The sequence below is a fragment of the Shewanella sp. MTB7 genome, from assembly GCF_027571385.1.
Lineage (GTDB): Bacteria > Pseudomonadota > Gammaproteobacteria > Enterobacterales > Shewanellaceae > Shewanella.
On sequence record NZ_CP085636.1, the window covers coordinates 172,587 to 633,959 of the forward strand.

General features: G+C 43.4%; 392 protein-coding genes, 2 tRNA genes, 3 rRNA genes and 8 pseudogenes (2 of these 405 running past the window's edge). 175 read left to right on the plus strand and 230 right to left on the minus strand.

Going from position 1 to position 461,373, the window contains the following annotated elements; all coding sequences use genetic code 11:
- The 3 genes in view from gpM to HWQ47_RS00795 are tightly spaced (at most 5 nt apart) and all read right to left on the minus strand, a layout consistent with a single transcriptional unit that may run on beyond the window.
- A protein-coding gene (gene gpM, locus HWQ47_RS00785) for a phage terminase small subunit (RefSeq protein WP_269969317.1) crosses the window boundary here: on the minus strand, positions 1-596 show its 5' portion. The gene continues 79 nt to the left of window position 1, outside the view; only the first 596 of its 675 coding nucleotides appear in the window; its start codon is at positions 594-596; its stop codon lies off the left edge, out of view.
- A 5-nt stretch (positions 597-601) separates the two neighbouring features.
- A complete protein-coding gene (locus tag HWQ47_RS00790) occupies positions 602-1,789 on the minus strand; it encodes a phage major capsid protein, P2 family (RefSeq protein WP_269969318.1) in 1,188 nt (395 codons plus the stop codon).
- Complete coding sequence (locus HWQ47_RS00795) at positions 1,789-2,748, minus strand: GPO family capsid scaffolding protein (RefSeq protein ID WP_269969319.1); 960 nt, start codon at positions 2,746-2,748, stop codon at positions 1,789-1,791. Before HWQ47_RS00795 ends, HWQ47_RS00790 begins: the two co-directional genes overlap by 1 nt.
- Positions 2,749-2,868: 120 nt before the next feature.
- Between HWQ47_RS00795 and HWQ47_RS00800 the strand changes: the two genes are divergently transcribed.
- From HWQ47_RS00800 to HWQ47_RS00810, 3 genes are all read left to right on the plus strand, one after another.
- Positions 2,869-4,632 carry a terminase large subunit domain-containing protein gene (locus HWQ47_RS00800; protein ID WP_269969320.1) on the plus strand — a complete coding sequence of 588 codons (1,764 nt, stop codon included), beginning with the start codon at positions 2,869-2,871 and terminating at the stop codon, positions 4,630-4,632.
- Positions 4,632-5,651 (plus strand): phage portal protein, encoded by a 1,020-nt coding sequence (locus tag HWQ47_RS00805; RefSeq protein ID WP_269969321.1) that lies wholly within the window; start codon positions 4,632-4,634, stop codon positions 5,649-5,651. The genes HWQ47_RS00800 and HWQ47_RS00805 overlap by 1 nt, the downstream gene beginning before the upstream one ends.
- A gap of 106 nt (positions 5,652-5,757) precedes the next feature.
- Positions 5,758-6,354, plus strand: coding sequence for a hypothetical protein (locus tag HWQ47_RS00810; protein ID WP_269969322.1), 597 nt, complete (start codon positions 5,758-5,760; stop codon positions 6,352-6,354).
- A 42-nt stretch (positions 6,355-6,396) separates the two neighbouring features.
- Here the strand turns inward: HWQ47_RS00810 and HWQ47_RS28030 are convergent, their stop codons facing one another.
- From HWQ47_RS28030 to HWQ47_RS00865, 12 genes are all read right to left on the minus strand, one after another.
- Entirely contained in the window at positions 6,397-6,651 is a 255-nt protein-coding gene (locus tag HWQ47_RS28030; RefSeq protein ID WP_443020108.1) for an ogr/Delta-like zinc finger family protein, read from the minus strand.
- A gap of 12 nt (positions 6,652-6,663) precedes the next feature.
- A complete protein-coding gene (locus tag HWQ47_RS00815) occupies positions 6,664-7,605 on the minus strand; it encodes a hypothetical protein (RefSeq protein WP_269969323.1) in 942 nt (313 codons plus the stop codon).
- A complete protein-coding gene (locus HWQ47_RS00820) occupies positions 7,602-8,915 on the minus strand; it encodes a replication endonuclease (protein ID WP_269969324.1) in 1,314 nt (437 codons plus the stop codon). Before HWQ47_RS00820 ends, HWQ47_RS00815 begins: the two co-directional genes overlap by 4 nt.
- A gap of 112 nt (positions 8,916-9,027) precedes the next feature.
- Positions 9,028-9,258 carry a hypothetical protein gene (locus HWQ47_RS00825; RefSeq protein WP_269968401.1) on the minus strand — a complete coding sequence of 77 codons (231 nt, stop codon included), beginning with the start codon at positions 9,256-9,258 and terminating at the stop codon, positions 9,028-9,030.
- Positions 9,245-9,880 carry a 3'-5' exonuclease gene (locus HWQ47_RS00830; protein ID WP_269968400.1) on the minus strand — a complete coding sequence of 212 codons (636 nt, stop codon included), beginning with the start codon at positions 9,878-9,880 and terminating at the stop codon, positions 9,245-9,247. The genes HWQ47_RS00825 and HWQ47_RS00830 overlap by 14 nt, the downstream gene beginning before the upstream one ends.
- Positions 9,877-10,194 carry a hypothetical protein gene (locus HWQ47_RS00835; protein ID WP_269969325.1) on the minus strand — a complete coding sequence of 106 codons (318 nt, stop codon included), beginning with the start codon at positions 10,192-10,194 and terminating at the stop codon, positions 9,877-9,879. Before HWQ47_RS00835 ends, HWQ47_RS00830 begins: the two co-directional genes overlap by 4 nt.
- Positions 10,191-10,451, minus strand: a complete 261-nt coding sequence (locus HWQ47_RS00840) for a hypothetical protein (protein ID WP_269968398.1) — start codon at positions 10,449-10,451, stop codon at positions 10,191-10,193. Before HWQ47_RS00840 ends, HWQ47_RS00835 begins: the two co-directional genes overlap by 4 nt.
- Positions 10,448-10,621, minus strand: coding sequence for a hypothetical protein (locus tag HWQ47_RS00845; protein WP_269968397.1), 174 nt, complete (start codon positions 10,619-10,621; stop codon positions 10,448-10,450). Before HWQ47_RS00845 ends, HWQ47_RS00840 begins: the two co-directional genes overlap by 4 nt.
- The gene (locus HWQ47_RS00850) at positions 10,618-10,854 is read right to left on the minus strand and encodes a hypothetical protein (protein ID WP_269968396.1); all 237 of its coding nucleotides are present in this window, start codon (positions 10,852-10,854) and stop codon (positions 10,618-10,620) included. Before HWQ47_RS00850 ends, HWQ47_RS00845 begins: the two co-directional genes overlap by 4 nt.
- Positions 10,855-10,857: 3 nt before the next feature.
- Positions 10,858-11,169 carry a hypothetical protein gene (locus tag HWQ47_RS00855; RefSeq protein WP_269968395.1) on the minus strand — a complete coding sequence of 104 codons (312 nt, stop codon included), beginning with the start codon at positions 11,167-11,169 and terminating at the stop codon, positions 10,858-10,860.
- Positions 11,170-11,242: 73 nt separating this feature from the next.
- Complete coding sequence (locus HWQ47_RS00860) at positions 11,243-11,557, minus strand: hypothetical protein (protein ID WP_269969326.1); 315 nt, start codon at positions 11,555-11,557, stop codon at positions 11,243-11,245.
- The gene (locus HWQ47_RS00865) at positions 11,554-11,817 is read right to left on the minus strand and encodes a hypothetical protein (protein WP_269969327.1); all 264 of its coding nucleotides are present in this window, start codon (positions 11,815-11,817) and stop codon (positions 11,554-11,556) included. The genes HWQ47_RS00860 and HWQ47_RS00865 overlap by 4 nt, the downstream gene beginning before the upstream one ends.
- Positions 11,818-11,919: 102 nt before the next feature.
- Between HWQ47_RS00865 and HWQ47_RS00870 the strand changes: the two genes are divergently transcribed.
- On the plus strand, positions 11,920-12,177 hold the full coding sequence (locus tag HWQ47_RS00870) for a helix-turn-helix domain-containing protein (RefSeq protein ID WP_269969328.1): 258 nt from the start codon (positions 11,920-11,922) through the stop codon (positions 12,175-12,177).
- 76 nt (positions 12,178-12,253) lie between these two features.
- Here the strand turns inward: HWQ47_RS00870 and HWQ47_RS00875 are convergent, their stop codons facing one another.
- The 3 genes from HWQ47_RS00875 to HWQ47_RS00885 form a co-directional block, all read right to left on the minus strand.
- Positions 12,254-12,565, minus strand: coding sequence for a hypothetical protein (locus tag HWQ47_RS00875; RefSeq protein WP_269969329.1), 312 nt, complete (start codon positions 12,563-12,565; stop codon positions 12,254-12,256).
- 72 nt (positions 12,566-12,637) lie between these two features.
- Positions 12,638-12,952 carry a hypothetical protein gene (locus HWQ47_RS00880; protein WP_269969326.1) on the minus strand — a complete coding sequence of 105 codons (315 nt, stop codon included), beginning with the start codon at positions 12,950-12,952 and terminating at the stop codon, positions 12,638-12,640.
- Entirely contained in the window at positions 12,949-13,212 is a 264-nt protein-coding gene (locus tag HWQ47_RS00885) for a hypothetical protein (protein WP_269969330.1), read from the minus strand. The genes HWQ47_RS00880 and HWQ47_RS00885 overlap by 4 nt, the downstream gene beginning before the upstream one ends.
- 107 nt (positions 13,213-13,319) lie before the next feature.
- Between HWQ47_RS00885 and HWQ47_RS00890 the strand changes: the two genes are divergently transcribed.
- On the plus strand, positions 13,320-13,601 hold the full coding sequence (locus HWQ47_RS00890; RefSeq protein ID WP_269969331.1) for a helix-turn-helix domain-containing protein: 282 nt from the start codon (positions 13,320-13,322) through the stop codon (positions 13,599-13,601).
- 45 nt (positions 13,602-13,646) lie between these two features.
- Positions 13,647-14,615 carry a phage integrase gene (locus HWQ47_RS00895; protein WP_269969332.1) on the plus strand — a complete coding sequence of 323 codons (969 nt, stop codon included), beginning with the start codon at positions 13,647-13,649 and terminating at the stop codon, positions 14,613-14,615.
- Positions 14,616-15,031: 416 nt separating this feature from the next.
- On the opposite strand, the pseudogene fdhF reads toward HWQ47_RS00895, so the two are convergent.
- From fdhF to HWQ47_RS00975, 16 genes and pseudogenes are all read right to left on the minus strand, one after another.
- Positions 15,032-19,365: pseudogene (gene fdhF, locus HWQ47_RS00900) on the minus strand (formate dehydrogenase subunit alpha).
- Positions 19,366-19,586: 221 nt separating this feature from the next.
- On the minus strand, positions 19,587-20,339 hold the full coding sequence (locus tag HWQ47_RS00905) for an outer membrane protein OmpK (protein ID WP_269969333.1): 753 nt from the start codon (positions 20,337-20,339) through the stop codon (positions 19,587-19,589).
- A 52-nt stretch (positions 20,340-20,391) separates the two neighbouring features.
- A complete protein-coding gene (locus tag HWQ47_RS00910) occupies positions 20,392-21,768 on the minus strand; it encodes an NCS2 family permease (protein WP_269969334.1) in 1,377 nt (458 codons plus the stop codon).
- A 224-nt stretch (positions 21,769-21,992) separates the two neighbouring features.
- Complete coding sequence (gene guaD / locus HWQ47_RS00915) at positions 21,993-23,309, minus strand: guanine deaminase (RefSeq protein ID WP_269969335.1); 1,317 nt, start codon at positions 23,307-23,309, stop codon at positions 21,993-21,995.
- 101 nt (positions 23,310-23,410) lie between these two features.
- Positions 23,411-24,817, minus strand: a complete 1,407-nt coding sequence (locus tag HWQ47_RS00920; RefSeq protein WP_269969336.1) for a nucleobase:cation symporter-2 family protein — start codon at positions 24,815-24,817, stop codon at positions 23,411-23,413.
- 225 nt (positions 24,818-25,042) lie between these two features.
- Positions 25,043-27,913, minus strand: a complete 2,871-nt coding sequence (locus HWQ47_RS00925) for a molybdopterin-dependent oxidoreductase Mo/Fe-S-binding subunit (RefSeq protein WP_269969337.1) — start codon at positions 27,911-27,913, stop codon at positions 25,043-25,045.
- A 2-nt stretch (positions 27,914-27,915) separates the two neighbouring features.
- Complete coding sequence (gene ygfM, locus HWQ47_RS00930) at positions 27,916-28,710, minus strand: molybdopterin-dependent oxidoreductase FAD-binding subunit (RefSeq protein WP_269969338.1); 795 nt, start codon at positions 28,708-28,710, stop codon at positions 27,916-27,918.
- Positions 28,711-29,113: 403 nt separating this feature from the next.
- Complete coding sequence (gene pyrI / locus HWQ47_RS00935; RefSeq protein WP_269969339.1) at positions 29,114-29,572, minus strand: aspartate carbamoyltransferase regulatory subunit; 459 nt, start codon at positions 29,570-29,572, stop codon at positions 29,114-29,116.
- Positions 29,572-30,504, minus strand: coding sequence for an aspartate carbamoyltransferase (gene pyrB / locus HWQ47_RS00940; RefSeq protein ID WP_269969340.1), 933 nt, complete (start codon positions 30,502-30,504; stop codon positions 29,572-29,574). Before pyrB ends, pyrI begins: the two co-directional genes overlap by 1 nt.
- A gap of 303 nt (positions 30,505-30,807) precedes the next feature.
- The gene (locus HWQ47_RS00945; protein WP_269969341.1) at positions 30,808-31,659 is read right to left on the minus strand and encodes an FAD binding domain-containing protein; all 852 of its coding nucleotides are present in this window, start codon (positions 31,657-31,659) and stop codon (positions 30,808-30,810) included.
- Positions 31,653-32,135, minus strand: a complete 483-nt coding sequence (locus tag HWQ47_RS00950; protein WP_269969342.1) for a (2Fe-2S)-binding protein — start codon at positions 32,133-32,135, stop codon at positions 31,653-31,655. The genes HWQ47_RS00945 and HWQ47_RS00950 overlap by 7 nt, the downstream gene beginning before the upstream one ends.
- Positions 32,125-34,320 carry a xanthine dehydrogenase family protein molybdopterin-binding subunit gene (locus HWQ47_RS00955; RefSeq protein WP_269969343.1) on the minus strand — a complete coding sequence of 732 codons (2,196 nt, stop codon included), beginning with the start codon at positions 34,318-34,320 and terminating at the stop codon, positions 32,125-32,127. The genes HWQ47_RS00950 and HWQ47_RS00955 overlap by 11 nt, the downstream gene beginning before the upstream one ends.
- Positions 34,321-35,079: 759 nt before the next feature.
- Positions 35,080-36,315, minus strand: a complete 1,236-nt coding sequence (locus HWQ47_RS00960; RefSeq protein ID WP_269969344.1) for a RidA family protein — start codon at positions 36,313-36,315, stop codon at positions 35,080-35,082.
- Positions 36,316-36,954: 639 nt separating this feature from the next.
- Positions 36,955-38,283 carry a putative aminohydrolase SsnA gene (gene ssnA / locus HWQ47_RS00965; RefSeq protein ID WP_269969345.1) on the minus strand — a complete coding sequence of 443 codons (1,329 nt, stop codon included), beginning with the start codon at positions 38,281-38,283 and terminating at the stop codon, positions 36,955-36,957.
- A gap of 11 nt (positions 38,284-38,294) precedes the next feature.
- Complete coding sequence (gene ygfK / locus HWQ47_RS00970; RefSeq protein ID WP_269969346.1) at positions 38,295-41,399, minus strand: putative selenate reductase subunit YgfK; 3,105 nt, start codon at positions 41,397-41,399, stop codon at positions 38,295-38,297.
- Between the two features lie 305 nt (positions 41,400-41,704).
- Positions 41,705-42,322, minus strand: a complete 618-nt coding sequence (locus HWQ47_RS00975; RefSeq protein WP_269969347.1) for an NTP transferase domain-containing protein — start codon at positions 42,320-42,322, stop codon at positions 41,705-41,707.
- A 25-nt stretch (positions 42,323-42,347) separates the two neighbouring features.
- On the opposite strand from HWQ47_RS00975, the gene yqeC reads away from it, so the two are divergent.
- Both yqeC and yqeB read left to right on the plus strand, forming a co-directional pair.
- A complete protein-coding gene (gene yqeC, locus HWQ47_RS00980) occupies positions 42,348-43,379 on the plus strand; it encodes a selenium cofactor biosynthesis protein YqeC (protein WP_269969348.1) in 1,032 nt (343 codons plus the stop codon).
- A 36-nt stretch (positions 43,380-43,415) separates the two neighbouring features.
- Positions 43,416-45,008, plus strand: coding sequence for a selenium-dependent molybdenum cofactor biosynthesis protein YqeB (gene yqeB, locus HWQ47_RS00985; RefSeq protein ID WP_269969349.1), 1,593 nt, complete (start codon positions 43,416-43,418; stop codon positions 45,006-45,008).
- Between the two features lie 920 nt (positions 45,009-45,928).
- Here the strand turns inward: yqeB and HWQ47_RS00990 are convergent.
- The 6 genes from HWQ47_RS00990 to ygeW form a co-directional block, all read right to left on the minus strand.
- On the minus strand, positions 45,929-46,555 hold the full coding sequence (locus tag HWQ47_RS00990) for a LysE family translocator (RefSeq protein WP_269969350.1): 627 nt from the start codon (positions 46,553-46,555) through the stop codon (positions 45,929-45,931).
- A 341-nt stretch (positions 46,556-46,896) separates the two neighbouring features.
- The gene (gene arcC / locus HWQ47_RS00995; RefSeq protein WP_269969351.1) at positions 46,897-47,826 is read right to left on the minus strand and encodes a carbamate kinase; all 930 of its coding nucleotides are present in this window, start codon (positions 47,824-47,826) and stop codon (positions 46,897-46,899) included.
- Positions 47,827-47,923: 97 nt separating this feature from the next.
- A complete protein-coding gene (gene hydA, locus HWQ47_RS01000; RefSeq protein ID WP_269969352.1) occupies positions 47,924-49,336 on the minus strand; it encodes a dihydropyrimidinase in 1,413 nt (470 codons plus the stop codon).
- A gap of 185 nt (positions 49,337-49,521) precedes the next feature.
- Positions 49,522-50,733, minus strand: a complete 1,212-nt coding sequence (locus tag HWQ47_RS01005) for a YgeY family selenium metabolism-linked hydrolase (RefSeq protein WP_269969353.1) — start codon at positions 50,731-50,733, stop codon at positions 49,522-49,524.
- Positions 50,734-50,871: 138 nt separating this feature from the next.
- The gene (dpaL, locus tag HWQ47_RS01010) at positions 50,872-52,080 is read right to left on the minus strand and encodes a diaminopropionate ammonia-lyase (RefSeq protein ID WP_269969354.1); all 1,209 of its coding nucleotides are present in this window, start codon (positions 52,078-52,080) and stop codon (positions 50,872-50,874) included.
- A gap of 136 nt (positions 52,081-52,216) precedes the next feature.
- Complete coding sequence (gene ygeW / locus HWQ47_RS01015) at positions 52,217-53,404, minus strand: knotted carbamoyltransferase YgeW (protein WP_269969355.1); 1,188 nt, start codon at positions 53,402-53,404, stop codon at positions 52,217-52,219.
- Positions 53,405-53,793: 389 nt separating this feature from the next.
- On the opposite strand from ygeW, the gene HWQ47_RS01020 reads away from it, so the two are divergent.
- From HWQ47_RS01020 to HWQ47_RS01065, 10 genes are all read left to right on the plus strand, one after another.
- Positions 53,794-55,536 (plus strand): sigma 54-interacting transcriptional regulator, encoded by a 1,743-nt coding sequence (locus HWQ47_RS01020; protein WP_269969356.1) that lies wholly within the window; start codon positions 53,794-53,796, stop codon positions 55,534-55,536.
- 179 nt (positions 55,537-55,715) lie between these two features.
- Positions 55,716-56,261 (plus strand): YbhB/YbcL family Raf kinase inhibitor-like protein, encoded by a 546-nt coding sequence (locus HWQ47_RS01025; protein WP_269969357.1) that lies wholly within the window; start codon positions 55,716-55,718, stop codon positions 56,259-56,261.
- 482 nt (positions 56,262-56,743) lie between these two features.
- Entirely contained in the window at positions 56,744-57,799 is a 1,056-nt protein-coding gene (locus HWQ47_RS01030; RefSeq protein WP_326515474.1) for a DcaP family trimeric outer membrane transporter, read from the plus strand.
- A 72-nt stretch (positions 57,800-57,871) separates the two neighbouring features.
- Entirely contained in the window at positions 57,872-58,912 is a 1,041-nt protein-coding gene (locus HWQ47_RS01035) for a lipase family protein (RefSeq protein WP_269969358.1), read from the plus strand.
- A gap of 265 nt (positions 58,913-59,177) precedes the next feature.
- Positions 59,178-60,257 carry a TRAP transporter substrate-binding protein gene (locus HWQ47_RS01040; RefSeq protein WP_269969359.1) on the plus strand — a complete coding sequence of 360 codons (1,080 nt, stop codon included), beginning with the start codon at positions 59,178-59,180 and terminating at the stop codon, positions 60,255-60,257.
- Positions 60,258-60,307: 50 nt separating this feature from the next.
- Complete coding sequence (locus HWQ47_RS01045; RefSeq protein WP_269969360.1) at positions 60,308-60,904, plus strand: TRAP transporter small permease subunit; 597 nt, start codon at positions 60,308-60,310, stop codon at positions 60,902-60,904.
- On the plus strand, positions 60,894-62,249 hold the full coding sequence (locus tag HWQ47_RS01050) for a TRAP transporter large permease (protein WP_269969361.1): 1,356 nt from the start codon (positions 60,894-60,896) through the stop codon (positions 62,247-62,249). The genes HWQ47_RS01045 and HWQ47_RS01050 overlap by 11 nt, the downstream gene beginning before the upstream one ends.
- A gap of 18 nt (positions 62,250-62,267) precedes the next feature.
- Entirely contained in the window at positions 62,268-63,428 is a 1,161-nt protein-coding gene (locus HWQ47_RS01055) for an iron-containing alcohol dehydrogenase (protein ID WP_269969362.1), read from the plus strand.
- An 11-nt stretch (positions 63,429-63,439) separates the two neighbouring features.
- Positions 63,440-64,942 carry a CoA-acylating methylmalonate-semialdehyde dehydrogenase gene (locus tag HWQ47_RS01060; RefSeq protein ID WP_269969363.1) on the plus strand — a complete coding sequence of 501 codons (1,503 nt, stop codon included), beginning with the start codon at positions 63,440-63,442 and terminating at the stop codon, positions 64,940-64,942.
- Positions 64,943-65,161: 219 nt separating this feature from the next.
- A complete protein-coding gene (locus HWQ47_RS01065; protein WP_269969364.1) occupies positions 65,162-65,938 on the plus strand; it encodes an IclR family transcriptional regulator in 777 nt (258 codons plus the stop codon).
- 32 nt (positions 65,939-65,970) lie between these two features.
- Here the strand turns inward: HWQ47_RS01065 and HWQ47_RS01070 are convergent, their stop codons facing one another.
- Positions 65,971-66,705, minus strand: a complete 735-nt coding sequence (locus HWQ47_RS01070; protein WP_269969365.1) for a 3-deoxy-D-manno-octulosonic acid kinase — start codon at positions 66,703-66,705, stop codon at positions 65,971-65,973.
- Between the two features lie 189 nt (positions 66,706-66,894).
- Here HWQ47_RS01070 and HWQ47_RS01075 point away from each other — a divergent pair, with 189 nt between their 5' ends.
- Positions 66,895-67,935: a glycosyltransferase family 9 protein gene (locus HWQ47_RS01075; RefSeq protein WP_269969366.1), complete on the plus strand. Its 1,041-nt coding sequence runs from the start codon at positions 66,895-66,897 to the stop codon at positions 67,933-67,935.
- 5 nt (positions 67,936-67,940) lie between these two features.
- On the opposite strand, the gene HWQ47_RS01080 is transcribed toward HWQ47_RS01075, so the two are convergent.
- On the minus strand, positions 67,941-68,720 hold the full coding sequence (locus tag HWQ47_RS01080; RefSeq protein ID WP_269969367.1) for a glycosyltransferase family 2 protein: 780 nt from the start codon (positions 68,718-68,720) through the stop codon (positions 67,941-67,943).
- A 174-nt stretch (positions 68,721-68,894) separates the two neighbouring features.
- Here HWQ47_RS01080 and HWQ47_RS01085 point away from each other — a divergent pair, with 174 nt between their 5' ends.
- From HWQ47_RS01085 to HWQ47_RS01095, 3 genes are all read left to right on the plus strand, one after another.
- Positions 68,895-69,641 carry a glycosyltransferase family 25 protein gene (locus HWQ47_RS01085; protein ID WP_269969368.1) on the plus strand — a complete coding sequence of 249 codons (747 nt, stop codon included), beginning with the start codon at positions 68,895-68,897 and terminating at the stop codon, positions 69,639-69,641.
- Positions 69,642-69,745: 104 nt separating this feature from the next.
- Positions 69,746-70,837: a glycosyltransferase gene (locus tag HWQ47_RS01090; RefSeq protein WP_269969369.1), complete on the plus strand. Its 1,092-nt coding sequence runs from the start codon at positions 69,746-69,748 to the stop codon at positions 70,835-70,837.
- Positions 70,838-70,851: 14 nt separating this feature from the next.
- Positions 70,852-71,919 (plus strand): CDP-glycerol glycerophosphotransferase family protein, encoded by a 1,068-nt coding sequence (locus tag HWQ47_RS01095; protein ID WP_269969370.1) that lies wholly within the window; start codon positions 70,852-70,854, stop codon positions 71,917-71,919.
- An 88-nt stretch (positions 71,920-72,007) separates the two neighbouring features.
- Here the strand turns inward: HWQ47_RS01095 and HWQ47_RS01100 are convergent, their stop codons facing one another.
- Positions 72,008-73,084, minus strand: a complete 1,077-nt coding sequence (locus HWQ47_RS01100) for a glycosyltransferase (RefSeq protein WP_269969371.1) — start codon at positions 73,082-73,084, stop codon at positions 72,008-72,010.
- A gap of 135 nt (positions 73,085-73,219) precedes the next feature.
- On the opposite strand from HWQ47_RS01100, the gene coaD reads away from it, so the two are divergent.
- Together coaD and HWQ47_RS01110 are read left to right on the plus strand one after the other, a co-directional pair.
- Positions 73,220-73,696: a pantetheine-phosphate adenylyltransferase gene (gene coaD, locus HWQ47_RS01105; RefSeq protein WP_269969372.1), complete on the plus strand. Its 477-nt coding sequence runs from the start codon at positions 73,220-73,222 to the stop codon at positions 73,694-73,696.
- 12 nt (positions 73,697-73,708) lie between these two features.
- On the plus strand, positions 73,709-75,193 hold the full coding sequence (locus tag HWQ47_RS01110) for a capsule assembly Wzi family protein (protein ID WP_269969373.1): 1,485 nt from the start codon (positions 73,709-73,711) through the stop codon (positions 75,191-75,193).
- A gap of 59 nt (positions 75,194-75,252) precedes the next feature.
- Here HWQ47_RS01110 and mutM read toward each other — a convergent pair whose 3' ends face one another.
- The 11 genes from mutM to HWQ47_RS01165 form a co-directional block, all read right to left on the minus strand.
- Entirely contained in the window at positions 75,253-76,068 is an 816-nt protein-coding gene (gene mutM / locus HWQ47_RS01115) for a bifunctional DNA-formamidopyrimidine glycosylase/DNA-(apurinic or apyrimidinic site) lyase (RefSeq protein WP_269969374.1), read from the minus strand.
- Position 76,069: 1 nt separating this feature from the next.
- Positions 76,070-76,573, minus strand: coding sequence for a hypothetical protein (locus HWQ47_RS01120; RefSeq protein WP_269969375.1), 504 nt, complete (start codon positions 76,571-76,573; stop codon positions 76,070-76,072).
- Between the two features lie 120 nt (positions 76,574-76,693).
- Positions 76,694-77,053 carry a hypothetical protein gene (locus HWQ47_RS01125; protein WP_269969376.1) on the minus strand — a complete coding sequence of 120 codons (360 nt, stop codon included), beginning with the start codon at positions 77,051-77,053 and terminating at the stop codon, positions 76,694-76,696.
- Positions 77,054-77,628: 575 nt separating this feature from the next.
- Entirely contained in the window at positions 77,629-78,675 is a 1,047-nt protein-coding gene (locus tag HWQ47_RS01130; RefSeq protein ID WP_269969377.1) for a glycosyltransferase, read from the minus strand.
- A complete protein-coding gene (locus tag HWQ47_RS01135) occupies positions 78,672-78,815 on the minus strand; it encodes a hypothetical protein (protein ID WP_269969378.1) in 144 nt (47 codons plus the stop codon). Before HWQ47_RS01135 ends, HWQ47_RS01130 begins: the two co-directional genes overlap by 4 nt.
- A 711-nt stretch (positions 78,816-79,526) precedes the next feature.
- Entirely contained in the window at positions 79,527-80,513 is a 987-nt protein-coding gene (gene moaA, locus HWQ47_RS01140) for a GTP 3',8-cyclase MoaA (RefSeq protein WP_269969379.1), read from the minus strand.
- 21 nt (positions 80,514-80,534) lie between these two features.
- A complete protein-coding gene (locus HWQ47_RS01145) occupies positions 80,535-82,343 on the minus strand; it encodes a bifunctional molybdopterin-guanine dinucleotide biosynthesis adaptor protein MobB/molybdopterin molybdotransferase MoeA (protein ID WP_269969380.1) in 1,809 nt (602 codons plus the stop codon).
- 14 nt (positions 82,344-82,357) lie between these two features.
- Positions 82,358-82,948 (minus strand): molybdenum cofactor guanylyltransferase MobA, encoded by a 591-nt coding sequence (mobA, locus tag HWQ47_RS01150; RefSeq protein ID WP_269969381.1) that lies wholly within the window; start codon positions 82,946-82,948, stop codon positions 82,358-82,360.
- A complete protein-coding gene (locus HWQ47_RS01155; protein WP_269969382.1) occupies positions 82,932-83,651 on the minus strand; it encodes an ABC transporter ATP-binding protein in 720 nt (239 codons plus the stop codon). The genes mobA and HWQ47_RS01155 overlap by 17 nt, the downstream gene beginning before the upstream one ends.
- A 2-nt stretch (positions 83,652-83,653) precedes the next feature.
- Positions 83,654-84,361 carry an ABC transporter permease gene (locus tag HWQ47_RS01160; protein WP_269969383.1) on the minus strand — a complete coding sequence of 236 codons (708 nt, stop codon included), beginning with the start codon at positions 84,359-84,361 and terminating at the stop codon, positions 83,654-83,656.
- Positions 84,362-84,455: 94 nt separating this feature from the next.
- Positions 84,456-85,268 (minus strand): substrate-binding domain-containing protein, encoded by an 813-nt coding sequence (locus HWQ47_RS01165; protein ID WP_269969384.1) that lies wholly within the window; start codon positions 85,266-85,268, stop codon positions 84,456-84,458.
- A 281-nt stretch (positions 85,269-85,549) separates the two neighbouring features.
- Here HWQ47_RS01165 and HWQ47_RS01170 point away from each other — a divergent pair, with 281 nt between their 5' ends.
- Both HWQ47_RS01170 and HWQ47_RS01175 read left to right on the plus strand, forming a co-directional pair.
- Positions 85,550-86,935 carry a sigma-54-dependent transcriptional regulator gene (locus HWQ47_RS01170; RefSeq protein WP_269969385.1) on the plus strand — a complete coding sequence of 462 codons (1,386 nt, stop codon included), beginning with the start codon at positions 85,550-85,552 and terminating at the stop codon, positions 86,933-86,935.
- Between the two features lie 51 nt (positions 86,936-86,986).
- A complete protein-coding gene (locus HWQ47_RS01175; RefSeq protein WP_269969386.1) occupies positions 86,987-89,104 on the plus strand; it encodes a sensor histidine kinase in 2,118 nt (705 codons plus the stop codon).
- 573 nt (positions 89,105-89,677) lie between these two features.
- Here HWQ47_RS01175 and HWQ47_RS01180 read toward each other — a convergent pair.
- Both HWQ47_RS01180 and HWQ47_RS01185 read right to left on the minus strand, forming a co-directional pair.
- A complete protein-coding gene (locus HWQ47_RS01180; protein ID WP_269969387.1) occupies positions 89,678-90,169 on the minus strand; it encodes a GNAT family N-acetyltransferase in 492 nt (163 codons plus the stop codon).
- 192 nt (positions 90,170-90,361) lie between these two features.
- Positions 90,362-91,033 carry a 7-cyano-7-deazaguanine/7-aminomethyl-7-deazaguanine transporter gene (locus HWQ47_RS01185; protein WP_269969388.1) on the minus strand — a complete coding sequence of 224 codons (672 nt, stop codon included), beginning with the start codon at positions 91,031-91,033 and terminating at the stop codon, positions 90,362-90,364.
- 257 nt (positions 91,034-91,290) lie between these two features.
- Here HWQ47_RS01185 and HWQ47_RS01190 point away from each other — a divergent pair, with 257 nt between their 5' ends.
- Positions 91,291-92,025: a substrate-binding periplasmic protein gene (locus HWQ47_RS01190; RefSeq protein WP_442802088.1), complete on the plus strand. Its 735-nt coding sequence runs from the start codon at positions 91,291-91,293 to the stop codon at positions 92,023-92,025.
- Here HWQ47_RS01190 and HWQ47_RS01195 read toward each other — a convergent pair.
- Positions 92,022-93,380 carry an isochorismate synthase gene (locus tag HWQ47_RS01195; protein WP_269969390.1) on the minus strand — a complete coding sequence of 453 codons (1,359 nt, stop codon included), beginning with the start codon at positions 93,378-93,380 and terminating at the stop codon, positions 92,022-92,024. The two genes, HWQ47_RS01190 and HWQ47_RS01195, sit on opposite strands and share 4 nt — an antisense overlap.
- 390 nt (positions 93,381-93,770) lie before the next feature.
- Between HWQ47_RS01195 and HWQ47_RS01200 the strand changes: the two genes are divergently transcribed.
- From HWQ47_RS01200 to HWQ47_RS01235, 8 genes are all read left to right on the plus strand, one after another.
- Complete coding sequence (locus tag HWQ47_RS01200; RefSeq protein ID WP_269969391.1) at positions 93,771-95,117, plus strand: ATP-binding cassette domain-containing protein; 1,347 nt, start codon at positions 93,771-93,773, stop codon at positions 95,115-95,117.
- A gap of 13 nt (positions 95,118-95,130) precedes the next feature.
- A complete protein-coding gene (locus HWQ47_RS01205; RefSeq protein WP_269969392.1) occupies positions 95,131-95,814 on the plus strand; it encodes an energy-coupling factor transporter transmembrane component T in 684 nt (227 codons plus the stop codon).
- Between the two features lie 37 nt (positions 95,815-95,851).
- Positions 95,852-96,397: a core component of ECF transporter gene (locus tag HWQ47_RS01210; protein ID WP_269969393.1), complete on the plus strand. Its 546-nt coding sequence runs from the start codon at positions 95,852-95,854 to the stop codon at positions 96,395-96,397.
- A gap of 45 nt (positions 96,398-96,442) precedes the next feature.
- Positions 96,443-97,180 carry a DNA-binding protein gene (locus HWQ47_RS01215; RefSeq protein WP_269971630.1) on the plus strand — a complete coding sequence of 246 codons (738 nt, stop codon included), beginning with the start codon at positions 96,443-96,445 and terminating at the stop codon, positions 97,178-97,180.
- A 2-nt stretch (positions 97,181-97,182) separates the two neighbouring features.
- The gene (locus HWQ47_RS01220) at positions 97,183-97,407 is read left to right on the plus strand and encodes a hypothetical protein (RefSeq protein ID WP_269969394.1); all 225 of its coding nucleotides are present in this window, start codon (positions 97,183-97,185) and stop codon (positions 97,405-97,407) included.
- 226 nt (positions 97,408-97,633) lie between these two features.
- Positions 97,634-98,812 carry an HD-GYP domain-containing protein gene (locus HWQ47_RS01225; protein ID WP_269969395.1) on the plus strand — a complete coding sequence of 393 codons (1,179 nt, stop codon included), beginning with the start codon at positions 97,634-97,636 and terminating at the stop codon, positions 98,810-98,812.
- 122 nt (positions 98,813-98,934) lie between these two features.
- Positions 98,935-99,594 (plus strand): paraquat-inducible protein A, encoded by a 660-nt coding sequence (locus HWQ47_RS01230; RefSeq protein ID WP_269969396.1) that lies wholly within the window; start codon positions 98,935-98,937, stop codon positions 99,592-99,594.
- A 137-nt stretch (positions 99,595-99,731) separates the two neighbouring features.
- A complete protein-coding gene (locus HWQ47_RS01235) occupies positions 99,732-99,914 on the plus strand; it encodes a hypothetical protein (RefSeq protein WP_269969397.1) in 183 nt (60 codons plus the stop codon).
- Between the two features lie 111 nt (positions 99,915-100,025).
- Here the strand turns inward: HWQ47_RS01235 and HWQ47_RS01240 are convergent, their stop codons facing one another.
- The 4 genes from HWQ47_RS01240 to HWQ47_RS01255 all read right to left on the minus strand — a co-directional run bounded on the left by HWQ47_RS01240 (position 100,026) and on the right by HWQ47_RS01255 (position 103,476).
- The gene (locus HWQ47_RS01240; protein WP_269971631.1) at positions 100,026-100,967 is read right to left on the minus strand and encodes a YeiH family protein; all 942 of its coding nucleotides are present in this window, start codon (positions 100,965-100,967) and stop codon (positions 100,026-100,028) included.
- A 169-nt stretch (positions 100,968-101,136) separates the two neighbouring features.
- Positions 101,137-102,315, minus strand: coding sequence for a diaminopropionate ammonia-lyase (locus HWQ47_RS01245; protein WP_269969398.1), 1,179 nt, complete (start codon positions 102,313-102,315; stop codon positions 101,137-101,139).
- A 76-nt stretch (positions 102,316-102,391) separates the two neighbouring features.
- Positions 102,392-102,775, minus strand: coding sequence for a RidA family protein (locus HWQ47_RS01250; RefSeq protein WP_269969399.1), 384 nt, complete (start codon positions 102,773-102,775; stop codon positions 102,392-102,394).
- A gap of 20 nt (positions 102,776-102,795) precedes the next feature.
- Positions 102,796-103,476 carry a helix-turn-helix transcriptional regulator gene (locus HWQ47_RS01255; RefSeq protein WP_269969400.1) on the minus strand — a complete coding sequence of 227 codons (681 nt, stop codon included), beginning with the start codon at positions 103,474-103,476 and terminating at the stop codon, positions 102,796-102,798.
- A 340-nt stretch (positions 103,477-103,816) separates the two neighbouring features.
- On the opposite strand from HWQ47_RS01255, the gene HWQ47_RS01260 reads away from it, so the two are divergent.
- The 8 genes from HWQ47_RS01260 (at position 103,817) to HWQ47_RS01295 (ending at position 112,382) form a co-directional block, all read left to right on the plus strand.
- Positions 103,817-104,983, plus strand: coding sequence for a M24 family metallopeptidase (locus tag HWQ47_RS01260; protein ID WP_269969401.1), 1,167 nt, complete (start codon positions 103,817-103,819; stop codon positions 104,981-104,983).
- 64 nt (positions 104,984-105,047) lie between these two features.
- Positions 105,048-105,818, plus strand: a complete 771-nt coding sequence (locus HWQ47_RS01265) for a maleate cis-trans isomerase family protein (RefSeq protein WP_269969402.1) — start codon at positions 105,048-105,050, stop codon at positions 105,816-105,818.
- A gap of 50 nt (positions 105,819-105,868) precedes the next feature.
- Positions 105,869-106,849, plus strand: coding sequence for a DMT family transporter (locus HWQ47_RS01270; protein WP_269969403.1), 981 nt, complete (start codon positions 105,869-105,871; stop codon positions 106,847-106,849).
- Positions 106,850-106,930: 81 nt separating this feature from the next.
- Entirely contained in the window at positions 106,931-108,088 is a 1,158-nt protein-coding gene (locus tag HWQ47_RS01275; protein WP_269969404.1) for an amidohydrolase, read from the plus strand.
- Between the two features lie 504 nt (positions 108,089-108,592).
- Positions 108,593-109,375: a hypothetical protein gene (locus tag HWQ47_RS01280; protein WP_269969405.1), complete on the plus strand. Its 783-nt coding sequence runs from the start codon at positions 108,593-108,595 to the stop codon at positions 109,373-109,375.
- An 880-nt stretch (positions 109,376-110,255) separates the two neighbouring features.
- Complete coding sequence (locus HWQ47_RS01285; RefSeq protein ID WP_269969406.1) at positions 110,256-110,996, plus strand: cupin domain-containing protein; 741 nt, start codon at positions 110,256-110,258, stop codon at positions 110,994-110,996.
- Positions 110,997-111,058: 62 nt separating this feature from the next.
- On the plus strand, positions 111,059-111,556 hold the full coding sequence (locus HWQ47_RS01290; protein WP_269969407.1) for a DUF3299 domain-containing protein: 498 nt from the start codon (positions 111,059-111,061) through the stop codon (positions 111,554-111,556).
- A gap of 349 nt (positions 111,557-111,905) precedes the next feature.
- Positions 111,906-112,382 (plus strand): energy transducer TonB, encoded by a 477-nt coding sequence (locus HWQ47_RS01295; protein WP_269969408.1) that lies wholly within the window; start codon positions 111,906-111,908, stop codon positions 112,380-112,382.
- 451 nt (positions 112,383-112,833) lie between these two features.
- Here HWQ47_RS01295 and gorA read toward each other — a convergent pair whose 3' ends face one another.
- From gorA to HWQ47_RS01310, 3 genes are all read right to left on the minus strand, one after another.
- On the minus strand, positions 112,834-114,189 hold the full coding sequence (gene gorA / locus HWQ47_RS01300; protein WP_269969409.1) for a glutathione-disulfide reductase: 1,356 nt from the start codon (positions 114,187-114,189) through the stop codon (positions 112,834-112,836).
- 213 nt (positions 114,190-114,402) lie between these two features.
- A complete protein-coding gene (locus HWQ47_RS01305) occupies positions 114,403-114,915 on the minus strand; it encodes a hypothetical protein (RefSeq protein ID WP_269969410.1) in 513 nt (170 codons plus the stop codon).
- Positions 114,916-115,059: 144 nt separating this feature from the next.
- Entirely contained in the window at positions 115,060-115,836 is a 777-nt protein-coding gene (locus HWQ47_RS01310; protein ID WP_269969411.1) for a hypothetical protein, read from the minus strand.
- A 307-nt stretch (positions 115,837-116,143) separates the two neighbouring features.
- Between HWQ47_RS01310 and prlC the strand changes: the two genes are divergently transcribed.
- Together prlC and HWQ47_RS01320 are read left to right on the plus strand one after the other, a co-directional pair.
- Positions 116,144-118,183, plus strand: coding sequence for an oligopeptidase A (gene prlC, locus HWQ47_RS01315; RefSeq protein ID WP_269969412.1), 2,040 nt, complete (start codon positions 116,144-116,146; stop codon positions 118,181-118,183).
- A 242-nt stretch (positions 118,184-118,425) separates the two neighbouring features.
- Entirely contained in the window at positions 118,426-118,956 is a 531-nt protein-coding gene (locus HWQ47_RS01320; RefSeq protein ID WP_269969413.1) for a thioesterase family protein, read from the plus strand.
- Positions 118,957-118,987: 31 nt separating this feature from the next.
- Here HWQ47_RS01320 and HWQ47_RS01325 read toward each other — a convergent pair whose 3' ends face one another.
- Positions 118,988-119,641 carry a glutathione S-transferase family protein gene (locus HWQ47_RS01325; protein ID WP_269971632.1) on the minus strand — a complete coding sequence of 218 codons (654 nt, stop codon included), beginning with the start codon at positions 119,639-119,641 and terminating at the stop codon, positions 118,988-118,990.
- 98 nt (positions 119,642-119,739) lie between these two features.
- The gene (locus HWQ47_RS01330; protein ID WP_269969414.1) at positions 119,740-120,651 is read right to left on the minus strand and encodes a LysR family transcriptional regulator; all 912 of its coding nucleotides are present in this window, start codon (positions 120,649-120,651) and stop codon (positions 119,740-119,742) included.
- Between the two features lie 388 nt (positions 120,652-121,039).
- Between HWQ47_RS01330 and HWQ47_RS01335 the strand changes: the two genes are divergently transcribed.
- The 4 genes and pseudogenes from HWQ47_RS01335 to HWQ47_RS01350 all read left to right on the plus strand — a co-directional run bounded on the left by HWQ47_RS01335 (position 121,040) and on the right by HWQ47_RS01350 (position 131,271).
- Positions 121,040-128,473, plus strand: coding sequence for an RHS repeat-associated core domain-containing protein (locus HWQ47_RS01335; protein ID WP_269969415.1), 7,434 nt, complete (start codon positions 121,040-121,042; stop codon positions 128,471-128,473).
- 2 nt (positions 128,474-128,475) lie between these two features.
- Positions 128,476-128,739, plus strand: coding sequence for a hypothetical protein (locus HWQ47_RS01340; protein ID WP_269969416.1), 264 nt, complete (start codon positions 128,476-128,478; stop codon positions 128,737-128,739).
- Positions 128,740-129,364: 625 nt separating this feature from the next.
- Positions 129,365-130,417: pseudogene (locus tag HWQ47_RS01345) on the plus strand (transposase).
- A gap of 377 nt (positions 130,418-130,794) precedes the next feature.
- On the plus strand, positions 130,795-131,271 hold the full coding sequence (locus HWQ47_RS01350; protein ID WP_269971633.1) for a peroxiredoxin: 477 nt from the start codon (positions 130,795-130,797) through the stop codon (positions 131,269-131,271).
- A gap of 72 nt (positions 131,272-131,343) precedes the next feature.
- On the opposite strand, the gene HWQ47_RS01355 is transcribed toward HWQ47_RS01350, so the two are convergent.
- The 3 genes from HWQ47_RS01355 to ompR all read right to left on the minus strand — a co-directional run bounded on the left by HWQ47_RS01355 (position 131,344) and on the right by ompR (position 134,445).
- Complete coding sequence (locus tag HWQ47_RS01355) at positions 131,344-132,198, minus strand: hypothetical protein (RefSeq protein WP_269969417.1); 855 nt, start codon at positions 132,196-132,198, stop codon at positions 131,344-131,346.
- A gap of 158 nt (positions 132,199-132,356) precedes the next feature.
- Positions 132,357-133,667 carry a two-component system sensor histidine kinase EnvZ gene (envZ, locus tag HWQ47_RS01360; protein WP_269969418.1) on the minus strand — a complete coding sequence of 437 codons (1,311 nt, stop codon included), beginning with the start codon at positions 133,665-133,667 and terminating at the stop codon, positions 132,357-132,359.
- Positions 133,668-133,719: 52 nt separating this feature from the next.
- Entirely contained in the window at positions 133,720-134,445 is a 726-nt protein-coding gene (gene ompR / locus HWQ47_RS01365; protein ID WP_269969419.1) for an osmolarity response regulator transcription factor OmpR, read from the minus strand.
- A 482-nt stretch (positions 134,446-134,927) separates the two neighbouring features.
- Here ompR and HWQ47_RS01370 point away from each other — a divergent pair, with 482 nt between their 5' ends.
- A complete protein-coding gene (locus HWQ47_RS01370; RefSeq protein WP_269969420.1) occupies positions 134,928-135,635 on the plus strand; it encodes a transcriptional regulator NanR in 708 nt (235 codons plus the stop codon).
- A 245-nt stretch (positions 135,636-135,880) separates the two neighbouring features.
- Here the strand turns inward: HWQ47_RS01370 and HWQ47_RS01375 are convergent, their stop codons facing one another.
- The 3 genes from HWQ47_RS01375 to HWQ47_RS01385 form a co-directional block, all read right to left on the minus strand.
- Complete coding sequence (locus tag HWQ47_RS01375) at positions 135,881-136,807, minus strand: dihydrodipicolinate synthase family protein (protein ID WP_269969421.1); 927 nt, start codon at positions 136,805-136,807, stop codon at positions 135,881-135,883.
- 11 nt (positions 136,808-136,818) lie between these two features.
- Positions 136,819-137,958 carry an N-acetylglucosamine-6-phosphate deacetylase gene (gene nagA, locus HWQ47_RS01380; protein ID WP_269969422.1) on the minus strand — a complete coding sequence of 380 codons (1,140 nt, stop codon included), beginning with the start codon at positions 137,956-137,958 and terminating at the stop codon, positions 136,819-136,821.
- Between the two features lie 79 nt (positions 137,959-138,037).
- Positions 138,038-140,878 (minus strand): TonB-dependent receptor domain-containing protein, encoded by a 2,841-nt coding sequence (locus HWQ47_RS01385; protein WP_269969423.1) that lies wholly within the window; start codon positions 140,876-140,878, stop codon positions 138,038-138,040.
- Between the two features lie 613 nt (positions 140,879-141,491).
- Between HWQ47_RS01385 and greB the strand changes: the two genes are divergently transcribed.
- From greB to HWQ47_RS01405, 4 genes are all read left to right on the plus strand, one after another.
- Positions 141,492-141,977, plus strand: coding sequence for a transcription elongation factor GreB (gene greB, locus HWQ47_RS01390; protein WP_269969424.1), 486 nt, complete (start codon positions 141,492-141,494; stop codon positions 141,975-141,977).
- The gene (locus HWQ47_RS01395) at positions 141,970-142,857 is read left to right on the plus strand and encodes a class I SAM-dependent methyltransferase (protein WP_269969425.1); all 888 of its coding nucleotides are present in this window, start codon (positions 141,970-141,972) and stop codon (positions 142,855-142,857) included. Before greB ends, HWQ47_RS01395 begins: the two co-directional genes overlap by 8 nt.
- A 158-nt stretch (positions 142,858-143,015) precedes the next feature.
- The gene (locus tag HWQ47_RS01400; RefSeq protein WP_269969426.1) at positions 143,016-145,355 is read left to right on the plus strand and encodes a Tex family protein; all 2,340 of its coding nucleotides are present in this window, start codon (positions 143,016-143,018) and stop codon (positions 145,353-145,355) included.
- 182 nt (positions 145,356-145,537) lie between these two features.
- The gene (locus HWQ47_RS01405) at positions 145,538-147,496 is read left to right on the plus strand and encodes an LTA synthase family protein (RefSeq protein ID WP_269969427.1); all 1,959 of its coding nucleotides are present in this window, start codon (positions 145,538-145,540) and stop codon (positions 147,494-147,496) included.
- Here HWQ47_RS01405 and HWQ47_RS01410 read toward each other — a convergent pair.
- Together HWQ47_RS01410 and bioH are read right to left on the minus strand one after the other, a co-directional pair.
- The gene (locus HWQ47_RS01410; RefSeq protein ID WP_269969428.1) at positions 147,493-148,002 is read right to left on the minus strand and encodes a hypothetical protein; all 510 of its coding nucleotides are present in this window, start codon (positions 148,000-148,002) and stop codon (positions 147,493-147,495) included. The genes HWQ47_RS01405 and HWQ47_RS01410 overlap by 4 nt on opposite strands.
- Before the next feature lie 59 nt (positions 148,003-148,061).
- The gene (gene bioH, locus HWQ47_RS01415; protein ID WP_269969429.1) at positions 148,062-148,838 is read right to left on the minus strand and encodes a pimeloyl-ACP methyl ester esterase BioH; all 777 of its coding nucleotides are present in this window, start codon (positions 148,836-148,838) and stop codon (positions 148,062-148,064) included.
- Between the two features lie 71 nt (positions 148,839-148,909).
- Between bioH and HWQ47_RS01420 the strand changes: the two genes are divergently transcribed.
- Entirely contained in the window at positions 148,910-149,632 is a 723-nt protein-coding gene (locus HWQ47_RS01420; RefSeq protein ID WP_326515485.1) for a ComF family protein, read from the plus strand.
- Between the two features lie 81 nt (positions 149,633-149,713).
- On the opposite strand, the gene HWQ47_RS01425 is transcribed toward HWQ47_RS01420, so the two are convergent.
- Positions 149,714-152,260 carry a M14 family zinc carboxypeptidase gene (locus HWQ47_RS01425; RefSeq protein WP_269969431.1) on the minus strand — a complete coding sequence of 849 codons (2,547 nt, stop codon included), beginning with the start codon at positions 152,258-152,260 and terminating at the stop codon, positions 149,714-149,716.
- Between the two features lie 228 nt (positions 152,261-152,488).
- Between HWQ47_RS01425 and nfuA the strand changes: the two genes are divergently transcribed.
- Positions 152,489-153,067, plus strand: a complete 579-nt coding sequence (nfuA, locus tag HWQ47_RS01430) for a Fe-S biogenesis protein NfuA (protein ID WP_269969432.1) — start codon at positions 152,489-152,491, stop codon at positions 153,065-153,067.
- A 59-nt stretch (positions 153,068-153,126) separates the two neighbouring features.
- Here nfuA and HWQ47_RS01435 read toward each other — a convergent pair whose 3' ends face one another.
- Positions 153,127-154,467 (minus strand): MATE family efflux transporter, encoded by a 1,341-nt coding sequence (locus HWQ47_RS01435; RefSeq protein WP_269969433.1) that lies wholly within the window; start codon positions 154,465-154,467, stop codon positions 153,127-153,129.
- A gap of 24 nt (positions 154,468-154,491) precedes the next feature.
- On the opposite strand from HWQ47_RS01435, the gene HWQ47_RS01440 reads away from it, so the two are divergent.
- Entirely contained in the window at positions 154,492-155,526 is a 1,035-nt protein-coding gene (locus HWQ47_RS01440; protein ID WP_269969434.1) for a polysaccharide deacetylase family protein, read from the plus strand.
- Between the two features lie 17 nt (positions 155,527-155,543).
- Here HWQ47_RS01440 and HWQ47_RS01445 read toward each other — a convergent pair whose 3' ends face one another.
- The 12 genes from HWQ47_RS01445 to HWQ47_RS01500 form a co-directional block, all read right to left on the minus strand.
- A complete protein-coding gene (locus tag HWQ47_RS01445) occupies positions 155,544-156,572 on the minus strand; it encodes a protein-glutamate methylesterase/protein-glutamine glutaminase (RefSeq protein ID WP_269969435.1) in 1,029 nt (342 codons plus the stop codon).
- Positions 156,573-156,674: 102 nt separating this feature from the next.
- A complete protein-coding gene (locus HWQ47_RS01450; protein WP_269969436.1) occupies positions 156,675-157,517 on the minus strand; it encodes a CheR family methyltransferase in 843 nt (280 codons plus the stop codon).
- 39 nt (positions 157,518-157,556) lie between these two features.
- Complete coding sequence (locus tag HWQ47_RS01455) at positions 157,557-160,928, minus strand: methyl-accepting chemotaxis protein (protein ID WP_442802093.1); 3,372 nt, start codon at positions 160,926-160,928, stop codon at positions 157,557-157,559.
- 23 nt (positions 160,929-160,951) lie between these two features.
- Positions 160,952-161,503 carry a chemotaxis protein CheW gene (locus HWQ47_RS01460; RefSeq protein WP_269969437.1) on the minus strand — a complete coding sequence of 184 codons (552 nt, stop codon included), beginning with the start codon at positions 161,501-161,503 and terminating at the stop codon, positions 160,952-160,954.
- Positions 161,504-161,551: 48 nt separating this feature from the next.
- Positions 161,552-163,588 carry a chemotaxis protein CheA gene (locus HWQ47_RS01465; RefSeq protein ID WP_269969438.1) on the minus strand — a complete coding sequence of 679 codons (2,037 nt, stop codon included), beginning with the start codon at positions 163,586-163,588 and terminating at the stop codon, positions 161,552-161,554.
- 34 nt (positions 163,589-163,622) lie between these two features.
- Positions 163,623-163,985: a response regulator gene (locus HWQ47_RS01470; protein WP_269969439.1), complete on the minus strand. Its 363-nt coding sequence runs from the start codon at positions 163,983-163,985 to the stop codon at positions 163,623-163,625.
- On the minus strand, positions 163,982-164,281 hold the full coding sequence (locus HWQ47_RS01475; protein WP_269969440.1) for an STAS domain-containing protein: 300 nt from the start codon (positions 164,279-164,281) through the stop codon (positions 163,982-163,984). The genes HWQ47_RS01470 and HWQ47_RS01475 overlap by 4 nt, the downstream gene beginning before the upstream one ends.
- Positions 164,282-164,464: 183 nt before the next feature.
- Positions 164,465-165,112, minus strand: a complete 648-nt coding sequence (locus HWQ47_RS01480) for an SCO family protein (RefSeq protein ID WP_269969441.1) — start codon at positions 165,110-165,112, stop codon at positions 164,465-164,467.
- 38 nt (positions 165,113-165,150) lie between these two features.
- Complete coding sequence (cyoE, locus tag HWQ47_RS01485) at positions 165,151-166,065, minus strand: heme o synthase (RefSeq protein WP_269969442.1); 915 nt, start codon at positions 166,063-166,065, stop codon at positions 165,151-165,153.
- 100 nt (positions 166,066-166,165) lie between these two features.
- Entirely contained in the window at positions 166,166-167,149 is a 984-nt protein-coding gene (locus tag HWQ47_RS01490) for a COX15/CtaA family protein (RefSeq protein ID WP_269969443.1), read from the minus strand.
- Complete coding sequence (locus HWQ47_RS01495; RefSeq protein ID WP_269969444.1) at positions 167,149-167,694, minus strand: hypothetical protein; 546 nt, start codon at positions 167,692-167,694, stop codon at positions 167,149-167,151. Before HWQ47_RS01495 ends, HWQ47_RS01490 begins: the two co-directional genes overlap by 1 nt.
- A gap of 205 nt (positions 167,695-167,899) precedes the next feature.
- Entirely contained in the window at positions 167,900-168,595 is a 696-nt protein-coding gene (locus tag HWQ47_RS01500) for an SURF1 family protein (RefSeq protein ID WP_269969445.1), read from the minus strand.
- Between the two features lie 34 nt (positions 168,596-168,629).
- Between HWQ47_RS01500 and HWQ47_RS01505 the strand changes: the two genes are divergently transcribed.
- Positions 168,630-168,848, plus strand: coding sequence for a DUF2909 family protein (locus HWQ47_RS01505; protein WP_269969446.1), 219 nt, complete (start codon positions 168,630-168,632; stop codon positions 168,846-168,848).
- 223 nt (positions 168,849-169,071) lie between these two features.
- Here the strand turns inward: HWQ47_RS01505 and HWQ47_RS01510 are convergent, their stop codons facing one another.
- The 6 genes from HWQ47_RS01510 to lexA all read right to left on the minus strand — a co-directional run bounded on the left by HWQ47_RS01510 (position 169,072) and on the right by lexA (position 175,267).
- Complete coding sequence (locus HWQ47_RS01510; protein ID WP_269969447.1) at positions 169,072-169,947, minus strand: cytochrome c oxidase subunit 3; 876 nt, start codon at positions 169,945-169,947, stop codon at positions 169,072-169,074.
- Positions 169,944-170,513, minus strand: a complete 570-nt coding sequence (locus tag HWQ47_RS01515) for a cytochrome c oxidase assembly protein (RefSeq protein ID WP_269969448.1) — start codon at positions 170,511-170,513, stop codon at positions 169,944-169,946. The genes HWQ47_RS01510 and HWQ47_RS01515 overlap by 4 nt, the downstream gene beginning before the upstream one ends.
- 2 nt (positions 170,514-170,515) lie before the next feature.
- Entirely contained in the window at positions 170,516-172,138 is a 1,623-nt protein-coding gene (gene ctaD, locus HWQ47_RS01520; RefSeq protein WP_269969449.1) for a cytochrome c oxidase subunit I, read from the minus strand.
- Positions 172,139-172,150: 12 nt separating this feature from the next.
- Positions 172,151-173,716, minus strand: coding sequence for a cytochrome c oxidase subunit II (gene coxB / locus HWQ47_RS01525; protein ID WP_269969450.1), 1,566 nt, complete (start codon positions 173,714-173,716; stop codon positions 172,151-172,153).
- A gap of 433 nt (positions 173,717-174,149) precedes the next feature.
- Positions 174,150-174,662, minus strand: coding sequence for a cell division inhibitor SulA (locus HWQ47_RS01530; RefSeq protein ID WP_269969451.1), 513 nt, complete (start codon positions 174,660-174,662; stop codon positions 174,150-174,152).
- Complete coding sequence (lexA, locus tag HWQ47_RS01535; RefSeq protein ID WP_269969452.1) at positions 174,659-175,267, minus strand: transcriptional repressor LexA; 609 nt, start codon at positions 175,265-175,267, stop codon at positions 174,659-174,661. Before lexA ends, HWQ47_RS01530 begins: the two co-directional genes overlap by 4 nt.
- Before the next feature lie 463 nt (positions 175,268-175,730).
- Between lexA and plsB the strand changes: the two genes are divergently transcribed.
- Both plsB and mtr read left to right on the plus strand, forming a co-directional pair.
- Positions 175,731-178,154, plus strand: a complete 2,424-nt coding sequence (plsB, locus tag HWQ47_RS01540; RefSeq protein ID WP_269969453.1) for a glycerol-3-phosphate 1-O-acyltransferase PlsB — start codon at positions 175,731-175,733, stop codon at positions 178,152-178,154.
- A 110-nt stretch (positions 178,155-178,264) separates the two neighbouring features.
- Complete coding sequence (gene mtr / locus HWQ47_RS01545; protein WP_269969454.1) at positions 178,265-179,521, plus strand: tryptophan permease; 1,257 nt, start codon at positions 178,265-178,267, stop codon at positions 179,519-179,521.
- Positions 179,522-179,629: 108 nt separating this feature from the next.
- Here the strand turns inward: mtr and HWQ47_RS01550 are convergent, their stop codons facing one another.
- Positions 179,630-180,826, minus strand: coding sequence for a GGDEF domain-containing protein (locus HWQ47_RS01550; protein ID WP_269969455.1), 1,197 nt, complete (start codon positions 180,824-180,826; stop codon positions 179,630-179,632).
- A 161-nt stretch (positions 180,827-180,987) separates the two neighbouring features.
- Positions 180,988-181,401 carry a globin family protein gene (locus tag HWQ47_RS01555; protein WP_269969456.1) on the minus strand — a complete coding sequence of 138 codons (414 nt, stop codon included), beginning with the start codon at positions 181,399-181,401 and terminating at the stop codon, positions 180,988-180,990.
- 202 nt (positions 181,402-181,603) lie between these two features.
- Between HWQ47_RS01555 and HWQ47_RS01560 the strand changes: the two genes are divergently transcribed.
- Positions 181,604-182,398, plus strand: a complete 795-nt coding sequence (locus HWQ47_RS01560) for a VOC family protein (protein ID WP_269969457.1) — start codon at positions 181,604-181,606, stop codon at positions 182,396-182,398.
- A gap of 86 nt (positions 182,399-182,484) precedes the next feature.
- Here the strand turns inward: HWQ47_RS01560 and HWQ47_RS01565 are convergent, their stop codons facing one another.
- From HWQ47_RS01565 to HWQ47_RS01590, 6 genes are all read right to left on the minus strand, one after another.
- On the minus strand, positions 182,485-185,619 hold the full coding sequence (locus HWQ47_RS01565) for an efflux RND transporter permease subunit (RefSeq protein WP_269969458.1): 3,135 nt from the start codon (positions 185,617-185,619) through the stop codon (positions 182,485-182,487).
- A gap of 14 nt (positions 185,620-185,633) precedes the next feature.
- Positions 185,634-187,154: an efflux RND transporter periplasmic adaptor subunit gene (locus HWQ47_RS01570; RefSeq protein WP_269969459.1), complete on the minus strand. Its 1,521-nt coding sequence runs from the start codon at positions 187,152-187,154 to the stop codon at positions 185,634-185,636.
- A gap of 22 nt (positions 187,155-187,176) precedes the next feature.
- Positions 187,177-187,593: a heavy metal-binding domain-containing protein gene (locus HWQ47_RS01575; RefSeq protein ID WP_269969460.1), complete on the minus strand. Its 417-nt coding sequence runs from the start codon at positions 187,591-187,593 to the stop codon at positions 187,177-187,179.
- Between the two features lie 261 nt (positions 187,594-187,854).
- Positions 187,855-188,289 carry a hypothetical protein gene (locus HWQ47_RS01580; RefSeq protein WP_269969461.1) on the minus strand — a complete coding sequence of 145 codons (435 nt, stop codon included), beginning with the start codon at positions 188,287-188,289 and terminating at the stop codon, positions 187,855-187,857.
- Between the two features lie 187 nt (positions 188,290-188,476).
- On the minus strand, positions 188,477-188,899 hold the full coding sequence (locus HWQ47_RS01585) for a DUF2057 family protein (RefSeq protein WP_269969462.1): 423 nt from the start codon (positions 188,897-188,899) through the stop codon (positions 188,477-188,479).
- A gap of 185 nt (positions 188,900-189,084) precedes the next feature.
- A complete protein-coding gene (locus HWQ47_RS01590) occupies positions 189,085-189,573 on the minus strand; it encodes a hypothetical protein (RefSeq protein WP_269969463.1) in 489 nt (162 codons plus the stop codon).
- Between the two features lie 405 nt (positions 189,574-189,978).
- Between HWQ47_RS01590 and HWQ47_RS01595 the strand changes: the two genes are divergently transcribed.
- A complete protein-coding gene (locus HWQ47_RS01595; protein ID WP_269969464.1) occupies positions 189,979-190,542 on the plus strand; it encodes a NapC/NirT family cytochrome c in 564 nt (187 codons plus the stop codon).
- A gap of 259 nt (positions 190,543-190,801) precedes the next feature.
- Complete coding sequence (locus HWQ47_RS01600) at positions 190,802-192,568, plus strand: DUF3413 domain-containing protein (RefSeq protein ID WP_269969465.1); 1,767 nt, start codon at positions 190,802-190,804, stop codon at positions 192,566-192,568.
- 251 nt (positions 192,569-192,819) lie between these two features.
- Here HWQ47_RS01600 and HWQ47_RS01605 read toward each other — a convergent pair whose 3' ends face one another.
- A complete protein-coding gene (locus tag HWQ47_RS01605) occupies positions 192,820-193,683 on the minus strand; it encodes a universal stress protein (RefSeq protein WP_269969466.1) in 864 nt (287 codons plus the stop codon).
- A 116-nt stretch (positions 193,684-193,799) separates the two neighbouring features.
- Here HWQ47_RS01605 and HWQ47_RS01610 point away from each other — a divergent pair, with 116 nt between their 5' ends.
- The 6 genes from HWQ47_RS01610 to HWQ47_RS01635 all read left to right on the plus strand — a co-directional run bounded on the left by HWQ47_RS01610 (position 193,800) and on the right by HWQ47_RS01635 (position 201,915).
- Positions 193,800-195,008, plus strand: a complete 1,209-nt coding sequence (locus HWQ47_RS01610; protein ID WP_269969467.1) for a cation:proton antiporter — start codon at positions 193,800-193,802, stop codon at positions 195,006-195,008.
- Positions 195,009-195,343: 335 nt separating this feature from the next.
- Positions 195,344-196,114 carry a helix-turn-helix domain-containing protein gene (locus HWQ47_RS01615; RefSeq protein WP_269969468.1) on the plus strand — a complete coding sequence of 257 codons (771 nt, stop codon included), beginning with the start codon at positions 195,344-195,346 and terminating at the stop codon, positions 196,112-196,114.
- Between the two features lie 3 nt (positions 196,115-196,117).
- A complete protein-coding gene (locus HWQ47_RS01620; RefSeq protein ID WP_269969469.1) occupies positions 196,118-196,792 on the plus strand; it encodes a response regulator transcription factor in 675 nt (224 codons plus the stop codon).
- Entirely contained in the window at positions 196,779-197,999 is a 1,221-nt protein-coding gene (locus HWQ47_RS01625) for a sensor histidine kinase (RefSeq protein ID WP_269969470.1), read from the plus strand. Before HWQ47_RS01620 ends, HWQ47_RS01625 begins: the two co-directional genes overlap by 14 nt.
- A gap of 326 nt (positions 198,000-198,325) precedes the next feature.
- A complete protein-coding gene (locus HWQ47_RS01630; RefSeq protein ID WP_269969471.1) occupies positions 198,326-200,002 on the plus strand; it encodes an aromatic amino acid ammonia-lyase in 1,677 nt (558 codons plus the stop codon).
- A gap of 152 nt (positions 200,003-200,154) precedes the next feature.
- Complete coding sequence (locus HWQ47_RS01635; RefSeq protein WP_269969472.1) at positions 200,155-201,915, plus strand: flavocytochrome c; 1,761 nt, start codon at positions 200,155-200,157, stop codon at positions 201,913-201,915.
- 111 nt (positions 201,916-202,026) lie between these two features.
- On the opposite strand, the gene HWQ47_RS01640 is transcribed toward HWQ47_RS01635, so the two are convergent.
- Both HWQ47_RS01640 and HWQ47_RS01645 read right to left on the minus strand, forming a co-directional pair.
- The gene (locus tag HWQ47_RS01640; protein ID WP_269969473.1) at positions 202,027-203,295 is read right to left on the minus strand and encodes an MFS transporter; all 1,269 of its coding nucleotides are present in this window, start codon (positions 203,293-203,295) and stop codon (positions 202,027-202,029) included.
- Positions 203,296-203,370: 75 nt separating this feature from the next.
- Positions 203,371-203,886: a GNAT family N-acetyltransferase gene (locus HWQ47_RS01645; protein WP_269969474.1), complete on the minus strand. Its 516-nt coding sequence runs from the start codon at positions 203,884-203,886 to the stop codon at positions 203,371-203,373.
- A 132-nt stretch (positions 203,887-204,018) separates the two neighbouring features.
- Between HWQ47_RS01645 and HWQ47_RS01650 the strand changes: the two genes are divergently transcribed.
- From HWQ47_RS01650 to HWQ47_RS01660, 3 genes are all read left to right on the plus strand, one after another.
- Positions 204,019-205,521, plus strand: coding sequence for an aminotransferase-like domain-containing protein (locus HWQ47_RS01650; RefSeq protein ID WP_269969475.1), 1,503 nt, complete (start codon positions 204,019-204,021; stop codon positions 205,519-205,521).
- 289 nt (positions 205,522-205,810) lie between these two features.
- Positions 205,811-206,185 (plus strand): DUF2541 family protein, encoded by a 375-nt coding sequence (locus tag HWQ47_RS01655; protein WP_269969476.1) that lies wholly within the window; start codon positions 205,811-205,813, stop codon positions 206,183-206,185.
- Between the two features lie 576 nt (positions 206,186-206,761).
- A protein-coding gene (locus HWQ47_RS01660) for an IS3 family transposase (RefSeq protein WP_269969477.1) occupies positions 206,762-207,897 on the plus strand; the annotation gives its coding sequence in 2 pieces (ribosomal slippage) (positions 206,762-206,987 and positions 206,987-207,897; 1,137 coding nt in all).
- Between the two features lie 1,107 nt (positions 207,898-209,004).
- Here the strand turns inward: HWQ47_RS01660 and HWQ47_RS01665 are convergent.
- From HWQ47_RS01665 to HWQ47_RS01675, 3 genes are all read right to left on the minus strand, one after another.
- A complete protein-coding gene (locus tag HWQ47_RS01665; protein ID WP_269969478.1) occupies positions 209,005-210,219 on the minus strand; it encodes a 4Fe-4S binding protein in 1,215 nt (404 codons plus the stop codon).
- Between the two features lie 267 nt (positions 210,220-210,486).
- Complete coding sequence (locus HWQ47_RS01670; protein ID WP_269969479.1) at positions 210,487-211,137, minus strand: DUF2959 domain-containing protein; 651 nt, start codon at positions 211,135-211,137, stop codon at positions 210,487-210,489.
- Positions 211,138-211,186: 49 nt separating this feature from the next.
- On the minus strand, positions 211,187-211,408 hold the full coding sequence (locus HWQ47_RS01675) for a hypothetical protein (RefSeq protein ID WP_269969480.1): 222 nt from the start codon (positions 211,406-211,408) through the stop codon (positions 211,187-211,189).
- Positions 211,409-211,506: 98 nt separating this feature from the next.
- On the opposite strand from HWQ47_RS01675, the gene HWQ47_RS01680 reads away from it, so the two are divergent.
- The 9 genes and pseudogenes from HWQ47_RS01680 (at position 211,507) to HWQ47_RS01720 (ending at position 217,901) form a co-directional block, all read left to right on the plus strand.
- On the plus strand, positions 211,507-212,484 hold the full coding sequence (locus HWQ47_RS01680; RefSeq protein ID WP_269969481.1) for a virulence factor BrkB family protein: 978 nt from the start codon (positions 211,507-211,509) through the stop codon (positions 212,482-212,484).
- Positions 212,485-212,544: 60 nt separating this feature from the next.
- A pseudogene (locus tag HWQ47_RS01685) lies at positions 212,545-212,670 on the plus strand (alpha/beta fold hydrolase); the annotation flags it as partial.
- A 35-nt stretch (positions 212,671-212,705) separates the two neighbouring features.
- On the plus strand, positions 212,706-212,870 hold the full coding sequence (locus HWQ47_RS01690) for a hypothetical protein (protein WP_442802078.1): 165 nt from the start codon (positions 212,706-212,708) through the stop codon (positions 212,868-212,870).
- Positions 212,867-213,817 (plus strand): alpha/beta fold hydrolase, encoded by a 951-nt coding sequence (locus HWQ47_RS01695; protein ID WP_269969482.1) that lies wholly within the window; start codon positions 212,867-212,869, stop codon positions 213,815-213,817. Before HWQ47_RS01690 ends, HWQ47_RS01695 begins: the two co-directional genes overlap by 4 nt.
- Before the next feature lie 15 nt (positions 213,818-213,832).
- Positions 213,833-214,399 (plus strand): hypothetical protein, encoded by a 567-nt coding sequence (locus HWQ47_RS01700; protein ID WP_269969483.1) that lies wholly within the window; start codon positions 213,833-213,835, stop codon positions 214,397-214,399.
- Between the two features lie 71 nt (positions 214,400-214,470).
- Complete coding sequence (gene dtd, locus HWQ47_RS01705; RefSeq protein WP_269969484.1) at positions 214,471-214,908, plus strand: D-aminoacyl-tRNA deacylase; 438 nt, start codon at positions 214,471-214,473, stop codon at positions 214,906-214,908.
- Between the two features lie 3 nt (positions 214,909-214,911).
- Positions 214,912-215,382 carry a thioesterase domain-containing protein gene (locus tag HWQ47_RS01710; RefSeq protein ID WP_442802077.1) on the plus strand — a complete coding sequence of 157 codons (471 nt, stop codon included), beginning with the start codon at positions 214,912-214,914 and terminating at the stop codon, positions 215,380-215,382.
- 424 nt (positions 215,383-215,806) lie between these two features.
- Positions 215,807-216,589 (plus strand): 5'-methylthioadenosine/S-adenosylhomocysteine nucleosidase, encoded by a 783-nt coding sequence (locus HWQ47_RS01715; protein ID WP_269969485.1) that lies wholly within the window; start codon positions 215,807-215,809, stop codon positions 216,587-216,589.
- A gap of 43 nt (positions 216,590-216,632) precedes the next feature.
- A complete protein-coding gene (locus tag HWQ47_RS01720) occupies positions 216,633-217,901 on the plus strand; it encodes a NupC/NupG family nucleoside CNT transporter (protein ID WP_269969486.1) in 1,269 nt (422 codons plus the stop codon).
- 125 nt (positions 217,902-218,026) lie between these two features.
- Here HWQ47_RS01720 and HWQ47_RS01725 read toward each other — a convergent pair whose 3' ends face one another.
- The 33 genes and pseudogenes from HWQ47_RS01725 to HWQ47_RS01885 all read right to left on the minus strand — a co-directional run bounded on the left by HWQ47_RS01725 (position 218,027) and on the right by HWQ47_RS01885 (position 250,948).
- Positions 218,027-219,259 (minus strand): beta-ketoacyl-ACP synthase, encoded by a 1,233-nt coding sequence (locus tag HWQ47_RS01725; RefSeq protein WP_269969487.1) that lies wholly within the window; start codon positions 219,257-219,259, stop codon positions 218,027-218,029.
- A 46-nt stretch (positions 219,260-219,305) separates the two neighbouring features.
- The gene (locus HWQ47_RS01730) at positions 219,306-220,040 is read right to left on the minus strand and encodes a 3-ketoacyl-ACP reductase FabG2 (RefSeq protein ID WP_269969488.1); all 735 of its coding nucleotides are present in this window, start codon (positions 220,038-220,040) and stop codon (positions 219,306-219,308) included.
- Positions 220,037-220,543, minus strand: coding sequence for a hotdog family protein (locus tag HWQ47_RS01735; protein ID WP_269969489.1), 507 nt, complete (start codon positions 220,541-220,543; stop codon positions 220,037-220,039). Before HWQ47_RS01735 ends, HWQ47_RS01730 begins: the two co-directional genes overlap by 4 nt.
- A complete protein-coding gene (locus HWQ47_RS01740; RefSeq protein ID WP_269969490.1) occupies positions 220,540-221,733 on the minus strand; it encodes a beta-ketoacyl-[acyl-carrier-protein] synthase family protein in 1,194 nt (397 codons plus the stop codon). The genes HWQ47_RS01735 and HWQ47_RS01740 overlap by 4 nt, the downstream gene beginning before the upstream one ends.
- Before the next feature lie 53 nt (positions 221,734-221,786).
- Positions 221,787-222,389 carry a DUF3261 domain-containing protein gene (locus HWQ47_RS01745; protein ID WP_269969491.1) on the minus strand — a complete coding sequence of 201 codons (603 nt, stop codon included), beginning with the start codon at positions 222,387-222,389 and terminating at the stop codon, positions 221,787-221,789.
- A 17-nt stretch (positions 222,390-222,406) separates the two neighbouring features.
- Positions 222,407-223,669, minus strand: a complete 1,263-nt coding sequence (locus HWQ47_RS01750; protein WP_269971636.1) for an NAD(P)/FAD-dependent oxidoreductase — start codon at positions 223,667-223,669, stop codon at positions 222,407-222,409.
- A gap of 28 nt (positions 223,670-223,697) precedes the next feature.
- Positions 223,698-226,097, minus strand: a complete 2,400-nt coding sequence (locus HWQ47_RS01755) for an MMPL family transporter (RefSeq protein WP_269969492.1) — start codon at positions 226,095-226,097, stop codon at positions 223,698-223,700.
- The gene (locus HWQ47_RS01760) at positions 226,087-226,896 is read right to left on the minus strand and encodes an outer membrane lipoprotein carrier protein LolA (RefSeq protein WP_269969493.1); all 810 of its coding nucleotides are present in this window, start codon (positions 226,894-226,896) and stop codon (positions 226,087-226,089) included. Before HWQ47_RS01760 ends, HWQ47_RS01755 begins: the two co-directional genes overlap by 11 nt.
- Entirely contained in the window at positions 226,893-227,375 is a 483-nt protein-coding gene (locus HWQ47_RS01765) for an acyl-CoA thioesterase (protein ID WP_269969494.1), read from the minus strand. The genes HWQ47_RS01760 and HWQ47_RS01765 overlap by 4 nt, the downstream gene beginning before the upstream one ends.
- Positions 227,372-228,934, minus strand: coding sequence for an HAL/PAL/TAL family ammonia-lyase (locus tag HWQ47_RS01770; protein ID WP_269969495.1), 1,563 nt, complete (start codon positions 228,932-228,934; stop codon positions 227,372-227,374). The genes HWQ47_RS01765 and HWQ47_RS01770 overlap by 4 nt, the downstream gene beginning before the upstream one ends.
- A gap of 93 nt (positions 228,935-229,027) precedes the next feature.
- Positions 229,028-230,731 carry a glycosyltransferase family 2 protein gene (locus tag HWQ47_RS01775; protein WP_269969496.1) on the minus strand — a complete coding sequence of 568 codons (1,704 nt, stop codon included), beginning with the start codon at positions 230,729-230,731 and terminating at the stop codon, positions 229,028-229,030.
- Complete coding sequence (locus tag HWQ47_RS01780) at positions 230,731-231,108, minus strand: ApeI family dehydratase (protein WP_269969497.1); 378 nt, start codon at positions 231,106-231,108, stop codon at positions 230,731-230,733. The genes HWQ47_RS01775 and HWQ47_RS01780 overlap by 1 nt, the downstream gene beginning before the upstream one ends.
- Positions 231,101-232,465 carry an AMP-binding protein gene (locus HWQ47_RS01785; protein WP_269969498.1) on the minus strand — a complete coding sequence of 455 codons (1,365 nt, stop codon included), beginning with the start codon at positions 232,463-232,465 and terminating at the stop codon, positions 231,101-231,103. Before HWQ47_RS01785 ends, HWQ47_RS01780 begins: the two co-directional genes overlap by 8 nt.
- Entirely contained in the window at positions 232,462-233,022 is a 561-nt protein-coding gene (locus tag HWQ47_RS01790; RefSeq protein ID WP_269969499.1) for a hypothetical protein, read from the minus strand. The genes HWQ47_RS01785 and HWQ47_RS01790 overlap by 4 nt, the downstream gene beginning before the upstream one ends.
- A 55-nt stretch (positions 233,023-233,077) precedes the next feature.
- Positions 233,078-233,320: an acyl carrier protein gene (locus HWQ47_RS01795; RefSeq protein ID WP_269971637.1), complete on the minus strand. Its 243-nt coding sequence runs from the start codon at positions 233,318-233,320 to the stop codon at positions 233,078-233,080.
- A 21-nt stretch (positions 233,321-233,341) separates the two neighbouring features.
- Positions 233,342-233,596 carry a phosphopantetheine-binding protein gene (locus HWQ47_RS01800; protein WP_143563992.1) on the minus strand — a complete coding sequence of 85 codons (255 nt, stop codon included), beginning with the start codon at positions 233,594-233,596 and terminating at the stop codon, positions 233,342-233,344.
- A 3-nt stretch (positions 233,597-233,599) separates the two neighbouring features.
- A complete protein-coding gene (locus HWQ47_RS01805; RefSeq protein ID WP_269969500.1) occupies positions 233,600-234,409 on the minus strand; it encodes a lysophospholipid acyltransferase family protein in 810 nt (269 codons plus the stop codon).
- Complete coding sequence (locus HWQ47_RS01810) at positions 234,402-235,118, minus strand: beta-ketoacyl synthase chain length factor (protein WP_269969501.1); 717 nt, start codon at positions 235,116-235,118, stop codon at positions 234,402-234,404. The genes HWQ47_RS01805 and HWQ47_RS01810 overlap by 8 nt, the downstream gene beginning before the upstream one ends.
- A 587-nt stretch (positions 235,119-235,705) precedes the next feature.
- Entirely contained in the window at positions 235,706-236,569 is an 864-nt protein-coding gene (locus HWQ47_RS01815) for a DUF3014 domain-containing protein (protein WP_269969502.1), read from the minus strand.
- Positions 236,570-236,715: 146 nt separating this feature from the next.
- Positions 236,716-238,791, minus strand: coding sequence for an ATP-dependent DNA helicase RecG (recG, locus tag HWQ47_RS01820; RefSeq protein ID WP_269969503.1), 2,076 nt, complete (start codon positions 238,789-238,791; stop codon positions 236,716-236,718).
- Between the two features lie 121 nt (positions 238,792-238,912).
- Positions 238,913-239,509: a response regulator transcription factor gene (locus HWQ47_RS01825; RefSeq protein WP_269969504.1), complete on the minus strand. Its 597-nt coding sequence runs from the start codon at positions 239,507-239,509 to the stop codon at positions 238,913-238,915.
- Positions 239,506-240,609 (minus strand): sensor histidine kinase, encoded by a 1,104-nt coding sequence (locus tag HWQ47_RS01830; RefSeq protein ID WP_269971638.1) that lies wholly within the window; start codon positions 240,607-240,609, stop codon positions 239,506-239,508. The genes HWQ47_RS01825 and HWQ47_RS01830 overlap by 4 nt, the downstream gene beginning before the upstream one ends.
- A gap of 85 nt (positions 240,610-240,694) precedes the next feature.
- Complete coding sequence (locus HWQ47_RS01835) at positions 240,695-241,384, minus strand: hypothetical protein (RefSeq protein WP_269969505.1); 690 nt, start codon at positions 241,382-241,384, stop codon at positions 240,695-240,697.
- A gap of 162 nt (positions 241,385-241,546) precedes the next feature.
- The gene (locus HWQ47_RS01840) at positions 241,547-242,479 is read right to left on the minus strand and encodes a calcium/sodium antiporter (RefSeq protein ID WP_269969506.1); all 933 of its coding nucleotides are present in this window, start codon (positions 242,477-242,479) and stop codon (positions 241,547-241,549) included.
- Between the two features lie 441 nt (positions 242,480-242,920).
- On the minus strand, positions 242,921-244,576 hold the full coding sequence (locus HWQ47_RS01845) for an AMP-binding protein (RefSeq protein ID WP_269969507.1): 1,656 nt from the start codon (positions 244,574-244,576) through the stop codon (positions 242,921-242,923).
- Positions 244,577-244,873: 297 nt separating this feature from the next.
- Positions 244,874-245,527: pseudogene (locus tag HWQ47_RS01850) on the minus strand (alpha-amylase family glycosyl hydrolase); the annotation flags it as partial.
- Positions 245,528-245,706: 179 nt separating this feature from the next.
- The gene (locus HWQ47_RS01855; RefSeq protein WP_269969508.1) at positions 245,707-246,483 is read right to left on the minus strand and encodes a toll/interleukin-1 receptor domain-containing protein; all 777 of its coding nucleotides are present in this window, start codon (positions 246,481-246,483) and stop codon (positions 245,707-245,709) included.
- 19 nt (positions 246,484-246,502) lie between these two features.
- Entirely contained in the window at positions 246,503-246,982 is a 480-nt protein-coding gene (locus HWQ47_RS01860) for a hypothetical protein (RefSeq protein WP_269969509.1), read from the minus strand.
- Positions 246,983-246,984: 2 nt separating this feature from the next.
- Entirely contained in the window at positions 246,985-247,527 is a 543-nt protein-coding gene (locus HWQ47_RS01865; protein ID WP_269969510.1) for a TIR domain-containing protein, read from the minus strand.
- Positions 247,528-247,571: 44 nt separating this feature from the next.
- Positions 247,572-248,030, minus strand: a complete 459-nt coding sequence (locus HWQ47_RS01870; RefSeq protein ID WP_269971639.1) for an AbiV family abortive infection protein — start codon at positions 248,028-248,030, stop codon at positions 247,572-247,574.
- A gap of 278 nt (positions 248,031-248,308) precedes the next feature.
- A complete protein-coding gene (locus tag HWQ47_RS01875) occupies positions 248,309-249,337 on the minus strand; it encodes a nucleotide kinase domain-containing protein (RefSeq protein ID WP_269969511.1) in 1,029 nt (342 codons plus the stop codon).
- Positions 249,327-249,869, minus strand: a complete 543-nt coding sequence (locus tag HWQ47_RS01880; protein WP_269969512.1) for a hypothetical protein — start codon at positions 249,867-249,869, stop codon at positions 249,327-249,329. The genes HWQ47_RS01875 and HWQ47_RS01880 overlap by 11 nt, the downstream gene beginning before the upstream one ends.
- A complete protein-coding gene (locus HWQ47_RS01885) occupies positions 249,866-250,948 on the minus strand; it encodes a thymidylate synthase (protein WP_269969513.1) in 1,083 nt (360 codons plus the stop codon). Before HWQ47_RS01885 ends, HWQ47_RS01880 begins: the two co-directional genes overlap by 4 nt.
- Before the next feature lie 310 nt (positions 250,949-251,258).
- Here HWQ47_RS01885 and HWQ47_RS01890 point away from each other — a divergent pair, with 310 nt between their 5' ends.
- The 3 genes from HWQ47_RS01890 to HWQ47_RS01900 are packed head-to-tail and all read left to right on the plus strand — an operon-like array spanning position 251,259 to position 254,439.
- The gene (locus tag HWQ47_RS01890; RefSeq protein WP_269969514.1) at positions 251,259-251,747 is read left to right on the plus strand and encodes a TIR domain-containing protein; all 489 of its coding nucleotides are present in this window, start codon (positions 251,259-251,261) and stop codon (positions 251,745-251,747) included.
- Positions 251,741-252,406: a hypothetical protein gene (locus tag HWQ47_RS01895; RefSeq protein WP_269969515.1), complete on the plus strand. Its 666-nt coding sequence runs from the start codon at positions 251,741-251,743 to the stop codon at positions 252,404-252,406. Before HWQ47_RS01890 ends, HWQ47_RS01895 begins: the two co-directional genes overlap by 7 nt.
- 17 nt (positions 252,407-252,423) lie before the next feature.
- Positions 252,424-254,439: a hypothetical protein gene (locus HWQ47_RS01900; RefSeq protein WP_269969516.1), complete on the plus strand. Its 2,016-nt coding sequence runs from the start codon at positions 252,424-252,426 to the stop codon at positions 254,437-254,439.
- 362 nt (positions 254,440-254,801) lie between these two features.
- Here HWQ47_RS01900 and trmH read toward each other — a convergent pair whose 3' ends face one another.
- The 5 genes from trmH to gmk all read right to left on the minus strand — a co-directional run bounded on the left by trmH (position 254,802) and on the right by gmk (position 259,081).
- On the minus strand, positions 254,802-255,503 hold the full coding sequence (gene trmH, locus HWQ47_RS01905) for a tRNA (guanosine(18)-2'-O)-methyltransferase TrmH (protein WP_269969517.1): 702 nt from the start codon (positions 255,501-255,503) through the stop codon (positions 254,802-254,804).
- Positions 255,504-255,574: 71 nt separating this feature from the next.
- The gene (locus HWQ47_RS01910; RefSeq protein ID WP_269969518.1) at positions 255,575-255,958 is read right to left on the minus strand and encodes a RidA family protein; all 384 of its coding nucleotides are present in this window, start codon (positions 255,956-255,958) and stop codon (positions 255,575-255,577) included.
- Positions 255,959-255,995: 37 nt separating this feature from the next.
- Positions 255,996-258,104, minus strand: coding sequence for a bifunctional GTP diphosphokinase/guanosine-3',5'-bis pyrophosphate 3'-pyrophosphohydrolase (spoT, locus tag HWQ47_RS01915; RefSeq protein ID WP_269969519.1), 2,109 nt, complete (start codon positions 258,102-258,104; stop codon positions 255,996-255,998).
- 13 nt (positions 258,105-258,117) lie between these two features.
- The gene (rpoZ, locus tag HWQ47_RS01920) at positions 258,118-258,402 is read right to left on the minus strand and encodes a DNA-directed RNA polymerase subunit omega (RefSeq protein ID WP_269969520.1); all 285 of its coding nucleotides are present in this window, start codon (positions 258,400-258,402) and stop codon (positions 258,118-258,120) included.
- 55 nt (positions 258,403-258,457) lie between these two features.
- Positions 258,458-259,081, minus strand: a complete 624-nt coding sequence (gmk, locus tag HWQ47_RS01925) for a guanylate kinase (RefSeq protein ID WP_269969521.1) — start codon at positions 259,079-259,081, stop codon at positions 258,458-258,460.
- 285 nt (positions 259,082-259,366) lie between these two features.
- Between gmk and HWQ47_RS01930 the strand changes: the two genes are divergently transcribed.
- The 3 genes from HWQ47_RS01930 to HWQ47_RS01940 all read left to right on the plus strand — a co-directional run bounded on the left by HWQ47_RS01930 (position 259,367) and on the right by HWQ47_RS01940 (position 262,535).
- Positions 259,367-260,428 carry a DUF805 domain-containing protein gene (locus HWQ47_RS01930; RefSeq protein WP_269969522.1) on the plus strand — a complete coding sequence of 354 codons (1,062 nt, stop codon included), beginning with the start codon at positions 259,367-259,369 and terminating at the stop codon, positions 260,426-260,428.
- 90 nt (positions 260,429-260,518) lie between these two features.
- Entirely contained in the window at positions 260,519-261,475 is a 957-nt protein-coding gene (locus HWQ47_RS01935; RefSeq protein ID WP_269969523.1) for an NTP transferase domain-containing protein, read from the plus strand.
- Positions 261,468-262,535, plus strand: a complete 1,068-nt coding sequence (locus tag HWQ47_RS01940) for a phosphotransferase enzyme family protein (RefSeq protein ID WP_269969524.1) — start codon at positions 261,468-261,470, stop codon at positions 262,533-262,535. The genes HWQ47_RS01935 and HWQ47_RS01940 overlap by 8 nt, the downstream gene beginning before the upstream one ends.
- A 26-nt stretch (positions 262,536-262,561) precedes the next feature.
- Here HWQ47_RS01940 and HWQ47_RS01945 read toward each other — a convergent pair whose 3' ends face one another.
- On the minus strand, positions 262,562-263,254 hold the full coding sequence (locus HWQ47_RS01945) for an SOS response-associated peptidase family protein (protein WP_269969525.1): 693 nt from the start codon (positions 263,252-263,254) through the stop codon (positions 262,562-262,564).
- Between the two features lie 75 nt (positions 263,255-263,329).
- Entirely contained in the window at positions 263,330-265,054 is a 1,725-nt protein-coding gene (locus tag HWQ47_RS01950; RefSeq protein WP_269969526.1) for an OPT/YSL family transporter, read from the minus strand.
- Positions 265,055-265,350: 296 nt separating this feature from the next.
- Between HWQ47_RS01950 and HWQ47_RS01955 the strand changes: the two genes are divergently transcribed.
- The gene (locus tag HWQ47_RS01955; RefSeq protein ID WP_269969527.1) at positions 265,351-266,043 is read left to right on the plus strand and encodes a TetR/AcrR family transcriptional regulator; all 693 of its coding nucleotides are present in this window, start codon (positions 265,351-265,353) and stop codon (positions 266,041-266,043) included.
- Here the strand turns inward: HWQ47_RS01955 and HWQ47_RS01960 are convergent.
- The 4 genes and pseudogenes from HWQ47_RS01960 to HWQ47_RS28035 all read right to left on the minus strand — a co-directional run bounded on the left by HWQ47_RS01960 (position 266,040) and on the right by HWQ47_RS28035 (position 270,274).
- A complete protein-coding gene (locus HWQ47_RS01960) occupies positions 266,040-266,393 on the minus strand; it encodes a hypothetical protein (protein ID WP_269969528.1) in 354 nt (117 codons plus the stop codon). The two genes, HWQ47_RS01955 and HWQ47_RS01960, sit on opposite strands and share 4 nt — an antisense overlap.
- Before the next feature lie 180 nt (positions 266,394-266,573).
- Positions 266,574-266,957: a hypothetical protein gene (locus HWQ47_RS01965; RefSeq protein WP_269969529.1), complete on the minus strand. Its 384-nt coding sequence runs from the start codon at positions 266,955-266,957 to the stop codon at positions 266,574-266,576.
- Between the two features lie 6 nt (positions 266,958-266,963).
- Entirely contained in the window at positions 266,964-269,339 is a 2,376-nt protein-coding gene (locus tag HWQ47_RS01970; RefSeq protein WP_269969530.1) for a hypothetical protein, read from the minus strand.
- A gap of 390 nt (positions 269,340-269,729) precedes the next feature.
- Positions 269,730-270,274 (minus strand): annotated as a pseudogene (locus tag HWQ47_RS28035) (helix-hairpin-helix domain-containing protein).
- Between the two features lie 204 nt (positions 270,275-270,478).
- On the opposite strand from HWQ47_RS28035, the gene HWQ47_RS01980 reads away from it, so the two are divergent.
- The 3 genes from HWQ47_RS01980 to HWQ47_RS01990 all read left to right on the plus strand — a co-directional run bounded on the left by HWQ47_RS01980 (position 270,479) and on the right by HWQ47_RS01990 (position 273,105).
- Positions 270,479-271,204 carry an amino acid adenylation gene (locus HWQ47_RS01980; protein WP_269969532.1) on the plus strand — a complete coding sequence of 242 codons (726 nt, stop codon included), beginning with the start codon at positions 270,479-270,481 and terminating at the stop codon, positions 271,202-271,204.
- Positions 271,205-271,501: 297 nt separating this feature from the next.
- Complete coding sequence (locus tag HWQ47_RS01985) at positions 271,502-271,783, plus strand: helix-turn-helix domain-containing protein (RefSeq protein WP_269969533.1); 282 nt, start codon at positions 271,502-271,504, stop codon at positions 271,781-271,783.
- The gene (locus tag HWQ47_RS01990) at positions 271,783-273,105 is read left to right on the plus strand and encodes a type II toxin-antitoxin system HipA family toxin (protein ID WP_269969534.1); all 1,323 of its coding nucleotides are present in this window, start codon (positions 271,783-271,785) and stop codon (positions 273,103-273,105) included. Before HWQ47_RS01985 ends, HWQ47_RS01990 begins: the two co-directional genes overlap by 1 nt.
- 405 nt (positions 273,106-273,510) lie before the next feature.
- On the opposite strand, the gene HWQ47_RS01995 is transcribed toward HWQ47_RS01990, so the two are convergent.
- The 8 genes from HWQ47_RS01995 to HWQ47_RS02030 form a co-directional block, all read right to left on the minus strand.
- Positions 273,511-274,371, minus strand: a complete 861-nt coding sequence (locus HWQ47_RS01995; RefSeq protein ID WP_269969535.1) for a hypothetical protein — start codon at positions 274,369-274,371, stop codon at positions 273,511-273,513.
- Positions 274,372-274,643: 272 nt separating this feature from the next.
- Positions 274,644-274,778: a hypothetical protein gene (locus HWQ47_RS02000; RefSeq protein WP_269969536.1), complete on the minus strand. Its 135-nt coding sequence runs from the start codon at positions 274,776-274,778 to the stop codon at positions 274,644-274,646.
- Between the two features lie 10 nt (positions 274,779-274,788).
- The gene (locus tag HWQ47_RS02005; RefSeq protein WP_269969537.1) at positions 274,789-274,929 is read right to left on the minus strand and encodes a hypothetical protein; all 141 of its coding nucleotides are present in this window, start codon (positions 274,927-274,929) and stop codon (positions 274,789-274,791) included.
- Positions 274,930-274,987: 58 nt separating this feature from the next.
- On the minus strand, positions 274,988-275,191 hold the full coding sequence (locus HWQ47_RS02010) for a hypothetical protein (RefSeq protein ID WP_269969538.1): 204 nt from the start codon (positions 275,189-275,191) through the stop codon (positions 274,988-274,990).
- A 59-nt stretch (positions 275,192-275,250) separates the two neighbouring features.
- Positions 275,251-276,147, minus strand: a complete 897-nt coding sequence (locus HWQ47_RS02015) for a viperin family antiviral radical SAM protein (RefSeq protein WP_269969539.1) — start codon at positions 276,145-276,147, stop codon at positions 275,251-275,253.
- A gap of 74 nt (positions 276,148-276,221) precedes the next feature.
- Positions 276,222-276,887: a hypothetical protein gene (locus HWQ47_RS02020; RefSeq protein WP_269969540.1), complete on the minus strand. Its 666-nt coding sequence runs from the start codon at positions 276,885-276,887 to the stop codon at positions 276,222-276,224.
- Positions 276,880-277,260 carry a hypothetical protein gene (locus HWQ47_RS02025; RefSeq protein WP_269969541.1) on the minus strand — a complete coding sequence of 127 codons (381 nt, stop codon included), beginning with the start codon at positions 277,258-277,260 and terminating at the stop codon, positions 276,880-276,882. The genes HWQ47_RS02020 and HWQ47_RS02025 overlap by 8 nt, the downstream gene beginning before the upstream one ends.
- On the minus strand, positions 277,260-277,877 hold the full coding sequence (locus HWQ47_RS02030; RefSeq protein ID WP_269969542.1) for a hypothetical protein: 618 nt from the start codon (positions 277,875-277,877) through the stop codon (positions 277,260-277,262). Before HWQ47_RS02030 ends, HWQ47_RS02025 begins: the two co-directional genes overlap by 1 nt.
- A 436-nt stretch (positions 277,878-278,313) precedes the next feature.
- Between HWQ47_RS02030 and HWQ47_RS02035 the strand changes: the two genes are divergently transcribed.
- Positions 278,314-279,753, plus strand: coding sequence for a DEAD/DEAH box helicase (locus HWQ47_RS02035; protein ID WP_269969543.1), 1,440 nt, complete (start codon positions 278,314-278,316; stop codon positions 279,751-279,753).
- Positions 279,754-279,756: 3 nt separating this feature from the next.
- Complete coding sequence (locus HWQ47_RS02040) at positions 279,757-280,416, plus strand: DarT ssDNA thymidine ADP-ribosyltransferase family protein (protein ID WP_269969544.1); 660 nt, start codon at positions 279,757-279,759, stop codon at positions 280,414-280,416.
- Here HWQ47_RS02040 and HWQ47_RS02045 read toward each other — a convergent pair.
- The 16 genes from HWQ47_RS02045 to HWQ47_RS02120 form a co-directional block, all read right to left on the minus strand.
- Positions 280,409-281,098 (minus strand): DarT1-associated NADAR antitoxin family protein, encoded by a 690-nt coding sequence (locus HWQ47_RS02045; RefSeq protein ID WP_269969545.1) that lies wholly within the window; start codon positions 281,096-281,098, stop codon positions 280,409-280,411. The two genes, HWQ47_RS02040 and HWQ47_RS02045, sit on opposite strands and share 8 nt — an antisense overlap.
- Complete coding sequence (locus HWQ47_RS02050) at positions 281,098-283,947, minus strand: DEAD/DEAH box helicase (protein WP_269969546.1); 2,850 nt, start codon at positions 283,945-283,947, stop codon at positions 281,098-281,100. Before HWQ47_RS02050 ends, HWQ47_RS02045 begins: the two co-directional genes overlap by 1 nt.
- A 2-nt stretch (positions 283,948-283,949) precedes the next feature.
- On the minus strand, positions 283,950-285,365 hold the full coding sequence (locus tag HWQ47_RS02055) for an EH signature domain-containing protein (protein WP_269969547.1): 1,416 nt from the start codon (positions 285,363-285,365) through the stop codon (positions 283,950-283,952).
- Between the two features lie 3 nt (positions 285,366-285,368).
- Positions 285,369-286,193 (minus strand): OmpA/MotB family protein, encoded by an 825-nt coding sequence (locus tag HWQ47_RS02060; protein ID WP_269969548.1) that lies wholly within the window; start codon positions 286,191-286,193, stop codon positions 285,369-285,371.
- An 8-nt stretch (positions 286,194-286,201) separates the two neighbouring features.
- On the minus strand, positions 286,202-287,914 hold the full coding sequence (locus tag HWQ47_RS02065) for a hypothetical protein (protein WP_269969549.1): 1,713 nt from the start codon (positions 287,912-287,914) through the stop codon (positions 286,202-286,204).
- A 92-nt stretch (positions 287,915-288,006) separates the two neighbouring features.
- A complete protein-coding gene (locus HWQ47_RS02070; RefSeq protein ID WP_269969550.1) occupies positions 288,007-289,431 on the minus strand; it encodes a restriction endonuclease subunit S in 1,425 nt (474 codons plus the stop codon).
- Positions 289,428-291,044 carry a class I SAM-dependent DNA methyltransferase gene (locus HWQ47_RS02075; protein WP_269969551.1) on the minus strand — a complete coding sequence of 539 codons (1,617 nt, stop codon included), beginning with the start codon at positions 291,042-291,044 and terminating at the stop codon, positions 289,428-289,430. The genes HWQ47_RS02070 and HWQ47_RS02075 overlap by 4 nt, the downstream gene beginning before the upstream one ends.
- 55 nt (positions 291,045-291,099) lie before the next feature.
- A complete protein-coding gene (gene fic, locus HWQ47_RS02080; RefSeq protein ID WP_269969552.1) occupies positions 291,100-292,278 on the minus strand; it encodes a protein adenylyltransferase Fic in 1,179 nt (392 codons plus the stop codon).
- A gap of 247 nt (positions 292,279-292,525) precedes the next feature.
- Positions 292,526-296,068: a type I restriction-modification system endonuclease gene (hsdR, locus tag HWQ47_RS02085; protein ID WP_269969553.1), complete on the minus strand. Its 3,543-nt coding sequence runs from the start codon at positions 296,066-296,068 to the stop codon at positions 292,526-292,528.
- A 235-nt stretch (positions 296,069-296,303) separates the two neighbouring features.
- Positions 296,304-296,939, minus strand: a complete 636-nt coding sequence (locus tag HWQ47_RS02090) for an HGGxSTG domain-containing protein (protein ID WP_269969554.1) — start codon at positions 296,937-296,939, stop codon at positions 296,304-296,306.
- A 180-nt stretch (positions 296,940-297,119) separates the two neighbouring features.
- Positions 297,120-298,115 (minus strand): YagK/YfjJ domain-containing protein, encoded by a 996-nt coding sequence (locus HWQ47_RS02095; RefSeq protein WP_269969555.1) that lies wholly within the window; start codon positions 298,113-298,115, stop codon positions 297,120-297,122.
- A gap of 204 nt (positions 298,116-298,319) precedes the next feature.
- A complete protein-coding gene (locus HWQ47_RS02100; protein ID WP_269969556.1) occupies positions 298,320-298,529 on the minus strand; it encodes a helix-turn-helix transcriptional regulator in 210 nt (69 codons plus the stop codon).
- An 11-nt stretch (positions 298,530-298,540) separates the two neighbouring features.
- Positions 298,541-298,750 carry a helix-turn-helix transcriptional regulator gene (locus HWQ47_RS02105; protein ID WP_269969557.1) on the minus strand — a complete coding sequence of 70 codons (210 nt, stop codon included), beginning with the start codon at positions 298,748-298,750 and terminating at the stop codon, positions 298,541-298,543.
- Positions 298,751-298,833: 83 nt separating this feature from the next.
- The gene (locus tag HWQ47_RS02110) at positions 298,834-299,643 is read right to left on the minus strand and encodes a hypothetical protein (RefSeq protein WP_269969558.1); all 810 of its coding nucleotides are present in this window, start codon (positions 299,641-299,643) and stop codon (positions 298,834-298,836) included.
- Between the two features lie 32 nt (positions 299,644-299,675).
- Complete coding sequence (locus HWQ47_RS02115) at positions 299,676-300,935, minus strand: tyrosine-type recombinase/integrase (protein ID WP_269969559.1); 1,260 nt, start codon at positions 300,933-300,935, stop codon at positions 299,676-299,678.
- A gap of 180 nt (positions 300,936-301,115) precedes the next feature.
- The gene (locus tag HWQ47_RS02120; RefSeq protein WP_269969560.1) at positions 301,116-301,979 is read right to left on the minus strand and encodes a YicC/YloC family endoribonuclease; all 864 of its coding nucleotides are present in this window, start codon (positions 301,977-301,979) and stop codon (positions 301,116-301,118) included.
- 199 nt (positions 301,980-302,178) lie between these two features.
- Here HWQ47_RS02120 and rph point away from each other — a divergent pair, with 199 nt between their 5' ends.
- Positions 302,179-302,892 (plus strand): ribonuclease PH, encoded by a 714-nt coding sequence (rph, locus tag HWQ47_RS02125; RefSeq protein ID WP_269969561.1) that lies wholly within the window; start codon positions 302,179-302,181, stop codon positions 302,890-302,892.
- Positions 302,893-302,998: 106 nt separating this feature from the next.
- Positions 302,999-303,640 carry an orotate phosphoribosyltransferase gene (pyrE, locus tag HWQ47_RS02130; protein WP_269969562.1) on the plus strand — a complete coding sequence of 214 codons (642 nt, stop codon included), beginning with the start codon at positions 302,999-303,001 and terminating at the stop codon, positions 303,638-303,640.
- 234 nt (positions 303,641-303,874) lie between these two features.
- Here the strand turns inward: pyrE and folE are convergent, their stop codons facing one another.
- The 5 genes from folE to coaBC all read right to left on the minus strand — a co-directional run bounded on the left by folE (position 303,875) and on the right by coaBC (position 309,314).
- The gene (gene folE / locus HWQ47_RS02135; protein ID WP_269969563.1) at positions 303,875-304,534 is read right to left on the minus strand and encodes a GTP cyclohydrolase I FolE; all 660 of its coding nucleotides are present in this window, start codon (positions 304,532-304,534) and stop codon (positions 303,875-303,877) included.
- Positions 304,535-304,772: 238 nt separating this feature from the next.
- On the minus strand, positions 304,773-306,746 hold the full coding sequence (locus tag HWQ47_RS02140) for an alpha/beta hydrolase family protein (RefSeq protein WP_269969564.1): 1,974 nt from the start codon (positions 306,744-306,746) through the stop codon (positions 304,773-304,775).
- A gap of 144 nt (positions 306,747-306,890) precedes the next feature.
- Complete coding sequence (slmA, locus tag HWQ47_RS02145; RefSeq protein WP_269969565.1) at positions 306,891-307,484, minus strand: nucleoid occlusion factor SlmA; 594 nt, start codon at positions 307,482-307,484, stop codon at positions 306,891-306,893.
- A 151-nt stretch (positions 307,485-307,635) separates the two neighbouring features.
- Complete coding sequence (dut, locus tag HWQ47_RS02150; protein WP_269969566.1) at positions 307,636-308,094, minus strand: dUTP diphosphatase; 459 nt, start codon at positions 308,092-308,094, stop codon at positions 307,636-307,638.
- Positions 308,094-309,314: a bifunctional phosphopantothenoylcysteine decarboxylase/phosphopantothenate--cysteine ligase CoaBC gene (gene coaBC / locus HWQ47_RS02155; RefSeq protein WP_269969567.1), complete on the minus strand. Its 1,221-nt coding sequence runs from the start codon at positions 309,312-309,314 to the stop codon at positions 308,094-308,096. Before coaBC ends, dut begins: the two co-directional genes overlap by 1 nt.
- Positions 309,315-309,456: 142 nt before the next feature.
- Between coaBC and radC the strand changes: the two genes are divergently transcribed.
- The 4 genes from radC (at position 309,457) to argA (ending at position 312,289) form a co-directional block, all read left to right on the plus strand.
- The gene (gene radC, locus HWQ47_RS02160; protein WP_269969568.1) at positions 309,457-310,134 is read left to right on the plus strand and encodes a RadC family protein; all 678 of its coding nucleotides are present in this window, start codon (positions 309,457-309,459) and stop codon (positions 310,132-310,134) included.
- 129 nt (positions 310,135-310,263) lie between these two features.
- Positions 310,264-310,500 (plus strand): 50S ribosomal protein L28, encoded by a 237-nt coding sequence (rpmB, locus tag HWQ47_RS02165; RefSeq protein WP_269969569.1) that lies wholly within the window; start codon positions 310,264-310,266, stop codon positions 310,498-310,500.
- A gap of 6 nt (positions 310,501-310,506) precedes the next feature.
- Positions 310,507-310,680 (plus strand): 50S ribosomal protein L33, encoded by a 174-nt coding sequence (gene rpmG / locus HWQ47_RS02170; protein WP_011494790.1) that lies wholly within the window; start codon positions 310,507-310,509, stop codon positions 310,678-310,680.
- 289 nt (positions 310,681-310,969) lie between these two features.
- Positions 310,970-312,289 (plus strand): amino-acid N-acetyltransferase, encoded by a 1,320-nt coding sequence (gene argA, locus HWQ47_RS02175; RefSeq protein WP_269969570.1) that lies wholly within the window; start codon positions 310,970-310,972, stop codon positions 312,287-312,289.
- 55 nt (positions 312,290-312,344) lie between these two features.
- Here argA and HWQ47_RS02180 read toward each other — a convergent pair whose 3' ends face one another.
- Positions 312,345-313,043 (minus strand): Crp/Fnr family transcriptional regulator, encoded by a 699-nt coding sequence (locus tag HWQ47_RS02180; RefSeq protein WP_269969571.1) that lies wholly within the window; start codon positions 313,041-313,043, stop codon positions 312,345-312,347.
- Positions 313,044-313,151: 108 nt separating this feature from the next.
- Here HWQ47_RS02180 and HWQ47_RS02185 point away from each other — a divergent pair, with 108 nt between their 5' ends.
- Both HWQ47_RS02185 and HWQ47_RS02190 read left to right on the plus strand, forming a co-directional pair.
- On the plus strand, positions 313,152-314,525 hold the full coding sequence (locus HWQ47_RS02185; RefSeq protein WP_269969572.1) for a hypothetical protein: 1,374 nt from the start codon (positions 313,152-313,154) through the stop codon (positions 314,523-314,525).
- Positions 314,526-314,632: 107 nt separating this feature from the next.
- Positions 314,633-317,035 carry a TonB-dependent receptor gene (locus tag HWQ47_RS02190; protein ID WP_269969573.1) on the plus strand — a complete coding sequence of 801 codons (2,403 nt, stop codon included), beginning with the start codon at positions 314,633-314,635 and terminating at the stop codon, positions 317,033-317,035.
- Positions 317,036-317,078: 43 nt separating this feature from the next.
- Here HWQ47_RS02190 and rarD read toward each other — a convergent pair whose 3' ends face one another.
- Both rarD and HWQ47_RS02200 read right to left on the minus strand, forming a co-directional pair.
- Entirely contained in the window at positions 317,079-317,972 is an 894-nt protein-coding gene (rarD, locus tag HWQ47_RS02195; protein WP_269969574.1) for an EamA family transporter RarD, read from the minus strand.
- Between the two features lie 146 nt (positions 317,973-318,118).
- Complete coding sequence (locus HWQ47_RS02200) at positions 318,119-318,583, minus strand: thioesterase family protein (protein ID WP_269969575.1); 465 nt, start codon at positions 318,581-318,583, stop codon at positions 318,119-318,121.
- A gap of 258 nt (positions 318,584-318,841) precedes the next feature.
- Between HWQ47_RS02200 and recQ the strand changes: the two genes are divergently transcribed.
- Positions 318,842-320,668, plus strand: a complete 1,827-nt coding sequence (recQ, locus tag HWQ47_RS02205) for a DNA helicase RecQ (RefSeq protein ID WP_269969576.1) — start codon at positions 318,842-318,844, stop codon at positions 320,666-320,668.
- Positions 320,669-320,676: 8 nt separating this feature from the next.
- Here the strand turns inward: recQ and HWQ47_RS02210 are convergent, their stop codons facing one another.
- Complete coding sequence (locus HWQ47_RS02210) at positions 320,677-322,431, minus strand: histidine kinase (protein ID WP_269969577.1); 1,755 nt, start codon at positions 322,429-322,431, stop codon at positions 320,677-320,679.
- 523 nt (positions 322,432-322,954) lie between these two features.
- Here HWQ47_RS02210 and leuA point away from each other — a divergent pair.
- From leuA to glpK, 7 genes are all read left to right on the plus strand, one after another.
- Positions 322,955-324,526 carry a 2-isopropylmalate synthase gene (gene leuA / locus HWQ47_RS02215; RefSeq protein ID WP_269969578.1) on the plus strand — a complete coding sequence of 524 codons (1,572 nt, stop codon included), beginning with the start codon at positions 322,955-322,957 and terminating at the stop codon, positions 324,524-324,526.
- A 61-nt stretch (positions 324,527-324,587) separates the two neighbouring features.
- The gene (gene leuB, locus HWQ47_RS02220; protein WP_269969579.1) at positions 324,588-325,682 is read left to right on the plus strand and encodes a 3-isopropylmalate dehydrogenase; all 1,095 of its coding nucleotides are present in this window, start codon (positions 324,588-324,590) and stop codon (positions 325,680-325,682) included.
- A gap of 87 nt (positions 325,683-325,769) precedes the next feature.
- Positions 325,770-327,170, plus strand: coding sequence for a 3-isopropylmalate dehydratase large subunit (gene leuC / locus HWQ47_RS02225; protein ID WP_269969580.1), 1,401 nt, complete (start codon positions 325,770-325,772; stop codon positions 327,168-327,170).
- A 9-nt stretch (positions 327,171-327,179) separates the two neighbouring features.
- Positions 327,180-327,785, plus strand: a complete 606-nt coding sequence (gene leuD, locus HWQ47_RS02230) for a 3-isopropylmalate dehydratase small subunit (protein ID WP_269969581.1) — start codon at positions 327,180-327,182, stop codon at positions 327,783-327,785.
- A 530-nt stretch (positions 327,786-328,315) separates the two neighbouring features.
- A complete protein-coding gene (locus HWQ47_RS02235) occupies positions 328,316-329,596 on the plus strand; it encodes an outer membrane protein transport protein (RefSeq protein ID WP_269969582.1) in 1,281 nt (426 codons plus the stop codon).
- 202 nt (positions 329,597-329,798) lie between these two features.
- The gene (locus tag HWQ47_RS02240; RefSeq protein WP_269969583.1) at positions 329,799-330,281 is read left to right on the plus strand and encodes a nuclear transport factor 2 family protein; all 483 of its coding nucleotides are present in this window, start codon (positions 329,799-329,801) and stop codon (positions 330,279-330,281) included.
- 42 nt (positions 330,282-330,323) lie between these two features.
- Complete coding sequence (glpK, locus tag HWQ47_RS02245; RefSeq protein ID WP_269969584.1) at positions 330,324-331,811, plus strand: glycerol kinase GlpK; 1,488 nt, start codon at positions 330,324-330,326, stop codon at positions 331,809-331,811.
- On the opposite strand, the gene HWQ47_RS02250 is transcribed toward glpK, so the two are convergent.
- A complete protein-coding gene (locus HWQ47_RS02250) occupies positions 331,812-332,120 on the minus strand; it encodes a hypothetical protein (protein WP_326515450.1) in 309 nt (102 codons plus the stop codon).
- Positions 332,121-332,611: 491 nt separating this feature from the next.
- Between HWQ47_RS02250 and mraZ the strand changes: the two genes are divergently transcribed.
- From mraZ to lpxC, 15 genes are all read left to right on the plus strand, one after another.
- Positions 332,612-333,070 carry a division/cell wall cluster transcriptional repressor MraZ gene (mraZ, locus tag HWQ47_RS02255; protein WP_269969585.1) on the plus strand — a complete coding sequence of 153 codons (459 nt, stop codon included), beginning with the start codon at positions 332,612-332,614 and terminating at the stop codon, positions 333,068-333,070.
- A 35-nt stretch (positions 333,071-333,105) separates the two neighbouring features.
- Positions 333,106-334,047, plus strand: coding sequence for a 16S rRNA (cytosine(1402)-N(4))-methyltransferase RsmH (rsmH, locus tag HWQ47_RS02260; RefSeq protein ID WP_269969586.1), 942 nt, complete (start codon positions 333,106-333,108; stop codon positions 334,045-334,047).
- A 72-nt stretch (positions 334,048-334,119) separates the two neighbouring features.
- Positions 334,120-334,434, plus strand: coding sequence for a cell division protein FtsL (ftsL, locus tag HWQ47_RS02265; protein WP_269969587.1), 315 nt, complete (start codon positions 334,120-334,122; stop codon positions 334,432-334,434).
- 69 nt (positions 334,435-334,503) lie between these two features.
- Positions 334,504-336,240, plus strand: coding sequence for a peptidoglycan D,D-transpeptidase FtsI family protein (locus HWQ47_RS02270; RefSeq protein ID WP_269969588.1), 1,737 nt, complete (start codon positions 334,504-334,506; stop codon positions 336,238-336,240).
- On the plus strand, positions 336,240-337,733 hold the full coding sequence (gene murE, locus HWQ47_RS02275; protein WP_269969589.1) for a UDP-N-acetylmuramoyl-L-alanyl-D-glutamate--2,6-diaminopimelate ligase: 1,494 nt from the start codon (positions 336,240-336,242) through the stop codon (positions 337,731-337,733). Before HWQ47_RS02270 ends, murE begins: the two co-directional genes overlap by 1 nt.
- A complete protein-coding gene (locus tag HWQ47_RS02280; RefSeq protein ID WP_269969590.1) occupies positions 337,730-339,097 on the plus strand; it encodes a UDP-N-acetylmuramoyl-tripeptide--D-alanyl-D-alanine ligase in 1,368 nt (455 codons plus the stop codon). Before murE ends, HWQ47_RS02280 begins: the two co-directional genes overlap by 4 nt.
- On the plus strand, positions 339,097-340,179 hold the full coding sequence (gene mraY / locus HWQ47_RS02285; RefSeq protein ID WP_269969591.1) for a phospho-N-acetylmuramoyl-pentapeptide-transferase: 1,083 nt from the start codon (positions 339,097-339,099) through the stop codon (positions 340,177-340,179). The genes HWQ47_RS02280 and mraY overlap by 1 nt, the downstream gene beginning before the upstream one ends.
- A gap of 70 nt (positions 340,180-340,249) precedes the next feature.
- On the plus strand, positions 340,250-341,581 hold the full coding sequence (gene murD, locus HWQ47_RS02290; protein ID WP_269969592.1) for a UDP-N-acetylmuramoyl-L-alanine--D-glutamate ligase: 1,332 nt from the start codon (positions 340,250-340,252) through the stop codon (positions 341,579-341,581).
- Complete coding sequence (gene ftsW, locus HWQ47_RS02295) at positions 341,574-342,788, plus strand: cell division protein FtsW (RefSeq protein WP_269969593.1); 1,215 nt, start codon at positions 341,574-341,576, stop codon at positions 342,786-342,788. Before murD ends, ftsW begins: the two co-directional genes overlap by 8 nt.
- A complete protein-coding gene (gene murG, locus HWQ47_RS02300) occupies positions 342,788-343,885 on the plus strand; it encodes an undecaprenyldiphospho-muramoylpentapeptide beta-N-acetylglucosaminyltransferase (RefSeq protein WP_269969594.1) in 1,098 nt (365 codons plus the stop codon). The genes ftsW and murG overlap by 1 nt, the downstream gene beginning before the upstream one ends.
- 1 nt (position 343,886) lies before the next feature.
- Entirely contained in the window at positions 343,887-345,356 is a 1,470-nt protein-coding gene (gene murC / locus HWQ47_RS02305; RefSeq protein WP_269969595.1) for a UDP-N-acetylmuramate--L-alanine ligase, read from the plus strand.
- Between the two features lie 131 nt (positions 345,357-345,487).
- Complete coding sequence (locus HWQ47_RS02310) at positions 345,488-346,252, plus strand: cell division protein FtsQ/DivIB (protein ID WP_269969596.1); 765 nt, start codon at positions 345,488-345,490, stop codon at positions 346,250-346,252.
- Between the two features lie 3 nt (positions 346,253-346,255).
- Positions 346,256-347,491 carry a cell division protein FtsA gene (ftsA, locus tag HWQ47_RS02315; protein ID WP_269969597.1) on the plus strand — a complete coding sequence of 412 codons (1,236 nt, stop codon included), beginning with the start codon at positions 346,256-346,258 and terminating at the stop codon, positions 347,489-347,491.
- 80 nt (positions 347,492-347,571) lie between these two features.
- A complete protein-coding gene (ftsZ, locus tag HWQ47_RS02320) occupies positions 347,572-348,744 on the plus strand; it encodes a cell division protein FtsZ (protein ID WP_269969598.1) in 1,173 nt (390 codons plus the stop codon).
- Between the two features lie 174 nt (positions 348,745-348,918).
- Positions 348,919-349,836, plus strand: coding sequence for a UDP-3-O-acyl-N-acetylglucosamine deacetylase (gene lpxC, locus HWQ47_RS02325; RefSeq protein WP_269969599.1), 918 nt, complete (start codon positions 348,919-348,921; stop codon positions 349,834-349,836).
- Between the two features lie 90 nt (positions 349,837-349,926).
- On the opposite strand, the gene HWQ47_RS02330 is transcribed toward lpxC, so the two are convergent.
- Positions 349,927-350,379 (minus strand): DUF721 domain-containing protein, encoded by a 453-nt coding sequence (locus tag HWQ47_RS02330; protein WP_269969600.1) that lies wholly within the window; start codon positions 350,377-350,379, stop codon positions 349,927-349,929.
- 27 nt (positions 350,380-350,406) lie between these two features.
- On the opposite strand from HWQ47_RS02330, the gene HWQ47_RS02335 reads away from it, so the two are divergent.
- The 7 genes from HWQ47_RS02335 to rrf all read left to right on the plus strand — a co-directional run bounded on the left by HWQ47_RS02335 (position 350,407) and on the right by rrf (position 360,664).
- The gene (locus HWQ47_RS02335; RefSeq protein WP_269969601.1) at positions 350,407-351,306 is read left to right on the plus strand and encodes a M23 family metallopeptidase; all 900 of its coding nucleotides are present in this window, start codon (positions 350,407-350,409) and stop codon (positions 351,304-351,306) included.
- A gap of 59 nt (positions 351,307-351,365) precedes the next feature.
- Positions 351,366-354,089 (plus strand): preprotein translocase subunit SecA, encoded by a 2,724-nt coding sequence (secA, locus tag HWQ47_RS02340; RefSeq protein ID WP_269969602.1) that lies wholly within the window; start codon positions 351,366-351,368, stop codon positions 354,087-354,089.
- A gap of 777 nt (positions 354,090-354,866) precedes the next feature.
- Positions 354,867-356,420: ribosomal RNA gene (locus HWQ47_RS02345) — 16S ribosomal RNA — on the plus strand.
- A 139-nt stretch (positions 356,421-356,559) separates the two neighbouring features.
- Positions 356,560-356,636: transfer RNA gene (locus HWQ47_RS02350), tRNA-Ile, on the plus strand.
- Between the two features lie 135 nt (positions 356,637-356,771).
- A tRNA-Ala gene (locus HWQ47_RS02355) sits at positions 356,772-356,847 on the plus strand.
- Positions 356,848-357,414: 567 nt separating this feature from the next.
- Positions 357,415-360,332, plus strand: a 23S ribosomal RNA gene (locus tag HWQ47_RS02360).
- A 216-nt stretch (positions 360,333-360,548) separates the two neighbouring features.
- A 5S ribosomal RNA gene (rrf, locus tag HWQ47_RS02365) occupies positions 360,549-360,664 on the plus strand.
- Together the 16S, 23S and 5S rRNA genes with 2 tRNA genes alongside form the textbook arrangement of a ribosomal RNA operon.
- Positions 360,665-360,815: 151 nt before the next feature.
- On the opposite strand, the gene glnG is transcribed toward rrf, so the two are convergent.
- From glnG to glnA, 8 genes are all read right to left on the minus strand, one after another.
- A complete protein-coding gene (gene glnG, locus HWQ47_RS02370) occupies positions 360,816-362,225 on the minus strand; it encodes a nitrogen regulation protein NR(I) (protein ID WP_269969603.1) in 1,410 nt (469 codons plus the stop codon).
- A gap of 50 nt (positions 362,226-362,275) precedes the next feature.
- Positions 362,276-363,319: a nitrogen regulation protein NR(II) gene (gene glnL / locus HWQ47_RS02375; RefSeq protein ID WP_269969604.1), complete on the minus strand. Its 1,044-nt coding sequence runs from the start codon at positions 363,317-363,319 to the stop codon at positions 362,276-362,278.
- 122 nt (positions 363,320-363,441) lie between these two features.
- Entirely contained in the window at positions 363,442-363,993 is a 552-nt protein-coding gene (locus HWQ47_RS02380) for a DUF4124 domain-containing protein (protein ID WP_269969605.1), read from the minus strand.
- Between the two features lie 154 nt (positions 363,994-364,147).
- Positions 364,148-365,365, minus strand: a complete 1,218-nt coding sequence (locus tag HWQ47_RS02385; protein ID WP_269969606.1) for a dicarboxylate/amino acid:cation symporter — start codon at positions 365,363-365,365, stop codon at positions 364,148-364,150.
- Positions 365,366-365,492: 127 nt separating this feature from the next.
- On the minus strand, positions 365,493-366,257 hold the full coding sequence (locus HWQ47_RS02390) for a response regulator (protein WP_269969607.1): 765 nt from the start codon (positions 366,255-366,257) through the stop codon (positions 365,493-365,495).
- 11 nt (positions 366,258-366,268) lie between these two features.
- Positions 366,269-368,323: an ATP-binding protein gene (locus HWQ47_RS02395; RefSeq protein WP_269969608.1), complete on the minus strand. Its 2,055-nt coding sequence runs from the start codon at positions 368,321-368,323 to the stop codon at positions 366,269-366,271.
- 249 nt (positions 368,324-368,572) lie between these two features.
- Positions 368,573-369,277 carry an ABC transporter substrate-binding protein gene (locus HWQ47_RS02400; protein WP_269969609.1) on the minus strand — a complete coding sequence of 235 codons (705 nt, stop codon included), beginning with the start codon at positions 369,275-369,277 and terminating at the stop codon, positions 368,573-368,575.
- Between the two features lie 170 nt (positions 369,278-369,447).
- The gene (gene glnA, locus HWQ47_RS02405; RefSeq protein ID WP_269969610.1) at positions 369,448-370,857 is read right to left on the minus strand and encodes a glutamate--ammonia ligase; all 1,410 of its coding nucleotides are present in this window, start codon (positions 370,855-370,857) and stop codon (positions 369,448-369,450) included.
- 357 nt (positions 370,858-371,214) lie between these two features.
- Between glnA and typA the strand changes: the two genes are divergently transcribed.
- Positions 371,215-373,023, plus strand: coding sequence for a translational GTPase TypA (typA, locus tag HWQ47_RS02410; RefSeq protein ID WP_269969611.1), 1,809 nt, complete (start codon positions 371,215-371,217; stop codon positions 373,021-373,023).
- Between the two features lie 480 nt (positions 373,024-373,503).
- The gene (pdxY, locus tag HWQ47_RS02415; protein WP_269969612.1) at positions 373,504-374,367 is read left to right on the plus strand and encodes a pyridoxal kinase PdxY; all 864 of its coding nucleotides are present in this window, start codon (positions 373,504-373,506) and stop codon (positions 374,365-374,367) included.
- A gap of 43 nt (positions 374,368-374,410) precedes the next feature.
- Here pdxY and HWQ47_RS02420 read toward each other — a convergent pair whose 3' ends face one another.
- The 3 genes from HWQ47_RS02420 to HWQ47_RS02430 all read right to left on the minus strand — a co-directional run bounded on the left by HWQ47_RS02420 (position 374,411) and on the right by HWQ47_RS02430 (position 377,552).
- Positions 374,411-375,787 (minus strand): M28 family peptidase, encoded by a 1,377-nt coding sequence (locus HWQ47_RS02420; RefSeq protein WP_269969613.1) that lies wholly within the window; start codon positions 375,785-375,787, stop codon positions 374,411-374,413.
- 135 nt (positions 375,788-375,922) lie between these two features.
- Entirely contained in the window at positions 375,923-376,636 is a 714-nt protein-coding gene (locus tag HWQ47_RS02425) for an SDR family NAD(P)-dependent oxidoreductase (RefSeq protein ID WP_269969614.1), read from the minus strand.
- Positions 376,637-376,757: 121 nt separating this feature from the next.
- On the minus strand, positions 376,758-377,552 hold the full coding sequence (locus HWQ47_RS02430) for a Crp/Fnr family transcriptional regulator (protein WP_269969615.1): 795 nt from the start codon (positions 377,550-377,552) through the stop codon (positions 376,758-376,760).
- A 545-nt stretch (positions 377,553-378,097) separates the two neighbouring features.
- Between HWQ47_RS02430 and HWQ47_RS02435 the strand changes: the two genes are divergently transcribed.
- From HWQ47_RS02435 to HWQ47_RS02455, 5 genes are all read left to right on the plus strand, one after another.
- Positions 378,098-379,042, plus strand: coding sequence for a DmsE family decaheme c-type cytochrome (locus HWQ47_RS02435; RefSeq protein WP_443020109.1), 945 nt, complete (start codon positions 378,098-378,100; stop codon positions 379,040-379,042).
- A 13-nt stretch (positions 379,043-379,055) separates the two neighbouring features.
- The gene (locus HWQ47_RS02440) at positions 379,056-381,065 is read left to right on the plus strand and encodes an MtrB/PioB family decaheme-associated outer membrane protein (protein ID WP_269969616.1); all 2,010 of its coding nucleotides are present in this window, start codon (positions 379,056-379,058) and stop codon (positions 381,063-381,065) included.
- Between the two features lie 38 nt (positions 381,066-381,103).
- Positions 381,104-383,617 carry a DMSO/selenate family reductase complex A subunit gene (locus tag HWQ47_RS02445; RefSeq protein WP_269969617.1) on the plus strand — a complete coding sequence of 838 codons (2,514 nt, stop codon included), beginning with the start codon at positions 381,104-381,106 and terminating at the stop codon, positions 383,615-383,617.
- Positions 383,618-383,631: 14 nt separating this feature from the next.
- Entirely contained in the window at positions 383,632-384,261 is a 630-nt protein-coding gene (locus HWQ47_RS02450; RefSeq protein WP_269969618.1) for a DMSO/selenate family reductase complex B subunit, read from the plus strand.
- Positions 384,262-384,401: 140 nt separating this feature from the next.
- Complete coding sequence (locus tag HWQ47_RS02455; protein WP_269969619.1) at positions 384,402-385,061, plus strand: TorD/DmsD family molecular chaperone; 660 nt, start codon at positions 384,402-384,404, stop codon at positions 385,059-385,061.
- A 133-nt stretch (positions 385,062-385,194) separates the two neighbouring features.
- Here HWQ47_RS02455 and HWQ47_RS02460 read toward each other — a convergent pair whose 3' ends face one another.
- Positions 385,195-386,766: a ShlB/FhaC/HecB family hemolysin secretion/activation protein gene (locus HWQ47_RS02460; RefSeq protein WP_269971642.1), complete on the minus strand. Its 1,572-nt coding sequence runs from the start codon at positions 386,764-386,766 to the stop codon at positions 385,195-385,197.
- 265 nt (positions 386,767-387,031) lie between these two features.
- Positions 387,032-388,252: a threonine/serine ThrE exporter family protein gene (locus HWQ47_RS02465; RefSeq protein WP_269969620.1), complete on the minus strand. Its 1,221-nt coding sequence runs from the start codon at positions 388,250-388,252 to the stop codon at positions 387,032-387,034.
- A gap of 166 nt (positions 388,253-388,418) precedes the next feature.
- On the opposite strand from HWQ47_RS02465, the gene HWQ47_RS02470 reads away from it, so the two are divergent.
- The 3 genes from HWQ47_RS02470 (at position 388,419) to HWQ47_RS02480 (ending at position 391,845) form a co-directional block, all read left to right on the plus strand.
- Complete coding sequence (locus HWQ47_RS02470) at positions 388,419-388,820, plus strand: MAPEG family protein (protein WP_269969621.1); 402 nt, start codon at positions 388,419-388,421, stop codon at positions 388,818-388,820.
- A 275-nt stretch (positions 388,821-389,095) separates the two neighbouring features.
- A complete protein-coding gene (locus HWQ47_RS02475) occupies positions 389,096-391,405 on the plus strand; it encodes a YgiQ family radical SAM protein (protein WP_269969622.1) in 2,310 nt (769 codons plus the stop codon).
- A 92-nt stretch (positions 391,406-391,497) separates the two neighbouring features.
- The gene (locus HWQ47_RS02480; RefSeq protein ID WP_269969623.1) at positions 391,498-391,845 is read left to right on the plus strand and encodes a YkvA family protein; all 348 of its coding nucleotides are present in this window, start codon (positions 391,498-391,500) and stop codon (positions 391,843-391,845) included.
- A 26-nt stretch (positions 391,846-391,871) separates the two neighbouring features.
- Here HWQ47_RS02480 and HWQ47_RS02485 read toward each other — a convergent pair whose 3' ends face one another.
- Complete coding sequence (locus tag HWQ47_RS02485) at positions 391,872-392,813, minus strand: isochorismatase family protein (protein WP_269969624.1); 942 nt, start codon at positions 392,811-392,813, stop codon at positions 391,872-391,874.
- Between the two features lie 90 nt (positions 392,814-392,903).
- On the opposite strand from HWQ47_RS02485, the gene HWQ47_RS02490 reads away from it, so the two are divergent.
- Both HWQ47_RS02490 and HWQ47_RS02495 read left to right on the plus strand, forming a co-directional pair.
- Positions 392,904-393,818: a LysR family transcriptional regulator gene (locus HWQ47_RS02490; RefSeq protein WP_269969625.1), complete on the plus strand. Its 915-nt coding sequence runs from the start codon at positions 392,904-392,906 to the stop codon at positions 393,816-393,818.
- 73 nt (positions 393,819-393,891) lie between these two features.
- Positions 393,892-394,476, plus strand: a complete 585-nt coding sequence (locus HWQ47_RS02495; RefSeq protein WP_269969626.1) for a hypothetical protein — start codon at positions 393,892-393,894, stop codon at positions 394,474-394,476.
- 563 nt (positions 394,477-395,039) lie between these two features.
- On the opposite strand, the pseudogene HWQ47_RS02500 reads toward HWQ47_RS02495, so the two are convergent.
- A pseudogene (locus tag HWQ47_RS02500) lies at positions 395,040-396,056 on the minus strand (IS110 family transposase).
- 263 nt (positions 396,057-396,319) lie between these two features.
- Here HWQ47_RS02500 and HWQ47_RS02505 point away from each other — a divergent pair.
- Together HWQ47_RS02505 and HWQ47_RS02510 are read left to right on the plus strand one after the other, a co-directional pair.
- Positions 396,320-398,257: a S41 family peptidase gene (locus HWQ47_RS02505; protein WP_269969627.1), complete on the plus strand. Its 1,938-nt coding sequence runs from the start codon at positions 396,320-396,322 to the stop codon at positions 398,255-398,257.
- A 46-nt stretch (positions 398,258-398,303) separates the two neighbouring features.
- Positions 398,304-398,520: pseudogene (locus HWQ47_RS02510) on the plus strand (hypothetical protein); the annotation flags it as partial.
- A 15-nt stretch (positions 398,521-398,535) separates the two neighbouring features.
- On the opposite strand, the gene HWQ47_RS02515 reads toward HWQ47_RS02510, so the two are convergent.
- From HWQ47_RS02515 to HWQ47_RS02525, 3 genes are all read right to left on the minus strand, one after another.
- Positions 398,536-399,099: a lipid-binding SYLF domain-containing protein gene (locus HWQ47_RS02515; RefSeq protein WP_269969628.1), complete on the minus strand. Its 564-nt coding sequence runs from the start codon at positions 399,097-399,099 to the stop codon at positions 398,536-398,538.
- Positions 399,100-399,198: 99 nt separating this feature from the next.
- Complete coding sequence (locus HWQ47_RS02520; RefSeq protein WP_269969629.1) at positions 399,199-401,277, minus strand: S9 family peptidase; 2,079 nt, start codon at positions 401,275-401,277, stop codon at positions 399,199-399,201.
- A 167-nt stretch (positions 401,278-401,444) separates the two neighbouring features.
- Positions 401,445-401,840, minus strand: coding sequence for a nitrous oxide-stimulated promoter family protein (locus HWQ47_RS02525; RefSeq protein ID WP_269969630.1), 396 nt, complete (start codon positions 401,838-401,840; stop codon positions 401,445-401,447).
- A gap of 455 nt (positions 401,841-402,295) precedes the next feature.
- Here HWQ47_RS02525 and HWQ47_RS02530 point away from each other — a divergent pair, with 455 nt between their 5' ends.
- The 6 genes from HWQ47_RS02530 to HWQ47_RS02555 all read left to right on the plus strand — a co-directional run bounded on the left by HWQ47_RS02530 (position 402,296) and on the right by HWQ47_RS02555 (position 406,505).
- On the plus strand, positions 402,296-403,048 hold the full coding sequence (locus HWQ47_RS02530) for a hypothetical protein (protein WP_269971643.1): 753 nt from the start codon (positions 402,296-402,298) through the stop codon (positions 403,046-403,048).
- Between the two features lie 100 nt (positions 403,049-403,148).
- Positions 403,149-403,439, plus strand: coding sequence for a hypothetical protein (locus tag HWQ47_RS02535; RefSeq protein ID WP_269969631.1), 291 nt, complete (start codon positions 403,149-403,151; stop codon positions 403,437-403,439).
- 99 nt (positions 403,440-403,538) lie between these two features.
- Positions 403,539-403,832: a DUF3630 family protein gene (locus tag HWQ47_RS02540; protein ID WP_269969632.1), complete on the plus strand. Its 294-nt coding sequence runs from the start codon at positions 403,539-403,541 to the stop codon at positions 403,830-403,832.
- On the plus strand, positions 403,829-404,833 hold the full coding sequence (locus HWQ47_RS02545) for a serine/threonine protein kinase (RefSeq protein ID WP_269969633.1): 1,005 nt from the start codon (positions 403,829-403,831) through the stop codon (positions 404,831-404,833). Before HWQ47_RS02540 ends, HWQ47_RS02545 begins: the two co-directional genes overlap by 4 nt.
- A gap of 139 nt (positions 404,834-404,972) precedes the next feature.
- On the plus strand, positions 404,973-405,584 hold the full coding sequence (locus tag HWQ47_RS02550) for a thiol:disulfide interchange protein DsbA/DsbL (RefSeq protein WP_269969634.1): 612 nt from the start codon (positions 404,973-404,975) through the stop codon (positions 405,582-405,584).
- A 708-nt stretch (positions 405,585-406,292) separates the two neighbouring features.
- Positions 406,293-406,505, plus strand: a complete 213-nt coding sequence (locus HWQ47_RS02555; protein ID WP_269969635.1) for a DUF1107 domain-containing protein — start codon at positions 406,293-406,295, stop codon at positions 406,503-406,505.
- Positions 406,506-406,533: 28 nt separating this feature from the next.
- Here HWQ47_RS02555 and HWQ47_RS02560 read toward each other — a convergent pair whose 3' ends face one another.
- Positions 406,534-406,737, minus strand: coding sequence for a cell division protein ZapB (locus HWQ47_RS02560; protein ID WP_269969636.1), 204 nt, complete (start codon positions 406,735-406,737; stop codon positions 406,534-406,536).
- Between the two features lie 266 nt (positions 406,738-407,003).
- Between HWQ47_RS02560 and HWQ47_RS02565 the strand changes: the two genes are divergently transcribed.
- A complete protein-coding gene (locus HWQ47_RS02565; protein ID WP_269969637.1) occupies positions 407,004-407,771 on the plus strand; it encodes a DUF1223 domain-containing protein in 768 nt (255 codons plus the stop codon).
- A gap of 65 nt (positions 407,772-407,836) precedes the next feature.
- On the opposite strand, the gene HWQ47_RS02570 is transcribed toward HWQ47_RS02565, so the two are convergent.
- The gene (locus HWQ47_RS02570) at positions 407,837-408,463 is read right to left on the minus strand and encodes an outer membrane beta-barrel protein (RefSeq protein WP_269969638.1); all 627 of its coding nucleotides are present in this window, start codon (positions 408,461-408,463) and stop codon (positions 407,837-407,839) included.
- Positions 408,464-408,870: 407 nt separating this feature from the next.
- On the opposite strand from HWQ47_RS02570, the gene HWQ47_RS02575 reads away from it, so the two are divergent.
- The 3 genes from HWQ47_RS02575 to HWQ47_RS02585 all read left to right on the plus strand — a co-directional run bounded on the left by HWQ47_RS02575 (position 408,871) and on the right by HWQ47_RS02585 (position 412,432).
- Positions 408,871-409,761: a virulence protein gene (locus tag HWQ47_RS02575; RefSeq protein WP_269969639.1), complete on the plus strand. Its 891-nt coding sequence runs from the start codon at positions 408,871-408,873 to the stop codon at positions 409,759-409,761.
- Positions 409,762-409,896: 135 nt separating this feature from the next.
- On the plus strand, positions 409,897-411,186 hold the full coding sequence (locus tag HWQ47_RS02580; RefSeq protein ID WP_269969640.1) for a DUF4056 domain-containing protein: 1,290 nt from the start codon (positions 409,897-409,899) through the stop codon (positions 411,184-411,186).
- A 16-nt stretch (positions 411,187-411,202) separates the two neighbouring features.
- Positions 411,203-412,432 carry a BamA/TamA family outer membrane protein gene (locus HWQ47_RS02585; protein ID WP_269969641.1) on the plus strand — a complete coding sequence of 410 codons (1,230 nt, stop codon included), beginning with the start codon at positions 411,203-411,205 and terminating at the stop codon, positions 412,430-412,432.
- A gap of 74 nt (positions 412,433-412,506) precedes the next feature.
- Here HWQ47_RS02585 and HWQ47_RS02590 read toward each other — a convergent pair whose 3' ends face one another.
- From HWQ47_RS02590 to HWQ47_RS02610, 5 genes are all read right to left on the minus strand, one after another.
- The gene (locus HWQ47_RS02590) at positions 412,507-413,247 is read right to left on the minus strand and encodes a cupin domain-containing protein (protein ID WP_269969642.1); all 741 of its coding nucleotides are present in this window, start codon (positions 413,245-413,247) and stop codon (positions 412,507-412,509) included.
- A 179-nt stretch (positions 413,248-413,426) separates the two neighbouring features.
- Entirely contained in the window at positions 413,427-414,500 is a 1,074-nt protein-coding gene (locus tag HWQ47_RS02595) for a DcaP family trimeric outer membrane transporter (protein ID WP_269969643.1), read from the minus strand.
- A 194-nt stretch (positions 414,501-414,694) separates the two neighbouring features.
- Positions 414,695-415,825: a hypothetical protein gene (locus tag HWQ47_RS02600; protein WP_269969644.1), complete on the minus strand. Its 1,131-nt coding sequence runs from the start codon at positions 415,823-415,825 to the stop codon at positions 414,695-414,697.
- 48 nt (positions 415,826-415,873) lie between these two features.
- Positions 415,874-416,242 carry a cytochrome c3 family protein gene (locus HWQ47_RS02605; RefSeq protein WP_269969645.1) on the minus strand — a complete coding sequence of 123 codons (369 nt, stop codon included), beginning with the start codon at positions 416,240-416,242 and terminating at the stop codon, positions 415,874-415,876.
- Positions 416,242-417,765, minus strand: a complete 1,524-nt coding sequence (locus HWQ47_RS02610; RefSeq protein WP_269969646.1) for a flavocytochrome c — start codon at positions 417,763-417,765, stop codon at positions 416,242-416,244. The genes HWQ47_RS02605 and HWQ47_RS02610 overlap by 1 nt, the downstream gene beginning before the upstream one ends.
- A 345-nt stretch (positions 417,766-418,110) precedes the next feature.
- On the opposite strand from HWQ47_RS02610, the gene HWQ47_RS02615 reads away from it, so the two are divergent.
- Positions 418,111-418,896, plus strand: coding sequence for a TetR/AcrR family transcriptional regulator (locus tag HWQ47_RS02615; protein WP_269969647.1), 786 nt, complete (start codon positions 418,111-418,113; stop codon positions 418,894-418,896).
- Positions 418,897-419,009: 113 nt separating this feature from the next.
- On the opposite strand, the gene HWQ47_RS02620 is transcribed toward HWQ47_RS02615, so the two are convergent.
- The 4 genes from HWQ47_RS02620 to HWQ47_RS02635 are packed head-to-tail and all read right to left on the minus strand — an operon-like array spanning position 419,010 to position 422,165.
- Complete coding sequence (locus HWQ47_RS02620; protein ID WP_269969648.1) at positions 419,010-419,480, minus strand: DUF3299 domain-containing protein; 471 nt, start codon at positions 419,478-419,480, stop codon at positions 419,010-419,012.
- 57 nt (positions 419,481-419,537) lie between these two features.
- Complete coding sequence (locus tag HWQ47_RS02625; protein WP_269969649.1) at positions 419,538-420,275, minus strand: cupin domain-containing protein; 738 nt, start codon at positions 420,273-420,275, stop codon at positions 419,538-419,540.
- 26 nt (positions 420,276-420,301) lie between these two features.
- On the minus strand, positions 420,302-420,652 hold the full coding sequence (locus tag HWQ47_RS02630; RefSeq protein ID WP_269969650.1) for a cytochrome c3 family protein: 351 nt from the start codon (positions 420,650-420,652) through the stop codon (positions 420,302-420,304).
- 10 nt (positions 420,653-420,662) lie between these two features.
- Positions 420,663-422,165, minus strand: coding sequence for a flavocytochrome c (locus HWQ47_RS02635; protein ID WP_269969651.1), 1,503 nt, complete (start codon positions 422,163-422,165; stop codon positions 420,663-420,665).
- 187 nt (positions 422,166-422,352) lie between these two features.
- On the opposite strand from HWQ47_RS02635, the gene HWQ47_RS02640 reads away from it, so the two are divergent.
- Together HWQ47_RS02640 and HWQ47_RS02645 are read left to right on the plus strand one after the other, a co-directional pair.
- Positions 422,353-423,123, plus strand: coding sequence for a TetR/AcrR family transcriptional regulator (locus tag HWQ47_RS02640; RefSeq protein WP_269969652.1), 771 nt, complete (start codon positions 422,353-422,355; stop codon positions 423,121-423,123).
- 113 nt (positions 423,124-423,236) lie between these two features.
- On the plus strand, positions 423,237-424,334 hold the full coding sequence (locus tag HWQ47_RS02645) for a branched-chain amino acid aminotransferase (RefSeq protein ID WP_269969653.1): 1,098 nt from the start codon (positions 423,237-423,239) through the stop codon (positions 424,332-424,334).
- A gap of 84 nt (positions 424,335-424,418) precedes the next feature.
- Here the strand turns inward: HWQ47_RS02645 and HWQ47_RS02650 are convergent, their stop codons facing one another.
- The 4 genes from HWQ47_RS02650 to HWQ47_RS02665 form a co-directional block, all read right to left on the minus strand.
- A complete protein-coding gene (locus HWQ47_RS02650) occupies positions 424,419-424,805 on the minus strand; it encodes a hypothetical protein (protein ID WP_269969654.1) in 387 nt (128 codons plus the stop codon).
- A 284-nt stretch (positions 424,806-425,089) separates the two neighbouring features.
- The gene (locus tag HWQ47_RS02655) at positions 425,090-426,007 is read right to left on the minus strand and encodes an acyltransferase (RefSeq protein WP_269969655.1); all 918 of its coding nucleotides are present in this window, start codon (positions 426,005-426,007) and stop codon (positions 425,090-425,092) included.
- Positions 426,008-426,014: 7 nt separating this feature from the next.
- A complete protein-coding gene (locus HWQ47_RS02660) occupies positions 426,015-426,920 on the minus strand; it encodes an acyltransferase (protein ID WP_269969656.1) in 906 nt (301 codons plus the stop codon).
- A 118-nt stretch (positions 426,921-427,038) separates the two neighbouring features.
- A complete protein-coding gene (locus tag HWQ47_RS02665) occupies positions 427,039-428,562 on the minus strand; it encodes a YifB family Mg chelatase-like AAA ATPase (RefSeq protein ID WP_269969657.1) in 1,524 nt (507 codons plus the stop codon).
- Between the two features lie 247 nt (positions 428,563-428,809).
- On the opposite strand from HWQ47_RS02665, the gene HWQ47_RS02670 reads away from it, so the two are divergent.
- Complete coding sequence (locus HWQ47_RS02670; RefSeq protein ID WP_269969658.1) at positions 428,810-429,775, plus strand: glucosaminidase domain-containing protein; 966 nt, start codon at positions 428,810-428,812, stop codon at positions 429,773-429,775.
- Between the two features lie 19 nt (positions 429,776-429,794).
- Here the strand turns inward: HWQ47_RS02670 and HWQ47_RS02675 are convergent, their stop codons facing one another.
- From HWQ47_RS02675 to HWQ47_RS02690, 3 genes and pseudogenes are all read right to left on the minus strand, one after another.
- Positions 429,795-431,081, minus strand: a complete 1,287-nt coding sequence (locus HWQ47_RS02675) for an anaerobic sulfatase maturase (RefSeq protein ID WP_269969659.1) — start codon at positions 431,079-431,081, stop codon at positions 429,795-429,797.
- A gap of 54 nt (positions 431,082-431,135) precedes the next feature.
- Positions 431,136-432,677: pseudogene (locus HWQ47_RS02685) on the minus strand (arylsulfatase).
- Positions 432,678-432,769: 92 nt separating this feature from the next.
- The gene (locus HWQ47_RS02690; protein ID WP_269969661.1) at positions 432,770-434,509 is read right to left on the minus strand and encodes an N-acyl-D-amino-acid deacylase family protein; all 1,740 of its coding nucleotides are present in this window, start codon (positions 434,507-434,509) and stop codon (positions 432,770-432,772) included.
- A gap of 213 nt (positions 434,510-434,722) precedes the next feature.
- Here HWQ47_RS02690 and HWQ47_RS02695 point away from each other — a divergent pair, with 213 nt between their 5' ends.
- The 3 genes from HWQ47_RS02695 (at position 434,723) to HWQ47_RS02705 (ending at position 437,416) form a co-directional block, all read left to right on the plus strand.
- Complete coding sequence (locus tag HWQ47_RS02695; RefSeq protein WP_269969662.1) at positions 434,723-434,890, plus strand: hypothetical protein; 168 nt, start codon at positions 434,723-434,725, stop codon at positions 434,888-434,890.
- Positions 434,884-435,729 carry an AraC family transcriptional regulator gene (locus HWQ47_RS02700; protein WP_269969663.1) on the plus strand — a complete coding sequence of 282 codons (846 nt, stop codon included), beginning with the start codon at positions 434,884-434,886 and terminating at the stop codon, positions 435,727-435,729. The genes HWQ47_RS02695 and HWQ47_RS02700 overlap by 7 nt, the downstream gene beginning before the upstream one ends.
- Before the next feature lie 415 nt (positions 435,730-436,144).
- On the plus strand, positions 436,145-437,416 hold the full coding sequence (locus HWQ47_RS02705) for an ammonium transporter (RefSeq protein WP_269969664.1): 1,272 nt from the start codon (positions 436,145-436,147) through the stop codon (positions 437,414-437,416).
- 469 nt (positions 437,417-437,885) lie between these two features.
- On the opposite strand, the gene HWQ47_RS02710 is transcribed toward HWQ47_RS02705, so the two are convergent.
- Entirely contained in the window at positions 437,886-438,545 is a 660-nt protein-coding gene (locus tag HWQ47_RS02710) for a glutathione S-transferase family protein (protein WP_269969665.1), read from the minus strand.
- A 133-nt stretch (positions 438,546-438,678) separates the two neighbouring features.
- Here HWQ47_RS02710 and HWQ47_RS02715 point away from each other — a divergent pair, with 133 nt between their 5' ends.
- Positions 438,679-439,533 (plus strand): LysR family transcriptional regulator, encoded by an 855-nt coding sequence (locus HWQ47_RS02715; RefSeq protein ID WP_269969666.1) that lies wholly within the window; start codon positions 438,679-438,681, stop codon positions 439,531-439,533.
- 64 nt (positions 439,534-439,597) lie between these two features.
- Here HWQ47_RS02715 and HWQ47_RS02720 read toward each other — a convergent pair whose 3' ends face one another.
- Positions 439,598-441,124 carry a thioredoxin domain-containing protein gene (locus tag HWQ47_RS02720; RefSeq protein ID WP_269969667.1) on the minus strand — a complete coding sequence of 509 codons (1,527 nt, stop codon included), beginning with the start codon at positions 441,122-441,124 and terminating at the stop codon, positions 439,598-439,600.
- An 81-nt stretch (positions 441,125-441,205) separates the two neighbouring features.
- Positions 441,206-442,864 (minus strand): pre-peptidase C-terminal domain-containing protein, encoded by a 1,659-nt coding sequence (locus HWQ47_RS02725; RefSeq protein WP_269969668.1) that lies wholly within the window; start codon positions 442,862-442,864, stop codon positions 441,206-441,208.
- Between the two features lie 249 nt (positions 442,865-443,113).
- Between HWQ47_RS02725 and HWQ47_RS02730 the strand changes: the two genes are divergently transcribed.
- The 5 genes from HWQ47_RS02730 to cysE all read left to right on the plus strand — a co-directional run bounded on the left by HWQ47_RS02730 (position 443,114) and on the right by cysE (position 446,514).
- Positions 443,114-444,187, plus strand: a complete 1,074-nt coding sequence (locus HWQ47_RS02730) for an AraC family transcriptional regulator (protein ID WP_269969669.1) — start codon at positions 443,114-443,116, stop codon at positions 444,185-444,187.
- 228 nt (positions 444,188-444,415) lie between these two features.
- On the plus strand, positions 444,416-444,952 hold the full coding sequence (locus tag HWQ47_RS02735) for a carboxymuconolactone decarboxylase family protein (protein WP_269969670.1): 537 nt from the start codon (positions 444,416-444,418) through the stop codon (positions 444,950-444,952).
- A 77-nt stretch (positions 444,953-445,029) separates the two neighbouring features.
- Complete coding sequence (locus tag HWQ47_RS02740; protein WP_269969671.1) at positions 445,030-445,284, plus strand: DUF2024 family protein; 255 nt, start codon at positions 445,030-445,032, stop codon at positions 445,282-445,284.
- An 11-nt stretch (positions 445,285-445,295) separates the two neighbouring features.
- Positions 445,296-445,541, plus strand: coding sequence for a Rho-binding antiterminator (locus tag HWQ47_RS02745; protein WP_269969672.1), 246 nt, complete (start codon positions 445,296-445,298; stop codon positions 445,539-445,541).
- Between the two features lie 172 nt (positions 445,542-445,713).
- Positions 445,714-446,514: a serine O-acetyltransferase gene (gene cysE, locus HWQ47_RS02750; protein WP_269969673.1), complete on the plus strand. Its 801-nt coding sequence runs from the start codon at positions 445,714-445,716 to the stop codon at positions 446,512-446,514.
- Positions 446,515-446,555: 41 nt separating this feature from the next.
- Here cysE and HWQ47_RS02755 read toward each other — a convergent pair whose 3' ends face one another.
- Together HWQ47_RS02755 and ilvY are read right to left on the minus strand one after the other, a co-directional pair.
- A complete protein-coding gene (locus HWQ47_RS02755; RefSeq protein ID WP_269969674.1) occupies positions 446,556-447,359 on the minus strand; it encodes a GGDEF domain-containing protein in 804 nt (267 codons plus the stop codon).
- Positions 447,360-447,534: 175 nt separating this feature from the next.
- The gene (gene ilvY / locus HWQ47_RS02760; protein ID WP_269969675.1) at positions 447,535-448,407 is read right to left on the minus strand and encodes an HTH-type transcriptional activator IlvY; all 873 of its coding nucleotides are present in this window, start codon (positions 448,405-448,407) and stop codon (positions 447,535-447,537) included.
- Positions 448,408-448,576: 169 nt separating this feature from the next.
- On the opposite strand from ilvY, the gene ilvC reads away from it, so the two are divergent.
- The 7 genes from ilvC to HWQ47_RS02795 all read left to right on the plus strand — a co-directional run bounded on the left by ilvC (position 448,577) and on the right by HWQ47_RS02795 (position 458,794).
- Positions 448,577-450,058 (plus strand): ketol-acid reductoisomerase, encoded by a 1,482-nt coding sequence (gene ilvC / locus HWQ47_RS02765; RefSeq protein WP_269969676.1) that lies wholly within the window; start codon positions 448,577-448,579, stop codon positions 450,056-450,058.
- A gap of 543 nt (positions 450,059-450,601) precedes the next feature.
- Positions 450,602-452,257: an acetolactate synthase 2 catalytic subunit gene (ilvG, locus tag HWQ47_RS02770; protein ID WP_269971644.1), complete on the plus strand. Its 1,656-nt coding sequence runs from the start codon at positions 450,602-450,604 to the stop codon at positions 452,255-452,257.
- Positions 452,258-452,335: 78 nt separating this feature from the next.
- Positions 452,336-452,590 carry an acetolactate synthase 2 small subunit gene (gene ilvM / locus HWQ47_RS02775; RefSeq protein ID WP_269969677.1) on the plus strand — a complete coding sequence of 85 codons (255 nt, stop codon included), beginning with the start codon at positions 452,336-452,338 and terminating at the stop codon, positions 452,588-452,590.
- Positions 452,591-452,654: 64 nt separating this feature from the next.
- Complete coding sequence (locus HWQ47_RS02780) at positions 452,655-453,578, plus strand: branched-chain amino acid transaminase (RefSeq protein ID WP_269969678.1); 924 nt, start codon at positions 452,655-452,657, stop codon at positions 453,576-453,578.
- A 387-nt stretch (positions 453,579-453,965) separates the two neighbouring features.
- On the plus strand, positions 453,966-455,816 hold the full coding sequence (ilvD, locus tag HWQ47_RS02785; RefSeq protein WP_269969679.1) for a dihydroxy-acid dehydratase: 1,851 nt from the start codon (positions 453,966-453,968) through the stop codon (positions 455,814-455,816).
- A 1-nt stretch (position 455,817) separates the two neighbouring features.
- Positions 455,818-457,368, plus strand: a complete 1,551-nt coding sequence (gene ilvA / locus HWQ47_RS02790; RefSeq protein WP_269969680.1) for a threonine ammonia-lyase, biosynthetic — start codon at positions 455,818-455,820, stop codon at positions 457,366-457,368.
- 283 nt (positions 457,369-457,651) lie between these two features.
- Positions 457,652-458,794 carry a pyridoxal-phosphate-dependent aminotransferase family protein gene (locus HWQ47_RS02795; RefSeq protein ID WP_269969681.1) on the plus strand — a complete coding sequence of 381 codons (1,143 nt, stop codon included), beginning with the start codon at positions 457,652-457,654 and terminating at the stop codon, positions 458,792-458,794.
- Between the two features lie 75 nt (positions 458,795-458,869).
- On the opposite strand, the gene HWQ47_RS02800 is transcribed toward HWQ47_RS02795, so the two are convergent.
- Together HWQ47_RS02800 and HWQ47_RS02805 are read right to left on the minus strand one after the other, a co-directional pair.
- Entirely contained in the window at positions 458,870-460,804 is a 1,935-nt protein-coding gene (locus tag HWQ47_RS02800; protein ID WP_269969682.1) for a hypothetical protein, read from the minus strand.
- Positions 460,805-460,966: 162 nt separating this feature from the next.
- On the minus strand, positions 460,967-461,373 hold the 3' portion of the coding sequence (locus HWQ47_RS02805) for an MBL fold metallo-hydrolase (protein WP_269969683.1). The gene runs 688 nt beyond the window's last position; 407 of the gene's 1,095 nt are visible here — the last part of the coding sequence; the start codon falls outside the window, past its right edge; it ends in the stop codon at positions 460,967-460,969.

Genomic DNA, 461,373 nt, shown 5'->3' on the forward strand with positions numbered 1-461,373 from the left:
TCTGCACGTAGAAATAAGCTGTCTGCTAAGCGCAGTGTTTTTTCATCTACAATATGACTTGGCAACCCTGTTTCATGGGCTTTGCTGAGCACATACAGGCCAGCCAATTTGAAATACTTGGCGCAAAGCTGCTCTGGCAGTTTCCAATCCGTTAACAGGTGATTGAGGACAATGGCAAAATAAGGGTCGATATCGCGGCCTTGCTCAAATTGTTGGACAGCCCAAAGGTAAATGGCGTCTGCAGCAAAGGCGGCGAGGGAACGTTTAAAAGGGCTGATTTGACCTTGTTTGGTGGCAATGCCGGTATACGCTAAGGCCAACTCAAATTGCTCGGTATCAAATAGCCAGACGGTGCATTGCACCATTACCGCGTGATAATAGATTTTGCCAGACTGCAGATAACGCGTGACCTCAGGCAGATAGCGAGGCAGCAATACTTCACGTTTGTGAGTTTGTTTATCCTCTTTGCGTTCCAAACATTTTAAGAAGTGCATATCCTCTTGAAATTGGGATGTGATGCTCACAGAGTCACATGGCTTTGCACTGTCAATCTTGAATGTTTGTTGGTTACGGTGATCTGCAGCTGGCGAAATCATAGGGGTTACTCGCTCTGGCTGTTTTGGGCAGCGATAAGCGCCACGTCAATGGTTGATAACGGTGTGACTTCTGCTGAAACGACGTCTGGTTTTGCTTTGGCGTTAGCCGCCTTTGGTTCTGCCTGACTAGCTTGTGGCGTCATGTTGTCGACATCGATAACACCTCGCTCAACATCTGCGCTTTTAAGTGCCGGAGGACGTGGACCGATAATCATCGCCGCTTCATCAATGGCCGCATACGCTTCTGACTCGGGCACCGCATAACCTTCATAGCGCCACAATGATGATTCGTGCTGCTTACGGTCTTCACTGTTCTCAGATTTACGGCGACGACTGCCTTTTTGCGTATAAAGATGCAAGTTCTCAAGCAGTGTCACAACCACTCGCTTACTAGGGAAAAACGGCGGTGTGTAGGCTTTACGACCGGCAATGGTTTTACTTAATGATTGGGCAGCTTTGTGCTCAGTGGGTGTCGTTGCAGCATCAAGCAAGCGATGTTGCTCATATGACACCAAATCGGTACCGACCAGCACGACTAAGCGCGGGTCATTTTGAAACACCGGGTGAATATGGGTGTTGATCACGTCTTGCACTAAGCTATCAAGGTTTTTATAGGTGCCGTTACCCTCAACATCGAGATAAACCGGTGCAGTAATGATTTGGGTAGGCGCGGTGTTTTTTACATACTGGTGCCAACCAATGTTCACATCTTCACCCAATGGATTTTCATCAGGGTTCGTCACCGGCACAACGGAGGTGCCATTAAAGCCAATCTTTAGCATGTCCAATGCAAAGTTCTTATTGGCGTTTTCCGTCACCAGTCTAATGAACTCTTTATCAGAGCCACTATTCCCCCACGCCGCTAATACGGCCCAGGGAATACACGCACAAGAGTCCGTTTCAACTAGGCTGTATTGCTTGCCATCCATGCCCACTTTTTTACGAAAACGTTCAATGGCGCGGCCAGTGAACAATTTACCTAAGCCGACATCGACCACTTGACCTTGTATTTGGTCAACATCACGGTGGGTGATGAGCCTTAGGAATGCGTCAGACTCTAAGATTTTCTTACGCAGCTTAATTTCCATCGGCTCCGTTAAGCTAAATTGCTTAGTGGGGTCGGTGATGCCATAAACTGTTTGCAACGCCGTGGTGAGGGCGCTGAGTTGTAGTTCAGTGCGTTTAGTCAGCATTACACCACATCCTCATATTTATCCACTGCTGTTAATCCAGCGGGGTTGGGTGTTTGTCCTGGAGGAACGCCGCTTAGCTGCAACAGCTTTGCATCAAGGGCTTCCAGCTTGGTGGTTAACTGCTGCAGTGCATCTTCACCTTGTTTTAACTGGGTGTTTTCAGTTTCAAGTACCGTGATTTTTGCTTGCAGCAGTGCGAGTTCATCGGGAGCAGTGAGTGTGGCAGAGGCGATGACGGCTTCTGTTGATGTTAACGTACTGAGTTGTGTCAGTACGCTATCTAACTTCGTGTTGAGCTGGTTTAGCTCATTTTGGGTTTCTAGGTCGGGCATAGTCTCATCCACTTTAATCGGTTGTCTTTGAGGGTCGGTACTGAGCTGCTTGATGGCGTGAGCCATTCGGCTAAACACGCCTTCATGTTGTGTAGCCAAGGCGCTTAATTGAATTTCGTGAGAAGTGATCAGCAGTTTCTGTTGTTGATTATTGAGGTTATCGCTGAGTTGAATGCGGTCTAAGCCAAGGCATGCCGGTGCATCGGTGAGTGACGCGCCTTTGATATACGCTTTGCTTGAGCCAGCAAACTCGGCATCTATTTCAAGGGAGACATAGCAAAGTTGTTGGCGTTCATTGAGGCGCACCATGTCACTGTAAGGGCGTAACTTGGCATAAACAGACACCACGCCATCTGTCGCGGTTTCGGCTTTTAACTCAACAATGTCGCCCACTGGAACACGGTCATAGCTCCATTCGTATAAATGAACGGGATAAATACGAGCCTCATAAACATCAGGGCTATAAGCGGCGACGGCATCGAGTAGTAATTGTGGCTCAACCATGCGTTTATCAGCGGTGAGTCCTGATGTACAAACGCAGATCCAATCAGTGAGTAGTTTTGCCATGTGTGCGTGATCACGGTGGTTATTTTTGCCAAGGATAATCATGTTTATTTCGGCTGACACCTTGATAAATTCCGCGAGGTTCCGATTTTCAGGCTCTAGGACGGGATAGGAAGTTTAGTGCGTGGAGGGGGATAATTTGCCCCCTATCATGACGCCAATATCACTACCTGAACTCATGAAATGGCCTATAACGAAGAACTGCACCATGCCGCTAGGCGCTTATATTTAATGTGCCGAACACCGGATGAAATAGCCGATGAGTTGAGTGTGCCTCGACGCACTATTTACTCATGGGTTTCTAAGTTCAATTGGGCTGAGCAACTGCAGGAGTTTGGTCTATTAGAAAGTATTGATCGCCGTATTCAGTCACTGCTGACCGTAAATGATAAAAATAGCCTGCAGATGAAAGAGCTGGAGCTGTTGATTGACCGGCATATTAAATTGCTGGCAGCGCGTATAAAAATACAAGAAGCTAAAGAGAGCAACGCGCCAAATGCATTAGCACAGCCACCTCATGAACCCCGCGAACGCTCGAAAAAGAAAGGCCGCACCCATAAGAATGATGTGAGTCATTTAACCGAGGCTGATTTTCAAAAAGGGCTAGACATGCTCTATCCCTTTCAGCGTTATGTGGTGGATAACCGTCATCAACGTATTCGCAATATCCTTAAATCACGCCAAATAGGGATGACGTTTACCCTGGCGTTTGAAGCCCTTATGGATGCCACGCTATCAGGCGATCCCTGTATATTCTTATCAGCCAGCCGTGCTCAAGCGGAAGTGTTTAAAACCTATATCGTGAAGTTAGCGTGGCAACTGTTTGAGATTGAGCTAAAAGGCAATCCGATAGAGCTGCACACCGCCAAAGGCAAGTCGGTCTTGCGCTTTTTAGGCACCAACTCGAATACCGCACATTCATACTCTGGGCATCTTTATACGGATGAATACTTTTGGATCCGCTCGTTTGAAAAGATTAAGAAAGTGTCGAGCGGTATTGCCACCCATAAACATTGGCGGTTGACGTACTTTTCAACCCCGTCCAGCGAAGAACATGAGGCCTATGGTTTTTGGACCGGTGATGATTGGAAAGGCACAGATCCCAAACGAAAACACATCGCGTTTCCAAGCATCGAGGATTATCGCGATGGTGGCCGATTATGCCCTGATGGGCAGTGGCGCTATGTCATTACGATTGAAGATGCGGTGGCGCAAGGGTTTGATTTAGTCGATATAGACACGCTTAAAAATGAGCGTAGCGAGTTGGAATACCAAAACCTGTTTATGTGCGTCTTTGTGAGCTCAAAAGATGCCATTTTTGAGTTTAAAAAAGTCATGCGCTGTATGACGGACAGCACCTTATGGCCAGATTTTAATGCGGCAGCATCTAGACCCTTTGCCGATAAAGAGGTGTGGGTAGGGTATGACCCAAGTCGCACGAACGATCCCGCATCACTGGTGGTGGTCGCGCCGCCAACCACACCGAAAAAGCCGTTTAGATTATTGAAGCGCACCCGATTAAAAGGCATGAGCTACAAATACCAGGCTGCAGAGATCATTAAACTCTGCAGTGTGTATAACGTGCGTTATATCGGCATTGATACTACCGGCCTTGGCAGTGCGGTGTATGAAATTGTGTATGACAAATTCCCAACCATTACCCATGCCATTCATTACAACGTGGAAACGAAAAATGCCCTGGTATTTAAGATGGTCGATTTGGTCGATGAGAAGCGTATTTTTTGGGATGCAGACTACAAGGATATTTCGCTGTCGTTTCTGGCCATTCGTCGCATTGTGACGCGCAGTGGTGGCAGCGTCACTTTTGCTGCGAACCGCACTAAAGATACAGGCCATGCCGATGATTTCTTTGCACTGGCACACGCCTGTATCAATGAACCCCTTAATAACGAAACTGAGCGAAAGAGCGAATGGAAAATTTACTAATGAAAAATGATAGCAACGTCATGGCGCTTAGCTTTGGTGAGCCCGAATTACTGTTAAAAGATACCTGGCTAACAGATATGGCCGGTGTGACCATCAATGATGAATTTGGTTTTTATGAGCCGCCGATTGATCGGCAGCTGCTGTACCGCGCCGCTAATACCAATGCGTATTTAGGTGCGGTTCTTAATGGGCGCCGTAATATGGTGCTTAATGCCATTAAGACCACGGGGATATTGAATCGCTTTACGCTTGGCGCAGCGATTTACAATTATTTCCTATTTGGTGATATGGCGTTATTAAAAATCCGCAATAATGCCAGGCAAGTGGTGAGCGTTTGTCCGCTATCGACGCATTATTTACGCATTGATCCTGATGGTGGTTATCAATACCTGCAGCAATCAGTGGACGGTGATATTTTCACTAAAAAGTACCGCGCTGAAGACGTGCTCTTTTTGCCGCAATACGACCCCGCACAGCAAGTCTATGGCATGGTGGATTGGATAGGCGGCTTACAATCGGCGATGCTCAACACGGATGCAACCATGTTTAAGCGCCGGTACTACAAGAACGGCGCACACATGGGCTATATCCTTTATACCTCAGATCCAAAGCTGAGTGATCCGGACAAACAATCCATTGAAGATGCACTATCTCGAAGTAAAGGCGCGGGCAACTTTAGGAACATGTTTATCAATATCCCTGATGGAAAAGAAAAGGGCATTCAGGTTATCCCTATTGGAGATTTTTCCAGTAAGGACCAGTTTGCCAGTGCTAAGAATATTTCAGCGCAAGACATCCTCACGGCCAATCGTTTTCCGGCAGGTATGGCAGGCATTATCCCACAAGGCACCGCATCACTTGGTGACCCGATTAAGACCAATGAGGTTTATCAGCAAAATGAAGTCCTGCCCAAGGCACTAGAAATTGTTGAGTTCATTAACCAAGACGTGGAGTTAGTCAAGATTGCTAAGCTCAGTATTATGGGGACTGAAATAAAAGAGAAAGCAACATTAGGATAATCAAAACCAATTAATTGTTGAATTTGAGATAAAGCTAACATTATTGGTAGTTATATAGAGCTACAAAATTCGTCATCAAATTTTATAGCCTAAGGGAACACTGGATATGCTGTTAGATATGGCTGGTATGGTAAGTAGAAAAATAATCAATCTAGTTAAAAGCATTGTTTTGTGGGGGAAAGATACCCTATGGAAGCAATGCGTGATCTATACTTGCAATACTTTACTTGCTTTGAGTTTATTGTCGGGTGGCATGTCGTTATGGACTTATTATTACGAGCACCATACAGATGTGAGCATAAAAGAACATCAACATTTTATTAGTAAAAATAAACTTTTACTACTTAAAGATGTATTAGAACTCTGTATTGATTCAATATCGACGAACCATAAGTATCAAGAAAGATATTGCACCAATGCTCTTCAACACTTCGAACAGCAATATGATAGTTCTGACCCCTATATAAAGGAACAAGTCAACCTATTGGTATATGAGGAAATGGTCATTAATGTTAATCATGATATACGGTATTTAGGAGATGTTTCTTTAGTTAAAAATATATCAATATACAAAGCGGTGCCAGAGCACCTATTCGCTATAGCAATCCTAATTATATTGTTAATACTTACATTTTGCTTTTTATTGTGGCCGTTTTTATTTTTCTGGAAACTAAAAATAAAAGAACAAGTTAATGTCGAGTGACGTTAAATTTAGGTGGTGAATATGGTGCAATAATACTGCCTATTACAATGAAAGATTTAATTGCCGAATAAGCTTCTTTTGTTGTGCGGGTTCCATTCGTTGCACCATATCGATGAGCAGGTCGTTTGTTTGCTGCAGGCTTGGGTTCAAGGTTTTCTCATATGACCAGGATGCTACAAACGAGTGACTACACTTTGGGTTGGTGCAAATGCAGTAAAATTTGGCGTAGCCAGGCATTGCATCCTTTGTGCTTTGAATGATTGATTTACTGCCGCATACATTACAGGTTATACGCATTCACTGTCCTTTCTAAAAGAATTCAAACTCATGATCATCTTCATCTAGCTGATGTTCGAACCACAACTGACCCTCTCTGAGCCACCAAACTTTACCCCTGTCAGTCAATATTCCTGAGCCGTTGGCGATTTGGTCTAATGTATGGGGATCTGTTACCCCGTTAGAGGCTAATTCTCTAAAGTTATCCTCTGAAATTTGATGTCTCGGACGGCTTGAAATGGCGCCTGTACAGTTATTCCTACAAGTCCAAGGTAGAGCAGAAGCGACAGGCAAAGGCGACAAGCCCGAATGCTGTGGTTGCTTCCACCTTGGCATTTTTTTCTTAAGTTCTTTCTTGCTCATGCGCTCATTTTCTGGCATTTGACGTGCATCAAAAAAGAACAAAGCTCGACGTTTCTTAAGGGCTTGGTAAGCGTCTTTCTCAGTGTCGGAGGCACCTCGTAATGTCCATTTTTCTCCGCGCGTGATGATGTTTCGATGTTGCCCGAACGCTATCCCGTCAAGCCCTTGCACCCGCTTGACCACTTCGCCGTACTCATTACCACATTCGGTAATGTCATAGCTCAGCGTTAGCTTTGCGGTTTTCATTGCAGCTTCAAAGCCTTTCCAATCCGATGCGCAAGCAGCAGATTTAGCGGCTTCTATTTCAGGAGATTGTGGACCAACCTTGATACGTCTTAACTCGCGCCACACTTGTACGGATTCAGTGCCATAGAATTGAAATTGACGTAGGTGATATCGGCTGGCCCACGCTCTCGCAAATTTTGCGCCCTCAGAAACCTCAACGTTGGCTTCTAAATCCAATTCACCTTGCATGAACTCACCTTCAATGTTTTTTGACAGGTACTTAATGACGTAACCCACAGCACCTCGCTTATCGATAGGCTTTATGTCTAACCGTTTTTCCTTTGCGCCTTTTTCATGGCCATCAACTTGGAAAGCATATCTGGTCACCAATTTTTGAAGGTTTCCTCATGCTCAGGCTGAATAAACGTGCACATGTGCCAGTGTGGCGTTCCGTCCTTATGAGGCTCAGCGACACGAATGCCAGGAATGTTAATCCCTCGGTAATCCAAAGCCGAACGGAGTTTGGCGAACTGTTTGACCAGGTATTCTTGCGCGACTTTATAATTGGTCATGTTCCACTTGTATGAGTTAGCGTGGTATTTGCTTGGACAGGTAATGGTGATCATAAAACCAATCATTCCGGCGTCCTTAGCCATTTCCTCAACACCACGGCGACGAACAACGAGTTCGACTAAACGATTTGATGGGTTGGCATTACCCGCCATAGCGGCCTCGACCAATGGCAAGACCACACCTTCATCATTTTCAATCATGGTGTCTTCTAGCCACTTCATGGCACTTTTTTGTTGCTGAATAAATTCTTGAAGTGTTTCCTCGCTGACGTATGGGCGCGAGTCAGATACCAATCCCGCTGCAACGTTCATGTGTTCACAGCACAAGTCACGCATTCTGTTTAATTGTTTTCCCCACCATTTGGGACAGGTCATGCGCAGAAGTCCGCATTCAGCAGCAGCTAAAACATGGTCTCGTTTTACTGCGGCTAAGTAAGGCGGAATGATGTCCCATTGTTCACACAGTGTGGCTGCTGCAAAGTAGGCGGTGAAGCGTCTATCTTCCCCCGTCTTTTCCTTCGCCTCTAATGCAACTTGCATGACGTTGTAAGCAATTCTATTTGCCACAGCCGTCATACGTTTACTTTTGCGCTGGCGTAGCAGTTCATAACCTAAAAATGGGGGGTGAATGTCTTGCTCTACTTCGTCGTTATAGTGCTTATCATCGCGGTCAATACCCATAATGATGCTGACAAATGACACGTCACTTGCAGGCATAAGCTTTCGTGGCGCCTTAAACCTGATGGCGGGTTTAATTTCTTCTTCGTCGTTTTCATCACCACCAACAGGTTGCAGATATGGCAGTTTGTAGAACGGATAACTTTTCCACACGAGTAGCATTTGTTGCAGTCTTTTACTGACTAAAAGGAGGGCGTTATCGCGCCCCTCTCTTTTTTCATCTGTGTAAAAATCTTTCATGAGGCTATTGCGGATACGATGAGGCAACGGCGCGATAAGCTCTCTAATCATAGGGAGCTCAATGGCTCTTTTAGGGCGGTTGAAAATCGACTCGTACAGTGCTTCTATGTCTACTGGCGGCGAGGGGTTAACGGCTTCGTCTTCCCATAAATCGACCGCCCAAAGATTAGGCTTTAATCCTGTCCTGACGGGTAGATTATCAGGCATAGGGGAAGGCAAGTTATTTAACCTGTAGGGCTTTTTAGGGCGAGAAGTTAATACCTGAGCATTAATCATGTGCGTGAATTAATGCTCAGGTGAACAAGGAGACTAAGCAGGTTCAACGTGCTGCCTTCACTTTCTCAATGGTTCTGCGAATGCCTTTGGCGAGATTGATCAACCCTTTACCGTGCGCTTGATAGTAAAGACAATCAAGCGCGCCGCGCTCAGCAGCCATGCCGAGTGCCGAGTCAGTGGAGCGTTCGACACGGTCAATGACCATTGCGTGGCGCAACATAACCTTATGGTGACGGTAGTGTTTTAGAAGATGATTAAATTCAGGGTTTTTCATTGCTACGCCTCGCCATTTTGAGGATCACTTCACGTGTTAATTGACAATCTTCAAGCGCACGATGACGTGTAGATGGGAGTTCAATACCCATTTGCTTTGCTGCATTTTCGAGTGAATGCCATTTGTATTCACCATAGGCGTTGTTCCAATCTCCCCTGAATTGGGCATAATTCAACATGGCGCAGTGCCAACGATTCGTATTATCTGAATGCTGCCGTATGCATGGGACTAATTGACATTCAACTGTGAAAGGCATGGTTATATGCAGTGTTGATAGCAATAGCCTCAAATCGAATGAAGCATTCCAAGCAACAATTTCACGCCCGAGAGTGGTCTCTAAAAGATCTATTAATACAAGATTAAATTCAGGTGCGTTTTCAACCATGTCATTAGTGATCCCGTGTATAGCAATAACTTCATCAGGGATTGGTGTAGTGGGCTTAACTAGGGTGTTCATAATGATGTTGCCAGTGGCTAACTCAATAGCGGCAACCTCGACAACCTCACAGCCCCATTCAAGACCTGTCGTTTCTGTATCAAGAATGATGGCGTTTGAGGATATCCATTTTTTGGCTATTTCAGCGGCATAGATGCTTTCGACATTACTTTCACAGGTAGTCATGACGGCTCTCCAACTCGTGGGCTGTTAATGACATAAGGAGCCTGAACTGCCTCTCTCAATTTCTTTATTAAGGCGTGTTCTTTTTCAGTTGCCGCCAATAACTTAACGCTGACGCATGACGGGCAGGCGACTAAACACGTTTCATCCAATGCTTCGCACCCGTACCAGCCTTCTTTACCAGCTAAATCGATAATTTCATTAGTACTGCATCGCTTCTTAGCTAAAATAACGAGTTCCGATCCACACTTAGAGCAGCTGATGACGAAAGCCACATACGCTTTAATTTTTGATACTTCGATTGGGACGAGTTTCATGATTGCTGCTCCTTGCGGCCAGCCAGTAATTTATTGGCTTTATTTATGATGGTTTGCAGTGCTTCCTTACGAGAAGGTTGGCCGTTTTTGTCTGCGCGGTTTTTATCTCTTCGCTTTAGTTCTTCAAGTGCGCTTGTTGCGGCGAGCAGCGCTCCTTGTGGATCAAGCCTTAATTCACACTCAAGTATGCCTTTGCAATCGTTAACTGGGCCGTTAACAAGATGGGAAATAAAATAGGAAATCCTTTTATTGTTCATGATACTTCTCCGGTTAATTCTGAAACGCTGATACCAAGGCTTCTAGCTTCTTTGATGAGTGCTATTTTTTGGCGGCATGCCAATTGATGACGGCTAGCATCCGTTGGCTTATCTCTATACTCGGCTTTTGGCCGTGGGGGATAGTTGCTGACTGAGTTCAGAAGATTCATGCTGGTGCCCTTAGCGGAATGCGCAGTTTAGATTCGGCGTCTAACGCAAAAGCGTCAGCTCGTTCTTGATTGAACTCACCAATCTCACTTGAATCGATATACTGAGCAATGCCCCATCCGTCATGATTGTCAGGCGTGTACGTGACACAAACTTGTTTAACGGGAAAGTTAACATTCCAGCGTGGACTGGATACTGTGACAATACCGTGGGTAACTAAGAATAATTTAGCCATGGCTTAACTCCTCAGTTCGAAATGCAGCGCATCTTGCAAGCCGATTGCTTCTAGCAAATCAAGGCATAAGATACGTAACGTATTATCTTTGAGAACATCCTTAGCAACGCGGGATAGTCCGTATGCCATACCACTGTAATAATCGGAGCGGTTATTACATTTGTTTAACGATGCAGCATTACGTTGATAGACATCGGCCATTAACCGACGCATGTCTAAATGTTGTTGATTGGTTAAATCGAATTCCCACTTGATTGCAGGAATGAATGCAGAGTTGCAAGCGGGTTGTTCTACTGCTAAGATCTGATTTATCATTTTATACTTCCCTAAGTTATGAATTGATGCGCCATTTCAGCTCCAACTGAAGTGGCTTTTTTATGTCTGTTGTTTAGTGTTTATTCGAAAGCCGTTTCGGCTTATGACTGAATTGTTCACGGCTCAACATCCCCCCTCCAAAAACTTGATTAATTTCACCCAGTGCAATGATTGATAGCCTTATTTCCTCGCGTTCGTCATAACTCATTTCGTCAATAGACTTAGTGAGATACAGACTGGGTTTGAGCTTTGCACCAAACAAGATCATGGCTTTTTGTTGTTCAGTTAATCGGTCATATAAGCTGGCTACATGACTACGGCCTATCATTTCTCTAGCGGTATCAAATGGGCTTGGTGTTTCTGGTATGTCGTTTGGAATGTTTGTCATAGCGAATACTCAAGAGAAGGGGCCTTTATGTCCCACCCCGCAGCTTCTGCACATGCAAGAAACATTTGAAGACGATTGACATAACGAATTCTGCAATTTGGTGGTTTGAAGGTGGGAATTTGTCCTTTATCAGCTTGAGATTGAACAGTTGATAATGGCTGGTTTGTTATACGTGCGTATTCCTTCAATGTGATGGGAGTAACATCTGGTTGAAAAATAGTTCGTGGCCTTTGGTCGTTCTTATCTGCATTTTCTGTCATCTGAGGTATCCTTTGTAAGTTTGGCTACTTAGTTTTAAATAGGTCTAAGTGGTTTCCATCAAGTAGTGCGGATAATGCCATCGAATAATGCGGGAGTCAATAATGGATTTCAATGAAAAACTTAGAGCGATAATCAAAGAGGAGCGACTTTCCCAAAGAGAGTTTGCAGAGTTAACTGGAATTTCAACATCCTCACTTGAAAAATACCTTTCAGGGAGGCAGGAGCCAAAAACGAGTGCAACCATAAAAATTGTGAACCACGTAATGTTTGAGAAATACACTCTCTGGCTCATGACCGGAAAGACAAAGCCTGAATATGGTCAAGTTTGCCCGGCTTGTACTCAACACAAACTTGTTTAACCGGATAATGAACCGACCAGCGTGCATCGGATACTGTGACGGTTCCGTAGGTAACTCTGAATGATTTAGCCATGGCTTAACTCCTCAGTTCGAAATGCAGCGTATCTTGCAAGCCGATTGCTTCTAGCAAATCAAGGCATAAGATACGTAACGTATTATCTTTGAGAACATCCTTAGCGACGCGGGACAGGCAATATGCCATCCCACTGTAATAATCGGAGCGGTTATTACATTTACTTAACGATGCAGCGTTACGTTGATAGACATCAGCCATTAATCGCCGCATATCGAGATGCTGCTGATTGGTTAAATCGAATTCCCACTTGATTGTGGGAGTAAGTACAGGATTGCAAACGGATTGTTCTACTGCTAAGATCTGATTTATCATTTTTATTCTCCAGAATAATTAAATGGTTTGCCATTTTAGTTACCGCTAAAGTGGCTTTTTTATGTCTGTTGTTTAGTGTTTATTCGAAAGTCGTTTCGGCTTATGACTGAATTGTTCACGGCTCAACATCCCCCCTCCAAAAACTTGATTAATTTCACCCAGTGCAATGATTGATAGCCTTATTTCCTCGCGTTCGTCATAACTCATTTCGTCAATAGACTTGGTGAGATACAGACTGGGTTTGAGCTTTGCACCAAACAAGATCATGGCTTTTTGTTGTTCAGTTAATCGGTCATATAAACTGGCTACATGACTACGGCCTATCATTTCCCTAGCAGTATCAAATGGGCTTGGTGTTTCTGGTATGTCGTTTGGAATGTTTGTCATAGTGAATACTCAAGAGAAGGGGCCTTTATGTCCCACCCCGCAGCTTCTGCACATGCAAGAAACATTTGAAGACGATTGACATAACGAATTCTGCAATTTGGTGGTTTGAAGGTGGGAATTTGTCCTTTATCAGCTTGAGATTGAACAGTTGATAATGGCTGGTTTGTTATACGTGCGTATTCCTTCAATGTGATGGGAGTAACATCTGGTTGAAAAATAGTTCGTGGCCTTTGGTCGTTCTTATCTGTATCTCCTGTCATTTGCTGTATCCTTTATAGGTTTGTGTTGTTGGGTTTATATCAGTTTTAATAAGCCTGTTCCGACACATATTACGGATAGTATCCGACACATATGTCAGAGGTCAACTATGGAATTAAGTGAAAGGTTAAAAAAAATGATTCAAGGAGAGGGGTTAACTCAAGGAGAGTTTGCCTGTGAACTAGGTGTATCAAGGCGTTCAGTTGAGCGCTACGTTGCAGGTGACAGCATTCCTTCAGGTGAGTTTTATGAAAAACTTGCTAAGCATGTCACATTTAGTAAATACACCATGTGGTTACTTACTGATGACGTTCAACCTCAGTCCGGACAGATTTGCCCGGCTTTCTCAACTCAAGATACGCAAGGTTCTGTAAAGAAAAAAGCTTATTAATCAATGCTGAAGCGTTTTATCGCTGGCAGATGCAAGGGGGCTACTATGTCTATTAAGTCAGTCCCTAACGGTTATATGGTCGATGTGCGCCCGCAAGGGCGAAATGGAAAGCGCTATCGCAAGACGTTTAAAACTAAAGCGGAAGCACTTCAATATGAACGATGGGTTATTTCCACTAAAAATACTATTGAGTGGTTAGAAAAACCAAGAGATGCACGGCAACTAAGTATATTAATTGATTTGTGGTATCAGCATCATGGGCAGTACCTAAAGAGCGGCGCGGCAGATTTAAATCGGTTGAAACGAATTGATAGATATCTGCACTACCTACGAGTTTACCAGTTTACAAAGAGTCACTGGCTTGATTACCGTAATGTGCTGACATCAGAGAACGTAAGCCCAAGTACTATCAATCGCGATCAAATGCTACTTAGTAGTGTATTTACAGTGTTGATAAAAGCAGGTGATTTTTATCAAGACCACCCACTTAAAGGGTTGGCAAAAATGAAGGTTAGAGCTAAAAACATGACGTTTCTATCATTAGATGAAATACACATGTTGCTCAACAATCTATCTGGTGATGCACTAAAGATTGCTAAAGTGTGCCTTGACACTGGGGCTCGATGGAGTGAAGCCTCGAAATTAAAAGGCAGTCAACTGGTTAATTGCAAAATAATATTTGTTGATACTAAAAATGGCAAGAACCGAACGATTCCAATAACAAGTGATCTGTTCAAGGAGCTGTATACGGGGAAAAATGGCACACTGTTTAATGCGTCTTACCATCATTTTAGGGAAGTCATTAAAGGACTAGATTTTGATTTACCAAAAGGTCAAGCAGCTCACGTTTTACGGCATACTTACGCAAGCCATTTTATGATCAATGGAGGGAATATTTTAACGTTACAACAGATATTAGGACACTCTACGATAATTCAAACAATGGCCTACGCGCACCTTGCACCTGATCATCTGCAAGATGCAATCACATTCAGACCATTGACCACAATTTGACAAACTTAGTTAGTTTTCAAGAGGTTTTGTTAGGTTGGGAAATAGCTTATCTTGTTGATTTAAAAGGTAAGCTATTGAATTTTAGAACATAGAAAACCCACTGTTAAGTGGCTTTGCTTTATTCTCACTCTTTAAACCATATGAATAAAACATAGGCCATACAGCACTGCTCCTACTTCGAATACTGGAGGAGGGGTATCGAGAGCGGTCCTACTTGATGCAGTACTGCTAGTTGCAGACATCAGTGTTACTGCGGAATCTGTAGTGTCTAAAGAACCATTACTACCCACGCCTGTAGAACTTTTAATATCGTCACTCATTATTATATTCCTAATGTTATTCGTCATCATTTGAAGGTTAATAAAGCTTAGTCAGACAGAGTGTTAAGCCTGTCTGACTGAGTTGCTCGACTGTGCTTATACCAGGGCTAATTCACTCTCCTTATCAAGCTCAGTTTCAAGCTTATTGGTTTCTTTAACCTTTTCGACTTTGATGGCGCAGATCTTAAACTCGGGGATCTTGGCAACGGGGTCAAGGGCGTTGATGGTGAGTTTATTCGCTGCAGCCTCGGCGAAGTGGAACGGCAGGAATAAGACGCCAACTTGGGCACGTTTAGTCACAAACGCGGCTATCTCAATCTCACCGCGACGTGAGTTAATGCGCAACATATCACCATTAGCGATACCTAGCTTCTCGGCGTCATAGACTGAGATCATCACCCGTGGTTTTCCTAGCTCATCGAGTCCGGCTGTCTTGCGGGTCAGGGTGCCGGTGTGGAACTGCTCCAGCAAACGTCCGGTTGACAGGGTTAGCGGGTACTCACCACAAGGAGGCTCGGCAGGCAATCGATAATCCATGGCTCTCATCTGGGCGCGGCCGCGAGTAAACGTTTTCATGTGCAGTATTGGTGTGCCGGGATGACCTACCTCTGGACAAGGCCATTGCAGGCCTGCGATACCTTTTTGGTGTTTGGATCCATCGTCTCCCAGCTAATCCCACCATATTGCGGCGTGACTTGGGTGATCTCATGCCAAATCTGTTTCTCATCCGTATAGTCCCAATTGGCCCCCAATGCATTGGCAATGCTCTGCACTATCTTCCAGTCGTGTTTGGCAATGCCTGGCGCCTTTACGGCAACCTGCAGTTGTTGCACGCGGCGCTCGGTGTTGGTGAAGTGGCCCAATTTTTCGGCGAACGACAATGCCGGCAAGACCACATGCGCCATGGCGGCGGTTTCGGTTAAGAAGATGTCCTGAACGATCAATAGCTCGGCTTCTTTTAGCGCTTCGACCACATGGGTCTGATCGGGATCGCTTAGCACTGGGTTCTCACCCATAACATAGAGCGCTTTGAGCTTGCCCTTCGTCAGTGCCTGCATCACTTCTGTGGCGGCTAAGCCGATTTTGTTTGGCAGCGTCTCATTGCCCCAAGCTTGCTTGAAGTGTTGCTGCACCGCTGGGTCGTCGACCTTTTGGTAGCCAGAGAAGTAGTTGGGTAGGGCGCCCATATCACAGGCTCCTTGAACATTACTCTGGCCGCGCAGTGGGTTGATACCTGCGCCGCGTACGCCGATATTGCCACACAAGAGTTGCAAGTTGGCGATGGCAGTGACGTTGTCATGACCCGAGGTATGTTGGGTAATACCCATGGCATAGTAGACTGCTGTTCTTTGGGCGGTACCTATCATCTTGGCCAAGGTGGCAATTTCAGCCCCATCGACGCCGGTGATGAGTTGTGCATTGGCTAACGAGTATTTCTCTTTCATAACCTCGCTGCGGAGCGCTTCAAAACCATCGACTCTGGCTTCAAGGTAGGCTTTATCATGCCAGTTATGCTTGATGATCTGCTGCATCATAGCGTTAAGTAGCATCACATCGGTGCCTGGCTTGTGGCACATATAGAGCTCGGCGTGATCAGAGATATCGACGCGCTTAGGATCGGCCACGACCAAACGCGCACCATGATTGTGGATCGCTTGCTTAATCTTTGAAGCAATGATTGGGTGGGCATTGCTGGTGTCAGATCCAAGGATAAAGATCAGATCCGATTCTTTAATGTCAGGAATATCATTGGTCATCGCACCACTGCCGAGTACGTCATACAAGCCGGTTACAGTGGATGCGTGACAAAGACGGGCGCAGTGGTCGATATTGTTGGTGCCGATAATGCTTCTAAACAGCTTTTGGAAGACGTAGTTATCTTCATTGGTGGCTTTGGCTGAGGCTAGTCCAGCAACGGCATCACCGCCGTGGGTAGCTATGATGTTACTGAGTTTGTCAGCGATATAATCGATGGCTTCATTCCAAGACACTTCAACAAGCTCGCCATTTTTGCGGATCAGTGGCTGGGTGAGTCTTTGCTCACTACCAATAAAATCAAAACCAAAGCGGCCCTTAACGCACAACATACCGTCATTAACAGGCGAGTTACTATCGCCGCTGATGTGCTTGATGGTGTTGTTTGCTGTGTCCACATGCATGATCAGACGGCAACCTATTCCACAGTAGGTACAGACGGTGGATACTTGGTTGAGTTTATCGGTCACGCCCTGAGTCTTGTCTCTGGCATCGACCAGTGCGCCCGTTGGGCACACTTGCACGCAACTACCACACTGCACGCAATCACTGTCTTTCATGCTGGTGTTAAAGCCGACACGTGGTGCACGGCGCTCTGATGATAAGCTTGAGCTGGGTAATGCCTGATAGTGGTTTTCAGACTCAAAACTAATGGCACTATGGCCGCACTTACTATGACAGATATCGACGCAGGCGCCGCAACTAATACAGCGGTTAGCATCGAAAGTGATAAAGGGACTGGAGTTATCGACGCTAAACTGACGCGGCGCCTCCGCTGAGCTTTGGGGCGCTAACGACTTACTGTCGACTTTATATTCGGTGGCATAATTGCGCAGCTTGCAATCGGTATTGGCCTGGCAGGCACACTCAAGGCAACGCGCGGCCTCTTTCATGGCTTCGTCGTTTGCAAAACCTAGCTCGACTTCGCTAAAGCTCCCCAGTCTTTGTGACAGGTTAAGCTCTGGCATTTTTGCCTTAGCTTCGACTTTGGTGTGGGGGTACAAGTCTGCCGACAGTGAGGCTGTTTTGGTCGCCTTAGTGGCATTGAATTCAAACTTTGTCAGTTCACACGTCAGGCCCTGATTGAGCAGCTTCTCGATGGCGATGGCGGCTTTACGACCGTCGGCGACAGCGGCAACAGCAGTGGCTGGTCCGGTGCGAGAATCACCGAGGACAAACAGTTTGTCGGTGCCTGATGACTGGCCTGCAGACATGGTGTAGTCACATCCTTGGAAAGTGTTCCAGCGGGTGAGGGCAAGCTTGCCGGTTGATAGCTGACCTTGGGGATCGTTAAGGAAATCCATATCTGGGGTTTGCGAAACCGCAGGGATCACGGTATCAAACGCTTGAGTGAAGGTTTCACCAGTAGGAACGGGAGCGCGTCTGCCAGAGCTATCGGGCTCGCCAAGGGCCATTTTCTCAAAAGTCACGCTCTTAACGCGGCCATGCTCATCGCCGTGGTTTTCAATTGGATTGGTAAGGAGATGGAACTTTATGCCTTCGTGTTCGGCTTCGACTATCTCGTAATCTTCCGCTGGCATCTCTTCCTTGGTACGGCGATAGATCAAGGTGACGTCGGCGCCTTCACGCTTGGCGGTGCGGGCACAATCGATGGCGGTGTTGCCGCCGCCGATAACAGCCACACGTTTGCCTGTGGTATAGGTTTTATCTAAGCAGTGATCTTTAAGGTAGTCGACGCCTAAATAGCAGCCTTTAAGATCGGAGCCTGGGTAGTTCATCGGTACTGCTTTTTGTGCGCCAATGGCGAGACAAACCGCATCGAAGTCCTCTACCAGTTGCGTGAGGTGAATTTCGTGGCCCAACCTGACATTGGTTTCAATGTTTAAGCCGTTTTGACATAAGAGATCGATCTCTTTGTCGAGGATCGCTTTAGGCAGGCGACATTCAGGAATGCCGTACCGTAACCAGCCGCCTGCTTTGGGCATCATTTCATAAATGGTGACCTCATGGCCCGCATTTGACAGAAAGTATCCGGTGCTAATGCCTGCAGGGCCGCTACCAATAATGGCGACTTTCTTACCAGTGGCTGGGGCTCTTGGTGGCACATAGCTCTCACTATCGTTAAGGTCTAAGTCGGCGGCGTGGCGCTTAAGTTGTCTTATGGCAACGGGCTCATCGACTAAGCCGCGACGACACTCTGCTTCGCAAAATGCCGGACAAACTCGTCCGATTGAGAGCGGCAGTGGTAAAGTCTGCTTAATGACCTTAATCGCTTCTCTATGGTTTCCTTGGGCGATATGAAAAAGATAAGACTGTACATCGACGCCAGCGGGACACGCCTGCTGACAAGGGGCTTCGCAATCGGCAAAATGATCGCTTAGAATTTCGGTCAGTGCGGTTTGTCTTAGTAAACTCAGCTGGGCTGATTGGGTGATAACCTTTACCGTCTGTTCATCACTTGAATAGAGAGAATTGAGCTGGGTATCACACGCTCTGACAATAACAGGTTTACCTTGCTGGTGAATCCCTGAAATATGTACTTCCACCTGACACAAGTTACAGTGGCTTTTCTGATTATTGTTTGTGGAAAAGCTGGCGTCACTATGTTGATGACATAGATTAGGAATTGTGATCCCAGCACTTTTTGCAATGTCGAATAAGGTTGCTTGTGGACTAACTGTGAGCCGTTTACCATCAATTGTAATTTTTTTCATGGCGTTACCTTAATTATTCCATCTCGACAGTTGGCTTTGATGAGGAGATGGTACGAGCATACCTGTGATCAAGAAAAAGAAGACAGCTTGCGTTAATAATTGAAACTTAGGTGGTTAGTGTGTTTCAGGGCTTACTTTAGCTCTTTGAGGATGTCATCAAAATGATCTCCGGCTTTGCCGGAGGTCATTTTCCTTATTAAGTCTAAAAGGTCCTGATTGCGTTAAAGGTGATATTTCACAATCACCGAATAGGTGTTTTGATCGATCCCTTCGACACCGTATTTATTCTTCCAGTAGTCGTATTCGATACCGACATAAAGGTGGCCTTTGCTGCTTTCGCCCATAATGGCTGCGCCTAAGTCATATTTAAGCTGTGGATTAACGTGTATCCCTTCAGAGTAATTGGCATCATCTACGGCAAAGACCCAGTCCACATAGCCATCGAAGACTATGCTTGAATTGCCAACAGGGAACTCAATCTTAAATGAGGGAGATACTTGCCAGCCATCACTGATGTTGTCATCACTGATCGCCGAGCGACGGAATAGGTTTAAATTAAAGAAACTAAAATATGGGATATCAATATCTGAGCCAACACCGTAAAGAAAGCTCTTAACTGGCCCTTCACCTTCTTCTAAGCTTAAGGCTAGGGATAGATCCGTTACCGGTCCAAAGCCTACCTTAGTATCAAAAATTTTCCCGGCACTGAAGCGCGTGGTTATTTCGCCGTAGGTGGTTTGTTCCTTATCCACATTAGAGCCATTAAAGTAGGTGACGTCTTGAAAGGCAAACCAATCACCGTATTTCCAACCGCCGGCGGTTTCAAAGGTCAGCGTGGTTTGCTTTTCTGATGGAGCGAGGTCATAATTTTCGCCATATAGTGCAGTGACACTCACATCCCACCAGTGGATGATATCGCCTGCAAAAGCCTGTGGTGTTAGTAGTAAAGTTGCAAAGATCCATTTATTATTCATTTTTATAACCTTTTAATATTTGATTGTTTTTATTTATTCACTAAGCATTAAATTAAATTGCCCATCCGCCAGCATAAAATACCACTAGAATTATACAGATAATAACAGTGCCTACATTGAGCTTGCGCCAATCACCGGAAATAATTCGTCCTACTACAAGTGAAGTAAAACCAAGCATGATACCGGTAACGATATTGCCAGTAAGCACGATAAACACAGCGCAGATTAGGCCTGAAAGGGCATCGACTGAGTCATTCATATTCAGCTTGCTAACATTGGATAGCATTAGCAGTCCCACATACATCAAGGCTGGTGCGGTGGCGTAAGCAGGAACCAGATAACTCAGCGGTGCCAGAAAAAGCATACAAGCAAAAAGTCCACCAACAACCGTAGCTGTTAAGCCCGTTTTGCCCCCAGCTGCAGTACCAGCTGCAGATTCGATGTAGACCGCTGCAGGTGCACCACCCACTGCGCCAGCAAAAATGCTGCTGATCGAGTCTGATGTCAGCGCCTTACCGCCATTGATGATTTGGCCCTTGCTATCGAGCAAGTTGGCTTGGCCTGCAACGGCGCGAATGGTGCCAGTAGCATCGAAAATAGCCGTCATCACCAAGGCTAGAACACTAGGTAAAATCAACGGGTTGAGCGCCCCCATCACATCCATTGTGCCGATTAAGGAGTTCTCGCCGCCAAAGTCAGGCATAGCAAAGAGTCCCTGATATACCACCTTAGGATCGAAGATAAGCCCAAAAATTGAAATCGCGACGATCACCAATAGGATCCCACCGGGGATGCGGCGTTTTTCAAGTCCCAAAATTGCTGCTAAACCTAACACTGACATTAAAATTGGCAGGGAGGTAAAGTCACCGAACGCCACCGGTAAGCCTGCGTGAGGGTTTTTAACTACAAGGCCAACACCGTTAGCGGCAATCAAAAGTAAAAACAATCCGATACCTATACCAGTACCATGAGCAATACCGGAAGGTAAGTTAGTTAAGATCCACTGCCGCACTCCAGTCACACTAATGGCGGTAAAGATTAACCCCATCAGGAATACTGCTCCAAGCGCAACGGGGACACTCACTCCTTGACCCAATACTAAGCTAAATGCAGTAAACGCGGTCAGTGATATAGCGCAACCAATCGCCATAGGCAGTTTTGCCCACAAGCCCATTAACAAGGAGCCAAACGCGGCAATTAAACAAGTGGCAATAAACACCGCGCCGGGATCGAACCCCGCCGCACCCAGCATACTCGGTACCACTATGACCGAATAAACCATGGCTAAGAAAGTGGTCACTCCGGCAATTAACTCCTGCCGGACCGAGCTCCCTCGTTTGGTTATTTCAAAATAATTGTCTAAACGATTCCGTGAAACTAACTCATTTTGTTTTAATGATTCATTGTCTACCGTATTAGTATCTGACATCTCATCTCTTCCTTTATTGCCACAGAAATGGGCTTAACATCACCTCGCAAGTGTCTATTTGACTTCAAGCAAGCTCGTCACGGCAAAGCACACTAGGATTTAATCCGTGACTTGATGTTTAAATAGCGTGTCAATTTTTTAATATTGATTTTTATTTTCAGCCCATATTTCCCAAATATGCCTAGTAAACAGAACTAGGCATGCCTTTTAAATTAGTAGGTAATTTATGTGCGCTCGAAAACCAGACGACCATCGACATAGGTACGATAAATACTGCGATCGTCTCCTAAGGTGATCAGCACAAACAGCTTCTCAGCTAAACATTTTGAATTGTCATATCTCAATTGTTGCAACGGCGTAGCACAGGGATCGATCACCACAAAATCAGCCTCTTTGCCAATATCAAAGTTGCCTATGAGGTGATCAAGCGACAGGGATTTTGCTCCACCTAAGGTTGCCATATAGAAGGCTTCAAATGCCGATAGGCGATACTCTTGTAGCTGCATCACCTTGTAAGCCTCATTCAAGGTTTGCACTATGCTAAAGGTGGTTCCCCCACCAATATCTGTACCTATGCCAACCTTTACATTGCGTTTCCATGCCTCTTTGAGATTAAACAGGCCGCTACCGAGATAGAGGTTAGAGGTCGGACAAAATGACACGGCGGAATCGGTTTTTTGCAAACAATCCCATTCACAGTCTTCGAGGTGAATACTGTGGGCAAATACACTCTTAGAGCCAGTAAGCCCGTGATGATGATAAACATCTAAGTAGCTAGCGCGATCAGGAAATAGCTCTTTTACCCATTGAATCTCCGACTTGTTCTCACACAGATGTGTATGGACATAAGTATCAGGGAACTCGCGCCTAAGCTTGCCAGCCATATCCAGTTGCTCAGGCGTAGATGTCGGTGCAAAACGCGGGGTGATGGCATAGAGTAAGCGCCCTCGTTTATGCCACTTCTCAATCAAGGCCTTACTCTCTGAATAGCTAGTTTCAGGGGTATCGACGAGGTAATCTGGTGCGTTGCGATCCATCATCACCTTGCCTGCAATCAGGCGCATATTGATGTTTTCCGCTACTTCAAAGAGTGAATCAACGGATTCCGGATGCACAGTACCAAATACCAGCGCTGTCGTGGTGCCATTACGCAGCAGTTGTTTGATGAAAAACTCAGACATCTCTTTAGCGTATTCTTTATCTTTGTAACGAGCCTCGGTGGGGAAAACATAGTTATTCAACCACTCCAGCAACTGTTCGCCATAGGCGCCGACCATCTCGGCTTGAGGATAGTGAATATGGGTATCGATAAATCCAGGCATCACAATTTTACCTGGATAAGTGCGGATTCTAACGTTAGCTGGAATTCGAGATTTCCCCTCCTCCCATGTGCCTACCCACTTAATACGGCCGTTGGCCACGAGCAATAAACCATCTTCAATAAATCGTAAGTTCTTTTCTATATCTTTAGGGTTTGAAACAGTACAAGCGATATCCAATATCGATGCCCTGATTGCTTTGACTGTATGGCTATATTCCATGGTGACCTCTAATATTATTCATCATCGAGTGTTATCTCGATTGGTGGTTGAGCACTATCGACAGGTGTTATTTTTATGTTTTTTGCTTATTAAATTGAACGCTAAACACGGGTTACTTTTATTTGGGCAGCTTCTTTATCGGCAAGCGCGGTATTGCATGACTCACACTCCTTTATCTGCTCTCTCAATGACTCACGTTTCTCTTCGGCGCACTGAGCCTCATCGGAGCGACTCACTCTAAGTACCACGTTAAGTAGCAGTGCAACCAAGGATCCAGCAGTAATGCCTGAGCTGAAAATCACTCTAATAGAATCGGGGAAATGGGCCAGAATTTCTGGGCGCATGGTCACAGCCATACCAATGGCAACGCCTACAGCTATGATCAGCATGTTACGTTTAGTGAAGTTGATGCGAGCTAGAATTCCGATACCTGATGAGATGATCATGGCGAACATCACCAGTCCCGCTCCACCAAGTACGGGGGATGGAATGGTCACAACCAAGGCGCCAATCTTAGGGAATAATCCGGCAAACAACATAATAAACCCTGTTAATGCCACCACGTGACGACTCGCAACCCCAGTGATAGATACAATGCCGACGTTTTGACTAAATGATGAAAACGGCGTGGTGCCAACCGTCGATGCGAGTGCACTACCCACGCCGTCACAAAGAATACCTCTGGAGAGTTTTTTACCCGTGAGCTTGGTGTGAGTGGCATCACTTAGGGCCAGAAAGTCCCCTGTGGACTCCATAATCGTGACCAGATAGGCAATCGACATGCCTATAATGCCGCTGATAGTAAAACTAATGCCAAAGGGCAATATCGTTGGTAATGCAAAACTCTCGGCGGCATAAACAGGGGTGAAATCTACTATGCCTAGCATCATAGCCACGAGGTAACCGACGAACATGCCGATAACGATAGCGGCGGCTGAAAAGATACCTTTACCCCATTGCGACAGAGCAATAACCACCACCAGCACCAAGAAACCTAGCGCCAAATTACCGTGTTGACCATAGGTTTCTTGACCCACAAATCCCCCTGCAAACCAGTCGACGGCTACCGGTAAAATAGTCAAACCAATAAGTAGCACGACTGTGCCTGATACAACTGGGGGGAATAATTTACGAATTTGCGGCATAAAATAACTGCCGATAATCATCACTAGAGATCCGATAAGCGCTGAGCCAAAAATGGCAGAGACACCGGATTCCAAACCGATGGAAATCGATATGGCTACAAAAGTAAAACTGGTGCCCATCACCACAGGAAGTCGAATTCCGATAGGTCCTAGCCCCTTGCACTGGATCATAGTGACAACGCCTGACACCATAAGAGCCGCATTAACTAAAATGACCATTTCATTGGTGGGCAAGCCTATGGCAGAACCGACAACGAGTGGCACAGCAACGATGGCCCCCATAGCTGCAAGCATATGTTGTAGCGCCAAAATAATACTGACGCTCATAGGTGGTTTATCTTCAACTTGATATAACAGTTTCATCTCGAATCCTTTTCTTCGCTCTTAAACGGCGAGTTTGGTGCCTAAACAAGTTCAATTGAGGTTCAGTAACAATCAATACTCGACGTTTTAGGTAAATTTCAGATCAAACAACTTATAGAAAAATGGCCAAACAACTAACGTGATATGTAAACGGCAAAGTTATAGGGACGAACTCGAGAAATTCGAATTCGTCCAGCTTTTTAACACTAACGATTAAAACAAGAGTTACAGTTTATTGAGTCCAGCTAATACCTTTTCAGATGTGAAAGGCCAATCTCTTATCCAGACACCACAAGCATCATGGATGGCTGTCGCAATTGCTGGGGCAGCGCCATTGACACCAATTTCAGAGATAGATTTCGCACCATAAGGACCGACCTTATCGTCACTTGGAACCAAAACAGCCCTAAAGTCTGTCGGGATATCACCTATCATAGGTGCACCATAGCTCTTAAGATCTCGAGTCAATGGATTGCCGCTAGCATCATAGATGAGCTCTTCAGTTAAACTGTGACCGATGGCTCGCAGACTGGCGCCGTAGATCTGTCCTAAAGCCAGATCCGGATTGATTGGTGTGCCGCAATCGAGCAGAGCATAGAACTTCTCTAGCTTGATCTCTCCGGTGCGTACATTGACGGCCACTTCAGTAAAGTTTGCGCCATAAGGGAAGGCAAAGAGTGGGGTGATGAAGCAACCACTAGCAAGCAACTGTCCCCAGCCTGTGCCACTTTCGGCGCGGTGGGCGATATCAAAATAGCTCACTTTACCTTTTTTACCTTTCACCAAGCCAGGCGCTACAATAGCGACATCTTCAACAGGTTCGGACAACATCTCGGCGCCACAGGTTAAGATCTTCGTGCGCATGTTTTCGGCAGCGATTTTAGCGGCATTACCAGAGAAACAGGTACCCGATGAAGCGTAGGCGCCCTTATCAAATGGAGCATGATCGGTATCACCCGAGTGAACAGTAATGTCATCTAATGGACAACAAAGTACCTCAGCGGTGAGTTTCAGTAGTACAGTATCGAGTCCTGTGCCGATATCGGCGCCACCAGAGTGGACGATAAAGGTACCATCTGATGCCATCTTGATGGCGCAGTTAGCCTGATCGATATCGGGGATCCCTGATTTTTGTTGAATGATGGCCACGCCTCGTCCTACTCGCCAGTCACCATCGGTTGGCTTGTCACTATCCCAATTAATCAGCGCACGGCCCTGTTTAAGAATGGGCTCAAGGGCACAACTCATCGCTTTTGGAATAGAGGTGGGCATCTTGCCCTCACCGATAGCCCCAAGAATTTTAAGCTCTTGGCCTTCACGTACGCGGTTTTTCTCAACCATATCCAGATGATCGATACCCAATTCCTCTGCCATCTCTGCCATCACCATTGTTAGCGCGAAGTTCCCTTTAGGGGCGCCATAACCTTGATATGCCCCTGTTGGACAGATGTTGGAGTAATAGGTCGTCACGCGAAAATCGACGTTTTCACAAGGATATAGTGGCAGTGAAAGTGCTGGACCATTACAAGGAACCGTCAAGGCATGATTACCATAGGGGCCAGTATTGGCGAGAAAATCCATATCGATGGCGGTGAGTGTGCCATCTTTTTTAGCGCCGATTTTTACTTTGATTTTAGCTACGTGACGGCTAGTGTTGGCGATAAATTCCTCTTCACGAGTATAGTGAAAATAGACGCCACGGCCGGTTATCCAGGTCGCCCAACCACAGACATCTTGCAATAACACATCTTGCTTAGAGCCAAATCCACCCCCTACGCGCTCCTTAATGATGTGGACTTTATTCTGTTTTACGCCGATGATTTTTGCTACCTGACGACGCACATGCCAAGGCACCTGAGTTGAGTCATGCATGACTAAGCGGTCACCATCCATATAGCTATAACAGATATGAGTTTCCGTCGGCAGTTGCTGCACTTGCTTAGACTCATAAGTGCGCTCGATAATATGATCTGCCTCGGCAAAACCTTTATCTAGGTCGCCAATATGACCGCGTACGCTGGCAGCAATATTTTTTCTAGGAAAACAGCCGATGGGGAAGTTGACGATGATCTTGCCTTCATTAATATCGGCATTAGCGTTTTGCGCCTCAAGATCATCCGGTGCCCCCACAAGATACTCAATCGGACCGTTGTGTATGATAGGAGCATCTGCAGCGCGAGCCTCATCTATGCTTAACACTGGCTTAAGCACCTGATACTCGACCTCAATAAGTTTAAGCGCCTGCTCAGCTATCTCTACCGACTCAGCGACCACCGCGGCGACGCGATCCCCTACATGACGCAATTTTTTGCAGAACATGCGTCGATCTAAAGGTGAAGGCTCAGGAGCGCTCTGTCCTCCAGGGGTATAGGCAATATCGGGGCAGTTCTTATGGGTAATAACGGTCACTACCCCGTCTAAAGCTTCGGCCTTACTGACATCGAGATGGGTGATCCAAGCATGGGCGTGAGGGCTACGTAACATCTTAATGACACAAGCTGAGTCAGGAATTCTATCCTCCACATAGCAAGGTTTAGCTTGCACCATTATGGCAGCATCAGTTTTAGGAGTGTTCTTACCAATAAAGGTCAAGTCATCCCTAAATTCTGGGGCATAACTGGATTGTAGATCTGGATCTGTTAGTCGCGCGACAGCGAGTTCAATGACTTGATAATACTGTTGATAACCCGCATCTCGACTAAATATTCCCGTTAACGCATCATCAATCTCAGCGCGATTTGGGTTAGGATTATGTTTAAGCAGCTCAGTTAGTATCAGCGCCATGGCGGGATCGTTATAACCTGATTGCACCACGCCCACATCAACCATTGCCTGTTGCACATGATTAAGTTTATTCCACTTCCCTAATGATTCAGCGGTATAAACTTGGCTATCTTCAAGTTGAGCCGCTATAAGCAAGGAGGCGTTCATCAACTGACCATTAACTAAAATCGTATCCGATCCACTAAAACCAAAGCCATCATCACTGTTGCGCACCGAGTGGTAACCGAGCTTATGTAGCAAGGTCTGAACATTCTCACCAACACGACAAGTCAACACCGTTTTATGGTCGTTTATTGTTAGGTTAATACTCATAATTAAACCTCCTTTACTAAGCGTTGGCACTCGATAAACAGATCCGTCACTAAGATGCCGGCAATATACTGTTTATATTCGATACTGCCGCGAATATCAGCTTCTGGGAATACAGCTTGAGCGACGGATTTTTCTAGTGCCTCTTCATCTAAATGTTGGGCTTCGATATCGGTCAGTCTGACGGGGATGCTATAACCAGATCTGCGGGGAGACACGCCATCTATGGCTATAATCGTTTCGCCTGTTTGCGATAGTGACACCGCGGCATTAATTATCGATAAACCTGCTGCTGAGCGCGTCATATTGAAAGCCAGACAAACAAGGTTTACATCTGGAATAACCACTTGCACAATCAAGTTACGGCTATCTTGTTGCAGATATTCTTCGATTGAAATATCGCCGGCATCGGCGGTAATAACGTGGGCCTTTAATGCCATCAGTGTGGGTAATAATAAAGATTCGTCTTGGTAAGCGGCAATCTCGCCACCGAGTGTGGCTTGATTACGTAGATGTTTTGAATAGATAAACTTTGCTGCCTGCTTAAGCGCATAAGGCGTTAATTCGCTATCAATGAGCGTTTGAACTCGGCACATTGTGCCTATATATAGAGCTTGGCCTTGTAGCTCAATCTTGTCGAGTGATAGATGATCTAAAGATATCGCTATCGTTTTCTCAGTTAAGGCTGGCTTTGCATTGAGTTTCGAGCCTCCAGCAAACCAGGTTGCACTGGCACTATATTGCTGCATCAAATCCAATGCCTGATCGGTATTGTCAGGCTGTAAAAATTGCTCAATCATGATACTTCCTTCTCAGAGTTTCTTATTTTGAAACCATCAATAAAATGCAGCTTAAAGAGGTGCTGCAAATAAACAGATAAGAGCAACTATTAAGCCAAAATCATGATTAAGTTCATTAATGCCTATTTTTTATGACCCGGGTCAAATTTAGCGATGCGCAAAATATGAACTTGTAGTGGTATGAGTTAGTTGAGGCAACAAGTGTTATATGTTGGTAAATTATCCACGTAATAGATGATTGATATAAAAGCGAAGGTGGGGCTAAGAGGGGGTTTTCAGTATCAAAATAAGAAAAGGCTATCATATTGAGACTGATAGCCTTTAGAAGGGGACTCGCTAATAATCTGCTCGTTATAAGCCAGTTTGTGCAACACCCACTATTCAAACAGAGAAGTAGATAGAGTTAGTGTAGTTCCTTGAAAACGCCTGAGATAAATGACTTTTCGCAATAATGGCACTTAAGTTTCACTACATCTGATTCTTGTTTGATATTAAAGCGGCTATCTACAGGCTCATTGTGACTGATACAGTTGCTATTAGGGCAGCTTAGAACGCCAGCGATCTGCTTGGGTATGGCGACCTTAAACTTCTTAACCACCTCAAATTTTTCAATCACATTGATGGTCGCCTGAGGCGCAAATAGGGCCAATTGGTTGGCCTGATTTTGATCGAAAACCGTGTTTTCAATCTTGATTAAGTCTTTATGTTCACCTGCATACGTAGGTAGATTCAACCCTATGGTTATACGCTGATGTCCCTTTGAAAGTTCAAAGAATTTTAAAATTTTGATACCTTGACCAGGCGCAATATGATCGATAACAGTACCTTGTTCAATAGCTTCAACTTTTAAATGCTTTTTCATTACTGATCTCCAAATTCGTTGGTCAATACCAAGGCAAGCAAGGCCTGACGTGCATAAACGCCATTTTTAGCTTGTTGGAAATAGTAAGCATAAGGAGTGCTATCTACATCGGTGGTGATCTCATCAACTCTAGGTAAGGGATGTAATACCTTAAGGTTATCCTTTACGCCTTCAAGCATCTGAGCTGTTAAGATAAAACTTGATTTCATATGTTGGTATTCAGTTTCATCGAAGCGCTCTTTCTGCACTCGAGTCATATACAGAATATCCAGATCCGTGAGTACGCCATCTAAGCTGTCATACTGAGTGAATGTACAGCCTTTCTCCCTAAGTTCATCGATAATGTACTCAGGCATAGATAGTGCTGGAGGCGCAACAAAGTGGAATTCACAATCAAACAGAGATAAGGCTTGGGTCAGTGAATGAACGGTACGGCCATATTTTAGGTCGCCGACAAACGCCACCTGTAGCTTATCTAAGGTCCCTTGAGTCTCATAGATACTAAATAGGTCGAGCAGGGTCTGAGTCGGGTGTTGATTCGAGCCATCGCCACCATTAATAACAGGAACCGATGAAAATTCACTAGCAAGACGCGCAGCGCCTTCTTGATTATGACGCATAAAAAATGCATCACTATAAGAAGAGATCACTTGCACCGAATCAGCCAAGGTTTCACCTTTTTTGCCCAAAGAGGTATTGCCACCGTCAGGGAAGCCAATAATGCTACCACCCAATCTTTGTACTGCTGTTTCGAAAGACAGACGAGTTCGGGTCGAGGCTTCAAAAAAACAGCTGGCGATGACTTTATTCTTCAATAAATCTGGGCGAGGGTGTTGTTTCAGTTCATTTGCGGTAGAGACTATCAATTCTAGCTCAGCGCGAGACAAGTCGGTGATTGATATAATATCTTTGTTAAATAGAGGGTTACTCATTCTTGCAGCGTCCTTTTCCGATAGTGAAATCGGAGTGAAATTGTACTCGTTTACCACCAATGAGTATAGATATATCCTGCTAGTTCGAGATGTATATCTGATCTTTTACCAACCAGTGTAAAGACTTGCTCTGCTCTGATTGGTATTAATACTCGTTAAGTAATGCTAATACCAACTCCGTTAATAATGTGGTCATTCAGGTATGCCACTTCTGCTTTGCATTGACTTAAAAGGGAGTAACCATTTTTTCATCAATGCGCCTTGAATTGAAAAACCTGAGTGGCTCTGAACTGATCACCTATATTAATGGAATTGGTATATCCAACGACGTAATAAATTCATTGCCGCGCACCTGCGATATTCGGCACTGGAACGCCGGTCGTCAATAGGCGAAATTTGATTGTTATAGTGGTCGAGTATTTCATTACGTATTTTGTCAGTTGTTAATGTCGTGGCTTTGCGCCCAATGAGGCTATTTTCAAACTCAACACTTCTTACCACTGTTGGCCCTACAGCGCCAAATGTCAGTCGCCAATCCATAATAATACCTGACTCTACTCTTACGGCAGCCAATATTGACAGCTTGGTCAGAGCATTAGCGGCGCGAGTACCTACTTTATGATAAAAATAATCATCGAACCATGGCAATGTCAGACTAACACTGATCACAATTTCATCGGCATTCAGCGCTGTTTTACCCGGTCCTAAAATAAACGCCTCTATGGGTAACTGTCTGCTACCTTGCTCACTGGCAAGATCTACATGAGCGTTAAGCAAGTAGAGCACAGGTAGCATGTCAGCTGCTGGAGAGGCGTTACACACATTACCAATCAAGGTTGCCCGATTTCGAAGCGCAGGGGCACCAATACGTTTTGCGGCGTCTTTGACCATAAAGGGAACTGATTCATGGGCTATCAACTCCTGCAAGGTCACCCCAGCTCCGATTATTACTTTGGACTCGACGCCTAAATTCATCAGTTTAATCGTTTTAAGGCCTGCAATATCATCGAGAAACAGTACCGGAGCATCACTATCAATTCGGTTTTCCAGACCGCGCACCATGATATCGGTACCGCCAGCAAAGAGTGTGGCGTCGTGTCGCGCTTTATAGCTCAACGCCTGCGTTAATTGAGTTGGACGATAGATCTTTACCATATCTCCTCCCACTTCTTCGCAGCAATCTTGGCCGCTTCAACAATCATCCCGTAACCGGTACAACGACAAAGATTGCCTGCTAAAGCCTGACGAATTTGCTTATCCGTCGGCGTTATATCCGCATAAGTGCGATTGTCGAGCAGATGATAAAGCGCCAGTACCATAGAGGGTGTGCAAAATCCGCATTGCACGCCTTTGGCCTCGAGCAGTGCATTGATAACGCACTGTCCCTTAGCGGTATCCCTTAATCCTTCAAGGGTGACCAATGCGGCTCCCTTGGCCTGAATCGTGGGCATCAAACAGGTATTGACCATTACATTATTCATAATGACAGAACAGCTGCCACACTCACCTTCGCCGCAGCCCTGTTTCGCCGCCTGCATGTGTAATTCATCCCTTAAGGTGACAAGTAAAGATTGCAGTGGGTCGACATCGACGCTGATCAATTGGCTATTGAGTTTAAAACTAATCTTCATTGCCTTGCTCCTCTTGAGTCATTGACGCTAAATCATCTCCCTTGCCATAAAGTATCGAGCACACTACTTCTGGAGTCACTGGAATAGCATTGATGGGATGATTAATGGCGCACTCAATTGCTGCGCAGTAAGCTGCTGCGCCACCATTATGGGTTAACTCGCCGCCACCTTTGGCTCCTTGAGGGCCATATTGATAGGGGTTATCTACCACTGAACTGTGGATTTCTGGTACATCTAAGGCGGTAGGAATAACGTAATCAGCCATATTAGTTTGTTGGAATCGACCCTCGTTATCGAGGGTCATCACCTCAAGACCTCCGTAACCCAATGCCTGTACAAAGCCACCGTCTATCTGACCCTTGAATACAGCCTCATCGATGACATGTCCCACATCATAAATCGCCCATAGGCCTGTTATCTCACTGACGCCTGTGGCGCTGTCCACTTCAAGTTCGACCACATTGATGCCATAACTGGTCGTCTGATAAGCATTGCCTTTAAATGTCTGCTGATCCCATTGATGGTAATCAGGTTTACTGTATCTTTCCTCGACATTCTGTGCTGTGCCAGTTAGCCAAATATCAGCCAATTTTTTTGCTGCTCTTTCTAATAGGTAACCCACAATCACAATGGAGCGAGAAGCCACCGTTGGACCCGAGTCTGGTACGTGCTCAGTGTCGGCAACACCGAGTCGGACTGAGCTCAAATGACACTGGAGTGCATCCGCCACTATCTGACAAAATGTCAGGCTTAAGCCTTGGCCTATATCGGTATTAGATACTTGGATCTCAATCTTATCATTGGCATCTTTCACTAGACGCACAACGGCCTTAACTAAGGTGGCTTCAAGATCGCCAGCAAAGCCACAGCCATGTTGAAACAGGGCCATTCCTATACCAGATAACTTGTCAGCAGTTCTTACTTGCTGGCGGTAGGCTTGTACTTTGGCGTGATAATCACTGGTCTTACAAATCTCGGCATACATCTTCTCCAGCACTAAGTCACCAAAGATATCGGCGCCAGTGAGTGTTTTAGATTGAGTGGTGAGCAGATGGGCACGCTTAAATTCAGCGGCATCTAGGCCTAATTTATTCGCAATATGATTAAGGTGAGTTTCGATACCAAAACAAGTCTGTGGTGAGCCAAATCCTCTAAAGGCGCCGCAAGGGACGGTATTGGTCGCCCAAGCCGTCGCCTCCACTGCCACATTGGCAATGTCGTAGACATTAGTACAGGAAGTAATGGCCCGCTGTAATACGATCCCTGAGAGGCTAAGGTAAGCACCAGCATTGATATCTATCTTGACGTCCATAGCCACGATTTTGCCCTGGCTATCGACACCGGTTCGATAGTGAAAGTTAATAGGATGACGTTTAGGTGTAAAAGCCATATCCTCACTGCGCGAAAGCACGAGTCTTATCGGCTGTTTTAATCTTTGCACAGCAACGCAAAGCGCACCAGCCAGCACATCCGGGTAATCTTCTTTACCGCCAAATGCTCCGCCTGTGGGGGCTTGTATCACGCGTACATCTTCGCTTCCCAGCACTGCAGATATGCAGTGGTGCACATACCAAGGGCATTGCATCGAGCCTTCGATAACGATTTTCCCATTTTTGGGATAGCCAACAATGCCTTGAGTTTCTAGATATACATGTTCTTGATATCCAGTACTTATCGCTTCTTCAAATATGTGCTCTGCCTGAGCAAATCCCGCTTCAATATCGCCTTTGTTCAGCTTATGGCTGTCGAACACATTCTTCTGTTCATCAATCGCGTTTTTATTATGAATGGCACCCTGAATAAGTCGTTGGGATTCTTGAGGGGTAAACGCTGGGGTTAGCCGTTGATATTCTATGCGGATTAACTTAGCTAAACTATCAAGTACCTTAAGCTCAGGCCCTACCAGCAACAAAATGATTTCACCGAAGTAACGAACTTCACTGTCGGCGAATACGGGCCAGTCTGATTGCACCATCAGTAACTCGTTTTTCCCGGGTATATCTTTTGCACCAAAGATAAAATACCCAGCGGGGAGCTTGGGTAATTTAATATCAATAATTTTGGCTCTTGCACATGTTGAGCGAAACAGCCGCGCTTCTAACAGGTTATCGAAATGGCGATCGCTAATAAATTGAGCTCGTCCCGTCGCTTCTTGCCATTTAAATGGAATATTGCCCCTATCCATAATGCCTCACACTCTCACTTCTCTTAACGAAAAGCAAAAAAGTTAATAAACGCTGCTGTTTTTATATTAAATAAAATGAGTGCAACGTATTTTCATGGTTTGGAATATTAGAGTTGACTCGTCATGTTATTCCAAATGCGCTGAGCCACTATAAATGTGGCTTTAATACCAATTCAGTATAAGAAGTTGATCTACTCAGAGTGTTTTTTGGCAACCTAATTCAAGGCGGATGGATGACATAATGGTTGTTCCCTTATGAATTCATTCAACGCAGAAGTAGGCAGCCAAAAACACTCCTTAAACAGGCGAGTTTTAGCGGTTCTGATACTGTGTTAACGAGCTTAACCGTAGAATAACTATGCTCTTCACTCGTTGCCTTGCCTCAGAACCGCTAAACTCTCGCTGAGCGAGCAAATCTTTATACTGATTGGTATATTAGGTACTGCAAATGAATTGCCTCTCCGTCACATGAAAGCAACTATTAAGCCAAAATAAGATTAAGCCTATTAAAAAAAATCTTTTATGATGTGAGTCATATTTATCGAGGTGAAAAACGTAAAGTTTGTAGGTGTTTTATCTATTTTAGTCGATAAATGATATATGTCGGTGGTAAATAACTAAACGCTAATGATTGAAATGAAGGACGCTGAGGATAAAAGATGATAATAGGTATCAAAATAATAAAAAAGCTATCATATTGAGATAATTCCATATGATAGCCTAGATTTTATTAATCGATATCTGATGTAGTAATACCGATTATGCTGGTGGCGGTGTGCCTTCACAGTTAGACACAACGGCATCAATCTGTACCAAAGCATTCATAGGTATCGCAGCAACGCCAAAGCTTGTTCTTGCAGGAAGTTCGCTGTTGAAGAATGTGCTGTAAACATCGTTAATAGCATTAATATCCGCGATATTTTTAACTTGAATATTTACTTTAACGACATCATCCATAACGTGGTCAACACTTTCAATAATTGCCTTGATATTTTCTAGGCATTGTCTAGCTTGCTCACTGATACCACCAGCTACTATTTTTCCGGTCTTTGGATCTACAGGTAACTGCCCTGAAATATGATTGTAATGGGAGAAAGCGACCGTGTGTGAGTAGGGCAATTTAGGCGCATTGTCTGTATTGCTGGCTTCTATGACGAGTAAACGTGTGTCTTCTGGAAGTTGGGGTGGAGTACCATCCCCGTGTGCTACAACGGTATCTATCTGTACCAAAGCATCCATAGGTAAAGCTGCAACGTTAACGATTGTTCTAGCAGGAATATAGCTTGAGAAGAATGTTGCGCAAACCTGGTTTACGGCTTCAATATCTGAGATATTCTTCAGGAATATCGTTGTTTTAACGACATCATCCATGACGTGATCGATGCTTTCTAAAATGGCGTTAATATTGGTTAAGCACTGCTTTGCTTGCTCCGCTATCCCACCAGTGACCAGCACTCCTGATTTTGGATCGATAGGCAATTGCGATGAAAGGTTATTGTAATGAGAAAAAGCCACCGTTTGTGAGTATAGACCTTGGGGAGCATTTTCCGTGTTCCTTGACACTTTTATGAGTTTACAAGGCGCTTGTGGCGCAGTGCCTTCACCGTTTGAAATTAGTGCATCCATTTGTACTAACGCATCATTCATCGGTAAAGCTGCCACAGCCATTGTCGTGCGTGTAGGAAGAGCATCGTGGAAGAATGTAGCATAAACCTCGTCTATAGCAGTAATATCGGAGATGTTTTTAACGAAGACATTAATTTTAACTACATCGCCCATAACGTGGTCGATACTTTCTATAATGCTTTTAATATTTAATAAACACTGCCTCGCTTGGTCTTTTACACCACCAACAACAATCTCACCAGTTTTAGGGTCTACAGGCAGTTGAGCTGAAATATTATTATAATGAGAAAACGCTACTGTTTGGGTTGAGACTGAACTTTTTGGTGCATTTACGGTGTTTCTTGATACTTTTATAATCTTGTTGGTCATATATATTTCCTTTGTTTTAGATGTCATTAACCGTGAAGGAATATGTTTAAGATATTTGAAATATTTTGCGGCTAATTCCTAAGGCTATGGCGGCATGTTTACTCATTAAATATAAAAAACGTTGGTCATTTATATTAATAAACCGGTTACGGATATAAATGAGTCCAACGCTTTTTTCTTGCTTCAGCGTATATAGGTGCTACATCGAATGGGCTTGAGTTAAGGGCTTGATGCCCTCTTAAACTCACCTAATTTAAACTATTCAAGCTCGTCCATATTAGTCCTGATGAGTTGAGCCACTTTGCGACCTGCGTATATAGGTGCTACATCGAATGGGCTTAGATCGAGGACTTGATGCCCTCGATACACCCTATTAACCCTAGCTATTCTAGTTTATCCATATTGGTCCAGATACGTTGAGCGACTTTGCGAGCTTCGGCGTATATAGGTGCTACAGTGAATGGGCTTAGATCGAGGGCTTGATGCCCTCGATACACCCTATTAACCCTAGCTACTCTAGTTTATCCATATTGGTCCAGATGCGTTGAGCGACTTTGCGAGCTTCGGCGTATATAGGTGCTACAGCGAATGGGCTTAGATCGAGGGCTTGATGTCCTCGATACACCCTATTAACCCTAGCTATTCTAGTTTATCCATATTGGTCCAGATACGTTGAGCGACTTTGCGAGCTTCGGCATAAATTGGGGCTACATCGAATGGGAAGGTGCGGTCTTGATACACGAACCGTCCTTCAACCATCACCGAGTTTACATTGCCGGCATTGATACCAAAGGCGATATGACCAGGGAAATTATCTGCTACCAATGGCGTTGGACTTGTGTAATCCAATATAGTCAAATCGGCCTTATAACCCGCTTCGAGTCGACCAAATTGGGCACCAAAGTTGTTGGCTAATATCTGGTTGCCATTCCACAGGTGACGCAAGAAGCTATCTGGCCATAATGGGCCGCCACTATCTCTATGTTTAAAGAAGGCAAATTTAAGCTCCTCAAACATGTCGGCACCGATACCATCAGTGCCTAACACCACATTATTAAACTTGCTTAATTTCTCGTTATAGCCAACGTGGTTATTCATATTTGAGCGAGCATTATGGGCCAGGAAGCCGCCTCTAGCGTTTAAGATGTCAATATCTCTATCGGACAGGAATAAGCCGTGAGCCAGTAAGGTTTTGTTGTTGATCAAGCCATATCTGTCCAAGCGTGCGACGATATCTTGATCGTAATGATGATGACTGTGAGTTACATCATATTTGTCTTCTGCCACATGGATATGCAGGCCACGACCTGTCGCTTTAACTGCCTCGGCAAGCATAGACAAACCATCATTTGTCACAGTAAAAGGTGCATGAGCACCAATATGGGCTTCGACAAGATAGGGCTCATCGCCCTTTAATTTAGCTGCATCGATCAGCTGAGCAAAGGCGATATTCTCCTCAACTCCGGCACTCATCTCCTTAATTCCGCCATTTCTATCTGTGGTTTCATAACAGGTCATGCCGCGTAATCCCGCCTTTATAAAGCCGCTGCGTAAGGTCTTAAGAGAGCCGGCGATATAGCTCGGTGAAGCATGATGATCGATGACACTGGAGCAGCCACTTTTGATCGCTTCAAGGGAGCAGATAAGGCCACTGTAATAGATCGCTTCTTCATCAAGCACTTTATCTAAACGCCACCACAAGTTCTTCAAGATGGAGATAAAATCTGGACTTGGCTTAATATCGGCCATTACTCCTCTTGATAAGCCCGAATAAAAATGGTTATGGGAGCAGACTACGCCAGGCATCACTAACTTGCCTTTCATATCGATGATCTGAGCTGCCGGGTACTGAGCTTGCAGATTGGGGCCTACCGCCTTGATAGTACTGCCCTCAATCAAGATATCTACACCCTCTTTAACGAAGCAAGGTTCAAACTGAACGGCCGTCGCATTTTTCAATAACATCATAATATTATTCCTTATTGATCCACATGGCCCAGTAGATAATCATGCTCATTAAGCACATAACTGATAATGGTAGATACGTCATCTAATGCCTCAGGTAAGGTAAATTGTTTGTCATCACTGAGCTCGCAGCTATATATATTTTGATTGGCGCGAACCTGTAAACGCTTGCCTTCGACGAGGAAACCTGAATTTTCACTGGTCTCAAAATCCTCAAGGCGATTGAAGATAGTGAACTTACTCTTATAGGGTTTGCCGTCCCATGGGCAGAACTGAGCACAATTACCACATTCGTTACAGTAGGCATCGATATGCAGCACCTGGAACTTATCCTTAAAGCCGGGAATTGGCAGTGAGATATTCGCGCGGTTAGGGCATACATCGACGCACTTGCTACACACATAAGAGCACTCTAAACAGCGCTTAGACTCTTGTTGGATAAAGGCTATTTGATCGTCACAGCTACTTAGAAGCTTCACCTGAACTTCGCCCTTACGAGCATAGATGTCTTTGACATCCACATTCGATTTGATTATCTGGCTTGGCTCATTGACCGACTCCTTGGCAAGAATCGCTGATGCGGCTTTGCGACCACCTGAGATGGCAGAAACGATATTTGATGGCCCAGTGCTGGCATCACCAATTAGATAGACATTTTCAAGGCTTGTCTCACCGGTTGATTTCGATACGATTGGCCAGCCATCTTCTCCCATTGGGATACCAATACGACTAAGTACAACTGTGTTACTTTGCTCACCCACTGCGGTAATTAAGCTATCAATTTCAAGCTCAACAGTATCCTTGGTCGCAACAGGGCTGCAACGTCCTTTAGCATCAAGCTCACCTAACTCCATCACGCGAGCAATTAGCTTGCCATCAGCATAGAAAGCTTCGGGATTGGTGAGGAACATAAACTGCACCCCATCAGCCAGTGCTTCGTCATACTCCTCTTTATAAGCTGGCATCTCAGCCAATGTGCGGCGATAAAGCACTGTAACTTGCTCGACACCGCTGACTTTCAGGGCTGCTCTGGCACTATCCATCGCGGTATTTCCTGCACCGACTACGGCCACATGTTTACCCAGCGGCGCCTTGTATGAACTGACGTCAAACTCGCCCTTATTGTATTGAGATAAAAACTCCAGTGACTTATAGATACGAGTATTGTCGCCCTCAAGCTTGATTGGGTTGCCTTTATCTGCGCCGACTCCGAGACAGATATATTTGAAACCGCTCTCCTGTAACGTTGACACAGTAAGATTATCGCCACAGCTGTACTCGATATTGACGCCGTGAGAGGTGACAAACTCGATATCATGCTCAATCGCTGAGGCGGGTATTCTAAAGTGAGGAATGATATTTTTAACCACACCGCCAGCATTGGCCTCTTTTTCAAATATGGTGACCGGGTGACCCGCTTTTGCTAAAAAGTAAGCCGCCGATAGACCCGCGGGACCTGCGCCTAATACTGCCGCTGGGGCTTTATTTTCAAGGCTTGGCTTATGCCATTTTTGTTTGTATTCATCCCAGCCTTTTTCCAGCGCAATCTTCTTCATCTCGCGAATATTAATCGCACCTTCATAGTCACGGCGAGTACAGTTAAATTGGCATTGATGATCACAGATCTCTCCGGTAATGGCAGGTAGTGCATTACGAGAATAGATAAGTTCGAGTGCCTGGGCATATTGTTGCTCGCCCATAAGGCGCAGATACTCAGGAATATCTTGGCTGATAGGGCAGGCGGTAACACAGGGTGCTACCGAGCAATCAGTCAACGGCAGGGCTTTGTTGACTGAAATATCTTCCGGGCCACGCCACTCTTTTTGGGTGTAATCGACGGTTAATGATTTTTTAGCCAAAATAGCCAGCTTGACTAGATCGACTTTTTCCATCTGCCAAAATTCACTGTCAGCTAACTCATTGATGCAGTCGGTTAAACGCATATAACCGCCAGGCTTAAGCAGATCAGTGGCCATGGTGATGGGGCGAATACCCGTTTCAAATATCTCTTTAATATTGAATTTACTCGCGCCGCCTGAGTATGAAATAGGTAATAGGCCATCAAACTCAGTGGATAGCTCCAACGCGACATTAATGGATAAGGGGAACAAGGCACGGCCAGACATGTACATCTCTTTGTCAGGCAGGCGGCCTTTCTTATTAATCGTGCCTAAGGTGTTTGTTAACTTGACACCAAAGCCGACATTAAGCGTTTTGCCTAGTGCCATCAAACGGCCCAACATGGCTTTAGCATCAGTCAATTTTAGGTCATGACCAAATGCCTCTTCGCTCAATAGGATATGGGTAAAACCAGCATTATCTAAAATTGATCTAACTCTTGGGTAACCCAACAAAGTAGGGTTGAGTTTAACGAAGGTATTGAGGTGCTTATCTTCAATCATGTAACGGCAGATAGCTTCTATCTCGTGGGGAGGGCAACCATGCATGGTCGACAACGTGACGCCTTTAGATAAATGCGGTGAAATGGAATTAAGCAGATTAGCGATGTTCACGCCATAACGCTGTTCCAACTCATTATGGGAGATAAACTCGCGCAACTCCTGCAGATACTGAGCAAATAATGGATGCTGGCTCGAATCTATCATGTCATCGATATAAGCTTGCATAGGCGCAGTCTTAATACCATCAAGATCATAACCTACACTCATATTGAACACGAATGACTTAGGCTCATCTTCCGCCAACGGCTGAAATACCTCTTCGAGTAGATACAGTGCAATCCAGGCTTTCAGATACTCGTCATAGGCCTTCACTAGGGTGAATTCGGTAGACCATTCGGTATTAAAGCATTCATCTTCGGCGTCGATACAAGGTTTCGCTATCTCTAAAGTATCAAGTTTTTGGACGGTTTTAAGCTCCATAAAGCGACCGCCAGCCAACCAAGAACAGATAATATTTTGCGCGAGCTGGGTATGAGGGCCGGCTGCTGGACCTACAGGTGTCTGACAATTTTCGCCCCAAACAGCAAGCTTATTTGCGTCCGTCTTACGATAGAATTGCTTAGCTGGGATCCCAAAAATCGACCCACTGCACTTATACTCACTGAACATCCGCTTTAGCAACTCACTGAACGGAACGGGACGCATAATGTCTGCCATGATATATCTCCTTGATTCTGTGCTGTTGTTATCTGTAAAGCCACTACATCTCATCAAGCAATGCTGGACTCATATTTATAATTTTTTGTCTGTAATAACGCTTTGTTTTGAATCGGAGCAACTAACACGCCAAGCTGATGGCTTTACAGTGATAACCAAGCCAAAGCGTGACCTTGGTCAAAATTAAGTGTTTTTTTGGAGGGGAAACCTAAGAGAAACAGTAGAAAAGCGATGATAAATGGAGCTGATTTCGAGGCGTTATCAGTATTTAGACGTTAAGTGTTTATTATTTACGCAAAGTGGTATCAATTTGATAAGTGACGCAGCACCGCAGCGCTATGGTAGTTTAGTAGTGCTTGATACGCTTCTGGCGTGTCGACATCCAGATGAATACTGGTCGTGGTTAAGCCTAGATGCTCAACCTTTTGCGACTTGATAATGGACTTCATTTTACTCTTGATTGGGGCACTAACAATTAGCGGTACTATAGACTGAGGCAGTAATACCGGGTGACCCGAACGTTCAATATTGCCAGGAAATACCACTTGAGCTCTTCGCTGCCACAGAGCATGAAAAACCTCACTATCTATCAGAGGCATATCACCATGGGTGATGAAAAAGTGCTCGGTATTAACCTGCTGAGCGCCGAGTTGAATTGAGCCAAACATGCCCATGGAAAAGTGCTCATTGATAACCACCAGAATATTAGGCGTGTCCTGATATCTAGCCATCAGTTCTTTGCCTCTAAAGCCTGCAACTAGGATAACCCGAGAACAAAAACTCAGTGCATTTTCAATGCATTGATCAAGTATTGTGTGATTTTTATATGCTAGCATCAGCTTCCAATCTCCCATGCGAGATGACAAGCCTGCGGCGGGTATTATGCAATCTACCTCTAGGGGGGGAGTCTCTTGCAATGGCATGTTCATTCTCCAAAATGAGGACGATATGTTATTTGACGCGCTTATTAATGTCTGTGCTAATGATCATACAACGACCCCGCAGCCTAAGTTATCGAACCAAGCACCAGTATCTAGCTTACTGGTCGCTTTAGTCGGCGGTGGCGGCAAGAGTAGTACGGCTTTTCGTTTGGCTCAACAAGCTCAATCTCGGGGAATGAAGGTCCTTATTACTACAACCACCAAGATGTACCTACCAAGTGAAAGTCAGTGTGACACCATTATCGATATTGAGAACTTAATCTATCAAATTGATAGCGTTAGTGACTTTCTTGATACCTCATCTGAGAGCGATACAGGTAACAAAAAAAGCGCTATTGGGAGCCATCTCAACATTGCAGAATCTGCTGCATCAGAGACGCTCACCTATTGCGACATAAATTCTGCTTCAAGATCAATATCGTCAACGCACTATACTCCCTTATCATTTCTCCCTGCAAGCCTCTGCTTTTGTTATCAAAATAAACTTGAACTGATTGAAAATAAAGATAAAAACACAAAAGAAATCAAAGTGTCTGGCTTGTCTTTCGTTGAGATAGAGATGATAAAAAATGCGGCAATATTTGATCTAATCATTATAGAAGCCGACGGCGCAAAACACTTACCGATCAAAGCTCCTTCTAGGCATGAGCCTTGCATTCCTCCCAATGTTGATATCGTGATAGCGGTCACCGGATGTGAAGTGATCAATCAGGAAATTGAGCCTGCGCTGGTACATCGCTGGACTGATTTTCAATACATCACTCAATGTCAGGCTGGCGATAAGCTAGCCCACCAGGTTTTGGCTAGGTTAATCGCCCATAAAGATGGCATGTTCAAGCAGGTTCCAACGAGTGCAAGGCGAGTCTGGTTGATCAATAAAGTCGACCTAGCAAGTAATTATGTTGCAGTCCAAACACTTGTAAAAGACTTAGTTAAACATGGAGTACCGCTTGATGCCATCTGGCTCGCGAGTATGCAAGCAGCCAACCCTATGATTGAGGTATTGACGAGAGATTCGATCACGACAATATCAGAGTAATAGCAACTAATCGCTTCCATGGTACAAGGTAGATTTATGAATATTTTTGCTCACGCGGCCCAATTAGAAGAACTTAATACGCCTTTCGCTCTCGCCAATATTCTCGAAACATCTGGCTCAGCGCCCAGACATCAAGGGCAGATGATCGTTAAATCCGATGGCAGCATCATAGGTACCGTCGGTGGTGGCATGATTGAGCGCTACATCATCGAGCAAGCTATCGAAGCCATACAGCAAAGAGAACCCAGAGTCGTCAAAGGGCGTATGACTCGCACGGGCCCCGATGCTATGGGGATGGATTGTGGTGGTTCAATGACCGTGCATATCGATGTATTTGGTTTAAGGCCGCCCCTGGTGCTTATCGGTGCTGGTCATGTTAATCGCGCCGTGGCTAAGGCTGCGCATGTTTTGGGGTTTGATATTACAGTCGCGGATGCCTTTGCCGAGAGTCTAGTCGAGGAACACTTCCCTCAAGGCAGTAAGCTCATCCTTGGCAATACTATGGAAGAGGCTATCGATAAACTCACTATTAACAGTGCAAGCTATCTGGTTATCGCCACTAATCACCAAGATAAAGATGCTATCTCTAAAATCGTCCAACAAGATGCCAAGTATATCGGTCTTATGGCCAGTAAACGTAAAGTACAAACCCTGTTTACCCACCTTAGAAATATAGGCATCAGTGATGAGCGCATTGGGAATGTCTATTCGCCCATTGGTTTTAGCATAGGCGCAGAAACCCCCGAAGAGATTGCCATTAGCATCATGGCTGAAATACTAAAGGTGAAAAATAGCGCTGCTGGTGGCTTGATGAAGGATGACACACGTATCAATCGTAAACGGCTAGTACTCATTCGTGGTGCTGGCGACATTGCCACAGGCGTTGCGATTCGATTACACAATTCAGGCTTTAAAGTGGTGATGACCGATATCGCTAAGCCCAGCGTTATTCGCCGCAGTGTGGCCTTTGCCCAATGTTTATTTGACTATAGTGTTACCGTAGAAGGGGTTACGGCTAAAAAAGCAGATTGCTGTACTACGATTTATGATCTTATCGATCAAGGATTCATCCCAGTGCTGGTGGATGGGGAGTGTCAATCTGCGGCTAAGTTACATCCCACCTTTGTCGTGGATGCCATCTTGGCCAAGCGTAACTTAGGCTTATCCAAAGCGTTCGCTCCACACACGGTCGCTCTTGGCCCAGGCTTTATGGCTGGTGTGGATTGTGACGCCGTTATCGAGACAAATCGAGGCCACAATTTAGGTCGCATCATCTATCAAGGTGAAACTGAGCCTAATACCGGCATTCCAGGTAACATCGCCGGTTACACCCATCAAAGAGTACTAAGAGCACCCCATGCTGGTGTTATGCATTGCCATGTCAAACTCGGCGATATCGTAAAAGAGGGCGAGCTTATCGCGCAAATTAACGATACCCCCATCAATGCGCCACTATCAGGTAAGGTCAGAGGCTTGCTTAACGAGGGCTTAGAGGTTCATGAAGGCTTAAAGATTGGTGATATCGACCCAAGAGGCGAGGACACCGATCATCTCAGCGTGTCCGATAAGGCCCGTGCCATAGGTGGCAGCGTGTTAGAAGCCTTGTTGCATCTGGAGATACAAGGTTAATATTCTATTGATTTGATCAATAGATTTATCAATGTGTTTTTTAGTTTTAGTTCATTTGGTACTTAGCCAGCTTGCTAAGTACCATAGAATCATCGCACTTGTTGCCAACAGATTTGAAATATCTTTTAGATGGACTCATTGGGCTATGTATCTCTCTATTTAGCTCGTTGAATGCCATAATCCAAATTTAGCTTATTACCTGCCGTGGGCTTATGTGCAGATACTTCAGTGAGACAACGCGAGTACAATCCCTGTAGTCTCTACGATGACATCCCTGTCATCGAAGCTCACAGACGTATCTACACTTGAGTGTTTATCTCTTCGATTTTGGTTAATTGGCTGCGACCCCTTTGCCCTTTAGTTATGTTCAGTTGATGAAGTCCCATGCACTGGTACATCTATTTATTCTAAGAGCAATATTCTGAACTGATGCCTCATTTTGCAAATTGTAAGACTTAATTACAAATTCTACCGTATCGTTATTCGATATTAATTCCGGAGATATATGAAATATAAAACAGGACGCAGACTGGACAGGTAGATCTACAAAAAAGTCACTTTTTATTAGCTCCGAGAACCCTTTGTGATGAATTTTTGGAGACTCGTTATCTTATTGATTTTTAATGGCTGGCTTGATTTTTCTCGAAAAAGCTGGTTTTTCACGAGAAGGTTGTTTACAGCAAAACTCAATCTTGAATAATAAATATGTAGATGATTACATCTATGGACTGTGCTTGTCAGCTACATAACTAATTTGGATAGAGAGTATAAATTGAGTCAGAAGATAAACTTCTGGCTCAATTTTTTATTTTACTAGAATGTCAGTAGAAGAGATGTTGAAAATCGCTGAGCATTGATCTCTAGAGGGCCGTTGGTTATTTTGTTGATTATTAATAGATCGATATAGTTTTTTTTAGGCACTATCGATCGCTGAATGCGATCTTTCCCGCCAAGCTTATCAATAACACGCCTGAAACTCCCTCAAGTACACGAGTGTATTTATTAGAATTAGGACGACTGAATAGCCAACTACCTGCGGTGGCATACAACACATTACATACTGTAGCTAGTGCACTAAATATCAAACCAAGCACCAAAAGCTGCCCTGAAGCCGAACCTGTTGATACATCAATAAATTGTGGAAGAAAAGATAAGAAAAACAAAGCTACTTTAGGATTTAGAATGCTAACCAAAATACCTTGTACAAATACGTCGGCGCTAGGTTGTTCATTGTCGCTCACCATAATTTGAGAGCCGCCCCTCCACATAGATATTAACGATTGAATACCTAAATACACCAAGTAAGCTGCACCTAACCATTTCACAATGCTAAAAGCTACAGCGGAACTTAAAATGATGGCAGATAAGCCTAAACAAGCAGCTAAAGTATGAGCGAAGTAACCGACACCTACCCCTAACGCAGCTTTCATTCCATTCGCCATTTTACCTTTCATTGTATTCGATACGATGAAAATGACATCTGGTCCTGGAATTAAATTAATTGTTAGGCATGCTACGACAAACAATAGTAGTGCATTAAACTCCATTTACTTTCCTTTATGTTGGACTAATAGGGGACATAACAGTGTATTTAGCGAGCATTCTGATAGACATCCCGAAGACTGTCAATCAGGCTGAGAGTAAGGTTTAGCAGTGATCATAATTTTGTATTATTTCAGGTCAATATTGAAAAACAGAAATGCTTCAATCTCTTTACTAAGTCTTACCGGTAAAATCCAATACCCATTCAGCTAAACACTTTCAAACTAGATCCTGAAACTAGTTCAGGATGACGATTAAGGCACAGAGAATGTGATCAGTCTTCATTCGAAAGCTAACACCTTTTTGGGTGTTAGCTTGCTTCGAAATATTAGCCCCTAGTTATCAATTACGCCTTTACGTAACTCGCGACTTTCTTAACACTGATGCAGGTTCCTGAGCGTTCGGCCAAGACATCGAGTCCATGTTCGAGGGCGCCGATATAGGCTTTACCACCTGATAAAGCGAAGTCGGTAACCGCTTCAACTTTTGGTCCCATAGAGCCGGCTGCAAAACTGTACTGGCTCAGTTCTTCTGGTGTTGTATGGTGCAGTGCTCGTTGATTTTCAGTGCCCCAATCGAGATACACCGCGTCGGCATCGGTAAGAATAAGCAACTTATTGGCCTTTAACTGCTTAGCAAGTAAGGTGGCAGATAAGTCTTTATCGATAACGCCTTCGACACCGATGTAACCATGGTCGCTCTTGCACACTGGAATACCACCGCCGCCACAGCAGATAACGATATGACCAGAACCTAACAAGGTGTGGATAGAGGAACGATCCAAGATACTTATCGGTTTTGGTGAGGGCACCACGCGGCGAACGTAATCACCATCACGCTTCATGATCCAGTTATTCGCTTCGGCTAAGAGGCCTGCTTCATCTTCGTTATATACCGGACCGACAAACTTGGTTGGATCCAACATGCTGGGATCTTGTGGGTCAACTTCGATACGGGTCAAGATGGTGGAAACCTCACTATGAGGCATCACATTTTGCAGCTCTTGGGCTAGCATGTAACCAATCATACCCTCACTCTCGGCGCCTAAAACATCCAGCGGATAGGGAGCTACTTCCTTATAAGATAAATTTTGCAGTGAAATCAACCCCACTTGCGGTCCATTACCATGAACAATCGCCACACGATATTCTTTGGCAATTTCAGCGATAGCTATGGCGGCTATCTTGATATTAGCCAGTTGATTTTGAAAACTTGGTGCATCACCGCGACGCAATAAGGCATTGCCTCCGAGAGCAACAACGACAATAGGTTTCATAGATACTCCTTGATTTCTCTGCGACTGAGCCTGCCGTCATCACAAATGACAGCGGTGGCATCTTAAGTTAAGTGCTGAGAATAAAAATAATGACGAATTAGATTTTGTTTTTATCGAATGGCAAACGATGCACAAATAGACCGGCACCGGCTTTCCCGAGAAACTCACCATTGCATGCCACGACTTCTCCACGACTAATCGTCATGACGGGCCATCCGTTAACTTGGTGTGATTCATAAGGGGTGTAGTCACTATTGTCATGTAGATTTTCATGACTGATATTGACCTTAAGTTCTGGGTCGAATAATACAAGATCCGCATCAGAACCGGGTAGAAGGCAGCCTTTTTGTGGATATAGGCCGAATAGTTTTGCAGGCTTAAAACTGGTAATTTCAACAAATTTTTCTGGAGTGATTCGCCCTGTCTTCACTCCCTCTGAAAACAGTAGGGGCATGCGGGTTTCAACCCCGGGAATACCATTAGGGCAAAGCGTAAAGTCATCACGGCCCCGTAGTTTTTGCTCTTGATAGGAAAAAGCGCAATGGTCGGTTGCTACGGTATCTATGCTGCCGTCAATGATGCCATGCCAGAGTTTCTCTAACTCTGCCTTGGGCCTCAGTGGTGGGCTCATCACATATTTAACGCTGTCATCATCGGCATAAAGGCTGTCATCAAGTAGTAGATATTGCGGGCAGGTTTCGCTCCATACTGCTTGGCAATTTTGCTTTGCCAGGCGGATATAATCTAGCCCTAGGCCATTAGATAGGTGAACGATATAAAGCGGCGCGTCATCAGCAAGCTTTGCCAAATTAATCATGCGGGCAATGGCTTCGGCTTCACACTCTAATGGACGACTGACAGCATGGTATTTCGCGCTGGTTTTACCCGCTTTTATCAATTGGCTGCGCTTTAAGGCGATAGCGGCATCATTTTCGGGATGCACCGCCGTTAAGGCTTGAACTTGATTGAGGCGAGCAAGGGCGAGCAGGGTGTCAGTGTCATCGAGCTTATAATTATAGGTGAGATAAAGCTTAAAACTAGAGATACCCTCACGATGTACCATGGCATGCATATCTTCGATCACGTCATCATTGATATGTTGGATCACCCCATGAAAACTATAATCGATCACCGCTTTATCTTTGGCGTACGCTTTATAGACGTTGAGCTGATGAAACAGGTTGCAGTCCTTGGGGCCAAACCCCATATGATCGACAATCATAGTGGTACCGCCGCAAGCTGCTGCGCGAGTACCGCTATAAAAATCATCGACACTGCGGGCAATACCCACATCGATATTAAAATGAGTGTGCACATCGATACCACCAGGCATCACGTACAGGCCTGCGGCATCGACAATCTTGGTGTCTGCTGGCATATCGCTAGCACACTTATAAATGCATTTGCCAATAGCGGCAATCTTGCCATCTATAATCAATAACTCTTGTTGTGATTGGCCATGAGCATCCACAAGTGTGCCGTTAACTATCAATGTGACTCTGGGCGCCATCGCAACCGCTCTCCGCAAACGAAATTGATAAAGGTGAAAAAGCTAAAAAAAAGAGAAAACTAAACCGAAAATAAAAAGAGCGAACTGACATCATTAAGCTAAAGATGTCTCATACACTAAGCTCACACGAAAATGTGCTTAGGGGCGTAATGCTCGCCCTTAAGCACGAATAATGACTTCTTAAATTACTTCTTAAGCTGAGATAGATACATCATAGGGATGACTGCATACATAGCTGCACAGGTCACTAGATGCTCTTTCCAAGTCTTCTCATTTGGCGCATGGGCTTCAGGCTCTTTGCCTGGGCCAAAACCAATAACGGGAATACCGTAACGGCCCATGATAGACACGCCATTGGTTGAGAAAGTCCACTTATCAACAGTCGGCTTCTTATCAAATAGCAACTCATATGAAGCTTCGAGCGTCTTAGTCGCCACATGCTCGCTGTCGATTTTCCACGTTGGGAAATAGCACTCAGTTGGGTAGACTAAACCTGTGTAAGCTGGACGGTTGTACTCATACATCGAGACCACACCTTTGGCGTTAACTACCGCTGGCAGTGCACGAATTTCATCTAATGCACCTTCCCATGTTTCACCCCAAGTTAAACGGCGGTCGATAGAAACGGCGCAGCTATCAGCGACCGCACAGCGACTTGGCGAGGTATAGAAGATTTCAGATACCGTTAATGTTCCTTTGCCTAAGAACTCATCATCACCTAGATTTTGAGACAGATTCTCCAACTGACCTAAGATATGACCCATTTTGAAGATGGCGTTATCGCCACGCTCTGGCGCAGAGCCATGACAGCTTACGCCTGGCACATCAACACGGATCTCCATGCGGCCACGATGACCACGATAAATCTGACAATCTGTTGGCTCAGTAGAAACGACAAACTCAGGGCGGATTTTGCTTTCTTCGATAATGTACTGCCAGCATAGACCATCACAATCTTCTTCTTGCACGGTACCTGTGACTAACAAGGTGTATTCGCCTTCCAAGCCTAAATCTTTGATTATCTTGCCAGCGTAAACCATTGAAGCCATGCCGCCTTCTTGATCAGATGCGCCGCGACCACCAATGATTTCATCATCTTCCATGCCTGTGTAGGGGTCAAAATTCCAGTTATCTAAGTTACCGACACCGACGGTATCGATGTGGGCATCCATAGCAATAAGGTGGGGTCCGTGGCCAATCCAGCCCAGAACGTTGCCCATAGGGTCAATCTCAACTTTATCAAAGCCTACTTTCTCCATCTCTTCCTTGATGCGAAGTACGACTTTCTCTTCATCACAGCTCTCACTGGGAATGGCTATCATATCGCGCAGGAAACGAGTCATATCTGCTTTGTATTCTTGGGCTTTTTCTAATACGGCTGAAAATGGAACTGTCATAATATATCTCCATACTTGAATGGTGGTCATCACATCCAGTGTTTAAATTATTGCTAAGAGATACAGCTTAATAATTGATGACTAGACTAGGCTGTATTGATTTTTTTAAATTATTTATGCTGTTTATGTCGTTTACACTTATAATGTCGGGTACTTACCGCCCCAAACAATATCGCGATAATTAACCGGATCGGTATCACCTTCGGTGTTGATAATCAGTACGACAGAATCCTTGTTTAAGCCGCACTTCATCATCAACTTGCTGTTATCTTTATGGAAATGTATTGCCGCTAACAGACCTAGACCTACGGCTCCAGATTCACCAGACACCACGCGAGGATCATCATCCAGTGGACTGCCTAAGACGCGCATACCTAACGCTGCTACTTCATCATCACAAGAGACAAATTGAGTGACGCAATCGCGCAAAACGGGCCAACCGATAGGGTTAGGCTCACCGCAAGCGAGACCCACCATGATGGTATTAAGATCGCCATCCACATTGACCATTTCGCCTTGAGTACTGACACCTGAGCGGTAGATGCAATCAGCTGTTTTAGGCTCTACTATGATGGAGTGCAGCTTATCGGCGCCATAAAGAGAGCATAAATACCCCAGTACGCCGCCAGCGAGGGCGCCGACACCAGCCTGCAATATCACGTGGGTTGGTGCCTTGATGCCCTGAGCATTCATCTGCTCCACGGCTTCAACGGCTAAGGTGGTATAGCCTTGCATAATCCAAGTAGGAATTTGGGTGTAACCATCCCAAGCCGTATCCTGAACAATTTTCCAGTTGTTCTTTTCGGCAGTTTCTATGGCTAAACGTACGGTATCGTCGTAATTCATATCGGTGACAATACACTCGGCGCCTAAGGCCTTAATGTTGTTAACCCGCTCAATAGCGGCACCTTTAGGCATATAGACAACGGCGTGCTGACCTAGTTTATTGGCGGCCCAAGCGACACCTCGTCCATGATTACCATCGGTGGCGGTTGCAAAAGTCATCTTCTCGGTGATGTCATTTTTGAGCTTATCGAAATCAAACGCATTGATATCTAATGTGAACTCATCACATAGAAGACGGGCGATAGCGTATGCGCCACCCAACATTTTAAAGGCGTTAAGATCGAAGCGATAAGCCTCATCTTTAACCAATATCTTACCTAGACCAAACTCCTTGGCTAGGCAGTCAAGAGATTGCAGAGGCGTCGCTTGATAGCCTTCTATGCCCCGATGAAAGGCGCGGGCTTTATCAGCTTCCGCAGCGGTAAAAAGTGGAGAAAGTTGACCATTGAAATGACGGTTATCAGCTATCTCCATATTGAGAGAGAATGTAGACACGGGCATACCTCATAAACGAAATCGGTAGAGGGGCAGAGACTGCCCCCGATACTTATGTTTGAAACCAATATTAAAAACTAACGTTTAAAATAAATGGCTGAAACATCTCCTTGGTACAGAAGTTTGAATAAGTCGATCGTGGCTATTTGACTCGCTTTTTGCTATCGAGGAGCAACTGCTCTAACACCTGACCTGGCTTGGTATACTTACGATTGAGGATCATCGAGGCGATGATGTATGGCTTCCAGCTTGCTTCTTTGTAAGTGGCGATACGGTACTTTTCAAATACTGACTCAGCCACTTCACCCTCTTTACAAGAAACGCCTGTAATGTCAGCGGGTAAGCAATGCATATACAGGGCTTCACCTTGCTTGGTGAGCTGCATCATCTCTTCGGTGCAATGCCAATCTTTGTGCTTAGCATTTTGCTCGAGACACTCTTTTTCTAGCGCTTTTAATCCTTCATGGTCATTGGCGCGTAGCATAGTGGTGCGGCGCTCCATTACCTTATAAGGAGCCCATGACTTGGGATAAACGATATCTGCACCTTCGAAGGCCTCTGCCATAGAAGCAACTTGAGTAAAGCTACCACCCGATGCTTTCGCATTTACTTTCGCCTGTTCAACCACTTCAGGAATTAAGTCATAGCCTTCTGGATGGGCTAAGGTGACATCCATACCAAAGCGGGTCATCAGACCGATAATGCCCTGGGGTACAGATAACGGCTTGCCATAACTTGGCGAATAAGCCCATGTCATAGCAATCTTCTTACCTTTCAGCTGCTCTATAGAGCCAAAATGTTCTTCCAGCCAGGCGAGATCTGCCATTGATTGTGTTGGGTGGTCAATATCACACTGCAGATTAATCAGGGCTGGACGGCTTGGTAGCACCCCTTTTTCAACACCTTCATCTAGTGCTGCACCCACTTCACGCATATAAGCGTTACCTGCACCTAGGTACATATCGTCACGGATACCGATGGCATCGGCGCAAAATGAGATCATATTGGCTGTTTCACGTACTGTTTCGCCGTGAGCTATTTGGGATTTGCCTTCATCTAGGTCTTGTTGTGCTAGGCCCAGCATATTGATAGCTGATGCATAAGAAAAACGGGTTCGAGTCGAATTATCTCTAAATAACGAGATGCCCAGACCATTATTAAATACGTTGGTGGCAATATTTTCTGCACGCATAGTCTTTAAAACTTGAGCCGTTTTCAGTACGCACTCTAGCTCTGCAGGGGTTTGCTCCCAAGTGAGTAAAAAGTCTTTTTTATCTAATTGAGATTCAAGTTCATTGATTTCCTTGATAAGGCTATTGATGCTTTTCATTTTTGTTCCTATTTCCTGTATTTTGTCATTTGCGCATATAAATAAGAGGTGCTTTCCTGGAATTTTTTACGAGGTAATTCTAGTTACTTATTAATAAAGCAAATTGGATGCCAAAAAATGAGGGTTAATTTTAACTAATTGTAAATTAATGGTTTTTTTGTTTTTTTAATCCGTAGGAAGAGATGACATGATATCGACAATTACTATCATTGATAGTGATGATATTGATAGCCAACACAGGGAAATTATCATTCTGATATGTTTATGTGATGTAGATAACATTTTTACCTAAATAACAAACTTAACAACTTAAAGTTATTTCACATCACAATAAAATAAGACCAAACACATAATATGTAGCGCACCATAATAAGAATAAGATCATAGAATTGAATACAGCATATATATCTGAATTGATGAGGCTTCAGCCGACAATAATACAATTCACAGAGAGATTATCCACGGTGCTGCAACTCGATGCTGAAGTCGTCGATGCTGATCTTGTTCGTATTGCTGGCACTGGCCCCTACAATAAGTCTTTAGGCAAGAAGCTCAACAATAGCTCGCGGATTTTCAGATATATTATTGAGACTAAGCAGAGCAAGGTGGTGGTAAAAACGCGCACAGATCCGATATGTGAAGGCTGCCCTACCCATGATAGTTGCCGTGAAACCGCTTTTCTTGGTGTGCCAATTATACTCGATGAATGTTGCATCGGCGTGGTAAGTTTGGTGGCGTTTAATCAAGAGTCTGGCGATAGAATTAAAAATAATATTCAGCTTTTTCTCGATTATGTGGAGCATATCTCCCAGATTGTGGTTATCAAGGTTTCTGAGGCCAAGAACAATGGTTCGGGACTTGATGATATTTTTTCTAGCCTGATCAATAATATGGATCAAGGCGTACTGGTGCTCGACGATGCTAATCGCGTGCTTCATGGTAACCCCCAGGCTTTGGCCAACTTGAATGTCAGTCACAGTGAGCTGGCCAGTATTGAAGTTAAGATCCAACCCTTATTACTGCATAACAATAAATTAAAAGGTCCAGAACAACATATAGTCACCTTAGGAGAACGTCAGGAACTCGTGGTCGGCCAGTTTCATGTTATTGCTAATAAACAGCTGTTTTTAATGTCCTTCTATCAACCCAATACCGCTATCAAGAATGATGATGTACCAGCGAGTCCATTTTCTAATATCATCGGCGAATCGAAGAAGATGATGCAATTGAAAACCTTAATAGCGCGGGTAGCCAAAAGTCCATCGAGTATTTTGATCAGTGGCGAGAGCGGTACAGGTAAAGAGGTGTTTGCCCAAGCAATCCATAAATACAGCGATCGCAGTGAGCAAAGTTTTGTCGCCATTAACTGCGCTGCTATTCCAGAGCAATTGCTTGAAAGTGAGCTATTTGGTTATGTAAAAGGTGCCTTTACTGGCGCCCTTACTAAAGGCAAAGTGGGCTTAATTCAGGCGGCTAACAATGGCACCTTGTTCCTTGATGAAATTGGCGATATGTCGATGACATTGCAATCTAAGTTGCTGCGAGTACTAGAAGAAAGAGAGGTGATGCCACTGGGATCTAATGCATCAATCCCAGTTAATATTCGTATTATCTCGGCCACTAATCGTAACTTTGCAGAGATGATAGCGCAAAATGAGTTTCGTGAAGATCTCTACTATCGCCTCAATGTGATCCCGCTTTATCTCCCCGCTCTACGAGAGCGAGAAGGTGATATCGAACTCTTGGTCTATTACTTTCTCGACAGACACTCTCAGATCATAGGCACCAGCTATCCCGGCATTACAGAAGAGGTGATTAAAAGTCTCAATGCTTATCACTGGCCGGGAAATATTCGTGAGCTAAGCAACCTAGTGGAGTATTTGGTTAATATAGTCCCTAATGGTGATCAGATTGATGTCGATTTGCTACCACCATATTTTGATACCCCACAAGAGATTGATGTTCCTATGGCGAGTATTAATGATGATAACGTTAGCCTTGATGAGATGGAGAGAATTAAAATTGAGAAGTGCATCAATAGGTTGGGAAATCGTAAGCTGGTAGCAAAGGAGCTGGGCATTGGCATTGCTACCTTGTACCGAAAGTTAAAAAAATACCGCTTATCTTGCTAATTATTCACCACTGTATTTAAATTTGCATGGGATAAAATTCTAGTGGGGTCATTTATTTCGAGATATATAATCGCGGTATTTGGGGGGAGGAACGTGACCATAATGATACTTATCCCTGATGAGTTTGATTGATGATTGGTCTACAATGCTATCTCCTATAAATATGAAAGGATCAGAAAATGCGTAATTTATTTTATCTATTTTGTCTGATGTGCAGCACTAATGCGATAGCCGCGTTAACACTAACAAGTCCTGAAGTAACTAATGGTCACACCTTTAAAAATACACAATTGTTTAATCAGTGGGGATGTACTGGCGATAATATATCACCAACACTTAATTGGTCAGGTGTGCCGAGTGGAACCAAGAGCTTTGCCGTCACCTTGTATGATCCCGATGCGCCTACGGGAAGTGGCTGGTGGCATTGGTCGGTCATTAACATTGATTCTGCCGCACGTGGTTTAGTCAGTGGTGCCGGAAACCTTAAAATGCCTAAACTGCCAGATGGTGCCCGCATGATAACCAATGATTTTGGTTTTGCTGGTTATGGTGGTGCATGCCCTCCTGAAGGTGCTAAGCCGCACCACTATACGCTGACTGTATATGCGTTAGATACCGACAAGATAACCATCCCTGAACATGCCTCTGGCGCATTAGCTGGCTATTACATTCTACAACATGTAATCGAAAAGGCGGTGTTAATCGCTCCAACAAACGCTAGGTAAGATTCAAACAGGTTTAAGAGACAAAAAGCCAGCTGCAGATGATTCAAGCTTAATCATCTGCAGCTGGCTTTTTAGTGGCATTTTTTTAGTCCGCTCGAGAACTGTCCCTCACACTGAATGTTAACTGTGCAGATCATTTGTATATTTCCCCTTTCCTTTCCTTTCCTTTCATTACGTTATCGCCACTGATGTCGTTGATAATTATTTTTAGATAACAAAAGATCAATCTAAAATGATACAAATTGTATCATTTTTGTTGATTTTGGTTTTATTTAAGATTATGTTTATGTGAATGAGACTAATTGTCTCATTATTAATTGAGAAAGTGAGCTTCACGATGTAGGTTGAAAAAGTGGCAAACCATATGAACTCAATTCTTCATTTTTATCGCTTGTCTGTTGACGTTAGGGAACAAGAGATTGCAGTACTGAATTCTTAATGCATTTATGCAGCGATTTACAAAAAATAAAGGAGGACAGGAAATGCTTTTAATGAGATCAAGTGTCTCTAAACATCTCACAGGGCTTGTATTGCTAACCTCTGCGTTCGCAACTCATGCAGGGTATGAAATTAAACTTGGGGATGGAAATGTCATTGAATTTGGTGGCTATCTCAAGGCCGATGCGCGTTATGTTTCCGGTACAGTACCTTACCGGGATTACTGGATTGGCTCGGGTGCTACAGCAATTGATAGCTCAGAGTTTAGGTTTAGCGCACGTGAGACACGATTTAATACTAAATACACCCATGGAGATGTAGTGGGTTTTTTGGAGTTTGATTTATACGGCGGTAATAGCAATGTCGGTAATGAGGTTATTTCCAACTCTTACGCTCCGCGTTTACGCCACGCATTTATAAAATATGAAGATTGGTTGATAGGTCAGACTTGGACCACGTTTATGAATACCAGTGCAATTCCTGAGACTGCTGATTTTGGCGGCCCTCTGGTTGGCGAGGTTTTTGTTCGCCAGGGACAGTTACGTTATACCAATGGTGGCTTGCAACTGGCGATTGAGAATCCTGAAAATTGGGGGGGAGAAAACAAGAATGACAAACTGCCTGACTTTGTCGGTAAATATAGTTTCGATGGTGATTGGGGGGGCGTATCTGTTGCAGCCTTAATACGTAAACTTGATTCTGTAGGTGTGGATGAGGTGACATTAGGGATGTCGATTGCGGGAAAAATTAAGACCTTTGGTAAGGATGATTTTCGTTTTCAATTCAGTAAAGGTTCACTGGGACGTTATGTTGGTGTGACTGTTGCGAAGGATGTCGTTGGTGATCAAGTGGAAGAGACTACCGCTTATACGTTTGCATATCGTCATTTCTGGACTGAGGACATAAGGTCCACTGTGTTTTATGGCAAAGGCGAAGCCGAACTCACGAATGCAGCTCGTAGTCATTATGGTGCCAATATTTTCACTAATCTGACAAAGCAGCTATCAGTTGGTTTGGAATATGGAAATTATGACGTTTCCGATTTAGGAAAAAATGGCAACTCAGATTATTTGCAGCTATCAGTCAAGTATGGTTTGTAAGCTTGATATTTGAAAAACTTATCATTTTAAAAATATTTAATCGATAAATATAATCACGACAAAGGAGCATATATGAAACGCAAAAATATTATAGTGACACTTCCTTTATATCTATGTGTGTTGGGCATGCCGACACTTGCTGTCGCTTCAGTTACACAAAGTGATATCAGTAATGTAGGAGCCTATATTAATGCGGTATTGGAACCCAACTTAAATGACACCCAAAATAGTACTGGAACAACCTATAAATCTCATCAACCGACTTCAATTAATAAAGCTCGCAATGCATTGTACTATTTAACTTTTGCAGAACAAGTTAATGAATCCTTGGGTGCGCCTGGTGGATGGCAAAGAGTCGAGAATATCAGTTACTCATCAGGATTTTATGCTGGTGTTTATCAAAAAGATTCAGAGGTGATTATCTCTTTTAGAGGCAGTGAATTAGGCACTTCTGATTGGGTTACTAATGGCATTATGGTTCAGGATATTGTACCGCCACAATATCAACAGGCTATTGATGAAGCGAGCCGATTAAAGGCAAAATATAGCAGTTATAATATCAGTTACACAGGGCATAGCCTCGGCGGTGGTCTGGCTACAGCCGCAGCGATCACAACAGGTGATGCGGCCACAGTATTTGACTCTTCTGGTTTAGCAGATGCAGTGCTCAACAGGATAAAGCAAAAGTTATCTAATGAGGGAAATCCAAGTAACATTTGGCGTATTAATGCCGCTAAGGTGACGAATTTTAACTTGGAAGGGGAGTTTGTCTCGGACATCGATCTCCAACAAGATGCAGACACTCTTGGAGATACATCAAGACAATATGGGGACATATTTTATGTATCGGATGATAGATTCACGCCATTGTTTTTGGTTGATAACGGATTAAGTCGCCATTTTACTACTCCTTTAAAAGAGGAGCTTCAGTTTCTAGCTCAACCCGTTTTCAGGAATAATCCATATAACTATAATGCGATAGATAATGATATCAATCCCAATACAAGTATATTTTATTTTGACTTTACAGATGACACCTTAGATATACTTTTGTGGCAACTAAACTTTTCAATAAATTCACTTCCAAGTTTACTTGACGATCTTAATTTATAGGTCTCCATAATGTTAAGTTAATAGTGGGTAGTTTGTTTATCTATTTCATTGTCTAAATTATTCATGCGTATAATTATATTATTAATATAAGAAGTTGTTAATTAAATTCATCGCATTTTTATGACAGTTAGATTAGCCCACCTTCATACTTATTGATTTGCCTCTGTGCAATGGCGGCTGTATAAGTTTGCGTGCATAGATAATTCTTAAATTAAGAAAGTGTAATTAATGTGTTATTTAAAGTGTATATAATGGAGTTTGTGACATGAAACTAAAAAATATAGAAGTTGACTGTTCAACTTTGAAATTACTGACCCGAATTTTCCTATTAGGTGGTTTAGTTCTTAGTTCTCAAAGTTTTGCTGAGGATAAAGTTAGATGGAAAGTACAGGCTGTATTTGGTACTCACTTACCAGCCTTAGGTGATCCGATTAAATTTGTTGCTGAGAATATTAAAAGTACCAGTGATGGAAATATTGAATTTAAGATCTATGAACCGGGCAAGATTGTTCCACCTTTTGGTATTACTGAAGCCGTTAAGAATAACCAGATAGCGGCTGGATATACCTGGTTAGGATATGATCAAGGAAAAATCCCCGCATCAGCATTGTTTGCAGCAGTGCCATTTGGCATGGAGCCCTGGGCATATTCAGCCTGGTGGTATGATGACGAAGGCCAACAATTGGCCGAAAAACTGTATGGAAAACATAATATTCATCCCATCTTATGTTCTGTTATCGGTCCAGAGACTGCAGGTTGGTTTAAAAAAGAGATCAAATCCCTTGAAGATATCAAAGGTCTTAAAATTCGCTTTGCAGGTTTAGGTGGCAAAGTGATGCAAAAGGCTGGCGCATCAGTGACAGTGTTACCTGGTGGAGAGATTTTTCCTGCGCTTGAAAAAGGCGCCATTGATGCCACTGAATTTTCAATGCCTGCGATTGATCAGATGATGGGTTTTGACAAAATTGCCAAGAATAATTACTTCCCAGGATGGCACCAAACTTTTACAGCCTCGCATTTGGTAGTGAATAAACAAACTTGGGATAACTTGAGCAGTAGTCAGCAGTCACTTATTGACATGGCTTGTACAGCCGGAACTTTAAGAGCATTAACACGAGGTGAGGCGCTCCAAGGTGAAGTCATTAAGGGGTTCCCAGCGAAGAACGTGACAGCTCGAACTTTACCTCCAGAAGTATTGGTTGAATTAAAGGAATACACAGATCAAGTGATGATGGATATTTCAGAATCTGATGCAGATTTTAAAGAGATTTATCAATCCCAGCAGAAGTTTTATGAAAACTATAAAATTTGGAAGAAGCTCGCTTACTTACCAAACGAATATTAATTAGGTGCGGCCTTTTGGCCGCTTAACCTAATATTGTCTCGGAGAATATTATGCCCACTGAGAAAATGATTAATATTGTTGAGCCTAAGTCAATAATGACTAAATTACCTCATACAAAATTATCTTCATGGATCGAATGGTTAATTATAAAAATAAATAGTTATGTGATCTGGTTATGGCCAATATTAATGGTTGTTATTGTGTTCAACGTATTAATGCGCTATCTGTTTGGTGTGGGTAGAGTTGAATTTGAAGAGTTGCAATGGCATATGTATTCTATCGGTTGGATTATAGGGTTGAGTTATTGTGTTGTGCAAGATGAACATGTACGAGTTGATGTGCTTTATGAAAGATTTAGCTTTAAAGCTCGTTGTTGGGTCGAATTACTTGGAATGCTTTTTTTATTAATACCATTCTTAATCGTCGTTATTATATATTCTGTTCCATTTATTCTATATTCATGGGAGTTATCCGAGGTGTCAGCAGCACCTGGCGGTTTACCGTATCGTTGGTTTATAAAATCATTTTTATTCTTTGGTTTTTCACTTCTAATTCTTGCCGTAGTGGCTAAATTAACTCGGGTTATTAAATATCTTGTTTCTGGAGATACGTTAATTAACGGTAAAGGAAGTGAAGATGGAAATTAATGAGTATTTAGTTATCGCCATGTTTGCCAGTTTTGTGCTGTTGTTATTCTCTGGCTTCCCTGTTGCATGGGTACTCGCGGGTGTTGCAATCATTTTCTCTATTATTTCGATGGCCTTTGATACTTGGGGAGGCACTTGGATTGGTATCGACTGGCAATATGTGTCCATTGTTATTCCTCGTATTTGGGACACCATGAATAACTGGGTATTGGTTGCTTTGCCCATGTTTATTTATATGGGATTAATGTTGGACAGATCTGGCATGGCCCAAAGCCTGATGGTTAATCTTGTGAAGCTTTTTGGCAAGGTGAGAGGTGGCTTGGCAATATCAGTTATTTTCGTTGGATTGTTACTGGCTGCGTCTACTGGAATTATTGGTGCTGCGGTTGTCTTGCTTGCTGTGTTAGGTATGCCTCTGATGTTAAAGGAGGGCTACAGTAAGTCACTTGCCAGCGGCACTATCTGCGCGACGGGTACCTTGGGGATCTTGATCCCACCGAGCATTATGCTTGTGATGATGGGCGACAGAATAGGAGTTTCTGTTGGTGATCTGTTTCTGGGGGCTTTATTCCCAGGCTTATTACTCGCTGCACTTTATGTGCTCTACATCTTGATTGTCGGCTTTATTTTACCCTCCAAAGCACCCGTACCCGCCGATGCAAAACCTGTGTCGATTATCGTTATTTTGAAGGTATTTAGGGCTATTCTGGCGCCTGCGGGGTTAATTACTCTGGTGCTGGGATCCATTTTCTTTGGTATTGCAACGCCTACTGAGGCGTCTGGAGTGGGAGCCGCAGGGGCGACTTTGCTTGCCTGGTGGCATAACAATCTTGACCGCAAGGTGATGGTAGAGGTCTGTGAGGCAACCTGTAAGACAACAGCATTTATTTTTGCACTGTTTGTAGGAGCTTCAGCCTTTTCACTAGTGTTAAGAGGACTTGGCGGAGATGAGCTGATCTCAGGGATGTTACTGGGATTAGATCTGAGTCCGACAGGTGTCATTATCGCTATTCTCTTCGGCGTATTTTTATTGGGTTTCTTTTTAGATTGGATTGAAATTACCTTAATTATCTTGCCGTTAGTTGCACCCATTGTTGCTGCTCTTGGTTTTGATCTTATTTGGTTTACCGTGTTGTTTGCTGTTTGCTTACAAACCTCTTTTCTCACACCTCCTGTTGGTTTTGCTCTGTTTTATATGAAGGGGGTAACCCCTCCTGAGATCTCTATCGGAGATATCTATCGAGGAGTCATTCCTTTTGTGATATTACAAGTTATTGCTTTAATTGCTATTTTTAATTTTAAACAATTGGTTACTTGGTTACCAAGCGTTACCTACGGGTATTGATTAATGGAGTTGCAGACTATGAGTTATCAAGTTTATTTACCCAAAATAATGGAAATAGGGGCTGGTGCTAGTAACAAGATCACCGAGGTGTTGCGGAAACTGGGTTGCCAACAACCTTTAATCGTCACCGACAATGTGATGGTGGAATTAGGCTATGTCGACACTCTTGCAGACGTGCTCAGGAAAGGGGACATCGATTTCGATGTGTTTGCAGATACGGTTCCAGAACCGACGGTGGAATCAATCACGGCTGGAGTTAATCAGTTTTGTGGCAAGCGTTATGATTCGATTATTGCTTTGGGCGGTGGGAGTCCGATTGATTCTGCCAAAGCCATTGGCATTTTGGGAAGTTATGGCGGTGAGATGCGGGACTATAAATTTCCCCGTTCAGTTGATGAAAAAAGAGTGCCAGTCATTGCCATACCAACGACAGCAGGCACAGGGTCTGAAGTGACCCGTTTTACCATTATTACCGATGATGTTGCGGGAGAAAAAATGCTCTGTGTTGGCGCTGGTTTTATGCCAGATGCCGCCCTCATCGATTATAGCCTTACCTTGAGCTTACCCTCAAGAGTGACTGCTGATACCGGTATCGATGCGTTAACCCATGCCATTGAGGCCTATGTAAGCCGCAAAGCCAATCAATTCAGTGATTGTCTAGCGTTATCTGCAATGGGGTTAATCGCGCCGAGTTTGAGGGCTGTTTACCGTGACAGTAGTAACATTCAAGCCAGAGAGAAAATGATGTTGGGTTCGACACTTGCTGGTATCGCTTTTTCTGCTGCATCCGTTGCTTTGGTACACGGTATGAGTCGACCAATAGGGGCTAACTTTCATGTGCCTCATGGGCTATCAAACGCCATGTTATTGCCAACAATCACCGAGTATTCAGTTTCTGGCAATATCGCAAAATATGCCGACTGTGCCAGAGCTATGGGGTTGGCGAAGGATACTGTTTCGGATGAACACGCGAGTCGATTACTGATTGAAGAACTGAAGCAACTTAATGTTGATCTCGATGTGCCCACGTTGGCAGAATTCGGCATCAAGGAAGATCAATATTTGGCTCTTTGCTCGACGATGGCAGAGCAAGCATTGGCATCGGGTTCACCTGCCAATAACCCTCGTATACCAGATAGCACGACTTTAATTGAACTTTATCAAAACATATGGGCATAGGAGCATTATCCATGAAGCAGTTGACACATTTTATTAATAATCAGATCTCTGGCGAGCGTGGCTCAAGGCAAGGGCGGGTATATAATCCCGCTACTGGTGAGCAGATTGCAACAGTTGAATTAGCCGATGATATGGTTGCTGAGCATGTGCTAACCTCTGCCAGCAATGCCTTTATGCCATGGTCGAAAACCCCGCCATTACTGCGTGCGAGGATACTGTTTAAGTTTAAAGCACTGATTGAGGAGCACCGAGACACATTGGCGCAGTTGATCACCGAACAACATGGCAAAGTATTGTCCGATGCGCAGGGGGAGATAACCCGAGGGCTTGAGGTGGTTGAGTTTGCTTGCGGCATCCCTCATTTGTTAAAAGGCGAGCATTCATTGAATGTTGGCAGAAACGTGGACAGTCACTCCATGATGCAACCTTTGGGTGTGTGTGTGGGGATCACCCCGTTTAACTTTCCTGTGATGGTACCAATGTGGATGTTTCCGGTATCGATCGCCTGTGGTAATACATTTATTTTAAAGCCCTCAGAGAAAAATCCTGAGCCTGCATTATTTATGGCGGAATTATTGCGCCAAGCTGGTTTGCCTGATGGGGTATTTAATGTCGTTAATGGCGATAAAACACTGGTCGATGCTCTTATTACCGATAGTCGGGTAGAAGCGGTGAGCTTTGTGGGCTCAACACCTATTGCTGAAGCCATATATACCAAATCATCAGCCCATGGTAAGCGTTGTCAGGCATTGGGCGGGGCAAAAAATCACATGGTTATCATGCCGGACGCTGAGATCGATCAGGTGGTAAATGCTTTAATGGGGGCGGCATACGGATCGGCCGGTGAACGTTGTATGGCTATTTCAGTTGCTGTTTGTATTGGTGATGAGACTGCTGACATGGTTACGGAGACCCTGTTACTTGCGATTAATAATCTCACGGTGGGAAACGGGTCGGATCAAACGTTAGAGCCTGATATGGGGCCTTTGGTCAGTATTGAGCATAAGAATAAAGTGCTTGAATACATTGATAAAGGTGTTGCCGAAGGGGCTGAGTTACTTGCTGACGGACGCTTGTTGTCGGTCGCAGGTTATGAAACCGGCTATTTTGTTGGACCGACTCTGTTTGATCATGTGACTCAAGACATGTCTATTTATCAAGAGGAGATTTTTGGCCCTGTGCTTGTTGTTGTACGAGTGAAGGATTTGGATGCCGCCTTGGAATTGGTCAATAATCATGAGTTTGGCAATGGCACTGCTATTTTTACTCAAAATGGCCGGGCCGCAAGAAGGTATCAGGAAGAGGTTAAGGTCGGGATGGTTGGGGTGAACGTGCCTATTCCTGTTCCAATGTCGTTCCACAGTTTTGGCGGTTGGAAGCGCTCGATATTTGGGCCATTGAACATGCATGGTCCCGATGGAGTACGGTTCAATACCAGAATGAAGACCGTGACTTCGCGATGGCCACAAACCTCAGACAGTGTGGCTGAGTTTTCGATGCCGACCATGAAATAATATTCGGTTTCTAGAGACAAGGAGGTCTCACCAGATATTGGGTTTATGGTCTACTTAAATTAATTTTGCTGTAGATTGCAGAACAATAGCGGGGATTTAGTCAATAAATAATCAGGCTGATCGCTTCAAAGCTGATGGAAATTTCGGTATTGTAAATGTCGAATTTAAGTTCACTGAATGAATAATAAATAGAGAATAAACAGGGCTACAGTGGTATTTATGAGTGAAACAAAACGAGAAAAGAGTTCTACAATTCTCCGGATCCTTGAGATCGTCGAAGCGATTTCTACCTGTGAGTCTCCTATGTCGCCGACCGATCTTGGCATGTTGTTGGATATTCCTAAACCAACGGCCCACCGTTTGGTCAGCACGTTAATCGAAGAGGGCTTTGTCTATACTGATTTGCGTGGCAATGTGATGCCCGGTGACCGGTTGCATTCTATCTCATTGGGGGTCTTGTACAGTAGCCGCCATAAGGCATTGCGTCAGGCGATACTGAAAAAAGTATCCAATCAGATAGGTGAAACTTGCGGAATTGCGATTCCATCTGGTGCTGAGATGGTCTATTACGATCGGGTTGAAGCAAATTGGCCACTGCGCTTGCATCTTCCTGTAGGCAGTAAAGTTCCCGCATGGTGCTCTGCCAGTGGCAAGCTTTATTTAAGCACCTTGCCCGAAGCTCGACGTCATGCTGTGATTAAAAATATGGTATTGGAAAAACTGACCAAAAATACCATCACAGATCCTGCAATGTTGGAGTTACAGTTACAAAACATTAAATCTACGGGTGTTGGACTCGATGACGAAGAGTTTATTGATGGTATGTCAGCGGTATCTGTGCCTATTTTTTCCGATGACGGTAAATTGTTTGCCTGCTTGTTTTGTCATGCGCCTTTAATCCGAAAAAGCTTAGATCAATTGTTAGGTTATGTCGGCTTGCTACACTCAGCCGCTGGGGAAATTGCAGATATTATCAACAGTAAAAACAATGCATAAATCAATTTGATTATGCTCCAGTGATTGACTGCTTATGTCAGTGGCTGAACTGATTGATAACCTAGCATGAAGTGTTGCCAATTATCTTGAGTAAATTCAAGGGTGCTAAGTATCCCTTTCTCTTTATTAAATGAGCGTAATAAGCGCTCCAAATTGGCATTTTGCCATGTGGTATCAGGTGTGCGGATCTCGCCTCTGTCAAAATCAATGAGATAGAAGTTATCATCTGCGATAAGAATATTTTTGGCATTTAAGTCGGCATGGTAGACACCACGTTGGTGGAATTTGGCAATACAGGTGCCCAGTTGCTGCCACTGTGTGTCTGACATAGCAGTTTGACTCAGTTTAGCCACCAAATCTTGTGCTCCCGCCACTCGTTCTATAATGAGATCGGCACGATAATGCAGGCCGTGTCGTTCTACGTTAGCAGCGATAGGTTTCGGAACAGGGAAGCCTTCACTATAAAGCTGAGCCAGCAATGTAAGTTCGGATACGGCTCTGGTTTTGCTTAGGCCGGTATAGAAATAGCTGTCTTTGCTTAATTTCGCCATCATTCCACCACGATAGTAATGTCGCAGTACCCATTGGCTGTCACCTGTTTCAGTCAGGTTCGGTTTGACAAACCACGTGGTGTAACGGCCTTTTGATGAGCCTGTTATTGCCGATTTTTGCAGCCAAAACTCCATGGTAAACCAATCTCTGCAGATCGTATCCGGTGTGGGGGGGCAAAAAGCGATTGAACCTTGTGGCGTTTCTTTGAACTGCATTTTTGTTCGCTCTGTCACAGGAGTTTGAGTGGGCATAGGGGCTGGCTTATCTTTGTTTTAGGTTGGAAAACTGACACTATTCTACAGTAACTTAACCTAGGTTGATTCTTTAAATCCTGATAAGTTTGGCACCTTGGTGATTCTCCTTTAAACTCACCTTGTTTTTATTTCAAGATCAACACGAACTCTATGACTTTAAACCTGAATAGTATTAACTCTCTTTGCTTACTTCGTTTGTCAGCTATTGGCGATGTATGTCATGCAGTGGCTATGGTGCAAGCGATACAGCAACAATATCCCGATCTCAAAATCACTTGGGTGATAGGTAAGGTTGAATATCAACTGCTCAAGCATCTGCCTGATGTCGAGTTTGTTATTTTTGATAAGTCACAGGGTTGGAAAAGTTACTTCAACCTACGAAAAGCACTCTCTGGTCAGAGGTTTGATGTGCTATTGCATATGCAAGTAGCCTTGAGAGCAACGATAGCTTCGTTAGCCATTTCAGCCAAGGTTCGCATTGGCTTTGATCGTGCCCGTGCCAAAGAAGGGCAGTGGCTGGTGACCAACCAGAGAGTTGAAGCCTTAGATACTCCTCATGTGCTTGAAGGTTTTATGGGCTTTGCTAAGTTACTTGGTGTGACTGATCTGACTCCTAGATGGAATATTCCTGTGCCAGCTGCGGATACAGAATTTGCCAAGAATATGATCCCTGATGGGGATAAAACCTTAGTGATCTGTGCTGCTGCGAGTAAGGCTGAACGTAACTGGTTACCTGAACGCTATGCTGCGGTTGCCGAACATGCAATATCGAAAGGCTATAGAGTGATGCTTTGTGGTGGGCCAACAGAGTTAGAAAAAGTATTGGCAGCGCAGATCATTAATCATTGTTCTGCACCACTGGAAAATCAGGTGGGTAAAACTTCTCTCACTCAGCTGTTGGCTATATTAAAACAAGCCACAATCGTGTTAGCGCCGGACACTGGTCCAGCTCATATGGCTGTAACCCAAGGCACACCCGTTATTGGCCTTTATGCTCACTCTAACCCAGGACGAACAGGCCCCTATTTGAGTCTGAATAATGTCGTGAGTGTGTATGATGAAGTCATAGCCGAACAACATCCAGATAAGCTAATCTCATGGGGAACACGTGCTAAAGGTGCTGATTTGATGGAGTTGATTCAACTCGAACCTGTTTTGCAAGTGTTTGATCGGATTGGGGCTGAGACTTAATTATTTCACTCTTTTTTTGGGGGAGCTAAGCTTTCACTGTGGTAATAATAGAGTTCATATAATTTAGCCTCTTTAATAAAAGCATAATAGGCGTCCATAATAGCGAGTATAAATCCCCTCATGCCAGAAAATATTTTACGCTGAAGAAAGTATTCTTTGAAAAATATGAGGGGAAATATAGTGACAAGTTTAAGGTAGGAAAAACGCTTGTTTTTGTTGAATTTCTCATTCGACTTTAGCGTTGAGTAGGTGTTGTTTTTCTTGGTGATGGTTTCAATTGAGCCATAACCATAGTGGTCAAATGTTTCTTCTATAAACATTTCAGTGCCATTTACTGTGGCGCTTTCATGGGCTAATAGAGACTCATCGAAGTGAGATTTAGTTCGTTTATAGAATCTATGGTTGTTAGGCTTTTTACTCCAAGAAGAAAGTGACTTTCCCATAAATATATCGTTGCGCCAAAACCGAACACTGTCTGCTGAATCTTGTTCCATGATGGTTTGTAAGGCTTGGATCAGCTTCTCATTTATCACTTCATCCCCATCTAAATTCAGTACCCATTCATTACGACATAAACACATAGCATATTGTTTTTGTTTCGCATACCCCATCCACGGATGGTAGTGAATTTTAGCCCCGTACTGCTCAGCAATTTTTATGGTGTTGTCAGTACTTCCTGAATCCACAATTATGATTTCATCCATGTCGGATATACTTAATAACGTCTTTTCTAGATGTTCTTCTTCGTTTTTAGTGATAATAAAGACGCTAATAGGTAATGCCATAGGGGATTTATGTAGAGTGAATTGTGAGATTAATGGCGTTATTATAACATTAGATATGGCATTTCAAGAAGGCTGTAGGGATAAAACTGATGCGAATAGGCTAGATAAATCAACTTTGAATCATGTTAATATACAAGCTCTTTCATTGAGCATTTAAGTATTTGGTTATTTTTGATGAAGTTTAAAATTTTTGTTATTAATTTGGATTCTAGCCTTGATAGACTGAGTAGCATGCAAGAGCAGTGTGATCGTCTTGGGCTTGAATTTGAACGCGTCTCGGCGGTTAGAGGCAGTGAACTATCAGAAGGCGATAAATCAAAAATTTATAGTCTGGAACAGAACCTAAAAAAGTATGACAAAGTGCTGAATGATGGCGAAATTGGATGCTATCTGAGTCATATTCGATGCTGGGAAAAATTGCTTGCTGAAGAGTTGGACTATGCCTTGGTGTTAGAGGATGACGGTATTCTTACCGATGAGCTGCCGTTATTCATCACTAAACTGGCAAAGTCGTTTGAACATTGGGATTATATTCTTCTGTCCCACGGCAGAAAAATAAAACCTGTCATCGACAGTTTGGATATGGGCGATGGTCTTTGGTTACAAAAAGTCCTGAAGCTAAACTCTACGACTACCGGACAATTTATCTCATTCCAAGGAGCTAAAAAGTTAGTGTCGACTGCATTACCTATCTCTCGACCCGTCGACATGGATATTCAGCATTGGTTTGAAAAGTCTTTGCGTTGCTTCGTTGTGAGTCCATTTCCTGTTCTTACTGGTGATTTTTCGAGTGACATCAGTATTGCTGGTGATCGGCGTTTTGTGCAAAAACGACCTTTTAAGCGTATTTGGCAAAAAATAAGATTTGAAGTAATGTTGTTGCTAAACAGGAATCAGTTGCCCGATTTACCATCGAAATAGACACCTTGTCGTCTCAGCATCTAATCATAAAAATTATCCATCAAGGCATACATTTAGAAACTCTATCTTAGTTTCTTCTTTTTACTTGGCTACGGAGGCCTGAAATGCGGATTGCAATTGCAATAGATAGTTTAGCTGGAGGGGGAGCAGAAAAAGTGATGCTTACACTGGCTAAACAGTTTATGGCGATGGGCCATGAAACCCACTTTATTGTTATGCACTCGAGTGTGGTTTACGAGCTGCCGCCAGCGCTCCCTATTCATGTCTGTTTTGATGAAAAAGACAAGGACTTTGATCGTGCATTTCGTTTGAAATTTGCTGTTGCTCGATTAAAAGCTAAAATCGCGATGATTGAAGCTGAGGTCGGAAAATTCGATCTTTTTCTCTCCAATTTAGATAAAACCAATAGACTAATGACTAAAGTCGGGGTGAGTCCGCTATATGTTATCGTCCACGCTTCAGTTGAAGAGGAGTTGCAACGTAATGCTAAGTTGGGACCCTTTGCCTATTTTAAGAAACGTCAGGCGAAAAAAGCATTAAATGGCCAGCGACTGATCACTGTCTCACAAGGTATCGCCGATGAGATTCAAGCTTCTAAGTGGATCACTCCCCTTTCTATTCGGACTATCTATAATCCCTTTGAGTTTAACGATATTACTGAGCTTGCCTCACATGAGGTCGCCGATATACCCGCTGGTGATTATCTGATCCATGTTGGTCGGCTAGTTAAGCAGAAACGGCATGACATTTTGTTTCAGGCGATAGCCAAAATGGAGAATAAGATACCTGTAGTGCTCCTGTGCCATCATCCTCGGAAAGCCTTAAAAATGGCTGAGAAATATGGCGTAAAGCAACGGGTTTCAGTTTTCGGTTTTCAACGTAATCCGTATCCCTGGATCAAGGGCTCTAAAGGCTTGTTTTTGAGTTCTGATTTTGAAGGGCTTCCTACGGTACTGATTGAAGCGTTAGCGTGTGGTATTCCCGTCGTGAGCACAGATTGCCCCCACGGTCCGAAGGAGATATTGACGGGTGAGTTGAGCCGCTTTTTGGTGCCAAGAAGAGATCCTGAAGCCCTTGCTAACAAACTGGATGAAGTGTTAATTTCTCCGCCGGAGTTAAGTGAAATTGATATATTGCACAAAGTTGATGCTGCAAAGATTGCTCAAGAATATTTAAATTTAGCGAAACAATTTTGAGTTTGGTGATAACGATGTCGAATAAAATGAGTAAGCGGTATTTGATGTATATCGCTCAAAACTATTCATACGCGGTTTTAAGGCCCTTGCAACAAGCTATATTGGCGAGGGGCGATCAGGTTTGTTGGTTTTTAGAGGGCAATGAAGTTGATGGAGAGTTTTTGACGCCTAATGAGGAACGGTTAACTTCAATCGATGCCGTAAAACAATGGCAGCCAGATGCTGTGTTTGTGCCCGGAAATGTAGTACCTAGTTTTATTCCTGGTATAAAAGTTGGGGTGTTTCATGGGTTTAATGCAGGTAAGATGAATCATAGAGGCCGTGAAGATCACTTTGAAATACGTGATTGTTTCGATCTTTATTGCAGTCAAGGACCAGCCACAACTTTACCTTTTATTGCACTTGCAGAGAAGTTTGGTACCTTTAATGTCGCCGAAACAGGTTGGCCGACCTTAGATCCAATGTTTCAAGACATTAACAATAATCCCTATTTAAGTCGCGAAGATAAAAGGCCAACAGTATTATTTTGCTCTACTTTTTCAAAAAGTTTATCTTGCGCTCCTATTGTTTATGAACAAATAAAAAAGCTTTCAGAGAAAGGGAATTGGCGTTGGTTGGTACAGTTTCATCCAAAGATGAAATCAGAGGTAGTTGAAAAATATAAAGCACTTGAAAGTAATAACTTACAGTTTGTTGAAACTGATAATGTATTGCCTCTCTTGCAAGCTGCTGATGTGATGCTGTGTGATACATCATCAATTTTGATCATGTTCTTATTGCAGGGTAAACCTGTCGTTACTTTCAATAACAGCACTCAGAGTTCACATCTAGTTAACGTGACTGAACTTGATGAGATTGAAGCTGCATTAGCTAAAGCGTTAACTCAGCCTCCTGAGCTGATGTCTGAAATTGAACAGTATTGTAATCAGATCCACCCCTTTAGGGATGGACACTCTAGTGAACGAGTATTGGTTGCAACAGATAAGCTAATTGAAAATGGGATCGGTGATCTTAAAGCTAAACCAATGAATTTGTTGCGTCATTTGAAAATGCGTAAAAAGCTTAGTTACTGGAAGCTATAAGTGACAAAAGACAGTTATCTCAAACTCGCCAATGTGGACTAAAAAGGGATCTAATAGTTAACCTATTACATCCCTTTTTTGATATCCATTAATCTGCACATAAATTGATATATTGCTGCGCGATATATTGGCTTTCAACCTTGGCTTTTATCTCTAAATTCTCCAATGAAGGAGGATTAGCCAAGCACTCCAAAGCTCGCTTGGCCAATGCTATTGGATCCCTGCGGGGAACAAGGTACTGAGCTAGCTCTCCGGTCAATATTTCACTTGGTCCATGGGGACATTCAGTGCTGACTACTGGTGTTTGGCAAATTAACGATTCGATAAGCACTGTTGGTAGGCCTTCAAAATCTGAGCTGAGCAGCATTATTTCGGCTCTGGCGATCCATGCATAGGGATTACTTTGAAAACCTGGGGTGATAATACGATCTTCTACCCCATATTTTCTTGCCAGTTTATGGGCTTTATCTGGTCGATTAGTGAGTAATACCAGCCGAGGCGCCGACGGCATAGCTTGAAGGGATTGGAAAAGAATATCTAAGCGTTTCTGACGTGTCACACGGCCTATATGTATCATATAAGGTTCATCGGGAAGTCCCACTGGTTGCTCTTTTGCCTTTGTTCTTATCTCATCGAGTTTAAAGGGATTGTAGATGGCCTGAACACTGTGAGGTTTTAGCCAGCGAGTCTCTCTGAGTTCAGTTGCTATGCCATCGGATACGGTGATTATCTTTTTTCCAATCAGAGCTTTTGCTTTGTGCCAGCGTCGAAAAAAATGAACTGGACCACGTTTTAATTCCATAATCAGTTCTTGTTTGAGCGCACAGTGGCAAAAGTAATAACAAGGGGAGAAGTCACAGCCACTAACGACAAGATCGCAGTCAGTTGAGTTGCTGAGAAAAAGAGAAAATGGACCCGCTTTATGTTCTACCGACTGGACGCAAGCCTGTAACTGCTTTTGTTGTGCAGTTAGGGATAATGATTTTTGAGAGTCAAAGACATAATGGATATGGACATTTTTAGGTGGGGTAAAGTCGCCCTCCTGATTAAAAATGAAAAGGTGCACCTCTTGACCAGCTTCTTGTAAAACTTCGGCCTGAGTCAAAGCGACTTTGACAGTACCATTAGCGAAGAGGTTATGGCAGAAAATGGCGATTCTTTTCATTTAGTGTCTTTATACCTGTATCGTGATTTTGCCGTCATTATACTCATTCTAAAAACAAATTGGTTAATATGGTTCATTCGTGAAACTAAAGTGGGTAAACTGTCGGTTTCTAATTAGGTTTGTTAGGCTTTTTATATGCATAAACGAGCAATATATCCAGGGACCTTTGATCCCGTGACAAATGGACATACCGACCTTATCGAAAGGGCCGCTAAGCTATTTAAACATGTAGTGATTGGTATAGCGGCTAATCCATCTAAGCTGCCTAGGTTTAGCTTAGATGAGCGAGTTCAACTACTTAAACTGGTGACTGCCCATCTCGATAATGTCGAGGTTGTTGGTTTCAGTGGTTTGTTAGTGGACTTTGCTAAAGAACAAAAAGCGAGTGTGCTAGTTCGAGGGTTAAGGGCGGTGTCTGATTTTGAATATGAATTTCAGTTAGCGAATATGAATCGTCGTTTGAGCCCTGATCTAGAGAGCGTATTTTTAACACCATCGGAGGAGAATTCGTTTATCTCCTCGACCTTAGTTAAAGAGGTGGCGCTACATGGTGGTGATGTCAGTCAGTTTGTTCACCCTCAAGTGAGCAAAGCACTTTTAAGCAAAGGATAATAGTCAGTTTTTATGTTGAAATTCTATAGTATAAAGTTCACTGCAGCTTTTCTGTTTCTAAGCTCTTTTTCAGTTTTATCAGCACCTTGGGTAGATGTTTCTGATATCTATTTACGTGCTGATATTCAAGCTCTAGCTGATGAAGGAGTGATCACGGTTCCTGTTAATACTTATCCCTTAATGTGGTCAGGTATTGCAGTTGATTTGGCTAAGACAGAGCCATCAACCTTGACCCCAGCCTTAGCACAAGCTTTTGCTCGCGTGAATTTTTACTATCGTAATGCAGTAGGCAATAGAGGTAATACACGCATTAAAGCGGTAGCTGCCACTGATCCTGCTCGTTTTCAGCATTTTGGTTCTGACTACCGAGAAAAGGGCGAACTGCAGGTTTCCCATGAGTATATGGGTGAGCGCTTCGCTTATAAGATTGCAGCATCGGCTAATTATGAGCCGACAGATAATAAAGAGTTCCGTTTCGATGACTCCTATTTGGCAATGGCATTAGGTAACTGGATGGTGACTGTCGGTGCTGTCGAACAGTGGTGGGGCCCTGGTTTTGATTCGGCGATGGCGAGATCGAATAATGCTCGACCTCAACCTTCAGTCATGTTGAGTCGTAATAATGCTGCTGCATTTGAGACGCCTTGGCTCTCTTGGTTAGGCCCATGGACACTTACAGCTGGGATTAGTCGTTTAGAGGAGGAGCGTGCTATTGCCAATCCTCTGCTATGGAACTTTAGAAGTTCACTGCGTCCTTTTAAGCAGTTAGAGATAGGTTTTTCTTGGTCGACCCAATTTTGTGGTGAAGGCCAAGAGTGTTCACTGGAAAGCGCACTTAAATCGATAACTGGCCAGCGAGACTGTCGTGATGCTGGACCTGGTGGCTGTACTAACTATGGTAACCAGATCGCAGGCTATGATGTTCGCTTCAGTGATACCTGGTTCAATGTGCCTTTTGGTGTCTATTACGAACAAACTTGTGAAGATGCTACTGGCTCTGCACCTTGGGATATTGTCGACTGTGGACACGCCGGTGGTATCGATACACGCTTTAATTTCGACTCAGCTCAATACAAGTTGTTTTTTGAGTATACAGATACCATGGTTGCCTGCGGTGAAGATGAAAATGCCTTTAACTGCATGTACGAGCACGGTGATTACCAAAGTGGTTCACGCTATTATGGCAGGGCTTATGGCAGCACCTATGACAGTGACGCCAAAGTGTATGCGCTAGGGTTAATCGGCCAATTTGCTAACAGCCGTGGCATCACGACGATACTAAGGTATGCGCAGCTCAATAATGATGGCTCAAGTCCAAGTCATGGCTGGGCACCTCAGTCGCCTAAGGAAGATCTGTTGATGCTGGAACTGAGTTATCGCATGTCGATCTGGAAAGGTATGATGAGTGTTGGTGGTACGGTATCTCAATCTGAGTTTGAAGTTGCAGACAAGCAGACCGATGCGACACTATTTGGCACTTATGAGTATCGGTTTTAGGAGAAGGTTCGAGATTTTTTAGGTCCTAGGACCTAAAACCTAGAACCTAATCTCTTTCCTTATCTCGTCTGACATAAGCCACAGAACACAGTGGCTCTTTGTCCCAGTTTTATCTCACTGAGCAGATTGCCACATTGGGTACAGGTTTGGCCGCCCCGGCCATAGACATGCAGCTTTTGAGCAAAATATCCTGGCTTACCGTCAGCATTTGTGAAATCTTTTAACGTTGTCCCACCTTGTTTAATTGCATTAGCCAAGATCTGTTTTATCTCAGACACTAAGATTATCAGGCGTTCTGAATCTACCTTGCCCGCTTCTGTCTCTGGGTGTATTCCCGCAGCAAACAGGGCTTCATTGGCGTAAATGTTTCCCACTCCGACGACGATATGGTTGTCCATGAGGCAGAGCTTTATCGCCTTCTTCTTATTCTTTAATGCTTCAGTCAAATAACCTGGGGTGAATGCCTCTGTTAGCGGTTCAGGTCCCAGTTTAGTAAGTAGGGGATGAGCATCGATGGGAAGTTCATACCATAACCAGGCTCCGAAGCGGCGAGGATCGTTAAAGCGTAATATCTTACCGCTTGCTAAGGCTAAGTCGATATGATCATGTTTCTCCACTGGAGTTAAGGCTGTCACGATCCTTAAGCTGCCAGACATACCGAGATGCACGATGGTCGTGCCAGCATCTGTGTCAATAAGCAGGTATTTAGCACGGCGGTGTACACTACGTATGGTTTGACCGACAATCTGCTGGGCAAGTTCAGGCACAGGCCAACGCAGACTAGCGTTACGTACGGTAAGTCCGGTAACCTCTTGGTCAATTAAGTATGGCGAGATCCCCTGTCGGGTCACCTCAACTTCTGGAAGTTCGGGCATATTAACTCTCTTTATCCATACTGGCAGCGGTCTCGGAAACCGGAGCGCTAGTAATTTTAATGATTGGGTTCAAGGCTTCTCTTAAACTTGGAGGGATGAGATACCAGTTATTTGCCGAAGAGCGCAGTAGTCCCTGCTTTTGATACCAGTACCAGGTTTGAGCCTGATTGTTATCGGCTATCAATATCATCACCTCAAGGGGCTTGTCGGCATTGGCATGTTCAAATAAGGCTTGTTGATCAGCAGCGGGTGACAGCTGTATCTCGCTCCATGCATTGGCCCAAACTTGGCAATTAAGCACGCTCTCATGGCATTGCCATTGGCTGCCTTTACTGAGCCAAAGATCATTGACCTGTAGCTGTGCTAAGGGTGAAAATTCGTCGAAAAGTGGATGTGCATCCGAGGGCAATTTGGACGTCTTGTCATCGAGCAAAGTCAGTATGGCTATCATCATCAATGTACTAAAGATGATGATGTTATTCCATTTTTTACGTGATAGCGCCATAGTGGTTACTTCAGCCCGTCATCTAATGTTGGTTAGTTAATCAGTGTATCGGTTAGTTACCCAGTCTTCAAATGAAGACTTAATGCATTCATTCTTTTTAGGTCTGGCGTATATTGGTGTTTAGAGGGCGGGCTTTGCCCTGCTAGGGCTACTCACTTGAGTACGGAACGCTTCGCTTACGGAATAGCCGATGGCTACAGGAACGCTTGGCTTACAGTAAAAGCAACACTGAGCATTTGCCATTGCCGTCATCCTGGGCTTGTTCCGGGATCCATTATTTTGAATGTTCATCACATTAATAAATACAGTTTCTTTATGTATTGCATTGTCTTTTGCTGCTTGAGTAAATTGTGATTCTGTCACGCAGCTTTCACATTCAATATGATAGCTCTGGAGATCTTCTGGATGAGTACTGTTAGCAAATGCGGCTGTTGAAAATTGAGCTGCTGTTAATATAAATAATGTGGATAGTAACTTCATCTAAATTACTTTTTATAGATATACTTTTATTGTTTGCGAAGCTTCTCACGCCCCAATGAACAAATATGAGTCATCATAAGTTGTAACAAAATCAACATAAAGGCAGCGAATCTTTATTTTTTTTGTTTGGTTTCATGATCAAAATTAGGATGATAATCCTCATGGTTATTCTCAAATAAAGGGCCCGTAGCCAATTAGCTTAATTCGAAGAGATGAATACCCGGTGTAGGTACGGCTGTGGGCTTCGATTTTAGGGCGAAGTTTCACCCAGTGGAACTCTTTGAGCGGGAGGTAAGGTCGCTCTCGGACTCCTGTCCTTTACGACATTGAGACTTCCTGTCTGGCAGATATCGAACTGGCCGTTTAACATGGAGGTTATTGGAAACCATAGAGCACATAGGGTTATATTTACAACGTCCAACAGAAGTCACTACATGTGAGGTTGTTTCTAGACATCCTGTCTTCACGACATAGGTGAATCCTATAGATAACCGTTAAGCGATAGTTTTCAACAAGCTAATTAAACCCCCATTCTGCTCAATGAACTCTATGTGAACGAAGTCTTCTCATTGAAGTCATGATTTTAGAAAGTCATTAACATAAGCTTGAATTTGATCGACGACTTGCTCTAATTGGTACTCAGCTGTAAGTGGTTTAATGTATTTCTCCGGGTGAGACAGAGCATGGTTTATGCGCTCAGTTAATGATTCACCTTCACGCACAATCCCGGGGAAATCTTCACCTAATACCTCTATTGCTCCAATGGTATCGGTCGTAACAATTGGGATATTTAAAGTCATAGCTTCAAGTAGCACATAACCCATAGTTTCGGTTTTTGAACATAAAACTAAGCATCGGGAGTGAGATAAAATAGCAAATGGATTATTGCAGTTATCTGTGAAATGAACCTTGTGATCTAGCTTGGCTAACTTCGCTTCAGACTTTAATTGTGTCATTAAAGGTTTGTGTTTTTTGAGTTCACCACCGATGAAGACTAAATCAGCACTAGTGTTGAGAGTCGGGTTGTTGAGATAACTTGATAGAAGCAAATCTTGTTGTTTTGTCTCGGTGAAACGACCGATATGAGTGATAAATGAATCAGGCAATTTGCCATGAGGAAATTCAACAGCCTGCTTAGAGAGTCTTCTGACTCTCTCGCTGTCAAAGGGATTGGGTATATAGACAGGTTTATGGACAGTAAAAGGGGCGAGTTCGATGCCAAGTTTTTTTGAGATGATAATATTATGACCACGACTAAGCTTTCGTTTTATTTTGCATCGCTCAATAAATTGTTTTAAAGATGACTTAGCTTGTTTATACCGGCGTGTACGATCGCTATGAATAATTGAGATGCTTTGATCAACTCCCACATATTTTTGACCAACATTATCTATAAGAATAAGCACTTCATCTCTATGTTTTTTATAGTTTACTAGACTCAGTTTGTTTATTTGTTTTACATCAGCCCAATCACACCAGTTAACTAGAGATTCAGGTGCCTCCTTGCCGGTATTCCATACCTCTATTTGGTGGCCACGACGGAAAAGTTCTTTTCCAAGAATGATCGTCGCTGCTTCAGCTCCACCGCTTTCTAACTGTCTAACAACAAAGATGTATTTCATAAATATGGATACCAGTTAATATGTTCTCGATATTGATTTTCGACTTGAACAAAGTGGCTGTAGCTTAAATCGAAGAGGTCACACTCAGGTGTAGATGCGGCAGTGATCTTCGATGACAAGGCGCATAATGTTCCCGACATTATGCGGCATTTCCTACTATCCGTGTGGGTCAGATGTCATCGTAGAGACTACAAGAACCCTTTTCGTTAATAGAGTGGGCGTCCGTCTCACTGAAGTATCTGCACATTGAGGTCGTTCCTCGACATCCTGCCTTTACGACATTGGTGCGTCTGACCTCCACGGATGGAGGAAATGTCTTATGTATGTCTGGAACATACAAGACCCTGCACGGCATCCACGGAAGGTGATAAACATCATTGAAGCCATGGTGTCCAGTAAACCAACCAAACATCAATTCCCCCAATGAACCTAACAAAAAGATACTTATAACTTGTTATCCGAAGAAAACAAAGGGTAATAGCCAATTAGCTTAATTCGAAGAGATGAATACCCGATGTAGGTACAGCTGTGGGCTTCGGTTTCAGGGATGAAATCGCAGAGCGTATAGGGATATATTTATAGCGTCCCACAGAAGTAGTTACATGAAAGCCTGCTGCGGGCAATAGATATCAATACTGTCTTGGTGTTCGGAGTATCGCCAAACACCAAAACTGCTCAATGAACCCAGCTAAGAGATATTTCAAACTCACTATTAGGAAGACCACTCTAATGGTGTGTTATATAAAGTCGCTGCAGGCGATAGATAACAGTGAAGTTCAGGTTCTCAATAAGCTAATTAAATACCTATAAACTAAAGAAAAGATATTTATAACTTACGATCAGGCAAGTCATTACCCCCCTGTTGTATTCATAAAGCGCAAAATCTGCACCTCGCCTTCTTCCCCAAACACGTGCTCTTTAGGCTTAAGTTTTATGGCATCCAAAATGGCGGTTTTTAACTTATCTATATCCCCTGGGAACTCTCGCACGATGGCTTTAAGATCCACCGAATGCTCATTACCTAAACAGAGGAGTAAGCGTCCCTCGACTGTGACACGAACTCGGTTACACTCATGGCAAAAATTATTACTGTGGGGGGAGATAAAGCCCACATGTATCGAGCTGCCCGGCATAGTGTAGTAGCGAGCTGGCCCCCCGGTGCGTTTATCGGAAAGCTGTAGTTCATATCGTTGGGATATGATTGCCTTAACCTCCTCACTGCTGCAGTGACGGCTCTTTTTGCGCTCATCGATCACGCCCAGAGGCATCTCTTCAATAAAGGCGATATCGAGTTCACGTTCGCGACAAAACTCGATAAGATCTAACACCTCATCATCATTTTGACCGCGTAAGATGACAGCGTTGATTTTGATGCGTTTAAATCCCGCTGCTTTTGCGGCATCTATCCCATTTATAACACGCTCTATCTTGCCATTTCGAGTTAACTCAGTGAAGAGAGCGGGTTTTAATGTATCTAGGCTGATATTTAATCTGGCAAGGCCATAGCCTTTCATCTTTTGCGCAAATTTGGTCAGTCTGGAGCCATTGGTGGTCATGGACAGTTCAGATAAACCGGGAAGAACACTCAATCGTTTCACCAATTGGTCACAGTCGGTACGCACTAGAGGTTCACCACCGGTTAAGCGTATTTTTTTCACGCCTAATTCGGTAAAGGCTTGGCCAACCCAAGCCAACTCTTCTAAACTAAGTACTTGCTCTCGTTCAAGAAAACAAGGTTCTTCACTCATGCAATAGACACAACGGAAATCACATCTATCGGTAACGGAAAGGCGCAAATACTCTACCTTACGTCCGAAGGTGTCGACGATTAAACTCATATTAGCTTCCTACACCGCAGACTATAAAAGATCGGCAAAAGGTTGAATATAAACGACATCGCCTGAATTCAATTGTTCATCTTGTTCGCCTATTACGATGAAACAGTTTCCTTGCACCATTGAGCTCAACATTCCAGAACCTTGTGCACCTGTCGTTGTAACATGTAGCTTGCCATCTTGGGCTAAGTGGAAAATACCTCGGATAAACTCGGTACGCCCTATTCGGCTGCGCATTTTACAATCAGCAATCGCAGGTACCATGGTTTGAGTCCACGCTTTCTCTCCCGCCAGTTTTCTGAGTGCGGGTTGCACGAACTGCATGAAGGAGACCATAACGGCAACGGGGTTACCCGGTAGACCAAAGAAAAGACTGTTACCAATTTGACCGAAGGCTAATGGTCTGCCTGGACGCATATTGATGCGCCAAAAGTTAATCTGTCCCACTTTCTCAAGCGCGAGTTTGATAAAGTCGGCATCACCAACGGAAACACCACCAGAGCTTATGACCACATCGGCATCAACAGCCGCTTGGCTCAGTGCTGCTACTAGGACCTCTTCCGAGTCATGTATGATGCCAAGATCGATCACCTCACACCCCAGCTTTCTCACCATCGACTTAATGGTAAAACGGTTTGAGTCGTAGATGCAGCTTGGCTTTAGCGGCTCACCGGGTTGGCAAACCTCATCACCGGTTGAGAATACGGCGACTTTAGGGCGTCTAAATACTGGTAGTTGGCCGAAACCAAGGGATGCCAGCATACCTTGTTCAGGTGCTTGTAAGCGATTATGGGCAGCGAGTGCTGTCTTACCCTTGGCAATATCTTCACCCGCGAGCCTGACATGTTGACCTAAGGCGATATCACCTTGAAAACTAATGCTGTCACCATTATCGGTTGCCAGTTCCTTCATCTGTACGGTATCTGCCCCAGCGGGAACCGGAGCACCGGTCATGATGCGTACCGCTTCGCCTTGCTGGAGTGTTTTAGCGTACTGGTGGCCCGCTAAGACATCGGCGACGACGGTGTAACTTGGCAACATTGGCACTGAATGCTTGAAGGCATAACCGTCCATCGCAGAGTTAGTTTGTTGTGGCACATCCACAGGAGAGATCGCGTCTTGGGCTAACACTCGACCATTGAGTTCATCGAGTTCAATGACTTCATATTCACTCACTGGCTTGACGAAGGAGAGAATGCTATCAATACCTTGGCGTACCGAGAGTGTTTTACTGCTATCGACTTCACAGCCACATTCGGGCGCTTGTGGTGCCAGTGGCACACTTGTGGCGTTAGGTTGCCAACTTTTGGCGTATTCGATAACAAAATCGGCTATCTGCTCGACATTATTGATATCAAGACGGCGCAGTTCACCAGGAAGCACAGTTTCGTCGCAACAGGCTATGGCTTGAATATTGGTGTCATGGGTATGGATAAAGGGTTTACCGTGGGCGGCACGATGCAACTCTATCTTAGGCAGTTCGAGTTTTTTAAAGCCCTCGACTAAGACGATGTCGACTTTGTCCTGCTCTATTTGTTGAAGTAGGTGAGGCAGTTGTGGATCTCCATCAACCTCATCTTCAGTCATTAAGGCCCAACGAATGTGTGAGGCGACCAACATCTGACGAGCCCCTGCTTTACGCATCTCGTAACTGTCTTTACCTGGAGTATCCACATCGAAATTATGATGAGCATGTTTAATCACAGCGAGTTTGACGCCGCGACGACTTAGCTCAGGAATGAGTTTCTTTAACAGTGTGGTTTTTCCTGTGCCGCTATAGGCACAAAATCCGAGGACTGGGATCGACAACGGATTGGTAAAGGGAGTAGACATTGATACCTCGAATATTATTTGGCTATTGCCTCAGCAAGTTGTTGTTTCTGTTCTGGCGTGTTGACGTTGACGAAAGCATTAGCTTGATCGGAAAAATCAGTCACCACGTAGTGATGTTTGGCGTACCAGAAATCGATTTTACGTTCACCCTTGTCTAAAAATTCCTTCATTGAATTCCGTAAACTGGGTTTTAGCAGCAGCACTACGGGTTGTTCGCGCTTACCGTCACTGGCGACAGCAAGTTCAGCATCTTCACTCTCTATTTGAGTCAACATACGCTCGACGAGATCTAAGGGTAAAAGCGGGCAATCGCATGGAACCACAAGTAGGTAATCGGCTTGAGTTTTCCCCATCGCAGTAATCATTCCAGCTAAAGGGCCTAAATAACCTGAGTCTTCATCACTGAAAACCGAGTAACCGAAATCAGCATAACGGCTTTGGTTACGATTTGCGTTGATCATGATCTCTTTAACTTGAGGTTTAATTCGATCTATCGCATGTTTGATCATTGGTTGGTCTAAAAGCTCGACTAAACCTTTATCATTTCCACCCATACGTCTGGCCATGCCGCCAGCTAAGATCACAGCATCAATTCGCAATGACATACCTTGGTTCCTGTAACGTTGTTTGGTCGCTGCTCAAATCCTCTTCTGAAGGGGTCGATGCACGAATACCTTGATTGGTTATTTGCCAGTTTTGATCACATAAGCTCGTTAGTACACAAGATTGATGACTACTGACCAAGATTCCTGTGCCTATTTGTTGAAGATCTTGCACCATACTTAGCACTAGATCTTGAGAATAGGTGTCCATGTTGGATGTGGGTTCATCTAACATCAGTAGTTTAGGCTGCATGATCCAAGCTCGGGCAATAGCTAAGCGTTGCCTCTCTCCACCCGATAGACTCGATGCAGCTTGCTTGCTTAGATGTGCTAAGTCAGCCTTTTCTATCGCATCTTGGGTTCTTTGTTCGAGCTGTTGTTTGCTCATTTCACAAAAGGGGTGTGGGTAGTTGAGGTTATATTCGACATTGCCGTCAAAGAGGTAAGGGTGTTGATGCAGGTAAACCGCCTTACCCAATAGTGGGTTTGAACGCCACCAAGGTAATGGCGCGAAGCCTTGGGTTGAGATAGTTCCCTTGGTAGGGGCGATTAATCCGGCTAGCAACTTCATTAAGGTACTCTTACCACTGCCGTTATCGCCTTGCAGGTGTATGGTTTGGCCTTGTGCAAGTTGCAATCTTTCGACAGAAAAAAGCGTGCGCTCACCAAATCGCATTTCGATATTGTTGGCAATCACTTTAACCATATTTAATGGCTCCTCGGCTCAGCTTTTCCTCTTAGGGTACCTAAGGTGAAGTTGAGAATAAGCGATAAAATAAGCAAAACCAGACCGAGTGCGATAGCTTGTGCAAAATCGCCTTTGCTAGTTTCGAGGGCTATAGCCGTTGGAATATTGCGGGTAACATCGGCAATATTACCACCGACCATCATGGAGCAACCCACCTCAGTTAATATCCGACTAAAGCCTGCGACAACGGCGAGTAGCAGAGGAACTTTCAGCTCTCGACATAGAGTCCAAATAGCCCTAAGCCAAGAGGCTCCTAAGGTTCGAGATGTTTCCCATGCACGTCTATCCACACTGGTAAAAGCAGCCTGACTCATAGAGACAAGTACGGGAGCGCAGATTAACATCTGGCCTAGTATCATGCCCTTTTGAGTGAATAGCCATCTTAGATCACCTAGGGGACCCATACGAGTCAACATAAGATAAACAAGAAGTCCGATAACCACAGTGGGGATAGATTGCAAAGTTTGAATCATGTTGGTGATAAACCAGCGGCCGGGAAATCGGCCGAAAGCCAGCATAAAACCCAATATCATCGAGGGCAGCAAGGTGATAGCAAGTGCTGCGAAAGACACAGAGAAAGAGACGGAAACAATGGCCCACACATCTGGGTCCAACGAAAACAGCAGACCAAAGGCCTGCTGTATAAGGGCTAACCAGCCTTCATTCATGTGTGGTATACCCAGTTTAATAATCGAACACCTACAATCTTAGGTGTTCCCTGTGTATACCATGTTAAATAATGGCTTATCCAGAACCTTAAAGTCATTCGCTATAAGTTGCCTTAAATAGTTGCTCCCCATGAACTTTATAACTATTGATCATGCCTTGAGCTTCGGCACTGATCAACCAATCACTAAGCGCTCTTGCGCCCTTATGGTTAAGTTCAGGGTATTTAGCAGGGTTAATTAGCATAATTTGATATGGATTAGCTAATGCTTCTCCGCCATCAAAATCAATTGCCATATCAAGTTTAGCTTTATAAGCTACGAAGGTACCGCGATCAGATAGCGTATAACCTTGAAATTCATCCGCCATAAGTAGGGTTTTACCCATACCTTGACCTACAGATTTATAGCCTGAGAAAGTGGGATCGATGTTAGCATTTTTCCAGATGATCAACTCTTTCATATTGGTGCCTGAGTTATCTCCACGAGAGATAAAAGGTGCGCCAGATTCTGCTATTTTAGCAAAAGCCTCTTCAACTGTCTTACTACTACGGATCTTAGCTGGGTCATTTTTAGGGCCCAAGATCACAAAATCGTTCTCCATTATGCCGCGAGGCAAAAGTCCGAAGCCTTCATCGACAAATTTAGCTTCTGCTGCAGGTGCGTGAGTCATGATGACATCGACGTCACCTTGGCTAGCAAGTTTCAATGCTTTACCTGTGCCCGTAGCAATTACCTGTACCTTGTAGCCTGTTTCAGCTTCAAATTTAGGCAGTAAATTATTCAGCAGACCTGAGTTATCAGTACTCGTGGTAGTGGCTAATTTGATAACTTCTTCGGCTTGCACTGGCATTGCTGTCATTAACGTCGCAGCTAAGGCTAAGCTGAAGATAGATTTAAGGTTTAACATTCTTGCTCCTTGGCGTTTTGAAAACGACCCATCTGCCAAGATGAGTCATTTGAAATTTTGTATTATGATTAATGCTTTATAAGCAATTTGAATGCCAACTTGTTACACACCAGATTGGCTTCGCAAATCATCAGGCTTTGTGATCTCCGTCGCAAACTGCAATTGCCAAATACAGACATTTTGTCCCACAGGCCTCATTCTTTGGTTCACAGTGACCTATTTGCCCAACTATGGTGGTAGAATCATCATTAAATGAGTCAAAATGTCCTAAAGATGACAATATGAGCCAGATGAATAAAGCATTAAAACCACTTCCTTCAGCCGTTTCCGTGCTTATTGTTGACGATGAGCCTGGAATGCGTAGTTTTTTAAAAAAAGCACTCTCGAAAAAATTCGCTTTAGTTGAGACCGCTTCCAGTATTGAAGATGCCGAGCAATTGCGAAGTCGGTGCCACTTTGATCTGCTTATTGTCGATATACGTCTACCTGGACGATCGGGCATCGAATGGCATGAAGCCTTAAACGATCAGGAGCGTCGCTCAGACATTATCTTTATGACGGGTTATGCCGATATGGATGTGGCTATTAAGGCATTGCGAGCTGGTGCATCTGATTTCATCATGAAACCATTTCATCTAGAACAGATGATGAAAGCGGTAGATCGTTGTATCGAGCGTCGTTTGTTGAAACGTGAAAACCTGATGCTGCGTCGTGAAGTCTCAATCGGTCAATCCTCTACTATCATCGGCAGCAGTGAGGCCATGAAGGAGGTAAAGCATATTATCGAACGCGTCGCACCCACTAATGCCGTTATTCTTATTGAAGGTGAGTCGGGTACAGGTAAAGAACTGGTCGCCAGACAACTGCACCTATTGAGTGGCCGACAAGGTCCATTTGTTCCTGTTAACTGTGGTGCTATCGCTCCAGAATTACTCGAAAGTGAACTTTTTGGTCATTGCGCCGGTGCGTTTACCGGGGCTAAAGGTAACCGTGAGGGACTATTTAGCTTTGCATCTGGCGGTACTATATTTTTGGATGAGATCGGTGAGATGCCGCTGAAGATGCAAACGGCACTGTTACGTGTGCTAGAGCAGCGTACTATTCGTCCCGTTGGGAGTGAAAAAGAAACTAAAATTGATGTCAGAGTATTAGCCGCCACAAATAGGAAGCTTGCCGAAGAGGTTGAAGCCGGACACTTTAGGCGTGATCTATATTATCGACTCAATGTGCTAGATATCTTAATTCCCCCTTTGAGAGACAGACCAGAAGATGTGGTGGAGCTGACTCATCATTTTACCAGACAGTTAGCGGCAGAGCTTGGCGTAAAAGAAGTTGTCTGGAGCCATGAAGATATGGTGAAGCTACAGCAACATGAGTGGCCGGGTAATATTCGTGAGCTGAGAAACATGATTGAGCGTTGTATCCTATTGGGCAAACCGCCGGCAGAGTATTGGAAGCAACAACCTAAAGCCGAGGTACAAGCTGAATCTGGTTACCCGCTAGAGTGGTGTCTTAAAGAGGTGGAAAAGCACCATGTAACACAAGTTGTTGATGCCCATAACGGCAATAAGTCTGCTGCGGCACGAGACTTAGGCGTATCAAGAAAAACATTAGATAGAAAATACAAAGAGTGGTTCGGTATCGAACATCCCGGAGATGCTTCATAGCATTCTCATTAAATACGCTGAATGAATATATATTTAATAGGAATGGTATAAATGTCTTTTTTCCCACGTATTTTTGGTATTAATTGGCAGCAGATGCAGGCTAAAGTGCGTTATCGTATTCTTATCCTAACCTTATTGCCGATACTGTTGACGCTAGTGAGTTTGGTGTTTATCACCATTTACTGGAATATCAGTTATACCGGAAAGCAGCTCTTTATGAAGGTTAAAGCTGATCTTACTGTCGCTAATAATACCTTAATCTCTGTTCAAAAAAGTCAGGAAAAGCAGTTAGAACTCGTGATGGAGTCCTGGCAGTTTCAACATGACTTTAGATTGTTTAGTGGAACTAAACAAAAATACAGAGATCAGATAGATAGTTTGCTTGAAGAGCGGAAAGAGCAACTTAATCTGGATTTTTTGCGTTTGGTGAGCGTGTCAGAAGCTTCTGCCGATCCCGACCTTCGTCAAATGCTACAAAAAGTCGGTGGCTTGGTTCCTTTATCAGGACTGATGGTGTTGTCTCCAGAACGTTTGATCAGAATCGATCCTGATTTAGTTAACCATGCCAGTATCACTCTTGTCGATACGCCTCGAGCACAAAAACCAAACAAGAGCGTGGAGGAGAGGGGCATGCTAAGCCGCAGTCTACTGCCTGTTCCTGATGCCGATGGTCATGTGTCTTGGTATCTTGATGGTGGCATACTGCTTAACCGTGATATCCGCATTGTTGATCATATTCGAGATCTGGTTTACGACAAGGGAACATTACCTGAACGTTCAATCGGCACTGTTACTATTTTTCTCGACAATACCCGTATCAGTACCAATGTCCCTTTGCGCTTTTTTCCTCAAGGTAGTGAAACCGCGGGCAGAGCGTTAGGCAGCCTAGTATCCGATGAAGTTAAATCTAAAGTGCTTACTCAGGGGATGCAATGGGTCGACCGCGCTTTTGTGTTTGATGATTGGTTTATTTCGGCTTACGCTCCCCTTGAAGATGTTAATGGCAAACGGGTCGGTATGATCTATACCGGTTTTTCAGAGTCGCCCTTTATTCATGACTACCTACTGAATATTATAGAGTTAGGCACTATATTGATGTTGGTATTGCTGGTTTCTGGACTTCTTGTTTATCGGGGAGCTTACAGTTTACTTCAACCTATTGAACGAATTCATCATGTGGTTAAGGCGGTTCAATCGGGGAGAAATGTGCGGATCGGATCCCTTGGGCTTGAGCGTGATAATGAGTTGTCTAATCTAGCTGAACAGTTTGATCGTATGTTGGATCTGCTGCAAAAACGCAATACTCAAATTCAGGCCGCAGCAGAGCAACTTGAAGTTAAAGTTGAGGAGCGTACTCGTAGCCTGCAGGAGAAGACGGTCGAGCTACAAAATAACGTCGAACTGCTCAATGAAACCAGACAGCAGTTAGTGACGAATGAAAAACTGACGGCATTGGGAGAATTAACTGCCGGTATTGCTCACGAGATCAATAATCCAACAGCGGTTATCTTAGGCAATATGGAGTTGTTGAAATACGAACTAGGGGAAAATGCTGAGTGTGTAGAGGAGGAGATTGAGTTGGTTATTCAACAGGTCGGCCGAATTAGCACCATTATCCGCAGTTTGTTGCAATACAGTCGCCCAGGTGAATTCAACGCGCCTTTAGAGATGCATCAATTGACGCCGATTATAGAGGAGATGCTAGTACTAGTACGTCACTCTATACAAGAGCAGCAAGTGGTGCTTAGTCAAGAACTGAATGCCAGTTTTCCCATTGAGGTTAATCGTCCTCAATTACTGCAGGTGCTGATTAACTTAGTTGTTAATGCCGCCCATGCAATGGATGAGAAGGGACGGATTAGGATCCGTACCTATGACTGGGTACATAATGATGAGCCTATCGGTGTGAAAATTGAGGTGGAAGATGAAGGTAAGGGGATTCCAAAGGATCAACTCAGCCGTATTTTCGATCCCTTCTACACCACTCGAGCCGATGGTACGGGGTTAGGTTTATCGCTTAGTTATGGGATTATTAAACGAATTGGCGGCACCATAGAGGTCAACTCGACCGTAGGCAAGGGGACATTATTTACCGTAGGTCTTTATCATAAAGCTAAAGAAGATCAGAACGACACCCCCTATAACGGCTTATATTTTAACGAAACCTAGCTAACAAGTATTGATTGAACACAAGATAAAAAAATGCCGAGAAAATGAAAATTCTCGGCGATAAGAGTGTGTGAGCAATATCGTACTTTGCAAACTCAGCATACATATTCCGACAAGATTCTGCAGGAAGTGAGCAAATAGGCAGAGATGAAGTGCTTATTTATTCAGTTATGTATTTAGAGTCCTTGGAACGCATGCAAATAATAATCATTATCATTTAAGCTTGCAACTGTTTTATTCAATTTCAATAGGATTAAGTTGTATCATTTGCTTGATTACAAGTTAACTATTTGAATTTAAATGTTTATATTGGTAGGTAATTTAATTATAAAGAGTCTTATCTGAAGGATAGCTTGTTGGAAAAAGATAAAAAAATGCCGAGAAAAATAAAATTCTCGGCGATAAGAGTGTGTGAGCAGTGCTGTGTTTTGCAAATTCCTCATACATATCCCGACAAGGTTCTGCAGGGAGTGAACAAATAGGCAGAGATGAAGTGCTTATTGCTCAGTTATATATTTAGAGTTCTCGGAACACATGCGAATAGTAATCATTACTATTTGATGTGGCAAGTTTTTATTTATTCTTAAGCTGATCTTTACATTCGCTTGTCAGAGACTTCTGCAAACTTATTTTATTAAATGATGGATTATCAATATCTTGCTTAAGTTCAGTTATCTGATATTGGTTTGAGATCAGCATTTTGAGCATGGAAGAAAAATGATTCAAGGTTTTAACCTCAATATGTTGATAGCCTTGTTGCTTTGCCCAGCTCTCTTGAGCTTGTAATAGTTGCTGTGCTAAACCTAGTCCTCTAAATTCGGGCAAAACCCCACCTAGCCAACTATAAAATCTATCGTCAGTTTGTTCATATCCCAACTTAAAGCCTGCAACTTCACCTTCCACCTTGATAAAGAGTGCCAACATGGGTTTGTTTGAGAGTCGTAATTGGTACTCAACGAGCGAATATGGATTATCAAATTCAGGGATCGCCTGATTAAGCTCAAAAAGATGATTTAGCAGTTCAGGGGTGGCTAATGTAGTTTGCTCTATCTCAACTTGATACATCTTAAATCTCTCTGTTCGCGAGGTTAGAAAATGGAAAGTGGGTTATTTTAGTTGAAGATAGAGGATAAAAACAACTGGTCAGTCCAGTTTTTAATGTAAGAGTAAACTGCTTAAAAGGCGGTATTTGATAAGTCATTAATCAGCAAGCATTAATACCAATCGGAACGAATGCTTGCTGGATCTGCTTTGTCATTAAACTAGGTTACGGTCGTTACTTGATGTTTGAGAAGGTGAAATAATTTTTCGTTCGAGCACTTTTAACAGTACGCCGTAGGCAGGAAGGAATAAGCCTAAGCTAACGAGCAGTTTAACCCCATAATCTACACTGGCAATCTCAGGCCAGTGCTCGGCCATAAAGCTGTCTGTTGATGCATAAAAGGCGATGGCGAAGAAAACCAGAGTATCCACTAAATTGCCTATTAATGTCGATGCTGCAGGGGCTACCCACCAAGAGCGGGTATTGCGTATCTTGGCAAATACCGTGATGTCCATTAGCTGGCCGATAAGATAAGCGGCAAAACTAGCAAAGGCAATACGAAATACAAAGGTATTGAATTCAGATAAAGAGGCTAGCCCTTGAAAACTACCTTGATGAAATAATACACCCATCAGATAGGAGATAAGCAGAGCTGGCATCATTGCTTTGAGGATAATGCGCCGCGCTGAGCTTTGTCCAAATATCCGTACGGTAAGATCGGTTGCTAGGTAGACAAACGGAAAGCTAAAGGCTCCCCAAGTGGTATGAAGACCAAAGATCTGGAATGGAAGTTGAACCAGATAGTTACTGGCGCAGATAATTGAAATATGAAAACCGACGAGCAGCAATAGTGCGCGACGGATCTGTGTTGCCGTTAACGTTAACATCTTGTGGCCTTTTTAATTACGTGTTGAAGATCGCGGGGTGAGGGAACCCGCTATTTAGGTATCGCTTAGCTAGCTGACATCATAATGCCTATGGCTGCAATCAAATCGATACTGTCCCGTCAGGGGCGAAGAATTATAGAGATCTTTTGGCTATGAACAAGAGCATTGCTAAGATTTAGCTCAAAAAGTCATAAATTGTTCTAAAATAAGGTGACGATATTCCATTCTCATCTTTAAAACGGAAAATCTGTGTGTTTATGAATAAACTGATTAAGTCTTTTCCCCTCCTTTGTTTAAGCTGGTTCCCTCTCCAGTTAATAGCGGCTCCCCAAACAATACACATAGTGACTGAATCTTGGCTGGGTTACACCAATGAGGATGGCTCCGGCTTTTATTTCGACATTTTAAAACGGGTGTTCCCCGAAAATACTTGGGACGTCGAGATAGATATCGCGCCCTTTTCAAGAGTGAGATACCTGCTTAATCATGAAAGAGCTGACATGGCGTTAGGTTTTTATGCTGGAGATAAGACCAAGGCTATTTATAGTGATCAGCCGGTTGAAGTTGATAGCGTTGATGTCGCGTTGACGCCTGAGATGGCCAAGAGTTGGAGTGGTGTCGAGAGTCTTTCATTTAAGAAAGTACAAGCCATGTTGAAATATCGCTATGATGAGTTTATTGATGTTCCTATGTATTACGAGGAGAGCAGTAGTTTACTGGAGATGCTAGACCGTGTTAATAGGGGGCATATTGACGCGGTATTAGATTATAAACCGACTATGTTGGCTAAGGAGGCTCATTTAAGTCAGCCTAGACAGTTTGTGATCATAGAAAATGTATTTAGGACAGAGATCTATTTTGTATTTGCCGAAAATGCAAAAGGACAACGGCTTAAAAAACATTTTGATATTGAGTTGCAAAAGTTGATCGACAGTGGAGAGTTAGATCTACTGTTTCGCCAATATGTCGGTCCGAATGCTAATCGACTTTAAAGTTCGGTGAGTATTGAGAGAATAGTCGTTAGTTTGTTTTCAAGCTCTACCCATTCAGCATCGGCCTCAGATCCTGAGACAATACCAGCCCCAGCAAACAAATTGATACGACCAGGTTCGATAAGTGCACTGCGGATCGCAACGGCAAACTCACTTTCATGTTTATTGAAATAGCCACAAGCGCCGGCATACCAACCTCTGGCATACCCCTCACTTTGACGAATGAAGCTCATTGCAGGTTCTCTAGGTAAGCCACCAACTGCTGGAGTAGGATGGAGGGCTTGAAGTACCTGAAAATCATCGATACCAGGTTTTAATTCGGCACGAATAGAGCGATGCAGATGTTGAATATGGCTCAACTTAAAGACTTTAGGCGTGCTATCGGCACCGACGTAGCTACTCAATGGTGTTAAGGCATCGACAATATGATCTTTAACGAGCCGATTCTCGTGACTGTTCTTATTATCCTCGAGTAAATTCTGTGCAAGAACCCTATCTTCTTCAAGGTTTAAACCTCGAGTTGTCGTGCCTGCTAAGGCTTCAGTGAAGAGCTCTCTTTGCCGACGACGATAAAGCCGCTCAGGGGTGCATGAGATAAAAGTACTGTCGGCACTAAATTGAAAACCAAATTGAAAACTATTCTGATTACGTCCCTGCCAACAAGCAAGTAGCATCCATGGATCAACGGGTTGATTCACCTCGAGCTGGGTTAAGCGAGAGAGCACGACTTTAGGTGTCTCTTGAATAAACTTCTGATGAGTGACTTGATTAACCAATTCAGTCCAACGGTAACGATTTGGTCTATCACTTCGACTCAATAAGTTGATCTTATTTGGTGGAGGGAGAGGTTTTGGCGCTGCCAATTCCGCTAAACTCTCTATGGCTTTGTTACGCTCAGACTCTGCATTTTCGCTGTCAAAATTTAGATTAACCAGTAGCTTGTAGTCATTACCATCGCGTCTTAGCTCAATACGTGGCAGGACAAAGTGTGCTCGACCAAATTCAGGCCAACACTCTGTGGTTCTATCGAAGGCGACGCCACCATAGTAACGAATATCTTGGTTATTCGAGAGGGCTCGTTGTTTCTGATATTCAAAAGAAAGTTGATTGTCATCAATATCATCAGCATAAAAAAAATCTTTACAGCAACCTACCGCGGCGACCTCCTCTTCGGTATCTCTTCCTTTCCAATAGATCCTCGGATAGCAAGGTTGAGCCGCTAACCAGGCAATTGCAGGCACAGATTTTATCGGCAATGAAAGCTGAATGATAGGATCATTTTGTGCTTGAAATTTCAATTGTTTTATAGTGTCAGTGAGGGATGAAACAGCCAGTGACAACGAGTAGACAGCCAATTAAAACTCCAAAACATATCAGTAAAAAATGAAGATTATGATTAGGGAAGAGCCTCGAAGAACATCGAGAATAGTCAAACCATTAAGATTGTGAATAATAATCTTTAACACAAAGTAATGTGCAGGAGAAAAAGTGTCAAGTTGCAGCCTAGTAAGCTGTGAGGTTCGCCATAAATTCAAGACTAAAGTTTTTAAAAAGTATGCTATGCATACTTTTGTCCGCTCACTTTTCCTTACGGGACATTTTGTCCCGCTTATATCTGATATCTCTAAGATAAAATGTGAATTAGTCGATCTAAGTTTGTTTTTAGCTTTTTATTGCTTGAGAGCAGCCTGAAGCGAAGGAACAATACCTGCACATATGCACTACCTTAGGTTGATTTATTATTCATGAGTTTACTTGAGCTAGATCAGGTCAGTTATCGTTATCGATGTGATGAGGCGTTGATTCTTCAGGATGTCAACTTTCAGGTTAATCGGGGAGAGTGTCACTGCATTAGTGGGCCAACGGGTTCAGGTAAATCTACCTTAATTAAGTTGATTATGGGTGCCTTATCACGACCATGTGAAGGTGAATTACATATTGACGACAACCTAGTTTTGGGGCTTGTGATGCAAGATCCAAATGTGCAGTTTATCCGTCAGAGTGTTGGCGCCGAGATCGCTTTTGCACTGGAAAATTTATGTGTTGCTACTGAACTTATGCGGACTAAGGTGCAATCAGCATTAAGAAGGGTGGGTTTGTTCGTTAGCTTAGATATGCCAATTGAGCAGCTATCACTGGGTCAGAAATACAGAGTTATGATTGCATCTCAATTGGTGTCTGAACCTGATATTTTACTGCTCGATGAACCTTGGGCTCAGCTTGATAATACTGGTGTTGAAGAACTCTTGTTAGTCTTGTCACAACTTAAAGAGGATGGCGTTGCAATCGTGCTGGTGGATCATAACCCAAAGGCATTTAGTCAGATTGTCGACCACTTCTACTATATCAAAGAGGGAGCGTTAGTTGCTGGGTGTTCGCCACCTGTCTGTATTGATAATATTCAAGCGGGACCTGTGCGACTTGATATCAGTGTGATGCAAATTGAACCGTTTGAATTTAGATTTATCAATCAAGATCCGTTGTTTAAAAGTTTGCATCAATTGAATCTTTACAGTGGTGAGATCGTCTCTTTGATTGGTGATAATGGTACAGGTAAGAGCAGTTTTTTAAAGAGCCTTGCTGGTATCCAATCTGATATCAACGAGCTCCCTTTAACTGTGTTGGGTAAGCAAGCAAAGCTAGGTGTTTTCGGAGCAGATCTAGGGCTTTTGTTACAACGTCCTAATCGGCAGTTATTTGAAAGTAGTGTTATAGAAGAGGTTCGATTCAGTCTCAAACGCTTTGTTCTTCCTCTGCTCTGGGCTGAACAACTGCTGGATGAGTTGGGACTGTTGCATCTTAAAGATCACTCTCCACACACGCTATCTTATGGTCAGCAACATATGGTGGCTTTAGCATCTTTAGCTTCACTAAAACCTAAAGTCTTGTTGCTCGATGATCCTTTCGCTGGGCTCGATGGTGAATATCTTAATCGAGTATGGCATCTGCTTACTCAGTTAAGTCGGGATGGGTGTGCCATTTTATTAAGCTGCCACAGGCAGATGCTAGCACTACCGGTAACACGTCACTGGCAGATCTCTGATGGTGTTTTATGCAGTGATAGCCCAAAGCAAAATCTATGGTCAGCTTAGGTGGATGTGACTGATGAAAGTTAGAGGAGGTAGGCATTTCCGTCACTCAGTTAACAATGTTAGTGGGGCTGAAACTGACATAAAGAGTAGCAAAGGTATTGGTTGGACTGGCGCTGCACTTATCTTAGCGCTTGTGCTGTCCAGTGGTGCCTTTTTTATCGCAGAAGAGTATCTGCTTGGCCTCATTATCTGCAATCTCGCGTTGATTATTCACGGGGTCTATCGCCGTGGCGATTTTTGGGTGATAGGGCGTGTCTTTTTCGCTCAGCTGGTGATCACATTAAGTCTGTATTACCTAATGCATGGCAAAGAGCAGCTGGTTGAAGGTGCAACTGTGGTGCTTAGGGTGTTAATGGCATTTATTCCTGGCTGGTGGCTGTCAGTCACCTGTCTACCGGAAAAAATAGCAGAGGTATTGGCTTGGATATTGCCGGTTAAGTGGGCCTTTGTGATCGCAGCATCATTAAGTTTATTGCCCACTATGACGCGAGAGATCCGTGAGATATACCAAATCCAATGTTTACGTGGGGCGCGTATTACTCCAAAGGCTTTGAAAGATCCAAGAAACTGGTCTGAATTGATCCATTGTGTGATTTTCCCTCTGCTTATTCAGTTACTCAAGTTATCTAAACAAACTGCGATGGCCGCTCAATTACGTCATTTTGGCAAACATAAGAAACCCACTCATTGGCGTTAGAAATACCTAGCGACTCTATTAATCAAAGAAGAATGTTATGCGTAAAGTTTTCAATTTTAGTTTACAAGATGCACTTTTTATTGGCTTTTGCGCCACGCTACTGGTGGCATTAAAGAGCATGTTACGCCTTAAGCTAGGTATCGCTGGACATTCCATGTTTCTAATGACTTTTTTCTACCTTATTTGCTATGGGGTGGTTGGCCGCGTAGGCAGCATTACCGCTTGTGGCTTTTTATCCGGATTAGTCGCCATGATGTTGAGCGTGGGCAAAGGCGGACCGTTAATCTTGCTTAAGTTTGGCTTACCCGCGTTAGCGATGGATCTGAGTATGATGCTGTTTTCTGGCTTGCTGACGTTAAAGTTGCGCTGTGTTGTTGTTGGTTTAGTGGGGTGTTTTGCTTGGGCTGCGAAGGTGTGGGTAGAAAACCTATTAATGGGGATGACCATACAAGTGGCCTTAGTACAATTTGGATTGAGTATGCTTAGAGGGGGCGCTTTCACTCTTCTGGCAGCCCTGATGGTACCGCCTGTATTGAATCGTTTAAGAGCACATGACCTTCTATTTAATGAAGAAATAAAATAGAACTTATTAGCCGTTTCCTAGGAACAAAAGATGACTATAGCTCCACTGAAATCTTGGTTGATCTGTATCGATGATACAGATGATATTGGCACTAAAGGCACCGGAGAGATTGCTGAAGAGATTGCCTGCCTACTGTCTGAGCATAAAGAGCAGCGGTGTTGGGTGACCCGACATCAGTTGTTTGTCCATCCGGATATTCCCTACACGTCTCACAACAGTGCCATGTGTTTTCAATTGCAGAGCCGAGCTTCTCTCGATGAGATAAAGCAGATTGCGGTCACTCATCTACTGGCACAAAGTGCACCGGCTTCAGATCCGGGGTTGGCAATTATAGCTTTGGACTGTGAGTTTGATCGTCATGCCTTGATTGAGTTTGGTTTAGCCACCAAAAAAGAGGTGAAGACTAAAGAGCAAGCTTATGAATTAGCTGAGCGACTCGGTGTTGATTTGAGTGAACACGGCGGAACTGGCCAAGGAGTGATAGGTGCACTTGCTGGACTTGGTTTACGTTTATATGGGCAGGATGGTCGGGTTAAAGGTCAGATTAATTTAGGTCAAGAGGAGTGTGAAGCGGGGATAGACTTAAGTGTTGGCGATCTACTTAAGCAAACCGGGATGGATATTGTTATCAACTTAGAGGGGGAGGTATTGGATTTGAATGAGACAGTGCATTTGAGCCAAAAGATAAAAGCTGTCTATTGTCGTCATCAGTTTGCCTTGTTGGTTTACCGACATGAACAGCGTTGGTGCAATGCACTAAAAAAGCACCTGAAGGCCTATTAATAATGGACACTGTGAAGAGTAATTTTGAGTTTGATGCTGGGATATTTCAATTTAAGTTTGGTGTCGACAATGAGCCTGCATCGCGGGATTCTGCCAATGAGTGTCGTTTCTTTATGCCCGATGATGAAGATGAGCAGATCGATGATACGCTTATCTCTTGTTATAACTGCATGAATAGACGTTGGCTCGTCGACGGTATGGAGTGCTTAAAAATAAGCCCCACATAAGGAAGCCAAAGAAATAATCCAATGTTAAAATGCATGATCTTGACGCGAATCGCTTTTATCTATTGTAAATAAAGGGTTATGTTTTGATTTTAACTGATATTTTAGTTTATTAATTGGTTTAACCTAGATAGTATGTAATCTTCTAAGCAAATGTTAAAGAAAGTAAGCCACATAAATATATCAATAAGTGCTTGCTGATTTTTATCTTATTTGGAGAGTTTTATATATGGTGAGGTTGGTAGAGTCTAGGGCCCATGTTAAGTTTGCTGTATCAAAATTGAAAGTTGGAATGTTTGTCGCTTCCATTGATAATGATGGACAAGTAGCCATCACAAATGCAGGTCAAATAAAAGATAATGAATCGATTAAAAAGCTGCTTAATAATGGCATTAAACATGTGTGGGTTGATATTGATCGCTCTTGTGACTCTTGTGGATTTAACAAGACAAGATTACCACCCCCGACAGTAAAGAAGCCTCCACCTTCAAGAGATGCATTGCAACAAAAAGCTAAAAAGCTTATTACTGAAGCTAAAGATCTATTGGCTAAAGTCTTGTCTGAAACCTTCGAAGGTAAAGCGATTGAAATTGGTCCTTTTGAAGAGTTTGCCGATAATATGATCAAATCGGCATTGCTCGACTCAGATGCACTCAAGTGTGTGTCGGCGTTAAGAAACAAGGATGCTTATCTGCTCGAACATTCTGTTAATGTGGCTTTTTTATTAATTACCTTTGGACAATATCTTAGTTTTGATAAAGAACGGCTTAAAGAGATGGCTGTGGGGGGGATCTTACACGATGTCGGTAAGACTCAGGTTGACGATAGTGTGCTGCATAAACCAGGAAAACTAACCCAGCAAGAGTTCGAACATATGAAATTGCATCAAAATTTTGCTGTAGAGATTATGGATAAGACAGTGGGTATGTCTAAAATCAGTAAAGATGTCTGTCTTATGCATCATGAAAAGCTCGACGGTAGTGGCTATCCCAATGGTTTAAAGGGTGATGAGCTTCCTATCCACGGACGTATGAGTTGTATCGTTGATATTTTTGATGCTTTGACCGCAAAACGCTGTTACAAGGATTCTATGAGCCCGGCTTCTGCGTTTAAAATACTACTCCGTTTAACCCCTTTTCATCTTGATGAAGCCTTGGTCTACCAATTTATTCGTTGTGTCGGTGTCTACCCTGTCGGTTCGTTGGTGGAGCTCTCTGATGGACGTATTGGAATTGTGTGGTATGCCAAAGGAAGGGATGCCTTACATCCAATACTTAAATGCTTTTATTCATTGAAACAAAAACGCTATCTTGCTGTTATTTTCGTCGATCTGCTTGAGAGTGAGGCTCATATCGAACGGGGTGTATCACCCTGTAGCCTAGAGGTGGATTGCACTCCGTTTTATTAACAAATAGGACTTGTTGCTAGTCATTTTTAAGAGGCAGTCTTATCTTTTTCTGAGGATTTTCGTCTTTTGAGCCGAAAATTGGTATCATTTACTCTCATTTGGGTCCCCTTCAGGTCTTTCTTTTGTCAAAAAATCGCATTTTTACCATCATCATCTTACTCATCTCTCTTGCATTATTGATCCCTGGTGTGACTCAACCTATCTTGAGCATTAGTGGAACCATTGAGAAGTCTGAGCTGACTAAAGCGGGCATTGACCAATTGGCAACTAGCTTGGGAGATAACTCAGCTAATGGCAGCACTATGGGCATGCTCTCCATGTTCAGTGACATGCTAGGGCTCAATGATATTAAGGGTGAAGTCGAGGTCTTTCAGAAGACACGCAGTATCTGGGGAACAGTGGAGGAGCTGTTTACGTCAGGAAATGCACCTGTTGCCACTTTAGTAATGCTATTCAGCATTATTATTCCTGTGTTAAAACTCAGTTTGATGTTGCTGCAGCAGCTGCCTATCACGGTATCCTTTCGACAAAAAATCATCCGTTTTACTGCGCTGATAAGTAAGTGGTCGATGGCCGATGTTTTTGTGGTTGCGCTTATTGTGACCTATATGGCTGGTAATGCCTCTGCGGGAATGGGGGAACTGCTTAAAACCACCGCGAATTTTGAAGTCGGTTTTTACTATTTCACTGGTTACTGCCTATTCTCTATCTTTAGTACCTATCTAGTTAAGACAAGAATGGAAGAACCTGAGCTTATACAGGCTAGATCAGAAGAGGTATGAGACCCTTATATTGTTGAGATCTAATTAAAGCACCCCCTTAGCTGTTATAGCTATTTGTTATTAAAAATGAGTATTTGTGAAGTAACCCATATATAAGAAATAATAAGCCCTTCTAATAGTGCTGCTGGAGGGCTGACATGAAGAAGTGGTTAATTGTTTTATCTTGTACTGTATTCGTTGTCGCTTCTCTGCTTACTAGCGGATTAACTCGTGCTCTTATCGATCTTGTTGCCTTTGGCTGTTTGCTCTGGATAGTTCTGGCAATGAAATCTAAGCCAGAGTCACAGTCACAGCAGAAGGTGTCTGGCTCTAATGATTGAATGACCCCAGTTTCATCTCTAGTTTCACCACCCTGATCTCTAATCACGTCATCCTGAACTGGTTTCAGGATCCAGCTTTTCCTCTACTCACAGAATCACAAAATCGCAAAATTACAGATACAAAATATAAAGCAGAGAACTAATGCCAATTGCTAACCAGAGCATGACGCCTAACGCGAGTGGTTTTATCCCGGCTGCGCGCATTTTTTTCACTGTGATCCCCGCTCCGATTAAAAACAAGCACAGAACCAAGGCGCGTTTAGAGAGGCCAAATATAACCTCATAGGCGGGCTGTCCCTGTGGCAGAAAATAAGCTATAGCTATGGCCAAACAGTAGAAGCCGATGAAGTAAGGAATGGTGATACGTTTCTTATCCCCGCCAAAAAGAATGGCGCTGATGAGCGCGATAGGAATGATCCATAGTGCGCGAGCTAATTTGATGGTTGTTGCTGTAACCAATGCCTCTTCACCATAGGCTGATGCTGCGCCGACGACGGAAGAAGTATCATGTATTGCAATGGCACTCCAGACACCAAAATCATATTGGCTCATTGACAGCAGATGCCCCAAAGCCGGAAACAGGAAAAGGGCGATTGAGTTTAGGATAAATATAGTGGCTAATGCGATAGCGATTTGATCGCTTTTTGCATTGATAGCTGGCGATACTGCCGCGATAGCACTGCCGCCGCATATTGCTGTACCGACTGAAATAAGGTGACCGGTTTTGGTATCGAATTTAAGTGCTTTAGTGAGCAAAAATCCTAACACTAAGGTGAAGATGATCGATCCTAAAATGAGTGGCAAGTTATCTAAGCTTACCGTTATTGCGGTTTGTAGCTGGATACCGAAGCCAAGCCCAATAATCGAATAGGATAAGAGTTTTTTTGTTAAGCTCCCAAGATCAATATTGGTGGGAACTAGGCCTAGACTTGCTAACGTAAAGCCCAACACTAAGGCGATCGGTGAAGACACTTGAGGTAACAGGCAGAGTGTGCCAATCGCAACAAAGAGCAGGATGTGGTTTCTTTGTCTCTGGTTAGAAAGTGAATTCATTTTGGCGTAAAGAGGCCATAGGTTAGGCAATGATGCCATCATTATAGAGAGATAATGGGTTTATTAAATTCAATTCATTTTAGTTAGAGGTTAAATATTATTTAATCTCTATTGAAGACTCAAATAAAAAAAACCGCGGTTAGGCGGTTTTTTAGGTGATGGAAATAAATTAACTCGCAGTGTTTAGCATTCCTTCCCAAACAATCTGTCTATAACGTATTGGGTTAGTATCACCCTCAGTGCTAAATAGCATAACAACAGAATCTTGGTTTAATCCCAAAAGTTCTCTTTGCTGGGTGAACTCTTCACGGCCAGCTATCATGTACAGTAGGCCTAAGGTTAACGCGCCTGACTCACCGCTGATGATTTTAGTGTCGCCAGCTAGCGGGTTACCAAGAATACGCATACCCGTTGCTGTCACTTGGTCATCAACTGAGGCGAAGAAACGGCTGCACTGCTTAAGGATAGGCCAAGTGATAGGGTTAGGTTCGCCACACGCCAAACCTGCCATGATTGAATTCAAACTGCCAGTAACTGCAACCATTTTGCCCTTTTCGCCAGAACGGTAGATGCAATCTGCTTTGCTTGGCTCTGCGATAATAGTACTGAAATTAGTAGCACCTAACTTATCGGCAAAGTAACCAAGAAGACCGCCAGCCATCGCACCAACCCCTGCTTGTAGCATTAGGTGAGTTGGTTTAAGACCCATCGCATCAGCTTGCTCTTGGGCTTCGACAGCCATGGTCATATAACCCTGAGATATCCAAGTTGGGATCTTCTCATAACCTTCCCAAGCGGTATCTTGTACTAACATCCAGCTATTTTCTTCAGCAGTTTTGTTCGCGAAACGAACGGTATCGTCATAATTACAATCAGTGACAATGCACTCTGCGCCTAGATTTCTAATGCGCTCAACGCTGGCTTGAGATGATCCCTTTGGCATGTAAACGACGGCTTTCTGGCCCATTTCACGTGCAGCCCAAGCGACGCCTGTACCATGGTTACCCGCTGTTGCGGTAGCAAAAACTAGCGGTTGGCTTAGTTTGGCTGCAACAGTTTTCATGTCAATTTCGCTGATATCTACATCTAAGTGTTCAGCTAGTTGTTTTCCTAAAGCGTATGAGCCTCCGAGTACTTTAAAGGCGTTTAGGCCGAAACGATAAGATTCATCCTTTACCAGAATAGCTTTAACGCCTAGGCGTGCTGCTAGCTGTTCTAAAGAGATCAGCGGTGTTGGTTGGTAAGCTTCAATCTGCTGATGGAATTGACGTGTTTGTTCAGCGACTTGAGCTGTAAACAGATCAGAAGTTTCGCCGTTAAAGAATTCATTTTGAGTCAGCTTTAGCATGGTAACCACTATAAATTGTGAACAAAGAGGACGACTGGCCATTTCCATTTAATGTTGGAAGCTAGCCAGAGTTTAATTACTTAATGAATGCGATTGCTTCAACTTCAACAAGTGCGTCTTTTGGTAGACGTGCAGCTTGTACACATGAACGTGCTGGCGCAGCATCTGTGCCAAATACTTCAGTGTACACTTCGTTGAAAGCAACAAAATCTTCCATATCAGCTAGGAAACAAGTCGTTTTCAGTACGGTATCGATTCCTGCACCAGCTTGTTCTAGCACAGCTTTAAGGTTCTTTAGTGACTGGAAAGCCTGCTCCTTAATACCACCTTCTACGAAAGCCATAGTCGCAGGATCCAGTGGTAGTTGACCTGAAGTAAATACTAACTTTTCAAAAGCAAGTGCTTGAGAATATGGACCAATTGCAGCAGGAGCATTTTCAGTATGGATTACAGTTTTCATAGCTTAGTTATCTCTGATCATTAGGATTTAAATTCACGGATGTACTTGTACACCGCATGCTTGGTAATACTTAAATGGTTAGCAACGATATTGGTTGCTTCTTTTAATTCAAAAATACCGTTATCAAACAGTATCTTGGTAATAGCTTTATTGCGACCTTTAAGATTAACGCTAGTGTCAGCATCGACCTCAGATACCGCATGACGTAATGCTTGCTCAACTACATCTCCAGCCGAAGAGCTGAAGTTTTCGGTCATATCAAAACTGTGATGCTGTGATGTATCTGGCATTAAAGTTTTGATGATCTCTGGGAACGGATACGACAAATTCATGTTGACGCAAAACATTCCAATGGGTTTGCCATTCTCACCGAGAAGAATACAAGTGCTCGATTTAAGCATTGCGCCATCTTTGTTATTACTAAAATATCTCTTAGGAGTGACCTCTTCTGTTTGCTCATAAAGACGTAGCATCTTTAAGCCCAAATCCGTTATTGGGGAGCCCACTTTCCGACCTGTATGGTGACCATTAACAATTTTTACGACTGACTGTTCAAAGCTCTCTAAAGAATGGATAACGACTTCGCAGTGAGGACCTATCAGATCGGCCATGCTTTCAGCTAAATGGAAATAGCCTTGCAGTAACTCACGATCTTTAGATGTAAATTCCGTTTTATATGCCTGTTCTGCCGTTTTAATCATTGTAGATTACTTTTGTGAACTATAGATGTCGTTATTGTCAACTTTTTAGCTTTCCAATACAAGCTTAAAATCAACTTTATGTAACTATGTGACGTTTTTTGAGAGCTTTAAGCAAGAATTATTTAACTGCAGTTTAATTTATTTGACTTTGATCATGAAATTTATTTTTGAGGAGCCATCTCTAGTTAACAAATTTTAACTGTGAGATCTGCGTCACATTTTTAAATTCAGCAAACAGTATGATGCGCACCAAGTTAACGATAGTTGACTAAAATAGGTTTCCGGTCACTTTAGTGACCTTTTGGCAAATAGGCCAGTAGTGTGAGATGTGGAGATAAAAATGAAAAGCATATTACAGCGTGGATTTACAACAGCTGAATTTGAAATGCGAGCAGCTAAAGCTCAGCAAAAGATGCGTGAACTAGAAGTTGACGCCATCTTGTTAACGACTGAGCCTAATGTGCGTTACTTTTCAGGTTTCCACACCCAGTTCTGGCACAGTCCAACTCGTCCTTGGTTTTTAATCTTACCTGCAGAAGGTAAGCCGATTGCGGTTATTCCTGAAATTGGTGCCAGCGGCATGGCAAGTACTTGGGTAGAAGATATTCACACTTGGGCATCACCTCGCCCAGAAGACGACGGTATCAGTATCGTAGCCAGTGTGCTTAATAGCCTACCTTCACGTTTCGGCCGTGTTGGCGCAACGCTAGGTATCGAATCTCACTTACGTATGCCAGTGAGTAATTATTTACAGCTGACGACGTTAGTGAGCAAAGAGTTTGTTGACGTTTCATTAGCTATCCACGATATCCGTCAAGTTAAGTCAGTGACTGAAATCGAAAAAGTACGCGAAATTTGCCGTATCACCAATGTGGGCTTCGATAAGATCCCTGATTATGCCAAAGCGGGTATGACAGAGCGTCAAATTTGTAAGCAGTTTGGCATCGACATGTTGATGGAAGGCGCCGATGAGTGTCCATATATCATCGCAGGTTCAGGTCAAGACGGTTACGACAGCATCATTATGGGACCAACAGATCGCGTAATTGAAACCGGTGACGTGTTGATTATCGATACAGGTGCAGTTCGTGACGGTTACTTCTCTGATTTCGACCGTAACTGGGCTTTCGGTCATGCAAGTGAGCAAACTAAAGCCGCTTACCGCGCAACTTATGAAGCCACCACTATGGGCTTCAAGGCTGCTCGCCCAGGTAACACCACTTCAGACATCTATAACGCGATGTGGAAGGTGCTAGAAGCAAATGGTGCATTGGGTAATGACGTGGGTCGTCTAGGTCACGGCCTAGGTATCGAGTTGACTGAACGTCCATCAAACACAGCAACGGACAACACTATTTTAGTGCCAGGCATGGTGATGACACTGGAGCCAGGCATGGTTTACGCACCGGGTAAGTCCATGGTGCATGAAGAGAATATTGTGATCACTGAAAATGGTGCTGAGTGGCTAAGTAAGCGTGCAGAACCTGAACTACTGATCATCAAATAATTTTAACAGCCATTGATTTCTTTGGAGGGGACCAGAGAAATCATTACTTATAGAGCATCTCATTATGATGAGTTTTGAAGCATTTACATCGTTCGAACAGCCGCTAAAGCATAAGCAGGCGCCAAGAATTAATCGTGTTCACATCGGTTTAGTGCAACTGAGTACAGACCACAGTCTTGAAATGGATTGGGCTAAGTTGTTAGGTACCCAAGCAGGAGTGTTTAGCTCTCGGGTGTACTACTCAAGTGAAATGACCCCAGAAGCGCTTGATCAAATAGCCACAGGAATCGGCGAAGCGTCTGACTTGATTGCAACCGGTTTAACGATGGATGTGATGGCATTCGGTTGTACGTCGGCTTCTATTATTATCGGTGAAGAGAAAGTGGCGGAACTGCTGACTAAAAACCGCGGTGACATTCCTGCTACCAACCCTTGGACAGCAGCTAAAGCATCGTTCAAGCACCTTAATGCGAAAAAAATTGCGGTATTCTCTCCCTATCCAACCAGTGTTAATTACCCACTGTATCTGCAACTAACTGATGCAGACTTTGAGGTAGTAACTCTAGGTTCACTTGGGATCGAGCGCGATACTGACATCACCTTAGTGTCTAAAGAATCTATGTTCGAAGCACTAGATTTGATGCTCAAAGATTCAGACGCTGAACTCGTGTTTATGTCTTGCACCAACCTACGAGTTTTAGATTATATCGAAGAGATTGAAGCACGATTTGGTATACCAGTTGTATGCAGCAACTCAGCCATGTTCTGGCACGCAATGCATTTGACCGGCAAGGTCGCGCAATGCCCTGGTTTCGGCAAATTACTTAATAATTAAACAGCTTAAAGCTATTTACACCAGATTCAGCACTGTTAGGAAGAAGAATAATGACTAATACACAGAAAGGTTGGTTGGCTGCTATTTTCGTAGGTCTATTGTGGGGTATCCCGTGGATCGTAGGTACTCCTATTCTTGAGGTGATGGATCCTCAAGTACTCGTTTGGTTACGTTACACCGTTGCATTTGTCACATTAGGTCTAATTTTCAACATCGGCCTTGCTTCTGGCAAGATGAAAAAGAAAACTGATTTTAAGTTAAATTGGGCAAACCGTAATGATATTTTTTGGGCGGCATGCTGCGGTATCATAGGCCAAGGTGCATTTAGCTTCCTATCATTCCTGTCTTTGGATTATATTACGGCCTCTGAAAATGGCGTGATCCAAGGATTGATCCCAATCCTTATCTTGAGTGTTGGTTTCCTACGTCATGGTGAGCGTTTCACCGTTATGCAAATTATGTGTGCGCTAGGTGCATTCCTAGGTGTAGCGATTTTAGTTATGGACCCACAGTCTGAAACTAAAGGCTTTAACATAGGTCACTTAATCTGTTTTGGCTCTGCAGCAAGCTTTGCATGTATGGCTTACGCTCGTGCCAAGCTCGCTGAAAAGTATGGCTCTGTTGCGACCATGTTCCACCAGTTTGTGTTTGCAGCATTAGGTTTTGGCTTATATCTGTTCGTGGTTGGTGCAGATTTCAGCTCAGCATTGAATGTGTTTAGCTCTCCTCTGCGTATTATGTGTATCGTTATCTTAGGTGTGTGTATCTCAGGTATGAGTTATCTAGTTTACATCTACGGTATGGAGCGTGTAGGTGTTGATGGTACTGGTATGGCACTGAACTTAATGCCACTGTCTTCATTCATCCTAGCGGTATTTGCTCTGGGTGAGCAGGTAACACCGATGCGCTTAGTGGCTATCGCAGTGGTTATCACTTCAATGATCGCCTTCATGAAGCTAGGTAAGAGAAAGCAGGACAAACCGGTAGAGGAAGAAGTGTTGAATACGACTAAGCCTTGTCGTAGTCAGTAACTGAGCTGTTTGGTTAGCAAATTAAATTAATTTTTATCACCGGTGACCTAGTCACCGGTTCTTGTTAGAAGAGAAAATAAAATGAACATCGAACAGAAAGTTATTGAGTGGCGTCAACACATTCACCAACATCCAGAGTTTGGTACCCTGGAACATGAGACCGCTGCATTTGTGGCGAACAAACTGGAAGAGTTTGGTCTTGAGGTGCATCGAGGTATCGGTGGTACGGGTGTTGTCGGCATTTTAAAATGTGGTGATAGCTCGCGTTCAATTGGCTTACGTGCAGATATGGATGCGCTACATATTCATGAAGAGAATACCTTCTCTTACGCATCGGTTAATGAAGGTGCAATGCATGCCTGTGGCCATGATGGTCATACGGCAATGCTGTTAGCTGCTGCTCACGAATTGGCGCTCAGCAAAAACTTTGATGGCACAGTCTATTTCATCTTTCAACCAGATGAAGAGCGTGGCACAGGCGCGAAAGCGATGATCGCTGATGGTTTGTTTACTCGTTGGAAGATTGATGCTGTCTATGCGATGCATAACTTACCCGGTATTCCTGCAGGCCACTTTGTGACGCGTCCACACTCATTAATGGCCAGTGAAAGTAGTTTTGAAATCGAAGTGATTGCGACTGGTGGCCACGCAGCAATGCCGCACATGGGCACCGATCCTATTGTGGTTGGCGCACAGATCGTTACAGCAATCCAAACGATTGTCTCACGCAACCTAAGCGCGATTGATGAAACCGCCGTTATTTCAGTGACTGAATTTGCCACTAACGGTACCGTTAACGTTATCCCGACTAAAGTTACCATCACAGGTGATACCCGTAGCTTTACCGATGGTGCCCTGCATAAAATCGAAAAAGCACTTGAACGTGTAGTTGCTGGCCAATGTATGTCTGCAGGTGTTGAATACACCTATAAATTCAACAATAGCTTCTTATCGACTATCAATACACCAGATGAAGCGGCGTATGCAGTTCAGGCCGCTCAAGCGGTTGCGGGTGAAGATAAAGTGAACGGTAGCTGCCAGCCATTTACTATCAGCGAAGACTTCTCGTTCATGCTACGTGAAGCTCCAGGTTGTTACATTCTAGTGGGCAACGGCAGTGGCGCATCGTGTGGCAGTGTTGCATTGCACAAGCCAACTTATGATTTTAATGACAATATATTGAATGCCGGTTTGAGATATTGGCAGACACTCGTAGAGCAGCGTTTGAATAAAGCTTGAACAATGTGCATTGCTAAGTAATTTGTAGAGTGTCTGAAGTGCTAGCCGCATAACCTTTTGAGGTGAGTGTTGGCAGCTCGAGTAAAGAAAGGCTATGAATTTAGGTTCATAACCTTTCTTTACTCTATGGGACTGGTGGGCTAAGTTACATCGTCTTTAAATGAAGACGCTTCCACGATGAATTTGATTTAAATTTAAGTGATGTTATTGGAAGTCTTTATACCTTGCTCTAGAAGTAGGCTGACTTAATGTTGTCAACAAGCAGTTTCAGGAACTATTGATACGTGGCAAGGATTATCCATTACAGTTTTCTTGGACAATTGACAAAACATCTGCAGCTTGTGAAGAGTATCTTTAATTTTGATTATTTGTGAGGCATTGTATATCTTGGGATTAAATGAGGCTAGCTACAAATGATTGTGTCGTTTCTATCTCATTTTGGAATTAAGTTTAAATATAAACTATTTTCACAAATAATAACTACATAGTCAGCGGCAGGAAAAATTGAAGTGTTTTGATTCTAAGGCTAGTCGTGAAGTGTGTAATAAAATTCTCACTGCTTCAGAGGCGTTAATCCTTGAACATGGTGTTATTTCATTTACTCATACTAGCATCATTAATCAGCAAGTATGCTCATCTAGAACATTTTATAATAATTTTAATTCAAAAGAAGACCTCTTAGTTTGTTCTTTATTAAGACGCAGTATTACTTATGATATCGAGAACTTTTTCAGAGTTCATCATGAACTAACTTCAAACTTTTTGATTTTTGCCCCCGCGTTGTTGAGTGTGGAGATATCAAGGCAAGATCCGGTTTATCTTACTGCATGTTTATCTGCTACGAATTGTGGGGTATGGAAGCTATCCTCCGATGACAAAGTAAAAACCATGAGAAATATAGAAGGTCGCTACTTTTACAGCATGCAAAATGTAGCTGAGAGAGTGGCGTTAGAGGGGTATTTAGAACATAGCGATGAAGAGGAAGTCAGGCAATTAGGCGATGCACTTTACCTTTACAGCATGGGTAAAATTTTTGCGATTGCTTCTACAGTGTCTGGCTATAGACCGATAGAACGTATGAGAAATAATGAGCTTGAAGGATTGCTGGCACAAGTGAACCGCTTCTCTTGGCGAGAGCCTGCAACCTTGGAAGATATTAAAATGGTATATGGATTAGTCATTTCTTATCTTGAACAATATCGGCAGGATATAACCTGTGAACGTTGTTTATACTTTAAGAGTACTCAAGAAAATTCTATGGATGGAGTTTTGCGATCAATTGATTAATTTGCACCCTTGTGGCTGAACCTTCCTGTATGGAGTTTGGTCACAACTAACCTGTGTCATTGTTTTGTAAATCTCTTACATAAACCTCATGTACAGCGCTTTCTTTAGCCTCTCTTAATATAGCCTCAAAAGGTCGTTAGTCTTAGTTTATACCTAAACAAGCTGGAAATGCTCGTTTCAGAGTCCTTGCGCAAAGCCTTCGTTGATGGGTTACTCTTGTAATCTAGAGTGCGCTTTATTCTGCGTTCTTGATTTTACCAAGGGAACAACAATTGCCTATAGTCAATATCTTATCTAAAGCACATTAAATTCCCACAGAACCCTTCATTTTCAAGTAGTTTGGGTATACAGCATGCTACTTTTGCGCCTTTCCATTAGTGTCTCAGTTATTATCAGAAAGCAGTTTCTGTACAGGTTGTCGTTCCTTTTTGATACACATAATTATCTCGTGTGAAAAGAATATTCCGGCCCTAGATCGAGTATTTCCTTGTCATAAAGTCATTTATTTTGTAATGGATAGTCGTATTTTACTCTTTTTAAAAAATAGAGTTCGCCATATTTGACTAACGTCACATTATTCATGCCGTAATTAAATAAAAATCAACTCAGATTCGAAGTGGTAATAAATCACTTCTGAATTTAGTTGGTGTTATTTACAATCGAGATGAATTCTTGGTTATATGGAAACGCATTAAGTAATAAATGAATTTAGGATTAAGTAGGCCGGATGGATTAAGTGGTTTAGGTGAATCAAATATATTGAGTTAATTAAATATGTTGAATTAAATGTATTTAATAAATAAAACATATTTAATTAATAATATAAATCAAATGCATCGAATAAATAAAATATATTAAACAAATAAAATAATTAAGGTAAATGATGATGAAAGTTTTAAATCTTTCCGCTGTAATCGCAGCAGTATTATTCTCTGGTGTAGCTATGGCGACCCCTGATACTCCAGTTAAGCCGCACCACGCGGAATATCCTACTTTGTCAACTCCGCATAACTTGACAAAAACCATGCCTACTGCATGTAAGCACCCAGTTGCTGTAGGTTATGTAGAAGAGTTTCAAACAGTTCATTATCGTGACATCCAGCCTAACCGTCATGGAGCATCTGGTGTACCTAACGACGGCTGGGTAACATGGGGCACTGCAGACGACATCTACAAACTTCGTGCATGTCCAGAAGGCGGTGCTATTGATTCTGATGATGGTGTTTGTTGGTTACAGCTGTCTGACAAGCCAATCGTTATGGGCATCGCTGCTGTTGCACCAGGAAAGAAACTGCATCCACATTACCACAAAGAGCCTGAGTGTTACTACGGCCTAGATGGTACATCTCACACTTGGGCTAACGGCAAGATGAACCACTTTGAAAAGGGTGACTTCTTGTTCTTAGAGTCTAAGGCAATGCACTACACTAACGTAACGGGTAACAGCGACATGGTGTGGCCTTACTGGTTCCCAATGGATGGTGACTTTGCTACATTCGGTTACACTTGGCCAGAAAGTAAGTGGGTAGAAGATAAAGAAGGCATCAAGATGATGTTCGAATTGTTGCCTTACAACTACTCTAAAGAAGTTCGTAGCGGTAACGCAGTTTACGGCTTCTAATTGTTGTAATAGTTAGGCGATACCTCAAGGTATCGCCTTCCTTTTTTTTAAGAGTAAATAACATGAAAGTCATTCAGACAATAGCATTCTTGGCATTATCAGCAATTTCATTATCCTCCTTTGCGGCTTCTGAGTCAGTCAGTCATAGTGATTATTTGGCATTACCATTCCCACAGTTACATGTTGAGTCAGATGGGGAAACTAATCCGCTTAAAAAAATCAACAAAGATATTGATGGTAAAGAGGTTGTTCTTGCAGGATGGTTTACTAAAACTTGGATGGATGCCGAGAATAACGATTCATACAACTGGGTATTCGCCAATATACCAACAATATGTGAGCACACGGGCATACCAAGACCAACCCAGGTAATACTTGTTGAGAACCCTAAAAACATTGAACTGGTAGCCAGCGAAGAACAACCATTCTATGCGTTTGGTAAGATCCGCGTAGAACAAACAGTTGACCATATTTATACCAGCACTTATACATTAGAATTGCATGATGTTATTCCGTATGATGCTTCCCAGCATAAAACAGCAGAGAATACGGCTCATTAAACCAGATGAGATTAAAGTGCGTGTAATCACAAGCTAAAAAATAAAGAATTCATTCGTAACTCTCCCAAGATTTGTTTTGCAGGGAAGCAAACAAGTTCTATTCCAAAATCCCTTAGAGTATCGCTCAAAGGGGCTTTCTATGTTGTTATACCTAAAGAGTTCACTCACTCAGTGGGAATGAATCGAAAAAGGTGATTTTATTCGTCCCTATAGCTTCACTTAGCAGACTATATAACCTTTGAATAATTGCTCAATAGTGGTTAATTAAGGTAGTAAGTGTTAGATTGCTGCTTATTAACGAGCGCTAAGTGAAACTATACAAAGACTAGGCATACAAAAGGAGTTTGGTATGAATAGATACATGACAGGAATTGTCGGGATAATTATTTTAGCAGGTTGTGAATCCACACCCACTGAGCAATACCCATTATTGCCGTTAATTCAAGCTGAATTACTCTCAAAAAATTGGGAAGATTTAGAGCGAATACCTCCTTTGTATCTTATTGAAGATGCTATTAGAGGAAATGAGGGTTGTGCCTCAATTGAGTATGTTATTACTCCTGATTACGACATTAGGGATATAAAAGTTATCGCATCAAGTGGTAAGTATTTTGCTAAAGCAGCAAGTCTCAATGTAAAACAATGGAAATGGTCTGAATTACCTAAAGGTATTGCGTTAGAGCCTATTAAAACCAGTACTCAGTTTCAGTTTTGCTTAGAAACTGGAGATGGACATTGCTCGGAGCTGCGCACCTTCGAAGAGAGTCAATGTAGTGGAGCAGATGTTATTTACTCTATTGGGTATCGAATTAAGCGAAGTGGATAATCAATTCTCAGAATCTGTTGGTTAGATTAAATTTAGTTGGCTGGATTTTGTTTCACAATACTGTTAGCCAACTGAATCTAAGTCCCAAGATTAATCGGTTTAGCCCAGAATCTTAGACAAGGTTCGTTTCTTATATGCAATATCGGCAATACAAATTAGTAGGGCTAACCAGATCAAACTAAAACTTGGGACTTTTACCGGCAGTAACACCTCACCAAATATCATCACCGCTAATAAGAATTGAATACTGGCTCTATGTATTGAATTAAACCAATCATGATCAGGCTGATCTTCTCTACTGCGAGCGAGAATAAAACTAACGGGATTAGGGTGATTTGTCGTTATTATTAACGTCTAGGTTTTGACAATGCTTGTGTCTTTAAAGAATCTTCGTCAGTTAAAAGTCGCTATAAAGCTGCTTTTAACTGACATCGCTAGCTGTTATCTCATACTAGCGCATGGTGACAAACTCTTCCGCACCCGTTGGGTGTATTGCGACAACAGAATCAAATTGAGCTTTGGTTGCGCCCATCTTCATTGCCACACCGAAGCCTTGCAATATTTCATCCATACCAAGGCCGATACCGTGGATACCGACGACAGTTTCTTCAGGGCCAGCACAAACCAGCTTCATCTTACAAGCTTGGCGATGCGCTGTGATCGCGGTGTACATTGAAGTAAAACCTGAGCTGTAACACTTCACATTATCAGCGCCATACTGGGCAACGGCTTCAGGCTCAGAAAGGCCCATGGTGCCGATAGCGGGGTGGCTAAAGACGACCGTCGGGATGAGCTTGTAATCCATTCTTGCTTCAGTCATGCCATTGAATAGGCGTTCTGAAAGTAGTCGTCCTGCCTTAACAGCAACAGGTGTTAGTTCTACGCCGCCTTCGATAATGTCACCGACACAGTAGATCCCTGGGTTGGTAGTATTTTGCTGATCATCAATCACCACATAACCACGGTCGTTAAGCTTAACTTGAGTGTTCTCTAGACCTATGTTACCGGTAGAAGGTTTACGGCCAATCGCCCAGATTAAGGTATCTACTTCGAAACTTTGGCCATTTTCCAGTTTAAGCGTCAGGCTACCATCGCTATTTTTGGTGACCGATTCTGGTGTGCTATTGGTATGAAGCGTTGGACCGTCAGTTGCCATCGATTCCATTAGTGCTTCACTTAACATAGGATCGAAGCTACGTAGCGGTGCATGTTTACGCACGAAAAGCTGGGTTTCACTGCCTAGAGAATGCAGTACGCCAGCAAGTTCAACTGCAATATAACCTGCGCCGATGACTGCAACACGCTTTGGCTGTTCTCTGAGTGCGAAAAACCCATCTGAATCGATACCTAATTCGGCACCTGGAATATTGGGAATGCTAGGTGAGCCACCAGTGGCGATAAGGATATGATCGGCGCTGTATTCTTGACCATCAACTTCTATGGTTCGTTCATTAACGAAGCGACCATAGCCTCGTACTAAGGTCACCTTGTTGCTTTCTAAACCCCGATCGTATGAGCCATGAATTCTGTCGATATAGGCTTCACGACTGGCAACTAAGGTGTTCCAGTCAAACTTATTGACGGTGACATCGAAACCATAATCTTTGGCGTATAGATGAAGGGCCTCGGCGACTTGCGCACCGTACCACATCACTTTTTTAGGGACACAACCGACGTTGACACAGGTTCCACCTAGAGCTTTTGCCTCGATCAATAGTACCTTAGCACCGCGCATTGCCGCACGGTTTGCCGATGCGATACCACCGCTACCTGCGCCAAGACAGATATAGTCAAAATGTTGGGTCATTGTTATCTCCAAAAGGGTTATATACGTTGCTCTAAAAAAGCATTATTCACATTGTAAGGGGAAAGCATAGAGCAAACCAGCAATACCAATGATATTACTATCAGTTGATTCAGTGAAGATTCAAAAGGTTGAAAGCAAGGTCTGAATATTGCTGCTGCATACTCCCGTTTACATCAGACCTGATGGGGCACCACTTTATTACTGCTGAATATGCTAGCGCTTATATTGGCATTTATCACGTTCGACTAGGCTAGGCCCTTCAGTGCTGCACTTCATGCATTTCCACTCACGCTCTCTGATATTTAACTCTTTTTGATGATAGCCTCTGGATCGTGAATTACCTTTATAGGTGAGCTCTCTTTCAAGTTGAACCATGCGGGTATCTAACCAGCGACAGCTGGGGTCATTCGCCACTCTGACTCGACTGGCGAGTCGCTGTTTAGCTGAAAGGGATCGCTTCTTAGGTTTAGTGCGTGGGGTGTTGTTGGTGAGTTTGTGCTGAGTTGATCTGATTGTTTTTGAAGGTTTAAGAGAGGGGATTTCTAGTGCACTTTCCTGTTTGGACGGCAGCGGTATAGGATTGCCTTGGCTATCGAGTACTGCACCAAGTGGAAGAGGGGCGTTGGAGTCTGCATATGATGGTGCGATTAGAGTGGCAATAAATAGAGTGAGCAGCAGTTGAATGCTGTGAATGGTGATAGGTTTTGCTGTGCGCAAGAGTGACATTCCATGTTCCTCTAAGGTTGAATATTTATGGCTATGATAAAGACTATTCCTGTCTTTTCGTTATTTACTAAATCTAGTTAATAAGGGGGGTTATTTCAACGTCATTAGTCGCTTTGGACTGATCCCGTTATTGATTTATATTCATTAGAAAATCCAAGTTAGGTGTACGCCTGCAAAGGTTTGATCTAAGTTTGATATAAGCTTATTCATTTTAGCTTCAAGTTTAATATCTTCCTGAGCGAATGTGCGGTCTATGTGTCCAGATAGGCTGATATTTTGGCTTAAGAGATACTCAGCTTCTAGACCAAGTTGAAAGTGGTTTGCTCCGTCGTACTCTTCGGTAGTGTATTGAAAATCAAATCCTTGGGTGACATAGGGGCTGATGGTTAACCCGTGTAGCAGTTCCCAGTTACTGTGCAGGCTTACTTCAACAAAATATCCCGCAGCTTGGGTTGAATAAGTGTAGTTGACTGATGGAACTAACCAGTCAACTGCGGTGTATTCGAGTGAGCCAAAGATCTCATTATCAAAGGCACGCTCATCGCCATAAAATTCTAGGCGCTGATAACCTAGGCTAGCCGCAAAGTTTTCGGTTAAGTTGAAGCCATACTCTATACCAAAATTCCATTCAGTATAGTGTTGGCTATCACCACGGCCTACGATGGTATAAACATTGATATTTTTATATTGAACCGCCGCAGTACTCCAGAAGATCCCGCCTTTATCAAGGTTGTTTCTCCCTTCTGAAATATAATTAGAATCCCAGCCTAGATCTAATAAGTTTTGAATATCGTTCGATTCTGGTGCGGTAAATGTACTGGTGCTATGTGAATCATCGATAGCATAATTTGTATTAGCATAGGCAGTAAATGCCAAGATATTTAGGCTTGTAAGTAAATATAATGTCACATGTTTTTTCATCAGAGGCTTTTACAAACGGGTGATTGTTTCAATGGTCGAATAGTACGGTTTAATTACGACATGTAAATGATAACGCTTTGCATTTGCGAACAAGTTATCAAACCTTGCAATGCTAGAATTGAGTAAAGTGATTTTGTGAGTTAGCTCAAAGTTTTGCCTCGTTTAGCCTGATAGCCAGACATTTTGTGAACATTGGCGCTAGACTTGAATATTGGAACAAAAGCCCCATATCTAATTGATAAACAATTTCTTTGCGCTCACTTTCAGCGCTCTTGATCACTCTATTACCCGATGCTGAGGAATAACCATGAGCAACCCTTTGCTAACCAGCTCCACTTTACCGCCTTTTTCTAAGATTAAACCTGAACATATTCAAGCTGCTGTTGAGCAAAGCATTGCAGATTGCCGTAGTCAAATTGATCAAGTATTAGCGCAAACGGTTCCTTTTACTTGGGACAACTTAGTCGTACCTCTTGAGGAGACTGATGACGCCCTAGGCAAGATTTGGTCGCCTATATCTCACATGAACTCAGTGGTCAGCACCGAAGAGTGGCGCGCAGCTCACGATGCTTGTCTGCCATTACTTTCTGAATATGGTACCTTCGTCGGCCAGCATCAGCCCCTGTATCAGGCGTATAAATCCCTAAGAGCCTCTGCCGAATTTGAACAGATGAGCAAAGCACAACAAACGGTTATCGAACATAGCTTGCGGGATTTCGAGTTGTCGGGTATAGGACTTAACGATCAAGATAAGCTACGTTACGGTGAACTGGTTAAACGTATGTCGGAATTAACCAGTGGTTTTTCAAATCAGGTACTTGATGCGACTCAAGCCTGGAGTAAGCTAGTGATTGATGAGGCGGAACTCGCTGGATTACCTGAGTCAGCTATCGCGGCCGCAAAAGCGATGGCCGTCGCTAAAGAGAAAGATGGTTGGTTATTTACCTTAGATTTCCCTTCCTATTTACCTGTGATGACCTACAGCGAGAACCGTCAGTTACGTGAAGAGTGCTACCGTGCCTTTGTGACGCGAGCTTCGGATCAAGGCCCTAATGCCGGCGAATTTGATAATGGTCCACTTATGGATGAGATCTTGGCGCTTCGTCATGAATTAGCTCAACTATTGGGTTTCGATAGTTTTGCTCATAAGTCTTTGGCGACTAAAATGGCTGAAAGTCCAGAGCAGGTACTTGAGTTCCTCAATGAGCTAGCGTTACGTTCGAAGGAGCAAGGTAAAACTGAATTGGCAGAGCTAACCGAATTTGCGGAAAATGAGTTTCAAGCCACAGATTTGGCTCCTTGGGATCTGACTTTTTACGCTGAAAAACTTAAGCATCACCGATATGAGATATCGCAAGAGTTGCTACGTCCCTATTTCCCAGAGGATAAGGTGTTATCGGGTCTTTTCTATACCGTTAACCGCTTGTTTGGCCTTACGGTCACTGAGCTGAAAGAGTTCGATACTTGGCATAAAGATGTACGTTTTTTCAGTATCGAAGATAGTGAAGGTGAGCACAGAGGTAGCTTCTATTTAGATCTCTATGCCCGTGAAGGCAAGCGTGGCGGTGCTTGGATGGATGATTGTCGTGGTCGTCGCAAGACGCCTAACGGCCTGCAAGACCCCGTTGCTTATTTAACCTGTAACTTTAATGCCCCCGTTGATGGTAAGCCTGCACTGTTTACTCACGATGAGGTAACGACATTATTCCATGAGTTTGGCCACGGTATTCATCATATGCTGACTAAGATAGATGTTGGTGGTGTGTCGGGTATCAATGGTGTGCCTTGGGATGCCGTTGAGCTACCAAGCCAGTTTATGGAAAACTGGTGTTATGAAGAGGAGGCCTTAGCTGAAATATCTGGTCACCATGAAACTGGTGAGCCTCTTCCGAAAGTGATGCTAGATAAGATGTTAGCCGCGAAGAACTTCCAATCTGGTATGGGAATGTTGCGTCAGATTGAATTCTCTCTGTTTGATTTTGCTATGCATTTGGAATTTGACCCGACTCTTGGCGCTGATATTCAAGGTAAGCTTGATGAAGTCCGTAGTCTGGTCGCTGTGATAAAGCCTGCTGATTTCAACCGTTTTCAGCATAGTTTTTCCCATATCTTCGCTGGTGGTTATGCGGCTGGTTATTACAGTTATAAGTGGGCAGAAGTCCTTTCCGCGGATGCTTTCTCACGCTTTGAAGAGGAGGGGATATTTAACGCTGAAACAGGCTGTAGTTTCCTCGAAAACGTGCTGCAGATGGGTGGCAGCGAAGAGCCTATGGAGCTGTTTAAACGATTCCGTGGCCGTGAACCTCAGATAGATGCACTGCTAAGACACTCTGGAATTAATGCGTAAACATAACAGCTAAATGAGTCTGTTTTAGGTTTCAGTGGTCGTCGAATCAAAAACAGATACACAACTACGTTATTCAGGAATTATTGCTTAAATAAGCTCTTTTTTGAATTGAAATATCAATGCCAATCGGCTTATACCGATTGGCATTTTTTATATAGTCACCTTGTTGAAAACTTGTTATCTGGTATGACCTCTGATAGCCTTTCGGCTCTTATTTCTCAAGGGTGTAGGTTAAACGGCAAATGAATCTCTATTTTAGGCTTTTTTGGTTGTTTTTTTGGCGTGTACGGCACTGTAATTCTATCGGCTTTTTAGGTACAAGTCGTATTACTTATCGTGCTTTACCCTTGGATTGTGATATCAATTTCCATGTGACCAATTCACGTTATCCAGCATTAATGGATCTGGCCAGAACGTATATGTTGGCTGAGATGGGGTTCCTTAAACGCTTTATTAAGCTTAAGTGGATGCCGATTGTGAATGCGGTTGAGTTCACCTATATCAGAGATATTAAACCTTTCACTAAGTTTGAGATAGAAACTAAGTTAGTCGGTTGGGATGAGAAGTATTTTTATATTGAACAAAGGTTTGTTAGTGAGAATACGCTCCACTGTATAGTGCATGTACGTGGTGTATTTGTGTGCAAGGGTAAACAAGTGCCGATTGATACCATGGTAAAAGAGGTTAACTTTGAAGGTCCTGCGCCTGAATTACCGCCAGAAGTCGTGAAGTGGAAGCAGTTTCTGCAGTTAAAGAAAGAGCGTAATATGTAAGCTTTTAGCCATCTTCTGCTAGAACTTTCTTTTAAGGTATTGGTCTGCGCCCAACTAATACCTCTGTTAGTGCTAATTCTATCTCCTCTTGCACCTGTTGGTAAGATCCCCGTAACTGAGCCTGAGCCCAATATCGGCTTAGGTTATCATATTTAAAAAGCTGGAAATGCTCTCGGGCATAGGGAAGGCAAGGGATCAAGGCGCAATCGGCTAAGGTTAAGCTATCTCCACACAACCAGTGATTATTTTCAAGAATATTATCTAGGTATTGTAAGAAACGCCTAATGCGTTTTTCCAGCTGTTTAATCTTTATCTGATTGGTATCTTCGGGATTGAGCTGCTGACGCTCAAACTCGAAAAGTACATTGCTCAATTCGAGATCGATTAATCTATCTTGAAGCCGGGTATCCAAGGAGATAGATGTGTTTGGTGGGATTAATCGGGTGCCTTTTTGTGGAAACTCATTATCAACGTATTCGATGATGATACTGGATTCAGGGATTAAATATCCCTGTTTACTCTTCAGTAGTGGCACCTTAGCTGGAGGGTAAAAAAGGCTAAATTCCTGCCTGGATAGCGGATCTGAGAGTTCCACCACTCTAGGAAAAAAGTTTGCTTGTTTCTCGTAGAGTGCAAGCAGTACTTTTTGAGAGTAACGGGACAATGGATGATAATACAACTCCATCACTCATCCCCCCTAATTGATATGCTTTCTTTTAGTTAACAAATAAGTTTATTACCATAACTCTAGCTTATTATGGATGGATTAGACTTATTCGAAACCTATTCCCCTACATTATACGCGGTTTTCATCTTAAATTGGATGAATTCTAAAAAGGCCTTAACTCTCGGTGGGATAGCGCTATTGAAGGGATGTATGGCATAGATATCGGCTTCATTAAGGTGATAATCAGGCAAGATATGAGTCAACTCCCCTCGTGCGATCTCAACATCCACTAAGTAGCTTGGAAGTATCGCAATACCGACTCCCTGTTTCGCTATTTGTGCGATGACGTGTCTGCTATTGCAGCAGATAAAAGGTGGCACTTTAATGGTAAATGTATCTCCATAACTATTTTTAAGTAGGAAGGATTGAGGTAAGTAACTTGCAGTTTGCAGCAGCCATTGATGATCTAGCAGCATATCGGGGTGCAGGGGGGAGCCATGTTGTTTTACATAGTCTGGGGTAGCAACCATGTATTCATCGAATTGACCCAGTTTAATGAAAGTAGAATCGGCCGGCGGATGGGATTCATGCTGAATGGCGATATCGACGTTGCTTTCTAACCTGTTAATGCGTCTGTCATCTAACTGCACATTAATCTGTATTTTGGGAAATTCTTGATGGAACTCTCCAATATGCGGGGTAATGAATTGCTCTCCAAAACAGATGGGCGTTGAAATCGTAATGCGTCCCCTTAACTCTTTATTCTTAGGTTGAGTCGTCTCTTCCGCTTGTTTAGCCAGCAGCAATAGCTCTGCACAATGGTGGTAGAGCTGCTGACCATCTTCGGTCAGTGACATCTTACGTGTGGTCCGCTGGAGTAACTTGGTGTCACACCTCTGCTCAAGTTTTTTAAGATGCTGACTCACCATAGAGCGGCTTATCCCTAACTCGTCTGCTGCCGCAGTTAAAGAACCATGTTCGACAACGTTGGCAAATACCAGCATCCGATAGAGTTGAGCAGAATCCATGACGTTACCCCTTTGTAATAACTAATATCTCAGTTCAAGTTCACTGTTTTGTTTATTGTTAGTTAGCAAAAAGGCGAGATATATAATGATTGTTTATTAAAATTAGGAGGAAGAGGTGAGTTTGTCCAGCTTATGAGGTTTGATGTTAGTAGGTTTAATGTTAATGAACTTCAATAAGACAAAGGTTTTATGAGAATTAAAAGTTACGACGATCTAAGTAGTGGTATTTATTTTGTACGCTGTCACTTATGGCTTTTTATGTTGGAAGTTTAACTTGGTGCAGTGTTATTTGTTGCGTGTGGCCGCAAGGGCGATACGCAACCGTTGTTGACATTATGTTTCTAAATGTTTACGTTTTGCATAACCTTCGATTGGTAACTGGATATTTATGCGCCCGACTTCATGGATGATGAAGCTTCTCTTCGCTGCACTTACTCTGTTTTCATTTTTAGTTACTGCGATCCCAATTGGTAATCCTACAACCCCATCACTAACAGGCATTAAATATTCCACCAGTGTTCAGCTCGACTGGAACAGCATTAATAGTTGTAACTCTGCGACTTATGAAATTCAAGAATCAACCAATGGTAGCCTATGGTCTACGGTCTACACGGGTGCAGGAAATTCAGGAGGTGGTAGCGCCAGTTTTACACGTTCGGCGAGCAAAGCTATAGGTGGAGGGTGTAATGTTGTCAGTGGTGGACCACGATTTATATCATTATCTAGCAGAACAAATGCGGTTTACTACTACAAAATTCGAGCCTGTGAATTAGGACGGTGCGGCCAATACGGAAGCACATTACAGTTGGGTCAGGTAACAACTCCTCCCCCACCACCAACTCCTTCAATAGTCATAGAACAGCTCTCCTATCATATTTACCAAGATTCTAGCGGCAAGCTCTATCTGGTTCGCCCTCCCATATTTGTCCCCATAGCCGGCGAAATATTCATACCTATCTTTCTGGCGGATGAAGGCAACGTCATTGTTATGACTGAAAGTGGCGGCAATTGGGCATTATCAGAGATCTCTTATGACCAGTTTTTAGCGACTAATGCAGCCAAAAAAGAGCAAGCTGCAGTCAAGTATCAAAACTTAGAGAGGGGAGCCGATCTCGATCTTATTATCTCTCTCGATGGCCAATTTAATAACAGTTTTGTGGTTAGTGATATTAATGCCAATGTGCATACTGTTACTGAACAGGATATTAGTGCAGAAGCTTGGCGCTCTATCGCTTATACCGCCGTTGATAACGCAGCTGGATCGAACACGGCCCCATCAGAGACTATCGATTTATCTGCTTCTGTCTTAAAAGGCCAAGCAGGGGTTTCTGGCGGCCAAGCAAGCTATCAAATCCCTATCGATTTACCTCCCGGGCGTGGTGGCATTCAACCTAGAGTCGCTTTAAGTTATAGCTCTCAAGGGGGCAATGGCATAGCGGGAGTTGGTTGGTCACTCAATGCAGGCTCTGCCATTAGTCGTTGTGGTGCTACATACGCACAAGATGGTTTCACCCGAGCAGTCACCTTCAATGCCGATACAGACAGGCTCTGTTTCAATGGCCAGCGATTGATAACCTCAGGTAGTTACGGTACCAGTGGTACTGAATACCGCACCGAGATGGACAGTTTCGTTAAAGTTGTCCAGTCAGGCGAGATTAATGGTACCTCAACTAGCTTCACCGTCTCTCGTCCCGATGGTTCAACAGCCACTTATGGTGCTGACGCAAATAGTCGATTTGCTCCTGCTGGCTTAACAACAAGCTTAACTTGGAAGGTCACTCAAGAGTCTTGGGCCAATGGTAACAACACCATAGATTATGAATATGATACCAGTGTGGCTGGTGAGCATCTGTTAAGTGATATTTATTACACTGGAGGCAATGGGATAAAAGGTAACCGAAATGTAAGGTTAATCTATGGTGATAGAACTGATCGAAAAAGATCCTATCAGAGCAAAGGCTACTCACAACAAACTAGAGTGCTTGAAAGAATAGCAACTTATCAAACAGGTACTAATGTACGTAACTATTATCTCAATTATGTTCAAAGTGATGCTAGCCAGCGTAGCTTGCTTACATCAATTAAAGAATGCGCAACATACTCTGCAACTTCACAATGTAAACCACTTACAAATTTTGCTTGGAATCAATCTCAGTCTGATTTTGTATTAGATAAACTAGCTTATAGTGATGTTTTTAATACTGCGCAAAAAATAGATACAGTTTTACCAAAAGGGGATGTAAATGGGGACGGCGTAAAAGATCTGCCAGAGGTTTATATTAATGCTGAATCCAGTGTTACTGGTAATCATAGTGAGTATTACAAGAGCTGTAATATAAATCTTGTGATGACTGGGAGGCATTGCATTTCCTGGGATGCTAATAATGACGGCCGTACGGATAGTCAATTTGTGGTGAATGGTTATCTCAATATTCGCTTAACATTAGCTGGTCAAAATAACTTTAGAAATATTGCCACCAATATTGAGTTGAATTTTCAACAGACAGGGATTCAACAGGACACCATTCTTAATGCCAGCGATTATAATGGGGATGGGTTCACAGATATAACGATATATCGATATGACGATGGAAACCCAAAAGTTTACTTATACAAGCATACAGGGAATATCAATTCCCCATATTTGGATAATGGACAAGTCGTTTTTAATTTGGGGGCAATTCCCACGTCTGAATCAGATCCACTGTTAAAAAATGAAGTAAGCTCTGTAGGGGATTTTGATGGCAATGGATTACCCGATTTATTAGTTTCTAGAAAAGTTATCTATTCAAATACCACTGGGACGATTAACACTCCTTCTAGTATGCCTATTGGAATTGTCTTATCCAAAGGCTCAGGAAGTTTTGAGTATGTAGAGTTGGATTTTTCCCCGCCATTATCAATAGATAATTTATATTTCTTTAACTTGTTTATCGATCTGAATTCTGATGGCTTGGTTGACTGGTTAGGCTGGAAACCTGAGTGGATTGGGGGTGGTAGTAAGCCTATTCACTATAGAATCAATAAAGGAGGCATATTAAGTGAGTATAAGGCGTTAGACGACGTTACTCTCCCCTCTAGAAGCTATATTGCTGGGTTTGAAGGTAGTAGTAATGAATTTAGTGAAGGATATAGTTTTTTTGTTCCTAAATTTGGAAGTAGCTTCCATGTTATGGACATTGATGGCGATGCTATACCTGAACTACTGGTTCCAGATGAACGATTAATTGAAGGCTGTGCGAATATAAAAGTGCCTTCCTGGAGTCAACACCGGATGGTTGATAAGGCCATGTGTGGAGATGAGCTATACGGTGAATATTATCCTTCATATACTTTCGATAGAGACATTTTAGTTAGGGAAACCTCTTTAATTCCAGTAGAAAGATTAGATAGTTCAGTTTACTCATATAAAGCCCTAAAATTATCAGCCAGTAATATCGATATAGCTTTGTTAACAGGTCAATTTATACCTACTTCGATTATAGCGACTTCTAGTGAAGCGTCTGTGACAGATATAAATGGTGATGGGCTGAATGATTTTATGTTCGTATCACCAGATCCTGCATCTAAGTTTACCTGGCGTAAGCCATCAAACCATGACATTGATGGATTTGTGGGAGACGGAACCTTTGTAAACCGCAACTATGGTGCTGGAACAGGTCAAACAAGCAGCGACTACGCTGCAACCGATTACCTGCAATCCGTCACTGATGGCATAGGCAACCAAAGCCAATGGCGCTACCGCCCACTCTCCACAGGTGAAGGAAGTGCAGGTCAAACCAAGATGTACCACACTGACCACGACTATGTCGGCGATGGCTACATCCACTTTGGCTCCAGCATGTATGTGGTGCAATCCTTTGAGCAAAGTGATGGTATAAGTGACACTAACGAGACCGAATATGCCTACAAAGGCGCCATGTATAACCTGCAAGGCCGAGGCTTTACCGGCTTTAGGGAGATAATCGAGAAAGATGTCGCGCGAAATCGCGTCACTACTAGCGTCTTTAAACAAAAGTTCCCCGAGGTCAGCCTACTAGAATCCCAAACGATTAAAATCGATGGCACGACTGTTGCGACAACACAGCAGACTTGGGCCGAAAATCCTCAACACAACATTAGCGGTGTCTATCACAACATCAACACCAGCACGGTCACTCATAGCTATGGCCTAAGCGGGTCCAGTGAGCAGCGATCCAGCGTCGAGCAAACCATTGATACTGCTGATGTCACACAGCATGGCAATATCAAAAAGCGCACCAAAACCGTCACCGATTATATTGATGGCAGCGCTAACAGTTACCAAACGGTGGTTGATACCGTGTTCACCCCAGACACAAATAACTGGTTCCTTGGTAAATTCGAGTCTAAAACCACCACCACTAGCGTCACGGCGCGTGGCTGGGCGAGCGACCCCTATGCAAATACGGACACCGAGCAGTGGCAAACCCTCACCGTCGACAGTTGGGATGCAGAGCACCACAAACCAACTCAAGCGACCTACACTGCCAGCGGCAGCAGTTGCGATCGGGTAGAAACGACCACACTCAACGATTATGGTTTGCCGACACAGGTCAGTGTCACAGGTGAAAGCAGTAGTTGTGGCGCATTAACGGCGCGAGGCACCTCATTCACTTATACCAAAAACGGTAGCAGTCAAGCCGATGACGGTTACCTGCCCTATAAAGTCACTAACGCTAAGGGGCATGTGACGACCACTGAATACGACATGGGCTTAGGTGTGCCGATTAAGGTCACTGCGCCGAATAGCATCATCACCCAAACTCAATATGATGCTATAGGCCGCCCAGTGCAGGTGAGCCAAACTGGCAGCCCAACAAGATACCTAAGATACTTGTTAGCCTCCAGCGGTAGCCATGCACCAACACATGCCAAACTGATGACTCGCACAACATCTGCAGGTATGCCAAGCCAAGAAACTTACCTAGACAGCCTAGGCCGCAGTCTGCGCAGTGCAACTCAAGCATTTGATGGTAGCAACTATCAATATCTCGATAAAAAGTATGACAGTTTAGGTCACTTAACCCATGAATCTCTGCCCTATTACGACGGAAATACGCCGGAATATACTATTTTCAGTGGTTTCGATGGCTTCGACAGACCAACGAATCGCAGTTTACCTAATGGTGAGTCAGGCGGCTTAATCTCCACCTATAGTTACACAGGCCTTAAAACCGATATCAGCGTTGAAGGCCGCACCATGTCACGCACCTACGGCATGCAGGGGCTGCTCTATGAAACCATCGATGCCGCAGATAACAGTAACCGCTTTGCCTATGACGGCGCCGGACGCCCCTTGGTTATTCAGGATGCCAACAACAGTAAGATAAAGGCCAGCTACAATGGCTTTGGCCATAAGACTGAGGTGGATGACCCTAACCAAGGCATCACCACCTTTGGCTATAGCTCCTTAGGTGAGCTCGATACCCAAACCGATGACAACGGCGTCACTCAAACCTTTGCCCTCGATACACTAGGCCGTGTTACCAGTAAAACCATCACAGGCAGTAATGCCAATGGCACAGCCAATTACACTTGGGATACCCTTAAAAAAGGCATGCTCAGCAGTGAGAGTGAAAACGGCATCAGTCGCAATTACACCTACACCAATAATCTGCAGCTGGCCACAAGCTCGGTCAAGGTGGCGAGTAGTCACGGCGGCGACAATGTCACTCGCACTGTCAAGCACCAGTACGACAGCTTCTACGGTCGTCCTAAAGCGCTAACCTACCCCAACAACTTAACGCTGGAATACCGCTATAACGATACGGGCTACCTCAATCAAACTCGCAATGCGGCATCGGGGTACATCTACCGAACAGTCACCGACATGGACGCCGCCGGTCACTTAACTGGCTGCCAGATGGCTAACGCGCTGTTAACCCAAAGCAGCAGCTATAACAGCGAAGGCACCATGGCGAGCACCCAAGTCACCAGCAGTTTAGGCCTGCTGCATCAGCACTATTATGACCAATACGACAGCTTGATGAACCTGACTGCCGAGCGCAATGCGGTTAGCGGACTAGAAAAAAGCTACCAGTATGACAACCTCAACCGCCTAGAGCAGTACAGCTTTAGCAACGCAGGGTTTGCTATTTATGACAGTGCAACCCCATTCGCAGCCACCGTCGATTATGGCTATGACGCCGTGGGTAATCTGCTTAAAAAGTCCGATTATAGTCGTAACATTGCCAACGCCTATGAGTACAACAGCAGCTGTGCCACTGGTAGCAACGCGGGGCCAAATGCCGTCTGCGCCATCACTAAGCTTAATGGCACTAAGGTCAGCTTCAGCTACGACAGACGCGGTAACCTGATTAGCGGTGACGACCTCACCATGACCTACAATGCGCTGGATAAACCCTTAACCATTAGTGGTCGAGGGCCAGGCAATAATACCAATACTGCCTTTGTGTACGGCAGCGACAATATGCGCGCCCTGCAAACCCGCACAGTGAGCGGCACCACTACCAAGACCCACTATGTCGATAAGCTGTTTGAAACCGACAACGACGGCAGCTGGCGCGCCTACATCGCAGATATTGCGGTGCTGAGTTATACCCCGCAGAAGAGCCATCAACTGCTCTATACCCTGCGAGATAGGCTCGGCAGTGCTACTACCATGGTGGATCATCTGGGCAATGTGATCAGTCGCCGTTATTTTGATCCCTTTGGTCGCACGGCAACCGCCAGTGTCTCTGGTAGCTTTGGTGACCTGCTCGATACTAACCGTAATCGCCGCGGCTTCACCGACCATGAGCACCTCAACGAGCAAAAGCTGATCCATATGAACGGTCGAGTGTACGATTACAACATGGGTCGCTTTATGTCAGTGGATCCTTTGATCCAATCGCCTACATCAACACAGAGTGTTAATCCGTATTCGTATATCATGAATAATCCGCTGAGTGGGACGGATCCGACTGGGTATTGTGGATCTCGAATAGAAGGGGAATCTGCTGCGGGCTGTACTAGTTATGGATCGCAAGATTTACCAAAGGCGAGTAAGAAAGGTGGCGGTGCAGCTGTTAGTGGAACCATTAAAAGTAACGGTGGTAATAACTATACCGCTACTTTCCAGCTGGATAAAAACACGACACTGGAAGTCGATTTTAAAGTTAATGAGATTGGTGGGCCAAAGGCGATTGCTAGTGACTCTGGAGGTTATACCGATGGCGAATTAACCTCGATGGGATTCATGCCTGGCATGAGGTTTATTAATGACGCAGGTGGGGACTTCAGACTCCCTCCTGGTGGTGTTAGTATTGAACAAGATCAGGCGATAAGAAGTGATGCCTCTGGCAAAGCTGGATTTGCTGGTGCAGTGTTATTAACTGGCGGTGCATTATCGGCTTATATTGGTGCTGAAGCTGTTGGGGTCGTATTCATTGCGGGATCTGGTGGTGATATAGAGTCAGTAGCAATGGCTAGGTTGCCTGGCCCAAGATTATCAGCTAGAACAGCTGCAACATTTAAAGATAGTTCTTACACTAATAGACAACTAGAAAAAGCCACGAACTTTTTTAAATATCACGGTGTTGATAATCGAACAGGGAAAAAAATATCTTGGCTCACTAACAATAAATATGCTTCAGAAGCTGATTTGCGTGCAGGTCTTGCTATAAGACACGATTGGGGCGTAAATATCAATCGCGTTAGCACATTCAGAGTACCAAAAGGCACATGGATTAGCGAGGGTGTAGCAGCTGCGCAGGGAGCCGGATACCCTGGAGGTGGTTACCAAACTGTCATTTCCAATTTACCCAAACAATGGGTAACAAGAACCGATAAGGCCTTTTAGTCATGATTGATACATTAAAGTTAATTGACGCAATAAAAAAACTAGAAAATGAACTACGAAATTCAGGAAAAGAAGCTACAGCAAACTTCTTTCTTAAAGCTATAGATACGATTATCAACGAAACTAATAACAAGAAGTTGAAGATCTTTCTTGAGCTACTCTGTAGCTCAGGTTCTGTATCTCAATATGCTAACTTTTCTTTTCATGAAGATGAGCTTTTTGACAAAATATTTGAAGAAGCTCAAAAAATAATAGTTAAAATATAGTCTTAATTTGATGGATAGGTTATTCGTCAACATTTACTTGGATTGGCCTTTATAAATTAAACATAGGTAGTTCGTGAGCAGCCCTCTTAATTAGTCCCATATCATTGGGGCTTTTTACTGCCTGTAAATTGACCAGTACACAGGGCATTACACACCAGTATAAGCTGTCAGTTAGAAGCAGCGGTGTGTGCAATTGAAAATTTATAGTGCCACCCACAAAAATATGCACAAAAATATGTGCCACCCATCGTTAATGGCGTAACTTTCTTCCCCCTACTAAGCTTTGATTATTGGTAGACACGGGAGGTTGTTATGCCACGCCCAATAACAATAAATCAGGCCACCCACAATAAATGGTGCATTTTTCGCCCAGCTACTAAGCTTTGGTTATTGGTAGAAGTAGGAGGTTAATATGCCCCGCCCTAGACGTACTCAAATTAGTGTTGAAGACACGCCTTTCTATCACGCAGTTTCAAGGTGCGTGCGCAAGGCCTGGCTTACTGGAGTTGATTCGGAGACCGGTAGGTCCTAAGCAATTAATGCTAAATATGTGCCACCCATCGTTAATGGCGTAACTTTCTTCCCCCTACTAAGCTTTGATTATTGGTAGACACGGGAGGTTGTTATGCCACGCCCAAGAAGAACTCAAATTAGCTTAGAAGATACCTCTATGTATCATTGCTGTAGTCGCGTCACTAGAAGAGCATTTCTCTTTGGCGATGACGCTCTTACTGGCAAAAACTATGACCATCGACGTGATTGGGTTGAATCTCAGTTACTTAAATTAGCGAGCGTGTTTGCTATTGATGTTGCTGCCTACGCCGTGATGTCCAATCATCTGCACCTCGTTCTTAATGTTGATATTTATGAATTTAATCGCTGGACCGATAAAGAAGTCGTGGAACACTGGCATCGACTGTTCAAGGGGTCGAGTATCACTCAAAAGTTTGCCAAAGGTGAAGTGATTGAAAGCTTTGAAGTAGACAGTTGACAGCATTCTATTGCGTTATTTCGAAGTCGGCTATGTGACATATCCTGGTTTATGCGAGCGCTCAATGAGCCGATTGCTCGAATGGCGAATAAAGAGGACAAATGCACGGGGCGATTCTATTCGCTGCCATCCATGGCGCTCACCCTTCGGGCCAGCTAAAGCTGTTCCAATTCATTCCTGATGAATTGGTGGGAGGGGCTATTTAAATCTCAAGCACTGTTAGATGAGTCCGCAGTACTGGCCTGCATGGCGTATGTTGACCTCAACCCTATCAGAGCCAAAATGGCTAAGACATTAGAGCAATCAGACCACACGAGTATTCAACTTAGAATCAAGTCTGCGATGAATGGTGAACAGCCTAAATCACTGCTGCCATTTGTGGGTAATGAGCGCAAGGATATGCCAAAAGACCTGATGTTCAGTGCTCAAGATTATCTGCAATTAGTTGATGATACCGGACGTATGATTAGAGGTGATAAGCGTGGTTTCATTAGCCAAAGCTCACAGCAGATACTCGATAGGCTCAATATCCCTCAAGAGAACTGGTTGAAACTCACTACTGATTTTGGGCGTTTATTCAAAGGACCGGCAGGAACACTTCAAGAGTTAGATACCTATTTTGAACATTTAGATAAAAAACGCAGACAGGGCGCAGGGAATTGTCGTCGTTGGCTAGATCCCACTTAGTTGTTCCACTGTTTAGATTATGATTTTATTTAGTATCAAGCTCATGTTTGATGTTTTTGCTGGCTATTTTTCAGTAAATTGGCATTAACGCTTCTTTTGAATCCGTTTCTATTAGCATTCTGTGAGATTGTTAAAGTAAGAATAGGTAAAGGATCATTTTGGATGAAAAAGGGGGGACGCAATTGAGTGGAAATTAAAGTGGGTGTCTTGATAAAATAAGCGGCTCAAATGAATTATTGCGAACAAAGCTATTGTACTAACAGTCATTGATATACCTTACAAGGTAGCGGTAACTAACAGGTGAGCTTTGATTTTAGGTAAGCTAGAGAAATAGCCTAATATTAAGCTATGAATTTCATTACTGATTGAGGTGGATGATGATAAAACAAGGTGAGAAAATCCCTGATGGTGTCATGCTAGGGGAGTTAACCAATGAGGGGATGTTAACTCACTGCGTGACTGATTTGTGTGCGGGTAAAAAAGTGGTGTTATTTGCGGTTCCTGGTGCGTTTACGCCGACGTGTTCTGAATCACACTTGCCTGGTTTTGTAGCTTTAGTGGAACAGTTTAGGGCTAAAGGGGTTGATATCATTGGGTGTGTTTCAGTGAACGATGCCTTTGTGATGAAAGCTTGGGGCGATAGCCAAAATGCTGCTGGGATTATGATGCTGGCGGATGGTGATGCGAGTTTTACTAAGGCGCTAGGCTTGCAGATGGATACGGCTGGTTTTGGTGGTATACGCTCACAACGTTATGCCATGGTGCTGGAGGATGGAGTGGTGACAGAACTGAATGTCGAGGCGCCTAAAATGTTTGAAGTGAGTAGGGCTGAAGTGGTGTTAGATTTGCTATAACTTTGTCAGCTAAGATAATAAAAGGAACCATAAAGGTTCCTTTTACTTTATAGCGATTAGTATTCATCACGGTTAAAAGTAGTGAATATACTCGACGCTGGCTCGGTATAAGGTGTCTTCGAACCCGATTAAATCTTGCTCTGATTCTCTGTCGATATACTGAGTTTGAAAACGTAATAGGTTGTGCTGATTTGCTAACGGAATAACAACACTGAAAGCGATGTCGTTGAAGGTGTATGACTTATTATCATCGTATTTCCATAAGCCATCGTAACGACGATAATTAAAGGCAAGCTGTACTCCTGTGTGGCTGAAAGTATAGCTATTTTCCCACTGAAAATAATAGCCAAAACCACTGCGGTTTAGTTCATCTTCGCTTATCCCCTGCTCTTCTCTTGGCCAGTCGTCATCTTTTTCCTCTGCGCTGTAGGCTAAACCTAAGCTAAAGCCTACATCATAGTAATTTAGGTCGCCGAAGCGATTATTGATGGCTAGGCCCGAGGCGGCGAGATGTTCGAACTCTTCGAGTTGTTGGCTATTATAGTGTCCTTCATAGTGACCAAAAACACTTAAGGTGAAGTCCTCATTGTCATTGATAGACATAAATGGGTACTGGTAGTGGAGTTTGCCATCCATTGAGTCACGATACCTATCTTCATCATATTTTTCTGAATCTTTTTCGTAATAGTAAGTCCCACGTGCACGAACATAATGTTCACCTACTTGGTATTTTTGATCATACTTTAGGTCATCCCAAATAAATGAAATACCAACCCCTTTGGAAAGTGAACTGTGTGGGGAGTCCTCATAGGCTTCAATGCCAGATAATAGCGAGATGGCCATTGGCGAGTCTGTTTCTTGGGCATTGGCGAAATTTGAACAGTAGATTAGTACGAGAGCGGCACATAGTATCGTTGTTTTCATCATGTTCCTTTGACGTCCCTAATTCAAATGGAAGGGTATATTTTTATCTATTATATCATTAGGATATGAGTGATAAAAAGTCTCTTTTATTCGTTTTTACTCAGATTTAACACAGGTTGGATATTGCCGAGTGGTATATTTGGGGGCGTGAGTTGAAGGAATTAGCTTAGTGGAAGCCAGACTTGGGCGTGTAAGCCGCCTTCTGCTCGATTTGTTAATACAACTTCTCCTTGATGGCGATCGACAATGCGTTTGATAATGGCAAGTCCTAAACCAGAACCAACACTTCCTCTGGCGATGTCTCCTTGAGTAAACGGCTGAAATAGCTTAGGTATTTGATCTTCTGGTATGCCTGGACCATTATCTTCAACGCTGAATCCAACTCGCTTACCGTCGAAATGAGAGCTTAGCTTTACCCAGCCCTCGCCATAACGAAAGGCATTTTCAACCAGATTACTGAGTACACGTTTGATGGCGATCTCCTGCATAGGAATATCCGGACAGCTGGCGAGTTCGATCTCTATTTTTCCTTCACGGTTAGATTCTGCCTGCACAACGTCCTGAATAAGGTAGTTGATCTGTTCCTGCTCTCTAACGCTCTCCTGATCCTGTCGTATATAAGCAATAAATTGATTAATGATGGCATCCATATCTTCAATATCATGAACGATACCGTCCTTGAGATACTCGTCCTCTTCAACCATCATTTCTGAGGCGAGTCGAATGCGAGTTAACGGAGTACGCAGGTCATGGGAGATCCCAGCCATTAAGAGGGCTCTATCTTGCTCTAACTGTTTCATGCTGTGGGACATCTGGTTGAAGGCGTTGGTGACCTCAACAATTTCCGTGGATCCCTTTAGTGGGAGCGGTTCAGGATAATCTCCCATGGAGACCAATATTGCCGCTTTTTGTAATCGTTTCAGTGGTCTGTTTTGTTGCCTCGCAAACCACCATCCACCAGCGACACTAAGCGCGCCTATGACCATCAAATAGAGGGTTAAAGGAGAAAGATCATATTCATTGAAGCCGGTTAAGGGGACCTTTATCCAGATCGAAGGAGCTTGAGGGGGACGGATCCAGATCTCGAAGTCGTCACCTTGAGCGATTCTGACCTCTGCTTTTCCGCCTAAATGTTCGGACATCTGTGATGATAAAAAACCATAGTAGGTGGTCTGTTCTATGCCGGCAGCTCGAGCTTGTTTCTGGTTATATATCTTCATGCCATCGCCACGGACTTTGGCATTGAGAGCGTCGACCATGGTTAGGTGTTCACGACCCACATCGACGCCATCGACGAAGAGATATTTTACTTGTCTAGCGATGAGCTGATTGATCTGTTGATAGGTAGGCTGAATAAAGTAAGTGGCAACAGAAAGGTAAGATACTAATTGGTTTATCAGCAATAGGCTGCCAATTAGCATCACAGTTTGACTGAATGAGCTACGGGGAAGAATATTTTTAAACCACTTCACGCAGGTCTACCTTTTTGGCTGAGATTTAATCTAGCAGAATCCATCTGTTGGCTTATCGACGAGCAGACCCATCGGGTACAAACACATAGCCTAAACCCCACACCGTTTGAATATACCTTGGATTCGCTGGATCTTTCTCAATCAAGCGTCGCAGGCGTGATACTTGCACATCGATAGAGCGTTCGAGAGCGGAATAATCTCGTCCTCGGGCTAAATTCATTAACTTATCCCGAGACAGTGGCTCTCGTGGGTGGCTAACTAGAACCTTTAATACGGCAAATTCACCACTGGTGAGTGAGATAGCTTCCTCGCCATGATACATCTCGCGTGTTGCTAGATTAAGAGTAAACTCACCGAAGGTGATCTCCTCCTCTTGCTGAGTCGGTGCACCAGGCACATCTTGAACTTGGCGGCGCATGACCGCTTTAATTCTGGCGAGAAGCTCGCGAGGATTAAATGGCTTTGGCAAGTAATCATCGGCACCAAGTTCTAGACCAATAATGCGGTCTACTTCATCGCCTTTCGCGGTTAACATGACGATAGGAATTGGATTACCATTTTGACGAAGTCGGCGGCAGATAGAGAGTCCGTCCTCACCTGGAAGCATCAAGTCTAAAACCAGCAAGTGAAAGTTTTCTCGTTCAAGCAATCTATCCATCTGCTCTGAATTAGCAGCACTACGAACCTGATAACCTTGCTCCATAAGATAACGTTCGAGTAAGGCTCTTAGCCTCATATCATCATCTACAACGAGTATTTTAGAGGTTTCCTGTCCCATGCTTATTATCCTTTCTGATAGAGATTCGATGACTATGCTAGCCAACTGGCTGATATTAATATTCTTTATCTAAGCTAATATAGCTGTTTTTTCCTGTTGAAGACCAGAAGTGATTTAGACAAGGTATACTTTGTTGACTATTCCCTAACGGTGATATCACGCTTAAGCTATTAAATTATAAATATAAAATATTGTTTTATCTACTTGTTATCGAAATTGTAACTAAATTGGAACAGATATCGTTTGGATTAAAAAACCGATTATTTTTGAGTATGGCAGAGGTGAGTCAAGTTCACTGAGTTAGTCGCAAACGAGTCGTTTAATTCACAGCTGTTAAGTCTGGGTCGGATATTTTATGCCGCTAATGTGGTGCTTTTTGATGCTTTCATCCAAATATATACATAGCTAAAGTAAGTGGTATGATAGCTAAATAGCATAATGCTATTGAGTGCGGGTGACGCAAGCAAAAGAAGGGAAGATAGATGTCGATCACGATAAAACGACCCGTGGAACGCAAAAAATTATCAGAGAGAGTTGAGGAAGAACTTGAAGATATGATCCGTCAAGGGGAGTTTGCTGTTGGCGATGCGCTACCTTCTGAGCGTGACTTAATGACGGCGTTTGGTGTTGGCAGGCCTTCCATTCGTGATGCCTTGTCATCGCTATCTCGTAAAGGTTTGGTAAAAATTAGCAGTGGAGAGAGAACTCGGGTTGCGCGGCCCTCTGCCGACATTATCATTGCTGAGTTATCCGGAATGTCTAAAGATTTCTTGAGTCAACCCGATGGAACACGTTACTTTGATCAACTGAGGCAGTTCTTCGAGTCTAGTCTAATCCGTTATGCAGCCGAATACGCCACAGATGAGCAGATAAAAGAGCTGGAACATGCGCTATCATTGAATCATAAGGCAATTGATATTAATGCTCAGTTTAAAAAAACCGATATTAACTTCCATCGAATCATCGCCACTATTCCTGGCAATCCTATTTTCTTAGCTATCCACCAAGCGTTAGTCGACTGGGTGATAGATATTCGTCCTGAAAGAGCGGATTCTAAAGGATTAAACCTGAAAAGCTATGAGGATCATGCTGCCATAGTGGAGAGAATTAAGGCCCATGATGTGGAGGGGGCTGATAGTGTGTTGATGCAGCATTTGCAAAAAGCCTATGATTTATCTTCTTCAAAATAGCTTTCATATAACAAGATAGGGTCATTTTGCCCTTTTAAATTACGCTTCCTCTATTATCAACTCTGTTTCCTCCCGAGCTAAAATGCACATTCGCCATTCTCAAATTAATCGATGACAAGATTATCGTTAACTCGATAAATAGGCTGCGAGTGAGTTGGATCATCTGGCGTACTTGTTTGGTTTTTAATTAGAGAAAGGCCCAGTCTAAGATGTAGATTGGGCCGAGTCATTATACCAATCGCTCATTAGATATGGGTGACTTCATTTGCGTAACTAAAGAAGCCTATCGATTCGAGCTCTTGCTTCATGGATGAAAATTCGTCGGGGCTAAGGTTTTGAAAAGGAGTCCGATTAGGGCCTAGATCCAGACCAATAAGTTTCATTATCTGTTTACCCCCGACGATATTCCCTCGGTAGCGGCAGATCACATCGATAAGGTCCAGTGATTGGTACTGCAACAGTTGGGCCTGGTCTAAGTCACCATTACTGAAGGCAGTTCGAATTTGAGTATACAGGCCTGCAGCATAATTAAACGTACCGCCGATACAGCCTTGTGCTCCACCGAGGGCAAGGGATGGGAGTAAGGTTTCATCTTGCCCATGAAGCACATCATATTTCCCTTCATTGTAACGACGGCATTGAGTGTACTCATACAGGCTTTCATGGGTGTACTTTATACCTGAAAAGTTCTCTATGCGTCCGTCAACAGCTCTCAGTAGCTCAACCATAGAGATATAAACCCCAGTAAATGCAGGAATGTGGTAATAGTAAAAGGGAAGGTTTGGCGCTGCTTCAGCAATTTCTGCGCAGTAATCAGCAAGCTCGTTAACACGGTTTATTTTTGGAAATGTGGGCCCCATGGCACTAAAGCCCCAGGCGCCAATTTTGGCTGCATGTAGAGCAAGTTTTTTACTTGCATTGATTGAGTTACTGCCTATATGGATGATCACTTTAAAATTCGTTGGGGCGGACTCAACCCACTTTTGTGCACATATCATACGCTCCTCCTCTGTGAGAAGGTGACCTTCACCGGATGAACCGTTAACAAATACACCTGCAACATCGCTGTTTATTAAGGTATTAATATAGCTTGGTATCAAGGATAAATTGATTGAACCATCAGGGTGAAACGCGGTGAAAGGTGCATTGATTAATCCGTTAATTCTTTCCATGTAAAGCCTCTTTAAAAAACTTGTGAGCCTGCAATCCACACATCTTTAATGTGGATTGGAGTGGTGGAAGGTGAGTCATTTAACAGAATCAAATCGGCTATATTTCCGATTTTTATACTGCCTTTTTGTTCGTTTAAGCCTAAGAACTCTGCCGGATAAGCGCTGGCCATATTCAATGCTTGTGATGCAGGAGCGTGTAGCATAGCGATGGCATTATTTACTGCAGTGATCATAGTCAGTGCCGAACCAGCTAATGAGCCCGTTTTACTGGTGAGTTTATTGTGTTTTAATTCGATGTCATGACCATCGAAATAGAACTGGGTCTGCGGTGAGCCTATGGTTGACATCGCATCGGTCACTAATATTATTTTGCCTTCGTTTTTTGCTTGATAAGCAAGGCGGGCTGATGCTGGATGGATATGGTGCCCATCGAGAATAAGTCCACACCAACTGTCTGGGTCGAGTAGGGCTGCACCAACCATATTTGGTGCTCGTGATTCTATGGGGGACATGGCATTAAATAGATGGGTAAAACCACTCGCTCCCGCTTTTAGGGCAAGATTAACCTGATCGAAACTGGCATTTGAGTGACCAAGGCTGACAATCACCTGATGCTCTACGAGTGTTTTTATCGTTGAGCTATCAACGGATTCAGGTGCCAAAGTGATAAGTTTTACCCCTAGATCATCGCGACAATATTGATCCATCTCTTGTGACGTTAATGGACGGATTTTATCTTGATGGTGGATCCCCTTTTTGGCAGTACTGATATGTGGGCCTTCAAAGTGGATGCCGATAATACCAGATGTCTTCTCTCGTATGGCTAAACTAACCGCATCTGCTGCTTGTTCAATTTTGCCTATTTCATCGGTGATCAGTGTGGGTAACATTGATGTAGTACCGAATTGGGCATGGGCCTTAACCATAGTGATTAGCGTGTTTAGCTCTGGCGTTTGATTGAAGAGTTTTCCTCCACCGCCATTGACCTGTGTATCGATAAATCCAGCAGTTAATAAGCCATCTAGCTGGTACTCTTTGGCATTTCTAACCGTGTCCATAGCGATAATCCGGCCATCTTCAAAACTGACAGGTCGCTGTATATGGAGCTGTTTACCGTCGAATAGCGTGTCAGCGATAAGGGTTGTTATCATTAAAAACTCTCGGATAGGATTGGACAATATGGAGGGAGAAAATAAGCCTCTCCCTCTTTATTTATCGACTCTTCATAGGTTAGAAATGTACCTTCACGCCGGCGTAATACTCGCGACCCGTTAGGTTAAAAGCACTTCCGTTAGTAAGTGTTCCTGCCTGTTGATACTTGTGGTTTGCAGTGAGTTCTTGAGGCTGCACATCAAACATATTGTTTACCCCAATGAATAGGTTGGTTGATTCTAAAATGTTGTAACTAAAACGTAAGTCGTTATAAATTGCGGAATCTATGCTGTTAAGTTCTTCAGTCATATTGCTATTATCGTTACGGTCTTTGGTTTCATCCCAGTAACGTAACTGCCAGTAGACATTGAAGCTCTCTAAGGTGTAGGAGGTGTTAATATTAAATCTAAGATCTGGGTACATTATCTCCCCGGCAAGACTTTGAGTGTCGCCACTCTCTATACCTGTAATGTCATATTTTCCGAGAATGTTTGCGCTTAGGCCAACGTATAGCTCGCCATTGCCTAGCCCTGTTTCATAGGCAACTTCTACATCAAACCCACTGGTTTCAATTTTGTTTTCGTTGCCGGAAGCTGAATTGACTTCCAGTGCAGCCCCTGAGCGGCCATCGCGTACTACATTGCCGCCACATAAAGGATCAAATTGACTTGGGTTGGCTGAGTAGCAGCGATCTAAGATCACGGTACGGTCTGTATTGGTAATCGCGTTGTCTATCTCAATATCATAGTAATCAACGGAGACTGAAAGACCATCAAGGAACTCAGGTGTAAAAATAGCACCTAAGGTTATGGTGTCTGCGGTCTCCTCTTTTACGTCCGGAGAGCCAACCAAAAGACCGGAAGTATTCTGTTGTTCTACCTGAGTTAAAGTAAATGAACCGTCAGTGTTGATACGGTTTTGTATTGCTGCAATCGAACGGCAGTTTTCAGCAATATTTCCGCTGGAGCTATTATCGATACCATCACAAGGATCGAAAACGAAGGCGGCTGTTGCGGTTCCTCCTGCAAATAGGTCGCTGACATTGGGGGCGCGTACTGCCGTAGCGATTGCACCACGGAAACGGAGTGATTCATGTACTGGAGCATTGAAGCCAACTGTCCAGTTGGTGATACTTCCGACAGAAGAGTAGTTACCAACACGGACAGCAAAGTCTAAGTTGAGTTGCTCAATAATAGGAACATGGAGTTCTGCAAAGGCGTCAACGACATCGAATGAACCTTGAGTTTTCGCAATCTTTGCTCCTCGAACAATCCCTGCCTGGCGCAGTGGATCTGGTGTCTCTTTACCCTCCTCTTTACGGTATTCAATACCGAGGGCAAAACCCAAAGAGTCAACATCATCGCTGAAAGCAAAATCTATATCTCCAGCAACAATCGCTGTTACAACAGTTTGCTCAACTGTCCCTGATAGATTGGTATCAGCGGCAAGATAGTCAACCGCTTCAGGAGAGATTCCATCAATTTTGAATGGATTAAAGGGAACACAACCTTGGATGCGGGCGATATCATCACTACATTGGTAACTGCCAAATCCATCCTCTTCTATGGTTAATGCGCTACGTGCCCTGTCTAAGTTGATATCGCCGTTATTTTTTTGATATTGATCGGTAACACCATAAGTTCCGTTTAAGGTGAGGTAGATATTGTCAGTTAAATCATATTCATAATTTCCAGCTATACGAAATGTTGAGCGAGTGTTTTCAGCTCCTCGACCACCAAACTCATATAAACGTCTAAAAGTAAGGCTGACGTCGTCTAAGTTGGTTATGCCATCATTTAGTAAATTGTTACCTAAATTTGTACCTGCAAACCAAGGGTGGGTGGCAATATCAATGCCTGTCGTGCCACCCTTAGATAGCTTGAATACATCATTACGGGTATCTAATGGGATAGGTTCGAAGAAGGTTGTTGATTCTACTCGAGCATAGTTAATATTGAAGCTTGCACGTGATCTTTCATTGATATCGAAACTCAACCCGCTGGCAACGAATATACGGTCTGTGGGGGCCAACATCGAGCGGTATTCGTGGAAGTTAAAAGCGTCAGATGTTTCGACATCGGCGGTCCGCACAAAAGGCGTTCCATCGCCTTTATAGCCTCCAATTCGGCCACCTAAAATATGTGATGAACCAACAAACTGAGCCGTATCTAAGATACCGTCGCCGTCACTGTCGACTGCACTTTTATGTACTCGAGAATAATCACGGTCACTTGCCATCAAGCCGTCATCGCTAGAGTAGCCTACAGAAAACCAAGCGTTACCATTTTCAAAATTGGTACCTAGCGTCAGTTCTAGATCTGACTTATCTTTGTCACTTTCTGCTGATTGGCCTATTTGAGCCTTGAAGCTGACACCTTCAAAATCTTTTTTGAGGATAAGGTTAATGACACCTGCAACGGCATCTGAGCCATAGGAAGCAGACTGTCCACCCGTTAATACTTCAATGCGTGAAACCATAGACAAAGGGATAGAGTTGAGGTCGACACCGTATCCCGATCCTGCGGAAGTACCAGATACGTAGCGTATGCCATCGACTAAGACTAAGGTCCGCGAAGCGCCTAAATTACGCAATGCGACTGTATTTAGGCCTGAATCTTGCTCACTAATATTTGAACTGGCACCGGTGGTATCACCGTATATCGAAGGGATGCGAGCAAGAAGATCACTAACGTTGACCGCGCCGACTCCTTCAATATCTTTTTCATCGAGTATTGCTATTGGGGATGCAGATTGAAAGTCTCCCTTTTTAATGTGAGAGCCTGTTACTGCAATACGTTCAACGTTGTCTTCCACACCGTCTACAGCAAGAGCTTGATTTGTCACAGACGCAATGCCAACGGCCAACAGTGATGTTATAAAACGTTTTTGAGGTGAAGTTGAAGCATTTGGTAAGGTCATAGTTAAATCCTATTATCAATTATTTTAATTGAGCTATTTCTACTTACCGCATACGACACTGTTATCACTTGAAACTGAATTACAATAAAGCGGTCACACTCTTAAGGTGTTATACCAGTATGCCATTGGTTTTTTTTAAATGTCAATTTAATTAACCTAATGCTAACTAATTGCCAGCTATGCTGTATTTGTTTGTTTTCTAAGTAAATAAGCTTGCTTTGTGGATTTGGCAAGGAATTTTAATGGTTAATAATCAAATAATTGCACAAGAAATAATCGAGTAAATTAGAGCTGATGATGACCATTTCAGCACGATATTGACTGCCCTGCTTGTGTTTAATCACCGGCTTTGTTGGAGATAATATAGGATTAAAAAGGGTGACTGGTGGGGATGAAATTATCTTGAGGAGCTGATTTATATATCCTTTTATTCGATTGTATAACTTTACTTCAATCTAATAAAACAAACCATTTTTCTGCTGATATTTTGTGTAAAATAAGACGACAGTAGATCCATGTTATGTTTGTTGGATTTAAGGATAATTTGACGAAATAAAATTCGTCGCTGTCATTTCTTTACACGGTATCGCGTGTTGTAAAAATTGAGATAATAATGAAAGCTTTGTTGATCACAAGGAAAGGCTGGCAGGCCTTAGATAGAGAGCTCAAATACCTGTGGAAAGAGTACCGCCCGGAGATCACCAAAAAGGTGCAAGAGGCGGCTGCCCAAGGAGATCGTTCAGAGAATGCGGACTACACTTATAACAAACGTCTGCTGAGACAAATCGATAGCCGGGTTCGTTATCTGGTGCAACGGGTTGAGAATCTCACTATTGTCGATTATTCACCTCAGCAAGAAGGTAAGATCTTTTTTGGAGCGTGGATTGAACTTGAAAATGAAGCTGGTGATATTGTTCAGTATCGTATAGTCGGTAAAGATGAGCTGGATACTAAGCTAGGTTACATTACTATCGACTCGCCTATGGCCCGTGCGCTTATCGGTAAACAGGTTGACGATGATGTTATCGTTAAAACGCCGTCAGGAGCTAAGGCGTGGTATGTGAATAAGATCCAATATAAGGCGTTTAAGGATGAGTGAGCCTGTGGTAGCTAGTGCTAAAGAGGGAGTAAAAGACCCGCTTGTTCTCGATTGGGACAGCATAGAGTTACCTAACACTTGGGCTGACGAGATTAATTTTAAGACTTGGACAAATGTGGGGCGTTTATGGTGCTCTATGTTAAAAAAAGGTAATGGTCGAATAGAGTTGCCCGATGATTTCCCTGATAGTGTGATGAGTAAAGAGCTGCTGCCTAAATATCTGCTGCAGGAGTTTCACGGCATTCCTAATGGTAATTTTTCAAACCATATTACCCAAGGCTATATTAGAACGTTTGATGGCACTATGTTAGGCAAGATGAAGCCTGTGCGCAAAGAGATGGCTTACTGGTTTGACTCAGACGCATCTGTACTTGATATCGGCTGTGCTGGTGGTCAGATGGCCGCGGCATTAAAAGATCGAGGCGTTGAGGAGGTCTGGGGATTAGATCCTTCGCCCTACTTGTTGAAGCATGCAGCCAAGGCAAATCCTAAGGTTCATTTTGTCCAAGGTTTAGCCGAAGATCTGCAGTTTGCCGATAAGCGCTTCGATGGTATTACCGCTAGCTTTTTGTTCCATGAGATACCCCCAAAACATATAGATAAAGCACTTAATGAGTGTCATCGTGTACTCGATGATGGCGGTTTATTGGCGATCTGCGAGCCTTCATTTATTCAATTTAAGGCTGGTTGGTGGCAGATGTTTAAAGGGTATGGTTTTACTGGCCTGTACTTTAAATGGCTTGCAGGTCATGTTTATGAGCCCTTTGTACCAGCCTGGCACAAGCAAGATATCGATTCTTTATTGAATAAACATGGCTTTGAAGTGTTGATAAACCGCAGAGGTATGCCTGAGCATAGGGTATTGGCAAGAAAGCGTTAATTGCGATACAAGAGCATGCCTGAACTCTGCTATTTCATTGCTTGAACTTAGTCACTTTATGAGATGCTTAATCCTGCATTTTGAAGTGGTTTGGGTATATAGCCTGTGTTATCTTGGGCGCCACTACGATTTTTACTCTAGGCTCGGCACTACTTCCTATGCAAATGACGCACAATATCGCCCAAATCATAGCTCAAGAACTGAATGTTCGTGAGCAACAAGTCATCTCTACCATCGCTTTGTTAGATGATGGTGCTACGGTTCCATTTGTCGCTCGCTACCGTAAGGAAGCCACTGGAGGGTTAGATGATACTCAGCTGCGAACATTGCATAGCCGATTGGGATATCTGCGAGATTTGAATGAGCGACGTGCTGTTATCCTGTCGAGCATCGACACTCAGGGAAAACTGACTCCCGAACTGAAAAAGGCACTATTTGATGCTGACAGTAAGACGCTTCTGGAAGATCTTTATTTGCCTTATAAGCCTAAGCGTCGCACGAAAGGGCAGATTGCCATTGAAGCTGGCATCGAGCCTTTAGCCGACTTTTTGCTGAATAATCGTCAGGTAAATATAGAGCAGGAAGCTGAAAAATTTATTAATGCAGCAGCTAATTTTGCTGATACTAAGTCAGTACTCGATGGTGCACGTTTTATCGTGATGGAGCGTTTTTCTGAAGATGCTGCACTGTTACAAAAAGTCAGGAAGCACCTAAGCCAGAATACCGTCCTTGAAAGTAAAATGGTGAAAGGAAAGGAGAAAGAGGGCGCTAAGTTCAGAGATTATTTCGAGCACACTGAGCCGCTGAATAGGATCCCTTCACACCGTGCATTGGCTATGCTTCGTGGTCGTAATGAGGGGGTGCTTAGTTTAAATATGAATGCAGACCCAAGCAATGAATCTAAGCAAGGTAGCTATTGTGAAGTGATTATTGCCGATCACTTTAAGCTAAATTTAGGCAGTAGTGATGTAGACGCTTGGCTGAAAACCGTTGTTACTGCGACATGGCGAATAAAGATTGCTTTGCAGATGGAAACTGAGTTTATTTCTAAAATGCGTGAGATGGCAGAAACCGAAGCTATTAAAGTGTTTGCCCGTAATTTAGGCGATCTATTGATGGCGGCTCCAGCGGGAGCGAAGGCAACATTAGGTTTAGATCCTGGATTAAGAAGTGGCGTAAAGGTCGCGATTGTAAATAATACAGGTAAGTTTGTCGCTCATACGACTATCTTCCCGCACGCCCCTCAGAATCAGTGGGATAAGTCAGTTCGCACCTTAGCTAATTTAGCTAAAATCCATAAAGTTGAGTTGATTGCTGTCGGTAATGGTACTGCTTCAAGAGAAACAGACAAATTAGCTGCTGAACTTATTGCTAGCGTGAAAAATGAACTGCCTAGAATCACCAAAATTATGGTTAGCGAAGCGGGAGCATCGGTTTATTCGGCTTCTGAACTCGCTGCGAATGAGTTCCCAGATCTGGATGTCTCGATTCGAGGCGCTGTGTCTATTGCTCGTCGCTTGCAAGATCCGCTTGCTGAATTAGTTAAAATTGAGCCTAAGGCTATTGGTGTCGGACAATATCAGCATGATGTGAGTCAGAGCTTGCTTTCTTTATCACTAGAAGATGTAGTGGAAGATTGTGTAAATAGTGTCGGGGTCGACTTGAACATGGCATCTGCACCTTTACTGGCACAAGTTGCAGGATTAAATAAGACGTTGGCGAGAAATATTGTCACTTACCGTGATGATAATGGTGAATTTAAGGAGCGTAAGCAGTTGCTTAAAGTTGCTCGTTTAGGCCCTAAGGCGTATGAACAGGCAGCTGGTTTCCTACGTATTCTTAATGGTGTTAACCCATTAGATGCATCATCAGTTCATCCAGAAGCTTATTCTTTGGTTGAGTCGATTGCTAAGGCGAAAGGGCAAGCAATTGGGACCTTAGTGGGTAACTCTGAACTCCTTAAAAGTATAAAAGCAGAAGATTTTATTACTGACCTTTTTGGACTGCCAACCGTTACCGATATACTTGCAGAGTTAGATAAGCCGGGTCGAGATCCACGTGGCGAGTTTAAAACAGCTGTATTTAAAGAGGGCATAGAGCAGGTCAAAGATCTAAAGCCAGAGATGATTTTAGAGGGCGTTGTGACCAATGTGACTAATTTTGGTGCCTTTGTGGATATAGGCGTTCACCAAGATGGTTTGGTGCATATCTCATCTTTGACTGAAAAATTTGTTAGCGATCCTCATACGATTGTAAAAGCCGGTGACGTGGTCAAAGTCAAAGTGATGGAGATTGATGTAGAGCGAAAGCGTATTGCCCTTAGCATGCGTCTTGATGAAAAAGTGGGAGAGAAGTCTGCGAGTCGCCCAAGTTCTACTTCAGGTGGTAAGTCTTACACTGGTAATAAAACACAAAACCGCCCTAAGCAGAAGACTCAGCCAGCAAACGCTGCAATGGGTAATGCTTTTGCCGATGCGCTGGCTAAACTCAAAAAGTAGATACAAATTGAAACTATTGAGCCAGAGCGGGTAACGGCTTTGGTTTTTTTATATCAAAATTCACATTCTATGTGCATGCGTGAAGCTTTAGGTTGGTTTTTTTGAACTAAATGTTGCTGAATATGTCAATATGAGTCGATATAGACTCTAATAAGTGGGTCGATAAAAATTTTGGAACATTTATGAACCTTCGACACTCACATTTAGGGCCATTTCGCTCTATTCTCATCTTTTGCGTTACTGCGTTTATTTTTCTGACTGTTAGCCGCATTGGCTTAGGGATATGGCAAGCCGATCGTGTTGCGGCCGTAGATGGCTGGTCACATCTGTTGATACAAGGGGCGCGGGTTGATTTTGCGAGTCTGTGTTGGCTATGGGGCATCGCTGCACTGGGCACTGCTATCTTTTCAGGTGAACACTTTATCGGACGGTCATGGAACAAGATCTTACGTGTCTGGTTAACGTTAGGATTATGGTTGATCGTGTTTTTGGAGATATCGACACCGTCATTTATTCAAGAGTATGGCATTCGTCCTAACCGTCTCTATGTAGAATACCTTATCTATCCGAAAGAAGTTCTCTCCATGTTGTGGAGCGGACGTAAATTTGAACTTCTTTTAGGGGGACTTGTTAGCGGACTGGCGTTATGGGGAGGCTGGAAACTAAGCGGTGCTCTGCTTAAAAACCTGACATACCCACGTTGGTATTGGCGCCCAGTGATGGCATTGATTGTGATAGCTATAACCTTAATGGGGGCTAGATCGACCTTAGGGCATCGTCCTCTAAATCCTGCCATGGTTGCTTTTAATGATGATCCTTTAGTTAATTCATTGGTGATCAATTCAGCTTACTCTTTAATTTTTGCAATTAACCAGATGGGAAATGAAGCGCACGCAGCAGAAATTTATGGTCATATGGATGAGCAAGCCGTTATTGACAATGTTCGCCGTGACAGTGGTCGTCTTGTGGAAGCGTTTACTTCCAAAGAGCTACCAAGCATGTCGTTTAATCAGGCAAGTTATCAAGGTAAGCCAAAAAATCTGGTTATCATTTTACAAGAGAGTCTAGGAGCCCAATTTGTGGGGAGCTTAGGTGGCTTACCTTTGACGCCGAATATAGATGAGTTGTCTAAAGAGGGCTGGTCATTCGAGAATCTATACGCGACAGGAACGCGTTCAGTACGGGGAATTGAAGCTGTAGTTACCGGTTTTACTCCCACACCAGCTCGCTCTGTGGTTAAGTTGGGAAAGAGTCAGAATGGCTTTTTCTCGATTGCTGAACTATTAAAAAACCATGGTTATGAGACTCAATTTGTTTATGGTGGTGAGAGCCACTTTGACAATATGAAGAGCTTTTTCTTAGGTAATGGCTTTAGTGACATCGTTGAAGAAAATGATTTTCAAGATCCCGCCTTTGTCGGATCTTGGGGGGTGTCTGATGAAGATCTTATGCATAAAGCCAATAGCGAGTTTGAACAGTTTTATCGTGAAGGTAAGCCTTTCTTTAGTTTAGTGTTTAGTTCGAGTAATCACGATCCGTTCGAGTTCCCTGATGATCGAATTGAGTTATATGAACAACCTAAACAGACACGTAATAATGCCGCTAAATATGCCGATTATGCAGTGGGAGAGTTCTTTAAACTGGCAAAAAAATCGAATTATTGGAAAGATACTATCTTCTTAGTGGTTGCGGATCACGATAGCCGAGTGGGTGGAGCAAGCTTAGTGCCTATTCCGCGTTTTAGGATCCCTGGTATTATTTTAGGAGAGGGGATCGAGGTGAAGCATGATAAACGCGTTGTTAGCCAGATAGATTTAGCCCCGACCTTGCTCTCTTTAATCGGCGTTTCTGATTCTTACCCTATGCTGGGCCGAGATCTAACCCAGACCAGTGAAGATTGGCCTGGTCGCGCTTTGATGCAGTACGATAAGAATATGGCCTACATTCGAGGCGATGATGTGGTGATCCTTCAACCTGAGCGTGATCCTGTAGGCTTTAAATATGATTCAAATACTGAGACGTTATCGGCGAGTCCTCAGAGTGATGAGATGAAGCAATCGGCATTAAGTTGGGCATTATGGGGTAGCATGGCTTACCAGAAAGGCTTGTATCGATCAGAATCTAATGGAGAGAAGCGTTAAATTAGTGCAGAAACAGCAGGCTGAGTCTTAGGTTCGGCTTGCTGCTGATAAAATATTTCTATATATTCGCCAAACATTCGATAAAACTCTGGTGCTTGACCAAGTATTGTTGGCCTTGTCTCTTTTGTGCTTTCAGTTTTGGGGATACTTATATCAACTTGTTGAGTTCGAATATCCCGTCTTTGTAGCGCCGGCTTACCCCTAAGCAGATCTTTAACTCTTAGAGCTTCAACAGGTTTCGTCTGTTGAACTTGCTGTTGTGCACTTTCCTGTTGCTGGGCTGCGCCCTGTTGTTTACCTTGATTTTTCTCATTTAACCTAGCGAGTACATCAGCCTGTTGCGCAGTGCGCTCATGTTGGGGATTAAAGGAGCGTTCATCATGACCTTTGGTTAACTCTTGCGGTGGGATGACTGGGGGTCTTTGCAGATTATCTGTGCGCGCAGCATCGGTAGCGGCATTAGTTGTCGCGATGGGCACATTGGGATAGTTGGTGACAACCAGCATGATATTTACCTCTGACCTATGCTTAAATAATAACCGTATTGAGGCATAAGATAAAGTGTCTAGTGAGTAAAATTATTCAACCAAGCGGTAAATCCTGCAAGGAACTCATCCTTATGGGAAAGGAAAGGAGCATGTGATGCTTTTTGAAGGACTAAATCTTGATAACGATCTGGATTGATCGGCATTAAAGTTGGTACCCGCCTAGGTACAAGTCCATCCATACGCCCCCATATTCTGAGCCAAGGTTGTTCTATCTGTGTTAGTTGCGATCTAAGATCGACTTTCTCTAACATTTCCAGTCCCTGTTGTAGCGATGAACCTTTAGGTAAAGGCTTTGAGAGGACTCGATCCCTAAGTTGTCTGATATCCTCTTTTGCCGTTGAGCTTCCCATGGCTTGGATCGCCAGAAATCGTTCGATTGTTTTACTTATATTGTCTTGTAACTGAGTGGAGAACTGTGCCAATACTTGAGGAGGGATCCCCGGCCAAGATTCATCTTCTCGAGCCATAAAGCAGGGGGAGGAAGCGATAGTTACGAGTCCTGTCACTTGCTCAGGGAATCGCAAAGCTGCTTGTGTTGCGACTAAGCCTCCCAGTGACCACCCCACCCAGATAGCCTTGTTAGGTAGCCTTGCCGTAATAACGTCAACCCAGGTATTTAAGTCGCCATCAATTGCTTCACTGATCCCAAAACCGGGCAGGTCGACATAGTGAACTCTATACTCAGAGAGAGCAGAGTGAAGCGGCATGAATACTGAGCTATTCATGCCCCAGCCATGGAGCATGACTATCTCTTGGCCTTGGCCAAGAGATTCTACATGTAAGGTTGAATTCATGGAGTCGACTTCCTAATACTTAAATGATAATCCAATGCGCTATGGGCATATCATATACATAAAGCAGGTTTATAGTACTTATGAAGTTAATGCAGTGGCTTTCTGCCAGTTTACCCAATCGATGTCTGATGTGCCATCAAAGCGTCTCTCTACCGTCGAGGGGGCTGTGTGTTGTGTGCCTCAATAGCGGCCTATATCAGCAGCCTATATGTCAAGGTTGTGGTTGCACTATGCAGCTTCAGGCTAAATTTTGTGGTCAATGTATGAAGACATTGCCTCTTAGCATTATCGCCCCTTGTAGTTATCATCAGGGCTTAGGTGAGTGGATAGGGTTAATGAAATATCAGGGACAATTTGCAGCGCTGCCTGTTTTGTCTCAAGCATTGGTTAATCGAATTTTGGAGCTCGAGTCCTTGGGCATGCTGCAACTTCCCCAAGTACTGGTACCGGTACCTTTACATCCAAATCGCCAAAGAAAGCGTGGATTTAATCAAGCTTGGTTGATTGCTGATGCGATTCATCAGCAACTTCATATACCGGTAGTGGCTCAAGGTGTAGAACGTATTTTAGATACTAAATCACAAGCTGGACTTACAGGTAAGCAGCGACGTCAAAATTTGTCGGCGGCATTCACACTTACAGATGATTTTCTCTATCAGAGAATTGCATTAATTGACGATGTGGTGACGACTGGAACTACAGTGAAAGAGATCGCTATTATGTTTGAGCAACGTCATATCCATGTGCAGGTTTGGTGTTTAGCCAGAGCCGAGGCACCTGGGTTATTGGATTAACCAATAGCTTGTTACTCCAAGCTTGGAGTCGAAAATAAAAAGCAGCGATAAACTAGAGTATCTCTGCTTTTTATTTATGTATTAGTGTAATGCGGGAATAAAGTAGAGCGCGTTGGCATAAACCTTTTCAGAGCCTAACCAAATATTTCTAAACATGAGGTTATCGGCTATTACGACAACAGCTCCTTTGCCTCTAGGTTCGACTAAGATGGCTGGACTTTGAGATAAGCTGCGCTGGTACTCTTTAGCCAGGTAACCATTTAAAAGTGGTTGTTCAGCATATTTTGCGACGACACTGAAAGGCATCGCGCTATCCTCAAGTCCGAGTGCTTTATTCTTTAGTATGGGCAGCCGGGCATTAGGTATTCCAAAACTCAGTGGATGGCTGCTATCTAGCGTGAGCTCGAGTATAGCTCCCCCTATGGATTGACGAGCCGTGAGTTTTTCTTTTTCGCCAAACGTTAAGTCGCTGCTGTCGAAAAGCAGTTTAAAGAAGCGAGGTTCCTTTAATTCGGCTTTTAATAGGTGCACTTTATTGAGCCAGCTTAAGGCGCCATTCTGAGCGATCACGATCCCCCCTTTATTGATGAACAAGCCTAGTTTTCGGGCGAATACTTCATCTAATGATGAGTAATGGCCATCAGGTAAGATCACATGGGTGTATTCATTCAGTGGTAGTCGAGATAGGCGGGTGACATCGACTAAAGTGACAGGCGAGCCAAGTTTAGTATCTAGGTAATACCAGAGTTCTCCCGCTTCTGATTCATCAACGCCATATCCGGTGACGATTAAAGGTTTAATAGGCTTAATTGAATGAAAATCTGGGCTGCCTAAATCTATTCCTGTTACTGCTGTACTGCTGTTTACTGCGGTGATATTCAAAGGAGTCTGGGTCATTAAGCTCGTTATCTTAGCCTTGATCATTTCGCTAGAGACATTGGCCTGTTTAAGTGGGATCTGTAAACTGCCAGCAGGGAAATCATGTTCTTTATTGTCAATTTTGACCGTAAAGGGAATCGCTGCAAACTTTACCTGTACTTTATCCTTAAGCAATTGTTGCAGCACTGGAGCTGCTTCATCTTGCTGCCAATTGATGAGCAATGCTACGGCTTGACGATCGGCCTCGAACTTATCATTATTTGGTGCCTGAGGTGATAGATCACTAAGATCTAGCTTGGCATCTCTTATCATATCTAGATGGTAAGCATGCTCTAGGTTCCAGCTCGATACATCGTAGAACGTGGGGTCTACAAATTCGTTACGGCTATCGAACATAGCGATTAATAAGCTTTTTTGTGCTTGATTTAGAGGAATGAAAAGGCTGCTATTAACTGAAAACTTTTTGTTTCCCTTAGTCGTCTCTTTTTTTAGATAGTAAAACTCAATGTTGTGCTGTTTAAATAAGTCGGCGAGATCTTTTATTCTGCCAGCATTATTTAGTGTTCCGATTAAGTAACCTAATTGTCGCCCTTTTTTCTGTGTTTTGTCTTTATCCTTGTAGAACTGGCTCTGATAATCGAGTAGTTCTCTCTTGAGGGCTAAACTTCCACGTAGGCTAGATATAGAAGTGGTTAGATGGTTATCGATGGCATCGCTTAGTCTAAGCTTGCCATTTTCTGTCATCAAGGTTTGACCTTTAGGACTTGCTTGCTCAAATAAAACACCAATGGAGCCATTAATATCTGGGTATGTTGACCCTTTGCCATAGAAGTAATCATCAAATATCTGACGACTAAAGTATTCCTGTTGTTTTTTATCGAGAGCTTGGCGATGAAATTGAGCTAACTTCTCGGTTAAAAGCTGGTTTTTCTCAGGTGTTAAGGAATGAGTTCTTTCAGGAACACCGGGTTGAAAAAAATAACTGTTGTTACTGCTCATCTCGTGGAAATCACCCACATAGTGGGGTTGCCACTTGTGAAAAAGGGCGACTCTACCTCTAGATTCCGGGTGGCGTAGAAACAACCAATCTCGATTGAGATCGGCAAAATAGTGGTTGGTTCTTCCAGTAGGCCAATTTTGCTTGTGTTCCTTGTGTTGGGGGTCGCTGACCTCTACTTGACCACGGTAATTATTGGTCCAGTTAGAGAATCGATCAAAACCATCGGGGTTTTGGGTCGGAGTGATAAGCACAATGGCTTCATCCAGCAGCTTTTTGACCCAGGCCACATTGCTGTTGGCAAGTTGATAGCTCAGTGCTAAGGCAGCATGGGCTCCACTGGCCTCATCGCCATGTATAGAATAGGCCAGCCAGATCACTAAGGGACCATGTTGCTTTTTACCTGATTTAGCCTCTTTACGTTGGGCTAGAATATCTTTGAGGTTTGCTTGGTTTGATTTTGAGGTAATAACAAGGGTGAGTTGTTGCCTATGTTCATAACTCTGGCCACTTTTTTCTATGGACAGTCTGTCGCTTTCACCTGCTAGCTGCTTTAGGTAGTAATTGATCTGATCATGGCGCAGGTGCCATTTTCCCAGTGGGTAACCTAGGAATGCTTCTGGTGAGGTTAGTTGGGAATGAGGATTCAGATTTGCGACAGAGCTCAAATTTTGACTGGTCACAGCTAATGCTGGTGACAGAGTAATGAATACATAGCTTACCGTAAAAAAATAAAGCAGAGCTCTTAACATTGTGAGTGTCTTTATACTTGTAATGTAACGTTAAATTAGCATTTAGATGCTGTTTTTTCCATATGTTTTATGGATAATAGATCCTTATATGAACTAAGTTATTAGTTAATACTTTCAATAAAAAGGGTAAACCAATTTGATTGAGGGCTACAAAGCTGAACTCAGTCGGAGTATCATAGAACAATCCATACTAAAACACTCAAGTTTTACCTGACGGAGCTTGTCTTAATGATCACCATTTCCGAAACCGCTCAGGCTCATTTTGTTACCTTGTTAGCAGATCAGCCCGAAGGAACTCATATTCGTGTATTCGTAATTAGCCCTGGTACAGCGACAGCTGAGTGTGGCGTTTCATATTGTCCGCCTGATGCCGTAGAGGCTGATGATATGGAGTTCGAATTCAATGGCTTTAATGCCATGGTCGATGAGAAATCAGCGCCTTTCCTCGAAGACGCTACCATAGATTTTGTTACCGATCAGCTAGGTTCACAATTAACGCTAAAAGCGCCAAATGCTAAGATGCGTAAAGTCTCAGCTGATGCGTCTCTTAATGAGCGTATTGAATACGTCATTCAGTCTGAAATCAATCCTCAACTTGCTAGTCATGGCGGTAATATCTCATTAATTGAGGTTTCAGAAGAGGGCATTGCAGTTCTACAATTTGGCGGTGGTTGTAATGGTTGCTCTATGGTTGATGTGACCTTAAAAGATGGGATCGAAAAGCAGTTGCTTGAGATGTTCCCTGGCGAGTTAACGGGTGTTAAAGATGTGACCGAGCACCAAGCAGGTTCGCATTCTTATCAGTAAAAGCTGATAAAGAGAAAGGCGAGTGGGTTTTATACCTACTCGCTTTTTTTGTGTCTGAATTAGAATGAGATGACTTTACTTAGCTTGTATCTATAGTGCAGGGTTAACGTTAAGCTTCTGGCTAGCATAAAGGCGCTCATGGCTGCCCACAATGCATGGTTTCCTAGATCTTGTAATAAGAACCATACAGGGAAGAATATGCCAAAAGTGGATATTATCATGCTGTTTCTCATTATTTTTCCTTTTGCAGCACCAATATATACTCCGTCAAAAAGGTAAGATCCGAAGGAGAGTAGAGGGAGAAGTACAATCCAAAATAGAAACTCATTAGCGACGATTCTGACATCCTCGATACTGGTCAGCATACTTATAATACTCTCTCCGCCAAAGGCAAAAAACAGTGTAAATAAGATGGCTGATATTGCGGACCAGAGCCAAGCTAAGGTTACGCTTTGCTGCATTAATATTTTATTCTTCTGCCCATAAGCTTTACCTACTTCAGCCTCAGCATAGTAAGCAATGCCGTCTAGGGCGTAAGAGATAAGCAGTAATAGATGGAGTAAAACAGCATTTGCGGCAACGGTGTTGTCTCCTAGCCCTGCACCTTGAAAGGTCATAAAGGCAAAAGAGATCTGCAGACATAAACTGCGAATAAATATATCGGCATTTAAGCTAAGTAACTTGCGGTAGCTGCTAAGGTTCAAACTTTTACAGAGATGAGATAGATTGAATTCTCCCGTTTTTTGAATCTGTCTATAAACCATAGTGAATGCAACGAGGAAACCTGCTATATCGGCAAATACTGAAGCTAAAGCCGCGCCTTTGACTCCCCAGCCTAAACCTAAGACAAAGAGTAAGTCCAAACCAACATTCGCTAGGTTTGCCACGATAAGCTGCCACATAGCCGCTTTCGGCTGTTGTCGACCCAGTAGCCAACCTAAAAGAACAAGGTTGAGCAGTGCAAAGGGGGTTGACCAGATCCTGATATTAAAGTATTCACGACAATACCGCTGAACTTCAGCACTTGCATCTGTGAGCGAGAGCGCGCCATTCAGAATAGGGAGTTGCAGTATTACAGCACTTACCCCTAAAATAAGCGCTAAACTACCTGCTTGAAGTAATAACTTATATTGGGTTTGTGTATCGCCCGCACCGTAGGACTGGGCAACTAAGCCTGTTGTTGCCATTCTTAGAAACCCAAGCATCCATAGTATAAGCGTGATGATGGTAGAGCCAACGGCTACTCCGCCTAAATAGTAGGCGTTACTTAAATGCCCCACTACTGCAGTATCGACCAGTCCCAATAATGGAACAGTAATATTGGACAATATCATAGGTAGAGCCAGTGCCAATAATTGTCTGTTTTTCTGTTTATTAAATAGGAGTTCGACAGTGGTCATATTATCTCAGAGGTTTAATATTTTATGTTTAAAAGCATGTTAGTCATTCTGCTTGTCATGATTGGCTTTTCGACTCAGGCAGCGGTGATTTTACAATATCACCATGTTTCGGCATCGACACCAGCGAGCACGAGTGTGACACCAGAGCAGTTTCGTGAACAGATGCAGTATTTAGCTGAAAATGATTTTATTGTTAAACCACTTTCAGAGGTAGTGCATGCAATTAAAAGTAATCAGAAAATTGCGGCAAAAACCGTGGTTATCACTTTCGATGATGGGTATCGAAGTATCGCCAAGACAGCGCATCCTATTTTAAAGGAATATGGTTTTCCCTACACCCTATTTGTCTCTATTGAACCGATTAAGGCTAAATACCGTGAAATGATGAGTTGGGATGAACTCATTTTACTTTCGAAAGAGGGAGCGGAAATTGCTAATCATAGTTGGGCACATGAATACCTCATTCGTAAGCTTGAAGGTGAATCCGAGGTTGAGTGGCTTGCGAGAATTGAGAACAATATTTTAATGACTGAGAGTGAAATATCTTTAGCGACTGGGCAAAATCATAAGATGTTGGCCTACCCTTATGGGGAATATAATCAGGCCATTGAGTCTATGCTAGCAAGTCATGGTTTTATCGGGTTAGGACAACAGTCTGGAGCTGTCGGACATTATTCATCGCTCACTGCTTTACCTCGATTTCCAGTCGCTGGTGTCTACGCCGATTTAGCGAGTTTGAAAGTGAAGCTACATAGTCTAAATATGCCAGTATTATCACAGAATATTCGTGATCCTGAATTAAAGAACGGTCACTGGAGGCCAGAGTTAAAAGTGACATTGGATGTGAGTGATATCTACCCTCATCAAATGATGTGTTACATTCAAGGGCAAGGAGCTAAAGCGCCGCTTTGGATTAGTGGTAATGAATTTAGCATTCGAGCTGAGTTAGATCTCCCAGTAGGAAGATCCCGATACAATTGTACCGTACCAAGTAAAAGTAACACTGGTTACTATTGGTTTTCACAAGCTTGGATAAGAAGTGTAGGTGAAGCTTTCTAGTATATTTATTTTTTCGCTCACGGTTTGTTTAACAAAGAGAGCAGCTTTGCTGGGATCCTATCGATATGTAGTACATCTCTACTGGCTTTTATATCGACGGCAGCCCCTGGCATGCCCCAAACGACGGAACTTGCTTCATCTTGGGCTACGGTGTAGGAGCCTTTGTTTTTCATATTGAGCAAGCCTTTAGCACCATCTTTACCCATTCCGGTTAGTATGACTCCTAAGGCTGGCTTTCCTATTGATTCAGCCACACTATCAAAAAGTACATCGACAGAGGGTTTGTGTCGGTTAACGGGGGCGCTATCTAATAGTTTGGTATAAAGTGACATGCCTCTTCTTTCGACAACTAAGTGCGCGCAACCAGGGGCTAAGTAAGCGGTACCTGGAGTTAATTTCTCTCCACCTTGAGCCTCTATCACTGTCATAGCAGCATTGTTATTTAGACGTTTGGCAAATGAGGCGCTAAAGGCGGCTGGAATGTGTTGAGCAATAACGATAGGCGAGATGTCACTAGGAAGTTGACATATCAAGCGTTGAATCGCTTCAGTTCCTCCTGTTGATGCCCCAATAGCAATTATTTTATTTTGTGAATATGAAGATTTATAGCTCGTTATACTTGGTTTAGGAATCGTAGTATGTGGACGAATCTTACTTTTAGATGCTAAACGAATTTTTTCAATTAGCTCTTCACGGTAGTCCATTAATCTATTGGTAAGATCGGATTTAGGTTTCAGAATAAAATCTACGGCGCCAATTGATAAAGCCTCAAGGGTCACCGCGGCCCCTTTTTCTGTGAGGGTTGATACCATAATGACGGGCATAGGTTTTAGTTTCATTAGATTTCTTAGAAATGCAATGCCGTCCATTTTGGGCATTTCTATATCCAAAGTGAGTACATCTGGATGGAGTTTTTTTATTAAATCCCGAGCTTCATAGGGGTCTTCGGCCGTACCGACGACCTTAATGTCTGGAGTATCGCTTAAGAGGTGAGTCAGTAACTGCCTTACCAAAGGGGAGTCATCAACGACTAAGACTTTTATCATCACTTTTTCCTTTATGTTTGTACATGCATCCCATCATTTAAATCTTATTTATTCTAATTTACGCATGTCAAAACGAATACAAAATCTCTTAGGTTTAGCACCTTAAAGATTATTTCCCGTTGATTTTTTTGCCGTGATTTTCGTACCTCCATGGCCTAAGGGTCTGTATATGGTTTGGCCAATAAGGTCGAACTCTTCTGAAATATTTATTAATGTTTCCGAGTGGCCAATGAATAAATAGCCTTGAGGGCTGAGCATTTTTCTGAACTTTGTAATAATCTTTTGCTTGGTCACATTATCAAAATAGATAAGCACATTTCGACAAAATATTACATCGAAAGGTCCGTTCATTGGCCAAGTTCCTAATAGATTAAGTTGTTTAAAATGAACCATTTTTTTAATATTTGGTTGAATCTGTATATGCTGGTTATCCTCGGAGTATTTAACATACTTTTCAGTATAGCGTTTAGGCAAGTTGGTCACCGAATCTCTTGCGTAGCAGCCAGCAGACGCCTTCTTTAGTACATTGGTGTCCAGATCGGTAGCCAACATTTTTAAGTCGCATTGGGGCGAAGGAAAATGTTTTTCTAGTGTCATAGCAATACTGTAAGGTTCCTCGCCAGTAGAGCAAGCCGATGACCAGATCCTAAGCCGTTTTTTGTGTCCACTCTTCCATTCCGGCACGATGACTTGTTCAAGGTAGTTAAAGTGATGTTCCTCTCTAAAGAATGCAGTTAGGTTGGTCGTTAGTGCGTTAATAAAATTAATTCGTTCATCTGGAATATTAGTAACATATGAGCAATATTGAGTGAAATCTTTCAAGTTTAGTTGACGTAATCGACGACTCAGTCTCGAATACACCATATGTTTCTTTCTTTCCGGAAGTACTATCCCTGTGTTGTCGTAGGCAAGACTTCGAATAAATTCGAAGTCAGCCTTCGTCATAGAGAATTCCTTTTCGTCTATGATTTCCAATTGTCTCTCCTAAAACTCATTCCACTCTTCGTCGCTAATATTTAAGTTGCCATGAGAGTCACCAGAGACTAAAGCCAGTGGAGCAGAGGTGAGTCCTGAACTTGTCATCTCTTGGGCTTGAAAGAAGCTGAGTTGGCTCTTCATATTTCTTGCCTGTTCGGCCATCGCATCACCAGCAGCCGATACTTGCTCAACTAGTGCGGCGTTTTGCTGAGTCATCTCATCCATCTGAGATATCGCTTTATTAACTTCTTGGATTCCGGATGATTGTTGATCCGATGCGATACTTATTTGGCTTATCATATCGGCAACTTTCGTGACAGCTTGTACGATATCTTGAAGTGTTTCGCCAGATTGGTTCACCAGTTGAGTGCCATCGGTGACCTTGCCAACGCTGTCGCGGATCAGTTCTTTGATCTCCTTAGCCGCCCCTGCACTTCGTTGGGCAAGGTTACGCACCTCACCGGCAACGACAGCGAAGCCACGTCCCTGTTCCCCAGCTCTTGCAGCTTCAACTGCAGCATTCAATGCCAGTAGGTTGGTTTGAAAAGCAATCTCATCTATGACGCCAATGATGTCAGATATGCGTTTACTGGAGTCGTTTATGGCTTCCATAGCCGTAACAGCTTGTTCAACAACTTTACCTCCATGCTCGGCCTTGGTATTTGCTTCCTGGGCCAACTCATTAGCAAGTGTCGCATTTTGGGCGCTTTGGGTCACAGTTGCTGTCATCTCTTCCATGCTCGATGCCGTTTCTTCAAGTGACGCCGCTTGTTCTTCGGTTCGTTGGCTAAGATCTGAGTTACCTTGTGCTATCTCTTCGGCTCCTGATGTCACTGTATTGGCAGATTCATTAATGCCACCAATCACTTCCGTTAATCGAGTAGCGGTTGCGTTTGCATCTGTCTGTAGCTTGCTGAATTGGCCTTCGTAATCTCCATTTATTTGGCGAGTTAAATCACCTTTAGCTAACCCATCAAACATATTAACGACATCAGAAATTACACTGTCGGCAATGCCGACTAAGCGATTGAGTCCATTTGATAGATTGAGGAAGAAGCCCTCTTTACCTTCGGTTGACACCCTATGACTTAAGTCTCCGGCCGCCGCCGCTGAAATAATGGTATCGATCTCATGTTCAATAGCGACTTCTGCTGTGCGATCTGTCCACTCGACAACGGTGCCTATTCTATTTCCGTTAATGTCGTTGATGGGGTTGGCTACAACTTTGAAGGTTCTGCCTCCGACCATAAGTTGACTTGAGTAAGTACTGGTTAGGTTGCCGAGTAAGTTGCGCTGATGGCTTGGGTTTTTATGGAAGCCATCGATATTGACTCCAATGAGATTATTGGCATCGAAGTTTGGCAGGTCTTTTACTATATCGGATTGCGCAGTTCTGAACATTTTTGTAACCGCTTGATTCATATAGATAATATTTAGGTCGCCATCTGCCACCATAGTATTGGCTGACACACTATCAAGTGCTTGTTTAATACGTGCGTTTTCGGCGGATAGTTGTTGATCTTCGGCTTCTTTAGCGAGTTTAGCGGTTACATCTAGCCACTCAACAACTGTGCCTGTACGTTCACCATTATCGAATACCGGTGTTGCGATTAAGTTAAAGGTCAAGCCAGAAATTTGTATGCTGGTCTCATAAGTGCTGGTGAGCTTGTCTAGCATATTCCTTTGGTGGGCTGGATTTTTATGGAAGATATCGATATTAGTACCCATCAGAGTGGTCATATCAAATCGGCTTAATGTCTTTTGCAACTGACGTTCATTATCAGAAAGCATCTCTTTTAGAGAATCATTGTAATAGATGATCTCATAATCTGCATTTGCCATCATGACGTTAGCTTTGCATACATCCAGTGCTTGCTTGACACGTCCGGTGTCGGCTGCTTGCTGTTTCTCTTCGGCTTCTTTAGCCAGTTTCGCGGTCACATCCAGCCATTCGACAACGGTTCCAGTGCGCTCTCCGTTATCGAAAACCGGGGTCGCAATCAAACTGAAGGTGAGTCCAGATACCTCGATATCGGTTTCATAGGTGCTGGTGAGCCTGTCTAACATGCCTCTCTGGTGGGCTGGATTCTTATGGAATATATCAATATTACTGCCCATCAAGGTAGACATATCGAACTTGCTTAAGCTCTCTTGTAATTTACGTTCATTTTGATCCAGCATCTCCTTGAGAGAATCATTGAAGTAAATAATGTTGTAATCAGCATCGGCCATCATGACATTGGCCTTACATACATCCAATGCTTGCTTAATACGTCCAGTTTCTGCTGCAGCTATTTGTTCTTCGGCCTCTTTGGCCAGCTTGGCGGTAATATCTTGCCATTCAACGACGGTTCCAGTGCGCTCTCCGTTATCGAAAACCGGGGTCGCAATCAGGCTGAAGGTGAGTCCGGATACTTCTATATCAGTTTCATAGGTGCTGGTAAGTCTGTCTAACATGCCTCTCTGGTGGGCTGGATTCTTATGGAATATATCAATATTACTGCCCATCAAGGTAGACATATCGAACTTGCTTAAGCTCTCTTGTAATTTACGTTCATTTTGATCCAGCATCTCCTTGAGAGAATCATTGAAGTAAATAATGTTGTAATCAGCATCGGCCATCATGACATTGGCCTTACATACATCCAATGCTTGCTTAATGCGTCCGGTCTCTGCCGCGGTTAATTGCTCTTCAGCTTCTTTGGCTAGTTTAGCGGTCATATCCAACCACTCGACAACAGTGCCTGTACGCTTACCGTCGACGAATATGGGACTTGCGATTAAGTTAAATTTAAGACCTGCTACATCGATATTAGCTTCGTAGCTAGCGGTTAAGCCTTCGAGAATTCTTCTTTGGTGAGCGGGGTTGCGATGAAATATATCAATGCTTTTACCTATAAGGTTTTTAGCATCGAAATTTGACAGGTCATTTTGCAATGCTTTCTCATTTTGGCTGAGCATTTTCATTACGGAATCATTCATATAGGCAATATTGAAGTCATCATCGGCCATCATGACATTGGCTTGACAGATATCCAGAGCCTGAATCTTGGTTTCATCACTTTGCCGTTTTAGATATAACTCTTTGATTCTATTAGTCAGTGTTTCCCAGCCTGATAAGTTAACAGCTGAAAATTCTGGTGGTTCATTATTGATTAATGCCTTGCTCACCTCTTCGAAAGCTTGCTCTGTTAGGTTTTGTCTTTGAATGAGTTTCAAAAAACCAATTGCAAGTAGGGCGATAGCGATAATTTGCAGTCCAGCTATCCAGCTCGTTGTTTGCCCAGATAGGGATAAGACTAAGGCGAAAGCACTGAAAACTAGGCCCGCGATGGGCAAGCTTTTAGTGTTGGCGTTGTTGATGTAATTTGCTTCCATTCGTGTGTCCTCGTTATAGCTGCTTATTCATTGACAGCTTGTGGCTGTTGAGCATCAATATTATTAATTAAATTAGAAAGTTGAGATGCTTCAGGCAGGATTTCACTACTAAGAAGCTTGTTTATATCCAAAAGAATAACCATCTTTTCTTGTGTGTTGGTTAATCCCTTTATAAAACCTAAATCTGTTTCATCACCAAAGTCTGGGGCACTACGAACATCAGTATCATTGACACTAAAGACATCAGATACGGCATCGACAACGATACCAATAACCTTGTGATTGTTTGAAATTGCGACTTTCACGACTATGACTACGGTCGTTGCGCCATATTCTAAGGTTTCAATTCCAAACCTTTGTCTTAGATCTATAATGGGAACGATAGTGCCTCTTAGGTTAATAACTCCTTTAACATGGCTGGGAGAGTTGGGTATTATGGTTGTTGCTTCCCAGCCTCTAATCTCCTGTACTGAAAGAATATCGACCCCATACTCTTCACTCGCCATGATGAAAGTAAGGTATTGCTGACTAATATCATCGGTGTTGGCATGTTCTTGTTGGGTTAACTGTGTCATATCTCAAGCTCCGTCGTTCCTTATATGCGATTCAAATTCCATTCGGCGTTAAGCTGCATGTTCTTTCGTACTGGTTATTCCAGCTAAGTTTACTAATCCGAAAATATCGATAATTAGCGCAACCGTACCATCACCTAAGATGGTCGCTCCTGAGACTCCAGCTACCTTATTGTAGTTATCTTCAAGGCTCTTGATGACAACTTGTTGTTGTGAAAGAAGTTCATCGACAAGTAAGCCTATTTTTTCGTTGTTTGAATCAACGACCATGACTAAGCCATCTTTGATCTCTTGATAATCCGCATCATGTCCAAACTCTTGGAATACTTTTATGACGGGAAGGTATTCATCTCTAAGTCTGATGAGTTCGTGATCCTCACTTATGCGATTAATTCTTTGCTCTTCTACCTGTAAAGATTCATGAATGGATACTAAGGGGACAACATAGGTATGCTTTCCAACTCTGACCAGCTGTCCATCAAGTATAGCCAAGGTTAGTGGTAAGCGGATGGTGAAGCGACTGCCTTTATCTTTGGTGGATTTCAGTTCAATCGTACCATTGAGTTCATGGATGTTTCGGCGGACTACATCCATGCCAACACCACGACCTGACAGATCCGATACCGCTTCAGCAGTTGAAAAGCCTGCTTTAAAAATGAGCTGATTTATCGCATCTTCACTGAGCTCTTCATCCTCACTGATAAGCCCTTTCTCTAGTGCTTTTTTACGGATTAACTGCGTATTTAATCCTGCTCCATCATCTATGATCTCAATAATGATGTTACCGCCCTGATGGAACGCATTAAGGGTGATAGTACCTATTTCTGGTTTACCTTTACTGACTCTTATATCGGGGGTTTCAAGTCCGTGGTCAAGAGAGTTTCTGACTAGGTGGACCATGGGATCGACAATCTTTTCCATTACCGTTTTATCTAGCTCAGTCTCTTCTCCTTTAAGGACTAACTCGACTTTCTTGCCTAACTGTTGACCTATGTCGCGAACGAGTCTGGGAAAGCGGTTGAAGGCAAAACTGATGGGAAGCATGCGGATCTGCATGACACTTTCCTGCAGGTCTCGAGTATGGGATGCTAGTTGCTCTAATCCTTGTTTAAGAGAAAGGAGAGACTCTTCTTCTATAGAATCTTGCTGACCAATCTGGCCTAACATGGCCTGGGTAATGACCAGCTCACCGACCATATTGATAAGGATATCTATTTTTTCAATACTGACACGTATTGAACCGCCTTCTGGCGTTTTAGCCGTGGTTACGGCTTTAGGCTTAGCAGTAACTGTTGTTCCAGTAGAGAGCGGTTTATCTTTATCTTGAGCCTCTGATGATGACGTTTGCTCTTTTTCAGTTAAATGAGCCTGTTTGTGATAATTGATAATGCACTCATCTTCAACCCACTCGAATACTTCTTTTATCTTATCTAAAGGTTGTTCAGTGATTAAAGTAAGCTGCCAATTGAGGTAACAGGCTTCAGGATCCAGATCTGAGAAGTCAGGTAGAGTAGAATCCACTAACGTGACGCTTAATTGACCAAGAAGCCTTAACTCATTGAACATCAAGCTAGGATCATTACCACAGCGTAATATGTCTATGCCTGGTTTGAAGTCTATGGTCCATGTTGCCATCTGATGGTCATTGTCATCAATGGTTTCTTCTATTGCACTCTCATCTAGCTCTTCATGACTGGCGTTACCCGTTAATGCTGCATTGAATCGCCTCTCTAACTCTGCTAGTAAAGGGTCTTCAAAATCGACTTTACGCATTAATGCATCGATCATATTACGTAACAGATCGATAGATAGAAGTAGCATATCTTGATGATCATTAGTCATCTGTCGGCGGCCATCTCTAATCTCATCGAGAAGCGTCTCTAATAGATGGGTATAACCTGCAACTTGTGAGAATCCGAAGGTAGCACTGCCTCCCTTAATAGAGTGAGCAGCCCTAAAAATAGTATTAATAGATTCATCGTCGGGCTCACTGACATCCAGCTTGAGGAGCTCTGACTCCATGCTTTCCAGTCCTTCTAAGCTCTCTTCAAAAAATACCTGACTAAATTGACTGAGATCGATTTCCATATTTAGATGCCACCATTAGGTCCATTTATTGTGATTAACCTAGTACTTTGCGTACCGTCGCAAGTAATTGGTCTGGATTGAATGGTTTGACTATCCATCCTGTCGCTCCAGCCGAACGGCCTTCATGCTTCTTATCGATTCCAGATTCAGTGGTTAACATGAGTAATGGAGTGAACTTGTAAGCAGGGAGCGTTCGCAAATTACGGATCAATGTTAATCCATCCATAATCGGCATATTTACATCGGAAATGACAAGATCGAATTCACCTACTTGTGCCGCTTTAAGGGCTTCGTCTCCATCGCAAGCTTCTGTTACATCAAAACCTGCTGTTTTTAATGTAAATCCGACCATTTGGCGCATTGAAGCCGAGTCATCGACCGCCAGTATTTTCTTCATAGGGAATTCTCCTCAAGTGTATCCACTTGCAGGTGTGGAAGTATGATTCCTAACTCTCTTAAGTTAGTCAAAAGGTCCGGTTGGCAACCTAGCCAGTCGACTTTTAGAGAGCGGGCATCACATGTTCTGGAAAATAGATGAAGCAGCTGTGCACCAGCTGTGTCAACTCTGGATAATTGGCTTGCGTCGATATGAAGTATTTCAGTTTGTGTAAATAGCTCAGAAAGTTGAGAGAATACCGGCTGAATATTTCGTATCGTTATTTCCGAATCCAATTTAATAGTTTGATCTGACATTTAATTTTCCTTTGGATTACTTTTGTCCATCCCTGCAAGATCAAAAGATAGTCGGCAAATAGGAGTATTTCCTCTTTTGGAATAATATTTTTTGAATACATTTAGTTAAAAAATATTATTTAGAGGGAGGGCGGGCTAAGAAATGTGCAGAGGGGATAGATTAACTACTTATATAACAGATGATTACATGTTTTTGATTTTGCTGATCTTGCGTATGTCTGAGATGAGTTCCTTGGTCAAAATTTGTGGCAAGGTTCCAGGTGTTGAAGACTTAGGTTTGATGACGGCAACCTTGTTTCCCTGAGGAGATATTAGTGCCATAGAGGCACTATGATCTACCTGATAATTTTGTCCTTCTCCGACCATGGCGTAGACAAAGCCTAAATCGCGGGTTAGAGGAAACAGTTGGGAGTGCTCCCCAGTTACTGCTGTAAACTCTGGATTAAAGAAATCCATATAAGAAAGTAATTTATCCTGAGTGTCTCTTTGTGGATCAACTGAGAGGAAGATAATTTGCAGATCTATATCTTTCAATAGTTCAGGATATGCAGCCGTTAGTTTCCCCATGGTTGTAGGGCACACATCAGGACACGCGGTGTATCCAATAAAGAACAAGCTCCATTTATTGGCTAGTTGTAGGTTAGAAAACAACTCGCCATGTTGATCTTTCAGTGTAAACGGAGCTAATTTTTTAGGAGTAGGAAAGAGAAAACTGGTTGAAAGTTCGGGCGCAGCATTATTTGATCTAAATTGGACTGCTGTCACGCCACCTAAGCCCAATAACACTAGGCTAAATACTGCAAACACTAGAATAGACAGTCGCTTGCTCATAGGATAATCCTGTTAATCATGGTTAGAAAACTCAAACATCAAACCCAGAGATAGTGATCGACTAAGAGTACGATGAATAACAACATCAGATGATAGATAGAGAAACGGAAAACCTGCATTGCAAGACCTGGTTTATCATCATATTTTAGCTCCCAGGATTTATAGATAAACCCACAGCTAAGTAGGGTAGAACCCACTAAATATACGGGTCCACACATGCCAACTAGCACTGGTAAAAGGCATGCGATGGCGAGCAAGATGGTGTATAGCAAGATACAGGTTTTGGTAAATTCAGTGCCGTGAGTGACTGGTAGCATCGGAATGTCTACTTTGGCATATTCTGCTTTTCTGTGAATGGCTAGAGCCCAGAAGTGGGGCGGAGTCCAAGCAAAGATAATGATCACAAGTAGCAGAGCATTACCATGAAACTCACCCGTTACCGCTGTCCAGCCTAATAGAGGCGGCATGGCTCCTGCGAGTCCACCCACGACGATATTTTGAGGTGTTGCTCGTTTTAGGTAAGCAGTATAGATGACGGCGTAACCAAGTAAACTGGCGAAGGTTAGCCAAGCTGTTAATTCATTGACTAAAGTGTAGAGTAAGATAAAACCGATAACCGCTAAAGATATTGAGAAGGTAAGAGCTTTAGTGATAGACACTTTACCTTTTGGCAAAGGCCGGTTATAAGTTCGAGCCATTAACCCATCGATCCTACGATCAATTAAGTGGTTAAAAGCAGCCGCAGCTCCCGCCATCATTCCTATGCCTAGCATCCCAAAGATTAAGGCTTGTAGAGGAACTGAGCCTGGTACAGCAAGGCACATACCAACCAAAACGGTGAGTAACATAAGAGCGACGACTTTAGGTTTTGTCATCTCGTAATAGGCGCGCCATTGAAGTGGTTGGCTTTGGGCTGCATTGCTTGCTGATGAAATCGAAAGTGGTTTTGCCATGCTCATTCCTCTCTTTGGTGTTACGCCATATTGTTTGAGTTATTGCGTAATTAAATTCTTATTTTTTACCCGTACTCTTTTTTGTAGGTAAGATATTGAGTTATGCTTTACGCCATAGGGCATAGTTGATAAACACTAAATTTAGAAGCAAGAAGGCTGCTCCAGCGTTATGAGAAACGGCGATGCCTAAAGGTAAGTGAAGTACAACATTGCTGATCCCTAATCCAACCTGCAAACATACGAGCAAAACAAGTAGTACTGCCGAACGTTTTAACAGTGATGATTGAGATTGCTTATATAATTTAAAGGCTAACCAAAACAACATACCAGCCGTCACTATCGCCCCAAATCGATGCACTACATGTATTGTCATTCTCGAAGCATAATCTAATACCCCGAATTCATAGCTGTCGTGAACTTCTTGAAAGGGATTAAAAGCCTGAGTGAGCTTGAGGTTGTTATACCAATCTCCCTCACAAATAGGCAACGAGGTACAAGCAAGTGCAGCGTAATTGGAAGAGGTCCAGCCACCAATCATTATTTGTAAAATCAATACACCGAGGCAAGTTAGCGCCAGAGGTGCTAGTTTTCGAGCGATCGCATCTCCTCCGGGGATCCTTAAAGGTTTTGTTCTTAAGTAAAGTAAAAGAAGCAAAGACACTAAGCTGAAGCCACCAATAAGATGAGACATGACCACAATGGGCATTAGTTTCATCGTTACTGTCCACATGCCGAGTGCCGCTTGGAATACGATTAGTAGTGCAATAACGGTAGGCAGTTTTTTAGGTGTTTCATTATTTTTAAGGCAAAGAATAAATATCAACAGGACTAATAGACCTAAGGCCCCAGCGATATATCTATGTATCATCTCTAACCAAGCCTTTTTAGGCTTGACTTCATGACCTGGGAAGTTATTTTGAACTTGGGTGAGTTCATGGGCTTGGCTTGGCACTTTTATCATACCGTAACACCCTGGCCAGTCAGGGCAGCCAAGACCTGCATCCGATAGTCGGGTGTAGGCCCCCATCAAGATGACACAAAAGGTGAATATGATGGTAATTTTAAGTAATGGGGAGAGCTTCATTAGCCCACTCTCGATAGTTTTAGCATTTTTCTGAGATCAGAGATTAAGGCTTTTGCTTGTAATATTTGCTTATCTCGACCAGATACTGGTGGGTATCGCATAACCAGACTACCAAGTGGATCAACGATAATCATCTGCTGTTGATTAAGCATCTCACTTAAAGGAGGATTTACTTTGACAGTCTCGAATGAAACGCCAGATAAAGCTGAAGTATCACTGTTATCGTCAAGTAAAATTAGGGTGTGAACTCTGTCTTGCTCTTTGCCTAAGGCGACATGACTTTGTTGCAGTATGTATAGGCGATCTAGACATAATTGATCGCAATGTTCAGGAAGCAGATAGAGCAGTTGCCACTCTTTGGGTTTCGGATTATCCATGGCCAGAGACGCATAACTGGTCCCAGTGGACAGAAGCTCTCCCTTATTGGTTGCTCCACCTTGGTATAGATTCATGCTCAGCACAATTTTGGCTGCGACTACGGGTAATAAAAACACCAATAGCAAAATGATAAGTGGTTTTGTGCCGCTCTTTTTGGGGGAGTTCATACTCTCTCCTCTAGTGAGATACCTTAAACGGGCCTAATAAGAAGGAATATGATCTATAAGATCATATTCATCTTGTTTCCCGAGACGGCTAGGAAACGATTTATAGACTTAATTATGACGATAAACAATGCTTATTCCCTAACCTACGTGGTCTTGTTTCTATTGGCAATAGTCATTTTGGTTTATTGTCATCTCTTTGTTTTTACTATTTGTTTTTTAATTCGCTTCTAATGAAATAGATCATAAGTAAAGCAAAAGCTAATGCCAGTGAAAACCACTGTAAGGCGTATCCTAAGTGTTTTTGAGCTGACATTGGGATAGGTTTCCATGGATGTGGTAGGGAGCTCCCTGAGATACTTGTGGGTTGAAATACAGCTAATGCGACAGCGTGGTTTAACATTTCTTCTATTTGAGGAATATTTAAATTTTGAATTCTTTTAGGCCACCCGTTTTCTGCCATAAGCGCTGAACTCATTGGGTTTGTTTGCTTTTGATATAAACGTCCCTCCAAGGTTTGAGTTTGGCTTATATGGGGGAATTGGGGAAGTAACCGTCTATCGTTGCCAGCAGGAACAAATCCTAATTCGACCAGTAACCAAGGAGTATCAGGTGTGACCTGTAAGGCTTGAATAGCTAAATAGCCAACTTGTCCCTTAAATGTTTGATTATCCAGTAAGAATACTTTGTTTCCAATGGGATGTATCTTAGTGTTGAGCCGATACCCTGTCAGCGGTTCCGAGGGCGGAAGATCGAGTAGTTGATCAAATGATAGTGGCACTGAAACTTGTCTGGCAGTAAGTTGTGATTGGATATCTTCTTTAAGCTCAGCACGAGATAGTTGCCAGAAACCTAACTTGACCAAAAGCAGAAACAGACTCACAGTAGCAATAGTGAGCAGCACTTTTGTGCCTACCCAAAAAAGTCGAGGATTGCGAGTGAATACATTATTAGTGTTTAAATTTATCTTAGTACTGCTACTGCTTTTCATCTTATTTAATCTTGCTCGAGCCCTATTGGTTCTCGTGAAAGGAGAGAGTAAGGTTCCTATGAGTCAATATCTTGGTCGTAGGGTGATCTTCTCAGTGTTGGTGGTGCTATTGTTGTTAGGTGCCTTAGCAACAGGGGTCATTACTCCCAATCCAAGACCCTACTGACTTAATCGTTAATCGTTAATCGTTAATCGCTAAGTGTTAAGCAAAGCGACTTCTAGCATCTTAGTTATTGCATTAGCCGCCCCGTTATTAAATCCAATAACAGGGACGAATTTCAGTCTCTTTTAATTTAGATCGAACTAAGTCCTAGATCTTCAACGTTAAGTTGTTCTTTATAAAAACCACCACGCAGTAGCTCACATAGAGATGCGCAACAGATCTATTCTTAGAGGACATAAACAAAGATAAATAAACATAACCACACTACATCGACAAAGTGCCAATACCAGCTTCCTGCCTGAAAAGCAAAATGCTTGTCAGGAGTGAAATGTCCCTTTAACACTCGTACAAACAGCACAAATAAGAACACGGTGCCTAACGTAACATGCATACCATGGAAGCCAGTAAGCAGGAAGAAAGTACTGCCATAAACACCAGAGTCTAACGTAAGCCCCATCTCCTGATAGGCATGAATATACTCTTCGACTTGAAGGCCTAAGAAGCAGATACCAAGTAAGATAGTTATGCCAAGCCATACTGCGATTGCAGAACGCTTGCCTTTTTCAAGGCTAACATGGGCCATATGTAGGGTAATAGAAGATGTTAGCAGGATTATAGTGTTATAAAGAGGTAAACCAGTCCAGCCCATAGCTTCGGTTTTTGTTCCATCAGGTGTGGTAACCAGAGGCCAAACAGCTTCGAAGCCTGGCCAAAGAAGTTCATTGGTCATGGCATTGTTAGAGTCTCCTCCTAGCCAAGGTACCGCGATCATTCTGGCATAGAGCAGGGCACCAAAAAATGCTGCAAAGAACATGACTTCAGAAAAAATAAACCAACTCATTCCTTGCCTAAATGAACGATCCATCTGTTTGGAATAGAGTCCACTCATGGACTCAGCAATAACGGTTCTGAACCAACCAAAAATCATATAGATAATAACGGCTATTCCAGCGAGTAAAATGTACCCACCACTACCACCTTCGGTTTTAAGCTGTTGTACATAACTGCCTGCACCAAACGCGATAAGGAATAATCCAACGGCCCCTATAATAGGCCAGGCGCTTTGAGCCGGAACATAATAATTTTCGTGCTTCGTTGTCATCTTGTCGCTCCTTGCTCTACATCATCAACATATCCACGATTTGTGATGTTGTAGAGGGTATAAGAGAGAGTCAACGTTGATATGGATTCTGGTAAATCCGGATCCACAAAAAATATCAGCGGTAACTCTGCGCTGGCTTCAGCTGTTAACCTTTGTTGATTAAAGCAGAAGCATTCAGTTTTATTGAAGTAGGCGGCTCCCTGACCAGGTGATACAGATGGGATCGCCTGACCGAGTATCTCTTCGGATGAGAGGTTAACAGCCTTAAAGTTTGTTCTGATAAGCTCGCCAGGATGGACCTGCATACGCTTCATTTCAGGCTTAAACTCCCAAGGCATATCACTTTGTATCTGCGCCATAAACTCTATGGTTACTGTACGACTTGTATCTATGATCATCGGTTTATAGCTACTTGCCGTACTACTGGTTTTTCCATTGATACCAAGTTGTTCGCACAATACGTCGTAGAGAGGAACTAAGGCGAAGCCAAACCCAAACATACCGATAGCACCCGCTATAAGCATAGTAATTAATTTCTTGTTTGAGTTAACCTTCTCATCCGGCATGACTATTTCACCTCAGGGGGAGTAGTAAATGAGTGATATGGAGCGGGGCTTGGTATTGTCCACTCGAGTCCCTCTGCACCTTCCCATGGTTTTGCCGGTGCTTTAACGCCTCCACGAATGCACTTTATTACCACGTAAAGTAATATGAACTGTGATAAACCAAAGGCAAAACCTCCAATTGAAACAATCTGATTTACGTCGGCAAACTGCACCGCATAATCAGGGATACGTCGTGGCATGCCTGCTAAGCCTAAGAAATGCATGGGGAAAAACAACACGTTGACCGAAATGACAGAGCACCAAAAATGAATCTTGCCCCACTTCTCATCGTACATATAGCCTGTCCACTTAGGTATCCAATAGTAGACCGCCGCCATAATTGAAAATATGGCGCCGGTAACGAGTACGTAGTGGAAATGGGCAACGACAAAATAGGTGTCATGATATTGAAAATCAGCTGGAGTAATGGCGAGCATCAAGCCGGAGAAGCCGCCTATGGTAAACAGAATGATAAAGGCGATAGCAAATAACATGGGGGTTTCGAACGTTATCGATCCCCGCCACATGGTCGCAACCCAGTTGAATACCTTTACCCCAGTAGGGACTGCGATAAGCATCGTACAGTACATGAAGAAGAGTTCTGCAAATACCGGCATACCTGTGGTGAACATATGGTGTGCCCAGACTAGGAATGAAAGTATTGCGATACTCGCCGTTGCATACACCATAGATGAATAACCAAAAAGCGGTTTTCGACTAAAGGTGGGCACGATGGCTGAGATGATACCGAAGGAGGGTAAAATCATGATGTAAACTTCGGGATGGCCGAAGAACCAGAATATATGCTGGAACATCACAGGATCGCCACCACCAGCGGCATCGAAGAAGCTGGTGCCGAAGTATTTATCGGTCAGTACCATGGTCACAGTACCAGCGAGAACAGGCATCACGGCGATCAAGAGGAAGGCGGTTATAAGCCAGGTCCAGACAAACAGAGGTAACTTCATCCAAGTCATACCAGGGGCACGCATATTGACGATTGTGACAATTACGTTAATGGCTCCCATGATGGAACTCATTCCCATAATGTGCACTGAAAATACGAACAGAGCCGTACTATCCGGACTATATGCTGTCGACAGTGGAGCGTAGAAGGTCCAACCAAAGTTGGGTCCACCACCTTCCATAAAGAGCGAGCTCAATAAGATGGCAAAGGCAAAAGGTAAAATCCAGAAACTCCAGTTATTCATTCTGGGAAGAGCCATATCTGGAGCGCCAATCATCATCGGAATTAGCCAGTTAGCTAATCCGGTGAAAGCGGGCATCACCGCGCCAAATACCATTATCAGCCCGTGGACCGTGGTCATCTGATTGAAAAAATTAGGCTCGATAAGTTGCAACCCGGGCTGAAAGAGTTCAGCTCGAATAACCATTGCCATAGCGCCACCCGTCAGGAACATGATGAAGCTGAACCAAAGGTAGAGTGTGCCTATGTCTTTGTGGTTAGTCGTAAAAAGCCAGCGTTTGATACCGCTTGGTAGTGGTTCATGATGTTCATCATGATGATCTGCTTCATTGAGTTCTGGCTCAACTTTGTCATGTTCTTCGTGCGTTAAACTAGTCATTGCGCCTCCCCCCTATTGGCCGTGCTGAATAATATCAGCCGCCTGAACCATATCGCCTGTATTGTTATCCCATGCGTTTCGTTCGTAAGTGATCACGGCTGCAATCTCTTGCGCCGTCAGTTGTTTTCCGAATGCCTGCATTGCAGTGCCGGGTTTGCCATTCATAACCATGTCAAGATGACCCGTTACAGTCCCAGTAATGACAGGACTGTTCACTAATGAGGGGAAAGCACCTGGTAGGCCTGTTCCTGCTGCTTGATGACAAGCAACACAGTTGGTCATATACACTCTTTCACCTAGAGTCATAAGCTCATTCATGGTTAAGTCTGACAAATCAACTTCTTCTAGATCTTCTTTAACGTCATCAATTACAGCACCAATCACACTTGTATTAGCAGGTTCTGTCTCAGATAAGGTCACTGGAATGTCGGTGTTTGACTCGCTTGACGCTGCAGCACTTGAACTCGCCGAGCTGACATCCGATGCTTGAACTGCATCACCTGAATCATTGCCCCAAGCATTACGTTCAAACGTCACTACGGCGGCAATTTCTGTTGCTGTTAGCTGTTTAGCAAATGCCTGCATAGCAGTACCAGGTTTACCATTTAAGACCATATCGAGATGACCAGAGACAGCGCCTTTAATAATGGGACTGCCAATAAGGGAAGGGAACACGCCAGGTAGGCCTGCACCGTTGGGCTGGTGACATGCAGCACAGCGAGCCATATACACTTGTTCTCCTTGAGCCATGAGATCTTCCATGCTTAAGGTTTGAGATAGTGCGGCTTGTGCTTCGGCGGCTGCATTACTCGCTGCATTTTTCTGTGCAGCTAACCAAATATCAAAATCAGCTTCGGTAAGAGCTTCAACAACAATGGGCATAAAGCCATGATCTTTACCACATAGCTCAGCACATTGGCCGCGATAAACACCGGGCTTATCAATACGAGTCCAAGCTTCATTAATAAATCCTGGGTTTGCATCTTTTTTGACGGCGAAAGCGGGTACCCACCAAGAGTGGATAACATCATCAGAGGTCATCAAGAAACGTACTTTTTTATTGATGGGCAGCACTAAAGGCTTGTCGACTTCAAGGAGGTAATTTACTCCCTTAGCTTCCGTTCCTTCAATCTGTGCTCTTGGAGTCGAGAGTAAACTGTAAAATTCAATATCTTGATCGAAATAGCTGTAATGCCATTTCCATTGGGATCCGGTGACCTTAATTGTTATATCGGCATCGGAGGAGTCTTCCATGGCAATCAATGTTTTAGTAGCAGGGATAGCCATTAAAATGAGGATGATGAAAGGTATAATTGTCCACGCTATTTCGACTTTTGTACTTTCATGAAAATTGGAGGCAATCGCTCCCTTGGATTTTCTGTGGTTGATCATGGAGTAGATCATGACACCAAAAACCAGGAACCCGATGGCGCAGCAGATATATAGGATAATCATGTGGAGGTTATAAACCTGACCACTGATATCGGTGACCCCTTGAGTCATATTCAAGGGCATCTCTGATGCCAACATGGATGGCGTAAACAGCAACGCCAAAAAACAATACAACACTTTCTTCACTAGACTTCTCCTCTGTCAAAATATAAGACAAAGAAGAGTCACACAGTAAGTCTCTGCTCTATGCAAACTCTTCAAGTTCCCAACAAAGCAACGATGACTTCAAAGTACATTAGTGGTTTTACTTTTTTATTGTAAAAAGTAAGCAGTCTTGTTGTTTGCTGCCAGGATAACCACATTTGTACCAACTACTGGCTATATCTGATCCGATTTCATCTAGGCAAAACAATGCAGTTATATCACTGTGAATTGATTTACTTTGCAGACGACTAAATCGTTTGGATATAACAAATTATCGTTGTTATATCTCTAACCTACTTGGTGTTGAAATATTGATCAAGATCACTTTTTCTTTATTTTAAAAATAATTCGATACAAAAAAGCCCCAATAAGGGGCTTGAAGTCAGTTTATTAGCTTATTATTTATTGGCTGTATTTAGTGAACAGAGCCGAACAAACTTGGTTTTATAGTGGAATCGAGTACGTGGTTATGCGCTTCTATTTGCAAACCGGCATTAGCATCTTCAATCACAATACCTAAAGCTCTGGCACTTTTAGCAACAATTTGCAGGCGGCGACTATCACGTGCATCTAAAGATTGAGTCCAACACAGTACTGCACTTGATGTGCCGCTTGTTAGTGCTTTTTCCATCGCCCAGAGTGTTTCGACTTCATCTTTGGCATGGACGAGTAGGACTCGGTTCATCCTAACTCCTGCTTCTGCTAACACCTGTTTGTAACCAATATTTGGTGGGCTGATTAACACGATCCACTGTCCTTGGAGACTTAATGTGGCAAGTTGAGCACTTACCTGTCGTAACTCATCGCGTCCATGGGTGTGGGTTGCCACCGTCGAAATAGTGCTTGATCGTAACTGATTCGAATACTGATTTTCGTGATCTAACCATAGTCCAGGGTGTCTAGGACCGTTACCGATTAATCTATTCATTGCCAACCTCCGTTGCGGATAACACCGACTGCCAATCCTTCGATATTTAGGCTTTGGTTAGTGAGATCAACGACTATCGGTTTATAATCTTCATTTTCAGCGTGAAGATAAACAGTGTTGCCCTTTTTCTCGAAACGTTTAACGGTGACATCATCTTCAACTCGAGCAACAACGATTTGACCGTTTCTTGCCTGAGTAGATTTGTGAACGGCAAGAAGATCGCCTTCTAGGATACCGATGTTTTTCATGCTATCACCACGTACCCTAAGTAGAAAGTCAGCACTGGGGTGGAACATGTTTGGATCAACTTGGTAGTGCTGCTCTACATGCTCTTGGGCTAAAATAGGCTCACCAGCGGCGACTTGCCCTATCAAAGGTAGACCGGGTTCTTCTACCTGAGTTAACCTGATACCACGAGATGTGCCAGGAATAATCTCAATACAGCCTTTCTTAGCTAAGGCCTTTAGATGTTCCTCTGCGGCGTTGGCGCTTTTAAAACCCAAACGTTTGGCAATCTCTGCACGGGTAGGAGGCATACCTGTCTCGGCAATATTGCACTTAATTAGTTCAAGAATTTCAGCTTGTCGTGGTGTCAATGGTCTCATGGGTGATCCTGTCTTTCTATACAGTAACTGTCAGTATATACAGTATCTTGTGCAGTGCAAGTATTAACCACATTTTATCTATTTTTCTCTTTCTTTTTACTCTTTATTTAGGCTGATGCAACAACGAAGTGGGCTTGCGCAAAGCTTTCGTTGATGGGTTACTATTGTAATCTAGAGTGCACTTTATTCTGCGTTATTGATTTTGCCAAGGGAACAACCATTACCAACAATCAATATCTTGCCTAAAGCACATTAAGTTCTCACTGAATCCTGCATTTCTAAGTAGCTTGGGTATATTCAGGGACTGCTGTATGAAAGCCGTGAAGTCATCAATCATCAATATGGAACTCATATATACATAACTTCAGTTGGCACTCAGATATAGGGCTAGCTAATTTTGGTGGAATTATTCAATATCTGGTACTCTATGCAGTTATTAAATAAAACACATTGCATAAGAATAATGTCCAAACAAGACTCTCTTTGGTTTAAATCACTACGCTGGCTTCAGAAAAAGTTGGTGCACACTATTGTCGTGCCTCATGAACCTTTTAAAGATCTTAATTTAGATCCTGAAAAGCCCTTGGTTTACGTTATGAAAACTGAATCTCTAAGTGATATCGCTGCGCTCAGTGAGATCACCGGTGAGTTAGGTTTGCCTAGTCCTTATGATCCGCTTGTGGTTGAGGGGGAATCGACTCCAAGAGTCGTTTGCTTAGAAGGGGCTAAGCCTCTAATGGGTAAAAGGAAGAGTAACGAATTCTTTATGAGCAGTTTTATGGGTCTATTAAAGGCGCATAAAAATAGCCCAGATCTGGATATACAACTCGTACCAGTGAGTCTTTATTGGGGAAGAACGCCGGGTAAAGAAGATGACACCATGAAAGCCGCGGTGCTTGAACGTGAAAATCCAACCTGGTTGCGTAAATGCTTGATGATCTTATTTTTAGGTCGACATAACTTTGTACAGTTTTCTAACTCTGTGTCGATCCGTTATATGGCCGATGAACATGGCACAGACAAACGTATTGCTCAAAAACTTGCGCGGGTAGCACGAGTGCATTTTAGTCGTCAGCGTAAAGTGATGACAGGCCCGGTTTTACCTAAGAGGCAAGCACTTTTTCATGCCTTGATTAACTCTGACACCTTAAAGAAAGCGATCCAAGAGGAAGCTGCCAGCAAGAAGATCTCCGAAGTTGAAGCTAGATCAAAAGCGATGGAGTATCTTGATGAAATAGCGGCGGACTATTCAGACAGTCTAGTGCGTATTGCAGAACGTTTTCTAACCTGGTTATGGAATAAGCTGTATAAAGGGATCAATATCAAAGGTGCTGAGCAGATCAGGCAGTTGCACCATGATGGTCATGAAATCATCTATGTTCCTTGTCACCGTAGCCATATGGATTACCTGCTGCTCTCTTATATTCTCTATTATCAAGGTATGGTGCCGCCGCACATCGCTGCCGGTATTAACCTAAATTTCTGGCCTGCAGGTCCTATGTTCCGTCGAGGTGGTGCATTCTTCATTCGTCGTAGTTTTAGGGGGAACAAGTTGTATACCGCTGTTTTCCGTGAATATTTGGATCAACTATTTACAAAAGGCTATTCGGTTGAGTACTTCACCGAAGGTGGTCGTTCTCGCACTGGACGCCTACTTGCTCCTAAGACCGGGATGATCGCTATGACACTGAATAGTGTGCTGCGCGGTATGGAACGCCCTGTAACACTTGTGCCAGTCTATCTTGGTTATGATCATGTGATGGAAGTGGCAACCTACCATAAAGAGTTAAGTGGTAAGAAGAAAAAGAAAGAGTCTGTTTGGCAGCTTGTTGGGGCTTTACGCAAGCTGGGTAATTTTGGCCAAGGCTATGTCAACTTTGGCAAACCGATCACATTACATAACTTTCTCAATGAACAGGTTCCTGGTTGGCGTGAAGAGATCGCTAACGATCCTGAGCAGAGACCAACTTGGTTGACACCAGTGGTGAACACGCTTGCGAATCAAGTGATGACCAATATTAACGATGCAGCAGCAGTGAGTTCAGTGACCCTGACCAGCTTAGTTTTGTTAGCCTCTGAGCAGAATGCTTTAGAAAGAACTCAGCTTGAAAAGCAACTGGATCTGTATCTTAAATTGCTAAAAGACCTACCATACACTTCATATACTTCAGTTGTTGAAGGTGATGGTAAGCAGCTAGTTACACAGGGTTTGGAGCTTAAGAAGTTTCAGCTGGAGAGCGATCCATTAGGTGATATTATCTCAATCGATGAGAGTATCTCGATCGCGATGACCTATTACCGTAATAATATTATTCACCTTATGATCACTCCTTCACTTGTTGCTAGCTGTTTGACTCAACATGAACGGATAACCAGAGCTGAAATTATCGATATTATTGCTGATTTCTACCCTCTGCTTCAGGCTGAACTGTTCATGGGAGTAAAGGATACGGCTCGATTAGTTGAGCAGATACTCGATCTGTTTATTGAACAGAACTTGATCACAGAAGACGCAGGTTTTACTGTTATTGAGACTCAGATTAATCAGTTGTTACTGCTTGCAGGGACTGTTAGTGAAACGCTGCAGCGTTACGCTATCATCTTTAACCTGCTTGCTGATTTTCCAGAGATGGAACGTTCAGCTCTTGAGGCTGAAAGTCATAGATTAGCCAAGCGGTTAGGTGCCTTGCATGGAATTACTGCACCTGAGTTCTATGATAAAAATTTGTATAGAACCTTGAGCGTTAAGTTAAAAGATCTTGGGTATTTAAAGGATAATGGCAATAAAGCTGACGTTCAGAGGATTAGGGCTCACGCCAATGGTTTATTAAGAGCTTCTGTTAGGCAAACCATTGTTGATAGTGTCGCTGCGGAGAGATCTGCTTGATGAGTGCAGCCAAAGATAAGCGAGTGTTGAGAAAGTTCGTTGAGTTAGATTTACACATAATGATACTGACAATTACTGGTCATAGTTCAAACTTGGAGAAATAGGGTTATATGGCCAATCATATGAATGCAGCCAAAGATAAGGTTGCTAGTAAGTCGTTGCTTGGTGGCGCGATGATTATTGCGGGTACTGCTGTCGGTGCAGGTATGTTTTCTCTGCCCGTTGTCGGTGCGGGTATGTGGTTTAGCTACTCAATTCTTATGATGCTAGGGGTTTGGTTTTGTATGTTAGTGTCAGGTTTATTACTGCTTGAGACTAATCTTCATTTCGAACCTGGTACTAGTTTTGACACTTTGACGCGTGAAACGTTAGGTAATTTTTGGAGGATTGTGAATGGGTTATCTATCGCTTTTGTCCTCTATATTCTTGCCTATGCTTACATCAGCGGTGGTGGCTCAATCGTTAACCATAGTCTGCAAGCTTCAGGTATTGAGTTGCCACAAAGTGTTGCAGGTTTAGTATTTGCATTGGGCTTGGCGTTTATCGTTTTTATCAGTACTAAGGCTGTCGATAGGATCACAACGGTGATGCTAGGTGGGATGATCATTACCTTCTTCCTAGCGATAGGTGATCTGCTTATTGATATTGATACCACAAAACTGTTTATGCCAAGTGGAGAAGATTCATATCTGCCTTATATGTTGGCAGCACTCCCATTTGGTCTGGTAAGTTTTGGTTATCATGGCAATGTACCAAGTCTAGTTAAATATTACGGTAAAGATCCCAATACTATTATTAAAGCCATTGTTATTGGCACCTTGATAGCCTTTGTTATCTATGTCTGCTGGTTAGTGGCAACCATGGGAAATATTGCTCGCAGTGATTTTGTCGGTATTATTGCTCAAGGCGGTAATATGGGCGTGTTAGTGTCTGCACTATCGGATGTCATGAGCAGTAGTTGGTTAACGAGTATGTTGACCATTTTTGCTAACTTGGCCGTCGCCTCTTCATTTCTTGGTGTGACCTTAGGTTTGTTCGATTTTCTTGCTGACCTTTTTGGTTTTGACGAGTCTAGGACTGGACGCTTTAAAACGGCGGCGGTGACCTTTTTACCCCCAACAATACTTGGTCTACTATTCCCTAACGGTTTCTTGGTGGCTATTGGTTTTGCAGCGCTTGCAGCGACAATTTGGACTGCTATCGTTCCAGCTATGATGGCGTATCGGATCAGAAAGCTGTTTCCTGATGCGACTAGTTTTAAAGTGCCAGGTGGTAATCTGGTGATTGCTATAGTGATGATGTTCGGCGTTATCACTGGTGCCTGTCACCTCTTAGCAATGGCCGATATGTTACCTGTTTATGGTTAATTAAAGTCATGTTTGAACCAAGAGCCCTCTTTGTGAGGGCTTTTTTGTATCATAGTAATCAGTATAAGAAAGTGATCTACTCAGAATGGTTTTGGCAAACTAATGCTATCAAGCACAGATCTGATTTCGGCCCTTCTTTTTAGCTTTATATAGGGCTAAGTCAGCCTGTTTCATTGTTTGATCGAAGCTCTCACCATTTTGATGTTCGGCTACTCCTATCGAGATGGTGACTCCCACAATTTTCTTATCATTTTTGCTATGGGCTTGGTTGCGCTTTGACTTCGTTTGCTTTTTACGTTTCTCATCGCGCAGTACGATATCGTATTCTTCTATTGCTTGGCGTACCTCTTCAAGATGGGCTAATACCGATGAGGTGTCTTTGCGGGAAAAGACGATAGTGAACTCCTCTCCACCATAACGAAATGCTTTACCACCACCGGTAACCTTTGCAATTTTACTGGCAACCAGTTTCAGTACTTGATCGCCAACATCATGGCCATAAGTGTCATTAAATTTTTTGAAATGATCGATATCCAGCATAGCAACAGAATATTTTCGACCTAAAGAAAGTACTAAATTATAGAGTGCTCGCCGGGAGGCTAATCCGGTTAGTTCATCTCGATAAGCCAAAAAATAGGAGTCAGTCAGCACTGTTAATAAAAAGATAACCGCTAACGTTGATACAGAAACTGAGATGGGGAGTGGGTTAGGCAGTAGAAAGTGTCCCCCCCAGAGAAGTAAGGTGATTAAAATGGCGGTACTCGCTAAATTTGATAGCCAGAGCCCCCGAGAGAAAGCCAACAAGACACATATATAAAGAGGGAGTAATACACGGATTTCTGTTGTCATGAATTTAGGGAGAAGGGTGTCTAATTGTCCTTTGAAATGTGTGTTGGCCCAAATCCAACCAAAAGCAGCAATGAAGCAAAAAAGTATCCCGATAGTTCGCACTAAGGTATGGGGAGATAACAGTCCTCTGTCCTTAATGAAAGCAAACCAAGTGATGGTAAATGCGCCACCTAATAAGAGCTGATCTGAAAACTGATTTAGACCCGTTATGGCAAATCTAGGGTCGGTCATGCATAGATAATAAGCGAGCAGTAAGGTGGCTAGATAGGCTAAGCGACTTCGATTAAACTGTATCGCAATCACTATACCGATTGTGAGTAACCAATAAGGAAGCTCTTCTATAATCCCTTGCCAAGCCTGGAAGCGTGATTGCGAGAGCTGAAAAACGATCAGCGATAAGCCTGTAAAGAATAGAGGAAGAAAGAGATAACGACATCGGTGGTAAAAAGCAGACAAAACAAACCCCAATAATTAAATTAGTTAAACACTTAACTCTGGGATGGCAGATCCGTAAAAGCTGCTCAAATCAGATATCGATTAGCGATAGCGTTATAAGTCGACATTTTTTTCAATTGATAAAGCTTGGTAAGGAGTTTGTGCTTAATTTCGATAATTTGCTAGTTTTGAACCTCTGTTTTCATCGTGTCAGACACAACGTGGATAACTAAGATCCATGCTTGCCTTACTTCATCGGTGTATTCGCTGCCTAAACCCGTTTTTAGGGTATAGAGTAGGGCATTGCCTACCGGTGTGAAGTGACTTTTTTTGACGCCATAAGCGTTATGTCTTTGGGCAAGCTGTTTTAAGACCGGTACTAAGGCATCGAGATCATCTAAGCCTTCAACCGCCGCTTTTAACATCGCAATCAACTTTCGCCCTTGAACTTTCATATTATTTCTAAAGAGTGGTTTAAGCGAGGGGTCAATTTTAAACAGTGCATCATAGAAAATATCAGTAGCTTGCTCTGAGATAGGCTCAACTAAACCAAATGAGTGTTGAACGAGTTGAACTTGTCTTTGTGTTAATGCCATTTATCTATCCTCAATTTAATCTCTAATTGTGTCCTAAGTTGAACGTGGAGATAGAAGTACTATGTAAGTTATAGCGGGCTATGTTTCAGCTTGTTTAACTGTTGAGTTTTTCCCCATCACATTTAGCATAGACAGAAAACCTAAAACAAGCTTAACTAAATGCAGTGAAATACAAATGTTTATGTCGACAGAGGGTAGATCAATGAAGGTGAATCAATATGTCCATGGACAACCTTGTTGGGTTGAGCTCGCGAGTCAGGACGCACTTGCTGGAAAGCAATTTTACAGCGATCTGTTTGGGTGGAAAGTGCAGGATATGCCGATACCCGATGGTGTCTACTCTTTACTTAGTTTAGAGGTTGAAGGGGAACTTTATGACATTGGCGCCGCATATCAGATGCCAACTGAAACGTCAGAGCAGGGAGTTCCGACAACCTGGACAGTCTATTTTGCGGTAGATAATGTTGATGCTACCGTAGCCGCAGTCATCTCTAGTGGAGGCAACTTGGTATTAGGGCCTCATGATGTGGGAACTGCGGGTCAAATGGCTTTGCTTAGCGATCCTGAGGGGGCTAGGTTTGCTATCTGGCAGGCTGGGGAGCATATAGGTTCTAAGCGTCATGGTGAAAATTCAAGTTTGTGTTGGGTTGAGCTCGCGAGTCGTAATAGCCAAAATGCAAAGATATTTTATGCTGCAGCCTTAGGTTGGGAGTCTCGTTGTGATGCGATGCCAGATTTTGAATATACCCAGTGGTCAGTGGAAGATGTTCCGTTTGGTGGCATGATGGAGATGACTGAAGAGTGGGGAGCTATGCCTGCACATTGGATGCTCTATTTTGCCGTTGAGGATTGTGATAAAGCCGCAGATAAGGCGATCAAATTGGGGGCTAAAGTCTGTGTGCCACCCACTAATATTCCCGGTGTTGGTCGTTTTAGTGTGATTAGCGATCCCCAAGGCGGCTTCTTTTCTGTGATAGCGCTTGGCTCTGCAAGTTAGTTCTGATGAGTACAAGCTTTATAAAGACAAAAACGCCTGCTCATATGAACAGGCGTTTTTTTATTGTAATACCTTTAATATTAGCTTTATGTTTGCTTAAGTTTACGAGAATAGATTAGTAGGTAGAGTGCCGGCAAAACAAAAAGTGACAGCAGCGGTGCTGTAACCATACCGCCCACCATAGGTGCGGCAATCTTCTGCATTACATCATTTCCGGCGCCTGAGCCCCACATAATGGGTAAGAGTCCAAAAAAGATGGTTGCCACAGTCATCGCCTTAGGTCGTATACGCATGACGGCGCCTTCTATCAAAGCCTCTTTGAGATCGTTCACAGATTCATAACCGCCAGTCTCTTTTCTGTGTTTAATGGCATTATTTAAATACACCAGCATGACTACACCAAATTCGGCTGCTACACCAGCTAGAGCAATCATGCCGACAGCGACCGCAACAGACATGTTGAAATCTAAGAAGTAGAGCAGCCAAGTACTACCAACTAAAGCAAAAGGTAAGCTTAACATTATGATGCTAGCCTGCAGCGTTGAGTTGAAAGTGAGCATAAGCAATATGAAAATCACCCCAAGCGCCATCGGGATAACCTTTTGCAACTTGGCGTCCACTCGCTGCATATATTCATATTGACCAGCAAATACATAGCTATATCGTGGTGGGACGACAAGTTCGTTATCCAGTGCGACTTTAGCCTGCTCAATATATTCACCAATAGAGGTGCCTTCTATGTCGACAAAGACCCAAGAGATAAGACGACCATTTTCACTTTTAAGCATTGGTGGACCATCGGTTATCTCGATGTCAGCTAGATTACGCAATGGCAAATAGTGACCTGTTTTCGTGATCACTGGCAGCTCTCTGAGTTTCTCAATGTTGTCTCTTAGCTCACGTGGGTAACGTAGGTTAATCGGGTAACGTTCAGCTCCCTGCACCGATTCACCAATATCCATACCGCCAATGGCGTAGCGAACCACATCCTGAATATCGGTTAAAGTCATGTCATAGCGAGAAGCCACATCTAACTTAGGGGTGATATCAATATATCGGCCACCGCCAACGCGTTCAGCATAGGCCGATTTAGTGTTGGGCAATTTGCTCAGGATGGCTTCAATACTGGTGCCTATTTTCTGTAACTCATTAACGTCTGCTCCGGTAATTTTAATGCCAACTGGTGTTTTAATGCCTGTGGATAGCATATCAATACGGGTTTTAATGGGTTGAACCCAGGCATTGGTCAGTCCTGGCACTTTGACCGTCTGTTGCAGTTGTTCAATGATATCTTTAAGTTCAAAACCTTCACGCCACTCATCTCGCGGTTTAAGCATGATGGTGGTTTCCAGCATAGTTAGAGGGGCTGGATCTGTTGCGGTTTCGGCGCGGCCAACTTTGCCAAATACGCGTTTGACTTCAGGGACTGTTTTTATCAAACGATCGGTTTGCTGTAAAATCTCAGCCGCTTTACTGGCACTGATCCCCGGCAGAGCCGTAGGCATATAAAGCAGATCCCCCTCTTCGAGTTCAGGCATAAATTCACTGCCCATATTACTTAATGGATACCAAGCACTCATTAAGGCAACTAAGGCGACGACTAGCGTCATTTTAGGAAATTTTAATACCAGTGTTAGTGAGGGTTTATACATAGCAATCAACACCCGGCTAATAGGGTTGCTGGTTTCTTTGGGGATTTTTCCACGTATAAAGAAGCCCATGAGAATAGGCACTAAGGTGATAGAGAGCAGTGCAGCTGCTGCCATGGCAAAGGTTTTAGTGTAGGCAAGCGGGCTGAATAAACGGCCCTCTTGTGCTTCGAGTGCAAACACAGGTACAAAGCTCAGAGTGATAATGATCAGCGAGAAAAACAGTGCCGGCCCAACCTCGGTAGAGGCTTCGGAGACGATTTTCCAATGCTCAACATTGTTGGGGGGACGTTGATGCTCCTCCTCGAAGTATTCCAGATGCTTATGCATATTTTCGATCATCACAATCGCGCCATCGACAACGGCACCGATGGCAATAGCAATACCACCTAAGCTCATGATGTTGGCATTAACTCCCATCTTATTCATCACAATAAAGGCGATCAATATAGCCAAAGGGAGAGTGATAACGGCAACTAAGGTTGAGCGAGCATGTAGCAAGAAAAGCAGACAGACTATACCAACGACGAACATCTCTTCGATAACCTTATTAAATAGGTTATCGACAGAGCTTTCGATAAGTTGTGAGCGATCGTAGGTCGGGATGATCTCCACCCCTTCTGGCAAGCCTGACTTTAATTGCTCAAGTTTATTTTTAACTGCTTCTATGGTCGCTAAAGCATTTTCACCATAGCGCATCACTATGATGCCGCCGACCACTTCACCTTCACCATCAAGCTCGGCGATACCACGTCGTGAGGCTGGGCCTTTTCGCACTGTCGCCACATCCTTGAGTAACAGACCTGTACCTGAAGGACTGGTTATCCCCAGTGGGATCTCCCTAAAGTCATCTAAGGTTTGACGGTAACCTTTGGCTCGAACCATATACTCAGCTTCAGCCATCTCGATAACGGAACCACCAGCTTCGGTATTTGACTTGGAAATCGCATTTTTTATCGACGCAATATCAAGCTTATAGATGGCTAACTTATCAGGCTCTATCACTATCTGATAGGTTTGCTCCATGCCACCGACAGTCGCGACTTCAGAGACCCCCGCAACACTTTGCAGTTCAAGTTTCAGGTACCAGTCTTGTAAGCTTTTGAGTTGTGATAGATCTAAATTGCCAGAACGATCGACTAAGGCATATTCAAAAATCCAGCCGACACCAGATGCATCGGGCCCAAGCGAAGGTTGAACCCCTTGAGGTAAGCGACTGCTAACTTGACTCAAGTACTCTAATACTCGTGAACGCGCCCAGTAGATGTCGGTACCATCTTCGAAGATGACATAGACATAGGAGTCACCAAAGAAGGAGTAGCCACGAACTGTTTTAGCGCCCGGAACTGCCAACATGGCCGTGGAGAGTGGGTAGGTCACTTGCTCCTCGACCAGTTTAGGGGCTTGACCTGGGAAAGGGGTCTTGATAATCACCTGCACATCCGAGAGATCCGGTAGGGCATCTAGTGGTGTATTTCTTAGCTCTTGTATGCCCCAAACAGTGATCATTATGGTGACAATTAATATCATGAACCTCTGTTTAATAGAGGCTTCTATTATTTTCTTAAGCATAATAACTCCCCCTCTTAGTGCTGGTGGCCGCTGCTAAGGCGCATTAAACTGCCCTTAAGGCTGGCTTCTGAATCGAGAAGAAATTGTCCCGAAGTGACCACGCGCTCATTCTCTTCAAGTCCTTCTTTAATCTCAGCTTTACCTTGGCTTAGCATGCCCACTGTGACTTTTCGAGCAGTAAAGCTATTATCTTCAAGTTTCACTATGACTCGGTTCTCTTTGCCTGTTTGAATAAGGGCTTCTTGAGGAATAACGAGTACATCTTTATTTGGCCCGCCGAAGATCCCTATTTTGGCTAATGTGTTAGGTCTGAGCTCAATGTCCGAGTTCTGTACAACAATACGCACTCTTAAGCTTCGAGTGACGGGATCTAGCTCTGGATAGATGTAGTCAATCTTGCCTTCAATTCCTTTAATTCCCATCGCGGGTACTGATATTTCAGCTCTTTGTCCTACAGCCAGCCAACTCTGTTCGTTTTCAAAAACCTCGGCGATCACCCATACCTTAGAGAGATCCACCACCGACATCACTTCGGTTGAGGGTTGTATATACATGCCATCTCTGACGTTTAATGCTTTTACAATGCCATCATTTTTGGCATAAAAGGGGACGCGGTATTGCGTTTTCTTCGATTTAGCTAAGGCCTTTATCTGTTGTGGTTGAAAGCCAAGTAGCTCTAGTCTTAGTCCTGCTTTTCGAACCAAATCTTGGTAACTAGCATCATTGCCTGCCCGTTTGAGGGTGTCATGTGCTAAAAGAAAATCATCTTGAGCATTGATAAGCTCTGGAGAATAGATCTCATAAAGTAGCTGACCTTTGGTTATCTTGTCACCAACAGAGGTGATGGTTAACTTCTCTATCCAGCCGTTGACGCGTGCATGGAGGTGATTTATCTGACTTTCATCGTAATCAACCTGGCCTACAGTCTGAACAAATTTCCACAGAGTATCTTTCTCAACTAGGGCAACTTTCAAGGCGAGTGCTTGCTGCATGCCACCAGAAACCTCTATCTGTATCTCCGTCCCACTCCCACTAAGTTCAACTTTTTCTAGGTTCATACCACAGATTGGACAGGTACTAGGAACGTCACTGATGATGTGAGCGTGCATAGGACAGACATACTTGATGTTATCTCCATTGTTTAATGAGACCGGTTTAGCTGCATTAAATACTTTGTCAGCGGGTGAGGTTGCAGTTTGCGCTGCATGGCCTGAGTGATCTTCAGCAGACATAAGGCTCATATCATGACTTGAGTGATCAACTTTGCCTTTCTCTTCCTCCTCTTCTTCCGTTTCAACAAGGAACATGTTGCAGATAGAACAACGACTGCCAGCTTCATGGCTGGTTTCATCTGGATGCATAGGGCAGACATAAGTCTTTGATGCATGATTGTGATCATGCATCACTTGTTTTGCCTCGGGCATTGCCTGAGCTGATAGTGATTGAGAGTGCGCTAACTGCGGAGTAACCACCATAAATAGGCTAAGCAGGTAGGCTAACTTGTTACGTTTATTGTTCATATTTAATTGACTCATAATGCCTCATCTTCCGCCTAAATTAGTGCTTGTGGTGATGCGTAGACTGAGTATCAGCCTTGGTCTGCATCGGTTCCAAGTTCATTCCACATTTAGGGCAAGTATCCCCCTCTTTTCCTGTAATGGATGGAGTCATGGGACATGCGTGAGTATTGGCTGTTTTACCATGCATGTGAGAGTGCGTCTTACTTTTCGGGCAAGATGTGCAATTTTTATGTTGCTTAGATGTCACTTGAGATTTGGTGAGGTTCATCCCACATTTAGGGCAAGTATCTCCCTGTTTACCTGTAACTTCTGGGTGCATAGGGCAGGTATGATCTGTTTTAGTTTCATGGTGTTGAGCATGTTCTTGATGTTGTGAGTGCTCGTGGGCAATCGTCATCGGAACAACAGATACTAAGATAAAGGCCGATAAAATTAGGCTTAAAAGGATTTTCATTGAATAACTCCATTTTGCCGCTTACTTATGACTGTTCACCGCTTAAGCGATAAAGATAGTCATGCCAAGCAAGGGCTAAAATAAATGCAATCACAACAGATAACAGTATTAGATGAACAGAGTCGCCGCTTAATATAGAAAGCGTTCGGCTGACCGAGTTTATACCAACATTATCAATTGAAGCGATAAATTAATTGTTTAAATATAAAGCATGTATTCAGTCCAGTTAGACTGAAGTGTTAAGGGCAAAAGCCGCTTAAATTATGCTATTGGAGGTTTGATATCTTGAGGCAAAGATATAGAGTGAAAATGAGGCATTTGAGTGGCCATAATAAACTCAGAGGGACTAAATCCTGACCAAGATTTAGAACTGAATAGAGTACCTGTCATCGAGATAACAAGGCAATGACTGCAGTCACCTTTGCAGGAGTTGTCACCGTCACAGCAATTTTGAGCAGCGCCGGGAAGCATACTGTTCTGCTCGTTTTCGCAGCAAAGGGATAATTCAACTGTCTGCTCAGTGTGGCAAGTCGCTCCATCTTTTATGTTCATCATTGTGCCATGGTGTGAACCTGACATCATAGCTTTATGGGACTGCGGATTATCAATCATTAAACCATTAGCAAACACCCCTTGGCTCAGCATAGCGAGCAGGGTAAAGACTAATAATATATGACGGCGCAGAAACATTAACATAGAGCTTCCAATAATGAATTGATGTTAGTTTACCATGAGTGTGAATTAGTACATCGACCTAATTCACATTTTTTACTTATCTTATTAAGCATTTGGTGTGAACTTCACTCAATTTGCCGATGCAGTGGCCACTTACACTAATATTGTGGGAGCCAGAGAATAATAACTGTTGCTCCCACATGTAAATTTACTGCTTAGCAAATAGTAACTGAGCCATAAGCTGATGGTGAGTGAGCAAGGCGATCTCTTTCTCCATTCCGGCAGTATTGGTCAGTGTGATCACTGGGTTATTGATAAACTCATAGGCTTCTTCTTCCGACTCGATATCAGGGGTGAAAGCTCGATACTGCTCTTGATTGTTTGAAGTCATTAATAGATAGAGAGGTTGAGACTTTACCCAGGCACCGGAATCATCGGCGTTGACCTCAAAAGTATCATAATATTTAAGCTCAATAAGATTTTTTCCTTGGTTGAGCTGCACCTGGTGATTATTGAATTTAGTTTGCCCATTGACTCCGGTGATATCCAAAGACTCAGGGAACGAAACACTGGCAGCAAGAGATGTGAAGCTGGCAAGAGTAAGGGCTACAGCAGTAATGAATGTTTTCATATTAAACTCCAAATTAAAACTAGCTTTAAACAGAGCGAGTGCAAATGGTACTGATATAATCAGCCAATAAGATAGGCATGATTTAATACAGACACAGATGTCGATTTCTATTTAAAATAAAAAGTATGGTTAAATTGTATTTTTCGCATGCTTTATAGGCAGTGGTGCGAAATAGATAGATATAGCTATACGATTTGCATCGGAGGGGGAGTAAAGGGAACTGGTTCAGCGGTTTGTGTCGACCATGAACGGGTTTGAATTGCAGCGCTAGATTCTGGCAATACGAGTGCAAATTGTGCTTGAATTAAAATGCCAGTAGCATTTGCGCAATGCGATACACAGTCTCCAGAACCCATCATTTCACATAGAGCGTCACAATCAATCGTAATCCCTACATCAGCAGGCATCGGTATGTTGGATATTATCATGCCACAGCTTTGTTGGTTGTGTATGCTTTCGACGGTCGTATTACTGTGAGAAGACACCGGAACGAGAAGTGTGCTCTGGTGTGGTGTGCTTAGTAGTTTGATCATCTCACTTGAATGATTATCTACTGTCATCATTTGAACATGACTAAATGCGTGCAATAAGCTGGGCATCGCCATCGCTGGAGTAAGCAAAAGTTGCCCAACCAGAGAGATGATTAATACCAAGTATGTTAATTGCTTCGACATATTTCTCGTCATTCGCTAATGGTGTGAGTGTGTTGTCGTAATAGACCTAACAGCTTCAGGAAAAGTTTCACATTAAGTAAAAAATAATTCAATTTAATGCCAATTTATATGATTTGAGAGATGAAGTAAGGATAATAAATAGATAAAAATATATAAAAGTTGATTTGTATCAAATAGTTAAGGTTGCAACTGTGCAGTTGTTGATAGATTAGATTAATTTAGCTAATACGAATGTAAATCGAACAAAGACCTAATTTCTATATTTATCAAATTAGAGTTAGATCTAGGTCTCATTTTGTACTATTACAGTCAGATCAATGAGCAAGACTTGGTTTATAATTCGGGCTTAACGAGATGACGTAAAATTTATTTCGATATAATAATTTAAATATCTGGAGAAGAGTGATGAACTTACGGGCACTGTTTAGACCAAGCGCAAAGTACTCAATATTAGCCCTATTAGTGGTAGGTATTGTTGTCGGTGTAGTTGGCTATTTTGCGACACAACAAACTTTACACGCGACAAGTACAGATGAATTTTGCATGAGTTGTCACAGCAACCATTCATTGAAAGATGAAGTGCTTGCTTCTGCTCATGGCGGAGGTCGTGCTGGTGTGACTGTACAGTGTCAAGATTGTCATTTACCACACAATCCAGTTAAGTATTTAGTTAAGAAGATCATCGTATCTAAAGATCTATACGGCTACTTAACGATTGATGGTTTTAACACGCAAGAGTGGTTAGATGAAAACCGTAAAGAACAAGCTGATCTAGCGCTTAAGTACTTTAAAGGTAACGATTCTGCTAACTGCCAGCACTGTCACACCCGCATTTACGAAGATCAGCCAGAAACCATGAAGAAGATGGCGAAAAGAATGCATAGCAACAATTTCAAGAAAGATGCTGACAAGCGTAAGACCTGTGTAGACTGTCATAAAGGCGTTGCACACGTATATCCTAAAGGATAATGCTACCTAGCATGTGAGCCGCTAGCAGTATCGATTAATCGGTGTTGTGTGATTAGGAAGCCTCGTTGATATCAACGGGGCTTTTTTCGTACATGGATGTAGTTATCCGCGAACACCATGGATGGTGTCAGTGCGAACTAGTATTCGAGGGAAACTACGGTTGTTGATGACTCTGCTCAATAATACATGGCAAAATGCATTTCTTGTCTATCATACCGTTGAATAAGACATTCATTAATCTATTATAACTGGACACATTGTGTTGAATACATTGACATTAAAACAAAGGTTTCATTGCCATGGCTGGTTCATTTTAATCAATAGTCTTATAGCGATGGCAGTAGCAACGCGTTACTTTGCTTTTTTACCAGAGATCCCTACCGATCCATTAGGCTTAAGTTTCATTATTTCTGGCACATTCAGCCAAATGGTGCTGTTAGCAGGCATTATTGGTTTAATTGCATTACCTGCTATTTTTATTAAGAACTCAAAGGCACGTAATGGTATCCAAGCTCTAGTTGCATCGCTTGGCATAGCGGTATTATTGATAGATACACTGGTGTTTGCTCAGTATCGATTTCATATTAATGCAGTTGTACTAGAGCTAGTGTTATCGGGACAGGTAGTCAGTTTTCCATTAATCACTTGGCTTACGGTAATTGCTGGTGTGGGGATGCTTATTGCTGGTCAATATGTGCTGATCAGGTGGTTAGAAACCCCCGCCGCAGTGACTCAACATAAATTGGGGCGCAAGTTTGCAGTAATGACATTATTTGCGTTAATAGCCACTCATGGTATTCACATTTGGGCTGCCGCTAATGCTTATCAGCAAGTAACCACGGTGAAACGCTATTTACCGGCTTTTTATCCAGCGACATCAAATAGCATGATGAAAAAATACGGCTGGATAGATGAAGAGGCGATGACGCGTCAAAACTCGATGAAAATGAATCGTAAAAGTGATTTAAATTACCCATTATCACCATTACAAAAAGAGGGGGTTGAACAGCCAATTAATATCATGATGTTGGTCGTCGACTCATGGCGTGCGGATACCTTTAACGCTGAAAACACCCCAAACATGTGGCAATATGCGCAAGCAGGAATGGTGTTTGATAATCATATCGCGACAGGTAATTCAACACGTACCGGCATTTTCGGCTTGTTTTATGGTATTCCGGGTACTTACTGGCATGGTTTTTTAGCGAATCAAAAATCACCACTTTTAATCGACCGTTTGCAAGAGCTGAATTATGACATGGGCATATTCACCGCTGCACAACTTGAGAAGCCTGAATTTAATCAAACGGTATTTAGAAATGTTCCTAATCTACGTATTAAATCAGAAGGTAACTCACCATCAGAGCGAGATAAGGATTTAACCAAGGACTGGTTGGAATGGTACGTTCAACGCGATACCTCTAAACCGGTTTTTTCATTCTTATTTTACGATGCGCCACACGGATATGATTTTCCTAAAGATTACTCTCATCGTTATGAGCCCATGTTAGAGCATGTTAATTATTTGGAGCTGGATAATAATAGTGCACCGACTCCTTTCTTTAATCGCTATAAAACCAGTGTTCATTTTGTGGATAGCCTAGTTAAACAAGTATTAGATAAGCTAAAAGAAACAGGTGATTTAGACAATACTCTCGTCATTATTACTGGCGATCATGGTCAAGAGATGAATGATAATCGCATGAATTTCTGGGGCCATAATAGTAATTATACCGACGCACAAGTGAAAGTTCCCTTTGCCATCTTTGGACCCAAAATTCATCAGAATGAATTAGACCGTCAAGCTAATGTGTTCACTAGCCATCAAGACGTAGTCCCCACATTGATGAAGAATTACTTAGGTGTGACGAGTAACAGCAAAGATTATTCTGTTGGTGAAGACTTACTTGGCGAGCAGGTGGATCGTTCATGGATTTTATCTTCGAACTACAGTGGCTATGCCATTATTGAAGACGATTCTATTTTAGAGGTGGGGGCGACAGGTCAATATCAATTATCTAGATAAGACAAACCAGCCATTGAAAGGGAAAGACTTAAATGTTCAATACCTACAAGAGGCATTGCAGCAAATCAGTCGATTTAATAAGTAGGATTTTGCCCCATTCCTTAGGGATAAACCTCGCTTCCTACCATCCCATAGAACAGGGCAATATGGGAGGCTTGGTTTTTACCTGGTATTACAACCTCTTACTAAGTTTATTGATACAACTTAGTAAGAGGTTGGGGGGAGGTATTAACTGCAGGTGCCTACACTCTTTAATCCTTAGAATAATATGGAACCACCAGTACATTACTTCGGATCCGCGTTAAAATTGACTCGGCAGTATTGCCAATAACATGACCAAGTATGCCTTGTCTTTGGCGCGCTCCCATGACTAGATATTGGGCTTTTAAACGGCAACTTAATTCAAATAGGCACATGTCGGCGTCCCCAGCCATTATGTGTACATGGTCGCGATCGAGTCCTATTTGGTCAATTACCTGTTGATGCTTTTGATAGGCTTCTTTGATTAGGCTGTGACTATTTACTAAATCCATATCTCGTAATATTTTAGGTAAACGGATCACAAACCCTAGATGTAGGTCATAATCTGTTGCTGCAGCAAGTCGATTTGCTTGAGTGATGACGGCTTGATTGAGTGCTTGCTTCGAGGAGTTATTACTGCCCAAGTCCACAGCCATCAAAATAGACTTCACTCGATTAAGAGGATTATTACTTAGTAGCATGAGTGGCACCTTAGTATGACGAATAAGTTGCCAATCCATAGGAAGAAAATGCGTCGACTCATGTATTGATTTAAGCATCATGGCATATTCACTTGGGTGTACATATTCGCAAGCATGTTCACATAAGTTCTTACACCACATGTTGGTAAAAGGTACATTGCGGGCATTAAGTTTATCGAGTAGTTGTTGCACGATGGTTTTATCTTTGGCCAATACTTGTGCACGTGCTGCCGCTGCGATACGAGGATTATAATATGCATCGCCACTAAATGACTCATAGCTGTAAGCAATAATCTCAGGATGTAATCCCAACTGATTAGCCAATAAAACCCCAGCACTGATTGCATCAGTTTGTTGCTGATGCTTGTGCGAAATGATAAACAGTTTATCCATGTGCATCTCCTTTCATGACTTATATCCAACATATCAAATTTCCATATTTACTCCTTGATCTTCATCATTAAAACGCTCAAAATCCATTCAGGTAGTGCTGTTGTTGCGAGGCGAAAATGGCGGTAGACCAGTTCATTATCTCGTTATGCTTAATCCTATTTTGCGGTAAACTTTTTGGGAGTTTATTTAAATGCCTAGCATTACCTGCTGTTGTAGGTGAAATCTTAGCTGGTCTGTTGTTAGGGCCAACACTCCTAAATTTTGTTACTCCTAACCCGACTTTAGCTGTACTGGCTGAATTAGGGGTGATCTTGCTGCTATTCTCCATTGGGTGTGAAACGTCCATTAAACGTTTATATCAAGCGGGTGGTCGTGCAGTGAGTGTTGCTGCATTAGGCATAATCGTTCCTGCTATTGTGATCGGTTTTAGCAGTGCATATTATCTGACGGATTCACCTTTTATTGCGCTCTATCTTGGTTGTGCATTAACCGCGACCAGTATAGGCATATCATTGCGGGTACTGAATCAAGCTAAACAAGCACAAACCCCAGTAGGAAACATCATTCTCGGTGCTGCGGTTATTGATGATATCGCTGGTGTGATATTGCTTAGCGTACTATTCAATTTTGCTAGCCATGGTGAGCTTGACGTTGCCAGCACCTTTATACTTATTGCCAAAGTACTGTTGTTTTTAATCTTGACTCCCCCACTGGCTCGGGCACTCATGTACTTAGCAAGAGCGTTGAAGCCCGTTGCTGATAGTTCAGGTTACGAAGTCATCATTACTATGATTTTAATCTGCTTTTTTGCATGGCTTGCCCACTTATTCGGTGCGCCGGCATTACTCGGTGGTTTTGCTGTCGGCTTAGCCCTCAGCCGGCAGTTTATCTCTCCTCTTAATCGTTATTTAGTTAATCCCTTTGCTTTCACTCACAAAATGGAGTTATCAACAGCTGCATTAGTGGATGTATTTGCTCCGATATTTTTTGTGTATGTAGGCATTAGTTTAGATTTAAGTCAGCTCGATTACAGTGTTGGTGGGATATTACTATTACTTTGGTTATCCTTGTTGGCCATTCTAAGTAAATTATTAGCTGGTTGGCTTGCTGGGGGGCAATGGCAAACCAAAGCTGTGGTAGGTAGTGCTATGGTACCAAGAGGGGAGGTTGGTTTAGTGTTTGCCGAATTGGGGCTACAAATGAACATTATTGACAGTAAGCTATTTACCGAATTAGTGGTGATTATTGCTATTACCACTCTCGTTGGTCCGCTATTGTTAAAGTGGAGTTTAAAAAAGCATGCAGATCTTTTAGACGTCCCTTAATTAGCTTGTGCTCAAGTCAATTATAGTTAGTTATGTCTGTACCTCTCTATTTATCTACTTTCGTCCGTGATGTAGTCATCTCTCTTTGTGACTATGACTTTGTTATAATATCAGTATCGTTTTTGAAAAGCGGAAATAATTATAGAGTAAGCTACGTCAAAATTGCGTCAAAATAATTGCACTATAAATTAAATTTTACGTTTCTGTTGTGTGGTTAGAAAATCTCCATTAAGAACGTTTATCCGTTACCGCTATTTGAGTAAAGTTACTGCTACTGGTTTATCAGTTTGTAGTTTGGTCGCTTGTGACCTTGAATAGTTTTGATTGGTTTCGGAATGATGGGACAGATGAATAGCAGTGCATGGTTAATAGATGAAAGTAAGTCTGATCTAAATCCTTTAGCTGAAGATCTCCTCAATAATATAAAATCTCCAATTGCTGAACTGGGTTTCGGTGGATTTTGGTTTCAAGGAATAGCCAATAGCGCTTATCAAGACTATTTAGGTAACAACCGTAAAAGTTTGCTGACACGTAAAGTGTTAAGAAGCAGTGGCGGCGTACTTGCTTCCTCACCGAAAGTTAAACTGTTGCATCAACAATACGTGACGCGTGTCGCGTCTACGGATATTAACTTTGGTGCGGCCTTGAAGCTTGATTCTCCCTATTGCTATGTTCTCTCCCAAGATGGTCAGCCGACTAAAGTTCAAAAACTGTTTAATAGCCATGGTATCAATACAGTCCTTAGTTGGCCGTTGAAGCATTTTGCATCGGATACTTGGAGCGGTCGATTTACACTATTGTCAAAATACTCATATGAAGAGTTAAGACTTGCAGAATTAGAGCAGACATTAAAACAAACTCAACTGACACTATTTGAACATTTTCATAATGAAATAAATCCTTATCGGCAATACAATTTGTTTAATAAAACGGCAATAAAGGCATTAAAAATGGCTGCTACCGGGTTACACAACCACGAGATCTCTGTGCAACTGGATATTACAGTTCGTGGTGTGGAATACCACCTTGAGTCTTTGAGAAATAAGTTGTCTGCCAGCAATAGGGCCAATTTAGTTCATATTGCCCATCAATTGGAAATTATATAGATCATGTTGGTTCTCCTTGTCGAAGATAATCGACTTTTAGCTAAAAATATCATTCAGTATCTGGAGTTAAATGAGATTGAATGTGACTACGCAGAGACTCTTGAAAGGGCTGAAGAGAGCATATTTAACAATAAATTTGATGCGATAATATTGGATCTTAATCTGCCCGATGGTGATGGGATCACTGCATGTAAGAGATGGAAAGAGCAATGTGTTATGGCTCCAATAATCATGCTAACAGCACGGAGCAATTTACAAGACAGGCTTTCAGGTTTCGAGGCTGGAGCCGATGATTATCTCGTTAAACCTTTTGCGATGGCAGAGTTAGTGGCACGCCTTAGGGTAGTGTCTCAACGACGTCCATCGCCAAAACGGCTCACTATTGGTGATCTCGAATTTGATTTTGGTGCACATCTAGTTTATCGCCAAGGCCAGCAACTTATTTTGTCGCGCACGGGATGGCAGATCCTCTCATTTCTAGCTCGGAGGAGTCCTGAAACCGTTGAACGGGAGGAGATCGAGCGCTTGTTGTGGCCAGATAGTCTACCCGATAGTGATAGTTTGAGAAGTCATATGCACCTGCTTAGAAGAGTGGTTGACAAGCCATTCGAACAAAAACTTATTCATACTATTCGTGGTGTTGGCTTGTGTTTAAGGGTAGAAAATGCAGAAGCCTAAGCTGAGTTTGAAGCGTGTATATCAAGTTTACGGCTTATGTTTTTTAGCGATCACCCTGCTTATAAACTTTCTTATTCCCCTGTGCATGATGTGTACTGGAATGTTCAGTATGCATGAAATCACCATGAGAAACGCTGGTCAGGTGGCAGAAACTTATGCCTGTGCTAGCCAAGGTGCCATTGAAACTGAAAATATCACGGTCTACACCAGTTGGGATTTAGTGCCAGATCAGGTAAAGGCGATCAGTGGTGGCTTGCCTCCAGAGCAGGCACTTGATGTTGAGCATCAGCACTCAGACGGAAAGTTTATCGATGGGCTGATGCTTTACTCTACCAAAGAGGGCAAAGCCTATTATGTCTGGCTGCATTATAACGCTACCCATGAGTTAGAATTTGCTCCCAAGAACATGGCAGCTATTCTCCTGTTAGTTATCATGACATTTTCGGTAAATACTATTCTCGCCTGGTACCTGCAGCGTCGGGTGATCTTGCCGGTTCATCAGATTAGCGATGCAATCAAACAACACGACTGGCAAGGTATGCAGCAACTTAAATTTCCAAAGCAATGCTACGCCGAACTCCAATCCATTGTGGATGCGCTGGACAGCTCCATTAAGCAGCTGAAAGAAGCACAGCAGCGAGAGCTCTCTTTTCTGCGATTCGCAAGTCATGAACTAAGAACTCCTATTGCCATATGTCAGTCATCATTTGAAATTTTATCTCTGCAACAAGGCGAGCTCACAGGCCCAACCTTACATGCTAGCCAGGCGACAACCCAGATGAAATCAATCACAGAGACCCTACTTTGGTTAATGAGCTCAGACTGTAGCCCTATGAATAGCTGTGATGTGAAACTGTCACGATTACTTACTGAGATTGTTGATGATCAAAAATATGCTCAAGGGAGTGATGTCAAGGTTGATTTAATATGTGATGAAACAGAGATTCACGTGCTCAAGGAGCCCTTAACGATAGTGTTGAATAATTTGATCCGTAATAGCTTAGAGCATGGTGCTAAGGGGATAAAAATTGAGCAGATAGGTAACAGGATCGATATTGTTAACCCTTTGTCGAAATATAATACTAGCGGTTTTGGACTTGGATTGATGTTAGTTGAGAGATTAACCAAACAACTTAATTGGAGCTATTCGACATCCAATGGTGATAATTACTTCAGGGCTAGATTAATTATACATTCTAATCAATAAATATATTGCAGTGCTTTTGTGAAGCAGGATTAATTATTTATTAATAGATAGTGGCTAGGTCACATTATTTTCCTTGTGTATGGTGCATGTACTTATCTATTAGCCATTGTTCATTCGTTGTAATTTATTTTGTTTGTTTTTTAAATTACTGCTCATTTCCACACTGTTTTTAAACCATGAAATATTATAGTGAGCGATATCACTTCATAATATTTGTTATACGTTAATCTATGCTCAATTTTTAAATTGAAATTCTCATCATAGTTCTAAAATAAATTTTATACGGGCCAGTGTGACATCACACCGTAATATACAAAGGAATAAAAATGATTGTTAAACATAAGTTGAAACTAAGCTCTTTGGTTATTGCATTAAGCTGTGGTGTCGCTCCGATGGTGACATTCGGTGTTATGGCTGAGACTATCAGCCTAACAGGTACAGATCTAACTATTGAGCAACTGCTTAAAGTTCAAAGTGGTGAAGCGAACGTTACAGTAAGTCAAAAAGGTAAGCAGAACATTCAGGACAGTTTTGATCTGTTGATGGATTCTGCTCGTCAAGGAACACCTGTTTACGGTCTAACTGTTGGCGTTGGTAAGAACAAAGATACCGAGGTTTTCGGTAAAGATGGCAAGATGTCTGATGAAGCTGTAAAGCTATCTGAAGACTTCAACCGTGACATGCTATTCACTCACGCCGCAGCATCTGGCGAGCCAATCGATCAATCAGTAGTGCGTATGGCGATGACTATTCGCCTAAACCAAATTGCTACTGGTCATGTTGGTGTTCAGTCTGACGTTGCTCGTTTGTACGAACAGTTCGTCAACAAGAACATCATCCCTGTCGTTCCTTCAAATGGTTCAGTGGGCCTTTCAGATATCCTATTAGCATCGCACATAGGTGCAGCTATGATGGGCGAGCATGAAGTGTTCTATAAAGGCGAACGCATGCCAGCTGCTAAGGCGCTAAAAGCTGCGGGTATTAAGCCGCTAATACCATTTGGTAAAGATGGCTTATCTATCCTTTCTAACAACGCTATATCAACAGCGCAGTTAGTACATGCTATGGGTCAAGCGGAGCAGTTGCTTGAGTTCTCTCCTAAGCTTATTGCTGCGGGTCTCGAATCTATCAATGGTAATATCAGCCCAATTCTTCCCCATACGCTAGACGCTCGTCCTATGCCACATGTACAGGAAGTGGGTAACGACATCCTTAACAACCTTGAAGGTGGTTACCTATTCCAACGTGACGAAAATCGTCCTCTACAAGACAGTCTGTCATTTCGTGGCGCCCATTGGCCTGTAGCTAATGCTATCAGCCAGTACAACAACCTTGAAGAGTTGGTACACATTCAGATCAATAGCTCTGACGATAACCCAACGGTATACCTGAATGCTAAGCACTCACGTTTCAACAAGTATCCACAAGTTGAACAGTACTTCACTGATGGCAAGGTATCTGGTGCGATTAACTCGTCTGCTAACTTTGACACTATTCAGTTAGCAACGACGACTGAAGCGTTCAGCATCGCGATGGCTCAGTTAGGTAAATACTCATCAAATCGTCAAATTAAGATGATCGATCCATACTTCACCGGTCTACCACGTTCGCTTGTGAATCCAGATGATACCAATGGCCAGAGTTTCTATACGCTGCAAAATGGTTTCACTGCACTATTTGTTAATATCGCCCACGCGTCTAATCCAGTCTCTTTCTATGGACAGGCTAACCAAGGCGGTATCGAAGATAACTTCAGTAACTTCCATCAGGCTTCTAAGAACTTGACCACTGTTGTTGATGGTGTTTCTTACATCTACGCATTCGAGTTAATGACTTATGGTCAAGCATTAGATCTGCAGAAGAAAGTTTATAATCGAGATCTTTCTGATGCTAACAAGGCGCTATTAAAAGGTTTACGTGAAACTGTAGAGTTCTATGCTGATGATACCCGTACTTTCACAGTCGACATTGAAGCATCACAAAAATTCTTAATGAAATACTAAGAATAAATAATATAAAAGTTAAGTAAGTTATTATTTAGCTTCTAATAAAGGGCATCGAACTTATGCTTCGATGCCTTTTCGTATTAATAATTATAGTTGTAAATATAATTTACCGTTCGATTAAACACTCGTTATTCTTATAAGAGATCTTTATGAAACTTATGTTAAAAAAGTCAGTGCTAGGTGTAGCAGTTGCGCTACCAATAGTATTAGTTGGTTGTGCAGTAACAAGTGAAATTATTAAATCACAAGGTACGGCTAAAGGTCGGCATGGTGATATCACTGTAGAGACGACTTTCGAAAATGGTAAAGTAACAGCAATTGATATCGTAAAACAAAAAGAGAATAAAGTGTTATCGGCTGCGGTTTATAAAGACGTTAGGCAAGCAATTATAGATAACAACAGTGTTAACGTCGATGGTATCTCTGGTGCAACAGCAACATCTAATGGCTTAAAAAATGCGGTTGCTAAGTCTGCAGAACTAGCAGGTATTACGCTTGTGGCGACTGCTGTCATCAATGGCGAAAAACTAGTTGCACAACCATCTGAATATACTTATGACGTTGTTGTTATCGGTGCGGGTGGCGCGGGATTCTCTGCTGGTGTTGAAGCGGTTGAAGCAGGCGTTTCTGCCGTTATCATCGAGAAGCAACCTATCATAGGTGGTAACTCTTTGATCTCAGGCGGGGAAATGAACGTTGCAGGTAGCTGGGTTCAAAAAAACATGGGTATCACAGACAGCAAGGCGCTGTTTATCGAAGATACGCTAAAGGGTGGCGATTACAAAGGTGACCCGGAAATGGTACGCGTAATGGCTGACAATGCGGTTGCAGCAGCCGAATGGTTGCGTGACGACATCAAAGTTGATTTTTACATAGATCAGATCTTCCAGTTTGGCGGTCATTCAGTTAAACGTGCTGTTATCCCTAAGGGGCACACAGGCGCAGAAGTGCTAAGCAAGTTTGCAATTAAGGCTGAAGAGATTGGTTTGCCTGTTCACACGAACACCACCGCAATTAACCTTATCCAAGATGAAGCGGGTCGAGTTGTCGGTGTGAAGGCGATGAAGAATGGCAAGGTTATCACTTACTACGCTAAGAAAGCGGTGGTAATGGCTGCTGGTGGCTTTGGTGCTAACATCGAAATGCGTAAGAAGTTCAATCCAGAATACGATGAGCGTTATGGCACGACTAACCATGCTGGAGCGACTGGTGACGGTATCGTGATGTCTGCAGCTGTTAACGCTAAAACTGCTAACCTAGGCGAGATCCAAGCATACCCAATCTGTAACGCTGAAACAGGTGCTATCGCCTTGATCGCCGATGCGCGTTTCTTTGGTGCTATCTTAGTTAACCAAGAGGGTAAGCGCTTTGTTGAAGAGCTTGATCGCCGCGATGTCATATCTAACGCTATCCTGAATCAAACAGGCAAGTACACTTATGTGATATGGAATCAAAAGATTGATGATCTTGCTAAGACTATCGACATGCATCCGGGCGAGTTTAACGATCTGAACTCTCGTGGTTTAATGTTTGAAGTTGACAGCATCGAAGAAGCCGCTGCGAAATTCAATATTCCTTTAGAAGCACTGCAAAACACGATCAGGGATGTTAACAAATATGCAGCGACAGGTAAGGACTTAGCATTCAACAACCGTGTAGGCCTAGTCGATATGTCTGAAGGCAAGTATTGGATCTTAAAAGCTACCCCATCTGTACATCACACTATGGGTGGTATCGCGACCACAACTAAAGCCGAAGTGTTAGACAACAATGGCGGCATCATCAAAGGTTTATACGCTGCGGGTGAAGTTACAGGTCTAACTCATGGCTCTAACCGTCTAGGTGGCAACGCCTATACTGATATTATCGTATTTGGTCGTATCGCCGGACAACAAGCCGCTGCCCAATAATCGAAGATATAAAAAGTTGGCCGATCACTGAGTTGATCGGCTTTTTTTATCAAAAAAATGGGTAAATCCTACCATCTGAGTTAGGTAGGGGTGAAGGCTTAATACCTCAACTTAAACTTGTTCAAAATCTGGCCGTGGTAATCTATCGAGTGTGCCATAGAGATAGATCACCAACACAGAGAGTGCAGCGCAAGTCATAAATAACCAGAAGCCACCAAAATGATCCAGCATGATACCTCCTCCCAGTGGAGCAAATGCAAAGCCAAACTCATAGAAGGAAGCTGCGCCAAAATAGGCGCCACGCAGATGTTGTGGTGCTAGCCTATCGATATGCACGTTCATGGTGGGGAAGGTAATGGTCTCTGCGAGACTGATCACGATCACCGCCCCTATCCAACCCCAAAATAGATCGATGGGGTTCACCGCGAACCACACCAGCGAGATCATCAGCAACACTAACCCAAACTGAATTCTTGCTGTGATGCTAAAGTCTGACATGAGCTTTAATAATAAAAACTGGGTTGAGATAATCACCATGGCATTAGTAAATATCATCGCTGAGATCAGCTCCAGCAGATGAGGGGCATCAGCGCGAGTTAGGTATTGGATTAGTGAACTGTCCATCTGTGCATAGATAAACATGCAGATAATATTGGCGAATATCAGACACTGAAACAGCTTGTCCTGCCACAACACTGCGATGATCTGTCTGCGTGTCGCCGGTTGTTGTGCGCTATCAGCTGGCTTGTCTGTTTGCTTGCCTATTGTTTGATTATCAGTGGATGACTTGAGCGCTGCTTGGTCTCTAAATCCCCAAAACAGCAAGCCTAACAATATGGCAAAGGCACCTGCAGTTATGTAAAAACTCGACTGCTCACCAGTAAGCCCTAGCCACACCCCAGCCAGTGGACCGATGGCACAGCCCATATTGACGATAAAATAGAGTGATTGCATCGCCAGTTCACGGGTTTGTGGATCGGCAATAATGTCGCCGATAGCCGCCGATGTCAGTGGTCGCCAAAGTGAGGTTGCAATGGAGCATAGGGTCATCACTATGACATAGGAGGTAACGGTATCGGCCTCTGCTAGCAGTGAGAATGAGATGATATAGAGTACACCGGTTAAATACATTAACCGGTGACGACCAATGCGATCGGATAACGCGCTACCAATAAAACTGGTGAATACCGAGATCATGGCAGCACCGGACAAGATTAATCCGACTTCCGTTGCTGATAAGGCAAATCTTTCATATAAAATGACCGCTAAAAAAGGCCACACCATGTAATAACTACCACGAGTGATAAATGAGCCGAACAGGAAGATCCACATTAAGCGGGGGAACTGTTTAAATCGTTTTATTGAAACGTCACTCTGCACAAATCATCCTTAACACGTCACGGTTTAACTGAAAGTCGCTAGCTTTCAATCAAGGTATTAGCTTGATACTTTTGGTTAATCGTTTAAAAAAATCTCATAGCGGTCGACATCGAAGCCCATATCTTGATATTGGCTTTGAAAACGCATGCCTAGCTTTTGCAGCACATTGGCAGAAGCTGTGTTTTCATGGACAACATCGCCTAATATATGGTCTAAGTCCATATTTTTATTGGCGTATTCGATGCAGGCTAAATTGGCCTCGGTGGCGTAACCTCTGCCCCAATAGTCAGGGTGTAATCGGTAACCTATGTCGACAGCCTCGATGCGAGTCTCCTGTTTGAAACCGCAAAACCCTATGGTAGTGCCAGTCTCTTTAAGCACGATTACCCAGCGAGCAAACCCATGTTGTTGGTACTCTTTTAGCCAGATCTCGGTGATGATATTTTCGGCGTCACTCAGGCTTGCACACATGCCGGCATCTCCGGTAAAGCGGTTCACCTCCTCAGGCGTATTGAAGTGCAGTACCGCCTGCGCATCACCGAGATTAAACTCGCGAATGATAAGGCGCTCTGTTTCGGTGATAAGTTTCATCGTGTTTCCTTAGTGGCAGATTTGAGTTGCCACTCTATCTGGAAATCTAAAAACAAAACAGATACAGTTTGTTTAAATAAAACCCAATACAGATAGGCAATGTTTATTCGTTGTCTAGGGAGAGTGAAGGTCATGGGGTTTAAGTACCAACAAATTGTCGATGAGGTGACCGCCGCGATTAAAGCGGGTCTGCTGACGGGTAAGCTGGATTCGGTGAGGCAATATGCCCGAGATCACCGAGTCGGGGTGTCGACTGTCACTCAAGCCTATTTGGCGTTGGAGCGACAGGACTGGATCTACGCCAAGCCCAAGCGCGGTTATTTTGTCGATCATCGGATGCAAAGTTCAGGTGAGCACACGCCTAATTACGGTCAAACTATTAATCGGGTTAAGGCCGGGCAATCGCTGGCTAAGGCGGTGCAGTTTTCATTTAACGATCCCGATATTTTGCCCCTCTCCTGCACGGCGCCAAGCTCGGTGATTGATCATGAGGCACTGCTCAATCGTTTGCATAGGCAAGTGGTCGCTCAGCGTCCCTATAAGCTGTTGATGGATACCTCTATCGAGGGGCTAGATGGGCTGCGTTATGAGATCTGTCGCCATCTTTCTAGCTCTGGGCAGGTCTTGACTCCAGATAACGTGTTAATCACTAACGGTAGACAGGATGGGCTATTACAGGCATTGATGGCGGCGAAAGCGATTGGTAAGACCGTGGCGGTAGAGTCTCCGGTGTCATTTTATTTTCAGGCGATATTGACCCAATTAAATATCGACGTCATTGAAGTGCCACAGCAGATAGATTATCGAGATGAGCTGGCTTTACTGTCGAAGGCCTATCAAGTTCAACCTTTTACAAGCTTGTTAGTGAACCCTAGCTTCTCCGATCCGACAGGCAGAGTGCTATCGGACGGCGATAAACTTGCGCTTATCGATTGGGCCGTATCCCATAAGGTGTCGCTTATCGAATACGATCGCTCTGAGCTCTATTTTGGCCGGCAACGGCCTAGCTGCTTAGTCGCGCTAGTCCCCCAAGGATCGCCATGTAAGGTGATCTCGATAGGCGACTTCTATGACACCTTATCGCCAACGATTAGCCTAGGTTATCTTATCTGCTGCAATACCTTCGGTGAGTGTCAATTTACGAAGCAAACGGCGGGAGAGGAGCCCAGTATTGCACTGCAGTTGATGGTGCATAAGTTAATGGAAACTGGCCAATACCATAAGCTCATGTCTAAATTAAGAGAGCAGCTGATGGGAAATTACATCGCCGCGCAGTCGATTTTGACTCAATACCTCCCACAAGCATTAGCCAAAGGCCTCTACATCAGCCAACCCGAAGGCGGCCCTTGCATCTGGTTCAAATTGCCTAATCAACTATCCAGTGAAGCCCTGTGGCAACTCGTAATTGCCGACAATTTATCGATAGCGCCAGGACAGATGTTTACCTTTAGCCATCAAGCTGATGTTCAAAAGGGCGATAAAAAAGCGGCAGCGTATCAAGATTGTTTCCGCATCACCTTCGGTCTACCTTGGACAGATAAAATGCAAGCCGGCATCAAGCGACTCGCCCAAATCATCGAGTCATATGTCATTGAGTCTTCGACTAGCTTACTCAAGAATGATAAAGGGAATTAGCTTTTGCTTTCTCCGTGTATTAAATGATTGGTATAACTGGAGGTTTGAAAGCGCCGATCCTCAAGCCCAGCTTAGTGTCCATCAATTGTGGTTGTTCTATAGGCCGTTAACATTTTGCTATTATGTTATCAAGCAAGAAAGCATTAGTTGAGGGTAAAAATAGATGCAAACAAATGTAAGATTAATTAAGAAATAAAGCTCAAACTAGGTAAAACTTGGCTTTAAGCGCTAGCGTTAATCCATAACATTCACTAGGGTAGCGACTTCTTAATTATCTGATTAAATATAAATGACTGTAAAAATAATTTTGGCTTGCATCCTCGTAAGTTCAATGTTGCTGGGCGCGACTACTGCTCAAGCGGATCAATTCACTTTAGGTCGCACTATAGTACTTAAAGGTAGTAACGAGGCCGTGATACCTGTTCCCCTTTGCCGTAAGGCTAAATCGATCCGTGTTAAGGCCGAAAGAGGCATGAACCTGAAGCGCGTGAAAGTAAATTTTCAAAATGGTGAGAGCCGTACTTTTCACTTTAATCGTGGTCTAGCTGAAAATCAGAAGACCGACTGGCGAAAATTCGCTTATTCACGCTGTGTCACTAGTCTGGAAGTATTTGGTAAGCCTTACGGTTCAAAAGCTGGCGTTCGAGTTTACGGTCGTAAGTAATCGTTGCCGAAGTGCTTAATCATTGGAAGCCAATATTCGCAAGAATATTGGCTTTGTTGTTTTCTCGCTGTTCCTTTTATCTGTGACCCTTAGTGTTCATCCAGTTTGCCCCCCCCCTATCTCTTGACTATTGTCACATGGCTTTACCATATTCATCTGAATGCTTTAGACAAAAGGCTGAATAAAGTTCTCACCACAGAGCGCTACACAGAGTTCACGGAGAAAAGCTGGAGAGACTCTTACTGGGAAAGAGTTAGTGGGGTAAAGATGTGGCAGATCTATCTCCAAGTGTAAACCTACAGCTCAAATTGTGTTTGTTGCTCGTTGCTGTCGAAGGTTACAGTCGTATTCACACCTAACTCTGGCTATCACATAAGTATCTCTTGGATTTGGCTTACAGTTTATATTTGTCCATGCCATCTGAATTGTTATGTCAAACTCTTGAGTATGTAGCTCAAAGAGGAACACTCCCTTTCAAGCCTGTTCTCTTAACTGATGAGGACTGAAGTGGCATAGTTAATTTGGCCACCTAGTTAGAGGTTGATATCATAGCCTCATTATTATTTAGGTGATCGTATGACTAAGCGCTTAAAACGTAACTTTACTCCCGAATTCAGATTAGAAGCTGCTAACGCTATGGAAGTCGGTAAATCAACAATGGATAAGTGGGTTCGTCAACTCAAAGATGAACGGAATGGCGGAAAACCGAAAGCGACCCCATTGATGCCTGAACTGTTAAAAATAAGGGAGTTAGAACGAAAAATAATTAGGATGGAAAGAGAGAACGACATCCTAAAAAAGGCTACTGCTCTCTTGGTGTCAGACTCTCTCAAAGATTTGTAATTGTTGAGAATATCAAGCAGAGCTATCCAGTTAAAGAGGTGTGTGATGTGCTTGGGATTCATCGAAGTAGTTATCGTTATTGGCATTCAAAATCTAAGCAAGTAAGCTTGAGTGATATTAAACTTCAGAGTGAGGTGAAAATAGCACATAAGGAAAGTGGCGGCTCAGCTGGCGCAAGAACTATTTCAAGCATATTAGCTCAACGAGGAATATTACTAAGCCGCTACAAATCAGATAAGATGATGAGAAAGCTAAATTTAGTAAGTTGTCAGGTAAAGGCTCATCGCTATAAGAAAGCAACAAATGAACACTTGGAAATCCCTAATACATTAAATAGACAATTTGCAGTAACAGAGCCTAACCAAGTCTGGTGTGGCGATGTCACGTACGTCTGGGCAGGAAACCAGTGGCTCTATCTTGCAGTCGTTATTGACTTGTTTTCTCGAAAAGTCATCGGCTGGGCCACCTCTAAATCGCCTGATACAGGGTTAACAGAGAAAGCTCTTTCAATGGAACTTGCTGTTAGGAAACAGCCGAAAGGCGTTATGTATCATTCAGATCAAGGCTGCCATTACACTAGCAAACAATTTAGGCAGCTATTGTGGCGATATCAGATAGAACAAAGCATGAGTCGGCGAGGTAACTGTTGGGATAATGCCCCAATGGAGCGATTTTTTAGAAGTTTTAAAACAGAATGGATGCCAAGGGCGGGTTACCCTTCATTTTATGATGGTAAGAAGGCAATAAGCCATTATATCGTGAGATATTATAATCAAGTCAGGCCACATCAGTATAACGGTGGGCTGACTCCAGTGGAGTCTGAACGGTTATTTCAGAATGATTCCAAGTCCGTGGCCAAAATTAGTTGACCACTTCAATCACAGTGCCCCGTCTTTTTCGTAATTGCTTCTCTCTGTGCTCTCAGTGTTCTCCGTGGTTAATAGCTTTGTTTGTACTTTAGTGAAAAGGCAAAATAAAGTTCTCACCACAAAGCGTTACGCTACACGAAGTTCACGGAGAAAAGCTGAAGGTACTTCTACTGGGGGAGAGTTAGTTGTGTAAAGGTGTGACTGCTCTATCTCCAAGCGTAAACCTACAGCTCAAATTGTGTTTGCTACTTGGTGCGTTCCATGTGCAAATACTTCTATGACACGGCGCAAGTATATCTGACCTCCAGGGTCTTAAGCGTTCCTGACGCTTTAAAGACATTTCCCATATCCCTATGGGTCAGTGGAGGAAATGCAGAAAAATGTCTAGAACATTTTCTGCCCTGTGGGCTCTACGACAGCGTCCTTGCTGTCGAAGGTCATAGCCGTGTTCACACCACCGATTACAAGAGGCGTAGCACGTTTATGGACAAAAACCATTTAGTGCAAAGGATCTGTTGTAGGTACGTACCATTAGGAAATGTATGGTAATAAAATAAAGTTTACACTGACCCCACATATCCTTTTTTGTAAGGGTGACTAAATTGATTTATTGAGCTGGTTTAAATATCAGTGTCTCTATACTTATATTTGATATAACGAGCTTATGAACATCAATTCATCAATTGTGAGTGTTTCTTTTTGGTTAATAATTAAACTTGTAGATAACTCGCAAACTATAAGTTGTTCTACCGTTAAACCACGATTTAGCGATCTTAATAATAATGTTTGAATCATTGGAGCTGGTATTTCAATGTTGACCATCATTGGGTGAATAACTCGCGCATGCTCTTTGCATAATAACTATCCAAAATATTTACATGTTTTGCTAACATATTTGACAATTGAACGTTTGGTGCCCCTTAATACTTAGAGGCTTCAGAATTCAGGGAATATACCAGAGTTCTACTCTGTAGGAACATAATATTACGGTATTCTACATTAGTTTCGAACATTTCTTGGTTTGATAGTTAACCTGAACTCGGGATAATGAGTGTCAGGGTCATCTCAAATATCAACTTCAAATCGACTTATCCCGAGTTCAGGTTACTAATGTCCAATTGCATTCAAATGCTGGATCAAATACATCCGCATTTCAGTCGGAGTTTGACTGACCCAAAACCCACTGATATAAGCGATAAGAGGAATGAGGAACATGATGAGTAACAGCATGATGGTTAATCCTCTAGCGGATAACGTCCAACCATTGCGAGTGCTGAATTGCAGCGCTTCACGTTTTGGGCAAGCAGAGACGCAACGCATGCAGGCTTGGCATTCATCGGAGTGGATAGTTTTCTGGGTGTGAATTGAGATGCTTGCCGGGCAGGCGCGGGTACACTTGTCGCAGCTCATCCCTTTGCTGTCGATTAGGCAATGTTGTGTGCTACGGCGGATCTTAAATGGGCTGAAGAAGCTGAGTAAACCGAGCAGGGCACCATAGGGGCAGATATAACGACAGAAGCCCTGACGTCGCCAAGCTGCAAGCCCCAAGATGAAGCCGAAACAGGCTAAGGTGATGATGCCTGGCGTTAAGAAGAACAGCGCCATTTTGAGGTCGGCTATCTTGTGATAGTTGCCCGCTAAATAGTGTGGGATCGACTCAACTGGCATACCGATGATGATGTAGAGTAGGGCGGCTAATAGCAGATACTTTAGCATTCTTAGCGGCCAATCTAACCAGGCTGGTGGCATAAACTCCGATTTGATAACACGTTTGCGCAGTTTGTAGAGGTACTCGCCTGCGATTCCCAGTGGGCAAGCCCAGCCACAAAATGCTCGTTTGCACAATAAACCTGTGAGTAGTACTACTGCTAGCATGACAGCTGCAGCTGGATGAGTTTGATCCCATAGACCTAATGTCAGTATTGCCTTGATCTCAATTCCGCCAGCAATAGGCAAGAAGGCATCGCCCACATCGGGTCGCATCAACCAAGGTGTGATCCCAGCGTTGAGCATAAAAGCATTGGCGGCGAACTGTACACCAACCAGTAACATCGACAGTGCTAATAAGTGCTGCACACCATCTCTCAGTTGGTTGGCTCTTACTTCTCCCTTCGCAAGATCTGGTCGTAGTTTAGTTAAGAGTGTCAGTGATACCGCAGCCATAGCTGTGGTAACCATTAAGGGCCAAGAGAGTGAAATAATCGATGCGCTTATCCCTAGTAAGATGGTGATAATGGCGCCTGATTTTTTGCCACTCCAATAAAGTAGGCTGGCGCTATAGGCTAACGCTAACATAAGCGTTAATGACTCAATGAAACTCATATTTATTTGGCTTTATAATAGTTCGTATTCGTTAGAGGCGAGCATCTTAGCTTAAGTTCTTCAGTCATTCTGGTTTCGTGCGATAGATCTAAATTAAATGCCGTTATGAGGTTATTTACTTTAAGGCGATCACAAAGAGGAGAAGAGATTGGCAATGATATTGAATTTAGCAGAAGGTTGGAGCAGAGATATTCCTAAACACTAATACAGCTATAGTACAAGTTGTAGTGTGGATCAGGCTTAGGAATATAGTTTATATAGTGAGAGCTATTTTGTCCCTTCAATAGCGGCGATAAACTTGGTCGACTCTGCGATAGACTTATTCATCTCTTTAATTAAGCTTGAGATATCAGTTTGAAGACTGGTGAACTCTCCCTTAATGGCGCCAATAGCTTGGGCATTAAGGTTATGTTTTAAATAGAGCATATTGTCTTTCATCGCGGTGAGCACAGGTGCCATCTTGCCCTCTGCACGCTTCATGGTGCGAACTAACTGCTCATAAGAGCGTTTGGTTTCGCGCAACTTAGACTCGCTGCTGCGACGCAGACTGGCTTTGCTGATCTCGCTTATCTCAGTTTGCCATTCATCGAATAGGGCCTCGGCAACATCTTCGACTTTTTCGATACGATTGCTCACATCGTCGGCGGCATCTTGTGAAGATTCATACTCATCTTTGGCCTTGTTATAGGCTGTTTCGAGATCGCCACCATCGTGGTTCAGCAGTGCTTGCATCTCTTCGAGTGCCGAGCTGAACTGCTCTTGGGCTTCCTCTTGTGACTCTTTGGCATCGTTGACTCTGTCGACCATGATGTCACGTTTGTGATAACCGACTTTTTCCATCGCACCATAGTAAGCGCTCTGACAGCCGCTCAACAAAAGAGTAGTAGCGATAATGGCAATTGAGATATGTTTATTCATCAAGTAGGGTGTCCTTGTTTATGCCCGAATGAACCGATTGAAGTGTCAGTTAATCTGCTTTATATCTAGCTGCATCGATAATAGACCAAAGATGAACTAAGCCACCAATTATCGCAGGGAAAATAAGCCACCACATGGCATAGCCCACAATTGTGATAACACAGAATAGCAGTGCGGCTAGAATACGACCTTGTACTAGTTGGCCAAGACCGGGAAAGAAAAAGCTAGCAATTGCGGCAATCACGTTGCCCGCAGATCCTTGTTGTGACATCTATTTATTCCTTACACTTGTATATCTTAGGTTATAAGCTTTATTGTACGAGGATACACATTTAACGCCAATACTCTAATTATTTAATCGAGAGCGCTGTGAAAATAAAGTTCAGTTTGACCCAGTTTCAAACATTAATGCTAAGTATCTGGCACTTCATGATACATCTAAAGCATCGATTAGCGGAAGATCAGATTAATATTCGTGCTGGTCACTTGGCTTACGTGACGCTGTTGTCATTAGTGCCGATGATTGCTGTGACCATGTCTATGTTGTCAGCTTTTCCTGTTTTTAAAGGGATTAGAGGGCAAGTTGAGGGGTTTATTTACGGTAACTTCGTGCCTTCAGCGGGTGAGAGTGTTCAAATTTATATCAATGAGTTTGTTAACAATGCCTCAAAAGGGACCGCGGTGGGTATCGCAGCTTTGATGGTGGTGGCCATTATGTTGATCTCCAGTATCGACAAATCAATCAATAGCATTTGGCGTACCAAAAAGAAGCGCTCTTTGGCAGTGTCGCTCTCTATGTATTGGATGGTATTAACGTTAGGACCCGTATTGATGGGGGCGAGCTTGGTCGCGACTTCTTATGTGGTGTCGTTTAAGGTTTTTAATAGTGGTGAACTTTCAGGATTAGTATCCATGGTGGTTGAACGTCTGCCTCTGTTCTTCTCTGTGGCCACCTTTTTGTTGATCTATATGGTGGTGCCAAATACTAAAGTTAAGTTTTTCCATGCATTAATAGGTGCCATAATGGCGGCGCTTATGTTTGAGTTTGGTAAGAAAGGGTTTGCTTTTTATCTGACAAAATTTCCAACTTATGAAGCTATTTATGGTGCCATGGCGACTATTCCAATTTTGTTTCTATGGGTATATTTATCTTGGATAATCGTCTTATTTGGTGCCGTGATCACCGCGTCTCTGCCTGAATTCTTAGGTAGTGAACAGATGAACAGTAAACAGATAAATAGTGACAGGAAACTTGTACAAAACTTAGACGTCACTGATCTGCCTCATATGAGCTTTTCCATCACTGAGCCACCGCAGGAGTCGACAGAGAAGGCGCCGGATAGATGAGTCGCTGTTCTTCATGGCGGACCCGTGTCGGGAGTGGTTGTGTGGGGAGATGTTCGATAGATGAGTCATGAGCTTCCTGTATTTCTTCGTAGAGATTGGTTAGATGTTGGTGATGGGTACGAGCTTCATTTGGTGCAATATGGTAACCCTGATGGGATCCCGTTGTTATATCTTCATGGCGGACCCGTGTGGGAGTGGTTGTGTGGGGAGGTATTCGATAGATGAGTCATGAGCTTCCTGTATTTCTTCGTAGAGATTGGTTAGATGTTGGTGATGGGCACGAGCTTCATTTGGTGCAATGTGGTAACCCTGATGGGATCCCGTTGTTATATCTTCATGGCGGACCCGTGTGGGAGTGGTTGTGTGGGGAGGTATTCGATAGATGAGTCATGAGCTTCCTGTATTTCTTCGTAGAGATTGGTTAGATGTTGGTGATGGGCATGAGCTTCATTTGGTGCAATATGGTAACCCTGATGGAATCCCGTTGTTATATCTTCATGGCGGACCCGGTGGCGGTTGTGTGGCAGAAGATCTGAAGTTGTTTGATAAGCATAGCTATCGTATTTTGATGTTAGATCAGAGAGGTTCAGGTCGTTCGACCCCTAAAGGAGATCTAAGGCATAACAATCTGCAGGCACTACTCGATGATATCGAAGCGGTGCGAGTTCAACTCAATATCGACAGTTGGTGTGTGGTTGGTGGTTCATATGGCGCCACCTTAGGGTTTATCTACAGTGGTTTATTTCCCCATAGAGTGATGTCACAAGTTTTGTGGGGATTATTCGTGCCTAGTGATGAGGCTGTGACTTGGCTATACGGCGCTAATGGTGCAGCCAACTTATTTCCTCAAGAGTACTTAGCGTTTACTTCCTTACAAGATTTTACTCCCTGTTTAGATACCTTCTTTGTGGGTTATCGAAAGGGGCTAGATGATCCTGACATTGACACCCATAATGCCTATGTTTATCACTGGCTAAGTTGGGAGTTAGCCTTGTCATTACCCAGTACTAAATTGCCTGACATCGGGCTTCATTTTGGGAAAAGCCTAGCTCAAATCGAGTTACACTTTGCTTCCCACCAGTATTTTAATTCATATCAACTTATGTGTGTAAACGCTAATAAAATCACAGCTAAAACGGTTATTTTACAAGGTGAGATGGATTGGGTTTGTCCTGTCATGATAGGAGAGAAATTTCTCTCACAATATGCTACTGAGCAGATCCATTATTCAGTGATTAAAGGTGGGTATCACGGGTTAGCCAATGATAGGATGTTTGAAGAGGTCGTCTTTGCCGTACGAGAAATGGCATGTAATATCAAACACGTAAGATAAAGGAATGTGAATAAAATGAAGAAACTTACTATTGCAGGAATGCTCACCTCTCTTTGTGCTTGTGCTGCGACTGAAAATAGTGAGCAAGAGGCAAGTGTAGGTTTAGCACCTGAGCGAGTGACGTTAGGTGGAGTCACAAATGCTGATGCGACCAAAAAGCTCTATCAAGCCTTGGTAAAAAACAACTACTTAGCTAAAATGTCAGGAACAGATCGCATTGCAGTGTTGTTTGGTGATAATCAATTCTTACTTCAACCAAGTATCAATCCTGATGGTATCGACCGTATCTTGATGAACCGTTTTTATGCGGTACATCCTAAGTTGGTGGGCAGTAAAGATCTGCTCATACTTATTGGTGGTCTCAACCATAAGCTTAATTTTGCTAAGTTTATTTTGCGTGAAAATGGTGCGGTGATCCAGGTACAAGGTGCTGCTACTTTTGTTGATATTATTGAGCTTGAAGAGATCCGCAGATTTATGTTGTGGACAGACGAAGGTTTACGTCAAGTGGGTTACTCTCTACCAAAAGGTGCCGAAGAGATGATTAAGCCGATCCCCATAATGCAAGCAACAGGGCAGTAAGCACATTCTTTGTAACGGATATAAATTCCTGAATTTTCGTAGTCCCCCATTTTTTTGGAGAAAATAGTTAAGTGATAGCCCTAATTCAACGAGTTACTCAAGCTAAAGTCGATGTAAATGGCATTACTATTGGTGCAATTGACAAAGGGTTGCTGGTATTGCTGGGTGTCGAACGGGATGATGATTTAGCCAAGATGGAAAAACTGGCCACTAAGGTGATGAATTACCGTATTTTCAGTGATGAGAATGGCAAAATGAATCTCAATCTTCAGCAGGCTGGCGGCTCGCTGTTAGTAGTTTCTCAGTTTACCTTGGCTGCTGATACTGGCCGTGGATTGAGACCGAGCTTCTCTGGTGCTGGTACTCCTGAGCAGGCAAAGACCTTATATGAAGCATTTATCGCTTTTTGTCAGTCAAAAGGGGTGACTACTGAGACTGGGGAGTTTGCCGCCGACATGCAAGTGAGCCTAGTCAATGATGGGCCAGTGACCTTTAACCTACAGGTGTAATGGGTGACTTCATTGGATAAGGCTACAGGAACGGATAAGCAGATAAAGAGTCTGCTTAAAGAACTGCAACAAACTTGGCATCAAACTATCCCTGTGAGTGAGTTTATGCAGATAACGCCTACTGCTTTTAACAGGACCGAGTTGCAGGTTTCAGCTCCCTTAGCCCCCAATATCAACCTCCACAACACCATGTTTGCCGGCAGTATTTATACGCTAGCAACCCTGACGGGCTGGGGCATGGTTTGGTTGCAACAAATTCTGGCAGAAGTGAAGGGGGGCATAGTGTTAGCCGATGGCCACATCCGTTATTTAGCCCCTATTTCAGCGACACCTATTGCCAAAGTGACTTGGCCCGATGTTGATATTTCAACACTGGGTCGAGGTCGTCGATTGAAGGTTAAGCTTGAAGTTAACCTTTATTGTGACGATAAGCTTTGCGCGACATTTACAGGGTTATATACCCAAACTACCTGAGAATTCCCACTGAATCCTGCATTTCCAAGTAACTTGGGTATATATAAGTAAGCCTGCGAACTAAAACTATTGAGCTTACTCTGATTGAAAATTGGCCAATACGGCTAAGTTGAGCGGGGGGCATCATTTGATGAACCATTAGGTTTATAGTGAAATATGGCTCATAGGTGTCTTTAATAGCACGCTTTCCTGAACACTGTGTTTTGTAAAGTAACCGTTGTTAAATTACCACAACCTCATATAACAAATAATGAAAATCAAAGTCATTTCAAAACAACAGCTAACCTAGTGAGTATATAATTTAGTTAAAGTTTTTAGCGCATAAAATGCTATTTATGGAAACAAGTTACGCACATAATATACCGTTGTTCCCATTGTTGGTCGCTGATAATATCCCCGCACTTTCAGTTTTGAATTAATTCTTATGCCACATCATGATCAAATTTCGCCCGCCAATAAACAAAATCCAGTTCTAGTTCAAGGTGCGATGGATGTAGAAATAGAAGCCCTTGTTGAAGCTCTCGATAACGTGGTAGAGAAAACGTTTGGGTCATGGACTTTTTGGGAAGGCCAAATTAACGGTTACCCTGTTGTGGTGTCTCGTACCGAAATAGGTTTAGCCAATGCTGCAGCAGCAACCACTCTGGGTATTGAGCACTATAAGCCGAAGTTTATTATCAACCAAGGCACTGCAGGTGGTCATGATCCAAAGCTGTTTCGTGGTGATATTGTGATTGGTGAAACCAGTTTCAATATGGGTTCATATAAGACTGAGTACACTGAAAAGGGTAAGGGCATTCACCCGACTACATGGCAGAACTTCGATATGACCATGTATCTGCGCGATAACGGTGAGGTTATTAAGCATAATCATTTCAAAGCCGATCCCGCTTTGGTGCAGCTTGCCATGTCTTTGTCCGGCAGCTACACCAAGGGCCAAGTTGTGACAGGTGTGATTGGTACCGGTGACGAATGGAACCGTGAGCTAGACCGGATTAACTGGTTCCATAATACTTTTAACACCGCCATTGAAGAGATGGAAACTTCTGCCGCTGCAATGGTGGCCGAAGCCTACAAAGTCCCTTTTGTCAGCATTCGGGTACTGTCAAATACTGATCAACATGGGCAGGACTTTGAACCACAAACTGCTATTGATTGTCAGTGCTATGTTTTGAATGTCATTAACGCCTTAATTAAAAATTTGTAATTATTGGCAATTTTAAATTCCCTCGTAAATGTAGATAAAATCAATGCAAACTTTAATCAGTATCATAGGCATTATTGCCTTACTTGCCGTGGCTTTTCTGGCATCGGAAAACCGTAAAGCAATCAATTATAGAACAGTAGGCTTGGCCTTTTTGCTGCAATTAACCTTGGGTGCGTTTGTCATGTACTCATCTGTTGGACAAGCCATTATTCTTAGTATGGCGGGGAGTGTTTCTACTGTCATCGGCTACAGTAACGACGGCATGTCGTTTATGTTCGGTGGCCTAGTCAGCGACAAAATGTATGAATTATTCGGGGCGGGTGGATTTGTTATTGCGCTGCGAGTGCTGCCGATTATTGTATTTTTCTCTGCCTTGTCTGCCGTGCTCTACTACCTAGGAGTGATGCAATGGATGATTAAATGGGTGGGCGGAGCACTTCAAAAACTACTAAAGACCAGTAAAGCAGAATCCATGTCTGCCAGCGCCAATATATTTTTGGGTATTACCGAAGCGCCATTGCTGATTAAGCCATATATCCCGAATATGACTCGCGCAGAACTGTTTGCGGTGATGTGTGGTGGTTTGGCATCCATTGCCGGGACGATGCTGGTAGGTTATGCGCAGTTGGGTATCAAGATGGAATACCTGTTGGCCGCCTCTTTTATGGCAGCGCCTGGTGGCTTGCTGTTTGCCAAGTTACTCATTCCACAAACTGAGCCTGTATGTGACGACAACCTCGCCATCATCGAAGAAACTAAGCCAAGCAACATTATCGACGCTGCAACAGAAGGAACAATGAGCGGTCTTTATTTGGCGCTGGCTGTCGGTGCTATGCTGTTCTCATTTGTCAGTTTGGTTGCTCTGTTGAACGGTATGATGGGCGGAGTAGGCAGTTGGTTTGGTATTGAGGATCTAAGTCTTCAAATGATTCTAGGCTATATGTTTGCCCCTGTAGCCTGGTTGATGGGTGTTTCCTGGGACGAAGCGATGTTAGCTGGCTCTTTTATTGGTCAGAAGATTGTCATCAACGAGTTCTTTGCTTACATCAATCTGGCACCTTACCTGACTGGTGAGTCCATTGTTGCGGCGACGGGTCTGCCAATGTCTGAGCGTACTCAGGTGATCTTGTCTTTCGCCCTATGTGGTTTTGCCAATTTTGGTACCGTCGCAATTGCGATTGCAGGTATTGGAGGCTTGGTTCCTGAGCGTCGCTCTGAAATCGCTTCTCTGGGTTTTAAAGCCTTGCTTGCCGGTGTACTGTCCAACCTTATGGCGGCAACGATCGCAGGTCTGTTTATGAGTATCGGATAGCAAGCTTACCTAGGTAAATAGCCTCAGAACTGTTAATCCGATCTGAGGTTAGTGCCGATTTCCCCCATATCGTTAGAGCCTGTTTATTTTAAATAAACAGGCTCTTTGCTTATCGTGGATAGAGCCTATTCAGACCAACGTTTAAAAATCAGCGAAGTATTGATACCACCAAAAGCAAAGTTATTGCTCATGACATAGTCGGTCTCAATATGACGTATCTCGCCTTTGATGTAATCGAGCTCACCACATTCAGGATCGATGTCAGTCAAGTTTAGGCTTGGGGCAAACCAGCCTGCATTCATCATCTCAACAGTGCACCAAGCTTCCAGCGAGCCACAGGCACCTAAGGTGTGCCCGGTATAACTCTTCAGTGATGAGATTGGCATATTGGGGCCAAAGACGGCATTAGTGGCTTGGGTCTCTGCGATATCGCCGCGATCTGTTGCCGTACCGTGAGCACTGACATAGCCGATGGCATCTGGGAGTAACTTGGCATCTTTAAGGGCGAGTCTGATAGCGACTTCCATGGTCGTGGCATTAGGTTGGGTGACATGCATTCCGTCTGAATTTGTGCCAAATCCAACGATTTCAGCATAGATTTTTGCGCCACGGGCTGTCGCATGTTCGAGCTCTTCAAGCACTAAGCTGCAAGCCCCTTCACCTATGACCAAACCATCACGGTTTTTATCGAACGGGCTAGGCGTCAGCTTTGGTGTGTCATTCTTGGTGCTGGTGGCAAACAAGGTGTCGAAAACCACCGCTTCGGTAGGGCATAACTCTTCTCCACCACCGGCTAACATAAGATCTTGTTGACCATATTTGATCGCTTCATAAGCATAACCAATGCCTTGGCTCGCAGAAGTACAGGCGCTACTTGTGGTGTGGACGCGGCCTTTAAGACCGAAGAAAACACCGACATTGACCGCTGTGGTGTGTGCCATCATGCGAATATAGCTAGTGGCAGTCACGCCGGACATATCGCCGTCTCTTAGCATATCGCCAAACGCGATAAGCGGATCAGTACTGCCCGTGGAGGAGCCATAAGCGATGCCCATGGCGCCAGACGTGATCACAGGATCGTCAAGCAAATTGGCATCCATGAGAGCAAGTTCACTGGCGCGTGTGGCCATTAGGGATACTCGGCCCATAGAGCGTACTTTTTTGCGGGAGTAATGAGCAGGCTTTTCAAAGTCGGTGACAGGCGCGGCTAAGCGGGTATTTAAGCCGTCAAACTTGTCCCATTCATCCATTCTAACCACAAAGTTTTTCTGGGCTTTGAGGCTATTTGCAATGGAGTCCCAATTATCGCCTAAGCAAGATATTCCGCCGAATCCGGTGATAACTACACGTCTGCTCATTGGTTTACCTCTCTGTTTAATGACCTAAATATCTGTCTAAGTTGCATCAGATCATGCCACCGTTTACCGAGATAACTTGGCGAGTAATATAAGCTGCGTCTTCAGACATTAAAAACTTAGCCAGTCCGGCGATCTCTGAAGGTTTGCCCATACGGCGCATAGGCACCAAATCTTTCACCATCTCTTTGGGAATATCAGCCACCATATCGGTTTCGATTAAACCTGGTGCGATACAGTTAACGGTGATTTTACGTTTAGCCAGCTCTAAAGATAGCGCTTTAGTCGCCCCAATAATGCCCGCCTTTGAGGCGCTATAATTGACCTGACCACGGTTACCTGCAATGCCAGACACAGAAGCCATGGTGATGATGCGTCCACCAATACGGGTTTGAATCATCGGCATGACCGTTGGGTGGATCACGTTATAAAAACTATCTAAGTTGGTGTGAACAACACTGTCCCACTCATTTTCAGTCATGGCGGGGAAAGCAGTATCGCAGTTGATGCCAGCATTGAGGATCACGCCATAATAAGCACCATGTTGGGCGATATCAGCTTCGATGGCAGCTTTTACCTTCTCACGTTCGGCAATATCAAACTGTAAGCAAGATACCTGCACGCCATGACTGATTAGTTCCTCTTTTGTTTGCTCTGCGGCAAGGTGATTGCGGTGAAAATGCAGCGCGATATCGAAACCTGCTTCAGCAAGTTGTAAGGCTATTGCTTTGCCAATACCACGACTTGAACCAGTGATCAGTACTCTTTTGTTTTGCTCATTCATTTTTTATCTTCCTGCTGGCGCTGTGAAATATAACTCTGGGTATCTTGAGGCTGGAATACATTCACATTGGCCTCGGCAACTAAGGTCTGGTGATGAAATACTTTACACTCAAAGACGGCCAGTCCGCTCTCCTCTTGGTAGAGGCGAGTGACGTGAGTTTGGTAGCTTTCACCCAGCTGATAATACGGGATATGCATCTTTAGTTTTCGGCTTCCAAGCAGAAAACCGACGCGTATGATATCACCACGTAATTTTGCTTCGACGCCAGCAAGCGCTGCAACACTCTGAGCCATGTATTCGATGCCAACATAGTTTGGCACAGCGTTAAGCTTGTCATCGAGATAGGGGCTCAGGGTGGTGATATTAGTTTGGGTGATCAAGGTATCCGTTTTATAAGCGATAAGCTCATCGATAAGGATCATGGGATCTTTATGGGGAACCACTTCTGCAACTGGCAGTTGCGACAAAGGTTCTGGCAGAGACATTTCTTGGCTCTGGGTCATAAGGGCATCTTACCACGACAAAATATCAGGCTGGCATTGCTGCCGCCAAAGGCGAAAGAGTTGCTCATCACGTATTGTATATCAGCGGTTTGCCCCTTGGAGACTAAAGGCAGGCTAGGATCGTCAGGATCCTGTTGCTGATCCCATATCTGTGGCGGTAGCGCTTGCTCTTTATTGAAGGATGACAGTAGCAGATAACAAAATGCTGCTTCAATAGCGCCTGCCGCTCCTAAGGTGTGACCAATAAGAGGCTTCGTTGAGCTGCAGGGGGGAATACTCTCACCGAATACCTGCTGCAGTGCGCGACTCTCCATGGCATCATTTTTTCGAGTAGCGGTGCCGTGAAGGTTGATATAGTCGATATCTTGCGGGGTTATTCCAGCATCATCGAGTGCAGCTTTGATGGCCGATATTGCGCCGCGACCTTCAGGGTGTGGCGCCGAGATATGGTGGGCGTCGCTGGACTCGCCAATACCTGCTAGCATGATCTCAGCATCACCTAGCGCTAAGGTAAACAGCGCGGCGCCTTCGCCAATATTGATGCCGTCTCGGTTGGCACTAAAAGGCTGGTTGTGGCCTTTAGATACCGATTCCAATGAGCTAAAGCCATTGAGGGTTAATTTACACAGGCTATCACTGCCACCTACTATGACCATGTCGCACAGGTTCGCTTGTAATAGTCGTCTTGCACTAGAGAAGACTTTTGCACTGGACGAGCAAGCGGTTGAAACGGTATAGCAGGGACCTGAGGTGCTAAATAACGCCCTTAAAAAATCACTCGAATTGCCAAGCTCTTGCTGGGAATAGTAATAGTGCTCGGGGAGTTCGCCTTGTTCAGCTTTATGCGTTAAGGCTTGCTCCCCACTGGCGATACCTGAGGTACTAGTGCCTATCACTATACCAACACGCTGTGAACCGTATTGGCCACAAGCTTGAGCTACCGCCGCCGTTATCTGCTTGGCAGCACAAAACAGAAGACGATTATTACGCGATTCAAAATGCGACAGTGGAGTAGGAAGTGGAGCAAGTGGCTCACTGACCTCGCCCACTAAGGTGCAGGCGTCGAGGAGCAGGTCATCTCTTAGGTGCATCGCGCTGGTATCGCCGAGATTGAGTCTAGCGAGTACAGTTGCTGGACTTTGACCGAGTGGGGTACATAACCCTATGTGTGAGATAGCTATTCTTGTCATTATATCTTCATCAAACTTTGCTGGTTATCGCAGGAGTCATCTGCATAACGAATTTAAATTGGGGTTATCTTAAGTTTAAATTTTGCACTTGGGATCGCTAGGTTTATCTCGGCTTGCCATGGATCTTGCTGATCGTAGCTTATCTGCATAATGTCCTCTGTTTCGCTAGCATATAGTGTTCGACATTGTGCTGCATTACAGGCTTGCTCAATGAAGCTAGCTCCCTGTAAATGAAGATTTACGTCTTCAACGGGCCAGTAGGCTAATTGAATGAGGGCAAGAAGGTATTCAGCCTTAAATTCATCCCCTAATAACATGCTTTGTTGGCTGCTGAGGCTAGTGCCATCATAGGTTAAGGTAAACAGTGCCTGTCCTAAAGGTGCCAAGCCGACTAGGGTTAGGTTTAGTTTATCCAGTTCAAGTTGGGTTAAGAGTTCATGATGAGCTCCATCGACCTGAATCGATACTTGCTGAGTGATAGATCGAATTTGGTCTGCTGCAGGAATAGGGGCTAGGCAGTAGCTCACATCACTGGCTAAGGCGACACAAGTTTGCCGCTGAAGTGTGTGACTACAAGCTGTCGTGAATATGATTAACAGTGCAATTAGTGTTGGCCATTTTTTTGCTTGTATATACAAGTCTCTCAGGTTACTCATATTGTCCTTCATCTGCATTATTTACATAGCTCAACAATTAAATTTAAGCGCTTTTGTGAGTCATTGACGAATGGGTTCGCTTCATCCCATGCGTAACCCGCCAAGATAGAACAGATCATCTGTTTAATCTTATTATCGGGATCTTGATAGAAGATCACATCCTGAAAGCGGCCATCATACCAAGCTTCGACATAAGTACGGAACGTATTCACACCCCGCATTAAGGGAGCACAATACTCATTTTCCCAGTCAACCTGAGTGCCATTGAGTTGTCTGACTACACATTTAACCGCCATAGAAGCTGATTGCATCGCAATGGTGACACCGGAAGAGAATACCGGGTCAAGAAACTCACCAGCATTGCCCAGCAAGGCGAACTTATCTGTCGCTAAGGTGCTGACGTTAGCGGAGTAACCACTCAACAGGGCGCAATCACGTAGCATCTCGGCGTCAGCAAGCAGGTAGCTCAAGCTTGGCTCTTGCTTGACCATCGCCATTAATAGATCTGGTAAGTTATGATCAGTGTCGCCCAGAAGGTGAGGCTCACCCACCACACCGAGTGAACATTTATTGTCACTGAGGGGGATTAGCCAATACCAGATATCTTTATTTTCAGGGTGAACACTGACAAGGATCTTATTGCGATCGAAAGGTTTACCAGCAATTTTTTTGTCGCCAATATTATCCTGTATATGGGTAAACACCGCACTGCGATTGGCTAGATTGGAAGGTTTTTCAAGGTTTAATAATCTAGGCAGTACACGACCAAAGCCGCTAGCATCCAATAGGTATTTAGCTGCAATTGTGTATAACTTCCCTGTCTCATCTCTGACCGTGAGTTTGGGCGTTGTGCTGAGATCGACAGATTCAACGGCTTGGCCATAACGGATCTCAACGCCCTGTTCGGTGGCTGTATCGGCCAGTAATTTGTCAAAGCTTGCTCGTTCAACCTGAAATGTTGTTCCCGGTCCAGAGGTGAACTTATCGGTAAAGTCGAAGTGAGTGTATTGATCTTGATAGCGAAATGCGGCGCCATTCTTAAATTGGAATCCACCAGCATTGACGGCATCAAGCATATTGGCTTCTTCAATTAGCTGCATACAGCAGGGAAGTAAACTCTCCCCAATAGAGAAGCGGGGAAAGTGTTGCTTCTCGAGCACGACAACACGTTTACCTTGCTGATGTAACAAGCTTGCGGCGATGCTTCCTGACGGCCCTGCACCGATGATCACCACATCAATATCGGTTTGGGCATTCAGTGTTGCAGAGGGTATTTGTATCACTTTATACTCCTTGTGAAAGGTTGCATCACCTAATCGTCCTTGTGAAAATTTGCACAAATGGGGAAAGTAAAAAGGTGAAAACGATCCCTAATAGAAGTGTGAGTCCAAAATTATGTATGGCGGGAGTACTGCTAAACGCCAGTAGTCCAAAGGCTAAAATGGTCGAGCAAGCGGACATAAAGACCGCCATCATTACGCCTCTACTCTGTTGCTTTGATTCGGCAAAAAAGAGGCTGTAGTCAACCCCTATGCCGAAAACAAGGATCAATGCTAGTGCGTGGAAAAGGGTTAAAGGTGAGTCCATAATACCAAGCAGTGCCAGAGTGAATATGGCTGATAGAGCAGGGACTGCAACCACTAAAGTTGCCTGTTTAATACTAAAACGAGTGCTGAATATCACAGCAGCAATGACCATGGCTATGGCTAATAAAATTAAGGTTAACTGCCGATATTCCCCCATGATATTTGAGATATCACCAACCTTATCGATCAGCTGTATATCACTGCCGTGGGGGAAAAGTTTGGCCAACGTGCCTAAGTCCGTGATTCCGCCTAGCAGGACAATTGAGCCAAACTCAGTTTGTTGCTCTGATGGTGCAATCCAGAGTGGAGCAAAAAGTTTTCCTGCTTCTGAATGGATAAAGGAGTCTGCATCTATATATTGGCTACGGGCCTTTTGATAAGCCTTTTCGAGAGGCACAAGCAGTGATTCATCGAGGCCCAGGCTGGCTAAAATTGCGGGTAGTTGCTGATAGATTTTACTCTGTAGCTGATAGTTCTGTTCTTGTTCTTTCTGGCTGGGAAGGTAGCTATTGAGGCTAAAAGCATTACCCATTATCCCTTTTTCAATCAGTTTGTTTAGCTCAGGTGTCAGTGCTTCGAGTGATTGAAGCAGTAACTCTTCATTTTTCGCTCTGACTAGCAGGAATTGATTATCGGTGCCGCCACTGAGAATCGTTCTAAGCTGTTGCTCCTCGTTGAGCAGGTGAGCGGGGCTCTGTTGCAAGTTTCGAATATCATCATCTGTAGTTAGCTGACTTATCCCTACTGCTGAGATTAAGGTCAGTATAATGAGTAAGAGTAGGCCAGTTTTTCGGTTTAACTTACTCTGAAAACAAGCTAAAGCGGTTAAGTAGCGCTCAGCCAGTTGCAGTGTTTTCTCACGGTTAGGTAGCTTGCCCGATGCTAATAACGGGTAAGCCAGTATCAAGGTAACGTAGGCACCAATAAGGCCAGCTGCACAAAATACTGCAACCTGTTGCATGCCAGGGAATGGGGCTAAGCCTATGCCTGAATAAGCCAGTACGCTGGTGATTAATGCCAGGGTAATAGCTGGGAATATTTGTTGGATAACTTGGGTAGCATTGGATTTAGGCTGAGCAAGTCTTTCACAATAGAAGTGAAAACTGTAGTCGATAGCAATACCGATAAGACTGGTGCCAAAGACTAAAGTCAGTAGATGCAGCTCAGAAAAAACCAGTAGCGTCGTCACTATGGCTGTGAGTAGGCTAGTACTAATGGTTAGTATCGCGATGCTCAGTGGCATCACTGAGCGAAATGCTAACCAGACTAATAAGCTGACACCGATAAGTGAAGCGAGTCCTAAAGTCGAGACTTCAGTTTTAGCACTTTGAGTGGCAACACTTGCATGAAACAGAGCGCCAGCTTTGAGTATTTCCACCTTGGGGTCTTGCTGATGGACCTTATCGATTGCCTGTTGCAGAGCGCTGAGCTGTAATGTTTGGGCATTAGGATTAAACGCACTACCGATCCCTTTGGCCATCACAATGGCGGCGACTTTATCTTGGGGGAGCGCACCATCTACATGATGATTACCGAGTAAGATCCCTTGTTGAACGGTTAATGTCTGCTTAGGCGCCATTGCCTGCAAATTTGTGGGGTAAAGCAGCAGGGGATCGTTAGCGATTAAGCCGCTGTTAGCGTAACCGAATGGATTGTAGAGCTGCTCTTGTGCCTGCATGATCAATGCATCTAAGTTACTTGATGCAAGTAAATTTGCTTGAGCTGGGCTCAGCAGATTGAATCTATGCTCGAAATAGTAGCTGTTGATCGCCTCGGCTTGATTGATATCGGCACTTCTTACCTGGGTAAAAGCAACGTGGTTGCCACTGTTAAGACTCGACATCAAGGTTTGAGCGGCGGTGATAGCTTGGGTTTTATTGTCTGCCACTAGCGCGAGATAGATGCTATTGGATAGCGCTTGTTCGACGCGGTTTAGCGCTGTTTGGGTTAATGGATCTTGTTGGATTTTTGGCAGCATGGCCAAAATATCACTCTGAATTTTGGCGCCGCCTTGCCAGAGTTGCAATCCAGTGATTAAGCTTGAGCACAGTAGCAGTAACCAAAGAGAGAATTTGAGTTTAGCTGAACACTGGCTCAGTCGAAGGGCAAGCTTATCTATCATAACTTTTGCTTAGGTCATGCTTCAGGAGTGGCTTAGGTATAGCATGATGAGATTCAGGGTTATCAGCTTGATCTACACTCGGGTGTGGAGAGAGCAGTTGTTGCATCTCTTCACTAAGTGGCTCGCTGTTGATCTGTTCAAATTCGATTCGACTCGTGTCGCCATTACCGCTGAGCAACGTCAGGCTAGTCAGTTGCGCATCTCCCTCAAGCACCATCTGTGGGATCACTTTGTGCATTAAGGGATCTTTAGGCACCAAACCTAACTGCCAGCTATTGGCAATATCTGATGCAGATGTATCAGGGGAACTTTGTACAAGATAGAGGGTAAACTGTTGATTCAATGCGCTGATATTACCGCTCAGCAGCGCCTTCAATAACGTCGGCATTGTTTCAGCTAAGGCGCCAGCTCCTTGGCTTTCGCTCGCCTTGATCATTTGTCGATGACCAGAGCTGTCTACTTGTATCAGCTCGTCGTCTTTTAGTATCAGGCTCGATGAAAATGGCTGTGTTTGTTGCCATATCAGTCCTTGTTTAGTATCGAAAGCAAATAGGCCCTGGCTCACCAGTGGCTTTTTAAGGACTTTCAGCTGTCGATATTGAGTGAATTTACCGCTGGCACTATCCCCAAGTTCAAGACGTTGGGTTAGGTTTTCAAGTTGCTGATTGCCATCTTTCGATTCAACCAGAGCTTTCGATTCAAAAAGAGCGTCAAATGAAGCTGATTGTACAGCCTGAGTGTTGAGTAAGCCAAGCAGAGCTAGGAATAACATGGTGTTTAGCTTCGGCATTAATGTCATAGACTTGGATCCTTATCGCCTAGCTGAACCTCGCTAACTTCAGTGTTTAGTATCGCCTGCTCACCGATTAAATGGGCAATTTTCTCTCTGAAAACCGGCGGCGTAACGAAACACATCTCATTGTTTGGCATCTCGACAGCCGCTTGTATGGTGTAACCTTTAGTTAGTCTTTGGTTACTGACGACATCCCTGACCTGATAGTTGATTTTAAGACGGTTTTCCCATTCAACCAAAGAGGCAATCACCTTGATTTTTTGATCAAAGGTACTTGGCTGCACATATTTTATCTGCAAATCTATGATGGGCCATGAATATCCTGAGGACAGCATTTCACGGTAGCCATAGTTGATCTCGTCGAGTAGTTTGCAGCGCGCCATCTCGAAATATCTGAGATAGTTACCATGCCAAGTGATCCCCATGGAGTCGACATCATGAAAGGGGATTAAAATGTCGAGTTCGGTGGTCAAAATGGCCTTCATGAACAGACTTCCCATTGCCTCTGCTGGATTTTATCTACTGTTTGTCTCAATACTGCTTCTAAAGCTCGATCTTCAGTGAGGAATTCAAAATCGGCTTTGACCTGTTCTAAGGTTTTAGCCACAGAAGGTGTTAGGGAAGATGGGCATAATTCGTCTTGTAAGATACGCAGATGAATCCCTTGTGTCATGGCTAATAGAGCCGCCGCAGCGACCTGTTCGGTGAGCTGCAGTACGCGCATGCAGTCACGGGCGGCGATGGTGCCCATACTGACCTTGTCTTGGTTATGACACTCGGTAGAGCGAGAGAATACGCTGGCCGGCATGGTATTTTTTAAGGCTTCGGCGGTCCAGGCTGATACGCCAATCTGTACCGCTTTAAAGCCGTGATTGATGGTGCGTCGAGCCCCTGTTGAACCTGATAGGTTGGCAGGTAAGCCGTTATTAAACTTAGGATCCATGACTAATGCCATTTGGCGATCGATAAGATCAGCAATATTGGCGACGGTGTTCTTCATCGAATCCATCACAAATGCGATATGGCCGCCATAGAAGTGGCCACCATGGAGGATGTGTTCGCCTTCGGCATCGACAATGGGGTTGTCGTTGGCACTGTTTAGCTCCGTTTCGATAAACTGACGCATAAATGGTAGTGCATCTTGTAGTACGCCGATAATGTGCGGCGCACAGCGAATTGAATATCTATCTTGTAGTCTGTCGGAGTTTCTTGGGTGCTCGTGATGGTTGAGATCTTCACGTATCCAAGCGGCAATTTTGTTCTGTCCCGGATGGGGCTTAGCAGCAAACAAAATATCATCAAAGTGGTTAGAATTGCCTTTAAGAGTAAGCGATGCCATGGCGGTAATGCGGCTCGCCAGTCGAGCCAGATACTGAGCTCTGTCATAGGCTAAGCATGCCAGCGCCGTCATAACCGCAGTGCCATTCATCAGTGCGAGTCCCTCTTTAGGACGTAGCTTAAGTGGCGTCATATTGAGTTTTGCATACACATCAGCAGTGGGTTGGCGTACACCTTGGTAGAACACGTCACGCTCACCTAATAACACCGCGGCAAGGTAAGACAGTGGTGTCAGATCGCCACTGGCACCGACAGAACCTTCCTCTGGGATCACTGGCACTATGTCCAGATTGAGTAACTTTTCGATCCGCTGCAGCAACTCATAACTCACGCCAGATTTTCCAACGGCTAGCGAGCTTAAGCGACAAGCCATGACGGCACGGGCTTGCATTGGTGAGAATATCTCACCTAACCCACAACCATGAAAACGAGTGAGATGCAGAGGCAGTTCATGGACCAGATCTAGCCCGACAGTGACAGTGCATGAGTCGCCGTAACCTGTGGTCACGCCGTAGACAACCCCCTCTTCACTTAGCAGACTGTCGATAAAATCAGCCCCTTTCTGAATATAGGCCTGATAGTCACTGCTCTGTTTGAGTTGAGCTTTGGCGCCTTTGGCTACTGCTACCACATCTTCAAGGCTCAAGGCTCTATGGCCAAAGTGAACAACCGTATCTTCTGGGTTTAATTTATTAGTCTGAGTCATCTATTTAACTGTCCCATCTTCATTCTGACATGACGCTCTATGGCCAAAGTGGACAACCGTATCTTTAGAGGTTGATTGATTAGTGTGAGTCATCTATTTATCTGTCCTGTCTTCAGCCTGATACTTGGTCCGTTGGATCTCTGAATCCTTACGCCAAAAATCAAAAAAATTAAACCATTGCAGTGGCTCTCGCCTAGCATAATATTCGAGTCGTGCGCTGTAGTGATGGACGGCTTCTTCGAGCCTTTGCATACGGCCTTTGCGTGGCCCTTTTAAGGTATTTGAAAATGTTTCTAGGTGTACTCGATAGATCCCCTGTTCTCTAAGGCAAAACATCAGGTAAACCGGGCAATCTAACAAGCCAGCAAGAATGAATGGTCCTTGAGGAAAAGGTGCTTCTTTACCCATAAAAGGGGAGTAAACCACTCGACCTTGGGTATTGGATGAAGTTCTGTCACCCGCGATAACCACGAGTTCACCTTGTTCCACTTTCTGTTGCAGTAGCATTGAAGTCGTTGGCCCGAGCTCTGTCACTTGAATGAGATTAAGTGAGCTGTCTGGATTTAATTGCTTAAGCACGCGATTAAAATTTTCAGCATTTTGAGTCAACACCATCACATTCACTTTCACCCTTTTTTGGTGAATAGAGATGGCGCGGCAAAGCTCAAGATTACCTAAGTGGGACACCAGTAAAACTGCTCCTTGTCCCGCCTCAAGCTGCTCGGCTAACAATTCTCTGTTGGGAAAGTCTATCTGGCTTAGCTGAATGCGATCGCACCAGGCATCAATTCTGTCTAGTGCGGCGTTACCAAAAGCAATAAAGTGTTTCAGGCTATGGCGCCAGCTTATCTCATCTTGGAGTTGGGGATGCTGAGGATCAAACTCTTTAACCTGCTTGAGGAATGCCTGTGAGGCTTCACGGGCTTGGCGTCCAGTTAAGAAGAAGTAGAAGATGACCGGATACATGATTGCGCGGCAGAGCCAGTGACCACCGAGTTTATAACTGGCGGCTAGAAACTTGATGCCCCAGTAACTGCCTCGCTCACTAATGTGTGACCAGTGTTGATTGTCATTAGGTTTAAATAACTTCTGTGACAGACGCGCTAACATGCCAAATACTAGACGGGTATGCATTGCTGATATTCGAACGTTGTCCCACAAACCTTGAAAGTGACTGATGCCATCTTCAGGGTAGATCACTTGAGTCGGTAGGTGCAGTACTTCGACACCTTGCCAGTGTAAGCGGACGAGTATTTCGATATCGAAATCCATGCGCTCACCTAAGGATTGGCTGAGAAATAGGGCCTCTGTCGCTGCGAGTGGATAGACTCGAAAACCGCACATGGAGTCTTGTATATCGAAACTTAAGGTCTCAACCCAGACCCAAAAGTGGGTGAGGTAGCGTGCATAATAGCGACCTTTAGGCACAGACTCATCATATTGGGGTAGTCCTGAGATCAATGCCAGCGGATGTTGCTCTGACGTTGCTATCATGGCCGGAATATCAGCTAAATTGTGTTGACCATCGGCATCGACTTGCAGAGCATGGGTAAATCCATCTTTAAATGCTGCTCTTAATCCTGTGGTAACCGCTGCGCCTTTGCCTCGATTAAACGGGTGATGGATTAAAGTGACCCAAGGGAATGTCGTTTCAAGTTCAGTGAGAAGGTAGCGTGTCTTATCATCACTACCATCATTGATTAAATAGCAGGGCAGATTTAGATGTTCGAGTGCTTCAAGGGTCTCCTTGATGGCGACACTATGATTGTAATTGGGGATCACTAAGGCCAAGGACATTAGCTGGCCTCTGAACTGGCTAAGCTTGTGTCGCCTAGGGCTATGCGCCCTGAACCAAAGCGTTTGTCACCATTAAAATAGCTGAAGACAAGCTTATTTTTTGCTGAGTTCAGCGTCACACGCAATGTGACCTCTGAGTCTGGCAACATAAGCTGTTGAAACTTTAGTACCTCTAAGCTGGCTACTTCGCTTGGGTAACCGAAATGTTCACAGCCCATACGAATGGCCCAGTCGAGTTGCGTCACTCCTGGAAGCACGGCTTGTTCAGGAAAGTGGCCGTTAAAAAAAGGCAACTCAGCATCGATAAATAAGCGCCATTCTATGGTCTCCTCCATGATTTGGCTCGAAAGGATACGAGGTAGGCAGGATTTAATCATGGTTAAATAACTCGAGTAACAGAGCTTGCACGTGCTTACCCTGTTGATTGACAGGCAAAGCGTCGGGGTAGCGCCAGCGTTTCGGTAAGGTAATTCGCTCAAATTGAGTTAACAAGTGTGCTTTAAAAAGGTTGTTTAGATTTAATTTACCTTGGCTTTTAAACTCTTGGATACCATGTTCTGAAAGGACTATCGCTGCGCCAAGCTGTGTTCTTGGTTGCTCTAAACTCACTAATACCGCTTGTTCGATTAACGGATGGCTTTCGAGTAGTGCTTCCATCTGGATCAGAGAGACACGCTTCTCTTCGATCTTGACGATACGATCTAAACGTCCGCGTAGATGGAACAGACCGGTATCAACCAACTCTATCTTATCTTCACACCTTAGCCAGTTAGCATCTTCGAGATAGGGCGACTTTACGTTAAGTGCACCGTCCTTTTTGTCCTGCTTAATCTCAATGCCGTGGAAAGTCTGCCAAGGCTGATTTTTCTCTGTCTGACGGCGGTAAGCAATACCACCGGTTTCTGTGCTACCAAAGACTTCAATAGGCTGCTTACCATAACAGTGAGCGATACCCTGAGCAGCATCATAATGGAGCGGGCCGCCAGAGCTAAAGACTAAGCTAGGTGAGCGATATTGTGGTTCATTATCCAGTGCATCAGGCAAACGAGACAGCTGGGCTGGACTACTGATTAAACATAGATTTGGGAACAGACTGGTGTAATAAGTCAGGGTCTCGGGATATTCTACTAAATTACTTAAAAATGGGCGACTGGTGGCTAATGGCCAGAGTATCTTAAACAGGAGTCCATATATATGTTGGTGAGAAACGGTTGAGATCACACTGCAGTGTGGTAAGTGTTGGGCAAAAGTGTGATCAAGAACAGTCACTTCAGCATCGAGTTGTTCAAGGGTTTTGTGTACCGCTTTTGGATGTCCGCTGCTACCAGAGGTGAACAGAACTAGTTGACCAAACTGCTTGCAAGTGGGCCAAATTCCTGATGATTGAGTCAGATCTTTTTTCAACATGATGAAGCATTTACCTTCACATATTGCTTGATCGGATATGACGCCGTCAAACTCATGGGTTATTTCACTTAAGGTGCCAGTTTGCGTGTTTGCTGGCAGTATTATTTCTTTTCCAGCAAGCAGTGCAGCACATAGGCCTACGGCAAACAGATCACTGGATTCACTGGCCAATAACCAACGTTTTGAAGGCGACAGCATCAACTGTTGATGGAGATGAGCCACTTGGCCTGTAAACACTGCTCCTGTGACAATATCGTGGTGATTGAAGCTGATCAGTTGTTGGCTTGAAGGGCCCTTGGATAACCAAGATTTTAATAACGCTGTCATGACTTTTTTAACCATATAGTTCGATATAACCACTCGCCACCCAGTAGCGAACCGATAAGCAGATAGGCGATTAGGCCGTTGTACAATGTCCATACTTCTAAGCTGGCATATTGCGCTGTGTATAGTGCTACTGTGCCATTAAAAACAAATAAGCCACACCAGATTAATGTGACTTTCCTTAAGTAAGGAGTCGCCTCATCAGGTAGGTCAGGCTCCTTTAATCGGGCTAATCTCTCTACCATGCTAGGACCTAATTTGAGCGAGTAAGCAAACAGGGCAAACATGCTGATATTGATCACAACAGGGTAATAGAGTAACCAATCATGCCGTTTAGCGATAACACTCGCTGCAGTTAATCCTATGCCGACCATCACAGGTAAAACCATCGGTTTTATCTGCTGTTTCTGCACAATTAATCGCAGTGTTAGCAGCAGACATAATACTATCGCTATGGTGCCTGCAGGCAAATAGTTGAGCCCAAAATATACGGCTAAAGGGTAACCAAGCAGTACTATACCTGTGACTATTAGCAACACTTTTTTAAAAAACAGTTGCATCAGCTTTTACAGGATCCTTTCGATAACAGCTTGTCATAAAATAAACGCATTTGGCTTATACGAGTCCTTCGATAGCGGTCACTACGTCATTGACGGTGCGTACAGCCTTGAACTCTTCGGGTTTAATTTTCTTGCCCGTCATCTGTTGCAGCTTAATCACTAAATCGACCGCATCTATACTGTCTAGATCAAGATCTTGGTAGAGTGATGCTTCAGGGGTTATATCCTCGGCATCTATCTCAAAATCATCAACTAAGATCTGTGTTAGCGCTTCAAGAATTTGCTCACGACTTTGCATACTTATTTGCATAATAGGCTCCTAAGCTCGTTGAGATTCAATAAAGCTAGCTAAACTGGCCACACTGTAGAAATGGGCTTTAGTTGCTTCAGAATTAGCTTCGATTTTTACATCGAACTGTTTCTTTATCGCTAAGCCGAGTTCCAGAGCATCGATTGAATCTAAGCCTAATCCTTCACCAAACAGCGCAGCATCAGTGTCAATGTCATCAACAGTGACGTCTTCGAGGTCTAAGCAACTAATAATAAGTTGTTTTATATCGTTATCTAAGTTCATAATTTAATTAAGTTCTTTATTATAATAATCTTCAAGGTCACGGGTAAGTTGACGCGCCATTTTAGCATCTCCTCCCTCTTGTTCATCATACCTGATATGCAAAAGGGATTCGCCTACTTCAACGCGCATCCCTATGGTGCGGCGGGGTATTTGATACCAAGCTTGTTGTTTAGTTAAGCCAGGGCTGTCGGTGCGTAGAACCACAGGGAGAAGATCGGTCTTGGTTCTCAGCGCAATATTGGCAGCGCCTCGGGCAAAAGGATTGATCTTAGTACCAAGAACTGTTCGAGTACCTTCAGGAAAAATAATCAGATTTGTGCCACTGTTTAATACTTGGCTACAGTCTTTAAGTAACAGTTCAGCTCCCCGATTAGGGATATAGCCTGCGCAGGCAACGACTCCTCGCATAAAGGGGTTACGCCAGATCCCTTGTTTAACGATACAGCCAGCATTTGGCATCAAGCTTATCAGGACGACCACATCGACTAACGTCGGGTGATTAACGATGACGACTTTTCCTTTCGCTAGGCTTAGGCGTTCAATGTTTACTGGAGTGACTTTAATGACACCTGTTGAGGTTAGCATCAGAACAAAGCCGCGGAACATGATATGCACAGCTTTCTGTACCCGACTAATTTTTTGCTCAGGTGTTCCAGGCCAAAGCCTTAACAGAGGTAAAATTGTCAGCGAACTTAATAAGCCTCCTAAACCAAATACAAAATAACAGCTAACGCCACCTAGCCAGCGAGGAAGATACGCTAAACCTGTTAGTCTGGTGGGGAGTGGGTCAGAAGCTAATAGCGAGTTATCCAAAACTAAGCGTCCAGAGATGTTTAGATAAAATACCAGATACCGCTTGTTGATTCGCTAATCCATGCAGCAGAGCATCATAACTTAATGGAGGCAATTTACTCTTGTCACCATGAGTGATGTTCAGTGTTGCGCCCTGAGCTATCTCTTGGGTTAAGGTGAACGCCATTGATATTGGCAGCTCAGGTTCATCAGTGAATTGACGATATCTTTCAGGTACAGGTTGATCAGCGAAGACCAGCATAAGCGGAAAGGGATCTTGTTGCAGTTGGGCATATGCCTCAATAAGGGCTTGAGCCAGTGTCTCTTCACCTGCTGCAATCGAGGTGGAAGGTGACTGATCTTCTTTCAAAATACTGTAAATGCCACTGGCGGTGTTATGCACCGACTGGCTAAATGCGATGGGGGATAGAGGTTCTTGCTCTACTAGGTTATCGAGTAAAGTGATGGTGCGATGAAGTTCGCCATGTCTAGAGGCAAAAATGGAGCGGCATGGTGTTGGTGCATTACATTGAAATGCGGCTTCAAGTTGCATCTTAGTCAAGCTGCTATAGCGCCTGCGTTGCATGGCTGGCACTTGCGTTAATTTTGGGGTACGAGATAGCTCTTCCTGAAGATGAGTGACGGAGCTATGCCAATTTTTCCAATCTGTGGCCTGTTGATAATAAGGTGACCAGGCTCCCCAAGAGCATATGTTAAATGTTAATTGCACCGTACAGCCTCGTTTTCGGTATTATACCAATTCTACTAAATAAGTGATCAATTCAGAGTCACTCAGGTTTTTCAATTCAAGGCGCATTGATGAATAAATGGTTATTCCCTTTTAAGTCAATGCAAAGCAGAAGTGAAATGCCTGAGAGACTCACGTAGTGCGGCTGATGTTCAAAGCAAATGGCAAAGCCCTTTATGCTACGTTAGATGCTTTCGATATAGAATAACTATTAGCTTCAAGCCTCCGCTAGCCACATGGATGTGGCGAATGTCTGTATTGCAGGAGCAAATACAGCCCTTGCCTACAGAGCTTTGAACTCCCGCTGAAAGATCACATTATTAGTGGAATGGGTATTACAACCGATATTTTCATCACTATGTGCAAAGTTTGCTGTGAGTTAGCTTGTTGTCATAAGTGATCAATATTCTTAAACTCCACTCATTCTACACTAAATAAGTCGTTTTTATGAAGCATTTTTGGTTGCAGGTGTTGCTGATACGTGTAGGGTTTGTTGGGTTTATTTTTGATAACCTGCAACTAACAAACTGCAAGTTATCGTTAAAGAAGATAAGTTGGGAGAAGGGAGGTTATTCCGCTAAGTTTTTTTTCAACTTACGCAGTGCCGCTTTCACTTTTTTACTATTCTCTGGTCCCATTCTAATCAGTAATTTCTGAGCATTGGGTAAAGATTCGAGTTGTGGGTCAACAAACTGATAGTTCACACTCACGCCATCGAGTTCTATTGGGCTATCGATAATCGGGGCGTCGAGCATGATATCGATGGCCTCAACCATGCGATCATTAAAGTCCATATCTCCATATCCAAGCTCTTCGAATGCTTGACTTAGCAGTGGCGTTAACTCCTTATACGTTTTAGTCAGTTGCTCTTCGTTTAGATTACTAACGAAGTCAGCATAGAGATCATATCTGTGATAACTATCTGGATTAAGATAGGTTTTGTTAGTGATCTCAGAAACCGTAAATACTCGATTAGGGGCTTTAAGTGGGCTGACTTTACGAGCCAGTTCACCTTGAGCTAAGTTGTCGACGAAAACAACAAAGTGTCTGACAAGATCTTTCTCAACCATCAATGGCTCGATCTTCATTCCGTCAGCCATCTCTATGGTTTTTAGGTTAACGAACTCATCACTTTCAGACAATTTTGGTAGCGGTTCGACTTGAGGTGCAATGACGACCTCTTCAACGATCACAGGCTCGGCTTCGATAATAACCTCTGGGATCTGTGTCTCTGTTATTAGTGGCTCATTGGGAATAATATCTGGCAGTTCAATAACCTCTACCATTTCAGGTTCGACAGGTTCCTGAGAGCTAAAATAGTAGTACGCACCACCACAGAGCAGTAATACAACAACGATAGCCACGATGGCGAGCGCATTAGCCCCAGCAGGCCTTTCCTGCGGTGCTATTCTATCTTCTTGATTGACTTGCATTTAGTTAGCATCCTTTGAACGAACTATTTGTGAAGTTGGCGTTAATTGTACATGGTCTCCATTGTGCAATAATCACCGCACTTGTCTAGCGAAGTTAGACTAAATAAAAAATAATTAACCTAATATGCTCACAATTTTTAAATTAATCAGGCTTGTACGTACTGCTCTCTATCTCCTAGCCAACGTTGCACTATCGCATCGACATTGTCGGGAGCTTGTTGCATCACATGGACGGCGAGTTTCTGAATGTGAGGGATAAGGGCTTGATCTCGCATTAGATCGGCAATCTTCATATCGGCGACGCCAGTTTGTTTAGTACCAAGCACTTCACCCGGACCTCTAATTTCAAGATCTTTTTCGGCGATAATAAAGCCATCATTACTTTTTCTGAGCACACCTAAGCGTTTTTTAGCCATTTGAGAAAGTGGTGCCTTGTACATCAATAAGCAGTGACTGGCGATTGAACCTCGTCCCACGCGTCCCCTAAGTTGATGCAGTTGCGCTAAGCCTAATCGCTCGGGGTTTTCTATTATCATCAAGCTGGCATTGGGTACATCTACCCCAACTTCTATCACTGTGGTTGCAACTAATAGGTTCAGGTTTCCAGATTTAAACTCAGCCATGACGGCCTGCTTCTCTGCGGATTTCATGCGTCCGTGGACTAACCCTACTTTTAGTTCAGCTAAAGCTAAGGTGAGCTCAGCTGCGGTATCTTCTGCTGCCTGACATTCAAGAACTTCTGATTCGTCGATAAGGGTGCAGACCCAATAGACTTGTCTACCATTATTTGTCACGGCTTGTCTGACACGCTCGATCACTTCATTGCGACGTAGATCGGGCATAGCCACAGTAGTGACCGGTGTTCTTCCCGGTGGAAGCTCGTCAATCACTGAAGTATCAAGATCGGCATAGGCTGTCATTGCCAACGTACGGGGAATTGGCGTGGCGGTCATGATCAACTGGTGGGGATGAAAGCCTTGGCTTATGCCTTTTTCTCTAAGCCCTAGACGTTGATGGACACCGAATCTGTGTTGTTCATCTATGATGATCAAGGCCAGTTTGTTAAAGACCACTTTGTCCTGAAAAATAGCATGGGTGCCGATCACCATATGAGCATCACCGCTTTCAATATCTGCTAAAGATTGGGCCCTTGCTTTGCCTTTGAGCTTACCCGCTAACCAACCGACTTTTAAACCTAAAGGTTCAAACCATTGATTAAAGTTAGTCGCATGCTGTTCAGCGAGTAGTTCGGTTGGTGCCATCATGGCAACCTGATAACCATTTTCAATGGCTTGCAGTGCAGCAAGGGCGGCCACTAAGGTTTTTCCTGAGCCTACATCACCCTGGACAAGGCGCATCATGGGAGAGGACTTTTCAAGATCTTTGCAGATATCGACACCGACTCTGTTTTGCGCGCCTGTGGGTTTAAATGGCAGCGCCTTTAGAAAAGGGTTGAGCAGCTGTCCGGTCGCCGGCATTGAGATCGCTTTATCACGATTACTACGTTGACGCAGTTTTAACATGCTGAGGTTATGAGCCAGTAGCTCCTCTTGAATAAGCCTTTGCTGTGCTGGGTGTATGCCCTGTTCCAGTTCATATAGAGCCACGCCGTGATGGGGGCGATGCAGCAATTGCAGGGCCTCTTTAAGACTTAAATTATTGGGCTGAAGTTGCGGAGGAAGGAGTTCTTGAAGACCGCCGTTTGCTAGCATTAATAAGGCTTGATCGGTTAATTTTATCCAACTTGCTTGCTTAAGTCCCTCTGTTGTTGGGTAGACAGGGGTAAGAATATCGCTTAACACCTCTGGATCGTGTTCATTGATTAGCTTGTATTCGGGATGAACAATTTCAGCTTGATGGCCACTGCGACGTATCTCTCCGTAAGCTCGAATCCGTGCCCCATTTTCTAAACCATTCTTCTGTGCAACTGAGAAGTTGAAAAATCTGAGGACTAATGAGCCAGTATCATCCCTGACAGTACAGGTCAGCATGCGCTTGCGACCTTGAATTATCTGGCTGGATTGGATAATGGCTTCTATGGTGCCATAGTTTCCTGGATACAGTGAGGCGATGGGATAAATTTGGGTGCGGTCTTCATAACGCAGTGGCAGGTGAAACAGGATATCTTGCACTGTATTGATGCCGAGCTTAGCTAAGCGTTCAGCCATTTTCTTGGCAACGCCATTAAGTTCAGTGACAGGAACAAGATCGAGTCTATTCACGGCTGATACCATTATATTGTTGAGTGCTGTTTATGCTAGACACTCAAGCACTGTGTTTATATACATATACTATCAGATAAATGGGTGATGGCAATCCTAATGTTATTTAGACAGGTAGAGGTTATAGCCAACCTTTTTGCTTGGCGATCCGTGCTGCGTCGATTCGATTTGAACCATTAAGTTTACTGGTGGCTTCGGACAGGTAATTACGCACAGTGCCTTCGGCGATAAATAGGCAAGCGGCTATCTCGGCGGTACTCTTTCCTTCGCTGGCAAGACGAAGGGCTTTGCGTTCCTTATCATTGAGTGGATCGTGTTCGCCGACGGCCATGACCGCAAGTTCTGGATCGATAACACGTTTCCCTGCCATCACTTGGTTAATGGCAAGAATAAGGCTATCCGATGGGGCATCTTTTAGTAGGAAACCACCGGCTCCAGATTCGATGGCGCGTTTGACATAACCGGCTCTACCAAATGTCGTGAGAATGATAATCTTGATAGGGGAGTTTTGTTGCTGACACCACTGGGCGAGTTCGAGACCTGAGAGTCCTGGCATCTCAATGTCTGTCAGCAGCAGGTCAAATTCTTGAGCTTTCAGCAAGGTTAAAGCCTCATTGCCATCGCATGCTTGAGTGACGTTGAATTTGCTATTTAAACTGAGTAAAGCCGCAAGTGCACCTCTGACCATGGCTTGATCTTCTGCCAGTAAAATTCTCATTCGGCTAGGTTTCCTTGTTTAGGTATTGTGATACTGAAATTGCTACCCTGATTTAAAGAGTAATCTAGTCTGCCTTGAAATTCAGCTAATCTCTCTTTGATCCCGTTTAAGCCATTGCCCTCTTTGATAGCATCTGCTTTGCCGTTGTCAGCTACATTGAGACTGATCTCAGTCGCGGATTCAGAAAAGCGAATAGCACAGTGGTCGGCTTGACTGTGGCGGATAACATTATTACAGAGCTCAGTTAAACTTAAGATAATTTGTGTTTCAACCTTAGGTTTTAGTTGGGGGATATCACCTTCTAGGCTGACGCTTAAGCCCTTGTCGCGTAGAGTTTGGCACAACAACATGACGCTGGATGTCAGCCCTTTGTGTTTATAGCCGGAGACTGTTTGGCGTATCTGACTCAGACTATCTCGGGCTATTTGATTTAGCTCCTTCAGTTGTACTTGTGCTTGTGTGAGCTCGTTTTTATCCAAGAGTTTTTCTGCCAATTCTGCCTTAAGTGAGATGCTTGAGAGGTTGTGGCCCATGATATCGTGCAGATCTCTGGCGATTCTTTCTCGCTCTAACATCGTTGCTAGTTGGCTGATTTCAGCTTGACTTTGGCGTTCGTTGGACTGGGTTTCGACTTGCTTACGTCTTGCGATACCAATGAGGCCGATACTGGCGATGAGCATGCTACCGTAACCAACAAAATAGTAGTGATTGAACCCGATAACGACATTGAGTAAGCCCAAGAGCGCGATTAAGGCTAAAAAGCCTAATAGTGCTCTGTTTAATGGGTAGTAAAAGCCGATAAAGAAACCCGCAAAAGTAAATAGCGACAGTGAGCCTGGATTAATAGGGGTGATTAAGGCTGCTAACGATACCATTGCCAATATTGGGGTGATTGCTTTATTTCTCGGGCTGCGATAAGCCCAGAAATAGCAGTAGATAAAAGGGATTAAGACCGACAGACTTAAGCCTATTTTCCACGCAGGCATGCCATTGAGGACAAGGGGGATAAAATAGAAAACCAGATTGATGAGATAGATCCAAGAGAATTTATCTTCCGTTGTTTGAACCGATTCCTTTGGGGCAACATTAGTCTCGTTCATCATTTTTATCCGTATCGCGTATTGTCAAAGCCGCTTAACTGAATAATAAGCGACATTTTATGAGGCATCATCAATAGATTATTGTTTAGTTCTGTTGTAGAAGGAAGCTGGCCCAGCCATAGTCCGGTTGTATCTCAATAGCTGCCAGCCAATCGGCAATCGCACCTTGTGCATCCCCCATATTCTGTTTTGCCAATCCACGCCAAGTATAGGCTTCAGCATGTCCCCAACAGATATTGTCACAGGGATTATTATATAGATCTATCGCCTTAGTGCTTAAATTCAACGCTTTTTGCATACTACCACCAAAGATTACTGGTGTGTTGAATGCGGATATCGCCTTTACTAACACGATGCGAGGATTATAAGGATCAAGTTCTTGAGCTTGCGTGAGTGCTTGTCCAAGTTTAGGGCCTAAGCTTGCTCCAAGGGTACTATCAAGCCCGATCTGCATACCATAAACCGATGCCAGTAGGGCTAAGTTGTCCGCATCTGTTTGCTCCAAGCTGTCAACATTCGCCTGAATTAAGCTCTCGAGTGTCGACTGGGCCGATGTTAAGGCGTCAGATGCTGTATCTCGCTGACTGAGTATGTTAGCCGTTATGGCTAAACGATAATTGGCATAAGCTTGGTCATAACCTTGGGTTTGTTGACTTAGGTTATGAAGTGCTTCTAGGTTCATCGTATTGGAAGCAGCATCAATGGCCGGGATCTCATTAGCGTGAGTAAGCCCAGAAATAAGTGCCATAGTTGCGATAAGAGTCGTTAATTTCATGTCAATCTCCTTTGGTTGGGTACAGAACAATTATGGAGATTGCTGAGGTGTTTTTGCAGAGACAAAGGTCATGAGATCCGCATGACAAATGTCACTTTCTTATTGTAAAAAAGCCACCGAGCGGTGTCGGTGGCTGTTAGTTTGTTTATGCTCTAACCAGATTTACGCTGAGGCTTGAACGATCAGGTAACCGATATAGGCAAGATAGCTGACTAAAAGGATCGCGCCTTCACGTCTACCAATCCTAAAGCCGGTCCAGGCAAAAGGGAGCACCAGCAGTGCAAGCAGTAACATAACGAGTAGATCAAAATCTTGAATACCCGCTGCTGCGATTGGATGTATAAGTGCTGTAACGCCAAGGATACCCAAGATATTAAACAGGTTAGAACCGACGATATTGCCTATGGCTATATCGCTTTGACCTTTGCGAGCCGCAACGACGGAGGTGACAAGTTCAGGCATGCTAGTACCGATAGCCACAATCGTTAAGCCGATGATGACTTCGCTGATGCCAAAGGTTTTGGCCAGTTCGACAGCACCATCGACGAAGAGTATTCCGCCGCCAACCAACATGCTTATGCCGACGATGATAAAGAGCACCGAGAGCATAGGGTTTTGTGGACTGGTATCTAGCTCTGCACTTTCACTGCTATTTCGACTACTGATATAGCTGAAACTTAGGTAGGCGATTAATAAGCTAGAGAGTAGTGCGCCATCCCAGAAACTGAGTCCACCATCAAGTAATAGTCCCCAAAACAGCATCGAAGCTGCGATCATGATAGGAATGTCGCGCTTCACCATCTGAGATTGCACCTGAATTGGACGAATTAACGCGGTAATCGCTAGAATAAGGCCAATGTTGGCGATGTTTGAGCCGATGACATTGCCCAATGCGATACCACTGTTACCAGCGATGGCTGATTTTAAACTAACGGCCAGTTCGGGTGCACTTGTGCCGAAAGCAACTATGGTTAAGCCTATGATTAAAGGCGTTATTCCTAGTTTTAAGGCAATAGCGCTGGCACCACGAACTAAGGCTTCGGCTCCTAAAGTTAGGATGACAAAGCCACCGACAATAGAAAGAAAAATTAACATGTTGGATCCATCTGATTAAGGGGGGATAGAATTTTGGATACGCTAGCTTAAGGATTTTTCATGACAAGGCAATAAACTTAAGCAAAGGCTGCATTAATCTTAATTCATCCTAACACCATACCAATCAGTATAAAGATTTGATCGCTCAGCGAGAGTTAAGCGGTCCTGAGGCAAGGCAACGAGTGAAGAGCATAGTTATTCTACGGTTAAGCTCGTTAACGCAGAATCAGAAGCGCTAAAACTCGCCTGTAAGGAGTGTTTTTGGCTGTCTACTTCTGCGTTGAATGAACTCACAAGGGAACAACCATTCTATCATCCATTCGCCTTGAATTAGTTTGCCAAAAAACACTCTGAGTAGATCAACTTCTTATACTGATTGGTATATGAGGAGGAGTTGAGAAAGCACGCTTTAGGGCGTGCTTTCGAGTCACTTTATCTGTTTTAGATCTCCTCTTCCCAGCGAATTTTACCACCGCGAATACCATCGGCGATATCGCTGAACTTCTTCTCTAAAACATGACGCTTAATTTTCAAGGTTGGCGTGAGTATATCATTATCTACATCCCATGGCTCTGTGACGACAATGATGGCATCGATAGTTTCATGGGATTCGAGGTTTGGATTGATACTATCGAGTGTTGCCTTGAGTGAACTGCGCACCTCCTCTCTAGGCTGCAGCTTTGCGCCTTCTGATAGCTGAACTAAGGCTATCGGATGAGGTAGACCTGAGCCTATTACGCATAACAGTTCGATATGAGGGTCTTGGGCCAGCTTGCGCTCGATAGGTACAGGGGCTACGTATTTTCCCTTGGACGTTTTGAAGTTATCTTTAACTCGCCCTGTAATCGTCACGCAGCCATCGGTATCGATAGAACAGAGATCACCGGTACGAAAGTAGCCCTCTTCATCGAATGAAGCGGCGGTGATCTCATCTTGCTTGTAGTAACCCGTCATCAAACCTGGGCTCTTAACCAGTAACTCACCATTGTCGGTTTGTTTGAGTGAACAGCCTTCAATGGCTCGACCGACGGTGCCAATTTTACTGGCATCGAATGGGTAATTAATGATCGAATAGGCGCTGTTTTCTGTCATTCCCCAGGCTTCACTGATATTCAAACCTATCTTGTGATACCAAGCGATCAATGAGGGCGGGATAGGTGCAGAGCCTGAGCCAAGTAGGCGGCAATGTTCAAGTCCGAGTCCAGCATGGATTTTCTTTTTCACTATGCCACTGATGATCGGTAACTTAAGCAGAAAATTAAGCTTATCGTAGCCGATTTTATCGATAATGTTTTGCTGAAACAGACTCCAAAGACGTGGCACTGAAAAGAAGACTGTTGGGCGAGCTCGCTGCACATCGGCGACAAAACTATCTAAACTTTCGACAAAGGCAACACTACTACCTGAGTAGAAAGAGGAACCTTCCATGGCGACACGCTCTGTGATGTGAGCGAGTGGTAGATAGGAGAGTAGCCTGTCTTTGACATCTGTTTTAAGATCGCGGACAACAGCCTTACAGGTCCAGCCGTAGGCGGCAAATGTCAGCATGGCGCCCTTAGGTTTGCCCGTTGAGCCTGAGGTATAGATAAGTGTCATCATCTGCTCTGGTAAGGCAAAAGGGGTGTCGATTAATGGCTGACCGAGTTTAAGTAAGCTGCTCCACGAGTATTGAGCTGGCATGGTGTCGTAGGGCATCGCCATTCTGAGAATATCACCGCCGACGCCCGCTTCCTGATCGGCCCAGTAGTCGAGTTTGCCGATAAAAATGGCTTTCGCTTCACTGTGCTCAAGCACATAGCGTATGGTATCGGCGTTTGCTGTAGGGTAAACAGGCACACTAATATAGCCGCCATGCATAAGGGCGAGATCGGTAATAAACCATTCGGCACAGTTTTTTGAAAGCACAGCGACTTTGTCGCCGGGCTCAAGGCCTAAATGTCGTAGTGCCCCAGCGATTTTTTGCATCTGTTGCTGTACATCACGCCAGGTGAAATCTTGGTATTGGCCGTTGATGGGTTGTCTGAGATAAGTGCTATCCCCTTGCTTTTCTACCCACTGGGACAACATCTCTACCGGGGTTTTCATTGTCGATTCCATCAGCGACTCCATGATTTAATTGGTTACTTTCAAAAGGAAATGTTTTTAGTTTTTGTTTTTGTTTTAGTTTTGGCTAAGCTTTTGACGATTTATGAGCTCATTGAGTATGGCGAAAAATGTGATCTAAGACAAATGGTTTGAATAACTGTGAGATGAATCGTTACAAATTGGTGTCAGCCTTCGAATGAAGGATGATTACATTAATTTTTGGATTGTCGCTTTATGGTTACGAATCACCTGCAGCAGGCAGCAAGAGGAATGAAGTTAACCATAATTTATTGCCACACTGAAATCTACATTGAGTTCGCTAATACGCTCTTGAATCGAAGTAAAGTCAGAGGTTTGAAGTGTGTCTGCAATCTCTGCTCTTATGGGGTCTAAATCCACATACATCGTACAGGCGAGTAGCGCTTGCTCATCGAGCAGAGCCTGCGACTTGAAACGTCCCTCCCAGAATGAACTTTTGAACTCATCTTCGTTATTTGCCTTGCGGGCTATCTCTTCATTGAGGCAGCGCACCTCTTCATTAAATCAAGGGCAACTAATACTTGATAAGCGTTCCTACCATTCTGCAATCAAACCATTAAGTAGTATTTTCTCTCCCTCAATAAGAGCTTCACCTTTCATGTATTTAGTGGCGATTTCATTACCGTGAAACAACTGCTGCCAGCGACTAATCACATCTCGATGGCTTAATGCATTAACTTCATTCAAGTCAATTTTTAACACTAGATGGTAGTGGTTACTCATCACCGCATAAGCACAAACATCAATACAAAATATGGAAGAGAGTAGCTTGATTTTATCGACAATCCAGTCACGTCGATGTTCAAAACTTTTACCTGTCAGTTCATCTTTTTCACAGAGGTAAGCCATTCTGACACAACGGTTTATCACATAATAGAGCGGGGTTGTTTGTGCATCAATTAAGGTCCTGCGAGCTGAAGTCATAGTCGCTATCCCATATAAAGAGAAACTGAGGTAACTTAAAGCTAAGTAGGGGATAGCTGAAAAGACAAAAGATATGGCTGTCCTCTGTTTTTTCTTTGTTTTAGAACCTCAAAGGTGCAAAGTAACGCTCGCTTAATAGATGCGACTTTGCGAGCCCTTAATTAACGCGCTTGTTAAATTCATCGGTAAGTTCTAATTAGATGAGCCTTACATGCAGAAGTACGAGCCTCAGCGTAAAAACCAACAACTAGCGCAAGTATCCCAGCTATAGGTAAAGACCAAAATCCTATTCCCCACATCATCGGGATTTTGATACCCAACCATGATTCTGAATAGGAAGGCAAGAGAACCATTGTAACCAAAGACAATAAACCAAATGCTCCAGCAGCTGTTTGTCTTACTTGAAGCCTCTCTTGAGGAGTAAGACCATACTTGATAGTGCCTTGGCAACCAAGGCACACATGTACGCCGTGCTGAAACGGGGTTGCACAATGACCACAGGCATGCATTTCAACTTCAGGCTCTGCAGATTGCCCATTTGTCTTCAATATCGTTCTTTGAATAGCATTTGCTACGCGATTAGCATCACCGTTCCAAAGTAAGAAAAGTTTATCATTTAATAGAGGAAACTCTTCGATGATCCCATCAACTTCAGTCTGCGTCCCAACTAAAACCGGTATTATGATTGTTCTGTCAGATTTAGCTTCTATGTCAAGTACTGCCCACAACTCCTTTTTTGGCCAATGTTTTGCCATAAAAGCACGGCTTAAAATTACTACAACAAAATCAGAGGCTCTAATCCCTTCGTTAACCTTTTCAGTTATACTATCACCTGCTGTAATTTCTGCTTCGTCAATCCAATAGCTAAGATCTCGATCAGATAGGCAAGTAGCTAATGGCCTAGCAACAGAAGCTTTATCTTCGCTTGCGTGACAAATAAAAATATCATGTTTCAAATGCACCAAACTCCCTTTCCTAATGATCACCGTTCTCAAGCTCAGTAAGATCTTCAACTCCAGCCATATCAGCTAACATTTTTGTATATATTATTAGTACGTTTTGGATTTCGGCAAGTTCAGCTCTAAATTCTTTGCATTGCTCAGGGTTATCAAAAGCACCATTAAGCGAGAGTCTATGCCACTTGGCTGTAAACGGCCTGACTATTTGGTTTAGTACGACAATTGCAATCTTAGTAAACTCGACACAATAGCGGCCATTGTTTTTCATTACATCGCGTGTAGTTTCAAATATTGAAAAAACACTAGCTAATGCAGCCTTCTCGTCACCATGAGCAGCATCTAATGGTTGTGAGGTAATTCTTGTAAGCAGTTCAATGTATAGCTCCCAAGCGGCTGCTTTATCCTCATCTTGAGGATTCCAGTCCATTTCGAGAAAAGGCGTTTTGATTTTGAGGGAGGTCATGTCCCAGTTTTCTAACCACTTTGACCACTTCATATTTAGCTCCAACTCATTGAAGAACGATTCTGTCCAAACATTTCACGTGAATTATCAGGGTTGAGCTGTCTACGACGAATAAAAGCTTCATGAATCCATTGTTGAACGGTATATGGATCATTTGACCAATTGTAGATCTTGGCAAAACCACAATCCAAATTGTCTTGCAGCCTTGGAGGTATAGTTCCTTTATTGTATTTACTTGTATCTGTTCTTGGGTAAGTGGGAAGAATAATACCAATTAGGCCTGTTCTTGAGTTCAATTTTGTATCGCGAATACTGGATGATATTTCCCAATCAACATGCTTTCTTTTCCATGTTTCCGAGCCAATCAAAACTACACTTACGCTTGCTGTACGGATGAATTCATCCCTAATTTTTTGGCGTATGGTTTCTGTTTTTATAAATAGGTCAATGTCACCATCGTTGACAGCCTTAGTTTCTAAAATGTCATAAACTCCAGAGAAGAGCCTCTCAAATTCAAGTTTATAAGGTTCATCATTTTTGTGGTGGTAACTAATAAATACATTGTGACGATTACTCATTCTTTCTCCCTCTAAATTTAACTGTGTATTGCTTCGTGCTATCACTAAGTCTGATTTGCAAGTTTTCTCAATAACTCTTTATGCTGTTCTTCTGTCATTAAGTCGACTGAAGATATGTCAGCTAGCCGAGTAGGTTCCATATTCTCTAATTTACCAACCATCCCTTGTAACTTTATTTCGTCTCTTATAATAAAACGAGCCAGTTCAATATTACGTTGGGCTTTATCTTTATCGATGTAAGTGCTAGGGCTAACAACTTTCCCATCGGATGAAATTCCAACATATAGAGAATTGTTTTTATGGTTGTTCCGCAGATCGGAAGATGCTTGTGCTTTTTTCATAATATCATCGAAATATTCTTCATTTCCAGATATGAAAATTGTTGCAGTATGACTAATAGTCTCTTGATTTAACTTAGACTTGTGGTCTCTCAGACGCTTCATGGTCTGTTTCCAATCAACTTCAACACCTGCAATCACTCTACGACCAGCAGCATATAGAATATCTCACTTGGCGGTTTCTTCCCTAGCTATGTGAGATAATGTATATGATCAAACATAAGCCATTTTTTAAAGAGAATTTCTGATCCTCGGTGCAAGTTTTGCGCATTATCTACTAAAGCCTTAACGTATTTATCGATTTGCCTGATAGTTAGAGACATCTGGCGCTCCTTTAATTTTGTTATTCTGCTTACTAAGCCATAGACACTAAATTAAACATTTGGTACGCCCCAAGTTGTATATACGCTTAATATTTTTAGGGAAATTTAGATGAGCGGATCTTAAATCAAACTTGTTTGAAAAGGTTCAGCATACTTATATTTCTGTTTTGGCCTCTTACCGCTAAATATCGTTCTACAGCGCTTGTCGACCTCACACGCTCCACTATTTTCCATGTCCATAAGGGTGTATATGCGCTCATCTTTGGGCAGGAAATGGAATAACTCATCCATAAGCCAGATTTCGTTGTACTTCTTAGCAATCTCGAATTGATTTAAAGTAAACCAAAAGAGGCACTCTTCACTGGTCATGTCATCTCGGTCAGAAAATATCCAGTTAATACCCCTTTCACACCCAGGGCCTGAAATAACAAAATTATGCTCTGTAAAGGGAAATTCTTTCAGATAAGTGAAATCAATGAAGATCTGGTAGGCGAGAAATTTCCCAATACCAGAGAAACTCATTAGGTGTGAGTAAACATCTAATTGTGAACGAGCTTTAGATACACCTTGTAGGATACTGTTCTTGTTGTAGTAAACAAACTTGATCATCCGCAGTATCATGTTTTCTTCAGTTTTCCCCTCAACCGCCAGGACTGCTTTCCCAAAGTTTACCTTTGGGCCCCCTAAAATATAGGCTGCACTGAAAAATACATAGTTGGAATTAATTCTCTCTCTCTCTGTTAAACGATTTCTATACTCACTATTAATTTGGGCTAGGGTCAGTCTTTCAAACTCAATAGGCCCTCCCAATAAGTCTAAGGTCTCCCCTTTGTTGATTACACGGAACAGGAAACAATTAAGTAATTTATCTTCAAATGACATCGATGGATTGTCTATTACATTAGATAGCAGCCACCTAGTTTCTTTATCCCACTTTCTCTTGGTATTAACAAATTTGTACTTGGCTAAGATCGGGTCCGTCGTCCAAGGGGGTCGCTCTTTGAGAATCTCTTTCTTATAGAAAATTGCAGTTCGCTCTCTTTGGTGGTGGAACCATTCTTTGACTACTTCAGGGTTTAGGGTAGGGGTGGCATTCTTAACCTTATCTTCGCGAATATTGCAAAATAAGGTATCTTTCTTATAGTTCATTTTTTACCTCATTAACGAAAAAGTGCTCAAAGCTCTCGATCCCATCAAACTTGTTCTCAAAAACGTAGTCTGCATGAGGTTTGTTCTTCTCTATTTCATTATCAAAGTCGTAATCCTGATAGATAGGCTCGGATGGCTGAAGATAAATTATCTTGAAATCATTATTTCTACACCAAACAAACTCTTCATTAGTTCTAAGGTCACTAATCACAACGTTACTATATTTTCCCGCTCGAAATTTAGAATCTAACATCCTAATAAATATTAAATTCTCTATCTCGCGAAGATGATTCAAATGAAGCCAAATGTTTCTGGGGGAAGTGGTTATCCTCTCATTCTGGCTGGTCAAAATATCCAATGGCTCTTCTTTCACTAAAGGAGGGTAGTCACGTTTTAACCAAGGATAAATGTTAGTGGCAAGCTCTTTCAGTTGATCACTAAAGGATAACCTTTTGAAATCGTGAATAGAGCACAAATGTTCAGCAAGATAGTCTTTGCCAGCTCCAGATATACCCATCAAGGCTAGTTTCATCGCTCTACCTGAGGCTGTTTCTTAAAGCCACTATTAAGAACGCTGTACCTAAATTCTTCAGAAGTGTGGTGTAAATCTATTTCTTGATGTTGGTCTGCTTTTTTCTCGTACACGAAACAAAGGACGCTAGTTGTATAGTCCCAGAGTAAATTACCTACAGTTTTAACACTGTAGTAATCGAAAACAGCTCTTGCTTCTTTTACTCCAGAGTCAAATACAAATTCGTCACTGGTGATAAATCCTGTAATCAAATCAACGAGATTTTCAAAGAATTCCTTGTTTAACTTTATTTCGCTAGGGAATGCCATTGTGCACGATGCATGAAGTTTAAATTGCTGTAAGGCATGGTTTTCTATGACATTACAGGCTTGTTTTTCAGTAACATCGTATAAGTGGAGATTGGTGACAGAGTGGTTGTAATAGCCCATTGTTAACGTATCATCTACTTCTTTCTTCAGATGTTGCAAAACAAGCTCTTGTATCACAGTGAACTCGAATATGTTGATGTTGCAAACACCAAATAAGATATCACCAGACCTTTGTGTTACTTTTAAATTTAACTTTTTATTTGGAGTAACGTAGAAATTTAGTAAGTTATTACAAGGAACGTCGAGAGTATTTTCTAAGTTGTACTTGTCTCTCAAAGATGTATGAGTATCTTCAGATGGAAAGTACAAACTCAGCACTGCTCGCCTGGTGAATACACCATCTTTTTTGAAGCACTCTAAGATGTTCTCCAATTGTCCAAAAGCGTACAGCCTTTCGCCGTAGGCAGCTCTCCAAGTCATACCATCATCAGAATAGTTTGGAGCTCGGGGTATAAAAAACTCTAAATAGGGCTTGATATCTTTCCTGCCGGCCAAGACCCAGAACGTTTCTGCAATCACAGCAAAGATATTGTTTGTTCTTCCCACCAAATTAAGGTGACGCGCTCGTGAGTTTTCTAGAATTAACTCAGTATTGTATAGGGTAAGAGTGTTTCCATTTCTGGAAGGCACGCTATGACCATCTGATGTGATTTTTTTTAGAGCCCTGTATGTGAGTTCGTTGATGCATTGTCCTTTAATGATTTCAATCATCTACTTTTTCCTTAAAGTCATAGTGTTACATCAATACCAATGAAAGGAACATTATATTGTTCTCTAGCGGAAACTCTATAGACCTAATTTTTTTGGTCAACCTTTAAATAGGAGAATATGTCACCAACATTTTGGATGTTTGACGTTAATCAAATAATGAACATTTTTTTAATTGTTTGAAAATGTTTATTTTTATTCAATGGGCGAGTTACTGTAGAATAAAATTTGTGCGCGTATACGGTTATTGAATGGAACATTTATCTGTGTAAGCTATTTTACTATCTCATATCAACAATTTTAGGTTAAACGTATGGCTAAAACGATAAAGAATGTTTTTATAAGTCATCACCACAAGGATGATTCTAGTGTTGATGGATTAACAAAGTTGGTTTCGAAAAAGGATTATGTGTTTAGGAATAGCTCTATACGGGTAAAGCCTGAAAATGAAGCAAGAATAAAAGCTAAGCAATTAAGCGATAGGACTATCGCACGTTTATTGCGAATGAAGATGAGATGGGCAAGTCAGGTTATCGTTGTTATTGGGAAAGAAACTCATAGTCGAGATTGGGTCAATTGGGAGATTAAAACTGCCCATCAACTAGGAATACCGATCATCGGCGTGTTTGAAGATGGTTTAAAGGGCCAAGTTGATATTCCGGAAAACCTAGAAAAATACGCATCAGCTGTCGTCGGTTGGAGAGCTGATTCAGTTGTAGGTGCATTAGATGGGGAGAGCAACTTTCAAAAGCCTGATGGTACTGCTTGGCCTAAGAATGAGGGGGGGCATTTTACATGTTGATTCAACCAGGAGCTTCACTGTTTAGTTATGCAATCACAAGGGATTTTGGTTTTGCTCCTAACCCTTTTAACGGTATCTGTTCACTTGCCACGTGCAAGCCTCAAATCAGAAAGCATGCGAAAGTTGGCGATTGGGTTATGGGCGTTGGTGGAAGTCAGCTCAAACAATGCAAACGAAAGTGTATTTTTCTTATGCGAGTATCTGAAATTGTCCAATTTCAGCAGTATTGGAATGACCCTAGATTCTCTCTAAAGAAGCCATGCAGAAATGGTAGTCAGGTACAATTACTGGGAGATAATATTTATCATAAGGCTGAAGACGGAAGTTGGGTTCAAGAAGACTCTCATCATAGTAATGAAGATGGCTCAATCAATGAGCTCAATGTAGAACGTGATACGGGCTCTACTGAAAATGTTCTCCTGTCAGATTACTTTTTTTATTTTGGAGAGAATGCCGTTCCGGTAGATCTTGACTTGATAGGCTATAAAAGAATACGTGGTCATAAAAAAACTTCTTTAAGCCCTGAAGTAGGTGGTTACAAATTGATTACGAAAATGGCTTCAGAGTACCGTTCTAGCAAAAATATGCTCCTTGGAGACCCTATAAGTTTTGAACTCTCTCATAAGCGAGTTAATCAGGAAACAGGGAAGATTTCTTAACAAACATGGAAACCCAAATGGACTACTTACCCCCCCTATCTGTAAGTTTTGTTTGGCATCCGTCAGATAAGGATGTTGTACGACCTATTTTAGATTTCTTACAACGAAATTTGGCACGTAACAAAGATAAGCCCTTTTCTAGAACACTAAATATTCCCCTTTTTTTCTACAGCTCTCAGTCTGCAAATACCGTTCCCAACACTTTTCCTCATGCAAACTCAAGCACCAGCATTACGTTTGTTTTTACGAGCAAACATACAATTGGTGTTCCAAGTTGGAAAGCGTATATAGAAGAATCTCCAGTTACTGATTCAACTTTTATTGTCCCTATTGCGATTGATTATTTTGGCTTAAGTCATGGTGGCAATATTGCAGGTATAAATTGCATACGCTTAGGTGACTTCGAAGCTTTATCACCAGAGCAGGCAGTTATGTCGGTATCTGTTTCAATGATTCATGAAATAACTCGAGGGTTGAATTGCTCTGGTGATCTATCTAAAGAAGCAGTAGGTACAGATTCATCTTTGAAACTGTTTTTGAGCCATTGTAAAACGGGAAACACTGGGGTTCGTTATGCTACAGCACTTAAGCGTTATATTGACGACTCCAACATGACTCGTTTTTTTGATGTGGATGAAATTTCCCCTGGGTTTCCTTTTGAAAGTGAAATTTCTCAGCACATCGCTTCATCTACCTTGGTGATATTAGAAACTGATGAATACTCTTCACGTTACTGGTGTCAGCGTGAAGTCCTACTCGCTAAGCAACTAAGCCGGCCAATTATTGTTGTCAATTGCTTGGAGAGTTTTGAAGATAGAATTCTTCCTGCTTCATCAAACGTCCCTTCTCTTCACGTTGAAGCGTGCTCAGATTTGAGTCTCGACGATATTTTGCGAATCCTCATTACTGCATTGCTGGAATCACTTCGGTGTACTTATGCTCATAAGAAACTTGAGGGGTTCAAACTGGCAAGATGGATACCGTCTGAAAGCTTAGTTTTAGCAAGGCCTCCCGAAATACAGCAGGTTGTAGAGCTCAAGGGTGAGGGGACAACAATCAACAAAATTTGCTACCCAGAACCTCCAATGTATGAGGAGGAAACCACGTGGTTAGCTTATTTTAATATGGAAGCGTTTACCCCTTTATGGCGCCAAGAGGACAATAATATATTTGAGAGCTTCAGTATTGGTATATCGATCTCTGACCCTGCTTATGATAGTGGGGCAACTGACCACATAAACCCTGATTCTTTGACTCATTTATCACAGGATCTTGCTCGACACCTGCTTGCTAGGTCAGCTTCTCTTATCTACGGCGGAGACCTAAGAGATAATGGTTTTACACAGTTCATACTAGACGAGGCAAGGGTACTTCAGGAGCGTTTAAAGCAAGTAGCTTCTCCGGTTAAGAACTTCCTCGCCTGGCCACTGCACCTTGATAGTAAGTCGACAATTCAATTCAGAGCTAAGTATGGTGATGCAATCACTTTAGTAGAGTGCATAGCTCCTGAAGGTGTGGATGCAGAAAAGTTTTTACCACCGGATACTCCAGATAATTTACTGCATTGGTCTAGAAGTTTGACGCAAATGAGGCAGGACTTAGTAAGCGAATCAGGAGTCCGTATTTGTGCAGGTGGAAAATTCTCTAATTTCAAAGGGAAGATGCCTGGGGTTCTTGAGGAAATTATGCTCGCCTTGGACTCTGATAAGCCGCTCTATCTTCTTGGTGGTTTTGGCGGTGTAGTGGGTGAAGTCTCAGATGTACTTTTGCATAAGCAAAAAATCGTGAAGTTGTCTCAAATATGGATTCAAGATAATCAGGCCGGTTACTCGGAGTTACAGTCCTTAGCTAAAGCAAACAACGAGCATTACGACTCTCTTAAAGTTGAAGATACACTACTCACTTTAGATATTGCTTCATTGTCGGCTAATGCAGGCCTTAGCGAGAATGACTATCGCAAGCTAATGGTGACGCCGTTTGTGGATGAATGTGTTCACTTAGTAATGAAGGGGATCAAAAAGCTGAAATTATAGATACTGTTCTAGCAAGTTTTGTCCAAAAACGTGTTTAGTTGTCATAAACCAGAAACCAGAAACCAGAAACCAGAAACCAGAAACCAGAAACCAGAAACCGAAATCGAAGAGACAAACATTCAGGTGTGAACGCGGCTGTGACCGTCCGTGACAAGGACGTCACGGCCGAGGTTATAGGGACATATTCCACACCGTGTCACAGAAGTGTTTGCACTTAGGCCCACGGCAGGTGATTGGTAAACATGAAGCTATGGTATTCAGCAAACAAACCAAACACCAAACCAGTCCAATGAACCCAATCTAAAAAATATTTGAAACTTGTTATTCGACAAGTGTTTAGTCTTAGGCTGCGAAGAGAGTCGTTAAGCTTCGATAGGATGATATGTGGGGGATCGCATTTTTTCCCACCATAAGTCATCCGCTAAAATTTGCCCTTCGTGATCGACCTGAGGATAGGGAATATTTTTGCGTTTGCAAGCCTTGGCGTAGATTGGGTGGCCTTGCTCAAAAAGCATTGTCTGGCAGTATGCTTCATCGAGTTTTCGCGTACCATACTGTCCCGCTGCTTGCCTTTGTCTTTGAGCTTCATACATCACGAGTGCTGAGGCGACCGAGACATTGAGTGACTGCACCATGCCGATCATGGGAATAATAATATGTTGATCGGCGGCAGCGATCCCTTCAGGACTTACACCGTCATGTTCATTGCCTAAAATGATGGCGGTTGGACGGGTGTAATCAATGTCTCGAAAATCCACCGCGTTATCTGAGAATGTGGTCGCTAAGATCTGCATCCCTTGGGCGCGTAGTGCTTGCTGGGCATCATCCATATGATAGTGTTTGATTGTGTTGACCCATTGCTGGCTGCCAGAAGCGGTATTACCCGACACTCGCATCTCGATATCCGGCCAAACTGCATGAATTTGATGGATGCCAACGGCATCGGCGGTGCGGATAACTGCAGCGATATTATTGGTCTTATGGACTCGGTCTAAACAGAGAGTGAGATCGGGTTGGCGGTTATCTAGCATCTCATTGATGCGTGCAAAACGTTCTGGGCTCATGGTTATTTCTGATATGTTCTATTAAATAACAAAAGGGCGCCGTAGCGCCCTAGTATGAAGGTGAGGAAGAGTTAAATCTCCATCACGCCATCCATCTCAACTAGAGAGTCTTTCGGCAGTTGCTTCACGCCAATTGCAGCGCGAGCTGGATAAGGTTGGCTAAAGTAGCGTCCCATGATCTCATTGACGGTGGCGAAGTTACTTAAATCTGTCATAAATATATTGAGTTTAACAATGTCACCGAGTGATCCACCTGCAGCTTCACACACCGCGATTAGGTTTTCAAAAACCTGAACAACCTGAGCGTCAAACTCATCACTTACTATCTGCATATTCTCAGGGTTTAGCGGGATCTGACCAGAAAGATAGACTGTACTGCCAACTTTAACAGCTTGAGAATAGGTTCCGATCGCCTGTGGTGCTTTATCGGTTGCGATAATGATTTTTTCTGCCATAACGCTCTCTCTAATTTAGTGTTGAGTTTGTAAGTAGTTACCTGTTTCTCGAGGTGCGAAGTACTTCAGGAAGCACCCTGATACGTCGCATCACGTTGGCTAAATGAACTCTATCTGTGACGGAAATGCGTAAATTGATTAAGAAAACTCTACCGTCACGCTCTTCTGTGCTCAGGTTGTGAATATTTGCGCCTCCGGCGGCGACAATAGAGGTGATTTTTGCCAGTGCGCCTTGGTGGTTGACGATTTCTACGCGTAAATTAGCTTGGAATTCGGCACCTTCAGTGTTGTCCCACTGCACTGGAATATACTTGTCTGGTTCACCTTGATACCCACGGATATTGGCACAGCTTTCCATGTGAACGACTAAGCCTTTACCTGGACTCACATGGGCAATGACGGCATCTCCGGGGATAGGGCGACAACAGTTGGCGAATGTGACCAACATACCTTCAGCGCCACGGATCGGCATCATGTTGGACTCTTTGTGCTCATGTGGGATCTGCGCTTGATCGCCTTTAAGACGCTGGGCGATCACTATGCTCATGGCATTACCTAAGCCGATGTCGATGAGGAGTTCATCAAGGGTATTATGTTTTGTTTCACTGACGACTTTGTCTATTCGCTCTGCTGGGATCATGTCTAATTTGGTTTCACCCAATGCATGATTAAGTAGGCGTTTACCTAAGATCACCGCGTCTTCTTCTTTAAGACTTTTCAGCAGTTGACGTATTTTAGCTCGCGCCTTACCTGTGACGACAAAGTTCAACCAGGCCGCATTAGGACGAGCACCTTTAGCGGTCATGATCTCGACGGTTTGACCTGAAATTAAAGGTTGACTGAGTGGGTATGCCTGACGATTAACTCGAGCACCAACACAGGTATTACCTACATCTGTATGCACTGCGTAAGCAAAATCGACCGGCGTGGCGCCAACCGGAAGCTCTAAGATGCGACCTTCAGGGGTGAAAACGTAAATCTCTTCTGGGAAAAGTTCAGTTTTAAAGTTTTCAACAAACTCAAATGAGGTGCTGGCACTTTGTTGCAGTTCGAGCAGGCTCTGCATCCACTTGCGTGCACGAACTTGTGTGGTGGTGCCTTGTTCTGTAGAGCTGTCTTTCTTGTAAACCCAGTGTGCTGCCACGCCTTTATCAGCCATTTGGTCCATATCTTCAGTACGGATTTGAATCTCAACGGGGACCCCGTGTGGACCAAACAATGAAGTATGCAGTGACTGATAGCCGTTGGCTTTTGGGATGGCGATGTAATCTTTAAATCGGCCTGGGCGTGGTTTATATAAACCGTGCATGGCGCCCATTACGCGATAACAGGTATCGATGGAATCAACAATGACGCGGAAGGCGTAGATATCCATCACTTCTTGAAATTGGAGCTCTTTACTGCGCATCTTATTATAGATGGAGTAGAGGTTTTTCTCTCGGCCCTTAACGGTGCCAGGGATCTTAGTGTCTTCGAGACGAGTATGAACTGCGGCCTCGATACTTTGAATCAATTCTTTGCGATTACCTCGAGCAGCTTTAACGACTTCTTTAAGTACACGATAACGCATTGGATAATAGGCTTGAAAACCAAGGTCTTCCAGTTCAATCTTGATATTGTGAATACCAAGACGGTTAGCTATAGGAGCATAAATTTCGAGGGTTTCCCGCGCAATACGTCGACGCTTGTCTGGCCTTAAAGCCCCAAGGGTGCGCATATTGTGGGTACGATCGGCTAATTTGATAAGAATAACTCGGATATCTTGAGTCATCGCCATCATCATTTTACGGAAGTTTTCAGCCTGAGCTTCTTTCTTGTCGCGAAATTTTAACTTATCGAGTTTTGAGACGCCTTCGACCAATTCGGCGATTGATTCACTGAACAATTCAGCAAGTTCATCTTTGGTTACCGAGGTGTCTTCAATAGTGTCGTGCAGGAGAGCAGCCATAAGCGTCTCATGATCGAGACGCATATCGGCCAGGATGCGGGCGACCGCAACCGGGTGTGTGATATAAGGTTCACCACTTGTGCGCATTTGACCTTCATGGGCATCACGCGCCACTTGGTAGGCCTGCTTGAGTAATTCTACCTGATCGGGTTCTAAATACCCCGATGCAGACTCTTTGAGACCTTCAAACAGATACAAGTGGAAACACTCCTTATATTATATTGTTGCGACCTTCGGCAATCGCAGCAACAGCAGCTATTTCAGCAGCCTCACGTTCACGAACAGTTTGGCGCTCATCGGCGTCCAAAGTATCTGCTGTGACTAGACCAAGTTCGATTTCGCGTAAAGCGATAACCGTTGGCTTGTCGTTCTCTTCCTCAACCATAGGGTCTTTACCCTGCACGGCGATTTGGCGAGCACGACGCGCTGCAACCAGGATCATATCAAAACGGTTGCCGATTTTATTTACGGCGTCTTCTACGGTTACGCGAGCCATGTGTGGAACTCCAGTGTTAGGATGAAAAATGACGCAAAATTGTACACTAAGGCAGCTATTCTGCCAATAGATCTTTAAGCATATCATTTTGAGTATGAATTTGACCAGCGCCAGTTAAGCGCTGACTGCGAATTATAGCGAGAAAGTCGCCAAGTGCAGTATCAAAATCATCGTTAATAATGATGAAATCATACTCAGCATAATGAGATATCTCAGATGTTGCCTGAGCCATGCGGGAAGCGATCACTTCTTTACTGTCTTGACCACGGCCTGTTAAGCGCTTTTCTAGCTCGGCTTTCGATGGTGGTAAAATAAAAATACCAACCGCTTCAGGCATCACTTCTTTTACTTGTTGAGCGCCTTGCCAGTCGATATCGAGAAATACATCGATACCTTGGTGTAGGGTCTGCTCTATCACTTTGCGCGAGGTACCGTAGTAATTACCGAATACTTCAGCCCATTCGAAGAAGGCATTTTCGGCGATTAATGCCTTAAACTCTTCGGTTGTGACGAAATGGTAATGCTGACCATCAACTTCGCCCGGACGCGGTTTGCGGGTGGTATGTGAAACCGATACTTGCTTATCTGTTGGCTTGTCTTTAAGCAGATCAGATATGAGTGAAGATTTACCCGCACCGCTTGGCGCAGATACGATAAATAGATTTCCGCGTACGGTCATTTGCTAAGTATCCAAAAAGATTAAAACGAAGGTGGCTCCCAATATATATGTAGAGGGAGCCGTTCATTATACAAGCCAGCTCCCCATTGGCGCTAGTGTCAGTTGTGCTATTTTCGGCTTTGTGGGCATCTTTAGTGCTATTTATTGGTGTCTGTAGAGAGGATTTGTCATGCTGGGACTGACTTTGGCGGGTAAATTAGTTAGTCTGTTGGCGGCTGAAACTTATCTTCTGCTAAGGTTTGATTGAGCCTTTCTCCTTGAACTTACTTTTAGGTATTTAATTTAATGCAGTATAAATCTCTTTTTTGTGTGAGGGGACGAGATAATTGGCTGAGGTTTTCGGTCATAAGTGGCTCGCTTTATCTGGTTTTACTATTGGGTTTTGTGTTGATTGGCGCTGGCGGAGGAACTCTGTTTCTAGCCTTGTTACTTGCACCTATTCTTGGTTTGAGTACGTTAAGGAGAACACATGATATTGAGCGACAATCTTGGTTTGTAGCGCTAGGTCTGTTTCCTTTTATGCTTTTTTCGCTCTCTTTAGCTAACGAAAGCGTTATGGTTTCATTGATCAGTATCGTTATTGGGGGGGGATTCACGCTCTTTTTGGCGCTGCAACAATCGCCACAGCGCGCAATATTTTATTATCAAGGCTACTTTGGCCCACTGGCTTCACCACAAAAAGCTCGACGCTATTCTAGGGTCGAGCCTACGTTAGATGGCTCAGTTCCAGAAGCTGAAGAAGTGAGGACTTATGATGAGGATCGTACCACGTCATCCCATCAGAACACGGGATTAAGTCGAGACTCTGATGAGGGAATGACCTTTACACTCTGGCTTATTTGGGCCAAGCGAAATCAGAAATTGCTATTAGGACTTGTGGGCAGCTGTTTATTCTTGATGCTGTTTAGTGGCCTCTGGTCAATATTGGCCTCATCTGAAGATGCCCCTGAGCTGACGCCAATTGAGCAAGTACCTCAAAACCCGGTTGAACGTAGTGAGGTCAGGTTGCCCGATGGCTTTAGCTTAGTGTTAGAAGAGGACCTACTCATCATGCGCTGGCTTGGTGAAGCCGACGCCCCTGGTGTTATCTGGTCACTAGCAACGGCAAAGGGTGATAATAGCTGCGCGGAATTGGTGTTTAATAATGGCAGTCAGTATCGGCCTGTATCCGTTGCGCTTATGGCTGATACGAGTATTGAGGCGCGCTTTACGCCACTCGATACAGCAGAAATTATTAACGATATAGCCCTTAGAGGCAGTCTGAAACTGTGTGGTTATAATTTTAGTTTAAAAGGCAGTCAGTCTGCATTAGCAAAAAGTGGGGCATTTGTGCCCTATTTAACTTGAACTGGATAAAGGCAGGTTTTCTCTTTAGACTGCACGGCTCTATGCGAGTCGCAGTCATATTTTGACTGAAATACCAGATGATTACAGCTAATGACTATAAATATCAAAGATGAAGTTCTGACTTTAGTGATTATGGCCGCAGGCCTAGGTAGCCGTTTTGGAGGGGATAAACAATTAGCAGGTTTTGGCTCCAATGGCGAAACCATGCTGGAGTTATCCATTCTATCCGCTAGCCGAGCGGGCTTTTCTAGCGTTGTGTTAGTCATAAGGCCTGAATTAGAGGATGCGTTGCAAGCTATCTTTTCTGTGAGGTTAGCAAGCAAGCTTCCGTCAGACTTTAGCTATGACTTTTGCTATCAGGCGATGGATGATCTTCCACAAGTTGCATTAGCGGCTCTATCTGATTTTAGCCATAGGGTAAAACCTTGGGGGACAGCGCATGCACTCTGGTGCGCACGGGATAAAGTTAAAGGTAAAATGGCGGTGATAAACGCCGATGATTACTATGGTGATAGCGCTTTTGAACTACTTTTTTCCGGTTTAAATGAATTTAAAACCGATTGGATGTTAGTGGCTTATCCTTTGTCATTGACGCTGTCTGAACATGGCGGTGTCAATCGCGGTGTTTGTTTGGTTGAAGATGGGCAACTGCAGAGTGTTGCCGAGTGGACGGATATTCGACAGAAGGCTGCTGGTTTAGTGGGAAGCTGTAAGGGAAAAGAAGGTATGTTGTCACCTTCGGTTCCTGTGTCTATGACCTGCTGGGGCTTTACCCCAGATATATTTTTGGCCATTGAAGCTGAGTTAATTCATTTTATTGTCGCCCATGGTCAGGAAGCCAAATCTGAGTGTTTTCTCCCGGATGTGGTTCAGCATAGTATGGTTAAGGTGATCTCTGAGAATCATGGGCTAAGTCAAAAATGCATTAGAGTGAAAACAGCTCAGGAATCTTGGTTTGGTGTGACCTATCCTCAGGATGCTGAGAGGGTAAAACTGAAGCTTTCAAAGCTCGTATACAACAAGCGTAATGGAGTTATTAGTGATTGATCTTGTTAGGCAGCTAGTCCTGCCACGTTTTGGCATTCCAACTTTGGATGCAAGTGTGTCTCCACTAGGAAATGGTCACATTAATGAAACTTTTCTGGTTCGCTGGGGCTCGGGCGAACTGGTACTACAGAAAATAAATACTGATGTGTTCAAGACACCCAATGCGCTAGTTGAAAACGCTGACAAGATAGCAGTTCATCTTGCCGAAAAGCACGCTAATGATGAATATAAATTAAAAGTTGTTGGTCCACTACGCACTCATGATAAGCAGCTTGCGCTTGATCTTGGTGAACAAGGTTTTTGGCGGGCAATTAACTACCTTCCCCATAGTCATAGCATTGAAGTGGTGACTAATGAGGAGGAGGCATTTGCGGCCGCTAAGGCATTTGGCCATTTCTCGTTAGCATTGAGCGACCTCGACGCTACAGGGCTTGAGGATGTTATCCCACAATTTCATCATCTCCCAGGTCGTATGACTCAACTAGAGCAGGCCGTTGCCCAAGATAAGCTGCATCGATTAGAGGGGTGTCGTGATTGGGTTGAACTGGTTTTTTCACAACAGTCTCTGTTACAGGAGCTAGCTGAGATCTCCGTTAAGCTGCCTTTAAGAACTTGCCATAACGACACTAAAATTAACAATATGTTGTACGACAAGCGCGATATGAGTAGCTTGGCGATTATTGATCTTGATACCTGCATGAAAGGTTACCTGATGTACGATTTTGGTGACATGGTGCGAACCTTTACTTCACCGGAGGAGGAGGACTCTAAGGCATTGGATAACGTCCATGTGCGTGAGTCTATCTTTGCTGCTATCTGTCGTGGATATTTGAGCGAACTCGGTGCTGTACTGGGTGAAGATGAGAAGAGAAGCCTATGGTTAGGTGCTCGGGTTATCTGCTTGATGATTGGGGTTCGCTTTTTAACCGATCACCTCAATGGCGACGTTTATTTTCATGTTCACCATGAAAATCATAATCTAGAACGGGCAGCGAATCAGTTCACCTTGTATCAAAGTTTGTTGGCGCAAGAACAAGAATTAATTAAGTATTTTAACTAACTTATTGGCTCTTTAGGGCTGATAGGTTAATCGTCATAGGGACGAAGCAGTTGTGCTTCGCCTATTTTTTTATAACTACTTGGTTTTTCAATTTGTTGGACTAAAAAATTATGTCGAAGGGCTGGTTTTAGCAAATGCTCGAATATATTGACCTGATGATTGTGGGGATCTAACCAGGCATCTTGAATTGCACTTGACTGCGGCAGTATAAGTGGACTGGCTTTGCTGTGAAACTCTTCCATGTCTGGATGAGGAGGGTTAGTGATTATGGAGCAAGAAACTTTATATTCCCCGGTTTTAGGATGATGCCACTCCTGAAATAAGCCTCCTAAGCTGATAGCTGAATCTTGGGCAATAAAGTCGTAATATTCTACTGAGCGGCCTCGTTTTTCTGTCTCACCGAAACCTTTCGCTAAAATAATACAGCGATGTTCACGGAAGGGGAGATAACTGGCTGAACCTATCTGGTTAAGCTTGTCATAACGAGTATTGAATGAAGTGTATTTGCTGGGCTTAAATCCTTCATAGCTGATCTCTTGTAATAGCCACCAGATTGCAGGTTGCAGTCTTCTTACGCCATCTTGTTCCCTGACTATGCTGATCTCGTTGGTGGGCATTTTAAAGCGATTGAAGTTCATTTCATTAGGATTAGAAACGCCTAAATCCTGCATTAATGTACGCATAAAAAGATCGTCTATCATGTTGAGGCGACCGCACATATAAAATTTCTCCAGCCTAATCTGGTGTTGATCATAACTGTCTATGTAGGGATGCATCAACTTTTATTAAAAGGACTAGAACAGAAGAGAGAAAATTGATCCAAACACCCCAGCAATACTTTCACCGGCGATACAACCCGCTGCAATAGCGAGTAAAAAACGTTGTGACCATTTAGGCGCCAGTAGTCGAAGAAACCACGCTAAGACAGCACCGATAAATAGCATAATACTAATTTGAGCGGGCAGAACAAAGGCGAGCCCCATCGCTGACATACTTGGTAGGTATCTGTGCCATTTATCCTGCACTATAAGTGGCAGCAATTCATTAATTGTCGCCGCAACAATTCCAATAAACATGGCATATCGTGCCGATTGAGGGATAGCGTCTAATCCCTCTGTGAGTGCTATGGCAATGATTTTCCAGGTCGCGACACCTGGTGCTGGCCACTGCTCTGTCATTAGTTGTTCGGCAGGGTTTGGGATCAGTAACATAAAAATTGCAGCGCTCGATAAACAGCCAACTATAATCCCCATAGTTTGTGCAAATACTTGATGTCTTGGATTGGTTCCTAGTATATGTCCGGCTTTAAAGTCATTAAGAAGATCGGTTGCTTGGCCAGCCGCTCCGCCCGCCACATTGGCAGTCATCAAGTTAGTGGTAACACTGCCAGGACTAATTACTGAAAATGAGAGTTGAGATAGTTTTCCGAGTGCGCCAATCGGCGGGATCCCGGTTTCACCAACGACTTGTGCGGCAACAATAGCAAATATAAAGGCGAGAGGAACGGCAAGTATGGCGGCAAACCAGCTGATATCGAATAAGTTGACCTGAAGAATCACAATGACAGGGGTTAGCGTGCCTAGTAGTAAAAACTCCTGCCAGCCCCACATCAGGGAAAGTCGGCCTTTCTTATCTGATTTAAACAATGTTATCGCTGTTGTGGTAATTGCTGAAGCTAGCATCATGGCAACACCCGGCCAGACGAGCCAATCTATGATGTATGTAAACCAGCTGCTATCAATGGGACCTGCTTGCTCCCACCCTTGACCAAGAATATAGGGACCTAATCCGAGCCATGCAATCAGACATCCAATAAACAGACTGATAGCTGCCCTTGTTCCTATGATGGTGCCGAAGGCTAATAACATATAAGAGGGATCAATGATAAATCCAAGGTTTTTGACACTGATGCTGGATCCTGCCATTTCGCCTTGGCCGGGAATTGAAAAACTTAACGGTAATTTATAACTGACTGGAATGAATATACGGTGGCTAATGGCGATTATCATGGCTGACAGTAGTGCGATAATTCGTTGACGAGCGATACGACCACTGCTAAACATATCGGTGATCACTTCAGCTGTTGCAATACCCGCGGGGAATCTGAGACGTGTGTTACTGAGCATGGCGGGACGAATCGCTGATGCTACGCAGATCCCTAGTAAGCTGATCGCTATCATCCAGAACACCATGGGCCAATATTCAAACGGGGAATCTGTAAGAATGAGGTAAGCGGGAATAGGGGCAACAAGTCCAGCCGATACGGTTCCTGCCGCTGCCGATGCAGTAGTCTGCTGAATGCTGGTTTCTCGAGGACTCCAAGCTCTACATCCTATGCTAGTTTCTACTGTTTTCCAGCTAACAAAGCCAAGTAACGTGGCCAGTATCGACATGTTCATGGACCAACCAATGCGTAGAGCCATATAGAGGTTACACAACACGAGTAGGCTGCCAAGTGACATGCCTGTTAGGATGGCTCTAATAGAAAGAGGTTGTTGAATATTATCGGTTTTAGGCATTATTCTTAGATAGTTTAAATCATAGGGGAACAGTATAAACGATCAACAGATAGTGTCACATCAAGGGGCAATAAACCTGTGGAATCAGAACAACTGGACAGTTTTACTGATGGATTGTGATAGAGGTTGCATATATCAGATAAATTTCGTTCATATTTCAAAAGTGCCCTAGTGAATAGGGTCTAGTCATATGCTGTACAAATGACGAATAAGATCACAGTTTTCTGTAACTCGACTGATTTTAAAACTCATATTTGATACTTTAGAGTGTATTAAATATGGGATGAAATGAAGCAATGATTAAGCTAGAGCGAGAATCACTATTATTAGAAGTGGCGAGAGAGTTGATTCTTGAGTCTGGTATGGTTTCTTTTACATTTACTGACATTGCCAAACGAGCAGAAGTCTCTAGAGCGACGCTGTATAAATATTTTTCAGGTAAAGAAGATGTGCTTGTGTCTCTGTTTGTTCGTGATGCGAATAATACGCGGCAGATGTTGTTGGATATTCAAGACTATGAGCCATTAAACGATCGTGAAAAGTTAATCACGGCACTATTGGCTCCTGTATCGATCTCATCGGATAGCAAGAATCGTTTAGGTATCACTTTTCTGAGTGCAAACCCTGGTATCTACCTTTTTGCAGGAAAAAGTCAGCAAGAGGAGTTGGAAAGGCTCATCGAGCAGCTAAAAAATATTCACACTCAGTTTTGGATGACACCCATGAAAAAAGGCACCTTGATTACGACTCAAGAGCAGCTTGTTAAGGTGATGGCAGCCGTTTACCCCTATCAGAGAGGTTGTGTACTCATTCCCCAAAGTATTATGACCTTAGGTAACCACATCAACCGTTCGCTGTTCGATGTGTATGAAAACCTGATGCTCTATACCGATAAGCTCGAGTGGCATGAAGATCATAAAACAGTCGAGTATGACAAGGTACTAAAGGCGATTGGAAAGTTTGAGCGTGACTGTATGATCGCCTGCTAGCTCAGCATATTTAAGTAACTTTGTGTTTTTGGGCACTTATCCAGCATAGGCTGTAATAGCGGATACTTTTCAGAGGCTGTTTTAATGATAAATAGAGCTATAACTTGTGTTGAGTTTCTCTCGGTGGGGAGTTGCTCCGCGCAATAGGCTAATGCGATTAAGCATTGCGTCAAATCATCACAATCCTCACAATCCTCAGATTTTTCGAGTGCACAAGTGGCGATATAGTTGCTCACTTTAGTCAGAGTGACATGTTTAAATACTTGGGTGATATTAAGCTCTTGACTGATGAAAAATTCAAGTTTTTTTGAGAGTTTTACTATTCTATATTGGCGTTGAATGAGATTCATCTGATCTACCTTTCTAGTACTTTACTATTATCTATTATCTCAATTAGACATTTGTATATGAAGTTGTTTGTCGTAAAGATTTGAACCTGATAGCAAATTTCATTCTGATTTGACGATGAGACAATCATAAAAAAGCCCATACCTGATAGGCATGGGCGACTGATTGGAATGACTATGTTATTAGGAAGGGGTAAGCAGTTGTAACTTATCGCTCCATACTTCCCCCGCCGTGCCATCCATTTGTGACCATTCTGGCTCTTCGGTGAAACCTTTAACCGAGAAGTGATCGCCATCTTGTTTGATAAGGCTGATGACAACGCTAAGATCATTGCTGCCGTTAGCGTTGGCAACTTCGATAATGAGCTCGCCGACTGAGTTCACCTCCCAGATCAGCTCTTCGACTGTTGTCTCACCATTGTCAGTTTCTGTTAAGGTGCCGCTACCATCTATATTTAGGAGCAAAATGGTTTCGATAGCGCCATCTGAATCAAAACTTTTCAACATTCTATTGGCGAGCATATCAGAGGTAAATCTGGCTTCACTGCCATCTCTACAGCTTGTCACTAAGGTCTAATACTCGCTAAAGGAAACCAAAGTCTCAGCAACAGGTTGATCGGTTTCATCGTCCCAAGTCGAGTCGCCTTCATGGCAGACAAAGTCACTATTGTCAGGCTCTGGAAGAGGGAATAATTTCATTTTATCACTCCATACCTCACCAGCGGTTCCATCCATAGGCGACCAGTCATTGTCTTCGACAAATCCCTTGATAGAGAAGTGATCGCCATCTTGCTTAATCAAGCTGATCACTGCCCTGATGTCGTTAGTGCCAGTTGAGTTACCCACCTCGAGGATTAACTCTCCTGCGTCATTGACGACCCAATGATAGTTTTCAACCATAGGCTCATCACTGTCATTGTCGGTATGGCTGCCCGTATCATCAACATTGAATGTCAAAATGCTTTCTATCTCGCCATCTGAGTCAAAAGATTTAAGCTTTTGACCAGCTAGCATCTCAGTATTGAATAGTTGAGGTTCGCCTGCTCTGCAGTTAGCGACTAGGGCAAGGTATTCGCTATATGAGCGAGTTGTGCCCTCTTTAGGTTGATCTGTTTCATCATCCCAATCGGAATCCCCGTCACGGCAGACAAAGTCATTGTGTTCCGGTTCTGACGGCATGACATTGTCGAGAAGAGTGAGATCTAGATTTTCTAAAATGTCATTTTTAGCGGCGAGATTAAATACCCATTCGTCATCATCGGATATCTGGCCAGCGGCTGTATATTCACCTCTTCTGACTGCACCTTCAAATTCGGTGAACAACAATTCTCCTATATCATCGTCATCACTGTCGCCAAAATCCCGCACACTTTCAGGCAATGCCAATAGGAGTAACCTTTGATCCAAAACGGTTACATCACGCCAGGTCCCTGTTGCAAAAAGGGAGGCGACATTGCTGACTTCTCCTGAGTCGCTTTGAGCTTGCCACTCAATTTTGTAGTAGTTAGCTGCACCTCCATCGATCATCTCGGCGATGATAGAACGACTACCGTCCCAACCCACATGAGGGCCGATAATGTTATCGACTGTTCCATCTGATGCTGTGGTGGATATAAGACTACTCAAAGTAACTACAGGCCCATCCATCTCACTATCCGCGGTATGTGCCCACACGCTATTACACATGCCCTCGAACATCTCGTCTTCATGGCAGCCATTCCAGTTGAAGATAGAGTAAACATCATTGATATTACTGAAGCTTAATTCGAATGCTTCAGCTCCAGTACTAAAAGTAACTGTTTCTGGGATCACTTTATGCCAGATATCAGTGTCTACTTGCTCTGATAAAAATAGCTTTATCTTTAGATCGATGACAGAGATCTGTTTGGCAAAAATAAGCTCACTTAACACGGCTAGATCTGAATTGATTAAGGTAATGCTACCGTCATCATTTAGATCGCCAATGACAAAGTTATCATTACTGACAACCCAGCCTGATTCGGTGAGAATAAGATCATCTTCATCATTCATCTCTTCTTCAGTAACAAACTCACCGTCAAGCAGCTTAAATCTAACTTCTGCTGACGTTTGAGTCTCAGCGTCATAGGTTAAAGTGCCATAGGTTAAAGTGCCATAGGATAGCGCCAACATATCGTCGTAATAACCATCATCGAAAAAGTTAATTCCATCGCCACTGACTAACTCGGTTAAATTAGCTGCTGCTGCGGTGGCTTCGGTGTTACGGATCTGAACTTGACCTTCGAGATCCTCCGTAGAGACAGTGCTGGCATCGACAACAGTGTCTGACTCGAGCACATCTTCGGGATCAAATTCGCCTCCTTGTTCGTTAACAAATTCCACTTCGCTGACGATCTCATCCAGCGCTTCGATGATCTGATCGACAATAAGACCAATGATATCGTCGGCTGAAATACCTGCGTCATCGGCGGCTGTTTGAATAGCATCGAAATTGTTGGCGATAAGTTGAGCGGTAACTTGGGCAACATGGTGCAGTCGCTCATATTCCTCTTGAACATCGGCCTCCAACTCGGCATTGAGCTGTTGGGCAACATAGTCTTGGCTGAGTGCTAAAGTCGTTCCCAGCAGCCCTTGTAAGCTTGCTTCTGCATCTGCCAGTTCATTACCTTGTTCAACCTCATTTTGCACCATAGTGGTTAATGGGCTGACGAATTCATATCCTACCGGGGCAGTCATTGTATAGGGTTGAGTAATTGCTTCACCGGTATCCTCATCGACGACACCAGCTGTGACTTCAACCAGCAACGGGAAGTTCTCTATCTGCTCTTGAGTCGCATCAGTGATAGAGAAGTCACCCCCAGCTGTGCTGGTGGCACTAGGCTCACCCTCATCGCAGAGTTTATTTTGATTCAGATCTAAACAAACCTTAGCGCCAACAAGATAGCCATCGGCAACTTTACCGCTCATCACTATTGGGGTGGGCTCAGGCGGTGGCTCTGGTGTAGGAGTATGTCATTACTGTCACTGCCTCCCCCACAGGCACTAAGGATTGGGAGGGTTAAAGATAGAAAGAGTATATGTTTGGTGTTCATCAAATCGCTCCATTGATCTTGATGGGGTATTGGAATATCCATTTTTTTATGAGTAAAGTAATCATGACTAATTAGTGTCATGGGTTGGTATCAATCACTATTTTGGGAGATTGGTAGTAGGGCACGATCCGCAATAAAAAGAGTCAAATTTGTTATTTAACTTGTTGGTTTTTTAAGCGTGGAAGTCAGCTAAGGTTTGTGCCAAATATTTCTTGATAGGAAGGTGTTTCAATATGTGTACTGGTGAAAGTGAGTAAAACTTGATTGATTATAATGTTAATATTTCACGTATTTGTTGAGCTTTCTCTCGTCCTATGCCCTCGACTTTGATGAGTTCCTCTTCTGGCGCGGTAAAGATTGATTCGAGACTGTCAAAATGAGTTAAAAGGCGTTTAGCTAATTTAGGCCCTATTTGTGGCAGGCTTTGGAGTATGAATAGTTGGCGGTTTTTTTGGCGCTTAGGCTTTCTGCCATTTGATATAACTCCAGTTTCTTTACTGTTTAATTGAGTAGCACAAAAGTAGAGTATTTTAGCCGATTCAGCTTGGGATAAACTGCGAAGAATAGGCATATTGAAGTTGATAGCAATAGAGCACAACGCCCCAATTAATGCTTCACGAGTAATGTCATAAGAGGCTATATCACGAGAAGAACCTTCAATAAGCAGTGCGGTATTATAGTCACATTCCGATAATCACCCAGTGTTAATCGTTTTTTTACTAGGTAGAGACTCGTGTGAAGTGACAGTTGTTCTAATAACGTTTCAGCATGCTCTCGATCGTCATAGGCAATTTCAATTAGGGTTTTATTCATCCTGAATACTTCATTAATCCTTTGGCTTTGCTGAGTCTAGCCCAAAATAGCTTAGCGTGTATGCTCATGCAGCTTGTATCTCTGCTAGCAGTGACTCTGTGGCGTGAGGTTAATCAAATAGGAAGTGTTTAATATATAACGGTAAATTTGTGCAGCAAAGGTGATAACATGATACTAATCTACTCAGTTGCTTAAGGGATCTTGATGGCGTTGTTTTTAAGTCTATCTAACCAAATGTGTAAAATGCTGAAAGTGCCACTTGAGCGGATAACTGATGCCGATGGTAATAACCCTGGAGTGCAGCCGATTAGCACTAATGCTAATCGTGTGAGTTGGCAAGGGCAGGTTATTCAGCTATCGGGCCGTCAATGGCAACCCTATGATGATGGTAGTTGGCTGGTGGTGTTTATGGAGTCCCATAGCCGCTACTGCATGATAATTCATTATCCGCGTAAGCCAGATTGGGAGACGTTGCAGCAAGATTTCTATCGTCACTGGAAGTTACACGCTATTGGCTGGCTGCGATCTAATGGTTTTATTCAAAACGATGATGATGGTATGCAGATACTCGACAATATCGAGTATTACTTTGAACAAACTAAGGTTACGAGTTTTCGTAATTTAGATCGCAGCATAGGCGCCCATATTGCTGAAATACAGTACTATTTACACTCACTTTTTGATGACCATAAACCGTGCTATTTTGACAGCGAAGAGGCGTGGGAACTGAGTATGTTTATCAATCAGCAGCCGCGAAAGATTAATGGGCTGCGCAGTAAAAAACACCAGTTCATCCCGGTTGAGCGTTTTATCGACGATGCCCTATACCGTTTTGCCTCAGGTATTAGTGCCGATGACTTCCCCGATGTTAAACCGGGGAGTTTCCCCAGCCCCTACCCACAAAAGCCAGTGTTAAAGGCGTTGGAGTAGAACAGAGATTAGGTTGTTATTTGAGGCTATATCAGTCTATAGAGCTTAATTTTCCAGTCAAAGGCCAACCTTCGACAGAAGACAAACAAAAGCCCAGCAGTACACCTTGGCACTACTTTGTCATATTCCTTAATATATTTCGGATCTAGCACTTAAATTACACGCTATAGCGTGCAATTTATAGTTTAACGCTTCTAGCGTGTAATATAGGGTTTAACGGTTGAAGCGTGTGAAACTTGATTTACCTGCTTTAGCGTGTAAAATAGAACTAAGAATAGGTTCTATAGGCAAGTGATCATGAAGGTGACGAACTCAAAGCAGCTTAGCGCGTATCTCAAAGATGCACGATTGAATATGAAGCTCTCGCAAAGCAAAGTGGGTAGTAAAGTCGGTATCCGTCAGGATACCGTTTCAAGCTTTGAACAGAACCCTGACTCCACCAAGTTAGAGACGCTGTTTAAAATCCTGTCAGCACTGAATCTAGAGTTGGATATAAAGGTTAGAAACTCAGAGCTAACGGAGCAGCTTAATGATGATAAAAGCGCCGCCTCCGAGCAAGAGTGGAAGGAGGAGTGGTAATGGCTGTTCTGGATGTTTATGTGAATGGCTATCTGGTAGGTGAATTTACTAAATCGACCACAGGCTCTCATCTGTTTAAGTACGCCCCCAAATGGCTAACAACACCTGGAAGTCGGCCTATTTCATTGTCGATGCCATTGCGATCGCAAGCGTATAAAGGCGATGAAGTTTATAACTTCTTTGATAACTTACTACCAGATAACATGGAGGTGAGAAACAGGATTGTTGCTCGTCATAATGCGCAATCGACACAAGCGTTCGATCTACTCGCTAAAGTCGGCCAAGACAGTGTCGGTGCATTGCAGTTAGTACTTCATGGTCAACACCCTTTTGATGTTAAAAAGATTGAAGCTAAAGATTTATCCGATGAGGCATTGGAAAAAGTGCTCAAAGGTTATCAGTCAGATATTCCGTTAGGCATGCTAGTCGATGAAGATGATTTTCGAATATCGATTGCAGGTGCCCAAGAGAAGACCGCCTTACTTAATTTAGATGGCCGATGGCAACTCCCTATTAAAGCTACACCGACTACGCATATCATTAAGCTGCCTATCGGTGAGATACAGAGCCATTCATATACCATCGATATGAATGACAGCGTTGAAAATGAATACCTGTGCATGATGATAGTGAGGGAGTTTGGCTTAGATGTACCTCATTGCTCAATACTCAAAGTGGGTGATATTAAAGCGCTAGCAGTAGCGCGCTTTGATCGTAAATTATCCAGTGATGGCCAATGGATAATGCGATTGCCGCAAGAGGATTTTTGTCAGACGTTAAATATTCCACCTGCAAAAAAATATGAAAGTCATGGTGGTCCCGGTATTGAACAAATCATGCTTTATCTACTCGGCTCTATGAACTCAGAGCGAGATAGGTACAACTTAATGAAGTCACAAGTGTTGTTTTGGTTATTAGCAGCTACAGATGGGCATGCTAAAAACTTTTCTCTTTTCATCGAGGTTGGTGGCGGATATCGATTAACCCCTTTTTACGACATTATATCCATGTACCCAGTGATAGGCGGCAAGGGGTTAAATATTCGCGATGCAAAGTTGGCTATGGGGCTTAAGGCGACCAAAGGTAAGAAGTATCAAATTGCTCAGATTTTTCCACGGCACTTTCTGCAAACAGCGAAGGCGGTAGGTTTTGATCTCGATGCTATGGTTGATATTTTGCGAGAGGTGGCAGATTCAGTTGATGATGTGATTATGAGGGTAAAGGCTCAGTTGCCCGAAGACTTTCCTGTACATATAAGGGATTCTATTCTCGATGGTTTAAAGGATAGAGCAAAGCGACTGATAGCTGAGTCATATATCTGAAAGGACAGCAATATTCGCTACTCGATGTGTGCTTGAAGATGACTTGCAGTAGACCATCGCTGTCAGTTTAACATTGATAGAATCAAAATTTATCGACATGAGTGGCGAGTATTGAATGCATATGTCGATTGTATCGACATATGCTGAGTTGATATTCCATTAAGCTAGATCACCTGCAAACAAAAGCCCAGCGATAAACTGGGCTTGGACACATTAATTCAAATAGGTAAAAATGTTATTCCACGTTTTGGATCTGAATGTAGTAAAAATCTACATTTTCATTTAAAAACAGTGGTTTACATTGTATTTATTTGGTTTTTTATTGTTTTAGTCACCACTTTAGTACCACTTTGTAAGGTGTGTAAGCCATTTCCCAGTGAGATGAAATATCAACTGTTAAGGGGGTTAATATATGACGCCGTGATGTTCAGTCGCGCAACCGTAACAAACAATAGCCTCGATGCTGTCATTGACCAAACGACTCATTCCCATACCTTCATGGACCTCACCTTTGCAATAGAAGCAATCAGTAGGGTATTTATGCTCACTCTCTATTTTAGTTTTTAGCTCTCTCACTTCAGCAGGGCTTGCTGATAATGGAAGTGTGGCTTTAATGGCGTAACCAGAGTGGCATTCATGTGGGTGAGGCCAAAAGGTCGTTGAATTGAACAGCCGAATCTCATCTTCAAAAATAGCAACTCTAATTTCGTCAAACCTTGAGCTTGTCACTCTATCTATTTGGTTAACGTCAAAGGTCTGTTTATATGTTCCTGTGCATGAGTCTGCTGCGCAAACGGGTATATCACTGATATCAATCAGTCTCGAGTCCACCAGCTGATTGCACTGCTGGCAAACATAGAAATACTCAGAGTTGTCTAATAGATCATATATCTTCTCAAATACATTTTCTCGATGTTTAGCATCGCCTATATTAGTAACAAGCATGAGCTCTAAGTTATCCCGCTGATCATTATTACGATGAACGGTTAAGCTAATCTTTCCACTTAAATCTAACGAATATAACACCCCTATAGATTGGCTACTTCTAGGGCTTTTACTTAAAAGTTCTGAACAATTATATCTATCATCAATCTCTAAATAGCCTAAGAGCCCACAATAAAAATTGAGCTCTGATACATTAAAATGAAAACCTTTGAAATAGATAAACTCTGCAAATTCTCTTATCAACTCTTCGTTGCCAGAGACTGCAATGGCTCCTTGGTCAATGAGAGATTTAACCGTTGGAATGTAATCTGTTTTAACCATGAATATTACCTATACCTTTCCAAGCACTTTCACGTGAGGTATTAAGAGCTTGCTAATCCTAATTAAATATTAGCTGTGGCTTGATAGGATCGCCGCGCTCAAAACCTTGTAAATAGTGATATTGAGCGACACTATCTCAGCTAGCACTTGTTGACGCTAAACAATGGTACCGCTAACCATTGAGCACTTCGCTCTCTAAAGCGGTAAAAGACGCTACAACAGTAGCGCCTTTAAAGGGATAAGCTTTTAAGTCATTTATCTATATGGCCTTACTAATCCTCTAAATAATCATCATTGTTTGGATTATGGGCATCGGCCCAATCATCCATATCCGCATCATTATTTGGATTATTAATATCAGACCAAAGGTCAAGCTCATCATCGCTCATATCAGATGAATCAGGCATACTTTACTCCTTATTTCTTGGGTTGATACTGTGAATTATTGGGGTTGAGCTGGTTGCTCCTATTATCTAGCGCCTTCTGGTAGGCATGGTTAGTACCGCTAGTGCCTTTGTTATCATTTGACTGATTGCTCTTATGGTTTTTGTCGGACATTTTAGTTTTCCTCAAGGTTAGTTGATTATCGATTGCTAAGGGGTTTCAACCGTTACAGTTAAAACCCCTGTAATCGACGAACATCATGTTTAAAGTTTTGAAATGCCCTTCTCTTATCACTGGGGGTAGACGGAACACTCAGGCGCTTCCCCGAGGGAGTGATCAACTTAGGGTGTCGGCCTTTTTTACATGACCAGCCATAGTGATTAACCAGCCTGTTAACCAATACGTTAATATTCTTATCGCTACTGTATTTTTTCATTGGAACATCCATAGATTGCCTGGAAACTCAGAGGTATCCCCTAAAATGGGCCAATGACGTTATGCAACGTTAGTTGCTAAAGGATAACGACCGACAAATGCGTTAAGGTTAAAGTCAATCTCGGCAAAAGCATGTTCCACGCCGACATCTAAGATTGGTTTACTGTGCGAATGGCCTTTTCCCTCACTACTGTTCTGATAAAAACAACCTTCAGGGTTAACCATTAAATAGGATTGCCACATAGCATCGTTATCTTCTTCAACAATAAAATGAGAGAGGATTGAATGACGCTTAACATATGAACGGTACTGCTCTGAGGTGATAGTGAGATTGTGTTCATGAACGGGTAAAACGCGTAGTAATTTCCACTTATCAGGCTGCAGTTGCTGCATAACCTCAACCATATTTTCTCGCCAGTTATAAGCATTAACAACCGTATTGACCTTAAAGCGTCCATTTGGATTTAGCGTGCGATATGCTAGGACTATTTCCATCAAATCTTCAGGAGATAGCCAGTCACCATTTTGGTTAGTGCGCCCAATGTTTGAGGCCAGTAAGCTATCTGCAGTATCAAAGCTCATACCGAGCATATTGAGGTGGGGAGCAATTTTTAGCATCAAAGATGCATTTAAAAGATGGCCATTGGTAATAACAGAAGTCTTAAATCCGAGCTGTTTTGCATAAAGCAGCGCATTGACAAAGCGACGGCCCAACATCAATGGTTCGCCACCAGCAAAGTTGATCCTCACGGAGCGGTAATTGAGTTGCTGTCTGAGGGGGTTATCGAAAAGGAAATACGAGGCTAAATCCTTTAGCAATTGCTTAGTCTTTACTTCACTATGATGAAGCTCCGTAGACGAGCAATTATTTTCCCACGTAGCATAACAATATCCACAATGGTAATTGCACGCTTCGGTCATATGGAAGTTGATAACGAGTTCTTGAATCTGTGTCATGGTGCTCTCCGTTTGTTGATGACCAACACAGATTCACCTAGTGCAATGCACTAACAACACTTTATATAAAAAAATTACATTTTTCTGAATTGATCTAGCAAATCATCAAATTCAACGGCTTCGCGCCGCGATCTTTCAACGTGAAGTTTTAATTGATTTACCGCCTCATTGTCAGTTGTCATCAGGGATGACATTTCTACAGCTCTATCGAGATCACCTTGTAAATAAGCTAGCAGTATATTATCGCTTGGCTCTAAGGTGGCAGATTGAGCTAGCAAGGCGTGTAATAAACTTTGATTTTTTCCCAACGCAAGCTGAGGCAAAACAGCGAAAGGATTAGGCAACTTGTCACTATACAAATCAAAGTCACCAGCCAATGAATCTGCAAACTTGAGTGCTAAACCATTGCTCAAAGCTATCCCCATCAAAGAATTGCTTTCGCCAAACATAACCCTCACCGCCTTAGCACACTCCTCGCGATAAGATTTATCTTCAAAGATGCGCTTCACATCCTTGGGATCATGGAATACAGCATTGAGCAGCAAAGCATTAAAGAGCACTGTCATTTGACCAGGGGCTAGATACTTTGTCTTTCGCTGTACCTTCTGTTCCGTTTCAATTTTTATCAACTTATTTCTGACAAGTGAATCAGCTTTAGTTTTAAGTAGCTGACTCTGGGTCGCTACATCAATGCCAAATAGCTGCCGGATAGCTTGCGGTACAGTTAAACGACTAGCCATTGCAATATGCCTGTTCTAGTAATTGACTCACTCGGAGCCGCTGCAGCTCTTGAACACCCATAGATAAGTTCGAAATGGCCTTTGCCATCTCAAACCAATTACTACTTGCATAACGACTCGAATAACAGCTGTGCGACTGTTGGCTGTACTGCTGTAACACACCAATACAGTAACCTGCACGCATCGCTTCAGCCATAGAAGTGTGAAGCGCTGCATAAGGCCCAACTTTATCTTTATGCTCAAATATTTCTACCACTTCACGGCAGGATTGCTGCAGAAGTTCCGCATCATCGTCTTGAAAGGGAGTTTGTTTGGCCTGAAGCGAGCAGCTAAATATTAAGCCGATAAATACTACATATTTAAAAGCATTCATCACGCTTTCTCCCATGGGTTTTCTGGCGCTTTATAATTTTTCAGGTTCTCTTCAAAGTCACCTGTATCGGTAGATTGGGTGGCGTCAGGTTCAGAACTCGTCTCTGGTATTGGCTCTTTTATAGAGGACGGTGCAGACAATGTTGAATCTTGGGTTTCTTTGTAAAACGGCGAAAGAGGCGTTGCCGCATAGATTGTCAAAATAAAAAGAAGGCATGATGCAAAAGTTTCAATCTCCTCGTATCTATATAAGAACTCAGCCTCTAATCGCCCTTTTTCCGTGAGCTCCATCCACATTGCAATTAACTCGATGAAAGATGCAAGCAAAACCACAGTTGAAACGGCAAATACGAAACGTCGGATCATCTGCCACCAGGTCCAATTTAATTGAGTACCTCGACGATAAAAACGCCAAACAACCAAGCATAACAGAGCAAGTGAGCCTATTTCTGTCAAATCCAACTCGTTGATACCCGTTCCATATTCGAAAAAACTAGCAGGGATAGCAATGAGAGATAGAGCTGCAACAATACCAAGGCTGAGGTAAAGCAAGAAGGTCATGATCCCTGCCGCAAGGTGCCCGAGAATAATATCGATAGTATTCAAAATTGATTTCATTTTTCATCCTTGATAACACGGAAATGCTGGTAAGGACCCCATTTCCAAACGGTCATATCATTGCGCTTTTGTTCTAATGAATCAAGTGGATAAGCCTGGAAGAGTCAATAAAAATATCTTCTACCTAAAACTTGTCCGTCAACGGAATTATCACAAGCTTAATACTATCTTTAAGCTGCATTATCTCCATCGCAGCACTTCCGTGTTAAGTATGGTGTGACAATTGGGGGGGGAATTGATAATCAAAACCTATTTTTCCTATATAGGCCTTCATCGTGCACATGGCTAAAGGATAGTCTTTAGTTAGATTAGAAGAGGTAATGGTGATCTACATGGCAAAAATTAAAGAAATCTATATAGATATCATTAACAATTCAGTATATAAAAATATACACTCTATATAGTTGATTATTATATTTTTAATGAGGTTCATTGGATGTTGAAGCCTATTACTCTAGTTGGTGAACAAAGAAAAGTTTTAACCCTTAGCCATGAAGGACCAATTCAGATAAAAGGTGCTGCGGGAAGTGGTAAAACGACAGTGGCTGTTTACCGAGCTTGTCATTTAATGGATTCTCATTCGGATATGTTTGAACCGAGCAAAGTTGCTATATTCACTTTCAATAAGTCGCTTTCTGGCTACTTGAATGAGTTAACACATAGCCTGAATAAAAACGACTATACAGGCATGAAGATCATTAATTTTCATAAATGGGCATATGCATTTATAAAGGAAAATGGAATAGACCTCTACGATAAAACACTCTTTGATAATAAAATTTTAAGTATTCTTAGGCCCATAGTTAGCTCAATCCCTTTAAATTCAGAAAATAGTCGAATTTTAACTAAATCCACTGATTTTTTTTGTGATGAGATATCTTGGCTGAAAGGCCGGTGTATCAATTCTCTTGATGAATACATCAACGTATCAAGAGTAGGCAGAGGCAAGACTGATAGAGTATTGAAAACTGATAGGCCTGTTATTTGGGAAGTATTTAGTAAGTATAAAGAAGAGCTTGGAAGGATTGGTAAGTGTGATTTTGATGATTATGCCTTACTATGCCTAGCACTTATTGAGAAAAAAGGTGATAAATTTATACCACCTTTCACTCATTTGGTTATTGATGAAGCTCAAGATCTAAATAAGGCTCAAGTTTCTGTTTTAACTAAGGTTGTGTCTCCTAATACTAGTAGTATTACCATTATCGCAGATGCCGCACAACGAATTTACAAAAGTGGCTTTAACTGGAAAGAGGTGGGTCTCAACGTGACAGGTGGAAGAACTGTTGAGTTTAAGAAAAACTATCGAAATACTATAGCGATAGCAAAAGCCGCATTATCTCTATTAGAAAAAGATAATGATTCAGATGATTTCACAAAGGTTGAGCTTGGAACAGTTCCAGGGGAGAAACCTTTGCTTAAAAAGTTGTCTAATTCAGATTCTGAACAGGTATTCATTGCAACGAGGGCTCAGGAGCTTCGTAGAGATTATCCTCAGGATTCAATTTGTATTTTGCATCGTACTCATCAGGGCATATATAAAATTATTAAAAGCCTCGAAAAGATGGGCCTAGAACATGAAAAAATTAATGGTAATGCAGATATTCATTACTCAAAGGCTGATATAAAAATATCAACTATGCAGTCCGTAAAGGGCTTAGAATTTGATCACATTCTTATCTGCGACCTCCATGACGATAACCTACCTGTTAAATCAGGATTTAGTGAACCTGATGATGATTTGCATATCACGACTGAAAGAAGGTTACTTTACACTTGTATGACTAGAGCAGTGAAAAGCTTGACGTTAACATATAGTGGAACGCCCTCTCGCTACTTTAAAGAGATAGATTCAAATTTACTAGAGAGTCATTAATGTATGACGGTTAAGCAAAAAGCTCACAATAGAGGTGTTCAAAGTTTATACCACTTCACTTCTATTGAAAATTTAATGAGTATTATGGAGAGAGGATATCTCTACTCTCGTGAAAAAGTTGATGAGCTAAAGCTAGTTGACGATGGTTATTTTACTGCTGATTACGCAGATCATATGGATGAGGAACGTTTTGATGGCTTAAGAAATTATGTGAATTTAAGTTTATCGCGTCCGAATTGGTATCTTCTGAATAAATACCAAAAACGTCCTGAATTATGTCACCTAGATTGGTGCATATTATGCGTTGAGATCTCGCCTATGTTCGATGATTCCACATTATTTTCCGTTTGTAACGCTGCCTCAAGTACGGCTAAGCGTTACGGAGTTTGTGGTGGAGCTGTAGGGTTTGAACAGATGTTTATGCAAGAGGTTGTTACACCAAGTAGAACTTATACTAGGTACAATCTCCCGCAGTACTTCACTACAGACATTCAAGCAGAGGTTTTAATTAAGGACTCAATTGATACTAAAAACATAAAAACAGTTTTCCTACCAAATCAAAATAAACTTTCTCAATATCGTTCAGCTTTCAATATGTTAGGTTTAAATTCAGATGCCTTCTCTGTGAACCAAGAACTCTTTTCAGGCCCTATATTCAGATAAGACTTTGCTGTGCCGGTAGTTTGTCTTTGTTATCTAAGCCTGAAAGAAACAAATCTTGATATTTTTTTGAGTTATTTAGAAGCGACTCAATTTTGCCCGCTTTAGACAAACTGACATATAAAGCCAAAGAGCGAGCTTGGCAGTTGAAGCTCTTGCTCGGATTGAACTCTATGTCAGTAAAACTATCAAATTTCTTAATAGCATCGGTCAAACTTGGATTTCTGTTTAAAGCATTTAAGTAAATCCAATCATAAAATAGTGTTTTAGGTTCTAATGGCCAAATTCCTTCCTTACCCTGGAACCCAATCAAACTACCTGATTCTTTTAATCTTATATCTCGCTTAGCATCAAGTGGACTGACTTGAAGTAGGTCTTTATAGGGGCCGCCACTTTGAAAAATTTTAGCAGCTTGAAATATGTTCTCAACTGCTACGTCCTTGCCGTTAGCCAGCTTAACCATTAAATTAAATGCGCTCAATGATACCCCAATCCCAAGTGAGCTTTTGGATGATACCTCGAGCGGATTAACCGCTAAGTTAGTTTCAATAATCCTTGTATGTAGTTCTTCTACTGACTTTTGTTTTTGTGTCGCAGCAAAACCAGAGTGCCATTTGAACTCAATTAAATCTTCAGTTACATAAGGGTAATCATCTGATGGTCTAAATACGGGTCTGCTTGCCATTATGTTTTATCTCCTACTGCATCACCTAGCAATCGCTCAATCTCTGCGGCTGTAATTGCCGCTGGTAAAAGCAGGTTCCTACTGAGCTCTCTCTTTCGCTCTAAAAGCTCATTCAACCTGATATCGAAAGATGCTTCACCATACTTTGGGTGTACGGCCATCGGGTAATGTATATGCACAGGTTTCTGCTGACCAATTCGATATATACGATCCGAACATTGATCTTCTACAGCGGGATTCCACCAGCGAGACAAGTGAATCACATGATTTGCTTGAGTAAGTGTTAAACCTACTCCACCAGCTTTAGGAGATAGCAACATGACATTAAACTCACCTTCCGGAGTACGCTGGAACACATCAACTAACTGCTTACGCTTCGCACCATTGATCGAGCCATTTATTCGAGCTGGTGGGTGCTGCATTTGATAGCGCTGCTGAAGATACGGAACCAATAAGGCCTGAAGCTTCAGTGATTCAATGAAGATCAGAGCTCGCTCTCCAGCCGTATGAATGGTATCTAAAATACCAATGGTTTCTTTAAGTCTTGCGGAGCTTTCAATATGATCGTTAGTTAACCCTTCTGCTCCAACTTCAACTGAAAACAAACTCACTTTACGGAGTTGTTGAATCACTTCTAGTACTCGCCCTTTTTCGGTATTAACTTGGGCATTGCTGACAATAACAGAATAGTCTTGGGCCTGTTGTGGTGTCATTTCGCGCTGATAATGTTTAGTGTGCTTCTTAGGTAGCCCTTGTAGGTGCTCTTCTTTCATTCTTCGCATTAAAATCGCAGGTGAAACGTCATCGACTAATCTTGATTTTAAAGCTTCTGCGGCAGCAACTGGGTCATCAGCTTTAACATAAGTATTGTGGAACTCAGATAACGCACCTAGATAGCCTGGCTCTACAGCATCAATAATACTCCACAGATCTTTCAGCTCATTCTCAACAGGTGTGCCAGTGACTGCTACTGAAAAGTCACAAGACAACGACTTAGCCATTTCAGTCATTCTCGATACAGGGTTCTTAATTTTCTGAACTTCATCAAAAGTGACGCATGCCCACTGGATAGGCAGGAAATATAAAATCTTATCTCTTAACGTTTCATAGGTAGTCAATACCCAGTCCGCGCCTTCAAAAGCTCGTTTACGCTCTAATGCAGACATGCCACTAAGTGACTTCATTCCTGGACCGTATGCCTCGAAAATACGGCCTAGACCAGGTTTGTTTAAATGTACCGCCTCTTCATCTTTCCAGTTCTTCAGCAGACCTGAAGGAGCAACTATTAACATAGGCTTGTTGGGGTATACATTATCGTTCATTGCTTCTTTTATCCAAGCCATAAACGCAAGGCTTTGCAATGTCTTACCTAACCCCATATCATCCGCTAAAAGCACCCCATTACTACCTTGCTTCCAGTGTTCTTGAAGCCAGGAAACACCGATTTTTTGATGTGGGTATAACGATACAGTTTGAAGTAACTCGGGTAACTCACAATTCAAGCCTGCCCTTGGAGTCTTGCGGATCTGATACTCAAGTTCTTCAATATTATCCGTAGTTATAGGAACCAATGTTTCAATGGATCGGCCTTCAGCTTCAACGTTATTATCTTTATCAGAATCACCAGATACCGCTTTAGCAACTCTTTGAACCGCAGCCAAAGTTTCTGGGTTTGCGGGGATCTCTTGATTGCCGTGCTGAACGGTAGAATCGCCTTTTGCTATTGCGTCTTCTATTTTTTCGCTCAAGCCAACGGCGTCCTCAGGGGTGATCTCAATTACCTGTTCACCAAGGATAAGAGTCAGGATTTCATCATCAGGTACCCAGCTAGTCGAATTTTCCAGTCTATAGGCACAGAGCTTTGGCTCCCAAACCCCCAATTGTTGTATTCGAAGGCTTAAAAACTCAGGTGTTTCGACAAAAAACTGCTCAACTTCCTCTTCACTAAATTGCTGTTCGAGTGATTGAGTTATTTTTCCTGCTGGATTGGCAATAAATGCGAGTCTCTCTTGTACAGTCCCCTTCTGAACACCTCTTACTACGTTCATCGCTTCGACCATACGTGGTGACAAGATTACATATTGTCCTTGTCCTAGTGCGTAATGGGGGACGCAGCTTTTCTTGCCTGAAAACTGCTTAGAAAAAGTTTTCTCATATTGTCTAGGAAGCAGTGAATTGTATTCGGTAATATCACCATCAAAGTCAGTCACTGGCGTAACCAGTACCGGATGTACTCGCCCTTTGGAGTCAATATCTAAAGTAAATCGATTTGCGGAAGATACGGTAATCGTGTTTAGTTGACCATCTACGACAGCATCCTTTGGTAAAAACTGCTGTAAGATCCCCCAAGCCAACATTTTACTATCAATATCTTCAAAGTTAGTCTGTTGAAAAGCATCAATATGGCTAATTAAAGAGAAAAGGGGCTCGTTTAACAGATAACTATTAGCTCCCTGTTTAATTATTGCACCATCGCGTTTTAACCCCATCATAGGCCTAGAACGCGTATCCAACCATATAGCATTCAATTTGAATGTTGGTGTATGTATAGGTCCGATACCAGATATCTTTATTTTGAAGGGAACAAGAGCTGGCAAGCCTAATTGAAGAACTTCTGTAGCATCACATTGAGCAATTACACTTTCTTTAACGTCAATATAAGATGTTCCATCATTAACACACTCTTGTTCAAGCCAGCTGAGCAGGGGAGCGACAGAGCCTAACCTATTATGGGTAGTGTGAATAACAAAACTGCCCCAATTCGTCGTAGGTACAGTGATACCACCAGCTTCTAGTTGAAAACGAAACGTGTCATCAATTTTTTGCCAACTCAAATTTGCCTTGCTCATTTCTAGACCCGCATATAGTTGTTATATCTGATGGTTATTCCGGTGTAGCTCTTAATAAAGTCACTTAATTTACTTTGCCAGCCACCATTTACAGACCCGTGATGTCCTTCTTCGAGGTAGGGCATTTGGACCAGCATCTGTTTGCTATATTCTGTCAAGTAGAAGCGTGGTGTGTACTTACTCGTATCTAACCATGCTCGATAGCTTCCTGAGTGGCTCCATTCTGTAATGATCAGGTTTCCGATTCTCAATATCAAAGCTGAATGCCGACTGCTTACGCCTGACCCACGCATAAACGCACCGTAACTAGAACCACCTTTTAAAAACTGATTGGACATGGACTTCGCATATGGGCCCAATACCAACCAGGCTTCATCAATAGCCTCAACATCAAGGTAGGCTTTCCAGAAGGCCTTACGGTATCTCCAATGCCTATCAGCGGTTTCATCGCCACGAGAGACGTAATCAAGTAGTGAGAAGAAGTCTTCAAGTGTGCTTTCAACCATCCAGGACAAAAATACTTTCTTCGCCACTTCGCTCACATTTGCCCATAAACCATTGTGAACACGTGGATCTTTGAAGTATCCAAGCACAAAGCCTTTTATTGTTTCTTTTACATCGCTACGAGGCTTTTGCTGTTGAAATGGAAGTAGCAATGCTTCAATCAAATGCGCTCGATATGAAGGATATTTCAATGCTCTTTGCTGAGTAATCGATTCTCGGAGTATTTGATCGACAGTTTGCTTTTGCCACTCATGTGAGGCTAATAATGGTTTAGTTTTGTTTAAAAACTCTAGGTAGGTAAGTTGAGCTAACTTTCCTGTCGCTAGCGCACCAGTCAGACCAGCTCGTTCGTACAGCTCATCGAGTGATTCACCATCATCAAGGTAATGAAGTAGGGCTTTATGCCCATTGGGTTCAAGTAGATCAAATTCCTCACAGCGTCCCCATATGGTCATTGATTTATGATCGAAAGAGTAACGCAAAGCGTAAGATAGCGATTGTCGAATTGCCTCAAATCCCTGCCTCTGGTATGGGTAAGTCAGCATCAATACATAGTAAATTGTCAGCCAGCCACGCTTATACTGTCTTCTAGCTAACTCCTGTGAATAGGAAAGCCAGAATCCGTCTATGGCCATCAAGTTATCCCGACCTTGAGAGGGAGCAGAAAATAACATCCAAGCAAATGTTCGCAGACTGCGTTTAGACAATTTTGGCCACAAAAAAGGCTCTGCAATTGCTGCTATGGCCTTACGGTACTCAGCTTGTAGTTCAAACTCTGATGGCTTAGCAGCATCAAACTCTCCCAGAGTGATCAGAGCTCGTTGAGTCGCAATATCTAGCTTACTATGCTCAAACGCATGGCGATTGAGGTTAAATGCGATAGGCAATTGATTAAGTTTGGCTTTAAGTGACATAAATTAGCCTTTAAAACCGTTCATCAACAGCGCCTTTTCTGCATCGGTAAACTCTGGGGGGGTCATGATAAATCTAAGATCTATACGACGATTTGCTTGATCATCTGTTGCGACTTGATGGCGGTGACCATCTAAGGGCCTCTCTTCGCCATAACCTGATACGCTGAAAATTGCCTCATTGTTATTATTATCCATAGACTTCAAGCGATTAGACGCCCCGACTAACTCCATATAAGTACGAATGGCTCTGTTTACCGATAACTGCCAGTTTAGTCGGCCACTATCATCACCTCTATATCGAGTATTATCTGTATGTCCTTCAATAAAAATAGCTTCTAAATAGGCGTGTTCCTCTGCCATATACTCTTTACAAGATGAAATCGATGGCGCTAAGTTCACTGCAAAACAAGGTAAAACATCTTCTAGGACATGACGAATGGCCGTTAATTTAACTAAGTTGTCTTCATTTAACTCTGCAGAACCAGATGCAAAAGTAATGGCGTTTTCAGTTAAACGTAACACACCATGAGCCTCGTCTATATTAACAATAATCCCATGTTCCTCTTTCAATCTTAGCTGTAACTCTTGAAGCAACTGAGCACGAATATAGTCGTTACTTTCCATGCGTTTTTTCACGGCATTTAGACGCTCAATTTCAGTTTCCATCTTTTTCTGAACCTGTGCGGTTCTTTGCGCTGCATCCTGAAAGTTAAGAATGAAAGCCACTAAAGTAATAATAAAGATAAATACCAAGCCAGACATCAAGTCACTTACCGAAACGAGGTAGCCAGAGTCCTCGTCAATTTCACATTCGTTGTCACTGTTCATGGGTTATCCTATGCCGTCGCAGGCCAGTCTTCGACAACGTCAGCAAGCTCTCTCACCGCGCCGGACAGCTTCTCTACTATCTGCGCAGCATTACTATCTAATCCGTTCAAGTAGCTGGTGGTTGACTCTGCAAAAGTAGCATAGCCTTGGTTTAGGCTCTCAAGAGTCTTGCCTAATGATTCATCTACTTCGGTAAAGCGATCTTGGTAGCTTTGCCAGTAACTACGCACTTCATCTTGCATCTCTTTTAATTGTGCTACTGCCTGTTGACTCGTTTGCGCGGAATCTGAAAGTGTATAAATTCCAGTTTTCAATGCATCGCCACAGTTATTTAAATCTTCAGCTAAGTCAGCTATTGGCTCTACAACAGCTGCGATACGCTGATGAACTTCAGACAAAGATACAACCACAAGACGAATTTCTTCTGCTAGGGCTTTATTGTTCGATGTAATGTCAGCAATATCGTTAGTACTATCACGTAGCTTACTGATAGAAGAGTCGAATTCAGTGGCAATTTTACGCATATTATTTGCAGACTCTTGCGTCGCTTCTTTCAGCATAGTCGTCATCTCACCGACAGATTGTGTGACACCATTTACCATGCTTGCAACACCAGCGCTAATCTCCTCACGCATCTGGTTTGAGCCTTCTGTAAAGGCTTTGCTTAAGTCACCAATCGTATCTTTGGTGCTCTTCTGCATACTTTCATGATTGTCATTCATCGCCTTCATCTGCTCACGCAAATCGCCTGATAATGATTGCATCGTGGTAGCAAATGCCTCCATCTCTTTGCCCGCGGCACCTGAAATACTCTGACTAAACTCAGAGATAAGACGCTCAATTGTTTCGTCTGCGGCTTTCGATTGGTTTTGATTGAGTTGTTCTAATGCTAATTGAATCTTACCGAGCGTTTCGTTTAAAGGCTGCGATACTTGCTCGTTAAGGACTTGTCCTAGGCTAACCGCTAAATCTGTAGAGAAACTATTCAATGCTTGGCTTTGACTGCGAGCCTCAATTAATATGCAGGTATTAAGCCGCTCGGCACTAATAAACTCCAAACGCTCCTCAAGTAAGTCATTCCATTCACTGAGTAAATGTTTTAGTTCATAACTATGCTTTTTCTCCCGCCATGAGAAAACCATCGATGTAATTAAGCCTGCAATAGAGGTTAAAAAGGCGAGAGATGCGCCATCAAGTAAATGAGATAAGGCACCTTTAGCTTCATCGATATTGTTAGACCCAATACCAGAAGACGCAAGGTAGATGCCTGCGACTAACCCTAAGAAAGTGCCTAAAATCCCTAACCCTGTTAGCTTGTTAGGGACAGAATTAAAGTAACGCACATTAACATGGGGTCTAATAATCGTTTGGTCGGAGAAAAATTGCTGCGGTCTGCTTGTATTAACAATTACCGAACTATCTGTAATGTGATGCTCTCCTGGTCGCAATAAAACCTCGCTAAATTCTCGCCATGGGTTTTTCATTATTGGAGAGTTAGCAATCGTATCCTCAAGCTCATAAAACTCTTCAGGGAATTGTTCCACACCTTCGATACGAGATAAATGATCAACAACAGGCTGTAACTGGGCTTTCAGTGAATTACATTTTTTTTTGAAAAGGTGCCAGTTAACTAATGCGATACCAACAATTATCGCAATTTGTAATGCGATACCAATGCCTGATGTAAAGAATTCAGCCATCATAACTAGAATGTTTTTCATTTATTTTTACTCATTTAATCCTTCCGTGGAACTCAAAAGCACTATGACACAAATCAAGATTATTTATAATACATACAGCTGGATGCACATTCTCATACTGTTGCCTTCTTCGCTCTGGGCTTTTTAGCTGGCTTCTTTTTAACAGCAAGGGCTTCACGTTCGGCTTTGATGTGATCAAGCAGGGCTTCGGCGCTGTTTGAACCTGATATCAAGGACGGGTTCTCGGTGCGCCAGTCGGCGGTGAGTTCGCCTCTGAAAGCTTTAGCGAGTATCGACTGGGTGAGGTTATTAACTCGTGCTTGGGCGGCATTGACCTGAGCTTCGACTTTATCGGCGAAAGCAAACAGCTCTTCGACACGGCGGACGATCTCGGTTTGTTCTTTTAATGTAGGTAAAGCGAACTCTACATCTTTAATATTTTGTAAGTTTAATCCAGGCTTGCCACCACCATACGCCATATCTGTGAGTTGTTTTCTTCCAGCGTTTTGAGCTTTAAGCATCAACTCGATAAAAACTGAGTTAGAAGTGTCTTTCAACCTCAAAAGAGCCACATGTTGGCTTATGTAGGCGTCTTCGATTGATTTCCTTATTCGTGCACACTTAGTAACATTTGCCCCAGTGATCGTTATCAGTAAGTCTTCCTTCTGCACTTTCGTTCTTCTTCCTTCAATTTGATCAGGGAGAGAGACAAATGCAGCGTCTTCGATCTTTAATTCGTCAGAGTTAATATCCTGCGAGCGGATAAATAATGAACCTGAGTCAGAATAGTACTTTGCCCAGCCACGAGAACCACTAGTGACATAGTCAATTACAAGCTCTATTTTGCTTTGCTCCCAGCTTCTTGGAACGGAAAAATACTTATTTATAGTTTGGTAATCAGAATCTCCACGCCACTCTTCTGTTAATTTGCCACTCACTGCGGCGGCGAGGACGGATTGGCGGAATGATTTTAAGATGGCAGGAATTGCATCGAGGCGGGCTTTGGTGCTATCCACCTGCGTTAGCAGTTCATCCAGCTTGTCGGCAATGACTTTTTGTTCGGCTAGCGGGGCTAAACGAAATGGTATCGTCTTAGCTGTAGCCCCAGAAAGCTCTTTAAATGTTGTACCAGAACCTAAGCTCTCAGCTAAATCACGAATACTTTTGAGGTAATAAAAAGCATAAGTTGAATCAACTTGCTCCGTAAAAACAAAGTTCTTAAAACCTTGATTAGTACAGATTGGATTTTCAGCTATAACAACATAGCCTATTGGGGCGCGACTACTAAATAGCAGAGCTCCTTTAGGCATTAATTTAGCAGAGCTTGAGTCGTAGCCTTCTTGGCTTAAATCTCTAGCACCATGCAATATAAATTTGCTTTTATATTTGCTTAAATCTGCGGGCGTAAGCCAGGCAATCTCACTACCTGGAGTTGCAAAGTTGTCTGGATTACCAGCTTTGGGAGTGCCTCCTGCTACCACATTAGCTATATTGCCAATAGGCTGTTCTAACCACCCCTCAGGAATCACTTGGCTCATCCCTTCACCTCTAACTCTGCACCTAGTGATTTCATTAAAGCCTCAAGATCGGCTAATGCACCTTTGAGCTCTGTCATGGCCTCGCCTGCCAACTCTTCTGGTGTGCCTAAGTCCGCAGCATCGACGCTGTTAGCGTCTTTAAGCCATGAGATATCCAATGAATCTGATTTGCTGTTGCGGATGAATTCACGACTAAATACGCGCCAACGGCTGTGCGCTACTCTTTGCTGCGCTTTCTCGCTGATATCTAACCCTTGATTAACCACTGAATCATCAACTTCAGCTTCTTCGGCATTAAACGACCATTCACCTTCCTTACGGTCAGTTAACGCGACGTTACACACAGTTTCAAATGGCTTAAGGTGTTGCTCACCAAACGGGGTACGTTTACCAAAGTTAGGCATGTTGGTTCGTAGGTCGTAAACCCAAGTATTCTTAGTGCAGTTCTCTTCCTGTAACTTGTCTGTTTCACTGCCTTTAGTGAAGAACAGTACGTTGGTCTTCACGCCTGCGGCGTAAAAGATACCCGTTGGTAAACGTAAAATTGTGTGCAGGTTGCACTTGTTCATCAAATCCGCACGGATACTGGTGCCCACGCCTGCTTCAAACAAGACGTTATCAGGTAATACTACGGCAGCACGTCCACCAGCCTTTAAGTTACGATAGATATGCTGCAGGAAGGCTAGCTGCTTGTTGCTGGTGGGATAGGTGAGATCATCACGGGTAATGGAGGCATCGCCGCCCTTGCTGGTACCAAACGGTGGGTTAGCGAGGATAATATCCGCTTTTGGTAGAGCGGCGCCCACTTGACCGAGTGAGTTACCTAGATGTACCACACCTTCGTCATCGCCTTCCATGCCATGCAGTAGGCAGTTCATCAAGGCTAAACGGCGAGTGGAGGGTACTAGCTCAACACCGACAAAGGCATTGTGTTTTTGAAATGCTTTTACATTATCTTTTAGATCATATAAATCGTCAGTTTGGTCTTTTATATAACGGTCAGCCGCTATCAAGAAACCTGCGGTACCTGCGGCAGGGTCTTGAATGACTTCGCCAGGTTGTGGGTTGATAACACGCACCATAGAGTCAATTAAGGCTCGCGGAGTGAAGTACTGACCAGCACCGGATTTAGTCTCGTTAGCGTTCTTTTCTAGTAAGCCTTCGTATAAGTCACCTAAGCCATCTTTTTGGGCGCTGAACCAGTCGATAGAATCAAGTGATTTGATTAACTGCTTTAAGTGGCGTGGTTCACGCAGGCGTGTTTGTGCATCGGCGTAGATAGCAAGAATTAATGGATCTGTGACGACTATTTTCTCGATGGTATTTTTTGGATCGTCAGGATCGACTTCACGACGCTTACCTGTAGATAGTGCCATCAAGGTATTTTTATAGTCGTTCAATAAGTTGATGCCATCTTTGTCACTTAAGTCACTCCAGCGACACCCTTCAGGTAAGGTATGCTTATTCAGTAGCCCAGCTTCTGTGTTCTCATGCACCATCTTGATAAACAGCAGTAATACTAGCTCGGTAACGTAATCAGAATAGTTAATGCCGTCGTCACGCAGTACGTCACAGAGGTTCCACAGCTTTTGTACTATATCGTTGTTGCTCATAATATTTCTCAATCTTAAAATAATTTGGATTAAATTCTGTTACTGATGCAGTGGCTTACTTTGTGGTTGCATTAGTACTTTCTTTTGCGCTATCGGCATCAAGCTTTTTGCTTTCAATATCAAAGTAAGGGCTGAACTGATTACTATCCTTGGTCATCAGAGTTACAAATTTCGGGTGAACAAATAGCTTCTCTTTACCCGATTGCACCTCTTGTAACACACCAATATCACATAGCTGCTTTAAGTAGACTGAGGCGGTTTGACGTTTAGCTAAGCCACTTTCGACTAAGTTTTGAATGCGGCAGTAGGGCTGCTCGAAGATCACCTGTACTAGCTCGTAGCTGTATATTTTAGGTAGCTGCTGCCGTACATATTCAGTGGTGTGTTCAATTAGTTCGCGGGCAGCTGCGATTTTATGGGTAGTCCACTTGGCGGTTTGCTCTACGGCATTGAGGATAAAGATGATCCACGGTTGCCACTCCTGCTTGGTGGTTACGTTCAATAGCAATCGGTAATAATCTTGTTTATTAGCGACGATATAACGACTTAGGTACAAGATCGGCGCACTAAGCAGTTGTTGGTCGATAAGGTAGAGGATATTCAGCACACGACCTGTACGGCCATTACCATCGATAAAAGGATGGATAGCTTCAAATTGGTAATGGGCCATGGCCATTTTAATCAGTGGATCAACATCATCTTGATTGTGTAGAAAAGCTTCCCAGTTACTTAGCAAGTCACGAATAACCTTCTCGCCTGCTGGTGGGGTATAGATAACTTCACCAGTGGCCTGATTGGTTAAGCTAGTACCTGGTACTTTACGCACATCCATCTGTACCGATTTAATGGTACTGCAAATCTTTAATGCGGTGGTAACACATAAAGGCCTACTGGTCAGTTCTGTAAAGCCTTGGTATAGGGCGGTGCGATAACGCAGCGCCTCTTTGGTCATGGGGTCGGCTTGGCTATCTTCCTGAGCGTACTGGAATAGCTTGTCGGTAGTGGTGACAATATTTTCAATCTCACTACTGCCTTGCGCTTCAAGCAGTGGCAGTAAGTTGATGAGTAGCCCTTGGTTTGGCAATAACTCTCCCGCTTGCTTTAGTTCGGCAAGGGCGGCACGTGCTGGAATACAGGCTTTTAGTATGAGTAAGGTTTCGGCTAACTCCCCAAGATCACTCCCTAGCGGCAGTGGGGGTAAATGGTTGTATGCTTGTTCAGCTTGCCATTTCATGTTTAAAAAACCTTCTTTTATCGACATAAATAGATATTGCAGTGAGCTTATGTCGATTCAATCGACATGTAAAGAAAACATGTTTATAAAAACTGATTTAATCGACATGAATGGCGTATTTTGAGTCGTTATGTCGATTGTATCGACATGTATAGAAAGTGCCGATATCTATACAGGTAAAATTTATATGTATAGAAAACACGAATTCCTATACATATCCCTGCGACCATATTCCAGAGACTAAGTACTAGCCAGCTTGCCAAAGGTACTCATTAAGTTCATCGAGTACTGTATCTAGCTGATCATCGAGCACACTGTTAAAGCGCTTAGCACCGCCATGATCGGCGAATCGTAGGTTAACGAAGGACTTATCAATTACCGCTTCATGGATCAACTGCTTAGCAAGGCGCTCTAACCACTTACGCTGATTGGGGGTCCAATTATGTTCGCTGTAGATGCGCTGCATAGCGTTACTTACGCGTTGCTCAAAGGGGATTAAGGCCTCATTGATGGCGGCCTGTCTGATATAACCGATAATACTGGCGGCGATATCTTGGTTGGTATTCTTGCGCCATGCGCTTTGTAGGTGGGCTTCGTTGTAGCCTGCTTCATCTAGCAATAGCTTAACTTCTTTGAGTTGCTCGCGAGTGAGGTCTTTGGGCCTATTCACCACGACAGACAGTGCTGCCGATTGGTTGATGTTGTCTTTGATAAAGGTATTAAAACTCTCGAGATAATCAGCAGGCTTTTCATGTACACCATAGCTTTGCTGACGACTTAAGAATTCATCATGGCCTTCATAGATAACAGGCATTTTGTCGCTACCTGCCAAGAAACGTACTTCAGCGAGTTGATTGATTAAGCCTTGATGTTGTTTGAAGAACTGCGCTGCCTGTTTAGGCCCTATTTGATGTAGGTGCTGGTGGAGCTTATCGGGGGCAACGCCCCACATTCCTTCAAGTTGGTCTAACTTGGCTTTAAGCTCTGGTTTACTCTCTGCTTTTTTAACGGCTTTGCGCATAACTCGCATGACTTTTTGGGTCAGTTGATTCAGCACATCATTGGCGTGACTCGTCTCTGTCTGCTCACCTGGTGTATTTAGCGCTTGCTCTAAGTGAGCATCATCGCTCAGTTCGTCCACCAGCTGCTCTAAGGTGATATTAGGATCTTTGACAATCGGCTTCATGGTGTTGATCGCTTCTAGTGCACTGTAGAGATCGACAGGGTCGTAGACTTTGAAGACGGTTTTGCCTATTTCGTCACAGCGACGTGTTGCACGGCCCATCATCTGCTCGTACAAAATACGGGATTTAACGCGGCGTAGGAACACCAGGTGGCTGATTGTAGGAACATCGATACCAGTGGTGAGTAGATCGACGGTCACGGCAATATTAGGGTAACGTTCATTTTTATATTGCCGAATGAGCTGACTGACCTTATCACTTTTTCCGGTGATTTTTGCAACGGCAGCCTGATTGTAATCATCACCGTACATCTTGTTAAAGGCACTATCTAGCGCGGTTTTAACCATATCGGCATGCAGGTCTGTAGTGCAGAATATTAACGTTTTTTCATCACCAAAAGGGTCAAGCTCGTTAACTAACTGATCGCAGATAACGTCATTAAATCCTTTGGTTATAACGCGGCGATTAAAAGATTCTACATCGAACTTAAGTTCATCTTCTAAGTCGGCTGATTCAACTTCTCCGGTTTGAGTATTAATGGCGGATACGGTTTCGCCTTTTTCAAACTTAATGCCATTTTTGCTTAGTAGGGTTTCATAGCGAATAGGAGGCTCATGATCGATGAGCCAATCTTCTGCCACGGCTTCGCGATAACTATAGGTGTATATTGGCTTACCGAAGATCTCGCTGGTGTGCTTTGCTGGAGTAGCGGTAAGGCCGATGCGAACAGCATCAAAGTAATCGAGTACGCGGCGATAGCTGGAGAGGTACTGGCTAGCGTCACGGTTAGCGAGTTCGCCTTCAGTCATTTTCTGATCGAGTGCATATCCCCTGTGTGCTTCATCGACAATAATACAGTCGAACTCATCGAGGGACGGTGGCGTGTCAGACATAAAGATGCGCTTCACCATTGCTTGCACGGTGGCAACTTGAATACGGGTTTCGGCTTCACTACTCATATCACCCAGTTCGGCAATATTGTAGATAGAAGATAGTGTCTTATTCTGTTCAAGCTTTGCTTCATCGAACGAGTCGCAGGCTTGAGTCCCAAGCGCGGTTCTGTCTACTAAGAACAAGATGCGTTTAAAGCGTTCGGCCTTAAGAAAGCGATACATCAAGCCGATGATGGTTCGGGTTTTACCTGTACCTGTAGCCATTGCTAGCAAGCATTGAGTTTTATCTTGTTCAAGAGCAGATTCTACCGCCACGATTGCTTTTTGCTGATAATCACGCAGGCCTAAATAATCGAAACCCTCTTGCTGCAGCAACTTTTCTGCTTCCTCTCTGCTGCGCTTTAATTTATCGATAAGTCCATCGGGAGAATGGAATTGTTGCAGTGGTCTTTTGGCATTACTTGTTTTGCGGGTATCGCGGAACCAAGTGCCTGAGAGCTCAGCAAGCTGCTTGTTGAAGGGGCGTCCATTGCAGGAGTAAACAAATGGAATGTGGTAATGCCCATCTTCCTCATCAGCCCAAGCTACGGTTCTATTTTCTAGCTCCCATGCTCCCTTTTGAGGCGAGATGAGTTTATAGCCTTTAGAGTAGCGCTCTGCTTGGGGGATTTTACCCGCTACATTGGTGTTCTCTTTTTTAGCTTCAACCACTGCAATAGGCGTTAAACCGCAAAATAGGACGTAATCAGCACGCCCGCCTTGGCCGTTATGTTTGGTTGGCCATTCTGCAATTGCGAGGTTTTTACCTTTTTCGGGTCTGATGCCTTTCTGGTATGTTAGCTCTTGGCTATCAGCTTCCCAGCCTGCATCGGTTAGCTGTTGGTCTATGAGGATACGGGTTAGTTCCTCATTAAGGGTAAAGCGACTGCTGGCGGTGTTGGTACGCTTATTCACATCTTTGCGCTGAGCTTTAATCGCCTTGAGTGTTTCCTCTGTTTGCTCGGCTAACTGCTTTTGAAGCTTTGTAAGCTTGTTATCAAATTCAGCTTGTTGCTTGGCGAGTGCTTGCTCATGTGATTTGGCCTGAATAGCCAGTTCTCTGGCTTCTGCATTCATCTGCTCGGCAAGAACAGCAAACTCCTCTTTCTCGCGCTCAAGTAGCGATGTGAGCTGCTGATTAGATTCAAGTTGCTCGTTATGTTCTATGAGCTGACTTTTAAGCAGTTGGATTTGAGTTTGCAGCTCACTTAGTTGCTTACTAGGGTCTTGTGGGATAACAAACTCGCCCGATCTGAAGTCGACCCCTTGCTCTCCAAAGGCTCTGTGGTACCAGATGGCAATATCACGAGCGACTCGAATGCCAGCTAGTGCAGACTTATGCTCGGTTTTGAATTGATGTACTGCTTGGTTACCCGCTTTACGCAGACCGTGGAACAGGCTAATGATTTGCGATTCTAGCCGTAGTTCACGGTTTATCCTAAACAGCAGATCGGCTTGATTAGTTTTATCGTCAAACTCGATGCTACAACGCATCGCTAGATCTTGCGCTATCGCTTCGGCAAACTGGCGCAGCTTAACTAGTGTGGTGTTAGGGTCGCTAGAGAAAGCCCGCTCCGCACTTTGTGCTAGCTGTAGAAAGATGGGGTCATGCTCTATGAGGAAACCAAAGTTACCTACCGCTGTGGTAGCGTTAATGCTATTTGATCCTGTCATGACTTCCTCTTTGCAACGATAACGTCCAATGTTTAGGGAATAGCAATTATATTAATTAAAACGGCAACGTACAGCTAAGAACGTAGACCGAGATCACTTTGCTTTAAGAGGAGATAGAAAACAACCTTCTTTATTTGATATTAAGAGGGGTGTTTGGCTTTTAGCGAGAAATCGCTTGGTACAGTTGGACAGTTGAATTCGGGTGGGATGTCCCTTTGTTTTATTGGGTGTGGTTTTATATTTTTTTAAGCTGCTTTTTGATCTCTTTTTGTAAAGGGCTTGGGTACACTCTCCCTGTGTAAAAGGAGCCTTTTTTTCTAGTAGTGTTTATGAGTAGCCTCATCTGTTGTTTGGCTTCAGCAGCAGAACCAAAAGTTCTGTGGAAGAAAGGAGTAGGGTATACGGGAGTGTATATGTGGAACAGCAAGTGTTCGCTGGCTGTGTCTTTGTAATAATGATCTAATGCCGATTGAATAAGGAGTAAAGCATTCGCACCTTCATATTCAGCGATACGATATTTACACATTTCTAGTTCAACTCGATATTGGCTGATGACATCGCGAATTTTATCTTCAAGTTCATCTGATTGTAGGTCACTTAGATCGATTAAGTGCAGGTAAGCAGTAATGGCCCTTTTAAGATCAGACTTTTTAATTTTCATGTAAAAGTGGTTGTCAAAGTACCAGATAAAACTATTGAGCAATGCGTTAACACGTACAGCTAACTTTCCTTCTTTTGTCTTTGCGCCTGTTGAGCGCCCACCGTGTAGTTTACAGCGGCCATTTGTCTTATTGCCATAGCGTTGGCATGGTCTACCACTTCTGGTTTTAGCGCCGCACTTAGGCAGGCTGTCTAGATTAAACTTAGCCATTATTGCTCCTGCTTTTTTGATCACAACAGTGATCATCTTTTAGATTTGTTTCGGTTCATGGGCTTTGTTTTGCATTTTGAAAATATGCAGTGACGATTGTTCACTGAAATATTCACAAACCCCGTGGAGAGTGTGTATTCCGCTGTTTACCTCTGTTTTATGACTTGATCATTGATGGTCTTAGTGATCAAAAAAAGAGTGATCACTTTTCGGTTCATGGGCTGCTACTCGAGTGATCAATTCTGTGTGGATAGTGATCACCTCGTTGTTCTGTTCATTGATTAATGCGTCTTTGTAGCGATACTTTTGTTCGTCATCAATTGGGGTGTTATTGGTTAGATGATTTAAGCTGGTGGTCCTTGATGCTATGCACTCTCTAAGTTGTTGAGCATGAGAAAGGATATTAAACCAGCCATGTTTTGATGGTTTACTTGATTGGCTTCTTGGCTGTGGATCATTTGTTTGATCAAGCTGAAATGCTAGCTTTCGTCTGTTTCTTTCAAATGTGATGCTTGGATCCACCAGCATTAGATCTGTTGTAGGCTCGAACTCTTTGGCTGGTTTGAGCTTGTTCTTTAAAAAGCTTCTAGCTTTACCATTTAGCTCTTTGGTGTGCTCTTTTGCTAGATAGCTTGAACGGTAAATAGCGTCTTTGAGCGAGGCTTTATTGCCTCGATATACTATGCAGAAGGGGTTATCGACGAATGATACAGTGCCATTAATATGCATTTCCCACATAGCTTTAACGAGTGATAGCAATCGATAGGAGTGGTTAATTTTATGGGCGCTGAGCATGAATTCAAGGTGGTAATGCTCGATGTTTGAAGTGTTTTGTTCTCTGGCGCAGTGGTAAAGCACCTTGCATTGGTATTGGTTCGTCAGCAAGATCGTTAGTTGTTTTAAGAACTGCTCAATAACTTGGTTATCTGCCGAGTAAACACTAGGGTGAAGATCAATTCTGGCAACCAATACTCGACTGTAATGACTAAGCATGATTTCGTAGTCAGAGATTATCGTATTGAGGATGCTTTTTATTAAACCGTTTTGCTTAGGCTTGTAAACATGATAGCCATGTTTTTTGTAGGCAAACAAAGACGAATTATGCTCATTTATACAAAATGGGTGTTTATGAGATTTAGCTTTATTAATGTTATGTTTATTCGCTTTTTCTGGCATGGATATTTTCTAATAATGGACATTCGTTTAGTTTGGCAGCGATATATTATTTAATATCCGCACGTTTACCTTGTCTGTTCTAGCCGTTGTTATCCAGTTCGTCTTGGTTTCAAGGCTTTTTAGTTGGTAGTTTGGTGTGTCGCAGTGATTCAAAGTGTGTCAGCCATCTTGATAAAAAAAGCAGGCCTGAACCTGCTTCCTCTGTTATTTGCTAGATAACCATTTATGGATATCTTTAAATCGCCAACATGAGCGGCCATTTTGAATTAGTGCTGGTTGTGGAAATTGTCCTGATTTAACTCTTCTGCCTAATGTTGAACGACTGATCCCCAAAAGCTTTTGAATCTCAGGTTTCTTCACGAGTCGATTTTCATCTAAGTACATTGCTAAGTGATCTTTTGGAATGTGTTGCATTACAAGTACTCCTAGTTGATTACTTGGCGAGAAGCTACCCATTCATTGAGCTCAGATAATAACCAGCCTACAGAGCTACTTTGGGGATATAGCTGGCGGCGCTTTGGGAAAAGGCCTTTGCGTTCAAGAGACCAGGCAGTAGTGCGTGATATTGATGTGATTGCTCTTCGTTCAGACTCGCGAATGATGCGGTCTGGTGATGTTGGATTAGGTGTTGTCATGGTCACTCCCGTTTAAGTTTGTTCGGGAGTGATTTTGCTGTTTTGAGGATGATGAATAGATAGGTCTCTGTGAGACCTCCTACTTATTTTTTCATCAACTTCTCAATAAATGGCTTGTACTCCCTTTGAAAGTTTTTAGTATCTATATGTTTATAAATGTTTTTTGTTGAACCTTCCCAATTTTTATGAGGTGTAATTGGCTTAAGGAAAGAGTCAATTAAATCTTTAAATATTTCTGATTTTCTATCCTTGGGGTAGTCTATGCCTTTTTTTAAACACAGCATTTCAATATGATCGATCACTAAATTAGGTTTGTAAGGGTGGTTGCTTTCAATGCTATAGAAATGTGAAAGTATTTTTTGGGTTAGAATAAGAGCATTGACATATGCATTGTTATATCGAACATCTAATTTTCTTTGATCAGATTGGAGCTTTGTAATTCCCGCTTCAGTATAATAAGAACTATTCATTTCTTGATTATGAGCTCCAACGAGAATGCCTAACTGAAACATGGCTTGAGCTGATGTTTCGTGTAGGTTATTCAAAGCTTTTATATCATTGAGTATAATCTCACTTTCCTGGGGAAAGTTGATTAATGTGTTCTGCAGTTGCTCTAAACATTCATGTAAGAATTGGATGCATTTCAGTTGGTTTATTATATTTTTAAAATGTGTTGGGTACTCAACAGGTGTAGGGATTCCGTCTACGTTTTCAATGTGATCTGTTGTTAAGGGGATTGATAAGCTGCTTAATCTAACTACCTCGCTTACAAACTGGTTCAGGAAGTCACGCCCAACAGGTTCAGTGTTTAGTGGGTTTTGGCTCATGAAGTGCCCAAAGTTAAAGGCTTTGTCGAAATTTTTCGTAATTTTTCTTTCAAGTTTTTTTGACATTGTTTGAACTCTGCAAATGGAGGTTTAGCTTGTTAAGCACGCTTAACAAATGGGGTTACGTTACTATCACCATTAATCACTGGGGCTAATAAGTTCGATAATTTGCCTAACGCCTCTCTTCGCTCCTCTAAGTAGTCATGCTGATTGTAGACACCTTCAATACCTTTTAATTTGTGATTGAGGCAGCGCTCTGCAATATGGGGAAGGATTTTTAACTCAGCGAGTAAACTGCGGCAAGTTCTGCGTAAATCGTGAATAGTAAAGTGTTCGATACCTGCTTGGCCTAGTAAGTTGTCATAGGGCAGCTTGTGGCTGTCGACTTTTTTACCGAAGAGTTTTGCCAATGCATGATTTAAAGTATCGCTAGAGATGTAACCTCTGCGTTTACTTGCGCGACGTGATGGAAAAATAAACTCAGAGCTACCAGCTCTTGCATGGAGCTCTTGAAACCAATCCATTGTTGAAGTTGGGAGGGGGACCGTGATAGCGACACCAGTTTTGCTTCGTTCTTTTGGCATATGCCAAAGCAGATTATCAAAATCAAACTCATTCCATTTAGCTGCGATTAGTTCTCCTTTACGTACGCCTAAAGAAAGTAATAAAGCGACGGCTAGATAGTTGTCTCGGGTGAAGATTTGGTTGTTGTCTCTTAATACTTTGAAAAGGCTAATCAGCTCCGAAGCCTTAAGTGCTCTTTCTCTGCTCTTTTCAACTCCCCCAGCATCAATAGGTTTAAAAGCGGTGGCGGGGTTACCTGCTATGAGATCCAGTTTGCATGCATGATTGAAGAGCTGTTTACAGCACAGCAGGGTTTTATTGGCAACGGTAGGGCGATTGCTGGTAGCCACTTTATGAATGATAGCTCTGATGTCTCGTGCGTTGACATCAGTAACCCGCAGCTGACCTATGGTCGGCTTGATGTCTTTTGTGTACATTCGCAATGGGATTTCGGGGTGCTTCAAACGTGAAGCTATGCACAGATACCAATCGTCGAAGAGATCATTAACGGTGATGATCGTTTCTTCTTGTTGGCGTTCCCGTTCAGCCAGGGGGTCTATTCCTTGTTTAGCTAGCAGTTTAATCTTTGCTACTTCTGCTTTTGCCTCAACCAAAGGCATCGCTGGGTAGAGACCACCTTCTAACATCATTGAACGGCGTTTACCGTTGATGCTGTATCTAACTTCCCAGTAAGCGACACCTTCAGTCTGTACACGAATATACAGCCCATCTCCTACAGCTTTACGGCCAAGTACCTTACTTTTAATAAAACTTTTTATTTGTTTATCATTCATTAGTTTAAGTCCAAATTGGTGACTAACTTCTTTTAAAATGGTGACTAATCAGTTTAGTCACCATTTTAGTCCCACTTTGCATTAAACAATAGCAAACAATTTGAAACCTGTAAAAACAAAAAAAGCCGTAATAACATGTGTTATAACGACTTTTCAAACTAACTAGAACACCTTAAAACATCATTCCACGTTCTGGATCTGTTCGCGCATCTGCTCGATAAGCACTTTAAGCTCTACTGCTGCGGCAGTGATCTCTGCGCTAATAGACTTTGAGGCTAAGGTATTCGACTCACGGTTGAACTCCTGCATCATAAAGTCGAGACGACGACCTTGTGCGCCACCTTTTTTGAGGATGCGTTGGGTTTCAGCGACGTGGGCGTCGAGTCTGTCCATCTCTTCGGCGACATCCATTTTCTGGGCTAAGATAACCATCTCTTGTTCCATACGAGCAGGGTCTAGTTCGCCTGTTATCTCGGCAAGGCGGTTGATTAGCTTGTCACGCTGCCATTGCATAATGGTCGGCATATGTTCACGTACTATAGCGACTTGCTCGACGATGGCATCAAGACGTGTTTGTAGCATGACCTTGATGGCGTCACCTTCACGGCCACGAGCTTCGATAAATTGGTCGATAGCATCGTCAAAGGCGCCGAGTAGCTCTTTGCTTAAGGCGTCCATATCTTGCTCTGAACCTGACATTACACCTGGCCACTTTAGGATATCGACTAAATTAAGCTCACCTTGACCCGCTTCCTGCTTTAGCCAGTTAGCTGCGTTGATTAATTGCTTGGCTAAGTCTTGGTTCAGTTGCAGTTCACTTGTCTTATTATCGGCGAGATCATATCTCAGATTTACTTCAATTTTGCCACGATTCAGACGTTTACGCAGACGGTCTCTGAGCAGAGGTTCTAAGCTTCGGAAGTGTTCAGGTAGGCGCAGGTAAGTTTCTAAATAACGCTGATTGACTGAACGAATTTCCCAAGAGGCTGTGCCCCATTCTGCTTTGTGCTCGATACGAGCGTAGGCTGTCATGCTTTGGATCATGGGTGAGTATTCCAGTTTGTTTAAGTCGTCAAAGTGAATAGAGATTATAAACGTCTAAAGGTGCGCGTCAAAGTAAACTCGGTGAGGTTTACGTTCTGGATCGGAATATCGTGGCATCCAAGGGCGCAACCCCCTATAATATCGATCCAAAATAATGCAGCTCAAATCGCCTTTAGATTTATGAATACAGGAATTTCCTATGCGCCCAAGTGACAGAACACCAGCTCAATCTCGCCCAGTGACAATTACACGTCAGTTTACAGCTCATGCTGAAGGCTCTGTTTTGGTTGAATTTGGCGAAACCAAAGTGCTTTGTACTGCTAGCTTCACTGAAGGGGTTCCGCGTTTTCTAAAAGGAAAAGGTCAAGGTTGGGTAACTGCTGAATATGGCATGTTACCTCGTTCGACTCATACGCGTATGGATCGTGAAGCTGCTCGCGGTAAGCAATCAGGTCGTACTCAAGAGATCCAACGTCTTATCGGTCGCTCACTTCGTGCTGCTGTTGATATGAAAGCGCTAGGCGAAAATACGATTGTTATCGATTGTGATGTGATTCAGGCTGATGGTGGCACGCGTACTGCGGCTATTACCGGTGCTTGTGTTGCGTTAGTTGATGCTCTGAACTGGGCGCGTGGCAAAGGTATTTTGAAAAATAACCCACTTAAGTTTCTTATTGCCGCAGTTAGCGTTGGTATCTATAAAGGCGAGCCTATTTGCGATTTAGAATATATCGAAGACAGCGAAGCTGAGACCGATATGAATGTGGTGATGACTGAAACTGGCAAGATGATTGAGATCCAGGGTACGGCAGAAGGTGAGCCGTTTACTCATGAAGAGCTACTTAGCTTACTAGAGCTCGCTAAACACGGTATCCGTGAAATCGTCGATGTACAGAAAGCGGCATTGAGTTAATTTATTGCATTGCCATTTAAGGGCCCTACGGGGTCCTTTTTGTAAGCCCAGAAAATCAAATATCATATTTTTAATATATTGCCTCTACATTTTTTAAGGAGAGATTGTGAAAGCCTATCAGCGTGAGTTTATTGAGTTTGCATTAGAGCGCCAGGTATTAAGATTTGGCGAATTTACGCTTAAATCGGGCCGTACAAGTCCCTATTTCTTTAATGCTGGTTTGTTTAACACTGGCCGTGATTTGGCTCGTCTTGGACGTTTCTATGCTTCAGCTTTAGTGGATTCAGGTATTGAGCACGATCTGTTATTTGGTCCTGCGTACAAAGGAATCCCTATCGCGACAACAACGGCTGTAGCCTTGTGTGAGCATCATGATATCGACATTCCTTACTGCTTTAATCGTAAAGAGAAGAAAGAGCACGGTGAAGGTGGCAGCTTAGTCGGTAGTGAGCTTAAAGGTCGCGTTATGTTAGTCGATGATGTGATCACCGCTGGCACTGCAATTCGTGAGTCGATGGAGATTATCGCCGCACATGACGCTGAACTCGCTGGTGTGTTGATCGCATTAGATCGTCAAGAGAAAGGTAAAGGTGAGCTGTCGGCTATTCAGGAAGTTGAGCGTGATTTTGGTTGTGAAATTATTTCGATCATCAAGTTAAGCGACTTGATCAGTTACCTGTCTGAAAAGTCGGGTATGGAAGTGCAACTTGAGTCGGTAAGTGCTTATCGCGATCAGTACGGGATCTAAAGCCTAGAACGCCTTCGGCTACAGAGCGCTGCGCTCACGGAAAAGATAAATGCCGCGATTATAGTTAACTATAATCGCGGCATTTTTTATGCTGTTTTACCGTGAGGCCGAAGGCCGTTCCGTTATCAGTGAACGAGTTTACGAGTGTTCTGTCCTCGATCTTTTGCTGTACCTAGCAGGCCGAAGGCCGTCCTCGGAGCGAAGCGTCCTAGTACCTAGAACCTTCTTTTAAACCTAGTTGCTTAAAAATTCCGCTCGCGTGGCTGGGTTAGATTTAAAAATCCCACCTAAAGCCGTGGTTGTGGTTGAGCTGGTTGAGTCCATTACGCCACGGGATTTAACGCAGTAATGCACCGCGTCCATCTTTACCGCTACATCTTTGGTTTCGAGCAGGGTCTGCAGAGCGACTAATACTTGCTGAGTTAGGCGTTCTTGAACCTGAGGACGCTGGGCGAAGAATCTCACAATGCGATTTATCTTAGACAAACCAATAATGTTCTTTCTAGGCAGATAAGCAACGGTAGCCAAACCATCAATGGTGACTAAATGGTGCTCACAAGTACTGGTTAGGCTAATGCCATTAACCTTGACCATCTCATCAAAGCCCATCTTATTTTCAATCACTGTGATCTTGGGAAAGTTGGCATAATCTAGGCCTGAGAATATCTCATCAACGTACATCTTAGCGATACGGCGAGGTGTATCTGTGAGGCTGTCGTCGGATAGATCGAGAGACATTAAGGTTAAGATCTCACGCATATGTTGCTCAATCTTAACTTTACGCTCCTCTGCGCTAAATTCGCTCGGTAGCATAGGTGTTTCGAGACCACGTTCCAATAGCGCCTTTTGCACTAATAGTGCAGATTCACTTAGGATTGCTTCTTTTGATGTCATAAGTTCCTCCACTATAACCATGAGTGGTGATATTCAGTATTTGTTGTCCGTGGACTGCAAGTCTCTTTGGGAGAGTTAGTTATCTCATAATTAGCGCCAAGGTCAATTCGTTTTTGGGCACTTGAATTAGGAGAGAGCGGGAGGATACCGTTATTTGGTGTAAATATATACCATAAAAGGAGTGAGGAGATAAGAAAAAGCCGATAGCAGTTACCGGCTTCACCACAGCTACATAAGGTTATAGATTGAGGTTTTCTTTTAAGAAGCTCATCATCTCTGCAAAATATTTCGCTCTGTGTTCATCGTTATAAAAACCGTGGCCTTCGTCATCCATAATTAGCTTTTGAAATGGGTAGTTCTGCTTCTCTAAAGCCTCTTCTAACGCTTCAAATTGCTCGATGGGAGCTCGTTCATCCTCACCACCATGAACTAATAGCAGTTTGGCTTTAAGCTTATCGACATTGTGAGTGGGTGACATTGATTTTAAGACTTGCTCATCTTCACCGAGCACCTGTTTTAGATATCGCTCTCCAGCTCGACGACCTTGTACATCACCCTCTTCAAACATCAATGGGAGGTCGTAGACACCAGCAAAGCCAATGGCGCATTTAAATAGATCAGATTCAATGATTGCACTCTGTAGCGCTGAATAGCCACCGAAACTAGTACCAGCAATGCAAACCCTATCTTTGTCTACTATTCCTTCGGCGATAACATGTTTAGTGGCGTCGATGATGTCATATTGGATTTCGGAGCCCCATTTTTGATGACCTGCATGCTCAAAACTAGCGCCGTAACCACCTGAACCGCGAAAGTTTATTTGCAGTACTGCGGCGCCTTGGCTGGCAATTAATTGATTTTGAGGATTAAAACCCCACCAATCTCTGGGCCCATGTGGACCGCCATGGGGGTTAACGACTAAGGGCAAGCTTTTGGCTTCAGGCCCATAAGGAAGTGTTAAGTAACCGTGGATCTGGACTCCATCTCGACTGGTAAAGCTGATAGGTTTAACTTCTGCCATTTTGTCTGGATCGAGCCAACTTTTCTCTGATACCAGATAATCAAGTTTGACTGTTTTGGTATTGAATAAGTAGTAATCTCCTGGATTACGGTCATTAAAGGCTTTGATGATGATTTTTTCAGCATCATTGGTTTGACTGACTAAGTGTATTTGATGGCCAGGGAGTGATGCCAGTAACTGTTTTACATATTTAGCTGAGGGGTCTTTTGAGTTGATAAACTCATAGGTTGGATATCCGTTCTCATACTCAACGGCATAGAGTTTTTTGCTAATTTTGTTAATCCACACATTGCTTGGGTCAACCATTTTATCTTGGCTGACTAACTGTTGTTGACCTGTTTTGATATTGAGCAGATAGACACCAGCAGGCTTGCCTGACTCACTACCTGTGACGTAGACACTATGTTTATCATCACCAAAAGCAATAGGAGTTAGGTTATCCAAGTTGTGTGACAGTTTTTCAATATTTACCCATTTATTATCTTGGCGATAAAATAGCTCATAGTTAATGTAATCTTTGGTGCCGCTGACAAAACGAACCTCACCATCATGGTCGGTAAGAAAGTTTGCATAGGGGATAGGAGAGCTGGCTATTTTTTTGCGTTTACCGTTATAGATATCGACACGGTAGACCTTCTGTGAGTTTTCTTCCCAATTACTGCTTCCATTTCCCCAGGGCAATGCTTGAACTAACATATAGCGCTCATTTTCAGGCAGTGGATCTAGGATATGGGCAGTGGCGCGGATTGGGGTATTTTTTTTCATTCGGGAACCGACTTGATTTCCTCCTGCTTTGTAACCAAACAGGTAGGTCGGGCGAGAACCGTCTGCATTGATGGCAAACAGTTCTCCGTAATAAAGAGGATGGTCCTGCCAGCCTTTCAGGTACTCTTTTTGTAATACAACTCGTTCATCGTTAGCCCATGCATAGTTGCCAACCTGCGCATTACCGGGAAAGAATACTGCATGATGAAGCTTTTTTGTTTTAGCATCGAGAATAAGTAGTTTATCTTTACCTTCGTGTTTAGTGATCGCACTAATGTAATCGCCTGCAGGTGAGATTTTTACATTACTAAATTCAGCGCCACGACTAAATAACTGTTCAGGAGCTAGCGGGGCAGCAGTAACGACTTGGATTAATAGACCAATACTGATTACTAGTGCAATGGACAAGTGCTTGATAAACGTCATACAACTTCCTTGTAAAACCCAATGTGGTTAATTTGAAGTTGAGAGTATGCCAGAGTTTACGTGAGTTAAATAGATGTGGTTAGGTTGTTGATTCTTTGAGGGTGTGATGCAAACAGGTGACGGCAAAGCCGTCACTTGGCTGTTTTAGCTTTGAAGCAACTGTTGTTGAACAAATGCCCACTGCTGTTCGAAGTGCAGAGTTGGTTTCTGTTTAAATTCACTGCGAACAAATTGAGAAATACGTCCTTCAGCAATCGCGAGCAGAAGATTGGCGAGTATGGCTTCATCAAGCTTAAAACCTTTGCCTTCTCTTAGGGTTTTCTCACGTAATATCTGTTTCAAATGAGTTTCTACTTTAGAAAATATTTGATTAATTCGGCTACGTAATCTGTCATGCTCGCCTAATAACGCGTCACCATTGAGGATACGTGAGATCCCGGGGTTTCGTTCGGCGAAAATCAATAACAGTTGCAGTAAATGCTGGCAACGTTTCATGGTATCTTTTTCTTCATCCATGATGAGGTTGATACGTGATAAAAGGGACTCTTCAATAAAATCGATTAACCCTTCAAACATCCGTGCTTTACTTGGGAAGTGACGATATAGAGCTGCTTCGGATACACCAACCTCTGCTGCTAATTTCGCTGTGGTAATTCTTTGTCCTGGGTGGGTTTCTAGCATCGTTGCCAGACATTGAAGTATATGTTCACGGCGATTGATTTTTGGGCTTGCAGCCATCTGTTTTTCCTTCACTCTTTACAACTGGAGCTAGGTGATATCTTCGCAAATAGAATCAAAACGTATTCTGTCGAAATCACTTTAAGTATTTTTATTTTATGAGGCTTACTTTAGTTCGTTGTGTAAGTCCCCAAATTTGCTGTTGTGCTAACTATTTAGTGCCCGAGTGACCGAAGCCACCTTCACCGCGCATAGAGTTATCAAATTCATCCACAAGCTTAAATTCAGCCTGTACAACAGGAACAAAGATTAATTGAGCTAGACGGTCACCAATTTCTAAGATAAATGGACTATCTCCTCTGTTCCAGCAAGAGACCATAAGCGGTCCCTGATAGTCTGAGTCGATTAGGCCGACAAGGTTACCCAATACAATGCCATGTTTATGTCCTAGCCCTGAACGAGGCAAGATCATGGCAGCAAGACTTGGTTCTGCGACATGGATAGCAATTCCTGTCGGAATTAATACGGTTTCTCCTGGTGCAATGATCATGCTGGTATCGATCATGGCTCGAAGATCCATACCAGCGCTACCTGGTGTGGCATAGGAAGGGAGAGGGTATTCTGATCCAATGCGTGAATCTAAGATTTTAACTTCAATCGGTGTTTTCATTACTTATCGTCTTGTAAAAGGGCGGTGTGCTCTGCAATCAGGGTGAGCAGTTGTCGTGCTAATATCTGCTTGTCAGTCGCTGGCAGATCTTGTTGTCCATTGGCCCAGATAACCTTAAGTGCATTTTGATCTGCATTGAAACCTAGCTCCGGATTGGACACGTCATTAGCCGCGATCATATCGAGCTTTTTCCTGATCAGTTTATCTTTAGCATAGTGTTCGACATCTTGAGTTTCAGCGGCAAAACCGACGGTAAATGGACGCGGTTTGTGACTGGCAACCGTGGCTAAGATATCAGGATTTCGAACGAGTGCAAGCTGCATGTTTTGCGCTGATTTCTTTATTTTATTTTCGGCTACCTTGTCAATACGGTAATCTGCAACCGCGGCACAGCCAATAAAAATTTTATGAGTATCAACATGCTGCATTACAGCATTTAGCATATCTTGGGTTGACTCAACATCGATACGGTTCACACCAGCCGGTGTTGGTAAGTGCACTGGACCTGTGACTAAGGTAACATTGGCCCCCATAGCTGCGGCCATTTTAGCTAAGGCAAAACCCATCTTGCCTGAGCTGTGGTTAGAGATGTAACGAACAGGATCAATCGCCTCTCGGGTTGGCCCGGCAGTGAGTAATATTGACTGACCTTGAAGTAATTTAGGTGCAAAAAACTGTTCGACCTGTTGAGCTATCTCGAGTGGTTCCTGCATTCGACCAGGGCCTACTTCGCCACAGGCCTGACTGCCAGTTGCTGGTCCCCAGATGGTAAAACCTCGTCTTGCTAAGTTAGCAAGATTATCTTGGGTTGCTTGATTACGGTACATCTGCTGGTTCATGGCTGGGCAGATAATCACAGGGGCTTCAGTGGCAAGACACGTGGTTGTGATGAGCTCATCTGCCATACCTGCGTTAATACGTGCGATCAGATTTGCGGTAGCGGGAGCCACAACAACGAGATCAGCCCAGCGGGCAAGCTCAATATGACCCATCGCAGCTTCTGCTGTGGTGTCGAGCAGATCTGAGGCTACCGGATAACCTGATAGCGCCTGCAAAGTGAGCGGAGTGATAAACGCTTTTGCACTTTGACTCATGACGACACGAACATCGAAACCGCGTTCTTTTAAGCGGCGTATAAGATCGGCAGATTTATAGGCTGCAATACCGCCACCAATGGCGAGTAAGATATTCTTGTTAGTTTGGCTCTGACTCTGGTTCATAAGAGATGGCTCAATAAGAAACGATGCTATCGTTAAAATGAATTGCGCTTAAGATATCACAAACCAAAGCACTGAGAGGATACAAGTTTTAAAAACTAGACCATACTCTGGATCTGCGATTAAATCACACAAGGAAGTCGTGATGGGAATTAAAGATTGGCCTGAAGGCGAAGGTCCCAGAGATAAACTCATTAAATTTGGTGTGTCCCAACTGTCTGATGCTGAAATATTAGCAGTACTTCTTAGGAACGGCTCACAGGGCTTAAGTGCTGTGGAGCTGGCTAGGAATCTAATTAATGAGTTTGGTGGCCTTAGAGAGCTGTTGATATCATCACAACTGCAGGTATGTAAGTTATCAGGGATGGGACCTGTAAAGTATGCGCAACTTCACGCTGCGGTCGAGTTGAGTAAGCGAATTTCACAACAAAATTTAAAAAGAGGCAAAATATTGAGTGATCCCGATTTAACTCGGGACTATTTAATGAGACAATTACGGGATCGTGCCTATGAAGTATTTGCAATTTTATTGCTGGATAGCCAGCACAGGGTAATTCAGTTCGTCGAATTATTTCGTGGCACCATAAACTCGGCTTCAGTATATCCCCGTGATGTGGTGAGTCTTGTTCTAGAAAAAAAAGCTGCGGCTGTGATTGTCTGCCACAACCATCCATCAGGAGTTGCGGAGCCAAGCCAAGCCGATAGACGAATTACTGAGCGATTGAAATGTGCACTCGCAACCATAGATGTTTCCTTGCTAGACCATATGGTTGTTGGTGATCGCGAGATAGTTTCATTTGCAGAACGGGGATGGATAGATTAACTATCCCTTGATCTTTACTTTTAGATCCTGTATAAAATGCGCCCTCTGTTGTGTGCCTCAGGCGACGGCCATATTCGAGGTACATTAATGCTCGAGCGTTATATATATATTGTTTTGGAGAAGTTTGACATGTCAAGAGTATGCCAAGTAACTGGCAAGAAACCAATGGTTGGTAACAACCGCTCACACGCGAAAAACGCGACACGTCGTCGTTTTTTACCGAACCTACAAAACCACCGTTTTTGGTTAGAAGGTGAAAAGCGTTTCGTTAAGCTACGTCTTACCCCTAAAGGTATGCGTATTATCGATAAGAAAGGTATTGAAGTTGTTGTTGCTGAACTTCGTGCCCGTGGCGAGAAGGTATAATAAATCATGGCTAAATCTAAAGGTAATCGTGAGAAGATCAAGCTAGTTTCTAGCGCTAAAACTGGTCATTTCTACACCACTGAAAAGAACAAGCGTAACATGCCTGAGAAAATGGAAATCAAGAAATTTGATCCAGTTATCCGTCAGCACGTTATGTACAAAGAAGCTAAAATCAAGTAATAACTTGAAAACTAGTTTTCTTAAAAGCCCCTGTTTCAGGGGCTTTTTTTTGGCTGAAATTTATCCTTTCTCTGTTGGTCATTTTGCAATAAAATTCATATTCTTAATATTTTAGCTAATTGTTGTTCATGCATGCCTTTACTGAGCTTTATGGCTAATACTTTTAAAACTCAAAGTGAAAATAAATGCTGTTATTATGAATTAAAATGCAATACTATTCCTTGGTGTCATTATTGTTGCGGTCATTTACCGTAATTCGATCAAACGATGAATTAAGTGAGATATTAGCGTGCGGACCACAGAACTCGTTGAAGGATTTCGTCACTCGGCCTCTTATGTGAATGCGCATAGGGGAAAAACGTTTGTGGTTATGTTGGGGGGAGAGGCCTTAGCACAAGGCCAGTTTCGCTCGATTATTAATGATATTGCCCTGCTGCATAGCTTAGGGATTAAGATGGTTTTAGTGCACGGCGCTCGTCCGCAGATCGATGAGGCGCTCGCTGAAAGAGCATTAATTCCTGAATATTATAACGGTATTCGTATTACTGAAGAGGATGCTTTTAAAGTTATTAAGCAGGTTGTAGGTGGCTTACAACTTGATATTACGGCACGACTTTCCATGAGTTTGAGTAATACCCCTATGCAAGGTGCACAGATCAATGTGGTCAGTGGTAATTTTGTTACCGCACAGCCTTTAGGGGTCGATGATGGTGTCGATTATTGCTTGAGTGGTAAGGTCAGGCGAATTGATGTGCAGGGACTTAAAGCGCAATTGGACAGTAATGGCATCGTACTATTAGGGCCTATTGCAGCTTCAGTCACGGGAGAAAGTTTTAATCTAACAGCGGAGGAGGTCGCAACTCAAATTGCGGTGAAGCTCAAGGCTGACAAGATGATCGGTTTTAGTTCGCAAAAGGGAATTTTAGATAGCTCAGGTGAAGTATTGGCGGAATTGATGCCAAACGAAGCGCAAGCGATCTTAAATCACATTGATGATGAGATAAATATTTGTGTGGGAACCAAGGCTTTTCTTAAGGCCAGTATTGATGCCTGTCGAAATGGCGTCGCTCGGTGTCACTTTGTCAGTTATTTAGATGATGGTTCTCTATTGCAAGAGCTCTTTTCCAGAGATGGCATAGGAACTCAGATAGTCACAGAAAGTGCAGAACGGCTGCGCAGAGCGAGTATTAGTGATATTGGTGGCATACTTAATCTTATTCGTCCTTTAGAGGAGAAGGGGTTCTTAGTGCGGCGCTCTCGTGAGCAATTGGAGATGGAGATTGAGCAGTTTATGCTTATTGAGCGTGATAACTTAGTTATTGGTTGCGCTGCCTTTTATCCCTTTGAAGAGGACAGTGCCGGAGAGTTTGCCTGTTTAGTGGTACATCCAGAATACCGAGATGCAGACAGGGGCAGCTTACTACTGAAGAACATAATAGGCCAAGCCAGAGTGCGTGGTTATACCCGCCTGTTTGCCTTAACGACACGTAGCATTCATTGGTTTTTGGAACACGGTTTTCAGATCGTTGAAGTGGATGAGTTACCCAATAAAAAGAAGCAGCTATACAACTATCAAAGAAAGTCTAAAATTCTTGCGTTAAAGCTTTAGGCTTTTCTCTATCCAGACAAAAAATACCCGCCTTTGCTGGTATTTTTTGTCTGTGTCAGCTGGTTAGATTGTTTAATTTACTGGCGTTGATCAAGATCTTTCGATAGCCAATACTAATGAGATCCTCCTTCTCTAACTCAACAAGTAGTTTATTAGCAGTTTGTCGGGATAGATTCAAAAATGAAGCGAGGTGTTCTTGGGTGACATCGACCTGTAACCAGCCTGGTTTATCATCCATTGTGGCGGCACTAATCTGAGCTAAGATTTGGATTAACATACGCACTCTGGCGGTAAGAGAATGTAGACTCACAAACTCGGTCCAATTCATTAATAACTTAAACTGACTATTAATTTCAGTCATCACTTTGGGATACAGGTCGGGATTGTTTTCGCAGAGTCTTCGAATCACGCCACCGGGTATCGCTATAATGTCAGATTTAGCGGTAGCGACCCAATCATGGGAGAGAGCTTGGTTATTGAAACAAGAGATCCATCCGATCCAACGGTGTGGGCCTATCGGGGGAAATCGCACCTCTTTTCCATCTAAACTGGTGACAACAACATTTAGGCTGCCTTTAATGACAAACCTAACCTGATCGCCAATGTCTTCTCTATGGGCTACAACCGTCTCATTTTTATAGTGAGAGGTCTTTAGCTGGCTCAGAATATAATCTATTTCATCTTTATTGCAGGTACTAAAAACGCCAGAGCAACTTAGAAATTCAGTTAACTCCTCGCGACTATATTTTTTCATAGATTGTCTGTTTGGCGACAATTGACCCTCCCTTAATCGTCTAGGTTAATACTATAAATCTATTAACAGATACGAAACAAGTCTGTTTCATATCCTATGGGGAGAAAGATGACTTACGACATCACTAATATAATAAACACGCAACGCCTAAAATGGGTATCTGTTTTTTTACTGACCAGTGTGAGTTTTAATATTCAGGCTAAGCCGCTGGATTATGAGAAGCCGACTGCAGATATTGAGGGACCGCGTACCTGCTTTTGGAATCGAGGTCCTTTTAGTGCTGACCCCTATATCAATGTGGCATACCCCGACGCCAATGTCTTTTATTGGGCTGCCACCTTTACTATCCCAAAAGGGGCTAAGTTAGAGGTTGATGGAGAGTTTACCCACGCTCGTTATCAATCTTTGATCAGCTATGATGAGCGGGGTAGGCCTCAAGACTCTGTTGCCGATTACCTGATAGCTCCTAAGTTGAATAATGCTAATCCCTATCAAGCTGGTGCAGACCGTCAGGTCGAAAATCGAAGTTACAGTATTCATGTACAAACCGGTACACCACCAGAGATTGAGCGTGGTGTGATGCAACGCAATACCATTCGTTCCAGCATCTACGCCCCTAGCTATAAGAAAGATCAGCAATTGTTGATCTATCGGATCTATCTACCAGATGAGCAAGCCTCAATTACCGGTGGCGTGCCTTTGCCGTCGCCAGTGTTGACTTTGAGTGATGGTAAACGATTAAAGGGCAGTGATGCTTGTGAGGCACTAAAAGCAGGTCAGCAACTGAAAATAGATCCGGGGGCTCTCAATATCAGTGCTGAGAAATACGTGGCGCTGAGAGATCAAGCGGATAAGCCAGCCACTTGGCCTGCGACAAACCCCGCTTCTTGGTATATCCAATATGATAGGGAGTTTTTACTATCGATGTACTCAGGTGAGAAGGTGAAGATGGGGCGTCGTTCAGAGGGCGGCTTTTATCCCAATTTAGACAACAACTATATTCGAACCATAGTAAATAGAAAGTTTGGCAAGGTGTTAGTGATCCGCGCCAAGATGCCTAAGGTGAGTAAATCTTTTTATGGTGAGCGTAAACATACTGAAGCGGATCTTCGTTATTGGTCAATCTGTTCAAACCAAAGCTTTGCCAATACTCGGGTGACAGATTGCTTGTTCGATGAAGAGGTGCCATTAGATAAAAACGGTTACTACACAGTGGTGGTATCGCGAGAAGAAGATCGCCCTCGTAATGCTAAGCGTGAATGTGGTATCGCATGGCTTGAGATGGCTGCTGATGGTGATGGTTTAGGAGATGAAGATATGGCTGTAGTACAGATCCGTAATTTACTCGCTTCGCCAGATTTTCCTCATGCGGTGCAGAAAATCCTCAAACTGGGTGATGAACAAACGGTAATGCAAGAGTACTTTCCTAAGTCTCGTTACATGATGCCCTCTATGCTTGAGGCTGTGTTTCCCTGCATTTAATGAGCTTGGCTCGCCGGGGAGGGCGAGCCAATTTAACAGGTGAGGTTTAGCTGTATTCATCTGCGTATTCCAATAACTAAATAAAGAGCTAAAAAAGAGAGTGGACTATGCGATTAACACTGTTATCAAAAGTAATTATTGGTGCCTTGATTGGCGCACCGCTGGCGTCATACGCTAATGATGAAATAGATGAGAAAAGTGAGGCTAATAAAAGGCAACTCGAAGTGATCACTGTGACAGCGCAAAAGTGTACTGAGAGTGTCAAAGAGGTGCCATTGTCGGTTGCGACGATCAATAGAGAATCGTTAGAAGATATGAACATCAGCAATACCGAGGAGTTGGCGAGCCGTATTGGTAACTTTAGTGTGAGTCAGTCAGGCCAGGGATTTAATATCTATATGCGCGGCCTAGGATCTGGACCCAATCAAGGTTTTGAACAGACGGTGGGAACCTATGTTGATGGGATTTACCGCGGGCGTGGACATTTGATGCGCAGTACTTTTCTCGATCTCGAGATGGTGGAAGTGCTTCGAGGCCCCCAAGGTACCTTGTTTGGTATGAATACCACTGCAGGGGCGTTAAATTTGACCACAGCGGCGCCGACGGATTATTTCAGTGGTTATCTCAATGGTTACTATGACATGACCAATCAGGGACTGACTTTTGAGGGGGCGGTATCTGGTCCTCTAGCTGATAATCTTCAAGCTCGTTTTGCATTCAGAGCGTTAGATAGTGATGGCTACATGACCAATAGCGTCACAGAACAAAATGAAGTGCAGCATGAAACCCTGTTGGGACGCTTATCGCTAGCTTGGCAACCAACAGATAATCTAAGCATTGAACTTAAGCTACAAGAAGATAAGGATGAGTTTGTCGGAGACAGCAATACCAAAGGGATACTAGAGCCAGCACTTGCCGCTGCAAATCCTGCTTTAGCGGCCAGTCTGGGTGATTACGGTGTGAGTCTTACATCGGCTAAAACAGCGCCTGCATTAGGGGAGGCGGAGGGAGGTGAGTTTACTGCAAGCCATCAGACATTGAAGGTTGAGTATGAGCTCGATGAGCATACGTTAAGTGCGGTTAGTGGCTGGCAATCCTATCAAGTCGATACCTCAAATGATGGTGACAGAACCCCAAGGCCTTTGCTCTACAGAAGTGTTAGTGACGAGGAGTATAAGCAGTTTAGCCAAGAGTTTCGTCTAGCATCATCGGGAGGAGAGACCTTCGATTATATTTTAGGGGCTTATTATCAAGACTCAGAGCTTACTTATGATGAGCATTTTCTAGCGTACGCGCTGCAATTTGATGGCGTGCGTGGCTTTAGTAGCGATTCAGAAGTGATGAGCGTATTTGGTAAGTTTGATTGGCAGATTGATGATAACTGGAGTGTAAGTTTAGGGCTTAGGTATACCCAGGAAGAGAAAAAGGGTCGCCGAGAGCTGACCCTAGTGGACTTGATCTCAGGAACGCCTATTTCACAAGTGCCGTTAATCTCACCTCCCGCACTTAAACCTGCGTTGGATAAGTTTGGCTTAGCTGGAATCCCTGGCTCCGTTTATTGTTTGATGTTAGGTGCTGATTATCCCTATCTAGATCCATTATTATTGGGCAGTAATACTCAAAATATTGTGAATCCAATTTATCGTATTGGGAGTGATCATAATATCCACGCCGAGCGCACAGAGGAGAGCTTTACTCCTGCATTGTCGATAAAGTATCAACTTGAAGATGCGATGTTCTATGCCAGTATTGCGCAGGGAGCTAAGTCTGGCGGTTTCGACGCAAGGGCTAACTTGCCGGAGAACTTTGAGTTCGATGATGAATCTGTTCTGTCCTATGAAGTGGGCAGTAAGTTAACCTTAGATGATGGTGCTGCGGATCTTAATCTGGCACTTTTTTATATGGAGTTTAGTGATCTGCAAACTTCAACCTTCGATGGCAATACCGGCTTCTATGTGGAAAACGGTGCTAAGGCCACTTCATATGGTCTAGAGCTTGATGGTCGATGGGCATTTGCCGATGACTGGATGTGGTCCGGTAGTTTAGGTTTACTGGATTTTAGTTGGGATGAATTTAGTGGAGCGAAATGTTTTACTAGCTTAACTGCAACCTCTGACAATGTTGAGGCGAATGGTAGTTCTTGCGATCTCTCAGGCCAGCCAAATGCGCTGTCGCCAAAGGCATCTGGGAGTACCTCGTTAGAATACCGCAGTGAACTGAGTAGTGATTATGACATCAGAGTGATGGCTGAAACCGTATTTAAGTCTAGCTATTATACCAATGCGGATCTGAACCCGTTTACTGAGCAAGAGGCGTTTGCAAAGTACAATGCGCAAATAGCGTTGATTAATACAAATTCAGATTGGCAGCTTGGTCTAATACTGAAAAATCTGTCTGATGAGATCACCATTAACAGCTCCTACGATATGCCATTTACCCCAGGTGGGTATGTGGTTTATACCGAGCCTGGACGTAGTGCAACTCTGCAATTTAGCTATAAATTCGACTAGCTTTAAGATTGTTTTACAACAAAGCCCCATGAAGGGGCTTTTTTTATGTCTGAATGGTAGGTTTTCTTTTATAAAACATGTCGATAGTAAAGATGAACAGCGCGCTCCAGATAAAGGCAAAGGTGATTCCTTTCTCTAGATTGAAGGGCTCATTAAACAGAGTGATGGCCATGATAAACATGATACTGGGGCCGATATACTGGAAGAATCCCAGCATAGAAAGAGGGATCCTTACCGCTGCTGCAGCGAAACATAACAAAGGTATGGTAGTAACAATACCTGCCGCTACCAAGAGAAGGTTGAGTGATAGATCATTACTCATTAAGTTAGTCAGAGAGCCATCAAAGTTAGCAAACAAGAAGATCAAGGCAACAGGAAATAGAATTGCAGTTTCTACTAACAGACCTGTTTTTGCATCTACATTGACCTTTTTTCGCAGTAAACCATACAGGCCGAAGGAACAGGCCAACCCAAGTGACACCAGTGGAATAGAACCAAACGTGATTATTTGTACTAATACGCCAGTTGCAGCCAAAGCAACGGCAAACCATTGGAGCTTACGTAATCGTTCACTCAGAAATACCATGCCGAGCATAACATTCACTAAGGGGTTGATAAAATAACCCAAACTGGCATCTAACATGTGGTTATTATTAACAGCCCAAATAAATAACAGCCAGTTACCCGCAATTAAGATGGAGGTGATGGTGAGGACCATCAACTGCTTTGGTCGTTTAAGCACTTGTCTGAGGCGCGAAAAACCACCAAACATCATCATAAGCAGCGTGACAAAAATAAACGACCAGATCACTCGGTGGATTAAGATTTCCGGGGCAGACACATGACTGAGTAATTTAAAGTAGAGGGCAGCAAAGCCCCATAATGTGTATGCGCAAATGGCGAATGCGATACCCTTGTTGTGTTCAGTACTAAGCATTAATCAAGCTACAAAAGGAGAGAGGCCTGTATTGTATGCCTCATAATCAGTGGGCTCAAGCTTGGTTTTGACTCGATCTCTATTACAGCTGTCATTGGTTTGTGACAACAGGAAAGTTAAACTTACATTCCACTGAACTTTCTGATTTAGCCAACCATATAAGTTCCAGTTCCAAAAGCGATATGATCCCCATGTTCGTTATGTAGTTCCATACGACAAACGGACACTCGGTTACCTGCGCGTATTACTGTGCCGGTACCAGTAAATACCGTTCCTCTACCGGGTCGTAAGTAATCAATCCTAAGATCAATAGTGCCTAAAGTTTGAATCCGGGTCTGCAGATCGTCGATACTCCAATCATCTCGACTGGCAACCAGTCCTGAAAAAGCGGTCAGCCCACCGACCACATCAAGGACTGTGGCTGTGACGCCTCCATGAAGGATCTGTTGGTGAATATTGCCGATAAGTTCTGGTTTCATATTGACGACAATTTCGACACCCTCAAGGTCATAACGTTTAATATCCATACCTAATAAGTTGTGGAATGGGATCTGTTTGTCGAAGACCTCTGCGACTCTTTGTAGGATCTCGGCTTGAATAGGCTTAGTCATAGAGGTTAACGTCTCTTTTTGTCGATTATTAGAGCAATTAATCTATCCCTAACTTAGGTGGTTAGGCAAGCGGTAATCATAAACTTAAGCGGTGGCAAGCTGAAACATATCAATAAAATCAGATTTAAAACGCTATAAAGCGAATTAAATCGGCATCGGCTGATTGAGAATACATCGGCAGAAAACCAGTGTAATAGACAAGCAATTTACTGAGTTTGGTATTAGAATAGGCAGCCCAATTTCTGACTCTGAAGCCCAATGGAACAAGCGATAGATAAAGCTCAATTAGATCCACTCTCCTTAAGTCTACAGTCTGTTTTCGGCTATCGGACATTCAGAGATGGTCAGAAAGAGGTGATAGAACAGAGCTGTTCCGGTTATGACTGCTTGGTTATCATGCCAACGGGGGGCGGTAAAAGCCTCTGTTATCAGTTGCCTGCTCTACAGTTCCCTGGGTTAACTATCGTCGTATCGCCACTTATTTCATTAATGAAAGATCAAGTTGATAGCTTGATGCAGATGGGGGTCAGCGCTGCGTATTTAAACTCCTCTTTACCAAGAGAGCAGAGCGCTAAAATTTTACAGCAGATGCACAGTGGCGAATTAAAGCTACTTTATGTCTCCCCGGAACGTTTACTGCAAGGGCATTTTATCGATCGGCTGCATGAGCTGCATATCTCCCTTTTTGCCATCGATGAAGCCCACTGTATCTCACAATGGGGTCATGATTTTAGGCCTGAATATGCTGCACTGGGTAAACTCAGAGAGTTCTTTCCTCATGTGCCTATTATGGCGTTAACGGCAACAGCAGATCAGGCTACCCGTAAAGATATCTGTGATCGATTAACCATCACGCCCTATTCACTGTTAACTAGCTTTGACAGACCCAATATTCGCTACACAGTGGCAGAGAAGCTTAATGCTGCAAATCAATTACGCCAATTTATTATTGCTCAAAATGGTTCCAGCGGAATTATCTATTGCAGTAGCCGCCGCCGTGTTGATGAAGTTGCTGAACGACTTAGGCTGCAAGGACATAATGCAGAGGCTTATCATGCCGGGAGGACCCAAGAGGAGCGAGCAGACGTCCAAGACCGGTTTCTAAAAGATCAACTTGATATTGTCGTGGCAACCGTCGCATTTGGTATGGGAATTAATAAGTCTAATGTGCGTTATGTGGTGCATTATGATATTCCAAAAAGTGTTGAATCCTACTATCAAGAAACAGGAAGAGCAGGTCGTGATGGCCTAGATTCTGAAGCCCTATTGTTATTCGATCCTGCTGATATAGGTCGCGTGCGTCATCTTATCGAACAGTCTGAACCTGGTCCACAGCAACAAGTGGAATTTCATAAGCTTAATACCATGGCGGCTTTCGCTGAGGCACAGACCTGCCGACGTCAGGTGTTACTGCACTACTTCGATGAGAGTGCTTCAGAGCCCTGTGGCAACTGTGATATCTGTTTAGACCCTCCTAAACGTTATAACGGTATTCAAGATGCGCAGAAGGTGCTGTCCTGTGTCTATCGCTTAGGTCAGCGCTTTGGTATTAACCATCTCATTGAGGTACTAAGGGGGTCTAAAGCGGCAACAGTACTAGACCGTGGCCATGATAAGTTGTCAACTTGGGGGATAGGCAAAGATAAAAGCCATGAATACTGGCTGAGTATCATACGTCAGATAATACATCTGGGATTTGCCAGTCAAGATATTACTCGTGGTTCCTCGGTTAAACTTAACCCATCAGCGCGATCGGTACTGAAAGGTGATGTTGAGTTGCTGTTAGCTGAGCCAAGAATGGTGCTACAAAGCACGACTAAGCGTCGAGGCAGTAACACACGTGCACCGCTTAACTATGACCGTAAGTTATTTGCACGTTTGAAACAGCTTAGGCGTAAGCTGGCTGAAGAGTTAGATGTGCCTCCTTATCTGGTATTTAACGATGCCACTTTAGCCGAAATGGCTGCAATATTACCAACAAGTCCAGGTGAGATGTTGGCTGTAAACGGTGTAGGTGAACGTAAGTTGAGCCGTTTTGGTGGTGAGTTTCTTGACGAGATCAGTAGTTACTTAACAGAAGGGTAAATCTATTATCATCTAACATGAATTAGTTTCTCTTTTTTTCTTTGCCTTAATTGCTGAACATTCGCTCTTTTTATTAATGAACTGATGTTGTCATGCTGTTGTAATTTTGAATAACCGATCTTGCTAATGTTACCTCGTAAAAGGGGCAACATTAGTTCTTTTATCTGTTCAATCACCTTTAAAGCTCCCTCTTCTTTAGTATAAGGAAGGAGCAAGATTATCTCCTCATCACTCTTATTGAACATTAGATCTTGCTCTCTGAGCAACTTTGCAAGTTGCTCATTCAGTATAGGGAGATCATCACGGTAAACTTGTAGGGTGTTAATGAGGATAAGGCTCAAGGGAAAACCACTGAGTTTACTGTTGCTTAATAGGTGTTCGATCTTTTGCTCTTTGCTATTAGTCTCTGGCGCAGTAAAAATTTGTTTTGTTTGCTGTTTAGATCTATAGATCAGAAAGCTTAATAGTAAAGTGAAAAATAACAGAATAAAAACAACAATATAACCTGATTGAAAACTAAAGCTCTGGCTAGCTGATACTATACTCTCACTCGACTCAAATTTAAGTAGCTGATTTTGTTGGCTTAACTTGGCATTCAGTTGCCGTAGTCGTGTGTCCTTTATGAAATCAAATGAATTTTCCGCAGCGTTAAACCGATATACTTGATATTCATAAGCAAGTTTAAAATTACCTATATTTTCATAATGTAAACTCAATATTTGGTAACAGAGTACGAGCTCATCGTAACGTGATTTACGTTTTGCCATGTCTATAGTTTGCTGCATAAGGGTTAACCCCTTATCGGTAACATCATGGGCAAGCAAAACCTCGGCGAGTTGACGTTGGGTGCGGATTACTTCCAGAGATTTATTCTCTTTCTTAAAGGTATTTAGGCTGATATCTAACAGCTGGATTGCCCGTCGTAAATTGCCGCGAATAAATTCAAGCTGAGCCATTTGTGTATAACTCTGAGCTAGCTCAAAGGCTGTACCGAGTTGCGGTAATTGATTTTTAGTTTTGAGTATCAAGGTGTCGCTGGAAGGTAAGTGAGTTAGTAGTGCCATGTAAGTTACCTGACTCAGGACCATGGCTTTGACTTTACCTTGGAGAGGTTCGGAAGCTAGGGCGCTCTCTATGATCTCATAAGCTTGTTTAAACTCCCCTCCTTGGGCTAAAAGTTTGCTTAAAGACAAGTGAATATAGGCTTGAGGGGGCCAGCTCCAATTAAATGGTTGATTTGATATTTCCGAATAAATTGCGATGGCTAAACGTAAATCTTCAAAAGCATTCCCATAACTATCGATGTGAGTGTCTATTACGCCTCTGATCCTTAGACCATTGATTAGGGATTGGGGTTGCTTGTATTTCCGTGACAGTTCGATAGAGGTATCTAGCAGCGGTAATGCTTGCCGGTAGTCACCAAATTGAGTAAATGCGCCCGCCATACAGTTTAGAAAGTAAGGTCGCGCTTCTTTGATGTTCAATATTTTAGCTTTAGCTTCGCTCATTCTCGCGATGTTAATGGCCGCTTGATTTTCACCGAGTTGAAGATAAGTTTCACATCGTAGGAGAGATAATCTTAGCTTCTCGGCTTCGGAAAGTTTTATCGGGGAACTAATATGGTCGAGGCTGTTTATCTCTTCAAGCGCCCTGCTTGGGTACTCGTAAAGTAAGGTATTAATAGAGTCCAATCTATCCATAGTATTTGCCCATGCTGGCGTAAACCAGAATGACAGGCACAGTACTATGAGACGAAAATCCATTTATTTAAGTTCCAATTCGCATTCAGTATTTTGAATATCAGCATTATAACTAATTATTCTCTTGTATTGTATTAAAAAACAGCAGTGCGTGATACAAGGGGCAATTCAGGGGGGCGAGATTAATCCTGTGAACTAATAAACGATATGTAATAGGAGACAATTTGTTCGGCTTAAAAGGTGGGGGAACCGTGTTTTTCTGGTCTAATCTGTTCTTAATGAAAAAAATGGGGTTGACACTTGCGGCTCCACACGTTAAAAATTAACCTATCAAATGGAAAGTGAATGCATAATTATTTACGCACACTGAATATAACAACGAATTAAGACAAATGAATACTAATAGTGCATTACTCAACCTCCTCATTCTCATTCTGGCAGTTTCTGCTCGGGGGATATAGTGTTGCACGATTGATAGAGTCACCAACATTCAAAACCCCGCGCTACGAGTCGCGGGGTTTTTTGTTTATATACCCAACGAGAATGTAGCGCATAAAAATAAACAGCTATTCCACGGAGAAACCAGATGTCTAACCGAGTGATTATTTTTGATACAACCCTACGTGATGGGGAGCAAGCCCTAGCGGCCAGTTTGACGGTTAAAGAAAAGCTACAGATAGCACTCTCTTTAGAGCGTTTAGGTGTCGATGTCATGGAGGTAGGTTTCCCCGTCTCCTCTCCAGGTGATTTTAAATCTGTAGAGACAATCGCACGAACAATTAAAAACAGTCGAGTGTGTGCGTTAGCTAGAGCGCTCGAAAAAGATATTGATGCAGCGGCACAATCATTATCTGTTGCAGACCAATTTCGTATTCATACTTTTATATCCACTTCGACTATTCATGTTGAGAGCAAACTGAAACGCTCTTTCGAACAGGTGTTGGAGATGGCTGTTGCTGCCGTCAAGTATGCCCGTCGTTTTACCGACGATGTTGAGTTTTCTTGTGAAGATGCAGGCCGTACACCTATCGATAATTTATGTCGCATGGTCGAGGAGGCTATTAAAGCTGGTGCGCGCACGATTAATATTCCTGATACTGTGGGTTATACGATTCCGAGTGAGTTCGGTGGCATTATTCAAACGCTATTTAATCGAGTGCCTAATATCGATCAAGCAGTGATCTCAGTGCATTGCCATGACGATCTAGGTCTTTCGGTAGCCAACTCAATTACAGCGGTTCAACATGGTGCACGTCAGATCGAATGTACGATTAACGGCATTGGTGAGCGAGCGGGTAACTGTTCACTTGAAGAGATCGCCATGATCCTTTCGACTCGTAAAGCGGCACTTGGGTTAGAAACTGGGATTAATGCCAAAGAGATTCACCGCACCTCAAACCTAGTCAGTCAGCTATGTAATATGCCTGTGCAGCCTAACAAGGCAATTGTTGGCGCGAATGCTTTTACCCATTCATCAGGTATTCACCAAGATGGCATGCTTAAGTCGCAAAATACCTATGAGATCATGACACCTGAAAGCATTGGTCTTCCGCGTAATAATCTGAATATGACATCGCGTTCTGGTCGCCATGTGATTAAGCATCGCATGGAAGAGATGGGGTATGGTGCGCAAGATTATGATATGGACACTTTATATGAATCCTTCCTAAAACTTGCCGATAAAAAAGGTCAGATTTTCGATTACGATCTTGAGGCTTTGACCTTTATGGAAGCTCAAGCGGAAGATGAGTCATATTATCAGCTTAAACAGTTAGTTGTTCACTCAGATTCAACTCAAGGTAATGCAACAGCGACTGTAAAAATTGAGCTCGACGGTGAGGTTGTCACCGAAGCCGCTACGGGTAACGGTCCTGTCGATGCCGCTTATAACGCCATTGCTCGTGCGAGTAACTGTGAAGTCAACATCACCAGTTATAAGTTAAGTGCCAAGGGTGAAGGACAAGATGCCTTAGGCCAAGTAGATATTGTGGCTAGCTATCAAGGGCAAAGTTTCCATGGTGTAGGACTGGCAACCGATGTAGTTGAAGCTTCGGTGCAGGCGTTAATACATGTGATGAACTTAACCTCCCGTGCAGATAAAGTGGCTGACTGTAAGCAAAAGATACAGCAAAAAGCGAGATCGCTTGGTGGCGTTTAATACTGAGTAACAGAAAAAATTATTAGAATATTATAATTGAAGAGCAGGAGTTAAGTGTCGTATGAGTTATCAAATAGCAGTATTAGCCGGAGATGGAATTGGGCCTGAGGTGATGGCTGAGGCACGCAAAGTGCTAAGTGCTGTAGAGGAGCGATTCGAGCTTGCTATTGAATATAGCGAATATGATATTGGTGGAGCTGCTATTGATCACCATGGTTGTCCGCTACCAGATGTAACATTAAAAGGGTGTGAAGCTGCTGATGCCATACTGTTTGGTTCGGTGGGCGGTCCTAAGTGGGAAAACTTGCCGCCCAATGATCAGCCTGAACGTGGTGCTTTGTTGCCACTTCGAGCTCACTTCGAACTGTTTTGTAATATGCGTCCAGCTAAGCTGCATTCAGGCCTTGAGCATATGTCTCCACTACGCAGTGATATCTCATCGAAAGGTTTTGATGTCCTGTGTGTACGTGAGCTCACTGGTGGCATTTACTTCGGTAAACCTAAAGGACGTCAAGGTGAGGGTGAGAATGAAGAAGCCTTCGATACCATGCGTTATAGCCGTAAAGAGATCACTCGGATTGCTAAGATAGCATTCGAAGCTGCCCAAGGACGTCGCAACAAAGTCACCTCAGTCGATAAAGCCAATGTTCTAGCTTGTTCGGTACTGTGGCGTGAAGTGGTCGAAGAGGTGGCTAAAGATTTCCCTGACGTGGAGCTGGAACATATCTATATCGATAATGCGACCATGCAGCTACTTCGTCGCCCTAATGAATTTGACGTCATGCTTTGCTCTAACTTATTTGGCGACATCATTTCCGATGAGATAGCTATGTTAACGGGCTCAATGGGACTGCTTGCATCGGTGAGTATGAACAGCAAAGGCTTTGGTCTGTACGAACCTGCTGGTGGCAGTGCGCCGGATATCGCTGGACAAGGTATCGCAAACCCTGTGGCTCAAATTCTATCAGCAGCGTTATTACTACGTCACAGTTTAAAGCTTGAAGACGCGGCTGTGGCGATTGAAGCTGCTGTAGGTAAAGCCCTTAGTGATGGTTATCTGACGGGTGAGTTGTTACCTGCTGATGAGCGTAACAATGCTAAAACAACCTCACAAATGGGTGATTATATTGCTCAAGTTATAAGAGAGGGTGCATAACCCATGGCTAAAATATTGTATGGGCAGTGTGAGATGGATGCCTCTGTTGTGGATATGAATTGGTTAGAAGTGGGAGGCTGTTAACTCATGGCTAAGACATTGTATGAAAAAGTATGGGATACCCATATTGTGGTTGCTACTGAAGGCGAAGCGCCGCTTATTTATGTGGACCGACATCTAGTCCATGAAGTGACGTCACCTCAGGCATTTAGTGGTTTGAAGGTGGCGGGACGTAGATTACGCGCCCCAGAGAAAACTTTCGCCACGATGGATCATAACACCTCAACCAAGAGTGCTAGCCTAGATGCATTAAGCCCAATGGCGCGTATTCAGGTTGAGACCTTGCAGGATAACTGTAAAGAGTTTGGTGTTCGACTATATGATATTCATCATAAAAATCAGGGTATTGTTCATGTTATGGGGCCAGAGCTAGGTATTACTTTGCCGGGTACTGTTATTGTGTGTGGTGATTCCCATACCGCAACTCATGGTGCATTTGGTGCGCTCGCATTTGGTATCGGAACCTCAGAAGTCGAGCATGTGATGGCAACGCAAACTTTGCGTCAAAGCAAAGCGAAGACGATGAAAATTGAGGTTCGTGGCCATGTGACTCCAGGCATTACCGCCAAAGATATAGTGTTGGCCATTATCGGCAAAATTGGTATGGATGGCGGTACAGGTTACGTTGTTGAGTTCTGTGGTGATGCGATTGAAGCGCTCTCTATGGAAGGCCGCATGACGGTGTGCAATATGGCGATCGAGATGGGCGCCAAGGCGGGTATGGTAGCACCGGATGCGAAAACAGCCGAGTATCTTAAAGGGCGTGAATTCGCACCTAAAGGAGAGTCTTGGGATCAAGCGATGGCAGCATGGGGCGAACTTCACACTGACGAAAGTGCCGTTTTTGATGCGACAGTGGTACTTGAAGCTGCCGATATCGCGCCTCAGCTCACTTGGGGAACTAACCCCGGACAAGTTGTCGCTATCGATGGCTTAGTGCCAAATCCTGCTGATGAGCCGAATGTAACGGCTAAAGCTAGTATAGAAAAAGCATTGGAGTACGTGGCACTGACTGCGGGCACCAGTATGAAAAATGTGAGCATCAACAAGGTATTTATAGGTTCTTGCACTAACTCGCGTATTGAAGATTTACGCGATGCGGCTCTGCATGCAAAAGGTAAGCAGGTTGCGGTAGGTGTCACAGCCATAGTGGTACCGGGTTCAGGTCTAGTGAAAGAGCAAGCAGAAGCTGAAGGCCTAGATAAGATCTTTATCGAAGCGGGTTTTGAATGGCGTTTACCGGGTTGCTCTATGTGCTTAGCGATGAATGATGATCGATTGGATGCGGGCGATCGCTGCGCGTCAACGAGTAATCGTAATTTTGAAGGACGTCAGGGACGAGGGAGTCGAACTCACCTTGTTAGCCCAGCAATGGCTGCAGCTGCCGCGGTTGCCGGTCATTTCGTCGATATCCGTCAAACTCTTTAGGAGATTATCATGCAAGTATTTACTAAACATACTGGGCTAGCAGTGATGATTGACAGCACTAATGTTGATACCGATCAGATCATTCCTAAGCAGTTTTTATCTAAAGTGACTCGGGATGGTTTCGGGATTCATCTATTTCATGATTGGCGCTATCTCGATGATGCTGGTGATGAACCTAATTCTGTTTTTAGCTTGAATTTGCCAAGGTATAAAGGATCGTCAGTACTTATTTCGAAAGAGAACTTTGGTTGTGGTTCCAGTCGAGAGCATGCACCTTGGGCCTTAGCTGACTTTGGATTTCGCGCCATTATAGCGCCAAGCTTTGCCGATATATTCTATGGTAACGCCATCAATAATGGTTTACTGCCAGTACGCTTGAGCGATGTGGAAGTGCAACAGCTTATGGATGAAGTCGAGGCTAATGAAGGTGCTGAGATTGTAGTCGATTTGGAAGCGCTCACTGTTACCTCTCCTTTGGGATCCGTTTTTAGCTTTGAGATCGCAGGGGCGGCAAGACACAACATGCTTAATGGTTTAGATGCGATTGGCTTGACTTTGGCCTATGGGGAGCAGATCGCTAGCTATGAATCTCAATTACCTAGTTGGAAAGCATAGCGGGGTTTAAGCGTACATCTGTACTAGCGTCTTGTAAAAAGTGGGCCAGACAAGTTTAGGCATGTTTGGCCTCTGTTTTAATTACACTCGATGTAATCGTATCTATATGAAATTTATGGATATTCAAATCACCTTATTAATACGTTGGCATCTGATGTAAAATGCTAGCGGTTTGCACTAGCCATTAATAGAATGTTCAGTGAACAGTTGTTCTTGGTTTTCTTTATTGTTAGTCATTGATTTAAAAGTGCTTTGCTCAATATTTTTCAATGTCTCTAATCGTAAATCCGAATCAATTTCTGCATCTTGATACATTTAAGTTGTTTAAAAAGTCATCCCACCTGTTTTTAATCCAAAAAAGATAAAAAGTTCAGAGTTTTTCACTGTTTTATCTTGTTTGCTTGCAAAGATGTGCTGCGTGAGTACACTGCGCCTCTGAAAAGTGTTGAGCTATTACTCTAACTAATATCGATTGGTGTTCTTAGCTCGATGACAATAACGCTAAGCGTAAAATATAGATGAGAGACATAATGAACAAGCGCATTTTATCTGTAGCTGTAATTGCAGCAATGATGGCAACAACGACTCAAATTCAAGCTGCTGGTTTTCAATTAGCAGAATACTCTGCTACTGGCTTAGGTCGTGCGTATGCCGGTGAAGCTGCAATGGCCGATAATGCTGCGGCACAATTTCGTAATCCCGCAATGCTAACCTATCTGCAGGGCACTCAAGTGACTACGGGCGCTATCTTGGTGATACCTAACATTGATGTAGATGGTGAAGTTTCATTTGTTGACGGAACAAGCCCAACATCAGCGAAAGATATTGCCGGTGACGCCGTTGTACCTAACTTCTATGTCTCTCATCAGTTGAACGAGCAATGGTTCTTGGGTTTGGCGCTAGGCAGTAACTTTGGTATGGCGACTGAACTTGATGATAGCTTTCGCGGTAATCAGTTTGGTAATGAAGCCGCTGTTACAACGATAGAGATTAATCCCAACGTCGCTTACCGAATTAACGAGCAGTTTAGTGTCGGTGCTGGTGTTCGCTTTGTTATAGGTGAAGGTAGTTTCGGTGCTCAGAGCTCTTCAGATTTAATCGTCCCTGAAGGAACGACGTTAAAGTATATGGAAGGCGATGACATTTCTTGGGGCTGGCAGTTAGGTAGTGCATGGCAGATTAATGCCGATCATCGCATCGGGGTTAACTACCGTTCAGAAGTAGAGCAGACTCTGGAAGGTGAAGCTAATGGCTTAGGCTTTAGTACACTTGAAGGCAGTTTCGATGCAAATAAAGTTTATGCTGGATCAATGGATTTAACGCTTCCTGCAACGGCTGAAATTGCCAGTTTCCATCAATTGACTGACAAGTTTGCAGTTCACGCGAGTGTGAACTGGACTGACTGGAGTTCATTTGAAAAGTTAGAAGCTAAAATTCTAGAGTTGAGTAATGTACCAATCTTAGTAAAAGAGGAAAACTGGGAAGACAACTACCGTTTTGCTGTTGGTGCGACTTATGCTGTATCTTCAAAGTCTACCCTAAGAGCAGGTGTTGCTTATGATCAATCTGCAGTTGATGATATCAATCGTACGGCGACCATTCCAGAGGTTGATCGTCTTTGGTTGAGCGTGGGTTATGGCTATCAGTACAGTGATAACTTAGATTTAGATTTCGGTGTGACATACATTTTTGCTGATGAGTCTCCAATGGATGAAAATGAGACAGATTCACTTCCTTTTGGTGGGACGTTTGAAGGTCAAGTTAGCGGCAACATCTTGCTAGTGGGTGTACAGGCTAGCTATCGTTTCTAGAACAGCATTTGCTGAAAAGGGTCAGGGCTAACGCTTTGGCCCTTTTTTTGTTTTAGGGCTTAGTTATTTCTTACAACTCAGTACTGAAAATACTTAGGTACATTATTTATTAGTAAAATGAACTTCATAAGATTATATTTATCTAATCATAATATTATCGTAGCCTAGGTCTGAACTAGGTCAATATCCTATGAGGTGTACCATGAAGCCCTTTTTATGTGCAGCAATATTATCCGTTTTACCTTTCACTTTAAGCGCGGCTCCTTCATCCAGTGAAGTGGTTGAAAGCTTTATACAAGCTTACAATCAGCATGATGTCGGATTGATGGTGTCTCACACTACAGATAAGGTTACCTGGATGCATATCATAGGTGAAAACGTTAAAGTCGAAACCTCCAACAAAGCTGAATTTGGTGCGGCGATGACTGACTACTTTGAAAGTCTTAAGGGGGCTAATGCCACCATCCTCGATATCATGGAGTCAGGCAGCTATGTCAGTACGGTTGAGAGAGTGACTTGGGATAATGATGGTGAAGAACATAGCCAGTGCAGTATCGGTACGTTTAGAGTTACTGAGGGAAAACTGGCAGAATTCTGGTATTTCCCTGCACATGCTTGTGATGAGCTGAGTTTAACGCCTGAAGTTGAACCTGAAGTAGGTGTTTTACAGCAAACTCAATATTAATAGCCAAGATTTAGCCGAGGCTGATCGGAATAGGATAGATTTGTGACTAAAAAATATGTAGTGGCACTAGATCAAGGAACAACAAGCTCTAGGGCGATAATTTTCGATCATGATGCGAATATTGTTGCTGTTTCACAACGTGAATTTGGTCAAATCTATCCTCAAGCTGGTTGGGTTGAACATGATCCTATGGAGATCTGGGCATCGCAAAGTTCAACCTTGATAGAAGTCATTGCTCGAAGTGGGATCCACGCCGATGAAATCGCGTCCATCGGTATAACAAATCAGCGTGAAACAACCGTTATTTGGAATAAATTAACAGGAAAACCAGTTTATAACGCTATTGTTTGGCAGTGTCGTCGCAGTAGTGAGATCTGTGAAGATCTTAAAGCTCAAGGCCTAGAGGAGTATGTTCGTGATACTACTGGCTTACTTCTGGATCCCTACTTTTCCGGCACTAAAATTAAGTGGATACTAGACAATGTTCCCGGAGTAAGAGCGCGTGCTGAAAAAGGTGAGCTTCTGTTTGGCACCATCGATACCTGGCTGGTCTGGAAGTTGACAGAAGGTAAGGTTCACGTCACCGACCCAACGAATGCTAGCCGAACCTTATTGTTTAATATCCATACCCAAACTTGGGATAAGAAAATGCTCGAGGCATTGAATATTCCAGTATCGCTATTACCCCAAGTAAAACCTTCCTGTGGTGTGTATGGTAAAACACGTATTGCAGGTGAAGGAGCTGAGATCAGTATTGCGGGTATGGCCGGAGATCAGCAAGCTGCACTCTTCGGTCAGCTGTGTACTGAGCCCGGTATGGCAAAGAATACCTATGGCACCGGTTGTTTTTTGCTTATGAACACGGGAGAAAAAGCGGTAGCGTCTAGTCATGGTTTGCTGACGACCATTGCGATCGGTGCTAAAGGCGAAGTAAATTATGCGCTTGAAGGAGCGGTGTTCATGGGCGGCGCTACGATTCAATGGCTCAGAGATGAGCTTGGGTTGATTCGAGATGCTCAGGATACTGAGTACTTTGCATCGAAAGTTGATGATACTAATGGAGTATACCTTGTCCCTGCTTTTGTTGGTTTAGGTGCTCCTTATTGGGATCCTAACGCTAGGGGGGCCTTAGTTGGATTAACCCGAGGCTCAAATCGCAACCATATCATTCGAGCCGCTTTGGAAGCGATAGCGTATCAGAGCAGAGATCTTCTCGATGCCATGGCAAAAGACAGCGGAGTCGAGCTCAAACAGCTAAAAGTGGATGGTGGTGCGGTGGCTAACGACTTCTTGATGCAGTTTCAGGCAGACATTACTTCTGTTGAAGTACAACGCCCCGCAGTGACAGAAACCACTGCCATGGGAGCAGCATTTCTTGCAGGTTTAGCTGTCGGTTTTTGGAGTTCGACTTCAGAGCTTAAGCATCGATCGGATACTGATAAGACGTTTATCCCTTCAATATCTGCAGAAAAAAGAGATGCGTTATATGTTGGTTGGCAAAGAGCGGTCTCCCAAACGATGAATCATTGATTACACATCAATATCAATATGAGGGAGGAGAGTTTCAAATTTCCCTTTGTTAGCTTTGCGCTTTTCAGTTGCTTGTTTTGTTTGCCTGCGACGGTCACCACGAGAAGCGCCTCGCCTATCTTCAATAGTGTGGCGGCGTTCAAGATCTGGTGGTAGCTGAGATTGTGGTGCTTCATGACTATCTTCAGCTATTCCTGAACCATTCTCAGTCTCTTCAACAATGCGCTTACGCTTGATACTAGCTTGTACCGGGCGTGCAAGCATGGCGTAAAGACTGTCTAGACCTATCATAATACCTCCGTTTACCATTTCTATACTCCTATATCGGCACAATGTGGTCAATATTTAATCTGGCAGAGCTGTCAGTGCAGAGTACTTACTTTTACAGTGATATTTGGTAGTTATAGTGATAATTGACTCTGAAGCCTGTATATACAAGTGTGAGTTAATTGAGTCGTGTTCCCCATTTCATCAAAAGATTAGTAACTTTCGAGGTGTAAATTATAAAACTAAGCTGTTAAAAGTAAAATCTTGGGAAATAAAACCACTTCTAAGATAAATAAAGATTAACGAAGCACTATTCTGTCTGTTTTTTCAGCAGCTTGTGGGTAGGGGGTCCACTTTTACCCCTTGTTATTTCTATAACTATCCATATTTGAAATATGCTGCTAACCCGCTTGAATGCTGGGCCTATAAATAGTTCCGCGCTTGACAATGCTTGCGTTCTATCTCTAAAATTAGATATTGTGGGAAATAGTGGATCTTTGTGGATCTTTTTTTGGAGTTAAGGATAAACTAACGTGTTTCGTGGTGCCAGTGCTATTAACCTTGATACAAAAGGTCGGCTCGCTATTCCAAAGCGTTACCGAGAGCCTCTGCATGCCGAATATAACAGTCAGTTAGTGATCACTGTTGATATCCAATCCGCTTGTCTGCTGCTTTATCCATTAGATGAATGGAGCAAGATAGAAGCAAAATTACTCTTGTTGTCTGATACTTTACCCGCTGAGAGAGCGATGAAGAGGATGCTCCTAGGTTATGCACATGAGTGTGATCTGGACAGTAACGGACGATTATTACTGCCTTTGCCGCTGCGTCAATACGCCAATTTAGGCAAAAAGGTTATGTTGGTAGGGCAGTTAAATAAATTTGAGCTCTGGGATGAAACTGCATGGCAGCATCAGATAGAGCAAAGCCGGGAGACGATTCAAAGCGAAGAGTTCGCTGATAATATACGTCTCGCCGATTTTTCACTTTAAGTAGTGAAGTTAAATAAATTAGATAGAAGAAAATCATGAGCCAAGAATTCGTACACTTATCAGTTCTGCTTACAGAAACCGTAGCAGGGCTAAATATAAAAGAAGATGGCATCTATATTGATGGCACATTTGGTCGTGGTGGTCACTCTCGCGAAATATTAAAGCATCTGGGTGAAAACGGCAGGTTGATTGCTATTGATCGTGATCCACAAGCCATTGCCGCTGCTGAACAGTTTGCTGATGATGCAAGATTTAGCATCGTTCATGGTGGTTTTGGACAATTAGCCAGTTACGTTGAAGATCTTGGTTTAAAAGGAAAGGTTGACGGCGTCTTGCTCGATTTTGGAGTGTCATCTCCTCAGCTGGATGATGCCGAGCGTGGGTTTAGTTTTTTACGTGATGGTCCACTTGATATGCGTATGGATAACTCACAAGGGGAGACCGCTGCGGATTGGTTAGCTCGTGCTGAGATCGAGGATATGGCCTGGGTATTTAAAACCTATGGTGAGGAGAAAAATTCCCGTCATATTGCCCGTTGTATCGCTGCAGATCGTGAAAAAATGCCATTTTTACGGACTAAAGAGCTTGCCGACCTTATCGCGCGGATCTCTAAAAACAAAGAGCGTAATAAGCATCCAGCTACACGGGTTTTTCAAGCGATTAGAATCTATATCAATAGTGAGTTAGAGCAGATAGATCAAGCATTGGAAGGGGCGCTGGCTGTATTGGCTCCTCATGGTCGATTGTCTGTGATCAGCTTTCATTCGCTTGAAGACAGAATGGTGAAACGTTTTATTCGCCGTAATAGCCAAGGGGTAAGTGTGCCTCATGGATTGCCGATCACCGAGGAAGAGATTAACAAAACACGCTTACTTAAGGGCGTTGGTAAAGCGACTAAACCTTCTGAGGAGGAAGTTGAGCGTAATACCCGAGCTCGCAGTTCAGTGTTGAGAGTTGCAGAGCGGTTAGAATATTAATGAATAACGTAATAGCCGCTGTATTGCTATGACGTTGGCTATTAAGCAAAAAGTCTATGCTAAGGGGCTGGTTTGACTCAATTTCAGTTTAACCTCCCTAAGATCGTGTTACAGGATCTCTGGCACCATAAATGGTTATTGCTCCTTGCTTGTGTTGTGATGGGAAGTGCGATTACAGTTGTATATACAAGTCATGTGACGCGTAAATATATCAATCAGTGGGATCAGAAATTACAAGATAGGGACAAGCTGGATATTGAATGGCGGAATTTACTCCTTGAGGAGCAGTCACAGTCTGAACACAGTCGTATTACACGGATTGCATCTAAAGAGTTAGAGATGAATCGTCCGCTACCGAAAGAAGAAATCGTAGTTAGAGTGCCATGAGCATGATTCTATTGGATAGCCTTAGTCTTGTTTGTTGTGTACCTGAAGAAACCACATCGGTGAGAGTGTATGAGTAAGCAGGCAAAACGTAAGCAGAAACCACAATTAATACAATGGCGTTTATACGTTGTGGTGGCTTTTGTATGCATGTTGTTTACCAGTCTTATTGGTCGAGCTGCCTACATTCAAATTATTGAGCCAGAAAAGTTACGTCATGAAAGTGATATGCGCACGTTAAGAACAACCAGTCGTGAGGTGCAGCGTGGGCTGATCACTGATCGAAATGGAGAGATGTTAGCCGTTAGTGTGCCAGTTAAAGCTGTGTATGCGGATCCTAAGGTTGTGCATGAGCAAAATGGTTTTGAAGATATGCGTCGTTGGCAAGCACTGGCGGATGTTTTACATGAACCTAAAGAAGCGATTCTTAAACGTGTCCAATCTAATCCAAGAAAGCGATTTACCTATCTTAAACGTCAGGTAACACCTGCGGTAGCTGAATATATTAAACAGCTAAAATTACCCGGTATATATCTAAAACCTGAATCTCGTCGTTACTATCCTACCAGTGAAATCTCTGCGCAGTTAGTGGGACTCACTAATATTGATGATCTGGGTATTGAGGGGATTGAAAACTCTTATAACGACTGGTTAACGGGGACTCCATCTAAGCAGAAAGTGCGTAAATCACGCGATGGTAATGTTGTGGAACGTCTTGATATGGTGCAGGAAGGCGAAAGGGCGAATGATCTTGTGTTAAGTATCGATCAACGTATTCAACAGTTAGCGTATCGTGAAATAAAGAAGGTCACAGAGATTAATCAGGCGACGTCAGCTTCAATCGTGGTGCTTGATGTGCACACTGGCGAAGTATTGGCTATGGCCAACACACCATCGTACAACCCAAATTCTCGAGAAAATTTGCAAAGTTACCGTATGCGTAATAGAGCTCTGACTGATGCCTATGAACCGGGATCAACGATTAAGCCTTTCGTGGTGGCGGCTGCTCTCGATGCAGGAACGATAAAAGAAGATCAAATATTTAAAACCTACCCAGGACGTATGAGAATTGGTGGCAAGATTGTTCGTGATGGCCGCTATTATGGTGATCTCTCCCTTTCTGGTGTTTTAGTGCATTCCAGCAACGTGGGCATGGCAAAAATTGGTTTATCTATGCCGGTGCAGGAGTTACTGGGTTCGTATCAGACTATGGGTCTAGGTAACTATTCAGGTATCAATCTTGAAGGGGAAAGCTCAGGTCTTATTCACGATCGCAGACGTTGGTCTGAGTTCGAAAGGGCCACACTCTCATTTGGCTATGGTTTTATGGTCACCCCGCTTCAGTTAGCTAGGCTTTATGCCACCTTAGGCAGTAAAGGCGTACTTTATCCGGTATCCATTTTGAAGCTTAAGCAGCAACCTGAGGGGGTACAGGTTATCTCTCCCCATGTCGCACAGAGCGTGATGGAGATGCTGGTTGGTGTGACTGAAAAAGGGGGGACAGCGACTAAAGCTCATATCGAAGGTTATCCAGTAGCTGGTAAGACTGGCACGGCTCGAAAGGCGGTGGCGGGCGGATATGGTGAAGATTATGTCGCTATTTTTGCTGGAGTAGCCCCAGTCAATAACCCGAGATTGGCAATCGCTGTCGTGGTCAATGAGCCAAAAGGTGATAAGTATTATGGTGGCGATCTCGCCGCGCCAGTATTTGCAAAAGTGATGTCAGGTGCCTTGCAGATGCTCAATGTTGAGCCTATTTCATCAACAGAGAAAGTTCGGTTAGCCAGGACGATAAGGAGAGCTGAATAATGTTATTACGGGATCTATTAGCCCCCTGGTTTCATTACTCTGGACCTGAGAGCTTTAATAAATTGAGTTTGGATAGTCGTGCTATAACTCAAGGTGACCTGTTTGTAGCCGTGCCTGGACATAAGGTAGATGGTCGGAACTATATTGATCTTGCTGTTAAAAATGGCGCTAAAGTTTCATTGGTACATACGGATGAGCCAACTAAACATGGCAAAGTATTAGTAGGTTCTGGTGTTCAGATCTTCTTTTTTCAGTTACAACGTCAACTCTCTGCTTTAGCTGCTCAAGCTTATCCCTTACCCGCTAAGCGTTTAAAGTTGGTTGGCGTTACCGGGACCAACGGTAAAACGTCGATAACACAATTGATGGCGCAATTACTAGTGAGCTTAGATAAACGACCCGCCGTTATGGGAACTTTGGGTAATGGCATATGGGGAGATTTGGTCGACAGTGGCAATACAACCGCAGATCCCATCACTATCATGACTCAACTTAACGATTTTGATGATCAAGGCGTTGATCTGTGTGCGATGGAAGTGTCCAGCCATGGGTTAATACAGGCCAGAGTCGAGGCTGTACCCTTCGATGTGGCTATTTTTACCAATTTAAGTCGAGACCATCTGGATTATCACGGCACAATGCAGGCTTATGGTGATGCAAAGAAAAGATTATTCAATTTTCCCTCTTTAGCATCAGGTGTGATCAACTTTGATGATGACTTGGGTCGGCAATGGTTGAGTGAAAGTAATTCCGGCAAGCTAATCGGTTACAGCATTGTTGGCGATAACGCAGCGGTGCGCCAAAGAGCAGCTATTTACACTAAAAGTAACCACTTCCACAATCAAGGTGTTAAAGCAAATCTTGTGTGGCCTGAAGGAAAAGGTGATATCGATTCGCCTTTATTAGGCGCATTCAATTTATCAAACTTGCTCGCCGCTTTAGCTGGTCTATATCAACTTGGTTTTGATATGAATGAGCTGCTTAAAGTTGTGCCTAATTTGAAGGCTGTTGCGGGGCGTATGGAACAATTTACGACCGAAAATGGCGTCACACTTGTGGTTGATTATGCTCATACTCCAGATGCTATCGAGCAGGCACTCAAGGCATTAAGGGGGCATTGTGAGGGGAAACTTTGGTGTTTGTTTGGCTGTGGTGGTGATCGAGATAAGGGCAAGCGCCCCTTGATGGCAAAGGCCGCTGAAACCTATGCAGATCGCATTATGATAACCAGTGATAATGCCAGAAGTGAATCTCCTGATGACATCATTAATGACATCATTACTGGTCTTATTGAGCCTGATAATGCACTGACTCAAGTGGACCGAGAGTTAGCTATTAGGCAAGTTGTGGCTGCAGCTAAACCTGGTGACCTTATTTTGTTAGCAGGTAAAGGACATGAAACCTATCAAGAGGCAGGTGGCGTGCGACGTGATTATGATGAACGCGCATTGGCCCGAAATTTAGCCCGTACTAATGTTGAGGTAGCTAGATGATCCGCTTAACCTTATCTCTGTTGAGTCAACAACTCAAAGCGCGCCTGATTGGCAGTGATAGAGAGATACGTAATGTGTGTAGTGACAGTCGGACGATTCCGGAGAAAACACTGTTTGTTGCTTTAAAAGGTGAGAAGTTTGATGGTCATGATTTTGCACGATTAGCACTGGAAAATGGTGCCAGCGCACTACTTGTGAGTCGACAACTTGATTTGGATATCCCTCAACTTCTGGTTAGTGACACTCAAAAAGCCATGGGTGAGATAGGGGCTTATCTAAAAGAGTTGGTTGAGCCTAAATCTGTCGCACTGACAGGATCGAACGGTAAAACCAGCGTGAAAGAGATGGTTGCTAGTATCTTGTCACAGCAGCATAAAGTGCTCTATACCGCTGGAAACTTTAATAATGAGATTGGTGTCCCTCTAACCTTACTTCGTTTAGAAGGTGATGAAGAGTTTGGGGTATTCGAATTAGGCGCAAATCATCCCGGTGAAATAGATTATACCTCGTCCTTGGTAAAGCCTGATGTGGCGATGGTGAATAATGTCGCTTCTGCACACCTTGAGGGGTTTGGGTCACTTGCTGGAGTTGCGAAAGCTAAGTCTGAAATTTTTAATCATCTGCATGCCGATGGTATTGCAGTGATCAATGCCGATGATCCTTTTGCTCGTTTTATGAGAGAAGCCGCAAGCCAGTTTACTCAATTGAGCTTTGGTATCGACACTCCGGCCGATGTAAAGGCGAGTGAACTCGAGTCAGATTTATTAGGTCGATATACTTTCAAGCTGAACTATCTTGGCAGCTTTGTGCTAGTGAGTTTACCTCTTTCTGGTCGTCACCAAGTGAGCAATGCTCTTGCTGCCACGGCTATTTGTCTTTCTCTTGGTTTGCCTCTTGAAGAGATATTGGCAGGTTTAGTGTTAATTAACCCCGTTAAAGGCAGAATGCAGCCCCACGATCTAGGGCGTGTTCGAATTATCGATGATAGTTACAACGCCAATCCGGCTTCAGTTGGCGCTGCAATAGACTGGCTTAAAGAAATTGATGGATTTCGATGTTTAGTACTGGGTGATTTGGGAGAATTAGGTGACAATGCGTCCCTTTTGCATTCTGAGCTAGGTGAATATGCAAAAAAGCAGGGTATTGATGCCTTGTTTTCTTTGGGTGAGCTAAGTGTCAATAGCAGCCGTGCCTTCGGTGGACAACATCAGCAAGTACTAGCACCGCTAGTACTTTGTTTAATTAATAAAATTAACCAGTTACAAGGTGATGTGACTGTGTTGGTTAAAGGTTCACGCAGTGCTGGAATGGAGCGTGTCGTTGAAGCCTTAAAAGTTGCCCATGGGCAAGGGGAGTTTGTTTAATGCTGGTCTATCTGGCGGAGTATTTAACCCAGTTTTATACTGGGTTTAACGTTTTTTCGTATGTCACTTTCAGAGCTATCTTAGGGCTGATGACTGCACTTGTGTTTAGTCTCTGGTGGGGACCTAAGATGATTGCGCGTTTGCAGATGCTGCAAATTGGTCAAGTTGTACGTAATGACGGACCTGAATCACATTTCAGCAAGCGTGGTACGCCGACAATGGGCGGTATTCTTATCTTAGCTGGCGTATTTATTAGTGTACTGCTGTGGGGGGATTTGGGTAGCAGATATGTTTGGGTGGTACTGTTTGTACTGGCAAGTTTTGGTCTTATCGGGTTTATCGATGATTACCGTAAAGTGGTGCGTAAAGACACTAAGGGTTTGATTGCTAAGTGGAAGTACATTCTTCAATCCCTAGCAGCGCTTGTTATCTCTTTCTACTTGTATGCATCGGCAGATTTGACTGGAGAGACACAACTCGTTGTGCCTTTTTTCAAAGATATCATGCCCCAGTTAGGTGGTTTCTTTATCGTGCTGGCCTACTTTACTATCGTGGGTACGAGCAATGCGGTGAATTTAACCGACGGTTTAGATGGTTTGGCCATTATGCCTACTGTGATGGTTGCGGCTGCATTTGCGTTAATCGCTTATCTTTCTGGTCACGTCCAATTTGCAAATTATCTTCACCTTCCATATCTGCCAGGTGCTGGAGAGCTGGTAATTGTTTGTACGGCCATAGTAGGTGCGGGTTTAGGTTTTTTATGGTTTAACACCTATCCAGCTCAGGTCTTTATGGGTGATGTCGGTTCACTCTCTTTAGGTGCAGCCTTGGGTGTCATAGCCGTCTTGGTGCGTCAAGAGATCTTGTTAGTGATCATGGGTGGTGTCTTCGTGATGGAGACGGTGTCGGTGATTTTACAGGTTGGATCATACAAGCTACGCGGACAGCGGATATTCCGTATGGCGCCAATACATCATCACTACGAGTTGAAAGGTTGGCCCGAGCCAAGAGTGATTGTCCGTTTTTGGATTATCTCTCTGTTTTTAGTCCTGCTTGGCTTAGCCACGTTGAAACTAAGGTAATTACGTATGAACAACCAGATATCGCATCTTGCTAAAGGCTCAAAGCCTGCCAATGTTAGGATGGTTACCCATGGAGAATAAGCGGTCTCATGTGGTTTTAGGGCTCGGAGCCACAGGGCTCTCAGTGGTGCGTTATCTGTGTGAACAAGGCATAACGCCTTTAGTGATGGATAGTCGTCATCAACCTCCGGGAGTGGATGATCTTACTCGTTTGTTCCCGGATGTAGAGTTATTCACCGGTGGTTTTGATTGTCGTTATTTAGTGCAAGCAAACCAAATTATTATTAGTCCAGGTATTGCTGTGGACACACCTGAAATTCGTGCCGCCATTGATATGGGTATCGAAGTCATTGGCGATGTAGAGTTATTCGCTAGAGAGCTTCAAGGCCGAGAGCCATGTGTTATAGGAATAACCGGTTCAAACGGTAAATCGACTGTGACATGTTTAGTCGGTGAAATGGCAATGGCCGCAGGTTTTAATTATGCCGTTGGCGGTAATATAGGTATTCCGGCTTTAGATTTATTAAAAGATCCAAAGGATCTCTATATTTTAGAGTTATCGAGTTTTCAGTTAGAGACCACACATAGTTTGAACTGTATTTCGGCAACGTGTCTGAATATTAGTGAAGATCATATGGATCGTTACACTGATCTTGAAGCTTATCGTCAAGCTAAATTGTCATTGTATTGTCAAACTAAGCACGCGCTGTTTAATCGAGACGATGAACAGACTAAGCCAAACGATCCGATGAACCAGAATAGCTTTGGTTTATCTATACCATGTGATGATGAGTGGGGGATTCGTGAGGGGAAAATAGTCCATGGTGCAAGTGAAATCATGAGCTTACAGGATGTTGCATTAGCTGGCAGTCATAATCACTCGAACTTGCTAGCAGCCATGGCACTGGCTTATCGCGCAGGTGTTGATAAAGAATCAATGATCCAAGTTGCGATGACCTTTACAGGCTTAGCACATCGATGTGAGTTGGTCGCAGTTCATAATGGTGTGTCTTATATTAATGACTCTAAAGCCACCAATGTTGGGGCGACAGTTGCTGCACTTGAAGGGTTTGACAATCATCTAGGCGGTATTATTTTGATCGCCGGCGGAGATGGTAAAGGGGCTGATTTTCTGCCTCTTGAGAAAGCCCTCCAAGGGCTTTCTCATCTTATCACTTTAGGGAAAGATGGCGATAAAATCGCGTCATTGTACGAGGGCGCTATTCGTGTCAACTCTATGTCTGAAGCGGTTAAGAAAGCGCGTGAACTTGCCGAAACAGGCGATATCGTTTTAATGTCGCCAGCGTGTGCAAGTTTAGATATGTATAAAAATTTTATGGCCAGAGGTGAAGATTTTAGAACCGAGGTGAATGCATTGGGTGATGAGTTGTTCGATGCGTAGCGAAGAGCGCCAACTTAATCTTTTTGGATCTAGTGTTACCTGGCGTTGGCCAAATATTTTTAAAGAGAATGAAGCGCCTGGTATGCAGTTGTATGACAGAACTTTACTGATGGCCGTGATCGGTTTGATCGGTTTCGGTTTTGTTATGGTGATGTCTGCATCTATGCCCGAAGCGCAGAGCCTAACCGGTAATCCATATAACTTTGTCGTGAGACATATTATTTTTGTTTTTGGTTGTGTGATTATCTCAGTTCTAGTTCTGGGAATGCCGATGTCAAGATGGCAGCAATTTAGTCCGGTGCTTCTGTTATTGGTTGGCATTATGTTGATTGCAGTACTGTTTGTTGGTCATACGGTAAATGGTGCTACACGATGGTTGATGATCGGGCCTATGCGTATTCAGCCTGCTGAGTTAGCAAAGTTTGCTTTCGTGATTTACATGGCTGGTTACCTTGTCAGGCGCCATCAGGAAATAAGAGAGAATGCCAAGGGATTTTATAAGCCGATAGCCGTGTTTGCAGTGTATGCCTTTTTACTGTTAATGCAGCCGGATCTGGGGAGTGTTGTCGTGCTGTTTGTGGGCACCGTTGGTTTACTCTTTCTAGCAGGTGCTCGGTTACTGGACTTTTTTGCACTGATATTAACAGGCATAACGGCGTTTGTTGGACTCGTGCTTCTAGAGCCTTATCGTATGCGACGCGTCACCTCTTTTATGGACCCTTGGCAAGATCCGTTTGGCAGCGGATATCAGTTAACTCAATCTTTGATGGCCTATGGCCGTGGTGATTGGTTTGGTCAGGGGCTTGGGAATAGTATCCAAAAATTGGAGTATTTACCTGAAGCTCATACTGACTTTATTTTTGCGGTGATAGGTGAAGAGTTAGGATTTATTGGCATTATTGTCGTGCTTTCAGTGTTGCTATTTGTAGCCTTGAGAGCGATTAAAATCGGCAATTCTTGTTTGAGAATAGATAAAGCGTTTGAAGGATATCTCGCTTATGGCATAGGGATCTGGTTTTGCTTTCAAACCGTTGTAAATGTTGGCGCTAGTATCGGTATGTTACCTACTAAAGGGCTAACACTCCCTTTTATTAGTTATGGTGGCAATAGCTTATGGGTTATGACTGCAGCGGCAATGATATTAATTAGAATCGATCATGAGCGTCGATTAAGTTCTATACAAGCAGTACAAGGGAAAACAAGTTAATGACGAGTGTCAGTGCTGAGAAACGCATTTTGATTATGGCAGGAGGTACGGGAGGACATGTGTTCCCCGCATTAGCTGTAGCCAAGTATCTAAGCAAAAGAGACTGGAAGGTTCGCTGGTTAGGCACTGCAGAGCGTATGGAAGCGCGTTTGGTTCCTCAACATGGCTTCGATATTGATTTTATCGATATTAAAGGCGTTAGGGGCAACGGAATTCTGCGTAAGCTCGCTGCACCATTTAAGGTGTTACGTTCGATAGTACAAGCACGTGAAGTGATTAAAGAGTTTAAACCAGATGTCGTGCTAGGGATGGGAGGTTTTGCCAGTGGTCCTGGTGGGGTGGCAGCGAGACTGTCTCGACTTCCACTGGTGTTACATGAGCAAAATGCGATTCCTGGGATGACCAATAAAATATTATCTCGTATAGCGTCTCAAGTTTTGTGCGCTTTCGAGGGAACTTTTGAACAGATTCAGGCGGAGGTGGTCGGTAACCCTATTCGGGAAGAGTTGATTGCTTTAGGTCAAACACCCAGAGAAGTCGGTGCTATTGATGCGCTCAAAGTATTAGTTGTTGGTGGCAGCTTAGGCGCCAAAATCTTTAATGATTTAATGCCGACGGTTACTGCTGAGATGAGTAAAACACATCTGATCACAGTATGGCATCAAGTTGGCAAGGGAAATCAGCAGTCCGTTAAAAGTGAATATCAACGTTTAGGTTTGGAGGGTAGCGTAAGTGTTGCCGAGTTCATCGATGATATGGAATCAGCATATCGCTGGGCTGACGTGGTTTTATGCCGTTCAGGTGCGTTAACCGTATCTGAGTTAGCCGCGATTGGTTTGCCCAGTTTATTAGTGCCTTATCCACATGCAGTGGATGACCATCAAACTAAGAACGCACAAGTATTAGTGCAGGCGGGAGGAGCATTTTTATTGCCTCAGCCCATTTTAGATGTAAATAGACTACTCGGAAAGTTGCAGCTTTTAGCTTCAGATAGAGATGAATTGAATCAGATGGGTCTGCGAGCAAAAAGTGTTGGTGTTGTAGACGCAACACAGAAAGTTGCTGATGTCTGCATCCGGTTAGCGGGAAAAGAGTGAAATGAGTAACGATCAAGAAAAGTATTCAAAGTTAAGAAATATCATCCCTGAGATGAGACGTGTTAAGAACATCTATTTCGTCGGGATAGGTGGTGCTGGTATGGGAGGCATTGCCGAAGTACTTGTCAACGAAGGTTATCGTTTATCCGGTTCAGATATTGCTGAAAATGCAGTGACACAAAGATTGGCCTCTTTAGGGGCAAAAATCCATATTGGACATTGTGCTGAGCAAGTACACGGTGCTGATGTGATTGTTGTATCGACGGCGATTCAGGCTGATAATCCAGAGCTATTAGAGGCTCAGGCGTTAAGGATCCCGATTGTGCAGCGTGCTGAGATGTTAGCAGAGTTGATGCGCTATCGTCATGGTGTTGCCGTTGCTGGCACCCATGGTAAAACCACCACAACCAGTTTGATTGCCAGTGTATATGGGCAAGCAGAGCGAGATCCAACCTTTGTCATTGGTGGCTTACTAAACAGTGCCGGAACGAATGCCAGATTGGGCCACAGTCGTTATTTGATAGCCGAGGCCGATGAGAGTGATGCTAGCTTCTTGCATCTGCAACCTATGGTTAGTGTTGTGACCAATATTGAAGCAGATCACATGGATACCTATGAAGGGGATTTTGAAAAATTAAAATCTACCTTTATCGACTTCCTGCATAACCTGCCTTTCTATGGGGTCGCGGTTATGTGTATCGACGATCCTGTGGTGCGGGAATTGCTGCCTAGAGTAGGTCGTAAGATCGTCACCTATGGCTTTAGTGAAGATGCTGACGTTCAAGCGCTTAATTTTATACAAGAGGGCTATCGTAGCCGCTTTACCTTAAGAAGAGCTGGGCTTGAAGATGTTGAGATCGTGGTGAACTTACCCGGTCAGCATAACGTGCTTAATTCACTTGCCGCCATTGCTGTTGCAAGTGAAGACGACATTGATGATAGCGCCATTATACCAGCACTTGCTGATTTCCAAGGGATAGGTCGTCGTTTTGAGCAATTAGGTTGCTTTAATACAGAGAAAGGCGAAGTCGTTTTGGTTGATGATTATGGTCATCACCCTAGTGAAGTTGCCGCGACAATCAATGCAGCAAAGTTGGGCTGGCCTGAGAAACGCTTAGTTATGATATATCAACCACATCGCTATAGCAGGACACGGGATCTCTACGAAGACTTTGTTGAAGTTCTGTCTCAAGTCGATTGTTTGCTGTTACTTGATGTTTACTCAGCTGGAGAAGCACCGATACCAGGAGCTGATAGCCGAGCTTTGTGTCGTTCAATTCGATTACGTGGTCAGTTAGATCCTATCTTTGTGGCTGATCAGGAGCAATTACTCACTTTGCTACCGGATGTATTACAAGAGGGAGATCTTTTGCTGACTCAAGGTGCAGGAAATATCGGTGTACTCTCTAAGCTGTTAGCAGAAAACAGATTAGGTTTTGGACCGATAAATAATGAACCAAATAAGGGATAAGTTTGAATAGCACCTCATTGCAGTTATATCAGGTTTTGATCCTAGGAATAAGGTCTATATAATGGCTGGTTTTCCGTGGATAATGAATGCAATAGCTGTGAAGCCAATAGATTATTTAAGAGTCAAAGCTTGTGTCTTGGGCTGAGGTTGGTCGCAGATGGAAGTTGAAGTTAGATCAGGTTGATTGGTATCTGTTCTTTGGGCTGATGTTTCTGCTCTTTGTGCTATTAGGTTTATCAATGGCAGCTTTGAAATTAAATCTGGTTGTTAATGACGCCGATACATTGCCCATTGAGGCCGTTGTGATCAAAGGCACACGTGACAAGACGACGGATGAAGAGATACAGGCGGCGCTACAAGATTTAATGCGACGAAGTTTTTTCTCTGCCGACGTTAATCAGGTACAAGCAGCGTTAGAGGAACTGCCTTGGGTTTATCAGGCATCAGTAAGACGAGAGTGGCCAGCGAAATTGAAGGTCTATCTTGTTGAGCAACAAGCGATTGCGCATTGGAATGGTGATGCTTGGTTGAATGTCCATGGAGAGGTTTTCGATGCTCCTACTGAGGATAGTGTCAGTTCCCTGCCATTTTTAGCTGGGCCAGAAGGTCAGTCGAAAAGAGTGTTAACCACATTTCGACAACTAAGTGAACTATTAGATATAAATGGTTTGAATTTAAATCGTTTAAGTTTGAGTCCACGGCATGCTTGGCACGCCTCGTTAGATAACGGGATCATGCTTGAATTAGGGCGAGAAGATAAAATGGCAAGGGTACAAAGATTTATTAACGTCTACCCCACATTGGTCAAGCAATCAAAGCCAGTTGCCACAGTTGATTTGCGCTACGACACTGGATTAGCCGTAGGTTGGAAAAATGCACAAAAAGAGAGCCATTAAATAATGACCAAGAATCAAGATAGAAATCTGATCGTTGCATTGGACATTGGAACCTCTAAGGTTGCAGTGATCATAGGCGAAGTGCTGCCCGATGGTGAGATCAGTATCATAGGGCTAGGTAATCATCAATCCAGAGGTATGGATAAAGGTGGTGTGAATGACCTTGATTCCATTGTTCGCAGTGTACAGAGAGCATTAGATCAAGCGGAACTGATGGCCGATTGCCAAGTTTCATCTGTATATCTGGGAATCTCAGGTAAGCATATCAGCTGCCAAAATGAAAATGGCATGGTTTCCATTAATGATGAAGAAGTTACTCAAGACGATGTCGATAATGTGATACATACGGCTCGTTCGGTAAAAATACCGACAGAACGACGCATTTTACATGTCCTACCACAGGAATATGCAATCGATGTGCAGGACGGTATAAAAAGTCCAATTGGCATGTCGGGGATGCGCATGGAGGCAAAGGTTCATATCGTGACTTGTGCTAACGATATGGCAAAAAATATTACTAAGAGTGTCGAACGTTGTGGGCTGAAAGTTGATGATCTGGTGTTTTCAGCTATCGCATCGGCAGACTCTGTATTAACTAATGATGAGAAAGATTTAGGTGTGTGCTTAGTTGATATTGGTGGGGGAACGACAGATCTTGCCGTGTATACCAATGGAGCCTTACGTCACTGCGCCGTGGTGCCTGTTGCGGGCAATCAAGTGACTAATGATATTGCAAAAATTTTCCGTACACCACTTGCTCATGCAGAGCAAATTAAAGTTCAGTATGCCAGTGCGCGCAGCTCAATGGTTAGTCGGGAAGATAGTATAGAAGTGCCTTCAGTTGGCGGTCGACCATCGCGGACCATGTCTAGGCATACGCTTGCAGAAGTCGTTGAGCCTAGATACCAAGAGTTATTTGAATTAGTACTGCAGGAGTTAAGGGATTCAGGATTAGAAGATCAAGTTGCCGCCGGTATTGTTATTACAGGTGGTACATCTTCTATCGAGGGAGCGGTTGATATCGCCGAGGCAACCTTTGGTATGCCAGTCAGAGTTGCATCACCGTTACCTGTGAAAGGGTTATTTGAATATGTGGACCAACCTATCTACTCCACAGGAGTTGGTTTGTTGCATTATGGGGCGAGAAGGGTTGTTGAACGTCAGTTCGAGCGTCCTGAACGTCAAGGGGTTACCAGTCTTTGGAATCGGGTTCAAAGTTGGTTTAAAGGTGAGTTTTAATAGCTAATAACTAAAGCAACATAGAGTTCGCTTGAATTTAGATATTGAACATATAACGCAGGCAAAACGGAGAAAAAACCATGTTTGAGATCATGGATAGTCATACTGATGAAGCGGTGATTAAGGTCATCGGAGTTGGTGGCGGTGGTGGTAATGCCATCGAACATATGGTTAAACACAATATTGAAGGTGTTGAGTTTGTTGCAACCAATACAGATGCTCAGGCATTAAGAAAGTCGTCTGCTGGAACAACCATTCAATTAGGGCGCGACATCACCAAAGGTCTAGGTGCTGGAGCAAACCCTGAGATTGGACGTCTAGCCGCTGAAGAAGATAAAGAAAATATTCGTAATGCGATTAAAGGATCAGACATGATCTTTATTGCTGCGGGTATGGGCGGAGGTACCGGTACCGGTGCAGCCCCTGTTGTGGCCGAAGTAGCAAGAGAGGAGGGGATTTTAACGGTTGCGGTTGTGACTAAGCCATTTCCTTTTGAAGGCAAGAAGCGCATGGCCTATGCAGAACAAGGGATAGAACAACTTGCTAAGCATGTTGATTCGTTGATCACCATCCCTAATGAAAAACTGCTTAAGGTTTTAGGCCGTGGTACTTCATTATTAGATGCTTTTGCTGCAGCAAACAACGTATTGCTTGGCGCCGTGCAGGGTATTGCTGAACTTATTACTCGTCCTGGTTTGATCAACGTCGATTTCGCCGATGTTAAAACAGTTATGTCTGAGATGGGTAATGCCATGATGGGTACGGGTGTTGCTAGTGGTGAAGATCGTGCTGAAGAAGCAGCAGAAGCTGCTGTAGCAAGTCCATTGCTTGAGGATATTGATCTAGCTGGTGCACGTGGTGTGCTTGTTAACATCACTGCCGGCATGGATATGAGTATTGAAGAGTTTGAGACTGTGGGTAACCATGTTAAAGCATACGCTTCAGATAACGCTACTGTAGTTGTTGGTGCTGTCATCGACCCTGAAATGAGCGATGAACTAAGAGTCACCGTTGTTGCAACGGGTATTGGTGCTGAGAAGAAGGCTGATATTCAGCTAGTTTCTAAGCCCATTTCACGCCCTGAGCCGAGCGTGATTTCTGAACCACGTGTTGAAGCTATCGATGAAGTACTAAATCAGTCCATGGCTGCAGGAAATGTTGTGCCAGTTGCACAGTCGACGCCAACTTTAGCACCAAAGAATGAAGCTGATTACTTAGATATTCCGGCTTTTTTGCGTAAACAAGCTGATTAAATAAGCTTTATGTAAAATAATTGGCCGATTTGATGAGTAACGACAGCAGGATTAGTAGGCGAACTTTGGTGAATTTGCAAAGATATGTTAGCATATTCGACCAGCCACGCCTGTGCGCGTATGATTTGCTGCTCAGGATTTGGGCTTTTATTGTTGAGAGAAATGGGTAACACGATGATTTTTCAAAGAACTGTTAAAGAAATGGTGAAAACTACCGGCGTCGGATTACACTCTGGCGATAAGGTAACTTTGAGCATCAAACCCGCCCCCGTTAATTCTGGGATCGTACTCGTGCGTACTGATTTGGAGCCAGCAGTGTCAATCCCAGCAAAGGCTGACCAAGTCCGTGAAACGACCATGTGTACGGCTTTAGTTAATGATGACGGTGTACGTATCTCGACAATTGAGCATCTGTTTGCTGCTTTAGCTGGTTTAGGCATAGATAACGCTTTAATCGAAGTTGATGCAGCAGAAATCCCTATCATGGATGGTAGTGCTAGTCCGTGGGTATTCCTGTTGCAATCAGTCGGGATCCAAGAGCAATCAGCAGCTAAAAAATACCTAAGAATCAAAAATACTGTACGTGTTGAAGATGGCGATAAATGGGCGGAGTTAAGACCGTATAATGGTTTTAGAGTAGATTTCGCAATCGACTTTGACCATCCTGAAATTGCCCGTAGTCAACAACATATGGTAATGGATTTTTCAACTTCAGCATTCGTTCGTGATATTAGTAGAGCAAGAACATTTGGCTTTATGCGCGATATTGAGTACTTAAGAGCTAACAATCTAGCCCTAGGTGGAAGCATGGACAATGCGGTAGTGCTTGACGAATATAAAGTCCTTAACCCCGATGGCTTGCGTTATGAGGATGAGTTCGTTAAGCACAAAATCTTAGATGCATTCGGTGATCTATATGTTGCCGGTCATGCAATTGTAGGTGAGTTTTGTGCTTTTAAAACTGGTCATGCACTGAATAATCAGCTAGTGCGTGCCCTACTAGCTCAGCAAGATGCTTGGGAGCTAGTTAGCTTTGAGAAAGACGACGCGCCGGTGAGTTTCTCTGTTCCTGCTGGTGTGGTTTTCGCTTAATATTGTGGGTGTTGGGATAGTTGTAGTGTCAGTTAGTTTTTCTGTTTCTGTCAATGCGGTATAGGATTACTTGACACTGAAAGGTTGCTCTTAAGATTGCCTAGGACGGCTGGCTAATGCAGCTAGCCGTTTTAGTTTTATCGCAAGAGTGCCTTCTGTATGTTCAGCTAGTGCTTCTATATGTGAGGCGGCGGTTTGAGTTATTTGATTATGGTTTACTTTCGCTTTTGTTACGTACATTAACAGACTCGGGTTGACTTTAACTTCGATAGCAGAGAGCATAGGTAACGTTTCGGCTTGCAACTGTTGTAATACTTTGGTCTTTTGGAAGTTTATTCTTGCGGCCCATGCAGCAGTTGTGGTTTCAATAACTAAAACACCCTGCCGGAAATTAGCGACTTTAAGTTGTTCCGAGACTGGACCAGATAACACTTGTTTGACGTAATTATCTAAGTGTATTAATAGTTCAGCTTTTTCAGCTATGTTAGGCAGTTGTCCTCGCTGATGAAGTAACTGACTTAGGTCTTGTGGGGGCTTTTTCATATGATAATAAAATGGCTTAGTTAGGCTATGAGTGTAACAGTTTTTATTCAAGGTCGAAATGGCGCCACGCGATGGCAGCCCGGCAAACGTTGGCTTTTATTACCTATACTGTTAATTGCAGCAGGTACAGGGCTTTATCAGCACAACGCCAAACAAGTTCAACAACAGCAATCTAATGCAGACAGTGAACGTGTAGCCCGAGAGGCTCAGAAGCAAGAGCTTATAGGGCTTAAAAGTGCAACTGAGTCACAATTGGCTATGCTCGTCACGCATGTTGCTCATATGCAAGCCAAAGTGACTCGTCTTGAGGCTTTAGGCCAACAAGTTGCTAAAAATAATCAATTAGAAGATCAATTCGATTTCTCTTCCGCAGTTGGTGTTGGTGGCCTGAGTGAATTAGGCGCAAATATCGAACTCGAACAACTTATTGCCGATATGGATAAGTTAGTATCAAGAATAGATAATAATAATGTTCAGCTTTCAATACTTGAAACTGTTTCATCTAATCTCCATATAGATGAAGAACGTTATATTTCAGGGCGACCCATCGAGAAAGGATGGTTATCATCGCCCTACGGTTTACGCAATGACCCTTTTAATGGACGCAGAACAATGCATAAAGGCATTGACTTTGCTGCTACAGAGGGAACCAATGTGGTCGCAACTGCTGGCGGTGTGATTACTTGGGCAGGCAAAATGTTTGGATATGGTGAATTAGTAGAGATAGATCATGGCAATGGTCTACGTACTCGCTATGGACACAATAAGTCTTTGTCAGTAACTGTAGGTGATGTCATCGCTAAAGGTGAGAATATTGCCAAAATGGGTAGTACCGGCCGTTCGACCGGGCCCCATGTGCATTATGAAGTGTTGCGGGGTGGACAACAAATAGACCCGCAAAAATACGTCTACCGCAAGGCAGGTTAATATAATATAAGGCTTTCAGACTCGACAGGGACTAAGCCAACAACTTAAAAGTGGTTCAGATGTTTGGTAAATTACTGACAAAATTATTTGGTAGTCGCAACGATCGTACACTTAAATCTCTTGGCAAAAATGTCATTAAGATTAATGTTCTTGAAGATGATTATGAAAAGTTAACTGACGAAGAGTTAAAGGCTAAGACATCTGATCTTCGTAATCGATTAGAGAAGGGTGAGACGCTTGACGATGTTATGCCGGAAGCTTTTGCCGTGGTACGTGAAGCTTCTAAACGCGTATTTGATATGCGTCATTTTGACGTTCAAATGCTGGGTGGCATGGTGCTCGATAGTAACCGTATTGCAGAGATGCGTACTGGTGAAGGTAAAACATTAACGGCAACCTTGCCCGCTTATTTAAACGGTTTGACTGGTAAAGGTGTTCACGTCATTACAGTTAATGATTACTTAGCACGTCGTGATGCCGAAAATAACCGTCCACTGTTTGAGTTTTTAGGACTCTCAGTTGGTATCAACGTCGCAGGTCTTGGGCAGCAAGAGAAAAAAGACGCGTATAACTCCGACATTACATACGGAACCAACAACGAGTTTGGTTTCGATTATCTCCGTGACAATATGGCTTTCTCGCCAGCAGAACGTGTTCAACGCCCACTGCACTATGCCCTAATCGATGAAGTTGACTCGATCTTAATCGACGAAGCCAGAACACCTTTGATTATCTCTGGTGCCGCAGAAGATAGTTCAGAGCTCTATACCAAAATAAATACACTTATTCCGCACCTTATTCGTCAAGATAAAGAGGATACGGAAGAAGTGATCGGCGAGGGAGATTACTCTATTGACGAAAAAGCCAAACAAGTTCATATGACCGAACGTGGTCAGGAGAAAGTTGAAGTTCTTTTGACTGAACGCGGAATGTTGGCTGAAGGTGATTCACTCTACTCTGCTGCTAATATTTCTTTATTGCATCATGTGAATGCGGCTTTACGTGCTCATACTTTATTCGAAAAAGATGTCGACTATATAGTACAAGACAATGAAGTGGTTATTGTCGATGAGCACACAGGTCGAACTATGCCTGGTCGTCGTTGGTCTGAAGGTCTTCATCAAGCTGTAGAAGCTAAAGAAGGGGTTCATATTCAAAATGAAAACCAGACGTTAGCCTCGATTACCTTTCAGAACTTCTTCCGCCAATATGAAAAATTAGCGGGTATGACAGGTACTGCTGATACCGAAGCATTTGAGTTCCAACACATCTATGGTTTAGATACTGTTGTTATTCCGACAAACAGACCTATGGTTCGTAAAGATCATGCGGATCTTGTGTTCCTAACACCAGACGAGAAATATGCTGCAATTATCGAAGATATTCGAAGTTGTCGTGAACGTGGTCAACCTGTGCTGGTGGGAACGGTCTCAATCGAACAATCGGAACTACTTGCTGGTTTAATGCAAAAAGAGAAGATCCCACACGAAGTCTTGAATGCCAAGTTTCATGAACGTGAAGCTGATATTGTCGCCCAAGCTGGCCGACTTGGTGCCGTAACCATTGCGACTAACATGGCAGGTCGTGGTACCGATATCGTGCTTGGTGGTAATTGGAACATGGAAATCGAAGCTCTCGATAACCCCACAGCCGAACAGAAGTCAAAGATTAAAGCCGATTGGCAAGTAAGACATGATGAAGTTGTGGCTGCCGGCGGTTTACATATTCTAGGTACAGAGCGGCATGAGTCTCGTCGTATCGATAATCAGCTTCGTGGTCGTTCAGGTCGTCAAGGTGATGCGGGTTCATCACGTTTTTATCTTTCCATGGAAGATAGCTTAATGCGTATCTTTGCTTCCGAGCGTGTCTCTTCAATGATGAAGAAGTTAGGTATGGAGCAAGGTGAAGCGATAGAACACCCGTGGGTATCACGTGCTATCGAAAATGCGCAGCGTAAAGTCGAGGCGCGTAACTTCGATATTCGTAAGCAACTTCTCGAATTTGATGATGTCGCCAATGATCAGCGCCAAGTGGTTTATGCACAGCGTAATGAGTTGATGGATGCTGAAAGTATTCAAGACACCATCGTTAATATACAAGCCGATGTCGTCAATAGTTTAATTGATCAGTATATTCCTCAGCAATCGGTTGAAGAACTTTGGGATGTTCCAGGTCTAGAAACACGTTTAACGCAAGAGTATGGGATGAAAATGCCAATACAGGAGTGGTTAGACACCGAGGATGATCTTCACGAGGAAACGTTGCGCGAACGCATTGTTGATACTTGGGTCAAATCTTATCAAGCTAAAGAAGAGGTGGTAGGCGAGCCTGTATTACGTCAGTTTGAAAAAGCGGTAATGCTGCAAACTTTAGATGGTTTATGGAAAGAGCATTTATCTGCAATGGATCACCTTCGCCAAGGTATTCATCTGCGAGGTTATGCACAAAAAAATCCTAAGCAAGAGTATAAGCGTGAATCGTTTGAGTTATTTCAGCAGATGCTGGAATCATTAAAACATGATGTTATTAGTGTACTCTCTAAGGTACAAGTCCAAGCTCAATCTGATGTTGAAGAGATGGAAGAGCATCGTCGTCAAGAGGATGCTAAGATCCAGCGCGATTACCAACATGCAGCTGCAGAAGCATTAGTTGGTGCTGAAGAAGTTGGAACTTTAGCTGGACACACACCAAAAGTGCGCGAAGGTGAAAAGGTTGGACGTAATGATCCTTGTCCTTGTGGCTCAGGCCGTAAGTATAAGCAGTGTCACGGTAAACTAACCTAAATAAGTGAATCTTCACCGCAATAATGAAAGCCACCTACATATTAGGTGGCTTTTTTGATCTTAGGCTTTACCGATGCTGAGATACGTATTCTGATTTTCTATGAGACCAAGTTTAAAATTTGGCTATTGCAGGCATAATTGTGGATAAGTTTGGGGGTAAATAGTGTGTAGCTTGTGGCTATATATAAAGATTGTAAAAAGATCGTCCTTTATGAATAAAGGACTTGTGCTCAACCAGAAACTGCCTATAATGCGCAACCACTGACACAACGCAGCAGGCTTATAGCCTAATGTAATGTGAGAGTACGATGAAATATCTAATGATGATTCATCGGGTTGAAAGCGATTTAAGTGGTTCGTAGATGTGCCTTACATATGAGAGTGTAACTCTTCTGTATAAGAATGCATCGCTTGAAAAACTTCTTAAAATAAGCGCTTGACGCCAACCACGGAGAGTGTAGAATACGCCTCCTCAAGCCAACGACCTAGCGTCACGGCTGCACTAGTAAGTGCAACGCTCTTTAACAATTTATCAAGTAATCTGTGTGGGCACTCACAGGTGTTGAGTTATTCGAAATTGTCTCTTTTGAGGCAATCAAAAATTTACTCAATGAACCACTGAGTGACCATAGCAACGGGCTTCACTTCTTTCGAGAAAATGAGGTTACGGAGCAATAATATGTGAACTTCATGAATCTTCGGGTTTGTGAAAAACAGTATAATTCGTTGAGCCGCTGATTTAGCCTTACTTGTTAAGGTGGATGACGCAAAAAACTTTAATTGAAGAGTTTGATCATGGCTCAGATTGAACGCTGGCGGCAGGCCTAACACATGCAAGTCGAGCGGAAACAGGAAAGTAGCTTGCTACTTTTGCTGTCGAGCGGCGGACGGGTGAGTAATGCCTAGATATCTGCCTAGTCGTGGGGGATAACAGTTGGAAACGACTGCTAATACCGCATACGCCCTACGGGGGAAAGGAGGGGACGCACTTTCGAGAGCGCCTTTCGCGATTAGATGAGTCTAGGTGGGATTAGCTAGTAGGTGAGGTAATGGCTCACCTAGGCGACGATCCCTAGCTGGTCTGAGAGGATGATCAGCCACACTGGAACTGAGACACGGTCCAGACTCCTACGGGAGGCAGCAGTGGGGAATATTGCACAATGGGCGAAAGCCTGATGCAGCCATGCCGCGTGTGTGAAGAAGGCCTTCGGGTTGTAAAGCACTTTCAGCGAGGAGGAAAGGTTGTCGTTTAATAAACGACAGCTGTGACGTTACTCGCAGAAGAAGCACCGGCTAACTTCGTGCCAGCAGCCGCGGTAATACGAGGGGTGCAAGCGTTAATCGGAATTACTGGGCGTAAAGCGTACGCAGGCGGTCTGTTAAGCCAGATGTGAAAGCCCGGGCTCAACCTGGGAATTGCATTTGGAACTGACAGACTAGAGTCTTGTAGAGGGGGGTAGAATTTCAGGTGTAGCGGTGAAATGCGTAGAGATCTGAAGGAATACCGGTGGCGAAGGCGGCCCCCTGGACAAAGACTGACGCTCATGTACGAAAGCGTGGGGAGCAAACAGGATTAGATACCCTGGTAGTCCACGCCGTAAACGATGTCTACTCGGAGTTTGGTAACTTAGTTACTGGGCTCCCAAGCTAACGCATTAAGTAGACCGCCTGGGGAGTACGGCCGCAAGGTTAAAACTCAAATGAATTGACGGGGGCCCGCACAAGCGGTGGAGCATGTGGTTTAATTCGATGCAACGCGAAGAACCTTACCTACTCTTGACATCCTCAGAAGAGACCAGAGATGGACTTGTGCCTTCGGGAACTGAGAGACAGGTGCTGCATGGCTGTCGTCAGCTCGTGTTGTGAAATGTTGGGTTAAGTCCCGCAACGAGCGCAACCCTTATCCTTATTTGCCAGCGAGTTATGTCGGGAACTTTAGGGAGACTGCCGGTGATAAACCGGAGGAAGGTGGGGACGACGTCAAGTCATCATGGCCCTTACGAGTAGGGCTACACACGTGCTACAATGGTCGGTACAGAGGGTCGCAACGCCGCGAGGTCAAGCTAATCCCACAAAGCCGGTCGTAGTCCGGATCGGAGTCTGCAACTCGACTCCGTGAAGTCGGAATCGCTAGTAATCGTAGATCAGAATGCTACGGTGAATACGTTCCCGGGCCTTGTACACACCGCCCGTCACACCATGGGAGTGGGCTGCACCAGAAGTAGATAGCTTAACCCTTCGGGGAGGGCGTTTACCACGGTGTGGTTCATGACTGGGGTGAAGTCGTAACAAGGTAGCCCTAGGGGAACCTGGGGCTGGATCACCTCCTTACCTATACGACTAACTCAATGCTTGTTGAGTGTTCACACAGATTACTTGATAGAAAGAAAGAGCAAAAATATACGTGTCTGTTTAGACGACGTACTCTTGTTTAAAGCGATAAGCGATAAATAAGGCTGCAAGTATAAATGGGTCTGTAGCTCAGCTGGTTAGAGCGCACCCCTGATAAGGGTGAGGTCGGTGGTTCAAGTCCACTCTGACCCACCAAAATCTTTGTGTTACTGCGTTATGTAGTTCGTCGTTTAGCTAGCTAAACGTCCTCACTACAAGCCTTGTATCAATTGATTTGGTAATGACTTAGAAATAAGTAAACGTATATATTTTGTTTGACTGCATGTAAATGGGGCTATAGCTCAGCTGGGAGAGCGCCTGCCTTGCACGCAGGAGGTCTGCGGTTCGATCCCGCATAGCTCCACCATTTACTTGATTGTTTTGAACTTTGGTTCACTACACTCTCGTATATGAACCATTTACTTAGCTAAATAATAAAAAAAGGTTTTTTGATTATTTAAGTAGACTTACTTTTCCAGCAAGAAGTAAGGCATGCACATGGATATAGAGACGCCAAAGATAAATGAAAAATTTATCTTTGGCTTTTTTAAGCCCGCTCTTTAAAAATTTGGAAAGCTGATAGTGTTAATGTGAAAGGGACAGTAAATATCTTATTTGTAAGTGATTTATTGTTAATAGCATTAGCGCGAAAAATAAATAATTGAGTTCTCAAACACTTAAATCAAGTGCCGAATCATCTTAACGATGGTTCAAGAGTATTCTTTTGGCGAAAGTAAACACCATTAGTTGCGATACATCTCGTTCAAACTTACCCGTTTGAACGATAGATAATATCAGCGCAGCAAGTTGCGTTTTTGTCTAAGCCGTAAGTTGAGAGAGGAAGGAGTGTAGCGTGCTACATGACTGACGAACGAAGCTTGCAATACAGACAAAATAGCAAATCGCAAGCGAGAAAAACCTATGTGGGTTGTATGGTTAAGTGACTAAGCGTATACGGTGGATGCCTTGGCAGTCAGAGGCGATGAAGGACGTAGTAACTTGCGATAAGCGTTGGCGAGCTAGTAACAAGCATTTGAGCTAACGATGTCCGAATGGGGAAACCCACTAGCATAAGCTAGTATCACATACTGAATACATAGGTATGTGAGGCAAACCCGGGGAACTGAAACATCTAAGTACCCGGAGGAAAAGAAATCAACCGAGATTCCCTAGTAGCGGCGAGCGAACGGGGATTAGCCCTTAAGCGTAGAGGGTGTTAGTGGAATGTGTTGGAAAGCACAGCGGCACAGGGTGATAGCCCCGTACATGAAAACTAACTTTACGTGAAAACGAGTAGGACGGGACACGTGACATCTTGTCTGAACATGGGGGGACCATCCTCCAAGGCTAAATACTCCTGACTGACCGATAGTGAACCAGTACCGTGAGGGAAAGGCGAAAAGAACCCCTGTGAGGGGAGTGAAATAGAACCTGAAACCGTATACGTACAAGCAGTGGGAGCGGTTCAGCTCTTTCGAGAGCGAGAGGCCGTGACTGCGTACCTTTTGTATAATGGGTCAGCGACTTACATTTTGTAGCGAGGTTAAGCGAATAGCGGAGCCGTAGGGAAACCGAGTGTTAACTGCGCGTTTAGTTGCAAGGTGTAGACCCGAAACCCGGTGATCTATCCATGGGCAGGTTGAAGATTGAGTAACATCAATTGGAGGACCGAACCGACTTATGTTGAAAAATGAGCGGATGACTTGTGGATGGGGGTGAAAGGCCAATCAAACCGGGAGATATCTGGTTCTCCTCGAAAGCTATTTAGGTAGCGCCTCGAGCGAATACCATTGGGGTAGAGCACTGTTAAGGCTAGGGGGTCATCCCGACTTACCAACCCTTTGCAAACTCCGAATACCAATGAGTACTACTCGGGAGACACACGGCGGGTGCTAACGTCCGTCGTGAAAAGGGAAACAACCCAGACCGTCAGCTAAGGTCCCAAAGTTATTGCTAAGTGGGAAACGATGTGGGAAGGCTTAGACAGCTAGGATGTTGGCTTAGAAGCAGCCATCATTTAAAGAAAGCGTAATAGCTCACTAGTCGAGTCGGCCTGCGCGGAAGATTTAACGGGGCTAAGCAATACACCGAAGCTACGGGTGTGCACTTTATTGTGTACGCGGTAGAGGAGCGTTCTGTAAGCCGTTGAAGGTGAAGGGGTAACCCACGCTGGAGGTATCAGAAGTGCGAATGCTGACATGAGTAACGATAAAGGGAGTGAAAAACTCCCTCGCCGAAAGACCAAGGGTTCCTGTCCAATGTTAATCAGGGCAGGGTGAGTCGACCCCTAAGGCGAGGCCGAAAGGCGTAGTCGATGGGAAATGGGTTAATATTCCCATACCTCTACTAACTGCGATGGAGAGACGGAGAAGGCTAGGCTAGCGCGGCGTTGGTAGTCCGCGTTTAAGGTGGTAGGCAGTATTCTTAGGCAAATCCGGGAATACGCATTAAGTTGCAATGCTGAGAGCTGATGACGAGTCACTAAGGTGATGAAGTAGTTGATGCCATGCTTCCAGGAAAATCTTCTAAGCTTCAGGTTAGTAGGGATCGTACCCCAAACCGACACAGGTGGTTGGGTAGAGAATACCAAGGCGCTTGAGAGAACTCGGCTGAAGGAACTAGGCAAAATGGTACCGTAACTTCGGGAGAAGGTACGCTCCTGTTGGTGATGAGACTTGCTCTCTAAGCTGACGGGAGTCGCAGATACCAGGTGGCTGCAACTGTTTATCAAAAACACAGTACTGTGCAAACTCGCAAGAGGAAGTATACGGTATGACGCCTGCCCGGTGCCGGAAGGTTAATTGATTGGGTTATCTTCGGAGAAGCTCATGATCGAAGCCCCGGTAAACGGCGGCCGTAACTATAACGGTCCTAAGGTAGCGAAATTCCTTGTCGGGTAAGTTCCGACCTGCACGAATGGCGTAATGATGGCCACGCTGTCTCCAGCCGAGACTCAGTGAAGTTGAAATTGCGGTGAAGATGCCGTATACCCGCGGCTAGACGGAAAGACCCCGTGCACCTTTACTATAGCTTGGCACTGAACATTGAACCTACATGTGTAGGATAGGTGGGAGCCTTTGAAGCAGAGACGCTAGTCTTTGTGGAGGCAATCTTGAAATACCACCCTTGTAGTTTTGATGTTCTAACTTAGGCCCCTGAATCGGGGTTGAGGACAGTGTCTGGTGGGTAGTTTGACTGGGGCGGTCTCCTCCCAAAGAGTAACGGAGGAGCACGAAGGTTGGCTAAGTACGGTCGGACATCGTACGGTTAGTGCAATGGCATAAGCCAGCTTAACTGCGAGACATACACGTCGAGCAGGTACGAAAGTAGGTCATAGTGATCCGGTGGTTCTGAATGGAAGGGCCATCGCTCAACGGATAAAAGGTACGCCGGGGATAACAGGCTGATACCGCCCAAGAGTTCATATCGACGGCGGTGTTTGGCACCTCGATGTCGGCTCATCACATCCTGGGGCTGAAGTCGGTCCCAAGGGTATGGCTGTTCGCCATTTAAAGTGGTACGCGAGCTGGGTTCAGAACGTCGTGAGACAGTTCGGTCCCTATCTGCCGTGGGCGTTGGATGATTGAAGGAAGCTGCTCCTAGTACGAGAGGACCGGAGTGGACGAACCGCTGGTGTTCGGGTTGTTATGCCAATAGCATTGCCCGGTAGCTACGTTCGGAATCGATAACCGCTGAAAGCATCTAAGCGGGAAGCGAGTCCTAAGATGAGTCATCCCTAGAGATTAAATCTCTTTAAAGAGCCGTTCGAGACTAGGACGTTGATAGGCAAGGTGTGTAAGCGTTGTGAGGCGTTGAGCTAACTTGTACTAATGACTCGTAAGGCTTAACCATACAACCCAGATGGGTTTTATGTAGCTAGGTGATACTTAGCGACAAAAGAATACGAACTTGATTTAAGTTGGTCATAAAATGCTTCTGCATTTATGACATACAGTACCTCCGTGTACTAAAACCCAATTATTTAGAATTATCTTGCGAATGTGAGATAACAGCTTTCGAAATTATTTACCTTTAGCTTTTTAAACGCTGAAAGTAATAGCAAATTTGTCTGGAAACCATAGCATTGTGGCCCCACCTGATCCCATCCCGAACTCAGAAGTGAAACGCAATCGCGCCGATGGTAGTGTGGGGTCTCCCCATGTGAGAGTAGGTCATTTCCAGGCGCCTATTTTACTCGTAAAGAGTAGTATTTAAGCCCGCTACGATGTAGCGGGCTTTTTTACGTCTGTCATTTAGAAATGCACCGCAGCATTTCCTGTGTCTGCCCGCAAAAAACCTACTCATTAGAGTAGGCTTCATTTTTAATTTAATGTCTTAATCCATAGAAAGCTCTTTGAGCTTTCTGGTTAAAGTGTTTCTCCCCCATCCGAGTCGTTTAGCTGCTTCTTGCTTATGCCCGTTGGTATGGGCTAAAGCTGTTTCTAGCAATATACGTTCAAATGCTGGTTGAACTTCTGTAAGGAGGTTGCTTTCGCCCTCTTGAAGTCGGTCGTTTATCCAGATTTTTAGTGACTCTTCCCAATCCGTGCCTGACCCTGTTTGAGTTTGTCTGTTTTTTGCCTGATCCTTGAGTAGCTCTGGTGGTAGGTCTTGGGGGAGGATCTCTTGGCCTGAGGCCATGACCATTAACCATCTACAGGTATTTTCAAGTTGTCTTACATTCCCAGGCCAAGGGAGCTGAGATAATTTTTCTGCAGTTTCTTTGGTGAGTACCTTGGCTTCGACTGAGATCTCTTTTGCTGCTGAACTGAGAAAATGACGTGCTAGCTGTGGAATATCTTCCCTACGCTGTGAAAGAGGTGGCAAGTGGACGCGTATCACGTTCAGTCTATGGTAGAGATCTTCTCTGAAGCCTCCCTTTTGGACCAGCTGTTCTAGATCCTGATGGGTGGCCGCTATTATCCTCACATCCACTTTGACGGGAGAATGGCCACCGACTCGATAGAACTGTCCGTCTGCTAAGACACGTAATAAACGAGTCTGAACATCGAGTGGCATATCGCCAATTTCATCTAAGAATAGCGTGCCACCATTTGCTTGCTCGAATCGACCTTGTCTTACTGCAGCTGCGCCAGTAAAAGCACCTTTTTCATGACCAAATAACTCTGATTCAATCAGATCTTTAGGGATCGCAGCCATATTTATGGCAATAAAGGGTTTATCTTTACGAGGACTGTGTTTATGTAGGGCACTGGCGACAAGCTCTTTGCCTGTTCCTGATTGACCGTTGATTAAGACACTGATAGAGGAGCGCGACAGCCGTCCTATGGCCCTAAACACTTCCTGCATAGCTGGTGCTTCACCAATGATCTCTGGTGCCTTAACACTGATCTCTTCAGGTTGCTTAATGGTCTGCTCGCTAGAGTGGGTGAGTGCTCTTTCAACTAGGGTGATAGCCTCATCGATATCAAATGGCTTGGGTAAGTACTCAAAAGCCCCTGCTTGATATGCGCTGACGGCGCTATCTAGATCTGAATGGGCTGTCATTATGATGACTGGGATTTGCGGATAGTGAACTTTGATGCGTTCAAGTAAACTTAATCCATCGGTGCCCGGCATTCTGATGTCTGAAATAATCACTTTAGGTTGACTGAGCTCTAGCGCATCCCATAATGATTCGGCTGCAGCAAAACTTGCACTGCTAATGTTTGCGCCTTTTAGTGCTCGTTCAACGACCCAGCGAATAGAGCTATCATCATCGAGTACCCATACTTGTTCTTTCATACTCTTATTCCCTCTCGCTTTATTACGCTGATTTTAAAGTTGTTCATCTGTTATCTATTTTCAATGGGAAGCAAGATGGTGAAATCAGTTCCCGCTGAACTAGACTGGCAATCAATTCTTCCACCATGCAATCTGGCAAAGTTGTGTGCAATAGATAAGCCAAGCCCTGAACCATTATCTCTACCGGTTACCATGGGATAAAAAAGTGTATCGAGGAGTTCTGGTTTTACACCTGGGCCATCGTCAATAATAGATAGTGCTATGACAATTTTGTGCCTTTGGGTCCCTATCGTCACTTGGTGCTGTGTTCGGGTTTTGAGTAATATATTACCTCCCTGAACATCCAACGCCTGTATGGCATTTTGGAGGATATTTAGTACGGTTTGTTGCAACTGTTCTGGATCCATCTGAATGTCAGGAATAGAAGGGTCATAATCTTGCTCTAAGATAATATTCGAGGGTATAGCCATGGTGACCAGCTTTAGTACTTTTTGAATAACCTCATGAATATTGTGTAGACTATGTTTGGTAGGCTTTTGTGGGCCAAGTAAACGGTCAACTAAATTTCTTAGTCTATCTGCTTGCTCAATGATTAAATCGGTAAATTCATTAAGCTGTGGATCGTGCAGTTCTCTTGATAATAACTGTGCGGCTCCACGAAGACCACCCAATGGGTTCTTGATTTCATGTGCCAGATTTCGTACTAAATATTGTGCTGCTTGTTGTTGTGCATCTAATGTCAGTTGTTGGTGGATACGCAGTTGTTGATCCACCTGACGTAACTCTAGTAGGGCTAATCCTTGCTCTTGTTCTAAAGGTGATAGTGTCACGTCTACAGTATGATGCTGATTATCTAGAGTGACTAATGAGGCTGTGTTAACGGTTAATCCTTGATTATCTTTAATTGAATTAGATAGTAGATCTGTACTAACACCAAGGATCTGGAAACTATCAGCAAGGAAATGTTCAGTTAAGCGATGACTTCCCACTCCCAGTAGTTGTTCAGCCGCTGCATTTGCATAGCAGAGTTTGAGATCTGCATCTATAACCATTACTGCAGTGACTAGATTATCGAGTAGGTGTTTAGTATCCATCAGTATTCCTTTAGACTCATTGCACTACTATGGTGCACCAAGTTGGTGCGAGCTGCAACTATCTTTTATTGAGTCATTTTGCGTGAACTGACAATGTAACCGCATGTATTTTAGTGAGTTAGCTAACTTCCCTTGCCAAACGGTGTTGGTTTCATGCTGCTGTTCACTATGGCTCTATGAAGATAGATCTTTCTCGGGAGTGATGATGCAAGTTGTTTGCCGTTTTGAGCTACCACCTTTACGACAAAGACATGTTCGCCACGGGGAATATTTTTAAGATGAAAAATGGGTGTGGTTTGAGCGGTTCCCATTACTCTGTCATCCATTAGGATAACCAGTACATCTCCGGATCTCAGGTCCGGTGAGATATTCGCCATAATAGTGATATCCCCATTATTGTCTCTTATCGTCTCCTCTTCTCGAGGAGTTCGTATACCGATGGTGTACTGTGTAGATGGAGTTATCTCATCTTGGTTATCATTAGTGATAGGCATAGTTTGAGAAGGCAAAGGCGTTACCAGATTTTGAGTATTACTTTTGAATTGGACAACTTCTGAATTATTTACAGGCTCATCAGAGTAGTGAACTATTCCGTCCTTATCGATCCATTTATAAACGGTGGCATGGGATATAAGGCTCACTGCGATAAGGAGAATCATTAAAGTTAAGCGCATCTGTTTTCCTATGTTATACATTTGTAACCTACTAAAGGTTAGCTTTTTTTCATAACAAAATCATGGTGAAAATGAACTATGGCTGTTTATTTTACTGAATTAGCTTACCGTAAACATGGTTTGGCAAATAACTCTCTGTATTTTCAAGTGGTATTCATGTTGAGGTCAGCTTAGCTTGAGCACGTCGTTGAGTCATGCGCTCAATAATTTGAGTTGCATTAAGATCATGTACGACATTAATTACTGTAGAGGGAGCGTCTGTTACTGCGCCGATAATGACTAAGATCGGAATAACCTCTAAGGGAAGAGCTAGTGTCGTGACGATAAATATCTCTCCCAAAAAGGCACCACCAGGAACGCCTCCGATGACAAAGGCTGATAAAACAGAGATCAAAATTGTGATAGCAAAAATGTCAGCAGTAAACTCAAGTCCTAATAGTGAATAGATAAAGATGATTTTCAGGGCCGTGATCATCGAAGCTCCACCCTTATTAAGATTCACCAGTAGGGGGAGGCAAATATCTGCGATCTCCTCTTTAATTTCCATCTTTTTTGCCGCTCTGATATTGACTGGAAGGCTGGCTAGTGAAGAGCTGGTTCCTAAGGCTGTTGCTGCCGGTTCAATGGCATTCTTCCAAAAAATCTTAACGCCAGATCTTCCTCCTCCAATCCAAGCATAAAAAGAGGACCCCAGTGTCAAATAGATAATTGAAGCGATAAAAAATAAACCTATGGTGCGAGCAAAGGTGATGAGGAGCTCAGGATCCTGACTGGCCATTGTTGAGGCAAAATAGGCACCCAATCCAATGGGAGCTGTCACCATAAGGATAGAAATGATCTTCATTATCACGGTATTTAAGCTATTGAGCATCGATGAGATTCGTTTACCATCTTCGCCTGATTGACCTATGGCTATCCCTGAAATCACTGACATTATAATTAAGGCTAAGATGTTGGATTTTGACAGTAGGCCAACGAAGTCATTGGTGGTTAATAGAGATACAAAATCCATGTTGCCGGGCTCTGTTTGCATATTTTGATGCAGATTCAGGGTCACTCCCTGTGCGGGATCAAATGTCATAGCCAACCCAAGGATACCGACAGCGGGGATAATAGCCATAATAATAGAGATAAGCATGATACTGGCCAATATCAGGCCAAGTTTCTTGAGATCGGTCATGCGTGCAATTGAGGAGGTAACACTAACGGCGACTAAGGGCACAATGATCATAAAGAGTAAATTTAGAAAAATTTGACCGATTGGTTTTAGCTTTAAAGCGAACTCTGGCAGTGTTAGGCCTAAGGTCCCACCAACCACAAGTGCTGAGAGTAGTATGATTGACGTTCGATAAGCCTGAAGCCTGTTCCACATAAGTAATCCATTTATATAATTGAAATCTTACTGTTAGCAAATACGTTATAGGGGGTTATCTCAGGAGTCAACTTACGACGTTGTTATATAACTTCTAGTCAGGAAGGGGGATATGTACCAAAAGTAGTTAACTGGAAGGGGGGATTTTATCTTCATCGATAAGATAGGCTAAAGCGGTTAATAGTGCCACTTTGATATGTTCAGGCTCTAAAGGCTTAGATATATAGTCGTTCATGCCAATATTTAGGCATTTCTCTTTATCACCGATCATAGCATTTGCTGTCATTGCGACTATAGGGACTGTTTTATAGATATCTCCAGCATCTCCAGCACGAATCTTCTGTGTGGTCTGATAGCCATCGAGTTTTGGCATCTGGCAATCCATGAAAATGAGATGATAAGGGTTGTTAGAGTTGGAGTTAGCAAGAAGCTCAAGAACTTGGATGCCATTATTGGCAATTTCAATTTCGAGTCCAAATTCATTAATTATTCCTTCAGCAACAAGCTGGTTAATCATGTTGTCCTCTGCTAGGAGTAATCGAGGTTGAGAATCTGTAAAGTAGTCTTTTAAAAACCAATTATCATATTGATTTACGCTTGTATTTTTATCTTTTGATCGTTGAGGGCTAGTATGTTTTCTAAGTTGTTCTATTAGTTTAACTTGAGAAATCGGTCGAGTAAAAGAACCGTATATCTGATCTTTTATATAATGATGAATAATCGGGGCATCGTGGGAACTGTAATTTAGTAAGGTTGGAATATGGGAAAGAGAGGGCTCGTTTTTCAACTTGATAAGTACAGTTTCAATGGCATGTTTTCCTACAGGTAAACTTAAAATAAGCAATCTTGGCTGATTTTCTTTTAAATCAAATGAGTCTGTATCTGCCGCCATCAGGATTCTTGTTACTGTGGCTTTAATGCTATGAGCACCCGCTCTAATATATTGTCTGAAAGGGTATTATGACTAAGTAGCAGTATGGGGAGATTATTCAGATCTAACAACGAAGTTTTTTGATGGGAGGTCGGTAGCTTGATACTCATATCTAATTTGAAGGTACTCCCTTGACCTTCTGCGCTCGTAACGGAAATGTTGCCTTCCATAAGTTGGCTTAAATGCCTTGCAATCGAGAGTCCTAATCCAGTACCACCGTAGTGACGCGTGGTTGAACTATCGGCTTGGCTAAACGGTTGAAATATATTGTCGAGCTTATCCTCTCCCATACCTATGCCAGTATCTTCGATGGAAAAAGTTAGGCGATGTTCATTATTCGCTGATGAAAGCTTTCCTATTACGGTAATACTGCCAGTTTGAGTAAACTTTATCGCATTACCTAAAAGGTTCGTTAGCACCTGTGTGATACGGCCTGGATCTCCGATGATATAAACGGGTTTGATCTGGGTGATATCGAGAATAAATTCAAGATCTTTTTCCTGTGCACGAATGTCTAAGGGCTGTATTAATTCATCCAAGGTTTGTTGTAAATTAAATTCGATTGACTCAATATCGAGCTTTCCTGACTCAATTTTAGAAAAGTCTAGAATGTCGTTGATGAGTTTTAACAAAGATTTAGCACTGCCCTGGGCCATCTGTAAATGATGTTGTTGGTTGGGATCGAGCTGCGTTCTGCTTAATAGGATTAACATGCCTAGAATGCCGTTCATTGGTGTACGTATTTCATGGCTCATACAAGCAAGAAATTCAGATTTTGCTCTTGCGGTTGCTTCGGCGATTTCACGTGCTTCATCTAAAGCCCAGTTGTTAAACTCAAGATTGAGAGCGTATTTTTCAAGCTTCTTTTCATTATTTCTTGTTGAGGTCTGATCTTCGATACAGATGAAGAAACCGTTAATATTGCCATCAGTATCGATATCAGGCACTTGAGTTATATGAAATAAAAGGTATACCAGATTGGTATCTTGAAATTCAACATCGAACGTTATCGATTTTCCATTAAGTGTTTGTTCGATGTAGGGTTGCATCATTTTAAATAGACTGGCGGGGATGATCTCTTTGCAAGTTCGGTTAAGTACATCATCAATTTTTTGATCTAGCCAATTTAAACAGTGACGGTTAATAAATTGGACTTTTTGGTCTGTATCTACATAGGCTAAATGTACTGGAAGAACACTGGTCATATTTTTAATATAGCGGTGTGACTTTTCCAGCTCTTTCTTTTGTAACAGTTGTTTATGAATAGAGTGATTATAGCTATTGACCAGTATATTAAATTCATCTTTAGTTGAGCTTTTTAATGGCTTAGGCATTGCATCATGATTGGATTGATGTTCTAGCTGATTAGTGATCTGGGATAGAGGAGCTAATATGACAATTCTCTGTATCCAAAGATTGATGAGCAGTAACAATATAAAGCCGCAGATGATGATTAAAAGGTAGTTGTTTCTGTTTTGCTTAATTCCTGCTTCAAGTGCAGTTTTGTCATATTTGAAATAAATGATATAAGGTCTTAGGCGGTTGACTTCAGGATCTATTAAGCGAAATAGAGTGGCATGATGCAAGTTGTTGCCGCTAAATTCTGTTGACGGTAGATGATTATTTTTAGAATGTTTTTTGAGCATGTTCATGAGAGATGTAGGAAAAACTTCAGAAGCTAGCTTACCGTTATGTTGAGCTTGGCTATCTGCATTGATGCGCATATCTGATAATTTAATTACTGAGAGGCGATCAATGTTTTTATAGGTCGCTAATACACCCACAATTAGTATCATATTAGATAGATTTGAATTCGTCTCTAGCGCGAGTTTTAAGGTATCAGTGATCTGTGATAGTTCGATATTAGCCTGTATATCTATTCTTTCTTGAGTCACCTGAACAAAGTAGATACCTAAAATTCCGCAGATTAATACCCCAATAACTAGAGTGCTAATATTGAGTTTAATGGCGATACTTCTCGGTATAAAAGGGCTGCTCCGTTCTGTATTAAGGGAATGTTCACTCATACTATCTTCCTGAATAGAAAAGTGTATTTATATGATCACGTGAGCTATCAAATGCGCCTACCTTATTGAGGGTATCGCAAACTGATTGAGCGAGTGCTGTCAGATCAGCTTGATTTTTTAGCAAGCTAATTTGTTCAGTTTTGTTCAGTTTTGTTCAGTAAATGCATACCTTCAAGCGATTGATTAAATTCAGCTTTTATATTTTTTGACGCTCAGCCATGAGTCGAATAGCTTCATTAGGATGCTGCTTTAGAAAATCGTAGGATAACTGCCAAGCTTGCTGACTAAGTTAGGGTTTTCTTTAATGACTTTTGTTGAAAAAGAGACGGTATCTAATATTTCATTCGGGATCTCGGCGGTGGTAAATATTTTATGATTGGCTTGTTGCGGGTCATTGAGTATTTCAAATGAATAGGGAGGATAAGATACCATGGCATCAATTAAGCCGCTGTCTAAGGATTGTAGAGCGTTTCCTTGTTCGACATTAACAACTTCTACATCATTTAAAGACATACCATGTACAGTAAGCGCTCTGGCTAAAATATAGATACCGAGAGAGCTGACTTCACAACCAATTTTCTTGCCTTTTAAATCGCTTAATGATTGATAAGGAGCTTGACTTAATATCACGTCACCTCCGTTGGAATAATCCGCCAATAAGACCACTTTTAAAGGTGCTCCTCCAAACTCTTGCGCTTGCACCGCTTCGACTATAGTGCTAGCAAAACCATCAACTCGGCCACTAATGTAAGCTCTTTGTGCATCAGAATGAGCCAGTTCTATATTTAGTCCCACGTCTTTGAAAAACCTTTTTTCAGCTAAATAGAGTAACTCGTACCCAGACCAAGGGTTGATAGCGATAGTGATAGTGATAGTGATTTTATTTGTCAGAGGCTCATGACTACAAGCGGTAAGCATGAGAGAAAGCAACAGGCTGACTGTGATTCGTAGCATGACTGTATTCTTGAATAAGTGTAATTTAGTTATTAGATTAGTAGAGGGAAGGATGAATCGCCAACGAGATCTGTTAATTGAAAGAAACCTAAATCTAGTCATAAGATTGATTTTATGAAGAAAAAAAAGCCCTAAAAAATTAGGGCTTTGGTTTGGATATAGTTGAAGAGTTATAAGCTGTAGTAAAGCTCGAATTCAACAGGGTGAGTCGTTTGAGCTACACGAAGAACATCTTCAGTTTTAAGCTTGATGTAAGAGTCGATGAAATCGTTGCTAAATACATCACCGCGAGTCAGGAATTCACGATCTGCATCCAAACACTCAAGTGCATTTTCTAGTGATGTTGCTACGGTTGGGATCTCAGCAGCTTCTTCTGGAGGAAGATCATATAAGTCTTTATCCATAGCCTCACCAGGATGAATCTTATTTTGGATGCCATCTAGACCAGCCATTAACATAGCTGAGAATGCTAGGTATGGGTTAGCCATTGGGTCACCGAAGCGTAGCTCGATACGGCGGCCTTTCGGACTTGGTACTACAGGGATACGGATTGAAGCACTACGGTTCGCAGCAGAATATGCCAGCATCACTGGCGCTTCAAAATGTGGCACTAGACGCTTGTACGAGTTAGTTGCTGGATTAGAGAAAGCATTGATAGCACGTGCGTGCTTAATGACGCCACCAATAAAGAATAATGCTACTTCGCTCAACCCACCATACTTATCACCAGCAAATAGGTTAGTGCCATCTTTGCCTAGTGACATATGCACGTGCATACCGCTACCGTTATCGCCAACGATAGGCTTAGGCATAAAGGTTGCTGTTTTGTCGTAGGCGTGTGCTACGTTATGAACGACATACTTAAGCACCTGAACTTCATCAGCTTTTAGCGTTAGCGTATTAAAGCGTGTTGCGATTTCGTTCTGACCGGCTGTCGCCACTTCGTGGTGATGTGCTTCAACAACTTGACCCATCTCTTCGAGGATCAGACACATTGCACTACGAATATCTTGTGATGAATCAACTGGAGGTACAGGGAAGTAACCGCCTTTCACACTAGGTCTATGACCTGTGTTACCACCTTCATAGCTCTTACCTGAGTTCCAGCTGGCTTCTTCGGCATCTAGCTTGTAGAAGCAGCCTGACATATCTGCACCGTATTTAACGTCGTCAAATAGGAAAAATTCTGGCTCTGGGCCCACTAAAACGGTATCGGCAATACCAGTGGAACGAAGATAATCTTCTGCTTTCTTAGCGATTGAACGTGGGTCACGGTTGTAACCTGTCATTGTGGCTGGTTCTAAAATGTCACAACGAATGTTAGCAGTGGTATCAGCAGTAAAAGGATCCAGTACGAAGCTTTCAGGATCTGGCATTAATACCATGTCTGATTCGTTAATGCCTTTCCAGCCAGAGATAGATGAGCCATCGAACATCTTACCATCTTCAAAAAAATCGGCATTGACTTGATGTGCCGGGATAGAAACGTGTTGCTCTTTTCCTCGGGTATCGGTAAAGCGCAGATCAACAAACTTAACTTCTAATTCTTCTAGTTGTTGTAAAACTGATTCAGCTGACATTCTAAGTCTCCGAGTAGAGTAAAGGTTTTTTAATTTAAATAAGTACGTATCGCGATTTTGGTAAAGAATAAGCTAGACTTGTGCCATATTTATAACTGGTTGATTTTATTGTATTCAGTTGATGTATATCATTATTAAATATAAAATAGAGCACCAATGTGGTGCAGCCATTGTTCCGTGTTGGTGCGGCACCCATCTTGGTGCGGGTGAGATAAAACTGATTATTCAGGGCTGTCTAAAAAATAATCCTGTGCGAGAGCCCTAGGCTAGAGTAGAATGACACGTTTTTTATTGCAACAGCTATTATTTGAGCTGTTACAAATACCCCCTATATTTTGATGGATAAGAGGTTTATCTGTGTTAGAGAATTTACGTAACATCGCCATTATTGCACACGTCGACCATGGTAAAACAACCTTGGTAGATAAGTTGCTATCACAGTCTGGAACTCTTGAGTCTCGAGGAGAAGCCGCTGAGCGGGTGATGGATTCGAACGATCTTGAAAAGGAGCGTGGAATCACGATTCTGGCAAAGAATACTGCCATCAAGTGGAATGATTACCGTATCAACATCGTTGACACTCCAGGTCACGCCGATTTTGGTGGTGAAGTAGAGCGTGTTCTATCTATGGTTGATTCAGTGTTGCTACTTGTTGATGCTGTTGACGGTCCAATGCCACAAACTCGCTTTGTGACTAAGAAGGCTTTCGCACTAGGCCTTAAGCCTATCGTTGTGATCAACAAGATTGACCGTCCAGGCGCACGTCCTGATTGGGTTATCGATCAAGTATTCGACTTATTCGACAACTTAGGTGCAACTGATGAGCAGTTGGACTTCCCTATTGTTTACGCTTCTGCGTTGAATGGTTTCGCAGGTTTGGATCCAGATATCACTGAAGGTGATATGACTCCGCTGTTCGAAACTATTGTTGAGAAAGTATCTTCACCAGACGCTGATAGCGAAGGTGATTTACAGATGCAAATCTCTCAAATCGATTACAACTCATATGTAGGTGTTATCGGTATTGGTCGCATCAAGCGTGGTAGCATTAAGACTAACCAACAAGTTACTATTATTAGTGCCGATGGCACTAAGCGTAACGGTAAAGTTGGTCAGGTTCTTGGTTACATGGGTCTTGACCGCAACGAAGTTGAAGTCGGTAACGCTGGTGACATCGTCGCCATCACTGGTCTTGGCCAGCTGCTAATTTCTGACACAATTTGTGCTACTACTAACGTAGAGGCATTGCCTGCTCTATCTGTAGATGAGCCAACGCTGACTATGACCTTTCAGGTCAACACTTCTCCATTCGCTGGTAAAGAAGGTAAGTACGTCACGTCACGTAACATCCTTGAGCGTCTGCAGCAGGAATTAATTCACAACGTAGCATTACGCGTTGAAGAAACTGAAAGTCCAGATCGTTTCCGCGTATCAGGCCGTGGTGAACTTCACCTTTCAATCTTGATTGAAAACATGCGTCGTGAAGGTTACGAGCTAGCCGTATCACGTCCAGAAGTTATCGTTAAAGAGATCGATGGCGAGATGTGTGAGCCATTCGAAAACTTAACTGTTGACGTTGAAGAGCAACATCAAGGTTCTGTTATCGAGCAACTGGGTATCCGTAAAGGTGACATGAAGGATATGCAGTTAGACGGTAAGGGTCGTGTACGTATCGATTTCGTTATCCCAAGTCGTGGTCTAATCGGTTTCCAAACTGACTTTATGACTGCTACTTCAGGTTCTGGTCTAATTTACCATTCATTCGACCATTACGGTCCAGTGAAAGGCGGTGATATCGGTCAACGTGCTCGTGGCGTATTGATCTCCAACGCTACCGGTAAAGCACTGACTTTCGCTCTGTTTAACCTTCAAGCACGTGGTCGTCTATTTATTGGTCACGCTGCAGAAGTTTATGAAGGTCAAGTTGTTGGTCTGCACGCACGTGCAAACGATTTGACAGTTAACTGTTTGAAAGGTAAACAGCTAACTAACATGCGTGCATCGGGTACCGATGAAGCGCAAGTTCTGACTACTCCTATCACAATGACACTTGAGCAAGCGCTTGAGTTTATCGATGATGATGAGTTGGTTGAAGTAACGCCGCTGAACATTCGTGTTCGTAAGCGTTTCTTGACAGAGAACGAGCGTAAGCGTCACAACCGATAGTTATTGCTTCGTTAACTATGGTTAACCTGTAAAGGTTAGCTGTAGTAAAAAGCCCTGAACATGAGAGTGTTCAGGGCTTTTTGTTACTTGCAGCTGAACAAATGTGTAATGTAGTTGGTATAATACCAATCAGTATAAAGATGTGATCGCTCAGCGAGAATTTAGCACTTCTGAGGTAAGGCAACGAGTGAAGAACATAGTTATTCTACGTTTTAGCTCGTTAACACAGCATCAGAAGTGCTAAAACTCGCCTTTTAGGCGTGTTTTTGGCTGCCTACTTCTGTGTTGAATGAATTCACAAGGGAACAACCATTCCATCATCCATTTGCCTTGAATTAGTTTGCCAAAAACCACGCTGAGTAGATCACTTTCTTATACTGGTTGGTATAATCACGTGACGAGACCTCGAGGTAGAGTCAACAGACGGCCACGAGAGTGCTCCCTATTTTCAAATCGCTTAAAGAAATAAAGGTTGTGACCATGAAGCGGATCCTATCCATTCAATCCCATGTGGTATTTGGCTGTGCCGGTAACAGCAGTGCAGTATTTCCTATGCGTCGGCTCGGCATGGAAGTGTGGCCAATTAATACTGTGCAGTTTTCTAACCATACCCAGTATGCCCAAGGGTGGAAAGGCACAGTAATGGCAGCCGGTCAGATCACTGAGTTAGTGCAAGGGCTGGATAATATTGGAGAGTTAAAAACCTGTGATGCTATTTTAAGTGGCTATTTGGGTAGTGCGGAACAAGGTGCCGAGATTATTGCGGCCGTAGCAAAAGTAAAAGCGGTGAACCCCAAGGCAATCTATTTTTGTGATCCTGTGATGGGACACCCTGAAAAGGGCTGTATTGTTACACCTGGAGTGCAGGAGTTTTTTAAAATTAAAGCCTTAGCAGCAGCTGATATTCTCGCGCCTAACCTTCTAGAACTTGAAACACTGACGGAGCGCCAGTTGCATAATCTCGATGAGGTTATTGATGCCTGTGAGAGTCTACTAGAAGCGGGTGTGCAGATGGTGCTGGTTAAGCATTTGGCCAAAGCAGCAACTAACCAAGCGCAATTTGAAATGTTGTTGGTGGATAAGAGCGGCAGTTATTTAGTGTCTCGTCCATTGTATGAGTTTGACAAGCAGCCTGTTGGTGTTGGTGACTTAATCAGTGGTTTGATGCTGGCTAATCTGCAAGCTGGCTATCCATCTGTTGAAGCGTTTGAGCGTACAAATGCAGCTGTGGATGCAGTGTTACTGGAAACGTTTAATCAACAAGCCTATGAGCTGCAATTGATCCGCACTCAAGATGCCATCGCATCGCCAGTGATCAATGATCGCGCCAAGCGAGTGAACTAAAACGCAGTGGTAAGGGCTAAGATTAGCCCTTTTTTATCGGAGTTTAAAAAGCGCCCGTTGCGCCGGGGAATACCACTGGGCTGACGTTGCCATTGGCACTCACACTCGCGACACCGAACAGGTAATTGTCGATCACCATATTCTCCAGAGTGAAAGATTCAACTTTGCCGACATAACGGCTGTGAGTCCATTCAGACTCAGTAGTTAGGCGCCAGTAAACCCGATATCCAGCGACTTCTTTTTGTGGACTTAGCTGCCATTTCAAACGAGTACTTGGCGATACTTGACCCTCAATAGTTACTGCATTTGGCGGCGCAGGTGCCCAAGCCATTGATGCCAGACTAATAGCATTTAACGCCGTGATCTTGGCATTAAAATTAAAGTCCACCCCTTCAATCACATCTCCATAAGCAACACCACTTTCAACACGAATATCTTGGTGTTGGCGGTGATAGTGTTCGTTAGTTTCCATGATTCGCACTGCAGGGAGACCCGCCTTATTAAAAGGGAAATGGTGTCCGCCACGGCCAAAACGGTCTAAACGATACACCAGCATGACATCCAAGTTAGTCATGTATTGATCGGCCAAGGTTTTAATTTTTCGAGCGAGATTTCGCGAAGCAGAATCATTCTCCCCGCCACTGAAATAGCGTTCTTTGGCCTCCTTTTGGGTCTCTGCTATGCGTACACCTTCAGAAAATACCCGCACAGAATGGTTGTTGATAATGCCATTAATGCCCTTAATATTGCCGATCATGTCATTATTTAATACCGCCTCGACCTGCCAACCCTGATCTTTGGCGTATTGAGCTAAAGTTGTGCCACCATATAAGCCTTGTTCTTCACCGGACAGGGCTGCATAAACAATTGTTCCTGCAAATTGATACTTGGATAGCACTCGAGCAGCTTCAATTGCCCCAGCAACTCCAGAAGCATTATCGTTTGCTCCCGGTGAGATCGAGGTTGAATTCATCGCATCACTCACCCGTGAATCGATATCACCGCTCATTATCACCACGCGTTTAGGATCTAAATTCCCATGTTGAATCGCTATCACATTGACCACTTCAGTCGGATCTGGAATACGTTTTCCGGATACGGTATCGGCTAAGGTTATGACCTTTAAACACCCTCCACACTCCTTTGAAATACGTTCAAACTCTGCTTGGATCCAACGCCTAGCAGCGCCGATACCTTGGGTATCGGACTGAGTCTGTGACAGGGTATGACGAGTACCAAAGCTTACTAACTTTTCAACATCTGATCTTAGCCTTTCAGGGCTTGTTGAGGTTGCAATATTATATAAACGCATATCTTCTTGTGAAGGTGCGATGAGATTAGCTGAGCTAGTGGTTGACCATAGTGACAGTGCAATAGCGATAATAGACAAGCGGCTTAAGGGAGTAATTTTGGAAGTCATGCTTGCTTCTCTTTGATGTTATTATGTACAGCACCTTAGCAAAATAAATACTGCGTATATTGAATTTTTAACATAGAGAATTGTTAACAGTTATGTCAAATATGTCTTTAGTGTCTAACCATTAATACTAAATATCTATCCACGGCAAATGGAACGACCGCCATCAACCTTGATTGAGGTTCCAGTCACAAAGTGGTTTGTCATGATGAAATCAATGGTTTGAAATACAGGGTGAAAGCCCGCTTCAAAAGGTAATAGGGTTCCCTTAAGAACCTGTTTTTTTTGCTCTTGTGTATGTTGTGGAAGGAACTGTAGTGGTCCAGGCATAATAGAGTTACAACGAATACCAGGAGCAAACTTTTTAGCGAAAGAGCGAGTTAAGTTTTCCAAACCAGCTTTGGTTGAACAATAGAGTGAGTATTCTGGGGTAGGGTTGTCGGCGTAAATATCAGTCATATTAACTAGAACTCCCGGGTTTGCCTCATCAAACATATGATGTTTTAGTGCATGGATTAATAAGTTAGGGAAAAGCATATGAACTTGAAAAAAAGCCACAAACTTGGTTTCCATATCTTGATTATTTTCAGGATCTTGTTCGAAAATGGAGGCGTTGTTGACGAGGAGGTCGATACGTTCAACTTTTGATCTGATAGCAGTAACGGCTTGTTCGACACCGTGTTTGTTGTAGTTATCAATTTGAACCGGATGGAAATGTGCTGAGTCGATGGAAGTAAACTCATCAGGTTTATTGCGAGAAATGGCGAATACTCTGTCACCTTTAGCAATGAACTGTTCGGCTAAGTAGAGTCCTAATCGACGACTCGCTCCGGTGATCACCACTGTTTTCATTTTCTCTCGCTTAGCTTATAACCTTTAGCACCATAACTTATCATAGTTATTATATTAATTATCTTGTGAATTTGTATAATTCTAAGAACGTAAAGTATGAGAGATAATTGTTCCTCGTTGCTCAAATGTTGTTTGCCGCTATCATGTTATTCGGCTTAAATTTAAGCATATTGTTAGATTGACAGCCTTTTGCATCTTCCCTTCCTAATGGGCAAGGAGATAGTTCGTAGAAAAATGAGGATTTAACGTAAAGTTTATTATCTTCCCTTTTCAGCACCCCCCTCTTTTTTAAGTGACCAAACATAATATCGAGCTTAATCACACTAATATGGAGTATGTCCGCAATCTCCTCTCTGGTTAACTTTAAACTTACTTCGAGCCATGGAGTTGAAAAATCAACCTTTAGCACAACTAATAGATCAAATAAAAACTTGGTTAGCTTATCTTCTGGTGATGATGTCAGTAGAAATATTGCGAGTGCAGTTTGTCTCTCCATAAAATAGTTAGAGTCAAACATGAATTCGGTGAATAGGGCGGTGTCTGTTTCTGCAAGGTTGTTTATTATTGACTTGTTGATGATGATTATCTCACTATCTCTTGCCGCTTTAATATTTTTGCAACAGGTGCAATTATCTTTTAATAGCAAGTGATAATCAGTCAGCCTATTGGGTAGAATAACATTTATGAATTTAGGCCTAGAATAATCATTAGTTCGTTTGATATAGAAAAGTAGTCCGGACCCAACATAGATAAAGTTATTCAACAGTATATTCTTTGATATATTACTGCCTTTCTTTATTGTTTGGTGAGTGCCGTGAGATATTAAGAATTTGGCAATATTGGTTTTAACTACTTCAGGGAAGAAGATAGTAGACCCTTCCTTCATTTCAGTATTAAGTGATATAGCTTGAACCATGATCCAGCTCCGCAATAATCAATATTCATTGATATGAACTACATGTAAATGTATTTGGCAGTATAAGTTAAAATCGAAATTTAAAGTTCACAATTACCCGCTAGCTTTCCAGAATGTGAATGTAATCACGTAAAGAATCAAAGTATGAAGTGAGCTTGAATGTGGTGAACACAGAAAAGCCTTATTTCAATTATGTTACGCATATCACATAGTTTTAAAGATCTTACATATCGATATGAAGGTTTTTAATCACGGTATTTGTTCCAATAACCTCAGAGATGATTAGATGTGTTAATCAGTAACTGTAATAGCCCGATTATTCGGTACGGTTTAACTTGTCGTTAAATTCAATCGGTTACTCTGAGTTAAAGGTTGCTTGTTCAACATGTAAGAGCGCTGCAAACCTAATAATCCTCTCTAAAGTTACTTTTTTATCAGCGATGTTCTCGCTGCTGAAAAAGGCTAAGCCTACTGATTTACCACATATCAATAACATTAAAGTCTGATGAATAGAGATGACTCTATTTCGAAGAGGGGATTTTTAAATGCGATGTTTCTTACAATTCATGCTTTTAATTAGTTGTGGATTACTCTCATATTCAAGTGTTCATGCCGCTCCTTGGGATGAGTTGTCGGCAGAACAACTTGAACAGCAATTAACCCAGAAGTTTGCAGCGGGTGAGTACTCTGCTAAAGGGGCGGATTCCTGCCTGATGTGTCACCGCAAAAATGAGGCTGTGATGGCTCTTTTTGATGGGGTTCATGGCCAAGAGAGTGCGGTCGATTCTCCGATGGCTGGGCTGCAGTGTGAAGCCTGCCACGGTCCTCAAGGTCAACACTTTAAGGGCGGCAAAGAGCCGATGATTAGCTTTGGTCCTGAGAGTCAATTGTCTGCCAGTGCGCAGAACAGCGTGTGTCAGGGTTGCCATCAAGATGCCGAGCAGATGGCGTGGCACAGCAGTACTCATAACTTAGAAGAGATAGCCTGCGCCGACTGCCATGTGGTGCACAGTGCCACAGACCCTGTGATGGACAAGCTGAGTGTCAATGACACTTGTACGTCTTGCCACAGCCAAGAAAAAGCCGACATGAGTAAGCGTTCATCGCATCCACTTAAGTGGGACCAGATGACCTGTATCGACTGTCACTCCCCCCATGGCTCGATGAGCGAGAGTGCCTTAAACAAGCCGAGTATTAATGATACCTGCTACAGCTGTCACGCTGAAAAGCGGGGGCCATTCTTGTGGGAGCATGCCCCGGTGACGGAAAACTGTGTGACCTGTCATAACCCTCACGGCAGTGTGAACGAGGAGTTGCTTAATAGTCGTGCGCCGCAGTTGTGTCAGCAGTGTCACGCCAACGACGGTCATGCCAGTCGAGTGGTGGTGGAGCCGGGGATGGACGCCTTCGGTGGTGGCAAGAGTTGTTTGAATTGCCACAGTCAAATCCACGGGTCTAACCATCCTTCAGGCAGCTTGCTGCAACGTTAATGGAGCTTTGAGTATGTCATTTAAATTGAATGTGATAACCCTGTCGATATTGGCGATGTCAGGGTCAAGCATGGCGGCGGACTTTGCGGTGAGCAAGGCCAACACGAGCAAGGTTAATACCAGCAAGTACGAGTGCCAACGCTGTGGTGATAATAGTGGATACCGGGGCCTAGTGTCGGTGTCAGCGGGCTACAACGACATTGACGATGCACATGCGGGTAATGCGCTGGGCACGGGTGAAGATGGCGCGATAGGCGCGGTCAGTGGGGATGTGGCTTATCGCAGCGGTACTGGCTATCAGGCCAATATGCAGGCCCATCAGCTGGGGATGGACAACAGCTTTGCGACCTTAGCGGTGGGTAAAGCGGGGCATTACCAGCTCGGGTTGGATTACAGCAGCATCAAGACGTTTGATGCGGGGGATGTGCAGAGTAAGTTGTGGCACAACGACGGGGTGTTAACCCCAAGTGAGCACATTAATGTGTTTGACCTGGCCCTTGAGCGGGAGAAGGTGGGCCTAGGGCTGGAGTACGGCCGTGATTTCTACAGCGGTTTTGTGCACTACAGCCAGGAAGCGAAGACGGGGTACCAGTCGAGCAGTATCGTGACGCCACGCCCAACTAATTTCGGCCTGCCGGTGGACTCGACAACGAAACAGTGGGATGCCGGGCTGGGACTTAGTGGTGACAACTGGCTCACCGAGTTGAGTTATTTCGGCAGCTTTTATGAGAACAAGATAGGCGATTTGAGCTTGCCCTACCTCGATGATGTGTTTGCCGCCACCCCAGATAACCAAGCGCACCAAGTGTCGCTATCGGGTCAATACCGATTAAACAGCACAGTGCTGAGCGGCCGTGTTATCAGTGGCCGCATGATACAGGATGAAGACCTTATCCAGATGAGTGGCAACCCGCTGCAAAGCTGGGACGGTCAAGTGGATACCTTAGACGGTCATTTGGCGGTGACCTCGATGATAACGCCGCGCCTGCGCTTAGGCGGCAGCATCGATTACAGCGAGCGTGACAATCAAAGTTCGGTAGCAGAATTCGCCCAGTACCATTTCAACAGTGTCACTGGCGCGTTTAGACAAAATGTGCCCCAAGATATCGAGCGCAACACCTACAAGGTTAATGGTAGTTACCGCATCGCCAGTGGTTACCGTGTGCAAGCGGGCTATGAGCGTAAAGAGGTGGAGCGCAGTTTCAGTGAGCGTGAGCAGACTGAGGATGACAGTTTGTGGATGCGCTTTAACGTGCGGGCGTTCGACAATTTCAACATCAAGCTCAAAGCAGAGCATGCCAATCGCAGCGGGTCTGAGTATGAGACTAACGCGCTGACCTCTTCTGAAGAGAACGCCTTGATGCGCAAGTACTACTTAGCCGACCGCAGCAGAAATGCGGTGGAGTTGAGCATCAACCATACGCCACTGAATTGGCTGAGCGTGGATGTGAGTACCCGCTACGCGAAGGATGACTATGACGAGACGCAAATCGGCTTAACCGAATCGGAAGATTATGGCTATGACATCAATGTGAGCGTGCAGTTGAGTGAGCATGTGAGCGGCTATGGTTTTGCGGGTCAGCAGTGGATTAACTCAAACCAAGCGGGAAGCCAAGCCTATAGCAGTCCGGACTGGTACAGCGACATTGAGGATGAGTTTATCAACTTAGGGGCGGGATTAAGCTACGGCGGCTTAATGCAAGACAAGCTGACTTTAGGGCTTGATTACCTGTTTAGTAACTCGATAAGTGACACCTATGTGACGGCAGATGCGAACGCTTTAGAAAAGAGCTACCCGAGTGGTGATTACTACAGCTACAACCACAGTGCGAGTGTGTATGCGGACTATGCGCTGAATGAGCAGATGGCGTTGAAACTGAGTTATCGGTATGAGCGTTACTACGACACCGATGGTGCGGTAACGGATGTAAACAGTGTCCCGGGTTTGGTGACCTTGGGTGATATCAACCATGACTATAACGCACACCAAGTGATGTTGTCGTTTAGCTACAGATTGCGTTAAGGCGCAGTTGGTGTAATAAATCGCAAGAGGATATATCAATGGAACGTAGAAGTTTTTTGAAAGCGAGTGCGGCGCTGGGTTGTGCGGCGACAGTGGTGGGTTGTAAGACGGACTCGGATGAGGTGAATGTGGTACCGCCACAGCCGCCGTTACCGGAAGAGCAGATGAACTGGTCTGCTTGTCTAGTGAATTGTGGCTCTAACTGTCCGGTTAAAGTGTTTAGCCGCGATGGGGTGATCACTCGAGTCGAAACAGATCATGAGACCACAGATGAATATGGTGTCAATCATCAAATAAGAGCTTGTGCTCGGGGTCGCTCTTTAAAGCAGCGCACCTATGCACCCGATCGCTTAAAAACGCCAATGAAACGTGTTGGTAAACGTGGTGAAGGTAAATTTGTACCAATCAGCTGGGATGATGCCGCAGCAGAGATTGCGAGTGAGTTACAGCGAATCACCAACGAATATGGGAATAAATCTATACTTAAACTCTATGGTACGGGTGCTTACTATGGATTTTCCAGCTCGTCCTGTTTTAATCGTGTACTGAACCTAAACGGTGGTTTCTTAAACATCTATGGTAACTATTCATGGGCGCAGCAAAATGAAGCTGCATCAGCGACGGGGTTTGGCAGTACTTCAGGTTCTAATTTATTAGCGCTTAAAGACAGTGACCTATTCCTCGGGATTGGCTATAACCCAAGTGAGATGCGTCAAAGTGGTTCTGGCGAAGGTTATGATTACCTCCAGGCGTTACAGAGCAATAATAATCTTGAAGTGATCATGGTCGATCCTCGTTATACCGACTCTATGGCGGGTAAAGAAGATCATTGGTATGCGATACGCCCCGGCACAGATGCAGCATTTGCCGAAGGTATTGCCTTTGAAATGATCAGCTCAGGCTGGGTTGAACGTAATTCAAAGGAATTTCTGGACAAGTATTGCGTAGGCTATGATAAAACCTCACTCGAGGAGTTGATCGAACAGTTTCAAGCCAGTGGTGATGAATCAAAGACTCAATATATTCCCTACATTAAACCGGAAGATAACTACAAGGATTATATCTTAGGTGAAGGGGCCTTTGCCTTTCAAGGACCAAGGACTCCGGAGTGGGCCGCTACGGTTTGTGGTATATCAGAGGATAATATCAAGTCCGTAGCCAATAAAATAATGAATGCTAAGGCACCATTTATTATCACTGGTGCAGGTGTAAACCGTCATGCTAACGGTGAGCAGGCGATGCGTTCTTGTTACATGCTCTCATTCTTGACCGGTAAGGTGGGTCAACCAGGTGTGAGTAATGGTGCACTTCCAAGTCAGAGCAGTTTGAGTCGCAGTGGTATGTCGGGCTTATCTAATCCTGTCAAAGAGAGTATCTCTTTCTTTACTTGGGCGGACGCCATCGTGCGTGGTAAGGAGATGACAGCAAGAAAAGATGGGGTGCGTGGCCTCAAGGATCTAGATACACCGCTAGGGGCAAATGTTAAAGCAATATTTGCAATTAACAGTAATGCATTGATCAATCAACATTCAGACTGTAACGGTACCGCGAAAATTCTCGAGGAAGAAGGGGATTGCGAACTCATCGTGGTATGTGATTGCTGGATGACGCCGAGTGCTAAGTTTGCCGATATCATATTACCAGACACCAGCTGGCTGGAATCTAATGATCTGGTTAATGACAGTTATGCTTCTGGCATCATGGGTTATCTAGTGGCGATGAAAGCGGCTGTAGAACCTATGTGGGATTGCAAGTCCATGTATGACATGTGTGCGCTAATTGCCGATAAAATGGGTAAAAAAGGCGAATACACAGAAGGTAAAGATGAAGCGGGCTGGTTAGCAGAGCTGTATGAGCGTACACGTAACAATGCAAATAATGCTGCGGCTGAACCTGCTTTACCCGCTACCTATGAAGAAGCACAAAAGATAGGTGTTTTCCGTGCTTTCAATGGCACCCCTAAACTGGCCTTAGATAGTTACATTAATGGTGGTAAACCACTTAGTACTCCTTCAGGTAAGATTGAGATCTATGCACTTTCTATGGCACAAAAAGGCAGTGAATGGACCTTCGATGACACAGTCAAAGGTGATTACATTTCGGCGATTCCTATGTACCAAGCAACATGGGATGGTTATGACGATGAAGATACCAAGACCGAGTATCCACTGCAACTTATGGGGTATCACACTAAGGGACGTACACACTCAAGTTTTCATAATGTTCCTTGGTTGCGTGAAGCTGCAGAAGATGCAATTTGGATGAATCCGCTCGACGCCGATGCACGCGGGCTTGCTCAAGGTAGCAAGGTTCATGTCTGGAACGATCGCGGTACCATTGAGTTACCGGTACGTATTACTCCAAGGGTTACGCCTGGGGTTGTGGCTTTGGGGCAAGGTGCCTGGTATCAGCCAGATCTAAGCCGTATAGGTCCTTCTGGACACGCCATCGATGCGGGGGGTTGTATCAACACATTGACCCGTTATCAACCAAGCCCATTGGCAAAAGCGAACCCACAACATACCAACCGTGTACAGATTGCAAAAGCTTGATGGAGTAATAAGAAATGACCGAAATAACTCAATATGGTTTCTATGTAGACACTAGTAAGTGCACAGGCTGTAAAGCATGCCATGTATCATGTAAAGATAGAAAAGATTTGCCGGTAGGTGTTAACTGGCGTCGGGTATATGAATACGGCGGTGGTAGCTGGAGCACTAATACCGATGGCAGTTTCGAGCAAAGTATCTTTGCTTACTATATGTCGCTTGGTTGTAACCACTGCTCTGAGCCTGTGTGTGTTAAGGCTTGCCCGACAGGCGCCATGCATAAGCGTCGCGAAGATGGCTTAGTTCATGTTGCCCAAGACTTGTGTATCGGTTGTGAGAGCTGTGCTCAAGCCTGCCCTTATGATGCACCTCAGTTAGATCAGGAACGTAAGGTGATGACCAAGTGTGATGGTTGCTTTGAGCGCATCGTCCAAGGTCGTAAGCCTATTTGTGTCGAGTCTTGTCCGCTGCGTGCATTAGACTTCGATACCATGGATAACCTACGTGCTAAATATGGTGACGGTGATGGGCATATAGCACCACTGCCATCGCCTTCAATCACCTCACCTAACCTGATCATCAAGGCTAATGTACACGGTCGTCCGGCTGGTGGTGAAGGTAAGATCCTTAATCCAGCAGAAGTGTAGTTAAATTATAGATGGCGCCAATTCTATTGAGCGCCATTTATAGCTTCTATTTTAATAGGGTTCTATTTTATTGAGCCCTTTTTTATTGATGCCTATGTTTATTCGGTGTCATTTGAGCATCATTTTATCGAGAGTTGATAGTGAAAACAGATCTCACAAATACCTATCCAGAGCTGCAAGCTATTGCACGTGTATTGCATAATGTTTTCTTGAGTTACCCAGATGAGGCAATGATGGATAACTTTATTGTAAGTCAATTAGATGAAACTTGGCCTGAACTGACAAGCTCTGACACTCACCATCAGGGTATAGCATTACTTAAATCATTTTTTAGCCAGTGGCAGCCTGAGAAAATAACCGAACTGAAACTCGATTATGGCCAACTCTTCTTTGGTCCTGGAGAGCCCGCCGCTATGCCTTGGGGTTCAGTCTACTTAGGTGAACAGCAACTGCTCAACGATAAATCGACTGTAGAGTTAATGGCGTTCTATAAGCACCATGAGATCAGCTTTAAGCTGGATTATCATCAGCCTCTGGATCATATTGCTCTGTTTTATGGCGTGATCGATCAATTGTTAGATCTGTTAATCCTTGAGCCAGATAATAAACGGGCACAGGACACCTTAGTCGTACTGCTGCAACGGCATATGCTTCTCTGGTCTGGGCGTTGTTTAGTGTTATCTAAGACCCATGCTGAAACAGATTTCTATAAAGGGGTAGCGTTATTAGCGGAAGATTTCGAAATGGTGTTAGTTAATCAGTTTAAATTGGTTCCCATGCCAATGCGGTTGTACAAGTAACATAAGGCGTCATAACCGTCACTAACCTTTATTTACAGTAAAGATAATCCGAGTCGGTTAAAGGAGTCCTCCAAGGACACCAATTCACCTTGGAGCGATAAAATGAAGTTATCGGTATTATGAACATAGGCTATTAGAATCTATTCTTTACAATAAATCGCCACTCCCACTCATTGACTTCGACGCCGGTGGTGAAGGGCATGCTGATATCGATATGGGCGACATTGCCATAACTGGAACGAGAGGAGTAGATGCGGGCTCCTATGCCAACACTACCAATGGGACCAGAGATCTCATTGCCCGCATCTTGGCCTCCTGTCGCTTGACCTACATCCACAAAGGCGGCCCAACCAAGTTCAGCGAGTTGATATAGATTAATGTTAGGATAGTTACGTAACTCAGCGGTAAATAACCATTGATTATCGCCATGCTGATAGTCATTGGGGTAACCGCGAATGCCAGTGTCATCCCCTAAGGCAAAGGTTTTATCTAGGTAATTATTTTTAGAGGTACTCAATCGGCTTTTGGCATAGGCAGTCCATTTCGGACTGATCTGATAGAAGTACTCTGCCATGGCATTAACCTGGTAAACGTCCTTTTGTTGAGTGGAAAATATACCGATACCATCGAAAGAGAGCAGAATTAAGTCTTGATTACCTTGGTAACCCCGAGTGGTCTTCCAGTCGATATGGTAACCAAGTGATGAATCACCTAAATCTTCGGTTTCAAAGCCAAGTTTAAAGTAGTGGTGCCAACCTAAATTAAAGTCTTCGTTGTAGTTAATTAAGTGAACATTGTTGAGCACTTTATAGTCATCTTGCAGGTATTCGTAGGCAACCCAGGGGTAGAGAAAATTTCTACTCTTAGGAAGAGTGGTATCTGGGTAGTTATCAAGATTGGCAAACTCATTCCTATCACGGGTGATACCTGCGATAAGGCGAGTTCGTGAGTTGGGAGTGTTATGAACTCGCCAACCATATTGAAGATTAAAATAATCTTGTTTGTGTTCAAATTCGTTGATGTTCATGCCATTTTGTCTAATGGTGTCGGTTCTGAAGTCATCAAGATAACTAACACCATACATGTTAGTCGTATCTAAGGTATAGAAAGGTTTATCAAAACGGAACTGAGTCGCTTGCCCGTCACTGTTATCATGAAAACTTGCCGCGATAGTTGAATGCTCTATCAAACGATCCACTGGTACTTTCACCGCAAACTTGTAGCCAGTTCTGTCATTGGTGGATTTATACTTGATCCGAGTGCGGATGCCTAAGCCGAGTAGATTATCCTCTTTTAGTCCGATAGAAAATTTACTGTCTCCGCCGCTTCGACCGACACTGACTGTCGGCAAAAGAGACCAGTTGTCCCAGGTTTCTACTAAAACAACTTCACCCTCATCAGGAGCGTCTGCATCGGGATCCCTCTCGGCAAAACTGATTTTCGCATCACGAATATAGGGCTCAGATCTTAAGTTTCGTTGTGCCTCTTCGATATCTTTTTGACTTACGATGCTTTGTTCGGTAAACGTGAGTTTGTATAAAATGGTCGATTCTTGGGTATTAATATGGAGATAATTGGCCCAGTCATGGATAAAAAAGCTGTCTGGATCAGATTCATCGAAGATGGGGTGACTGGTAACTATAATTTTATGTAATGACTTTTTTTCTGTTAGCGTACCTGTTTTTCCTGCCACTTCTTCGGCCATACTGATCTGAGAAGCGAGGAGGTAAATACTGGTAGAAATTAGATACGCCTTGTATGTCACGTTAGATACACCTTAATTTGATTTAAGTTAGTATGTTCGAAGTGAGGCTTAAACAAGCTGATTACAAGTTAATAACACACCTAGGTGAAGGGTTAGTCAAGCAAGAAATGAAAATAACGTGATGATTTAATTTAAGCAAAGTGAAATGCCGCAGTGAGTAAAGAGCTCTTTGCTGTTGAATTTTTTTAAGTGAGTCTGTTTGTGATTAGAGTGTTCTTCTGGGAGAAACTGCGACGTTGGCAAAGATCAGTCCAGCAATGAGAGACATGAATATCAGAAATATCTGACTACCGATATGAGATTGGTTAAGCATGGTTTCACCTGAAATGAGGGTATTCAAGCCAATGTAGGTTTTACTTCCTGGGACGAGTATTACTATGCCTTGCAGTAAAGCAATGGAGGCAGGGGCTTTCATCCAACGAGCAAACAGGTTCGAGTAGACGCCAACAGCAAAAGCGCCAAAGAAAATACCGATAGAGTCGCCTAAATAGATCCCGCCTAACATCGATGAGCAGAAGGCTACGATACCAGCTAACACCCCCCAAGGAGCATCTTTCATGCGTGCTTTAAAGATGATGACTAATGCCATTGATAAGATGGGCACAGCAGACCAGATAGCGAGTGATGGCAGAGAGTCGGGCTCAAGGTAGAGCGCTTCACCGAAAATAGCAGTACCAACTACCATGCCGAAAATGACGCCAAAATAGAGCTTGAAAAGCTGCATACAGGCGTCCATTATGCGTGCGGTACCCGAAATGAGATCTCTGGATGCGAGTTCAGCTAACCCTAAAGTGAGTGCTAGTCCGGGGATAAAGACAATGATGCCAGATAAGATCACCACGGGAATATTAATACTGGGATCGAGTTGCGCTATGCCACAGGTGATAAAGGCGCATAATATCGCAGCCAGAGGTTCGAGCATTTCAGCCATACGTTTGGAATGCTCGGCGCGATAGACTAGACCAAACACCATAATGCCTAACAGGGCAGACCAGAATACATCGTTCCAGCTGGTTTCCATCAACATAGCAAAAGCGCCTGCTGAGCTACCAAATGCTAATAAGGTTAATAGCGGGCCATAGGGAGGGGGCTTATTGGCTATTTCGTCGAGTCGCTCTAAGGCTTCGTTAAGGCTTCGTTTTCCGGAAACTAACTCTTCGACTAATTCATCGGTTCTTGCCAGTGAGCCCAGATCCAGTTCGCCAGGTTTTACCCTAGCAACATGGTTATATTCCTGTTCATCGTTACGCTGGAGTACGAAGGTCATAGCGGTTGGGGATATTAAGAAGTAACCCTCTAAACCTAAGAAATTGGAGACGGCTTGAAGGTGCGCTTCGAGTCGATAAGCTGGGGTACCAAACTTATGAAGATATTTACCTAACTTAATAATGAATTTGCGCTTTTCAAGAAATGCCTGATTGTCCACTAGCAAGGTCCATTATTATTAAAATGAGTATCAAAGGTTGGTGAGTAACAAACGAGCGCATAGTAACCTAGTTTGTGTGGAAAAGGTTAATCAGATGGAAAATATTTACTTCAAAGCGATAACTTGTCATCTTGGTATTGGAAGTGATTAATAATTAGGGAAGTGTATGTCAGTTGCTATATCTGGGCTCTATATCAGTATCACTGCTATCTTAGTGGTGATGTTAGCGATGCGAGTGGTCAAGTTACGCCGTAAATATAAAATTGGTATTGGCAACTCTGATAATAAAGAGTTGAGAATTGCCAGTCGGGTACATGCAAACTTAGTTGAAAATGCATCGATAGCTATGATCTTGTTGCTGGTGGCTGAACTTAATGGTTTGAACCCCATGGTTTTACACTTGTTAGGCATTGTGTGGGTTATTGGACGAATACTACACGCTATAGGATTAACCAAGGGACGTGGAGGTTATCATTTAGGCCGATTTTGGGGCGGATTACTGAGTTGGTTGATGATCTTAACGCTGGCGGGCATCAATCTTGGGTATTTTATCGATAGCTTACTATAAGCAGTAAGTCATCGCTTCCTAAAACCGATTAGAGTAAACATCCATACAGCTTCTGGGGCTACTAGCCAAGGACTGTTATTTCCAGCTTAAACTCATTCGGCTGGTTGTTTTTTGTTCGCCTTTTACCTCTCTCACCTGCTATACTCCGCGTCCCATTTATCGGTGGCGTGAGAGTGTATGTTTGAATTGTTACTTTCCATTTTTCCAGCTCTGATAATGACGTGGGCACGAATTATTTTTTCATGTTTGATATTGATAGTTAGGCTGTAAAACTCATGCAAGTTGAATCTACGCTATTTACGTATCCCAAGTATCGCTCTGAATTGCAGCGACCAGCGCCATTTCTACCTATGTCTCGTAAAGAGATGGACAGATTAGGTTGGGATAGTTGCGACATTATCATCGTCACTGGTGATGCTTATGTGGATCATCCCAGCTTCGGCATGGCCGTTATCGGTCGTATGCTTGAGGCTCAGGGTTTTAGAGTGGGTATTATCTCTCAGCCTGACTGGTCAAACAAAAATGACTTTATGAAGTTAGGTAAGCCGAATCTCTATTTTGGTGTGACTTCTGGCAACATGGATTCGATGATTAACCGCTATACGGCTGAGCGTCGTATGCGTCATGATGACGCTTATACTGCAGGTAACATTGGTGGCAAACGTCCCGATCGTGCAGTGACAGTTTATACTCAGAGATGTAAAGAGGCTTTTAAACAGGTTCCAGTGATTATCGGTGGCATCGAAGCAAGTTTGCGTCGTATTGCTCATTATGATTATTGGTCCGATAAAGTACGCCGTAGCGTTATTTTAGATGCTAAGGCCGATATTCTGGTTTATGGAAATGCCGAGCGTCCTCTGGTTGAGCTCTCACATCGTCTTGCCGCCGGTGAGCCAATGTCAGAACTGCACAATATTCGTGGCACCACGGTTATTCGCAAAGAACCTATGCCGGGTTGGAAAGGCATGGATTCGCGCAAAATCGATCAGCTGCATAAGATCGATCCGATCCCACATCCTTACGGTGCCGATGATGTTGGCTGTAAAAACCTATCTGGGCCGTCGGATCTGAAAATATTCGATAACGAAGCACCGAAAGCCATTAGCGTACAACCCGCTAGGCCTAAGCCATGGGAGAACACTTATGTGTTGCTGCCAAGCTTTGAGAAGGTATCGGAAGATAAATACCTCTACGCCCACGCGTCACGTATCTTGCATCAAGAGCAGAACCCAGGTTGTGCTCGAGCCCTATTTCAAAAACATGCTGAGCGTGCGATTTGGGTTAATCCGCCGGCATGGCCTTTGTCTACCGAAGAGATGGACGGTGTGTTTGGTTTACCCTATGCCCGTGTGCCGCATCCTTCATACGGCAAAGAGGTTATTCCCGCTTACGACATGATCAAGACCTCAATCAATATCATGCGAGGCTGTTTTGGTGGTTGTTCATTTTGCTCTATTACCGAGCATGAAGGTCGGATCATTCAAAGCCGTTCACAAGAATCTATTGTGAAAGAGATTAAAGATATTCAAGAGAAAGTGCCTGGGTTTACCGGCGTTATCTCAGATCTCGGTGGTCCAACGGCTAACATGTACCACTTAGGCTGTAAGAGTGAGAAGGCAGAGAAAACCTGTCGTCGTATCTCCTGTATCTTTCCAGATATCTGTGGCCATATGGATACAGATCACCAGCCAACAATCGACTTGTATCGAGCTGCGCGTGAAGTGCCCGGCATTAAGAAGATTTTAATCGCATCGGGTGTGCGTTATGACCTAGCATCCCAAGATCCTCGTTATGTGAAAGAGTTGGCGACCCATCATGTTGGTGGTTATTTGAAGATCGCGCCAGAGCATACTGAAGATGGCCCGCTGAACAAGATGATGAAGCCGGGGATGGGCACTTACGACAAGTTCAAAGAACTGTTTGATAAATATTCTAGAGAAGCGGGTAAGAAACAGTATCTTATCCCTTATTTTATCTCGGCTCACCCTGGAACCAGCAATGAAGATATGGTTAACTTGGCCTTATGGCTCAAGGGTGAGAAGTTTAAGTTAGATCAGGTACAAAACTTCTATCCATCGCCAATGGCGAATGCGACGACGATTTATCACACTGAGCTTAATTCGCTTAAAAACGTAAAACATACCAGTGAAACGGTGACAGTGCCGAAGGGGGGGCGTCAGCGCAAGCTGCATAAGGCTTTGTTGCGTTACCATGATCCGCTAGGTTGGCCTATGATCCGTGAAGCGCTTATAGAGATGGGCAAAGAGAAGCTGATAGGCGGAGGGCTTAATTGCTTAGTGCCAGCTGAGTCGCGTCAGGAGCGTGAAGCAAATCGCAGTAAAGCTAAGGGCGGTAATAAGAGCCCATCAGCCAATAAAGAGCAAGGGGGCAAGAAAGCCTTTACGCGTTTCTCTGAAGATCAATTTGCCGATCGTAAGCCAAAGAGCCAAGGCAGCAAGTCGAGCGCAACAGCGAAATCGGGAGCAGGAAAAGCTGCTGGTGGACAAGGTCATTCTTCTACAACATCTAAGCAACGTCCGCCGAAGAAAAATGCTTGGGGAACCACACCTAAGTATCAAAGATAATCTCAGTAAAGTGAGCACTAGCTAAATATAATGGAATAAGGGAATATCAATGATATTCCCTTATTTTTTCTTTTTCTGTTGCGGAGTCAGTGATGGTAGATAATTCAGATGAGACGGTTAATGAAGCTTATAGTGAAGATGGCTTCTGGCTTAAGATAAAACAGTTTGCAAAGAAAGCGGGGCGAGAAGTGATCGAAAATGCCCTTTGTCTCTACTATGCGGCAAGAAAGCCCGATACACCTAGATGGGCCAAAACGATCATCTTCGGTGCGTTGGCCTATTTCATCACGCCATTGGATGCGATCCCAGACTTGACCCCTTTTGTCGGTTTTACCGACGATCTTGGCGCACTCGCCGCCGCATTAGCTATGGTCTCTATGTATGTCGATGATGGCGTGCAGCAGCAAGCTGCTGAAAAAACAGCGGCTTGGCTCGATTAATTAAAACATTTAAATATACTGATTTTCTAGCTGTTTTTATTCAACCACTGCGCCGTAGTGAATGCTTCTGCTCCACCGAATGAAAGAGATAACAAATTGGCCGCAACCAGCTGCTCTCCACTGAAGCTATGTTTACCATAATCCAATGTCGGTGCTGCAATGGCATCGCTAATGACCTCACAGCGATAGCCTTTGTTGGTGGCGCTGCGAGAAATCGTCTGTACACAGGCTTGAGCCATTGCGCCAACGATCACTAACTTTTCAACTCCTAGCTCAACCAGAGTTTGCTCAAGAGAGGTGTCGATAAAGCTGTCTATCTGATGTTTTACGACAACAGGTTCACTTTTCAGTGGTGCTACGCTCAGCTCAATTTCAACTCCAGGCGTATCAGTGCTGAAAAATGGTGCGTTCTCATCTTCGAAAATATGCTGAATATGGATCACTGGCAGCACCTGCTCTCTGAAGTGAGTCAGCAGAATTTTAGCTTGTTCAGTCGCTTTGTCAGTATTGTCTAGTGGAAAGCGTCCACTGGCGAAATAGTCATTTTGCAGATCGACCAATACCAGTGCTGTGCGCTTGTGTTGATCAAGCGGTGTGGCTAATTGGCTCAAGACACTGAAATCATCCTCTGCTAAATACCATTGGCCATCATCACCCAATGTCCAAAGCTCTTTACTGATAAAACCACTGGCAATATTCATCGACCAGTTGGCTGATAATATGGCTTGTTTATCGCTTAGCACTTTAATCTCAACATTACGGTAAACAAGTTGAGTTGGGCCACTTTTGGCAAATTCGTTCCAAAAGGCAGCTATTGCATCAATTCCGTCAAAACGGCCAAATGGAGACACCTGCATCGTGGCCTCAGGCAGATAGCGTTCGATACACGCTTGAACGTCACCTTGGTTAAAGTTGGCTATCCATTCACGGCTTGCTTGCATCACTGATAGGCGTATTGACTGACTCATAGTGTTACTCCTGATTAATCGATTTGTTTTTCTATGCTAGGCAGTTTATTGTTATTTGATTCTTTGATAATTAATCAAAAAGTGAAATTAATGTTCATAAAAAATGAACAAAGACGGTTGGCCTATCAGATGTTGGTGTTCGATGAGGTGATTAAGAAAGGCTCTTTTACGGCAGCGGCCGAGTCTTTAGGCCACACCAAGTCTGCAGTGAGCCAATACGTGAGCCAGCTAGAGGCTGCTCTCGGTGTGCGCCTGCTTAATCGCAGTACACGGCAGTTAAATTTGACTGTGGTTGGACAGCTACTAGCAAAACGAAGTGAGCAACTGCTCGATCTGCTGATGACAACCGTGGAAGAGGTTAAGTCCCATGAACTTGCGCCAGTGGGGCGTATTGCGATTACGGCTCCTCATGCTTTTGAGTCGAGTTTAGTAACGCCAATCGTTGCTCAGCTTTGCTATGAGTATCCTAAGTTGGTACCAGAACTGGTGTTCAGTGATGAGCGGTTGGATCTGTTGCAAAATAACTTAGACATTGCCATCTCAGTGGGGCCGCAAAAAGACAGCGCTTATCACGCGATATTGATTGGCAAACTAGACAGTATACTGGTGGCATCGTCCGCATACCTAGCAAGAAACAGCATCACTGGCCCATCGCTTAACTTACAACATCTGGTCGTTTTACCCTGGCAGCAGCAAGCCGTACTGGAGAGTCGTCATGGTGGGAGTATTTTGTTTCATAGTGATAAACAGTTAAAGGTGAATACCTCAATTAGCGGGATCAATAGCGTCAAATGCGGTGTAGGAGTCGGCCTCATGCCCTCCATTTTTGTAGAAGATGACCTAGCTTCAGGACAACTGCAGAGAGTGTTACCAGATTATCAGGGAAAGATAAGAGATGTGTATGCGCTTCACTCCTACCAACAGCAACTACCATTGGTGTTAAGACGATTTGTTGAACGATTAAAGATGGCGTTTGGTCGGGTGAGCGGTCTTGGAACGGGATAAAAATATCTCCCACAGCTTAAGCTAAAATTTATCTGCTTATGGTAATGTTAATCACAAATCATCGGAGATAATAATGAAAACAATAAAATACTCATACATTGGTCTGCTAACGGCTTCATTTTTTAGCTTGCCAGCTTTGGCCGTTACCACCGAACAGGATGCTTTTTTCGATAACCTAGCTGCGCATTGTGGTAAAGCTTTCGAAGGCACTGTGATTGGTGGTACTTCGGCAGATTCAGCCTTCAGTGGTAAGAAGCTGATTATGCATGTTCGTGAATGCAGTGATAGCGAGCTTAAAGTGCCATTTCATGTGGGCGATGATCATTCTCGTACTTGGGTTATCACTAAGACTCAGCATGGTTTACACCTAGCCCATGATCATCGTCATCAAGATGGCACTGAAGATAAAGTGACCATGTACGGCGGTGTAACCGCAACCATGGGCAGTACAACGTCGCAATCGTTTCCTGTTGATGCCTATTCGATCAATAATTTCAGAGACAACGGCTTAGATGTGTCAGTCACTAACGTGTGGCATATGTACATTAAACCAGAGGAGTTTACCTATCGACTAACTCGTGATAATCGTGATTTTAGAGTAGATTTTGATCTCACCAAACCAGTAGCGCTACCACCGGTACCTTGGGGACATAAGTAACTGCCTTTTAATGAAGGTTGATTATATTTTCTGGCGGAGTTTGATTTTGAAGAAATTTTTTAAGTCCTAGCTTAATCACATCTTTCATCTGTATCATATTTTTTGTTCAAACTTCGTCTGAAATTAACGCGGTGGTATTCCATACACCTCGTTCAGAGAGGCCATACACATGACCTTCACCCATGCATCCCAGATCTTGACCTATATCCATGAGGGTCGCCATGATGGTCCTACAGTATTTTTAACTACGTATTTCAGCATGTAAATCCATATATAAAGCCAGTTCAGCATATATGGCCCCATCCCGTTTGCAAGACATTTGATATCAATTTTGAGAAGAGTTCATTGCACCCATATATTCGGCCTGTTTATGAGGTTAACCTCTGGCCCTGATGGATATGTGCCTCTACTTTCCTTATCTCCCTGCGGCTTCTAAAGAGCCTATGCTGTCGTAAGGTTTTAAGTAGAGCAGTCTGACTGTCTCATCATCAAATCAAGTGTCGTAGCAACTTGGTGGTATGTTGTTTATGCTAACTCGGTTCGTTTTACTCTATGGCTACAAGCTATACAAATGCCTTATATTCATCCTCTCTCGCTGCAATAACCCACGCCATTCGTGCAAGTTTATTGGCAACGGCAACACAAGCCTTATTAAATCCTCTTCTTTCTGCCAGAGCGAATGCCCAGCGGCTTAACCTGTCTTCTTTACCTCCGCTGTGCTGCAAGACCGCTCTTGCACCATGTATAAACAATGTTCGTAAGTAAGCATTGCCTCTTTTGCTTATCCCTAACAGATTGTCTTTACCGCCACTACTATGTTGCTTTGGTACTAAGCCACACCAAGCAGAAAAGTGTCTACCATTGGTAAAATCTTTCCCCTCTCCAGCTGCAGCGTAAAAAGCGGTTGAAGTCACAGGACCAATACCAAGAATGGTTTCTAAACGCTGGCAGACTTGATTTGTTTTCATCTCCTCTAGCACTTGGGCATCGCAGCTTTTTAGCCGTTTCTCGATATCTATAAATTCCTCGTGCAGTTGGTTAAATATAAACCGCCCCTTCACTGTAAGTTCACTGCACTCATCAGATAAAATATCTGGAAAAGCCATCCTAAAAGCAGCCTTGCTTTTTGCTATCACAATACCGTACTCAGCCAGCATGCCTCTAACTTGGTTAATTAAGGCGGTAGACTGCTTATTTAAACGTTCTCTCATGCGATGAAGCATCTGCACATCTTGTTGTTCAACAGGCTTTGGTTGCACGAAACGCATGTTAGGCCTTTGAGCTGCTTCAGCTATAGCTAATGCGTCGTTATAGTCGTTTTTATTACCTTGCCTGTACGGAACAACATATTAAGGCGCGATTAGTTTCACTTGGTGACCTAGGCATTCAAACTCTCTAGCCCAGTAGTTAGCGCCACCACAAGCCTCCATTACAATAAGACACGGCTCTATCTTGGCAACAAACTGCAGAACATCTCTGCGTTTCAACATTTTCTTTTTAACTAACTTTCCTGCTTTATTTACGCCAACAAAATGAAAAACAGACTTTGCGATATCTAAACCAATTGTAGTAATCGTCATAGTGGACCCGTCCTCTTTCTGATGAGTTTTAGCAACTACATCGTGGCCCATTGCGAGGTCGATTAAAAGGGGATAGGTCCATTCCATTATCCATGCTTCTCGTTTACAGGGTATAACTTTGGGAGCTGCATTAATTTGAATGTGGCATCCGTGAAATTTTCATCTATTTATTATCTGTTGAAAAAAGACTTAAATAGATTTTTATCTGGATGACTTTCTGGATAGAGTATTCGAACCTCTCTTTAAAATAGCGAATATACCGAATGAAATATGGAAAGTACTTTATCTACTTACTACTGACCCTCTTTTTTTCGACCACAGACTTACTGGCCGACTCATCAGACCTATTGTTGACAAAGGATACTGAGTGGCGCTATTGGGCTAGTACAGAAACTGTAGCTGAAGGTTGGATGGCACCGGAGTTTAATGACAGCCTATGGCCAGTAGGAAAACCAGGCTTCGGTTATGGTGACGAAGATGACCAGACTATTCTGTCTGACATGCGTGGTCAATATTCCAAAGTCTACCTAAGAACTGGCATTGAGCTAACTGAAAAGCAAGCCTCTAACGTGTATAGATTAAGAGTGTTTATTGATGATGCCGCTAAAGTTTATCTCAATGGTGAGCTGATAGAAGCGTTTAATTATCACCGCGGAAAAGCTGTGGGATTAGCCGATGCTAAATTGTTTCAAAGTCGGATAAGCTTGAAAAGAGGTACCAACTTATTGGCTATCGAGGGGGATAATCATGCCCTAAACAGTAGCGATTTAAGCCTAGAACCATGGCTTACAGATGATAATTTGCCAACAGCTTCATTTTTACGAATGCGCAATGAAATTCGGTTGAGCCGAGTTCAAGCCCTAGAAGATTTACGTTCATTGCAATACCTACTTGTTGATAAGGCAGCATATTTGACCTTGCGCAATGATGATGTGATATCACAATTAGAATCAGTCGCTCAAACATTCCCCACTGAATTGTCAAATATTAAGCTATTGGAGCGAATCAATCCAGTGCTCAACAGTATGGGAGATTGTCATTATTCTAGCTCTATTTCTCCTTATTCCATTGAAGTTAACAGGAATCTGCCTTTTCGTTTGGCAGACTCTGACCTTGGTGTGGTTGCATTGGATAAAGAAGGGGACAACCTATTGAGGCAAGATGCTCCTTTGCTTATGAGTATTGATGGTATTCCTTTAGATAAGTTACTTATGATTGCCGCTTCGATGTCAAAAGATTGCTCTTTGCAAGGGAAGAGACGAAAGGCTATATCCAATCTTGCAGCATATTATCCTCTAATCAGGGCAAGGTTTGATTTTCCTGAAGCTGAGCTGATTAACATTGGGTTAGGGGATGGAGACAAAATAATAACAGAAGTGAAAGTGCGGAAGTCAGCAAGACCGTTGAGGGTTAAAAGAATTGCACTGGGGAAGAGCCGATATCTGAGTCATGGTGTGGCGTATCTGAGAATTAAAAAGATGGATAAGTCATTGTTAGCGGGAATTATTGCAAAGATGACTGAATATCAGAATAGTTCAGGGTTGATTATCGATATTCGTGGTAACGGCGGAGGTTCATATCATATCAGTGATGCATTGTTTGGCTATTTTCTGCCTCCCGGGCAGGCGGCTAAAGTTGTTAATGTCAGAGCCTATAAGTTATCACCGGATTTTAAACCCGGAATGCTGGATTATCGAAATGCTTATTTAATAGGTAGTGGCCCTAGAAGTGATGATGAGCACGCTGTTGTTAATCGGTTTGCAACGCAGTTTTCGCCTGTTTGGAGCGGGAGCGAGTCGCTGGGAAAACACTTTAGCCAATTGCATTACAAACTACTTGGTCGCAGTAAAGCCGTATCTCAATATTATTACTCTAAGCCAGTAGTATTGTTAACAGATGCAGGGTCAGGAAGCGCTGCTGATGGTTTTGCAAGCTTCTGGCAACAGCTTGATAATGTCACTTTAATTGGTGAACCAAGCTATGGTAAAAGTGGCAGTTCTCGCAGATATACTTTACCCAATAGTAAATTGAAGTTGAGGTTTTCTGCAGCACTTTCTTTTAGAGATAATGGACAACTGATTGAGGGGCGAGGTATCGAAGTTGATATAGATAAACGGCCTACGATTAACGACATTACCTCTGGGTCCGATTCAGTTTTAGATTATGCAGTGAAATACTTACATCAACTCGGATCAAGCTGAAATTCTACGAGTGAGGAACATAGTTGTTCTAGGTTTAAGCTCGTTAACACTGCATGGTTTACACCTAGCTCATGATCATCGTCATAAAAGATGACAGTGAAGATAAAGTGACCATGTACGGCGGTGTAACCGCAACCATGGGCAGTACAACCGAGCAATCGTTTCCTGTTGATGCCTATTCGATCAATAATTTCAGAGACAAAGGCTTAGATGTGTCAGTCACTAACGTGTGGCATATGTACATAAAACCAGAAGAGTTTACCTAGAACCTCCCCTTATTACTTCTCTTCAAAGGTAAATGACTGTCCTGCAAGCGCTGCTTCAAACATCAAGCCGCCTTTGGCCATGGTATAGACTGCCATTCCATTGATATATGAAGCTTTAGCCACCTTGCCTCCGGCGCCGCTTGAATTCCCTGTGGTACCAGCTTGGGCGTTTGCACCTATGGTGATGGCGACGGCTGACGCTTGGGCGCCAAATTCGAAACTGCCACTAGTAAAGGTTTCATAGGCTTTGGCATTTTTAAAGAAGATAATCTCGCTGTAGGCTTGACCGCCTATTTGAAAGCCTAAAGATATCTGCGTCAGGCTAGTGTCCCCCGTGTAGCTTTGGTTGCGGAATACTTTACCTTTACCGTAGGCGGCTCCGATCCCGAAACCGCCTTTACCTACGGTGGGGAAGATGGCGTAACCATAGGCGTTGTCGAAAAATTTATATGTGTCATTGGCCTGCTTAAATTTGGCAACAGTATTGGCATACTCTTCATCGGCGAGAGTGGCCTGTGAAAACATAAGCGTGGCGACCAAGCATGTTGCAGAGATCAGGCTAATAAGTTTTCTCATAATGGACTCCGTTCAAAATTCATGTCTCAGCATACGTATCTAAAATAAAAAAAGCGCCTTTTAAGGCGCTTTTTTACAAAGCTGTCAGCTTAGGTTCAGTTACTCTTCCCCCGAGACTTCTTTGCCCAAAACATAGTGATTGAACCATTTCTGGTCCCACTCCATCTTTGCTTTTCGGTGCTGATATTGACTTAAACCATGGCCTTCATCTGGGTAAACGATAAGCTCAACGGGTACATTAAGATAATGCTTCAGAGCGCGATATAGGCCTTGTGCGTGTCCCACTGGAACGCGCTGATCGTTCTCGCCAATATGAATAAGCGTAGGGGTTTTAATTTTATCGGCACGAGTTAAGGATGACCCATGGCTATAAGCGTCAGGCTGCTCCCAAGGCAGTCCTTGCATAAAGTTCACCACATGACCTGGTGTATCTTCGAGCATCCACTGTAAACGTTGATCAAATACCCCCGCGCCTGAACTCGCCGCTTTAAATCGAGTATTGGTACTGATTAATGCATTGGTCAGGTAGCCACCGTTACTCCAGCCCATAACGGCCATCTTATTGCCGTCGGCAATGCCTGCTTGGATAAGATGGTCAACTCCCGCCATGATGTCATTGACTTCGATAACATGTTCCTGACCGACAAGATCGGTTAAGAACTTGTCGCCGTAGCCTGTTGAACCACGATAGTTTGGTGATAATAGTGCCCAACCATCAGCGGTAAAAGTAGAGCGCCCATAGGATCTATGTTGTAGCGCATAGGGCGTTGCTGAAGTCGGGCCACCGTGGATCTGTACGATTAAGGGCAGTGGGCCATCCTCTTTTTTGTAGCCTGCTGGCAAGTCTAAAATGCCTTCGACAACCGTGCCGTCCTCAGCTGTCCATTTGACGATAGATATCTGTGGTAACGCCCAACTGTCGACTTGTGGGTTGATATTGGTCAGGCGTTTAGCCTTGGCATTTTTGCGGTTAGCGTCGGCAACAAACATATCTGAGAAATGATCGAGTCCGTTGTGACTAAAAGCCACTGTTTTGCCATTTTCGGTAAAGCTATAACTACCGATAACTCTATCCCCCTTGATGAGGTTACGGGTGTCGCCTTGTTTACCATCATCGACTTCAGTACAGAAGAGTTTTACTCGACCATGATCGCTGCCGCGATAACAGATCTCATCGCTATTAGGGCGCCATTTAATATCACCTGAGTTTAAGGTCATGTCACCGGTACGAGTGATGGCTAAAGAGGGCTCATCGGTTGCTTCAGCGTCAGCAATAAACAACTTACCTGGATGCCCGTCAAAATCGATTCTGAAAGCCAGGTTGGTATTGTTATCTTGCCAAGCTAGTCCAAGTAACCAGCCATAAGGTGACGGGGCATTGTCTCGCCATTGAGTATCAGCAAGGAGGCTATTGGTTTGTGTTACTGTGTCAAATACCTCTATATCTGACCAACCTTCTAGGCGAACAAGCTCATTATCATTGGTCGTTATACGGGCTATTTTGCTGCCATCATTGTTGACCTTAAACTCCCAAACTACTTTATCGTCATCGAGTAGGACTTGTTGTTTAAAATGTTGCAGATCCAGTTGATAAAGCGGGTTTGTTTTACGCTCCCCATGACCATATTCTGGGGTTGAGTGGGCAGAACGCATCGAAGCCCATTCATCTTTATCTTTGACTGTCTTGGTGGCTAAAAAGTAGAGGCTACTACCGTCATGGCTTAATTGAAAGCTGCTAACACCGTCCACTTCTTTCGTCATCGGTTGGCTGTCGCCACTGTTGACGGAGAGTCGAAACACTTGGGCTTTGCCATTGTAGGGGGCTTTGGCTTTATCCTGTTTAATTTTACCCAGATAGTAGATGTACTCTCCATCTGGACTCCACTGAGGACTGGACTCACTTTCATTGGTAAAAGTCATGCGTTTTGATTGACGGGTTTTAGTGTCGAGTAGCCAAAGGTCTCGTTGGCTTTTATCTAGCTCTTTATCCCAGCGAGATTCGAGCCAAACGGCTTGTTTTCCATTAGGACTGAGTTGGACATTAGACATGCCACCAATATCAAAAAAGTCATCGGTGGTAATGGCGTGTGTTCTTTGCGTTGCTGCAATTGATGAGGTTGTGACGAATAGACTAGCTGTAATGACCGCTAGCATGCTGAGATTATTGAGACTTCCCATGATGCTCCCTTCTTTTTAATTATTTTCAGACACAATAACTTAAACTGATAGGAGCTTAAATAAGAGGGGGTAAAAAAACATTGATGTGTTTGTTTAACTTCAACTCATGATTACAAAAGCTTTTGAATGGTGATGATTGCTTGTAGGAGAGTTAGATCATTGAATGTTTATTTAATCGTACTATCAAACTTTCGTAAGTGCCTGTTAGAAGCGTGCAGGGGAGGCTTACCGGGAACCGCTGAACGTTCAGCGAGTAGATGGCGAATAGCCATGATTGGATGAGGCAAAAGCATTCTGGGACCTGAAAAAATCATGATCTCTCTAGCTTTTACTTTCATATGTGGTTTGTAACAATGTACAGGGCATTTATTACAGGTGGGCTTATCTTGACCATAGGGACAGCGATCAAGCCGAGTGTGAGCATACTCTAAAAATGATAGGCACTCCTCACAGTGAGTATGTGTTACATGCTTATGATGGGTTCGACAATAGATCTTGACCATCGCTGCGATGGTCCTATATTCGTAGAGTAACTTATCGCTTAACAACTCTTGAACCGTCATCTCTAGCTCCAAATAATTAGTCCAATTCGATGTTCAGCGTTATCGAAAGGGATTTGTGAGTAAAACATTTATATCATTGCTTCATTTTAGATAAACGAGCAGTATAATCCATGAAGGTGCGCACAAAATAGAGCTTTAACACTTCATTGATTAACTATCTGTTCGTTAATTAATGTTTTGTGATGCCCATCTCGTCAAATTGTTAGATATAATGGCGCAAGTGTTAGGCTATTTCTTTGTTTTGTACAAATTATTTATTGGATAATGGCTTCGAGTAAATGGAGTTTGATAGTGACAAAACTGAATAATTTGGCTAATTCAAATAAAAAATCTGATAAACACTTGATTTATAGCAAGAGAATGCATTAATAATAACGCTTGCTAGTTGTACATTTACGACGAGTTAAACTTAACCAAATTATTTAGATTTAGTAGGAAATCACTGGTGGATGACAATGAAATATATAGCCATTGTATTACTAGTTGTTTTAGGTGTTTATCTTTATAGACGCGCTAAACGGCTGGCGGAAAACGAACAGGAAATAATGACACCTGGCGAAAAAGAGATTGATGAAACGCCTGCTGCCCAGCAATTGCCAGCAGATGAGGTTCAAGTTGAGGAAGATAAAGTTATAGAGGTTATTGAGACTTCTTCAGCTGAGAAACTTGAGACTCTTGCAAGTGACAAGCTTGGGGGAACTCAAGAAGAAGTAGCCATTACTACGATTTTGTCGGACGTTAACCCTGCAGAGCCAGAGCCAGAGCCAGAGCCAGAGCCAGAGCCAGAGCCAGAGCCAGAGCCAGAGCCAGAGCCAGAGGTTGTATCGGATGAATCGTGGGCTAATGATAAGTTAACCCACTCTCTGGTAGAGTACCGTGCATCTTCAGACAGTGCGATTAAGCATTTAGCCCTGCTTGCGGCAATTGGCGAATGTTATAAACAGCGTAAACAAGCCGAATATGCGAATTACGGCGCAGGGTTAACGCCAGCGTATATTGAATTGTTCGCATCGCTAAAATCGCCGTCGAGTGAAAAAGGGGTTGGCTTCATGCACCTTTCGACCTTGCTTAATGATACAGGTCTGTTCGATGAAGCGATAAGCATTTGTCAAAAGGCCACAAACTACGGTTTGAATGATGGTACTGTGACCGGATTCGAAGGACGAATTGTTCGGATCGAAAAAGCTAAGGCTAAAGCGAAAAAGTAAGTAAAACGGCGTATTAGTATCGGCGTAAGCTGTGTAAAATGAGGCGAACTTAGGTTCGCCTTTTTTATTGGTTGCTGTTTAACGCCATTTAGGAGTGTTTATGAGGTTGGTTTTACTGGGTTTAATTATCTCTTCTTTGACGGCTTGTACGCAAAACCCTGAGTGGACCTTGTTCTACTACGCTGATGAGCCGAATATTCCCACCGCTGCAAATCCTGGTGAGTATATCTCTGGCTACTATTCGACTTCAGAACAGTGTCTGTTGAAAGGGGCTGGTATGGTCAAATTGAGTGATTCTGGTGTCGGCAGTTTTCAGTGCGGCCAGTTATGTGTGGCAAACGACAAGGGGTCATTAACTTGTCAGGCATTCGTTGATTCATTAATCTTCTAAGCCAAATTAATCGGAGAACTGTATTTTTGTTTCTTTTAGTTAGCCCATGTTAAAATCAAGTGATTTGGGTGTGTATCAGTATGTTAAGAGATCTTGTTAATGAAGTTAGCATCAGTACAACTTGATCCTATGTCGAAGAGTTTGTCGATTCAGGCCCACATCGACTTTGACGATTTTGCGCTTTTTGCTGAGTCGTTAGCTACCGCTATTGATGCCAAAATCTTAGCGCGTCAATGGGGAGCTGATCGGCACCAGTGGTTACTGGAGTTTGAAGATACCTTGCTGCAGCTTAACTATGAGTTTTATGGTGACATCTGCTGGTTATCGGTGGATCGGAATGATGAATTTGAAGTGCTAGAGTTTCTTGCTAGCCTGTTGGAGCTACAAAAATGAACCAAGAAAATCGAGGTGCGGCGTTTCATTATCAGGCATTAACGCCTGATCTTATTCTGGATGCCATTGAAAGTCTGGGGATCTACCCAGAAACGGGTCTGTTAGCACTCAATAGTTATGAGAATCGAGTTTATCAATTTCGCAGTGATGATGGCGTTCGTTATGTGGTGAAATTCTATCGCCCAGAGCGTTGGAGTAATGAACAGATCCAAGAAGAACATGATTTTTCTCAATCCCTTTTTGATGAAGAGATCCCTGTGGCAACGCCAATAATCATCAATGGCCGTTCACTGCATGAGTATAAAGGCTTTAGGTTCGCTCTGTTTCCATCTATTGGTGGCCGATCGTTTGAAGTGGATAACTTAGAACAGCTGGAATCGACTGGACGTTTTATTGGTCGTATTCATCAGTTTTCACAGCAGGGGAAGTTTAAACATCGTGACTTAGTGAATCCACAGGTGTTAGGGGACGAGTCGCTGCTTTGGCTGAAGGAGTCCGGTCATGTACCCTCTTCGTTAGTTTTACCTTATTTTACGATTGTCGAACAAGTGTTAGATAAATCAAAAGAGATCTGGGCTAGACAGAATCCTAAACAGATACGTTTACATGGCGATCTTCACCCAGGGAACATCTTGTGGACACCCGATGGACCCGGTTTTGTCGATTTAGATGATGCGCGTACCGGGCCTGCGATTCAAGACCTTTGGATGATGATCACAGGTGATAGGCCACAGAAATTACTCCAGTTAGAAATCTTGCTTGAAGCTTATGAGGAGTTCTGCGAGTTTGATACTAAAGAGTTAACCTTGATTGAGCCGTTAAGAGCTATGCGCATGTTGCATTACAATGCCTGGTTAAGTCGCCGTTGGGAAGACCCCGCTTTTCCTATGAACTTTCCCTGGTACGGCGAAGAGAAATACTGGGAGCAGCAGATTCTCTCATTTAAGGAGCAACTAGCGGTACTGGACGAGCCAGCGCTGAGCCTTATTCCAGGGTATTAATGCTAATTTTGCATTTATGGCTCTTATTTTGTAACAGAAAAATGAACTAATATGCTTGAGATAGACTCGAAAGAACATTATGTTATCCATCAAATTATTAAAATTACCTAGCGTATTGCGCAAAGAAAAAGGAATCATCATGAAAAAAGCATTACTGATTGCTCTAGCCCTATTAATGGCGCCGATGGCAGCAGTCGCTGTCGATTACAAAGAGGGCGTGCATTACACTGTGATCAATGACGGTCCCGCAACGGCTAAACCTGAAATTACAGAGTTTTTCTCGTTTTATTGTGGTCACTGCTTTAACTTCTCTAAAGTACAAGTTCCTCAAATAAAAGCGAATTTACCAGAAGGTGTGGTGTTTAAACAGAATCATGTTGAGTTTATAGGTCGAGAGATGGGGACTGAAATGTCACGTGCTTTTGCTGTCGCTCACCAGCTGAAAGTTGATGAGAAGATTGAAAAAGCGATTTTTAGTGCAATTCATGAGAAGAAACAGCATTTCACTAATCGTGATGATGTTCGTAATATATTTATTGATAATGGCGTCGATGGTAAAGATTTCGATGCTGCAGCGAATTCATTTATGGTGAGTGCTCAAATGTCACAGATGAAGCGTGCGACTGAAAATGCACAAATTTCAGGTGTGCCAGCACTTGTAGTTAACGGTAAGTACCGTGTAGAAACTGGGGCTATTAAGTCTTATGACGAACTACTTGATATCGCTTATTACTTAACAAGTAAAAAGTAAGCACAAGTTATTGCTAGTTGATTAAAGGAGCCTAACGGCTCCTTTTTTGTACATGGATGTACTTATCCCTGATCGCAGGGATAGCGATTGAAGGGATTTGTGTTTGGATGTACTTATCCCTGATCGCAGGGCACCTTAAATGCTCCCTGCATTTATTGGCATTTCTTACATCCATGTAGGTCAAAGCGATAAAAGGGATTTGTGTCAGGCTTCTCGTGATCAAGAATTATGCAGATTGCCAAGGGCCTATGATGTTCCCGACATCATTACGGCATTTCCTACTTCCACGTCGATCAAGGCAACAAATCTGCGTTGTGTCTGGTGTCTATTCAGCAATCTGCGTGACATCAGGAGATTTTGAGCAGAAAGTTACGTCGCTTAGAATTCAGGTATCGACTTAATTAGTTGTTTAAAAGACATAAAAAAACCGTATTTCCTGGTCGCAAGAAATACGGCTGTTGAACCATACGGCTCAGTTTTACCCTGAGTAACAAAGCTAACATAGCAGGGTGTCAATTTATTGGCAAGTGCCAGTTTAAGATTCTTTGTTATCGCTGAGTTTGATAGGTAAAAAATGGGTGTTCGATAAGATTGGTTTCAAATGCTTACAATTATAAATATTCTTTAATGCAACTATGACCAAAAGTACCTGTCAAATTCTGCAGTATTATCCATAATTAATAACAAAGTCGGTAATAGGAGGCCAATGTGAGAGTTTTTCCTGTCTATGCACCTAAGCTTATTGTCAAGCATGCACGTATATTCTTATCTGGAGTGATCTGGGTTAAAGATTTGGGGCGATTAGAGTTTGATAAAGGGAGGTTTTTATTGCCAAGAAAAAGCTTACCAGAGGTAAAGCTGGTGGTACTTGAGTTAAATGAATTGATTGAGACTCAAAGTAGCGAAGCGAAGATAGCGTAAATCTTCGCATTCGTACCATACTGAATTTTTAGTTCACTTCATCATTGAGCAAGCCAACGAGTCCGGTCACTTTTTCATTCCAAGAGTTGAGATCTTGACTTAATTGCTGGTTTTGCTCAGTCAGGCTGGTGCTCTTTTGTTTCTCTTCTTCAAGCTCCATTTTTAGTAGCTCGATAGTTTCAAGTGCTGCCTGGATTTTAGTCTCCAGTTTGGACAGTAGTTCAAGGCTCATGGGAGTCCTAGTAGTTTCTGGATGGTAGAGTGATTCTATCAGGGCAAGTACAGTAGTGAACAGTTAATTATGCTGAGTGATCAAAAAAATATCGATAATTTAGCTAAGATTGTATTTTTTTTATAATTGTTATTAAGTCGTTAGTATTCTTCTCTTTATCTTCCAATAAATCTCACCATTATAGCCCTATTCTAGTTCCAACTTTTCTTTATATGAATGTTTGACGGCCTATCACAGGTCTCTTAATAAAAGATAAAGGAGCCGTCATGGGGTTTTCAATTTTATTATTTATTATTTTTTCTGGTTATGTTCAGGCTGAGCAGTCATTAATTGACTTTAAAAAGCAGAGTACAAGTATTCAGCCCTATATTGTCGAACTGTACACTTCACAGGGGTGCAGTAGTTGTCCACCCGCTGAGAGTTGGCTTTCAGGTTTTACTGAGCGTGACACATTATGGCAGGATTACTTCCCCTTGGCCTTCCATGTTACTTATTGGGACTACATAGGTTGGAATGATCCTTTCGGTCAGCAAGGTTTCAGTCAACGCCAATACGATCACCTTAATTTAAAAAATACAGCTCAAGTTTATACTCCACAATTTATCATCAATGGAGAGGAATGGCGTGGATGGTTTGCTCGAGATCTACTGCTTGGTTTTAATAGGCAAGAGCAAAAGGTCGGTATTTTAGATGTCATGATTAAAGATGAAATATTAAAGGTAACATTCTCTGGTACGGATACTGACAAAAGCGATAAGTTGGAGCTGCATTTAGCTTTAGTCGGATCAGAGATGAGTACTTATGTTAGGCTTGGAGAAAATCGTAATTCACGTTTGCTGCATAATTTTACAGTGCTGAATCATCAGGTATTTGAATCAAGTGTCATCTCATCCCATTGGCCAGAAGTGACCTTTAATGGGATCTTAGAGGACGTTAATGCTAAGAAAGGTAACCCTGAACGCTTGGCATTGGTTGTCTGGATAGAGCGTAATGGTAAAGCGATTCAAGCAGTGGGAGATTGGTTAGTGAAGTAAAGAGTTAGATCATTGATGGATATACAAAAGCCCCTTGCGGGGCTTTTTTCTACAACTGTTTTTTCTTAGAAACGGTAGTCAACACCAAGGTATAACTGTTGGCTGTCGTTGAGCGAATTATTAACCGTCACATTGGTGATACCACCCATACCTTGAGTGATGCTGTACTGATTTGTCTCATTAAGATCTTGCTTAAGGTAGCGGTAACCTATCTCTGTACTTAAGTTATCGTTTATCTTATACATCAGACCCGTTTGACCACCCCAAACGAAGTTATTGCTTGAGCTGATTTGGTCTGTACTTGGGCTTGTGTGATTTACACCTGCACTTGCACCGATGAACCAGTTTAGTTTATTAGAAGCGCCTAATCCTACTAGATAGTCATATGACATTAAGACACTTTGCTGTTTTGAATAATCATCAGAGTTATATGAGTAAGTACTATAAATACGGTTGTTATCATTTAAGTAAGCACCTACGCGTACTTCATATACCGCATTCTTGTCATCATTTTTCCAGTAATCAGTTTGCGCATTATATGCCGGGTCAAGAATATCAGCTGCTGTTGATGAAGACTTATAGGTGTTTTGCTGAGCACCAACGGTACCACCGACAAACCAATCTGCTGCCATTGTTGGAGCTGCAATGGCGGTTGCTAAAACGGCGACTAGTGCTAAAGATTGCTTTTTCATAATTGACTCTCACTCTCTGAATAATAAGGTGTTTGTTTCGTTGAGTGCATAGTAGATGTGATTTGCTGAACAACAACTGAACCGTCGTTTAGTACAAGTGTTTGTATCAAATAGATGTTAACCGCTGCTCTTTTTGTTGCGCGATTGGGGTTATTGGTGTCTTTGTGTTGTTGATCTGTTTTCTTTTTTGTTTGAGTTATTATTTGTCTTAATTAATTTTATAGCCAATTTTTTTATGTTGTTTACTTTTATCTGTAATGTTTTTCTAGTTTTATTTCATGTGCTTGACATCAAATATACCTTCATTCATCCTTATGTGCTTTCATTCAATATAGACAACAGATCCAGTCTGTTTAACGCCACTTCTATCTGCTTTATATACACTATCAATTAGGTTCATTATTAATATGCAAAAAGTTTGTATTCGTTTCTCTCTACTATTCACCTTGGTGTTGAGTGGTTCGCTTAATGCTATAGAACGTGAGAGAGTCGTCGGTGAAAAATACAATAGAACTTTTCCTATCTGGGCGCAGGAGGCTATCGACCTAGGTCACGAATTACCTAAACCTTATGGCTTCTCTTTGAACTACATGAATATGGATCAGCCTTTGGTTGTAGATTCCGTCAGTTTCTCAGGTTTAGGCACTTTGGATGAGATGCTCAGTATTAAGGGGAGTGAGGCAGTACAAGACTCAGAAACCTTGACCTTGAGAGGCGATGTTTGGGTGCTACCATTTTTGAATCTCTATGGCGTGATTGGCCATACCAAAGGCAGCAGTGTGGCAAATGTCCAGCTAGAGGCTGATTGGTCTTCACTGTTACCGCCTTGGATGTGCACTGTAAATCCGTGTAATGCCACCAGTGATCCTTTCGGTTTTGTGTTGGACTTTAAAGGCACGACCTACGGTGTAGGTGGCACAATCGTCGGTGGTATCGGCAATTGGTTCGCGTTACTTGATGTCAACTATACCAATACCAACTTGAACATCCTAGATGGTGAGATCAGCAGTATTGTTGTGTCTCCTCGCGCGGGCTATCGAACAAGCTACAACAAGCATGATATTCAAATCTGGATCGGCACTATGTATCAAAACGTAGAGCAGACGTTTAGTGGCAACATGCGGGACATCGGTTTTCCTCTTGGCGATGCTAAGTTTGAAGTTAACCAACACCTTGAAGATAAATGGAACGGTTTGCTGGGAAGTCAGGTTGGATTGACTAAGAACATTGATTTACTGGTGGAATTTGGCATTGGGACGCGTAGTAGCTTCATGATGAGCTTAGGCTACCGTTTTTAATCGTTAAAAGACTTCGGCGATGGGTATGCGCTCTATCAACAGATGCTATTGATTAGCAGTTGTGCCACAAGGTGTACATGGGATCAGCCACAACTGGACCGAAATGGTCAGTTAAACCATTAAGGCATTTGTACAATGATGAATCGTCGGATCTCACTGTATAGCTTGATTGCATTCATTAGCGCTATGTTCGTTAGTGCTTGTAGCAGTGACTGGCAAGTGCGGGCATTACCGAGTGAACTTGCGATAGAGACAGCACTAGATAACGACCCAGATCTCAATCTGTTACATGGGTTAGAGCTACAAGAATTGCCCTTGTTGCAGATGCCTGAAGCTGTCCGCCCTTGTTGTGCTTTTGGCAATGCGCAAAAGGTAAAAATTGGTTCAGTACAAGTGCCTTTTTTTCGATATGCCAATACGCTAGCGGTGGATAACGTTGGTCCACACGCCTATGAGGCTGGGGCTTTTAGCTTTCAAAAAGGAGCCCCCGATGGCCGTCGAGGCACGGAAAATAATGGTCAGATGTACACGCTTCGAGGAGGCTTTATTGACTTGGCACATGTGCGTGATACGGCCGATAATGCCATTGCGCTTTTTTACCGTATTTACCCAAAACTAGGCCAGGAACAAGTCATTGCTCTTCCAGAGGAGATTGGCCCAAGAACTATTAAATTAAGCGAATTTGATAGTTCACAATTAAACGGTCGACAACGCTGGGAAGTCGCTGCCGCTATGGCGGTGAGGTTGGCGTATTTTATGGCCGAGGCCCATGAAATTGCGCAGTGGCATGGCTATCGTAGTTGGGCGCCATGGTCTGAAACCGTTTCAGCTTACTCTCCAGAAGATCTCTACTCCAATATGTTAGGAGCTAAGATAGCTTTGGCTTTGTTAAACAATAATTTAGCGATGAGCACCGAGCTGTATAACCAACATATGAGTCAATGGCTGGCGGCAAGTTTACACTGGTTAATGCCCGTTACTATTGAGCAAACCAATGCCTTGTTTGATGTGGTTGATGGTCATTGGTGGGATTCGAAGCAAGCACTGCCGAATAAGTTTATGCTGCTAAAACGTCATTATGAGTTGGGCGACAAGCAGTCACCGTTCTTAGTTCCAGAAACCTTAGCTCAGTCCCACATCAAGTGGACTGAAGTCGAAGCTCTCTATCAACAAACCCATCAAGCACATCACTTATCTATAAGTCGCACGATTCATGGGATTGATATTGATGCGGTTGCTGAGCAAAAGCTCGTTGTTGCCGATAAATTTAAGGATTCGTTTAAGCATATTCCAATTGAACTTTGGCGGAGTGGCTTTACTCAAGTCGACTTCTATCAAATTAGTCAATATAACCAGGAGCAAGATAATCTTGAGTTACAGCAGCATCAACAAACCACTGATATGGCTAAGTCACAGGAAAAATGATAAAGCCAATTTATTGATGAAAACTTTCCTCTCAACGTTGACAATAATCTGGGCTAGTTTATCGACGCCTGTATTCGCTGTGGAAAACACGCCTATTGTTAATGATATTCACGCTCTCGCGTCGATAATACCAAGTGTAGTGCCGGAGTCTGTTCAAAGTGAACCAACTCTTGTTCCAGAATCAGAAGGTTGGATCGAAGACTTTTTGCAAGCATTGGGTGCGGATGGTGAATTCAATCCAGATAAGTTGATCGATTTTAGTTATTTGCCTGGACCTTTTTACAATCCAGAGATGGATTTAGGTGTTGGTATCTCGGCGGTGGGTTTGTATCAATATGATCCTAAGGATGAGATGAGCCAACTCTCTTCTTTAGTGATCAATGGGCTGGCTTCAACCAATGGAGCGCTGGGGGTTACCATCGCAAACAAGACCTTTATCAATCAAGATGAGCAGCGCTTCTATCTCAACGCTGAAATTTTTGATGCGCCAGATGTATTCTACGGTGTGGGCTATGACAATAACTATGATGAAGTTAATAAAGTTGAGTTTAATCAGCGGATCGTGTCGATCAACCCCAAGTTTTTACAACGTATGAGTGCCACCAGTTTTGTTGGTGTTGGCGTTGATTATAGCTATGCTGATGCGAGTAAAGTCGACCGGTTAGATTCCAGAGTTGATACTGATATTCTTAATGAAAGTTCGCGCAGTGTTGGCGTTAACGTGTTGCTTAGTCACGACAGTCGAGACAATGTCTTAAACCCACAGTCTGGGCGAATACTCGAAATTGATGCGGCATTTTATCGACAATATCTGGGCAGTAAAACCGACTTTGATGTGTATAACGCCTTATATAGTGAATACATGAAAACGGGCCGTGGCGAAGATATTTTAGCCTGGCAAGTGCGTGGTCGATTCACTTCAGGTGATCTACCTTGGGATCAGCTTTCTAAAGCTGGTGGCGGTGATCGACTACGAGGCTATACCTCGGGACGTTATCGTGACAAACAGATGCTGATGACGCAAGTGGAGTACAGGCTCAATCTTACTGGGCGTCACGGTATGGTTTTTTGGGCTGGAGTTGGAGCGATAGCCAACGATATCAGTAAATTTGACGCTAGGAAAGTCTTACCTAACGCTGGAGTGGGTTACAGATTTGAGGTTAAACCTCGGGTTAACTTAAGGCTGGATATGGCATTTGGCGATGGGGATTCTGGCTTCTACTTTAACGTTAATGAAGCATTTTAATCTGCTGACTGACATGAATAACCCAAATGGGCCCAAGTGAGCCCATTTTTTTGCTCTATCGACGTGTGACTTACTTATTTTGCAAAATAAGCTTCGTTAGTGCCGTATGGGCCTAAGTTTAGGTCACGCTTACGGATTTCATCAACGCGATCAAATGCTTCTTCAGCTACGCGTAGGTTTTTAACGTCTTTACGCCAGTAGTATTTAAAGCCGTTAAAGTGTGCGTTGTTCGGGTACCAGTACATCACACCTAAGCCTTTGTCAGACACAATAGGTGTGTTGTGGATCGTAGCACCAGGGATGTAGAAGTACTGGCCAGTGCCAAGCTTCTTGAACTGGTTATCGGCAAGTGTTTGACCTTCACCGTTTACTACGTAGTAGCACTCAGGTTGACCATGGAAGTGCGGCGCGTGGTCTGATTTCCCACCGTCAGTGATGCCGATAACCATAGGGCTATCTGAAAGCTCTTTCCAAATATAACCAACAGGTGATTTTGATTTATCACAGTCTTGAATTTCTAGTACGTTACCGTCATCATCTAATGATTTACAAAATTGCTGATCGGCAGCGATACTGCTGTTTGATTTAATAGTGCTAAAGTCAATTTCACCCGCTTCCCAAGCTGCGATATACGCTTCAACTTCTGGGTTGCTACACTGCTCAGGCATGGTATTTTGTGGCGAATATGGTGTGCTGTCATATGGCACTGGCGTCATCTGTTGGTAGGGCAGTTGTGCGTGGTTACACTGTGGACCTTCTGCCATGACTGAAGTCGAAGCTATCGCGGCAATCCCAAACATCATTTTTAGTTTCATTACTCTCTTCCTATTAAAATCAAGCCCAGCTTAAAGCTGCCGTATTGTGCTTGTAATTATTTGCATGAACTAACAATAAAGAGATAATTACGCCGTAAAGTTGAATTGGATCACGCCGCGTTTTTATCAGCAAACTTATTCGTGAACTTGGTCGCGAATATTCTTTCCTTTGGTGTATTTTAAATGTGAAGTTGCAAGCTTAATTGGGCATAATTCGAGGCGCCTTGGACGGTTGAAACTGAGTCATAGGGCATAGGTTCATCATCTATTTGATAACGACCTACTTCAAAACCAAGCGCTAAGGCCGGCGTTAAATTAGTGAATAAATTGACTCCGGCATGAAAGCGATCTGTCTGTTCGACATCAGTGACCGTACGTCCATAGAAAAAACTTGAGCGAGTGTGCGTCGACCAAAAGTGGCGGTAAGCAAACATCGCAGCGGTGGTGATTTCAACTTCACCATTAATGATGTCTCTAGCAGCGTCGGTACCGACATAACGACCTAAATTTCCATGGTGCAATTGCAATCTAATATCATTCTTGCCAAAGGTGTTGAGTTTGGCTGCCAATGAAAAGCCTGTGCCAAGTTGTGTTGTTTCAGAAGGGTCTAAATAGCGAAATAGGCTGGATAGGGAAATATTACCCCAATCGCCTTGCTGGTTATAGCGAATGATAGCATCGGGGACGTAATCATTATTGGTATCGATCCATAACTTATCAGTGATTGTACTGCCTACTCTTGTGCCATAAGTGTAAGGGTTTTCTAGTGAGAGTTGCCAGTTGTCAGTGCTGTAGCGAACTAATGTTTGACGCACCATAGTTTGTCCGACTAAGGGGCCACCTAAATCTGCCGTTTCGGCAAAGGCGCTGGTATTGACCATTGTTGACCAAGTTTGTCCGGCGATAACGTCTTGATAACCGATATAAGCATGACGTAAGCGCGGACTATAGGAGTTAGAGAATATGGCATTGCCCTGTGTGGAACCTGTGAAGTCAATTTCGGCAAATCCTCTGACCTCACCGCGGGTTATTGCTATATTGAAGCGGCTTTCAGCTGCACTGAATTGGCTTCGTTTAGCGGATTCAGTGATGGTACCTCCACCGGTCCAACTGTCTTGATAGGCAATGTTACCGTCAACATAGCGAGCATTGGTTTTTAGGAAGCCACCAAAGTGGTATTCCATTGCTGTTAGTGGTGATGAAAAGCCAGCAATAAAGCAAACACAAGTGGAGATTGTTGTTATCGATTTCATGGTTATTTCTTGTCGAGAGGAGAGATAAAAAAGCCCTAAAAAGGGCGCGATCTATTGAGGGAATAGCAAGCAGGGGGCCGTTTTGTCCCCAAGCTGGGAGAATCTAAAACTATTTATAGCGTGGCAGAAGCAAGAGACTATGGTCTCGCTTCTGCCGGTAAACACTTTGCTTACTTCATCAATTGCGATTGTGGTTAGAAGTAGTAGCCAAAGTTAATGTTAACGCGCTTGTCCCAGCTGTCGCCCATTTCTGGAAGACCCACGTGGTCGTTGTTAGCGGTAGAGAACGTCATGTTCTTACCCATGACGAAATCGATCATGGTGTAAGTAGGACCTGCTGAAACGGCACAACCTGTTACGTTCTGTAAGCTGTTATCGTAGCTGTCGTCATCCACATCTGGTGTCATCAAGCCTAAGTCGTTATAACATTTCACACTGCCCCAATCGGTAACGAAAGTTCTAGCGAGGTTAAGGTTATAAGCTTGGCCTTTTGAGGCTATTTCATACTGCCAACTAACAACCGATACGCCAATTTTGTTGGCATCTTCTGCGTCAGCCGCATTGTATTCATACTGCATAGCTTGCAGCTGTAGATTCCAGCCTTTATAGCTGCTATCTAAATGTAAAGCGACGGCATAACGGTCACCATTATTGGCGGTTTTACTGTTATAAATTTGACCATACTGTACAGAACCGCCAAAGGTTGTTTGACCACCTTCATGTGTGGCAGTATAAGTTTGGCGTAGGTTGAGCTGGTTGGTCTCTTCATTGAAATACTCAGTACCATTGATGGTACCTGTGTATATATCAGTTGAGTAACGCTTGTTCTCAGCAGCGCCATATTCAGCACTCTTGTAGAAGGCTAAATCTGTGTGCCAGCCATTCTTTTCGTAAACAGCTTTGATACCAGTATCATGATCATCTTCGAAACCTAGGTAATAAGGGATGCCAAACCAGTAGCTGTTTGAGATGAAATCACGGTTACCAAATGGCACTTTGTTAATACCAACTTGCAGTTGCCAGTCAGGGTTAACATCGTAAAAGCCATAGCCATACTTAATGTAATTACTGCCTGAGGTAAAACGATATTCAGCCGCTAAGCCCCAATCGCCATGCTTGCCATCAAACTTGATCGCAGCCATATCAAAGTTAAAGTCGCCGCCTTTATCTTTATTGGCTTTATCATAATCGCGGTAAGCGTAGTTAACGCGCACTGCGCCGCCAATCTTAATACCATCTTCTTGCTCGGCAGCCATTGCTGTTGAGCCAGAAAGTGCAATTGCTGTAGCCACTATAGACAACATAAACTTAGTGGTTTTTTTCATCGTCATTACCTATTCATATTTTATATTATTGAAAATAAACTAGCCTAATTACATCACTTCAAACCAAGTGCGATGACACTCAGTACAAACAGGGGCTTTTTTCTCGTGTTCGCCGTGACATGCTAGGCAACTTGCTCCTTGGTTGTAGTGCAACGACTTGTGAGGATGGGCTTCTGGAATCGCCAATTTACTTTCGTCCACTGTTATGCTGTTGATGTCGCCATGACATTCAACGCATGCGGCGTCAGTTGCATTCTTTTTACCAGAACCTTGATGGCAAGTTTGGCAACCATCTTGGTAGATAAATTCATGGTTTACACGCCCTTGGGTGCTACCTTTCATCTTAACTAGGTCACCGGCCATAACGCTGCCAGATACAGCAAGGCTAAGTAATGTGCTTAGTAATAACGTGTTCATTAAACGGCTCCTTGAAGATCGGCTTTAATGGTTTCAGCCACAACGATACCCATGGCTAGACACTCTAGGCAGGATGTAGAGCTCAAACGAGCCTCACCGTGTGTCCCTCCGGTGACTTCACCGATTGCATACAGGTTCTTGATTGGTTCCATTGAGCGACCATCAATCACGCGAGCGCCTAAATCCGTTTTTAGTCCACCCATGCAGTAATGCACTTTTGGCCAAATGCGCGAGACAACAAACGGGCCAGTTAGTACTTCGGCTGTATCCATTTTACGGTTAAATAGTGGGTCTTTACGCTCTCTAACATGCTGGTTGTATTCAACAATGCTGCGCGATAATTCAGCTACTGGGATATCGAACTGGGTCGCTATTGCATCTAGAGAGTCGAGCTTCCACGCCATCTTGTCTCTTAGAGCACGTACAACACGGTCGTCATTGGCATAGTTGTTATAATTAAAGAGTACGACTGGATAAGCTGGGCTACCATCGGCATTTCGGTTCTTCATGATGGCTTCAGAACAGGTCTTGCGGTCTGCACGCTCATCCATAAAACGTTTGCCGTTAAGTACGTTAATCGCAACACCTTGGTGCCAGCCGATTGAAAGCAATGCGTTTGACCAACCGAATCCACCTTCATCTGGCGAACCCCAGTGACCTGTTTGGATTAGGTTCATGTGCACTGGCAGTGCACCATAAGCCATTGCTGTTAGCGTCACTTCACCCGTTGCGCCAAGGGCGTTAGTGCAATCTAATGTTGGATCAAGTGATGGGTCAACGATTTCTCGAAGCGCCATATTGCGAGCAAAACCGCCATTAGCTAAGATCACAGCCTTATTAGCTTTAATGAAAACGCTACTGCCTGTTTTTAGATCTGGGAAACGATAATGCTTACGCACTTTTACACCGATGATCTTTTGACCATCCATGATGAAGTCTTCGATATAGTGCTGTAGACGGTAATCCACACCTTCCTTTACGCCTGCTTCATATAGCTTGGTGGTGATATCACCGCCGGTACCATGTTGGGTACGAATAGCACGAGCCTTGTTGTGCCCACCGACTTGAATGTTGAAACCGTCACGGAACTTAACGCCGGTGTCGATGCAAAGATGGTAAGCATCTAAAGCACGGTTAGCGATAAGACGCAACGAAGCCTCGTTGTGCATACCACGACCAGAGATGATCTGATCTTTCACTAGCTCTTCAGGCGAGTCGTCATTGACACCTTGTGCTAATTGGATTGGGTTTTTAGGAATCGCTAACCATCCCCCGTTAATGGCTGAGTTACCACCAATCACTTGCATCTTTTCTAAAAGGAGTACTGATCCCACGTCTTTGCGTCTAGCATTTAGCGCTGCTGAAAGGCCGGCAAAGCCAGAACCTACGACAATGACATCGACGGTTTCATCCCAGTTAATCTCGCCACAAGTATTCGCTTGTACAGTTCCAGATAATGTGGCCGCCAAACTACCAACAGCAGCTCCTGCGCTGAGTTTTAAAAAATTTCTTCTACTTTGCATTCTGTGATCCTCAAAATGGGAATGAGGTAACGATAAACACAATTTCAATGGCTAAAGGTGAACTGAGTCACGTCATTTTTTCAGTGACAAATTTATTCGTGAGTTAGATCTCGAAGATCTTTTCTCACTAAAGGGGGTCGTATTGATTGGCAGCTAAGTGACGTGGCTAGGTTAATGTGAACCAAGATTCATTAGCGTTAATGTTTGCTTGTATGATGTTACTCACAAAGGTTACTAATAAAGCTGTATTAGCGTGAACTTAATCCCGATTAGTGAAGTGAAACTATAATCAGCAATTGCAGACAGCGCATAATTGCCTAAATTTGTACAACCGACCTTTTATAGATGAAATGCCCTACTGAAACATTGTCAATGCTACGCTGCAATCAAATACTTGATGCGGCGGAACGGCTGATTGAGACGCAAGGTATTGTGTCATTTAAGTTCTCACAGTTGGCGAAAGAGGTGGGGTGTTCTACTGGTACGTTATATAAATTATTTGAACGTAAAGAAGATGTATTAGTCTGCTTGTTTTTACGCAGTGCGACCTCGAATCATCTGCGGATATTCATTGATAAATATCCAGATTTGACAGCCCAAGAAAAAGTACTCTTGCCGATATTGTTTACCTTTGAAACAATAAAACGCAGTAAGAGTTTTTTTACACTTCGCTCAGTGTCGGTTAATACCATGGTGTGGCAATTAGCCAGCGATGAAAAAGTGAACCGTTTTAAAAAGCGTATCAATGCTTTTTGGCAATGGTTTACAGACTCTCTTAATGAAGCTGTTGAAAATGGAGAATTAGAAGCCACGGAACTGCAAGTTAAAGAGCTGGTACAAGGATTCACCTTTTACCTAACGGGCTCGTTAACTCAATTCGAGAGTCAATTGATCGACACTAAATATCTAGGTGACAGACGAGAAACATGTTACCGACACTTAGCTAAGTTAATGGGACAATATAAATGGCGTAAACCGCTCACCCATGAGCTGTTTGATTCACTTGAGTCTCGCTCATCAAACTTTTTTGATAAACATTATCGTGATCACATGTCTTGCGCTGCTTGTAGTGCATTGAGTTGCCAAACGACGACGGCTTGTTCGCGAAATAAGATCACAGCATTGCGCTAGTGACTTGATAGAGTTAGCTTTGTTGTTACATTATTAAAATGAATACTAATATTCTATTTTAGGTCGGGTGAGATTAACTGTTAGCCATGAAGTTGGCCAACAGTTCGATCATGCTAATGTTGATGTTGCTCTTCATCACAGGGTGTTTTTGACGCTAAATTTTGCACTGGATAGGCAACAGCCTCAATGCCTTTAATGTAATATCCCGTTTTCGCAAACCCTGTTTGCTTACTTTTAACACTCAGAGTACCGGATATATAGATAGGTTGTTGTGGATTCGGTATCGCGATAGCGGTATCAAATTCAACATGAATTAATTGGTTTTCAGGAGATGGGGGCTTGTGGAAGCAGGCACCTTGTTGTGGAGTCAATAAAAAATGGCGAGTCACCCCTTTTTTACCGTCTAATGGCACAACAAAGCCAGGAATAATGACATTTTTACCCTCTAGCTCCTTATTAATATTTGTCGCGACAGGTAACTCTGCAGGTCCTGGTGCTAAGTTGTTCCATAGGATAGGCATGCTCTCTTCGGCGAATAGGTTGGAACTAAAGAGTAAGCTAAGGGCCAGAATTGTTTTTTTCATGGTGAATGATGAAGCCAATTATTATTGGCCTCACTCCTTGGGTTAGATTAAGTTTGTTTACTTAGATTTTTGAATAACGTCCCAACCGTAACCACCATTGCCTGAGCGCACGAGCTTAGAGTTGGTGTAAGGGATGAAGTCAAACATCAACTGTTCACCTGGACCTACATCTTGTGGCCACTGGTACTTAAAGGTTGAGAACTTGCCATCGAGTGGGAACCAGTACATGTAGATTAGGTCTTGATCATCAAATGTGTTTGGCGTGTAGTGCATTGCTTTACTTGGGATCTCAATATAATCGCCAGCGCCAAAAGGTTGCATACGCTCTTGAGCCCAAGTTAATCCAGCACCTGTTAGACCGTAATAACATTCCATTTCACGGTGATAATGTGGCGCAGCAGTACCCGGTGCCACACGTACCAAACCAATAACGGTAGGCTCATCGTTTAGCTCTTTCCAGCACATGCCCACTTCTGAATCACTGGCTCCGCCTTTTGGACAAGAGATAAGGTTACTTGGGTCATCGACGTTCCAGGTTAACCAACCTGAATCGTTCGCGCCTTTACCGCCGTGGTCGTTTGACTTAACAGTATAGATATCTTTGGCGCCAGACTGGAAGTCTTTGAGATAAGCCAGCGCCTGCTTTTGCTTACACACCATAGGCATAGCCTTAGTGGGTGCGTTAATGGTCGATAACGATGGCTGAGCATTGTGCCAAGGCTTATCGGCAGGTTTGTCACCTGCGGTAGCCATACCTGTTATCAGCATGGTTGACAAAAATAGTAGTTTTTTCATCTTCTCATTCTCTTTATTAGTTGTTTTTAATTGAATTTGGGATAGTCGAAATTGTGACAATCCATACAGATAGCATGTTTTTTAGTGTGTTCACCATGGCATTCCATGCAAGGTGCTTCTTGGCCGTAATGCATGCTGTCATGGGGGTTTTGCTTAGCATCATGACCTTCGCGTTTGGTTTGATCCGCGAGTTTAGTCATGTCATGGCACTGCAAACAAGACTCATCAGATGGAAAGCTTTTTAGTCCTTGGTCGTGACAGGTTTTACAACCAGAGTCGTAGACCGTTTCGTGGTAATCACGTTTGTCTCGTGCCTGTGCTGAAAGAGCGATAAAGCCGCCTAGTGCTAGCACAAGTAAAGTAGTCATTGGTTTCATATTGGTTTCCTTATGCTTTCATCATCGAGCGTGCGGCTGTTACACCAAAGGCCATACAGTCTGGTGTTGAGCAACCACCAAGGCGGCTAACACCATGCACCCCGCCTGAGACTTCGCCGGCAGCATAAAGATTTGGGATCGGTTTACCATTTTTAGCTGCGATGACTTCTGCTTTAGTGTTAATTTGGATACCACCTTGGCAGTAATGCACTTTTGGCCATAAACGTTGCACAATAAACGGAGCTGTCATATAAATACCTGTGCCCATATTCATACGCTTGCCAAACTGTGGGTCTTCTCCCGCTTTAACGTACTTGTTCCAGTCATCCACTTGTTTCTGAAATGGTTTTAGTGGCAGCTCAAAGTGTTTGGCAATGGCTTCAATGCTGTCAAACTCCCAAGCAACGTTGTAACGCAATACGTTATCCATCGATGGATCTTTCTGCGCTTCATGTTTAGGTGCAATCAAGAGTGCAGGATGTGGCTTGCCGTCTTTGTCACGACGTTGTATTTCTAAATCTGCGCGATGTTTACGGTCTGCAGTTTCATTCATAAACCGCTCACCAGTATTACGGTCAATGGCGATAGAGTGAGGGAAGTTATACAGGGAGAAACCTGCTCCGTAACCAAAGCCACCTTCATCGGGAGATGCCCATGGACCCGATTGAATAAAGCTTAAATGAATCGGCATCGCCCCTTCGGCAAGCATGGCGATAAGGCCATCGCCGGTGGCACCGCGAGCATTGGTGTGACCTACTTCATCGCCTAATGTTGGGTCGAGCGCCTGACGAAATGCGACGTTGGCTGCGAAGCCACCAGTAGCAATTAACACGCCTTTTTCGGCTCTTACATTAATGAGTGTTCCAGAATCTTCATGATCTGTTTGGTAATTCTTACGTACTTTAATTCCCAGTACAGTGCCATCTTCGGTGGTAATAAGGCCTTCAAATTTATGACGTGTCTTCGTCTTCACACCATAGCTCCGCGCTGTCTTGAGCATGGGGCGGATAAAGCCAGCACCGCTACGTTCTACGACTTGGTGACTACGGGTCACACTGGTACCACCAGTATTAATAATATGATCGCGATAAACACAGCCACAATCTTTAGTGAGCTGGTATACATATGGTCCTAATTCAGCACTGTGTCTGAGTAATATCTCACTGGCATAACCGCGACCGGAAGCAAGTTGATCTTGCACCATAAGATCGACGCTATCTTTGATACCGAGTTTTCTCTGCAGATCGGTATCGGCAAAACAAGCCTGGCCAGCATTGAGGGTACTGTTACCACCATAAACGCCCAACTTTTCAAATACGACGATATCTTTAGCGCCGAGCTTACCCGCTTCAACGGCAGCTGCAAGGCCAGCAAAGCCTGAACCAACGATAACCACTTCATGCTCTTCATCCCATATAACATCGGATGAATTGGCACTTACTGATAATGGGGCTAATGCACCAATGGCAGCAGCTCCAACCCCAAATTTTAAAAATGAACGTCTTGTTTGCATATTATTGTCTCCAATTAACTTGGAATAAGAATAGGCCTGTTACCAATGACTAAATATGCTTGAAATCACACTTTGGATTTGGGGGTAAAGATTTTTGTGGACGTGTTCAAGAAAATCTTTCTTTTAAGTATCTAATTATAAAAACCAGAATTAGGATGATAGTTGAAATAATACTTGGGACTGACATATGAAGTGTCCGGCTACTAAATTTGATGCATTTCGATGTAACCAGCTATTAGATGTTGCAGAGGAACTTATTGATAATCATGGTGTTGTGTCATTCAGGTTTGCTCAGATAGCAAAGGGCGCAGAGTGTTCTACAAATACACTGTATAAATACTTTGAATCTAAAGAAGATGTTCTCATTTGTTTGTTTTTAAGAAACACAGCTTCAAGTCAAATCCCCATTTTTTTAGAAGATAACTCTAATCTAAATATTAATGAGCGTGCCGTTTTAGCTATTTTATTTACTTTTGAAATTGTGAAACGCAGCCCAATATTTAATATTCTTAGAGTTGTCTCCATTAATAGTATGTTTTGGCAATTGGCTAGTTCAGATAAAATTGAGATTTTAAGGCATCGTGTAAACCTATTTTGGAGTCGAATTAAACGGCCGTTAGAAGATGCCGTTTTAGCTGGAGAGCTACAGGCGAACGAGCAAGATATCCGCGATCTTAGTCAAGCATTGTACTTTTTCCTTGCTGGAGCGGCTTCATCTTATGAAAGTCGTTTGATGGAGGCTCAATATTTCATTGCTGATGATAACACTGGCTTTAGGCATATCAGTCGATTAATAAATCAATATCATTGGCGTAAGCCTATAACACAGGAGATGATGTTAAGCTTGTCACTACGTATCAAGGTATTTCTCGATCATAGTAAAGGTAGGGTAGGCACTTGTGACACCTGTCTTGCTATAGGGAAACAGTCTGATTGCCATTCTCGATGTGGTGAATAGATGGCTAAGCTTGTTTTGTTACCAGCTTAAGTTTCTTGTGCTAGCCCCCGTTTTACTTGACTTTATTGTGACCACTGAATAGGCTGCTCAATCAGTATTCAAGGTGGCATGCAATGCAAATAAACTATAATTTAAAATCTGCGTTAGATCGCCGTACCGAGCAGTTCGAGCCCGAAACAAATGTGGGCTTCGGTAATCTCAGAACCGATCATATGTTTTTAATGGATTATTTCGATGGTCAGTGGCGTGATCCTAGAATTGTACCTTATGGACCCTTTCAGGTAGCGCCAGGTGCAATCGCTTTACACTATGGCCAATCAGTGTTTGAAGGGGCTAAAGCCTTTAGGCATGATGATGGTGAGATCTATACTTTCCGTTTAGATAAGAATGCCGAGCGACTCAATCGCTCAGCCGATATCTTATGTATTCCAGGCTTGCCTGAAGCCATGCAACTTGCAGGCATCAATGCGTTAATTGATGTGGATAGACTCTGGTTTCCGATGCAAGAGGATGCTTGCCTTTATATCAGGCCTTTTATTTTCGCAACCGAAGATAGATTGTCAGTGAGTCCAAGTCAGCAATATACTTTTTGTGTGATATTAAGTCCTAGCGGTCCCTATTATTCAGATGGATTTGATAAAGCAATCCGTTTGCTAATCAGCAAGCGCTTCCATCGTGCAGTTTCCGGTGGAACTGGTGCTTCTAAAGCGGCAGGTAACTATGCCGCGTCATTGAAGGCGGGTAAAGCGGCTGCAGAGTATGGCGCAGCTCAAGTGCTCTATCTTGATGCGAACAACAAGCAGATAGAGGAAGTGGGTGCGATGAACCATTTTCATATATTGAAAGATGGCACAGTGATCATTCCTAGCTTTACTGACACGATTCTTAAATCAATCACCTCTCAATCTATATTAGATTTAGGTGAGATATTGGGTTGTGAAGTACGTCAGGAGACGGTGATGTTAGATAAGTTCATTCATGATATCGAGTCGGGTGAAATTATCGAAGCCGGTGGTTTTGGTACGGCTGCAGTTGTTTCGCCAGTGGGATCATATATCTTCGAAGATAACCGAATCGTTACCGTTGGTGATGGCCAAGTGGGTAAACATACTCGCCATCTATATCAGGTGTTAACTGACATACAAAAGGGCAACATTCAGGGGCCTGACGGCTGGATACAGCATGTAGAGCGTATTCCTTCTGGAGGCTAAGCTAATCTTATACAGATTAGTATTATATCTAGACACAAAAAAAGCGCCTTGAGCGCTTTTTTTGTGTCTACAATATTAATGGAATTAATTTATTTGAGCCGTAATGCTCACTGCTTGATGTCGATGATTCATTTTCGTCGCCATAAAAGTTTGCTTAGAAAAGTCTGCATACATCTGTTGGTCAACTTTAAAATTTCCGATAACTTTGTCAAGATGTAGATTCTCTATTTGACCATCGTGGTTAATGGTAAACGTGGCGGTAAAGCTGCTTCGATTATTATGTTCATTTAGCAGAGAAGACCAATCTAATACTCCGTCTTTTACCAGCCAATATTTTCCTAGTTCAGTGATATTGACCTTCAATTCATTCGAAGAGCTAACAAAAGGTTGAGAATTGTTGGAGCAGCCTGATACTAATGTAATGAGTGCGACGAGTAAAATAGCTGGGGTTCTCATTGAGGTTTGTTTCATTTTGATCACTTTTAGATATGGTATAAAACATATTGATTTGTACCAATCTAACAATATTAGTAAGTTGGTATATTCTTGACGCAATACTAATGATTTGCACTTGACATTGCGAGTTAATAAAATGATAAACCTCATATTTTAACATTAGTTATTTAGTTATTAACTACAGTCAGTCAAATGTATTTTATTTTCTATTTGCGTAAGTATTTAGCTTATTGCTAATAAATGAATTGCTTGATATTGAAGTGCTAAAGTATTTATTTCAATATCAAGCTGGGAGGTTATTACTTATCTTTTTTAGCAACACCATGCTTTAACATCACTTGGTGTATCTGCTCATCTTTCTCTTCCCACAATTGATTTAACCAACGCTGGAATTCGACGCGATATGCGGGTTCAGAAAAGTAACGTTTATTATCAACTTCTGGGACAGGTAAGATTTCAATTTTAACGATGATTTTCTTAATCTTGCCATGCATCACCTCAGACAAAGGGTCTGACTTAGCCTCTGGATAAACTAGTGTGCAGTTGAGCAGGTGAGTGAACTGCTCTCCCATAGCAGAAAGCGTAAAGGCAATTCCACCGGCTTTAGGTCTTAGCAAGTAACGATAAGGCGAATCCTGACGGGTATGTTTATCTTCGGTAAAACGGCTGCCCTCAACATAGTTGATAATTGACGTTGGCATAGTTTTAAACTTTTGACAGGCGCGACGCGTAGAGATCAGATCTTTGCCCTTAAGCTTTGGGTTCTTTTTCAATTTAGCGGGGCTGGTACGGCTCATAAATGGCATATCCAGTGCCCAGCAACCTAGGCCTAAAAATGGTATATACATTAACTCTCGCTTTAGGAAAAACTTGAGCATGGGGATATTATTACGCAGCACATAAGTTTGCACCGCAATGTCGAAACCACTGAGGTGATTGCTGATAAGTAAGTACCAGCTATTTTTATTTAAATTTTCTAGTCCCTGAATATCCCACTCGATATCAGCAAGTAGATAGAGAATACCACCATTACAGGTGGCCCATGCCCACATAAATCGGTTCATGATATTCGTGAGGATATTTCGGCCCGCAGTAAAAGGCACGAATAGTTTGATAATGCCGCCTATGCTAATTAGACCTGCCCACACGGTAGTGTTAATGGCTAAAAGCAGTGAACTCATAAGGTATAGCATTGAAGCTGGTAAAAAATTTAGCATTGTACAGTCACACCTTCTGATTTACTTTATTGTCTTTGGCTAACAGCTCCAACGTTTGATCTTTCTCTTGCCAAATGTGATTAAGCTGTTCTTGGAATGCGATCTTAAAAGCCCTGTCTTTCATATAATCACCACGCATTTCGGCTGGGATCTCAGTGACTGTGATATGAACATGAACTTCTTTCATTTGACCACTAATATACTCCCAATAACTCGGCACCTTATCTGGATAATAGATAGAGACATCCACCAGTTTATTAATATGTTCGCCCATGGCTGACAATGCAAAGGCAAGGCCACCCGCTTTTGGTTTAAGTAAATGTTTAAATTGAGAGTTTTGTTGTTGATGTTTTTCTGTCTTAAAGCGAGTGCCTTCAACAAAGTTCATCACACTAACAGGCTTAGATTTGAACTTGGCACAAGCTTTTCGTGTGATCTCAATATCTTTGCCCCTCAGCTTAGGGTTTTTTCTGAGTTGAGCTGGGCTATAGCGGCGCATGAACGGAAAATCCAGTGCCCACCAAGCTAGACCTAAAAAGGGCACGAAAATAAGTTCCTTCTTGAGAAAAAACTTCAAAAAGGGCACTTTTCGATTTAAGACTCGCTGTAAAATTAAGATATCAACCCAAGATTGGTGGTTGGCAATGACCATGTACCACTCTTTTGGGGTGAGTTCCGCGTCACTATGTAGATGAATTTTTACCGGATGAAAAATACGCTCGATAACCCCATTGATAGAGATCCAAGCAGTAGCACAGTTATCCAGTAACGATGAGATCGCGGTTCGAATAAAAGGCACGGGAATTAATTTAATCGGGCTTAACAAAACAATGGGGAGTACCCAAAACAGCGTATTAATGACCCAACAGACAAAAGCCAGAGAGCCCTTGATTAAAGAACAAATTCCACCCACGTAACATCCCCTGATACAAATTGGAGACTCATACTACTCTCAGTAGGGCTTTTGCTCAATATTGATGTGTCAGATCAGTGAAATTTTCATTTTTATGGCATATTAATAGCTGTTTATGTTAATAACTGCTTTTTAGGCTGTTTAGCAACCTGTCCATTGCACGGTAACCGAGTGCCTGAGCAATATGGTTACGCTCTACGGTTTGACTCTGTTGCAGATCTGCAATGGTGCGTGATACCCGTTGTAGGCGATGAAAACTGCGTATCGACAGATTTAGTTTATTGACGCTTTGTTCCAGAAAAAGCAGATCTGCTTGTTTGAAGCGACCCAGTTCTTTGAGTTGTTTACCGGTCAACTCACTGTTGAGACATCCGGCACGACTAAGCTGTATTTCTCTGGCCTGTTTTACTCTCTGTGCTATTTTGGCGCTGGTCTCCGACTTGGTATCAGTTTGGGTTAGTGCCCCTTCAGGTAGTCGTGGTACCTCTATGGTGAGATCGAATCGATCGAGAAAAGGACCTGACAGGCGTGAAAGATAGCGCTGTATCTGATCCGGCGTGGCTCTGGCATTGTCTATATCACCACAAGGACTGGGATTCATGGCTGCGATTAACTGAAAGCGACTTAAGAAGGTGAGTTTAGCGGCTGCGCGGGAGATCACTACTTCACCAGCCTCCATAGGCTCACGAAGACAGTCGAGTACTTTTCGGGGGAACTCAACCACCTCGTCAAGAAATAGTACACCGCGATGGGCCAATGATATCTCGCCGGGTTTCGGTATGCTGCCTCCACCTACAAGTGAGATAGCTGAGCTGGTATGGTGTGGATTTCGAAATGGGCGAGTATAAAACTGTTTAGGTTGGATCTCATGACCAGCGACCGAATGAAGAGTGGCAACTTCCAGTGCCTCATCGTAACCCAGAGGTGGTAAGAGCTGCATCATGCGGCTGGCCAGCATACTCTTTCCTGTTCCTGGGGGACCGAGCAGTAAAATGTTGTGGTTACCAGCTGCGGCTATCTCTAATCCATGCTTGGCATGGTATTGGCCTATTACTTCGCTGAAGCAACCATGCTCTGATACAGCCTCATGTTCTATCCACTCTAAGCCTGGCTCTATACCCGGTAGGGGAGATTGGCCATGGAGGTATTCACTTAACCCTTGCAGATGAGAGGCAAAGTGAACCTTGTTATATCCCACAAGCTCAGCATCGGCGCGGTTATCCAGTGGTATAACGAGTTTGGTATCTTGCTTACGAGCTTCGACAATAACCGGTAAGAGTCCATGGCTATGTCTGATGTGACCGGATAGTGCGAGTTCACCGACAAATTCATGATCGATAAGTGCTTTCTTAGGGATCTGTTTCGAGGCTGCCAATATACCTATGGCAATAGGAAGGTCATAACGACCTCCCTGCTTAGGCAGATCTGCTGGCGCTAAATTGACGGTTATTCTACGCATGGGGAATTCGAAGCCAGCGTTGATGATAGCGCTGCGTACCCGTTCTTTGGCTTCCTTGACTGAGGTTTCTGGCAAACCAACTAAGTTGAATGCAGGTAGTCCATTACTTAGATGAACCTCAACGGTAACGGGAGGAGCGTCGACGCCTTTGCTGGCTCGTGTGGCGACACAGGCGATGGCCATAAACAAATCCTTTTGCAAATAGAGCTACTGTGTATCTCTATTTATATCGCAATATAGAGAGTTGATTTTAATAAAATATCAATTATATAGAGTGTAGCAGGGGAAATGTTTCATAGCTTAGTTAGCCGAAATGATTGCCCTTGGTCATTGCTATATTTTTGGTAAAATGGTCGGATAGAGTACTTGGGTAAAGCCTAATGTTTGGCATACTAGTCTCTTGTTTAAAGTAACTATGGAGTGAATAATTATGACATCTTACCGCCCCCTAAACGCTTTGTTGTTCATTGGCATTTTTACCGTGACTAATGCTACAGCTGGTACTTCAGATAGTTATTCACTTACTTTAATGCCTGAGAACATTAAACAGCCTTATGTCGAGGTTAAGGATGAGATCACCCTAACTGGCGCAGCCCAGTTAACCAAAGAATTTGCCCAATCTGGTTATAAATTGGATTTAGTCAGACAAAACTTTAACGTCCCTGAGCTGTATGTGATGAATTTGCCGGACGATCTGAATAATCAAACGGTCGAGAATAAGATAGATAACTTTGTGCGTCTGTTACTGCCTAACGTGTTGGCGGTAAATCAGCAGATCCTAAAAGTGAGGGCCACCTTAAAACAGATGGTAGAGAGACCAAGCGCAAGTTTAACCTCTAAGGATCAAGTTTGGTTACAAGCCTTAGCTAATGACTACGGTCTTAAAGACAGTGCAAAAGGAGGGCTGTCAAAAGGTGGTGATAATCCCGGGGTCAATATTCAGCAATTACTCCTCCATATTGATGTGATCCCAACTGGCATGGTGTTAGCTCAAGGGATTGATGAAAGTGGTTGGGGAACCAGTCATTTTGCGGTTCAAGGTAATGCACTTTATGGTGAACACTTACCGCAAGGTGGTGGGAAATATCTTACTACACCAGGAGGTCATGTCAAAGTCGCTGCCTTCGATAGTTTATATCAGGGAACTGCGGCCTATATCTATAACCTCAACTCAAGCCGGGCCTACCATGAGTTATGGCAACTGCGTGAGGAGCTGCGTGCTAAAGGCAAGCCTGTCACCGGATATGAACTGGTTGCAGCGTTAGCAAACTATTCAGTTCGTGGTCAGGCTTATGTGAATAACCTACGTAGCTTAATCGAGCACCATCATCTGGACAATTACGATAAGGTTGAATTAGACCCATCGTTGGGGCGTAAGCGTATCAAGTTTAACTAAACTACCTTGATTATTCTACTCACTCTAAGACAGCTGAAATTCCATTGAGAATGGGCTTAGCATGTGTGAAAAAACGACTGAAACCGGAACATAAATAGTTCAAGCCTAACTCACCATCTGGGGCACGAATTAACCTGTTTTTAGGACATTCTCCCCAGCATAAATTTAGATGGGAGCACTCTTTACAATAATTTGGCAAGCTGTCACGTTTAGCCATACCAAAGGTCTCTTGGCGAGTTGAAAACACCAAATTATTTAAACTGCTTTGATGTATATTGCCTAGCTCATATTCGGGATAAACATAATGGTCGCAAGAATACACTTTACCGTCATGCTCAACTGCTACGCCTTTACCACAAAACTCAGCCATAACGCAGATTTGAGCTGGTAACCCCATTGTTTGTGCGACGGCAGTTTCAAACAAGTTAACCAGTACTCGCCCTAGATCGTTATTGACCCATTCATCGAATACCGATATTAAAAATTGTCCCCAATCGTCAGGATCCACAGACCAATCTGTGACAACAGACATGGGGTGACCAGGTTTTGCTAGTTCGCTGCCCATGATTGGGAGCATGTGCTCATTCCAAAATTGTGGCGCTGTTTGAGTGAAATTATTACTCTCTACACAGGGAGTAAATTGAATATAAGTCGCGCCTAATTCTTGGGTTAGAAAGCGATAAATCTCCTTAGGATAAAGCGCATTTTTACGGTTGATAACGGTTAATGCATTGAAGGGGATTTTATGTTGCTTTAATATTTTGGCCGCCACCATGACTAATTCAAAAGTGGGTTTACCGCTACGAGTTACTCGATATATGTCATGTAAATACTGTGGTCCATCGATCGACAGTCCAACTAAAAAATCATGTTGTTTTAGAAAAATAGCCCATTGTTCATTGAGTAATATTCCATTCGTTTGCAAGTCATTTTTTATGGTCACTCCAGCAGGAGAGTATTGCTGCTGTAGTTGAACCACTGTTTTGAAAAAGTCTAACCCCATCAGCGTTGGCTCGCCACCTTGCCATGAAAAAACGATCTCATCTCCATCTTGGCTGTTGATATAATTTTGAATAAACAGGCTAAGCGTTTTATCAGACATGCGACTCTGTTTTGGTTGGTTCAATAAGTCCTCTTTGTGCAGATAGAAACAGTACTGACAATCTATGTTACAACTTGCTCCAGTTGGTTTGGCCATCGCATGGAAGCGCCGAACGTAAGCGGGTTGAGGACTGAGATCTTTCTCTGCACTGATCAGAGGGACTGCGTCCATATAGGTACTCTGTTTCATTGAACCTTGTGCCATACACTACCGCCTAATTTTTAATATATTTTAAGCTTGCCCTACTTTGGCAGTATTTTATTTTACAAAGCTTGCAGGTTTTTGTCGGGGAGGATATGCAGCTAAAGTGGCTTTCATTTTTCCGATTTCCGCTAGTGCTGGCATCATGATGAAGGAATGCTCATACCACCATTTATCATAACCAAATCCAGTGTCACCACGTTCAAACGGATCTGTTTCCATATCAAATAGCAGTGGTGCTCTAAGTTTGGTAAATGGATCCCGCCAAACATCAATGCCGGTACTTTCTTGAATGTTAAAATGTAACTTCCAGCGGCTATATCGCATGGCGAGTAGATCACCATCATCACTCCAGTAGAAGAAATTTTGTCAAGCTGTTGGTCCTATTCCCTCAATGAGTTTTCGTTGATCAAAACCGTCTAGGTGAACTTTATAAGTGAGCTCGTTGATGGTGTCGCCGTTGAGTAATTTATTTTTAACTTCAGCATCTCCTGCTGCCGCGAGCAGGGTGGGTAACCAATCTTCACTGGCGAACATTTCGCGGATCACTGAGCCTGGTTGTACATGTCCAGGCCATTTAATGAGTGTCGGCACGCGAAATCCGCCCTCCCATCCGGTGTTCTTTTCGCCTCTAAATGGCGCCATGCCAGCATCTGGCCAAGTAGAGAGCATAGGGCCATTATCTGTGGTGTAGATAATGATGGTGTTATCGTCTATTCCTAACGCTTCAACTTTATCGAGTAGCTTGCCGACTTGGTCATCATGTTGCAGCATACCGTCAGCATATTCATTTAAACCTGTTTTACCTTTGTACTGCTTAGGGACATGGGTAAAGTTATGCATGCGACTTGGGTTTACCCATATAAAGAAAGGCGTGTCACTCTTAACTTGTCGCGCCATGAAATCACTGGCTACTGACATAAATTCATCGTCAATGGTTTCCATTCGTTTTCGCGTTAAAGGGCCTGTGTCGATAACATCAGCCTGGCTTGGTGAAATACTGCCTTGTGGGTTATCTTTCTCAATGTTTTTAGCCGTAGATTTTAATACGCCTCTAGGAGCAAAGTGCTTAAGGAAACTGGGATCTTTTGGATAATCTGAATGCTCTGGCTCCTCCTCTGAATTTAAGTGGTATAAATTGCCCATGAACTCATCAAACCCATGATTTGTCGGTAAATACTCATCGAGGTCGCCTAAGTGGTTTTTGCCAAATTGTCCCGTGGCATAACCTAAGGTCTTGAGTAGAGTCGCCATGGTGGGATCTTGCTTTGATATTCCTTGTTTAGCCCCGGGGAAGCCCACTTTTGACAGTCCTGTTCTAATGGGCATTTGTCCAGTGATAAATGCCGAACGACCGGCTGTAGAGCTTTGTTGAGCATAATAAGAGGTGAACTTAGCTCCCTCCCTGGTGATGCGATCTATGTTCGGCGTGGTGTAGCCGAGCATACCTTGGTTATAAGTACTTAGGTTCCAATAACCTATATCATCTCCCATGATGACGAGAATATTTGGTTTATCAGCAGCATAAACTTGTAAAGCACAACTGCTTAACGCGGTTGTTATCGCCGTTGTCATTAGATTTTTTTTGGTTATTTGCATGGGTATCTCTTCCTTTGCCCAAGTTGTGCTTTATCGTATTTGGTGATTCGAGCATATTTCGGGAGCTAATATTGATCGATAAACAGATAAACTTATTTGGCAGGTAAAAAAGTGCCAAAGCCTTTGTCGGTACCTAACTCAGGCGCTAAAGTGTTATTTTCAAATGCCAATTTTCCATTAATCAGTACAGTGTTAACTAGGTCGGGATTTCGATTCACTAACCTTTGTAATTCAAAGTTATCCATCTCTTTCCAGCAAACATCTTCTAGGTTTTGATCAAAGTGTTTTGGGTTGATAATAGTGACATCGGCTCGATCTCCTAGCTGAATTCTACCTGCATCAATACCAAACCAATCAGCTTGATCGCCAGTCATTTTCCATACCGCTTTTTCCATGCTCATCACAGGTTGGCCTTCGTCAGCGCTCTCTTTAATGAGTTTAAGCATGCGTAATGGCAGATTGTAAAAAGCCATATTGCGAATGTGAGCCCCTGCATCACTGAAGGTGATGAGTGATTTATCATCCTTTACCATATTTTTTAAAATATGCTTTCGATGATTAGCAACGGTGGTGTACCACCTTAAGCTTGTACCGAACTCAACCACCAGATCTAGAAACAGATCCACCACATGAACTTCACGCTTTTTAGCCACCTCAGAAAAGTTCTTGCCAATAATACTGGCATCTGGACAGTCCAAAATAATAGCATCGCCAAAATCTCGCTGCCAAACTCTAGGGCTGAGTTTCTCACCATAAAACTTTCTGAAATCACGACGATATTTCTCATCTTTCAATAGCTTATTTCGGCTGATTTGATCTTTTAAATCTAATGCCATCTCACCCGCACCAAATTCCTCAAAAAAGACGACATCGATGCCATCTGCGTAGACAGTAAAAGGGGTTGGCAGTACTTGCCATCGAAAATCGCCTTTAAAAAAGTTAGTTACCCTTGCGGCTATATTGGTGATTTTACTTAGGTAGACACTGCCTTTAAGATCCATGCGGCTGATGAGCGTTGTTTTAAGCGGCTTGTGAAATATACCCATACATTCACGCATATATCGATTTATCTGTAATATAGCGGCGGCGTTGGGAGCCCCTTGATGAACGCGATCGTATTGCCTAACCAGTTTATTTAAACGTGAAACTTCCTTCCAACGCGCATAGGTGCTGGGTAAGCTTTTTGACCATGCTCTGTCTCCATCAAGTTTATCCCACTTGAGACGCATGGTTGATAAACCTAAGAAACCAATATCTAATGACTCTTTAAGCAGCGCCTCCATCTTTTGCATTTCAGCTTCAGTTGGGACAACCTTGGCATCGGTTGATCTCAGTAGCCCCATCACGCCAGCCCTCAGATCGCTATGACCTAACATAGAGATGACATTGGGTCCTAGCGGGTGATTTTGGACAAAATCAACCCAGCCTTTAGGTGTACTCCATGTTTTATGTTGCTTGATAATGGGTAAGACTTTTTCTCGTGGAACGGTTTCAACACGGGTAAAAATATCTGATGCATCTTCATGTTCGCTGCAGATGATGCTTAATGAGCAGCTACCCACCATCACCGTTGTTACCCCGTGACGAACAGACTCTGAAAGACTGGGGCTGGCGATGAGTTCAGCATCGTAATGGGTATGGGTATCGATAGATCCAGGCATTACCCACATGTTATTAGCGGCGATGACCTTGCTACAATGGGTTTCATTAAGAGGTTCACTGCTGACTTGGGTAATTTTTCCCGCTTTTATCCCGATGTTTTGGATTGTGGCAGTTTTACCTGTACCGTCGAAGTAAAGTCCATCCTTTATGATTATGTCGAACTCAGCCATAGTCTAATTCTTCTAATTTTGATTCTTATTCTTATTCTTATTAGTATTCTATGAGGTAATGTTAATTAGATTACGCTGTAGTAATCCTCATTTCTTATCATTTGACGACATTGTGATAGTTGGTATAAGTGTTTGGTTTCACGTTGTTTCATTTGCTTTTGGAGAGTGTTCGTACACTTTTCTCATCAAAGTTTAGGTACGGCGGAGAGTGGAATGGATGAACAATACTTGATTCGAAGTGGTGCGTTACAAGGCTTTAAAGAGCTGGTTGAATCCTATTCTGCTAGTCCTACAGGATTACTTAAGGAGGTGGGCATCTCCCTTGGCGAGCTAGAGAGGCACGAAACACTTATCTCTTTTTTGCGATGCAAGAGTTGCTAGAAATCACTGCAGATAGACTTAAGGTTCCACATTTTGGTTTACAGTTATCACAACTTCAAGATATTGATATGTTGGGTCCACTAGGTTTGCTTATGACGAGCTGTAACACAGTGAAAGATGCAATATTAGCAGCCCAAAGATACATGGCTGTGCATTCTCCAGCTGAAAACTGGGTGTTAAGTGAAGTAAACGATGTTGTTTACCTTACTCGATTTGAGTATGAAACCAATATGATGCCGTTAAAACAGATAAAGGAGCTGTCATTAGGGGCTTGCTCTAATATGTTAAACTTGTTTGCTGGACAGCATTTTACCGCGATAAGGATAGAGCTTTCCCATAGCCCGATCTCTGATTTAAAACTGTATCGAAAAGTATTCAAAGCTGATGTGATGTTTAACCAAGAGTATGATCAGATTTTATTTGATAAAAGATACTTAGCGGAAGCCGTTAATTCTGATAGCCACAATAGGAATGAATTTTTAGAGGAGTATGTCAATAAAGCTTCAACACCTTATAATAATATTGAACGTGAAATTACAGCGATATTAATCCAACAAATTGGTTCACAGAACACCTCCCTCGATAGTGTTGCTGATAAACTCAATATCAATAAAAGAACCTTGCAGCGGCTCCTGAAATCTCAACATGTTAATTTTAAGGAGATACTCTCAAATTTACGGGGGAGAAGGGCATGTTGGTATTTAAGTGCCAGTGTAATGAGCGTAACGTTAATCAGTGAAACGCTTGGTTATAAAGACGTTAGTGCCTTTTCTCGAGCTTTTAAAAAGCGTTATGGCTCGGCACCATTACAGTGGCGCAATAACAGGAATGGGATTTAAAAGTTTGATATTACTGAATATAATTTTTTTACTTCTAGAAGATTATAATTTTACTGTCGAACTTATTTTTAAGTTTGTAGAATATTAAGTCATTTAAGTTTATTTAATATGTTCGATCAATGGTTACGTATATTTTAGTTGTTTATTTAGATGTGTTTTTGTGTCGCACATTATTATTTTTATCTCCTTGTAATTTAAAATAATAATCCATTTTATCCTCGTTAGGTTTCAACTTAAACCTATTCTTCTTCCATAATGCCTTCCGTTTGTTGATGAGGAGTGGCACTATTTACCATAGCTTGAACGGAAAGTGTACAAGTAACGGTTTGATGACTTCACTATTAATATCAATAATTAGTGGACCACCAAGAACTATTAATTCAATCAAGTCAAAAGTACTTCATAAGGTAATGTTATGATTATGATCAATACTGGCGATACTGCATTTCTGCTGTTATGTACAGCATTAGTATTATTAATGACCCCTGGACTCGCGCTTTTTTATGGGGGAATGGTCAATGAAAAAAATATGCTAACTATCATGATGCAAAACTTTATTTGCATGGGTGTGATAGCCATATTATGGGTGTTTGGCGGCTTTAGTCTTGCATTCGGTAGTGATATAGGTGGCGTTATTGGCTCGTTGACTGAGTTTATGGGGTTCTACCATATTGGGGCTGAGCCTAATGATACATACGCTAAAAGTGTGCCGTTTATTTTGTTTTTTGCCTATCAAATGATGTTTGCCATTATTACTCCAGCATTGATGACAGGTGCCTTTGCCGGACGATTCAAGTTCCCAGCTTATCTCAAATTTATCATTTTATGGAGTTTGCTGGTTTACATTCCTGTCGCTCATTGGGTCTGGGGCAACGGCTTTATGGCATCTATGGGGGTGGTTGATTTTGCTGGTGGCCTGGTGGTCCACACTACCGCGGGTATTTCTGCGCTGACAGTGGCTATGTATGTGGGTAAACGCAAAAGTACTAAAGAAGGCAAGAAAGAGGCTCCGACAAACTTACCACTGGTTGCTGTAGGCGCTGGACTCCTATGGTTTGGTTGGTTTGGCTTTAATTCTGGCGGTGCTTATGCTGCCAATGAGCTGGCGGCTTATGCCTTTACCAATACCACGTTAGCAGGTTCTACCGCGATGTTAGTGTGGATGTTTTGGGATTGGCGCGAACACGGTAAACCCTCTTTTTCAGGCGTATTAGTCGGTGCTGTTGCTGGTTTAGCAACGATCACACCCGCAGCAGGTTATGTGGAGCCAAGTTCTGCACTGCTTATTGGGGCTATAGGTGCTACGGCTTGTTACTTCGCCAAGTATGTGCAACAAAAGCTGGATATTGATGATGCGCTAGAAGTTTGGCGTGCCCATGGTGTTGGGGGGATCACTGGATCGCTACTTATTGGTATTTTTGCCAGTGATGCAATAGATAAAGTCGATGCTGGTATGCCGCAATTTTTTGTACAATTATTCGCTGTGATTTTTATTACTGTTTATGCCTGGTTGCTGACGACCTTGATCCTTAAGCTTGTCAATTATAATGGTGAGTTAAAGACTTCGGATGATGAGCAGGAGCAAGGTCTTGATTTTGCTGAGTTTGGTGAAGAGGCTTACCATAATGGAGATAATGTTGAGGACCAAATGATGGATGATGGAAGCAAAATTGATAAAGCGGAATAATCTACTTATTGAGCGTATGACACATGTAATACGCTCAGGATCAGTTTTACTGAATTTTTTGCTAAACATGAAAGCTTGCAGTCACATCTATATCCGCTCATTGACCTCTTCGATTTGACTTAGCTAATTGGAACACCACTATTATTAATCAATAATAGTGGTGTTCCAATTTTCATCTTTATCTCCTAGATTTTAGACTTGAGATTTGCAAAGTTACTTTTGATTTTTTATGGCTTTGACCAACGCAACTATTGCAATAAGCAAACTTGTTATTACGGTAATTAGACTCGTAATATCATTCAATTCATACTCCTTTAAAATTAAAGAAAACCTGTCTATACGGAGGTTATTTTATTTGAGTATAAATTTAACATAGTCCTTAGCTTTTATAAGGTACAAGCTAATTCTCTGCCAAGGATGGCTTTACAGCGTCTCGAAGAAGTATCTTCACCATTAAGTTTAATCACACTTAAAGCTCAACGCCTGCTTCATCCTCAACAACTATCTCAGTTTCCTCTAGTGCTGCTGCGATCCAGCGTTGCATTTCAGGGCTTTCAGTCACATGTTTCATGTAGCAGCGTGCGTTGTCGGATACTGGAATGCCGTATGATTGAAAGCGCATCACAACAGGGGCGAACATCATGTCGCAGATAGACCAAGTGCCGAATAGCCAGCTGCCGGTGTTGTCTGTGTCGAATGCTTCCATCTGGCTGGACCAGATATCATCGATGCGCTGAACATCTTTTTTAGCAGCGTCACTGAGCAGGATACAGCGGGTGGCGCGGACATTCATCGGCAGTTCATCACGCAGGGCGTTAAAGCCTGAATGCATCTCGCAGGCGATGGAGCGGGCCTTAGCTTTTTGGCTTGGATTATTGGGCCAAGCGGCGCCTGATATATAAGTATCATTGATGTATTCGCAAATCGCTAACGAATCCCATACTCTGATCTCTCCGTCGACTAAGGCCGGTACTTTCAAGTTAGGTGATATGCCTTCTAGTTGGTGATAAAAGTCGGGAGTAAAGAGCTGTAGTTTCACCTCATTGAAAGCTATTTCTGATTTTTCAAGCATTAACCAGGCTCTTAGTGACCAACTAGAGTAATTTTTATTACCTATATAAAGTTCCATCTCATCTCCCTAATCTTGCCATTAGTGTTGTAACTGTTTTGCTACTATATGAGCTTGTGCTTATGGTGACTAACGAATAGATTTGATATTATCTATTAATAATTCGAATGGGTTAATCGATTTACGAGGAACTATGGATATTGATTCGCTAAGAAGTTTTATCGCCTTTGTAGAGACAGGGAGTTTTACCCGAGCAGCAAAACAAACCCACAAAACTCAATCTGCGGTGAGCATGCAGATGAAACGTTTGGAGGCGGAGTTGGGTAAAGGCTTGTTTGAAAAGGAAGGGAGAAACTTAATTCTCTCAGTTCAAGGTCGACGGCTGGCTTTGTACGCGAAGCCGATACTGCAATTACATGACCAAACCGTAGCGGCACTGAAATCATCGGATGTGAGGCCACGTTTGCACCTTGGCTGCCCCGATGATTACGCCGATACGATTTTACCGTCCATCGTCAAGCTGTTGCACCTCTATTTACCTAAGTTAGAGTTACTCGTTACCAGTGCCTCCAGTTATCTTATTAGAGTGATGTTGGACTGTGGTGAGCTTGATGCGGCCATTGTGACCCGTTTGCCAGATTCAGATGAAGGTTATCTGCTGACAACTGATGTCGGTGTGTGGATTGGGAGTGAAGAGTTCGAGCTTATTGCGCAAGACTCATTACCTATAATTCTGTTTCAAAAAGATTGTAAGTTTCATTTAGCGGCCATCGACGGTTTGATGAAGCTGGGAAGGGAATATTGTTTGATGGCTTCGAGCAGCAGTGCAACGGCAATCAAGGGCATGGTTAAGCAGGGGATTGGACTTGGAGTGATGGCAAAATTGAGTGCGGGTAGTGATAGCTTAATTATAGAGTCTGATCGTCTGCCACCATTACCCAGCGTTGGTATTGCATTGGTGATCTCCTCCCGCGCTCATTCGCCTTTTTCAGCGGAGTTAGCGCAGCAAGTGGTGAAGGGGTTTGCAGAGATGAAAATTGATGGGTAAAGCAAAACCCCAGGTGCTAGAAAGCTAGCACTAGAACCTAGGTTACTGAATCTATGGATATCTACTAGGGTTTAGTCTTGTAGTCAAAGCGCATGGGCAATCCTTTCCTCATCACCAACAGGGTGATCTCCTTTTGGGCTAGCGCATCCCACAGTGGATTAGCACCTTCATGTACCCACTGATTGTTTGCCTGTAATACCACATCACCGGATTGGAGTCCTAAGGTTTTGTAAAACTCATTCCTGTCGATGTCGGTGAGCTTTAACAGATGTACCCCTTCAATTTGATGCTCAGTGGCATGAAAATGTTGCGCCAGTTTCTCTTTGTTTTGCAAATGTTGCGATAGCCAATTCTTGGACAGCTGCATTTTGGCTGTGATGGGCAGTTGTTTAAATCTTTCGGCTTGGGCGCTGGAGTCTACTCCACGGTGTGGATGGTTTTGCTTGCTTTCGATACTTGGCGAACTCGTCACATCTGTTGACGCGACCCGTTCATTTGGAGTCTGTTTGAGCAACAAAAATTCCATCTGACCGTTATTATTCAGCAGGACTCGGTTAGGCTCTATGGACGTTAATGTTACCTGCTTAGCAATAGTGTCGCTATGCTTATACTCAGTGACCGTTTGGCTTTTAAGATCGCTAAGGTGTGCGCTTGAATCTTGTTTAGACTGATTAATTGAGATTGAAATTAACCCCAAAGGTAAGCTTGAAGGAATGGGTAGGCCTAAACGTAGCAACTCTTGATTGATATAGTAACCATAGCCGTCGGCAGTATTCGCCCCTTTGGTATAGAGACCATTGATAAATAATACCGGCACATTACCCAGTCCTAGGCGCTGAGCAAGCTCACGGTCTGCGTCTATTTTGTCCTGATATTGGTTGAGATCCATACAATGCGTAAAGCTGCTTTTATCTAAGCCCAACTGATTGGCAATGATAAGGTATCGTTCTCTATTTAGCTGGTTGATATTGCTGTATAAGGCTGCCTGATATGCCCACTTCGTATCGGATTCCATGGCACAGAGGTCGGCATTAGCCGCGGCTTTCCCGTAGCGATGGAAGGCTTGCGGAAGATCGTAAAAAACCAGATTAACCAGTTGACCATAGCGGGCTTCTAGCTCCCTGAGTTCAGGTTGTAGTCGAGCACAATGGGAGGACTGATAACTGCAAAACAGAGACAGTGTTATCTCTGCATTTGGGTCGCCTTTAATGGGCTTATCTGTCTGTGGCAGGTGTATTCTTGGCGCAGAAGGGGGAGTCAGTAGTATCTCTATTTCTGCAGGGGCTGAGCTGTTTGTGCTTGAGAGCTGTTGCTCTATTTTTGCCGCTAAAGTGACATTGAGGGCAGCCTTTCTCAATTGGTATTTATGCCACTTGAGATCGAAAAGTTTGAGTTGAATATTGGCATCTATCTCTGCCATCGAAATCAGCTCATTGTCAACCTTGGCAACGATGTCGAGACTCTGGGATTGTGAGCCTAAATTTGTTTGTGCAGCAGTGGGTTTGTCATTGAGTTTAGCTTGCTCCGGATCACTGCATCCAATCAAAAGCAAGGGCAGTAAAAAACTGAGAGAGAAAAGACCTATTTGCATGATGTTGAACCTAATTAACTGCGGGTTTATTCCTGATAAAATCATGGACGCACACGTGCGTCCATGGCGTACATGCACTGCCTATTGAGGCTTATCTGTATTTGAGTTCCACATCAATTCAGAGATTAAACTCTGGGTTGCCACATTAGGGTGGAAACAATCACCTCCATTGATATGTGATGCACCGAATTGGAAGGTACCGCCAGATGGAGTGCTTTCATCAACATACTCAGCCACAACCTCAATACCATTAGGGTTTTGACCATTGCTATTCGTGTTGTAAGCGGTCGCTTCTTCAGCGAGGATGGCGTTATAGCGTTTTTGAGCTGCGGCAACACCGGCGATCCTCGATGCCATGGATTCACCGTTTAAGGTGCCGGATTTGGTTACGATTGAGCACACATCGTAACTGGTCCAGATAGATTCACAGTTGATGTAGGGATCGCCCGCTTGTTTATCTATCCCCGCTTGGCGAATATCTTGCACTCTAGGGACACTACCAAGTAGGACACTGGCGCCTTCTGGCATGCCGGCAACTAAGGTGTTCAGGCCAGTTCGTATCGCTTGACGCCATTCATCATCGCTATAGATGGGATCGTTACAGTTAGCCGGATCGATACAGTCACGACTACAGAGATCGTTACCACCAAAAATTAACTCAACATGATCCGGTGTCGGCGTTTGGGCGACAATGGTGTTAGCCTGAGCGGCAAAACTTGGCTCTGATCCATCCTCTCGGATCCCCGTCAGTTCAGCACCTGTGGCAGCGCTATTGTTGGTATTGATTGAGCTGTCGAGCACCTTGTAGCGGTCATAGACGCTGTTAACAGCAGAGCTTGAACCATCAAACCAAGAGTGTTCGGGTTGATCGCCGCCAGCAAGGCATAGTAGCGACCACCAAGAGCTGTTATAAGTACAATCAGCACCAAAGGCGCGGGTGATACTGTCTCCGACGACGGCGATGTTGGCGACTCCAGCGACGGGTCCCGGTGGAGGCGTGGTCACTTCATTATACGTTTCTACCAATGAAATACCGCTAAAGTTGGAATAACCGTCCATCAGCAGATAATAGGTGCCTGCTTGGATGTTGGTGACGGTACAGGTTTCATTGTTACCGCTTTTATATGGGCGGCAGTCATAGGTCGTCGTGGTTGGTTCTGCGCCAAACCTGAGATAGAGATCAGCATCTCCAGAGCCTCCAGACATGACAATATTGAGATCCTGAGCTCCAGCTGGGACTTCAAAAGTGAATAGGAGTTGTTTGCCACTATTGCCGGTTAAGTTAGTTAGCGGGACTGCATTTTCTAGCATTGTGGTGTTTGATGTTGGTGGCGTTGTGCCTGACTCATCATAACTTGCAGTTAGTGCTAATGCTGAATAGGCTGAGTAGCCTTTTAACATGACATAATAATCGCCAGCTTGAACATTGCTGATGGCGCAGGATTCATTATTACCACTATTGTATGGACGGCAATCGTAGACTGCGTCTGTGGGGGCGTTGCCAAATTTCACATAGAGATCCACATCTCCGCTGCCGCCACTGGTGTTAAAATTTAAATTTGTTGCGCCTTCAGGTACCACTAAAGTGAAGAAAGTTTCGCTTGCTGATGCTCCGCTTAATCCATTGACTGTTGTGCTGTTTTCTAATGCTGTTGCAGCGAATGCATGACCAGATAACATTAAAATGTTGACTGCGAATATGCTTTTGAATTTTTGACTATTAATTAAATTTTTCATCATAGAGTCTCGTCCATTATTCCCCAGAGTATTAAGTTTGTTTTTATTATTAAGCTTGTCTATTTAACAATATTTAACCTAGCAAGAATAAATAACGAACAGTACGCAATAGAGGATAAATGGCTCAAAAGGCGGCAAAAATATCCCTTGAGGTTACTTTCTTATTCAATCTTGCATTGAATAAGAAGTTCTGTGATATTGGGTGCAACAAAAAACAACCGACATTTGTCATTTATTGGATAGAGGTGTTAGGTGAAAAACCTCATCGTTTCAAATAATTACTTTGCCCTGATATCTGGTTACTTAAATAAATTGAAACGACAGCATGCGGATATAGATGAGCTGTCCGATAGCGGAACCGTGAGTATTCAGCTAAGCGAATTGAAGCCGGTTTATGTGATTGATGATATTGAGTGCCTCATTAAGCAGATCACCTTAATATCCAATGATCTCTCTTTTGGCTTGAATATTGGAGAGAATATTCACCCTTCAGATTACGGCCTGGTGGGTTATGCGTTAATGAATTGCCCCAATCTGAATACCGCGCTAAGCCTCTCTTCAAAATACAAGTCAGTTATGAATCAGGCATTTGAATCTTGTTTTATCAAAGGAGAAACTGACTCAAGTTATCAAGTTAAAACGGTTCTTGATGATGAATACCTTGCTTCATTAATTGAGCTAGATTTTGCATCCGGTATTCAGCTGGCTAAGTTGCTAGTGGATAAACAAGATCTGCCCCAACTTAAGTTACGCCAAGTTAATTTTCGACATGGTCCATTGAGCTCTCCCTCTCATTATCTGCGGGTATTTAATTGTCCTGTTCACTTTTATCAGGATAAGAGCGAGATTATTATTGCTCATAGTGTATTGGCACTGCAGGTTCGATCGGCAAATTCTGCAATATTGGACATGTTAATAAGAAAAATAGATCAAGCGGTAAAATCTTATTCCTTAGGACTGACATTCAGTCATAAGGTTATCTGCTATGTGACTAATAGTAGAGGCTGTATACCTAGCGCGAAGCAAGCAGCTCGCAACTTTAATATTAGTTTAAGTACCCTTAAAAAGCGTTTGATGTCAGAAGGAAGAAACTATTCTGAAATTTGTGATTCAATTAGGAAAAATTTGGCGATTAAAATGGTCACAAATCCCATCGTACAAATTAAAGCTGTGTATTGTTCTTTAAATTTCTCCAGTTCGAGCGCGTTTAATCGTGCTTTTAAACGCTGGACATCCATGACACCGACTCAATATCGTCAAAGAGCCATCGCTAAAGAGCGACTCAAGGTGGGACCACCTCTCCCTGATAGTCTCAATAACAGATAGTCTGGTCGCTGAAGCTATTGGCTAAATGGACTAGCTAAGTCCATGAATTCTTGTTTTGTTTTCTCTATCAATATTTAGGTATTACTCGCTTAACACATTCGAATTTAGTTTCGACTCGAAACGTATTTGACATGTACAATATTTGTCTATAAATTACTAGTATCGATTCGAAACGAATTGATCAAGGCTATTGTTTCGAGTTATTTTAAAACTACCAATGAGGTTGATATGGCAAATTTAAATCCGGTTGATATAGCGAATGCTTCTGATGAACAGAAGCAATTATTTAATGAAGTGAAGGGCGCGTTTGGGGCAGTGCCGAATATGTTCAAAACGATAGGACATTCATCAGCTGCACTTGAGAGCATGTGGACCTCTTTTGGCGCATTGGGTAAGGGCGGTATTTCTCCAGCACTTGGGGAGCAGATTGCTGTGTTAGTGGCAGATATTAATCGTTGTGAATATTGTCTTTCGGCACACACCGTTTTAGGCAAAAATGCCGGAGTGACTGAGGAGGAGATGACGTTGGCTCAACGTGGTACTTCGCATGATCCTAAGGTGCAAGTAGCGTTAGACTTTGCCAGAAAACTTGTCACTCAACATGGACAAGTTAGCCGAGATGACATTGAATTGGTCAAAAAGGCAGGCTTTTCTGATGCCGAAGTGACTGAGATTTTGGCTCATGTTGCCCTGAATATCTTCACTAATTACACCAACGTGGCATTTGATGTCGAAGTGGACTTTCCAAAGGTAAGTTTAAGTTGATAAAGAAATACTAAGTGGTCTTAATTAAGGTCATCACCTTGCTATAACTGGCAAGGTGAGCAATATAAGGAGTTCCTATGCAAGTTCATGTATTTGATATACGAGCAACAAGTTCAAGCTTGCAATATACATATTTTGACGTACTTGTTGATAGTAACAATAAAGATAGAGTAAAAGAATTTGCCAAGATTTATCTGTCTTCATTAGGAATTAATTCAGATCGTATTAATCAATTACAGTGTAATTTTTGCCATTCTGAAATAGCGAATCCAGAAGTGATAACAACAATAGAGCAATATGGTTATTGTATTATCCCTCTACAAATAAATTGAGGATATTATCGATGATAAAGTGCGACATACATGATTATATTGAAATCGCTTGCCTGTACAAGATTGAAGTTCTGTTAACACAGCACTCAGGTGAGGAGGAAAAAGGAGTGGCGAGTACCACAAGTATCAATAGTGACAAGCAGGAGTTGTTACACATTATTCAAGGCGATCACAGATTGGCAGTGGTGTTAGACACCATTAAGAACATGAAAGCCCTAACGCCTAATCCTCATTTTTCCAGCGTTGATATTTATTGATTTAAGATGGGAAAGGAGGTCGAGTTTCAGCTTGAGTTTAGATTACGACTGATAAATCTAAGTTTATGTTATGCCATATAGCCAATTGCTCTGATAAGCAGATGCATTATCTGTGGATTAGGTTAAGATCTGCAATCTGCAAACTATGTTGTCACAAAAAGAGCTAAACACTATGCGTTATGAAGTTTGGGAACAGTTGAGAACCGAAGCCGAAGCCTTAGTTCAAAAAGAACCATTATTGGCCAGTCATGTATATTCATCTGTGCTAAATCATGAGTGTCTAGGCTCTGCACTGAGTTTTATTGTTGCTAATAAGCTCTCCGATGGCGTGGTATCCCCTTTTACTTTTCGTGAGCTGTTTGACAAGGCCTTTATTCATTGCGAACAGATGCTGACCAATGTCGCGACTGATATTAAGGCGGTGAAAGAGCGAGATCCAGCAGTGGTGAGTTATTTGACTGTCCTGCTTAATCTTAAAGGTTTTCAAGCAATCCAAGTACATCGTTTAGCCAACTGTCTATGGCATCAAGGGCGTACTGAGTTGGCTCAGTTCATTCAGAGTCGAAATTCTGAAGTGTTCGGCGTTGATATTCATCCGGCGTGCAAGATGGGCACTGGAATTATGTTCGATCATGCAACGGGTATTGTTATCGGTGAAACCGCCGTTATCGAGAATAATGTTTCTCTGTTGCAGGGAGTGACCTTAGGCGGTACAGGTAATCAGCAGGGAGATCGTCATCCTAAGATCCGCGCTGGTGTTATGATAGGGGCTGGGGCTAAGGTGTTAGGAAATATCGAAGTCGGTGAAGGCGCCAAGATTGGTGCAGGTTCCGTGGTATTAACAGATGTGGCTGCCCATACTACAGTGGTTGGAGTGCCAGCTAAAGTGGTGGGGAAACCGGTATCGGCTTGTCCAGCTGAAACCATGGATCAGACTTTCTATGAATCCGACGGGTGCCAACGTCAGTCTTAATTAAGACTACGTATTTAGGTTTATATCCAAATATGTAGGCGTTAATCCATATGATTTGAATATACCTGAGAGTAGCCGTCGGTAGCCTTCGCTTTATACATCGCGATATCGGCGTGCTTCATTATCTCTTTCTTATTTATACCATGTTTCGGAAATTCGGCGATGCCGATGCTTATGCCTATTACTAAGGTGTGATTTTCACATTGAATATCTTTAGTTAGTGCTTCCTGTATGGCTTTAGCGACCTTCAGAGCCCCTTTAGTTGTCATGCCGGGAAGCATAACCGTAAATTCATCTCCGCCTAGACGTGCGGCAATACCTCGTTTAGGAAGAGTGTCACGAATACGCTCTGCGACGACTTGAAGTACATGATCACCTTCGGCGTGTCCTAATGTGTCATTGACCATTTTAAAATCATTAAGATCCATCATTAAGCAGCTGAAAATATGGTAATCAGTATCGATTAACTTATCTAACTCATCATAAAATTGGTGACGGTTTGGCAAGTTGGTGAGGGGGTCATGGTGGGCCTGATAATGCTTCTCGTGTATTGTTTGTTGCAGTTTAAATATGGTCTCCTTGCTCATTCTGGAAATGACAAAGACAAAGCCTCCTCCTCCGCAGAATATAGTAGCGACGATAAGCTCCAGATTGCCGACATCTCTGTCTATCAACATCCAGATATAACCCAAGTAGCCGATAATAAACATAAAAATCATGGTGAGTAGTAATACCCAACCATTATGTTGATGGCCAGGGATATGACATATTTGACGGGTTGGATAGATGGCCAATATAAGCCCTAGCAAGCCTGTGGATACGAGTGTGATAGCGATATAACTCATAAGCATATTGTGTTGTTAAGTATTCGATTTTACAACTAAATGGTATCTGATAAATAAGTATAGATGAAGATTATGATTCTGATCGTTGCGTGATTAAATACACTATTAAGGAACCTGGATCTCTTGTTAGTGATTGATTTTGATTGTTTTTCACATCTGATGTGAGACTCGGTATTTAAACAACCTTAAGGAACGCGGAGATTATTGGATCCTCTTTGCTTTTAGTCTTACAACAGCATCCGAGCTCAAACGGAGGAATATCTATTGGGGAGGGGAGCACTTGTATGCGGTCTCGTACAGGACTGTTGGCGATGACTATTTCTGGGGTGATACTGACGCCACAGCCTAGGGCAACCATAGAGGCTATCGCTTCTTGACCTGAAACTTGAGCGTAAATGTTGGGGCTGAGGCCAAGCTGTTTAAACCAGTTATCGACTCTGCGTCTCCCTGGTCCATGTTCGGGAACGATAAAAGGCAGTCGATCCCAAGGGATATAAGATTCACTGAGTAACTCTTGTACTCGGCATCGATAGGTTGGGGCGATAATGACGAGGGGAATATTATCTATCTTGGCGAAATGAAGACTGTCAGGAAAAGGATCTGGCAGCGCCGCGATGGCAATATCAGCACGATTGTTTTTCACTTCATTAACTGCGTTCGCCGCATCTCCAGTGGTGAGGGCAATCTCGACTAGCGGGTGCTCACGTCTAAATCTATCTAATAAGCCGGGTAGGTGGCTATAAGCTGCAGTGACTGAGCAATAAAGATTGAGTCTGCCACGTAGCAGGTCTTGTTTTGGATCTATTTTCGTTTTTAATTTGGTCCACTGATCGAGTGTCTGCTCGGCAAAGTGGCGGTATTCGACCCCTGCACTGGTTAAAGCAACACTGCGATTATCCCGCTGGAACAGCTTGGCACCCACCTCATCTTCCAGCCTTTGCATGGCTCGACTGAGGGCCGATGGGCTCACGTGCATCGCCTGAGCAGTACGTGAGAAGTGCAGACTTTCTGATAGGTGTAGATAGAGCTTGATGGTTTTTATATCCACAGAACAGAGTTACCTTCTACTTTGTTTTACGTTGCAATTAACGCAACGTGGTGTCCCGAATATATCATTTTAAGCAATCAAAAGCATGCGTTATAGTGAATTCAATCGCTGCTCGAACACGTTGGTTTGAGCGACTCTCCTAAATTCGAATCGAAAGGTGGTATATCAGATGGCTAACTATTTTAACTCTCTGAATTTGCGTCAACAATTAGAACAGCTGGCTCAATGCCGCTTTATGGATCGTAATGAATTTAGTGCAGGCTGTGACTTCATTAAGGGTTGGAACATTGTCATCTTAGGTTGTGGTGCACAGGGTCTAAACCAGGGATTGAACATGCGTGATTCGGGTCTGAACATCGCCTATGCACTTCGCCCAGAAGCAATCGAAGAGAAGCGTGCCTCATTCCAAAAAGCAACGGGTAATGGCTTTTGCGTTGGCACTATCGAAGAGTTAATTCCTGATGCAGACTTAGTGCTGAACCTAACACCTGACAAGCAACACACAGATGCTGTTACTCGCATCATGCCGTTAATGAAACAAGGCGCGACGCTTTCTTACTCTCATGGTTTCAATATCGTGGAAGAGGGGATGCAAGTTCGTGATGATATTACCGTTATCATGGTTGCACCTAAGTGCCCTGGTACCGAAGTTCGTGAAGAGTATAAGCGTGGATTTGGTGTGCCAACACTTATCGCGGTTCATCCTGAAAATGATCCTAAGGGACAAGGTTTCGATATTGCTAAGGCTTACGCTAGTGCAACGGGTGGTGACCGTGCTGGTGTACTGCATTCATCATTTATTGCTGAAGTTAAGTCTGACCTTATGGGTGAGCAGACCATTCTTTGTGGCATGCTACAAACTGGCGCTATTCTCGGTTATGAGAAGATGGTTGCCGATGGTGTAGAGCCTGGTTATGCGGCTAAATTAATTCAGCAAGGCTGGGAAACAACCACTGAAGCACTTAAGCATGGTGGTATTACCAACATGATGGATCGCCTATCAAACCCAGCTAAAATCAAAGCGTTTGAGATGGCTGAAGAGTTAAAAGTTATTCTTAAGCCGTTATTTGAAAAGCACATGGATGACATCATAGGTGGTGAATTTTCTAAAACTATGATGACTGATTGGGCAAATGACGATGCAAACCTGCTTAAATGGCGCCAAGAGACCGGTCAAACAGCATTTGAAAATGCGCCTCTAAGTGATGAAAACATCGACGAGCAAACTTACTTCGATAAAGGTATCTTCCTTGTAGCCATGATAAAAGCCGGTGTTGAGCTTGCTTTCGATACGATGGTTTCGGCAGGTATTATCCAAGAGTCTGCTTACTATGAGTCACTGCATGAAACACCGCTTATCGCGAATACTATTGCGCGTAAGCGTTTATATGAAATGAACGTTGTTATCTCTGATACTGCAGAATACGGTTGTTATCTATTTAACCACGCTGCAGTGCCAATGCTACGAGAGTATGTACAGAATATGTCTTCTGAGCTTTTAGGTCGTGGATTAGATGACAGCAGTAATGGTGTTGATAACCAGCGTTTGATTGAAGTTAATGCAGCGATTCGCGGAACAGGTGTTGAGAAAATCGGCGCCGAACTTCGCGGTTACATGACTGCGATGCAAGTTATTGTTGAAGAGAAGTAATCTATTTCGAAAAGACACAGATCCAATGTGAAAATTGGATCTGATCATAAAAATAAACAAAAATATCAAGTTAGTCATTGAAGTAAAAGATAATTTCATGAAGAGGTTAGGATGTTACTTTAGGGTGAAAGTGCCAAGTTTTGTTATCTCTCTGCGCACTTTCTCACTCAGGTTAAAAGGTTTTTGTTGTGTTTTTTATTGGCTTTGTGTTATTGATTAATGGCTCTTCAATTGAAGAGACTGAATTTAAGCAAACTATTTAGGAAACTGGTCAACAATGTTTAACCAAGCTGCCCTGCTCATTATTGTGATTATTAACGTCGTGATTATTAAATCACAGCGGGGGCAAGGCATGGCATATCGACCAACCTAATTAAGGTAAAGATTGCAACCAACCCCCCGCTCCGAAAGGACCGGGGGGTTTTTCGTTTAAAGCCTCACTGAAAAGTGGACGACAAAGGCTTTACCCTACAAATATTGACGATATCTTCAGAAGAGTGAGAGATGCAGATGGAACAAGGGCAGAATAAACAAGGTCAAATGATGCGCGGTGCCGATGCTGTGATCAAGGTATTAACCGCTCATGGTGTGACCAACATCTTTGGTTATCCTGGTGGCGCGATAATGCCTATCTACGATGCCCTTTACGGCGCACCGGTAGAACATCTACTAAGTCGTCATGAACAAGGCGCCGCTTTTGCTGCCCTTGGTTATGCCAGAGCAAGTGGCAAGACCGGGGTTTGCTTCGCAACGTCAGGCCCAGGAGCGACAAACTTAGTGACCTCTTTGGCCGATGCACTCCTTGATTCAGTTCCCGTTGTTGCCATTACTGGGCAAGTTTCCACTGCTGTGATTGGCACCGATGCATTCCAAGAGATCGATGTGCTTGGCATGTCATTGTCATGCACTAAACATAGCTTTATGGTCACCGAAATGGATGAGTTAGTACCAACCTTGTATAAAGCGTTTGAGATCGCCGCTTCGGGTCGACCAGGTCCTGTATTAGTGGACATTCCAAAAGATATCCAGATCGGTATGCTTGAATATAAAACGCCAGTTCAGGAGCGTGTTGAGGAGCCTGAGCTTGATACCAGTAAGCTAGATGAAGCGCTAACCCTGCTAACTCAAACGAAGCGACCTATGTTGTATGTCGGTGGTGGTGTAGGCATGGCGGGCGCCGTTGAGCCACTGCGAAAATTTATCAAAGTGACCGGGGTTCCATCGGTGGCTACCTTGAAGGGACTCGGTTCGATTGCCAATGATACGCCAGGTTATCTTGGCATGTTGGGGATGCACGGCTCTAAGGCGGCTAATATTGCCGTACAGGAGTGTGATTTATTGATTGTTGTTGGTGCGCGCTTCGATGACAGAGTAACCGGCCGTTTAGCTTCTTTTGCTGAACATGCCAAAGTGATCCATCTCGATATTGATGCCGCTGAATTGGGCAAGCTTCGCATGCCTGAAGTTGCCATTGATGGTGATCTTCGTCGGGTCTTGCGCGTGTTAGCCACACCTCTTGAGATTGCTCCATGGCAAGCTGAAGTCGCACGCTTAAAAGAGGAACACCAGTGGAACTATGACAGGCCTGGGGAGTTGATATTTGCTCCGGCTATGCTCAAGCGTTTGGCTGAGAAGTTACCAGAAGACAGCGTGGTGTGCTGCGATGTGGGTCAGCACCAGATGTGGGTGGCTCAACATATGTGGTTCCGTAAGCCTGAAGATCACCTATCCAGTGCTGGCCTTGGTACCATGGGTTTTGGTTTGCCGGCGGGGATTGGCGCGAAGGTTTCTCGTCCTGAAGCTACAGTGGTAGTAGTGTCGGGTGATGGCTCCTTTATGATGAATGTCCAAGAGCTAACGACTATTAAACGCCGTAAACTTGCGGTTAAAATTCTGCTTATCGACAATCAAAAGTTGGGTATGGTTAAGCAGTGGCAACAGCTGTTTTTTGAAGAACGCTATAGCGAAACGGATCTTTCCGATAACCCTGACTTTGTCACATTAGCATCGGCATTCGATATCCCTGGCCGCACCATTACCAATACTGACGAAGTTGAAGCAGCGTTAGATCACCTAGTTCATTGCGAAGGTCCCTATTTGTTACATGTGAGGATTGACGAGGCTCATAACGTCTGGCCTTTGGTTCCACCAGGGGCATCGAATCGTGACATGATGGAAGAAATGGATAAATCGACCTAGGTTAGTCGCTTAAAGATATTGGTGAGCTTGTCAGATAAAAAATGGCCTGCATAAGAACAGCATGATGGAGATACAGAGATGAAACATACGGTGAATTTAATCTTAGAGCAGCGTCCAGAGGTGCTTGAGCGAGTATTGAGAGTCGTACGCCATCGTGGGTTTAAAGTGACCAAGATGAATATGCAGTTAGCGAACGATAAAACCGCTGGCTTAGATATAACGGTTGAGAGTGAGCGTGGTATAGAACTACTCACTAAGCAGTTGGATAAGCTTATCGATGTGATTGAGTGCAGCGCATTAGTGCATCATACATCTGAAAGGCTCGTTAGCTAGTTCTAGTCGATAGATAAACCTATAAGCCAGAAGAAACTGGCACATAAGAGATAGAGGAAAGGATATGACCGCGAAGAAAGCAGAATTTATATGGTTTAACGGTGAAATCATGCCTTGGGGCGATGCCAAGGTCCATGTGATGTCCCACGGCTTGCATTATGGTTCTTCTGTTTTCGAGGGGATCCGTGTCTATGATACTCATCTTGGGCCTGCTGGTTTTCGTGTCACGCCTCACGTTGAGCGCTTGTATGACTCGGCTAAAATTTACCGCATGCCAATTCCATTTTCGTTCGATGAGTTGATGAAAGCCTGCAGTGATATCGTCAATAAGAACAATTTAAAGAGTGCTTATATCCGTCCGTTGGCCTTTTATGGTGATGTAGGGATGGGGATCACACCGCCAATCGACGCTGTGTGTGATGTGATGGTGGCGGCGTTTCCTTGGGGCGCTTATCTGGGTGAAGACAGCATGGAAGCTGGCGTCGATGTTGCTGTGAGCTCTTGGAATCGCTTAGCACCCAATACTATACCAACTGGTGCTAAGGCGGGTGGTAATTACTTATCCTCTATCCAGATTTCCACTGAAGCTAAACGAAATGGTTTCCATGAAGGGATCGCGCTCGATGTAAATGGCCTAGTGAGTGAAGGCGCTGGAGCGAACTTATTTGTTGTTAAAAAAGGGAAAATTTACACTCCTCCCGCAACTGCTGCTATTTTAATGGGCCTGACCCGAGACTCCATTATAGTGCTTGCCCGTGACTTAGGTTACGAGGTGGTAGAAGAGGCCATGTCACGTGAGTTCCTCTATCTTGCTGATGAGATCTTCATGACCGGCACCGCCGCCGAAATCGTCCCTGTGCGCAGTGTCGACAGAATCGATATTGGCGTGGGTAAGCGTGGCCCTGTGACTAAGCAGATCCAAGACACTTTCTTCGGCCTGTTTACTGGTCAAACCGAAGACAAGTGGGGTTGGTTAGAGCCGTTATAAATTAATAGCAAAGACGAATACTTTGCTAATGGATAACGGAACGTTCGTAAGCTCACTGACGGAAAAGTCAGGAAAGCAGGAGCTAGGCCCTAGGAAAAGCTAAGAAAGGTACTAGAAAAGCGAAAGCTGAGACGAATGCTTCGCTACGGATCACGGAACGCTCGCAGGCTCACGCACGGAAAGCCGGAAAGATTAAGACCAAACATAGAAGCTGAGATCGATATCTCAGTACGTAAAATTAAAATTGAAGGTCACAGCCAGGTAGCTTGATGCTAGAACCTAGAACCTAGAACCTAGAACCTAGAACCTAGAACCTAGAACCAACTAGTAATCTAGCCTAGAACCTAGTATCAAAGCCTCGAACCTTATCAAAAAGGATTAATCGCAATGCCAAAATTACGTTCAGCTACTAGTACCGAAGGTCGTAACATGGCTGGAGCCCGCGCTTTGTGGCGTGCAACCGGTGTTAAAGATAATGATTTCGGTAAGCCGATTATTGCGATTTCTAACTCATTTACTCAGTTTGTTCCAGGCCATGTTCACCTTAAAGATATGGGCTCTCTGGTTGCGGGTGCTATCGAAGAAGCGGGCGGTATCGCAAAAGAGTTCAACACAATTGCTGTCGATGATGGCATCGCGATGGGCCATGGCGGTATGTTGTACAGCTTGCCATCTCGTGATCTTATCGCCGATAGCGTCGAATACATGGTTAATGCTCACTGCGCGGACGCACTCGTGTGTATCTCAAACTGTGACAAAATTACTCCAGGCATGTTGATGGCGGCACTTCGTCTTAATATCCCTGTCATCTTCGTCTCCGGTGGTCCAATGGAGGCAGGTAAAACCAAGCTTTCTGACAAGATCATCAAACTGGACTTGGTTGATGCCATGGTGGCTGGCGCCGACAGTCGCGTATCTGATGCTGACAGTGAACAAATCGAACGTAGTGCTTGCCCTACCTGTGGTTCGTGCTCTGGCATGTTTACTGCCAACTCAATGAACTGCTTAACTGAAGCTTTAGGTTTATCGCTGCCGGGTAACGGCTCAATGCTCGCAACTCATGCCGATAGACGTGAGCTTTTCCTCGACGCGGGTCGCCGCATCATGGATCTCGCGACCCGTTATTATAGAGATGACGATGAGTCCGCACTGCCCCGCAACATCGCTAACTTCAATGCTTTCGAAAATGCCACTGTGTTAGATATCGCCATGGGCGGATCGAGTAACACGGTATTGCACCTGATAGCTGCGGCGCACGAAGCTAAAGTCGATTTCACTATGGCCGACATCGACAGATTGTCACGTCTAGTGCCGCATCTTTGTAAGGTTGCCCCATCAACGCCTGAATATCATATGGAAGATGTGCATCGTGCTGGTGGCGTAATGGGAATTTTGGGCGAACTTGATAGAGCGGGCTTGCTCCATAACGACGCATACCATGTTGCAGGTAAGTCTTTAAAAGACGTATTGGCCAAATGGGACATTGTTCAAAGCGATGATGCCGCGGTGCATAAGTTTTTCTCAGCAGGCCCAGCAGGGATCCCTACGACGAAGGCCTTTAGCCAAGATTGTCGCTGGGATAGCGTCGATAATGATCGCGTGGCTGGTTGTATCCGCAAGCGTGAGTTTGCCTTCAGTCAAGAAGGTGGCCTAGCGGTGCTTGCCGGTAATATTGCTATCGATGGTTGTATCGTTAAGACAGCGGGAGTCGATGAAGAAAATCATACCTTTATTGGTTCGGCGCGAGTTTATGAAAGCCAAGATGATGCTGTAGCAGGTATCTTAAATGGTGAAGTGGTTGCTGGTGATGTGGTGGTGATTCGCTACGAAGGCCCTAAAGGCGGCCCAGGTATGCAAGAGATGCTGTATCCAACCAGTTATCTTAAGTCTCGCGGCTTAGGTAAGGCGTGTGCACTTATAACAGATGGTCGTTTCTCCGGCGGTACCTCTGGCCTCTCTATCGGTCATGTGTCGCCAGAAGCTGCGGCAGGTGGCACCATAGGCTTAGTTGAAACCGGTGACAGAATAGAGATTGATATTCCAGAACGTTCAATTAAGTTAGCCATTAGTGATATTGAATTGGCGGCTCGTCGCAGTGCAATGGAAGCGCGCGGTAAGCAAGCGTGGAAGCCAGTGGGTCGTGTAAGGGAAGTCTCATTAGCCCTTAAAGCCTATGCGCTACTTGCGACCAGTGCCGATAAAGGTGCAGTTAGAGATGTCACCATGCTGGAGGATTAACATGACCGAGTTAGCCACGCACACAGAAGTAGATTTGGCCCATTATTATTTACAGAAAACCTTATTGTCTTCTGTTTATGATGTTGCCAAAGTGACGCCACTTTCAAGCTTGAATAAGTTGTCGGCTCGTCTGGGCTGCCAAGTGTTTCTTAAGCGTGAAGATATGCAGCCAGTGCACTCATTTAAACTGCGCGGCGCTTATAACCGTATTTCACAGCTAACCTCAGCTGAGCAAGAGTGTGGCGTGGTGACAGCTTCGGCAGGTAATCATGCCCAAGGTGTGGCGATGTCTGCCTCGGCACTTGGACTTAGCGCTATTATTGTGATGCCCGAAACCACGCCAGAGATTAAAGTGGATGCGGTAAGGCGTCTGGGTGGTGAGGTGATACTTCACGGTCAGGCGTTCGATCAGGCCAGTGCTTATGCCCAAGAGTTGTCAAAAACTGAAGGGCGGGTTTATATCGCCCCATTTGATGATGAAGCTGTGATTGCCGGTCAAGGCACTGTGGCGCAGGAGATGTTGCAACAGCAGCGCGATATCGAAGTGGTATTTGTGCCTGTGGGCGGCGGTGGATTGATTGCTGGTATCGCCGCGTTTTATAAAGCTGTGATGCCACAAGTTAAAATTATCGGTGTTGAACCAGAAGATTCTGCCTGTTTAAAAGCGGCGCTCGATGCGGGTGAGCGCGTGGTATTGCCTCAAGTGGGCTTATTTGCTGATGGTGTGGCGGTTAAGCAGATCGGCGTTGAGCCATTCAAAGTGGCGCGACAATATGTGGATGGCATGATCACAGTAACCTCTGATGAAATCTGCGCCGCGGTGAAAGATATCTTCGAAGATACCCGTGCGATTGCCGAGCCAGCGGGCGCGTTAGCACTTGCAGGGCTTAAAAAGTACATGGGCACTCAAGGTAATGGTGAGAAAGTGGCCGCCATTTTGAGTGGCGCCAATGTGAATTTTCATAGTTTGCGTTACGTCTCAGAGCGCTGTGAACTCGGTGAGCAAAAAGAGGCGATTTTAGCGGTTAAAGTGCCAGAGAGACCGGGAGTATTTTTAAGGTTCTGTGAATTACTCGAAAAACGAGTAATGACTGAATTTAACTATCGTTTCAGCAGCCGAGATAAAGCTGTTGTGTTTGCGGGTATTCGTTTGTCTGGTGGACAAGTTGAGTTAGATGAGATCATCGCTCGGCTGGAAAATGACGGTTTTGAAGTGCAAGATCTCTCCCATGATGAGACCGCTAAACTGCATGTACGCTATATGGTCGGCGGTCATCCTCCAGAGGAGCTTGAGGAGCGTCTGTTTAGTTTCGAGTTTCCAGAGCACCCTGGTGCCCTATTCAAGTTTCTAACCACCTTGCAGAGTAAGTGGAATATTAGTTTGTTCCATTATCGAAATCACGGTGCGGCCTATGGTCGAGTGTTAGCGGGCTTTGAAGTGCCTGAATCTGATTATGCTGGGTTTCAGCAGTTTCTAACTGAGCTAGGTTTTGTTTATCAGGAGGAGACGCAAAGTCCAGCTTATAAGCTCTTCCTCGATAATAGAGACTAGGTGATGTTAGTGACAAAGGACGCAATTGTGTCCTTTTTTATGCTATCTTAAATTTCAAACACTAGTTTGAAATTGTTAACGGTTTTACGATAGAGTTAGTCTTAAGTCCAGTTGTGAAAGACGTTCAGGTTCAATAAGATGCCAAAAGGTACAATGTAAATAGCTAAAATGATTCTAGATTTAACGATCTAATACGTAGGGAACGAGTATGAAGTTTTTAGACAAGATACTCATCAAATAGTTAATCCTTTTCTGTTAGAGAAGGCTTTATTGAGGAAGTAAGATGTTAGTAGCACCGTATATCGACGCATTTAATCCCCCACGTAGAACCTTGATGGGCCCAGGTCCTTCCGATGTCTATCCTGAAGTGCTTGCCGCGCAGGCGCGCCCAACCATCGGCCATCTAGATCCGCTATTTGTTGGCATGATGGACGAGCTTAAATCGCTAATACAGTATGCATTCCAGACTGAAAACGAGATGACACTCGCTGTTTCTGCGCCAGGTTCTGCTGGCATGGAAACTTGTTTTGTTAACTTGGTCGAAGCGGGCGAGAAAGTGATTGTCTGTCGTAATGGTGTGTTTGGCGAACGTATGCGTCAAAACGTCGAGCGAGTCGGTGCTATCGCTGTCGTGGTCGATAACGAATGGGGTGAGCCTGTCTCGGTTGCCGATGTTGAAGCGGCCTTGATTGCGCATCCGGACGCGAAGTTCTTGGCTTTTGTTCACGCAGAAACTTCAACTGGCGCGTTATCGGATGCAAAGCGTTTATGTGCACTTGCCAAACAGCATGATTGTTTGTCTATTGTTGATGCTGTGACATCAGTAGGTGGTGTTGAGCTTAAGGTTGACGAGTGGGGCATCGATGCCATTTATGCGGGTAGCCAGAAGTGTCTATCCTGTGTGCCGGGTCTGTCACCTGTGTCGTTTTCCCCTGCTGCTGTTGAGAAGATAAAATCACGCAAAACCCCAGTGCAGAGTTGGTTTTTAGATCAAACCTTAGTCATGGGTTACTGGAGTGGTACTGCCGATAACAGCGCTAAGCGAAGTTATCACCATACCGCCCCTGTGAATGCGCTTTACGCACTGCATGAATCGCTTCGTCTACTTGCTAATGAAGGGTTAGAAGCCGCATGGCAGCGACATGCTGATATGCATCAAGTATTACGCCAAGGTTTAGAAGGGCTAGGGCTTAAGTTCGTGGTTGATGAGGCTTCACGCTTGCCGCAACTCAATGCCGTCTATATCCCAGAGGGTATTGATGATGCCGCAGTGCGTAAGCAGCTGTTAGAGGAGTATAATTTGGAGATTGGTGCAGGTCTTGGCGCCCTCGCTGGTAAAGCGTGGCGTATCGGCCTAATGGGTTACGGTGCTCGCCGCGAAAACGTCGCACTGTGTCTTAAGGCATTGGAAGATGTGTTGAATTAGTACTTATCTTATCCAGATAAGCCCTATTTCAAATGCCAGTAAGTTAGACTTACTGGCATTTTTTATATGTTCAGCTTACCTCGAGTTTAGGTTGTTACCATAACAGCTTGCCTGAGGTAATGGGGTATCCTCAGTTATCGTTAATTCGTCAAATTGTTCTGATATTTGCTGGTAGAGTTCAGGATATTTGAGTCGTAGCAGTGCTAATGCTCTTCTATGGTAGTCGTGTACAGGTGGTGAGAGCTGCATTAATTGCTTTAGATAATCTAATACTGCATTTGGCTTGAAGTAATAGCTTGAATCAATTATTAGGTACAAAGGGTCTATGCCGATAGAGTTAAAGTGATAGTCAGCTCTTTGACTGACTAGGTAGCTAAGTAGCTCTAGGTTCCGCTTTTCTACACTACGGTAAATAAGGCTTTTTCCTGTGTGATCCGCTCCAGTTATGTCGAGTCCATTGATATGTAACTTTTCGAAGTATGCTGAATTGTTACGGCCAAACATCATTAAGAGCTTGAATTCTACCTGTTCCTGTCTAAGTTGACTACTCTGAAGGGGCTGATAATACGCTGCATCCCACGGGATAATTTGGTAGAAAAACCATCGTAGCTGCTCTTCTGTTAAGTTAGCTGATTCAATGGCTTTTATCGCCTCGTGAATTTTATTCTTGCGAAGGTGTATATCAAAGACTTCGGACTTTAGCTCTTTATCTCTTGGGTAGGAGAATCGAAGATGAGATGTTTGAGTTGCCATAAAGCAATGCGCTAATACCGGATCGATACCGTTAAGATTGATTGCATTCACTTCTCTATTTTCATTTTTGAGTTGAATAACATAGTGGTTAAATGTTTCAGGTTGCCATTTCTTATCAATTCCCGAAATTCTAGCTTGGCAGGAAAGTAATTGTTCTTGTGAAGCCTCTTTCTCAAGTAATCGATTTCGCTCTTGGCTGAGTCTAACGACCAATTTTGCATCAGGGTCGAAAGCTAATCTTTTTCTAGTTTGTACTTGAGTTAGGTCTAGCTGATAGTGAGCCGATAGTGAGGTGAGTTGTTCCTCAGTAAACTGATAATAATTTCTTGGGTAGGAGCCTGATACTAGTTGATCGGTTTGTGTATCGAAAAAGGCGGGTGCATTTAGGCTTTGTAGTTGTTCAATAATGTTGACCTGACGAATAACAGCATCACTCTCAATGTTTTTTCCTAGTACGTAGGTTAGTTTGGCTAAAGCATGTTCCATGGTTGAACCAAGGTAAGGATCGTTAGACGTAGTGCTGTGTCGTTGTAATAGTTGACTGACAACATGATCCCGTCCCTCAAATGCAGCAACATCAATCAATAGCAGCTGTTCACGTCCTATAAGGTCATCACCAAGTATTTGGTTCATATCACCTAATTTATTTATGGCTTCAGTTAAGACTTGTTGAGATATTCCTTCTTGCTCGACTAACCAAGCGACATCATCAATGTTTAACTCAGTTGCTTTTATCAGTTGTAGTGCTGCTTTTTCGGTTAAATTGGCAATGTTTTCTAATGCCGGAATGGGAACTGCGATTGTAACGATAAAATCTTCAGGTAAGTCAGGGACTTCGATTCTTAACAATGCATTTATCTTTACATTATTTAGGCTAAGTGTTGATTGTTTTTTTAATTGTTCGTCACGCCAGCTCGCGGCGAAATTAGAATTGGAGAAGTGATCGATTGCCGATGTGATCTCATCAACCGAATACCCCTCATCTAGATATTTACTCCAATTTTGTTCACGCCCAAAATCATTGCTTTTAACATCGTTATTTTCAATGAGTTGCTTGCATTCCTGATAACTGATAATGGGCTGATTAATCGTACTCTTTGTTATTTTCTTAGCAATATCAATCTTGCTTAACTTCGTCTCAATATGATTCTGAGTAGAGTGAGTCGGCGCTATTTGAGGGCTGGGCCATAAAAAATACAATGCAATCGTCACTATTATAGTGATGATTAAGATGAGATGAATGTGTGTTCGTTTCACTTAGTTTATTCCCTAAACCGGAGTAAAATTAATTGGTGAATGCTCCCATATTAGCCATAAATAAAAGAGTCATAGATTGATAATTTATGACTCTGAGTGTACAGATTTTAATCCCTATGTGGAAATACTGCCATAGAACATAATTGTATCAATTTCAATATTTTATAACGCCAATGCCAATTCAGCTTGCTCCTCAGTTCTCCACCAATACTGATTTTCAATTAGTGGGTTAGCATCATTAATAGTAAAGACCTGTCCTATCATTGGGGTTGCCAGTTTTACATCGGCACCCTCTGCCAGTTCAACGATTCGCTCTAGTGGTTCATACCAGCTGTGAAAGGCGAGATCAAAGGTGCCATTATGGATTGGCATCATGGTCTCTCCTCTTAGGTCTATATGAGCTTGAAGACTCTGCTCTGGTGTCATATGGATTGTGGGCCAGTCAGCATCGTAGGCGCCAGTTTCTACCATAGTGAGGGTAAAGGGACTAAAGCGATCGCCAATCTCCTTAAAGCCTGCAAAATAGCCAGAGTCGCCACTAAAATAGATCTTGTTTTCTTGAGACTCAA

What these genes read in the sequence shown, in the direction of transcription:
- HWQ47_RS00790 (WP_269969318.1), bottom strand. Translation starts at nt 1,789, where the DNA reads ATGCTGACTAAACGCACTGAACTACAACTCAGCGCCCTCACCACGGCG.
- HWQ47_RS00800 (WP_269969320.1), top strand. Translation starts at nt 2,869, where the DNA reads ATGGCCTATAACGAAGAACTGCACCATGCCGCTAGGCGCTTATATTTA.
- HWQ47_RS00805 (WP_269969321.1), top strand. Translation starts at nt 4,632, where the DNA reads ATGAAAAATGATAGCAACGTCATGGCGCTTAGCTTTGGTGAGCCCGAA.
- HWQ47_RS00810 (WP_269969322.1), top strand. Translation starts at nt 5,758, where the DNA reads ATGCTGTTAGATATGGCTGGTATGGTAAGTAGAAAAATAATCAATCTA.
- HWQ47_RS28030 (WP_443020108.1), bottom strand. Translation starts at nt 6,651, where the DNA reads ATGCGTATAACCTGTAATGTATGCGGCAGTAAATCAATCATTCAAAGC.
- HWQ47_RS00820 (WP_269969324.1), bottom strand. Translation starts at nt 8,915, where the DNA reads ATGCCTGATAATCTACCCGTCAGGACAGGATTAAAGCCTAATCTTTGG.
- HWQ47_RS00825 (WP_269968401.1), bottom strand. Translation starts at nt 9,258, where the DNA reads ATGAAAAACCCTGAATTTAATCATCTTCTAAAACACTACCGTCACCAT.
- HWQ47_RS00830 (WP_269968400.1), bottom strand. Translation starts at nt 9,880, where the DNA reads ATGACTACCTGTGAAAGTAATGTCGAAAGCATCTATGCCGCTGAAATA.
- HWQ47_RS00835 (WP_269969325.1), bottom strand. Translation starts at nt 10,194, where the DNA reads ATGAAACTCGTCCCAATCGAAGTATCAAAAATTAAAGCGTATGTGGCT.
- HWQ47_RS00840 (WP_269968398.1), bottom strand. Translation starts at nt 10,451, where the DNA reads ATGAACAATAAAAGGATTTCCTATTTTATTTCCCATCTTGTTAACGGC.
- HWQ47_RS00845 (WP_269968397.1), bottom strand. Translation starts at nt 10,621, where the DNA reads ATGAATCTTCTGAACTCAGTCAGCAACTATCCCCCACGGCCAAAAGCC.
- HWQ47_RS00850 (WP_269968396.1), bottom strand. Translation starts at nt 10,854, where the DNA reads ATGGCTAAATTATTCTTAGTTACCCACGGTATTGTCACAGTATCCAGT.
- HWQ47_RS00855 (WP_269968395.1), bottom strand. Translation starts at nt 11,169, where the DNA reads ATGATAAATCAGATCTTAGCAGTAGAACAACCCGCTTGCAACTCTGCA.
- HWQ47_RS00860 (WP_269969326.1), bottom strand. Translation starts at nt 11,557, where the DNA reads ATGACAAACATTCCAAACGACATACCAGAAACACCAAGCCCATTTGAT.
- HWQ47_RS00865 (WP_269969327.1), bottom strand. Translation starts at nt 11,817, where the DNA reads ATGACAGAAAATGCAGATAAGAACGACCAAAGGCCACGAACTATTTTT.
- HWQ47_RS00870 (WP_269969328.1), top strand. Translation starts at nt 11,920, where the DNA reads ATGGATTTCAATGAAAAACTTAGAGCGATAATCAAAGAGGAGCGACTT.
- HWQ47_RS00875 (WP_269969329.1), bottom strand. Translation starts at nt 12,565, where the DNA reads ATGATAAATCAGATCTTAGCAGTAGAACAATCCGTTTGCAATCCTGTA.
- HWQ47_RS00880 (WP_269969326.1), bottom strand. Translation starts at nt 12,952, where the DNA reads ATGACAAACATTCCAAACGACATACCAGAAACACCAAGCCCATTTGAT.
- HWQ47_RS00885 (WP_269969330.1), bottom strand. Translation starts at nt 13,212, where the DNA reads ATGACAGGAGATACAGATAAGAACGACCAAAGGCCACGAACTATTTTT.
- HWQ47_RS00890 (WP_269969331.1), top strand. Translation starts at nt 13,320, where the DNA reads ATGGAATTAAGTGAAAGGTTAAAAAAAATGATTCAAGGAGAGGGGTTA.
- HWQ47_RS00895 (WP_269969332.1), top strand. Translation starts at nt 13,647, where the DNA reads ATGTCTATTAAGTCAGTCCCTAACGGTTATATGGTCGATGTGCGCCCG.
- HWQ47_RS00905 (WP_269969333.1), bottom strand. Translation starts at nt 20,339, where the DNA reads ATGAATAATAAATGGATCTTTGCAACTTTACTACTAACACCACAGGCT.
- HWQ47_RS00910 (WP_269969334.1), bottom strand. Translation starts at nt 21,768, where the DNA reads ATGTCAGATACTAATACGGTAGACAATGAATCATTAAAACAAAATGAG.
- guaD (WP_269969335.1), bottom strand. Translation starts at nt 23,309, where the DNA reads ATGGAATATAGCCATACAGTCAAAGCAATCAGGGCATCGATATTGGAT.
- HWQ47_RS00920 (WP_269969336.1), bottom strand. Translation starts at nt 24,817, where the DNA reads ATGAAACTGTTATATCAAGTTGAAGATAAACCACCTATGAGCGTCAGT.
- HWQ47_RS00925 (WP_269969337.1), bottom strand. Translation starts at nt 27,913, where the DNA reads ATGAGTATTAACCTAACAATAAACGACCATAAAACGGTGTTGACTTGT.
- ygfM (WP_269969338.1), bottom strand. Translation starts at nt 28,710, where the DNA reads ATGATTGAGCAATTTTTACAGCCTGACAATACCGATCAGGCATTGGAT.
- pyrI (WP_269969339.1), bottom strand. Translation starts at nt 29,572, where the DNA reads ATGAAAAAGCATTTAAAAGTTGAAGCTATTGAACAAGGTACTGTTATC.
- pyrB (WP_269969340.1), bottom strand. Translation starts at nt 30,504, where the DNA reads ATGAGTAACCCTCTATTTAACAAAGATATTATATCAATCACCGACTTG.
- HWQ47_RS00945 (WP_269969341.1), bottom strand. Translation starts at nt 31,659, where the DNA reads ATGGTAAAGATCTATCGTCCAACTCAATTAACGCAGGCGTTGAGCTAT.
- HWQ47_RS00950 (WP_269969342.1), bottom strand. Translation starts at nt 32,135, where the DNA reads ATGAAGATTAGTTTTAAACTCAATAGCCAATTGATCAGCGTCGATGTC.
- HWQ47_RS00955 (WP_269969343.1), bottom strand. Translation starts at nt 34,320, where the DNA reads ATGGATAGGGGCAATATTCCATTTAAATGGCAAGAAGCGACGGGACGA.
- HWQ47_RS00960 (WP_269969344.1), bottom strand. Translation starts at nt 36,315, where the DNA reads ATGACCAACAAGATTATAAAAGTATCAAGAAACACCGTAAATGCACCA.
- ssnA (WP_269969345.1), bottom strand. Translation starts at nt 38,283, where the DNA reads ATGATGTTATTGAAAAATGCGACGGCCGTTCAGTTTGAACCTTGCTTC.
- ygfK (WP_269969346.1), bottom strand. Translation starts at nt 41,399, where the DNA reads ATGGCAGACATTATGCGTCCCGTTCCGTTCAGTGAGTTGCTAAAGCGG.
- HWQ47_RS00975 (WP_269969347.1), bottom strand. Translation starts at nt 42,322, where the DNA reads ATGCCATTGCAAGAGACTCCCCCCCTAGAGGTAGATTGCATAATACCC.
- yqeC (WP_269969348.1), top strand. Translation starts at nt 42,348, where the DNA reads ATGTTATTTGACGCGCTTATTAATGTCTGTGCTAATGATCATACAACG.
- yqeB (WP_269969349.1), top strand. Translation starts at nt 43,416, where the DNA reads ATGAATATTTTTGCTCACGCGGCCCAATTAGAAGAACTTAATACGCCT.
- HWQ47_RS00990 (WP_269969350.1), bottom strand. Translation starts at nt 46,555, where the DNA reads ATGGAGTTTAATGCACTACTATTGTTTGTCGTAGCATGCCTAACAATT.
- arcC (WP_269969351.1), bottom strand. Translation starts at nt 47,826, where the DNA reads ATGAAACCTATTGTCGTTGTTGCTCTCGGAGGCAATGCCTTATTGCGT.
- hydA (WP_269969352.1), bottom strand. Translation starts at nt 49,336, where the DNA reads ATGGCGCCCAGAGTCACATTGATAGTTAACGGCACACTTGTGGATGCT.
- HWQ47_RS01005 (WP_269969353.1), bottom strand. Translation starts at nt 50,733, where the DNA reads ATGACAGTTCCATTTTCAGCCGTATTAGAAAAAGCCCAAGAATACAAA.
- dpaL (WP_269969354.1), bottom strand. Translation starts at nt 52,080, where the DNA reads ATGCCCGTGTCTACATTCTCTCTCAATATGGAGATAGCTGATAACCGT.
- ygeW (WP_269969355.1), bottom strand. Translation starts at nt 53,404, where the DNA reads ATGAAAAGCATCAATAGCCTTATCAAGGAAATCAATGAACTTGAATCT.
- HWQ47_RS01025 (WP_269969357.1), top strand. Translation starts at nt 55,716, where the DNA reads ATGCGTAATTTATTTTATCTATTTTGTCTGATGTGCAGCACTAATGCG.
- HWQ47_RS01030 (WP_326515474.1), top strand. Translation starts at nt 56,744, where the DNA reads ATGCTTTTAATGAGATCAAGTGTCTCTAAACATCTCACAGGGCTTGTA.
- HWQ47_RS01035 (WP_269969358.1), top strand. Translation starts at nt 57,872, where the DNA reads ATGAAACGCAAAAATATTATAGTGACACTTCCTTTATATCTATGTGTG.
- HWQ47_RS01040 (WP_269969359.1), top strand. Translation starts at nt 59,178, where the DNA reads ATGAAACTAAAAAATATAGAAGTTGACTGTTCAACTTTGAAATTACTG.
- HWQ47_RS01045 (WP_269969360.1), top strand. Translation starts at nt 60,308, where the DNA reads ATGCCCACTGAGAAAATGATTAATATTGTTGAGCCTAAGTCAATAATG.
- HWQ47_RS01050 (WP_269969361.1), top strand. Translation starts at nt 60,894, where the DNA reads ATGGAAATTAATGAGTATTTAGTTATCGCCATGTTTGCCAGTTTTGTG.
- HWQ47_RS01055 (WP_269969362.1), top strand. Translation starts at nt 62,268, where the DNA reads ATGAGTTATCAAGTTTATTTACCCAAAATAATGGAAATAGGGGCTGGT.
- HWQ47_RS01060 (WP_269969363.1), top strand. Translation starts at nt 63,440, where the DNA reads ATGAAGCAGTTGACACATTTTATTAATAATCAGATCTCTGGCGAGCGT.
- HWQ47_RS01065 (WP_269969364.1), top strand. Translation starts at nt 65,162, where the DNA reads ATGAGTGAAACAAAACGAGAAAAGAGTTCTACAATTCTCCGGATCCTT.
- HWQ47_RS01070 (WP_269969365.1), bottom strand. Translation starts at nt 66,705, where the DNA reads ATGCAGTTCAAAGAAACGCCACAAGGTTCAATCGCTTTTTGCCCCCCC.
- HWQ47_RS01075 (WP_269969366.1), top strand. Translation starts at nt 66,895, where the DNA reads ATGACTTTAAACCTGAATAGTATTAACTCTCTTTGCTTACTTCGTTTG.
- HWQ47_RS01080 (WP_269969367.1), bottom strand. Translation starts at nt 68,720, where the DNA reads ATGGCATTACCTATTAGCGTCTTTATTATCACTAAAAACGAAGAAGAA.
- HWQ47_RS01085 (WP_269969368.1), top strand. Translation starts at nt 68,895, where the DNA reads ATGAAGTTTAAAATTTTTGTTATTAATTTGGATTCTAGCCTTGATAGA.
- HWQ47_RS01090 (WP_269969369.1), top strand. Translation starts at nt 69,746, where the DNA reads ATGCGGATTGCAATTGCAATAGATAGTTTAGCTGGAGGGGGAGCAGAA.
- HWQ47_RS01095 (WP_269969370.1), top strand. Translation starts at nt 70,852, where the DNA reads ATGTCGAATAAAATGAGTAAGCGGTATTTGATGTATATCGCTCAAAAC.
- HWQ47_RS01100 (WP_269969371.1), bottom strand. Translation starts at nt 73,084, where the DNA reads ATGAAAAGAATCGCCATTTTCTGCCATAACCTCTTCGCTAATGGTACT.
- coaD (WP_269969372.1), top strand. Translation starts at nt 73,220, where the DNA reads ATGCATAAACGAGCAATATATCCAGGGACCTTTGATCCCGTGACAAAT.
- HWQ47_RS01110 (WP_269969373.1), top strand. Translation starts at nt 73,709, where the DNA reads ATGTTGAAATTCTATAGTATAAAGTTCACTGCAGCTTTTCTGTTTCTA.
- mutM (WP_269969374.1), bottom strand. Translation starts at nt 76,068, where the DNA reads ATGCCCGAACTTCCAGAAGTTGAGGTGACCCGACAGGGGATCTCGCCA.
- HWQ47_RS01120 (WP_269969375.1), bottom strand. Translation starts at nt 76,573, where the DNA reads ATGGCGCTATCACGTAAAAAATGGAATAACATCATCATCTTTAGTACA.
- HWQ47_RS01125 (WP_269969376.1), bottom strand. Translation starts at nt 77,053, where the DNA reads ATGAAGTTACTATCCACATTATTTATATTAACAGCAGCTCAATTTTCA.
- HWQ47_RS01130 (WP_269969377.1), bottom strand. Translation starts at nt 78,675, where the DNA reads ATGAAATACATCTTTGTTGTTAGACAGTTAGAAAGCGGTGGAGCTGAA.
- HWQ47_RS01135 (WP_269969378.1), bottom strand. Translation starts at nt 78,815, where the DNA reads ATGTCGGGAACATTATGCGCCTTGTCATCGAAGATCACTGCCGCATCT.
- moaA (WP_269969379.1), bottom strand. Translation starts at nt 80,513, where the DNA reads ATGAGTTTAATCGTCGACACCTTCGGACGTAAGGTAGAGTATTTGCGC.
- HWQ47_RS01145 (WP_269969380.1), bottom strand. Translation starts at nt 82,343, where the DNA reads ATGTCTACTCCCTTTACCAATCCGTTGTCGATCCCAGTCCTCGGATTT.
- mobA (WP_269969381.1), bottom strand. Translation starts at nt 82,948, where the DNA reads ATGTCATTGCGAATTGATGCTGTGATCTTAGCTGGCGGCATGGCCAGA.
- HWQ47_RS01155 (WP_269969382.1), bottom strand. Translation starts at nt 83,651, where the DNA reads ATGGTTAAAGTGATTGCCAACAATATCGAAATGCGATTTGGTGAGCGC.
- HWQ47_RS01160 (WP_269969383.1), bottom strand. Translation starts at nt 84,361, where the DNA reads ATGAATGAAGGCTGGTTAGCCCTTATACAGCAGGCCTTTGGTCTGCTG.
- HWQ47_RS01165 (WP_269969384.1), bottom strand. Translation starts at nt 85,268, where the DNA reads ATGTTAAACCTTAAATCTATCTTCAGCTTAGCCTTAGCTGCGACGTTA.
- HWQ47_RS01170 (WP_269969385.1), top strand. Translation starts at nt 85,550, where the DNA reads ATGAGCCAGATGAATAAAGCATTAAAACCACTTCCTTCAGCCGTTTCC.
- HWQ47_RS01175 (WP_269969386.1), top strand. Translation starts at nt 86,987, where the DNA reads ATGTCTTTTTTCCCACGTATTTTTGGTATTAATTGGCAGCAGATGCAG.
- HWQ47_RS01180 (WP_269969387.1), bottom strand. Translation starts at nt 90,169, where the DNA reads ATGTATCAAGTTGAGATAGAGCAAACTACATTAGCCACCCCTGAACTG.
- HWQ47_RS01185 (WP_269969388.1), bottom strand. Translation starts at nt 91,033, where the DNA reads ATGTTAACGTTAACGGCAACACAGATCCGTCGCGCACTATTGCTGCTC.
- HWQ47_RS01190 (WP_442802088.1), top strand. Translation starts at nt 91,291, where the DNA reads ATGAATAAACTGATTAAGTCTTTTCCCCTCCTTTGTTTAAGCTGGTTC.
- HWQ47_RS01200 (WP_269969391.1), top strand. Translation starts at nt 93,771, where the DNA reads ATGAGTTTACTTGAGCTAGATCAGGTCAGTTATCGTTATCGATGTGAT.
- HWQ47_RS01205 (WP_269969392.1), top strand. Translation starts at nt 95,131, where the DNA reads ATGAAAGTTAGAGGAGGTAGGCATTTCCGTCACTCAGTTAACAATGTT.
- HWQ47_RS01210 (WP_269969393.1), top strand. Translation starts at nt 95,852, where the DNA reads ATGCGTAAAGTTTTCAATTTTAGTTTACAAGATGCACTTTTTATTGGC.
- HWQ47_RS01220 (WP_269969394.1), top strand. Translation starts at nt 97,183, where the DNA reads ATGGACACTGTGAAGAGTAATTTTGAGTTTGATGCTGGGATATTTCAA.
- HWQ47_RS01225 (WP_269969395.1), top strand. Translation starts at nt 97,634, where the DNA reads ATGGTGAGGTTGGTAGAGTCTAGGGCCCATGTTAAGTTTGCTGTATCA.
- HWQ47_RS01235 (WP_269969397.1), top strand. Translation starts at nt 99,732, where the DNA reads ATGAAGAAGTGGTTAATTGTTTTATCTTGTACTGTATTCGTTGTCGCT.
- HWQ47_RS01240 (WP_269971631.1), bottom strand. Translation starts at nt 100,967, where the DNA reads ATGAATTCACTTTCTAACCAGAGACAAAGAAACCACATCCTGCTCTTT.
- HWQ47_RS01245 (WP_269969398.1), bottom strand. Translation starts at nt 102,315, where the DNA reads ATGCTAAAGCTGACTCAAAATGAATTCTTTAACGGCGAAACTTCTGAT.
- HWQ47_RS01250 (WP_269969399.1), bottom strand. Translation starts at nt 102,775, where the DNA reads ATGAAAACTGTAATCCATACTGAAAATGCTCCTGCTGCAATTGGTCCA.
- HWQ47_RS01255 (WP_269969400.1), bottom strand. Translation starts at nt 103,476, where the DNA reads ATGATTAAAACGGCAGAACAGGCATATAAAACGGAATTTACATCTAAA.
- HWQ47_RS01260 (WP_269969401.1), top strand. Translation starts at nt 103,817, where the DNA reads ATGAAAAGCATATTACAGCGTGGATTTACAACAGCTGAATTTGAAATG.
- HWQ47_RS01265 (WP_269969402.1), top strand. Translation starts at nt 105,048, where the DNA reads ATGATGAGTTTTGAAGCATTTACATCGTTCGAACAGCCGCTAAAGCAT.
- HWQ47_RS01270 (WP_269969403.1), top strand. Translation starts at nt 105,869, where the DNA reads ATGACTAATACACAGAAAGGTTGGTTGGCTGCTATTTTCGTAGGTCTA.
- HWQ47_RS01275 (WP_269969404.1), top strand. Translation starts at nt 106,931, where the DNA reads ATGAACATCGAACAGAAAGTTATTGAGTGGCGTCAACACATTCACCAA.
- HWQ47_RS01285 (WP_269969406.1), top strand. Translation starts at nt 110,256, where the DNA reads ATGATGATGAAAGTTTTAAATCTTTCCGCTGTAATCGCAGCAGTATTA.
- HWQ47_RS01290 (WP_269969407.1), top strand. Translation starts at nt 111,059, where the DNA reads ATGAAAGTCATTCAGACAATAGCATTCTTGGCATTATCAGCAATTTCA.
- HWQ47_RS01295 (WP_269969408.1), top strand. Translation starts at nt 111,906, where the DNA reads ATGAATAGATACATGACAGGAATTGTCGGGATAATTATTTTAGCAGGT.
- gorA (WP_269969409.1), bottom strand. Translation starts at nt 114,189, where the DNA reads ATGACCCAACATTTTGACTATATCTGTCTTGGCGCAGGTAGCGGTGGT.
- HWQ47_RS01305 (WP_269969410.1), bottom strand. Translation starts at nt 114,915, where the DNA reads ATGTCACTCTTGCGCACAGCAAAACCTATCACCATTCACAGCATTCAA.
- HWQ47_RS01310 (WP_269969411.1), bottom strand. Translation starts at nt 115,836, where the DNA reads ATGAAAAAACATGTGACATTATATTTACTTACAAGCCTAAATATCTTG.
- prlC (WP_269969412.1), top strand. Translation starts at nt 116,144, where the DNA reads ATGAGCAACCCTTTGCTAACCAGCTCCACTTTACCGCCTTTTTCTAAG.
- HWQ47_RS01320 (WP_269969413.1), top strand. Translation starts at nt 118,426, where the DNA reads ATGAATCTCTATTTTAGGCTTTTTTGGTTGTTTTTTTGGCGTGTACGG.
- HWQ47_RS01325 (WP_269971632.1), bottom strand. Translation starts at nt 119,641, where the DNA reads ATGGAGTTGTATTATCATCCATTGTCCCGTTACTCTCAAAAAGTACTG.
- HWQ47_RS01330 (WP_269969414.1), bottom strand. Translation starts at nt 120,651, where the DNA reads ATGGATTCTGCTCAACTCTATCGGATGCTGGTATTTGCCAACGTTGTC.
- HWQ47_RS01335 (WP_269969415.1), top strand. Translation starts at nt 121,040, where the DNA reads ATGCGCCCGACTTCATGGATGATGAAGCTTCTCTTCGCTGCACTTACT.
- HWQ47_RS01340 (WP_269969416.1), top strand. Translation starts at nt 128,476, where the DNA reads ATGATTGATACATTAAAGTTAATTGACGCAATAAAAAAACTAGAAAAT.
- HWQ47_RS01350 (WP_269971633.1), top strand. Translation starts at nt 130,795, where the DNA reads ATGATAAAACAAGGTGAGAAAATCCCTGATGGTGTCATGCTAGGGGAG.
- HWQ47_RS01355 (WP_269969417.1), bottom strand. Translation starts at nt 132,198, where the DNA reads ATGATGAAAACAACGATACTATGTGCCGCTCTCGTACTAATCTACTGT.
- ompR (WP_269969419.1), bottom strand. Translation starts at nt 134,445, where the DNA reads ATGGGACAGGAAACCTCTAAAATACTCGTTGTAGATGATGATATGAGG.
- HWQ47_RS01370 (WP_269969420.1), top strand. Translation starts at nt 134,928, where the DNA reads ATGTCGATCACGATAAAACGACCCGTGGAACGCAAAAAATTATCAGAG.
- HWQ47_RS01375 (WP_269969421.1), bottom strand. Translation starts at nt 136,807, where the DNA reads ATGGAAAGAATTAACGGATTAATCAATGCACCTTTCACCGCGTTTCAC.
- nagA (WP_269969422.1), bottom strand. Translation starts at nt 137,958, where the DNA reads ATGATAACAACCCTTATCGCTGACACGCTATTCGACGGTAAACAGCTC.
- HWQ47_RS01385 (WP_269969423.1), bottom strand. Translation starts at nt 140,878, where the DNA reads ATGACCTTACCAAATGCTTCAACTTCACCTCAAAAACGTTTTATAACA.
- greB (WP_269969424.1), top strand. Translation starts at nt 141,492, where the DNA reads ATGAAAGCTTTGTTGATCACAAGGAAAGGCTGGCAGGCCTTAGATAGA.
- HWQ47_RS01395 (WP_269969425.1), top strand. Translation starts at nt 141,970, where the DNA reads ATGAGTGAGCCTGTGGTAGCTAGTGCTAAAGAGGGAGTAAAAGACCCG.
- HWQ47_RS01400 (WP_269969426.1), top strand. Translation starts at nt 143,016, where the DNA reads ATGCAAATGACGCACAATATCGCCCAAATCATAGCTCAAGAACTGAAT.
- HWQ47_RS01405 (WP_269969427.1), top strand. Translation starts at nt 145,538, where the DNA reads ATGAACCTTCGACACTCACATTTAGGGCCATTTCGCTCTATTCTCATC.
- HWQ47_RS01410 (WP_269969428.1), bottom strand. Translation starts at nt 148,002, where the DNA reads ATGCTGGTTGTCACCAACTATCCCAATGTGCCCATCGCGACAACTAAT.
- bioH (WP_269969429.1), bottom strand. Translation starts at nt 148,838, where the DNA reads ATGAATTCAACCTTACATGTAGAATCTCTTGGCCAAGGCCAAGAGATA.
- HWQ47_RS01425 (WP_269969431.1), bottom strand. Translation starts at nt 152,260, where the DNA reads ATGTTAAGAGCTCTGCTTTATTTTTTTACGGTAAGCTATGTATTCATT.
- nfuA (WP_269969432.1), top strand. Translation starts at nt 152,489, where the DNA reads ATGATCACCATTTCCGAAACCGCTCAGGCTCATTTTGTTACCTTGTTA.
- HWQ47_RS01435 (WP_269969433.1), bottom strand. Translation starts at nt 154,467, where the DNA reads ATGACCACTGTCGAACTCCTATTTAATAAACAGAAAAACAGACAATTA.
- HWQ47_RS01440 (WP_269969434.1), top strand. Translation starts at nt 154,492, where the DNA reads ATGTTTAAAAGCATGTTAGTCATTCTGCTTGTCATGATTGGCTTTTCG.
- HWQ47_RS01445 (WP_269969435.1), bottom strand. Translation starts at nt 156,572, where the DNA reads ATGATAAAAGTCTTAGTCGTTGATGACTCCCCTTTGGTAAGGCAGTTA.
- HWQ47_RS01450 (WP_269969436.1), bottom strand. Translation starts at nt 157,517, where the DNA reads ATGACGAAGGCTGACTTCGAATTTATTCGAAGTCTTGCCTACGACAAC.
- HWQ47_RS01455 (WP_442802093.1), bottom strand. Translation starts at nt 160,928, where the DNA reads ATGGAAGCAAATTACATCAACAACGCCAACACTAAAAGCTTGCCCATC.
- HWQ47_RS01460 (WP_269969437.1), bottom strand. Translation starts at nt 161,503, where the DNA reads ATGACACAGTTAACCCAACAAGAACATGCCAACACCGATGATATTAGT.
- HWQ47_RS01465 (WP_269969438.1), bottom strand. Translation starts at nt 163,588, where the DNA reads ATGGAAATCGATCTCAGTCAATTTAGTCAGGTATTTTTTGAAGAGAGC.
- HWQ47_RS01470 (WP_269969439.1), bottom strand. Translation starts at nt 163,985, where the DNA reads ATGAAGAAAATACTGGCGGTCGATGACTCGGCTTCAATGCGCCAAATG.
- HWQ47_RS01475 (WP_269969440.1), bottom strand. Translation starts at nt 164,281, where the DNA reads ATGTCAGATCAAACTATTAAATTGGATTCGGAAATAACGATACGAAAT.
- HWQ47_RS01480 (WP_269969441.1), bottom strand. Translation starts at nt 165,112, where the DNA reads ATGAGCAAGCGACTGTCTATTCTAGTGTTTGCAGTATTTAGCCTAGTG.
- cyoE (WP_269969442.1), bottom strand. Translation starts at nt 166,065, where the DNA reads ATGGCAAAACCACTTTCGATTTCATCAGCAAGCAATGCAGCCCAAAGC.
- HWQ47_RS01490 (WP_269969443.1), bottom strand. Translation starts at nt 167,149, where the DNA reads ATGAAGCTCTCCCCATTACTTAAAATTACCATCATATTCACCTTTTGT.
- HWQ47_RS01495 (WP_269969444.1), bottom strand. Translation starts at nt 167,694, where the DNA reads ATGAACTCCCCCAAAAAGAGCGGCACAAAACCACTTATCATTTTGCTA.
- HWQ47_RS01510 (WP_269969447.1), bottom strand. Translation starts at nt 169,947, where the DNA reads ATGACAACGAAGCACGAAAATTATTATGTTCCGGCTCAAAGCGCCTGG.
- HWQ47_RS01515 (WP_269969448.1), bottom strand. Translation starts at nt 170,513, where the DNA reads ATGCCGGATGAGAAGGTTAACTCAAACAAGAAATTAATTACTATGCTT.
- ctaD (WP_269969449.1), bottom strand. Translation starts at nt 172,138, where the DNA reads ATGACTAGTTTAACGCACGAAGAACATGACAAAGTTGAGCCAGAACTC.
- HWQ47_RS01530 (WP_269969451.1), bottom strand. Translation starts at nt 174,662, where the DNA reads ATGAATAGATTAATCGGTAACGGTCCTAGACACCCTGGACTATGGTTA.
- lexA (WP_269969452.1), bottom strand. Translation starts at nt 175,267, where the DNA reads ATGAGACCATTGACACCACGACAAGCTGAAATTCTTGAACTAATTAAG.
- plsB (WP_269969453.1), top strand. Translation starts at nt 175,731, where the DNA reads ATGTCCAAACAAGACTCTCTTTGGTTTAAATCACTACGCTGGCTTCAG.
- mtr (WP_269969454.1), top strand. Translation starts at nt 178,265, where the DNA reads ATGGCCAATCATATGAATGCAGCCAAAGATAAGGTTGCTAGTAAGTCG.
- HWQ47_RS01555 (WP_269969456.1), bottom strand. Translation starts at nt 181,401, where the DNA reads ATGGCATTAACACAAAGACAAGTTCAACTCGTTCAACACTCATTTGGT.
- HWQ47_RS01560 (WP_269969457.1), top strand. Translation starts at nt 181,604, where the DNA reads ATGAAGGTGAATCAATATGTCCATGGACAACCTTGTTGGGTTGAGCTC.
- HWQ47_RS01565 (WP_269969458.1), bottom strand. Translation starts at nt 185,619, where the DNA reads ATGCTTAAGAAAATAATAGAAGCCTCTATTAAACAGAGGTTCATGATA.
- HWQ47_RS01570 (WP_269969459.1), bottom strand. Translation starts at nt 187,154, where the DNA reads ATGAGTCAATTAAATATGAACAATAAACGTAACAAGTTAGCCTACCTG.
- HWQ47_RS01575 (WP_269969460.1), bottom strand. Translation starts at nt 187,593, where the DNA reads ATGAAAATCCTTTTAAGCCTAATTTTATCGGCCTTTATCTTAGTATCT.
- HWQ47_RS01580 (WP_269969461.1), bottom strand. Translation starts at nt 188,289, where the DNA reads ATGTTAATGTTTCTGCGCCGTCATATATTATTAGTCTTTACCCTGCTC.
- HWQ47_RS01585 (WP_269969462.1), bottom strand. Translation starts at nt 188,899, where the DNA reads ATGAAAACATTCATTACTGCTGTAGCCCTTACTCTTGCCAGCTTCACA.
- HWQ47_RS01590 (WP_269969463.1), bottom strand. Translation starts at nt 189,573, where the DNA reads ATGTCGAAGCAATTAACATACTTGGTATTAATCATCTCTCTGGTTGGG.
- HWQ47_RS01595 (WP_269969464.1), top strand. Translation starts at nt 189,979, where the DNA reads ATGAACTTACGGGCACTGTTTAGACCAAGCGCAAAGTACTCAATATTA.
- HWQ47_RS01605 (WP_269969466.1), bottom strand. Translation starts at nt 193,683, where the DNA reads ATGGATAAACTGTTTATCATTTCGCACAAGCATCAGCAACAAACTGAT.
- HWQ47_RS01610 (WP_269969467.1), top strand. Translation starts at nt 193,800, where the DNA reads ATGGCGGTAGACCAGTTCATTATCTCGTTATGCTTAATCCTATTTTGC.
- HWQ47_RS01615 (WP_269969468.1), top strand. Translation starts at nt 195,344, where the DNA reads ATGATGGGACAGATGAATAGCAGTGCATGGTTAATAGATGAAAGTAAG.
- HWQ47_RS01620 (WP_269969469.1), top strand. Translation starts at nt 196,118, where the DNA reads ATGTTGGTTCTCCTTGTCGAAGATAATCGACTTTTAGCTAAAAATATC.
- HWQ47_RS01625 (WP_269969470.1), top strand. Translation starts at nt 196,779, where the DNA reads ATGCAGAAGCCTAAGCTGAGTTTGAAGCGTGTATATCAAGTTTACGGC.
- HWQ47_RS01630 (WP_269969471.1), top strand. Translation starts at nt 198,326, where the DNA reads ATGATTGTTAAACATAAGTTGAAACTAAGCTCTTTGGTTATTGCATTA.
- HWQ47_RS01635 (WP_269969472.1), top strand. Translation starts at nt 200,155, where the DNA reads ATGAAACTTATGTTAAAAAAGTCAGTGCTAGGTGTAGCAGTTGCGCTA.
- HWQ47_RS01645 (WP_269969474.1), bottom strand. Translation starts at nt 203,886, where the DNA reads ATGAAACTTATCACCGAAACAGAGCGCCTTATCATTCGCGAGTTTAAT.
- HWQ47_RS01650 (WP_269969475.1), top strand. Translation starts at nt 204,019, where the DNA reads ATGGGGTTTAAGTACCAACAAATTGTCGATGAGGTGACCGCCGCGATT.
- HWQ47_RS01655 (WP_269969476.1), top strand. Translation starts at nt 205,811, where the DNA reads ATGACTGTAAAAATAATTTTGGCTTGCATCCTCGTAAGTTCAATGTTG.
- HWQ47_RS01665 (WP_269969478.1), bottom strand. Translation starts at nt 210,219, where the DNA reads ATGAGTTTCATTGAGTCATTAACGCTTATGTTAGCGTTAGCCTATAGC.
- HWQ47_RS01670 (WP_269969479.1), bottom strand. Translation starts at nt 211,137, where the DNA reads ATGAATAAACATATCTCAATTGCCATTATCGCTACTACTCTTTTGTTG.
- HWQ47_RS01675 (WP_269969480.1), bottom strand. Translation starts at nt 211,408, where the DNA reads ATGTCACAACAAGGATCTGCGGGCAACGTGATTGCCGCAATTGCTAGC.
- HWQ47_RS01690 (WP_442802078.1), top strand. Translation starts at nt 212,706, where the DNA reads ATGAGTCATGAGCTTCCTGTATTTCTTCGTAGAGATTGGTTAGATGTT.
- HWQ47_RS01695 (WP_269969482.1), top strand. Translation starts at nt 212,867, where the DNA reads ATGAGTCATGAGCTTCCTGTATTTCTTCGTAGAGATTGGTTAGATGTT.
- HWQ47_RS01700 (WP_269969483.1), top strand. Translation starts at nt 213,833, where the DNA reads ATGAAGAAACTTACTATTGCAGGAATGCTCACCTCTCTTTGTGCTTGT.
- HWQ47_RS01715 (WP_269969485.1), top strand. Translation starts at nt 215,807, where the DNA reads ATGCCACATCATGATCAAATTTCGCCCGCCAATAAACAAAATCCAGTT.
- HWQ47_RS01720 (WP_269969486.1), top strand. Translation starts at nt 216,633, where the DNA reads ATGCAAACTTTAATCAGTATCATAGGCATTATTGCCTTACTTGCCGTG.
- HWQ47_RS01725 (WP_269969487.1), bottom strand. Translation starts at nt 219,259, where the DNA reads ATGAGCAGACGTGTAGTTATCACCGGATTCGGCGGAATATCTTGCTTA.
- HWQ47_RS01730 (WP_269969488.1), bottom strand. Translation starts at nt 220,040, where the DNA reads ATGAATGAGCAAAACAAAAGAGTACTGATCACTGGTTCAAGTCGTGGT.
- HWQ47_RS01735 (WP_269969489.1), bottom strand. Translation starts at nt 220,543, where the DNA reads ATGACCCAGAGCCAAGAAATGTCTCTGCCAGAACCTTTGTCGCAACTG.
- HWQ47_RS01740 (WP_269969490.1), bottom strand. Translation starts at nt 221,733, where the DNA reads ATGACAAGAATAGCTATCTCACACATAGGGTTATGTACCCCACTCGGT.
- HWQ47_RS01745 (WP_269969491.1), bottom strand. Translation starts at nt 222,389, where the DNA reads ATGAGTAACCTGAGAGACTTGTATATACAAGCAAAAAAATGGCCAACA.
- HWQ47_RS01755 (WP_269969492.1), bottom strand. Translation starts at nt 226,097, where the DNA reads ATGATAGATAAGCTTGCCCTTCGACTGAGCCAGTGTTCAGCTAAACTC.
- HWQ47_RS01760 (WP_269969493.1), bottom strand. Translation starts at nt 226,896, where the DNA reads ATGACATTAATGCCGAAGCTAAACACCATGTTATTCCTAGCTCTGCTT.
- HWQ47_RS01765 (WP_269969494.1), bottom strand. Translation starts at nt 227,375, where the DNA reads ATGAAGGCCATTTTGACCACCGAACTCGACATTTTAATCCCCTTTCAT.
- HWQ47_RS01770 (WP_269969495.1), bottom strand. Translation starts at nt 228,934, where the DNA reads ATGACTCAGACTAATAAATTAAACCCAGAAGATACGGTTGTTCACTTT.
- HWQ47_RS01775 (WP_269969496.1), bottom strand. Translation starts at nt 230,731, where the DNA reads ATGTCCTTGGCCTTAGTGATCCCCAATTACAATCATAGTGTCGCCATC.
- HWQ47_RS01780 (WP_269969497.1), bottom strand. Translation starts at nt 231,108, where the DNA reads ATGATTAAATCCTGCCTACCTCGTATCCTTTCGAGCCAAATCATGGAG.
- HWQ47_RS01785 (WP_269969498.1), bottom strand. Translation starts at nt 232,465, where the DNA reads ATGACAGCGTTATTAAAATCTTGGTTATCCAAGGGCCCTTCAAGCCAA.
- HWQ47_RS01790 (WP_269969499.1), bottom strand. Translation starts at nt 233,022, where the DNA reads ATGCAACTGTTTTTTAAAAAAGTGTTGCTAATAGTCACAGGTATAGTA.
- HWQ47_RS01795 (WP_269971637.1), bottom strand. Translation starts at nt 233,320, where the DNA reads ATGCAAAGTCGTGAGCAAATTCTTGAAGCGCTAACACAGATCTTAGTT.
- HWQ47_RS01800 (WP_143563992.1), bottom strand. Translation starts at nt 233,596, where the DNA reads ATGAACTTAGATAACGATATAAAACAACTTATTATTAGTTGCTTAGAC.
- HWQ47_RS01815 (WP_269969502.1), bottom strand. Translation starts at nt 236,569, where the DNA reads ATGCAAGTCAATCAAGAAGATAGAATAGCACCGCAGGAAAGGCCTGCT.
- HWQ47_RS01825 (WP_269969504.1), bottom strand. Translation starts at nt 239,509, where the DNA reads ATGAGAATTTTACTGGCAGAAGATCAAGCCATGGTCAGAGGTGCACTT.
- HWQ47_RS01830 (WP_269971638.1), bottom strand. Translation starts at nt 240,609, where the DNA reads ATGAACGAGACTAATGTTGCCCCAAAGGAATCGGTTCAAACAACGGAA.
- HWQ47_RS01835 (WP_269969505.1), bottom strand. Translation starts at nt 241,384, where the DNA reads ATGAAATTAACGACTCTTATCGCAACTATGGCACTTATTTCTGGGCTT.
- HWQ47_RS01840 (WP_269969506.1), bottom strand. Translation starts at nt 242,479, where the DNA reads ATGTTAATTTTTCTTTCTATTGTCGGTGGCTTTGTCATCCTAACTTTA.
- HWQ47_RS01845 (WP_269969507.1), bottom strand. Translation starts at nt 244,576, where the DNA reads ATGGAATCGACAATGAAAACCCCGGTAGAGATGTTGTCCCAGTGGGTA.
- HWQ47_RS01860 (WP_269969509.1), bottom strand. Translation starts at nt 246,982, where the DNA reads ATGAAGTGGTCAAAGTGGTTAGAAAACTGGGACATGACCTCCCTCAAA.
- HWQ47_RS01865 (WP_269969510.1), bottom strand. Translation starts at nt 247,527, where the DNA reads ATGAGTAATCGTCACAATGTATTTATTAGTTACCACCACAAAAATGAT.
- HWQ47_RS01875 (WP_269969511.1), bottom strand. Translation starts at nt 249,337, where the DNA reads ATGAACTATAAGAAAGATACCTTATTTTGCAATATTCGCGAAGATAAG.
- HWQ47_RS01880 (WP_269969512.1), bottom strand. Translation starts at nt 249,869, where the DNA reads ATGAAACTAGCCTTGATGGGTATATCTGGAGCTGGCAAAGACTATCTT.
- HWQ47_RS01885 (WP_269969513.1), bottom strand. Translation starts at nt 250,948, where the DNA reads ATGATTGAAATCATTAAAGGACAATGCATCAACGAACTCACATACAGG.
- HWQ47_RS01890 (WP_269969514.1), top strand. Translation starts at nt 251,259, where the DNA reads ATGGCTAAAACGATAAAGAATGTTTTTATAAGTCATCACCACAAGGAT.
- HWQ47_RS01895 (WP_269969515.1), top strand. Translation starts at nt 251,741, where the DNA reads ATGTTGATTCAACCAGGAGCTTCACTGTTTAGTTATGCAATCACAAGG.
- HWQ47_RS01900 (WP_269969516.1), top strand. Translation starts at nt 252,424, where the DNA reads ATGGACTACTTACCCCCCCTATCTGTAAGTTTTGTTTGGCATCCGTCA.
- trmH (WP_269969517.1), bottom strand. Translation starts at nt 255,503, where the DNA reads ATGAGCCCAGAACGTTTTGCACGCATCAATGAGATGCTAGATAACCGC.
- HWQ47_RS01910 (WP_269969518.1), bottom strand. Translation starts at nt 255,958, where the DNA reads ATGGCAGAAAAAATCATTATCGCAACCGATAAAGCACCACAGGCGATC.
- rpoZ (WP_269969520.1), bottom strand. Translation starts at nt 258,402, where the DNA reads ATGGCTCGCGTAACCGTAGAAGACGCCGTAAATAAAATCGGCAACCGT.
- gmk (WP_269969521.1), bottom strand. Translation starts at nt 259,081, where the DNA reads ATGACCGTACGCGGAAATCTATTTATCGTATCTGCGCCAAGCGGTGCG.
- HWQ47_RS01930 (WP_269969522.1), top strand. Translation starts at nt 259,367, where the DNA reads ATGCAGTATAAATCTCTTTTTTGTGTGAGGGGACGAGATAATTGGCTG.
- HWQ47_RS01935 (WP_269969523.1), top strand. Translation starts at nt 260,519, where the DNA reads ATGACTATAAATATCAAAGATGAAGTTCTGACTTTAGTGATTATGGCC.
- HWQ47_RS01945 (WP_269969525.1), bottom strand. Translation starts at nt 263,254, where the DNA reads ATGTGCGGTCGCCTCAACATGATAGACGATCTTTTTATGCGTACATTA.
- HWQ47_RS01950 (WP_269969526.1), bottom strand. Translation starts at nt 265,054, where the DNA reads ATGCCTAAAACCGATAATATTCAACAACCTCTTTCTATTAGAGCCATC.
- HWQ47_RS01955 (WP_269969527.1), top strand. Translation starts at nt 265,351, where the DNA reads ATGATTAAGCTAGAGCGAGAATCACTATTATTAGAAGTGGCGAGAGAG.
- HWQ47_RS01960 (WP_269969528.1), bottom strand. Translation starts at nt 266,393, where the DNA reads ATGAATCTCATTCAACGCCAATATAGAATAGTAAAACTCTCAAAAAAA.
- HWQ47_RS01980 (WP_269969532.1), top strand. Translation starts at nt 270,479, where the DNA reads ATGGCGTTGTTTTTAAGTCTATCTAACCAAATGTGTAAAATGCTGAAA.
- HWQ47_RS01985 (WP_269969533.1), top strand. Translation starts at nt 271,502, where the DNA reads ATGAAGGTGACGAACTCAAAGCAGCTTAGCGCGTATCTCAAAGATGCA.
- HWQ47_RS01990 (WP_269969534.1), top strand. Translation starts at nt 271,783, where the DNA reads ATGGCTGTTCTGGATGTTTATGTGAATGGCTATCTGGTAGGTGAATTT.
- HWQ47_RS01995 (WP_269969535.1), bottom strand. Translation starts at nt 274,371, where the DNA reads ATGGTTAAAACAGATTACATTCCAACGGTTAAATCTCTCATTGACCAA.
- HWQ47_RS02000 (WP_269969536.1), bottom strand. Translation starts at nt 274,778, where the DNA reads ATGCCTGATTCATCTGATATGAGCGATGATGAGCTTGACCTTTGGTCT.
- HWQ47_RS02005 (WP_269969537.1), bottom strand. Translation starts at nt 274,929, where the DNA reads ATGTCCGACAAAAACCATAAGAGCAATCAGTCAAATGATAACAAAGGC.
- HWQ47_RS02010 (WP_269969538.1), bottom strand. Translation starts at nt 275,191, where the DNA reads ATGAAAAAATACAGTAGCGATAAGAATATTAACGTATTGGTTAACAGG.
- HWQ47_RS02015 (WP_269969539.1), bottom strand. Translation starts at nt 276,147, where the DNA reads ATGACACAGATTCAAGAACTCGTTATCAACTTCCATATGACCGAAGCG.
- HWQ47_RS02020 (WP_269969540.1), bottom strand. Translation starts at nt 276,887, where the DNA reads ATGGCTAGTCGTTTAACTGTACCGCAAGCTATCCGGCAGCTATTTGGC.
- HWQ47_RS02025 (WP_269969541.1), bottom strand. Translation starts at nt 277,260, where the DNA reads ATGAATGCTTTTAAATATGTAGTATTTATCGGCTTAATATTTAGCTGC.
- HWQ47_RS02030 (WP_269969542.1), bottom strand. Translation starts at nt 277,877, where the DNA reads ATGAAATCAATTTTGAATACTATCGATATTATTCTCGGGCACCTTGCG.
- HWQ47_RS02035 (WP_269969543.1), top strand. Translation starts at nt 278,314, where the DNA reads ATGTTGAAGCCTATTACTCTAGTTGGTGAACAAAGAAAAGTTTTAACC.
- HWQ47_RS02040 (WP_269969544.1), top strand. Translation starts at nt 279,757, where the DNA reads ATGACGGTTAAGCAAAAAGCTCACAATAGAGGTGTTCAAAGTTTATAC.
- HWQ47_RS02045 (WP_269969545.1), bottom strand. Translation starts at nt 281,098, where the DNA reads ATGGCAAGCAGACCCGTATTTAGACCATCAGATGATTACCCTTATGTA.
- HWQ47_RS02050 (WP_269969546.1), bottom strand. Translation starts at nt 283,947, where the DNA reads ATGAGCAAGGCAAATTTGAGTTGGCAAAAAATTGATGACACGTTTCGT.
- HWQ47_RS02055 (WP_269969547.1), bottom strand. Translation starts at nt 285,365, where the DNA reads ATGTCACTTAAAGCCAAACTTAATCAATTGCCTATCGCATTTAACCTC.
- HWQ47_RS02060 (WP_269969548.1), bottom strand. Translation starts at nt 286,193, where the DNA reads ATGAACAGTGACAACGAATGTGAAATTGACGAGGACTCTGGCTACCTC.
- HWQ47_RS02065 (WP_269969549.1), bottom strand. Translation starts at nt 287,914, where the DNA reads ATGAAAAACATTCTAGTTATGATGGCTGAATTCTTTACATCAGGCATT.
- HWQ47_RS02070 (WP_269969550.1), bottom strand. Translation starts at nt 289,431, where the DNA reads ATGAGCCAAGTGATTCCTGAGGGGTGGTTAGAACAGCCTATTGGCAAT.
- HWQ47_RS02075 (WP_269969551.1), bottom strand. Translation starts at nt 291,044, where the DNA reads ATGAGCAACAACGATATAGTACAAAAGCTGTGGAACCTCTGTGACGTA.
- fic (WP_269969552.1), bottom strand. Translation starts at nt 292,278, where the DNA reads ATGAAATGGCAAGCTGAACAAGCATACAACCATTTACCCCCACTGCCG.
- hsdR (WP_269969553.1), bottom strand. Translation starts at nt 296,068, where the DNA reads ATGACAGGATCAAATAGCATTAACGCTACCACAGCGGTAGGTAACTTT.
- HWQ47_RS02090 (WP_269969554.1), bottom strand. Translation starts at nt 296,939, where the DNA reads ATGGCTAAGTTTAATCTAGACAGCCTGCCTAAGTGCGGCGCTAAAACC.
- HWQ47_RS02095 (WP_269969555.1), bottom strand. Translation starts at nt 298,115, where the DNA reads ATGCCAGAAAAAGCGAATAAACATAACATTAATAAAGCTAAATCTCAT.
- HWQ47_RS02100 (WP_269969556.1), bottom strand. Translation starts at nt 298,529, where the DNA reads ATGCAACACATTCCAAAAGATCACTTAGCAATGTACTTAGATGAAAAT.
- HWQ47_RS02105 (WP_269969557.1), bottom strand. Translation starts at nt 298,750, where the DNA reads ATGACAACACCTAATCCAACATCACCAGACCGCATCATTCGCGAGTCT.
- HWQ47_RS02110 (WP_269969558.1), bottom strand. Translation starts at nt 299,643, where the DNA reads ATGTCAAAAAAACTTGAAAGAAAAATTACGAAAAATTTCGACAAAGCC.
- HWQ47_RS02115 (WP_269969559.1), bottom strand. Translation starts at nt 300,935, where the DNA reads ATGAATGATAAACAAATAAAAAGTTTTATTAAAAGTAAGGTACTTGGC.
- HWQ47_RS02120 (WP_269969560.1), bottom strand. Translation starts at nt 301,979, where the DNA reads ATGATCCAAAGCATGACAGCCTACGCTCGTATCGAGCACAAAGCAGAA.
- rph (WP_269969561.1), top strand. Translation starts at nt 302,179, where the DNA reads ATGCGCCCAAGTGACAGAACACCAGCTCAATCTCGCCCAGTGACAATT.
- folE (WP_269969563.1), bottom strand. Translation starts at nt 304,534, where the DNA reads ATGACATCAAAAGAAGCAATCCTAAGTGAATCTGCACTATTAGTGCAA.
- HWQ47_RS02140 (WP_269969564.1), bottom strand. Translation starts at nt 306,746, where the DNA reads ATGACGTTTATCAAGCACTTGTCCATTGCACTAGTAATCAGTATTGGT.
- slmA (WP_269969565.1), bottom strand. Translation starts at nt 307,484, where the DNA reads ATGGCTGCAAGCCCAAAAATCAATCGCCGTGAACATATACTTCAATGT.
- dut (WP_269969566.1), bottom strand. Translation starts at nt 308,094, where the DNA reads ATGAAAACACCGATTGAAGTTAAAATCTTAGATTCACGCATTGGATCA.
- coaBC (WP_269969567.1), bottom strand. Translation starts at nt 309,314, where the DNA reads ATGAACCAGAGTCAGAGCCAAACTAACAAGAATATCTTACTCGCCATT.
- radC (WP_269969568.1), top strand. Translation starts at nt 309,457, where the DNA reads ATGGGAATTAAAGATTGGCCTGAAGGCGAAGGTCCCAGAGATAAACTC.
- rpmB (WP_269969569.1), top strand. Translation starts at nt 310,264, where the DNA reads ATGTCAAGAGTATGCCAAGTAACTGGCAAGAAACCAATGGTTGGTAAC.
- rpmG (WP_011494790.1), top strand. Translation starts at nt 310,507, where the DNA reads ATGGCTAAATCTAAAGGTAATCGTGAGAAGATCAAGCTAGTTTCTAGC.
- HWQ47_RS02180 (WP_269969571.1), bottom strand. Translation starts at nt 313,043, where the DNA reads ATGAAAAAATATAGTCGCGAGGAGTTAACTGAATTTCTAAGTTGCTCT.
- HWQ47_RS02185 (WP_269969572.1), top strand. Translation starts at nt 313,152, where the DNA reads ATGACTTACGACATCACTAATATAATAAACACGCAACGCCTAAAATGG.
- HWQ47_RS02190 (WP_269969573.1), top strand. Translation starts at nt 314,633, where the DNA reads ATGCGATTAACACTGTTATCAAAAGTAATTATTGGTGCCTTGATTGGC.
- rarD (WP_269969574.1), bottom strand. Translation starts at nt 317,972, where the DNA reads ATGCTTAGTACTGAACACAACAAGGGTATCGCATTCGCCATTTGCGCA.
- HWQ47_RS02200 (WP_269969575.1), bottom strand. Translation starts at nt 318,583, where the DNA reads ATGACTAAGCCTATTCAAGCCGAGATCCTACAAAGAGTCGCAGAGGTC.
- recQ (WP_269969576.1), top strand. Translation starts at nt 318,842, where the DNA reads ATGGAACAAGCGATAGATAAAGCTCAATTAGATCCACTCTCCTTAAGT.
- HWQ47_RS02210 (WP_269969577.1), bottom strand. Translation starts at nt 322,431, where the DNA reads ATGGATTTTCGTCTCATAGTACTGTGCCTGTCATTCTGGTTTACGCCA.
- leuA (WP_269969578.1), top strand. Translation starts at nt 322,955, where the DNA reads ATGTCTAACCGAGTGATTATTTTTGATACAACCCTACGTGATGGGGAG.
- leuB (WP_269969579.1), top strand. Translation starts at nt 324,588, where the DNA reads ATGAGTTATCAAATAGCAGTATTAGCCGGAGATGGAATTGGGCCTGAG.
- leuC (WP_269969580.1), top strand. Translation starts at nt 325,770, where the DNA reads ATGGCTAAGACATTGTATGAAAAAGTATGGGATACCCATATTGTGGTT.
- leuD (WP_269969581.1), top strand. Translation starts at nt 327,180, where the DNA reads ATGCAAGTATTTACTAAACATACTGGGCTAGCAGTGATGATTGACAGC.
- HWQ47_RS02235 (WP_269969582.1), top strand. Translation starts at nt 328,316, where the DNA reads ATGAACAAGCGCATTTTATCTGTAGCTGTAATTGCAGCAATGATGGCA.
- HWQ47_RS02240 (WP_269969583.1), top strand. Translation starts at nt 329,799, where the DNA reads ATGAAGCCCTTTTTATGTGCAGCAATATTATCCGTTTTACCTTTCACT.
- HWQ47_RS02250 (WP_326515450.1), bottom strand. Translation starts at nt 332,120, where the DNA reads ATGGTAAACGGAGGTATTATGATAGGTCTAGACAGTCTTTACGCCATG.
- rsmH (WP_269969586.1), top strand. Translation starts at nt 333,106, where the DNA reads ATGAGCCAAGAATTCGTACACTTATCAGTTCTGCTTACAGAAACCGTA.
- HWQ47_RS02270 (WP_269969588.1), top strand. Translation starts at nt 334,504, where the DNA reads ATGAGTAAGCAGGCAAAACGTAAGCAGAAACCACAATTAATACAATGG.
- murE (WP_269969589.1), top strand. Translation starts at nt 336,240, where the DNA reads ATGTTATTACGGGATCTATTAGCCCCCTGGTTTCATTACTCTGGACCT.
- HWQ47_RS02280 (WP_269969590.1), top strand. Translation starts at nt 337,730, where the DNA reads ATGATCCGCTTAACCTTATCTCTGTTGAGTCAACAACTCAAAGCGCGC.
- mraY (WP_269969591.1), top strand. Translation starts at nt 339,097, where the DNA reads ATGCTGGTCTATCTGGCGGAGTATTTAACCCAGTTTTATACTGGGTTT.
- murD (WP_269969592.1), top strand. Translation starts at nt 340,250, where the DNA reads ATGGAGAATAAGCGGTCTCATGTGGTTTTAGGGCTCGGAGCCACAGGG.
- ftsW (WP_269969593.1), top strand. Translation starts at nt 341,574, where the DNA reads ATGCGTAGCGAAGAGCGCCAACTTAATCTTTTTGGATCTAGTGTTACC.
- murG (WP_269969594.1), top strand. Translation starts at nt 342,788, where the DNA reads ATGACGAGTGTCAGTGCTGAGAAACGCATTTTGATTATGGCAGGAGGT.
- murC (WP_269969595.1), top strand. Translation starts at nt 343,887, where the DNA reads ATGAGTAACGATCAAGAAAAGTATTCAAAGTTAAGAAATATCATCCCT.
- ftsA (WP_269969597.1), top strand. Translation starts at nt 346,256, where the DNA reads ATGACCAAGAATCAAGATAGAAATCTGATCGTTGCATTGGACATTGGA.
- ftsZ (WP_269969598.1), top strand. Translation starts at nt 347,572, where the DNA reads ATGTTTGAGATCATGGATAGTCATACTGATGAAGCGGTGATTAAGGTC.
- lpxC (WP_269969599.1), top strand. Translation starts at nt 348,919, where the DNA reads ATGATTTTTCAAAGAACTGTTAAAGAAATGGTGAAAACTACCGGCGTC.
- HWQ47_RS02330 (WP_269969600.1), bottom strand. Translation starts at nt 350,379, where the DNA reads ATGAAAAAGCCCCCACAAGACCTAAGTCAGTTACTTCATCAGCGAGGA.
- HWQ47_RS02335 (WP_269969601.1), top strand. Translation starts at nt 350,407, where the DNA reads ATGAGTGTAACAGTTTTTATTCAAGGTCGAAATGGCGCCACGCGATGG.
- secA (WP_269969602.1), top strand. Translation starts at nt 351,366, where the DNA reads ATGTTTGGTAAATTACTGACAAAATTATTTGGTAGTCGCAACGATCGT.
- glnG (WP_269969603.1), bottom strand. Translation starts at nt 362,225, where the DNA reads ATGAAAGAACAAGTATGGGTACTCGATGATGATAGCTCTATTCGCTGG.
- glnL (WP_269969604.1), bottom strand. Translation starts at nt 363,319, where the DNA reads ATGGATACTAAACACCTACTCGATAATCTAGTCACTGCAGTAATGGTT.
- HWQ47_RS02380 (WP_269969605.1), bottom strand. Translation starts at nt 363,993, where the DNA reads ATGCGCTTAACTTTAATGATTCTCCTTATCGCAGTGAGCCTTATATCC.
- HWQ47_RS02385 (WP_269969606.1), bottom strand. Translation starts at nt 365,365, where the DNA reads ATGTGGAACAGGCTTCAGGCTTATCGAACGTCAATCATACTACTCTCA.
- HWQ47_RS02390 (WP_269969607.1), bottom strand. Translation starts at nt 366,257, where the DNA reads ATGGCGGCAGATACAGACTCATTTGATTTAAAAGAAAATCAGCCAAGA.
- HWQ47_RS02395 (WP_269969608.1), bottom strand. Translation starts at nt 368,323, where the DNA reads ATGAGTGAACATTCCCTTAATACAGAACGGAGCAGCCCTTTTATACCG.
- HWQ47_RS02400 (WP_269969609.1), bottom strand. Translation starts at nt 369,277, where the DNA reads ATGCTACGAATCACAGTCAGCCTGTTGCTTTCTCTCATGCTTACCGCT.
- glnA (WP_269969610.1), bottom strand. Translation starts at nt 370,857, where the DNA reads ATGTCAGCTGAATCAGTTTTACAACAACTAGAAGAATTAGAAGTTAAG.
- pdxY (WP_269969612.1), top strand. Translation starts at nt 373,504, where the DNA reads ATGAAGCGGATCCTATCCATTCAATCCCATGTGGTATTTGGCTGTGCC.
- HWQ47_RS02420 (WP_269969613.1), bottom strand. Translation starts at nt 375,787, where the DNA reads ATGACTTCCAAAATTACTCCCTTAAGCCGCTTGTCTATTATCGCTATT.
- HWQ47_RS02425 (WP_269969614.1), bottom strand. Translation starts at nt 376,636, where the DNA reads ATGAAAACAGTGGTGATCACCGGAGCGAGTCGTCGATTAGGACTCTAC.
- HWQ47_RS02430 (WP_269969615.1), bottom strand. Translation starts at nt 377,552, where the DNA reads ATGGTTCAAGCTATATCACTTAATACTGAAATGAAGGAAGGGTCTACT.
- HWQ47_RS02435 (WP_443020109.1), top strand. Translation starts at nt 378,098, where the DNA reads ATGCGATGTTTCTTACAATTCATGCTTTTAATTAGTTGTGGATTACTC.
- HWQ47_RS02440 (WP_269969616.1), top strand. Translation starts at nt 379,056, where the DNA reads ATGTCATTTAAATTGAATGTGATAACCCTGTCGATATTGGCGATGTCA.
- HWQ47_RS02445 (WP_269969617.1), top strand. Translation starts at nt 381,104, where the DNA reads ATGGAACGTAGAAGTTTTTTGAAAGCGAGTGCGGCGCTGGGTTGTGCG.
- HWQ47_RS02450 (WP_269969618.1), top strand. Translation starts at nt 383,632, where the DNA reads ATGACCGAAATAACTCAATATGGTTTCTATGTAGACACTAGTAAGTGC.
- HWQ47_RS02460 (WP_269971642.1), bottom strand. Translation starts at nt 386,766, where the DNA reads ATGGCCGAAGAAGTGGCAGGAAAAACAGGTACGCTAACAGAAAAAAAG.
- HWQ47_RS02470 (WP_269969621.1), top strand. Translation starts at nt 388,419, where the DNA reads ATGTCAGTTGCTATATCTGGGCTCTATATCAGTATCACTGCTATCTTA.
- HWQ47_RS02475 (WP_269969622.1), top strand. Translation starts at nt 389,096, where the DNA reads ATGCAAGTTGAATCTACGCTATTTACGTATCCCAAGTATCGCTCTGAA.
- HWQ47_RS02480 (WP_269969623.1), top strand. Translation starts at nt 391,498, where the DNA reads ATGGTAGATAATTCAGATGAGACGGTTAATGAAGCTTATAGTGAAGAT.
- HWQ47_RS02485 (WP_269969624.1), bottom strand. Translation starts at nt 392,813, where the DNA reads ATGAGTCAGTCAATACGCCTATCAGTGATGCAAGCAAGCCGTGAATGG.
- HWQ47_RS02490 (WP_269969625.1), top strand. Translation starts at nt 392,904, where the DNA reads ATGTTCATAAAAAATGAACAAAGACGGTTGGCCTATCAGATGTTGGTG.
- HWQ47_RS02495 (WP_269969626.1), top strand. Translation starts at nt 393,892, where the DNA reads ATGAAAACAATAAAATACTCATACATTGGTCTGCTAACGGCTTCATTT.
- HWQ47_RS02505 (WP_269969627.1), top strand. Translation starts at nt 396,320, where the DNA reads ATGAAATATGGAAAGTACTTTATCTACTTACTACTGACCCTCTTTTTT.
- HWQ47_RS02515 (WP_269969628.1), bottom strand. Translation starts at nt 399,099, where the DNA reads ATGAGAAAACTTATTAGCCTGATCTCTGCAACATGCTTGGTCGCCACG.
- HWQ47_RS02520 (WP_269969629.1), bottom strand. Translation starts at nt 401,277, where the DNA reads ATGGGAAGTCTCAATAATCTCAGCATGCTAGCGGTCATTACAGCTAGT.
- HWQ47_RS02525 (WP_269969630.1), bottom strand. Translation starts at nt 401,840, where the DNA reads ATGACGGTTCAAGAGTTGTTAAGCGATAAGTTACTCTACGAATATAGG.
- HWQ47_RS02530 (WP_269971643.1), top strand. Translation starts at nt 402,296, where the DNA reads ATGAAATATATAGCCATTGTATTACTAGTTGTTTTAGGTGTTTATCTT.
- HWQ47_RS02535 (WP_269969631.1), top strand. Translation starts at nt 403,149, where the DNA reads ATGAGGTTGGTTTTACTGGGTTTAATTATCTCTTCTTTGACGGCTTGT.
- HWQ47_RS02540 (WP_269969632.1), top strand. Translation starts at nt 403,539, where the DNA reads ATGAAGTTAGCATCAGTACAACTTGATCCTATGTCGAAGAGTTTGTCG.
- HWQ47_RS02545 (WP_269969633.1), top strand. Translation starts at nt 403,829, where the DNA reads ATGAACCAAGAAAATCGAGGTGCGGCGTTTCATTATCAGGCATTAACG.
- HWQ47_RS02550 (WP_269969634.1), top strand. Translation starts at nt 404,973, where the DNA reads ATGAAAAAAGCATTACTGATTGCTCTAGCCCTATTAATGGCGCCGATG.
- HWQ47_RS02560 (WP_269969636.1), bottom strand. Translation starts at nt 406,737, where the DNA reads ATGAGCCTTGAACTACTGTCCAAACTGGAGACTAAAATCCAGGCAGCA.
- HWQ47_RS02565 (WP_269969637.1), top strand. Translation starts at nt 407,004, where the DNA reads ATGGGGTTTTCAATTTTATTATTTATTATTTTTTCTGGTTATGTTCAG.
- HWQ47_RS02570 (WP_269969638.1), bottom strand. Translation starts at nt 408,463, where the DNA reads ATGAAAAAGCAATCTTTAGCACTAGTCGCCGTTTTAGCAACCGCCATT.
- HWQ47_RS02575 (WP_269969639.1), top strand. Translation starts at nt 408,871, where the DNA reads ATGCAAAAAGTTTGTATTCGTTTCTCTCTACTATTCACCTTGGTGTTG.
- HWQ47_RS02580 (WP_269969640.1), top strand. Translation starts at nt 409,897, where the DNA reads ATGATGAATCGTCGGATCTCACTGTATAGCTTGATTGCATTCATTAGC.
- HWQ47_RS02585 (WP_269969641.1), top strand. Translation starts at nt 411,203, where the DNA reads ATGAAAACTTTCCTCTCAACGTTGACAATAATCTGGGCTAGTTTATCG.
- HWQ47_RS02590 (WP_269969642.1), bottom strand. Translation starts at nt 413,247, where the DNA reads ATGAAACTAAAAATGATGTTTGGGATTGCCGCGATAGCTTCGACTTCA.
- HWQ47_RS02595 (WP_269969643.1), bottom strand. Translation starts at nt 414,500, where the DNA reads ATGAAATCGATAACAACAATCTCCACTTGTGTTTGCTTTATTGCTGGC.
- HWQ47_RS02600 (WP_269969644.1), bottom strand. Translation starts at nt 415,825, where the DNA reads ATGAAAAAAACCACTAAGTTTATGTTGTCTATAGTGGCTACAGCAATT.
- HWQ47_RS02605 (WP_269969645.1), bottom strand. Translation starts at nt 416,242, where the DNA reads ATGAACACGTTATTACTAAGCACATTACTTAGCCTTGCTGTATCTGGC.
- HWQ47_RS02610 (WP_269969646.1), bottom strand. Translation starts at nt 417,765, where the DNA reads ATGCAAAGTAGAAGAAATTTTTTAAAACTCAGCGCAGGAGCTGCTGTT.
- HWQ47_RS02615 (WP_269969647.1), top strand. Translation starts at nt 418,111, where the DNA reads ATGAAATGCCCTACTGAAACATTGTCAATGCTACGCTGCAATCAAATA.
- HWQ47_RS02620 (WP_269969648.1), bottom strand. Translation starts at nt 419,480, where the DNA reads ATGAAAAAAACAATTCTGGCCCTTAGCTTACTCTTTAGTTCCAACCTA.
- HWQ47_RS02625 (WP_269969649.1), bottom strand. Translation starts at nt 420,275, where the DNA reads ATGAAAAAACTACTATTTTTGTCAACCATGCTGATAACAGGTATGGCT.
- HWQ47_RS02630 (WP_269969650.1), bottom strand. Translation starts at nt 420,652, where the DNA reads ATGAAACCAATGACTACTTTACTTGTGCTAGCACTAGGCGGCTTTATC.
- HWQ47_RS02635 (WP_269969651.1), bottom strand. Translation starts at nt 422,165, where the DNA reads ATGCAAACAAGACGTTCATTTTTAAAATTTGGGGTTGGAGCTGCTGCC.
- HWQ47_RS02640 (WP_269969652.1), top strand. Translation starts at nt 422,353, where the DNA reads ATGAAGTGTCCGGCTACTAAATTTGATGCATTTCGATGTAACCAGCTA.
- HWQ47_RS02645 (WP_269969653.1), top strand. Translation starts at nt 423,237, where the DNA reads ATGCAAATAAACTATAATTTAAAATCTGCGTTAGATCGCCGTACCGAG.
- HWQ47_RS02650 (WP_269969654.1), bottom strand. Translation starts at nt 424,805, where the DNA reads ATGAAACAAACCTCAATGAGAACCCCAGCTATTTTACTCGTCGCACTC.
- HWQ47_RS02655 (WP_269969655.1), bottom strand. Translation starts at nt 426,007, where the DNA reads ATGCTAAATTTTTTACCAGCTTCAATGCTATACCTTATGAGTTCACTG.
- HWQ47_RS02665 (WP_269969657.1), bottom strand. Translation starts at nt 428,562, where the DNA reads ATGGCCATCGCCTGTGTCGCCACACGAGCCAGCAAAGGCGTCGACGCT.
- HWQ47_RS02670 (WP_269969658.1), top strand. Translation starts at nt 428,810, where the DNA reads ATGACATCTTACCGCCCCCTAAACGCTTTGTTGTTCATTGGCATTTTT.
- HWQ47_RS02675 (WP_269969659.1), bottom strand. Translation starts at nt 431,081, where the DNA reads ATGGCACAAGGTTCAATGAAACAGAGTACCTATATGGACGCAGTCCCT.
- HWQ47_RS02690 (WP_269969661.1), bottom strand. Translation starts at nt 434,509, where the DNA reads ATGGCTGAGTTCGACATAATCATAAAGGATGGACTTTACTTCGACGGT.
- HWQ47_RS02695 (WP_269969662.1), top strand. Translation starts at nt 434,723, where the DNA reads ATGGATGAACAATACTTGATTCGAAGTGGTGCGTTACAAGGCTTTAAA.
- HWQ47_RS02705 (WP_269969664.1), top strand. Translation starts at nt 436,145, where the DNA reads ATGATTATGATCAATACTGGCGATACTGCATTTCTGCTGTTATGTACA.
- HWQ47_RS02710 (WP_269969665.1), bottom strand. Translation starts at nt 438,545, where the DNA reads ATGGAACTTTATATAGGTAATAAAAATTACTCTAGTTGGTCACTAAGA.
- HWQ47_RS02715 (WP_269969666.1), top strand. Translation starts at nt 438,679, where the DNA reads ATGGATATTGATTCGCTAAGAAGTTTTATCGCCTTTGTAGAGACAGGG.
- HWQ47_RS02720 (WP_269969667.1), bottom strand. Translation starts at nt 441,124, where the DNA reads ATGCAAATAGGTCTTTTCTCTCTCAGTTTTTTACTGCCCTTGCTTTTG.
- HWQ47_RS02725 (WP_269969668.1), bottom strand. Translation starts at nt 442,864, where the DNA reads ATGATGAAAAATTTAATTAATAGTCAAAAATTCAAAAGCATATTCGCA.
- HWQ47_RS02735 (WP_269969670.1), top strand. Translation starts at nt 444,416, where the DNA reads ATGGCAAATTTAAATCCGGTTGATATAGCGAATGCTTCTGATGAACAG.
- HWQ47_RS02740 (WP_269969671.1), top strand. Translation starts at nt 445,030, where the DNA reads ATGCAAGTTCATGTATTTGATATACGAGCAACAAGTTCAAGCTTGCAA.
- HWQ47_RS02745 (WP_269969672.1), top strand. Translation starts at nt 445,296, where the DNA reads ATGATAAAGTGCGACATACATGATTATATTGAAATCGCTTGCCTGTAC.
- cysE (WP_269969673.1), top strand. Translation starts at nt 445,714, where the DNA reads ATGCGTTATGAAGTTTGGGAACAGTTGAGAACCGAAGCCGAAGCCTTA.
- HWQ47_RS02755 (WP_269969674.1), bottom strand. Translation starts at nt 447,359, where the DNA reads ATGAGTTATATCGCTATCACACTCGTATCCACAGGCTTGCTAGGGCTT.
- ilvC (WP_269969676.1), top strand. Translation starts at nt 448,577, where the DNA reads ATGGCTAACTATTTTAACTCTCTGAATTTGCGTCAACAATTAGAACAG.
- ilvG (WP_269971644.1), top strand. Translation starts at nt 450,602, where the DNA reads ATGCGCGGTGCCGATGCTGTGATCAAGGTATTAACCGCTCATGGTGTG.
- ilvM (WP_269969677.1), top strand. Translation starts at nt 452,336, where the DNA reads ATGAAACATACGGTGAATTTAATCTTAGAGCAGCGTCCAGAGGTGCTT.
- HWQ47_RS02780 (WP_269969678.1), top strand. Translation starts at nt 452,655, where the DNA reads ATGACCGCGAAGAAAGCAGAATTTATATGGTTTAACGGTGAAATCATG.
- ilvD (WP_269969679.1), top strand. Translation starts at nt 453,966, where the DNA reads ATGCCAAAATTACGTTCAGCTACTAGTACCGAAGGTCGTAACATGGCT.
- ilvA (WP_269969680.1), top strand. Translation starts at nt 455,818, where the DNA reads ATGACCGAGTTAGCCACGCACACAGAAGTAGATTTGGCCCATTATTAT.
- HWQ47_RS02795 (WP_269969681.1), top strand. Translation starts at nt 457,652, where the DNA reads ATGTTAGTAGCACCGTATATCGACGCATTTAATCCCCCACGTAGAACC.